Here is a 454,752-nt window from a genome sequence, read left to right on the forward strand (position 1 = left end):
CATTCGTGTCGGCATGTGTAGGATAGGTGGTAGGCTTTGAAGTTCGGGCGCCAGCCTGGATGGAGCCATCCTTGAAATACCACCCTTATCTACATGGATGTCTAACCGCGGTCCGTTATCCGGATCCGGGACAGTGTATGGTGGGTAGTTTGACTGGGGCGGTCGCCTCCTAAAGAGTAACGGAGGCGCGCGATGGTGGGCTCAGAACGGTCGGAAATCGTTCGCTGAGTGCAATGGCATAAGCCTGCCTGACTGCAAGACTGACAAGTCGAGCAGAGACGAAAGTCGGTCATAGTGATCCGGTGGTCCCGCGTGGAAGGGCCATCGCTCAACGGATAAAAGGTACGCCGGGGATAACAGGCTGATGACCCCCAAGAGTCCATATCGACGGGGTTGTTTGGCACCTCGATGTCGACTCATCGCATCCTGGGGCTGGAGCAGGTCCCAAGGGTATGGCTGTTCGCCATTTAAAGCGGTACGTGAGTTGGGTTCAGAACGTCGTGAGACAGTTCGGTCCCTATCTGCCGTGGGTGTAGGAATATTGACAGGATCTGTCCCTAGTACGAGAGGACCGGGATGGACGTATCTCTGGTGGACCTGTTGTGGCGCCAGCCGCATAGCAGGGTAGCTATATACGGAACGGATAACCGCTGAAGGCATCTAAGCGGGAAACCGACCTGGAAACGAGTATTCCCTGAGAGTCGTGGGAGACCACCACGTTGATAGGCCGGGTGTGGAAGTGCGGCAACGCATGGAGCTTACCGGTACTAATAACTCGATAGGCTTGAATCATTCTCATTGCTTATGCTCATCAAGAGCGACAAAATACTGGCCAAAAGGCCAACCAGCTTCTCGATTACATGCGCTTTGCCGACCTGGTGGTCATGGCGGGGCGGCTGCACCCGTTCCCTTTCCGAACACGGCCGTGAAACGCCCCAGCGCCGATGGTACTTCGTCTTAAGACGCGGGAGAGTAGGTCGCTGCCAGGTCTGCAAATCGCATGTAAGCTTCTCGACACAAACCAAAAACAAAAGGCCGCAAACGCGGCCTTTTGGCATGCAAAAAGAACACAAAAGTTGACGCGGGGTGGAGCAGCCCGGTAGCTCGTCAGGCTCATAACCTGAAGGTCGCAGGTTCAAATCCTGCCCCCGCAACCAAATCAACGAACAAACCCCGCTGCACACGCCGCGGGGTTTTTTGCGTTCTAACGCTCCAGAAAACCGACCAGATTCCCAGAAACCGCCCGGCTTCCCAGAAACCCAAAGGCGCGGGCACACCTGACATGCGTTGCCCCGTCGCTCAGAGGCGCTCCCGGGACGCTGAACCGCGCCTGTCCTCACCAAGCCCCGGACCACCCCGGTAAAGACGCTGAAGCGTCGAAACCATCTCCTCGAAACTCTTGTCCAGCTCAACGCAGCTCCGGCGCGTCGGGACAAGATGCGTCGAACGCCCGCTGCGCACTCGCTCCAGAAATCCAGAAGCCTCAAGCTCAAGGATCTTCCGGTGCGTCGTCGAAAGCGGAAGACCCAACGTCATCGAAAGCGAAGATAGATCGTAAAATCGACCCTCAATCTTCCCCGTGATGATCGTACGAACAATCAAAGCATCCAAAGGACCGCCCCACAAACCAGTCTCAATCGCATAAAAACGGTTGAGACATTCGATGATCTGGGCCTGAACGACCTGGCGGATTTCCGTTTCCTGCATGCGCGTTTCCCCCGCCATATCGAACCTTTCCATTCTGGAAACATCCGCCGGCGCTGCCTTTCTCCTGCATGCTAATCCTCTGAGATGACGGATCAAGATATCTGCGCCAGCTAAGTGAAAGCAGGGAGGTTAGCGTTGACCAAACATATACTTATCGTGGGAGGCGGCATCGGTGGCACGATGACGGCCAACAGCATCGTCGCCAAGATGTATCCCGAAATCGCGCGGGGAGAAATCAAGGTCACGCTCCTGTCCGATTCCCCATGGCACTACTACAAGCCAGCCTTCATGTATGTCGCCTTCGACATGTTCTTCGAGGGCGAGTTACGGCGCAAACAGCGCACGCTCCTGCGCCCCGAGATCACGTTCGAGGTGGACAAGGTGGTGCATTTTGACTTTGCGGGCTCCTCCGTGAAGACGCAGAGCGGCAAGACGATTGGCTACGACTACATCGTCGTTTCGACGGGCTGCCTGCCCGCACCCGAGCGCATTCCGGGCCTCAAGGAAGGCGGCGACTATTTCTATCAGTACGGCCCCGCGCGCCAGCTTGCCGAGAAGCTGCGCAATTTCGAGAAGGGGCGCATCTTCATCACCGTCAACTTCCCGAAGACGCCGAATGTGCCGCATCAGTGCGGCATCGCGCCGATGGAAACCACGCTGATGGTGGATGAATATCTGCGCCGCAAGGGCGTGCGCGAGCAGTGCGAAATCGTCTACACCTATCCAACCGTTTCGCAGCTTCTGCGCAACTGCCTGTTCCTGCAGCAGGAGGTGTGTGAGGTGCTGCCACCGGTGTTTGAAGCCAAGGGCATCAAGTATCAGCGCGGCTTCACGCTGGACTCCGTGGACGCGGGCAAGAAGATCGCCCACTCGGAAGAGGGCGGTGAAGAGGCGTTCGATCTTCTCATGTGCACGCCGCCGATCCGCGCGGTCGATGCGGTTCTGGAAAGCGGCATTTCGCAGGCTCCGAACAATGAGGGCTGGCTGCCCACCGACCGCCAGACGCTGCAGCTCGAAGGCCACCCCAACGCCTACATCATGGGTGACACGGTCGATCTGCCGATCTCCAAGGCCGGCGGTTCCTGTCACAACCAGTGCCCGGTGATCGCCAACAACATCGCCGGCGACATCCGGCTTGGCCGCACGGTCGATGCCTATGACGGCAAGGTTCAGGCCGTGGCGCAGATGGGCCTCGAGGCCGGCATGCCGCTCTGGTACGACTATGACGAGGACGTGCATCCCACCCCGCCGACCAAGGTCGGGGGACTGCTCCGCAAGGCCTTCAATCGCGGGATCTACTGGTCCGTCGCGCGCGGCATCATCTGACATCGGCATCCGGAGGAAAACAATGAACGATACAGTCATGGACACGCCGGAAGCCGCTGCCGGAGCACCGAAGGCGCTCGCCGCAATGGATGAAGCCACCGAGCGCGGGCTCGCGGAGCTTCTCGAGAAGCTTGCACCGCTCCTGCAGGGGCGCCGTCTTCACAATCTGGTCGATCTCGCATCGCTTGCATCCGACGGCGTCGACATGTTCGACGACGCGATGGTGCAGAAACTGATGAAGGCCTATGAGGAAAGCGTGGGCGCTGCGTGGAACGTCGGCAATGCCGCGCGCTATGCCGCGACACAGACCGCACAGGCCCAGGTGCCATCCCTTCTCGGCCTGCTGCGCGTGGCCGGCAATGAGGATGTGCGGCGCGGGCTTTATTTTGCGCTGACCTTTCTGTCGGTTCTCGGCCGGCAGATGAAGGATGACGGCGTCGAATGAGCGCCGATGCGGACCTGGCCGCGCTCTATCAGCGCGGCCTGCGGGATCTGGGCGCCGGGGTTCGCAATGACAGGCGGCTTGTCCCGGCGGATGCCTCAATCACCCGGACGAGCCGCACCTGCGGCAGCACGGTAACGCTTGATGTGCAGTGGCGGGGCGATGCGATTGGCGCGCTTGGATGGCGCACGCGCGCCTGCACACTCGGCATGGCGTCTACCGCCATCGTCGTGCGCCATGCCACTGGAGAGACCTGCGCCGGCGTCGGCGAGATTGCCGGTCTGCTGCGCCGCCTTCTGGCGGGAGAAGCGGTCACTTTTCCTGAACCCTGGCGGGATCTCGCCATGTTCGAGGCGGCGCGGGCGTTTCCAAGCCGTTTCGGATCGATCCTGCTGCCGTTCGAGGCAGTCGCCGGCGCATGTGCCGAGCGGGGGCAGCCCGGCACCGCGCTTTGACCCGTTCAGAAGGCACGGGTTTTCCAAAGCCCGTTGTGCGGGCGGGGCCTCGGTCAGGCTGCCGTGCTCTGTGTCGGGTATGACGAATGGATCAGCGTTCTGGCGGCCTGTCCGGCGGCTTCTGCATAGTCTGCGTCGCGGTGCACCAGAAGCGTTGAGAATACGCCGTCGAGCAGAACCACAATCTGGCGGGCGATCGCCGCAGGATTGTCGATCCCGCTTTCGGCGAGTTCGCCTGAAAGCCAGTTCTCGAATTTCTTCTTGTGGCTCGCGCCGATCACCATGGCTGGGTGTCCCGGCAGATTGGCCAGCTCGGCTGCGGTGCGCAGGAAGCCGCAGCCGCGCCATGCGGGATGGCGCGCGGATCGGGCGACGCCCGTGAAGATCGCCTCAACCCGGTCGGCCACATCGCCTTCAGCACTCCTGAACCAGCTTTCGAACAGATCGAGATTTGGCTGGTCGCGGGAACTGAGATACTCGGCGACCAGGTCATCCTTGCTCCTGAAATGATAGTAGAAGGTCTTCTTGGTTACGCCCGCTTCCTCTGCAACGGCATCGACGCTGACGGCGCGAATCCCTTCCCGATAGAACAGCTTGCTTGCTGCATCGACGACCCGTTCGCGGGCTGGTTTGGGCTTCTGCTGTTTCGTGTCCATCGGATGCGCGCAACCATGTATACTAACCAGTGAGTTTCCATGCAGCGTGCCCGGTCCTAGCCTTTCTGTCAATTCAACTGGAGAGGCAGGAAAATGCAGAACACCGTGCTTTGCGAAAGGAAGGGGCGTGTCGCGCTTCTGACGCTGAACCGTCCGTCGAAACTGAACGCTCTGAATTACGCGACCAATGACCGGCTGCTGTCGCTGCTCGATGAGATCGAGGCGGATGAGGCAATCGGCGCGGTGGTGGTGACAGGGGCGGGGGATCGGGCGTTTTCGGCTGGCGGAGACATTCATGAATTCGCCGAGAGCATAAGGCAGGGCGCAGAAGAAGCGGTGCGCGCCTTCTGTCGTCGCGGCCAGCAGATGACGGCGCGCTTCGAGGCGTTTCCCAAGCCGGTGATCGCAGCGGTCAATGGCATCGCCTTCGGAGGCGGCTGCGAGATCACCGAAGCGGTGCATCTGGCGGTTGCCTCCGACCAGGCAATTTTCGCGAAACCGGAGATCAATATCGGCATTCCGCCGACATTTGGCGGCACGCAGCGCCTGCCGCGACTGGCCGGGCGAAAGCGCGCTCTGGAACTGCTCCTGACGGGAGATACGTTCGGGCCGCAGCGCGCCCATGAGCTGGGGCTGGTGAACAGGGTGGTGCCTGCGGAAGATCTGCTTCCTGCGGCGTTTGAGCTGGCGGAGCGCATCCTGCAGCATTCGCCACTGGCGGCCACCCGGATCATCTCGGCCGTGACGCGGGGCATTAACACGACGATTGAAGAGGGGCTTCTGATCGAGCGCGAACAGTTTGCCCGCATGTGCGCGACGGCAGATGTGCATGAAGGGCTCGACGTATGGATCGAACGGCGTACGCCCGTCTATCAGGGAAGGTGAAGCAGATGACGCGTTACACCGGTTTTACCAAGGATATCTGGGAGGCGTTTCGGGCGGATGCACGGCCGGGGCCGGTCCAGATGCTCAATCTCATCAAGCTGCGTGAGCGGGCGGATTATCCGGATGGCCGGGTGGCAAGCGGTCGGGACGCCTATGCGGAATACAGCCGGATCAGCGCGCCCGTTCTGGAACGGCTGGGCGGGCGCATCGTCTGGCGGGGCGGTTTCGAGCTGATGCTGATCGGCCCGCAGGCAGAGGCGTGGGACATCTGCTTCATTGCCGAATATCCATCGGTCGGCGCGTTTGCGCAGATGATGCGCGACCCGGCCTACCATGAAGCGCTGCCGCATCGTCAGGCCGGCGTTACGGACAGTCGGCTTGTCCGCTTCGCCCCGCAGCCCGGCGGTGTGAATTTCGCCGGGGGCTGAAGGCGACCTCCGGTTGCTAGAGCAGTTTGTAGAACTTCTCGAAGGCGAGATAGGTCGACTTCACGTGCTGCCGGGCAAGCCACGGTCAAGGCGCTCTCCTCATCGCTTGCGCGAATGGTGGCCTTGGCGAACCGTTGCGTGTTGCGGCAAGTCAGCTGCGCGTCGGCCGTTCTTTCGCGCAAACGCCTTTCGCGGTTGCGTCGCGGTTCCTTCGCGGATAGGGTCGCCGCCGCATGCGGTTCCGCCTTTCGCGGATGAAAAGGGAACCCGGTGCGGTCTGCCAGACAGACCAATTCCGGGACTGCCCTCGCAACTGTAAGCGGCAAGTTCTTTCCAATGCCACTGGCGAAAGCCGGGAAGGCGGACCGAACGTTCGAGCCGCGAGTCAGGAGACCTGCCTCATGCATAGACCATGAACGCCGGACGAGGTGCGCCGGCAGGAGGCCCAGAATGCATGCAGGCGCTTTGCCGGCAACGAGTCCGTCTATCGGGACGTCACGTCTCCGATCCGTTTCCCGATTTCCTTCGGCGCAGGCCGAATTCATTCGACTGATCCCGGGCAGCGTCACGCCTGACCGCGAGACCCGCCATGCGCGTTGATCTGGCAGGCTTTGCCCGCGAAGGCGCGCTTGGCGACCACCGGGCGCTGATGCGTCTTGTCGAACGGGCGGACGCGCTTGGTTTCGGCGGCATCTGGTTCAATGAGTTTCATTTCGGTCGCGAAACGCTGCCCTATCCGTCCACGCTTCTGCTTGGCGCGGAGGTGCTGGCGCGGACGGAGAGGCTGCGGTTCGGCACGTCGATCCTCGTTTTGCCGCTCTATCATCCGCTGCTGCTTGCCGAGCAGATCGCGCAGCTCGATTTTCAGAGCGGCGGGCGCGTGGATGTGGGGATCGGGCGCGGCACCGAGCCCGGCACATTCACCGCGCTCGAGATTTCGCGCGATGACGCATCAAGGCGGTTTGCCGAAGCGTTGAGGATCATGATCGACGCCTGGACGAAGCCACATTGTTCGGCGGATGGCAGGCCGTGGCGTTTTTCCAACGTCTCCGTCGGGCCGCCGCCGGTGCAAAAGCCTCATCCGCCGATCTATGTCGCCGGCGTCTCGGAAGAGACGGTCGACATCGCCGCCAGAAACGGTTTTCCGCTTCTCCTAAGCCTCGAACCCAATGAAGCACGGCAATTGCCCGTGTTTCATGCAGCACTTGATCGCCATGGCGGGTCGCGCGCGCCGCTCGTTGCCTCATCGCTGTCGCGTTACGTGATGATCGCGCCGACCCGGGCAGAGGCCATGGAGCGGGGCGATGCGCTTCTGGAAAAGCTCAATGCACGGCGCGTAGCACGGGCGCTGGAACGTGGAATGCAGCCGCCTGCGCCGCGTGATCGCGCCGCCATGCTGGCGGATTTCACCATCGCGGGAACGCCCGAGGATTGCCTTGCGCAATTGCGCGCGCTCTCGGCGGAGACCGGCGCGAACAGCATTCGCTGCCTGTTCAGCGCCAACGGCCTGATCGCCAACGATGTGGCGCTGGCCGGCATGGAACTGTTTGCAGCGGAGGTCATGCCAGCGCTCGGCCAGCCAGACCAAACCCCATCCCCAGTTGAAAGCGCCGGCGGCAGGCCGGCCATAGAAGGAGTGAATTGATGTCGCGATTAATCGGTCTGCGCGGGCTTGCGGTCGCAGGTTTCGTTCTGGTGTCTGCGCCCGCCTTTGCCGATGAGGCGGGCTTTCCCTACACGGATGAGAATTGCGGCTACACCACCACCTATGAGGCGCCGCCGGCGCGGGCGGTGACGCTGAGCAACAACGCCACGGAGATGATGCTGGCGCTTGGTCTGGAAGACCGCATGGCCGGCACCTCCTATATGGCGAACCTCAAGATCAGCCCCCAATACGAGGCGGCGTACAACACGGTTCCCGTGCTTTCGCCGCTGGTCGCCACCACCGAACAGCTCATCGAGGCGGAGGCCGATTTCGTTTATGCCGGCTATCCGGACGGGTTCAGCGAAAGCCGCCACACGCGCGATCAGCTTCACGATCTGGGCATGAAAACCCGCCTCAACACCGAGGGCTGCAATCTCGGCAAGTTCGGGTTTGAAGAGCTTTATGCGGAGATCCGCTCCATGTCGGCAATCTTCGGCGTGCGCGAGCGCGGCGAGGCTTTGATCGCCGACATCGAGGAGCGCCTTTCCGAGGTGGAAGCAAAGCTCGATGGCGTTGAGGCCATGCCGGTGTTCATCTTCAATGGCGGCGAATCCGCACCGCGCGCCGTGCTCGGAAACACCATGCTTTCGCATGTGGTTGAGCGGGCCGGCGGGGCGAATATCTTTGGTGATGTGGCAAACCGCTATGGCCAGGTTTCCTGGGAGCAGATCGCCGAACGCGCGCCTGAATACATCGTTGTCTATTATTCGGGCACGGCCGGTGGTCAGGTGGTTGGCGATCCGGCTGGCGAGCTGGGCCAGGCGCGCATCGAGATCCTGAAAGCCAACCCGACGGTGGAGAACGTGCCCGGCATTGCGGGCGAGAAAATCGTCACCATTGATTCCGTCTGGGGACAGCCGGGGCCGAGCTCCATCGATGCGGTGGAAAAGCTCGCACGGGCATTCCATCCCGACCGGATCGAAAAGTAACCGGCTTAGATACGGTTTCTCACGATGCATGCACCGGCCTTCAGAAAGGAAAAGGCGAACAGCCATGAAGCGCTGATCGCCATTCTCCAGTCCGCGCCGCCCGCGCGGGGCGGGGCCGTGCAGCATGGTCTTGAGGGTGGGGCGTCGCGGCGTGGCGTTACCGGCTATGCGCTGGTCATCGTCCTGATGGTTGCGCTGCTTCTCGGCGTCTCTCTTGCCGGGCTGATGCTTGGCTCGGTGCATATCCCTGGCGGCACGGCGCTCGCCATTCTCGCCAATCTCGTGTTCGGCGACGCGTTGGTCGAACCGGACTGGCGTACGGCTTACGAAACCATCGTCGTTCAGACGCGCATGCCGCGCGTCTTCCTTGCGGCTCTTGTCGGGGCGAGCCTTGGCGTGACGGGCATGACGATCCAGTCCATCGTTCGCAACCCACTGGCGGGGCCGGGCATTCTGGGCGTTTCGTCCGGTGCAGCCACCGGTGCTGTGGTGGTGATGCGCTGGGGGCTTCTGGGGTTTGGCGCGTTCACGCTGCATATCTCGGCCTTTCTGGGCGGGCTCGTCACGCTGTTCGTGGTGTTCTGGGTGGCGCGGACCGGCGGCCAGATGACCCCGACACGGCTTGTGCTCGCCGGCGTGGCGATGAGCGCCATTCTGAGCGCGCTGACGAGCCTGATCGTGCTGACATCGCCGGACCCGCAGCTTGCCTCCCGCGTCCTGTTCTGGACGCTGGGCGGTTTCGGTACGGCGCAATGGAAGCTCATTCCCATACCGCTTGCCGCCCTTGCGCTCGGGCTTGGCGTGATGCTGGTGCAGGCGCGCCGGCTGAACCTCCTGATGGCCGGCGACGAAAGCGCGGTGGCGCTCGGCCTCAATGTGCAGCGCTTTCGCCAGAGCATGTTCGTGTTGGCGGCAGCGCTCACCGGCATCACGGTGGCGGTGTCTGGTGTGATCGGCTTTGTCGGGCTCATCATGCCGCACATCGTGCGCTTCCTTGTCGGCGCGGATCATCGCCGGGCATTGCCGGCGGTGGCGCTACTGGGGGCGAGTTTCACCATTGGCGCGGACCTTGTGGCGCGCACGGTCATCGCGCCGCTGGAGCTGCCGGTGGGCATCGTCACCGCGCTGGTGGGCGGGCCGTTCTTCATCTGGCTGCTGCGGCGCGATGCGCGCGCGCTGGGCGGTGCGCGATGAGCATGGAACCGGGAACGCTCGACCTGCGCTCGGTCACGTTTCGCGCGGGCGACCGGGTGCTTGTCGATGATGTGTCGATCAGCGTTCGAAAGGGCGAGATGGTCGCTCTTTTGGGGCCGAACGGCGCCGGAAAATCGAGCCTTCTGCGCACAATCTATCGAATCAACCGGCCGTCGTCCGGCTCGGTTTTCGTCGATGGCGAGGACGCCTGGCGGCAGCCGACCGAGTGGGTGGCGCGCAATGTGGGCGCGGTGTTGCAGGACATGCCGGCGGAATTTCCGCTGACCGTGCGCGACGTGGTGGCCATGGGGCGCTCCGCACACAAGCGGCTTCTGGAAGCAGACACGGCGCATGATCACGCACTGATCGCGGCAGCGCTCGAATTGCTTGGGCTGACGGCGATGCAGGAGCGCGCGTTCCGCACGCTTTCGGGCGGCGAACGGCAGCGTGTGCTCGTCGCGCGGGCGCTGGTGCAGCAGCCACGGCTTCTCGTTCTTGATGAGCCGACGAACCATCTCGACATCCACCATCAGCTCCAGCTCCTGCGTTTCATGCGCGGGCTGGGCACCACGGTGGTTGCCGCGCTGCACGATCTCAATCTGGCGGCCATGTTCTGCGACCGGCTGTGCGTTCTGGATCATGGCAGGCTGGTTGCGGCGGGCACGCCGGACGCGGTGCTCACACCGGCGCTTCTGAAGCGGGTCTACCGGATCGACGCGACGATAGGGCGGCATCCCGAAACGGGCACGGTGTGGGTGATGCCATCCGCCGCGCCGCCCATCGGCGCAAACGGCGTGGATCATAATTAACGCAGCCTTAAGCGGCGTGGCGCTTTATGGGGCAAGCGCAACAGGTTCTGATCCCGGTATGGCGAGCAACCCCGAACTTTCCCGATTGGCAGCCGTGACCTCCCAGGGGTCGCGCGGCAGCGGGCGCGGGTAGGCCATGAGCAGCACATATTCAGGGCCCTACGGGGCGGATGATTACGGTGCAGGCGCGCATCGCGCGGAGGCCAGCCGGAAGAAGCCCTCCTTCATCACGCGCATGGTTGCGACGGGGCAGCCCTCCACGGTCATCGCGGCGGTGCTCCTCACCATTCTGATGATCTCCTTCCGCCCGTTCCAGCCATCCGGGCCGCAGCTGAGCGGCAGCGGCGGCGACATCGTCAATCAGCTTGGCTTTGGCGGGCTGGGTGCGGTGGCGCTGGCTTCGCTGTTGATGCTCGTTGACCGGCGGGTGCTGGTTGCGCTCCTGAGCCCGTGGTGGCTTCTGCTGCTCGGCTTCCTCGCCATTGCCACGCTCAACACGCCGGTACCCACCGACACGATGCGCACCGTGGCGTTCTCCCTCATCGGCATCCTGACCGTGGCGGCCATTCTGACACTGCCGCGCGATGCGGACGCGTTTTCGCGCGTGCTTGTCTTCGCCGGGTTCGTGATCCTCGGGCTTTCCTATTTCGGGGTCGTCGCCCTGCGCGATGTGGCGGTTCACCAGGCCTATGATGTCGAAGCGCAGCATGCGGGCCTGTGGCGTGGCGTCTTCACGCACAAGAACATTGCCGGTCCGGTCATGGCCGGGCTCTCCTTCGCCGGGCTCTATCTGTGGCGGCGCGGCTGGCGCTGGTCTGGCGGGGCGATTGCCGTTCTGGCGATGATCTTCGTCTTCCACACCGGCTCCAAGACCACCACGGCCACGGTGCCGCTGGCCGGCATGCTGGTGGCGCTGCCCGGTCTCTTCGGGCTGCGCTCGCTGGTGCCGGTTCTGGTGATCGCGGCGGTGACAACGCTTGCCGTGGCAACGCTCGGCATTGTCTATATCGGGCCGGTGAAGGACCTTGCGGCAACGCTGGCGCCGGATCTCACCTATACCGGCCGCACGCCGATCTGGGATTATGCCGGAGACATGATCGCGAAGAAGCCATTGTTCGGATACGGGTTCGAGAACTTCTGGCTCACGCAGACCGTGTTTTCCTCCGACCACCCGTTTGACCGTTCGTGGGATATTCGCGGCACGGTTCACGGGCACAATGGCTATGTCGACATGGCGCTCGGCATGGGACTTCTGGCGCTCTGCACCGCCATCATCACCTTTCTCTTCGTGCCGTTGCGCGACTTTGCGCGCACCCCGCCCTACCGCGAGAACATCTTTCTCGCCGATCTCTTCATGATGATCGTGACGTTCAGCCTGTTCAACGCGTTTCTGGAGAGCTTCTTCTTCCGCCGCACAGACCCGGTCTGGATGCTCTTCGTCATGTCCGTTCTAGGCCTGCGTCTCGTGGCGCGGTTCAGGGTGCCGACGCGCATAGAGCGCTGAGTTTTCCTTTCCGGTCAAAAGCTGACGTCCAGCCGACATGTCGGCGGGCTATGAAAGCGTGACGGCAATGGGCGCAGCCCCTGCTGCATAACGGCGCACCGTGTGCGGCAGGCTTGCGTTCGGAACGGCAGAGTTCTACACAAATTTCAGAAATTACTGAAATCAATGTCAGGTGTGTTCATCATGAACCTCCCGCCACTTTTGCAGTCCTTCGTGCTGCACTTTGGAGAAATGGGCAGCCGCTGGGGCATCAACCGCACGGTTGGGCAGATCTATGCGCTGCTCTATGCTTCATCGAAGCCGCTCTGCGCGGATGACATTGTCGACGCGCTTTCCATTTCGCGCTCGAATGTCTCGATGAGCCTGCGCGAGCTTCAGGCTTGGAATCTCGTTCTTCTGAAACATATTCCAGGAGACCGGCGCGATTACTTCACGACGCCGGACGATGTCTGGCAGATTCTGCGCACACTCGCCGAGGAGCGCAAGAAGCGCGAAGTCGACCCCACGCTTTCGGTGCTGCGCGAGCTTCTGATGCAGTCGCCGGGCAGCGAGGAAGAGCGCCATGCACAGGCCAAGCTGGCGGAAATGCAGACGCTGATCGAGCAACTGACGAAATGGTATGACGATGTGAAACATCTCGAGACGGAGCAGCTTGCGACATTGCTGAACCTCGGCTCCAAAGTGACGAAACTGATCGACACCAAGGACCGGATTGTTTCGCTCGGCCGCAAGCGCAAGGGATCGAAGACGTCATGACGAGTGTTGACGCGGCCCTTGAAGAGCGCTCCGCGCCCGCAGCCGGTCGCGCGGTTTCGCGCGCGCATCCGGCAGGACGGCAAGGCGACGCCGCGCAGGCAGAAAAGGGTGTCAGCCGCGCGGCGGTTCTTCTGCAGGTGACGGCTTCTCTCCTGTGGCTCCCGCAGGCGGCGCTTCTGGCGATGGCGGTTGGCGGCATTGCGGCGGGTGAGGGCGCATCGGCGGCATGGCTTCCCGCCCTTGGCATTCTTGTTCTCGGTGTGGTCCGGTCAGTGGCCGATGGCGCTGGCAGTCGTCTCGCCTTCCGGCAGGCGCGCAGCCAGCTGAGCGCATTGCGCGTTCAGGCGGTGGCGGCGCTTTGCGAAACCTCGCCGCTCGATACGACGCGGCCCTCGTCGGGACTGGCCGCCAGCACGCTTGCGGAGCAGGCGGAAGCCATCGTTCCCTATGTGGCGCGTTTTCGCCCGGCGCGTCAGAAGGCGGCAATCGTGCCGCTGGCCATTCTCGCCTGTGTGTTCGTCTACTCCTGGGTGGCCGGGCTGGTGCTTTTGCTCGCCGCGCCGCTTATTCCGATCTTCATGGCGCTGGTCGGTTGGCGCGCCAAGCAGGCGAGCGAGGAACAGCTTGCCGAAATGGGCAGCATGAACGCGTTCCTGATGGACCGGCTGCGCGGCCTGACGACCATTCGCAGTTTCGACGCCGTGGACCGCACCGCCACCCGGTTGCGCGCCAGCGCCGAAGATCTGCGCCGCCGCACCATGGCGGTGCTGCGCATTGCCTTCCTGTCGTCGGCGGTGCTGGAGCTCTTCGCAGCGCTCGGTGTGGCCATGGTCGCCGTCTATGTCGGGTTCCACCTGCTGGGCGAACTGAATTTCGGCGCATGGGGCGGCAAGCTGACCCTGGCCGAGGGGCTCTTCATCCTGCTTCTGGCCCCCTCCTTCTTCGAGCCGCTGCGCGATCTCTCCGCTGTCTGGCATGACCGGGCGTCCGGGCAGGCCGCGTTCGAGGCGCTGGAAAAACTGGCGCAGACGGGCCGGCATCTGGTGGGCGCGTCCGCCACGCCGACATCTTTGCGGGAGGGGCAGTCGGGTGCGCTCTCGCTTTCGGTCGAGGGTCTGCGCTTCAGCCACACGGCCGAAGGCGCGCCGGTCTTCTCCGGTTTCGATCTCGATATCCAGCCCGGCGAACGGGTCGCGCTGATGGCTCCAAGCGGCGAGGGCAAGTCGACGCTCCTCGCCCTTATTGCGGGCCTGATTGCGCCAGATGGCGGCACGATCCGCATCGATGGACGCACACTGGACGATGCCGGTGCGGCAGATCTGCGTAGGGCCATCGCCTGGATTGGGCAGGATCCGCACATTTTCCCCGGCACGATCTCCAGCAATGTCGCGCTGGGCCGCGAAGGCGTGGGACCGACGCAGGTTTCCCATGCGCTTGAGGCGGTCAGCCTGTCGCGGCTTGCCGCTGCGCGCGGTCCGGCCATGATCGGCGAAGGCGGTTTCGGCCTGTCGGGCGGTGAGGCGCTGCGGCTGGCGCTAGCGCGCGCGGCGGCAACGCCGGAAACCGGCCTCGTTCTCGCCGACGAACCAACCGCGCATCTCGACCGGGAAACGGCGCAGGAGATTGCCGAGAGCCTTCTGCGCATCAGCACGGGCAAGACGCTGGTGGTCGCCACGCACGATCCGGTGCTGGCGAGCCGCATGGATCGCGTGATCACGCTGCAGACGCCACAGACTGCCGGAGGCGTGTTATGACCCGCAGCCGCAATCTTCGCGCGGTGGCCGCGCTATTCTGGGCGGGCAACCGCAACAAGCTTCTCTCCGGCGCGCTGCTTTCGCTCGCCACGGTTCTGTGCGGCATCGCGCTTCTCGGCCTGTCGGGCTGGTTCATCGCCGCCACAGCCATTGCCGGGCTTTCCGTGGCGACGGCGCTCGCCTTTGACGTTTTTGCGCCCTCCGCCGGCATTCGCTTTCTCGCACTTGCACGCACCGCATCACGTTATGGCGAGCGGATCGTCACTCATGACGCGACGCTGGAAGTGCTTGCCGAATTGCGCGAGAGACTGTTCCGCGGCTGGGCCGTGGCAGGCGCCGCCCGCGCCATGATGGCGCGTCCCGCGCGTCTTCTTTTCCGGCTGACCATCGATATCGACGCACTGGACTCGCTCTATCTCAGGGTGATGGTGCCGCTGTTTTCCGCCGCCGGCGCTGCGCTTGTCGCGGGGCTTGCGCTCGGCTTCATCGATGTTCGCCTCGGCCTCGGCGTGGCGCTGTTCCTTCTGGCGGTCGGGCTTGGTGTGCCGGCTTTTGCCGCGTGTCACGCGGAACGCCCGGCGCGCCGGCGGGCCCATGCGCTTGAGGTTCTGCGCGCGCGCAGCATTGATCTCGTGCGCGGTCAGGGCGAGCTTGTCATGGCAGGCCGCCTCGACGCCCAGAGCATGTCCATGGCCGAAGCGGATGCACGGCTTGCCGATGCCGACGACGCCATGAACCGCACGGAAACCGGCGTCAGTGTCGCGCTCGGCGTGGCCGGGGCCGTCTTGCTGGCGGCGGTCCTTCTCGTCGTCGCGACGCTGGCCGAGGCCGGACAGATTGGCGCGCCGGTCGCAGCGCTGGCGCTTCTGGTCGCGCTGACGGCAACCGAGCCCTTCACGGCCCTGCGGCGTGGCGCAGTGGAACTTGGCCGAACGCTTATGGCCGTGCGCCGCGTCGGCCCGCGCCTAAACGGCGAAGAAAATGCGCCGGCAAGTAAAACTCCGCAGGAAGCCGGCATCGCCATTCGTCTGGAAGGCTTGACCGCACGCCATCCGGGCGCTGCGGAGGTTGCGCTTGCGGATGTATCGCTGTGCATCGAACGTGGCGAGCGCATCGCGCTGGTGGGTCAGAGCGGGGCGGGCAAGTCCTCCCTTCTTTCGGTGATCGCCGGCGAGCTGGCAGCCGATCAGGGCGATGTGGCCAGCCTGCCGGCCACGCTGTTCACCCAGCGCACGGAACTCTTTCACGACACGCTGCGCAGCAATCTCGCGCTCGCCAATCCGGCTGCGGATGACGACGCCATGCTGGCGGCGCTGGGGGCTGCGGGTCTTTCACGTCACCTCGCGAGCCTGCCTGACGGGCTCGACACGTGGCTTGGTGAAGGCGGCGCGGGTTTCTCTTCCGGTCAGGCGCGCCGGCTTGCCATGGCGCGGCTGGTGCTGCGCGATGCGCCGGTCTGGCTCCTTGATGAGCCGACAGAAGGGCTTGATCGTGAGACAGCAAACGACGTGATCGCGCGGGTTGCCAATTATGCCTCGGGCAAGACCCTGATGGTATCGACGCATATACGGCGCGAAGCAGAAGGGGCGGATCGCATCCTTCACATGAACAATGGCCGGATCGTTGCCGATGTGCGGCGTGGCACGGCCGACTATGAAAGTCTGCTCGACGGTCTGAGACCGGATTGAGCGCTTCCCCCGAAGACCAAAGGAGCCGGAAAGCCGGATGAAACAATGGAACTGAACATCGTTGATCTCTCGCGGTTGCAGTTTGCGATTACCGCGCTCTATCACTTTCTGTTCGTCCCGCTGACGCTTGGGCTGTCGGTGCTGATCGCCATCATGGAGACTGTCTACGTGATGACCGGCCGCACCATCTGGCGGCAGATGACAAAGTTCTGGGGCACGCTTTTCGGCATCAACTTCGTGCTGGGCGTCGCCACCGGTATCGTGATGGAATTCCAGTTCGGCATGAACTGGAGCTATTACAGCCACTATGTGGGCGACATCTTTGGCGCGCCGCTTGCCATTGAGGGCCTGATGGCCTTCTTCCTGGAAGCGACCTTTGTCGGCCTGTTCTTCTTCGGCTGGGACAAGCTTTCAAAGCTCGGGCACCTGGCCGCCACCTGGGCGGTGGCCATCGGCTCAAACTTCTCGGCGCTGTGGATCCTCATCGCCAATGGCTGGATGCAGAACCCGGTCGGCTCTGCCTTCAACCCGCAGACCATGCGCATGGAAGTGACCGATTTCTTTGCCGTGCTCATGAATTCGGTGGCGCAGGCGAAGTTCGTGCATACGGTCTCTGCGGGCTATGTCACGGCTTCCGTTTTCGTGCTCGGCGTTTCCGCCTGGTACCTGCTCAAGGGCCGGCACATGGAGCTGGCCAAGCGTTCGATGACGGTGGCGGCCTCGTTCGGCCTAGCTTCCGCGTTGTCGGTCGTGGTTCTGGGCGATGAGAGCGGCTATCTCGCAACCGAGCACCAGAAGATGAAGCTCGCGGCCATTGAGGCCATGTGGGAGACGGAGCCTGCACCGGCATCCTTCACCGCTTTCGGCTTCCCCGATCAGGAGGCCCGCGAAACGCATTACGCCGTCCACATTCCATGGGTGATGGGCATCATCGCCACGCGCTCGCTTACGACCGAGATCCCCGGTATCGTCGAACTGGTCGGACATGCCGAAGAGCGCATCAGAAAGGGCATCATCGCCTATGACGCACTACAGGACATTCGTGCGGCAGGCAGCACTGCGGCCATTCCCGATGACGCCCGCGAGGCGTTTGAGGAAAATGGCACGAACCTTGGCTATGCGCTGCTCCTGAAGCCCTATGTGGATGATCCGCGCGAGGCCACGGATGCACAGATCGCGCAGGCGGCGAACGACACGGTTCCAAATGTGCCGACGCTGTTCTGGACCTTCCGCATCATGGTCGGGCTCGGTTTCTTCTTCGTGGCATTGCTGGGCGTGTTCTTCTACCTGTCGGCCCGCCACAGGCTGGATCGTTATCCGTTCCTGCTGCGCGTTGCGGTGTTCACGATCCCGATGCCGTGGATTGCCGCCGAATGCGGCTGGATCGTCGCGGAGTTCGGCCGTCAGCCGTGGATCATCGAGGGCATCCTGCCCACCGCCGCCGCCGTGTCGAACCTTGGCGCTTCGACGGTGCTGATGACGATCATCGGCTTCTCGGCAATCTACACCGTGCTCTTCATTGTCGAGATGACGCTCATGCTGCGCGCCATCCGGAAGGGCCCCGAACCCGATGATGAGCCGGAGGCCGCGTTCGGTCCCCGCGCCTTCGTTCCGGCGGAGTAAAGATCATGATCCTTCACACGCTTATCGACTATGAAACCCTGCGCGTGATCTGGTGGCTGCTGCTCGGCGTGCTGCTGATCGGCTTCGCCGTCACTGACGGTTTCGATCTGGGAACGGGGGCGCTTCTGCCCTTCGTCGCCAAGACGGACACGGAGCGCCGTGTTGTCATCAATGCGGTCGGCCCGGTCTGGGAAGGCAACCAAGTCTGGCTGATCCTGGGCGGCGGCGCAATCTTCGCCGCCTGGCCGCCGCTCTATGCGGTGTCCTTCTCGGGCTTCTATCTCGCCATGTTCGCCATCCTGTTCGCGCTCATCCTGCGTCCGGTCGCCTTCAAGTACCGGTCCAAGCGCGAAAACCCGACCTGGCGGGCGACCTGGGACTGGGCGCTGTTCATCGGTGGCTTCGTGCCGTCGCTGATCTTCGGTGTGGCCGTGGGCAATGTCCTGCAGGGCGTGCCGTTCCGGCTCGAAAACGATCTGCGCATTTTCTATGAGGGCACGACGCTCATCGAGCTGCTCAACCCGTTTGCGCTTCTGTGCGGTCTTCTGTCGGTTTCGATGCTGGTCATGCATGGCGCGTCCTGGCTGATGGTCAAGACGTCGGGTCCGATTGCCGAACGCGCCCGCGCCTTCGGCAGCATCGCTGCGGTCGCGACCATCGTTCTGTTCGCGCTCGGCGGGCTGTGGCTGTGGGCCGGCATCGACGGATACCGCATCACCAGCGCCATCGTCACGGACGGTCCGTCCAACCCGCTCGCCAAAACGGTGGAGCAGGCAGGCGGCGCATGGTTTGCCAATTATGCCGCGCATCCATGGATGATGGCCGCGCCGGCGTTTGGCTTCCTCGGCGCAGCGCTCGCCCTGATCCTGTTCCGCGCACGGCGCGAGGTGACGACGCTTCTTTCCAGTGCGCTGTCGGTGCTGGGCATCATCTCCACCGTTGGTGTGTCGATGTTTCCCTTCATCCTGCCGTCCTCCATCGCACCGGGTGCGAGCCTGACGGTGTGGGACGCCTCGTCCAGCCACCTCACCCTGTTCATCATGCTGGTGGTGACGGGCATCTTCGTGCCGCTGATCGTTGCCTATACGAGCTGGGTCTACAAGGTGCTGTGGGGCAAGGTCGACGAAGAGGAAATTCGCGAAGGCAAGGGCCACGCTTACTGAGCGGGCCGCGCGACAAAGACAAGGAGATCAGGACATGTGGTATTTCGCATGGTTGCTCGGACTTCCCCTCGCTGCGGCTTTCGCCGTGCTGAACGCGATGTGGTACGAGCTGATGGACGATGCAGCGAAGAAGAAGGAAGCCGGAGAGTAATCTTCGCGCCCTTTGCATCACGGATGAACATCGAAACGCCGGCCCCGCGCCGGCGTTTTGCTTTTCAGGCTCAGTCCCCGGTGGCGGGTCTTGCCTGGCCTGCGGCAGGCTGCTTCATGATCACCTCGCGGTGCGGATAGGGAATTTCGATGCCGTTTTCCTTCAGCGTGTCCCACAGCGCGAGCAGCACCTTGCCGCGCACATTGGTCAGGCCCTGCTGCGGGTCGCGGATCCAGAACCGCAGAACGAAGTCGAGTGAGGAATCGCCAAAACCGGTGAGCCAGCAGACGGGCCGGCGGTCGGCATCCACGCGCCCCACGCTGATCGCCGCCTCAATGGCAAGTGCGGAGACCTGATGCGGATCGGCTTCGTAGGAAACGCCGAACGGCACGTCGAGGCGCACCATCTCGTCGCTGAACGACCAGTTGATGACCTGCTGCGTGATGAAGTCCTCATTGGGGATCAGATATTCGCGCCCGTCGCGGGTGATGACGGAGACGAAACGCGCCCTCAGTTCGCGGATCCAGCCGAATGTGTCGCCGAGCGTGATCGTGTCGCCCGGCTTGATGGACTTGTCGAGCAGGATGATGATGCCCGAAATGAAGTTGGAAACGACCTTTTGCAGACCGAAGCCGAGGCCCACGCCAATGGCGCCGGAAAACACGGTAAGCGCCGTCAGGTCCACGCCGACGGAGGAAAGGGCGATGCCGCCGGCGGCGATCACCAGCCCGATCTTGACCAGCTTGCCGAGCAGGACGCGGATCGACGGCGTGAGTTCGTCGGAGCGCTGGACGCGCTCATCGAAATAATTGCCAATGACGATGGCGAGCCAGACGGTGGCGGTGAGAAGCACTGCCGCCTTCAATAGCACCAGCGCGCTCAGTCGCGTCTTGCCGAGCGGCAGGGCCAGCGTGTCGAGAAAGGCGGCGGCCTCGTCATTGACGCCGAGAATGACGATGGCCGCGTAGGTCCAGGCGATCCAGCCGATGGTCCGGGCAAGCAGGCGGTTGCGGATGATGCGCGAAACGACCGAGGTGAACAGCCAGGCAAGCGACAGCGACAGCGTCAGCGAGATCAGAACGGTGCGGCTTGGCCAGGTGCTGGCGCGCAGCACGGTAAGCACGATGAAAAGCAGGATGACGAAGAGAATCCAGTCCGTGCGCCGCATCAGCGCGATGATCACGCGCAGAAGCCCCTGATGCCCCTTGATGCGCCGGGCGCGGGCCTCCAGCCGGTTCTCCAGCCCCTGCGAAGCGAGCTTCGCGACAATGAACAGGATCGCAATGATTGCGAGCTGGTAGAAGGTCCAGGGGTTGGCGAGATTGATGAGCTCGGTCCGCACCCAGTTCGCAATCTCGATCAGGATATCCACGAACGCCATGGCCAACCGTAGAGCATTTTTGGCCTGTGCGGAATGCTCGCCTCCGGTGTCGGGCGGATCGGGCGTTCGGCAAAAGAGTGGCTCAACCTTGCTTCACGTTGAAACTTCTTCTCCATCCGGCGAATTGACCGCGTGACGCTGGCGTGGTGAAAGCAGTGCATCATTTCTGACATCGGGAAGAGGAGTGTCTGCCAAATGGAAAATCGCGTTGAGCTTCATGGGTTGAAGGTTGCGGAAGAGCTACGTGATTTCGCCGTAAAAGAGGCACTGCCCGGCACGGGCATCGAGCCCGACAGGTTCTGGAAAGCGCTGGCGGAGATCGTGAACGATCTCGCACCGAAGAACCGCGCGCTGCTGGCCAGGCGCGACGCGCTGCAGGAAAAGATCGACGCCTGGTACAGGGAAAACGGCGCGCCCGCCGATCAGGAAGCCTATCAGGCGTTCCTGCGCGAGATCGGTTATCTGCTGCCGGAAGGCGAGGCCTTCTCGGTCTCGACGGAGAATGTCGATCCGGAAATCGCCACCGTTGCCGGGCCGCAGCTCGTCGTTCCGGTGATGAATGCGCGCTATGCGCTCAACGCGGCCAATGCGCGCTGGGGCTCGCTTTACGATGCGCTTTACGGCACGGACGCCATCTCCGACGATGATGGCGCGGAGAAGGGCAAGGGCTACAATCCGAAGCGCGGCGAAAAGGTCATCGCCTGGGCGCGCGCCTTCCTCGATGGCAGCGCGCCGCTCGACGGTGTTTCCTGGACGGAAATTACCGGGCTTTCGGTTGTCGACGGTCAGCTCGTGGCGAAAACCGCGGGTGGTGAAGCGCGCCTGAAGGACGCCGCGAAGTTCACCGGTTATCGCGGCGAAGCCGATCAGCCGACCGCCGTTCTGCTTGCCACCAATGGCATGCATGCGGAAGTCGTGATCGACCGCACGCACCCGATCGGCAAGACCGATGCGGCGGGCATTGCCGATGTGGTGCTGGAATCGGCGCTGACCACGATCCAGGATTGCGAGGATTCCGTCGCCGCCGTGGACGCGGAAGACAAAATTGTCGTCTACCGCAACTGGCTCGGCCTGATGAAAGGCGACCTCGAAGAACAGGTGACGAAGGGCGACAAGACCTTCACCCGCCGCCTGAACCCCGACCGCGAATACACCGCGCCCGATGGCGGCACGCTCACGCTGCCCGGCCGTTCGCTGATGCTGGTGCGCAATGTCGGTCACCTGATGACCAACCCGGCCATTCTCGACGCCGATGGCAATGAAGTGCCGGAAGGCATCATGGACGCGCTGTTCACCGCAGCCATCGCGCTGCACGATGTCGGCGCAGACGGTCGCCGCATGAACAGCCGCGCGGGCTCCATGTATGTGGTGAAGCCGAAGATGCACGGCCCTGAAGAAGTGGCCTTCGCGGTGGAACTGTTCGGTCGCGTCGAAGCTGCACTCGGCATGGCGCCAAACACCATGAAAATGGGCATCATGGATGAGGAGCGCCGCACCACGATCAATCTGAAGGAGTGCATCCGCGCCGCGCGCGAGCGGGTGGTCTTCATCAACACCGGCTTCCTCGACCGCACCGGCGACGAGATCCACACCTCCATGGAAGCCGGCCCGATGATCCGCAAGGGCGACATGAAGCAGGCGGCCTGGATCGCGGCCTATGAGAACTGGAATGTCGATATCGGTCTGGAATGCGGCCTTTCCGGTCACGCACAGATCGGCAAGGGCATGTGGGCCATGCCGGATCTGATGGCGGAAATGCTGGTGCAGAAGATCGGCCATCCGAAGGCCGGTGCGAACACCGCCTGGGTGCCGTCGCCAACGGCAGCCACGCTCCACGCCACGCATTACCACACGGTTGATGTGCATGCGGTGCAGGCCGAATTGAAGAGCCGCAAGCGCGCAGCGCTTTCCGATATCCTTTCGGTGCCGGTCGCCACGCGGCCCAACTGGACGCCGGAGGAAATCCAGAAGGAACTCGACAACAACGCGCAGGGCATTCTGGGCTATGTGGTGCGCTGGATCGATCAGGGCGTCGGCTGCTCCAAGGTGCCGGACATCAACGATGTGGGCCTGATGGAAGACCGCGCAACGCTGCGTATTTCCGCACAGCACATGGCAAACTGGTTACACCATGGTGTCGCCAGCGAAGCGCAGGTGATGGAAACGATGAAGCGCATGGCGGCTGTCGTTGACCGGCAGAATGAAGGCGATCCGCTCTATCGCCCGATGGCTTCGGATTTCGATGGTTCCATCGCTTTCCAGGCGGCCTGCGACCTTGTGTTCAAGGGACGGGAGCAGCCCAATGGCTACACCGAGCCGGTTCTGCATGCGCGCCGTCTTGAACTCAAGGCGGCGGACAGGGCAAATAGGGCTTCCTGACCCGCTGATGGCGCATCGGATTCGCCGGCGGTTTGAAACGAAAAGGACGCCGGGCTGACGTCTCGATGAACATTCTTGCAATCGACACTGCGGCGGCGCTCTGCGCCGCCTGCGTTTATGACACCGATAAGGACCGCGAACTCGGCCGGCATGTGCTGGATCTGGGCAAAGGACATGCCGAACATGTCATGTCCGTGATCGAGCAGACGCTTGCGAGCGCGGGCCTTGGCTATGACGCGCTTGGGGCGGTGGCCGTTTCGGTCGGGCCGGGCTCGTTCACCGGTGTGCGCGTGGGCGTTTCGGCAGCGCGCGGGCTGGCGCTGGCGCTCAAGGTTCCGGCCATCGGCGTTTCCACGCTGGAGGCGCTTGGAGCCGAGGCGCATGCAGCCATTCCCGGCCGTCCCGTTCTGGTGGCGCTGGGGCAGCGGGTGCAGAATTTGTTTGCCGCCGGTTACGACAGCGAAGGCCGCGCCGTTTTGGCGCCGGAAAGCCTGCCGGTGGAGGCGCTTGCCGAATGGGCGCTGCGCGAGAACGCCGTCGTCTATGGCGCTGCGGCGGCGCTGGTCGCCGAAGCCGCGCCATCCGCACTCGACATTCATTCTGCCGGAGCAACGGCTGACATTGCCACCTTTGCCCGTCTGGCGGCGGCCAAGGGGCCGGGCAGCGAGCCGCCCAGGCCGCTTTACCTGCGCGCGCCGGAAGCGGCTCCCCAGCAGAATTTCGCCCTGCCGCGAAAGGAAGGCTGATGGCGCTCTTTCCAAGACGGCGTGAGTTCGTCGTGCGGCCGCTGGAAGTGGCCGACAGTCTGGTTCTGGCCGACATGCATGCGGAGGGCTACGCCCGCCCGTGGAGCGATGCCGAGTTTGAATCTCTCCTCACGCAGGAGGGCGTGTTTGGCTTTGCGGTCGTGGAAGTGGGGCGCAAGCCCGGGCAGATGGCCGGCTTCGTGCTTGCGCGCCAGGCAGCGGATGAAGGCGAGATCCTCACCATTCTCGTGACGCGCAGTCACAGGCGCCAGGGCCTTGGCCGGCAGCTGATGGATGCGGTTCTGTTCAGGCTGCATGGCGACCGTGTGTCGGCGCTCTTCCTCGAGGTGGACGAAACCAACACGGCGGCAATCGCGCTTTACCGCCGGCTCGGTTTTATGCAGGTGGGCGGTCGACCGGACTATTACCGCGATGCGAGCGGCAACCGCACCAGCGCGCTGGTGATGCGCCGTGATCTTTAAATGGTTTCTGCCAGCGCGGTGTTTCCCCCCGGCGGAGAAATGCTGTAAGCGTCCATCCCTCGCAAGGGGGCCGCACTGGGCCGCAGAGAGGGGCTGATCAAGGGCTGATGTTCAGCACGTTTCGTTTCGTCATCGCGATCCTGGTGATCGCGCTCTACACGCTTCCGCTCATGGTGGTGCAGGAAATCGCGCTGCGCACACCGCTCCTCAGCGACCGCATCGTGCCGCGCCTGTGGCACCGGCTCACTCTGCGCATGCTTGGCGTTCGGGTGCGCATGGAAGGCAGCCCGGCGAAAGACCGGCCGTTGATGATCGTCGCCAACCATGTGTCATGGCTCGACATTCTGGTGCTTGGTTCGCTCGATGGCGTGCACTTCATCGCCAAGTCGGAAATGCGCAAATGGCCAATCCTCGGCACCTTTGCCCGGCAGCAGCGCTCCGTTTTCGTCGAGCGTGAGCGCCGTCGCTCCTCGCCGGAACAGGCGCGCGAGATTGCCGAACGGCTGGCCGATGGCGATCCGATGGTGCTTTTTGCCGAGGGCACGACCGGCGACGGAAACCGCGTCCTTCCCTTCAAGAGCACGCTGTTTGGCGCGGCACAGCTGGCGCTTGCCAGCGACAGGGCCGACAGTGTCACGCTGCAGCCGGTGGCGCTCATCTATGTGCGCAAGGGCGGGCTCCGGCTCGACCGGCGCGAGCGGGCGGCCATTTCGTGGATCGGCGACACCGACCTTCTGCCCAATCTGATCACGCTCTGGCAGTCGCGGCCCATTGATATCGCTGTGCGCTATGGCGATCCGATCCCGTTTCTGGCAAAAGGCGACCGCAAGACCGTCACGCGGGAAGCCGAGGCGCAGGTGCGCGCCATGCTTACGGCAGGCTTACGCGGCACCGAAATTTGACGGATTCATCACATAGCGAAGAATCGTCTGTTTTTTGACACGCAAAAACGTTAGGAAACCGGCATGGAAGAGAATATCGCGCCGGAAAATGGCAGCACCGAAAACACTGGCAACGCATCCGAAATGCGCCCCGCCGACAAGAAGGTTTTCGTAAAAACCTACGGCTGCCAGATGAATGTCTACGATTCGCAGCGCATGTCGGATGCGCTGGCGGCGGATGGCTATGCGCCAACGGACCAGATCGAAGAGGCGGACCTCGTTCTCCTCAACACCTGCCATATCCGCGAAAAAGCGGCGGAAAAGGTGTATTCGGAGCTTGGTCGTCTGCGCGTGCTCAAGGAAGAGCGCAGCCAGGCCGGCCGCGAAACGGTGATCGGCGTTGCCGGTTGCGTTGCGCAGGCCGAGGGGCAGGAAATCCTGCGCCGTGCGCCTGCCGTCGATCTGGTGATCGGGCCGCAGACCTATCATCGCCTGCCCAAGGTGGTGAAGCGCGCGCTCGGCGGCGAGAAGATCGTCGAGACCGAATACGCCATCGAGGACAAGTTCGAGCATCTGCCGCAGCCGCAGAAGCGCGTGGTGCGCAATCGCGGCGTGACGGCGTTTCTGACCGTGCAGGAAGGCTGCGACAAGTTCTGCACCTTCTGCGTCGTGCCCTATACGCGCGGTTCGGAAGTGTCGCGCCCGGTGGCGCAGATCGTTGCCGAGGCGGAGCGCCTTGCCGAGGGCGGCGTGCGCGAAGTCACGCTGCTTGGCCAGAACGTCAACGCCTGGCATGGCGAGGGCGCGGATGGCCGCGAATGGGGGCTCGGCGAGCTTCTGTTCCGGCTGGCGGAAATCCCCGGTCTTGACCGGCTTCGCTACACGACAAGCCATCCGCGCGACATGGATGATGCGCTGATCGCGGCCCATCGCGATCTGCCCAAGCTGATGCCCTATCTGCATTTGCCGGTTCAGTCGGGCTCCGACCGCATCCTCAAGGCCATGAACCGCAAGCACACGGGTGACGATTACCGCCGCCTGATCGACCGCATTCGCGCGGCGCGTCCCGATATCGCCATGTCGGGCGATTTCATCGTCGGCTTCCCCGGCGAGACGGATCAGGATTTCGAGGACACGATGCAGCTCGTGCGCGACGTGACCTATGCGCAGGCCTTTTCGTTCAAATATTCGCCGCGGCCGGGAACGCCGGGTGCGGATCTTGGCGATCAGGTGCCGGAGGCGGTCAAGGACGCGCGGCTTCAGGCGCTTCAGGCGCTGCTCATCGAGCAGCAGCGCGGTTTTGCCAAAAGCCTGATCGGTCGTGAGATGGACGTGCTTCTGGAGAAGCCCGGCCGTCAGCCGGGACAGCGCGTCGGGCGTTCGCCATGGCTCCAGCCTGTGATTGTTGATGAAAAGGCCGGCGAAATCGGCGACATTGTTTCTGTTAGAATCACGGAAGCGGGACCGAACAGCCTGTTTGCCGAACCGGTGTTGTAAAGGAGGGGCGCTTGACCGCCAGCACTGAGTTGAAGAACCAGCCCTCCGGGGCGTCGGACATGGCGCACATCGTGCTGACCTTCGATGACAACAAGCTGGCCAGCGCACTTTACGGGCCTTTCGACGAGAATCTGGCCCAGATCGAGCAGCGGCTTGGCGTCGACATTCGCTCCAAGGGCAATGAGCTCTCGGTGAAGGGAGACAGCGTGGCAACGGCGCAGGCGCGCCGTGCGCTCGACTATCTCTATGATCTTCTCCAGAAGGGCACCGAGCTTGCTCCATCCGACGTGGACGGGGCCGTGCGCCTCGCCATCGCCGCCGATGAGCAGCTGACCCTTCCGACGATGGAGGCAAAGGGAAAGCTCGCCGCGGCGCAGATTTCCACGCGCAAGCGCACCGTGTACGCCCGCTCGGCCAATCAGGACGCCTATATGCGCGCTCTGGAGCGTTCGGAGCTGGTGTTCGGCATCGGGCCGGCCGGCACGGGCAAGACCTTCCTTGCCGTCGCCTATGCCGCCATGCTTCTGGAGCGCGGCGTTGTGGATCGCATCATCCTCTCGCGCCCGGCGGTTGAGGCGGGTGAGCGGCTGGGCTTCCTGCCCGGCGACATGCGCGAGAAGGTCGATCCCTATCTGCGCCCGCTCTATGACGCGCTTTACGACATGATCCCGGCGGAAAAGGTGGAGCGCGCGCTGGCAGCCGACGTGATCGAGATCGCGCCGCTCGCCTTCATGCGCGGCCGCACGCTGGCCAATTCGGTGGTCATCCTCGATGAGGCGCAGAACACCACGCCGATGCAGATGAAAATGTTCCTGACGCGGCTTGGCGAGAATGCGCGCATGATCGTGACCGGCGATCCGAGCCAGATCGACCTGCCGCCCAACACCAAGTCGGGCCTGGTCGAAGCGCTTGAGGTTCTGGGCGACGTGCCCGGCATCGTTACGGTTCGCTTCGGAGAGAAGGATGTGGTGCGCCATCCGCTGGTGGCAGCCATTGTCCGGGCCTACGACAAGAAGACGCGGGACTGATCCGCACAAGCCGATGACTGAAGTTTCCCCTGCCGGTGAGATCCCGGCAATCGACATTGAAATCACCGTTGAAGCCGGTGACTGGGCGCCTGAGGCCGCGCTTCAGGCGCTGGTCGAGCGCGCCATCGGGGCTGCGGCCGCGACAATCGCGCTTCAGCCCGACGAGAGTGGCGCGGTGAGCCTGCTGTTTACGGGCGACGCCGAGATCCGCGTTCTCAATCGCGAATGGCGCGGCAAGGACAAGCCGACCAATGTGCTTTCGTTTCCGGCCCCCGACATGATCAATCCGGGACCGGAACTGCCGCCTCTCGGCGACATCATCATCGCCCATGAAACCGTTGCGCGCGAAGCGGCGGAAGAGGCGAAAACGTTCGATCATCACCTCACCCACCTAATCGTTCACGGTTTTTTGCATATCATGGGATATGATCATGAGACCGATGAAGAGGCGGAAGAGATGGAAGATCTGGAACGCAAAGCGTTGCAGACCCTTGCCATTGATGATCCCTATGCCTAACTGAAGGTCTCAATTGAACAAACGGCCATGACAGAAAACACGATGATCGCAACAGGCGACGCGCCTGGAGGCGAGACGAGATCCCCCGAGGAGGGGGAAGAGGGGTCTAGTAGACCTCCCCCGCGAAGCTCCGGAAGCCGCCTGTCCCTCTGGGAGAGAATGATGGCTGCACTTGGCATTCGAAACGGATCCTCGATCCGCGAAGACCTTGCAGACGCGCTCGACGAGCAGACCCACGGTACTGCTGCCTTCTCGCCCGGCGAACGGGCGATGCTCAAGAACATCCTGAGGCTGCGCGAACTACGCGTCGAGGATGTGATGGTGCCGCGCGCCGATATCGAAGCCATCGAACTCGGCACCACGCTTGGCGAACTGCTCAACGCGTTTGAGAAGTCCGGACATTCCCGCATGCCGGTCTATGGCGAGACGCTGGATGATCCGCGCGGCATGGTGCACATTCGTGATGTGGTCAGCCACATCACCAAGACCGCGCGTGCGAAGAGAAGCCGCAGCCGCAAAACCCCGGAACCGGTGGCTTTTGACCTCGCAAAGGTGGATCTGGATCGCACGATCGGCGATCTCAGCCTTCTGCGCTCGATCCTGTTCGTCCCGCCGTCCATGCTGGCGTCCGACCTGATGGCGCGCATGCAGGCGTCCCGCACGCAGATGGCGCTCGTCATCGATGAGTATGGCGGCACCGACGGTCTCGTATCGCTGGAAGACATTGTCGAAATGGTTGTCGGCGATATCGAGGACGAGCACGATGACGACGCCCCGCTGATCGAGCAGATCGGCGAGGATGCGTTTGTCGTGGACGCCAAGGCGGAGATCGAGGACGTCGCGGAGGTGATCGGCGACGAGTTCCACGCCGAGGAGCACTCCGAGGACGTGGACACGATTGGCGGCGTGATCTTCAATACGCTGGGCCGCGTGCCCGCGCGTGGCGAAGTCGTGCAGGCCATCCCGGGCTTTGAATTCCAGGTGCTCGATGCCGATCCGCGCCGCGTCAAACGTGTCCGTATTGTACACAATCGGGCGGCTGAGCGGCGTCGGCGTGCCACGCGCGCGCCCGAAAACGGGGTGGATCAGGCCTCCTGACCACCGCGTTTACCCCCTGAAACAGGCCCTTATGCACACGAAACAGTTTGCCGAAACGGTTTCAAACCTCGGCAATCTGTAGATACTTCAGCTACGTATGATTCGTGTTGCGCGGGTGGTTTGATGGAAAGCGTCGCCGGACGGCTGATTTTGCTTAGCGGATGGCGGCGCTATTTTGTCGCACTTTTGGCCGGCGGGCTGGCTGCATTTGCGCAGCCGCCGTTTGATTTTTTCGCCGCCTGCTTTGTTTCTTTCCCGATTCTTGTCTGGCTTCTCGATGGCGCGGTTGGCGACGGTCGGGGGCTTCTGGCGCGGCTGCTACCGGCATTCAAAATCGGTTGGTGGTTCGGCTTCGGCTATTTTCTGTTCGGGCTCTGGTGGATCGGCAATGCATTGCTGGTCGAAGCAGAGAACTTTGCCTGGCTCTTGCCGTTTGCTGTCGTCGGACTGCCGGCAGTTCTTGCTGTCTTTTACGGATTGGCTGCAGCGCTTGCGCGATCATTCTGGTCGGACGGAATTTTCAGGCTCGTTGCTCTCGCCTTTGCTTTCGGCGTCATCGAATGGATTAGAAGCGTCGTCCTGACGGGCTTTCCGTGGCATGCAATTGGTTATGCCGCCATGCCGACTTTGCTGACGATGCAATCGGCTAAGCTGGTCGGATTAGCCGGGATGAATTTCCTTTCAGTCCTTGTATTTTCCATGCCTGCATTGCTTGGCACGCGACGTCATCTCTTCGTTGGAATGAGTATTGCGATTGGTCTTGTCGCTATACATTTGGTCTATGGATACATAAGTCTTTCTACTGCCAGTGATGCCGAGAAGACCATCGCCGTTCGCATGGTCCAGCCGTCAATAATGCAGACCGAGAAATGGGACGCCGAGGAGCAGGCGCGCATCTTCGATCTGCTGCTTAGCCTGTCCCGTCAGCCTGCAATCGACGGTGCGCCAAAGCCAAGCGTCATCATCTGGCCCGAGACCGCGGTGCCTTTCCTGTTCACCGATCGCCCCGAAGCGCTGGCGGAACTGGGCGACCTTCTGGACGAGGGGCAGATCCTGATCACGGGGGCGGTGCGCTCGGAGCCGGGCGAAACGCTGGCCGCGACGCGTTACTACAATTCAGTGGTGGCGATCGGGCCGGACGGTTCGATCCTCGATGCGGTCGACAAGGTCCATCTGGTGCCGTTCGGCGAATATGTGCCGCTCGCCAACTTGTTGAATAAGCTTGGAATTGAAGAGCTCGTGCAGTCGGCAGGGCCGTTTACCGCTGGCGGATCCCGGCACGCGATCTCGCTCAATTCGGATGTTAATGCTTTACCTTTTGTTTGCTATGAAATCATTTTTCCGTGGCTTGTCGATGGCGCTGCGGAGAAGGCGGATGTCCTTCTGAACGTCACCAATGATGCATGGTTCGGCGTGTCGCCGGGGCCCTATCAGCACTTCCGCCAGGCACGCCTGCGCGCCATCGAAAACGGCGTTCCCCTGGTGCGTTCAGCCAATTCAGGCATCTCGGCCGTGGTGGATTCAACGGGCCGTATAGTCGATGCATTCGACCTCAATGTTGTCGGTGTTATGGACGTCGCGGTCCCCCTCGATAGAAATAATCAATTTAAATTTTTAAAGCCGGGAACCAACTGGCTGTTTATCGCGTTTGGTTTTGGGTTCGTGCTTTTGATGTCAAGTATTGTTCGACGGCTGAGGGCGAATTGACATCGCCCCTTCAAGCTACGCATAGTGGATAAGCCGACTACATCGCAGTTCGATTTTCGCAGGCTTGGGGCTCTGTGAGTCGGGCTGGTACGTCGGTCAATGGCAACCCCGTGCCGGATGGCGAGGGAAGTGATGAACAAAAACAAGAAAAAACCGAATCCGATCGATATTCATGTTGGTGGTCGGATCAGGCTTCGTAGAAACATGCTTGGTATGAGCCAGGAGAAACTTGGCGAGAGTCTGGGCATAACGTTTCAACAAATTCAGAAATACGAGAAGGGCACAAACCGCGTCGGCGCCAGCCGGCTTCAGGCCATTGCTTCGGTCTTAAGCGCGCCGGTGTCGTTTTTCTTTGAGGGCGCACCGGGCGAAGACACGGAGTCCGCGAAGGGCATGGGCGAGGAGAGCGCCGACTTCGTTGTAGACTTCCTCAACAGCAGCGAAGGCGTTCAGCTGAATCGTGCTTTCGTGAAAATTTCGGACCCCAAGGTCCGCCGGCGGGTCATTGACCTCGTCAAGGTTCTGGCCACCGAAAACCAGGATTGAGCCAGGCTCGATCTCATCCATTCAAACAGTTCGATGGATTGATCACGACCCAGGTGCGGGGAGTGGGCGTATGTCCACTTCCCGTTTTGACTCGTGTGACCGCCGTTTTGCTTGACGTTTGAGGCAGAGCTTGGCTAACAGGGGGCGCCTGTTGCCGGCATATTGACCGGCTTCTTCTCAGAGGGGATACCCGTGGCGCGCAAGAACTATCTCTTTACAAGTGAATCCGTTTCCGAAGGCCATCCGGACAAGGTGTGTGATCGCATCTCGGACGAGATCGTCGATCTGGTCTATCGGGAAGCCAAGAAGTGCGGCATGGATCCGTGGAAGGTCCGTGTTGCGTGCGAAACGCTGGCCACGACCAACCGCGTCGTGATCGCCGGTGAGGTTCGCGTCCCCGAGACGCTGCTCAAGCGGGACAAGCAGACCGGCGAGATCGCCACGGATTCCCAGGGCAATCCGCTGATCAACCCGTCGCGCTTCCGTTCGGCTGCGCGCCGCGCAATCCGCGCCATTGGCTATGAGCAGGACGGTTTTCACTGGAAGACCGCGAAGATCGACGTGCTGCTGCACGGCCAGTCTCCCGACATCGGCCAGGGCGTCGACAATGCCGCCGACCGTCAGGGCGAAGAAGGCGCTGGCGACCAGGGCATCATGTTCGGTTACGCCTGCCGCGAGACGCCGGACCTGATGCCGGCGCCGATCTACTATTCGCACAAGATCCTTCAGCTTCTGGCCGATGCCCGCAAGGCGGGTGAAGGCGATGCCGGCAAGCTTGGCCCGGATGCGAAGGCGCAGGTTACCGTCCGTTACGTGGATGGCATGCCCAAGGAAGTGACGGAAATCGTTCTGTCCACCCAGCATCTCGATCCTTCCTGGAACAGCGCCAAGGTGCGTGAAGTCGTCGAGCCTTACATTCATGAGGCGCTTTCTTCCGGCGGCATCGGAATCGCGGCTGACTGCAACTGGTACATCAACCCGACCGGCAAGTTCGTCATTGGCGGCCCGGACGGCGATGCAGGTCTCACCGGCCGCAAGATCATCGTCGACACCTATGGCGGCGCAGCGCCCCATGGCGGCGGCGCGTTCTCCGGCAAGGACACCACCAAGGTGGACCGTTCCGCAGCTTACGCCGCGCGTTACCTGGCGAAGAATGTCGTTGCGGCCAATCTTGCCGAGCGTTGCACCATCCAGCTTTCCTACGCCATCGGCGTTGCCCAGCCCCTGTCGGTCTATGTGGATCTGCATGGCACAGGCCGCGTCTCCGAGGAGGAGCTGGAAGTGGCAATCCGTGAGGTGATGGATCTGTCGCCGAGCGGCATTCGCCGTCATCTCGACCTGAACCGCCCGATCTACGCCAAGACCGCAGCCTATGGCCATTTCGGTCGCAAGGCAGGGCGTGACGGTTCGTTCTCCTGGGAGCGCACCGATCTGGTGAAGGCTCTCAAGCAGGCAGTCGCAAAAGCCGCTTAAGGCGGCTTTTGCTGGATTTTTCGGAACGACACATGGCTGAAGAACGGCGCACACGATCAACGGAAGCCTTTTTCGGCCGTCGTCACGGAAAGCGGCTGCGTCCCAGGCAGGACGCAGCCCTTGCCGCCCTTCTGGACGGCGCATTGATCGATCTGGGTGAGGCGGCGCCTGCCGATGTGCGGGCGCTGTTTCCCGGTTCGGTCGAAAATGTGCGGCTGGAGATCGGTTTCGGCGGTGGCGAGCACCTGCTCAGCGAGCTGGCGCGCCATCCGCAAAGCGGTTTCATCGGTGTGGAGCCCTTCGTCAACGGCATGGCCAAGCTGGCCTCGGCGGTCGATGAGGCCGGCGGCGTACCGTCCAATCTGCGGATTTACAATGATGACGCGACGGAGCTTCTGGACTGGCTTCCCGAGGCGTCCATAAGCGGGATCGATCTGCTTTATCCCGACCCGTGGCCGAAGAAGAAGCACTGGAAGCGGCGGTTCGTGAACCCGGTCAATCTGGACCGGTTCGCACGCGTGCTGAAACCCGGTGGCCGGTTCCGGTTTGCGTCCGATATCGACACCTATGTCGACTGGACCTTGCTGCACTGCGATGCGCATCCGGCTTTCACCTGGCCGGCGCAGAGTGCGGATGACTGGCGCGAGCCCTATGAAGGCTGGCCGGGAACGCGTTACGAGGCGAAAGCCATCCGTGAGGGCAGAACGCCTGCCTATCTCACTTTTCTCAGGGGCTAGGCTGGGGCCATTCTCAGGCCCGTGAGCATTGTGCCGTCAGGTGGTGTCGCCTGACCGGCAGCAATTCCAGGAAAAGTGGGAACCGGTTTTCCGTCCGGAATTGCGTAAAGACAATGAGTTCGGGCATTCTCGCGTTTCAACGAAAAGCGGAAATGCTCTAGCACAGGGTAACAGGCCTGAACGGCCGCATTCTTAACGGTTGCGCGTGGCGTAAAACTGCTCGGGATCAATGCCGAGACGGCGCAAATCGGCATCCGGTGCGCGACGGCGATTGCGGACTGCGGACGACACGGCGACCGCGCTTTCGATAACGCCGAAAAATTCACCGATTCCAGACACGAAGCTGCGTGCGGACATCTCTCTGCTCCTTCAATTGTGCGATGCAGCATAGTTAGGCCGCAGCCGGAGATTTGGGAACCGACGTTACGGCAGGGCTGCCATGCATTTGTGCGGTGCAACAATTGCGCGCCGGGTTGCCAGCAGCGCGCCGGCAAATGCAGCGCGGGCCTTGAAAAGAAGCAGCGTCTCGGCTATATGAAGTTCAAATTCTTGGTCGATATGACGGAGAGTGGGTCCCGCCGGTCCCGCTCTTTTTTGTTAGATACGACCGTCCGGAGGTTGGATGACGGCAATTTCAGAAGACAGGAACGACGATGATCGGCTGATCCGCGAAAGCGGAATCGAGGCGCGCGTTGCTGCGATCATCATCCCTGTTCTTGGGGCAATCGGCTATCGTCTGGTGCGCGTCCGCATGACCGCGCAGGACGGTGCGACGCTGCAGATCATGGCCGAGCGGCCCGACGGCACGATGACCGTCGAGGATTGCGAGGAAGTCAGCCGGGCGCTTTCGCCCGTGCTTGATGTGGAAGATCCCATCGATACGGCCTATCAGCTTGAGATCTCTTCGCCGGGCATCGACCGCCCGCTGGTGCGCAAGGAAGATTTCGCTGCGGGTGAAGGGCATCTGGTCAAAATCGAAACCTCGATCCTGCTCGACGGGCGCAAGCGCTTCCGCGGCTTCATCGTCGAGAACGACGAGGAAACCGTGACGATCGAGCCGGAAACGGTCGAGGAAGATGGGGACGAGGATGTCCTCTTTGGTATCCCCTTTGAGGCGATTGCCGAGGCACGGCTTGTCCTGACGGACGATCTGGTGCGCGACGCCCTGAAGCAGGAAAAGGAAGAGCGCCGCGAGCGCAAGCGCAATCGCCGCCCTTCCGCATCGGAAAGGGCCGCGCAGCGGTCCGCCAAACAAGACGCAACTGAGCCGGCCGGGGACGAAGAACCCGGAACCCACGCCGAAGGAGAGTGATATGGCAGTCAGTGCGAACAGGCTGGAGCTTCTCCAGATCGCCGACGCGGTGGCCCGCGAGAAGTCCATCGACAAGCAGATCGTCATCGCCGCCATGGCCGATGCCATCCAGAAGGCCGCGCGGTCGCGCTATGGTCAGGAGACCAATATCCGCGCCGACATCAACCCGCAGACGGGTGAGATGAAGCTGCAGCGCCTGATGGAAGTCGTCGAGAATGTCGAAGAGCCGGCACGCGAGATTTCCATGCGCGATGCCCGCACGCGCAATCCGGACGCACAGCCCGGCGATTTCCTCGCCGAGCAGCTTCCGCCCATGGATTTCGGCCGCATCGCCGCACAGTCCGCCAAGCAGGTGATCGTGCAGAAGGTGCGCGAGGCCGAGCGCGACCGTCAGTATGACGAGTACAAGGATCGCATCGGCGAGATCGTCAACGGCACCGTCAAGCGCGTCGAATATGGCAATGTCATCGTCGATCTGGGCCGTGGCGAAGCGATCATCCGTCGCGACGAGCTGATCCCCCGCGAAATCTTCAAATATGGCGACCGCGTCCGCGCCTATGTCTATGACGTGCGGCGCGAGCAGCGCGGCCCGCAGATCTTCCTGTCGCGCACGCATCCGCAGTTCATGGCGAAGCTCTTCACCATGGAAGTGCCGGAAATCTACGACGGCATCATCGAGATCCGTTCGGTGGCCCGCGATCCGGGTTCGCGCGCGAAGATCGCGGTCATCAGCCACGATTCCTCGATCGATCCGGTCGGCGCCTGTGTGGGTATGCGTGGTAGCCGCGTTCAGGCGGTTGTCGGCGAGCTTCAGGGCGAGAAGATCGACATCATTCCGTGGAACGAGAACGCCGCTTCCTTCATCGTCAACGCACTGCAGCCGGCCGAAGTCGCCAAGGTGGTGCTGGATGAGGACGCAGAGCGCATCGAGGTTGTGGTGCCGGACGACCAGCTTTCGCTGGCCATTGGCCGCCGCGGTCAGAACGTGCGCCTGGCGTCGCAGCTCACCGGCTGGGACATCGACATCCTGACCGAGGAAGAAGAGTCGGGCCGCCGCCAGAAGGAATTCACCGAGCGTTCGTCGCTCTTCATGGATGCGCTGAACGTCGACGAGATGGTTGGCCAGGTGCTCGCTTCCGAAGGCTTCAGCAGCGTCGAGGAAGTGGCTTACGTGGACTCCGGCGAGATTGCCTCCATCGATGGCTTCGATGAGGAAACAGCCGAAGAGATCCAGATGCGCGCCCGCGAATATCTCGAGCGCATCGAGGCCGAGTTCGACGCCAAGCGCAAGGAGCTGGGCGTTGAGGACGAGCTGCGGGAGATCCCGGGCATCACCACCGCGATGATGGTTGCCGTCGGCGAAGACGACGTGAAGACCATCGAGGACTTCGCAGGCTACGCCGTCGACGATCTGGTTGGCTGGAAAGAGCGCAAGGACGGCGAGACCAAATTCGAGCCGGGCGTTCTGTCGAAGTTCGACGTTTCGCGCGCCGAGGCCGAGCAGATGGTTGTGGCCGCCCGTCTGAAGATGGGCTGGATTTCCGAGGAAGACCTCGTGACCGAGGCTGAGGAAGAGGCAGAAGCCTCTGCTGAGGTTGAGGCCGAGGCAGTGGAAGGCGCTGAAGAAGCTGCCGTCGAGGGTGCGGAAGCGCCCGAGAAGGCAGAAGGCGCAGAGGCCTGATATGATGGCTGCAGAGCGCGTGACGGTCCCCGTGACACATGCAGCGCGCTCTGCAAACCTGTTTGATCGTGGTCCTGTGGAGCCGCGCTGCGATGCGCGTTAGCAGGATGTTCTGGAGATATCGTGGAAGACATGAACGACCGCAAATGCATTGTCTCGCGCGAGGCGCGACCTGCGGAGGACCTGATCCGGTTCGTCGCGGGCCCGGACGGCATGGTCGTTCCCGATCTGAAGCGCAATCTACCGGGACGTGGGTGCTGGGTCACTGCTGACCGCGCCCATGTCGACAAGGCAGCGGAGAAGAACCTTTTCGCCCGCGCCTTGAAAACTTCGGTCAGGCCGCCAGATAATCTCGGCGCTCTGGTCGATGAATTGCTCTCAAAAGCCGCTCTCGGCTCTCTTGGGCTTGCGCGCAAGGCCGGAGCCGTGGCATTGGGTGCGGCGAAGGTTGAGGCTTCGGTGCGCAGTGGCAAGGCCTATGGCGTGTTGCATGCCCGCGAAGGCTCGCATGACGGGGTTCGCAAGATCACCGCTGCCCGACGCGCGGTGGTTCATATGGGCGGACCAGCGATACCGGCTTACAAACTCTTTTCCGAAGAAGAAATGAGTTTGGCATTGGGAGCCACAAATGTGATACATGCTGCCGTGTTCGGGCGGGACGCGGGCAAGGCGGCGCTGAAACGCGTAAATGCGCTCGGGACTTTTCGAGGCGAAAGCGCGGACAAACCGGCAGCGGTTGCACTGGGCACCGCAGAGGATGTGGAATGACGGATACGAAAACCGGTGACGACAAGACGCTGAGCGTCGAGAAGAAGAAAACACTGACGCTGAAGCGGCCCTCCGTTGAGCAGGGCACCGTGCGCCAGAGCTTCTCGCATGGACGCTCCAAGTCTGTCGTCGTCGAGACGAAGAAGCGAAAGTTCTCGCGGCCTGATGAACGCGGCGAGGCGGCTCCGGCGCCGACACCCGCACCGGCCCCGACTCCGGCGGCGGCAAAGCCGAAGCCGGCTGCGCCCAAGCCTGCGCCGCAGCGCCATCGTGAGCGTCCGCGTCCGCCGCAGGGCGGCAACCGTTCCGGCGTGGTTCTGAACGAACTCTCCAAGGAAGAGCTGGAAGCGCGCCGTCGCGCCCTTCAGGATTCCAAGGTTCGTGAGGCCGAGGAGCGCAAGCGCGCTGCCGAGGACGCCAAGCGCCGGGCAGAAGAAGAAGAGCGCCGTGAGCGCGAGCGGGCAGAATCCGCACGCCGCCAGGCCGAAGAAGAAGAGCGTCTCAAGGCCGAAGCCGAAGCGCGTCGTCGCGCAGAGGAAGAAGCCAGCCGCCGCGCACCGCCGGCTCCCGCCGCAGAGGCGACGCCCGCCCCCGCGCCGAGCGACGATGGCGATGCCCGCTCCAAGAGCAAGGGCACGCCGATCAAGCGCGCCGCGCCCAAGGTTGAGGCTCCGCGCACGCCTGCAAAGCCGCGCACCGACGATCAGCGTCGCCGTGGCAAGCTCACGCTCAATCGCGCGCTTTCCGACGATGGCGAGACGCGCGGACGTTCGCTCTCCTCGATGCGTCGCCGCCAGGAGAAGTTCAAGCGCGCCCAGCATCAGGAGCCGCGTGAGAAGATCGCCCGCGAGGTGGTTGTTCCCGAGACGATCACCATCCAGGAACTCGCCCAGCGTATGGCCGAGCGCGCCGTGGACGTGATCAAGTTCTTCATGAAGCAGGGCCAGATGTTGAAGCCCGGCGACGTGATCGACGCGGACACCGCCGAGCTGGTGGCCGAGGAGTTTGGCCACACCGTGAAGCGCGTTGCCGAGTCCGATGTGGAAGAGGGCCTCTTCAACATTGAGGACAAGACAGAGGACCTGAAGTCGCGTCCGCCGGTCGTGACCATCATGGGCCACGTCGACCACGGCAAGACCTCGCTTCTCGACGCGATCCGCAAGGCGAACGTCGTTTCGGGTGAAGCCGGTGGCATCACCCAGCATATCGGCGCATACCAGGTCGAGCAGGACGGTCAGAAGATCACCTTCATCGATACGCCCGGTCACGCCGCCTTTACCGCGATGCGCGCCCGTGGTGCGGAAGCCACCGACATCGCCATCCTCGTGGTGGCAGCTGACGACAGCGTGATGCCGCAGACCATCGAGTCCATCAATCACGCCAAGGCTGCCGGCGTTCCGATCATTGTTGCCATCAACAAGGTCGACAAGCCGGAAGCAGACCCGAACAAGGTCCGCACCGAGCTGCTGCAGCACGAGGTGTTCGTGGAATCCATGGGTGGTGAAGTCCTCGACGTCGAGGTCTCCGCCGTCAAGGGAACCAACCTCGACAAGCTGCTCGAAGCCGTTCTGCTGCAGTCCGAGGTTCTGGAACTCAAGGCCAACCCGGATCGCTCCGCCGAAGGCGTCGTCATCGAAGCCAAGCTCGACCGCGGTCGTGGCTCGGTCGCCACCGTGCTGGTGCAGGCCGGCACGCTCAAGACCGGTGACATCATTGTTGCCGGCAATGAGTGGGGCCGTGTGCGTGCGCTGATCGACGATCATGGCGACCAGGTGAAGGAAGCTCCGCCCTCCATGCCGGTTGAGGTTCTGGGTCTTCAGGGCCCGCCGCAGGCCGGTGACCGCATTGCGGTTGTCGAGAGCGAAGCCCGCGCCCGCGAGATCTCCGAATACCGCCAGCGTCTGGCGCGCGAGAAGTCCGTTGCCCGCCAGGCGGGTCAGCGCGGTTCGCTCGAGCAGATGATGTCGCAGCTGCAGGACACGGGCCTGAAAGAGTTCCCGCTCATCGTCAAGGGCGACGTGCAGGGCTCCATCGAAGCCATTGCCGGCGCGCTCGACAAGCTGGGCACCGACGAGGTTCGCGCACGCATCGTTCACTCGGGTGCCGGCGCGATCACGGAAAGCGACGTGTCGCTGGCCGAGACCTCGGGCGCCGCGATCATCGGCTTCAACGTTCGCGCCAACAAGCAGGCGCGCGACGCAGCCGAGGATGCAGGCATCGAGATCCGCTACTACAACATCATCTACGACCTCGTGGATGACATCAAAGCGGCCATGTCCGGCCTTCTGTCGCCGGAGCGTCGCGAGACCTTCCTCGGCAACGCCGAGATCCTGGAAACCTTCAACGTCACGAAGGTCGGCAAGGTTGCCGGTTGCCGTGTCACCGAAGGCAAGGTCGAGCGTGGCGCCGGCGTGCGTCTCATCCGCGACAGCGTGGTGATCCACGAAGGCAAGCTGAAGACGCTCAAGCGCTTCAAGGACGAGGTTTCCGAAGTGCCTGCCGGTCAGGAATGCGGCATGGCGTTCGAGAACTACGAAGACATTCGCCCCGGCGATGTCATCGAGGCCTATCGCGTCGAGATGGTCACGCGCTCGCTCTAGGTCGTCGTGCGTCCATCCGGACGCACAAAGGACGACCCGGATTGTTGATGGAGCATCGGAACTGCCGAAAACCGGTTTTCACTTTTCGGTCCGATGCTCTGGTGCGCGTACGTTTGGAACGTGGAAGATGGGGCACTTGATGCCCCATCTCTCATTCCGGCGTCTGACGCTTCCGCTTTCATAATTTGCCGATATCCGCGATGCGGATACAATAGGGCTTTCCCCGCAAGAAGGTGCTCCATGCCGTCTTCCGCTCCCTCACAACGCCAGCTCCGCGTCGGCGAGCAGGTCCGTCACGCAATCTCGCAGGCGCTGCAGCGCGGCGATGTCAGCGACGATGCGCTCGCCAATACGGTGATTTCGGTTTCCGAGGTGCGCATGTCGCCGGACCTCAAGATCGCCACGGCCTATGTTTCGCCGCTGGGCGCTGCCGACAAGGATGTGGTCGTCGCGGCGCTCAACCGCCATGCGCGCTACATTCGCGGCCGTATCACCCCGGCCCTGCGGCAGATGAAATACATGCCGGAGCTGCGGTTCCGGGTGGATGACAGTTTCGAGAATTTCAACAAGATTGATCGCCTTCTGAAGTCGCCGGAAGTGGCCCGCGACCTGGGGGACGACGACGGCAATGAGGATGATCTTTGATGGCGCGACGCGGTAAGCGAAAGGGACGTCGTATCAATGGCTGGCTGATCCTGGACAAGACAGCCAATATGGGGTCCACCAACGCCGTTTCGAAGATCAAGTGGTTGTTCAATGCGGAGAAAGCGGGCCATGCAGGCACGCTCGATCCGCTGGCTTCCGGCATGCTGCCCATCGCGCTTGGCGATGCGACCAAGACCGTTCCCTTCGTCATGGACGGCGCGAAGGTCTATCGCTTCAAGGTTGCCTGGGGCGAGGAGCGCTCCACCGACGATCTTGAGGGTCCGGTCACCCAGACATCCGACGAGCGCCCGACCGAAGAGGCCGTGCGCGCGCTTCTGCCGAATTACACCGGCATCATCATGCAGACGCCGCCTCAGTATTCCGCCGTGAAGATCGGCGGCGAGCGGGCTTATGATCTTGCCCGCGAGGGCGAGACGGTGGAAATCGCCGCGCGCGAAATCGAGATCGGCCGGCTGGACCTGGTTTCGTTCACGCCGGATGAGGCGGTTTTCGAGGTCGAATGCGGCAAGGGCACCTATGTGCGCAGCCTCGCACGCGACATGGGGCGCGATCTGGGTTGCTACGGCCACATCGCCGAACTGCGCCGTACCGAGGTCTATCCGTTCGTGGACGAACAGCTCGTCACGCTGGAAGCCCTTGAGGAAGCGCTGGAAGACTGCGACCGCGAGGCTGGCGACTTTGCAGCGCTCGACGCCTATCTTCTCGACATTGCAACGGCGCTCGAAGGGCTGCCGGAAGTTGCCGTCACCGATGACGCCGCAGCGCGTCTCAGGCTCGGCAATCCGGTGATCGTGCGCGGACGCGATGCGCCGGTGGAAGCGCCCGAAGCCTGGGCAAGCGCCCGCGGACGACTTGTGGCGCTTGGCGCCGTCGAGGCCGGCATGTTCAAGCCGAAGCGCGTTTTCGCCGCCTGAAGCTGTCGGGGCCCGACCACTCCGATCTCAATCCGGCAACAGAACGATTTCTGCAATTCGCCGCGCAACCCTTGGACGTTTCGTGCATTGTGTACACAAACAAGGCTAGGGTCGGGCGAATTGCATGCAGTCAACGGATAGCGCGTCTCGGGGAACACTGTCTGAGCGCATAGGGGCGTTTGTCTCAGGTCCCAAACCAATCAGCTTCTTTCTGTTCCTCCTGATCGCGGTCACCATCATCCCCGCGATCGGGGTTTCGGTCGTTCTGCTTCAACGCAACAATGAAGCACAGCGCGAAGTGGTGACGACACTGGCCGAAGCCATGGCCGGTTCCATCGCCGAGGCGGTGGACCGCGAATTGAGCGGCATGAACACCACGCTGCGCGTCCTCTCCACCACGCCGTCGCTGACCGAGGGCGACATGGAGGATTTCTACTACCGCGCCAAGCTTGCCCTGGCGGGCAGCGGCTCCAACCTGCGCGTGCTGGACGAGAACTTCAAACCGCTGCTCAACACGAATGTGCCGTTTGGCGAGGCTTTGCAGCCCTTTGATGATCCTCTGGTCGCCGAGGCGGCATTGAAGGGCAAGGCCACGGTCACCTCGGGCGTTCTGTTCGGCAAGCTCGCCGGCAAGTGGAGCTTCAAGGTGGTCAAGCCGTTCTTTCCCGATTCCGGACCACCGCGCACGCTCGTGATGACGCGCTATGCGGATACGCTGACGGACGTGCTGTCCCAGCAGATGCTGCGTGGCGGCTGGAACGCCTCGGTGGTGGACAAGAACAACACCGTGGTCGCTTCGTCCTTCATGTCTTCGGAGGTCGGGAAGCCGTTCTTCCTGGATCTGGAGGGCGATGGCATCTACCGCGAGGCGGAGCCAGCGGAGGGCCGGGAGGGCGGCACCTATATCACGATCATCGATGAATCGGGCTTCAGCGGCTGGAAATCCGTGGTCTGGGCTTCCACCACGACGATCGAGGAGCCCATGCGTTATTCGCTGCGCATGCTTCTGGCTGGCGGTCTTCTGGTCATCGCCATCGGCGCATTCGCGGCATGGCTTCTCGGTCGGCAGATCGCCGGGCCGGTGCGCCGGCTTGCACGTGATGCGCGACGGCTGGGGGCGGGCGAACCGGTCCACGCCATCGAATATCCGATTGCCGAGGTCGCAACCGTGTCCTCTGCACTTGCCGAAGCCGCGCTTGACCGAGAGCAGGCGGAAAACGAGATCCGTCTTCTCATGCGCGAGGTGGCGCATCGCTCGAAGAACCAGCTCACCGTGGTTTCGTCCATGGCCAAGCAGACGGCGCGCAGTTCGCGCACCTTCGCCGGTTTCCAGGATGCGTTCCAGAAGCGCCTGTACGGTCTGGCGCGCTCCACCGATCTGCTCATCGCCGGCGGTGCGGCCGGCGTGGAACTCCATGAACTTCTGTCGGTGCAGGTCGATCCGTTCCGCCCCGACAGCCCTGATCGCCTGACGATGAACGGTCCGAAATTCCGTCTCGCAAACCAGCCGGCCCAGACTATTGGTCTTGCCGTGCACGAACTGGCGACCAACGCCGCCAAGTATGGTGCGTTTTCGAACAATGACGGGCGTCTCGACATCACCTGGAAAATCAGGGACGACATGCTGGTCATCAACTGGCGTGAACATGTGGCGCGGGCGCGCCGGCGCACAAACCGTCGCGGTTTCGGCACGGAGATCATCGATCGCATGGTGGGCGGTACGCTGGACGCGGAGATTTCACGTGTCTTCCACCGTGACGGGCTGGAATGCGTGTTCAAGATTCCGGTCGACAGGCTCGAGCCGGATCTCACCAAAGCGGCGCGCGGCGAGGAGCCCCAGGGCTGAGCGGCGGGCTGAGCGGCGGCGCAACGGACAATGTTTGGGCTGGTAATCGCATGCGATTTCGCCTATATGCCAGCCATCATTGCGCCTTGAGTGCGCATTGTTGAATGGCCCCGGCTGGACGACATCCCGGCTGAGGGCGACCCTTTTCCCTAAATTCCAGAAAGGAAGCCGATGTCGATTACTGCAGAGCGCAAACAGGATTTGCTGAAAGAATTTGCCACCGTTCAGGGCGACACGGGTTCTCCGGAAGTCCAGGTCGCTATTCTGACCGAGCGGATCAAGAACCTCACCGAGCACTTCAAGGACCACAAGAAGGACAACCACTCCCGTCGTGGCCTCCTGAAGCTCGTCTCCCAGCGTCGCCGTCTTCTGGACTATCTGAAGAAGAAGGACGAAGGCCGCTACAAGACGCTGATCGAGAAGCTCGGACTGCGGCGCTAAGCTGATTTGGCCGGCGGATACCAAGGGGTGTCCGCCGGTCTCATTTGGGCATGCGAAAGATTTGCATGTCTCACGGCTCCGGCCAGGCATGATTGCGACGGCGGCTTTGCCGCCATCTCATGCCTGCAAGACCGGATAGCCGAGGCCCTAATGGACAGGTCATGGGGCAGGATTGCAGGATGCTTGCGGCGCAAAGCCGGCCAAACCCAAGCCTCCCGTTGTCTTGCCCGTGGCTCGTCCGACAACGAAGCAGAGCCGGAGAGACGCGCAGCCAGGCGTTGGCGCACCCTCCGGCGCAAAAGGACAAGATATGTTCAAGCACCACAAAGTTGAGATCGAATGGGGCGGCCGTCCGCTCATTCTTGAGACCGGCCAGATTGCCCGTCAGGCAGACGGCGCAGTGCTCGCCACCTATGGCGAGACCGTTGTTCTCGCAACCGTCGTTTCCGCGAAAGAGCCGAAGCCGGGCTTCGACTTCTTCCCGCTGACCGTCAACTACCAGGAAAAGACCTTTGCCGCCGGCAAGATCCCGGGTGGCTACTTCAAGCGCGAAGGCCGTCCGAGCGAGAAGGAGACGCTGGTCTCCCGCCTGATCGACCGCCCGATCCGCCCGCTCTTTGTCGATGGCTACAAGAACGACACGCAGGTCATCGCCACCGTGCTGCAGCACGATCTGGAGAATGATCCGGACATCGTCGCCATGGTTGCCGTTTCCGCAGCGCTCACGCTCTCCGGTGTTCCCTTCATGGGCCCGATCGGCGCAGCGCGCGTTGGCTACATCGGTGGTGAGTACGTCCTCAACCCGCATGTCGACGAGATGGAAGAGACCAAGCTCGACCTCGTCGTCGCCGGTACGGGCGATGCCGTTCTGATGGTGGAATCGGAAGCTCAGCAGCTCCCCGAGGACGTCATGCTCGGCGCCGTCATGTTCGGCCACAAGAACTTCCAGCCGGTCATCGACGCGGTCATCAAGCTCGCCGAAGTTGCCGCCAAGGAACCCCGCGACTTCACGCCGCCGGATCTCTCCGAGCTCGAAGGCGAGATGCTCAAGATCGTCGAAAGCGATCTGCGCGAAGCCTACAAGATCACCGACAAGCAGAAGCGCTACGACGCCGTTGACGCCGCCAAGGCGAAGGTGAAAGAGACGCTCCTGCCGGAAGGCGAGGAAGAGACCAAGTGGTCGGCCGAGCAGGTCAACACGGTCTTCAAGAGCCTGCAGGGCAAGATCGTTCGCTGGAACATCCTCGACACCGGCGGCCGCATCGACGGACGCGACCTGAAGACGGTTCGCCCGATCGCAGCCCAGGCAGGTCTTCTGCCGCGCACGCACGGTTCCGCGCTCTTCACCCGTGGTGAGACGCAGGCCCTCGTGGTTGCAACGCTGGGCACCGGCGAAGACGAGCAGTTCATCGACTCGCTCACCGGCACCTACAAGGAGGCTTTCCTCCTGCACTACAACTTCCCGCCCTACTCCGTGGGCGAGACGGGCCGCATGGGTTCGCCCGGCCGTCGTGAGATCGGTCATGGCAAGCTCGCATGGCGCGCCATCCACCCGATGCTGCCGGAAGCGGACCAGTTCCCCTACACGCTGCGCGTCGTTTCCGAGGTCACCGAGTCCAACGGTTCGTCCTCCATGGCAACCGTCTGCGGCACCTCGCTGGCCCTCATGGACGCCGGCGTGCCGCTGGCAAAGCCGGTTGCCGGCATCGCCATGGGCCTGATCAAGGAAGACGAGCGCTTCGCCGTTCTCTCCGACATCCTGGGTGACGAAGATCACCTCGGCGACATGGACTTCAAGGTCGCCGGCACGGATGAGGGCATCACCTCGCTCCAGATGGACATCAAGATCGATGGCATCACCGAGGAGATCATGCAGATCGCCCTCGACCAGGCCAAGGACGGCCGTCTGCACATTCTCGGCGAGATGGCCAAGGCCCTTTCCGAGAGCCGTGGTGAGCTGGGTGAGTTCGCTCCGCGCATCGAGGTCATGCAGATCCCGACCGACAAGATCCGCGACGTGATCGGTTCCGGCGGCAAGGTGATCCGCGAGATCGTCGAGAAGACCGGCGCCAAGATCAACATCGAGGACGACGGCACCGTGAAGATCGCTTCTTCCAACGCCAAGGAAATCGAAGCAGCGAAGAAGTGGATCCACTCCATCACGGCAGAGCCGGAAGTGGGCGAGATCTACGAAGGCACGGTCGTCAAGACCGCCGACTTCGGCGCATTCGTGAACTTCTTCGGTCCGCGCGACGGTCTGGTGCACATCTCGCAGCTCGCGCAGGAGCGCGTTGGCAAGACCACCGACGTCGTCAAGGAAGGCGACAAGGTGTTCGTGAAGCTGATGGGCTTCGATGAGCGCGGCAAGGTTCGCCTCTCCATGAAGGTCGTCGACCAGGAGACGGGCAAGGAAATCGTCCGCGAGAAGAAGAAGGAAGAGGCCGAGGACGCCGAGGGCTGATCCCGCTTCCCTTCTGAACCAACATGCGGGCGCGGCCATTCAGGTCGCGCCCGTTTTCATATCCGGAACCGCATCCATGACCGACACACCGCTTCCCACCCTACTGTTTCCATTCGAGCGCGGGCTGATCGATCCGCCGGGCGAGGGGGAGCGTGTGCTTTTTCTGGGCGCGCCGGGCGGCCTGCTGCTGCCGTCCGACTTCTCGGGAAGTCTCACGGCCATTCAGGGCTATCGGCCCGACTATCTGGCGCTCAGCCAGGCTGGCGTGACCGTGGAGCCGGAGCCGGTGGGCGAGGGCTATGACATGGCGCTTGTCCTGCTTGGCAGGCACCGGCGTGAGAACGAACAGCGCCTTGCCGAGGCTTTGAACCGGACGCGCGCCGGCGCGCTCATCATTGCGGCCTGCGCCAAGAAAGACGGCGGCGGCAGCGTGCGCAAGCGCATGGCGTCGCTGGTGGAGCTTGAGGATCATGCCTCCAAGCATCATGGTGTCGTGTTCTGGCTGCGCCGGCCTGAGCGGCTGGAGCCTGCGCTGATGGCCGAGCTGAGCGCCGGCGACAGCGAGGCGGACGGTTTCACCACCGCAGCCGGCGGCTTTTCCGATGACGGTATCGATCCGGGCTCGGCGCTTCTCGTTGAATGCCTGCCGGACAATCTGTCAGGCGTGATAGCCGATTTCGCGGCTGGCTGGGGCTACCTCTCCGTTGCCGCGGCCGAGCGCGCAACTGAGGTGAAGAGTATCGATCTCTATGAGGCGCATCACGCGTCGCTGGAGGCGGCGCGGCGCAACATGGCCGCAAGGGCGCCGCAGATGCCGGCGCGCTTCTTCTGGCAGGACCTTCTGGGAGAGCCGGTGAACGAGCGCTATGACGTGATCCTGATGAACCCGCCCTTCCATCGCAGCCGGGCTGCTGAGCCCGATATGGGCCATGCGATGATCGCGGCGGCGGCAAAGGCGCTCAAGCCGCGCGGGCGGCTGTTCCTCGTCGCCAACAGGCAGCTTCCCTATGAAGAGAGCCTCCAAAAGCATTTCGCGGCACAGGGTGAGCTGCGCCGCGATACGGTGTTCAAGGTTTTGTGGGCCCGCAAGTAGCGGGCCGATCTGATCCGGTTCAGTCGTCGCCGGTGGCGGCGCTGATCCGCTTCAGCTCTTCCATGGTGGGCATGGAAACGGTGTTGTAGCCGGAATCCACATAGTGGATTTCGCCGGTCACGCCGGACGACAGGTCGGACAGGAGGTAAAGCGCCGATCCGCCGATCTCGTCGATCACCACAGTGCGCCGCAGCGGCGCATTGCGCTGCTGGTAGGAGAACATGTAGCGGGCGTCGGAGATGCCGGCGCCAGCCAGGGTGCGCACCGGGCCTGCCGAGATCGCGTTGACGCGGATGTTGCGCGGGCCGTAGTCGCTCGCCAGATACCGCACGCTTGCCTCAAGACCGGCCTTGGCCACGCCCATCACGTTGTAATTGGGCATGACGCGGGTGGAACCCGCATAGGTCAGCGTCAGCATCTGCCCGCCATTGTCCATCATTTCAGCCGCCTTGCGGGCAACTTCCGTGAAGGAATAGCAGGAGATCACCATGGTGCGCACGAAGTTCTCGCGCGTGGTGTTGGCGTAGAGGCCCTTCAGCTCGTTGCGGTCGGAGAAACCGATCGCGTGAACGATGAAGTCGAGAGAACCCCACTCTTCCTTCAGACCGTCGAAGACGGAATTGATGGAAGCGCTGTCTTCCACGTCGCACGGGAAGAGCAGCTTGGAGTTCACTTTCTCGGCCAGCGGCTTCACACGGCGGCCAAAAGCATCGCCCTGATAGGTGAAGGCAAGCTCCGCGCCCTGTTCGGCAAGCTTCTTGGCAATGCCCCAGGCAATCGAATGGTCGTTGGCGACCCCCATAATGAGGCCGCGCTTACCCTTCATCAAACCGTCCATGGACCTTATCTCAACCTGCGTAGCGCTGGAAAACCAGCGTGGCGTTGGTGCCGCCAAAGCCGAAGGAGTTGGAAAGCACAGTGTCGATCTTGGCGTTGTCGATGCGCTTGCGCACGATCGGCGCGCCCTCGAACTCGGGGTCGAGCTCGGTGATGTGCGCGCTCTCGCCGATGAAGCCTGCCTGCATCATCAGGATCGAGTAGATCGATTCCTGTGCGCCTGCGCCGCCGAGCGAGTGACCGGTCAGCGACTTGGTCGATGCGATGTGCGGGATCTTGTCGCCGAACACCTGGCGGATCGCTTCGATCTCGCGGGAATCGCCCACCGGCGTCGCCGTGCCATGCGTGTTGATGTAATCGACATCGCCGGTCACCGTGGAGAGCGCCTGCTTCATGCAGCGCACCGCGCCTTCACCCGAAGGAGCAACCATGTCGAAACCGTCGGAGGTCGCGCCATAGCCGGTCAGCTCGGCATAGATCTTCGCACCGCGCGCCTTGGCGTGCTCGAGCTCTTCCAGAACCAGAACGCCCGCGCCGCCAGCGATGACGAAGCCGTCACGCGTCGCGTCATACGCACGCGAGGCCGTGGCCGGCGTGTCGTTGTGCTTGGAGGACATGGCGCCCATGGCGTCGAAGAGGTTCGACATGGTCCAGTCGAGATCTTCGTGGCCGCCGGCGAACATGATGTCCTGCTTGCCCCACTGGATCAATTCCGCCGCATTGCCGATGCAGTGTGCGGAGGTCGAGCAGGCCGACGAGATCGAGTAGTTCACGCCGTGGATCTTGAACCAGGTGGCGAGCGTCGCCGACGCCGTCGAAGACATGGCCTTCGGCACGGCGAACGGTCCGATGCGCTTGGGCGAGCCCTTTTCGATGGTCGTCTGCGCGGCTTCAAAGATGGTGCGGGTGGACGGACCGCCCGAACCCATGATGATGCCGGTGCGCTCGTTGGTGATGTCGCCTTCCTCGAGGCCGGAGTCGGCAATCGCCTGCTCCATGGCCACGTGGTTCCATGCGCCGCCCTTCGAGAGGAAGCGCATGGCGCGGCGGTCGACGACCTCAGCCGGATCGAGCGTCGGTGCGCCCCATACCTGGCAACGGAAGCCGTGTTCGGCGAAATCTTCCGAGAACGAAATGCCCGATTTCGCATCGCGCAGCGAGGCGGTTACCTCGTCTGCGTCGTTGCCAATCGAGGATACGATTCCGAGACCGGTGACGACGACACGTCTCATGATGCTCTCCTTGGGCCGAACGTCGGCCGCCAGTCAGTAATTGAAAATCAGGCTTCCTGCTTGGCCAGGCCGACGCGCAGGTCGGTTGCCTTGTAGATCTGTTCGCCATCGGCCTTGAGCCAGCCATCAGCGATGCCGAGCACGAGGCGGCCCTTCATCACCCGCTTGAAGTCGATGCCGTATTCGACCTTCTTCACGTCAGGCGTGACCATGCCCTTGAACTTCACTTCCCCGGTGGAGAGCGCCATGCCCTTGCCGGGTAAGCCAAGCCAGCCGAGGTAGAAGCCGGTCAGCTGCCACATGGCGTCGAGGCCAAGGCAGCCAGGCATCACCGGGTTGCCGATGAAGTGGCAGGGGAAGAACCAGAGGTCCGGCTTGATGTCGAACTCGGCGCGGGCATAGCCCTTTCCGAACTCACCGCCCTCTTCCTGAATGTCGGTGATGCGGTCGAACATCAACATGGGCGGAGCAGGCAACTGGGCGTTGCCGGGTCCAAAAAGTTCACCCCGGCCGCAGGCCAGGAGATCTTCGTAGTCGTAGCTGTTCTTCGTTTGCGCCATCAAAAGCCATCCCGTCCATGGTCCGGTCGTGCCGAAACCTTTCTTGTCATTGTGCGCTCTCCCTATCACAGCTTGTTTCTTGCTGGAAACAGCCGTTGTGGGAATTTGCAAAACCGGCCATGACTGCCCCCGAAAAACTGCCGCTATTGATCGCTTTGAATGGAGCGAATATATGTCGGATGAAGAAAATGCTGCAGCCAGAGCCGGGAAATACAATCCGGGGCTCATGCAACAGGAAAGACGGACGGTTTCATTGTCTATCTCGAATGAAGGACAGAACGTCACGCTGGAAGAGCGTTTGAGGAATGCGGGCCTGCGCCCGACACGCCAGCGCATCGCGCTTGCCGATCTCCTCTTCGCCTCCGGTGACCGCCATGTCTCGGCCGAGGCGCTGCATGAGGAAGCCCAGCATGCCGGCTTCTCCGTTTCGCTTGCCACCGTCTACAACACGCTGCACCAGTTCACCGAGGCGGGCATGCTGCGCATCGTTCAGGTGGAAGGCGCACGCACCTATTTCGACACCAATGTGTCCGATCACCATCACTTCTTCTTCGAGGAAGACGAGACGGTGTTCGACATTCCCTCGCGTGGCGTCGAGGTCCGCAACCTTCCCGAACCGCCGGAAGGTATGGAAATCGCGAATGTCGATATCGTTGTGAGACTGCGCCGCAAGCGCCACTAGAGCAATTCCAGGAAAAGTGGGAACCGGTTTTCCGTCCGGAATTGCGCAAAAACAAAACACTCGAGCGTTTTTGCAATTTCAGGAAAAGTGGGAACGCTCCAGATCCCGTGCATCCAGCCGGATGCGCGAAGGACGCGCCAGCCCCCTGCGTTTACTTTTCAGTCCTATATTCTAAGGCTGCGGCGTTCGCCGTCCGCCATCAATCCTTGATCGTTTCGCCGGGATAGGCGCCCCAGATCTGCGACTGGTTCACCCAGCCCGAATAGCCGGCGAATTCCATTTCGCACCAGTCTCCGTTGCAGAGCTTGATGGAGCCGATCGCGCCGGGCTCGATATGGGCCACGAGGCGCGCGTCTTCCTGCGGGTCGGCGCGCAGTTCGATATCGGCTTCCTTGCCCTTGAACCACGGGGCCGCGATGGCCGTGCGGCGGCCTGAAAGCAGCGCCTGGTTGATCCAGCCTTCTGCGCCATCGGCGTCGCGCACGCGCCGCCAGTTGTCGTATTCCTGGATGATCTCCATCGGCAGACCGGACTTCATGTACATCCAGTTCACCGCGTAGCTCAGCCCAGGGCCGACGCGCATGTTCACGCGGCTCGATTTCAGGCTGACGAAACGGGGCAGGGGCAGCCCGCTCGGGCCGACCTTCTCATTCGGTTCAGTGTTTGCCTGTGCATGTGTCGTCATTGGCGTCGCAACCAGCATGGCGACGGCAAGGGCTGCAAACAGTGAACGGAATGGCGCGTTGGCCGGCATTGCGGAACTCCCGGTAACCTTGTTCTGGCGGAACGAGCGCTTCCACCCTTTTTCTTTGTCTTGGCCGCCACCGCTTGATAGAGAGAAGGCAGCCCGGCTCGGCATTGCAGTGTCGCGTATCTTGGTTAAAGAGGTATCAACAGGGCGTTATTTTGGAGACCATATGACCGTCAGGAAGAAGCCTCTCGTCGTCATCACCCGCAAGCTGCCGGATCAGGTCGAAACGCGCATGCGCGAACTGTTCGACGCGCGCCTCAATCTCGACGACAGGCGGATGACGCAGCCCGAACTGGTGGCTGCGGTCAAGGAAGCCGACGTTCTTGTTCCCACGATCACGGACCGGATCGACGCCGCCCTCATCGCGCAGGCCGGCGACCAGCTCAAGCTGATCGCCAATTTCGGCAATGGCGTCGACAATGTCGATGTGGTGGCCGCCGCCAAGAAGGGCATCACCGTCACCAACACGCCCAATGTTCTCAATGAAGACACGGCCGACATGACCATGGCGCTCATGCTCGCCGTGCCGCGCCGTCTGACCGAGGGCGCAGAGGTTCTGCGCAGCGGCGGAAAATGGGATGGCTGGTCGCCCACATGGATGCTGGGACACCGCATCTGGGGCAAGCGTCTTGGCATTGTCGGCATGGGTCGCGTCGGCACCGCCGTGGCGCGGCGCGCAAAGGCGTTCGGCCTGTCGATCCACTATCACAACCGTCAGCGGGTTTCCCCGGCCATCGAAGACGAGCTGGAAGCAACCTATTGGGACAGCCTCGACCAGATGCTGGCCCGCATGGACATCATCTCCGTCAACTGCCCTTCAACGCCTGCAACCTTCCATCTCCTGTCGGCGCGCCGGCTGGAGCTGATGCAGCCGCGCGCCTATCTGGTGAACACGGCCCGCGGCGATGTGGTGGACGAGGACGCGCTGATCCGCCTGGTCGAAGAGGGCAAGCTGGCAGGCGCAGGGCTCGACGTCTTCGAGCATGAGCCGTCGGTCAATCCCAAGCTTCTCAAGCTCGCGAAGAAGAACAAGATCGTGATTCTGCCGCATATGGGCTCGGCGACCATTGAGGGTCGCATCGACATGGGCGAGAAGGTCATCATCAACATCCGCACCTTCTTCGACGGTCACCGCCCGCCGGACCGGGTTCTGCCGAAAAACGTCTGAGCAGACGACTCATTGCCTTGTGGGCTTGATCACTGCGTGGTGTTCGCCGCGCAGCGATTTCGTTTGCCCAAGGTTTCCTGACCGTCGCGTGGTGCGTGGTTCGACAAGCTCACCATGAGGGACGGGGGTGCCTTGCAGGAAAACTGGTTCGGAGGCTCGGGGAACTCTACCGCTCCTCTATACAGCCCCCGCCCCTCATGGTGAGCTTGTCGAACCACGCAGGGCATCAATGCAGCATTGCGGCGGGTTGCGCGCTCTCAGCCCGCACGCCGCCGGTATTTCACGGTTTCAAAACGGGCTGCCAGCGCATCGTAAAGCAGCAGGCGGCCGATCAGCGGTTCACCCGCTCCGGTGATCAGCTTGATCACCTCCATCGCCTCCAGCGTTCCCATCACGCCGGTCAGCGCGCCGACAATGCCGGCTTCCGCGCAGCTTGGCACCAGTCCCGCCGGCGGCGGCTCGGGAAAGAGATCGCGATAGCCCGGCAGCGGGTTGCCGTCGCCGTCCCGCTCGAAGGGCTTGAGCACGGTCAGCGACCCATCGAAGCGGCCCACCGCCGCCGTCACGAGCGGGCGCTCAACCGCCGCGCATGTGTCGGCCAGAAGGTAGCGCGTGGCGAAATTGTCCGAGCCGTCCACCACGATGTCATAGGCGGCGATGATGCCGGCGGCGTTCTCCGCATCAAGCCGCTTCACATGCGTTTCGACCGTCACATGCGGGTTGATGCGGAGAATGCTTGCCCGGGCGCTCTCCACCTTCTCCATGCCGACACTGCCCGTGTCGTGGATCACCTGACGCTGCAGGTTGGAGAGCGACACCGTGTCGTCGTCGATCACGCCCAGCGTGCCGATGCCGGCAGCCGCCAGATAGCTCAGAACCGGTGCGCCGAGCCCGCCTGCGCCAATCACCAGAACCCGTGCCTTCTTGAGCTTCTGCTGCCCGGCGCCGCCGATCTCCGGCAGAACGATGTGGCGGGCATAGCGCTCCAGCTCGGTGTCGGAAAGGGCGGCGGGGGATGTGGTTGTCTCGGTCATGCGGCGATCTTATCCAGCAGGAGGGAGAGTGTCAGCGTGGTTCGTGGATCGCGCCGGCCGATACGGAGAAAAACTGCGCGCGGCCTTCGATGGCCGAGAACAGGCTTGCCTCCGTGCCGGTCATGAAGGCCTGACAGTTCAGCTCTTCGAGAATCGAGAAGAGCGCTGCCCGCCGGTCCGGATCAAAATGCGCGGAGATCTCGTCCAGCAGAAGGATGGGCGCGCTGCCCGAAAGCTCGCCGGTCAGGCGCGCATGAGCGAGAATCAGCCCCACGAGAAGCGCCTTCTGCTCGCCGGTGGAACAGCGTGCGGCGGGCATGTCCTTGGGCACGTGGCGCACCAGAAGCTCGCTGCGGTGCGGGCCTTCCAGCGTGCGGCCGGCAGCGCGGTCGCGCGGGCGGTGGTCGCGCAGGAGCCGGCGGAACATTTCCTCGACATCCACGGCGGCGTTCTGGCCGATCTCCGCATCGATCGTGCCTTCGAGCGCAATCTCGGCGGTGGGGAAGGGGCCATCGGCGGGCAGGCGCTCATTCATCGTCGCCAGAAGGCGCACCATCTCGGCGCGGGCCGCTGCAATCGCCACGCCGGTTTCGGCCATCTGGGTCTCGATGGCGTCGAACCAGCCGGCATCGCGCGAATCCTCTGACAGAAGGCGATTGCGCGCACGCATCGCCTTCTCATAGTCGAGCGCGCGACGGCCATGGGCCGGGTCGATGGCCAGAACGAGACGGTCGAGAAAGCGGCGGCGGTCGCCGGCAGGCCCGGTGAACAGCGCATCCATGGCCGGCGTCAGCCACAATACGCGCACCCATTCGAGCATGGCGTCGGCGGTGCGCGCCGTTTCGCCATTGATGCGCAGGCGGCGGCCGGTTTCAGCGCCCGGCTGCATTCCGGCGGTGCCGGTGCCGATCTCGCATTCGCCGAAAGGCCCTTCAAGCCTTGCATGGATGGCAAAGCCCGTTTCAGCGCCCACGCGCGCAACATCGTCGAACTTGGCGCGGCGCAGGCCCCGGCCGGGGGAGAGGAAGGAAACGGCTTCGAGCAGGTTCGTCTTGCCGGCGCCGTTCTCGCCGGTCAAAACCACGGCGCCCGGCGCGAGATCCAGCGCCAGGGCGTGATAATTGCGGAAGTCGGTCAGGCTGAGCCTGGTTACGTGAACCTGGGCTACGGGCTGCCTGCCGGATGTCTGCTCGACCAAGGGAGAGCCATCGACGCCTAGACGCGCATCGGCATCAGAACGTAGAGCGTGCTTTCGTCGCCTTCATCCTGCACGAGCGTCGGCGAACCGGCATCGGCCAGGAGGAAGCGTGCATTGCCGCCCGAAAGCTGCGCCGCCACATCCAGAAGATAGCGGGCGTTGAAGCCGATCTCGATGGGGTCGGATGCGTAATCCGCCGCCAGCTCTTCCGTTGCCGAGCCCGAATCCGGGTTGTTGACGGTGAGCGTCACCTGGCCCTCGGCGATGGTCAGCTTCACGGCGCGACCGCGCTCGGAAGAGATGGTCGAAACGCGGTCCACGGCAGAAGCGAAGGTCTGGCGGTCGATCACCAGCTGCTTGTCATTGCCGGTCGGGATCACGCGCTGATAGTCGGGGAAGGTGCCGTCGATCAGCTTCGAAGTCAGGATCACGCTGCCGATTGTGAAGCGGATCTTCGTGTCCGAAAGCTCAACCGTCACGGCCACGTCGGGCGCGTCCACCAGCTTCTGCAGCTCACCCACGGTCTTGCGGGGAATGATGATGCCCGGCATGCCTTCGGAGCCGGCCGGCGCTTCCATCTCGGCGCGCGCAAGTCGGTGTCCGTCGGTTGCCACGGAGCGCAGCTTGAGGCTGCCCTCGGACTCGATCGTGTGCAGGAAGATACCGTTCAGATAATAGCGCGTCTCCTCGGTGGAGATGGCGAACTGCGTCTTCTCGATCAGCGCCTTCAGATCCGCCGAGTCGAGGCGGAAGATGTGCGAGAAATTGCCGGCGGAAAGCTCGGGGAAGTCAGACTGCGGCAGGCACTGGAGGCGGAAGCTGGAACGTCCGGCCATCACCGACATGGCATTGCCGTCTTCGTCCGTCTTCAGCATCACCTCTGCGCCGTCCGGCAGCTTGCGCACGATGTCGTAGAGCAGGTGCGCGGGCACGGTCGTCGCGCCGGCCTGCTCGATTGTCGCGCCCGCAGCCTCGGTCACTTCGAGGTCGAGGTCAGTCGCCTTCAATTGCAGGCTCGCGCCGTCAGCGCTCAGAAGCACGTTGGACAGAATCGGGATGGTGTTGCGGCGCTCCACCACGCGATGAACATGGTTCAGGGACTTCAAAAGGGTGGAGCGTTCCAGAATAACACGCATGACCAATCAATCTCACTTGAATGAAGAATAGCCCGGCAAACATGACGCATGTCCAGGACAGCCGTGAACAGGCTTGATTTGACCCAAAATGACAGGAAATCAACGGGAAACGCAAGCCTGTCATGGGCTCACGCGCTCGTTCGCCGCGCATTCTGGGGAAAAGAAGGCTCCTGGCTGCGGTGCGCCCCCCCTGCCGGGAACAAAAGAGCGCCTTTCCGGCTGGCGGCGGCGCCCCAAAAGGAAAATGCCGGCAGGTTCGAGAACCTGCCGGCCTGTCCGGTTAAGCCTGGTCGCTGATCAGGCGCTTCAGGAGTTCGATCTCCTGTGCAAGCTGCCTGTCGCCATCGGTCAGACCCTCGATCTTGCGCACCGCATGCAGCACCGTCGTGTGGTCACGCCCGCCGAAGCGGCGGCCGATCTCGGGCAGCGAGCGCGGCGTCATGACCTTGGAGAGGTACATGGCCACCTGGCGCGGCTTCACGATGGTCCGCGTGCGGCGGTTGGACAGAAGCTCCGTCTTCGACACGTTGTAGTGCCGTGCGACGATGCGCTGGATGTCCTCGATGCGCACACGCTTGGGCTCGCCCGCACGGCACACATGGCCGAGGATCTCGTCGATCCGGTCAATGGTGATCTGCGGCTCGAAGGAGTGACGGAATAGAAGCTGGTTGAACGCGCCTTCCAGTTCGCGGCCGCTGCCGGTCACGGAACGTGCGACGTGGACCAGGATCTCCTCCGGGATATCCAGCGATGCGTCCTCGGCCTGCGCGCTCTCAAGGCGCTGCTTCAGGATCGAAAGGCGCATGGCGAAATCCGGTGCGCCGATCTCCAGCGAAACGCCGCCATTGAGGCGCGACTTCACGCGCGGCTCAAGCGATTCCAGCTCTGAGGGCGGCCGGTCTGCGGCCACCACCACCTGACGGGCGCTGTCGAGCAGCATGTTCAGGAGATGGCAGAACTCGTTCTGGATCGACTTGCCCTGCAGGAACTGCATGTCATCGATGATGAGAAGATCGATGTCGCGCAGCTGCTCCTTCAGGGTCAGCGCATTGTTGTCGCGGATCGCGGTTGCGAAGCGCCACATGAAGTATTCCGCCGTCAGGTAGACGACACGGGCCTGCGGCTTGCGGCGCAGCGATTCTGCGGCGATTGCCTGCAGCATGTGCGTCTTGCCGAGGCCGACGGATGCGTGAAGAAACAGCGGGTTGAAGCGAACTGCATTGGAATCGGATTCCGCAACAGTGCGCGCCGCCGCGCATGCCACGCGGTTGGATGTGCCCTCGATGAGGGATTCAAACGTGTACCGGCTATCGAGAGGAGACCCCAGAATGTTGGAGCGTCCCTCAAGGTCCGGCATCTGCGCGGGAGCGGACCGTGCGGCAGGGTTCGCCGAAAGCGTTCCCGTGGCCAGTGCGGTCTGCGGCCGGGTCGAAACCTTGCGCGCTGCCGCCGGCTTGCTGTCCTGGGAGGTGCGTACATTGCGCGTTGCCGTGCGTACGACGATCTCCACCTTCAGCGTGTCTGGCGATTCTTTCTTCCAGAGCTCGGTAATGAGGTCCAGATAATGCCCGTTGATCCAAGAGCGCAGGAAGGCGGTCGGCACCGAGATGCGCACGGAGCCCTTGGAGGCTTCCATGAGCTTCATACGACCGAACCAGCTGGAGTAGACCTCACTGCCCAGACGTGCACGGAGCTGCGTTTTCACGCGCTCGAATACTGCGTCGGAAGGTCCTGCCTTGCTGTCGCTGTTGCCCGCTTCTTTGGTCCCAGTGTCCTTCTGAGACATCTGCTCTTGAAAAGAAAATCCCCCCGAAACTTCCCTTTCAGCGCCGCTTTGCATTCCTTGTGTCCCTGTCGCTTTGAGTGGTGTTTTTACGGAAGAGCCCACCTGAGTTAATTGCCCCTGCTCATCCCGTATCTTTTTGATTGGTGTGTTTGTTCCAGTCAGTGTTGCTCGTCTGACTCCTGGCCCCAAACGCTCCTTTTGCTTTCTACAGACGTAAACTGCAGTTCCAATTAATGTGCGCAGCCACCGGATGATAAAATCGCCGGCGGCAGCATAGCCTTGCGCTCGCTTGAGCAAGTGGCGCGGATGCGCCTCGATCGGTCCCCGACAGACAAGCGGGCAGGGCTGTTTCGAGAGCGCACGAAGCCCCTGCGCAGAATCGGGATTCCGCGTTTCAGTAGGTGCCGATTTGGGCTTAAATTCGTTGGGCTCTGTCCGCCCTCTCGATGGCCTGACATTACCGAAATCCTTGTGGAAAGGGCAAGGGCGAGACTGCCGCTTTTTTGTCGAATCTGCTCTTGTTTCCCGCGCTGAAATCGGCATCGCCCAAGGGGTGTGGCGATAAGCTGTTTGGATTCAAGAGCCTTTTTCATTTGCCGCGTGACCGAGTCGGGGCGGAAAAAAATCTCAAAAAATAACTTGACATTTCAGGGTCTCTCCGGCGTCGGGGATGACATGGATAACCTGTGGATAAAGGTTTGTAAAACACTGAAATAAAAGGGGAATATCGAGTGACGATCGTTGGGTGGCGTTCGATATGTGACGGCTTTGCACGATTCCCGGCCGTCTTCCTTCAAGAAAAGAAAAAGGCCGGTCTCAAACGTCGGTGACGTGCTGAGAGCCAACCTTTTGGTGGGCAAAGAAAAACCCGGCGCATGGCCGGGTTTCTCAGGAATATCTAAGCGATATATCAGGCGCTAAGCGATTTCACGCGCGCGGCGAGGCGGGACACTTTCCGCGATGCCGTGTTGCGGTGAAGGACACCCTTGCCTGCAGCGCGCATCAGCTCGGGCTGTGCTGCCTTGAAGGCGGTTTCCGCTGCAGCCTTGTCGCCAGCGGCCAGCGCTTCTTCGACCTTGCGAACGAAGCTGCGCACGCGCGAGCGACGGTTCTTGTTAACCGCAGTACGGCGAGCAATCTTGCGAACCGCCTTCTTGGCCGAAGTCGTGTTGGCCATGTTTCCTCTCTCGTCTCTACAGATTTTGCCGCGAATTCTCTCGCGGACGCAAAACAAAAAGGGCAGCCGCAGGGCCACCACAGTCGTGGCGGCTTATAGTAGAGCTTTCGGGCAACGTCAACGCCTATTGCCCTTCAAACCGCCCCGGACTGCATGTCTGCGGCCAACCGGCCGCCTCAGCTGCGGTTCCGCAGCATTGCCGCGGAACCTGATGGTCGCACTTCTCAGCGATTCTTGAAGTTCGCGGAGCGCTTTTCGGTGAACGCCGACATGCCTTCCTTCTGGTCGTCCAGGGCAAACATGGCGTGGAACACGCGCCGTTCGAACCGCAGGCCTTCGGCAAGCGTCGTCTCATAGGCGCGGTTGACGGCTTCCTTGGTCATCATCACGGCCGGAAGCGAGAAATCAGCGATCTTGTCGGCGGCCTTGAGCGCCTCCTCGATCAACTCGCCCGGCGGAACCACGCGCGACACGAGGCCGGAGCGCTCCGCCTCGGCTGCGTCCATCATGCGGCCGGTCAGGCACATATCCATCGCCTTGGACTTGCCGACAAAGCGGGTGAGGCGCTGAGAGCCGCCCATGCCGGGCATGACGCCGAGCGTGATCTCGGGCTGGCCGAACTTTGCGTTGTCCGCCGCGATGATGAAATCGCACATCATGGCCAGCTCGCAACCGCCGCCGAGCGCATAGCCCGAAACCGCCGCAATGACCGGCTTGCGCACGCGCGTCAGCCCTTCCCAGCCAGCGAAGAGGTCTTCCAGATAGGCGTCGACATAGTTCTTCGAGGCCATTTCCTTGATGTCGGCGCCGGCGGCAAAGGCCTTCTCCGAGCCGGTGAGCACGATGGCGCCAACGCGCGGGTTCTCGTCAAAGGCTTTAGCCGCTGCGACGACTTCCTCGAGCACCTTCGAGTTCAGGGCGTTGAGCGCTTTGGGGCGGTTCAGCGTGATCAATCCCACGCGCTCCCGCGTTTCCACCAGGATCGTTTCATAGGCCATGGTCTGTTTTCCTCTCCGTGTTCGTGAAAAGAGCTAGCGCTGGCAGGACGGGCAGAAGAATGTGGAGCGCCCGGCCTGAACGATCCGCCGGACCGTGCCGCCGCATTCTTCGCGCAGGCAGGGTTGTCCCTCCCGGTCATAGACCTTGAAGGCATGCTGGAAATATCCAAGCGAGCCATCCGCCTTCACATAGTCGCGCAATGATGAGCCGCCGGCTGCTATCGCCTCGGCAATGACCGCGCGAATGGCAGTGGCGAGCCGCTCGCACCGCTCAGACGTTCCGCGCTTCGAAACAATGGACGCGGCTGTGCGCCTTGGCGAGAGCCGGGCGCGCCACAGCGCCTCGCACACATAGATGTTGCCCAGCCCGGCGATGATGCGTTGATCGAGCAGTGCCGCTTTCAGGGACGTTTTCTTTCCGAGCAGGCGTTCCGCCAGTTCCGCACCGTCCAGCGCATTGCCCGTCGGTTCGATGCCAAGCCCGGCCAGAAGCGGGTGACTGTCGAGCCGCCCATCGTCATGCAAGAGCATGAAGCCGAAACGGCGCGGGTCGTTGTAGACGACGCGAATATTGCGCCCGTCGACGCCTTTCAGGTGGAAAACGGCATGATCGTGTTTCTCGGCCTTCGAGCGTTCATGATGAAACTTGCCGGGGGCGGGGTGTTCCTCTTCCTCATCCTGATCGACGCGGAACGAGCCGGACATGCCGAGATGGCAAAGCACCACGTCGGAGGTTTCCAGGTGGATGAGCAGGTACTTTGCGCGGCGGCCAAGAGCGATGATCTCCTGACCGGCGAGACGCTTGTTGAAATCCGGCGGAAACGGAAAACGCAGGTTCGGACGGCGCAGCTCGACGGAATCGATATGCGCCCCCTCCATGACCGGCTGCAGCCCACGGCGGACCGTTTCGACCTCTGGCAATTCAGGCATGTGTGGAATGCTCGCTGAAGAAGTATGGGCTCTGATGCCGGGCACGCGGCTGAGGGAGCGGTATCCTGCAAGCGCCGTAAAGCGTTGAACCGCCCCGCAGGAGGCAGTTCACGCCGGTCGAGCCGGAGCTTTCATGAATGAAAAGGAATGCGCGCGCCATGCCCGGTTCTCATTGCTCCCGTTCACCAAGACATAGAAGGGTGGCAGGGGCTTTGCAATCGGACAGAACATCGCCCTTTGCCGATCATAAACGGGCAGGCACGTATTCAGCAGTCCGAGCAGGGAATGGAGCTGCTCATGCGCGGGCGCAGATAGTAGCGCTCGCTCATCTGCAGATTGTCGAGACCCGCCATCGCGGTGATGCCGAGCGACTTCTGACCATTGCTCGACCAGGTGATGATCGGCTTATAACCAAGCGATGTGGTCGCCCATATATAGAACGCGCCCTTTTTCATGAGTTCCTGGGGGATCGTGGTGTTGCTGCCCTTGGGCAGGCCAGGCCCGGTGGAGCCGTTCTTCAGCTCACGCGACCAGACGACCTTCACCTTCGGTGTATCTTCATCGGTCACCTCGATCGCGGTCAGGGTGATGTTTGGCTCGGAGCGGTTGTAAGGTTTTAGGATCGCGCCGCCGATCTTCATGATCGCATCGGCCTCACTCGGCGTGATCGAAGGCTGCTGGGCTGCCAGATCGCCGATCATGCTGGCGGCGCGGCTTATCTTCTTGTTGGCGTTGATCGCCTGACCGAACTCCAGGGTCAGGAAATACATGGCGAACAGGATCGGCGCGACGATCGCGAATTCGATGGCCGCCACGCCGCGTCTGTCGCGCAGGAAGTCGCGTATTGCAATCATGAGCCCCATCCTGCCGCCGTCCGTCTTCTGGTGGTGTTTCATCTCGGTTTCCCTGCGCCTCTGCCAGAGTTTCGACTGCATCAGAATGGCTCGTTCTGCCAGGTGCTGGTCGAGTAGAGCAGCATCTTCCCGTCCGGCAGCCGCTCGGCCAGAATGTTGGTCACCACGGGCCAGTGGTAGAAGACGCGCAGCATGTTTTTGGACAGTGCCGGCCCCAGATCGACCTCTGTGTTGATCGAGCCGTCAGCATTGAGGGCGAGCGCCGCTTTGGCGGCTTCCTCGAATGTGTCGAACTGGCGAAGATCGACTTCAAGGCCGGGACAGGTGTTCGACATGAGGATGGAGATGCGATCGCAGATCAGCTGGCGGAGCTTGGTCTCGTCGAGCGTTGCACGCTTCTCCTGTCCTGTCCGGAAAAGCCGCGCCACGTCATCAGTTGCGTTGGTCAGCAATTGCTGCGCTGCAAAGGCGATGCTGGATTCCAGGATCACGAAGATCAGAAAGAAGAAGGGTATGCCGAGAAAGGCGAACTCGATGGCCGTCGCGCCTTCGTCGTTCTTGATGAAGCGCCGTAAGACGCGTCGTCCCAGACGCGCTCCGATACCGTTCTGCTTTTTCCGCTCGCCCATTTCCGGCCCCTGAGGTGAAAACCCAACGGGACGAACATTAGCGCGTTCAGGTTGCATTCCGGTTTTGACGACCAGTCGAATTGAAGCGCAAGGTTTCAGGTTTTGTAAACCATGCGCCTGCCGCTTTTCGGAAAGCGGGGAGGTGCTACTGGCTGGAGTTCAGCTCGGCTTCGGAAAGGCGTTCGGCCTCGGTCTTGTAGGCGCTCTCGCAATAGGGCGTGCAGGACAGCGTCTGCACATTGGCGCGGCGATAGATGCGAACCGAATCCACGGTCTGCCGGCTGACCACCACCTGCTCGTCAACGACGGGTTGCCCGTCAATGTCGAGCACGACGAGGTTGGTCACGCCGAAGCCCTTGCCGGTGAGAACGATCGTGGTGGCGTCCTGCACGGCGGCGTCCGCAATTTCCGGGTTGCCGATGACGATCGTGTCGGCAGGCCGGGCCAGCTTCACGATCTTCGCCTGGTTCATTACCACTTCGATGGAGGATGTGTCTGCGAGGGTTGCGGCCGGCATCGCGACCAGTCCCGCAAGCAGTGCGACCGATTTCAAGGCCATTCCGGATTTCGAAAATGCGTGGCGCATCGCCCTGCTCCCCAAGTCAAGCTGAAGAGACCATGAACCATATTGGTGAACCAAGGGTTAAGTGCGCCGCCCCGTGGTTGCAGAACCGGTCGCAGAAGGCCGTCCGGTGCGGGTATATATATAATGTCACAAAACGGCCCAGGGTTGCGTATGTGTGATTATGCAACTGTTAACCATTGAGGGCGCTTTGGGGCGGCAAGGTTTTGGTAAGGCTGTTTCTTAAGCTGGTTGAAAGAGCTCCTTCGTATGTTCTGCACATCCGATCAACACACGAAAAAACGTTGACGGTCTTGCTGAACAAAAACGCGGAAGAGGAGTTTTACAAAATGGCTAATCTGTTTGCACGTTTCCTGAAGGACGAGTCCGGCGCAACCGCAATCGAATACGGTCTGCTTGCCGCTCTGATCGCTGTGGGCATCATCACGGCTGCAGGCGAACTTGGCACGAGCATCTCGGGTATCTTTGGCAAAGTCGGCGGTAAGCTCGACGCTGCGACGGTCAACTAAGCCACGCTTTCGGGGGATAGTCTCCCAAACGAAACCGCCTCTCGCAAGGGAGGCGGTTTTTTTGTTTCCGGAGCCACGCCACAGGGCGCTTTCGCGCATTTCACCAAGTCTTAAGCCCGCTCGCGCAGAATGCTCAAAAATCGGGGCAAGGTCATATGCTTGAAGCGGCAATTTTCGTCATATTTCCATTCTGCATGGTGTTTGCGGCGGTCTCGGACATTCTCTCCATGACCATCGCCAATCGTGTTTCGCTGATCCTTCTGGCGGCCTTTGCCGTCATCGCGCCTTTCACCGGCATGGACTGGTCGCAGATCGGTCTTCACATGGCCGCTGGTGCGCTGGTGCTGAGCGTCACATTCGTTCTGTTCGCGGTTGGCGGCATGGGGGGCGGGGATGCGAAGCTGCTGGCGGCCACCGCCGTATGGTTTGGGCTGAGTGTGGCGCTCGTCCAGTATCTTGTCTTCGCGGCGATCTTCGGCGGCGTCCTGACGCTGGCGCTTGTCTATTTCAGGAATTCCCCCCTGGCCCATTTTGCCGGAGGCAATGCGCTTCTGCAGCATCTGGCCAATGGCAAGGCAGGCATTCCCTATGGCATCGCGCTCGGGATTGCGGGGCTGGTCTCCTATCCGGAAACACCGATCATGCAATGGGCCGTTGCGCGACTGGCAGGCGGTTAGTCCTTCGCCTCACAGCTTTGACGGATCGGCAGATACCCTGGTGTTTCACCGGGGTATTTTTTTGGGGAGCGAAGCGGCATCCGACGACCGGTCAACACTAAATTAATAACGTCTGTAAGCTTCACGTTAACCATAATTTGACGATTGGAAGCCCATTCTCCGCTTCACGCAAGGTAAGTCCGAGCACGAGGGGCGGAAGTCATGAGCAAATCCCGGATCGTCATTTTGGGTGTGGCCGTACTGGCTGCTCTCGGCGCCGGATATGTGGCCAAAAACCTGACTGCGCCGCAACCGCAGCAGCCGGCCGTGCAGGCCAGCGTGCCGGAACCGACGGTCGATCTCGTCGATGTGCTGGTCATCGGCCAGGACGTTCCCATGGGCTCGGAACTGGGCAGCGGGCTGAACTGGCAGGCCTGGCCCAGAGAAAACATCAACGCAAACATGATCGTTCGCGACCAGAGCCCCGAGGCTCTGGAGGAACTGCGCAACTCCATCGCCCGCGTGAACCTCTATACGGGCGAGCCGTTGCGGCGTTCCAAGCTGATCGGCGAGGGCATGAGCTTCATGTCGGCGATTCTGCCATCGGGAAAGCGCGCCGTCGCCACGCAGATCGCAGCCGACACGTCGGCCGGTGGCTTCATTCTGCCCAATGATTTCGTTGACGTCATCATGACCCGAAGGGCCGAGGACAAAGATTCGGCCAATGGCTTCATCACCGAGACCATCCTCAAGAACATCAAGATCCTCGCCATCGACCAGACCATTCAGGAAGATGAGGAAGGCCGCCGCGTGAAGGTCGGTGAGACCGCCACGCTGGAGCTCACGCCGGAGCAGGCCGAAATCATCACCGTGGCGCAGCAGATGGCCGACCGCCTTACGCTTTCGCTGAGGGCAATTACCGACACCGGCGAAGAGGCGGACGCCAGCGGCGCTTACCTCGTGTCCGGTCGGGGCCGTGGCAACAGTGTCCGCCTTATCAAGTCGGGTGAAGTGACCGAAGTGGGGACCCGTAAATGATCAGGCGCGCCAGCAGGGGAACTTCCGTGAAAAATACGGGCGTTAAAAAAACGGGGCGGATTATGGGCACAACATCACGACTGACCGCACGTGTTCTTCTGGGCTGCGCAGCAGCGCTGTCCCTGCAGATCGCCATGCCCGCGAGCGAGGCATATGCGGCGCAGAACACGGTCAAGACGAGGAGCAGCAGCGCCACCCAGCGCATTAAGCTCGGCCTCAACAAGTCGCTGGTGCTGGACCTGCCAAGCGACGCCTATGACATTCTCGTCGCCAATCCGTCCGTTGCAGACGCCGTCACCCGCACCGCGCGCCGGATCTATCTGTTCGGCAAGCAGGTTGGTGAAACGAATATCTTCGTCTTCGGCGCGAATGGCGAGCAGATCGCCAGCCTCGACGTGGCGGTCGAGCGGGACGTTGCGGGCCTGGAAGACTATCTGAAACGCTTCATCCCGAACTCCGACATCGATGTCGAACTCATCAACGACAATGTGGTGCTGACCGGAACAGTCGAGACGCCGCTCGATGCATCGCGCGCAGCTCAGCTTGCGCAGATCTTCGTGAGCGGCGGTGAGGCGACCACGGGTCAGTATTCGCAAAGCGCCGCTGCACCGACCGATGGTGGTGGTGTTGCCATCAACAACCCGGACAAACAGCGCCAGCAGAGCCGCATCGTCAATATGCTGCAGATCATCGGCGAGGACCAGGTCACGCTGAAGGTGACGGTCGCCGAGGTCAGCCGCTCCGTCATGAAGCAGCTCGGCGTGAACATGATCGGCTCCGGCAACGTCGACGGCATCACCTGGGGAGCGATCAGTGACAATTTCGCCGGTCTGGGCAAGTCGCTGTCGCACAGTGGCTTCTCTGTCGGCGGCTCGCTGATTGACGCTTATGTCAACGCGATGGAACAGGCAGGTGTCATGAAGACACTGGCCGAACCGGCGCTGACGGCCGTGTCCGGCGAGAAGGCGACGTTCCGGGTCGGCGGCGAGTTCAATCTCGTCAAGGGTGTGAGTTCCGCAGTTTCAGATGAGAACAAGACAGGCGAGACGACGTATGACATTCAGAAAGTCGAATACGGTATCGGCCTTGAGTTCCTGCCGACGGTTCTCTCTGCCGGCCGGATCAGCCTGAAAATCAGGACACAGGTTTCCGAACCCACCACACAGGGCTCGGTTGCGCTTTCTCAGGGCATCCGGTCGAAGGGAACAAACATCATTTCCATCCGCAAGCGACTGGCCGACACCACTGTCGAGTTACCGTCGGGCGGTTCGATGATGATTGCCGGCCTGGTGCAGGACGATGTGCGTCAAGCATTCACCGGTGTGCCGGGTCTATCGAAGGTGCCGGTGCTTGGCGCACTGTTCCGCAGCCGCGACTTCGTGCGCAACGAGACCGAGCTGGTGATCATCGTCACGCCGTATCTGTCGAAGCCCACGGCGCGCACGGCGCTTGCCAAGCCGGATGACAATTTCACGCCTGCCAGCGATGGCGCGGGCATGTTCCTGGGCCGGGTGAACCGCGTCTACGGAACCATGAAAACCGATCTGCCCAATGGCCGCTACCACGGCGTTGTCGGCTACATCTACAAGTGAGCGGGGAGAAGGTCATGTCGGGGGTGGTCATGATGAAACATGAGACTGGAAATACCGCACGGCTGAAAACGACCGGTGCTGTCCTCCTCATCGGCGCTGCCGCCCTGCTGGCTGGCTGTGCCGCGAAGCGGGACTCGGTGATCGTCGGCTCCATTCCGGATGATTACCGCACAAACCACCCGATTGTGATCTCCGAGAAGGATCAGAAGATCGATTTGCCGGTCGCCGTCTCGGCCAAAAGCATGACGCGTGGCCAGGCCGGCACGCTTGCCGGCTTCATGAGCGGTTACGACCGGCGGTCCGGCGGCACGGTCACGGTGCTGGTTCCGACCGGTTCCGTCAATGAGCGCGGGGCGTCCAACATCGCTTCCCAGATTACGCGGCAGCTGCAGAAGCATGGCGTGCCGCCCGAGAACATTGCGGTCGTTTCCTACCGGGCGCCGTCGGCAGATACTGCGCCGCCGATCCGCGTGTCCTATCCCGCGATCAGAGCATCCACCAACCAGTGTGGCCGGTGGCCAGAAGACATTCTCGACACCACGGATAACAAGCATTACGCGAATTTCGGCTGTTCCTATCAGAACAATCTCGCCGCGCAGGTGGCCAATCCCAACGATTTCCTCGGTCCACGTCAGCAGACGCCGATTGATGCGGAAAACCGGATGGGGGTGATCGACAAGTATCGTGGTTCGGACAGCAATTACGACGCCGGCGCGGTTTCCGAGGATTTCCGCGGCAACCGAGAAGTCCAGTACTAGGCGGGGGCAAGAGGCATAAAATGAGCAATCTGGCCTATGAAACGGATCACGAGGCATACACTGTGGATGCGCCCGATCCCAATTTGCAGTCTCTTCGCCCGATCCCGAGGATCTCGATCCAGGCGTTCTGCGACACCGAGAGCGTGTCCAATCCGATCGAACGGGCCGGTGAGGATCGCCGCATGGCGAAAACGCACCTCAAGGTCCACATGGGGGGCGTTGCCACTGCGGTGGAGTTCTACCAGACGGCGGCAACGCCGAACCTGGTGATCGTGGAATCATCCGCCGAGCCGCGCGAGATGCTCGCCTCGCTGGAGCAGCTTGCCGAAGTCTGCGACCCGAGCACCAAGGTCATCATTGTCGGGCACTACAATGATGTGTGGCTCTATCGTGAGCTGATGCGCGCCGGCATCTCGGAATATGTGGTCGCGCCGATCTCGATGGCCGACATTGTGAGCGTCATCGCCAACATCTTTGTCGATCCGACGGCCGAGCCTCTCGGCCATTCCATTGCGTTTGTGGGAGCCAAGGGCGGCGTCGGCTCGTCCACCATCGCGCACAATGTGGCCTGGGCCATTTCCAACCTGTTCGAGAACGAGGTTGTGGTGGCCGACATGGATCTGCCTTTCGGCACGGCCAACATCAATTTCGATCAGGACCCGCCCCAGGGCATCGCCGAAGCCGTGTTCTCGCCAGAACGGATCGACGAGGTTTATCTCGACCGCCTTCTGTCGCAGTGCGCCGAGCGTCTCTCGCTTCTGGCGGCGCCGTCGACACTCGACCGGGTCTATGATTTCGATCCGGAGGCATTTGCCCAGATCATCGACACCACGCAGCGCACCGCGCCGGTTCTGATCCTGGATGTGCCTCATGTGTGGAATGGCTGGACGAGAACGACACTCGCGCAGGCCGATGAGGTGGTCATCACGGCGACGCCGGATCTGGCCAATCTGCGCAACACGAAAAACCTGATCGACACGCTGAAGCAGTTGCGCCCGAACGACAAGCCGCCGGTGCTGCTGCTCAATCAGGCGGGCATCCCCAAACGTCCGGAAATCTCGCTGGAAGATTTCGCCGAACCGCTCGGCGTGACGCCGGCGGCGACGATCATGTTCGAGCCGCAGCTGTTCGGCAATGCGGCCAATAACGGGCGCATGCTCGGCGAGATGGATGCCAAGAGCCCGATCGTGGAAACGATCAACGAGCTGGCCCATGTGCTGACCGGCCGTCGCGAGGTGAAGCCGCAGAAAAAGAGCGGCCTGTCCAGCATTCTGGAACGGCTGAAACGCAAAAGCTGATACGGATTGGTAGCGTCAGATGTTCGGAAAGAGAGGGGCCGGCGTCCCGCATTCTGCAACGCCGCATATTGAGATCCCGAAACCCGTTTCGGGTAATGCGGCTGTCATGACGCCGGAGCGCCCGGAAGCACCACGGGCCTCCAAACCCGATCTTCCGCCATCCGCCGCCACGGCCAGGCCGCGTCAGGAGCCTGCCCGTGCCGAGAAATCTTCATCGGCAAAGCCAGCCTCGTCGACACGCACGCGCAGCGAAGCCTATTACGACACGAAGAGCCAGGTTTTCTCGGCGCTGATCGAGACCATTGACCTCTCGCAGCTCGCCAATCTCGATCCGGACAGTGCGCGTGAGGAAATCCGCGACATCGTCAACGACATCATCGCGATCAAGAATTTCGCGATGTCGATTTCCGAGCAGGAAGAACTGCTTGAGGATATCTGTAACGATGTACTCGGTTACGGCCCGCTGGAACCGCTTCTCGCCCGCGACGACATCGCCGACATCATGGTGAATGGCGCGGAGAGCGTGTATATCGAAGTGAACGGCAAGGTCGAGCAGACCGGCGTGCGCTTCCGCGACAACCAGCAGCTTCTCAACATCTGTCAGCGCATTGTGAGCCAGGTCGGCCGCCGTGTGGATGAGTCGAGCCCGATCTGTGACGCGCGTCTGCCAGACGGTTCGCGTGTCAACGTCATCGCGCCGCCGCTGGCCATTGATGGCGCATCGCTCACCATCCGCAAGTTCAAGAAGGACAAGCTGACGCTCGATCAGCTGGTCCGTTTCGGCGCGATTTCGCCGGAAGGCGCCGAACTCCTCAAGATCATTGGCCGCGTCCGCTGCAACATCCTGATCTCAGGCGGCACGGGTTCGGGCAAGACGACGCTGCTCAACTGCCTGACGAATTTCATCGACGCCGATGAGCGCATCATCACCTGTGAGGACTCCGCAGAGCTTCAGCTCCAGCAGCCGCATGTGGTCCGGCTTGAAACCCGCCCGCCAAATCTGGAAGGCGAGGGCGAGGTGACGATGCGCGATCTGGTGCGCAACTGTCTGCGCATGCGTCCCGAACGCATCATCGTCGGCGAGGTGCGCGGATCGGAGGTTTTCGACCTTCTGCAGGCCATGAACACCGGTCACGACGGTTCCATGGGAACCATTCACGCCAACAATCCACGCGAGTGTTTGAACCGTATCGAATCCATGGTCGCCATGGGTGGATTCACGCTGCCGCAGCGCACCGTGCGCGAGATCGTCGTCGGTTCGGTGGACGTGATCATTCAGGCGAGCCGCCTGCGCGATGGTTCGCGCCGCATCACGCACATCACCGAGGTCATCGGCATGGAAGGCGATGTGATCATCACGCAGGATCTGATGCTCTACGACATGAAGGGCGAGGACGCGAACGGCAAGATCATCGGCGATCATGTCTCGACCGGCATCGCCCGCCCGCACTTCTGGGATCGCGCCCGCTATTACGGTGAGGAGCAGCGCCTCGCGACGGCGCTGGAGGGCATGGAAAGGAAGACTGGCTGACATGACCGCAGCTTCCGATTTCTCAGGCGACAGGGGGTAGGCGATGTTCGGCCTGGACATAACCATGATCGCCTTCATTCTGCTGGCCGGTTGCAGCGCCGGGGCGGTGGCCTATGCGCTGATGTTCAACAACATCGCCAGCGAAAAGAAGGTCGACCGCCGGCTTGAAACGGTCAAGAAGGCGCAGACCGACCAGTCCGCGATCAAGGCATCGCGGGATCGCGTCGCCGAAGTGGCGAAGCGGCGCAAATCCATTCAGGATTCGCTCAAGGAACTCGACGACCGGCAGAAGAAGCGCGACAGCAAGGTTCGCAAGCCGCCGTTGAAATTGCAGCTGAAACAGGCCGGCATGGAGATCACGCCGGAGCGCTTTCATGTCGTTTCGGGCGTCAGTGGCGTGGTTCTCACGCTCATTGCCTTCATCCTCGGCGTGCCGCTTCTGGTCCTGCCCGGCATACTGATCGTGGGCGTGCTCGGGTTTCCGCGCTGGTTCGTCGCCTTCAAGCGGCGCAGCCGCGTGAAAGCCTTCCTCAACGAGTTCCCGAACGCGCTCGATGTGATCGTGCGTGCGGTCAAATCCGGTCTGCCCATCAATGACGGTATTCGCCTGATCGCCAGTGAATCGCAGGAGCCGGTCCGCACGGAGTTCCGGCGCATCGTTGAGGCCCAGCAGATGGGCATCTCAACGCCGGAAGCCTGCCTGCGGATGGGGGAGACCATGCCCTGCCCTGAAGCGAATTTCTTCGGCATCGTGATCCAGATTCAGGCACAGGCTGGCGGCAATCTTTCCGAAGCGCTGGCCAACCTTTCGCGGGTGTTGCGCAATCGAAAGAAGATGAAAGCAAAGGTGCAGGCGCTTTCCATGGAAGCCAAGGCATCCGCAGTGATCATCGGCGCCCTGCCGTTTGTCGTTGCGTTCCTGGTCTATCTCACAAGCCCGACCTACATCACCCCGCTCTTCACGACGAGCACCGGGCACCTGATCCTCGGCTTCTCGGGGCTCTGGATGACAATCGGCATTATCGTGATGCGGAACATGATCAACTTCGAGGTTTAGGCAATGCCCGCAGACGCCATTGGAAGTATTATCGATCCAAGCTTCCTGATCGCGATACTGGTTGCGGTCGCGGTTTTTGCGACCGTGTTCACCCTTTTGCCTGCCTTTGGCGGGGACCCGCTCAAATCGCGCATGAAGAATGTGGCGCTGGAGCGCGAGGAACTGCGCGCCCGCCAGCGCGCCCGTCTCGCGGCTGAAGCTGACCAGCGCCGCCGGGGCCTGCGCGAAAAGCAGTCCGTCGGCATGCGGGCCATCGTCGACAAGCTCGACCTGCGCCGCGCGCTTGCCGACGAGGCCACCATGGCCAAGCTGCGCACGGCCGGTTTCCGCGGGCAGAACCCGCTGACCAAGTTCCTTTTTTTCCGTCTTACGCTGCCTTTTGCAACGCTGGCGCTGGCGGGGATCTACATTTTCGGCATGGGAGCGCTTCCGGAACAGCCCTTCTTCGTGAAACTGTTCGTCTGCCTCATCGCTGCCTATGCCGGCTTCTATGCGCCTGTGCTCTATGTCAGCAATCTGGCGACCAAGCGCAAACAGTCGATCCAGCTTGCATGGCCCGACGCGCTGGACCTGATGCTGATCTGCGTTGAATCGGGCATGTCCATCGAGGCAGCTTTCCGCAGGGTCTCGGACGAGATCGGCGCGCAGTCGGTCGCACTGGCCGAGGAGCTTGTGCTCACCACTGCCGAACTGTCGTTCCTGCAGGAGCGCCGGCAGGCCTATGAGAATTTGGCCGCGCGCACCGGGCTCGAAACCGTGAAGAGCGTCACACAGGCCCTGATCCAGGCCGAGCGCTATGGTACGCCGGTCAGCCATGCGCTCCGGGTTCTGGCGGACGAAAGCCGCGAAATGCGCATGAACGAGGCGGAGAAGAAAGCGGCCGCGCTGCCGCCGAAGCTCACCGTTCCGATGATCCTCTTCTTCATCCCTGTGCTGTTCGCCGTCATTCTCGGACCGGCAGGCATCCAGATTAAACAGCAGGGGCTGTTCTAGGGCACCTGCCTTCAAAGCGCTCAAAAATAAAGGCCGCATCAAGCGGCCTTTTTTCGTGTGCGGTGCGCGGCTGGGTCAGTTGCGTTTTTTCTTCTTGTCGGAAAGCTGACTCCAGGCATTCTGCTGCGAAAGCATGGCGCGCAGATAGGCCACATTGGCCTCTGCCTGATCGGGCGAAAGCTCGTGCCGGGCAAGCTGCTCGGCCTCGCCGAACCGGCCCTGAAGGCCGACCACCAGCGCCAGATTCTGGCGCACGCGGCTGTCTGCGCCGGGGCTCTGCGCCGCCTGACGCATATAATGCTCGGCGGATTTGAGATTGCCTTCCAAGAGATAGGACATGCCCATATTGGAAAGGATGGACGGCTCATTCGGCTGCAGGTTAAGCGCCCGGGTGTAGAGAGCGCGGGCGGCATCCTTCTGGCCGAGCTGATCGAGGATCGCGCCTTCGGCAGACTGGAGGCGCCAGTCCGGATATTCCGGCGTCTGCGCGCGGCGTACGGCGTCGAGCGCCGGCTGTAATTCGCCGGCGGCAGCCAGCGCCTTGCCATAGGCTGCCAGCACCTGGCGATCCTGCGGATGGTCGATGGCGAGCTTGCGCATCACGGCAAGCGACTGATCGGCGCGGCCGGTCATTTGCAAAACCGATGCGTAGCGCAGGGCGGTCGCTTTGTCCTTGGTGTTCTTGGTGTAGGCGCGGCCCAGCGAGTCTGCGGCGCTGCGCAACTGCGGTTCGGTCATGCTGGCCACATTGGTCGCAGCACCTGGCGTGCTTCGGCTGACAGACCCGGTGGTCATCCGGTCCTTGCTGGCGCAGCCGGCGATCGCCGTTGCCATAACGAGCGCCAGGGCCGTCATGGTTATCCTGTTTGCGGTTGCATTCGTGCGCTGTTCGGTAAACATCTGCGCGCGCCCTCCGATTGGCTTCGGCCGCCCTCCGGCCAACTCTCATCAGAGAGCAATATTCTGTTAACCCTAACGGAGCGTTAAAACGCTTCATGAAACGTAAACGTGGAGACAAGAAATGCCCGTCACGCTCCTGAGTTCGAAAGAGGCTTCATCGCTGCCGGTCTACGCGGTTGAGACGGATGGCCTCGACAGGTCCGGCGCGCCCGAAGCGGCAATCGCCTGGGCCAGATCGAACGGTTTCACGGGCGCTGCGGGCAAGGTTCTGTCGATCCCGGGGGAGAATGGCGCGCTGGCCGGCGCGTTCTTCGGCCTTGGCAAGCTTGACGCCGCAAACCCGCTTGCTGCCGGTGCGCTGGCGCGTCATCTGCCGGAAGGCGACTGGCATTTCGCGGGCAAGCCGGCCGAGCCCGAGCTCGCGGCACTCGGCCTGATGCTCGGCTCCTACACCTTCACGCGCTATGGCAAGAAGCCGCGCAACGCGCTTCGTTTCGCGCTGCCGGAAGGCGTGGACGCCGAGCGCGTCCAGCGTCTTGCCGACGGCAGCTTCCTCGCGCGCGATCTGATCAACACGCCGGCAGGCGACATGGACCCCGACGCGCTGGAAGCGGCAATGCGCACGCTGGCCGACCAGCACGGCGCGGCGATGACCGTTATCGCCGGCGACGACCTCCTCAAGAAAAACCTGCCGATGATCCATGCGGTCGGTCGCGCTGCCGAAGCCGCGCCGCGCCTGCTCGACATGTGCTGGGGGCGGGACGATGCGCCGAAGGTCACGCTGGTTGGCAAGGGCGTGTGCTTCGATACGGGTGGTCTCGACCTCAAGCCCGCCGCCGGCATGCTGCTCATGAAGAAGGACATGGGCGGCGCGGCCAATGTTCTGGGGCTCGCCTCGATGATCATGGCGTCGAGACTCGACATCCGCCTGCGCGTGCTCATCCCGGCGGTGGAAAACGCCGTGGCGGGCAATGCCTTTCGCCCGGGTGATGTGCTGACGAGCCGCAAGAGCCTCACCATCGAGGTCGGCAACACCGATGCCGAGGGCCGGCTGGTGCTGGCCGATGCGCTGACGCTGGCCGATGAGGAAGAGCCGGAACTCCTGATCGACATGGCAACGCTGACGGGCGCCGCGCGTGTGGCGCTCGGGCCGGATGTGCCGCCGTTCTACACCGATGACGAGGCGCTGGCGGATGCGCTGGCCGAAGCCTCCGAAGCGGTGTCTGATCCGCTCTGGCGCATGCCGCTGTGGAAGCCATACATGCCGCGTCTCGATTCCAAAATCGCGGACATGAACAATGTCTCGCTCGACGGTTTCGCGGGCTCGCCCATTGCCGGCCTGTTCCTGGGGCGCTTCGTGGAGAAGGCGAAGAGCTGGGCGCATTTCGACATTTATGGCTGGAACCCGTCCGACAAGCCCTATTCGGCCATCGGCGGCGAGGCGCAGGGCATTCGCGCCATCGAACGCGTTCTGGCGGGTCGTTACGGCAAGTAGATCAGGTTCAGCGGCGCGAGCGCAGGGAGCGCTTGCCTCGGCGCGCCTTTCGCGGCATGAATGAAACGGAACCGAAACGGTTTTGTTTCATCGCGAAAGCGCGCCGGCCCGGTGGCCGGCCCGGAAGCCGTCATGAAGGCAGGTCCTGATATGTCCGTCCAGCTGAGGCCAAGCCAGGCGCTGCGTCTGTGGCAGCAGGTCAGCCTCACCGAGGTGCAGGGCAAGGAGCCTGACCTCACCGAGCGCCAGCTTGCGATCCTGCTGACGATCTATCTGGACCCACCGCCGCACACCGTGCGGGGGCTGGCCGAAAAACTGGATGTCTCGAAACCGGTCATTACCCGCGCCCTCGATACGATGGGCGCACTGAAACTCGTTTCACGCCACCGCGACCCGAGCGACCGCCGCAATGTCCTGATCAAGCGCACCGTCGAAGGCGCGCTTTTCGTGGAGCGGTTCGGCGATGTGATGGTGGCCAAAGCTGCGGAGCTACCCCTATGACGACACTCGACCGCCGCCTTCACGCCCACCGGGCGGACCTTGCCGATGCCCGCCTTGAGGGCACGGTGGAAGCGGAGCGTTTCACCGCCGGCACGCCTGCGCGTGTCAGCGCGCCTGTCATCGACGTGCACAGCGCGCCGCGCGCCGACGCCGGCATCGACACCCAGTTCCTCTACGGAGACACGGTGCGTGTTTTCGAGCAGCGCGAAGGCTGGGCGTGGGTGCAGGCCGACCATGACGGCTATGTGGGTTATGTGGACGCCACGTCGCTTGCCACGGATGTGGCAGCGCCCACGCACCGCGTGACCGCGCAGCGCAGTTTCGTCTATCCCGAGCCGGAACTGAAAAAACCGGCTGTCGCCGCCCATAGCCTTGGCGCGGGAGTGAAAGTTGCCGGGATGGTCGAGAACCGCGGCACGCGCTATGCGGTCCTGTCCACGGGCGGGGCGATGTTCGCGGGCCATCTGCGGGCGATCGACGATCATCAGGATGATTACGTCTCGGTCGCGGAGAGCTTCCTGCACACGCCCTATCTCTGGGGTGGCACGAGCGGCTTCGGCATCGATTGTTCAGGGCTGGTGCAGACATCCATGCGCATGACCGGGCAGACGGTGCTGCGCGATACCGACATGCAGGCCGAGAGCATCGGCGTTCTGATCGAGCCCGGCGAGAATGGCCTTCGGCGCGGCGATCTTGTGTTCTGGAAAGGGCATGTGGCGATCATGCTGGATCACGAGATGATGCTGCACGCCAATGGCAACACCATGACCGTCGCGCGCGAACCGCTGAAAGACGCCATCGAGCGGATCGAGCGGCTGTATGGCCGGCCGACGCATTACCGCCGGCCGGGCGTCTCAGAGGACTAGCAATTCCAGGAAAAGCAGAAGCGCTCCGGCCGGATGACGGCTTCCTTCTCCCCGCGAGCGGGGAGAAGGTCCCGGCAGGGGGGATGAGGGGCTGACGCGGCGCATGAAAATCTCGCCGTATTGTGTGGTTCGCCGAACCTGGCGCTCGCCCCTCATCCTCACCTTCTCCCCGCTTGCGGGGAGAAGGGGGCCTCGAAGTCGGCGCCCGGATTTACGCAAAAGAATGAACTGGCGCGTTTTCGCGATTCAACGAAAAGCGGAAGCGCTTTGGCCGGATGACGGCTTCCTTCTCCCCGCAAGCGGGGAGAAGGTCCCGGCAGGGGGATGAGGGGCTGACACCGCGCATGAAAATCCCGTCATATTGTGTGGTTCGCAGAACCTGGCGCTCGCCCCTCATCCTCACCTTCTCCCCGCTTGCGGGGAGAAGGGGGCCTTGAAGTCGGCATCCGGATTTACGCAAAAGAACGAATTGGCGCGTTTTCGCGCTTCAACGAAACGCAGAAGCGCTCTGGCCGGATGACGGCTTCCGTCTCCCCGCAAGCGGGGAGAAGGTCCCGGCAGGGGGATGAGGGGCTGACACCGCGCACGAAAATCTCGCCATATTGTGTGGTTCGCCGAACCTGGCGCTCGCCCCTCATCCTCACCTTCTCCCCGCTTGCGGGGAGAAGGGGGCTTTGAAGTCGGCACCCGGATTTACGCAAAAGAACGAATTGAAGCGTTTTCGCGATTCACGAAAAGCGGAAGCGCCTCAGTAACCCGCCTTGCGGTCGACGAGGTTTTCAAGCGGCTCGCCGCGTTCGAACGCATTCATCTGACGCAGCATTGGCGGTGCCAGATGGGCCGGGTCGGATGTGGCCGCAGCATGCGGTGTCACAAAGACGCGCGGATGCTCCCAGAGACGGCTTTCGGATGCGAGGGGCTCGCTCTCGAACACGTCGAGGCTTGCTTCCTTCAGCACACCGTCTTCCAGCGCGCGCAGAATGTCGGCTTCACGCTGGAGTTTGCCGCGACCTGCGTTGATAAGGCAGGGGCCGCCGAGCGGCCCATCCTGGCGCAGGCGTGACAGCAGGCCGTAATTCACGATGCCGTCGGTCGCAGGCGTGAGCGGCAGAAGCACGACCAGAATGTCGGTGGCGTTCAGGAAAGGCGTGAGGCCATCCTCGCCGTGATAGGAGGCGATGCCGTCGATCTCCTTGGGCGTGCGGCTCCAGCCATTCACCGAGAAGCCGAGCGCCAGAAGCGCCCCGGCGGCGCGGGCACCGAGCTGGCCCAGCCCCATAATGCCCACCGAAACCTCGTTGGCGGGCGGCTGGCGCGGCTCGTGCCAGACCTTCTTCGTCTGCTGCGTGCGGTAGAGCGCGCCCTGGCGGTGATGATCGAGCACCCGCCAGTTCACATATTCGCACATATACTGGGTGAGGTTTTCCGCCACCACGCGAACGATCGGCACATCCGGCACCTGATCGTCATTGAAAATGTGGTCCACGCCTGCGCCGATGGAGAAGATCACCTTCAGGTTCGGCAGTTTGGCGAGCACGCCGGGCTGCTGTTTCCAGACCACCGCATAGTCGATGGACGGATCCTCCGCGCCGTCGGGTTCGAGAACGACGTCCCGCTCCTGCGAAAGAAGATCGTACCAGCGTTGCGGATTGAAGCCGGTAACAGACAGTAAGACGCGACCGCGCTGCGGTGTGCTCATGGCGTGCCCCTTGGATTTATTCGCTGACCACGCCGCCGGGCGTGGCTTCGATGTTGAACGCGGCTGCGATCAGCGCGCGTGTGTAGTCGGTCTGCGGGGCATCGAAAATCTGCTCCGCCGGACCGGCCTCCACCACCTTGCCGGCGCGCATGACGATCACCTCATTGGCGAGCGCGCGCACCACTTTCAGGTCGTGACTGATAAAGAGATAGGCCAGATTGTGCCGCTTCTGCAAATCGCGCAGGAGATCGACCACCTGCGCCTGAACGCTCATGTCGAGCGCGGAGGTGGGCTCGTCCAGCATCACGAAGCGCGGCTTCAGAACCATGGCGCGGGCGATGGCGATGCGCTGGCGCTGGCCGCCGGAGAATTCATGCGGATAACGGAAGCGGGATTCGGGATCGAGGTCCACTTCCTTCAAGACGTCGACGACCATCGCGTCGCGCTCTTCCGCCGAAAGGCCGGGCTGGTGGATGCGCAGGCCTTCCTGAATGATTTCAGCGACAGACATGCGCGGGCTGAGCGAGCCATACGGGTCCTGGAAAACCACCTGCAGCGCATGCCGGTGCGGGCGCATCTGGCGGAAGCTCAGCCTGTCGATTTCCTGTCCGTCGAAGCGGATTTCGCCCTTCGAGGCGATCATGCGGGCAAGCGCAAGACCGAGCGTCGTCTTGCCGGAACCGGACTCGCCCACCACGCCAAGCGTCTGGCCGGCGCGCACCGTGACGTCGACCCCGTCGACGCCCTTGATGTAATCGACCGTGCGGCGCATGAGCCCCTTTTTCACGGGGAACCAGACCTTGATGTCGTCGCCCTGCATCACCGTTTCCGCATTCGGATCGGCCTTTGGCGGGCGGCCCTTGGGCTCGGCGGCGATGAGATGGCGCGTGTATTCGTGCTGCGGGTTGGTGAAGATCTGCTCCGTCGGCCCGCTTTCCACGATCTTGCCGTCGGTCATCACGCAGACGCGGTCGGCGACCTTTCGCACGATGCCGAGATCATGGGTGATGAACAGCATCGACATGGACTTCTTGCGCCGCAGGTCGGCCAGAAGCTCGAGGATCTGCGCCTGCACCGTCACGTCGAGCGCGGTGGTCGGTTCGTCGGCGATCAGGAGGTCGGGCTCGTTGGCGAGCGCCATGGCGATCATCACGCGCTGGCGCTGGCCTCCGGAGAGCTGATGCGGGAAGGAATCGAGCCGCTTTTCAGGATCGCGGATGCCGACCTGGGTGAGAAGCTCCAGCGTGCGGTCGCGCGCGGCCTTGTCGCCCATGCCGCGATGGAGCTTCAGCGTCTCGCCGATCTGCCGCTCGATCGTGTGCAGCGGGTTGAGCGAGGTCATTGGCTCCTGAAAGATCATGGAGATCTCGTTGCCGCGCACCTTGCGCTGCGTCGCCTCGTCGGCGGCCAGAATGTCGACGCCATTGTAGAAAATCTGGCCGGAAGGGTGGCTGGCAGCCGGGTAGGGCAGAAGCCGCAGCACGGACAGCGCCGAGACCGATTTGCCCGAGCCGGATTCGCCCACCAGGGCGACGGTTTCGCCGCGTCCGATTTCGAACGAGATATGGTCGACGGCCAGCGTCTCCTGCGCACCTTGCGTGAAGGAAACGGAGAGATCGCGGATCGAAAGAAGAGGCTGCTCGCTCATTTGAACGTCTTCCGCGGGTCGAAGGCGTCGCGCACCGCTTCGCCGATGAAGATCAGCAGCGACAGCATGATGGAGAGGCTCAGGAAGCCGGCAATGCCGAGCCACGGGGCGTTCAGATTGCGCTGGCCCTGACGCAGCAGCTCACCCAGCGAGGGGGAGCCCGGCGGCAGACCGAAGCCGAGGAAGTCGAGCGAAGTCAAGGTTGTGATCGAACCGTTCAGGATGAAGGGCAGGAAGGTGAGCGTGGCGACCATGGCGTTCGGCAGAAGATGCCGGAAGATGATCGTGCGGTTGGAAACGCCGAGCGCGCGGGCCGCGCTGACATATTCGAAATTGCGCGCGCGCAGGAACTCGGCGCGCACCACGCCGACGAAGGCCACCCAGGAAAACAGAAGCATGATGCCGAGCAGGATGAAGAATCCCGGCGGCAGCACGGCGGCGATGATCAGGATCAGGTAGAGAACCGGAATGGACGACCAGATCTCGATGAAGCGCTGGAACAGAAGGTCCGTCCAGCCGCCGAAATAACCCTGGATCGCACCGGCGCTGACGCCGATGAGCGCCGAGGCGGCGGTCAGGATGAGACCGAACAGAACCGAGATGCGGAAACCGTAGATCACCCGCGCAAGCACGTCGCGCGCCTGATCGTCGGTGCCGAGCCAGTTCCAGTTTCCGGGTGTGCAGGCGGGGTCATCCACGCCCAGCGGATACCGCTCGCAGCGCACTTCCTTCGTGTACATCCAGGAGGGTTTGGCCGGAGCCGCCTCGGGAATCTCGTTGTTCACCGTGCGATAGGAGTAGCGGATCGGCGGCCAGACCATCCAGCCATTCGCATCGATCTCCTCGGAGATGATCGGATCGCGATAGTCCGTCACGGCGAGGAAACCGCCGAACTTCTCCTCGGGATAATCGACCAGAACCGGGTAGAGCACCTCGCCCTTGTAATAGGCGAGGATCGGCTTGTCGTTGGCGAGAAATTCCGCAAACAGCGACAGCACGAAGAGGATCAGGAAGATCCACAGCGACCAGTAGCCACGCCGGTTGGCGCAGAAATTCTGCCAGCGGCGCTTGTTGATCGGCGAAAGCCATGGCCGCGACTGCGGGCGGCGCGCCGTCGCCACCTCGCTTTGCACCTGCACGTCCGACATCACACATCCCTCCGCTCGAAGTCGATGCGTGGATCGATCAGCGTGTAGGTCACGTCGGAAATCAGGCTGATGAGAAGGCCCATGAGCGAGAAGATGTAGAGGTTGGCGAACACCACGGGGTAATCGCGGTCAATGACCGACCGGAAACCGAGCAGGCCAAGCCCGTCCAGCGAGAAGATGCTCTCGATCAGAAGCGAGCCGGTGAAGAAGGCCGAGATGAAGGCGCCCGGAAAACCGGCGATGATGATCAGCATGGCGTTGCGGAACACATGCCCGTAAAGCACCTGCCGTTCCGAAAGCCCCTTGGAGCGCGCGGTGGTCACGTATTGCTTCCGGATTTCGTCAAGGAACGAGTTCTTGGTCAGAAGCGTCGTCGTGGCGAAGGCAGACAGCACCATGGCCGTGAGCGGCAGGGCAAGGTGCCAGAAATAGTCGAGAATGCGCGCCGGCCAGGAAAGGCTTTCCCAATTGTCGGAGGTCAGGCCGCGCAGCGGGAACCAGTCGAAGAAGGAGCCACCGGCAAACAGCACCATCAGCAGGATGGCGAACAGAAAGCCGGGAATGGCGTAGGCGACAATCACCACGCCGCTGGTCCACACGTCGAAGGGCGAGCCGTCCTTCACCGCCTTGCGGATGCCGAGCGGAATGGAAATGCCGTAGGAGATCAGCGTGATCCAGAGCCCCAGCGAGATGGAGACGGGCATCTTTTCAAGGATAAGGTCGATCACGGAGATGTCGCGGAAATAGCTCTCGCCGAAGTCGAAGCGGGCATAGTTCCAGATCATCAGGCCAAAGCGCTCGAGCGGCGGCTTGTCGAAGCCGAACTGCTTTTCGAGCGAGGCGATGAATTCCGGGTCGAGGCCCTGTGCGCCGCGATATTTCGAGGTCGCGCCGCTGCTTTCGACCGAACTGCCGTCAAAGCCCTGATTGCCGAAATCGCCGCCACCGCCGGAGATGCGCGCATCGGCGCCCCCGGCCTGACCGGTGATCTGCGCGATGACCTGTTCCACCGGGCCGCCGGGCGCGAACTGCACGACAATGAAGGAGATGGCCATGATGCCGAGCAGGGTCGGGATCATCAGCAACAGGCGACGGAGAATATACGCGCCCATCAGTCTGCTGCTTTCTTCGTGTTCAGGAGTGCTGGGAGTTTTGCCACGCCGTCCTTACGCCTTGCCAATCGCTTTCGCCTTTTCTTCATCGAACCACCACAGAGCCTCCGCAGGGAAGAAGTAGTCCGGCTTGTTGTCGCTGTAGCCGAACATGTCCCAGTGGGCCACACGGTGATTCGTCAGGTGCCAATTTGGAATCCAGTCGCGCCGCGCGCGCAAGACCCTGTCCAGCACCTTTAGCGTTACGTTCAGGTCGTCACGGTTCTCGGCCTTGCCGGCGATCTCGATCAGTTCGTCGACCACCGGGTCGGTGATGCCCGCAAAGTTGTAGGAGCCTTCCAGAGCCGCCGTTCGCGAATGGAAAAGCTGTTCCAGCCCTTCCTCGTCGGGGGTGGCGTCCATGCCGATCGCCGCGGAGATCATGTCGAAATCGAAGGCGCTCTGCCGGCTTTGATATTGCGATGCGTCGACAAGCCGCGTCGAAGCGTCAATGCCGATGGCGCGCAGATTCTCGCCGAAGCTCGCATCCTGCCGCAGAAAGATCTCGTCCCGCACCAGATATTCAAGCGTGAGACGGGTGCCTCTTTCGTTGTGGAGAACGCCATCGCGCGGCGTCCAGCCGGCCTCTGTCAAAAGCTGCCGGGCGCGCCGCAGATTGTTGCGGTCGCGGCCCGATCCGTCCGAAACGGGCTGCATCACCGCTTCGCCAAAGGCCGCCTCCGGCGCTTCGCCACGGAAGCGGGCAAGAAGCGCCTCTTCTTCCGGTGAAGGTGCGCCCTCGGCCATGAAGGGCGCTCGCTCGAAGAAGGAATGCGAACGCGTATAGGCGTCGTAGAAGAGGTTGCGGTTGGTCCATTCGAAGTCGAAACACAGGCTGATGGCCTCGCGCACCCGCACATCGCGAAACTGCTCACGCCGCTGGTTCAGCACCAGGCCATAAAGCTGCCCGCGCTTCTCGCCGGGAATCTCCGTCTTCAGAACGCGCCCTTCGCGCATGGCCGGAAAATCATAGCCCGTCGCCCAGATGCGGGAGGTGAATTCCTGTCGCCAGTTGACGTCGCCCTTCTTGAAGGCTTCGAAACCGGCATTGCGGTCGCGATAGAAATCGATGCGGACCGTGTCGAAATGGTTGAAACCCTTGAGCGGCCCCAGATCACGCGCCCAGTAGTCCTCCACCCGCTTGTATTCAACAAAACGCCCGGCGGAGAAATTCCCCACCCTGTAGGGCCCCGAGCCGAGCAGCGGCACGATGCGGGAACTGTCGAAGCCATTCTCCTCGACAAAGGCCTTTGAGAAAATGGGGAAGGTGGCGACGGTCAGGATGTTGCGGCGCGACTGCTGGCCGGAAAACCGCAGGTGCACGCTGTGTGGCCCGTCCGCCCGCGCTTCGGTCAACTCGGCGAGCGGCAGCAGAAGCTGGGGGTGCCCCTTCTCCTTGAGCAGCGTGTAGGTGAACGCGACGTCCTCGGCGGTGATCGGCGAACCGTCATGAAACCGCGCTTCCGGCCGCAGCGCGAAGGTGAAGCCATTCCGGTCTTCGGAAAGCGTCACGCTTTCGGCGAGAAAGCCGTAGATCGCGTCCGGCTCGTCATAGGCGCGCGTCATCAGCGAGGCGAAGCACATCTCCATGCGCGGCGGGGCGTCGCCCGTGCGCACGAAAGCGTTCAGCGTGTTGAAGGTCAAAACGTTCTGATTGTAGTACCAGTAGCCGGGCTGGAAATTGAACGTTCCGCCCTTCGGGGCATCCGGACTGGCGTAGTCGAAATGGCTGAAGCCGGGGGCGTATTTGAGGTCGCCAAAGGCCGACAGGCCATGAAGCGGCTTGCCGGTCTCGACGCTGGCAAATACGTCGTGCGGCAGAAGGGGGGCAGCCACCGCTGCCCCGGCAAGGGCCAGAAAAGTGCGGCGCGATGCGCCGCACTGTCGGGCCGCAGGGCGGCTCAATTCTGGCTCCGATACTTGGCGGCCAGCGCCTCTTCAAGCTTGGGATCGATCCACCAGGATTCCAGATCCACACCGGTATATTCCGGCTGTTTCTCCGGAATGCCGAACTTGTTCCAGTAGGCGATGCGAATATAGGGCGCATGCCACTGCGGCACCCAGTAGTAGTTCCACAGGAGCACGCGGTCGAGCGCGCGGCTGGCCGCAACCAGCTCCTCGCGGTCCTGCGCGTAGATGATTTTCTCGACCAGCGCATCAACGGTCGAATCCTTCACACCCGCCAGATTGCGCGAACCGGGAATGTCGGCGGCCTTGGCGCCCCAGTATTCGCGTTGTTCATTGCCCGGCGAAAGCGAGTTGACGAAAATGCTCGCCACGGCGTCGAAGTCGAAATTGCGGATGCGGTTCACATATTGCGAGGGATCGATGATGCGCAGCGACACGTCGATGCCGATCTTGCGCAACGCGGCCATGTAGGGACCGGTGGTGATCTCGTCGGTGGGGCTGTTGCCGAGGAACTCGATGGTGAACTGCTGGCCGGTGCCATTGTTCGTCATCTTGCCGCCCTTGATGCTCCAGCCAGCCTCGGAGAAGAGTTTGATGGCTTCACGCAGATAGGTGCGCTCGGCCTGCGGATTGTCGTAGACCGGGAGCCTGAATTCCTCGGTGAAGAGTTCTGCCGGCAGCTTGTCCTTGAACTCTTCGAGGATTTCCAGTTCGCGCCCTTCCGGCAGGCCGGTCGCCGCCAGTTCCGAACCTTCGAAATAGCTGTCGGTGCGGGTGTAGCTGTCGAAGAACAGCGTGCGGTTCATGTCTTCGAAGTTGAAGGCGAGCGTCAGCGCCTCGCGAATGCGCCGATCCTGGAATTTCGGACGCCGGGTGTTGAGCACGAAGCCCTGCATCGGTTCCGCACCGCCCGTCGGGAATTCGCGCTTGATGACATCGCCATCCTTGAAGGCCGGGAAATTGTATTCGGTCGCCCACCGCCGGGAGCGGTTTTCTATGCGGATGTCCTGCAGCCCGCCCTTGGTGAAGGCCAGCCAGGCGGCGTTCTCGTCCTGAATATAGGTGTATCGGCGGCGATCCATATTGTAGCGCCCGACATTCACCGGCAGGTCGGCGGCCCAGTAATCTTCCACGCGTTTCCAGACGACTTCCGAGCCCGGTTTGAAGCTCTCGATCTGGTATGGCCCGCTGCCCAGCGGCTTTTCCAGGGTCGGCTGGGTGAAATTGCGCTTCTTGCCGTCGGCGTCCGTGCCTTCCCACCAGTGCTTGGGCAGAACCGGCAGGTCGCCCATGATGTGCGGCAGCTCCTTGTTGCCCTTCTGGTCGAAGCGGAACTCCACCTCGCGCTCGGAAAGGGCCACGGCCTCCACCACGCTGGAGAAATAGCGGGTGTGCTGCGGGCTGTGCTTTTTGAGCATGTTCAGCGTCCAGACCACATCTTCTGCGGTGATCGGCTCGCCGTCATGCCAGCGCGCGCGCGGATCGATGCGGTAGGTTGCGGATGAATTGTCTTCGGGATGCTTGAACGCCTCGGCGATCAGCGGATAGCTGGTGCTCGGCTCGGTCAGCGACTGCTGCATGAGCGTGTCCCAGAGCAGCCCGCCGAAATAGTTCAGTCCGGCAGCCTGCGTGCCGCGCACGATGAACGGGTTGAAACTGTCAAACGTGCCCAGCGCCACGGAATTGAGCGTGCCGCCCTTGGGGGCGTCCGGGTTCACATAGTCGTATCGCTCAAAGTCACCTGTCTGGCCTTCGGGCTCGATCAGGGACGAACTGGTGAGCCATTCGTCTTCGGCGCTTGCGGGTGTGCCGGCGAACAAGAGTGCCACGGCCATGCAGGCCGCCCTTGTTGCTGTTGCACCGATTACCCGCATGGCATTCTCCTCATAATTGTTTTTCGTTCTCAGCCGAAAGGTAGACCATCGCCCGCACATGGCAAGGGCCATGTGGTTTTCCGGAAACTATATGTTCGGACAACAAAAAAGCCGGTCGAAACCGGCTTTTCAAGTTCCACGAAATTAAATTTTCGTTAGTTGGCGGTTGCTTCGCCTTCGGTCTCGTCGGCCGAAGCTTCCTCGCCCGTGGCCGGGTCGTCGCTGACGCCTGCGGGAAGCGAAGCATCTTCGTCTTCCACGGTCAGGTCCGTGCGCTCATCCGGCGAAAGCGGCTCTTCGAAAGAAGCCTCGTCCTCGGGCTCCGGATCGGGCAGGGCAACCGGGGTCGCAGCGTTCTCACGCAGATAGGCGATCAGGTTGGCGCGGTCCTCGATCTTCTTCAGACCGGCGAAAGCCATCGCCGTGCCGGAGACGAAACCCTTCGGGTTGGTCAGGAAGTGGTCGAGATTCTCGTAGGTCCAGGTCACGGTGCCGCCCTGAGAGAATTCTTCCATGGCCGCCGAGTAGCCAAAGCCTTCGTGGCCGGCGATCGGGCGGTCGACGATTTCCCAGAGGTTCGGGCCGACCTTGTTGGCGCCACCGTCATCAACGGTGTGACAGGCCTGGCAGCGCTTGAAGATGTTCTCGCCCTTGGCGACATCGGCAGAGGCGAGCAGCGGCGCGATGGATTCCGGTTCGGCCGGTTCTGCAGGCGCGCCCGATCCGTCGTCCTCAGCAACCTCGATCGCGTAGCCCGGTGTGGCAGGCGGCGGCGAAGCGAAGATCGCATCCGAGAGAAGGCTGACCGAGAAGACCACGAAAACGGCGGCAAGCAGCGCGCCGAGGATTTTGTTGAGTTCGAAAGAGTTCATACGCCCTGAGGCTCCCTATTCCGGACGCTCGCGGCGGCGTGAAGATCCAAACTTCCGCGCCGGTGTCCCCCGCGTTCGACCGATGCCGGTAAAATCGCGCGGAAACTAGGGCTTTTGCTCCGCGCATGCAACACATATAAGGCACTTCCCTGTGAGACTTTTTGCCACTTTATCATTTCAAAAGAGTTCGCGCCCCAATGTCCAGCCTCATCATAATCCCCGCGCGCATGGCGTCTACCCGTCTTCCGGGCAAGCCTCTGGCCGATATTGCGGGGCGTCCGATGATCGTGCACGTGGCCGAACGGGCGCGTGAAAGCGGCATTGGCCGGGTGGCGGTCGCCACCGACACGCAGGAAGTGGCCGATGCGGTGGAGAAGGCCGGTTTCGATGCGGTGATGACCCGTTCCGACCATGAATCCGGCTCTGACCGCATTTTTGAGGCGCTGGGCAAGCTCGATCCGCAGGGCACGTGCGAACGCGTCATCAACCTGCAGGGCGATCTGCCGACCATCGCGCCGGAAGATATCCGCGCTGTTGCCGGTCCGCTGGATGATCCCGGGATCGACATCGCGACGCTTGGCGTCGAGATCACCGATGAGGCGGAAAAGACCAATCCGAATGTTGTGAAGATCGTTGGCGCGCCGCTCCCGGCAGACGCCAGCCGGCTTCGCGCACTCTATTTTACGCGCGCCACCGCGCCATGGGGCGAAGGGCCGCTCTACCATCATGTGGGCATCTATGCGTATCGTCGCGCCGCACTCGAGCGCTTCGTTTCGCTTCCGCCTTCGGTGCTGGAGCGGCGCGAACGCCTTGAGCAGTTGCGCGCACTCGAGGCCGGCATGCGCATCGATGCGCAGATCGTGGCCTCGGTGCCGCTTGGCGTGGACACGCCCGAAGACCTGGAAAAAGCCAGGACCAGACTTTTAGCAGAAACGGACATGTGAAGATGGCAGCCAAGACCAACAAGATCGCCTTCCAGGGCGAACCCGGTGCAAATTCAGACACGGCCTGCCGCAACATGTTTCCGGACATGGAGCCGCTGCCCTGTCCCACATTCGAGGACTGCTTCAACGCGGTCGAAACGGGCGCTGCCGATCTGGCGATGATCCCGATCGAGAACACGATTGCCGGCCGCGTTGCCGATATTCACCACCTCCTGCCGCGCTCCAAGCTGCACATTGTCGGCGAATATTTCCTGCCGATCCATTTTCAGCTCATGGTTCTTCCGGGCGTGAAAACGGAGGAGATCAAGACGGTCTACAGCCACATCCACGCGCTGGGGCAGTGTCGCGAGATAATCCGCAACAAGCGCTGGAAGGGCATGGTTGCCGGCGATACGGCGGGCGCTGCACGCCTTGTGGCCGAGATGGGCGAGCGCTCCAACGCTGCGCTGGCGCCGCTTCTGGCGGCCGATCTCTATGGTCTCGACATCGCCATGGAGAATGTCGAGGACACGGACAACAACGTCACCCGTTTTGTCGTGCTCTCCAAGGAGCAGAAATGGGCCGCGCGTTCCTCGCCTGACCAGACCATGGTCACCACGTTCGTGTTCCGTGTGCGCAACGTGCCGGCAGCGCTCTACAAGGCGATGGGCGGTTTCGCCACCAATGGCGTCAACATGACCAAGCTGGAGAGCTATCAGCTCGGCGGCAAGTTCTTCTCGACGCTGTTCTACGCAGACGTTCAGGGCCATCCGGACGACCGCAATGTGGCGCTGGCGCTGGAAGAGCTTGGCTTCTTCTCACGCGAAGTGCGCATTCTGGGCGTCTATGAAGGGCACCCGTTCCGCGCCATGCAGAGCGAAGACGAGGACTAGCAATTCCAGGAAAAGCGGAAGCGCTCTAGCTCTCCGTCGCGAGCGCCCAGTCGCGGATGAGCGTGTTGGCGATCGCGCCTTTCGGGGGCACACGGTAGCCCCCGGGATGCGCGCCTTCGAGCATCTGGCGCACTTCGGCGCGCGAAAACCAGCGGCATTCCTCCAGCTCGTTCTCGTCCATGGCGATCTCCTCGCTCATGGCTTCGCCGTAGCAGCCGATCATCAGCGAATAGGGAAACGGCCAGGGCTGGCTGGCGTGATAGGCGACCGTGCCGACTTCGATGTTTGATTCCTCGCGTGTTTCGCGGCGCACGGCGGCTTCTATGGTCTCGCCCGGCTCCACGAAGCCGGCAAGGCACGACACGACCCCCGGAGCGAAATGGGGGCTGCGGCCCATGAGGCAGCGCTCGCCGCGGACCGCCAGCATGATCACCACCGGGTCGGTGCGCGGAAAGTGGTCGCGTCCGCAGGCCGGGCAGTGCCGCTTGTAGCCGCCGTCGCGCATTTCGCTCTCGCTGCCGCAGCGCCCGCAAAAACGGTGATTGGCGTGCCACGCCAAAAGCGATGCGCCCTGCGCCATCGCGCCGAGCGCATCGGCGTCCAGCAGTCCCTGCATGTAGATCGAGCGATAGTCGATGGCCTTGAGGTGGCCGGGCAATGTCTCGGGGTCCGCCGTCGCCGGCACGGCCAGAACCGGCACGCTTTCCTGATGCCCCAGAAGCACCGCGCGCTCCAGATCGGGTGCACAGGCCGCCCGATCCGCCGGCGATAGATACGGGTCGAATGCGTCTTCCCCAGCGACCCGCAGGAAAAGCCGTCCCTCGCCAAAAAGCATCACGCGCGCCCGTTCGTCCCTGAGCGCCTTCAGCGCATCATCGTCGGTGCGCGCCTCGGATTGCCGGTCGATGCTGTTTCCGGAAAAGGCGACGCGCTGGCTGGCTTCGTCGCGCCGTTCGTCGAAAAATGGGAAGGTCATGGAAGAGGGAAGTCCGTTTTCAGGAAAAGGTCAGAGTTTGCCGCGAATCGTTTCGGCGAGCTGATGCAGGTCTTCGCGGCGATAGGGCTCACGCACACCATGGCCCCAGATGGGGCCGGGCCAGCCGGGGTCGCCTTCATTGCGGGCAACCACATGGATGTGCAGTTGCCGGACGACATTGCCGAGGGCGGCGGTGTTGATCTTGGTGCAGCCCGTCATGTCCTTGAGCGCCTGGGCGACGAGATTGGTCTCGAAGCTCACCATGGCCTGATCGAGCGGGGTCAGCTCGTGAATCTCTTCCGCGCCGGGGCGCTGCGGAATCAGCATGAGCCAGGGCCAGCGACGGTCGTCGCAAAGGCGCAGCTCGCAAAGGCCGAGCCATGTAACGTGAAGGCTTTCAGCCTCCAGCCGTGGATTGAGCTCGAAACCCTGCTTGGCGTCCGGCAGCATCGCTTTTCCTCATGATGACAATCAAGGCTAGGGTCAGGACCTACTAATATGACCGCAATGGTCGGCCTGATTTGTGCGGATACGCGAAGCAAGGCCGCAGGAAGACTTCACGTCTTTCAAGGACTTGCGACAAAGTAGCCGTGCAAATCAGGCCGATCCGAAGGACGCTCGATAGGCCGGCGATCTGCTGCGTCAAACCCCTTGACCGGGGGAAGACCCCGCTCTGCGGACTTTTCCTGGCATCTCTTGGTCTATCGAACGCCATTGCGGCCATATTAGTAGGTCCTGACCCTAGAGTATTTTGCGGTCGGGCGAAATCACCTCATACCGCATAATTGCGCATATCAGGCAGTTCGCCGTTTCGGTTAACCCGTAGGCCGGCCCGGATGCGGGCGCGGCGGTTGCGGGCAATCGGCCGGTCATCGACAGGAAAGCGAAACTCCTCCCTTGCATTTGGCTTCACAATTTCCGATATGGGGGCCGGGAGGTTGGTGGTGGACGAGCCACTCGCCAACCGGGTCAGGTCCGGAAGGAAGCAGCCCTAACGAGCCAGGCACGGGTCGCCGTGCCAGCCTCCCACCTTCTTCTTGCTTTTCTAAGCCGCATTCACCGGAATCCAGCCTTGCCGTCCAGATTGTCCATTGACGCACAACCTCGTCCAAGGGGACACTGGAAGCGTCAGGGCAAAACACGGAGCGCGACAGGGCAATGACCGACGCCGGCACGAACGCAAGCGACAAGGCCGGCAGCGCCTACAGGGTTCTGGCCCGCAAGTACCGTCCAAGCGATTTCACGGGACTGATCGGCCAGGAGCCGATGGTCCGCACGCTCACCAATGCATTTGGCGCGGGGCGCATCGCGCAGGCGTGGATGCTGACCGGCGTGCGCGGTGTGGGCAAGACCACGACGGCGCGCATTCTGGCGCGTGCGCTCAACTACAAGACAGACACCATCGATGCGCCAACGGTCGATCTGACCGTTGAGGGCGTGCATTGCCGCGCCATTCTCGAAGGCCGCCACGTCGACGTGGTCGAGATGGACGCGGCCTCGCACACCGGCATCGATGATATTCGCGACATCATCGATCAGGTGCGCTACGCGCCGGTCTCCGCGCGCTACAAGGTCTTCATCATCGATGAGGTTCACATGCTCTCCAATCAGGCCTTCAACGGCCTGTTGAAGACGCTTGAGGAGCCGCCGCCGCATGTGAAGTTCATCTTCGCGACGACGGAAATCCGCAAGGTTCCGATCACCATCCTGTCGCGCTGCCAGCGCTTTGATCTGCGCCGCATCGATGCAGCCATGATCAAGGCAGACCTCGCCCGCATCGGCGGGCTGGAGGGCGTGGAGGCGGAAGACGAGGCGCTGGCGATGATCGCGCGCGCGTCCGAAGGCTCGATGCGTGACGCCCAGTCGATCTTCGATCAGGCGATTGCCCATTCCTCCGGCCAGGTCACGGCGGAAACCGTGCGTGACATGCTGGGACTGGCGGATCGCAGCCGCATCATCGGCCTGTTCGAAAACCTGATGAAGGGCGATGTCGCCGCCGCGTTGGCCGAGTTCCGCGCGCAATACGATGTCGGCGCAGACCCGGCGACCGTGCTGAACGATCTCGCCGAATTCAATCATCTGGTCACGCGGCTGCGCTTCGTGCCCGAGGCGGCTGAAGACGCCTCGTTGTCGGAAGACGAGCGCGCCCGCGGCCTCGAATTTTCCAAAACGCTGTCCGTGCGTGTTCTCTCGCGCGCCTGGCAGATGCTGCTCAAGGGCATTCAGGAAGTGCAGTCTTCCGGCCGGCCGGTGGCCGCCGGCGAGATGGTGCTGATCCGCATCGCCCACGCAGCCAATCTGCCGACGCTCGATGAAGCGATGAAGCGGCTCGACGACATGCCTGCCGGCAATGGTCAGGGCCAGCCCTCCGGCCATGGCGCGCCTGCGCCTTCGGGCAATGGTGCTGGTGGGGGCGCTGGTGGGGGCGCTGGCGGCGGCGGCGCAATGGGTTCGGCGGTCGCCGCGCAGCATGTTTCCGTGTCCGGCGGTGGCGGCGGCCAGACCATGCGTCTCGTCCAGTCCGCGCCCGAAAGCGCGCCTGCGCCCATGCAGCAGCAGGCCGTGCATGAAGAGGCCGAGGCGGATGCCGTGCCGCTGCGCTCGCTTGAAGACATTGCAAAGCTGGCCGACGCCAATCGCGACATGGCGTTCAAGGTTCGCTTCAAGAGCTATGTGCGCCTCGTCTCGATCGAGCCCGGCCGGCTTGAGGTCAATCTCGCCGCCGATGCGCCCAAAACGCTGATGGGCGACCTGACCAACCGGCTCAAGGAGTGGACCGGGCGGCGCTGGATCGTCATGCTTTCCAGCGAGGCCGGCGGCCCCACGCTTTCCGAGGTGGAAGAGGGGCGGCGCGAGAGCGCCATGGCCGACGCGAAGGCGGACCCCGCCGTCGCAGCCATTCTGGACAAGTTTCCCGGCTCTAAGATCATCGATATCCGCATCCCCGACGCGACCGACCCGGATGCGATCGACGATGCATCCGGTCCCGTCGAGGCGGTCGATCTGGATGATGATGACGACGACGATTTCTGAATGAATTGGAGACCAAAATGCGCGATCTGATGGGCCTTATGGGCAAGGCCAAGGAGATGCAGGCCAAGTTTCAGGCCATGCAGGAAGAAATGGCCCAGATGGAAGTCCAGGGCCAGGCTGCCGGCGGCTCCGTCACGGTAACGCTTAGCGGCAAGTCCGAGATGAAGGCGCTCAAGATCGACCCGTCGCTCTTCAAGGAAGACGATGTGGAGATCCTCGAGGACCTGATTCTGGCGGCGCACAACGATGCGAAGACCAAGCTCGAAGCCACCATGCAGGAAAAGACCCAGGAAATGACGGCTGGCCTGCCCATTCCTCCGGGCATGAAGCTGCCTTTCTAGGCATCGCCCCGAAAATCGGGATTGATTTTCGGAAAGCACGATGCGTGGATTCAATAGGTTAGAGCGTCCTTTGTGCGTCCGAATGGACGCACGGCGCTCCAGGACAGGAGAACGGGCGTTGATCCGCAATCGGATCAGCCCCTCAATGGTATCCTTGCATGTCAAAATCCATCGCCGGGCCTGAAATCGAGCGTCTTATCCAGCTTCTGGCGCGTGTGCCGGGGCTCGGGCCGCGCTCGGCCCGGCGTGCGGCGCTGCATCTGATCAAGAAAAAGGATCAGCTCTTCGCGCCGCTCACTGCCGCCATGTCGGATGCGCTGGACAAAGTCCGCATCTGCTCCACCTGCGGCAATGTCGATACGCACGATCCCTGCACCATCTGCACCGATCCGCGCCGCGATGGCAGCACCATCATCGTTGTCGAGGATGTGTCGGATCTCTGGGCGCTTGAGCGCGCCGGCGCGATGAGCGCACGCTATCACGTGCTTGGCGGCACGCTGTCGCCGCTCGATGGCGTCGGGCCGGGCGATCTCAATATTGCGGGGCTCGTCAGCCGGGTTTCCGAAGGCGGGGTGTCCGAGCTCATTCTTGCCGTCAATGCGACGGTCGAGGGGCAGACCACCGCCCATTACATCACCGATCAGGTGGCAGGGATGGAAATCAAGGTCACGCGCCTTGCCCACGGCGTGCCGGTGGGTGGCGAACTCGACTATCTCGACGAGGGAACGCTGTCGGCAGCGCTCAAATCGCGCACCAGTTTCTAGGGATGGGACCGAAAAGCGGAAACACTCTGGCTGAATGACGGCTTCCTTCTCCCCGCAAGCGGGGAGAAGGTCCCGGCAGGGGGATGAGGGGCTGACGCCGTGCGTGAAAATCTAGCCGCATTGTGGGTTCGCAGAACTTTGCGCTCGCCCCTCATCCTCACCTTCTCTCTGCGTGCGGGGAGAAGGGGGCCCTCTAAGTCGGCGCCCGGAATTGCACCAGACCAATGAATGAGAGCGTTTTCACGATTCAACGAGAAGTGGACGCGATCTAGCCAGCGCGGCGGTTGTGCCGCTACCATGCTATCAGACGATCAAACGCCCATTGCGGCGACGGGAGAGACGCCTTGATGTTCCAGCGCATGATCCGCCTTCTTGTCATTCTGAGCGTTTTGCTTGCCGCGGGCGCGGCTGCGGCGCAGTCCGTTGAGGCGCAGTTCCGCAACTGGCTCGCCAGCGATCTGTGGCCGGAGGCGCAGCGCCGGGGCATTTCGGCCAACACATTCAACGCCGCCTTCGCGAATGTGTCGCCCAATCTGAAACTGCCGGACCTCGTTTTGCCGGGCGAGAGCAAACCGCGCAGCGACAGGCAGCATCAGGCGGAGTTCCGTGCGCCATCGGCCTATTTCAAGCATATCGGGGGCGTCGTCTCCGGCGGGCGCGCGCGGGCTGGAAAGCTCAATGGCGTGCTGTCGGCCATCGAAAAGCGCTATGGCGTTCCGCGCGGCGTCGTGCTCGCCGTCTGGGGGCGGGAATCCGGCTTTGGCGGGGCAAAAATCCCTTATGACGCATTCGAGGTTCTCGGCACCAAGGCCTTTCTCGCCACCCGCAAGGCGATGTTCCGCGAAGAGGTTCTGGCAGCGCTCGAAATGGTGGAGCGTCGCGGCGTCTCGCCCCGCGCCATGCGCTCATCCTGGGCCGGCGCCATGGGCCAGCCGCAGTTCATGCCCACTTCCTACCTGAAATATGCCGTCGATGGCGATGGCAATGGCAGCGCCGACATCTGGAATTCGCAGGCCGACACGCTTGCCTCCATCGCCAATTACCTGGCGCAGCATGGCTGGGTGCGCGGGCGCGACTGGGGCTTTGAAGTGACTGTTCCGCAGGGCGTTTCCTGCGCGCTCGAGGGCCCGGATCGCGGCAAGAGCATTGCAGACTGGCAGGCGCTCGGCGTTCGCCGGGTTGGCGGCAAGGCGTTTCCCGGGCATGAGCTGCGCGGCAAGGGCTATCTGATGATGCCTGCCGGCCGCTTTGGTCCGGCCTTCATCGTCACGCCCAATTTCTACCGCCTCAAGGACTACAACGAGAGCGACCTCTACGCGCTTTTCGTGGGCCATGCGGGCGACCGCATCATGTATGGCAACAATGAATTCGCCACCTCGTGGGGCCGTGTCGGCGGCTTCAATCGCAGCGATGTGGCGGGCATGCAGCGCGGGCTTGAAAGGCTTGGCTACGATGTCGGCGGGGCCGATGGTCTGGTCGGCTTCAAGACGCGCCGCTCCATCGGCGAGTGGCAGCAGAAAAACGGGGTCTCTCCGACCTGCTTCCCCGAAAGCCAGACCGTGCGCCGCCTGCAATAGCAGTAGAGCCGTCTTCGGCTGCGGGCCGGAAGCATAGCATCTCTCGATACACTGGTGACTTCTTCAAAATCGTCTAATCTGCGCATGGGGATTGCGCCGGGAGCCGGCGTCAATATTTGAAAGAGAGAGGGTCTCGCGGTGTCTGTTGCAAAAATTCTGTCCCGTGTCGGCGCGCTTGCGGGCGCAGCCGTCATTCTGACGAGCTGTACGGTGGTTGTTGAAGAGGGGCCGAACCGTCCGCGTCCACCGCGTCCGGATCGCCCGCAGGTCTGCACGATGGAATTCCAGCCGGTCTGTGCGCGGCGGGGTGATCGTCAGCGCACCTTTGCCAATGCCTGCACGGCGCGCGCCGCCGGCTATCGCATCGTTCGGCCGGGCGAGTGCCGGGCCCAGTCCGACCGGCCCGGGCGTCCGCAGATCTGCACCCGCGAATACCGCCCGGTATGCGCACGCAAGAACGGCCAGCGCCGCACCTTCGGCAATGCCTGCTCGGCACAGGCCGCCGGCTACCGGATCGTTCGTCCCGGCCAGTGCTGATCTGACGGAGCGTTCAGCCGCGCCGCTTTCCCAGAAAGGCTGCCGGCACAGAAATCAGCACAGAAATCAGCACTGAAAAACGCAGGCGCGGGTGAGGCGGGCAGCTTCACCCGCGTTTTCTTTTGTGCGGGCCTTGGCCCGCGCCGGTGCTTCCGGCATTTCCGCTCAGGTTTCATGCGCAAATGGCAGGCTGGCATAACGAAGCATCGCATGACTGGCCTGCCCTGCCTGGGTTAGGCTCCGGACCAACCAAACTGAGATAAGCGGGGGTATTCCACCAATGGCGCTAACCGAAACGGGCAGCATGCATTTCAAAAACTACATTGCCGGCGAATGGATTGACGGCGACAGCCAGGTCGAGAACATCAATCCGTCGGACACGCGCGATGTGGTGGGCCTGGCGGCGCGCTCCGGCGCTGCGGATCTCGACCGCGCCATCGACGCCGCACATGATGCCGCGCCAGGCTGGGGGCGTTCCACGCCGCAGCAGCGCTTCGACATTCTGGATGCTGTCGGCAATGAGATCATCGCCCGCAAGGACGAGCTCGGCCACCTGCTTTCGCGTGAGGAAGGCAAGATCCTGCCGGAAGGCATTGGCGAGGTTGTGCGCGCCGGTCAGGTGTTCAAGTTCTTTGCCGGCGAAGCCCTTCGACTGCCGGGTGAACGCCTCGATTCCATCCGTCCGGGCGTCGAGGTGGACATGCGCCGCGAGCCGATGGGCGTGATCGGTCTCATCACCCCGTGGAACTTCCCCATCGCCATTCCCGCCTGGAAGATCGCGCCCGCGCTTGCCTATGGCAACACGATCGTGCTCAAGCCGGCCGAGCTGGTGCCGGGTTCGGCATGGGCGCTGGCGGAGATCCTGTCCCGCGCCGGTCTGCCGGAAGGCGTGTTCAACATGGTTGCCGGTCGCGGTTCCGAGCTTGGCCCGCGCATGATCGAGAACCCCAAGGTTCGCGCCATCTCCTTCACCGGTTCCGTGCCCACCGGCCGTGGCATCGCCGCTGCCTGCGGACAGCATCTCAAGAAGGTGCAGCTCGAAATGGGCGGCAAGAACCCGCTGGTGGTTCTCGACGATGCCGATCTGGATGTGGCGGTCGCGGCCGCGCTCAATGGCGCATTCTTCTCCACCGGCCAGCGCTGCACCGCTTCCAGCCGTCTTGTCGTGGCCGATGGCATTCACGACCGGTTCGTCTCCGCGCTCACCGACAAGCTCAAGGCGCTTGTGGTTGGTGATGCGCTCGACCCCAGGACCCAGATGGGGCCGGTGGTCGATGAGAAGCAGCTTGAGCAGGATCTCTCCTATGTGGAGATCGCCGGCCAGGAAGGCGGCAGGCTTGCCTTTGGCGGCGAGCGCCTGACGCTCGACAAGCCCGGCTTCTACATGGCGCCGGCGCTCTTCACCGACACCCGCAACGATATGCGCATCAACCGTGAAGAGGTCTTCGGCCCGGTCGCCAGCGTCGTCCGCGTGAAGGATTACGAGGAAGCGCTGCACGTCGCCAATGACACCAGCTTCGGCCTTTCCTCGGGCATCTGCACGACCTCGCTGAAATATGCGAGCGACTTCAAGCAGAAGTCCCAGGCTGGCATGGTCATGGTCAATCTGCCGACCGCCGGCGTCGACTATAATGCGCCGTTCGGCGGCACCAAGGGCTCGAGCTTCGGCTCGCGTGAGCAGGGGCGTTATGCTGTCGAGTTCTACACCACGGTGAAGACCGCCTACACGCAGCCCTGATCGTCAGGACGCTGACAGAATACCGATGTCGCCATCTTTGGTGGCGGCATCCCCGGCGCGGCGTCCGTATCGCTTTTTCGATCATGCTGTCACGTCCCAAAGACACCAAATTCCCGGTGTTTTGGGCGGTGTTTACAATTTTAGGAAAAGTTTACCCTGTTGCCTGAATGTGGCTGAAGCGCCTCATTTCTCGGAACAAATCCACAACTCGGGATTTTATCTCACGAGTGCGATTTGCAACATCGAGCAAGGACAATGACGCAACAGGACAAACGACAGGAGCGCCGGAGCGACGCATATCGCGCTGACACTGCGCGCAGTGTCAGGCAGCGTCTTGGTCAGCCCGAAAACACGCGGTTTCTGAACAAATTGCCGCATTTCTCGCTGGATTCGGAAATTCCGGACGAATTTCAGGATCTTTTGGGAAAGCTGGACGAAGCCGAAAGCCGCGCAGGCTGAACTGCCGACCCGGGCATCGGGACGAAACGTGTAATCCGATTATTCCGATGCGCCATCAATGGCTTGGACCGATTGCAATGCATCCGGGTGGGCGCAGGGCAATCCCATAATCCAAAAAACAAAACAGGGACGGGGCCAAAGCCGCACCGTCCCTGTCTCGTAAATTCACAAAAACCAGGCTTGCCTGGCATCAGCCCTTAGGCTGCGCGGCGCTTCTTCGGCAGAAGGCCTTCGCGCTGAGCCTGCTTGCGGGCCAGCTTGCGAGCGCGGCGGACAGCTTCGGCACGCTGGCGTGCGCGCTTCTCCGACGGCTTTTCATAAGAACGACGGGCTTTCATTTCCCGGAAAACACCCTCGCGCTGGAGCTTTTTCTTGAGCACTTTGAGGGCCTGATCGACATTGTTGTCGCGAACGATAACCTGCAATGGACTTCCTTCTTCAGTTGGCGTTTCAGTGATTGAGCCTGGCCAGGGCGCTCGAAAGCGCGAAGGGCAACTCACGTTCAATCTTATTCCACATCGGTGCGGGAGCCTGGCATCAGCCGGCGCAGAGATGCAAAAGCGCCCGTCAAAGGGGCGACTCAAGATGTGGCGCACCATAACAGAAGTTCTGCCGAATGCACCCCTGAGGTCTTAATATAGGGATAATCCCCTGAAAAGCGAGCCAAAATCCCGCAAAACAGCGCGATAACCGTGATTTGCAGTCCTGATTCCGGGGGGGGTCAGACCGAAACCCGCCGCCATGCATAGGAGCCGGGTGCCGCGGCCGCTTTCGCCGCCGGCTGGTAGTAAAGCGGAATGCCCGCTTCCCGGCCGGACTGGAGCTGCTCCAGCGTGCGCGGATTGGCGATTTCCAGGCTGGAGAAGCCGACCCGAAGCATATGCGCGACCTGATCGATCAACACATCGCCCGTGGCGCGGATCTCACCGCGATAGCCATGGCGTGTGCGCAGGAGTTCGGCCTTGGAATAGCTGCGTCCGTCATTGAAGGCGGGAAAGGCGAGCGCCACCAGCGGCAGACGCGCAAGATGCGGCAGGAGCGCGTCCAGCGCATCGCCTGGCTGAAGCTCCACGCCAATGCGGTCGGCCGCCTTTGTGCGTGTTTCGTCGTCAAGATCGAGAAAGGCTGCAAGTGACAGGATCACATGCGCGCTGTCATCAAGAGCCGAACCGTCTTCGGCCTTCTGCCAGCGGTCGTCCTGAAAGCCGTCTGCGGTCCAGAGGCGAATATCGGTCGTGTTCATGAAAAACTCCTATCCCGATGCCGTCGAAAGCGTGTCTTCGAGGCCGGGCAGATGGATGCCGCATTCGGTCTTGGCCTGAGCGGCCCAGCGGCCCGAACGCGGGTCTTCGCCAGGCTTCACGGGGCTCGTGCAGGGAAAACAGCCGATCGACAGATAGCCGAATGCCACCAGCGGGTTCTGGCGCAGTCCGTGCCGGCGCATGTAGGCGGCCTGGTCTTCGGTCGACCAGCGCGCCAGCGGGTTGACGCGGATGCGCGGACCAACGGCCTCGAACACCGGCATCTCGGCGCGGGTAGAAGCCTGACCGCGCTTGCGGCCGGTGAACCAGGCGCGATAGGGCGCGATGGCGCGGGCCATGGGCTCCACCTTGCGGATCGCGCAGCAGCGGTCGGTGTCACTCTGGTGCAGGATGCCATCGGGGTCGCCAGCGGCAAGAGCATCCTCAAGCGGCCTGATGATCTCGATATTGGTCAGGCCCAGATCGTCCGCGAGCTGATCGCGGTATTCAAGCGTTTCGCCAAAATGCTGGCCGGTGTCGAGGAAGGTGATCGGCAGGCCGGGAGCAGCTTCTGCGATCAGGTGAAGCAGCGCTGCGGAATCGGCACCGAAGGAAGATGTGGCGGCAATGCCGCCCGCATCCGCAAAGAGATCGATTGCCACGGCAATGATCTCCTCGGCGGGCAGGTGTCCGTAACGCAGGTTCAGCGCAGCCGCGAGGTCGCCCGTGTCGCCACTGGCGGCAAAGTCGCGGTCAAGCTGCCTTGGCTTCGTGGCCATAAAGCGCCTCCTTGAACGGCGCCGGTCCGAGCCGGCGATAGGCTTCGAGGAAGGTTTCATCGCGGTTTTCGCGTTTTGCGAGATAGGTGTCGACAATGGTTTCCACCGCGTCGGTGATTTCCTCCGGCGCAAAGCCGCGCCCGATGATCTCGCCGATGGTCGAGCCCTCACGCGCCGAACCGCCAAGCGTCACCTGATAGAGCTCCGTGCCCTTCTTCTCGACGCCCAGAATGCCGATATGGCCGACATGGTGATGGCCGCAGGCATTGATGCAGCCTGAAATCTTGATTTGCAGATCGCCGATCTCGTCCTGCCGGGCCTGCGTGGCGAAACGCTGCGAAATCTCCTGCGCCACCGGAATGGAGCGGGCATTGGCGAGCGCGCAGTAATCGAGGCCGGGGCAGGCGATGATGTCGGTGATGAGACCGGCATTGGAGGTCGCAAGACCGATCTCGACAAGTTTCGCATGAACCGCAGGAAGATCGGCGCGCGCCACATGGGGCAGGATCAGGTTCTGCTCATGGCTCACGCGGATTTCGTCATTGCCGTACCGCTCCGCCAGATCCGCAATGGCGTCCATCTGTGCATCGGTGGCGTCGCCCGGCACCTCGCCAATGCCCTTGAGCGACACGGTCACGGAGGCATAGTCGGGGTTACGGTGTGTGTGCGCATTGCGGCGCAGCCAGTCGGCAAAGCCGGGATCGGTCTTGACTGCACTGCTCACCGCTGCGTCGCCTTCCGGGCGGGGTTTGAGCTTCGGGGGCGCGAAATAGGTCTCGATGGCGCGAATGTCGGCATCGGGGAGCTTCAGCTCGCTTTCCTTCAGCGCGGCGAATTCCTTTTCCACCTGCGCTGTCAGTTCGCCGGTCCCGGTCTCGTGCACCAGAATCTTGATGCGCGCCTTGTACTTGTTGTCGCGGCGTCCGTTCAGATTGTAAACGCGCAGGATCGCCGTCACATAGGAGAGCAGGTCCTGCTCTGGCAGGAAGTCGCGGATCTTCTTGGCGACCATGGGTGTGCGGCCAAGGCCACCGCCGACGAACACGGCAAAGCCCAGCGCGCCTTCCTCATTCTTTTTCAGGTGCAGGCCGATGTCGTGCACCTCGATGGCGGCGCGGTCGCGCTCTGCGCCCGTCACGGCAATCTTGAACTTGCGCGGCAGATAGGAGAACTCCGGATGGAGCGACGACCATTGCCGCAGGATCTCCGCATAGGGGCGCGGGTCCGCCACCTCGTCTGCGGCGGCGCCTGCAAAATGGTCTGCCGTCACATTGCGAATGCAGTTGCCGGAGGTCTGGATGGCGTGCATTTCCACCTCCGCCAGCTCTTCGAGCACACGCGGAATGTCGGTCAGCTTCGGCCAGTGGAACTGCAGGTTCTGGCGCGTGGTGAAATGGCCATAGCCCTTGTCATAGGTGCGCGCGATATGGGCCAGCCTGCGCATCTGGCGCGCGGTCAGCGAGCCATAGGGAATGGCGATGCGCAGCATGTAGGCGTGAAGCTGAAGATAGACGCCGTTCATCAGCCTTAACGGCTTGAACTGGTCTTCCGTCAGCTCGCCGGAAAGGCGGCGCTCCACCTGGTCGCGAAACTCTGCAACGCGGGCCTGCACGAAGGCATGATCGAATTCGTCGTAACGGTACATGGGACGTGGCCTGACGTTAGGCGGCGTGCTGCGCGGCGTTGCGCGCCTGCTTGCCGATCTCGGGGTGAATGGAAGGCCCGCCGGCGCGGATGCGTTCGCGCAGGCGCTTGGGGAGGATGCGGCCTTCGGCGATGTCCACGTCGACCAGTGTGACGTCGATCACGATGTTGGCGGCGAGCGCGGCGCTGCCGGCAGCGGCGATGCGCGCTTCGTCTTCGGCGTCGCGCGCCACATGGGCGGCGTCGATCGTATCGACCCAGCGGTCGCCTGCGCCCAGCCATACGGTTTCGCCATCGGTCAGGCGATTGGCGGCTACTATCTTCATCACGCGCGCTCCAGCTGGTGCTTATAGGTTGCGAGCGCTTCGGAGCGCTCGAAATTTGCGCCGGCCACGGCATCGCCGATCAGCGTCATCACGGGGCCGGTCAGTTCGCTGCGGTCGGCAAGCGAAGGCAAGTCGCTCAGCGTTCCATGCAGCAGGCGTTTGTCGTCGCGGCTGGCGTTCTCGATCACGGCCACGGCGGTGTCCGGCGAGAGGCCGGCCTCGACGAGACGCCCAGCCACATCGGCAGCCACGGAGCGTCCCATATAGACGGCGATGGTCGCACCGGAGACGGCAAGGCTCGCCCAGTCCGGCAGGGTGCGGCCCTTCAGGTCGTGGCCGGTGGTGAACACGATGGAGGAGGCGATGCCGCGAAGCGTCAGCGGCAGCTCGAAATCGGCGGCGGCCGCAAAGGCGGCGGTGACGCCGGGCACGACCTCGTAGGACACGCCTGCTTCACGCAGTGCCGCCATTTCCTCGCCCGCACGACCGAAGATCAGCGGGTCGCCGGACTTCAACCGCACCACGCGCTTGCCCTCGCGGCCAAGCGTCACCAGAAGATCGTTGATCTGTTCCTGGCTCTTGGAGTGGCAGCCCTTGCGCTTGCCGACGGAAATGCGTTCCGCATCGCGGCGGCCCATGGCAACCACGGCCTCGGGCACGAGCGCGTCGTAGACGATGACATCGGCTTCCATGAGCAGGCGCTGGGCGCGCAGCGTCAGCAGATCTTCCGCGCCGGGGCCTGCGCCCACAAGTGCGATGTGGCCGGGTATGTCGCTGCCGGCGGCCAGCAGGCTGGAGGCGCTGCGGCGGGCTGCCGCCGCGTCGCCGCGGGCCATGGCATGCGCCGTGTCGCCGGTAAAGAAGGCTTTCCAGAAGCGGCGGCGGGCAAGCCCGCGCGGCACAAGCCGGTCGACGGCGTCGCGGTATTGCGTGGCGAGATGGGCGAGCGCGCCCAGCGACGGGGAGAGCATCTGATCCACGCGCGCCCGCACCATCTGCGCCAACACGGGGCCGGCTCCCTCTGTGCCGATGGCGACGGCGAGCGGCGCACGGTTCACCAGAGCCGGTGTGTAGAAATCGCAAAGCTCGGGCCGGTCCACCGCATTGGCGGGGATGGAGCGCGCCCGTGCGTCGGCAATGATGGCGCGGTCCTGCGCCTCATCATCGGTGGCGGCGAATACCAGTGCTGCATTGTCGAGATAAGGCGGCGCGTAGGGCGCGCGGATGAGATGCGCTTCGTTGGCCTTCGCCCAGGAAACGAGGGCGTCTTCGGGCGCATCGGCGACAAGCGTGAGTGCTGCGCGCGACTGGCCAAGAAGGCGGGCCTTGGCAAGCGCCTCTTCTCCATTGCCGACGATGACGACGGCGCGGTTCTCCACCCGCATGAACACGGGAAAAGCCGCAAGCTTTTGAGTGTCTGTCGCCATGATCGCGAGCCTTGTTGAAAGATGCCCGGAATAATGGCGGTTTGCATGGGTTCCTGAGAAGAAATACACTCACCGTGGCACAGGGGTGCGACAAGATTGCTTTTCCGCAGCGTCGCTTTTCCGCAGGAAATCCTTCCCCGGCTTCGCTGCGATACCCATATCAGTTTTGTGGGAACGGGAAGCGCCAGCCCGCGTTTCCCGGAGACCGACTTGAGCAATGGAGATCGAAATGGCTGAGTTCCGGCTTGTACACGATACATGGGTTGTGGTCGCTGATGGTGAGAAGGCGCTGTTCCTTCGCAATGAAGGCGACGCCACCTATCCCAACCTTCAGGTCGTGCGTTTGATGCAGGAAGAGAACCCGCCAAGCCGGGAGCAGGGCACCGACAGGCCGGGACGTCTCAATGACGGCAATGGCGGGCACCGCAGCGCCGTGGACGAGACAGACTGGCACCGCATCGAGAAAGAACGCTTTGCCGGCGATGTCGCCGAGCGACTCTACAAGCTTGCGCACAAGGGCAAGTACAGCAAGCTCGTGCTGGTCGCCCCGCCATTGGTGCTGGGCGAGCTGCGCAAGGAAATGCACAAGGAAGTGGAAGACAGGGTGATCGGCGAGATCGCCAAGACGCTGACCAATCACACGGTGAGCGACATCGAGAAAGTGCTGCTTCAATAGCAGCTTGTGCGCCGGACAGGTGTGCACCGTTGCAGCGTTTCGCGGAAACGCTGCAACGTTTGTTACGCTGCACCCTTGCGTGATGTCTTAGACGTGCTGGCCGCCATTGATGTGGATTTCCGAGCCGGACACGTAGGACGACTGATCCGAGCACAGGAAGAAGATCGTGTCGGCGACTTCCGAGGTCTGGCCAAGGCGGCGCAGCGGAATGCCTTCAACAATCTTGTCGGTGCCGGGAGAAAGGATCGAGGTTTCGATCTCGCCCGGCGCAATGGCGTTGACGCGGACGCCATGGGGGCCGAAATCGGCCGCCATTTCGCGGGTCAGCGCCACGAGAGCGGCCTTGGACGTGGCGTAGGCGGTTCCGGCAAAGGGGTGGACGCGGCTGCCGACGATGGACGTGACATTCACGATGGAGCCCTTCGCGTTGCCAAGCTCGCGAAAGAGGCCGCGCGCCAGCATGATTGGCGCGAAGAAATTCACCTGAAACACATCGCGCCACACATGCATGGGCGTGTCGATGGAGTTCATGCGCTTGCCGCCCTCAAGCTTGGGCGAGATGGCCGCATTGTTCACCAGCGCGTCGAGCCGGCCGCCATTGGCCTCCAGACGGTGCCGGATCTCGGCGATCGCGATGCCCACGTCTTCCTGGTCGGAAAGGTCTACCTTGATGTGGTCTTCCGGGCCGGCCGGCCACGGACAGTCATCGGCGAACGCCTGCCGCGAGCAGGTGATGACGCGCCAGCCCTCGCGGGAAAAACGCTTCACCGTCGCGTGGCCAATGCCCCGGCTTGCGCCGGTTAAAACCAGTGTCTTCCGCTCGTCCGCCATGCCCTTCTCCCTGTTCCGTTCCTATGTAGGCGACAGCGCAGGGGAAAGCGATAGGCAAAGCGGATGGCGGCACTCTAATTTCCCAGAATGATATCGAGGATGGAGGTCTGGCTGCGCTGTGGCGCACCGCCGACATCCGCCGGTGGCACGGGGCGGCGCACGGAAGCCGTGTGGTCGGGGTTTCCGCCGCCGGGTGCGGGCACTGGGGCGGGCACTGGGGCGGGCGGTGTAGGCCGGGCCTCAGAGGCCTGCGACGCTTGTGTGTTGGTGCCGCCATTACCGCCAGAGCCAACAGCGGCTTGCGGGACGGGGCGCTCCTGAGGCTGCGCGGCGACGCCGCCGCCGAAGGATGCGCCGGGCGACCAGGAGCCGGGCAGGCGCTTTACGGGGCGGCCCTTTTCGGCCTCTTCCATGAAAGCCTTCCATGCCGGCACTGGCAGGGAGCTGCCCGTCGCCCTGGTGGATTTGGACGTGTCGTTGCCGAACCACACGCCGGTCACCAGATCGGCGGTGTAGCCCACGAACCACGCATCGCGCGACTGCTGCGTGGTGCCGGTCTTGCCAGCGGCGGGGCGACCGATGGCGGCTGCGCGGGCGCTGCCGTTTTCCACCACGCCCTGCATCATCGAATTCATCATGCCGATCACTTCCGCGCTTGCCACGCGCGTCATGCGTGGCCGGTCATGCTGATAGAGCACCTTGCCGGAGGAGGTGGTCACGCGGGTGACGAAATGGACCTCCGGGCGCAGTCCGCCGGTGGCGAAGGGAAGGTAGGCCGCCGTCAATTCCAGCGGCGTGACCTCGGAGGTGCCGAGCGCGATGGAGGCGTTGGCCTTGAGGTCGGATTCGATGCCCATGCGTTGGGCCAGCTCCACCACGGATTTGGGACCGGCTTCCATGGCAAGCTGCGCTGCAACGGAGTTGAGCGAGCGGGCCAGCGCTTCCGACAGGGTGACGGGGCCGTAATACTTGCCCTTGTAGTTTTCCGGCTTCCATTTGCCGATCCTGATCGGCGCGTCATTGCGCACGCTGTCGGGGCGGCGACCCTGTTCCAGCGCGGCCATGTAGACGAAGGGCTTGAAGGCGGAGCCCGGCTGCCGGCGTGCCTCGGAGGCGCGGTCGAACTGGCTGTTGGCGTAGTCGTAGCCGCCCACCATGGCGCGCACTGCGCCCGTGGTGTCGATGGAGACGAGCGCGCCCTGGCTGACCGCCAGCTTGCCGCCCTTCTCGTCGATCAGGCTGCGGATGGTCTTTTCCGCCTGTTTCTGAAGCCGGAAGTCCACCGTCGCCTCGACGATGATGTCGTTTTTCACATCGCCGATGAGGCCGGGGAGTTCTTCCATCACACGGTCGGCGAAATAGTGTTCGGACCCGGTCCAGTAGGCGGCGGCGCGGGTGGCGGGCCGGCTCATGGCGGTGGTCATCTCGCTGTCGCCGATCATGCCCTGGTCGCGCATGGCGGTCAGCACCACCTGCGCGCGGGTTTCGGCGGCCTGCGGATCGCGCGCCGGCGAAAGGCGCGAGGGCGCTTTCAGAAGGCCCGCGAGGAGGGCGGCTTCCGACAGGGTGACGTCGCGCGCGGACTTGTTGAAATAGCGCCGCGAGGCTGCCTCGACGCCATAGGAGCCGGAGCCGAAATAGACCCGGTTCAAATACATTTCGAGGATCTGATCCTTGGAGTGCTTCTGCTCCAGCCATAAGGCGAGCAGCACTTCCTGCACCTTGCGCTCAATGGTGCGGTCGGGCTTCAGGAACAGGTTCTTGGCAAGCTGCTGGGTGAGCGTAGAGCCGCCCTGGGTCAGCCGCCCGGCCAGAAGGTTTTCCGACATGGCGCGCGCAAGGCCGATGGGGTCGACGCCGAAATGCGAATAGAAGCGGCGGTCCTCGATGGCGATCACGGCCTGCGGGATGAAGGGCGACATTTCGTGCAGGCCAACGGCCTCGCCGCCGGTCATGCCGCGATTGGCGATCAGCCCGCCATCGGCGGAGACGATCTTCACATTGGGTGGCCGGTCGGGGATTTCCCAGGTGGTGGCGGAGGGCATCTTCGCGCCGTAATAGGCGGTGATGCCCACGGCGGCGATGCCGCCCCACAGCGCCAGCACGAATGACCAGTAGACGGCGGTGCGCAGGAAGCCGAAGAAACCGCTGCCACCGCTACCACCGGCACCGCTCTTGCGGCGCGGGCCTGCGCGGCGGGCGCTTTTTCCGCCTTTGGTGCTCTTGCCCTTTGCGGGCTTGCGCCGCTGGCGCGAGGGCACGACGCGATCGGCGTCACCGAGCTTGAGATCATCGCCGCCACGGCGCGCGGCGGGCGCGTCGAATGTCGGTTCGATCCTTCGGTTTTTCGTCTTACGCGCCATACAGCCTGTTGCCCCGTGATCCTGTGCCCGCATTGCCAAGTGCGGGCACAGTAAAGGGCAGCGGTTTAAGGCGCAGTTAAGTCAAATTAAACGAAATCGACCGGGTTGCGCTCAGCTGTGGGCAAAAATGTCGGCTTCTTCCCAGCCCATCAGGTCCAGCTTGGCGCGGGTGGGCAGGAAGCGGAAGCAGGCATCGGCCTCGCGTGTGCGCTTCTCGCGCTCCAGACGAACGATCAGTTTTTCGCGCAGCTGGTGCAGGTAGAGCACGTCGGATGCCGCATATTCGAGCTGTTCGGGCGAAAGCGTCTCGGCGGCCCAGTCGGACGATTGCTGCGCCTTGGACAGGCTGACGCCGAGCAGCTCGTTGCACAGATCCTTCAGGCCGTGACGGTCGGTATAGGTGCGGGTGAGGCGCGAGGCGATCTTGGAGCAGAACACCGGCTCCGGCATGACGCCGAAGCTGTGATAGAGCACGGCCAGATCGAAGCGCGCATAGTGGAACAGCTTGGTGATCTTGCGGTTCTTCAGAAGGGCGACGAGGTTCGGCGCTTTTTTCTGCCCGGCATCGATCTGCACCACATCGGCGGTGCCGTCGCCCGGCGAAAGCTGGACGACGCAAAGCCGGTCGCGATGCGGTTTCAGGCCCAGCGTCTCGGTGTCGATGGCCACGGCGTCGACATCGTAATTGCTGAGATCCGGCAGATCGTTCTTGTGAAAGCGGATGGTCATGTCTTCTTCTTCCCGGCTTACTGCTTGCTCAGGGCATCAAGAATGCGGGCCCAGGAGCGCTGGCCGCGGTGGAACGAGTTGAGGTCGTATTTCTCGTTGGGTGAGTGGATGCGGTCATCCTGCAGGCCAAAGCCCACAAGCAGCGTCTCCATGTCGAGCATGCGGCGGAATTCGCCGGCAATCGGAATGGAGCCGCCCATGGCGATGGCCACCGCCGGCTTGGACCACTCGTCGGTCAGCGCGGCCTGCGCCCTGGTGACAAGCGGCATGTCATAGTCGAGCTGGAAGGCCGGCGAGCCGCCATGCGGATGGAACTCCACCCGGCAGTCGTCGGGCAGCCGCTCTTCGACAAAGGCGCGGAAGGCGGCGCGGATCTTTTCAGGATCCTGCTTGTGTACGAGACGGAAGGAAACCTTCGTCGAGGCTTCGGCCGGGATGACCGTCTTGAAGCCTTCGCCGGTGTAGCCGCCGGTGATGCCGTTCACCTCTGCCGTCGGGCGCGCCCAGACCAGCTCCAGCGCGGAACGGTCCTTCTCGCCGAACAGTTTGGAAAGGCCGATGGGGCCGAGGAAATCCTCGGTGGTCTCGCCGAGACCTTCCCAGGTTTTCAGGATCTCTGCCGGCGTTTCTTCCACGCCTTCATAGAAGCCGGGCACGGTGACGCGGCCATTCTCGTCGTGCAGGTCGCCGAGGATGCGCGCCAGAACCGTGATCGGGTTGGCAGCGGCGCCGCCGAAGAAGCCCGAATGCAGATCGCGGTCGGCGGCCTTGATGGTGATCTCCTCACCGACCAGGCCACGCAGGCCAACGCAGACCGCCGGCGTATCGCGGTCCCACATGGCGGTGTCGCAGACCAGCGCAAACTCTGCGGAAAGCTCTTCGCGGTTTGCTTCCAGGAATGGGCGCAGCGACGGGGAACCGGATTCCTCCTCACCCTCGAACAGGATGGTGATTTTGCAGGGCAGCTTGCCGTGAACCGCCTTATAGGCGCGGCAGGCTTCCACGAAGGTCATGAGCTGGCCCTTGTCGTCGGAAGAACCGCGACCGAGGATCGCCTTGCGGCCCGGCTCGATCTCCTTGATCGACGGGGAGAACGGGTCTTCGTCCCACAGCTCCAGCGGATCGACCGGCTGCACATCGTAATGGCCGTAGAACAGCACGTGCGGGCCTTCGCCATCATGATGCGCCACCACCATGGGGTGACCTTCAGTGTCGCGCACGCTGGCGTCGAAACCGATGGAGTTCAGATCGTCCACCAGCCATTCGGCAGCCTTGCGGCAGTCGGCGGTGAAGGCCGGATCGGTCGAGATCGACTTGATCTTCAGAAGGTGGAAAAGCCGCTCCAGACTCTGATCGATGGAACGATCGAGCTGATCGAGAACCGGGGCGAGATCGGACATGGAAAGCTCCTGAAGACTGTACGGAGAAAATATGGAAGCGGCCTAACACATTCCGGCCGCGGAGAGGAAAGGAAAAAGGGCCGCACGGGCGGCCCTTTGGAATGTGTCGCCGGAGCGAAAGCGCTGCCTCAATAGGGGCAGGCGTTGTCGCTCAGGAAGTTGTGCACCACGATCTCGCCGTCGATGATCTTCTGCTTGGCTGCCTCGACGGTGGCCTTCATCTCGTCGGTCACGAGGTCCTTGTTGTTGTCGTCCATGGCGTAGCCGACACCGTCTTCGGCAAGGCCGAGATCCTGAAGGCCGTAGCTGAACTCACCGTTCTTGGCGTCCATGAAGGCATTGTAGACGGCGACGTCCACCTGCTTGACCATGGAGGTGAGAACCTTGCCCGGATGCAGGCCGTTCTGGTTGGAATCGACGCCGATGCCGAGCTTGCCGGCATCCGCCGCAGCCTGGAGAACGCCAACGCCCGTGCCGCCAGCGGCGTGATAGACCACGTCTGCGCCCTGGTCGATCTGCGTGCGGGTGATCTCGCCGCCCTTTGTCGGGTCGTTCCACGCCGACGGCGTGTCGCCGGTGTAATTGCGAATGACCTTGGCGTCTGCGTTGGCTGCCTTGGCGCCGCCCACATAGCCGCACTCGAACTTGCCGATCAGCGGAACCTGCATGCCGCCGACGAAGCCGACCGTGCCGGTTTCGGAAGCGAGTGCTGCCAGCATGCCGACCAGATAGGAGCCTTCCTGCTCCTTGAAGGTCACCGAGCGCACATTGGGCGCGTCCACCGCATCATCGATGATGGTGAAGTCGGTGTCGGGATATTCTGCGGCGACCTTCTTCAGGTAGTCCACCCAGGTGAAGCCGGCCATGACGATCGGGTTGCGGCCGTTCTCGGCGAAGCGGCGCAGGGCCTGCTCGCGCTGGGCGTCGTTGGAGATTTCAAACTCCACATATTCGATGCCGGTTTCTTCCTTGAACCGCTCGGCGCCATTATAGGCTGCCTCGTTGAAGGATTTGTCGAACTTGCCTCCCAGATCGTAGATGAGAGCCGGAGCGATCTCATCCGCAAATGCGCTTGCGGACATCGCGGTTGCGGCCAGAAGGCCGAGGACAATACGCTTCATGTGATCCACACCCTGTCGGTTATCCTGTCTCTTTTGCCTGTGCCGCAGAAGCGGATACCGGAACCAAGGCCCGTTCGCTCCCGCGCCCTTGCGAGCATCCCGTAACCGGCCGTGGACCAGCGGGGACGGCATGAGGAAAGCAAATTACTCTCCTCTTGCCAGCACTCTAGCATGGCTGAATTCAAATTTCACGTGGAATTTTGACCGTTCGGAAAAACGACTTTGGATAGTCTTGCCGGGGTTCAGTGGAGAGCATCGGGCCGAAAAGTGGAATCCGGTTTTCGGACATATCAATAGTTCGGAGCGCGCGTTTTGTGGCCGTACGAAAGCGGGCGATCTGCTGCCTGGCTGTGCGGTCTCTTTCCGCGCGCCTTATGAGAAGGCGTGGCGTTTGCGCCGGTATCCGATGGCGTGAAAGAGAAGCGCGAGCACGGCGAAGACCAGCCAGCCCGGCAGGGTGAGAATGTAGATGATGGCCGGATCCCAGATGACGGGGAAGGTGTAGCGCTGGATCAGCGCCTGGCTGAGATTGAGCGTATCGGGCGAGACCGAATACCAGCTTTCACCCAGCGGGGTGATGATGAGCGCGGAAGCGGCGATGGAGCGTGTGGCGTCGATCACCGCCATCACGACGGCGACGGCCAGGGCAAACAGGGCCAGGATTCGAAAGATCAAGCGAAACATTGCTTCCCCTTGGGTGTGTTCGCGCAGTGCATTTGAAACTACCTGTCGAGACATAGGCTGCGGTGCGCGGGATGGCAATTGCGCTACGGAAAGTTGAGCGTTTGTGAACTCCGGACACAGGAAAATGCGTCAAATTGCAAATCTGTCACAGACTGGTCTTGGCATTCGCGATCAGATCGACTAGATGAGCGTCGCGCAGCTGAAAAATGCAGCGCCGTGGAGAGGTGGCCGAGTGGTTGAAGGCGCACGCCTGGAACGCGTGTATACGGGAAACCGTATCGAGGGTTCGAATCCCTCTCTCTCCGCCATAATCAGCTGATAACTCTTGAATGTCGGTAATGGCTTCCGCCGACCTTGTTGTCGCCCGAAGCTGCCATTCGCTACAGATCCAAGTAGATCTCCCTCAGTCGCAGGTTGCCGCACTGTTCTTTACATACATGTCAATCACCTCCCAGAAGTGGCCGCGAATATGGCCTCTTACAACGTCGAGATGCTGCGCGCGGCTATAGCTTGAGCCCGGTTTGCGATACGGAATGAGCGTTATGTCTTCGTTGTAGATGTTGTTTTCGATCAACCTCTGGGCCTTGCGGAACCGACTGATCAGTTGTTTTGAACTTTGACCTTTGCGGTCCAGAACGCCCTGACGGTTGACCTCACGCAGTGTTCCGCGAGGCGGTTGCGGGGGCTCGCCCTGTGCAAGGAGGCTCAGATTGAGCGCAAAACTCTCATGCCAGGCCACCATATGGGCCAGCATGTCGAGAGCGTTCCAGCGGTGATTGATCATAATGTCGGTGTCGAATTCGGGCACCTGATAGAGCCGGATGAAATTTTCAACCTCCCACCGCTCGGCAGCCAGAAGCTTGTCGATGACTTCCTTGTCGCTCATGGATAGTCTCCAGCTGAAATTTCCCGACTGTCGCATTCGCGGGCAAGACGGGAAAGTCCGCCTTGCTAGACCGGGAAATTCAAGCAGCATTCCCGGCTATCGTTGCGCGGCTTCACTCAACTGCGTGAGGTGTCCGGCGAGATCGGTTGCTTCGCCGCCGGCGTTGATGGTGTCGAAATAGTCGTGCCAGCCCGATTGCGCGATGCCGGATACGAGCGCATCGAGCGCTGCGTCGTCGGGGCAGCGCCAGATCGCAAAGAATGTCTGTGGCGCGGCGTGCAGTTTGGTCTGATCGACCTTGCCGAGCGCAAGAGCCTCCACGCCTAGGGCGGACAGGGCCGGAACGGCCGAGCCGATGCCGGCGAAGAATTCCTGGCGTTCGCTCTCGGAAAGGTCGAGCCAGGCGGGTTTCGGGGTGTAGAGTTCGGCGAGATAGTGCGCCATGGTTCACTTCCGGTTCAACGTTGGAGATCGGGTTTGATAGAGCGAAGGGCGCGCTTGCAGATGCGGGCTGTCGCAGGTGTCGGGCTTTCGGCGGACCACCGGGCGCACAGGGCCTGAACCCAGTCCGGCCGGTCTTTTCCGGCGTCGTTCAGCCAGTTGCCAACCGAGTCCTGCACATAGCCGGAAGGGTCCGCTCGAAGCGGTTCGAGGACCGGAAGCCCAAGCTGTGGCTGTGTCTTCAGCGCGCCGATATGCGTGCACCACACGCCGCGCGGGCGGATAGCCTCCGAGGCAAAGCGCCGGACGCGCTCCGACGGATCTGCGCTCCACGCGGCCAGCATCGCGATGGCGCTTTCGAGTTCGGCGACGAGATGCCGGCGGACGGCCATCCACGACCATTCCCGCACGCCGAAATGCCGGTCGTCGGCATAGGGCCGTATCGCCGCAAGCCTGTCGTGAAGGGGCATTTGGGCCGCGCCGACCATGAAGCAGGCCCAGCCGCGCGCGGTGTCGGAAGGGTGCTGCCCAAGCCGGTCCAATGCGGTGTCGCCAAGGTTCTGCCGGATCAATTGCGCGGCAAGCGCCATGCGTCTTGATATGCCTTGCGCTGCGCTCTGTTTCATTTCGGCCAGCGTGTCTGTGCCGATTTCCGGCAGGACATTGCCCATGAGCACGGCAAAATCGACGGCGAGACACTCGGTGAGCGTCGCGGCTTCAATCTCTCCGGCATTGAGGCGGGCGAGGCGATCCGGGCTTATATCCCTGACGCTGCGCCCTGCGGGCTTTGCTGCGCTCATGCGCGCGCATCCTTTGGCTGGCCCGCCTGTGGTCTGCCGGTTTCCAGATTTTGCCAGATGCGTTGCAGGAGCGTGTTCAGCGTTTTGCGCTCGTCGTCGGCGAAGCCTTCAAACAGCGAAGCGACCCATTCGGTGTGTTCGTTGAACAGGTCACGCGCCGTCTTTTGTCCTGCTTCGGTCAGGCTGACGGCGACCTTCCGCCGGTCATCAAGGCCGCCGCGGCGGGCGATGAAGCCGTCGCGTTCGAGGCCATCGAGAAGTCCGGTGATCGTTGCGCGGGTCACGCCCGCACGTTCCGCCAGCTCATGCGGCGAAAGCCCCTCGGGCTTGTCGTGCAGGAGAAAAAGCAGGACGAACTTGCTTTCGGAAAGCCGGTGCGGCACGAGCCGGGCGGCGCAGTCGCGATCAATCGCGCCAGCCAGTGTCAGCAGCTCGAAACATGCGCGGATGTTGTGCGTGGGGGCGGTGGCGCGGCGCTCGGCTTCGTTCAGCAGCGCCAGGTGTTTCTGTTCAAGCATCTCATTCATATGGTGGCATATAATATGGTGCCTAATTGTAGTCAATAATCTTTGGGCGGTGGCGTTTGCGTGGATTTCGGTTTCATGGTCTTCGGCGGGGCATCCACCAATTCCTGCTCTCTCCATCCGGCCCGCAACCACAGGCTTGTCGTGATCGCCGGGCTCTGTCATTAAGGTTGTGTTTCCGCGCGGTTATCCGGGATGCAGGCCATGGGTTTTCTCAAGACGCTTGAAAAGAGCGCCCGGAATTTTCGGGACGAACGCATCATCAAGCCGCTCATTCGTTCGCGGTATTTTCAGCGGCATCTTTATGAAGAAGCGGGCGCGCTGATCGTCGAGCTCGATGATCACCGATGTGCGGTCAGCATTCAGGACCAGTGTATCGGAAAAGCCATTCGGCAGGAGAAGGGCTGGTTTCGGGAAGAAACCATGGCGGTGTTCGAGGCGGCGGCGCGGCGCGGGATCTTTGTCGATGTCGGTGCGAATATCGGAACCCAGACGATCTATGCGCTCAAGTTCGGCGGCTTCGAACGGGCGATCTGCTTTGAGCCGCACCCGGAACATCTGTGGATCCTCAAGGCCAACATGGCCATCAACGATCTGACCGACCGGGTGACGATCATGGAAGCGGCGGCCGGCAGGGAGCCCGGTGAGGCCCGGCTTTTTCTCAACACGCTCAACACCGGTGCGAGCAGCCTTCTGCACGATGGCGGCAGCGGCGTTGCCGTGGATGTACCTGTCGTGCGCATCGAGGACGTGATGGCCGATCTGGGCGTGTCACCGGATGAGATCGGACTGGTCTGGATGGATGTGGAAGGCTTCGAGGGGGACGCCATCGCCGGCTGGCCCTCCATGGCGGGGCTGCCGTTCTGCGTAGAATATTCGCCGGCTATCCGTCGCCTTTCAAATGACGTTTTTGCGTGCTGGAAGGAGTGGGCCGTCGTTCATAAGGACGGCGTTATTTGGAACTCAATGCCCGAGTTCGATATTTCGAAATTTGATCGGCAAGTGGACTTTCTTTTCAGATAGGAAACGGAAGCCTTGCCTGTTCCGAGGCAAGGTTTTGAACGCTTTCTATTTTGTCGTCGATGAGGGGATGTGCTGCATTGCCAGCGCGCAGGCCCTGCATATTGCGCGCAGCTGGGGCTGCGATGTTCACATCTTTGTCGAAAGGCGTGATCCCGCAGCCGCCGTACGGCAGGTCGAGCATGAAGGGCGCATTCACTATCATTTCGACGCGTTGATGCCCTGTCTTCCGGAAGGGCTGCCGAGCAGCCGCAGCTGGCCGCATATCGTTTATCTCCGGCTGTTTGCTCCGGCGCGCCTGCAGCAATATAGCCGGCTGATCTATCTCGATGCCGATGTCCTGAGCATGAAGCCCGATCACGCGATCTGGGACGTGGCTTTGCCGTCCGGTCTTGCCGCCGTGGAAGATTACGGAACGCTTTTCGAGCTGCCGCCAACGGCCAAAAATCTGTGCCGGGAGGACTGGCTGGAGACACTGGGCATTTCATCCGGTCGTGGCTTCAACTCGGGCGTTCTGGTTATCGACCCGCAGCGCTGGCGGGAGCATGACTTTGCCGGCAGGCTTGTCGAATATTTTGAAAAATACCCGCAGGCCGAGCGTTTCGATCAGGATTTTCTTGCCTGGCTCTTCGATGGCGCATGGACGGAGCTGAGCCCGCGTTTCAATTTTCAGGCGTCGGTGCTCGGTTTCGGCATGTTTGCGGCAATTGATCCGGTGTTCGTGCATTTCTGTCAGTATGAAAAGCCCTGGTTCGACCGCCGGGGCGACGCCGCGACCAATATCGATGAAGCCATCATCGATGTGTACGATGCGCTTCTGGAAGATGCCGGCTGCGACGCCGCAGCGCTGGCGCGCCCGCTCACACTGACGGGGCCGCAGCGCTTCAAATTCTGGTTGCGCAGAAAGATGGCGGCGCACGGTTTTCCCTCACGCAAGGAGCGGCGCGTGGGGCGGGAACGGCAGCGCCGCATCGGTGTGTTCGCCGACTATGTTTCCGCGCGCCTTTCCGAAGGGCGCTTCGCCGACATGACGGCCGAGGCGCTGCCCGATATCCGCGACGAGACCTATTTCGACGGCCGCTTCTTCAGGACGCGCCTCGACAGGGATGCGCTGCTTGCGAAGCAGAGTGCGTCCTGAACGCTCCCTCTCTCCCTAGCCACGCCCCCTGTAGGGCGGGACGCCCTGATCGGGGATCCACACGCCCTTTGGAGGTTCTCCGGTCTGGTAGAACACGTCGATGGGCATGCCGCCGCGCGGATACCAGTAGCCGCCGATGCGCAGCCAGTGGGGTTCCAGAAGGTCGCAGAGGCGGCGGCCGATGGAGACGGTGCAGTCTTCGTGAAACGCGCCGTGATTGCGAAACGCGCCGAGATAAAGCTTTAGCGATTTGCTCTCCACCAGCCAGCCGGCCGGCACATAATCGATCACCAGATGGGCGAAGTCGGGCTGGCCCGTGAGCGGGCAGAGCGAGGTGAATTCCGGCGCGGTGAAGCGCACGGCGTAGCGCACATCCTCCTGCGGGTTGGGCACACGTTCGAGCACGGCTTCTTCGGGGGATGCGGGCAGTTCGGTCTTGTCGCCGAGAAGGGTCAGATTGTCGTAGATGGTCTTGTCGGTCATTGCGGTCGCTTCCTTTCAGACGCCGCGCCGGTTGCCCCAAAGGAGCACGTGAAGCTGCGGCAGGATGTGGGGGGAGAACCAGCGGTCGGCAACGGTGCGGTCCACCAGCCAGCGCATGCGCTCCAGAATGCCGTCCATGTCGATGGCAGCATCCTCGGCCTCGGTCTCTGGCGGCGGCGGGGTGTGGTTGCAGGGCTGGAGGTAGAGGGGCAGGGCGGGGTAGCGGTCCGCCACATGCCGCGCCCAGCGATAATCGGCCTCGTCGAAGATGACGATCTTCATCGCCATGGGCGCATTGCCGGCGGCGGCGATGCAGGCGTCGAAACGCTCCCAGTTCACCGTCTCGCCGGAGGAGGGCGGCTTGGGGCTCAGAACCAGCATGTCGAGCTTTGCGAACCAGTCACGGGCGACGGAGCCCTGCGTTTCGAGCGCGAAGCGATAGCCCTCGGCGCGGCCCGTATCGATCAGCCGTTCGAAGGGCTGGATGGCCGGGTTGCCGCCGGAGAGGTCCCTTATGCGGTCCATTACATCCTTGCTTTGCATCGGCAGCCAGTCATGACGATAGGCGTTGTCGACGGCGTGGAGGCTGTCGCACCAGCGGCAGCGATAGTCGCAGCCGCCAGCGCGCACGAACACGGTCGGCATGCCGATCAGTGCGCCTTCGCCCTGGATCGTGGGGCCGAAAATCTCGGCGATGCGCAGCGTGCTCATGGCCGGTATTCCGCCCAGGTCTTGGGCGTCTCGCTCACGCGCACCGCCGTCACCTCGCTCCAGCGCGTCCGGCACCAGTCGAAAAGCGCCTTGGCCAGAAACTCGGCGGTGACGCCGTCATGGCCGAACACCTCGTTCAGGTGCCGGTGGTCGAGCGTGTCGTCGATATGGTCTTTCAGGGGCTTGAGCTCGCGGTAGTCGCGGACGAAGCCGTGATTGTCGAGCCGCTCGCCGGCCAGTTCCACCACCACGATATAATTGTGCCCGTGCAGCCGCGCGCAAGGGTGGTCGTCGGGCAGGTTCGTCAGGCGGTGCGACGCGGAGAAATGAAACTCCTTGCTGACCCTATACATGGTCTGCCCCCCCAGTGGGCTGTTGTGCGGTGGCCTGTCGTGCGGTGGGCTGTTGTGGGGTGGTCTGCCGGCCGGTGGCGGCAAGCCAGAAGTCCGGATCGTCATAGAGGGTGGGGTCTGGAACGCCGGCCTCGTGGAAGGCCTCGCGCCGCTCCACGCAGGTGCCGCAGCGCCCGCAATGGTTTTCGCCGCCCTTGTAGCAGGACCAGGTTTCGGCAAACGGCGTTTCGACGCGCGCGCCCTCGCGCACAATGTCGCCCTTGGTGCCGTTCACGAAGGGCGTGTAGAGGCTGACCGCGCCCATGCCTTCGAGCGCAGCGTCCTGCATGGCCTGAAACGCATCGATGAAGCCCGGCCGGCAATCGGGATAGATGAAGTGATCGCCGCCATGAACGGCTGCGGCCACGGCATCGGCCCCGCGCGCTGCGGCAATGCCGAAGGCGATGGTGAGCATGATGGCGTTTCGGTTGGGCACCACCGTCACGCGCATGGTCTCCTCGGCGTAGTGACCATCCGGCACGTCGATGGCGTCGGTGAGGGCGGAGCCCGCCAGATGCCGGCCGATGGCGGAGATGTCGAGAAGGTCGTGGGGGACGCCGAGCCGGGCGGCTGCCTTTGCCGCGAAATCCAGCTCCTTGCGATGTCTCTGGCCGTAATCGAAGGAGATCAGGCCAATAAGGTTTTGTTCCCGCGCCACCTTGTGGGCAAGGGAAACGGAATCGAGTCCGCCTGAGCAGACGACGAGCGTTTTCATGATCGGGTTCCTTGTTTTAATGACCGGGTAGGCTGCGACCGGTGCCGGAACTCTCCGGCGGCTGGAGGCGTATCAGACCTTCAGCCCAAAGAAAAGCGGCGATCGGTTTCCCGACCGCCGCCTGGTTTTGCGAGCCTCTATCCGCGCAGCTGCGCGGTGCGCGGCAGGTCGGAGAGGATCTCCGCACCGTCGGCGCGCATGATGACGATCTCTTCCAGTCGCAGGCCGAACTTGCCGGGCAGATAGATGCCGGGCTCGATGGAGAACACCATGCCTTCGTCCAGAATTGTCTCGGAGGTGGCGGTCATGTAGGGCGGCTCGTGAATGTCGATGCCGAGCCCGTGGCCGGTGCGGTGGGGGAAAAAGTCGCCATAACCGGCCTCGGTGATCACGTCGCGCGCGGCCTTGTCGATGGTCTTTGCGGTGACGCCGGGCTTTGCAGCCGCCAGAGCCGCGGCAACTGCCTGCTCGACGATGGCGTAGACCTTCTCAAACTCCGCATCGGGCTTTCCGTAATAGCCGACGCGCGTCATGTCGGAGGGGTAGCCGTCCAGCCGGCCGCCTGTGTCGATGAGAACCGCGTCGCCTTCCTTCAGCTTCGTGTCGCCGGTGTGGTGATGCGGGAATGCGCCATTGCCGGCAAAGCAGACGCTGGTGAACACCGGCACAGCGCCCGCGGCCTTGTAGACGTCGCGGATGGCTGCAGAAATTTCCAGCTCGGTTACGCCGGGTTTCAGCGCATCGAAACCGGCCATGGCCGCCTTGTCGTTGAGCACCGCGCTCGCCTTCAGGCGCTTGTACTCGTCTTCGTCCTTGCGGGCACGCAGATGGCCGACCGTGTCGTCGGTGAAGCGGCGCTTTGCGCCCGGCAGCGCGTCGAGCAGGAGCAGCGCGAAATCGGCGCGCATCGTCTCGTCGATCACCACGCTCGGGGTCTCCGGCAGGTTCGATGCCTTGAGAAGCCCGGCGAGGGCTGCGTCCGGGCCGTCATCGTCGCGCCAGGGGAAGAAGGGCAGGTCGGTCTTCTGGCGCGAGCTGTCGACATTGAGCGCGGGCATCAGGAAGCCGGCATGATCCTTCGAGATCAGAAGCATGACGGGGCGTTCGTCGCCGTGCGGGTCGAGGCCGGCAAGGTAGACCATGTGGCTGGACGGGCCGATGGCCACCAGGTCGGTGCCGGTTTCGCTCATGCGCTGGCGCAGTGCCTCAAGCCGCCGGGCGGAGGTGTTGGACATCAGAAACTCCTGAAAAGAATGGCGCTATGCAAAGGAAAGAGGCCGCCCCGGCTGGCGGGGCGGCCTCGATTGGTGCGGCGTTCGTCAGTCTTTCGTGACGAGCCGGTAGTAGACGAAGTCGGAGGTGGCGCCGTTGACGTAGCCGTTCACCTTCTCGTCCATGGCGACCTGGTAGGCAGCCTGGAACATGATGACGATCGGCGACTTGGCCTGCACTTCCTTCTGCAGCTCGACATACATCTCGTTGCGCTTTTCAGCGTCGGATTCGGCCAGAGCGGCAGCGGTCTTGTCGTTCATCTCCGTCGGCACGGCCCAGGCGTTCCGCCATGTGGTGGTGGCCTGGTAGTTGTCGTCGGAATTGTCGCGGTTATAGGCGAAGGCCTTCGCGTTGGAGTGCGGATCCATGAAGTCCGGGCCCCAGTAGAGCAGCATCGCCTCGTGGCTGCGCTCACGGTATTTGGTGATGACCTGCGAGCCCGTGCCGGGGATGATGTCGAAGTTGATGCCGGCTTCCGCGAAGCTTGCCTGCAACGACTGCGCCATGTCGGTGAACGGCGTCGAGTTGATGACGTCGAGCGTGACCTTGATCGGCGTTTCAATGCCGGCGTCGGCGAGAATCTGCTTCGCCTTTTCCGGATCGTAGGTGTAGGGCGTCTCGTCATAGGAACCGGGGAAGCCCTTTGGCCAGAAGGCCTGGTGGATTTCCATCTGTCCCTTGAGGAAGCTGTCGGCCATGCCCTCATAGTTCACGAGGTAGCGCGCGGCCTCCCAGACGGCTTCCGGCTGCAGCGCTTCGGTCTTCTGGTTGAAGGACACGAAGTGCACGGCGGCCTGCGGGTAGGTCTCGACCTTGATGTTGTCGGCCTTGATGCCGTTGATCTGGTCCGGCGTCAGGTTGCGGGCCATGTCCACGTCGCCCGACTGCAGGAGAAGCTGCTGGGTCGCTGCTTCGGCCACGTGACGGATGATGACGTTCTCGACCTTCGGCGCACCCTTGAAGTAGTCGGCGTTGGCGCCCATGCGCACCAGCTCGCCCGGGCGGTAGGCGGTCAGCTTGAACGGGCCGGAACCGGCGGAGTTCGCGTTGAGCCACTTGTTGCCCATGTCGCCGTTTTCTTCATGCTCCATGACCGTCTTTTCATCGACGACGGAGGCAGGGCGGGCGGCCAGAACGTTGAGCACGAAGGCGGGGGAGAAGTCGCCCTCATATTTCACGACGACCTTGTCGCCATCGGCGGTGACCATCGCGTCGACATTCTCCGGCGTCCAGCCGAGCTGGGTGAGAATGAAGGCCGGGGTCAGGTTCAGCTTGATGACGCGGGCGAACGAGAACGCCACGTCTTCCGCGCGGACCGGATTGCCCGAATGGAAGGTCGCGCCGTCGCGCATGGTGAAGGTGATCGTCTTGGCTTCCGGATCGGCTTCCCACTCGGCTGCGAGGCCGGGAGCGAGCACCGTCGGGTCTTCGGCGTCGTACTGCACGAGACGGTCATAGATGTTGGTGACCAGCTCGCCCGACGAGAACTCGTAGGCCTGCGCCGGATCGATGGCGACGATGTCGTCGATGTTCTGCGCGACGACCAGAACGTTGTCCGGCGTGGCTGCGAGCACATGCTGCGACAGCGGCATGGTGAGAGCGGCGGCAAGGAGCGCCGTTTTGAAGAGCTTCATTGTTTTCTCCTCCTTATGGATCAGGAATTGCTCTTGGTCTTGCTGGTTGACGAACCGGTTCCCGACCGGGAGCCTTTCGGGCTGCCCTTGTCCGGAGAAACCAGTTCAATGCGGTTGGTCGCCTGGCCATTGGCGCCGAACACGGTCAGCGTGCCGGTCCACAACAGGCGTGCGGGACTGTCGGTGCCGTTCTTCCAGGCGTGCGGGGTGTTGCCCCGGTAATGCAGGCTGTCGCCGGCCTTCATCTCCATCTCTTCGCCATCGAGATACTGGGTGATGGAGCCTTCGAGGACGTAGATCATCTCTTCGCCCTCATGGCTCACCGTCTCCGAGGCGTAGCCGGGCGGTACGGTGAGGAGGAAGGAAGAAAGCTGGCTGCCGGGAAACTCGGTCCCGAGCCGCTCATAGACGATGGGCGATCCGGCGATGGAAAACTGCGGGCGGCTTTCGGCCCGCGTCAGGCCGTCTTCGGCGCGGGGCTGGGAGACGAAATAGTCGAGGCCGACGCCAAGCGCGCGGGCAATGCCGGCAAGGGAACCGAGCGTCGGCGTGGCGTTGTCGCGCTCCACCTGGCTCAGATACCCAACGGAAAGACCGGCCGCCTCGCCAAGCTGCTGAAGCGTGAGGCCGAGCTGGCGGCGGCGTGCACGAATAAGCACACCAATCCTGGTGTCGACTTCGGGTGTGGCGCGGACCGTCGGGCTACTCAAAGATTTTTCCCCCACAAAAATTTTTTTGATGTAATCAGATTTTTTTGTATGATCCAAGCACTTTTTTGACTGACTTGGCAGGGCGCGGGACGAGCTTGAGCGCCCCAAAGTTGCATGAAAACAAGATGTTGGCGTCTGGTTTGTCTCACGGCAGGCCTGCCGGCCAGCCAAGGGACAGGAGGCGCGTTTGGGGCGTCCATCAACAAAAACAGCGGCCAGAGAGCAAACAAGCCATGGCATTTGAACCATCCACAGGGGCTGCCAGTGCGCGTTTAAGCATGCTGGCCGGCCGTGCCTGGGAAGGCGTTGCGAGCGTCCTGCGTTTCGCCGTCGTCGTCGCCGGCACTTTTCTCGGCCTTCTGGCCATCACCTTCTTCATCGGTCGTGTCGTGCCGATCGATCCCGTGCTCTCGGTCGTTGGCGACCGGGCGACGCAGGAAGTCTATGAGGCGGCGCGTCAGGCCATGGGGCTCGACCGGCCGCTCATCGTGCAGTTCTTCGCCTATGTGGGCGACGTTCTGACGGGCGATCTCGGCATGTCGATCTCCACCGGGCGTCCGGTGGTCGACGATCTGGCGCGCGTCTTCCCCGCGACGCTGGAAATGGCCACCATCGGCATCATCATCGGCGTCGTACTGGGCGTGCCCATGGGCGTTGTCGCCGCCACGCATCAGGGCAGCTGGATCGACCAGGTGATCCGCGTGCTCGGCCTGCTCGGCTATTCGGTGCCAGCCTTCTGGCTCGGCCTTGTCGGTCTGGCGATATTCTATGCGGGGCTTGGCTGGGTTGCCGGTCCGGGCCGCGTCGATATCTTCTATGACGGCCTGCTCGATCCCGTGACCGGGCTCTATCTGGTCGACAGCGTGATCGCCGGTGAGTGGGATATCTTCTGGAACGCGCTCGACCATCTGATGCTGCCGGCGTCGATCCTCGGCTTCTTCTCGCTGGCCTATATTGCCCGCATGACGCGCTCCTTCATGCTCGACCAGCTCGGGCAGGAATATGTGACGACCGCGCGGGTTAAAGGCGTGTCCGAGCGCCGCGTCATCTGGCGGCATGCGTTCTATCCGATCCGCATCCAGCTCATCACCGTGATCGGCCTGTCCTATGCGGCGCTGCTGGAAGGTTCGGTGATGATCGAGACCGTGTTCTCGTGGCCGGGCATCGGCAACTATCTTACGACCGCGCTTCTGACCGCCGACATGAACGCTGTTCTCGGCGCGACGCTGGTGATTGGCGCCGTCTTCATCATGATCAACAAGATTTCCGATGTGCTTTACCGCATCCTCGACCCGAGGGCACGCCGATGATTGACTGGCTTCTCGACGATTCCCCGACTTCGCGCCTGCAGGCCAATATGGGCCGCGCATGGCGCGTCTGGACCGCACTGTTACGCAATCCGCTCGCCGTTGTCGGCGCGCTGATCGTGCTGGTGCTGGTCGTCATGGCGATCTTCGCCCCGCTGATTGCGCCCTACTCCCCCGTTGGGCAGGATCTCGCAAACCGCCTCATGCCGCCCTCCTCCGAACACTGGATGGGCACGGATGAGCTTGGCCGCGATATCTATTCGCGCGTCGTCTACGGTGCGCGCATCACGCTCTTGATCGTCACCATGGTGGCCGTCATCGCCGCTCCCATCGGCCTCGTGGTCGGTGCGGTGTCCGGCTATTTCGGCGGCTGGGTCGACCGCGTCCTGATGGGCGTGACCGATATCTTCCTGTCGATGCCGAAGCTCATTCTGGCGCTCGCCTTCGTGGCGGCGCTTGGACCGGGCATCGAAAACGCCATCATCGCAATCGCCATCACCGCATGGCCGGTCTATGCGCGCATCGCACGCGCAGAGACGATCACCTTCCGGGATTCGGAATTCATCTCGGCGGTCAGGCTGCAGGGCGCTTCTGCAACGCGGGTCATTCTGCGTCACGTGCTGCCGCTCTGCGCGTCCTCGACCATCGTGCGCGTGACGCTCGACATGGCGGGCATCATCCTCACCGCCGCCGGCCTCGGCTTCCTCGGCCTCGGCGCGCAGCCGCCGCTTCCCGAATGGGGCGCGATGATCTCGCGCGGGCGCAACTTCATCCTCGATCAGTGGTGGGTCGCCACCATGCCGGGCTTTGCGATCATTCTCGTCAGCCTCGGCTTCTGCTTCCTGGGTGACGGTCTGCGTGACGTGCTCGATCCCAAGCAGGGAGAAAAGCAATGAGCGCACCGCTGCTTGAAATCGAAAACCTGACAGTCACCTTCCCGACGTCCAGGGGACCGGTCGACGTGGTGAAGGGCATTTCCTTCTCGCTTGGCCGCGAGCGCCTGGGCATCGTCGGCGAATCCGGTTCCGGCAAGTCGATGACGGGCCGGTCGATCCTGCGGCTCATCCGCAAGCCGGGCCGCGTGACAGCGGACCGGATGACCTTCGACGGCATCGACCTTCTGTCGCAGAGCGAACGGCAGATGCGCGAGCTTCGCGGCGCGCGCATCTCCATGGTGATGCAGGACCCGAAGTTCTCGCTGAACCCGGTGATGACCATCGGCGAGCAGATCGGCGAGGCGCTGCTCACCCACAAGAAGCTGCCGCGCAGCGAGCTGAAGGCGCGGGTGCTTTCCATGCTGGAAGCCGTGCGCATCAACGAGCCGGAGCGGGTGGCGAACCTCTATCCGCACGAGGTTTCGGGCGGCATGGGCCAGCGCGTCATGATCGCCATGATGCTCATCCCGGAGCCCGACCTTCTGATCGCCGACGAGCCGACTTCAGCGCTCGATGTTTCGGTGCAGGCGCAGGTGCTCGACATCATCGACGATCTCGTGACCGGCAAGGGCATGGGGCTGATCCTCATCAGCCACGATCTGAACCTCGTCTCGCGCTATTGCGACCGCATTCTCGTGATGAACAGCGGCGAGATCGTTGAATCGTGCAAGGCCAGCGATCTGCACAAGGCGACGCACCCCTATACGAGGGGGCTTCTTGCGGCCATGCCGCGCATGAACGAGGACCGCGACGAACTGCCGGTTCTCGACCGCAGCACCTGGACCACGGGAGCGGGCACATGAAGAACGCCGCAATTCATCTCGAAAACCTTTCGATCAGCTACGGCAAGACGCCGGTGGTGTTCGATGTCAATTTCTCGGTGTCCGAGGGCGAGAGCTTCGCGCTGGTGGGCGAGTCGGGTTCCGGCAAGTCGACCATCCTGAAGGCGATCAGCGGGCTTGCGCCCGACTGGACCGGCAAGATCTCCGTGCTTGGAAAGCCGCGCGGCCATGCGCCGGACCGCGCGTTCGCAAAAGTCTGCCAGATGGTGTTTCAGGATCCGTACGGATCGCTGCACCCGCGCAAGACGGTGGATGACTGCCTGGCCGAGCCGCTTGCCGTGCACGGCATCGGCGGACGCGACACGCGCGTGAAGGACATGCTCGACGCGGTCGGTCTCGACCAGCGTTTCCGTTTCCGCTTTCCGCACCAGCTTTCGGGTGGCCAGCGGCAGCGCGTGGCGATTGCCCGTGCGCTGATGCTGGAGCCGCGCGTGATGCTGCTCGACGAGCCCACCTCGGCGCTCGACGTGTCGGTGCAGGCGGAAATCCTCAACCTCCTGAAGAAGCTTCGCCGCGAGCAGAGGCTCACCTATCTGATGGTGACCCACAATCTGCCCGTGGTCTCCTTCCTCTGCGACCGGATGGCGGTCATGCGTCACGGCCGTGTTGTCGAGATCGCAGAGGTGGATGCGTTGAAGACGGGTCGGCTTTCCGATCCCTATTCGCGCGAACTCTACGCCGCCAGTGGCGGCACGCTCCAACCCGCATAACAGAGACTGAAAATGACCGACTACACCGGCCCGCTGGCCGAATTCGACCGTGCGCTTTCACTCGCCACGACCCCGGATGCACCCTTCGATGCGCTGCTGGAGCTGACGCGTGCCGTGGTCGGCACGAAGCTGTTCACCTTCATGACGGCAGACATGAAGACCGAAACGGCAAGCCGTTCCTACACTTCGCATCCGGAAGAATATCCGGTGTCCGGCACCAAGCCGATCCATTATGACCGCTGGTTCGAGACGGTGCACAAGAAGCGCGAATGCTTTGTCGCCAACACGCTGGCCGACATCGACACCGTGTTCCCCGACGCCACGCTGATCGGTGAACTCGGCTGCGGTTCGGTCATCAACCTGCCGGTGGTGCTGGGCGATACGCTGGTCGGCACCGTCAACATCCTCGATGTCGAGCATCACTACACGCCCGAGCGCGTGGCGCTTGCAAAGGCCTGGCTCTCGGTGCCGGCAAAGGCTGCGTATCTCGCCAGCCGCCAGTTGCAGGGCTGACACTGTTTCCGCCCTCATGGTCAGTCTGTCGGACCATGAGGGCGGAATTTCTTTACGACACCGTGCGGTGTGAAACGGGCATCAGATCCTGGATCGCCCGGAACCGGTCAAAGTCCTTGCGCTCACTTGCCGACCACGCCGTCTCGGCCATGGCGGAGATGCGCGGATAGACCAGATGTGCGAAGAGGCCGGGCGTCGCCAGGTTCTCCGACCAGAGGCACGTCTGCACACCGGCGAGCTGATCTTTCAGCGCATCCGGCCAGTCGCCGCCCGGCTCATAGTCATAGGCGTCGCGCAGCGTCACGGTTCCGGCCCAGCTTGCGCCGGGCTCCCACCATTCCGTCGAACGGGCAATGTCGAGATAGTAATGCTCGGCAGGGGCCAGCACGACCTGATAGCCCTGTTCGGCCAGAGCGCGGCCGCTCTTCGATTCCTTCCATGCGACAAGCAGCGCGCCGTCCACATCGAGACCGCCGCCAAGCGCGCCCTCTTCCCAGACTGCGATATCGCGACCGCGCTCGCGCAGCATCTCCTGCACGCGTTTCAGGAAATAGGACTGCAGCGAGAAGGTCTCGACCTTGCCGAACAGTTTTTCACCCAGCGCGCGGGCGAGCGGGGATTCCAGCCATGCGCCCTCGGCCACTTCGTCCGCGCCGGCGTGGATGTAGCGTGCCGGGAAGATGTCCACCAGCGTGTCGAACACATCGCCGAGGAAGGTCCAGGTGGCGTCGACCGCGGGGTTGAGCGCGTTGTTCGGGAAGTATTGCACCGAGCGATAGTAGATGCGGTTCTCACCCGGATCGCAGAGCTGGGGCAGCGCGCGCAGCACGCAGTAGCAATGGCCGGGAATGTCGATCTCGGGAATGATCTCGATGCCGAGCCCCGCGCCATGGGCGACCAGCGCGCGCATGTCGTCGCCGGTGTAGAAACCGCCGGAACGCTCTGCCGGCGTGCCCAGAAGCGGCGGCAGGATTTCGTTGCCGCCGCGAAACGCGGTGCGCTCTGTCAGCGCGGGCCAGCCCGGAATTTCAAGACGCCACGCCTCGTCATCGTTCAGGTGGATGTGGAAGTGGTTCAGCTTGTTCCAGGCGAGGCAGTCGAGGAAGTCGTTGAGGTCCTGCATCGGATAGAACTGGCGGGCGACATCGAGATGCGCGCCGCGCCAGCCGAAACGCGGCCTGTCGCTGATCGCGCCGCTGGCCGGCAGGGTGAACTCGTCCGGGCGAAGCCGTGCGCCGCGCAGCATCTGTCCCAGCGTGATGAGGCCGTGGCGGAAGCCGTTTTCATCACCGGCGCTGAGCGCGATGTCTTCCGCGTTGAAAGTGATCGCATAGGCGCCATCGCCCAGATCGGGACCGGCCGTCGTCGTCACCACATGTCCGCCGTCGTGGCCGAACAGCGCCTCCTCACCGGCGAAGAGGCGGCCTGCAAGCGCGCTGACCACCGAGAACGCTTTCTGCGCATCCGGCGTGGCCCCGGCTGCGAGCACGAAGGGTGCAGCCGTGTCACGCCGGCCATCCACCTGAACGTCCAGCGGTGCGGGAATGACGGAGACGGGGGCCGCCCCTTCCGGCAGCGCGGTCGGCTCGAGTTTTTCCCAGTTCGGCTCGCCGGGAACGCCATTCAGCGTCATTGGTTCGACGTCCACGGGGCAGGTGGTTCCGTCTTTCAGAATGAGATGCGCGCTCTTGGGGCCATAGGTGTAGTGGCGCAGCACATGGCTCAGCCGGTCTGCCCGAATGACCCAGCTTTCGCCCGGCGCAAGCACTGCGCCGCTCGGCTGGAGGAACACGTGGTAGTTGGAAAGCTGGTCGGCAAGCGTCGCCCCCTCGATCTCGCAATCGGGATGAATGCGGAAGAGCGAGGTGGTGGCGAGCTGCGCGCCGCTGATGGGCGCGCCTTCGGTCATTTCGAGCTTCAGCTCGATCACGCGGCGCTCTGCGTCCCAATTGGTCAGCAGGCGGCAGGCATGGCTGTTCGGCATCGGTGTTCCTCCCGAAAAAAGAATGCTTGGATTGATGGATTTCAGAGATCGGCGGCGGTGGGCTGGTCCTGCCGCTGTCGGGGTGAGTTGGCGATCCGCAGATGCTCACGCAGGCGCGCGAGATCGGCGGCGAGTTTCTGCGCTTCGGCCTGCCGGTCGGCAGCCTCCGCGCGGGCAAGGGTGAACTCGGCCGAGCGCACCACATCGCGCCAGCGCGGGTTGAGCGGCAGCGTTTCGATCAGCAGATATTTGTCGAGCGTGCGGGTCTGCAGCGATGTCTTGTCGAGGCTGACGCGCCAGATGCCGCTCTCCTCGGCAAATTCGATCCGCTCCTTGCCGGTCACGTCGCGCCACAGGTTGAGGCTGCCCGTCATCACCTGCACGATGAGGGCACGATAGGCTTCATCCGACGCAGGGCCGGGCTCGGCCTGCGCTTCGCCGGCCATTACCGGCAGCGCGCTGTCGATGGCGCCGCGCACCGAAACGAGCAGGTTCTCGGCCTCCAGCGAGGCGTCGCTCAGAACGAGCGCCATGCCCGCGCCCGCTTCGGGCTCCAGCTCGAACGCATTGATGGTGAACTCGCGCCCGCCCAGATGCAGCGTGGCGCTGCTTTCGCCATCCACCCGGCACTGGGTGTCGAGCAGCGCGGCCATGTCCGACGGCAGCAGGAGAGACAGGGGCGTGGCGCGGTCGAGCGGGCGACTGAAGATCGTCTCCGCAGCCCGGTTGGCATAGGTGATGATCGTCTTGTCGTTGACGCAGACAAGACCGGCTTCCAGCGCGTCGAGCAGGCGCGCCATGCGGCGCTGCGACAGGCGCAATGCGTCTTCGACCTGGATGCGGCGATCCACCTCGTCGCGCAGTTCCTGATTTTCCTCCGCACGGCTGCGGGCGCGCGAGGCGTCGATCAGGGTGGAGATGCGCGTCAGAAGCTCATCCTTGACGAAGGGCTTCACCACATAGTCGTTCGCACCCGCCTCGAAGCCGGCGATCATGTCGCGCGTGCGGCTGCGCGCCGTAACCATGATGATGGGCAGGTCGATCAGCGAGAACTGGCGGCGCAGCCTGCGCGCCACTTCGAGGCCCGAGAGATCGTCCATCATCACGTCGAGGATGAGAAGGTCGGGCTTGTGTTCCAGAACGGCCTCGATGCCGTCGCGGCCATTGTCGGCGCAGATGACGCGATAGCCCTGCGGCAGGAGCACGTTGCGCAGCACCTGTAAATTGATCGGCTCGTCATCCACCACAACGATGGTCTGCGCATTGGCGTCGCCGCGCTCGGAGACGGAGGTCTCGAAGGCATCGAGCGCGTTGATGGTCTGGTGCAGGCCGCCGGGATATTTCCCGCGCGCCTGTTCTGCCGCATCGGCGCTGGCGGCGGGAAGCTGCAACACGAAGCGCGAGCCCTTGCCCGGCTCGCTGGTCGCGGTCAGCGTGCCGCCAAGCAGGGCCGCAAGATTGCGCGCGATGGCGAGGCCGAGGCCGGTCCCGCTCTTCTTCTGCGTGACGTCGCCGGATTCGGCCTGTTCAAGCGGCTGGAAGATGCGCTCCAGATTTTCGGGCGAGATGCCGCGTCCGGTGTCTTCCACGGCGACGGAAACCGTCGCGCTGTCGCCTTCACCCTCATGCCATGCGGTGACGTGGATGTGTCCGTCATCGACATATTTGATGGCGTTGCCGATGAGATTGTAGAGGATCTGCTCAAAGCGCACCGGGTCGGCGATCACCGGCGGCGTCACATCGGGAATGTCCACCCTGAGGCTCACCGGCTCGCCGGAAAGCAGCGGCTCGGAGAGAAGCAGAACCTGGCGCACGCTGGTGGCCACATCGACGCCCTGAATGTCGAGCCGCATGCGGCCCTGACGGATGCGGTAGAGGTCGAGCAAATCGTCCACGAGGCGCGACAGGCGGCGCGCCGAGAAGGTGATGAGCTGAAGCTGGTTGCGTTGTGTCGGTGCGATGTCGCCGGCCGCACCCGCAGCCAGTGTTTCGGAGATGCCGATAATGCCGTTGAGCGGTGTTCTCAGCTCATGCGAGGTGTTTGCGAGGAACTGGTCCTTCATGCGGTCGGCCTGTTCCAGCTCCGCATTCTTCTCGCCGATCTCGCGGATATGCACTTCCAGTTCGCGGTTCTTCTGGCTGATGAGTTGAAGCTGATCGCGCAGCGCATCGCGCATGCGGGCGACGGAATGGGAGAGCCTCGCGAATTCCGTCGGCTTGTCGAATTTCGGCAGGCTCATGTCCAGCGCGCCATCGGCCACGGCCTCTGCCGCATCGGTGACGGATTTCAGGGGGCGCGTCTGTGAGCGGGCGAGATAGTAGGACAGAAGCAGGATCAGCGGCAGCGCGAGTGCCGCCAGCGCCAGGATGAGGTTGCGCAGTCTGGTGCTCGCTGCGAAGGCCGATGCGGCGTCTGCATCGACGGCGAAGAGCCAGGTGGCGTCGGGCAGGAGAAGATGCGTCCATGCCGAAAGGACGGGTGCGCCGAGCAGTCCCGTTTCGAGCATCGTCACACCGCTTTTCGCTTCCATCTCCTCCGGCACGCTGGCGCTCACGCCGGTCTTGAGGGCAGGGGCCGAAGAGGCGATGACGGCGCCGCGCGACGAGATGAGGCTGAGCGTGCCGTTGACGCCTTCATGCCCACCCAGAAGGGCGGCAAGCTTGCTGGCGGGCAGGCGCAGAATGGCCGCGCCGCTGGCGCGTTGATAAAGGCTCACGCGAACAGCGAAATAGGCGGCGAATTCGCCGGTGCGCGGATCGCGCGCAAAATCGTAAAACACGATGTGCCGGTCGTCGGGCGCGGAGCGCAGCTCCATCAGCGCGCTGGAAAGCGTTGAATCGCCTTTGGTCAGGAGGCTGCCCAGATAATCGTCCTTGAAAACGGAATAGACGACCCGCCCGCGCGCATTGACGAGATAGACATTGTCGAACTCGGAGCTTTCAACAAAGGTCAGATATTCTTCGTGGAACTGGCTGTGCGCATTGGCGTAGGCGAGGGCTTCGCGCAGGAGCCGGTCATGGCTGGGCGCTTCGGCCCGCGCCGGCTCGTTCGGCCCGACCTCGAACAGGCTGCGCAGCTCCTCCGCCGCCTGCTCCTCATCGGGCGCCATCTGGCTCATGGCGTAGCTGAAACCGTAAAAATCGCCAATCGAGTAGCGCGCTATATTGGTCTGGGCGAGGCTTTCGGCCTGCCGCTTGGCGAAAGACACATATTGTGTCAGTTCACTGGTCTTGGCATCGCGCGCAAAGGCGATCTTCTCGAAGGTTTCGCGTGCAATGTTTGCGTTGACGAGGGAGTAGAAGGCGGCAGCGCTGATCGCCAGCGGCACGATCGATACCGCAAGCAAGACCAATAAGAGCCGCGCCTGGAAACCGGCCGGTAAAATCCTGCGCCAATTCATGTAATCCTCCCGAGACGGCAAAAAGCACGCCTTTCAATGAATACGCTAGCGAAAGCCGAAGGCTCCGCCAAGACCGCGAGCCACGCCCGAAGGCGAATGCAACGAAACTGACGAAATTTACGAAATAGACGGTGGCATTAGATTGGTCCTATCTACCAGAATGACTGGACTGTTCTTGCCGGCGCGTGTCGCGCCAGGGTGGAGCCTTTGGCGGAGCAGTAGAAGAGGGCGGACGGTCCGCCCGGACTCTTGAGGGAGGAAAGCATGAAACATTCGTTGACGGCCGGGCTGGTCCTTGCCGCCGGTATTCTGCAGATGCAAGCGGCCGCGGCTGAATCCGTTCTCACGGCCCTGCCGATCCAGCGCACGGCGTGGATTGAAAACTACAATCCCTTCAACCAGTCCTCGCGACTGCCTTCGGTCAACGACTTCATCTACGAGCCGCTGATCATCTTCAATACCCTGAAAGGCGGTGAGCCGAATTATCGGCTGGCGACGGGTTATGAATTCTCCGAAGATCTTAAGACGCTGACCGTCACCCTGCGGGACGGCGTGACCTGGTCCGATGGCGAGCCCTTCACGGCTGATGACGTGGTGTTCAGCCTCAATCTGGTGAAGGAGAACAAGCCGCTCGACATCTATGGTCATGGCAAGCTCGTCGATACGGTCGAGGCTGTGGACGACAAGACCGTCCGCTTCCAGTTGAGCGATGCCAATTCCGGCGCGATCTACTCCATCGTCCGTCTGGCGATCGTGCCCGAGCATGTCTGGTCAAGCGTCGAAGACCCGGTGACCTTCACCAACCCGAACCCGGTCGGCACCGGCCCGCTGACGGAGATCCGCCGCTTCACGCCGCAGGAATACATCCAGTGCCGCAATGAAAAATACTGGGATGCGGAGACCCTCAAGGTCGACTGCATGCGCTTCCCGCAGATCGCCACAAACGATCAGGCGCTGGCGGCTGCCGCCCGTGGCGAACTGGACTGGATGGGCTCGTTCCTGCCAGACATCGAAAAGACCTTTGTCGGCAAGGATCCCGAGAACCACAAATACTGGTTCCCGGCCGGCTCGCTCGTCATGTTCAACGTGAACATGGAATCCAAGAACGAAGGCAACCGCGAAGCGTTCAGCGACGTGGATTTCCGTCGCGCCGTTTCCATGTCGCTTGACCGTGAAGCCATGGTCGACATTGCCGGCTACGGCTACCCGACCATCAACCAGTATCCGTCCGGTCTCGGTCAGGCCTACCACTCCTGGAACAACCCGGAAGTGGATGCCGAGTATGGCAAGTTCACCCGCTATGATGTCGAGGGCGCCAAGGCGCTTCTGGCCGAGGCGGGCTACAAGGACACCGATGGCGACGGCAATCTGGAAACGCCGAGCGGCAAGAAGATCTCGTTCAACATCATCGTGCCGAATGGCTGGACCGACTGGATCAACACGGTGCAGCTGGCGGTGGAAGGTCTGACGGCGATCGGCATCGAGGCCCAGGTGGCCACGCCCGAGCATGCGGTCTGGTCGGAAAGCCTGATCAACGGCAATTTCGACATGGCCATGAACGCCTACTTCACCGGTGTCACGCCGCATTACCAGTATGATCTGGGCCTGCATTCGCAGAACCAGGGCAAGACCCGCTTCGGCGCGACACGTTACTACAATGAAGAACTCGACGGCCTGCTGGACTCCTTCTTCCAGACCGTTGATGCGGAGAAGCAGCGCGCGATCATGAACGACATCCAGATGGAAGTCGGTCGTGACATGCCGTTCATCGCCGTGTTCAACAACCCGCTCTGGTACCAGTACAACACCAAGCGCTTCACGGGTTTCTTCAGCGCCGAGAATCCTCAGGCCAAGCCCGTCGTTCACGACGAGACGCCGGAGCGTCTCCTCCACCTGCTCTCCCTGCGTCCGGTCGAAGATTGATCCAATCCTCGATCTGACTGCATCCTCCCCCCTTCTCCCCGTTCGCGGGGAGAAGGGTTCCACGGAGGGGAAACCGGGAGCTGACGCGGGGCCTTCGCCCCGCCTTCAGAAAAGACGCCGTGGCCTTCGGGCCGCCTGACGGCGCACAGAGCAGGGGGACACCATGCGCTTCATTCTGCGCCGGCTGGCGTTCTATCTCGTTGCCTTTCTGGTGGCGGCCACATTCAATTTCCTCATACCGCGGCTGATGCCGGGCAATCCGGCAGACGTCATGCTGGCCCAGGCCCAGGGCACCATTCCGCCCGAGGCGCGCGAGGCGCTGATGGAGACATTCGGCTTCATCAACGAACCCCTGTATCTGCAATATCTCAAATATCTGGGCTCGATCTTCACCTGGGATTTCGGCCTTTCCGTCAAATACTACCCGACGCCGGTGTTCGACCTGCTTGCCCGCGCGCTGCCGTGGACACTGTTCCTCACCGGAACGGCGACGCTTCTGGCCTATGCGCTCGGCACGCTGTTCGGCATTCGCGCCGCCTGGCGGCGTGGCAGCGGGTTCGACAGTTTCATGTCCCCGCTGGCGCTGGCGCTGCAATCCATCCCGCCGGTGGTGATCGCGATCACGGCGATGTTCCTCTTCTCCGTCTCGCTCAACTGGCTGCCGGCCGGCTATGCATTCGACCCTTCGCTTGAGCCGTCGCTCAGCGGGCCGTTCCTGTCCTCCGTGTTCTTTCACGCGCTGATGCCGGTCCTGTCGCTCAGCATCGTTCTGGTGGGCGGCTACCTCATCACCATGCGCAACAATATGATCGGCCAGCTCGGCGAGGATTACGTGCATCTGGCGGAGGCGAAGGGGCTTTCGGATGCCCGCGTGCGCTACAATTATGCGGCGCGCAACGCCTTCCTGCCGTCCATCACCGCCTTTGCGATCAGCCTTGGCTCGGTGTTCGGCGGCTCGCTCATCACCGAGGTGGTGTTCAACTATCCGGGGCTCGGAAACCTGCTCTACATGGGGGTGATCGCCCGCGATTTCCCGCTCATTCAGGGCCAGCTTCTCATCATGACGCTCGCCATGCTGAGCGCAAACTTTGCCGTCGACATCGCCTATGTGGCGCTCGACCCGCGCTTGAGGAGGGCGTGATGCTCAATCTCCTGAAGATCTTCGTGCGCAACCGCAAGGCAGCCTTTGGCGTCTTCATCGTCGTGTTCTACGTGGTGGTGGCGCTGGCCGCGCCGCTCATCACCGACCACGATCCCAACAAGCGCGTGAGCCGTCCGCATCAGCCGCCGAGCGCGGAATATGTGATGGGCACCACCCGCATGGGCCGCGATGTCTACACCCAGCTCGTGTGGGGCACGCGCACTTCGCTCATGGTCGGCATTCTGGCCGGGATCATCGTCACGCTGATCGGCACCGTGGTGGGCCTGACCGCCGCCTATTATGGCGGCGCGACGGACGAGACGCTCAATTTCGCAACCAATGTGGTGCTGGTGCTGCCGCAATTGCCGCTGCTTCTGGTGCTGGCGGCGTTTCTCGGGCAAGTGGGACCGCTCTCCATCGCCATCATCATCGGCCTGACATCATGGGCGTGGGGCGCGCGCGTGACACGCGCACAGGCCATGACGCTGAAGAACCGCGAGTTCATTCAGGCTTCGCAGCTGATCGGCGAGCCTGTCTGGCGCATGATCCTGGTGGAAATGCTGCCGAACCTCCTGTCGATCATCGGTTTCAACTTCATCGGCAGCGTGATCTTCACCATCATCACCCAGGCCACGCTGGAGTTCCTCGGGCTCGGCGATCCGCTCTCCGTCTCGTGGGGCACGATGCTCTACAACGCCAAGAACGCCTCGGCGATCACCGTCGGTGCATGGTGGGAGATGGCCGCACCCTGCGTCGCCATCGTCATCATCGGCGTGGGCCTGTCGCTGCTCAATTTCGGCGTTGACGAGATTTCCAATCCAAGGCTGCGCACGCTGGGCGCCATCGGCAAGGCCATGAAGCTGCAGAAGAAGCTCGACCGCGCGCGTCTTGCAGAGAAGGAGGCATGAGCATGGAGACCGCAACGCCGCTTCTCTCGGTTCAGAATCTGTGCGTCGACTACCTGACGCCGAATGGCACGTTCCGCGCCGTGCGCAATGTCTCGCTCGACATCGGGCAGAACGAGATCCTCGGGCTTGCCGGCGAAAGCGGGTGTGGCAAGAGCACCATCGCCTTCTCGATCATGCGGCTCCACCGGCCGCCGGCCTTCATCAGCGATGGCAAGATCCTGTTCGAGGGTGAGGATGTTCTCGCCTTTTCACGCCGCCGGCTCGAGGCGTGGCGGTGGAGCGGGGCGTCCATGGTGTTCCAGAGCGCGATGAACTCGCTCAACCCGGTGCTGACGGTGTTCGAGCAGTTCCGCGACATGCTTGCCCGCCACGAGAAGATGGGGCGCGACGCTGCCCGCGCGAAAGCCGCTGAAATGCTGGCCATGGTCGGCATCCCCGAAGACCGGCTCGACTCGTTCCCGCACCAGCTTTCCGGCGGCATGCGCCAGCGGGTGGTGCTCGCCATGGCGCTGACGCTCAAGCCGCGCCTCGTGGTCATGGATGAGCCCACCACCGCGCTCGATGTGGTGGTGCAGCGCGAGATCCTGCAGGAGATCGTGGCGCTGCGCAAAACGCTCGGCTTCTCGGTACTTTTCATCACGCATGATCTGGCGCTGATGGCGCAGTTCGCCGACCGCATCGCGATCATGCTGGAAGGGCGCATCGTCGAGCAGGGCGAGGCGCGCAGCCTGGTGGCCGATCCGCAGCACGAATATACGCGCAAGCTCTGGGCAGCCATGCCGCGCATTGAGGGAGCAGCCGCATGAACGCCCCGCTTCTGTCGCTTGAAGGCGTGTCCAAGACCTTCCATGTGCGCCCGGTTCTGGGCGCGGTGCGCCGCGTGGATGCGCTGCGCAATGTCACCTTCTCCATCGAACCCGGCAAGGCGCTGGCGCTGGTCGGCGAAAGCGGGTCGGGCAAGAGCACCTGCGGGCGCGCCGTGATCCGCCATTTCGAGCCAAGCGCCGGCACCGTCCGGTTTCGCGGCGAGAACATTTTTGAAAACCGCACCCGCAGCGGCGACCGCGCCTATCTGCGCGCGGTGCAGATGGTGTTTCAGGACCCGTTCTCCTCGCTCAACCCCACCCACACGATCCGTCACCATCTCGAACGCCCGTTGCGGCTGCATGGCGGGACGGCGGATCTCGAAGCGCGGCTTCGCCAGACGCTGGCCGATGTGGAGCTTGATCCCGACACCACGCTTGAGAAGTTCCCGCACCAGCTCTCCGGTGGCCAGCGCCAGCGTGTCAGCTTCGCCCGTGCGCTTGCGGTGGGCGCGGAGCTGATCGTTGCCGACGAGCCCACCTCCATGCTCGATGTGTCGATCCGCAAATCGGTGCTCGACCTGATGCGGCGCTTGAAGGAAGAGCGCAACATTGCCTTCCTCTACATCACGCACGATATCGCGACCGCTCACTACATCGCCGAGGAAACGGCGGTGATGTATGCCGGGCAGGTGATGGAGCGTGGCCCGTCCGATGCGGTTATCCGCAATCCGCGCCATCCCTATTCGCGCCTTCTCATTTCCGCCGTGCCCGATCCGGCGAAGCGTTTCGACGACGCCGATGGCGACGGGCTTGCCTTTACGCGGCAGGCGGAGGCCGTGCGGTCACGTGCGGCGCGTCCCATCTCCGGTTATCGTGAAGTTGCGCCAGACCATTTCGTTGCCTATTCGGATGCAGACCATGACTGATATGCTCGTGCCCCTCTACAAGCTCCCGCCGGCCAAACCCGTGGCCGAGGGCATTGTCATTCGCCGCGCCATCGGGCCGGAAATGCATGTCGTGTGCGATTTCGCCGAGAAGCATTTCAGCCGCAACTGGGCCAGCGAGTGCGCCGTGGCCATGGCGGCGCAGCCCGCCAATGTTCTGGTCGCGGTGGAAGACGGAAAGCTTCTGGGCTTTGCCTGCTACGACGCCACGGCGAAGGGCTTCTTCGGTCCGACCGGCGTTGACGAGGCCGCGCGCGGGCGCGGCGTCGGGGCGGCGCTGCTCATGGCCACGCTCCAGGCTATGCGCGATGCGGGCTATGTCTATGGCGTGATCGGCAGCGCCGGGCCGATCGAATTCTACAAGAGCCAGTGCGGCGCAATCGAGATTCCCGATTCCACCCCCGGCATCTATGGCGACATGCTGCGCTGAGCGGCTGGCGCTGCGGCATGAGGTCGTGGCCGGTCAATCTTGCCGATTTGATTGGTCCTGACCCTATGCCTCGCCCGAAAATGATTTATACGTGGCGCCGAAACGCATCCTTTGAACTGGTGGATGAAAATGTCGAACCGCGTTGCCTGGCACGAACTGTCGAAACTGTCTGCTGAAGAGCGCAAGACGCTCCTCACACGAACGGAAGACGATCTCACCCATTTCCTGGAGAATGTCGCGCCCATCATCGAGGCGGTGCGCAAGGAAGGCGATGTGGCGCTGGCCCGCTTCGCGCGCATGTTCGACAAGGCCCAGGTCGAGCCGGACGCGATCGCTGCGACGGAAGAGGATTTCGACGCTGCGTTCAAGACGCTCGATCCGGAGATGATCGAGACGCTGGAATTCTGCGCCGACAACATTCGCCGTTTCCACGAGGCGCAGCGCCCGCAGGAAATGTGGATGAAGGAAATCCGCCCCGGCGTTCTGGTGGGCGAGCGCGCCACGCCCATTGACAGCGTTGCGCTCTATTCGCCGCGCGGCAAGGGCACCTTCCCCTCCATGACGCTCATGACGGCGATCCCGGCCGTGGTGGCCGGCGTGCCGATGCCCATCGTGCTCACCCCGCCCGGACCGGACGGCAAGGTGGATGCGGCGACGCTGGTTGCCGCGCGCATTGCCGGCGTGAAGCATGTCTACAAGGCCGGTGGCGGTCAGGCGGTTGCTGCTGCCGCATTCGGCACGGACACGGTGCCGCGCTGCGCCAAGTTCGAAGGTCCCGGCAGCCCGTGGATCGCCGCTGCCAAGCGGCTGCTTCAGGGGCAGATCGCCTCGCGGCTTCCCGCCGGCCCGACCGAGAGCATCGTGCTCGCTGATGAGAGCGCCGATCCCGAGATCGCGGCGCTCGACCTGCTGGTCGAGGCCGAACACGGCAGCGACAGCTCCAACTTCTTCGTCACCTGGTCGCGCGAGGTTGCAGAAAAGGTGCGCGATGCGCTGCCGAAATACTGGGCGGAGATGAGCGCCGAGCGCGTGCGCTACTCCTCCGATGTTCTGGGCGGCACAAGCGGTGGCATCGTTCTGGCGGACACGCCGGAAGAGGCGTTCGCCTTCGTCAACGATTACGCGCCGGAGCACCTTCAGATCCTGTCCAAGACGCCGTTCGAATATCTGTCGCACGTGCGCAATGCGTCGGAAATCCTGCTGGGCGAATATGCGGCGGGGTCCATGGCCAATTACGCGATGGGGCCGAACGCCGTTCTGCCGACGTCGGGCATGGCGCGGGCGCATTCGCCGCTCGGCGTGCACGACTTCATGAAGACCTCGTCCATCGGTCACGTGACCGCACAGGGCTATGCGGAGTTTGCGCCTCATACGCTGCGCTTTGCCCGTTATGAGGGCTTCGATGCGCATGGCAACGCCGTTACGCGGCTGCGCAACAACCACGTCGAAAAAGGCGAGTAGGCAAGTGCGGGAAGAATGACGGGCGCGCCGGGGTCCGGTGCGTCCTTCGCTCATCGCGCTTCCTTGCCTCACGGCCAATGGGTGTCCCACATGCTGCCCCTGTCTTCGCTTGGAGAGCGCATAGCGATCCTCGGTCCGTCCAATGCGGGCAAGTCGACGCTGGCCATCGCCCTTTCCGAAAAACTTGGCGTGCCGCCGGTTCATCTCGATCAGCTGCAGCACCTGCCAAACACCGACTGGCAGCCGCGACCGGAGGCCGAGTTCGCGGCGCTGCACGATGCGGCCATTCTTGAAGATGGCTGGGTGATGGAAGGCAATTACTCGCGCCTGATGCCGCAGCGTCTGGCGCGGGCAACCGGCGTCATTCTGGTCACGTCCAGCCCGTGGCTGCGCATTGCGCGCTATTTCAGACGCACGCTCGCCAACCGGTCTGATCGCGCGGGACATCTGGAAGGCGCGCAGGACAGCGTGAAGTGGGCGATGATCCACTGGATCCTCGTGAAGACCCGCAACAGCGACGCCAAATATGCCGAGGTCGTGCGTGGCTCCGGTCTGCCCGCCGTCGAGTGCCACACGGCGGGTGCGCTCAATGCGCTTTACCGGGACTGGGACCTGCCTGCACCGCGATAGGCATGCTTCACGCAGCGAACCGTTTTGCTCCACGCAAAAAGATGACGCCCATCGCCAGATCCACCGCGCTCATGGCGACACCGGCAAATGCGACTTCACCAAGAGACCAGGCGGCTGTCATGAGGCCGAAGAACACGATCTTGCTCACACCAAAGATCACGAGCACCGGTGTGTGAAGCGTCGTCGCGCGGGCCTGCCAAAGGCCGACAAGGGCAAACAGCAGAATGTTCGTCGCGATGAAGCCTGAATACAGGAAGGGCACATCCGTGGGCAGCGCCGCCATGCCGCCGAACTGTGCGGGGAACATGAATGTGGCGAAGCCCATGAGGTTGTAGAAAAACGTGAAGAACAGGGTGTTGCGCAGAAAGCGTTCAGACATTGCGTGGGTCCGGTTCCAGGGCGAAGGATAAGCGCCGGTGAAAGACGCGGGGGCAGGTTTTTTGTCTTTCACCGGCGGCAGGATCAGGAGGCCATCAGGGTGAGAAAGTTGGGCTGGCCGTTCGATGCGGTCAGGCCGCCATCGACCGGCAGAATGACGCCGGTGATGAAGCTTGCCTGATCGCTGGCGAGAAAGGCCACCGCGTTTGCGACCTCGAAGGGCTCGACGATCCGGCCCATGGGGATGCGATCCGCAAAGGCCTCCAGCGCGCCGCGCTTGCCTTTCAGGCCGTTGACCAGGCGTGTGTTCGCCGTAGCAGGGGCCACTGCGTTGACGCGCACGCCTTTCGGCCCGAGTTCCAGCGCCATGCCCTGCGTCATCAGCGTCACGGCACCCTTCGAGGCGTTGTAGCCATACATGCCCCAGTCGGCGCGCATGCCCGAAACGGACGACATGTTGACGATGTTGCCTCCCGACCGGCGCAGGGCGGGAAGGGCTGCAAGAGAGACGTGACGCAGGCCGCTGACATTGATGGCCAGCATGGCTTCGAAATCGTCGTCGCTCAGCGTGTCCACCGTTCCCGGATTGGCCACGCCGGCATTGTTGACGAGAACGTCGATGCGCCCGAAGCGCGTCAGGGTCTCGGAGATCAGGCGTTCTGCTTCCGCCTTCACGGAGATATCCGCAGCGACGGCCATGGCCCGTTCCGGGCCGAGCTTTGCGACCATCTCATCAAGGTTGGACTGTTCGCGACCGTTGACGACGACCGAGAAGCCGTCTTCGGCAAAACGTATCGCGATGGCGCGGCCAAGGCCGGTTCCGCCACCGGTGACGATGGCAACTTTGTTGTCGGACATGATCCTGTCCTTTCAATTGGGGTTGGGGGAAATAGGGGGTTGAGGGTCTGGTCAGGCGGCTTCGATAAGCTTCCTGAGTTCATCTTCATCGCGGCGGGAGAGCGAGGTCGTGTGGATCCTGCCCTTGCCGCGATAGGCGCTCAGACCGTCCATCACCTTGTCGATTGTCACATCGCGGACGAGCATGAACACCATGGCTTCGTCCTTCTCCAGGCTCGCGGCGACATCGCGCATGAAGCGGTCATCGATGCCGATATCCGTGAACTTGCCAGCCAGTGCGCCGGTGCCCGCACCGATCACGAGGCCGGCCAGAGGGGCGAGGAAAAGGAAGCCGATGAGCGTGCCCCACCAGCCGCCGCTCAGGGCGCCGGCCCCGGTCAAGCTGACGGGCTGGTGCAGTTTGGGCTTGCCCTTCTCGTCCTTGGTCACGACGACAATGTCGTCCAGGGCGAGCAGATAATCGGACTGCATGGCAGCCAGATCCGAACGCAGGGCGAAGGCCGTTGCATCATCCTTGAAACTGATCGCGACAAGCTTGGACATCATGATCTCCTTGGTCAGACAATTTCTTCGGCAGCCTCATCGCTGCCCGTGACCTGAAGATCGGTGTTGCCATGCCAGAAAACCAATTATCGGATTTTTGAATAGGCATAAGATATGTTATGCCTCGAACATGTCGATCACGCATCTGAGAAGCTTCGTCGAGGTCTACCGCCAGGGTTCTGTCAGTCGGGCCGCGCATGAGCTTGGGCTCACCCAGCCAGCCGTCACCGGGCATATCGCCAGTCTTGAAGCGCAGCTTGAGCGCAAGCTTTTCACGCGCCACGCCCGTGGCGTGACGCCGACGGTCATTGCCGACGAACTGGCCAGCCGCGTCACCGGCGCCATCGATGTGGCGGAGAATGTTCTGGCGGAGGTGCGGGCGCGCTCCATGCGTGTTTCCGGCACGATCCATCTCTGCGGCCCGTCGGACATTCTGTCCGATCTCATTACCGACCGGATCAAGACCCTGATGCACAGCAATCTGGCGGTGCAGCTTCACCCCGCCGTTGATGACGAGCCACCCCGCATGCTGGTCGAGGGGCGGTCAGACTTCGCCTTTGCGGTCAAGGTGCCGGATGATCCACGGATCGAGGCTGCGCTCTATGGCCGTGAGGAACTGCTGCTGGTGGCTGCGCCTGAGGTCGTGGAGCGGATCGGGCGTGAAACGGCGCTATCGGAAGCGCTGCAGGAGGTTCCGTTCCTCTCCTATGATCTGCAGCGCTATCTGATCCGCATGTGGATCGAGCACAATCAGATGTCCATCGGCAATGCGGAAGAGGCGGTCACGACGCCCGATCTGAGAGCGCTCAGGAACTTCGTGGTCGAAGGATTCGGCTGGAGCGTTCTGCCGCGCTATCTGGTGGCCGCGCATCTGCGCTCCGGTGCGCTGGACGTGATCGCAGGGCCACGCGGCAATCCTGAAATCGCCTATTACCTGCTGTGGCTCAAAAGCGCGATGCGCAATCCCAGAACGGCAAGGGCCAAGGCGCTGCTTTTGCAGCCGCCGGGCGATGGAGAGGCTCTCTAGGCCTTCGCCACGCATGATCCGCAATTGCCGCGGATCTCTATCGTGGTCTTGGCCGGCTTGAAGCGGTGGCTTCTGGCCCAGCCGTCGAGCCGGTCCTTCACAATCTCGTCGGAAAATTCTTCCACCTTGCCGCAGGCCTCGCAGATGGCAAAGGCGATCAGTTCCTTTTCGTGACAGTTCGGGTGCGCACAGGCGACGAAAGCGTTTAGGCTTTCCAGCCGGTGCACAAGGCCCATCTCGGTCAGCTTGTCGAGCGCACGATAGACCTGCAGCGGCGCGCGCAGGCCATCGCCGCGCAGCCGGTCGAGGATCGTGTAGGCGCTGAGAGGAGCCTCTGCGCCGGAGAGCGTTTTCATCACCAGCGCCTGGTTGCGTGTCAGGTCGGCACTCATGGCTTGGTCTCCGTTGCGCGATCATCGGTTTCTGCCCGTGGCGACGGCATGAGACTGACGAGAAACAGCGCCAGCGCAGCCACCACTATGGAAGGTCCGGACGGTGTATCGAATTGCAGCGACGCCGTCAGCCCACCGATGACCGAAAGTGCACCGGCAATGGCGGCCAGAACGGCCATCATCTCCGGCCCGCCGGCAAAGCGGCGGGCGGTGGCGGCGGGAATGATGAGCAGCGCGGTGATGAGCAGAATGCCCACCAGCTTCATGGCGATGGCGATGACCGCCGCCATGAGGAGCATGAAGATCAGGCGCGAGCGCTCGGGTTTCAGCCCCTCGGCCTGCGCGATGTCGGTGTTGACGGTGGCTGCCAGAAGCGGCCGCCAGAGCCAGATCAGCAGCCCGAGAACAACCGCGCCGCCGCCATAGATGACGGCGATGTCGAGTTTCGAGACGGCGAGAATGTCGCCGAACAGAAAGCCCATCAGATCCACGCGCACCCACGTCATGAAGGCCACCATGACGAGGCCGAGCGCCAGTGTCGAGTGCGAGAGAATGCCGAGCAGGGCGTCGGTGGAGAGCGCGCGACGCCGCTCCATGATGATGAGCGCCACCGAGGCGAGCGCGGCCACCAGAAACACGCCGACCATCAGGTTGATTTCCATGACCAGCGACAGTGCGACGCCCAGAAGCGCGGAGTGCGCCATGGTATCGCCGAAATAGGCCATGCGCCGCCACACGACGAAACAGCCAAGCGGGCCGGTTACCAGGGCAAGGCCGACACCGGCCACAAGCGCGCGGGTGAAGAAATCATCGAGCATTGTTTGCTCCCTTCGCCGGCGCGCTGGCGTCGCACGCATGGTCGTGATGGTGGTGACCATCCTCGGGATGGCAGTGCTCGGTGATGGTGCCATCGGCATGGCGCACGCGCCCGTCGGCCAGATGCGTGTGGTCGTGGTGATGGCGGTAGAGCGCCAGCGCTTCCGCCGCACGCGTGCCGAAAAGTTTGCGGTATTCGGGGCTGTCCATGACGCTTTGCGGCGCGCCGCGGCAGCACACATGGCCGTTCAGGCAGATCACCGTATCCGTGTCGGCCATGACGATGTGCAGGTCGTGCGAGATCATCAGGATGCCGCAGCCGGTGCGGTCGCGGATCTCGCGAATGAGTTCGTAAAGCGCGGCCTCGCCGGTAAAGTCGACGCCCTGAACGGGCTCGTCGAGCACCAGCAGGTCCGGCTTGCGCAGCATGGCGCGGGCCAGAAGCGCGCGCTGAAACTCGCCACCGGAAAGGGCGGCCACCTGGCGTCCCGCCAGATGCGCCACGCCCGCTGCCGCGAGCGCTGCCTTGATCTCGGCGCTGCCGGCCGGCGCGGTCAGCGTCATCAGGCGCTCGACGGTCAGCGGCAGCGTCCAGTCGATGGCCACTTTCTGCGGCACATAACCTACCCTGAGACCCGGCGCGCGATGCACATGCCCCTCGTTCGGCTGGATGACGCCGATGGCCGTCTTCGCGGTGGTGCTCTTGCCCGAGCCATTGGGGCCGATCAGCGTGACGATTTCGCCGCGCCGCACCGAAAGGTCGACGCCGCGCACCAGCCAGCGCCCGCTGCGGCTCACGCCGGCATTGTGCATCTCCACCAGCATTTCACCGGCGGTTTCGGGGGAGGGGCTTTGTTTTTTCAGCATGTGATTTTTCCGACTTGTCAGCGGATATGGCACACGTTATAGCGTAACGCAAGGATATGTAATGTCATAACATTCACCGAAGTGGTGAAGGTTGGGCGTGCATGCCATGTCCGTCCGTTCAATGCCTACAGGAGCCTTCCATGAAGTCGTTTCGCCTTTCGCTCGCCGCAGCCGCATCCTCCCTTGCGCTGTTGACGCCGGGCGCGTTGACCGGAGCTTTCGCCGCCGACATGCAGGTCGTCACGTCCATCAAGCCCGTGCACTCTCTCGTGGCCGGGGTGATGGAGGGCGTAGGCGAGCCGGCGCTCATCCTGCAGGGCGCCGGTTCGCCGCATACCTATTCGATGCGCCCGTCGCAGGCGCGCATGCTGGCCAACGCGGATCTGGTGTTCTGGGTCGGGCCGGGCCTTGAAGTCTTCCTTGAAAAGCCGCTGGAAACGCTGGCCGGCGAGGCGACGCAGGTGGCGCTTTCCGACAGCGAGGGCCTGACCCTGCTCGAGATGCGCGAGGGCGGCGCGTTCGAAGCGCACTCGCATGGCGACGATCATGATGACCATGACGACCACGGCCACGAAGCGGAAGAAGACGGCCACGATCACGCCCATGATCATGGTCCCGACGCGCATCTCTGGCTTGACCCGGACAATGCGAAGATCATGGTGAGCGCCATTGCCGAGGCGCTCAGTGCGGCCGATGCGGAGAACGCATCTGCCTATGCGGCCAATGCCGCCGCACTCAACGAGCGCATCGCGGCGCTCCAGACCGAGCTTTCCGCCGAGCTGGAGCCCGTCAAAGACCGTCCCTTCATCGTGTTCCACGATGCCTATCAGTATTTCGAGAAGCAGTTCGGCCTTGCGGCAGCCGGTTCCATCACCGTCAGCCCCGAGATCATTCCCGGTGCGCAGCGTGTCGATGAAATCCGCACCAAGGTGCGTGAGCTTGACGCGGCCTGCGTCTTCGCCGAGCCCCAGTTCGAGCCGCGTCTCGTGGAGGTGGTCACCGAAGGCACTGACGCGAAATCCGGTGTGCTCGATCCGCTGGGCGCCGAGATCGAAGATGGCAAGGATCTCTATTTCGAGCTGATGCGCGGCATGGCGGCCTCGCTGAAGACCTGTCTCACGAAATAGGTTCAGGGGCATGGAGGCGATTGCTTCCAGGCCCGCTCATCCGGCCGGGTTCCGAGCCCATTACCAGCCCGGCCGGATGACGGCCCCGTGCCAAAACCCGTTTCAGTAGCCGCCCGCCTCTGGGGTGGCCATGAGTTTCCAGACTTGCCTGGGCCCGGTTCTCTACCGGGGAGAAAGCCGGCTTTTTCTTGTTCAAAATCAGTAACGTTATAACAAATAGGAGAGAAACGATGCGTCCTTCCATAGTCCTTCTGCGTGCAGGGCTTTTGAGCGCAGGTGCGGCGCTCGCCGCGCTGCATCCGGCCCACGCCGATGAGCACGAGGCCTGGCGGCTGTTCGTCGCCGACCACTCCGCGCCGGAGCTTCGTGTGCTTGATGCGGAAAAGGGCGAGACGATTGAAACCTTCTCGCTCAAGTCTCCTGCGCGCGTCTACGCCACGGAGAGCAATGAGACCGTCTTTGCCGTCCAGCGTGACGCCAACACGGTGACGGCGTTCTCCAGCGGCATTCATTTCGACGACCACGGCGATCATGCCGACATGGAAGTCAGCGCTCCCAAGGCGCTCGACGGTTCCGTCGATGGCGACCGGCCGGTGCATTTCGTCTCCCATTATGGCGAGATCGCCCTGTTCTTCGATGGCGAGGGCGTGGCCCGCGTGGTTTCGGAAAAGCAGGTGCAGGACGGCAAGCCCGAATTCCGCGAGCTGAAGACCTCCGCACCGCACCATGGCGTCGTCATTCCCTATGGCGCGCACGCCATCGCGACCGTTCCCAACAGCAAGGATCCGAGCGAGCTGCCCGAGGGTGTGCAGGTGGTGGACGCCAAGGGAGAAGCCGTGGGGGATGCCGCGGCCTGCCCGGGCCTGCATGGTGAAGCCACCTCCGGCAACATCACGGCCATCGCCTGCGATACGGGCCTGCTCCTGGTTTCGGGAAGCCGCAGTGCCGCGCCCGTGATCCAGCATCTCGCCTACACGAAGTCGCTGCCCGACGATCTGAAGGTCTCAACGCTCGCCGGCGGCAAGGCGCTGCAGTACTTCCTCGGCAATTTCGGCAAGTCGAACCTCGTCCTGATCGACCCGGAAGACGAAGATGCCTTCCGCCTGATCGAACTGCCGGTGCGCGCCGTGCACTTCGTGGTAGACCCGGTGCGTCCGAAGTTCGCCTATGTCTTCACCGAGGATGGCAAGCTGAACCGCATCAATGTGTTTTCGGGCAAGATCGACAAGTCGGTTGAGCTGACGGCAGCCTATTCGATGGATGGCCACTGGTCCGATCCGCGTCCGCGCATCGCCGTCACGGCTGAGGAGATCATGGTCACCGACCCGCTCAAGAGCGTTATCCGTGCGGTCGACGCAGATACCTTCGAGAAGGCGCGCGACATTGCCGTTGAGGGCATGCCCTACAACATTGTGGCCGTCGGTGGTTCGGGCGAACAGCACGAAAACCACTGATCCAGGATCTCATCCAAAAAAAGCCCCGGCATTGCCGGGGCTTTTTGCTTTGGGGCAGGGATGTCTCAAAGCGCGGTCAGTGGGCGCAGTCAGTGCGTGCGCTCAGTGGCGCGAAAGCCAGTCGTCGATCTCGCGCTCGGCCTCTTCCTGCGCTTTGCCGTAGCGCTCCTGCAGCTTGCCGGCGAGCTCCTTGCGGTTGCCGCGCACCACGTCGAGATCGTCATTGGTGAGCTTGCCCCAGTTCTGCTGGACCTTGCCCTTGAACTGTTCCCAATTGCCTTCGATCTGATTCCAATTCATGACTTATCCTTCCGCATCTCTGCGGAGTGCACTCCGGTTTGTCTTCATCGGCCTAGGTGTCTCAACAATGCGCGAGCGGTGATGAAGTTCCCGCCTTTTCATAGCCGCGCCCAAATTGAAGCGCTGTATGACAGGCACTAGATTAAGCGGGAAAGGAAGCGATCATGGAAAGCCAGCCCGCCCCCTTTGTGCCGCCGGCGCCCAGCCCGCGCACCAAGCCGCCCTCCACGCTCGAGATGATGCGGATCGTTTATCGCAATCCGCTCGAACTGTGGGGCGAGCCTTCCTACAACGAACCATGGATCAACATTGAGAACACGATTGGCGGGCCGCTGGTCATCGCCAATGATCCGGGGTTGATCCGGCATGTGCTCGTTGACAATGCGAAAAACTACAAGATGGCGCGGGTGCGCCAGAAGATCCTTCGCCCGATCCTGCGCGACGGTCTTCTGACGGCGGAAGGGGCCGTATGGCGGCGTTCGCGCAAGGCCATGGCCCCGGTCTTCACGCCGCGCCACATTGCCGGTTTCGCAAAGCCGATGCTGGAGCGCAGCCGCGCCTTCGTCGAACGCTATGAAGATGCGGCAGGGCCGGTGGATGTGTCGCGCGACATGACGCTCCTGACCTTCGACATTCTGGCGGAGACGCTTTTCTCCGGCGAAATTGCGGGCGAGCCGGGCAGTTTCGCCGAACAGGTGGATCGCCTGTTTGAAACGATGGGCCGCGTCGATCCGCTGGATCTTCTGGGCGCGCCGGACTGGCTGCCCCGCATCACGCGCCTTCTGGGGCGCAACTCGCTCACCTTCTTCCGCAACATCGTGGCCGAGACCATGACTCTACGGAAAGAGAAGATGGCGCGCGGCAGCGATGTGCCGGAAGACTTCCTCACGCTTCTCCTGCGCGCCGAAGGGCCGGAAGGGCTGACGCGCGAGGAGATCGAGGACAACATCATCACCTTCATCGGCGCCGGTCACGAGACCACGGCGCGGGCGCTGGGCTGGACCATCTACTGTCTCGCCGAAGCCCCCTGGGAGCGCGAGAAGGTGGAAGCCGAGATCGATGCGGTGCTCGCCCGCGAGCCCGATCCGGTCAACTGGCTCGACGCCATGCCGCTGACGCGCGCCGCCTTCGAGGAGGCGTTGCGGCTTTATCCGCCTGCACCTTCGATCAACCGCGAGGCAATCGCGGAGGATCGCTACCAAGACCTGACCATCGTGAAGGGCGCGCAGGTGCTTGTCATGCCATGGACGGTGCATCGCCACCGGACGCTGTGGGACAATCCCGACGCCTTCATCCCGTCGCGCTTCCATCCGGGCAACCGGGAGACGCTCGACCGCTATCAGTATCTGCCCTTCGGCGCGGGGCCGCGCGTGTGCATCGGGGCCACTTTCGCCATGCAGGAGGCCGTCATAGCGCTCGCCATCCTGCTTTCCCGCTTCCGTTTCGACACGCTGCCGGAAACGAAGCCATGGCCGGTTCAGAAACTGACCACCCAGCCACAGGGCGGCCTGCCCATGCGGGTGAGCCGGCGCTGAGGAGGCGCAAGGGGTGAAAACTATCCCCCCTGAAACACATTCTCCACATGCACCGGCCAGCGGCGGGGGAGGATGGCGACGAGGTCGAAGCGGAGCGAAAGGCGGGCGTGGTCGGGCTGGCGGCCAAGCCACAGATCGGCGGCGTGTTCGATGCGGATCTGCGCCTGATAGCCGACCGCGTCCATTGCCTGTTCCAGCGTCGGCCGCGCCTTGACCTCGACAATCGCGACCACATCGCCGCGCCGGGCGATCAGGTCTATCTCGCCGAGTTTCGTGCGGTAGCGCCGGGCCAGAATGCGGTAGCCCTTGAGGCGCAGGGCCATTGCTGCGAACCATTCGCCGCGATGGCCGAGCCTGTAGGCCTTGCGCCGCGCCTCAGCCGGCATCGCTTTCGGCCTTCAGCGCCAGAAGCCTCTGATAAAGTTCGGATTTGCGGCCGCCCGTCATGCGCGCCGCCTCGCCGGCGGCCTTGGAGGCCGACATTTCGGTGGAGAGCGACAGAAGCAGCCGGTCGACATCCTCGGCGCTGACGCTTTCCTCTTCCTGCGGCGGCCCGATGCAGACAACGACCTCGCCCTTGGGTGCGCCGGTTTCGGCATAATGTTCGGCCAGTTCGGCCAGTGTGCCGCGGCGGAACTCTTCAAAAGTCTTGGTGAGTTCCCGCGCGACGCAGGCGGAGCGGTCCGCTCCCAGTGTTGCCGCCATGCTGGCAAGGCTGTCGGCCAGCCGGCGCGGGGATTCGAAGAAGATCAGCGTGGCCGGCGTCTGGCGGAAGGTTTCGAGCCGCGCGCGGCGCTGGCCTTCCTTGACCGGCAGAAAGCCGCCGAAGAGAAAGGCATCCGTTGGCAGGCCGGAGGCTGAAAGCGCCGTCAGCACCGCCGAGGGGCCGGGAATGGGAACGACGCGCAGCCCCTTTTCAACGGCCTGATCGACAAGCCTGTAACCGGGGTCGGAGACAAGCGGCGTGCCGGCGTCGGAGATCAACGCGACGCTCTTGCCATCCTCGATGGCGGCCAGCAGGCGGGGCCCTGCCTCGCGCGCATTGTGCTCGTGATAGGCGGTGAGGCTGTGGCTGATGCCATAGCGCGCCATCAGCACGCGCGAGACGCGGGTGTCTTCGCAGGCAACGATGTCCGCGCCCGCCAGAATGTGGAGCGCGCGCAGCGTGATGTCGCCCAGATTGCCGATGGGCGTCGCCACCAGATAGAGCGCGGGCTCCAGCGGGTCGGCGCCGATACGGGCGTTGCCGACGACGAAACTTTTCTCCACGCGCGGGTTATCCATAGCTCATTGGTCCTTATTCGCTCATCTCTTTGACATGCCGACATGAGGGTTGCAAAGTCGCGCGCTCAATTTGGGACGGATGCGGTAATGAAGTTATGGACAATGCCCGGTCGCAGGGCCGGGTTTCTCACGGGCGCGCTTGCAGCGCTTCTGGCGCTTGGCGGCTGCATGGGCAGCGATGTGCCTTACGGCGTGCCGCAGACGAATGGCCAGAGCGGCTTCAACCAGCCTTTCGCGGACAATGCCCCGCGTCAGCCGGCCACGGGCGAGGTGATCGGCTCGGGCGATACGCGGGTGGCGCTTCTCCTGCCGCTGACGGGTGAGGGCAACGCAAGCCGCATCGCCGCCGAACTCAAGAACGCGGCCCTGCTGGCGATGGACGACAGCGGCATGCAGACGCTGGAACTCGTGGTCAAGGACACGGGCGGCACGACTGAAGGCGCGACCGCCGCCGCCACGCAGGCGCTGACGGAAGGCGCGTCTGCCGTTCTGGGGCCGCTCTTCTCGGCCAATGTTCGCGCTGCAACGCCGGCGTTGCAGGCAACACAGACGCCGATGATCGCATTCTCGTCGGACCGTGCGGCTGCTTCGCCGGGCGTCTACCTCAACTCATTCCTGCCGCAGGGCGTCGTGAACCGCACGCTCACCTATGCCGCCGGTCAGGGCGTGCGTTCCGTTGTGGCGATCCTGCCGGAAGGGGCGGCGGGCGACCTCGCCGAGGCCGAGGCGCGGCGCACCATGCAGCAAACCGGCGGTGAGCTGACGGCGGTGGCGCGCTACGCCTATGACAACATGTCCGTCTATGAAGCCGTGCAGAGCGTGGCTGATGCCGTGCGGGCCGCCGATGCGGTGTTCATTCCCGATGGCGGCAGCAGCCCGGCGACAATCGTCACCACCATGACGGAAACCGGCATCGACGTTTCCAACAAGAAGATCCTCGGAACCGGGCAGTGGACGAGCGCCAACCTCGCCGATCCCGCGCTTCAGGGTGCGTGGTTCGCCGATACGGATCAGGCGCGCGTCAACACCTACAAGCAGCGCTATCAGGCGCGCTTCGGGGCCGAGCCCTCGCTCACATCGGCGCTCGCCTATGACACGGTCGTTCTGGTGGCCAACATTGCAAAGGGCGGCGGCGGCGTTCAGCGCCATGCGCTTGAAACGCCGGTTGGCTTCAATGGCTATACCGGGCTGTTCCGCTTCAATGGCGATGGCACGACCGAGCGCGGCTATGCGGTCTACGAGGTGCGTGAGGGTCGCCCACAGGTCATCGATGCAGCGCCAACCCGGTTCGGCGGGTCTTTCTAGACCGTCCTTTGATGGAGCGTCGGCTCAGTCTGCGGCGGCGAAATGCGCGATCTGGTCGGCATGCGCCTTCGCAAAGGCCGGGCGGGCGGTGGCGCGGGTGACATAGTCGCGGCAGGCCGGATAACCCGCCAGCCCGTCGAAACGGTCGACCAGTCGCAGCACATCGGCCATGGCGATATCTGCGATGGAAAAGCTGTCCGCCAGCCATTCGCGGTCAGCCAGAACGCTCTCCATGTGCTTCAGGCGGGCGTTCAGGAAGTCGTTGAGGGGCTTCCAGCCGGGCGTGTCGCCGGCAAGGCCGTGAAACTGAAAGATCGTCCAGGGCAGGCTTGCCGCCTCGACCGAATTCAGCGCTGCAAACAGCCAGGCGATGGTTTCGCTGCGGCCCTTTTCATCCGTGGGCATGAGGGCATCGCTCTTTTCGCCCAGATGCAGCAGGATCGCGCCGCTTTCGAAGATCGAGGTGTCGCCATCCGTCAGCCACGGCACCTGCCCGAAGGGCTGGTGCGAGAAATGCCCGGGCTGCCGGTCGCTGAACGCCGCGCTTTCCACGCGGTAAGGCAGGCCGGCCTCTTCCAGAGCCCATCTTATCCTTAGGTCGCGCACATAGCCGCGCGGCAGCTCGGGCACCCAGTCGAACGTCGTCAGCGTCAGCTCTGCCATCAATCGTCTCCTCTTCCCAGGCCCCGAGCTATAGCGGGCCACCGGCGAGGCAACAAGGCGAGGCGGCGGCAGGCGCATTCGCTCCTGCCATATGCTGCAATCGGTTTCTGAGACCCGCGAATGCCGGCCTATTCGCGCGCCAGATCGGCCACGACCGCATCCAGCACGATCATGCCCTGCGGGGTGGCGCGCAGGCGGGTGTTGCCGATGGGCTCGACAAGGCCCTCTTCCTGCAATACGGCGATGCGGCTGTTTGAAAGCGCGCGACCGGAAAGCGCCTCGTAGCGCGGCAGGTCGATGCCCTCGACAAGGCGCAGGCCCATCAGCAGGAACTCGTCGGCTTCCTCGTCATGCGTCAGCACCTCGCCGCCGATCACGCCATGGCCCTTGGTCTCCACCCGCTCCAGCCAGGTTTCCGGCATCTTCTCGGTGAAGGTCACATGGCGGCGGCCATTCTCGATGAAACGGCCATGGGCGCCGGGGCCGACGCCGACATATTCGCCATAGCGCCAGTAAACGAGGTTGTGGCGGCTTTCCGCGCCGGGGCGGGCATGGTTGGAAATCTCATAGGCCGGCAGGCCGTGCGCCGCCGTCACCTCCTGCGTGATCTCGTAGAGCCGCGCGGCGTGGTCGCCATCGGGCATGTCGAGCTTGCCGGCGGCATGGAGAAGCTGGAAGCGCGTGCCTTCCTCGATGGTGAGCTGGTAGAGCGACAGGTGGTCGGCGGCATGGCCGATCGCCTGTCTGAGCTCTTCGGCCCAGGCTTCCTCGCTCTGGCCGGGGCGCGCGTAGATCAGGTCGAAGGAAAGGCGCGGGAAGGTCTCGCGGGCAAGGCCGATGGCCTTCAGCGCCTCTTCCACATTGTGCAGGCGGCCGAGAAATTTGAGATCGCGATCGTTGAGCGCCTGCACGCCGAGCGAAACCCGGTTGACGCCGGCAGCGCGGTAGCCGCGAAAACGGTCGGCCTCCACGGAGCTCGGATTGGCCTCCAGCGTCACCTCGATGCCGTCGGGAACATTCCAGTTGGCGGCGACCGCGTCGAGCAGCGCGCCGACCGTGCGCGGCTCCATCAGCGAGGGCGTGCCCCCGCCCAGAAAGATGCTGGTGACGGTGCGCGGCCCAGTGCGGGCGCGCATGGTGGCAAGCTCGCGCTCAAAGGCGGCGGCAAAGCGCTCCTGATCCACCGGCTGGTGGCGCACATGGCTGTTGAAGTCGCAATAGGGGCATTTGGCCGCGCAGAACGGCCAATGCAGATAGATGCCGAAGCCCGGCGTCCTATCGAGCGGGGTGATCACGCGGCGCCCAGCCTTGCCCGGGCGAACTTCTGGAACGCGCGGGCGCGGTGGGAGAGGGCGTGCTCGTCGCCGGGCTTCCAGCCGTGCTTCTCCTCGGCCGTCATCTCGCCGAAGGTGACTTCATAGCCCTCGGGCTGGAACACCGGATCATAGCCGAACCCGTCCGTGCCGCGCGGCGGCCAGACCAGATGGCCTTCGGCTTCACCGCGGAAATATTCGGTCTCGCCATCGGGAAAGCACAGGCAAAGCGTCGCCACGAAGCGGCCGGTGCGCTTTTCCGGCGTGTCCGCGCCAGCTTCGGCAAGCAGTTTCTGCGTCTTCTCCATGGCCATCATGAAGTCGCGGCTGCCGTCATCCTTCGTCGCCCAGTCGGCGGTGTAGACGCCGGGTGCGCCGTCCAGCGCATCCACGCAGAGGCCGGAATCGTCCGACAGCGCCGGCAGGCCGGTGGCCTCGGCGGCGGCAAGCGCCTTGATGCGGGCGTTCTCTTCAAACGTCGTGCCGGTTTCTTCCGGTTCGGGCAGGCCAAGCTCGGCAGCCGAGCGCACCGTGTAGCCGAACGGGGCCAAAAGGTCTGAAAACTCGCGAAGCTTGCCCTTGTTATGGCTGGCGAGCACGAAGGTCTTGTTGTCGATCGGTCTCAAGTCAGTCCCCAGATGCGCGGTTCGGCAAATTCGAGCGAATTGCCGGAAGGATCGCGGAAATAGATCGAGCGACCGCCACCCGGCCATTCGAAATCCGCTTCGATTGCGATGCCGGCCGATTCGAGATGCGCCTTCCAGTGGGCAATCTCTTCGGCAGTTGCGGCAAAACAGAGGTGGCCCTGTCCGCGCGCGCCGTGCGGCGGCTGCGGGTGGTCCGGCGGTTGCCGCCGGGTTGAACAGCAGCAGCACGGTCTGCCCGCAGCGAAAGAACACATGCCTGCCCTCGACCCTTGCAATCCGCTCCAGCCCGAGCGCCTCGCCATAGAAGCGCTCGGCTTCGGCAAGGTCACTTACATAGAGCGCGGCTTCCAGTATGGCCGGGGGTTGCATGGCTCGGTTACGACCCTTTCGGGATCAGAGCATCGGACCGAAAGTGGAAACCGGTTTTCGGTCTATTCCGATGCTCCATCTAAGGTTCAGATCGTCCTTTGTGCGTCCGAATGGGACGCACGGCGATCCAGCTCAGGAGATTGCCATCTTCTGCATGTCCACGAGCTTGGTGATACCCTTGCGGGCAAGTCCCATCAAGGCTGCGAACTCGTCCTCGGAGAAGGGCTCGCCTTCAGCCGTGCCCTGAATCTCCACGATGCCGCCCTTGCCGGTCATCACGAAGTTGGCGTCGGTCTCGGCAGCCGAATCCTCGGGATAGTCGAGGTCGAGAACGGGCGTTCCGTTGTAGATGCCGCAGGAAATGGCGGCCACATGGTCCTTGAGGACCTTGTCGCGGCTGACCATCTGGCGTGCTTCCATCCACGAAAGGCAGTCCGAAAGGGCGATGAAACCGCCGGTGATGGCTGCCGTGCGGGTGCCGCCATCGGCCTGGATCACGTCGCAGTCGACGGTGATCTGCTTTTCGCCAAGCGCCTGCAGGTCGACGACCGAGCGCAGCGAGCGGCCGATCAGGCGCTGGATCTCGAGCGTGCGGCCGCCCTGCTTGCCGGAAGAGGCCTCGCGGCGCATGCGGTCGCCGGTGGAGCGCGGCAGCATGCCGTATTCCGCCGTCACCCAGCCCTGGCCGGAATTGCGGAGCCATGGCGGCACGCGCTCTTCGAGGCTGGCCGTGCACAGCACGTGGGTGTCGCCGAAGCGCACCAGACACGACCCCTCAGCGTGCTTGGAAAAGCCCCGCTCGAAGCTGACGGCACGCATTTCATCGGGTTCGCGTTTGGAAGGGCGCATGGGCGGTTCTCTCCAGTGTCATTTGGTGTTGGCGGCTTGTAGCTTCGCGGGTGCGTCAACGCAAAGGAAATCCGGAAATGACTGGAAATCCAGCTGTGCGCGCACCTTCATGACTGTTGTCATCCATGGGATGCCGCTTATATTCGACATATCAGAGGCCGCGAATGACGAAACCAGTCTTGGACAGAGATTTTCACGAACACGCACTGCAATCGCTGGATTCCCGCTCCCGCGAGATTTTCCGCGTCATCGTCGAATCCTATCTGAGAGACGGCGACCCGCTGGGCTCGCGCAGCCTCTCGCGCATTCTCTCCACGCAGCTTTCGCCGGCCACCATCCGCAATGTGATGAGCGACCTGGAGCATCTGGGCCTCATTTACGCGCCGCATGTTTCTGCCGGCCGCATGCCCACGCAGCAGGGGTTACGCTTCTTCGTCGACGCCTTCATGGAAATCGGCGACCTGTCGGACAATGAGCGCCGCATCATCGAAACGCAGGTCAAGGCGTCGAGCAGCGGTCATTCGCTCGATCACATGCTGACGGAGGCGAGCCAGCTTCTGTCCGGCCTGTCGCGCGGCGCGGGGCTGGTGCTCGCCACCAAGTCGGAGGCAGCGCTCAAGCATATCGAGTTCGTGCAGCTTGAGCCGCGCAAGGGGCTTGCCGTTCTCGTCTCGCAGAATGGCGACGTGGAAAACCGCGTCATTGATCTGCCGGAAGGCGTCACCATCTCGCAATTGCACGAGGCGTCCAACTTCCTCAACGCGCATATTCGTGGCCGCACGCTCGCCGAAACGCGGACCGAGCTGTCGCGCCTGCAGGAAGAAACACGCGCCGCGCTCGACACGCTCTCGCAGGAGCTGGTGGAGCAGGGGCTCGCCGTGTGGGCGGGGACGGAAAGCGGCCAGCCGGCGCGGCTGATCGTGCGTGGCCGGGCAAACCTTCTGGAAAACCTGACGGCGGAGGCCGATCTGGAGCTTCTGCGCCGGCTGTTCGAAGATCTGGAGACCAAGGAAGGTCTCATCCAGCTTCTCGACATGGCCGAGGAAGGGTCGGGCGTGCGCATCTTTATCGGCTCGGAAAACCGGCTCTTCTCGCTTTCCGGCTCGTCGCTTGTGGTTGCGCCCTACCGTGATCAGGAATCGCGCGTGATTGGCGCGCTTGGCGTCATTGGGCCCACGCGGCTCAACTATGCCCGCATCGTGCCGATGGTCGACTATACGGCCCAGATCGTTGGCCGCCTTCTGCGCTAGCAGATTAAGTTACACCGGGAATCCTTGCGCGAATGCGTCAGCCCACCCCTTGATTTTGCCCGCACGAACCTCGATATCGGACGCAATACCCGAACAATTCTAGAACCATAGACGGACTGTCATGACCAATCAGGCTAAGGACAACGAAGCAACCAGACCCGGAACGGCCGAGGAGCAGGACCTGAAGGCGTCCGAAGCGCACGCCGGCGGCGAGGCGGTTTCGGAAGAAGACGTCCTGGTGCGGCTGGCCAGGGAAAACGAGGAGCTGAAGGAACGCGCCCTTCGCCTCGCGGCCGAAATGGAAAACCTGCGCAAGCGCACCGCACGCGACGTCGCCGAAGCGCGCAGCTATTCGATCGCCGGCTTTGCCCGCGACATGCTGACGGTTTCCGACAATCTGCGCCGTGCGCTCGAAGCGGTGCCGGCGGAAGCCCGCGCGGCTGCCGAGAGCGGCCTTTCCTCGCTGATGGAAGGCGTCGAGATGACGGAGCGCTCCATGCTCTCCACGCTGGAGCGCCATGGCGTGAAGCAGCTCGACCCGAAGGGCGAGCGTTTCGACCCGCATTTCCATCAGGCAATGTTCGAGGTGCCGGACCCGACAACTCCTGAAAACACCGTCGTTCAGGTGGTGCAGCAGGGCTTCGTGATCGGCGAGCGCGTTCTGCGCCCGGCCATGGTCGGCGTCGCCAAGGGCGGCCCGAAGGCCGGCGCGGTGCAGAATGGCGAGAATGCTTCGGCAGAACCCGGCCCGCCCAATCCGCAGGCCGAACGCGACGCGTAAAGCGTGATTTGTTCATCGCCGCGGGGCATCGCGCGCCCGCGGCGACAGACCTCTCCTTCACCCCTTTCCGGGCGCAAAAATCGCTTTGTAGCGGCGCTTGCTTCCTATTCATCCGCCCTTCGGCTATCCAGAGTGCCGGGGAGGGCCAGATGGATCCTATTCAGCTTCTTGATTATGCGGGTGTTGCGGTGTTTGCCGCCACAGGCGCGCTTGCGGCCTCACGCAAGGAACTCGACCTTATCGGTTTCATGTTCCTGGCCGGTGTGACGGGCACAGGCGGCGGCACGCTGCGCGATCTCGTTCTGGGCGTTCCGGTCTTCTGGGTCGAAAACCACATCTACATCATCGTCTGCGCCGTCGTGGCGCTGCTCGTCTTCTTTGGCGCGCCGCTGGTGGAATATCGCTATCGGCTGCTTCTGTGGCTCGATGCCGCCGGCCTTGCCGCCTATTCGGTGCTGGGCGCGGCCAAGGGGCTTGAAGCGTCCGGTTCGGCCATCGTGGCGGTGGTGACGGGCATGCTCACCGCAACATTCGGCGGCGTGCTGCGCGATGTGCTGGCGGGCGAACCGTCGGTTCTCATGCGTCCGGAAGTCTATGTCTCTGCCGCACTCGTCGGCGCCAGCGTGTTCACCGTGGCCGATCTGGCAGGTGTGCAGGGCGCTGTGGCGGCCCTGATCGCCGTCACCGCCGCATTTCTCGTGCGCGGCGGCGCCCTCAAATTCGGCTGGACGATCCCGCGCTATCGTTCGCGCCCGGGCCGTCCGCCGGAAGAGCTAGAGTAGTACCCCTAGATCAGGCCAGCCTGTTCGGCCTCGTAGCGCAGGTCTTTCTGCGGGCGCGGGCCATACTGCTGGATGACCAGACCGGCGGCGAATGAGCCCAGCCGGCCGCAATCGGCGAGGCTGCGCCCGTTCGTGTAGCCGTAGAGAAAGCCTGCCGCATAGAGATCGCCTGCGCCGGTGGTGTCCACCAGTTCGTCGATGGCAATGGCGTCGACCGGGATCGTCTCATCCCTGGTGACGATGATCGAGCCCTTCTCGGAGCGGGTCACGATCGCCATGCTTGTGTCTCTGCGGATTTCTTCCAGTGCACTGTCGAAGGACGCGGTCTGGTAAAGCGACAGAAGCTCGTGCTCATTGGCGAAAACGATGTTCACGCGGCCCGAGCGCATCAGTTCCAGAAACTCGTTGCGGTAGCGGTCGACGCAGAACGGGTCGGACAGTGACATGGCGACTTCACGGCCTGCGGCATGGGCCGCGTCGGCGGTCATGCGGATCGCTTCCTTGGCGCGCGGCGGGTCCCACAGATAGCCCTCGAAATAGGTGACCTTGGAACCGCTGGCCTTTTTCTCTTCCACGTCTTCCGGGCCAAGCTCCACGCAGGCGCCCAGATAGGTGTTCATGGAACGCTCGCCATCCGGGGTGACGAAGATCATGGAGCGGGCTGTCGGCGGATGCCCGTCAAGCGGCTTGGTGTCGAAGGCGACGCCCAGCGCGCGAATGTCGTGCGCGAAGATCTTGCCGAGCGCATCGTCGGAGACCTTGCCGAAATAGGCAGCCTTGCCGCCGAAGCCCGCAATGCCGGCCGCCGTGTTGCCAGCGCTGCCGCCGGAAGCCTCGATGGCCTGTCCCATGCGGTCATAGAGCAGGGTGGCGCGGTCGACGTCGATGAGGTTCATCGCGCCGCGGATGATGTTGTTGTCTTCCAGAAACGCTTCGTCGCAACGGGCGATAATGTCGACAATGGCGTTGCCGATGCACAGCACGTCATATTCGCTCAAGTTCAGATCTCCAGATATGCAAGGGAAGCGTTGTTGGCTCAAATCTCCGGGCGGTTTAGCGGTTTGACCGGGATTTGCAAGCCATCGGTGCGAACCGTGCGCCTTGCACCGGCCTTGAGCGCACCCTATCTCGAAGCGGCAGACACACCGTGAAAGGCCCTTTACCCGTATGATCCTTGATGCGGCGCGCGCCGCCATAAGCCGTCTTTTCTCCCGTGAGTTCCGCAGCGTGTTCTTCAAGACGCTCGGTCTGACGCTTCTCGTGCTTGTCGGCGTGTGGCTCGGCACAAAGGAACTGTTCGAGTATTTCGCGCTGCCGTGGTTCGATGCGTTCTTCCCGGATATGCCTTCATGGCTGGGCTGGCTGAGCTTCGTCGCGGGGATTGCGGCGGGGCTTGGACTTGCAGCCGGGCTTGCGCTTCTCATCGCGCCGGTGACCGCCGTGATCGCCGGTCTCTTCCTCGACGATGTGGCCGAGGTGGTGGAGAAGGAAGACTATCCGCAGGACCCGCCCGGCAAGGCGCTGCCGCTTGGCGCGGCCATAGCCACATCCATCAAGTTTTTCGGCGTCGTCATTCTCGGCAACATCATCGCGCTCCTGCTGCTTCTGGTGCCGGGCGTGAACATTCTCGCCTTCTTCCTCGTCAACGGCTATCTGCTGGGGCGTGAATTCTTCGAATTCGCCGCCATGCGCTTCCGCAGCGAGGCGGATGCAAAGGCGCTGCGCCGCCGCCATGCGGGCACCATCTTCCTTGCCGGTCTGGTGATCGCGGGCTTCCTGGCCGTGCCGATCCTCAACCTGCTGACGCCGCTGTTTGCGGCGGCCATGATGGTGCACCTGCACAAGCTGATTTCACAGGAAGACGCGGCCCGTGCGGCGCGCGGGGTGGAGTTGCGCGGCTAGAGCTTCGCAATTCCGGACGGAAAACCGGTTCCCACTTTTCCTGGAATTGCTGAATCAGGCCTGCGGAGCCAGCTCCACCAGCGGGGCGGGGATTTCGTTCGTCTTCTCCGCCGACTTGCAGATATCGGCGATCACGCAGGCCACGCAGTCGGGCTTGCGCGCCTTGCAGACATAGCGCCCGTGCAGGATCAGCCAGTGATGGGCGTGGCGCATGAACTCCGCCGGAATGATCTTCACCAGCGTGTCCTCGATCTGCTCGGGCGTTTTGCCCGGCGCAAGCCCGATCCGGTTGCCGATGCGCAGGATATGCGTGTCGACGGCCATGGTGGGCTGCCCGAACGACATGTTGAGAACCACATTGGCCGTCTTGCGCCCGACGCCCGGCAGGGTGACCAGCGCCTCGCGATTGTCGGGCACCTGTGACCCGTGATCGCGGATCAGCGCCTCGCTCAGCGCGATGACGTTTTTCGCCTTGTTGCGCCACAGGCCGATGGTGCGGATGTATTCGCCCACCTGCTCCTCGCCGAGCGCCAGCATTTTCTCCGGCGTGTCGGCCACCTTGAAGAGATCGCGTGTCGCCTTGTTCACGCCGGCGTCGGTTGCCTGCGCGGAAAGCACCACCGCCACCAGAAGGGTGAAGGCGTTGACATGCTCCAGCTCGCCCTTCGGCTCCGGGCGCTGCACCGAGAAACGGCGGAAGATCTCGTGGATCTCCTCTGGCGTGTAAACGGTCCTGCGGCGGCGGGTGCGGCCTGGTTTGCGGGGTGCTGCAATTTTCTTCTTGGGCTTTTCCATGTGCCTTCTATAATCGGGATCATGGCTGAAACAAACACCGCAGACGCACCTGTTTTTCAGGCGTTGCTCACGCCTTATCGCTCGCTGAGCGGGCGTGGGTTTGCCGTTCTGATGGGCCTTCTCCTGCTTGTGTGGATGACCATCGGCGCAGTCTTCCTGCGGATCGGCGCATGGCCGGTGTTCGGCTTTTTCGGGCTCGACATTCTGGCCATCTATGTGGCGTTTCGGGTGAACTATCGCGCCGCGCGGGTGCGCGAGGAAGTGCGCCTGTCGCGCACCAGCCTCGACATTCGCAAAGTGCCGCCCTCCGGCAAGGCGGAGGAGCATCATTTCAACCCGTTCTGGACGCGGTTCCGCATCGACCGTCACGATGAGATCGGCATCACCGACATGGCGGTGGAAATGCGTGGCGAGCGGGTCGAACTGGGCAGCTTTCTGAACCCCGACGACCGTGAAAGCTTCGCCACCGCATTCGGGCAGGCGCTGGCCACCGCCAAGGGGCGCTGAGCTTTGCAGGAAACGGGTGGTGCGGATGCGCTGAAACCGTCATTGTCGGCTTCGATAGAGATTTGACGAGGCGCGGCGCGACAGCGGCCGGCGCCGGGAATGGACGCCATGAACATGCAGACCGCGCTTTTGCAACGCGATGTGACCCCGGAGGGCACCGATTACGAGATCGTGCGCCGGGTCATCGAAAAGATCAGCCTCGATTATCGCGACCAGCCCTCGCTGGAGGAAATCGCGCAGGAGGTGGGCGACACGCCGACCGGCCTGCAAAAACTCTTCACGCGCTGGGCGGGGCTTTCGCCCAAGGCGTTCCTGCAGGCGGTGACGCTGGATCACGCGCGGCGGCTTCTCGATTCCGGCATGCCGCTGCTTGATGCTGCCCTTGAGCTGGGCATGTCGGGGCCGGGCCGTCTGCACGATCTGTTCGTGACGCATGAGGCGATTTCACCTGGCGAATACAAGGCGCGCGGGGCGGGGCTCACCATGCGCTACGGGTTTCACATTTCGCCCTTCGGTCAGGCCCTGGTCATGGTCACGGAACGCGGCCTTGCGGGCCTTGCCTTTTGCGATGCGGGCGAGGAGCGTGCGGCGTTCGAGGACATGGCCTCGCGCTGGCCCAATGCCGATTATATGGAAGACATGGCCGCCACCGCGCCCTATGCGGCGCGCGTGTTCGAGCCGTCGCGCTGGCGCGCCGACGAGCCGCTGCGCGTGGTGCTGATCGGAACCGATTTTCAGGTGCGGGTCTGGGACGCGCTGCTGAAAATCCCGATGGGTCGCGCCTGCGCCTATTCCGACATTGCCGGCACCATCGGCAAGCCAAGCGCCTCGCGCGCGGTTGGCGCAGCGGTGGGTGCCAACCCGGTTTCCTTCGTGGTGCCGTGTCATCGCGCCGTCGGCAAGTCGGGTGCGCTCACGGGCTATCACTGGGGCCTCACGCGCAAGCGCGCCATCCTTGGCTGGGAAGCGGGGCAGCTCTCGCAGGAAAATCAGCAAGCCTGACCCCGCAAAGACGTCTCTTGAGGGAGCATCGGAACAACCGAAAAAGCGGATTCCACTTTTCGGCCCGATGCTCTACTTTCCGGCGCGAATAAGCGCGGGAGACAGTCTTGATCGTCATTATCGGTTCCATCAACCTCGACCTGATCGCCACGGTGCATCGGCTGCCGAAGCCCGGCGAAACGGTGCCCGGCGACACATTCGTCACTGCGCCGGGCGGCAAGGGCGCGAACCAGGCGCTGGCCGCACGGCGGGCCGGCGCGCGCACCCGCATTGTCGGGGCGGTGGGCAATGATCCGTTCGCCGGCGAGGCGCTGGAGCTTCTGGAGACGGCGGGCGTCGATCTCTCCGCCGTGCACCGGGCCGAAAGCGCCACCGGCACGGCCCATATCCTCGTTGACCGGGAAGGCGAAAACACCATCGCCGTCGTTCCGGGCGCCAATGCCGATGTTCTGCCCGGCCATGTGGCGCAGGCCGCACTGGCCGCCGGTGACCATGTGCTTCTGCAGCTTGAAATCCCGATCGAGACCGTTGCGGCCTCCATCGAGGAAGCGCGCAGGGCCGAGGCCATTTCGGTGCTCAACACCGCGCCCTACCGGCCCGAGGCGGCGTCGCTGCTTGCCGATGCGGATTACGTGGTCGCCAATGAGACCGAGTTCGACCTCTACGCCGATGCGCTGGGGCTTGAAGGCGCAGACCGGCGCGCGCGCATGGAAGCGTTCGTGGCAAAGACCGGCCGCATCGTCATCGTGACGCTGGGCGGTGAAGGCGCGTGGGCTGCAACGCCGGACGGTTTCGTTACCTGCCCGTCGATGAAGATCACGCCGGTCGACACGGTTGGAGCCGGCGACACGTTCTGCGGCTATCTGGCGGCAGGGCTGGCCGAGGGGCTGAAACTGGAAGCCGCATTGCGTCAGGCTGCGGCGGCAGGCGCGCTCGCCTGCCTGAAACCCGGCGCGCAGCCGGCCATTCCGCTGCGCAAGGATGTGGACGCGGCGCTCGCCTGAGCGTTCAGCAGTCAGGTGTTTTCACCTGACTGCAACCCGACCTAAAGCCGCGCAAGCCGCTCCGTCAGGAGCGTGAAGAAGCCGTCATCGTCGATGTCGCGCATCACGAGCGCGTTCTCCGGGCGGTCCGTCACCCGCCACCAGTCGATCACCGTCATGCCCATGGTCAGCTCGGAGCCGGTCTCCACGGTGACATTGCAGCTGCGCCCCGTGAAGAGTTCGGGCTTCAGAAGATAGGCGATGACGCAGGGGTCGTGCAGCGGCCCGCCATCGGTGCCGTATTTTTCTTCATCGAAGCGCTCGAAGAATTCCAGAAGCTCGGCGCATGCCGTGCCGACCTTCGTGTCGAGCGCGCGAATGGCGGCGATTCGGGCGCGCGTGGTCAGCGCCTTGTGGGTCACGTCGAGCGGCATCATCACGACCGGCACGCCCGAGCGCAGCACCACATCGGCCGCATGCGGGTCCACATAGATGTTGAACTCCGCCGTGGGGGTGACATTGCCGCCCTCGAAGAACCCGCCGCCCATCAGCACGATCTCGCGGATGCGCGTGGCGATCCGCGGTTCACGGTTCAGCGCCAGCGCGATGTTGGTGAGGGGGCCGAGCGGGCAGAGCGTGATCTCGCCTTCGCCATGGGCCATCAGCGTGTCGATGATGAAATCGACCGCATGGCCATCCTGAAGCGGCATTTCGGGTTCGGGCAGTTCGGGACCGTCGAGGCCGGTGCGGCCATGCACATGCTCCGCCGTCACCAGATCGCGCACCAGCGGGCGGATCGCGCCGGCGAAAACCTTCGTCCCGGGCTTTCCGGCCAGTTCGCAGATCTTGCGCGCGTTCTTCTCCGTCAGCGCCAGCGGCACATTGCCGGCCACGGCGGTGATGCCCAGCACGTCCAGCTCGGGGCTGGCCAGCGCCAGTAACAGGGCAAGAGCGTCGTCCTGACCGGGATCCGTGTCGATAATAATCTTGCGCGCCGCCGTCATGCAGTTGCTCCAAAATGCTTGAAACGCAGGGTTTGAGCGACCATATCAGTTGCAACGGAGAAAATGCCATTCGGGTTTTCTTCTATCCACGTCGCTCTTTGAGGACTGTAATAAATGACGCGTATGACGCCTTTCTCGAATCCGCTCCTTTTAGGGTTCGACAGCATGGAAAAAACGCTCGAGCGCATTGCGAAATCGGGCGATGGCTACCCGCCCTACAATATCGAGCGCATCCGCGCCGAAGGCGGGCAGGGCGTGAGACTCCGCATAACACTGGCCGTAGCGGGCTTCGGTGCGGATGATCTGGACGTCACAACGGAAGAAAACCAGCTCATCATTCGCGGCCGACAGACCGAAGAAGGCGAGCGTGAGTACCTCCATCGCGGCATTGCCGCGCGCCAGTTTCAGCGCATGTTCGTGCTGGCGGAAGGCATGCGGGTGCTGAACGCCGATCTCAAGAACGGCCTCCTGTCCATAGACCTGGACCGACCCGAGCCGGAACGGCTGGTACAAAAAATAAACATTTCCGTGAAAGACTGACATACTGGTCTTATTCGGGAGGAAACCGGGCGGGCTGACCCGTCCCGGAACCTTGGGCTCTTCAGCGGGTTGGTTTCCATGGGAAACGCCTGCGCTAAGGAGGCTTCTATGACCGAACATGAAAGCAAGATCGCCATTACCCAGCAGCAGCTCGCCCACATCGGCGAGGGTGCAGTGGCCTATATGCGCGAGATGGATGCCGAAGACCTGCAGGGCAAGTTTCCCGGCATGCCTGACCTGAAGCCGGGCACTCGGCTCTGGGCGCTTTTTGGCGCAGACGGTCAGCCCATCTTACTGGCAGACGCCCGCGACACAGCGCTCGCAGGCGCGATGCAGAACGATCTGGAGACCGTCAGTCTCCACTGACCGAACACGTTCTGCGCGGAAACAGGCGCCGCCGCTTCCGCGCAGATGGAAAGCCACTGTCAAAAGTCACTCTTGCATGACGGATTTCGGTGAGAGATTGCCGGTAGCCGTCTCCTTTTCGTCTTGACAGCCGGGCCGATCTTCCAGGGAATGGCGCAGGCACTTACATCGTGATTGCCGTCAAATCTGGAGGAAGGCCATGCCGGCCAGCAGCAGGACGTTTCCGCTTATTGATGTTTGGGGCAAACCGGAAGAAAGAGGCCGCCAGATCGGTTCGGCCTTGAATGAGCGGATCGCCCGTACGCTTTCTATCTACAAAGCCTATTTCGACCGCCCCGAAGGCGAAATCCTCGCGGCCGCCGCGCAGTTTCGCGATGTGATCGCGGCTTTCGATCCGCGCGCCTGCGCCGAGATGGATGGCATCGCCGATGGTGCGGATGTCGATCCTCTCTGGATCGTTGCGCTCAATGCGCGCAGCGAGCTTCTCTCCGCACTCTCAGCGTCGGAATGCACGGTGGTGCAATACACTGGCACCCCTTTTGTGGGGCAGAACTGGGACTGGTCGGAAAAGCTTGAAGAGCTGGTCGTTCTCATTCGCTCGGAAGATGAGCGCGGCAAACGCTTTCTGACGATGACCGAGCCCGGCATGCTGGCCAAGGTCGGCCTCAATGATGCGGGCTTCGGCGTGTGCCTGAACTTCCTGCCGACGCCCAAGCCCACGCGCGGCGTGCCTTCCCACATTCTCCTGCGGTCACTTCTCGACGCCGGCTCCTGGGCCGATGTTGAAGAGACGCTGGAGCGGGCAGGGGTGGGGCGCTCGCTCAATCTTCTGGTCGCCGGCAGGGACGGCCGCGCCATCAATATCGAGTATGAGGGCGACGCGGCGCGGCGCATGGAGCCGGGCGGTACGGCGACCACGCACACCAATCACTACGTCACCTGCAAGGCCCCGGTCGATGCCGAGCTTCTGGAGAATTCCACGGCGCGGCTTGAGCGCATCCGTGCGCTGACGACGCCGGGAACGCCGGCTGATCTCGCCCGGCTGAAAACCGTTCTTTCCGACAATACGCATCCCGAGCACGCGATCCTGGCCCCGTATCGGGACAGTGACGGGTTTCTGGGGCGCAAGGGCACGATCTGCACCATCGCCATGGATCTGGCTGAGCGGCGCATGCACATCCGCCGGGGCAATGATCCGGCGGTTCCCTTCGTCGAAATTGCGGTCACGCAAAAGGAAACGGCCTTCTCGATGTGAGAAGGCCGTTCCGGCATTTTGCCTGTCGCAGACGATCAGGCTTGTCGCAGACGATCAGGCGGCGTTGGAAGCCGGCGTCTGCGCCAGGAAACTGTGAATGGCGGCAGCATCCTTGGTGCCGCGGATCTTGGCGGTGTTCTCGGCATCGCGCAGCACGCGCGCAATGCGCGACAGCGCCTTGAGATGGTCAGCGCCGGCGCCTTCCGGCGCAAGCAGCAGGAAGACCAGATCGACGGGTTGATCGTCGATGGCTTCGAAGTCGACCGGCGTTTCCAGGCGTGCGAACACGCCGGTGATGCGGTCTATGCCGGGCAGCTTGCCGTGCGGAATGGCGACGCCATTGCCCACACCGGTGGAGCCCAGGCGTTCGCGCTGCAGGATCGTGTCAAAGATCTCGCGCTCCGGCAATCCGGTTACCCCAGCCGCCTTTTCGGCAAGAAGCTGCAGAAGCTGCTTCTTCGAATTGGCCTTCATCGCCGGGATCACCGCTTTCTGGTCGATCAGATCGCTCAGATCCATGTCTTATGCATCCTTTGCTTTGTCTGTCCGCCGGCCATGCTCGATGGCCGGCGCTGACGCTGGCACGGAACTTATGCGCTTGCCACTACCGACGGATCGATCCAGCCGATGTTGCCATCGGCGCGTCGGTAGACAATGTTCACTTCGTTACTTCCGGCATTGCGGAACACGAAGACAGGATTGTCCTTGGTGTCGAGTTCGATGACGGCGGTAGCCACAGACATGGTCTGCAGGGCCATCTTCGATTCAGCAACCACGGTCGGCGCGTAGTCTTCCGGGACCTCTTCTTCATCTTCGGCCACCGGGGCCATGACGCGATAGGCAATGTCCATCTGATCGACATGCTGGCCGTTGTTGTGGGACTTAAGCCGGCGCTTGTAGCGGCGAAGACGCTTTTCGATGCGCTCTGCGGCAGCATCAAAAGCGGCTTGCGGCTCCTGCGCCTGACCCGTGCCCTGCAACACCATGCCAGTGTCGAGATGGATCATGCAATCGGCGGCAAAACGAGAACCCGACTTTTCTACCGTAACGCGACCAGCAAACCCACCGTCGAAATATTTGTCGACGGCTTCGCCGATGCGTCCCTCGATACGCGAGCGAAACGCTTCGCCGATGTCCATATGTTTTCCGGAAATACGTAAGCTCATCTGAATACAGACCTTTCCTGATCAGACACCGAACGAATCGAGTTTATACGTGTGGCTTGCATGTACAAGGTGCCGCGGCGGATTGTGATCTCGGTCTGCCGCGTTTCCCTTCTTCGTTTGCTGGCACTACGGACAAAAGTCTAAAAGGCTCTCAGGCCTGTGGTCCATGCGGGCGGGCTTCTAGTGTTTTCCGGCGGTCTTGTCAATTCGACCGGGGTTTCGGGTCAGGAGCCGGCCCCTGCCGCCGCCAGCATCTTCTTCTCGCGCCTGCGTTGTACCGAAGAGGGAATATTGAGCGCTTCCCGGTACTTGGCGACGGTGCGGCGGGCTATGTCGATGCCCTCCGAGCGCAGCATATCCACAAGCGCGTCGTCGGAAAGAACGGCGGCCGGTTTCTCCGCGTCGATCAACGCACGGATGCGGTCGCGCACGGATTCTGACGAGTGTGCATCGCCGCCCGACGCCGAGGCGAGAGCGGAGGTGAAGAAGTAGCGCAGCTCGAATGTGCCGCGCGGGGTCATCATGTATTTGTTGACCGTGACGCGGCTGACGGTGGACTCGTGCATGCCGATGGCTTCGGCCACGGTGCGCAGATTGAGCGGGCGCAGATGGCTCACGCCGTGGACGAGGAAGGCATCCTGCTGGCGCACGATCTCGGACGCCACCTTCAGGATGGTTCTGGCCCGCTGGTCGAGGCTTCGCGCCAGCCAGTTGGCGCTTTGCAGGCATTCGCTCAGGAATTCGCGCTCATTGTCGCGCGCCTGGGGAGAAATCTCGGCATAATAGGGCTCGTTGACGAGAACGCGCGGAAGGGTCTCCGGGTTCAGCTCCACCGCCCAGCTTCCGTCGCTTGCCGTCCGCACCACGATGTCGGGCACGACCGGATCGGCGGTGCCGCCGGAAAACGCCATGCCCGGCTTGGGATCAAGCATGCGGATCTCGGCCAGCATGTCGGCCAGATCCTCGGCATCCACCCCGCAGAGCCGGCCGAGCGTGCGGAAGTCGCGCTTTGCCAGAAGGTCGAGATTGTCGACCATCGCCTTCATGGCCGGGTCGTAGCGGTCCTGCGCAATCAGTTGCAGGGCAAGGCATTCAGCCAGATCGCGCGCGAAAATGCCGGGCGGGTCGAAGGTCTGGCAGGTGGCGAGCACGGCGTCGACCGTTGCGTGATCCGCGCCGATGCGTTCGGCAATCTCCGCCGTTTCGACAGCCAGATAGCCCGCCTCATCGAGGCCATCGGCGAGTTCATGAGCGATGAGCAATTGCGCCGGGTCTGAAAAGGCGAGCGCGATCTGACCGTTCACATGGTCGCGCAGCGTGGTTGCGGCGGCGGTGGTGCTTTCGAGGTCGAAGGCGCTGCCGCCGGAGCCCTGCAGGCCGTTTCCGCCGGCGGATTTCCACTGGGCCGAGAGGTCGGCGCTGATGCGCTCCTGCGTGCCGGGATCGTCGGGGAACAGGTTTTCGAGCGAAGAATCCAGTTTTTCCGAGATGGATTTTGCGGTGTTTTCGCGTGGTTCCTGCTCGTTTTGCCAGGTTTCGGCGCGTTCTTCCGAATTCTCTTCGCCCCGTTCCAGAAGCGGATTGCGCTCGATCTCGGCGTCGAGAAAATGCTCAAGCTCCACATGCGTCATCTGCAGCAGTTTGATGGACTGCAGAAGCTGCGGCGTCATGACCAGCGATTGTGTCTGACGCAGATGGAGTTTTGGCGCGAGCACCATGAAGTTTTGGCCCCTGTTCGGTGCGGCAACAATGCTGCCGCAGAACGGGATTCAATTGGCCCGACTTTTGCTTGTCAAGCCAGAAAGCAGTGAAGCCGCAGCTTAGAGCGTGAAGCCTTCGCCCAGATAGAGGCGACGCACATCGGCATTGCCGACGATCTCGTTGGGGCGGCCGTGGGTCAGAACCTGACCGGCATGGATGATGTAGGCCCGGTCGATCAGGCCCAGCGTTTCACGCACATTGTGGTCGGTGATGAGCACGCCGATGCCGCGCGCCGTCAGGTGACGCACGAGCTGCTGAATATCGGTCACGGCGATGGGATCGATGCCGGCAAAGGGCTCGTCGAGCAGCATGAAGTTCGGTCGGCTGGCAAGCGCGCGCGCAATTTCCAGACGCCGCCGCTCACCGCCCGAGAGGGCGACTGAGGGCGATTTGCGCAGATGGCTGATGTTGAACTCTTCGAGCAGTGCGTCGAGGTTCTTGTCGCGTTCCTTGCGGCTCGGCTCCACCACTTCGAGAATGGCGCGAATGTTCTGCTCGACCGTCAGGCCGCGAAAGATCGAGGCTTCCTGCGGCAGGTAGCCGATGCCAAGCCGGGCGCGGCGATACATGGGCATGCCGGTCACGTCGTGGCCGTCGATGTGGATCGTGCCCTGATCCACCGGCACGAGGCCGGTGACCATGTAGAAACAGGTGGTCTTGCCGGCGCCGTTCGGCCCGAGCAGGCCCACGGCCTCGCCGGCGCGCACGCCGATGGACACGCCGCTGACGACCTGGCGGCCCTTATAGGCCTTGGTGAGGCCGCGCGCGATGAGCGTGCCCTTGTACTCGGGAAGCTTGCCGCTCGCAGGATTCTCTGCCGCGGGCTCCTTGGCGGCCCGCTTCTTACGCAACTTGGAAATCAACGCGGGTTACTGCCTGTTCTGGGAGCCTGGGGTGAGGAGCATCTTCACGCGGCCGCCGGCCTTCGTGTCCTTGCAGCCATCGAGTTCGGCCTGGCCATTCTTCATCTGAACCGTGAGACGGCAGCCGACGATAACGTTCTCGCCTTCGGACAGGACCACTTCCTTGCCCGAGAGAACAAGCACTTCGGTCTTCATGTCGAATGTGGCGCTGTCGCCGGTGGCGACCTGGTTTTCCGACTTCACATAGACGTTCCCGTCCACTTCAAGCCGGTCGATATTGGCGCTGCCGGTTGCGGCCGAACCGCCGTCCTGGAGGTAGTAGACCTTCATGCGTCCGGCCTTGAGCAGGGTCGGACCCTGAACGACGGAGACATTGCCGGAGAATACGGCGACATTGTCTTCTTCGCGAACCTCAAGCCGCTCGCTCTCGATCTGAATGGGTTTGTCGCCGGAAAGCTGCAGCCCGGTCAGGCGGCTTTGCGAATCCTGCGCAAGTGCGGCGGACGAAAGGCCGGCCAAAAGAAGCGCGCCCGTGGCGAGCCCTGAGAAGCTTCTGATGCGCATGATGTTCCTTTCCGTTCCCTCTTGTGCCGCAGCCTCAGTTGCGTGCGTCGGCGGTTTCACGGATCCGTGACGGGTCGATTGTAACGCGAACGCGTTTATCGAATACAAACACCTTGCCGCCTTCCTCCGCAGCGAAGGAATCGGCTGCAATCTTCGTCCCGTCAAGTTCGATTTCAACCGGATTCGAGGAGGAGAGGCTGCTTTTTGCGATGTCGATTTCGGCGGAGTCGAGTTTTGCGACAATGCCCGACGTGGTGCGCAGCGCAATTTCGCTGGTGATGTCGAGGCGGTTGTTGCCGCGGTCATAGACGCCGTCGCTTGCCTGAATGGTGGCGAAATTGTCGCCATCGACCGGCACATGGGCGCGAATGCCTTCCAGCTCAATCACATCCTCGCCGCCAAGCTTCTGGCGGGCGCGTTCGGCGGTCATCTTGTAGGGGCGGTCGTCGCTGGTGAAGCCGTTCAGCTCCGGGCTGGACATGACCAGCGAGCCGCCCTCGATGGAGGCGCTGGCCAGATCGATTGCCCCGCGTGTGCCGGAGAACAGGTAGGAATAGCCAACGAAGACCACCGTGATGGCGATTGCAGCAGCCGGCAGCACGCGCTTCAAAAGGCGCACGCGCCGGGAGTGACGCGAGGCCAGCGCAAAGTCTTCGGCGCCGCGCTCGGTGTTGCGGATCGCGTCGCCGTGACCTCTCCTTGCCGCGCCTGCGGCATTGTCTTTTGGGTTACTCATGTGCTTTGCGCTTTTCCGTGAGCTTGGCGGCCAGTCAACTGGACGCCCGGGTGGACGCCCGGGCATGGCCCTTCCCGGATACAGTCAGCGCCATCCCCCGGAGGGATGCACATCGAGGAATGCACCTCGCGCCTGACGGCGAAACGATGTCGCCGACCCCTTGGTCAGAACTGCGTAGCCGGAAAGCCTCAGATCCTAAACTTGCCCCTTGCTTCCAAATCTCACCCCAATATGGCTATTTTTGGATTAACGACAATGATTTACGTGCAAGTTTCTTCGTGTTTGCAGCTGTTGCGCGAATTCCCGGCGAAATCTTGTACAAGGCGGTGGTTCCGGGGGCGGCTTTGGACTAAAAGGCGCTGGTTTAGGACGAAATCCCGGTGAAGGTGAAAGCGAGGCTGTCATGTCCAATCGTGCGGATGAACTGATCGATCGTCGGCGTCTGCGGCGCAAGCTCACCTTCTGGCGCATTGCCGCCTTCGTGGTGATCGTGCTGGCAATCGGCTTCGCCACGCAGCGCCTGATGAGCGATGCGGCCGGCGTGTCTTCCAGCCACATTGCGCAGGTGAAAATCTCCGGAACGATCTTCGAGGATGACGAACTGCTTGAGCGGCTCGACCGGATTCGCGAGACGCCGGCGGTCAAGGGCGTCATCCTGACCATCGATTCCCCCGGCGGTACGACGGCTGGCGGTGAAGCCATTTTCGAGGAAATCCGCCTTCTGGCCGCAGAAAAGCCCGTTGTCGCACAGGTGGGGACGCTTGCCGCTTCCGCCGGATACATGATCGCCAGCGCCACGGATCACATCGTTGCGCGGCAGTCCTCCATCGTCGGCTCCATCGGCGTCCTGTTCCAGTATCCCGATGTGAGCGGCCTCATGGACAAGATTGGCGTGAAGCTGGAGGAAATCAAATCCTCGCCGCTCAAGGCCGAGCCTTCTCCTTTCAAGCCGACCAGCGAAGAAGCGCGCGCGATGATCCGCTCAATGATCCTCGACAGCTATGACTGGTTCGTCGATCTGGTGGCAGAGCGCCGCCCGCTGACGCGCGACGAGGTGCTCGAGGTTGCTGATGGTTCGGTCTTCACCGGCCGGCAGGGCGTTGAACTCAGGCTGGTCGATGAACTCGGCGGTGAGCGCGAAGCCAAGGCCTGGCTGGTCACACAGGGGCTGGACGAAGATCTGGACGTGGTGGAGTGGAAGAAGCGCGAAACAACGGGGAACCTGTTCCTGCCGGACCTTGCCTCGCGTTTCCTCGGTGTGCCGGAAGGCGGCGCGGACATCCTGCGCGAGCTGGGCGCGGATCGCATCTTCCTTGACGGTCTGCTGTCGGTCTGGCAACCTGAAAACAGAAGGTTGCCTGACTAAAAAAAGCAAACAAAATCACCATTGTGTCGTAAACGACCGGGCGTTAAACAGGCCATTTCAGCGGCGGAAAAGAATCCATGATCAAATCAGAGCTCGTGCAGACGATCGCCAATCGCAACCCGCATCTCTACCTTCGCGACGTCGAGAACATCGTCAACGCGATCTTCGAAGAGATTTCGGACGCGCTCGCAGAAGGCAATCGCGTGGAGTTAAGGGGCTTCGGCGCGTTCTCGGTGAAAAACCGTCCCGCCCGCACGGGCCGCAACCCGCGCACCGGTGAATCCGTTGAGGTGGAGGAGAAGTGGGTTCCCTTCTTCAAGACCGGCAAGGAGCTGCGCGAGCGCCTCAATGAGGACAAGGACAGCTAGTCCTTCCCCAGGACACCTATTCTTCAGGGGGCACTTACTTTTTAGATAGCAGTGGATTGAAATGGCCAACCGCATCATTCTCGTTCTTGTCCTCGTGCCCCTGGCGGTGATCATCATCGCGCTTGCAGTGGCGAACCGCGCGGCAGTGCCTTTCACCATCGACCCGTTCAATCCGGGCAATCCGGCGCTCACCATCGAGTGGCCGCTGTTCGTTTATCTTTTTGCCGCCCTTGGTTTCGGCATGATTGTCGGCAGTCTCGCCACCTGGCTGCGTCAGGGGCGCTACCGGCGCGATGCGCGCGAGCGCAAGAAGGAAGTCGACAAGCTGCGCCAGGCCCCGCCGGCCAGCCCGAACGCACCGCAGATCCCGCAATCCCCCTCCTGACCCTCCAGCCAGAAGGCCCAGCCGATGCTCTCCATTTCCGCCGACCAGGTCGACGCGTGCCTGGACTATGCCGAACTCGTGCAGACATTGGGCGAAGCCTTCAGGAAGGGCGCCGTTCAACCGGTGCGTCATCACCACAATATCGAACGGCCTGAAGGCGCGGACAGCACGCTTCTTCTCATGCCGGCATGGAGCGATTTTTCGCGGCTGGCGGGTGACGATTCCGGTTATATCGGCGTGAAGATCGCGGCAGTCTCGCCGGACAACAACGCCATCGGCAAACCGGCGGTGATGGCGGTCTATCTCTTGATGAACGGCACCACGGGCGAACCGCTGGCGCTGATCGACGGCCAGCGCCTGACGGCATGGCGCACCGCATGCGCCTCCGGTCTCGCCGCCTCTTATCTGGCGCGGAAGGATGCCTCGAAGCTGCTGATCGTCGGAGCGGGCGCGCTTTCGCCCATGCTGGCGCGCACCCATTCGGCGATCCGGCCGATTGACGATATCAGGATCTGGAACCGCTCCAGCGAAAATGCCGAGAAGGTTGCCGAGACGCTGCGCGCTGAGGGCATGAACGCCTCCGTGGCCGGCGATCTCGATGCAGCCATCGGCGAAGCGGACATCGTGTCGTGTGCAACGCTTTCCACCGTGCCGCTGGTCAAGGGCGCGCTTTTGCAGCCCGGCGTTCATGTGGATCTGGTGGGCGCGTTCACGCCGACCATGCGCGAGAGCGACGACGAGGCGATGCGCCGTGCGTCGGTTTTCGTGGACACGCATGCCGGCGCGACCAAGGAGGCCGGCGACGTCGTTCAGGCGATTGCCGCCGGCGCACTTACGGCGGATGACATCAAGGCGGATTTCTTCGAGCTGACACGCGGCGAGAAGCCGGGGCGGACGAGCGACGACGAAATCACGCTGTTCAAATCCGTCGGCGCAGCCATCGAAGATCTGGCCGGCGGTATCGCGATCTACGAAAAGCATCGCTGACGGCTTTGTTGCCTGTCCCGCGCGCCTGTGGCAGAAGCGCGGGCATTATAGCTCATTGGCGGAGACCCGATTGAAGCCTGCGCGCGCCAAGCGCCGGAACGATGACCGGCGCAGCCCAAAAAAACAGACGGCCCCCCGCGAGAAGACGCAGGGCCAGTCCGAACCCAATTCACGCCCCGCGCCGCCGCGCCGTCAGGGCAAGCTTCCTGACGAGCGTTTGCCCGTCATTCTCGAAGTGCTGCCCAATGACGATTATGCGCTTTTGGATTCCGGCGGCGGGCAGAAGCTCGAGCAATACGGTCCTTACCGCATTGTGCGCCCTGAGGGGCAGGCGATCTGGCAGCCCGCACTCGGTCCGGCCGAGTGGCAGAAGGCCGACGCCATCTTCACCGGCGACACGGATGAAGAGGGCATGGGGCGCTGGCGCTTTCCGAAGGAGCCGCTGGGCGAGACCTGGCCCATGCGCCATGACGGGATCGACTATCTGGGCCGTTTCACCTCGTTTCGCCATGTGGGCGTTTTCCCCGAGCAGGCGACCCACTGGTCACACATGGAAACGCTGGTGCGCGAGGCGCGCCGTCCCGTGAAGGTGCTGAACCTGTTCGGCTATACGGGGCTTGCCTCGCTGGTGGCCGCCCGCGCCGGCGCGGAAGTGACCCATGTGGATGCCTCCAAGAAGGCGATTGGCTGGGCACGGGAAAATCAGGAAATGGCCGGGCTCGGCGACAAGCCGATCCGCTGGATCTGCGAAGACGCGGTGAAGTTTGCCGAACGCGAGGCGCGGCGCGGCAACAGCTACGACATCGTGCTGTTCGACCCGCCGGCCTATGGCCGTGGACCGAAGGGCGAGGTGTGGCAGCTGTTCGAGGATCTGCCCTATCTGGCGGATCTCTGCCGCTCGATCCTGACGCCGAAGCCGCTGGCCGTGGTGCTGACGGCCTATTCCATCCGCTCTTCCTTCTTTGCCATTCATGCGCTGATGCGTGACACATTTGCGGGCTATGGCGGTCGGGTGGAATCGGGTGAACTGATCATTCGCGAGCAATCGGCGGGCCGGGCCCTGTCGACCTCGCTGTTTTCGCGCTGGGTGGCGTCATGAGCGGACATGAGAACGAGCGGCGCAGGCCGGGCCAGGTGAAGGAAGTCACCAGCCTGACCAACCCGATCATCAAGGACATTCGCGCGCTGGCGCAGAAGAAGTTTCGCGACCGCGAACACGCCTTCATCGCCGAGGGGCAGAAGCTGGTGATCGACGCGTTCGACGCCGGCTGGACGATCCGCACACTGCTCTACGCCAAGGCGGGGCGCGGCAATGAAGCAGTGGAGCGGCTTGCCGCCCGCACCGTGGCTGCCGGCGGCCTCGTGCTGATCGTCAGCGAGAAGGTGATGTCGGCCGTAACCAAGCGCGACAATCCGCAGATGGTGGTGGGCGTTTTCGAGCAGAAGACGACGCCGCTTGCCAGCGTGAAGCCGGCCGATGGCGAGGTGTGGGTGGCGCTCGACCGGGTGCGTGATCCGGGCAATCTGGGTACGGTTTTGCGGACGGTCGACGCCGTTGGCGCAAAGGGCATCATCCTGGTTGGCGACTGCACCGACCCGTTCTCCTTCGAGACGGTGCGCGCGACCATGGGCTCCATCTTCGCCGTGCCGATCGTGCGCGCGAGCCAGGATGCGTTTCTTGCTTGGCGCAAGGGGTTTGGCGGCCGTGTGGTCGGCACGCATCTGAAGGGCTCGGTCGACTACCGCACCGTCGATTACCGGAAGGGGCCGGTGCTGCTCCTGATGGGCAATGAGCAGCAGGGCCTGCCGGACGTGCTGGCGGAAAGCTGCGACACGCTGGTGCGCATTCCGCAGGCGGGGCGGGCGGATTCGCTCAACCTCGCCGTGGCGACGGGCGTGATGCTCTACGAGATCCGGCGCGATGCGCTGCCGCTTGAGGAAAGGGCGGGCGCATGAGCATGCGCAGCATCGGTTTCTACGGCCTTCTGATTGCTCTGTTTGCGCTTGCCGATCAGGTGGTGAAGGAACTGGTCGAGACGATGATGCCGCTGCATGAGCGGATCGACCTTCTGCCGTTCCTTTCGCTTCTGCATTCGCGCAACACCGGCATCGCCTTCTCCATGTTCTCGGGCATGAGCGGCATCGGGCTCAGCATCGTGATGGCGGGGGTGATCCTGTTCATCGGCTATCTGGCGCTGCGCACCGGCGCTTCGCAGACCTGGGCGCGGCTAGGCTTCGCGCTCATTCTGGGCGGCGCGGTGGGCAATCTCATTGACCGGCTGACCCTCGGCTTCGTCACCGATTACATCTACTTCCACACGCCGGTCTGGTCGTTTGCGATCTTCAATCTGGCGGATGTCTTCATCACCGTGGGAGCGGGGCTTGTGATCCTCGAGGAGTTTCTCGACTGGCGGCGCGGGCGCCCGGGCCGCTCAGGCGGTGAGGCGCGCCCGGATTGACCTTGCGCCCCGCGCGCCGCACTCTCTCTCATCATTGAAGACCGTAACCAGCCGGAGTGAGTGATGACGGAGACGTTCAAAGCGGTTCTGATTTCGCGGGATGAAGACAAGAAGCAATCCGTTGCCTGGACGGAGCTTTCCGAAGACGACCTGATGGAGGGCGACGTTACGATTGCCGTCGAAGCGACCACGGTGAACTACAAGGACGGGCTCGCCATCACCGGCAAGGCCCCTGTGGTGCGCCGCTTTCCGCTTGTTCCCGGCATCGATCTTGCCGGCACGGTCACGACATCGAGCCATCCCGACTGGAAGGAAGGCGACCGCGTCATCCTCAATGGCTGGGGCGTGGGCGAGACGCATTACGGCGCCTATGCCCAGCGCGCCCGGGTCAATGGCGACTGGCTCGTGCCGCTGCCCGACGGCATGAGCGCGAAGGATGCGATGGCGGTGGGCACAGCCGGCTACACGGCCATGCTGTGCGTAATGGCGCTGGAGCGCCACGGCATCACGCCGGAGCGCGGGCCGGTGGTGGTGACGGGCGCTGCCGGCGGTGTCGGCTCTGTCGCCGTGGCGCTGCTTGCCGGACAGGGGCATCACGTGATCGCCTCGACGGGGCGGGCCTCCGAAGCCGATTATCTGAAGGAACTGGGTGCTGCCGAGATCATCGACCGGGAGGAGCTTTCCGGCCCCGCCCGGCCGCTTGGCAAGGAGCGCTGGGCCGGCGGCGTGGACGCCGTGGGCAGCCACACGCTCGCCAATGTGCTGTCGATGACCTCCTATGGCGGGGCGGTGGCGGCCTGCGGGCTGGCGCAGGGCATGGACCTGCCGACAAGCGTTGCGCCGTTCATCCTGCGCGGCGTGTCGCTGCTGGGCATCGATTCCGTGATGGCCCCGAAAGCGCTGCGGCTGGAAGCCTGGCGGCGCATCGCCACCGAACTCGACCATGCGAAACTCAGCTCCATCGCCAGCGTGATCCCATTTGGCGACGTGCTTTCGGCGGCGGAAGACATCATCGAAGGAAGGGTGCGCGGCCGGGTGGTGGTGGAGATGCCGTAACGGCGCGGAACCGTTAAAATGCGAGCGATCCGCCAAAAGCTTCCGTAATTCCCGTCGCGTAAAGTCGCGGCCATGAAAAGGGCGGGGAAGCACATAATCGATCCAAAGCCGGCGAAGAAGCTCGCGACAGAGACGAAGCCACGCAAACGGATCCGCATCAAGCCGCCGGCGCTCGCGCCGGTGTCGCTGACGCTGCCGGTGCAGACGCATTACGGCGAGGTCGCGGTCGGGCTCGCCATCATCTTCATTGCCGGGCTCAGCCATTTGACGGGCGCTTCGCCGCTCATCAGCATGATGCTGGTGATCCTGGGCGGCATAGCGCTGGCGGTGGCCTTCCGCGCCTCGACCATGGACCGCCGGCTTGTCTCGGAACTGGCGGAGAAGGAAGCGGTCAATCGTGGCGAGCTGGAAGATCTGGCGGACCGCATGTGGGAGCTGCGCGAAAGCGAAGAGCGCTTTCACGGGCTTGTCGACGCGCTGGGCGATCTGATCGTGCATCGCGACCGGGGTGGCCGCATCGTCTATGTGAACCGGGTGTTCGCAGACCTGCTGGGCCGCGATCCGTCTTCGCTGATGGGGCACACGCTTAGCCAGCTTGGCATCGATATCGGCCTCGTGCCGGACGCTGCCTTTTCCGATGGCGAATGCCTGAGCTCCACCGATGTGGCGATCCACACGCGCAACGGCATTCGCTGGTATTCGTGGATCGAGCATTCGGTGCGTGACGACAAGGCGGACTCGGTCTCGCACCGCGCCATCGCGCGCGACATCACGGCGCGCAAACGGGCCGAGACGGCGCTGATCAACGCCCGCGAACGGGCCGAGCAGGCGAGCCGCGCGAAATCCAGCTTTCTGGCGACGGTGAGCCACGAGATCCGCACGCCGATGAACGGCATTATGGGCATGGCCACGCTTCTGGCCGACACGGAGCTGACGCCCGAGCAGCGCACCTATGTGGGGGCGGTTTCCACCTCGGCAAGCGCGCTGGTGGCGCTGATCGAGGATCTGCTCGACTATTCCAAGATCGAGGCCGGACGGCTGGAGCTGGAGCCGCGCCGCCTCTCGGTTCATGAGATGGTGGAGAACGTGGTGGAGCTTCTGGCGGCCCGCGCCTTCGCCAAGGATATCGGGCTTGGCTGCTACATCGCGCCCGACCTGCCGAAGACGATCACGGCCGATCCGGGGCGTCTGCGCCAGGTGCTGCTCAACCTGCTCGGCAATGCGGTCAAGTTCACCGATGAGGGCGGCGTGACCGTGGCGGTGACGCGGGCGGAGAAGAACGGCCAGCCGGCGCTGCGCATTGCGGTGGCCGATTCCGGGCCGGGCCTGGAAAAGGACGACATCAACCGCATCTTCAAGGATTTCGAGCAGGTGGATGGCAGCTCGACCCGCCGCCATGGCGGCGCGGGGCTTGGCCTTGCCATCACCAAGCGCATCATCGACGCCATGAACGGCTCCATCACCGTTGCCAGCACGCCGGGCGAGGGCTCGGAGTTCGCCGTGCTCCTGCCGCTTGGCGAGAGCGACGATGAGGGCATGCGCGTGGAGCCCATTCTGGAAGAGGTGAACGCGGTCATCCTCTCGCCCTTCACGCAGGAGGCGGAGACCATCGCCATGACGATCCGCGTCCATGGCGGGCGCGCGGCAATTGCCGCCAGCGCAGAGGATGCGGCGCGGCTGGCCGAAGATGGCGGCGCGCCGTTCAACACGGTTCTGGTGGACGCCTCGCTTGAAAGCGACGATGGCGCGCTGATCACCCGGCTGCATGGGCTTGGCGTGGGCGGCGGGCGCGCGCTCACCCTGATCACGCCCTCGGAGCGCGGGCGTCTGGCGGCTTTCCGCGCCAGTGGCTACGGAGCCTTCCTCGCCCGCCCGGTGCGCTGCAACACGCTGGTGCGCCAGCTTCTGAGCGCGCATGGCGAAATCGCCTGGCCCGTGGCCGATGCGGGCGAAGAGGCCGGCAGCGCGCCCCGCCAGGCGCACCGCAAGAACGGGCTCAACATCCTCGTGGCCGAGGACAACGAGATCAATGCCATGCTGGCGCGCGCCGCTCTCGGCAAGGCCGGCCACCGGGTGCGCATCGTGTCGAACGGGCGCGAGGCGGTGGAAGCGGTGAACGATGAGGCGCATGCGCGCTACGACATCGTTCTGATGGATCTGCACATGCCGGTGATGGACGGGCTGGACGCCATCAATGCGATCCGCCGGCATGAGGAGGAAACGGGCCTCGCGCCGCTGCCGATCCTCGTTCTGACCGCCGACGGGCAGGAAGAAACCCGCCATGGCGTACTGGCGCACGGGGCCAACGGGTTCGTCACCAAGCCGCTGGACCCGGATGAATTGCTCACCGCACTGGATATGCACGCGGTGGTCTGATACCTGCCTCTCGTGAATCACGACCTCGACGCCAGATCGTCGTGTGTTCATGCGGACGCACGAAGGACAATCACAAATAATGATGAAGCATCGGAATGGCCGAAAACCGGATTCCACTTTTCGGTCCGATGCTTTAGTGTCACAGTTCTGTCGCAGCAGAGCAGTATTTCAGCGTCAACGCCACGCGGAGGAGTAAGAGCAATGCAGGGCATCGCGCTGAACCAGACCTCTTTGAATGATCGGGCCGCAGCGTCGCTGCTTGACGGCGCCGACGGTGCACTGCTCGGCCGTATCGGGCCGCTTGAAGTGCGCCTTGCCGGCAGCGAGCAGGAAGTCGCCGCCGCCCAGACCATCCGTTTCCGCGTGTTCTACGAGGAGATGGGCGCGCGCGCGCCGCAGGGCGGCATGGCCGAAGAGCGCGACATGGACGGTTTCGACGCCGTCTGCGACCATCTTCTGGTGCTGGACACCACGCTTCCGGGCGAAGATGTGGACCGGATCGTGGGCACTTACCGGCTATTGACGCCGGAGGGCGCGCGCCGGGCCGGAAAGTTCTATTCCGAAGACGAGTTCGCCATCGAAACGCTGATGGCCCGCCATGATGGCCGCCGCTTTCTGGAGCTTGGCCGCTCCTGTGTGCTGCCGGCCTATCGCACCAAGCGCACCATCGAGCTTCTGTGGCAGGGCATCTGGGCCTATTGCCGCAAGAAGCGCATCGACGTGATGATGGGCTGCGCTTCGTTCCCCGGCGTGGTGCCGGCCGCCCATGCGGAGGCGCTCTCCTTCCTCGGGCATTTCTGCCAGGTGGAGGCCGATTGGCATGTGCGCGCCGTGGCCAGCCGCTATGCGCCGATGGATTTGATGCCGAAGGAAGCCATCCAGATGCGCACCGCACTTGCCGCCATGCCGCCGCTGGTAAAAGGCTATCTGCGCCTCGGCGCGCGCTTCGGCGATGGCTGCGTGATCGACCATGATTTCGGCACCACGGATGTGTTCGTGGTCCTGCCGGTGGAGGCGATCTCGGACCGGTATATCAATTACTACGGGGCCGAAGCGCAGCGTTTTGCTGCTTGAGTTTCGGATTGGCTTTTTGCCGGATAATAATATTTTACGAGCTATTATTCGCACTTTACTTTTGCAAAGGCTGCCTTGCCGAGCGTTGAGGCAGTCTTCGCATTTTGGGTTGCGATTTAAATTATCAAGAAGCACCTTTCGCTAAGGCGCTTGCGATTTTTACTCCCTCACAGCAGTATTGCGATGGGTGACTTAGGGGGAGATTTAATGAATTCGATTCCAGAATATCTCGTAAAAGGCGAGAAGGCGCGATTATTCCCCGTTCTTTCAGATACTTCTAAGGAAGGAAGAACGACTTCAGTTGTGCTGGCATGTTTGGCGCATGTCCAAGAGTTCGGGCGCGCGATGCTCTCCACCGTCGGCCAGCGCGCGGGGTCGCGGGCTCGGGTCATTTGCTACACTGAAGTGTGTTTCAAGAAGGATGAGAAGATCAAAGGCGATAGGCCGGATGGGTTGATCGTTCTCAAAGTAGGGCGTCGTGAATGGAAGGCCCTGGTCGAAGCAAAGGTCGGGAATGCGGAGCTCAACCCAAATCAACTGGAGCGATATCTGGAGTTAGCTCGCACCAATGATGTTGATGCTGTCATCACAATTTCAAATCAATTTACTCCCGCTCCTAACGAGCATCCAGTGCCCGTCTCAAGGCGCGCCGTGTCTAAGGTGGCACTCTATCACTGGTCTTGGATGCACATTCTCACACAGGTTGATCTCTTGCTTCAGAACGACGAGGTCGCAGATGAGGACCAGGAAGGTGTTCTCGTAGAACTGGCTCGTTTTCTAACGCACGATAGCGCTGGTGTGAAAGGCTTCGACAGTATGCCGGCCGCTTGGACTGAATTGGTGCAGTCGGTCGCAAATGGAAGTGCGATTTCACATCGCTCGCCACTTGCCAAAGAGGTCATCGATGCCTGGTATCAAGAAGCGCGAGATCTCTCATTGATACTGTCACGAAAGATCGGGGTTCAAGTCGCTACACGTCTTCCACGTGTCCACCGGAATGATAGCCAAGCGCGGCTTAAATCAGATCTTGAGGAATTGAGTAAGAACAGCGTCATACTCACTTCTTGGGATATAAGAGATGCTGCTGGAGCCTTGGATTTCTGCGTCGACCTGAAAACGAAAACAGTTACAGCTTCAATGAAGGTGCGCGCTCCCGCCGATAAAGTGAAATCTACGGCAAGGTTGAACTGGCTGTTGCGTCAACTGAACAATGAAGCGCCTGAGGACTTATTCGTTCGTCTGCACTGGACCGGTCCGGGGGTTTATACTCAGCACGCTTTAGCAACTCTGCGTGAAAATCCAGATGTAATTTCTCAAGACAGGCCGAATGCTCAATTGCATACTTTGGAAATTTGTCTGGTTCGCAGCCTAGCGGGGCGGTTTGGGCAGAGGAAGAATTTCATAGTCGATATAGAAAAACTGGTTCCTGAGTTTTACGAACGCGCTGGCCAACGCATCAAGGCATGGCAGCCTTCTGCGCCGAGGATAAGAGAGATTTCTACCACGGAAGACGGTATTAGCGCTGAGAGCGAACGGATAGCTGAGGAAGAAGAGGGGGCAGATGCCGGCTGAAGGTCCGGTCTCATCCTAAGTCGTCTTAGGATGAGACGCGGCAGTGCAGTATAGCCTCTTCTTCCTTTTCCCTCAAACCGCCGCGTTATACGCCGCAATCGCCGCCATGTTCACGATGTCCGAATCCTTCGCGTTCAGCGGAACGATCTGCACCGACTTGTTCAGCCCCACCAGAAGCGGGCCGATGACGGTGGAGCCACCCAGTTCCTGAAGCATCTTTGTGGAAATGGAGGCGGAGTGGAAGGCGGGCATGACGAGCACGTTTGCCGGGCCTGACAGGCGGCAGAACGGATATTGCTGCATCAGGCTCGAATTCAGCGCCACGTCTGCGGCCATCTCGCCATCATATTCGAAGTCGACCCGGCGCTTGTCGAGCATCTTCACCGCTTCCTGAACACGGTCGGAACGCTCGCCCGGCGGGTGGCCGAAGGTGGAGTAGGCGAGCATCGCCACGCGCGGCTCATAGCCCATGCGGCGGGCCTGTCCTGCGGCCTCCTCGGCAATGTCGGCCAGCTCTTCGGCATTGGGCATGTCGTGCACCGCCGTGTCGGCCACGAGCACGGTGCGGCCCCGGCACAGCGCCAGCGACACGCCGATGACCCGGTGGCCGGGGCGGGCGTCGATCACGCGGCGAACATCGTCCAGCACGGTCGAATAGTTGCGGGTCACGCCGCTCACCATCGCATCCGCATCGCCCAGCGCCACCATGGTGGCGGCGAAGTGGTTGCGGTCGTTGTTGATCAGGCGCTGCGCATCGCGGAAGAGATAGCCCTTCCGCTGCAGGCGCTCATAGAGATAGTCGGCATAGATGGCGTTGCGGCGCGAAAGCCGCGCATTGATGATCTCGATGCCGGATTTGGAAAGGTCCACGCCCGCGTGCCGCGCGGTCTCGCGGATCTGCTCCTCGCGCCCGACGAGAATGGCGGTGCCGAGCTTCTGGTTCACATAGGACGCGGCGGCGCGCATCACCTGTTCTTCCTCGCCCTCGGCGAAGACCACGCGCTTGGGCTGGCGGCGCACCCGGTCGTAGATGCGCTGCAGGGTGGAGGCGAGCGGATCGCGACGGGCGGAAAGCTCGTTCGTGTATTTCTGCATGTCCAGGATGGGACGGCGGGCAACGCCGGAATCCATCGCGGCCTTTGCCACGGCCACCGGAACGGCGGAGATGAGGCGCGGATCGAACGGCACGGGGATGATGTAGTTGGGGCCGTATTTCGGGCGGTTGCCCTGATAGGCGGCGGCCACGTCGTCCGGCACGTCCTGGCGGGCGAGCTCGGCCAGCGCTTCGGCGGCGGCCACCTTCATCGCGTCGTTGATGGTGGTCGCGCGCACATCGAGCGCGCCACGGAAGATGTAGGGGAAGCCGAGAACGTTGTTCACCTGGTTGGGATAGTCCGAGCGGCCCGTCGCCATGATGGCGTCGGTGCGGATCTCGGCGACTTCCTCCGGCGTGATCTCCGGATCGGGATTGGCCATGGCGAAGATGATCGGGTTCTTGGCCATGGACTGCACCATGGCCGGGGTCAGCGCGCCCTTGGCCGAAAGGCCGAAGAACACATCCGCCCCTTCGAGCGCTTCGGCCAGCGTGCGCTTGTCGGTCTCCACTGCGTGGGCCGACTTCCACTGGTTCATGCCCTGCTCGCGGCCCTTGTAGACGACGCCCTTGGTGTCGCACAGGAAGACGTTTTCAGGTGCGAGGCCAAGCGACTTGGCAAGCTCGATGCAGGCAATGCCGGCAGCGCCGGCGCCATTGCAGACGAGCTTCGTCGTCTTGATGTCGCGGTCGGTGAGGTGCAGCGCGTTGATGAGGCCGGCAACGGCGATGATGGCGGTGCCGTGCTGGTCGTCATGAAAGACGGGAATGTCCATCAGCTCGCGCAGCCGGCTTTCGATGATGAAGCACTCGGGCGCCTTGATGTCTTCCAGATTGATGCCGCCGAAGGAGGGGCCGAGCAGCTTGACGCAGTTCACGAAGGCGTCGGCGTCTTCGGTGTCGACCTCAAGGTCGATGGAATCGACATCGGCGAAGCGCTTGAAGAGCACGGACTTGCCCTCCATCACCGGTTTGGAGGCGAGCGCGCCCAGATTGCCGAGGCCGAGGATCGCCGTGCCGTTGGAAATCACGGCCACCATGTTGCCGCGCGTCGTGTAGTCGAAGGCGCGGCTTGGGTCTTCCGCAATGGCCTGAACGGGCACGGCCACGCCGGGCGAATAAGCCAGCGAAAGGTCGCGCTGGGTCGCCATCGGCTTGGTCGGCGTGATCTCGAGCTTGCCGGGTCTGCCGGTGGAGTGGAAGTCGAGGGCTTCCTGCGGGCTGACGGACGGTCCCTGACGTTCGGGCTTGTTGCTGGCGGGCATGTCGGTGTGTTTCCTCCGGGAGACGGGCTCTGGCATGTGCTTTCTGTGGAGTTTTGCCAGTGACGGGTGCATAAGGCTACACTTTTGCCCAGTAAATGGCCAAGCAGTTTGAAGCTGTTGATTTGAAGCCAGTACAAAGCCAATGCAAAGGCCGGGGAGCCCTTCCTTGAACGACGAAACGCCCATGCGCCAAAAGGCGATGCAGGCCGCTGCCGCCGGGGCCACGCCGATGATGGCCCAGTTCATCGAGATCAAGACGGCGAACCCCGATTCGCTGCTGTTCTATCGCATGGGCGATTTCTACGAGCTGTTCTTCGAGGATGCGGAGATCGCCAGCCGGGCGCTGGGCATCACGCTCACCAAGCGCGGCAAGCATCAGGGCGACGACATTCCCATGTGCGGCGTGCCGGTGCACGCGGCCGACGATTATCTGCAGAAGCTGATCGGGCTTGGCCATCGCGTGGCCGTCTGCGAGCAGATGGAAGATCCCGCCGAGGCCAAGAAGCGCGGCTCCAAATCGGTGGTGAAGCGCGATGTGATCCGGCTGGTCACGCCGGGCACCATCACCGAGGAAAAGCTGCTCGATCCTTCAGAAGCCAACTACCTGATGGCCCTTGGCCGGGTGAAGGGCGGGGATGAGAGCCTGGCGCTGGCCTGGATCGACATTTCCACCGGCGCGTTCCGCGTTGCGCCCACGCGGCCCGACCGGCTTCTGGCCGATGTGCTGCGGATCGACCCGCGCGAGCTGATCGTGCCGGAAGCGCTCTATTACGACCAGTCCTACCGCCCGGTGTTCGACGTGCTGGGGCGGACGGCAAATCCACAGCCGGCAAACATGTTCGATTCCGCATCCGCCGAGATGCGCCTGACGCGCTTTTATGGCGTGGCGACGCTGGAAGGGTTCGGCCGGTTCTCGCGCGCCGAGCTTTCGGCCATTTCGGGCGCGGTCGCCTATGTGGAAAAGACGCAGAAGGCGGAGCGCCCGCCGCTTGGCCGGCCGGAGCGTGACGATGAGGGCGCGAGCCTGTTCATCGACCCGGCCACCCGCGCAAACCTGGAGCTTGGCCGCACGCTTTCGGGCAGCCGCGATGGCAGTCTCGCCAAGGCGATCGACCGCACGGTGACGGGGGCAGGCAGCCGGCTTCTCTATGAGCGGCTGATGTCGCCGCTCACCGACCCGGACGCGATTGGCGGGCGGCTTGATGCGGTGTCCTTCTTCCTGTCCGAGGCAGGGCTGCGCGACGATGCGCGCCGGCTTCTGAAAGGCGTGCCGGACATTGCCCGCGCGCTCTCGCGGCTGGCGCTCAACCGTGGCGGCCCGCGCGACCTTGGCGCGCTTGCCTCCGGCTTTGAGGCGGCGCATGGCGTGGCCGAGCTGCTTCAGGGCAGGGAGGTTCCCGCAGAGATCGCCGGGGCGCTTTCGGGCATTGCCGGCCTGCCGATGGATTTCGCGGCCCATCTCGACAGGGCGCTTTCCGATGAGCTGCCGCTTCTGAAGCGCGACGGCGGGTTCATCCGCGCGGGCTACAATGAAGAACTCGACGAGATGCGCGCGCTGCGCGACCAGTCGCGCCGGGTGATCGCCGAGATGGAGCGGCAGCTTTCGGAGGAAACCGGGGTCAAGTCGCTCAAGATCCGGCACAACAATGTGCTCGGCTACTATATCGAGGTGACGGCCAACAACGCGGCGGCAATGAACGGCACGGACGAGGCCAAGGCGCGCTTCATCCACCGCCAGACCATGGCCAACGCCATGCGGTTCACCACCACCGAGCTCGCCGAGCTGGAAACCCGCATCGCCAATGCCGCCGACCGGGCGCAGCAGATCGAGCTGGCGGCCTTCGAGAAGCTGCTTGGAGAAGCCGTGGCGGCTGCCGACGCCATTCGCGCCGCCGCCGATGCACTGGCGGTGCTCGATGTTTCAGCCGCGCTCGCCACGCTTGCCGAGGCCGAAGATTATTGCCGCCCGCAGGTGGATGACAGTCTCGAATTTCACATCGAGGGCGGACGCCATCCGGTGGTGGAGCAGGCGCTGCGCAGGCAGCTGGCCGAGCCGTTCGTCGCCAATGACTGTGACCTGTCGCCAACGGGTGAGGAGCAGGCCGGCGCGATCTGGCTTCTCACCGGTCCGAACATGGGCGGTAAATCGACCTTCCTGCGCCAGAACGCGCTGATCGCGGTGATGGCGCAGATGGGCTCCTTCGTGCCGGCTGCCGTTGCCCGCATCGGCGTGGTGGACCGGCTGTTCAGCCGTGTCGGCGCATCCGACGACCTGGCGCGCGGCCGCTCGACCTTCATGGTCGAAATGGTGGAGACGGCGGCAATCCTCAATCAGGCGGGCCCGCGCGCGCTGGTGATCCTCGACGAAATCGGCCGGGGAACGGCAACGTTCGACGGTCTGTCCATCGCCTGGGCGGCGGTTGAATATCTGCATGAGCAGAACCGCTGCCGGGCGCTGTTCGCCACCCATTTCCACGAGATGACCGCGCTTTCCGAAAAGCTCGGACGGCTCTCCAATGTCACCATGCGGGTGAAGGAGTTCGAGGGCGACGTGGTGTTCCTGCACGAGGTGGGACGCGGCGCGGCCGACCGTTCCTACGGTGTGCAGGTGGCGCGGCTTGCCGGCCTGCCGCATGCGGTGGTGGAGCGGGCGCGCGAAGTGCTGCAGCAGCTCGAAGAGGGCGAGACCTCGGGCAAGGCATCGAAGCTGATCGACGATCTGCCCCTGTTCTCGGTGGCGGCAAAGCAGGAAGCGAAAGCGTCGAAGACGCCGGATCGCGTTGGCGAGGAACTGCTGGCGATCAATCCCGACGACCTGACCCCGCGCGAGGCGCTGGACGCGCTCTATCGGCTGAAGCAGCTGGCTGCGCAGAAGTAGGTCACGCCGGGGCGGGCGTTCTGGCATGTGGCGTTCTGGCATGGATCCTCGGGTCAAGCCCGAGGATGACGAAGAGACGGGTTTCGGGTTACTGGCAGATGCCATCCGCGCATAGGCGTTAAAAGAAGCTCGTCATCCTCGGGCTCGATCCGAGGATCCATGCCCTGCGCTTCGAAGCGTCAGGACCAGCCCCATCCACGCAAAAGCTCGTTCCACTCCGGGTTGGATTTCTCGATCAACTCAATCTTCCACTGACGAGACCAGCGCTTCAATGACTTCTCACGCTGGATAGCGTCGCGCATATCGAAGTGCTCCTCGTACCAGACAAGCCGGGCCACACCGTATCGACTGGTAAAGCCAGGCATCCGGCCCGTCTTGTGTTCGATGATGCGCCGCCCCAAATCATTGGTGACGCCGATATAGATCGTCCCACGTTTCTGGCTTGCGAGCATGTAGACGTAACCGGTCACGGAAAACCTCTCCGTTTCAACCGGGCAATATCACCTCAGCGGAAGAAGGTCGGCAAGCGCATACACCCCGATCTTTCGCGCAACCGCGTCCCGCTTCCTCCCATCGTCATCCTCGGGCTTGACCCGAGGATCCATGCCTGAGCATCCCAACCCCTCCAGCGCCCCTAAAGCGCGTCGCCCCAGTCGGCTTTGCGGGCGGCCTTGAAGGTGCGGCCTTCGCGGCGGGTGACGAGGCGTTCGTCGAGTGCGCCGTCGCTGGTGCACAGTTTCAGGCGCACCATGCCGCTGGCCGTTTTCGGCGGGGCGAGCACGCGGTCGGGGCAGTCGTCGGGCGCATGGCGCGAAACTGCCAGATAGCTGAACTTCTCGTCTTCCCACGGCACTTCGCCGCCCTTGGCGGTGCGGTGCAGGCGCGAGCGTGCGACGCGGCGTGAGAAATGACACCAGTCGGGCGCTTTCACCGGGCAGGGCGCATGATGCGGGCAGGGGGCCAGAATGTGTCCGCCAAGAGCAGTCAGCCGGTCGCGCGCGGCAAGAATGCGCTGCCAGCCGGCTGGCGTTCCGGGCTCGACGATTACCAGCGTGTCGGCGGTCAGCGCCCAAAGGCGGTCCACCAGAGCATCGCGCGCTGCCGGGGCAAGCTCGTCCAGCACATAGCAGAGCGTCACGAGATCCGCCGGCGCGATGTCCGCAAGCCCGTCTTCCACGCTTGCTGCCTGCCAGTCCGTGTCGATGGAGAGTGCTTCGGCCAGTTTTGCACCGGCGTCACGCATCGCACGGCTGGTTTCGACCAGCGTGGCCGCACCGAGCTCCGGCCATTCGGCGCGGGCCGCCCAGAGCGCGGTTCCGGGACCGGCGCCCACATCGAGCAGGCGCGATGGAGCGAAATCCTCACGCCGCGCGGCCGTTTCCGAAAGGCACTGGCGCACGGCGGCAAAGGTGGCGGGCAGGCGGGTTGCCAGATAGGCCTTGGCGGCGAGCGCATCGCCCACATGCAGGCTGCCATCGCGGGTTTCGGCGCGGTAGCGCTTCGAAAGGCGCTGGGCAGCGCCCTGAATTTCGGAAAGCGACGTGCCTTCCAGAAACGCGTCGACTGCCTGGCGCAGCGGGGCGGGAAGCTCCATTTGAAACCCGTGTCCTTGGTGTGCGAAACCCGTGCGACATAGCGGCAGGGCGTCAGCGCTGCAACCGCATCTTTTGACAGTCGTTTCGCGGCGCGCGAAAACACGCTATACAGCGCCGCCAATCCGGGATGCTCATGGCCAAGGTTCCACTCAAGCTCGATCAGATCGTCGATGGCGCGGCATTGCGCGCCGAACTGGACGGTTTTGCAGAAAACACGGGCGGCTCAGAGCTGCGCTCGAAGGTGATGGCGACGCTGAAGGCGCACATCGCGGCAGGCCGCAAGGCGGCCGAAACCATGCTCATGAACGATGGCGGCGGCACGGCCTGCGCGGCGCGGCTGTCGCATTTGATGGACGTGGTGATCACCGAGCTGCACCACTTCGCCGCCACGCATGTCTATCCCATGCAGAACCCGTCTTCCGCCGAGCGTCTGGCGATTGTCGCCGTTGGCGGCTATGGGCGCGGCACGCTTGCGCCGGGTTCCGACATCGACCTGCTTTTCCTGCTTCCCTACAAGCAGACGCCCTGGGGCGAGCAGATCGTGGAATATGTGCTCTACATGCTGTGGGACATGGGGCTTAAAGTCGGCCACGCCACTCGCAACATCGATGAGTGCATCCGCCAGGCGCGCACCGACATGACGATCCGCACCGCGGTTCTGGAGGCGCGCTTCATCTGTGGCGAAAAACCTCTCTATGAAGAGATGGTCACGCGCTTTGACGAAGAAGTGGTGAAGGACACGGGCGCGGAATACAGCCAGGCCAAGCTCGCCGAGCGCGACCTGCGCCACGCCAAGGCGGGCGAAAGCCGCTATCTGGTCGAGCCGAATGTGAAGGACGGCAAGGGCGGCCTGCGCGATCTGCACACGCTGTTCTGGATCGGCAAATATTTCTACCGCGTGCGCCGCGCGGAGGATCTGGTGGGGCAGGGCGTTTTCACCCGCAAGGAATATCTCCAGTTCCGCAAGGCCGAGGATTTTCTCTGGGCTGTGCGCTGCCACATGCACTTCCTCACCGGCAAGGCGGAGGAGCGGCTGCATTTCGACATTCAGCGCGATATCGCCGAGCGGCTTGGCTATATGAGCCATCCCGGCCTCTCGGATGTCGAGCGCTTCATGAAGCACTACTTCCTGACGGCCAAGGGCGTGGGCGACCTGACGCGCATCTTCTGCGCAGCGCTGGAGGAGGAGCAGGGCAAGCATGTGCCCGGCTTCAACCGCTTCTTCATGAACTTCTCGCGGCGGCGCCGCAAACTCGCCGGCACCAGCGATTTCATCGTCGACAATCACCGCATCAACGTGGCGGATGAAGGCGTTTTCGAGCGCGATCCGGTGAACCTGTTGCGGCTGTTCTGGTTCGCGGACCGGCACGGGCTCGAATATCACCCCGAGGCGCTGAAGCTGCTCACGCGCTCGCTGAAGCTGATCGACCGCAATCTGCGGCGCGACAGGGAAGCCAATCGCCTGTTCATGGACGTGCTGACGTCAGACCGCGATCCCGCGCTCAACATGCGTCGCATGAACGAGGCCGGCGTGCTCGGCAAGCTCATCCCCGATTTCAACAAGATCGTGGCGATGATGCAGTTCAACATGTACCACCACTACACGGTCGATGAACATCTGATCCGCTGCATCGGCGTGCTTTCGGAAATCGAGCATGGCGACGGGGAGAAGCTGCATCCGCTCTCGCACTCGCTGATGCCGTCGCTGAAATCGTGGCGCGAGGTGCTCTACACCACGGTGCTTCTGCACGACATCGCCAAAGGGCGGCCCGAAGACCACGAGATCGCGGGCGCGCGCATCGCCCGCAGGCTGTGCCCGCATATGGGGTTCGATCCCAAGGAAACAGAGATGATCGCCTGGCTGGTGGAACATCATCTCGACATGTCCATGGTCGCCCAGACGCGCGATCTGAACGACCGCAAGACGATCCAGGATTTTGCCGACAAGGTGCAGTCGGTGGAGCGACTGAAACTGCTTCTGGTGCTGACCGTGTGCGATATTCGCGGCGTCGGCCCCGGCGTTTGGAACGGCTGGAAGGGGCAGCTCCTGCGCACGCTCTATTATGAAACCGAAGTGCTTCTGACCGGCGGTTTCTCGGAAGCCTCGCGCGCCACCCGCGCCGAGGAAGCACGCCTGCGGCTTGCTGCGGCGCTCGCCGAAAACGGCTGGCAGGAAAAGGAGATCGAGGACTATCTCGGCCTCCATTACTCGGCCTATCTGCTCGCCGTCGATCTCGAAGACCAGTTGCGCCATGCGGATTTCATCCGCGAAGCGGAGAAGGAAGAGCGTCCGCTTGCCACCATGGTCAAGCCGCACACATTCGAGGCGGTGACCGAGATCACCATCTTTGCGCCCGACCATCCGCGTCTCCTGTCGATCATCGCAGGGGCGTGTTCGGCGGCGGGGGCGAACATTGTCGATGCGCAGATCTTCACCACAACGCATGGCCGCGCGCTGGACACGATCCTGATCAGCCGCGAGTTCGATTTCGATGCGGATGAGCGCCGGCGTGCGGAAAGCGTGCGCAGGCTCATCGAGGATGTCCTGTCCGGCAAGTCCTACCTGCCCGAGGTGATCGAGAAGCGCGCAAAGCCGCGCCGTGGCACAAAGGCTTTCCGGGTTCAGCCACGGGTGGAGATCGGCAACACGCTGTCGAACCGTTTTTCCGTGGTGGAAGTGAAGGGGCTCGACCGGCCGGGCCTGCTTTCGGAACTGACCGAAACGCTTTCCGACCTGTCGCTGGACATTGCCTCGGCGCACATCACCACCTTTGGCGAAAAGGTCATCGACACGTTCTACGTCACCGATCTGACGGGCCAGAAGATCGTCAGCGCCGACCGGCTGGAGGCTATCCGCACGGCTCTTCTCAAGACGCTGGAGAGCAGGGTGGAGCGTCCGGCAAAGGGCAAGTCGCAGGCGGCTGCCGAATGAGCGGGGTGGTGGCGGGGGCTGTCCTGCAGGGCGGTGGCGGGAGCAGCGTTCCGGCATGGATCCTCGGGTCAGGCCCGAGGATGACGAAGGTGGGGCTGTGAGGGCGAGCGCCTGAGGGGCCCGAAAAGGGCCGGGGCTGACGATGGTGGCCCGGGATGACGCGGGAGCTCAGAGGACGATGAAGGTGGTTCGGGGTGAGGAAGAGCGTCTGACCATTGCGAAAAAGGCCGGGCTGATGATGGTGGTCCGGGATGGTGCAGGAGCCCTGAGGATGACGAAGAGGGAGCGAGGATGACGAAAAGGGGTGGTGTTTGCCGGCGTTTGGATGCTGTGCCGCACAGGCCACCCATGACGTTCGTCACCCTCGGGCTTGACCCGAGGGGCCATGCCAGCGCATCTCAGCGTCACCATCGTTCCAATTGCAGCCCCTGTCCGGCCCCCATTTTCAGGTCTTTCCATCCATGAGCCTTATCGGAAAATTCGCCAGCGTTGGCAGCGCCACCATGGCCAGCCGCATTCTCGGCTTTGCGCGCGAGGCGCTGATTGCCGCCGCCATCGGCGTTGGCCCGGTGACGGACGCCTTTTACGCCGCGTTCCGCTTTCCGAACCTGTTCCGGCGGCTCTTTGCCGAGGGCGCGTTCAACACCGCCTTCATCCCGCTTTTCGCCAAGGAGATGGAGGGCGGCGGCGTGGAGGCCGCGCGCCGGTTCGGCGAAGATGTGCTGGCCGTTCTGATGACCGTGCTTCTGGCGCTTTCGGCGGCGGCGATGCTCGCAATGCCGTTTCTGGTCTCCACCATCATCGCACCGGGCTTTGCGGCGTCGCCGGAGAAGTTCGATCTGACGGTGGTCATGACGCGGATCATGTTCCCCTATCTGTTCTGCATGTCGCTGGTGGCCATGTTTTCCGGCATCCTCAATGCGATGCGGCATTATTTTCTGGCCGCGCTGGTGCCGACGCTGCTCAATGTGATCCTGATCGGCGTTCTTCTGGCCGCACTTTTCTGGGAGTTCGATCCGCGTCAGACGGGTGTATGGCTTGCCTGGGGGGTGTTCGCGTCGGGTCTGGCGCAGCTCTTTTTCCTCATTCAAGGCGCGCGGCGGGCAGGCTATTCCATGCGGGTGCGTCGCCCGCGTCTCACGCCGGGCGTCAAGCGCCTGCTGGTGCTGATGGCGCCAGCGCTCCTGACCGGCGGCATCATGCAGATCAATCTTCTGGTCGGGCAGATCATCGCCTCCACACAGGAAAACGCCATCGGCCTTCTGAACTTCGCCGACCGCATCAACCAGCTGCCGCTGGGCGTGATCGGCATTGCGGTGGGCGTGGTGCTTTTGCCAGAACTGTCGCGCGCGCTGAAGGCCGGCGATCAGGCCGACGCACAGCATTTGCAGAACCGGTCGATGGAGTTCGCGCTGGGGCTCACATTGCCGGCCGCCGTCGGGCTGATGGTGATGCCGGCGCCCATCGTCGCTGTTCTTTACGAGCGCGGCCAGTTCACCGCCATCGACACGGCGATGACAGCTGCGGCACTCGCCGCCTTTGCCAGCGGCCTGCCGGCCTATGTGCTGACCAAGGTTTTTCAGCCGGCCTTCTTCGCGCGTGAAGACATGCGCACGCCGATGTGGTTCTCGCTGGTCACGGTCGTGGTCAACATTGCGGCGAGCCTGCTTTTCTTCCCCGTCTATGGCCATGTGGCGATTGCCGGGGCGACGGCGCTTTCGGCATGGGTCAATGTCCTGCTTCTGGCGGCGACGCTCTGGTGGCGGGGCGATTTCCGGCCTTCGCCCGTCACGCTCAGGCGGATCACATTCATGCTGGTTGCAAGCGTGGTGATGGGAGGCGTCGTGTGGGCGCTGCTCGCGGCCCTGCCGCAATTCGTCGGCCACGATCTGCTGATCGTGCGCATTCTCACGGTCGCCGCCATTGTCGGTGTGGCGGTGGTCGCCTATTTCGGCGTCGCCCTTCTCACGGGCGGCATCGACCGGAGTGAGCTTGCCCGCGTTGCGCGCCGCTGGCGCAAAAACGCATAAGACCGCTCATCCCTCTCATTAACGGAATTCGAAGGCGGTGCGTGTAGCATCGCCTTTGCCATTTCGGGGGAGAGGCATGCAGCAACGGCTCTACTATATCGATTTCCTGCGCGTCTCGGCGTTCATGCTGCTGATCGTCTACCATGCGTCGGTGGCGTTCTTTCCGGACATGAAATGGCTGATCGAAGCGCCGGAAGGCAGCGCCGCGCTGTCGCTGATCATGAAGTTCCCGCGCGCCTGGCGGCTGGCGCTCCTGTTCTTCGTGTCGGGCATGGGCACGTGGTTCGTCTATCGCCGCTGCCATGATCTCGGTTTCCTGACGGGCCGGTTCATGCGGCTTTTCCCGCCGCTGATCTTCGCCATGTGCGTCATCATCGTGCCGCAGGTCTGGTATGAGCGCATGTATGAAGATGGCTATCAGGGCTCGTTCCTGACCTTCTGGCTCACGCGCTATTTCACCGAAGGCAAATATCCAGACGGCAATTTCACATGGGCGCATATGTGGTTCGTGGCCTATCTGCTGGCGATGACCTTCGTCTGCTATCCGGTGTTCCGGCTGATCGATCAGCCCTTCATGAAGCCGGTGAATGACTGGTTCCAGCGGGTCGCCGCATCGGGGTGGGTCTATCTGCTTTTCCTTCTGCCGCTCGTGCTCAATCTCGCGCTGTCGCCCATTTTCCCGCGCCAGACCAATGCGCTCTACAATGACGGGGCGTGGTTTGCGGTCTGGGCCAGCTGGTTCGGGCTGGGGTTCCTTTTCGCCCGCTATCATCAGGCGCTGATTGGCAATGTAATCACCCTGCGCTGGCGAAGTGCTGCGCTCGCCACGGCGCTGACTGTGGCGCTCTACCTGTTTTCCTGGACGGGAGAAGGCGGCTTCTTCATCGGTGATTACGAGGCGATGACGCCGCTTTTCAAGACGCTGCTCATGGCGCTCGCATGGACGATGATCCTGGCGCTGTGCGGTTTCTCGGCCAGATATCTCAACGCGCCGAGCGCCGTTGTCGCATGGCTCAACCGCAAGGTCTTCCCGCTCTACATCGTACACCAGACCGTGGTGGTGGCGGCGCTTTACTACGTGCTGCCGCTCGGGCTCGATGTCTGGACCGAATATGCGCTGGTGCTGATCGCGACGTTTGCAGGCTCCTTCCTGTTCGCCATCGCGGCCGAATGGCTGCCCGGCCGCACGGGCCTTCTGGTGGGGCTTGCGCCGCGCGGCAAGACGCTTCCGGCCGGTGGTGCGGAAACGCAATCGGCCCGTGGGGCTTGATTGCCGGTTTCGCGTCGTTCATAAGCCAAGGCGCGCGGTTTTCGCGCTCCAAAAGGCATTCAGGAAAGATCCATGAGCGAATTCAAGGAGCTCGTCTTCTCCGGCGTTCAGCCGACGGGCAATCTTCACCTCGGCAACTATCTGGGCGCGCTGCAGAAGTTTGTGGCGTTGCAGGACAGCCATGAGTGCATCTATTGCGTCGTCGATCTGCACTCGCTGACCGCGAACATGGCGCATGCTGATCTGGCTGACCAGACGCGCTCGATCACCGCCGCCTTCCTGGCGAGCGGCATCGACCCGAAGAAGAACATCGTCTTCAACCAGAGCCAGGTGCTGCAGCACGCCGAACTCGCATGGATCTTCAACTGCGTCGCGCGCATCGGCTGGATGAACCGCATGACGCAGTTCAAGGACAAGGCCGGCAAGGACCGCGAGAACGCCTCGCTTGGTCTGCTCGCCTATCCGAGCCTCATGGCCGCTGACATTCTCGTCTACCGCGCCACCCACGTGCCGGTGGGCGACGACCAGAAGCAGCATCTTGAGCTGACGCGCGACATTGCGCAGAAATTCAACAACGACTTCTCCCAGCGCATTGCCGAGCTTGGCTATGGCGTTGAGATGGAAGTCGGCGAGGAGAAGGTGAACGGCTTTTTCCCGCTCACCGAGCCGCTTATCGAAGGCGCGATCACGCGGGTGATGAGCCTGCGCGACGGTTCCAAGAAGATGTCGAAGTCGGACCCGTCCGACCTGTCGCGCATCAACCTGACCGACGATTCCGACGCCATCGCCAAGAAGATCCGCAAGGCGAAGACGGATCCCGAGGCTCTGCCGTCCGAGGTTGACGGTCTGGCCGATCGTCCCGAGGCGCAAAACCTTGTCGGCATCTATGCCGCGCTGTCCGGCGTCTCGAAGGCCGACGTGCTGTCCGAGTTCGGCGGTCGCCAGTTCTCCGAGTTCAAGCCTGCTCTGGCCGAACTCGCCGTGGACAAACTCGCCCCCATCGCCGGCGAGATGCGCCGCATCCTGGCCGATCCGGCCTATATCGACGGCGTTCTGCGCGAGGGCGCGGGCCGGGCGCGCGAAAAGGCCGAGACGACCATGAAGATGGTGCGTGAAATCATCGGGCTCATCGACGGGTGAGCCCCTTTTACGCATCGTCTTGCCGAAACCCTTTCGCGATGGCAGATTGCGCGGAATGGGGCGGGGCACTCGCCTGCAACACAGGACGTGTGAATGGTCTCTAAGCGACTGATCCGCGAGGCAGGGCACCGCCGCAAGTTCCTTGCCATCATCGATGACACTCCCGAATGCGAACGGGCCGTGGCCTATGCGGCGCGGCGCGCCCAGGCCACCAGCGGCGCGCTCGTCCTTCTCTTCGTGATCGAGCCGGGCGATTTTCAGCACTGGCTCGGCGTCGAGCAGATCATGCGGGAAGAATCGACCGCGACGGCAAACGCCGCGCTCGACACCCACGCCACCAAGGTGCGCGAAACGGTCGGCATCGAGCCGGAACTGGTGGTGCGTGAAGGCGCATCGGCCGACGAGATCCACAAGCTGATCGAAGAGGATCAGGACATTGCGATCCTGGTTCTGGCAGCCGGCAGTTCCAAGGAAGGGCCGGGTCCGCTCGTCTCCTCCATCGCCGGGAAAACGGCCGCGTTCCCGATTCCCGTCACGGTCGTGCCGCAGAATCTGAGCGACGAGGAAATCGAAAGCCTGGCATAGGGGCGGGCGCTTCCCATATGTGCTCCAGAACACCGGGCCGGACATGGATCTGGCTTCGGCTGTTCCGATGCTCCCTCAGCGGTTCGGGTCGTCTTTTCTGCGTCGGCATGGCGCAGGGCGGTCTGGCCACATGCATGCTTGAATGCGGCAGGCTTTCTGCTTATTTTAGAATTATTCCAAGAAACGCCAGATCGGAAAGTTACAATGTTCATTCAGACCGAAGCGACTCCCAATCCCGCGACGCTGAAATTCCTGCCTGGCCGTGTTGTTCTTGAAGAAGGCACCGCCGATTTCCGTCAGGCGGAAACGGCCGCAGAGGCATCGCCTCTGGCAGAGCGCCTCTTTGCCGTGCCCGGCGTGACGGGCGTGTTCTACGGCTACGACTTCATCACGGTCACGAAGGAAGACGGTCCCGACTGGCAGCATCTGAAGCCGGCCATTCTCGGCACGATCATGGAGCATTTCATGTCCGGTCAGCCGGTCATGGCCACGGGCGGTCCGGGCCTGCCTGCCTCCGAGGATGGCGAGTTCTACGACGAGGCCGACGAGGCCATCGTCTCCACCATCAAGGAGCTTCTGGAGACGCGTGTGCGTCCGGCTGTGGCGCAGGATGGCGGCGACATCACCTTCCGCGGTTATGAGAAGGGCACGGTCTTCCTGCACATGAAGGGTGCCTGCGCCGGTTGTCCGTCTTCCACGGCGACGCTGAAACACGGCATCCAGAACCTTCTGCACCACTTCGTGCCGGAAGTCCGGGAGGTCGAACAGGTCGTCTGACCCCTCCTTGGCGCTCTCTTTTTCGCACGATGTTTGGATTCAATAGCGAAAACGCCTTATTCAATGTTCTTGCGCAATTGCGGGCACCGTCTTCGAGGCCCCTTCTCCCGCGTGCGGGGAGAAGGTGAGGATGAGGGGCGAGCGCCAGCTTGCGCGAACCCACAACATGGCGGGATTTTCATACGCGGCGTCAGCCCCTCATCCGGCTGGAGCGCCCTTTGTGCATCCGAAGCGCTAAGGATGGAGAGATACGAAAAAACCGGGCTCTGAGGCCCGGTTTTTTTCAGGGTCGACCAAGGCCGACCCCTGTTGCTGAGACGGTTACTACCGCTTAACGATTACTTTAGCACCAATTTCGGTACGGTTGTAAAGGTCGATGATGTCCTGGTTCATCATTCTGATGCAGCCGGAAGACATTGCCTTGCCGATCGAGCGCCATTCCGGCGTGCCGTGCAGGCGATAACCCGTGTCGCCGCTGCGGTTGAAGAGATAGAGCGCGCGCGCGCCAAGCGGGTTGGACAGGCCGGGCGGCATGCCGCCGCGCCATTTCGCCAGCTCGGGCTGACGGCCGATCATGGCTGCGGGCGGGGTCCAGGTGGGCCATTCGCGCTTCATCGCAACGCGCGCCGTGCCGGACCACTCAAAACCTTCGCGGCCAACGCCGATGCCGTAGCGCATGGCCTTGCCGTTTTCCTGCACCAGATAGAGGTACTTGTCCTTGGTATCGACGATGATCGTGCCGGGCTTTTCCTTCGTCTCGTAGGAGACGATCTGGCGATGATATTTTCGCGGAACCTGGCTGATCGGAATGCGCGGCAGCTGGTAGCCCGCATCCTTCACCGTACCGTAGTCGGAGGTGAACACCTTGAGAGGCCCACCCGTCGTGCACCCGGCAAGAGCGGTTGCAAGTCCCAGTGCCGCAGCCACGACGATTGATTTGAATCTCATATGTTCCCCCGGTCCCCCAATTTGTTAAGTGTGCCTGAATTGCGCCGCACTTTGACCATCATTCTTAAATTCCTGGTTAATGAAATGACAAGATTTGGATGCGTCTTACGTTGCGTAATCCCGTTATTGCCGCGTGATATTGCAAACGCGCAACACAATCCCCAGTTTCAGATGGCGGAATTCAGCAAGCGTGGAAGTTCAGGAGACGTGTCATGAACGTTGGCGAGGCGGCCCGTCGTTCGGGCCTACCGGCAAAGACGATTCGCTATTACGAAGAAATCGGCCTTGTTTCGCCGGCGCGGGCCGGAAACGGTTACCGCGATTACAGCGATGAAGACCTGCACTTCCTGACCTTTCTGAAGCGCGCGCGCGGTCTCGGCTTCGCCATCGAGGAATGCCGCCAGCTGATGACGCTTTACCGCGACAAGCACCGGGCGAGCCACGATGTGCGCGGCATCGCCATTTCGCATGTGGTGGCAATCGACGAGAAAATTGCGGAACTGCAGGCCATGCGCGCCACGCTGAGCAAACTCATCAATGCCTGCCATGGCGACAACCGGCCCGATTGTCCGATCCTGGACGATATTGCCGGGGCGCAGTGACGCTTCAAGCGGCTCACCGTTGATGGCATAATCCTTCCATGCCGATCATTTCACCGATTCCCGTCAACCCGCTGGCCGATGGTCGCCAGTCGGAACGCGCCATGGTCATTCGCCGGGGCGTGCAGCGCCTGCTCATCACCATGGGGGCGGTGGTGCTGCCGGAGCTGACGCTCGCCACCGGCCGGCGCGCCGATCTCGTGGCGCTGACGAAGAAGGGCGACATCTGGATCATCGAGATCAAGTCGTCAGTGGAGGATTTTCGGGTGGACCGGAAATGGCCGGATTATCGCCTGCACTCCGACCGCTTTTTCTTCGCCACCCACCCGGAAGTGCCGGCGGAGATTTTTCCCGAGGAATGCGGTTTCATCCTGTCGGACGGTTATGGCGCGGAGATCCTGCGCGAGCCGGACGAGCACCGCCTTGCCGCCGCCACCCGCAAGGCGATGATGCTGCGCTTTGCGCGGGCGGGGGCGGCGCGTCTCACCGCTGCGGAACTTGCGGGCATCGACGTGCCGCTGGCCGAGGGTGAGACAGGCTGAGGCTTACGGCGTGATCGGCTGACGGCCTGTCGCAAGTGCATGGTCGAGATACTCGACGCGGTCCTGCCCGAAGAAGGCCTCGCCGTTCAGCACAAAGGTGGGCACGCCCACCGCGTCGGCCTCTACGGCGTCCCTGGTGTTCTGCGCGCGGATTTCGGCAATCGCCTCGCTTTGCGCCTTCTCCAGAATGGAGGCTGCGTCGAACTTCTCCAGTTCCAGATATCTGGTCAGCGTGTCCGGGTCGGCAATGTTTTCCTCATTGGCCCACACGGCGGCGAAGACGCGCTCCATATAGCTCAGCGGATCATGGCCCTCTGCCGCTAGTGCTGCGATCACGCGGTCGGAAAGCTCCGGGTCGACGGGCCAGTGTTTGGGCGTCTTGTTGATCGGCAGGCCGCGAAAATCGGCGATGCGCTGGATCTCCACCAGCCGCTGGCGCTGGCGCACCGGGGGGCGCCTGGGCGGGGGAACCGCGCCGGAGATCTCCCAGACACCCATCAGGTTGATCGGCTTCACGCGCACATCCGCGCCATGCTTGGAAAGCACGGTGCGCAGAGCCTGGTGGCCGAGATAGGTGAAGGGCGAAGCGGAAGTGAAGTAATAGTCGACGGTCGCTGTCATCGATGTCTCCGGTGCATGTTGGTGGCCGGAGAGTAGCGATGCGGTCTGGCGACTTAAAGGTGTGAGGACAACACTTTTGCGCGAGCGCGCAGGCCCTGATGCGAGGCGATGAAGGCTTTCTCTTCCGCATTGGGCGCACGCGGCGCGCCATCGTGGCCGAGTGTGCGCATCAATTCGTCGACCGGCACGAAGCGTTTGCCCCGCTTGTCGTAGACCCCGCCCGTGGTCAGCACCATGGCGGCAACGCGCCCGTCATCCAGCACGAAACGATGCTGGCCGATGATCTGCGTGTCTTCCCATGTTTCGATGGTGGAGACGACTTCGAAGCGCTGCCATAAGCGCACCTCGCGCACATAGGCCGTCTGCAGGCCACCGAGCAAGGGAGCCCAGCCGCGCTTGCGGGCTGCGGCGACCAGTCCGCTGCGCAGGAAGATGTCGATCCGCCCCATATCCGCCAGCATCATGTAGCGGGCGTTGTTCAGGTGGATGTTCATGTCGATGTCGGTGGGCAGGCAACGGAAGGAGAGCTTGCTCTCGTCGCCCAGCCGATAGACGCCCCGGCTCTTGCGTGTGGCGGCCACGCGAAGAAGACGCATCCAGACATACATGATTTTCTATCCCGGGGAGGTTGGCGTTGCGGTCGGTGCTCGTCCTAGGGTCAGGACCTATAAATATGGCCGCAATGGCGTTCGATAGACCAAGAGATGCTAGGAAAAGCCCGCAGAGCGGGGTCTTCCCCCGGTCAAGGGGTTTGACGCGGCAGGTCGCCGGTCTATCGAGCGTCCTTTGGATCAGCCTGATTTGCACGGGCTACTTTGTCGCAAACCCTTGAAAGACGTGAAGTCTTCCTGCGGTCTTGCTTCGCGTATCCGCACAAATCAGGCCGACCATTGCGGCCATATTTATAGGTCCTGACCCTAGAGCAATTCCAGGAAAAGTGGGAGCCGATTTTCCGTCCGGAACTGCTAAAAAAATAGAGCGCTTCAGGCGCTTCAGGGAAACCGCGATGTTGGGCGTTGACCTGTTCACCGTCCCGGATGCGGAGCGCGCCCGGGACGGTGGTTTTCATTCTGAACGGTACGCCTCAGGCGGCCTTCTTCTCCGCCGCCTTTTCGGGCGCGAAGCGCTGGTAGAAAGTCTCGCCGCTCTCGGCCATGTCCAGAAGGAGTTTCGGAGCCTTGAACTGCTTGCCGTACTTCTTCTGCAGGCGCTTGGTCATGGCGACGAAGGCTTCTGCTCCCATCCCGTCGATATAGGAGAGGGCGCCGCCCGTGTAGGGCGCGAAGCCGAAGGCGAGAATGGAGCCGACATCCGCCTCGCGCGGATCGACGACAATGCCTTCTTCCATGATCCGGGCCGCTTCCAGCGCAATCGTTGCGAGGAAGCGCTCCTGCAATTCCTCGACGTCGATCTTGTCCGGGTTCTTCTGCGGATAGAGATCCTTCAGGCCGGCCCACAGATGCTTCTTCGCGGGCTTTGCCGGATAGTCATAGAAGCCCTTGCCATTCTTGCGACCAAGGCGCCCATGCTTGTCGACCAGCGTGTCGATCAGCTCCATGTGGCGCGGATCGACGGCCTTGGGGCCGAGATCGCGCACGGTCTGCTTCATGATCTTCTGGGCGAGATCGACAGCCGTCTCATCGGTGAGCGCAAGCGGGCCGACCGGCATGCCGGCCATCTTCGCCGCATTCTCCACCATCGGGGCGGGCACGCCTTCGATGACCATGGAGAAGGCCTCCTGCATGTAGCGCAGGACGCAGCGATTGACGTAGAAGCCGCGCGTGTCGTTCACCACGATCGGCGTCTTCTTGATGGCGCGCACATAGTCCATCGCCATGGCAAGCGCCTTGTCGCCGGTCTTCTTGCCCATGATGATCTCGACCAGCATCATCTTGTCGACGGGCGAGAAGAAGTGGATGCCGATGAAGTTCTTCGGGCGCTTGGAGTTTTTCGCCAGGCCGGAGATCGGAATGGTCGAGGTGTTGGAGGCGAACACGGCCGACGGCTTCAGAACGGCCTCGGCCTTCTCCGTCGCCGTCTTCTTGATCTCCGAATCCTCGAACACGGCCTCGATCACCAGATCGCAGCCTTCAAGCTCCGCATAATCCTCGCTCGGGGTGATGAGCGAGAGGAGCTTTTCCTTGTCCTCGGCGGTGGCGCGGCCGCGCTTGATGCTCTTGTCCATCAGCTCGGCGGAATGCGCCTTGCCCTTTTCGGCGGACGCCGTGTCGCGGTCGATCAGAACAACCGGAATGCCGGCCTTGGCCGTGACGAAGGCGATGCCCGCGCCCATGAAGCCCGCGCCCAGAACGCCGATCTTCTTGAACTTCCTGACGGGCACGTTGTCGGGGCGGCGCGCGCCCTTGTTGAGTTCCTGCAGCGAGACGAAGAGCGAGCGGATCATCATCTTCGCTTCGGTCGTCTGCATGATCTCGGTGAAATAGCGCTGCTCGATGGTCAGCGCCGTCTCGAAGGGCACCAGCATGCCCTCATAGACGCATTTCAGGATCGCGGCTGCTGCCGGGTAGTTGTTGTAGGTCTCGCGGCGCAGGATGGCGATTGCCGGCGGCCAGAGGTTTGCGCCCGCCGCCGAGTAGACGGGGCCGCCGGGCAGTTTGAAGCCCTTCTCGTCCCATGGCTGAACCGGGCTGAGGCCGTCGAGGATCATCTTCTTCGCGGTCTCGACCAGTTTCTTCGGCGCGGCGATCTCGTGGATCAGACCCATGGCCTTCGCCTTCTGTGGCGTCAGCGTCTGGCCGGTGGTCAGCATCTGCAGGGCTTCCTGCGGCTTGGCCAGACGCGGCACGCGCTGGGTGCCGCCCGCGCCGGGGAAAATGCCCACTTTCACTTCCGGAAGCGCCATCTTCACTGCCGGGCTGTCGGCTGCGACGCGGCCATGGCAGGCGAGCGACAGCTCGAACGCACCGCCCATGCAGGTGCCGTTGATGGCCGAGACCCAGGGCTTGCCGGAGGTTTCAAGCTTGCGCCAGAGCCAGCCCATGCGGCCGGCATTGTCGAACAGCAGCTTGACCGCCTTCTTGCGGTCGTTTGCCTTTTCCTTCTCGAACAGGCCGAGCATTTTCTGCAGCATGGTCAGATCCGCGCCGCCGGAGAAGGTCTCCTTGCCGGAGGTGATGACAGCGCCCTTGATCGCATCGCTGCCGGCAACGTGATCGATGATCGCATCCAGCTCGTTCATCACCTCTTCGGTGAAGACGTTCATGGAGCGGTCCGGCATGTCCCAGGTGACGAGCGCGACGCCGTCTGCGTCCACGTCAACGGTAAAGTTCTTGTAGTCGGTCATGGTCTGATCTCTCCCCGACAGCTCAAACGCGTTCGATGATGGTTGCGGTGCCCATGCCCGCGCCGATGCACAGCGTGACAAGCGCCGTGTTCAGGTTGCGGCGCTCCAGCTCGTCGAGAACCGTGCCGAAGATCATCGCGCCGGTTGCGCCGAGCGGGTGGCCCATGGCGATTGCGCCGCCATTCACATTGATCCGGTCGTGGTCGATCTCGAAAGCCTGCATGTAGCGCAGCACCACCGAGGCGAAAGCCTCGTTCAGCTCGAACAGGTCGATGTCCGACAGCTTCATCCGGGCTTTCTTCAGAAGCTTCTCCGTCACGTCGACCGGGCCGGTCAGCATGATCGCTGGCTCGGAGCCGATATTGGTGAAGGCGCGAATTTTTGCGCGCGGCTCCAGCCCCATGGACTTGCCGGCCTTGCGCGAACCGAGCAGCACTGCGGCCGCGCCATCGACGATGCCCGACGAATTGCCGGCGTGGTGGACGTGGTTGATGCTCTCAAGCTCCGGATAACGCTGCACGGCGACGGCGTCGAAACCGCCCATTTCACCCGGCATCACGAAGGAGGGGTTGAGCTGGCCAAGCGCCTGCATGTCGGTGCCGGGGCGCATGTGCTCGTCGTGATCGAGAATGGTCAGGCCGTTCTGGTCTTCCACCGGGATCACGGATTTCTTGAAATAGCCCTTGTCCCAGGAGTGCTTGGCGCGCTTCTGGCTTTCCACCGCATAGGCGTCCACGTCGTCGCGGGAAAAGCCGTATTTCGTGGCGATCAGGTCGGCAGACACGCCCTGCGGCATGAAATAGGAGGGAATGCCGACGGACGGGTCCATGAACCATGCGCCACCGGACATGCCCATGCCGACGCGCGACATGCTTTCCACGCCGCCGGCAATGACGATCTCGTCGGAGCCGCCGGCAATCTTGGCCGCGCCCAGATTGATGGCGTCGAGGCCCGACGCGCAGAAGCGCGAGATCTGGATGCCCGGAGCCGCGTTCGCGTAGCGCGCCTCGAAGGCAGCCGAGCGCGGGATCACGGAACCGGCTTCGCCGACCGGATCGACGCAGCCGAAAATGATGTCGTCCACCTTTGCGGTGTCGAGGCCGTTGCGGTCGCGCACGGCTTCAAGAACTTTCGCGCCAAGGCGCACGGCGGGCACCTCGTGCAGCGAACCGTCCTTCTTGCCGCGTCCGCGCGGCGTGCGCACGGCGTCATATACATAAGCGTCAGCCATATCGGTCTCCCTGCTTTATGGACCCAACGCGGGGTCGTGCAATTGGTTCAAAGAGGGCTGGCAATCGCCAGCCCCGGGATCTGTTCGGCGCTTCAGGTGCGCTGCGGGCCGGCGGGCCGGAGATGGTCAAAGTCGGGCTGCGGGTCTGACACGTCGCGCTTCCTCAGGGACCGGCTTGCACGCTGGCACGTGCAAGCTAGAACGGGTGTGGCCGTTACGCCAGTCAAAACGCCTCTTCTGGAAGCGCCATCATGGTGTCCGCACCGCTCGAAAGGCGCGCCAGATGCGCGGCGGTCTCGGGCATGACGCGCTCCATGAAGTAGCGTCCGGTGGTGATCTTGGCTTCGAGGAAGGCGGCGTCGCCATTTGCCCCGGCGGCAAGCTGCTCCTGCGCCGTCCTGACCATGCGGCCCCACATGTAGCCGAGCGCCACGAGGCCCATCAGGTGCATGTAGTCATGGGAGGCAGCGCCCGCATTGTCGGGCTTCTGAACGGCGTTCTGCATCAGCCAGAGTGATGCGGCCTGCAGATCGTTGAGGCCCTTCTTGAGCGCCTTGGTAAAGGGGGCCATGGTCTCGTCTTCGCGGTGCGCTTCGCAGAAATCGCCCACTTCCTTGAAGAAGGCCTGCACGGCGCGACCGCCATTGGCGGGCAGCTTGCGTCCCACGAGGTCGAGCGCCTGAATGCCGTTCGCGCCCTCATAGATCATGGCGATGCGGGCATCGCGCACGAACTGGCTCATGCCATGCTCTTCGATGTAACCGTGGCCGCCAAACATCTGCTGCGCCATCACCGCATGCTCGAAACCCTTGTCGGTGAGCACGCCTTTCACCACCGGCGTCATCAGCGCCATGTGGTCGGACGCCGTCTCGCGTTCCTTGTCGTCTTCGGAGAGATGGGCGACATCGGATTTCAGCGCGGTCCAGAGGATCAGCGCGCGGCCGGCCTCGTTGAAGGCGCGGATGGTCATCAGGTTGCGGCGCACATCCGGGTGAACGATGATCGGATCGGCCTTCTTCTCCGGTGCTTTCGGTCCGGTCAGCGCGCGGCCCTGCAGGCGCTCGCGGGCATATTCGACCGCGCCCTGATAAGCGGCTTCGCCGATGGCATGGCCTTGCAGGCCGACGCCAAGGCGCGCCTCGTTCATCATCGTGAACATGGCTTTCAGGCCGCCATTCTCCTCACCCAGAAGATAGCCGGTGGCTTCGTCATAATTCATGACGCAGGTGGCGTTGCCGTGGATGCCCATCTTCTCTTCGATTGCCCCGCAGGAAACGGCATTGCCATCGCCCAGCGCGCCTTCGTCATCGACCATCACCTTCGGCACGATGAAGAGCGAGATGCCCTTCACGCCCGCCGGCGCGCCCTCAATGCGTGCAAGCACCAGATGGATGATGTTCTCGGCCATGTCGTGCTCGCCGGCCGAGATGAAGATTTTCTGGCCGGAAATCCGGTAGCTGCCGTCGCCATTCGGCACGGCCTTGGAGTTCAGAAGGCCGAGATCGGTGCCGCAATGGGGCTCCGTCAGGTTCATGGTGCCGGTCCAGGTGCCTTCCACCATTTTCGGCAGCCATTTCTGCTTCTGCTCATCGGTGCCATGCGCGAGGATCGCGGCGATGGCGCCCTGTGTGAGGCCCGGATACATCATCAGCGCCATATTGGCCGAGACGAGGTACTCGCTCACCGCCGTGTGCACCGTGTAGGGCAGGCCCTGACCGCCATATTCCGCCGGCACGGAAAGGCCAAGCCAGCCGCCTTCGCAATATTGACGATAAGCGCCGTCGAAGCCCTTGGGCGTCGTCACCGAACCATCGGCATGACGGGTGCAGCCTTCCATGTCGCCGATGCGGTTGAGCGGCTGTATGACGTTCTCAGCCAGTTTCGCGCCTTCGCTGAGGATCGCCTCGACAATGTCGGGCGAGGCGTCGGCGAAGCCCGGCAGATTGTCGTGATTGCCATAGCCCAGAACATCGTTCAGCACGAACAGCGTGTCGCGCACGGGCGCCTGATAGGTTGGCATGAGAATCCTCCAGCTCTCGTAACAAAGGCGCGAAGAGGCCATTCGCGCAGCGTTACAGTCGCTCTAACAAATTTTGACGTTTGCGTAAACGTCAAAAACGACGCAGCGCACGACAAGACCTCGCGCGGTGCGTGTCCGCGCGGGGTCTGGTGATGAACCGGAAGGAAAGAGGGGTAGCCGGCGGAGGTGGTCAGCCTGCGTCGCGCAGGGGCGATGCGCCGTCCAGGCGCGTCGAGACCTCGCCGATCAGGGTCTTCAGCTCATTGATCGCGTCATCAATGGAAGCGCGCTGCTTTTCAAGCCGCACCATCTGGCGTTCCGACTTCTTCAGAACAAGCTGAAGCTGCTTTACGTTTCCGCCGTCCGGCTCGTGGAGGTCGAGCACTTCCTTGATGTCGTTCAGCGAGAAGCCGATTTTACGGCCGAGCAGGATATGCTGCAGGCGCAGCTTGTCCGTGCGGGAATAAAGGCGGGTTGTGCCGGCGCGCTCCGGCCTCAAAAGGCCCTTGTCTTCATAAAAGCGCAGGGCGCGCAGGGTTACGCCAAACTCCCGCGCCATCTCGCCGATGCGGGTGTATTCTCCGGCGTGTTCCGGGGCATGCTCCGGGGACTGTTCAGGAAAATCATTTCCCTCGGCCGTCTTTTCGACTGCCACTGCAATGTTCGTCATGATCACTGTTCCGTACTGATGTGCGCTCCGGCGGGGGGACCGGGATGGGCATGTCTGACGTTAAGTTTTCGCCAGTGGCAAAATTGTGCCGCCCAGACACGCTCTAAAGGGCGCGCTTATGCGGTGCAGAATGCGGCATTACAAGGGCCGCAGCGCAAAATGTGATCGGCTTGCCAACAATCTTTTTACGGGATTTCTCACCGAAGACTTAACCTTCGGTAAGGATTGTTAACTCCGTGTTTACCACGATCAGTGAAATGTGAACCGTCAGCACACGGTGCTTGTTCGCATTCGCTTCGAGGCCTGCTGCTGACCGTGGGTGTCTTAACAGTGTTTGTTTTCTGCCTTCCGGCATTTCAAGGCTGAAAGTCCCGCGTGGCAAGAAATCTCGACGGCCAACCGGTAAACGGTGGAGAGGCGGGCGTTCCGATGAACAATAAGCGTTCCTATCTGGAAAATATCAATGCCGGTCGCCGGCGGCGACCCGGGACAGATGCGTCGCTTGACGAGATCAGTCGGACGCTGGACCACCTGGAAAACCGCCTTGGAAAAGCGACCGGACGTTTCGACCAGCAGGTGGATGAAAATGACGTCGCCCGGCGAATCCAGGAGCTGTCGGAAACGGTCTCGCATTCCTATGTACGACCGGCTGGCCGCATGCCCGCGCCCCGGCAGGAGCCGGCTTCGCGCGCCTCGCTCGAACACGCGGCGCATGAGCTTGAGCGCTCCCGCCGTCAGGAACGCGAGTTCAATTCGATCGGCAACATTGCCGAAGAGCTCAAGACCCTGCGCAGGGATCTGCGCGACGTGATGCGTTCGGGCATCAGCGACGAGTTCGGCGCGCTGCGCAAGGAGCTGGCAGGCATCATGGCCTCCGTTCCCAACAGCGCGCTCAGCAGCGAACTGGTTGTTGAATTCGAACGCCTGTCCAACGCCATTGCCCATCTCGCCGAGCGCGGTGACGACAGAAACGTCAAGATGCTGCGGCTCGAAATGGAAGAGCTGAAGTCTTCCATTTCCAGTCTCGCGCGTGAAGAAACGCTGCGCGCCGTGGATCAGCGCTGGGATGCTTTCGACGACAGGTGGAGCGCGTTCGAAGACCGCGTTTCCAGCGATCTGAGCCGCAGCGGCCCCGCCATCGACATGCTGCACCAGCGGATCGAGCAGATCGCGCATGCGGTGAACAGCCTGCCGGAATCGCTGTCGCTCCAGTCTCTGGAGGATCGTGTCCGCACGCTCGCAGGCGCGCTGGATCAGCTTGTCGAGCACAAGCAGCAGGATAATCCCGAACTCTATGCCGCCATCGATGAGCGGCTTGACGAGATCAGCCGCGCGATTGCTGCGACCATGCCGAAAACGCAGGCTGCTTCGTTTGATCCGCAGCCCTTCGAGCGCATCGAGGCGCGCATCTCTTCGCTGGCAAATCAGGTGGGCGAGCTTCTGAGCGAGCGCCCGGGTGGCGAGGCTGTCGGGCATCTCAGCGAGCAGATGTATTCGTTGTCGCAGCGCGTGGACGAAATTGCTGCGCGTATCGACATGCCGGAGCAGACGGTTGAGCGGCTGGCCAGCCAGATTGCCGGCATCGCGCACAAGCTGGACAACGCACCGGAGCCGCAGATCCCCGAGCACATGCTGCGCGGTATTGAAGATCGGTTCGCGCATTTGTCGCAGATGATCGAACAGCGCCATGGCGACGCCGCAGAGCAGGGCCGGTCACTGGTTCACGATATCGAGCATCGGCTGCAGGATATTGCCGCCCGCATCGACGAGCGCGGCAGCGAGCCCGTGCGCAACGAGGCCGATCTCATGGCGACCATCGACGCCCGGTTCAACGAACTGGCGGCGCGGCTCGACACGAGCACACGTGAAGCGCCGGGCAATGAGGCTCTGCGCGCCCTTGAGATGCGGCTCGACGACATTTCCGGTCGCCTGCAGACATCTTCGTCGCAGGCTTCGTCCATTGATCCGGAGGTGATCCACAATCTCGAGGCGCAGGTGCGCAGCCTTTCCGAACATTTCTCCCGCCCGACGGCGGACCTGCCGGAGTTCGAGGATCTTGGGCCCCGCCTGGAGAACATCGAACGCTCCATTCAGGAAAACCGCGCTTCGGTGGTCGAAGCCGCACGGCAGGCAGCCGAGCAGGCAATCGGCGCGCTGGGCGACACGCAGAATTTCGACAGCAATTTCGACCGCGAACTGCGCGAAGAACTGAAGGCGCTCGAAGCGCTGACCCGCAAGTCCGACGAGCGCAATACCAAGACGTTCGGCGCGATCCATGACACGCTGCTCAAGATCGTGGACCGGCTTGGCGCTGTCGAAGGAACTGCTGGCGAGGGCGTGGCTGTGCAGGCAGAGCCGGCAAAAATTCCGGTCGCTGCCGCTCCTTCCATCGATCCCGGCAATGACGTGTCTCCGGTTTCTGCACGCGCTGCGGAAGAGGCGATGCCGAAGCGCTCGCCCGCCGAAGCGGCCGCTGCCGCCGCGCGCGCTGCGCTGGACGAGGATGCGCAGGAAACGGAAAAGGCCCCCGGCAAATCATCGCTTCTGGGCGGGCTGACGCGCGCTCTTGGAAGCCGTCGCGACCGTCAGCGCAACGAGCCTCAGCACGAGGTCGAGAGCGAAGCGCCCGCCGAACTGGACGCCAGCCTTGAAGCCATCGATTTGGATGACGACCGCATCAATGAGCCGTTGGAACCGGGTTCCGGCGCGCCGGACCTGAATGCGATCCTGCGTCGTGTTCGTGACGAAAAGAAAGCGACCGTCCGTCCGGAAACGGATGATGCTGCCAAGTCGGATTTCATCGCGGCGGCGCGTCGCGCGGCGCAGGCGGCTGCAGCCGAGGCCGAGATCCTGAAAAAGCGTCAGGGCGATGCGGCGGAAGATACCGGCGGCTTCGGGATCAAACGTTTTCTGAAGCGGAGCAAGAAGCCTCTGGTGGTGATGCTCGGCGCGGGCATCGTCGCGGCGGGCGGCTATCAGGTCGGAAAGACCTATCTTGCGAATTCCACAGCCATTCCGGCGCAGATGACCAATGAGACCACCAGTGCGGAACCCGCGCCGGTGATGGCGCAGGCCGAGCCTGCCCCGGTCGAGCGCAAGGTGCGCGTGCTGGATGAAGAACCGGCCAGGGTTGCTGCTGCCGAAGAGCAGGCAACGGATGGCGTCGTCGATACGCTGGCCTCCATGCCCGAATTGGACGCGCCGCTGGAAGAGCCGGTCAGCAAGTTCGAGGAAACCCTGACGGGCAACGAGACCGTCAGCATTCCGGAAGATGTTGCCCCTGAAGCACCCAAGCCCATTTCGCTGGACACGGTTCCGGTGGATGCCGGTCCGGTGCCGCTTCGCGAGGCCGCAGCCGAGGGCGACCCAAAGGCACTGTTCGAGATCGGCAGCCGTTACGCAGAAGGTCGTGGCACGCAGGCCGATCTGGCGAAGGCCGCCGAATGGTACACCAAGGCAGCCGAAGCAGGGTTTGCGCCGGCTCAGTATCGGCTGGGCGACCTCTACCAGAAGGGCAATGGTGTGGACCGTGACGCCGCCAAGGCGAAGATGTGGTTCCAGCTTGCAGCCCAGCAGGGCAATGCCAGCGCCATGCACAATCTCGGTGTGCTGTTCGCCATGGGTGCGGATGGCCCGGCCGACAACAAATCCGCCGCCCGCTGGTTCATTGAAGCTGCCGAGCATGGCGTGAAGGACAGCCAGTTCAATCTGGGCATCCTTTCGGCCAAGGGCATGGGCATGCAGCAGGACCTGACGGAAGCCTACAAATGGTTCGCCATCGTCGCCCAGGGCGGTGACAGGGATGCAGCCGCCAAGCGCGACGAAATCGCCGCTGCGCTGTCGCCCGAGCAGCTGAAACAGGCAGAAAACAAGACGGCGCTCTGGAAGGTCAAGAAGATCGATCCGGCGGTCAATCTGGTCGATATTCCGGAATCCTGGCGTGAAAGCCGCGAGCTCACGGCGAGCGTCGACATGACCAAGGCGATCACCAACATCCAGCTTATCCTGAACAAGGAAGGCTTTGATGCGGGCACGCCTGACGGCATCATGGGCGCCAAGACAAAGGCCGCGATCACGCAGTTCCAGAAGGCCAATGGCCTGAACCCGACGGGGCAGGTCGATGAGGCGCTGGTGCGTGCCCTTCTGGAGAAGAATGAAGCGGCTGTAAGCGCTCAGTAAGCTGTCGCGGCATCGTTTGCCGGCAGGCTGATGTGTGTCCCGGAAGACGCACGTCATCTTTGTGTGGCAAGCCGTTCAAACTTTTCCGGTTTCTGCCACCTCCCGGTTTGACTTCGCGGGCGGTAGGGCGCAGAACGGAAGCACGCATTAATGCTTCCACACCTCGTCCGGCGCCGCTGCCGGGCAAACAATTATTCGGGTGCCGCGGGTGGGTATTTATCTCCCAATCGCCGAAATGTCCGTCAACGTTTTCGTGCTGCTTGCCATGGGCGGCGCGGTGGGCTTTCTGTCCGGCATGTTCGGGGTTGGCGGCGGGTTTCTGATCACGCCGCTCTTGATCTTCTACAACATCCCTCCTGCGATCGCTGTCGCCACCGGCGCCAATCAGGTGATTGCGTCGTCCTTCTCGGGCGCGCTGGCGCATTTCAAGCGCAAGTCTCTTGATGTCAAACTGGGCACGGTCCTGCTCGCCGGCGGCATTGTCGGCGCGTCCATCGGCGCGTTCGTGTTCGCCTATCTGCGCCGGCTGGGCCAGCTCGATCTCATCGTTTCGCTGCTCTATGTGGTGTTTCTGGGCGTCGTTGGCGGCCTGATGCTGATGGAGAGCGTGCGCGCCATCCGGCGTTCGCGCGGTGGCCAGACAGCCACGCTCAGAAAGCCCGGCCAGCACAACTGGATTCACCGTCTGCCGCTCAAGATGCGTTTTCGCGCGTCGAAGCTGTTTGTCAGCGTCATCCCGGTGGTGGTGCTTGGTGCGTTCATTGGCTTCCTGGCGTCGATCATGGGTGTCGGCGGCGGGTTCATCATGGTGCCGGCGCTGATCTATCTGCTCAAAGTGCCGACCAATGTCGTGATTGGCACATCCCTGTTCCAGATCATCTTCGTGGCGGCCTTCACCACCATCATTCACTCCACGGCGAACCAGAGCGTCGATGTCGTGCTTGCCTTCCTGCTGATGGTCGGCGGCGTGGCCGGTGCACAATATGGCGCGCGGGTGGGGCAGCGTCTGCGCGGCGAGCAGCTGCGTGCGCTTCTGGCGCTTCTGGTTCTGGCGGTGGCGCTGCGTCTTGGCTTCGACCTGTTCGTGCAGCCGGAGAGTGTCTACAGCCTGTCCACGGGAGCGATGTGAGCCATGCGCGCGCGTTTCCTGGCAGCCGCCACCTCGCTTCTTCTGCTCCTGCCGGCCCTGCCGGTGCGGGCGCAGGACGAAATCCCCGAGAACATCCAGATCGGCCTTTCCACCGATCAGGTGTCGATCACGTCCGATTTCAGCGGCGCGGAGCTGACCATTTTCGGCGCGCTCGACAATGCCGACCCGCTGGTGGCGCGGCAGGGGCGCTACGATGTCGTGGTGGTTCTGGAAGGGCCGCCGCGCGCCGTCACGGTGCGCAAGAAGACACGCGTGCTGGGCATGTGGATCAACACGGAATCGGTCATCTTCCGCGATGTGCCGGAATCCTATTCCATGGCGCTCACGCGCGCGCCGCAGGACATCAGCACGCCCGACGGATACAAGAGGCTCGCGCTGGGTGCGGACAATCTGCACTTCCAGCCGCTCAAGGCCGATGGCGATCCGAAAACCATCGAGGAGTTCACCGAGGCGCTGCTTCAGCGCAAGGAAGCGCTCGGGCTCTACTCGACGCAGACTGGCGGCGTGCGCTTCCTCTCGCAAAGCCTGTTCCGCGCGTCCCTCAAGCTGGCCCCCAATGTGGCCGTCGGCACGCACAGGGCGCGCGCCTATCTGTTCCGCAACAGCGTGTTCCTGCGCGAAACATCGGCCCAGCTCACCATTCGCAAAGCGGGTCTTGAGCAGCGGCTTTACGAATTCGCCCATCAGAACAGCCTGATCTACGGCATCGCCGCCGTGCTGATCGCCATCATCACCGGCTGGCTGGGGCGGATCATCTTCCGCAAGGACTGAGCGCGCGCTCTCCGGGCTGTGCTTCAGCGCAGCATGCTGCCTGCAATGGCGTAGATGCCCTGTCGGCCCAGCATGTAGGCGGCCAGCCGCTCACGCGCGAACAGGCCGTCGAAAGGGCGGTCGAGCACGTTCAGCGAACCGGTCAGGCTGCCGAATGCGGGCATAATAAGCCGGCTACCATCTGAGGCGAAGCATGCGCGCCGCACCGAGCGACCGCGGCGCACGATGCGCGCGCCGGGATGCAGATGCCCGGCAATCTCGCCACGGGCACTTCCCTTTGCCGGCTCATGACGGAAGATCAGCCCGTCAATGGCGATCTCCTGCGCGCAGTGGCCGGGAAGGTCCGGCGGCGGGGCAGGGTCGTGGTTGCCGGCGATCCACTGCCAGTCGCGCGCGCCGATGAGTTCGACCAGCCGCGCGCGGAAAGGCCCGGGCATGTGCGCCGCGCCGTGATCGTCGTGAAAACTGTCGCCAAGGCTGATGACAATCTCCGGATCATAGTCGGCTAACGTTGTTGCCAGCCTCTTCAGTGTGGCGGCGGTGTCATAGGGCGGCAGCATGCGCCCGCGCCGGGCGTAGGCCGCGCCCTTCTCAAGATGCAGGTCGGAGACGACCATGAGGCTCATCTCCGGGAAGAACAGCACGCCGCGCCAGTCGCACACGGCCTCGTGTCCGGCGATGCGGACCGTCAGCGCGGTGCTTGTCCCGGTTGCGGGTGCAAGGCTGTTCATGCCTCAAGAGCCTCCTGCATCAATTCCTCGCCGGAAAGCCGTGAGGCTTCGCCGAGCAGCGCCTCATTGGCGTCGCCGGCCACGGCCTCCTTGCCGATCTCGAGCATGATGGGCACGGCCAGCGGTGAAATGCGACTGAGAGATTTATGCACGATTCGACCCCGAATGCGCGACAGCATCTCCCCCAGTCTCCTGACATCAAGCAGGCCCTGCGCGGCGTCTGCCCAGGTGGCCTGCATCAGAATGTGGTCAGGCTCATGAGCCCGCAAAACGTCGTAAATGAGGTCGGCGGAAACGGTCACCTGCCGGCCGGTCTTCTCCTGTCCGGGGTGGCGCTTTTCGACCAGTCCCGAGATCAGCGCGCAATTGCGGAAGGTGCGCTTCAGAAGCCAGCTGTCGGCGATCCATGCTTCCAGATCGTCGCCCAGCATGTCCTCGTCCATGAGCGCGGCGAGGCTCAGCCGTCCGTCCTTCAGCATGGCGGCCATGTCGTTCAGGCCCCACACGGCGATGGCGTAATCATTGGCGACGAAGCCGAGCGGGTGTGCGCCTGCCCGCTCCAGCCGGCGGGTCAGAAGCATGCCAAGCGTCTGGTGCGCGAGCCGCCCCTCGAACGGGTAGAGCACCATGTAGAAGCGCTCGCCGCGCGGAAAGGTCTCCACCAGAAGGTCTTCGCGGCGCGGCAGGATCGACTTGTCGCGCTGGATGGAAAGCCATTCGGCCACCTGTTCGGGCAGCGCCTTCCAGCGCTTCGGGTCGGCCAGCATGGCCCGCACTTCGGACGCCAGATAGGTGGAGAGCGGAAACTTGCCGCCGGCGTAATAGGGCACTTTTGCATCCTCGCCGCCGCCCGCCGAGACGAGGCACTCATTCTCGCGAATGCCTTCGAAGCGCAGCACCCGGCCCGAGAAAAGGAAGGTGTCGCCATGCGTGAGCGTTTCGAGGAAATATTCCTCCACCTTGCCCAGCACCGGTCCGCCGCGCGAGGCGTTGCCCCGGCCGCGCCTGACCATGCGGATGTTGAGCATGGGGGATTCCACGATGGTGCCGACATTAAGCCGGTATTGCTGGGCGATGCGCGGATTGGCGATGCGCCACAGCCCGTCTTTCGTCTTGCGGATGCGGGCGTAGCGCTCATAGGTCTTGAGCGCGTAGCCGCCGGTTGCCACGAAATCCACGATGCGGTCGAAGGTTGCCCGATCAAGCGCGGCATAGGGGGCTGCACTCGCCACTTCGCCATAGAGCACGTCGGCGTCGAAGGGGGCGGCGCAGGCCGAGCCCAGAACGTGCTGCGCCAGCACGTCGAGCGCGCCTTCCACCAGTGGCGGCGTGTCCTGCGCACCCAGATAGTTCGCCTCAAGGGCGGCGCGGCACTCCATCACCTCGAAACGGTTTGCCGGCACGAGAATGGCGCGGCTCGGTTCGTCCATGCGGTGGTTGGAGCGGCCGATGCGCTGGGCCAGCCGGCTCGCCCCCTTTGGCGCGCCCACATGCACGACCAGATCCACGTCGCCCCAGTCGATGCCAAGGTCGAGCGTCGATGTGGCGACGATGGCCCGCAGACTGTTGGTCTCCATCGCCTTTTCCACCTTGCGCCGCTGGGCGACATCAAGCGAGCCGTGGTGCAGAGCAATGGGCAGATTGTCATCGTTGGCGCGCCACAATTCGCGGAACAGAAGCTCCGCCTGACTGCGCGTGTTGACGAAGAGCAGCGTGGTGCGGTGGGCCCTGATCGCCTCATAGACCTTCGGAATGGCGTAGAGCGCGGAGTGCCCGGCCCAGGGCACGCGCTCCTCTGTCTCCAGAATTGTGATGTGCGGCTTTGCGCCACCCGACACGGTCACGATATCGGACAGCGCGCGGGCCGCATCCTGCGGCACGAGCCACCGGCGCAGCTCATCGGGCTCGGCCACCGTCGCGGAAAGACCGATGGTCTGAAGCTCCGGCCGCATCCGGCGCAGTCTCGCCAGCGCCAGCGAAAGCAGATGCCCGCGCTTGGAAATCACCAGCGAGTGCAATTCGTCGAACACCACGAAACGCAAATCCGAGAAGAACCTGTCCGCATCGGGCGAGGCGATCAGAAGGGCGAGCTGTTCGGGCGTGGTGAGCAGAATGTCCGGCGGTGCGTGTTTCTGCCGCTGGCGCTTGTGTGTGGGCGTGTCGCCGGTGCGCGTCTCCATCGTCACCGGCAGCTCCATCTCGGCCACAGGCATGTTCAGATTGCGCTGAATGTCGACGGCGAGCGCCTTGAGCGGCGAGATGTAGAGCGTGTGCACGCCACGCCGCGCTGCGCCGGGTTTGCGCTTCGGCCGCGCCGCGAGATCGGTGAGGGTGGGCAGAAAGCCGGCCAGCGTCTTGCCCGCACCGGTGGGGGCGATCAGCAGTGCGGAGCGACCGGCCTGCGTGCGCGCCAGAAGTTCGAGCTGATGCGCGCGCGGCTGCCACCCGCGCGTGGCGAACCACGCGCTGAAGGGCGCTGGCAGAGACGGGGCGGCAATGCCGTCGATGGGGTGCGTCCGGTGTTCCAAGATGAACTAGAACTAAACCAGAACAGAGAAAGCGCCAAGAGGCGCTTTCAGTATCTACTCACATATCCGAAACGGGAGGCGGAGCCTTACACGGAATCGCTTACCGCGCTCCAGGCGGCGGCGCGGCGCAGAACATCCTGAAACCGCTCGCCCGCTTCTTCCAGCGTGCCGGAATTGTCGATCACGGTCGCGTCTTCGACGGTCAGTTCCTTCGCGTGCGCCCGTTCGAGCCGCGCCAGAACTTCCTCGCGGGTTTCGCGGCCACGGCTCGAAAGCCGCTCGGCCAGCACGTCGCGGGAGGCGGTCACGATCACGGCGACCACATTGCCATAGCGCTCGCGCAGGAGCGGAATGACGGCGCGCGACACGTTGGCCACGGCCACATGCCCGTCGCGCACAATGTCATCCACGCTTGCCGGCAGGCCGTATTTCAGTCCGTTCGCTTCCCAGCTCACGGCGAATGCGCCCTTTGCCTCGGCTTCATCGAAATCGGCGCGTGTCAGGCAGTCATGGGCCTCGCCGGCGCCGTCCATCTCACGGGTGATGACACGGCGCACAAAGGTCACGTCGCTGTCCTGCGGCCCGAGCCGCTGGCGCGCATAGTCCATCACAGAGTCCTTGCCGGCACCCGAAGGACCGGCGACGGCGATGAATACGCCATGGCGGATCGGGACGTCCTGCTCGTCGATGACACGCTCCAGCGTGGCCGATGCCCTCATGCCACCCGCGCCCCCTCGCGCCAGACCGAACGCACGATCGGAACATGCTCGTCCACCCGCACGCGGATGACGTCGCCGCGGCGGCCCTGTTCGAGAATGCCGCGGTCGTCGAGACCCACGGCCTCTGCCGGGTTCTTGGAAACCATGGCAACGGCCTGCGGCAGTGAGATGTGGTCCACGGTCTCGCCCAGCGCGAAAGCGGCCTGAACGAGGCTGAAGGGAATGTAGTCGGAAGACAGGATGTCGAGCGTGTTGCCCTCGGCCAGGCTGCGCGCGGAGACATTGCCGGAGTGCGAGCCGCCGCGCACCACATTGGGCGCGCCCATCAGCACCTGCATGCCGGCGTCGCGCGAGGCGGTTGCCGCTTCCTGTGTGGTCGGGAACTCGGCCACGCGCACGCCCTGCGTCGCTGCCTCGTCCACATGCTCCATCGTGGCGTCGTCATGGCTCGCCAGAATGATGCCCTGCTCGCGGCAGATGTCGGAGATGGCGTTGCGGTGACGGCTGGAATAGGTCTGCGACTGCGCAACGCGCTTTTCGCAAAACTGGCGGAAATCCTCTTCCGTCATGCCCGTCTTGTTCATGTAGTAGACTTTGTAGGTGTCGATGCTCGTGAACTGACGCTGGCCCGGGGAATGGTCCATCAGCGAGGCGAGTTTCACGCGGCTGTCGTTCTTGAAGAGCTCGAACCCTTCCAGGCAATCGGGTGCGGAAACCTCGCAGCGCAGATGCAGGAAGTGATCGGCGCGCAGGCGGCCGGCCTCCACGCTGTTCTCGATGGCGTTGCCCAGTTCGCGCATTTCATCCGCGCCGAGATTGCTGTCCTCGTCGAGGCCGATGCGCAGCGCGTCAAACACGGTGGTGATGCCCGAAGCGGCGATCTGCGCGTCATGCGCCAGCACCGATGCGATGGGGTTCCAGCGCACTTTCGGGCGCGGGGCGTAGTGGCGTTCCAGATGGTCGGTGTGCAGCTCGACAAGGCCCGGCAGCAGGTAGTCGCCTTCCATGTCCTCGCCGATGGATGCAGTGCCGGCGGCAATGTCGACGATGCGCCCGTCGCGGATCACCACGCTGCCTTCGATGACCTCATCGGGCAGCACGATGCGGGCGTTTCTTAAAACCAGTTCTTGCGTCATTATCAGGCGGTCTTTCTTGTCTTGTTCCAGCCGAGCGCGTGGGAGTATCTCACCTGAAAAGGTGCGCCCGGCTCAGGCTCGATGAACAGCGCCAGCGAGCCGATTTCCAATGGTTCCGACAAAAGCGGCCCGAAGAAGGCGTCTATGGCGCGCTCCATGCGGACAGCTTCTGCCTGCGGCACGCGGCCGGTCAGCGTCATGTGGAAGCGGAATGCTTCAAACACGTGGGGGTAGCCCCATTTGTAGAGGTTCTTGAGCTGGCTGGGCGACAGGCCCTCGGGGTTGCGGCGCTCCAGCTCTTCCTGGGTCAGCGGCGCGCGGAAGGGCTCGAACGCCTCCACGATGTTGCCGGCCAGCGCATCCAGCCGTGGGGAGCGGTCCTCGGGCACCAGCGCAAAGAAACCGTCGAGACGACGCACAACCGCACGCGGAATGAGCACGGGCTCCGTGCGCTCGCAGAAGTCCGCCAGCGCGGCGATCAGGCTCTGTTCGCTCTGACCTTCCGCCAGATGGAACGGGGCCTTCAGCGTCGCGTGGAAGCCGTAGCGGCGCGCGGCTGCGGTGTGAAAGGAAATCTCCGCAGCAGAGAAGGGGCCTGCCTCCACGGGCGCGATGGACTGGCCCGTAAAGGCGTCCCGGCCGAGCCAGCGTGCGGCGGCCCGCGTCAGCGGGTCGTCTTTTTCGGGTGTGAAGTAGATTGCGTAGCGCATGAGCATATCCTCGCCGAAAGCGATGCAATAGGCGATTTGTGTGACAGGTTAACGAATCCCTCAAAAGGACCGCGAAGGCTAGCAGCCAATTTCCCCTGCGTCATCCTCTTCACGGCTGCCTGCCGATCAGACGCTGACGCAGAAGGTTGGAGATGTTGTCGAAGACGAATACGACAAGCAGGATCAGGATGACCATGTAGGCCACGTTTTCCCAGTCCTGATTGGTGCGCATCGCTTCCCAGAGCTTGAGGCCGATGCCGCCGGCGCCAACGGCGCCGATGATGGTGGCGGAGCGGGTGTTGGACTCCCAGAAATAGAGCGCCTGGCTCAAAAAGACCGGCAGAACCTGCGGCACCACGCCATAGCGCTGGACCGAGGCGGGAGCCGCGCCGACGGAGCGCACGCCCTCACGCTGCTTGTCGTCGATGTTCTCCAGCGCTTCCGAGTAGAGCTTGCCGAACGTGCCGGTGTCGGTGAAGAAGATCGCCGAGATACCGGCCAGCGGTCCCGGCCCGAAGGCGCGGGTGAAGAACAGCGCCCAGATCAGCATGTCCACCGAGCGCAGGAAGTCGAAGAAGCGCTTGAGCACCTGATTGACGACCCGGTTGGGCATGATGTTGCGGGCTGCGGCAAAGGCCAGCGGGAAGGCCAGCATCGACGCCAGCACCGTGCCGGCGAAGGCCATGACGATGGTCTGCAGCAGCTTCAGCCACACATCGCCATGCTGCCAGTCGGCATTGTTGACGAAATTGTTCCAGGCGAGCGACAGGTTGGAGCGGTCCGCTTCGATGCGGTCGCCGAAGAAGATCGTTCCCAGAACCTCGCCGGCCGACATGTCCCAATAGGGCGAGCGGGTGTCGAAGAAGAAGTTCTCCCAGCCGATGAAACGGCGGCGCACTTTCACTTCGTCATCCTCGATCTCGGCGCGTCCGGCAAATCCGAAGCGTACGATCACCTTCGCGCCCGGCGCGCGCTGGCTTGCCCAGTCGGGCAGCGGTCCGCGTGCATTGACGCTGACGCGCTCCTCGATGTCGAGTTCCAGCGTTTCGCCCCTGTGGGTCACGGTCACGAAGCCCGGCTGAACGCGGATATGCGTGTCGCCGCCGAAGGAGATGTCGGCGCTGACCACGGCTTCCTCGCGCATCGTCGCGGGAGCCTGCGGCGCAGCTTCCGCCTCGGTCGCGGGGCTTTCCGTGGTGGTGGAAGAAGGAGCCATCGCGCCCAGAAAGCCACCGTCTTCCTTTTTGGCCGGTTCGGCGTCGAGCGAGCCGAGGAAACCGGCTCCGCTTGTTGCGCCGCCCGTGGCGTTGCCCGCCGCAGCGCTTGCCGCCACGCGGCGTTCGACCATGGCGGTCTCGGTCGTCAGCCATTCCGGTTTGGGGTCGCTGCCGAGCGGCGAGAAGCGCGGAAAGGAAACATCCAGCGCATCGCCGTCATATTCGATGTCCGGGCGGATTTCATAGGAAACCCAGTCGGCCAGATAGCTGCCCGCAATGTCCCAGTTGCCGTTGGAGATGACCTGCCCGATGGCGAAGAACCACCAGGCGAAGATCATGTAGAGGGCGATGGCGGTGATGATGATCACGCCGCGCAGGCGCTCCATCAGCGGACGGTGAAACACATCCGCGTGGCGCGCGGCGATGGCGTTGGCTTCGATCTCGGTCATGATCAGCCTCCCCGGCCGAATTCGAATGCCTGCTTGCCGACAATGCGGCCGCGCAGCCAGGCCGAAAGCTGGTCGACCGCGACGATGGTGCAGAACAGAAGAAGGATGATGGCGAGCGTCTTGGCTTCATGCGTGCGGCTGATCGAGAGGCGCAGTGCCTCGCCGATGCCGCCGCCGCCGACCGCGCCAATGATGGTGGAGGCGCGCACGTTGATTTCCAGACGCAGCAGCGCGTAGCTCAGAAAGTTTGGCATGACCTGCGGCACGATGGAGAACCAGACGCGCTCCACCCAGTTCGCACCGGCGGCGCGCAGGCCTTCCTCGGCCTTCATGTCGGCGTTCTCGACCACTTCGAAGAACATCTTGCCAAGCGCACCGACCGTGTGGATCGACACCGCGATGATGGCGGGCACGGCCCCGATGGTCAGCACGGCCAGAAAGAAGCCGGCGATCACGATCTCGGGGAAGGCGCGCAGCACTTCCATGAAACGGCGCACGAAGAAGCGCAGCCAGCGCCGCGTCGTCAGGTTCGATGCGGCCAGGAAGCACAGAACGAAGCCAAGGCCGAAGCCGATCAGCGTGGAAACCAGCGCAATGTTGATGGTCTCCAGCATCTTGTAGAAATATTCGGGCAGATAGAGCGTCTCGGTGAGATAGATCCGCCCGTCGGGATAATTGTATTTCAGGCTGCCATCGTCATAGGGCGAGGGCAGGTCGAACAGGGCGCGCCAGACTTCCCAGCCATCGCGCGGCATCATCTGTCCCACGAAGTCGAACAGATAGGGCAGTCGGTCGAAGAACTTGCCGGCGTTCGATTCATTGGCAAACCAGAGCGAACCGCTCATGGCGAGAACCATGAACACGATGCCGCCAATGGTGTAGAGACGACGGCGTCCGGCCAGTTCGCGCCAGTGGCGCTCCACGGCCTGGCCAGCTTCGGAAAGAAGCGGGGAATGGGTCGTTGCTGTCATGTTTGGCACGCCTGTGCGACAACGCCGCCGGCACGGGCCGGCGGCGCGTCAGATTGCGGGAAAGGGATCAGGAACCGATCTTGGCGCGACGGGCGTCGATGATCGGCTCGTAGAATGCCGGCGTCACTTCGGTGTAGCCCTTGTAGTCACCGCCCTGGATGGCTGCGAAGCACTCCGGATCGGCTTCCGGCAATTCCATCATGAAGGTCTTGAACGTGTTCTTCATGTCGGCGTCCATGGAGGTGCGAACCACGATCGGGCCGTTCGGGATCAGTGGCGACTTCCAGAGCTCAACCAGATCGTCCATGTCGAGAATGCCCTTCTCGACCATCTTGTGCAGGTTGCCGGAGGTGTAGCCGTCGGAGAACTCGCCAACGCCCGAAGCCCAGGTCGTGCCGGCGTCGAACGTGCCCTTCACGACTTCAAGAACCAGGTTCTCGTGGCCGCCGCCGAAGCCGGTCTCGCCAAAGAACTCTTCAACCGAAGCGTTGACTGCCTTGGGCAGCGTGACGGCGGGAACGAGGTAGCCGGAGGTGGAGTCCGGATCGGCGAAGCCGAGCTTCTTGCCCTTCATGTCTTCCAGCGTTGCGATGCCGGAATCCTTGCGGGCCACCATGATCGAGTGATAGCCGGTCGAACCGTCGGTCTGCACCGTGGTGAGGATCGGCTCAACGGCCTCCGGATCTTCCAGATAGACCTTTGCATAGCCCGAAGCGCCGAGCTCGGCATAGTCGAGCGTGCCGCCGAGCAGGCCCTGGATCACGCCGTCATAGTCGGCAGCCGGGAACAGGGCGACCTTCTCGACGCCCAGAACCTCGGGGAGCTTGTCGACGATGCAGGAGAAATTGCGCAGGCGGTCGGCTTCGTTTTCGCCGCCGAGAATGCCGATGCGGAACTCTTTCAGATCTTCGGCCTGTGCGCCGCCAACCATGATCGCGGTGAGCGCAACGGCGCCCATAAGAGCTTTCTTGAACATGATGTCTCTCCATTTGGGTGCCGGCCTTGCCGGCGGGGTTTCAAGCAGGTGGAGCCCGTTACGCGGGCGAGACGATCCCGTGGATCAGACGGCGGCGAGCGCCGGTTGAGCCTGACCGGTCGATTTCCTTGCCGGCTGCGGAGCCGGAACATTGATGCTGGTGGAGGTGATGGCTTCGGAAAGTTCCGCGCCTTCCTCGCCGCCATAAATGGTGCGCACCGCTTCGCTGGTCAGCGCCTCGGGCGGGCCGTCGAAAACCACCGCGCCCTTGGCCATGCCGACGATGCGGTTGCAATAGGCGCGCGCCGTGTCGAGCGTGTGCAGGTTGGTGATGACGGTGATGCCTTCGAGGGCGTTGATGTCGGCGAGCGAATCCATCACCACCTTGGCGTTGAGCGGATCGAGCGAAGCGATCGGCTCGTCGGCGAGGATCACCTTCGGCTCCTGCATGAGCGCACGGGCAATCGCCACACGCTGCTGCTGGCCGCCGGAAAGTGTGCCGGCGCGCTGCAGCGCCGTCTGGGCGATGTCGAGGCGCTCAAGCGCTGCAATCGCCTGGATGCGCTCTTCCCGCGTAAACATGTTGAGCAGGTTGAGCACCGTGGAGCGGTGGTTGAGCCTGCCAAGCAGAACATTGGTGAGCACGTCGAGGCGCGGCACCAGGTTGAACTGCTGGAAGATCATCGCGCAGTCGCGCTGCCAGCGACGCAGTTCCGCGCCTTTCAGCGCGGAGACTTCCTTGCCCTGAAAGAAGATCGATCCTTCGGACGGATCGATCAGGCGGTTGATCATGCGCAGAAGCGTCGATTTGCCGGCGCCTGAGCGACCGATGACACCGACCATCTGGCCCTGTTCGATTTTCAGTTCCACGTCGCGCACGGCCGTGTTTGGCCCGAAACGACGGGTGACCTGACGAATTTCAAGCATGTGCTCTTCCCGTTAAGCGCCTTGTTGCGGCTCTTCCGTGGGCTTGTCGCCCTTGTTGGTCATTCGCCTAACGGGTGCGGATGAAACCTGCATGTCGATGAGATGACGGTTTTCTGACAGCACACAGCGGCAATTGAAGCGCCGGAGCCGCCCGGGGGCGATGGCCGCTCATGCGGGCGGCGTGCATCTGGATGCGCGCACGGGCGCTTTGTGATAGAGACACGGCCGCTTCAAAAAGAGATGAGGGAGAATATGGCCCAGAAGAACGAGGGTTCCTGCCAGTGCGGGGCAGTCAAATTTCAGATTTCCGGCCCGTTCGAGAGCTTCTTTCTTTGTCACTGCTCCCGCTGCCGCAAGGATACCGGGTCGGCGCATGCGGCCAATCTTTTCTCCACCGTGGCGAAGATCACCTGGCTGTCAGGAGAAGACCGGATCAAGACTTACCGGGTGCCCGAAAGCCGGCATGAAAAAAGCTTCTGCAGCGAATGCGGCTCGGCAGTTCCAGGCATCCAGATGGATGGCGCACTTCTCGTCGTGCCTGCGGGCAGCCTCGACACACCGGTCGACATTCGCCCGAACGCGCATATCTGTCTTTCCAGCCGCGCCAACTGGGATGACGGTCTGGATGAGGTAACCCGGCTGGAGGGCCTGCCGGGTTAAACGCCTTTGCCATTGCCGGTGCGTTCTGGCCGGCGGCGTGTGAGCGGGGCGTTAGCGCCCCAGCCCCATGCGCCCAAGAAGCCCGTCGCGCATGACGAAATGATGGTAGAGCGCGGCGGCGGTGTGGAATGCCAGAAGCGCGATCAGAAGCCGGCTTCCCAGACCATGCGGCGTGCGCGGCAGATAGGTGGTGAAGTCCGGCAGCGGGGTCGTGGCGCCTGCAAAAAGGGTCGCGCCCGCGCCGGAGAGCGCCAGCATGCCGATGCCGCTGGCTCCCATGCCAAGAATGATCACGTAAAGCAGGCCGTGCACGATATGCGCGGCTCGCGCCTGCCAGCGCGGCGTGCCGGCGGCATCGGCCGGTTTGGCATCGCCCAGCCACCACCAGCCGATCCGCATCAGCGTCAAAAGCACCACGGAGATGCCAAGCGTGGCATGGATGCGCAGAAGCACGAGCCTGTCTGCCGCCTCCATCGCGTCTGCCGCCTGAAAACCGGAGGCCAGAATGCCGACAATGGCCACGGCCGTCGTCCAGTGAATGGCAATCGCAACCGCTCCATAGCGGTCATCAGTGCTTTTCCAGCGCATGGTCCTTCTCCTTGCGGGGATACCGTCGATGCAATATACATAGCATGCAATATAAATGGATAGCAAGCTATATAAATGACTTTCAGGCGTGAACGATCTGCAGGCTATATGACGAACTGGGCGGCGCGGCTTTTCGCGCGCGCCATCGACCGCAATTTGAGGGACATCGGCGTGACCAGCGGCATGCTGCCGGTGTTCTTCGCGCTGGGTGAGGGAGCCTGGCTAACGCAGAAGGCGCTCACGAAAAGCGCCGGCATCGAGCAGCCGACCATGGCGGCAACGCTGTTGCGCATGGAGCGCGATGGTCTGATTGAGAGACGGGCCGACCCGGAAGACCGGCGCAGCCGGCTGATCGGGTTGACCCCGGCTGCAATGGAAAAGGCGGTGCGTGTCAGGCAGGCGGTTGGTGCTGTGAACGGCCTCGCGCTCGAAACCCTCACCGATGCGGAGCGCGCACACTATCTGGCGTTGCTCGAAAAGATCGTCTCGGCGCTGCAGGACAGTCTGAGCGACGAGGGCTGATCTCTCCAAGATCAGGATCAGGATCTGGTCTCAGCGCGGCGTGCAGAGCCGGTCTTTTGCGGCGGCATATTCTGCCGCAAGCCGGTCCACCAGCGCGCCTGCGCCGGTGATCTCGCTCACCGCGCCGACACCCTGTCCGCTGCCCCAGATGTCGCGCCAGGCCTTTGCGTCGGCGCTGGCGAAATTCATCTTCGAGGGGTCGGCTTCCGGCAGGTTGTCGGGATCCATGCCGGCGTTGACGATGGACCCCTTCAGATAGTTGCCGTGCACGCCGGTGAACAGGTTGGAATAAACGATGTCGGCTGCGCGTGAAGAGACGATCATCTCCTTGTAGTCGTCGCTGGCGCGCGCCTCGTGGGTGGCGATGAAGGGCGAGCCGATATAGGCGAGGTCCGCGCCCATGGCCTGAGCGCCCAGAACCGCGCCGCCATTGGCGATGGCGCCCGAGAGAAGCAGCGGCCCGTCAAACCACTGACGGATTTCCTGCACCAGCGCGAAGGGCGAGAGCGTGCCTGCATGGCCGCCGGCCCCGGTTGCAACCGCGATCAGCCCGTCAGCGCCCTTTTCGATGGCCTTGCGCGCATGGCGGTCGTGAATGATGTCGTGCAGCACGATGCCGCCATAGGAGTGGACGGCCTGGTTCACTTCCTCGACCGCGCCCAGCGAGGTGATGACGATTGGCACCTTGTGGTCCACGCAGACCCTCAGGTCATGCTCCAGCCGGTCATTGGACCGGTGAACGATCTGGTTGACCGCGAAGGGGGCGGAGGGACGATCCGGGTTCTGTGCGTCATGCGCAGCCAGTTCTTCGGTGATCTGCGAAAGCCACTCGTCGAGCTGCTCCTTGGGGCGGGCGTTGAGCGCGGGAAACGAGCCCACCACGCCGGCCTTGCACTGCGCCACCACCAGCGGCGGATGCGAGATGATGAACAGAGGCGCGCCGACCACGGGCAAACGCAATTTGTCGAAAACGGCCGGAAGCGCCATTGGCTATCCCCTCAATTGACGTATTCGTAAACGTCAAAACTTCTACAGCATCTCACCCCTTGTTGGGAACCCTTGATCTTGCGGGCTCCCGAAGCGTCCCGGGAACCCTTGTCGCATTTTTTGCGCCGGGCGTCTCCTCACCCGGCCGCAACGCCATTGTGACGGCGTTCGAGAAAGGCCCGCATCGCGGTCAGTCCCGCGTCGATGCCCCGGCGGCCAAAGCCGATGCGGAAGCGTCCGGCCGGCGCATCCATCAGCTCCGAGTGGTAGACCGAGGCGGGCAGAAGCAGCACGCCCTGCTCTTCGACCAGATCGCGGCAGAACGCTTCCACGCCATCGGCCCCCCTGTAACGCGGATAGGCCACGCAGCCGCCATCGGGCCGTGTCCAGTCGAACAGGTCGGCATGGTCGGCGAAGAACGCGTCCACCTTCTCCAGGTTTTCGGCAATCAGCGCGCGGTTTCGCTCAAGAATGCGGTCGCTCACCGAAAGCGCCATCACCGCCAGACGCTCGCTGGGGGCGGAATTGCAGATCGAGAGGTAGTGCTTGTAGCGCTCGAATTTCAGCAGGAGCGCCGTGTCCGGGCTGGCGATCCAGCCAATGCGCAGGCCCGGCAACCCGTAGGCCTTGGACATCACATTGAGCGATATGCCTTTCTCATAGATCTCGGCGGCCTGCGGCAGGCGCTTGCTCTCGTCGCGCTCCAGAAGCCGATAGACCTCGTCGCTGAAAAGATAGAGATCATGCGCGCGGCAGATCTCCACCAGTTCCGCAAAATCGTCCTGCGGCATCAGCGCGCCGGTCGGGTTGTTGGGCAGGTTGACGGAAATGAGCTTTGTGTTGGGGCGGATCGCGGCGCGCACCGCGTCGAGGTCGAGCCGCCAGTTCTCGTCTTCCAGAAGCGGCACGCCGGTAACGGCGCACAGGCCGAGCGGCACGGTCTCGGCCGCCTGATAGTTGGGCACCGAGACGATGGCGTGGTCGTCGGGCGTGAGCATCACCCGCATGGCGGCGTAGATGCCTTCCTCCGCCCCGGCGAAGCAGAGAATGTTGCTGGCGGAAAGTCCGTCATAGGTGGCGGCGATGGCCTCGCGCAGATCAGGCGCGCCCCAGGTTTCCGTGTAGCCGAGCCAGAGACTGTCGAGCTGTTCGCGGGCCGTCGGCCCTGCCATCTGCGTCAGTTCGCCGAGCGTCATGCTCTCCATGTCCGAAGCGGTCATGTGATGCCGGGCATTGAACTCCCAGCGGGAAAAATGAACTTCGAGCGCGAAATCACGCATTCCAGTCTCCTCCGGCCTTGTTTTGAGCGGTTTGTGAACCGTTTTCCGCGCGTCGCGCCGGAACGATGGATTGTTCACACCTTGTTATCACCGTTGATTGCATACTCACCAACGGTTAACCATGGGGCAAAGCAGGCAAAGAGGGCAGCCAGCCTTGGACGCAATAGAAAAAGCCATAAGAAAGGCGTTCGAAAAGGGCGACGCAGACAAGCGGTCCTTTCGTGAGAAGGTCTACCGCTCGGCGTTTGCCGCGCTGGAGCGCACGCTTGAGGCACGCGAGGATCTCTCGGACGAGGCGAGACTCGCCCGGCGTGAGAACCTGAAGGCGACGATCACCGAAATCGAAACGGAATTCGTTCCCGCAGCCGCGCCCCGTCGCCCGGCCGCGCCGGAACCCGAAGCGCCACAGCGGCAGGAGCCGAGGCCCGCGCCGCGTCAGGCGCGTTCGTCCGAGGTGGCACCCCAAGTGGCGCCCCAAGTGGCGCCCGGAGTAACGCCGGAGCCGCGTCGCGCACAAGTGCGGCGCGCCGAAAGCGATTTCACGCCGCAGATCGACCGCGCAGACCGGCCTTCCGCACCCGACCAGCCGTCGGATGCGGAAACCAAGCGCCGCATTCGCGCGGCCCTGCCAAGGCAGCGCCGCCCCTACGCCATGCTGTTTCTCGTGGCGACCCTGGTGGCCTTTGTCGCCATGGGGCTCTGGTGGACGTTTTCCAGTGGCATCCTGATGTCCAGCGCCGAACGCGACACCAGCGTTCCCAATCCGCCGCTGGCGCTTGAGGAAGAAGAGTTCTCGACGGGCAGCGACGAGACCACGGGCTCAGCGGGCGCATCGGGCACGAGCCGCGCTGCGGGCGAGTGGATCACCGTGTTCGATCCGACCGACCCGACGACAGTCGCCGCGTCCAATGGCGGCAATGTGGATGTCATGCGCAATGATGACCGGGTGTTCCTGCGCATCAGCACGGCGGGCAATGCCGGCGTCACCTTCGATGTGGGGCAGGGCATTCTCGAAACGCTGGCAGGCCGCAGCGCGATCTTCAGCATCGAGGCGCGTTCGCAGGATGGCGAGGAAACGCAGCTTTCGCTGTCGTGCAATTTCGGCGCGCTCGGCGGTTGCGGACGCACCCGCTATGTGGTCGGCCCCTCACGGGCGGATTATCTGTTCGAGGTCACGCTGCCGGATGAGCGGCCCAATGGCGGCGGCGCCATCACCATCGTTCCCGATGTGACGGGCGGCGGCAAGGCGCTCGACATCTTCGCGATCCGCGCAGCGGTCGCAACGCAGTGACTGCCCGCTAGTCCGCCAAAAGCGCCATAAGGGTTTCCAGCCGGTCGGCCTCGGCCGCCGGCTTGTCCCAGCGCAGGCGCGAGATGCGCGGAAAGCGCATGGCGACGCCCGATTTGTGGCGCGTCGAGCGGTTCAGCCCTTCAAAGGCGACTTCCAGAACGAGGCCATGGCCGGGCTCCGCGCGCACCGAGCGCACGGGGCCGAAACGCTCCACCGTGTTGTCGCGCACATATTTGTCGATCAGCTTCAGTTCTTCATCGGTAAAGCCGAAATAGGCCTTGCCGACCGGCACCAGTTCGGGTGCGTCGTCCGGGCCTCTCCAGACGCCGAATGTATAGTCCGAATAATAGCTCGACCGTTTTCCGTGGCCGCGCTGGGCGTACATCAGGACCGCATCGACGGTGAACGGATCGCGCTTCCATTTGAACCACGGCCCCTTTGGGCGACCCGGCACATAGGTGGAATCGCGCCGTTTCAGCATCACCCCTTCGATGATGGGATGCGGCGGATTGCGGCGCTTTTCCTCAAGCTCCTCCCAGCCTGAAAAGCCGACCATGGGCGAAAGGTCGAACCGGTGTTCTGAAAGCGCCGGCAGTTCGCTTTGCAGAATGGCGCGCCGCTCGGTAAAGGGCAGGGCGCGCAGATCATCATCGCCGATCTGGAGAAGATCGTAGCAGCGCAGAAAAACGGGGTATTCGGCGAGCATCTTCTTCGAGACCGTCTTGCGGTTCAGGCGCTGTTGCAGATCTGAAAACGTGCCGGTTTTGAGGCCCGGATTTCCGACCAGAAGTTCTCCATCCAGCGTCATTTCGGCATCGAATTCCGCCAAAAGATCGGGAAATGCGCCGGAAATATCGTCGCCCGTGCGCGAATAAAGCCGTTTCACACCGTCTTCGCCCGCCGCCTGTACGCGGATGCCGTCCCACTTCCACTCGGCGGCATAGTCGCCCGGATCGAGTTTTTCGAGATCGCCCTCGCCGACCGGGTGGGCGAGCATGACCGGTCGGAACAGCGCTTTTGCTGCGCTGACCGGCTTCCCGGCCCTGCCTTCCAGCCAGGCGAAAAGCGCTTCATAGGGCGGTTCGAGTCCGTGCCAGAGCTCTTCGATCTCGCCCACATCCCTGTCGCCAAAGGCGGCAAGCGCCTGTTTGGCAAGCCGCGCCGAAACGCCGATCCGCAGGCCCCCGGTCGCCAGCTTGATGAGCGCGAAACGGGCGGAAGGGTCGAGCCGGTCGAGCAGGCCTGCAATGACCGTCGGCGCTTCGGCGCGGCCAAGCTTTGCAAGGGATTCGACGATTTCGGAGAGCGCCGGCGGCGGGATCTCGCTGTCGGGGGAGGCGGGCCAGACCAGCGAAATGGTTTCGGCGAGATCGCCCACATAATCGTAGGAATAGGCGAAAAGCACCTCGTCCATGCGCTCCGAAATCAGGGTGCGCAGCATGGCGGGTTTGACCGCCGGAAAATCGAGGCCGCCCGTGAGTGCGGCCAGCGCGTAGCCCCGGTCGGGATCGGGCACGGTGCGGAAGTAATCCGTCAGAAGCCGCAGCTTGCCATTGCGCGACGGGGTGAGGACGAGACGGTCGAGGAGATCGGCGAAACGCTGCATCACTCGGCCTCGTCTTCATAGCCGACAAGGTTGAGCGGACGCGCGACGATGCCGTTCAGCTCGCACCAGCGCACGATGGCTTCTTCGCGCCCATGGGTCACCCACACTTCGCCCGCCTCCGTTTCGCGGATGGTGGCGGTGAGTTCGTTCCAGTCGGCGTGGTCGGACAGGATCAGCGGAAGCTCGACGCCGCGCTGTCTGGCGCGCTGGCGAATGCGCATCCAGCCGGAAGCGAAGACATTGAGCGGGTCGGCGAAACGGCGCGTCCAGCGCTCGCCGAAAACCGAGGGCGGGGCGACGATGATCTGGCCCGCGCCGCGATCGACAATGCCTTCCTCGTCGGTGGCCGGGGCGAGTTTGCCGAGCTTGATGCCCTGACCCTGATAGTAGTTGCAGAGTTTCGCCAGTGCGCCGTGAATGAGGATCGGCGCATCATGACCGGCGGCGCGCAGGAGGCCGATGACGCGCTGCGCCTTGCCGAGCGAATAGGCGCCGACGATGTGGGCGCGCTCGGGGAACTGGGCAAGCGAGGCGGTCAGCCTGCGGATTTCGTTCAGCGGATCGGGATGGACGAAGACGGGGAGCCCGAAGGTCGCTTCGGTGATGAAGACATCGCAGCGCACCGGCTCGAATGGTGCGCAGGTGGCGTCTGGATGGCGCTTGTAGTCGCCGGAGGCGACGATGCGCAGCCCGTTGGCCTCGACCGCGATCTGCGCCGAGCCGAGCACATGGCCTGCGGGGTGAAACGAGACGGTGACACCATCGATGGAAAGCTTCTCGCCATAGGCAAGGGCCTGCCGGCTTTCGGCAAAATCCGCGCCGTAGCGCAGCTCCATGATGTCGAGTGTCTGCCCTGTCGCCAGCACGTGGCGATGGCCCGCGCGGGCGTGGTCGGCATGGCCATGCGTGATGAGCGCCCGCTCCACCGGGCGAACGGGATCGATGTAGAAATCGCCGGGCGGGCAATAAAGCCCTGCCGGACGCGGGTGGAGCAGATCGTGCGGCTTCATGGAACCACAAGATAGGATTTTTTTCTGATGGTGAAAGATATGCTTGTCAGGAGAGATTTCCGGGAGCATAAACGCCCACCGCCCGCGTGGGTCCTGACCCAGGGCACCCCGGAAAAATTCAAACTGTATGAACCCATTCATCTTCACCTCGGGTAACCTCCTGGCCGATCGCCGGGCGGAGTACGCCGAGATGTTGCTGGAAAACGGGGAGTTTGCGGCCGCTGCCAGCCTGATGGGCGAGGCGCTGGAACTCGCGCCGGACTGGATCGCAGGGCATTATCGACATGGCGAAATGCTGGCCGAGGCCGGCGAGATCGCGGCGGCGGTGGACGCCTGGCGCACGGTGCTGCGGCTTGATCGCGAAGACAGGCTGGGCGCAGCGCTCAAGCTTGAGCTGCATGGCGCGCTGGACGGTCTTGAAGCCGCTCCTTCCGCCTTTGTCGAAACGCTGTTCGATCAATATGCCGAAACCTTCGACGCTTCGCTGGTGGACAAGCTTGGCTACCGCGTGCCGCAATTGCTGGAAGAGGCGCTTCTGCGCCTTGGCCGCGACAGCTTTGCCCATGCGGTCGATCTTGGCTGTGGCACCGGCCTCATGGGCGAGCGTCTGCGATCCCGCGTGAGCTTTCTGGAAGGGCTCGATATCTCCGCCGAGATGCTGAAGCGGGCCGGGGGAAAGCACATATACGACCGTCTGGAGCGGGCCGATCTAGCGGCGCTCTCGACCCTGCCGCGCAGGGCCGACCTGGTGACGGCGGCCGATGTGTTCATGTATCTGGGCGCGCTGGAGCGGCTTTTTGCGACGGCGGGCGCGTCGCTTGCGCCGGGAGCGCTCTTCGTCTTCTCGGTCGAACATCACGCGGGGCCGGAGGCAATGGTGCTGCGCGCCTCGCGCCGTTATGCCCATTCCGAGCCGCATCTGCGTGCAGCGCTGGCGGAAGCGGGGTTCGAGCCGGTCCTTTTGGAGAAGGCGGTGATCCGGATGGATCGCGGTGAGCCCATAGAAGGGCTGATCGTGGTGGCGGAGCGAACCGGGGCGGCGCGCAAGCTGGGCGATGCGGCGCTCGTTCCGGGTACAAAACAGCGGCCAAGAGCGCATTGATCACGGGAGTGGAATGGCCGGGAGCGGGTGCTCGACCGGCCATTCCTAAGCCAGATTACTCGGCTTCGTCGGCAGAGCCGGCGTTCAGCTGGCCGTATTTGGCCTCGCCGATGGTCTCAAGAAGCTCAAGCTGGGTTTCGAGGAAGTCGATATGGCCTTCCTCATCGGCCAGAAGCTCTTCAAACAGTTTCATGGATACGTAGTCGCCGGCGGCGTTACAGTCGTCGCGGGCCTCTTTGTACAGCTTGCGGGCATCGTGCTCGCCAGCCAGATCGGCTTCGAGAACCTCTTTGAGGTTCTGGCCGATGCGCAGCGGTCCAACGACCTGCAGGTTGGGATGACCTTCAAGGAAGATGATGCGCTCGACCAGCTTGTCGGCGTGGTGCATCTCCTCGATGGATTCCTCGCGTTCCTTCTTCGCCAGTTTGGTGAAGCCCCAGTCTTCCAGAAGGCGATAGTGCAGCCAGTACTGGTTGACCGCCCCGAGTTCATGGGTGAGGGCTTCGTTAAGCCGCTCGATAACCTTTTTGTCGCCTTTCATTAAACCTGCTCCCGTAGCGCTCGCGCAGGGCGCGAACCTGGTCAAGATATGTCACGACTTCAGCGCCTTCGCTTTCGGCGTGACGGTGGTGGTATTCTTCCGTTACACGGATGATCGTTTCCACCACATTTGGGAAGCAGCCGCAACAGCGACCTCGTTTGGAAAGCGTGTGATAGACCTTGGCCGGCACGATGAGCTGCCAGGGGTCTTCGTCCAGCATCGAAACGATGGTGTCCTCGACCTCTTTCTGGGTGATCAGGTTGCACTGACAGACGAGCATGGCGACGTCAAACGCTCCGTGGCTTTGCAAGGTCAAGCCCACAGGCAAGGGTTGAACCTTCGTGCCGGAGTGTGTCGGAAAACGCGCCCGTATCAGCGAAAGACTGCCGGCAGGTTTTGCGGCAGGCAGGGCTTGCGGGCGACGACAGACGTCCTGCGATCGAAAGGGTTAAAGGCCCCAACACCATGGACGCATCGCGCAGATGCAGGCGCATAGAACACGCGGACGGGCGTTCCTGTCAATAAAAACATGACAATCATATTCAGGGAAAGCTGCGACCCGTTGGCGCGGCGATGAGAGCATCGGACCGGAAAGCGATAACCGGCTTCCGGTTTCCCCGATGCTCCATCAATAAATCGGATATTCTTTTACGCAGTTCCGGACGGAAAACCGGTTCCCGCTTTTCCTGGAATTGCTTTAGCCGCCGTGCTTTTCCAGGAATTCTTCCGCGTTCAGCGAGCGGAAGTCGTCCAGCGCGGCGCGCAGCCGGTCATGGTCCCAGTCCCACCAGGCAAGCGCCTGATAGCGCTCGGCGGTTTTGCGGTCGAAACGCTCGCGGATCGTGCGTGCGGGAACGCCACCGACAATCGTGTAGGGCGCGACATCCTTCGACACGACCGCGCCTGCGCCGATCACCGCGCCATCGCCGACGGTGACGCCAGGCAGGATCGTGCAGCCATGGCCAAGCCATGTGTCGTGACCGATCCGCACCATGTTCTCCCGCCGCCATTCGAAGAACTGGGCGTCATGCTCGGCATCCGGCCAGTAATCGCCGGAGCGGTAGGTGAAATGGTGCAGGGTCGGCCGCCATGTGGGGTGGTTCGTGGCGTTGATGCGCACGGCGGCGGCGATGTTGGAGAACTTGCCGATCTGCGCGCACCAGACGCTGCAGTCCTGCGTCATGTAGGAGTAGTCGCCGAACGCCGTTTCCTGCACGCGGGAGCGCTCGCCGATTTCGGTGTAGCGGCCGAGCGTGGACTCGACGACCTTTGCGGTGGGGTGAATGGCCGGCTTTTCCGATAGCTGTTTCATGCCGCTTTCCTGCCTGGTGCGAAGTCGGTGACGTCGATGATGCGGTCGGCGACGATCTCGCGCACATCCTGATCGTGGAAGATGCCGAGAAGGGCGATGCCCGCCTTCTTCTTCTCGTCGATCATGGAAACCACGATTTCGCGGTTTGCCTTGTCGAGCGAAGCGGTCGGTTCATCAAGCAGCAGAACGGGGTGGTCGGTGATGAAGCCGCGGGCGATGTTCACGCGCTGCTGCTCGCCGCCGGAGAAGGTGGCGGGCGGCAGATCCCACAGGCGCTCGGGCAGGTTGAGGCGTTCGAGCAGCATCTCGGCCCTGCCGCGGGCGGTTTCCAGAACTTCGCCGCGCGCGATGAGCGGTTCGGCCACAACGTCGCGCGCGGAAACGCGCGGCACGGCGCGCAGGAACTGGCTGACATAGCCAATCGTGTCGCGGCGGATGGCGATGACGGTGCGCGGATCGGCGGTGGCGAGGTTCACCAGATTGCCGTCATGGCTGACGATCACCTGACCGGTGTCGATGGCGTAGCTGCCATAGATCATCTTGAGGATGGAGCTCTTGCCGGCGCCCGAGGGGCCGCCAAGCACGGCGCATTCGCCGGCGGAGAGCGAGAAGGAGACATCGGACACCACGGGCAGGCGGATGCCGCCCTGGAGATGCATGGTGAAGCTCTTGCAGACTTCGGAGACGACGAGGGGCGTTGCCATGATCACACCTGCAGGATGGAGGAAACGAGAAGCTGGGTGTAGGGCGCCTGCGGATCGTCGAGCACCCGGTCGGTGAGGCCGCTTTCGACCACGTGACCGTCCTTCATGACGATCATGCGGTGGGAGAGAAGGCGGGCGACCGCGAGGTCGTGGGTAACGACGATGGCGGACAGGCCAAGTTCGTGAACGAGGCCCCGCAGGAGATCGAGCAGGCGGGCCTGCACCGACACGTCGAGACCGCCGGTCGGCTCATCCATGAAGACGAGGCGCGGGCCGGTGACGAGGTTGCGGGCGATCTGCAGGCGCTGGCGCATGCCGCCGGAAAAGGCGCGCGGCTGGTCGTCGATGCGGTCGCTGGAGATCTCCACGCGGCCGAGCCAGTCGGTGGCGGTGGCGCGGATGTCGCCATAGTGGCGCTGGCCCACGGCCATCAGCCGCTCGCCGACATTCGCGCCGGCGGAAACCGTCATGCGCAGACCGTCGGAGGGGTTCTGGTGCACGAAGCCCCAGTCGGTGCGCTTCAGGAAGCGGCGTTCGGCTTCGCTCATGCGGTAGAGGTCGTGGAAGGCCCCGTCGCGCATGCGGTAGGACACGGTGCCGGAGGTCGGCAGGAGGCGGGTGGAGAGGCAGTTCAGGAGGGTGGTCTTGCCGGAGCCGGACTCGCCCACCACAGCCAGAACCTCGCCCGGCCACAGGTCGAAGGAGATGTCGTTGCAGCCGATACGGTTGCCGTAGAATTTCGAGATGGAGCGAACGCGAAGCAGCGGTTCGTCAGTCATTGGATTTCTCCGCGAATTTTCAAAAGTTTGCGCAGCCCCTCATCCGCCTGCCGACGCCTTCTCCCCGCCGACGGGGAGAAGGAGGAGGACCGCGATCCGGGCGCTGTCATCGATGCGCTGTCGTTTCTCACGTTGCAGCCTCTTCGCCGGACAGATGTCCGCGATGGCCTTCGGCGCGGCGCGCCTCGCAATTGTCGGTGTCGGAGCAGACGAACATGCGCCCGCCGCGATCATCGAGAACCACTTCGTCGAGATAGACATCCGTGCCGCCGCACAGCGCGCAGGGCTCATCGAAGGTCTGCACCTCGAAGGGATGATCCTCGAAGTCGAGGCTTTCGACCCGCGTGTAGGGCGGAACGGCATAGATGCGCTTTTCGCGGCCTGCGCCGAAAAGCTGGAGCGCCTTCGACATGTGCATTTTCGGATTGTCGAATTTCGGCGTCGGCGAGGGGTCCATCACGTAACGCCCCTCGACCTTGACCGGGTAGGCGAAGGTGGTGGCGATGTGGCCGTGCTGGGCGATGTCCTCGTAGAGCTTCACATGCATGAGGCCGTATTCCTCAAGCGCATGCATCTTGCGCGTCTCGGTCTCGCGTGGCTCGAGGAAGCGCAGTGGCTCGGGAATGGGCACCTGATAGACGAGCACCTGACCGGCATTCAGCGGTTCCTCGGGGATGCGGTGGCGCGTCTGGATGATGGTGGCGTCGGCGGTGTGGGTGGTTACCTCCACATTGGCGACCTTCTGGAAGAAGGCGCGGATGGAGACGGCATTGGTGGTGTCATCCGCGCCCTGGTCGATGACCTTGAGCACATCGTCGGTTCCGATCACGGATGCGGTGACCTGCACGCCGCCGGTGCCCCAGCCATAGGGCATTGGCATTTCGCGGCTGGCGAAGGGCACCTGATAGCCGGGAATGGCGATGGCCTTGAGGATCGCGCGGCGGATCATGCGCTTCGTCTGCTCGTCCAGATAGGCGAAATTGTACTGGGCGATGTTGTCGGTGTGGGCGTTCATTCGGCGGCCTCCCGGCGCTCGGTGTCTGCGGCTGCGCCCTCGCGGCGCTCCTCGTATTCGCGGCGCATCTGGCGGACCAGACCGAGCTCGGCCTGGAAGTCGACATAGTGCGGCAGCTTCAGGTGCTCGACGAAGCCGGTCGCCTGCACGTTGTCACAGTGCGAAATGACGAACTCCTCGTCCTGCGCCGGTGCGGTGATGTCTTCATCCAGCTCGTTGGCGCGCAGCGCCCGGTCGCACAGCGACATGGCCATGGCCTTGCGTTCCGACTGGCCGAACACCAGCCCGTAGCCGCGGGTGAACTGCGGCGGCACTTTCTGCGAGCCCTTGAACTGGTTGACCATCTGGCACTCGGTGACGCGGATGCGGCCGAGCGTGAGCGGGAAATCGAGTTCCGGCACGTCGATCTCCACATCCACCTCGCCAATGCGGATCTCGCCGGCGAAGGGGTGGTTGCGGCCATAGCCGCGCTGGGTGGAATAGCCGAGCGCCAGAAGGAACCCCTCGTCGCCACGCGACAGGGCCTGAAGGCGCTGGTCGCGCTCCATGGGAAACTCCGGCGGCTCGCGGGTGATGTCGCCGGGCTCGCGGTCTTCCGGCAGGGAGCCGTCTTCCTCGATCAGGCCTTCATTGGCGAGAATGTCGGACACGCGGGGCATGGCTTCTTCGGCCTCGCTGCGCGCCTCGGGCGCTGCCGGTTCGGCGTCCTCGGCCAGTTCCGGGTCAAGCAGACGGTGCGTGTAGTCGAAGGTGGGGCCGAGAAGCTGCCCGCCGGGCAGATCCTTGTAGGTGGCGGAGACGCGCCGCTCGACCAGCATCGCCGCCGTGTCGACGGGGCGCGTATAGCCGAAGCGCGGCAGGGTGGTGCGGTAGGCGCGCAGAAGGAAGATCGCCTCGATCATGTCGCCGCGCGCCTGCTTGACGGCAAGTGCCGCGAGGCCGGTGTCGTAAAGCGAGCCTTCGGACATGACGCGGTCGACGGCAAGCGAAAGCTGGCTGGCGATCTGTTCGAGCGTGATGGCGGGCAGGTTGCGGTCGCCGCGGCGACGGTCGGCCAGAAGCCGGTGCGCGTTCTGGATGGCGGCTTCGCCGCCCTTGACGGCTACATACATGGCTCAGGCCTCCTGGCTGGTGATGCGGGTGGAGCGGGGCAGGGCCGCAAGGCCCTCACGGCTGACCAGGATCAGGTCGATGCCGCGCGGAAAGCGGGCGTGGTTCTGCGCCCACTGGCGGGTGAAGTGACGCGGCATGGGACGGGGTGCGAGGCGCGCCTCGCTTTCGATGCCGGGGCCGTCGAGAACCAGTTCCTCGCCGCCCGAAAGATCGCTCACCTGAAGAACGAGCGTTGCCGAACGGTCGGGATATTCCTGCGAGCCCTGGGCGAAGTTCTCCAGCCCGATCAGGTGTTCGGGATCGGCCGCCAGGATGAAATGCGCATCGGCCGGCGTGTTGGCGAGCGGCGCGCCGGTGTGGAAGGCGAGCCAGGCGCGCACCGCCTCGTCGCCCGCAAGCGCGGGGTCAAGCCAGATCGGCGTGTCCTGATCGCAAAGCGCCAGCGCGACGGCTGCGGCCTCCGGCGTCAGCGGTGCGGGCGGCTTGGCGAGCGCAATGCCCTTATGGATCGTGCCGGGCTCGGCCATGGCCTGCATGACGGCGCGGAAAATGGTCTGGGCGTCGAAGACCGGGTTCTGGAAACCGCCTTCGATGGCGATGGAATCGAGCGTCATCAGTCCTCTCCGCGAACCATGGTGAAGAAGTCGACCTTGGTGGCCGCCGTTTCGGCGCGACGGGTCGCGTCGGCCTCGATGCGGCGGGCGCGCAGCGGCGCGAGGATCTTCTCCTCGATCCGGGCTTCAAGGTCAGGTTGCTGGCGCAACGCGTCGATGAGGGCGGCAACCCGCACCTTCATTTTCTCGCGGCCAAGCGCATAGGCGTGGCCAACCTCGCCGCCGGGAAGCTTGACGGTGGCGCGCGTGACGGTGGCTTCGCCGAAGTTGAACGGCGCGCCGCCGCCGCCCATGCGGCCGCGAACGGTCACAAGGCCGGTTTCAGGTCCGCGCAGCGTTTCGGCCTCGTCGGGCAGCCCGGCTTCGTTCCAGAGCTGCATGAGATCGGCGCCGCTCGCCATGGCCAGCACCGCCATCGCTTCGCGCCGCCGCTCGGTGACCGCCTGTCTTTCCTGTCGTGAGACCATGATGTCTCCTTCCTCGTTCGCCAATTTGTCTATTGTTCTAGACAACCAAACATATTATGGGTTTTGCCTAACGGGTGTCCATGACGCGTTGATGACAGCGCAGCCGGGGAGAACGGGATTTTGGCGCAGGCGAAGAAAAAGGAAGCGGTGATCGAGCGGCGCAGCGGCGTTGCGCTCTGGCGGCAGATCGCCGACCGCATGCGGCGCGAGATCGGTGAAGGTCTTCTGGGGCAGGGAGGGCGCATGCCACCGGAAGTGGCGCTTGCGGAGCGCTTTGGCGTCAACCGGCACACGGTGCGCACGGCGATTGCGGCGCTTGTGCAGGAAGGCGTTTTACGCGCAGAGCAGGGGCGCGGCACCTTTATCGAGGGACGCAGGCGGCTGGCCTATCCCATCCGCAGCCGTACGCGTTTTTCGGAAGGGCTGGCGGGGCAGTCGCGCGGGCTCGCCGCCGATCTGCTCGATCATGCGGTGGAGCCCGCGAGCCTTGATGTTGCAAAGGCGTTGTGTCTTTCGCCCGGCGCGCCGGTGATCCGGCTGGAGACGCTTTCGCATGCCGATGGACGGCCCGTTTCCCGCGCCCGTGGCTGGTTCGACGCAGAGCGGTTTGCGGGCATGGCGGAAATTTTTTCGCGAACGCGCTCGATCACGGCCTCGTTCCGGGAACTGGGCCTTGCCGATTATCTGCGCCACAGCACCACTGTAACAGCCCGGCACGCAGAAGCGGGCGATCTGAAAGACCTGCAGCTTTCGCCCGGCGCGATCGTTCTGGTGACCATTGCCATCAATGTGGATGCGCAGGGACAGCCCGTGCAGTATTCCGAGACCCGTTTTGCCGCCGACCGTATCGAGTTACACATTCCCGGCGCGGACGAGACCGGCTGAGAGCGCCCATCACCCACAACTCACCGCGAAGTGACCGCAACGCGAGGTGGTTTGCGTTGATTTGATCCGCCCTGACGTGCTCTATCCCAACGGGTTTCAAACAAGGGCAACAAAGGGGTTTCGCTTGCGCGCACTGCTATTCTCGACTGCACTTCTGGCCATTGGCGCGGTTTCAGCCGCCGCCGATACGACGCAGCCCGATCCCTCGAACTGGGATGCGGTTCTGAAGGATGCGCGTGGCGAAACGGTCTATTTCAACGCCTGGGGCGGTTCGCAGAACATCAACGATTACATCGAGTGGGCGGGTGACGCGCTGAAAGAACGCTACGGCGTGACGCTCAGACATGTGAAGCTTGAGGATACCGCAAGCGCGGTCGCCACCGTGGTGGCGGAAAAGGCTGCCGGTCGCGATGCGGGCGGCACGGTCGATCTCATCTGGATCAATGGCGAGAACTTCGCCGCCATGAAGCAGCAGGGGCTGATCCTCTCGCCGGGCTGGGCGGAAAAACTGCCCAACTGGGCCTTTGTGGATGTCGAGAACAAGCCGACCATCCGCACCGACTTCACCGTGCCGGTGGAAGGGCTGGAAAGCCCGTGGGGCATGGCGAAACTCGTCTTCTTCTACGACACCGCGCGCATCCATGTGGAAGACCTGCCGCAGGATGCCGACGGGCTGTTGAAATGGGCGCAGGAAAACCCCGGCCGCTTCTCCTATCCGCAGCCGCCGGATTTCATCGGCTCTTCCTTCCTGAAGCAGGTTCTGGCCGAAACGGTCGAAGACCCGGCAGTGTTGCAAAAACCGGTCGATGAAGATGCGTTCGATCAGGTGGCAAAGCCGCTTTTCGACTATCTCGATGCGCTGAACCCGGCCATGTGGCGCTCCGGCCGTGCCTATCCGCAGAATTACCCGGCGATGAAGCAGCTTCTGGCCGATTCCGAACTCGACATCATCTTCGCCTTCAATCCGGCTGAAGCCTCGAACGCCATTGCCAATGGCGAGCTGCCGGACACGGTGCGTTCCTTCACCTTTCCCGGCGGCACGCTGGCCAACACCCACTTCCTGACCATCCCCTACAATGCTTCGGCGAAGGCGGGGGCGCTGGTGGTTGCCAATTTCCTGATGTCGCCCGAAGCGCAGGCGCGCAAGCAGGATCCAGCCATCTGGGGCGATCCGACGGTGCTCGCGCTCGACAGGCTGGATGTGGATGACCGCGCCCGCTTCGACGCCATCGATCTCGGCGTCGCAACGCTGCGGCCCGACGAACTCGGCCCGGCGCTGGACGAGCCGCATCCGAGCTGGATGGAGCGCATCGAAACCGAGTGGAAACGGCGCTATGGGGTTGGAAATTAGCCAAGGCATGGGACCAGCCTGATGCTGACGCGCCTCGGTCCCTTTCTCGCCATCGGGCTTCTGACCGTTCCGGTCGCGTTCGGGCTGGCCGGCACTTTGTTGCCGGCCTTCGGCTATCTGCCGGCGCTGGGTGGCATGGAGTTCGGGCTTGCGCCCTTCGCCATGCTGTTTTCCGAGCCGGCCATTTTCATGTCGGCGCTGATGAGCCTCTTCAGCGGGCTTGCGACGGCGGCGATCTCGCTTGCGGTGGTGATGCTTTTCACCGCCGCCTGGGGCGGCACGCAGCTCTTTGCACGCATCCAGCATCTGATTTCGCCGCTGCTTTCCGTGCCGCACGCGGCCAGCGCCTTCGCGCTCGCCTTTCTCATTGCGCCGTCGGGCATGATCGCGCGGCTGATCTCACCGGGGTTGACCGGCTGGGAGCGCCCGCCCGACCTCCTGATCGTGCATGATCCGTTCGGCCTGTCGATGATGGCGGGCCTGATCGTGAAGGAAATTCCGTTCCTGCTTCTCGTCACGCTGGCCGCACTGCCGCAGGTGAAGCCGGCGCGCATGCGGGCACTCATTGCATCAATGGGATATGGGCGCATCTCCGGTTTCGTGTTCGGCCTCTGGCCGTCGATCTATCCGCAGATCCGTCTGCCCGTTTTCGCGGTCATCGCCTTTGCCACATCGGTGGTGGATGTGGCCGCCATTCTGGGCCCGACCACGCCCGCGCCGCTGGCGGTTCGGCTGGTCGACTGGATGAACGATCCCGACCTCTCCATGCGCTTTCTGGCGTCGGCGGGGGCGGTGCTTCAACTGGGCGTCACAGCCGCCGCAATCCTGATCTGGATCGGCTTCGAGAAGCTCGGCGCGCGGCTGCGCGACCGGTTTTCCTGCGCCGGGCGGCGCTTTCGGCGCGACAGTGTTCTGCGCTGGGGCGCGCTGGCCGCGATGCTTGTGTCTGCCGGCGCAATCTTTGCCGGGCTTGTGGCGCTCGGCCTGTGGTCGGTGGCGGGCCTGTGGCAATATCCCGACCTGCTGCCGGCGCGCTTCGATCTGCGCAACTGGATGCGGGTTCTGCCCAATCTGGTGGCGCCGCTGGCAACCACGCTGTTCGTGGCGTTCATTTCCACATCCGTTGCGGCGGTGATCGCCATATTGTGTTTCGTGCGGGAGGATGAGATGGGGCGTCCGCCGGGGCGGGGCGCGCTGGCGCTTCTCTATCTGCCGCTTCTGGTGCCGCAGGTGGCGTTCCTGTTCGGGCTCCAGCTTCTCTTCATCCTGACCGGTGTGGAGGCGACGCTGGCGGCGCTCGTCTTCGCGCATCTCGTCTTCGTGTTGCCCTATGCCTGGCTCGCCCTGAAAGATCCCTGGCGGGCCTTTGACCGGCGCTACGACCAGATTGCGGCGGGGCTGGGCAAGGGGCCGGTGCGGCGGTTCTTCCAGATCCGCCTGCCGATGCTGGCGCGGCCGCTTCTTGCCGTTGCGGCCATCGGCTTTTCGGTGTCGGTGGGGCTCTATCTGCCCACGGTTTTGATCGGCGCGGGGCGGCTGACGACCATCACCACGGAGGCGGTGGCGCTCGCCTCGGGTGGCAATCGCCGCGTGATCGGCATCTATGCCTTCATGCAGATGGTGCTGCCGGCCGCCGGCTTTGCCGTTGCCACAATCGTACCGGCGCTGATATTCCGCCGGTATCGCGACATGCATGTTTGAACGGACACGGGATTTGACGGAAGCCGGACTCTTCATCGACCGGGTGACGATTGCGCTTGAAGGGCGCGAGATCGTTTCGCTGACCAGACGGGTTGCGCCCGGCGGGGTGCTGACGGTCATGGGGCCGTCGGGTGCGGGAAAATCCACGCTGCTCGCCTATATTGGCGGGTTTCTCGATCCGGTGTTTTCGGCGCGCGGCAGGGTTTTCGTCGATGGAACCGAGGTAACGGCGCTGAAGCCTGAAGACCGGCATGTGGGCGTGCTTTTTCAGGATCCGCTTCTGTTTCCGCATATGAGTGTGGGCGGCAATCTGATGTTCGCGCTGCCTGAGGCGGTGCGCGGCCGCGCGGCGCGGGCGGAGCGTGTCGCACAGGCGCTTGAGGGCGTGGGCCTTGCGGGGCTTGAGACGCGCGATCCGGCAACGCTGTCGGGCGGGCAGAAGGCGCGGGTGGCGCTGGCGCGTGTGCTGGCCTCTTCGCCGCGCGCCCTGCTTCTGGATGAGCCCTTTTCCAAGCTTGATGCTGAATTGCGTGCACAGACCCGCGAACTGGTCTTCTCCAAGGCGTGCGATAGCGGGCTGCCGGTGCTTCTGGTGACGCATGACGAGGCCGACGCGGAGGCCGCCGGCGGCGACATCGTGCGGATTGGCGCGTGATGGAGAGACTGAAACTCCCCGATCTTCCGGTAACGGAAGTGCTGCCGGCGCTGAGCGCGGCGCTGGAGACGCAGGGCAAGGCGGTGCTGGTCGCACCGCCGGGAGCGGGCAAGACGACGCTTGCGCCGCTCGCACTTCTGGACGCCGAATGGGCGTCGCGCGGGCGCATCGTGCTTCTGGAGCCGCGCCGGCTCGCCGCGCGGGCTGCGGCCCGGCGCATGGCGGCGATCCTTGGCGAGGAGCCGGGCGAGACAGTGGGTTACGCCATGCGCATGGAGCGGAAGGTCTCCGCCAGAACGCGCATTCTCGTGGTGACGGAAGGTGTTCTCGCGCGCATGATCGTCGATGATCCGGAGCTTTCCGGCATCGCGGCGGTGCTGTTTGACGAGTTTCACGAACGCTCGCTTGATGGCGATTTCGCGCTGGCGCTGGCGCTTGATGCGCAGGCCGCATTGCGGCCGGACCTGCGGCTTCTGGTGATGTCGGCCACGCTCGATGGCGCGCGGGTGGCGGCGCTTCTTGGCGATGCGCCGGTGATCGAAAGCGAGGGGCGGAGCTTTCCCGTCGAGCTGCGCCATGCGGAACGGCCCGCCGGCGAGGCCATCGAGGAAACGATGGCGCGGGCGGTGCGCACGGTTCTGGCGGAGGAGGAGGGCAGCGTGCTCGCCTTCCTGCCCGGTCAGCGCGAGATCGAGCGAACGGCGGAGCGTCTTGCCGAACGGCTGCCCGCCGATGTGGACATCACGCCGCTTTATGGCGGTCTCGACGGGCGGGCGCAGGATGCGGCCATCCGCCCGGCGGATGCGGGGCGGCGCAAGGTGGTTCTGGCGACGGCCATTGCGGAAACCTCGGTTACCATTGACGGTGTGCGCGTGGTGATCGACAGCGGCCTGTCGCGGCTGCCGAAATTCGAGCCCTCAACGGGTCTGACGCGGCTTGAAACGGTGCGCGTCTCGCGTGCTTCCGCCGATCAGCGGGCGGGCCGCGCGGGGCGCACCGCGCCGGGCATTGCGCTTCGGCTCTGGCGGGCGGAACAGACGGCGGCGCTGCCCGCCTTCACGCCGCCGGAAATTCTGGAGGCGGATCTGTCGGGCCTGTTGCTCGACTGCGCTGCCTTCGGTGTGAGCGATCCGGCTTCTCTTTCCTTTCTGGACGCGCCGCCGGCTGCGGCGGTTGCCGAGGCGCGCGGCCTCTTGCAGCGGCTTGAGGCGCTGGACGAGGCGGGGCGGCTGACGGCGGCGGGCGAAGCGATGCGCAGGCTCGCCCTGCCGGTGCGCCTGGCGCATATGGTTGCGCGCGCGGCGGAAGATGGACACGCGCTGGCCGCAGCCGAACTCGCCGTTCTCCTGTCGGAGCGCGGGCTGGGTGGCCGGTCTGCCGATCTGGACGACCGGTTGCAGCGCTTCCGCAGGGAGCGGGGTGCGCGGGCGGAGCAGGCGCGCCGACTGGCCGCGCGGCTTGCCAAGGCGGCCGGCGGCGAACGCGCCGGCGATGCGCCGCATGCGGGCGCTCTGCTCATCAACGCCTGGCCCGACCGCGTTGCAAAGGCGCGGGGCGCACATGGGCATTTCGTCATGGCGAATGGTCGTGGCGGCGTGCTTGCCCCGGAGGAGCGGCTTGCCGGCAGCGCCTTTCTGGTCGTCGCCGATCTGCAGGGGCGGGCGCAGAATGCGCGCATCGCCTCGGCAGCGGCGATTGACGAAGAAGAGATCGTGGCGGCACTCGGACATCTGATCGAGGAGGTTACCGAGACACGCTTTGACCGGAGCGCGGGCACGCTCAGGCAACGACGGGTGCGCCGGCTGGGCGCGCTGGTGCTGGCCGAGCAGGTTTTGCCGCCGCCATCGGGCGCTGCCGCCGACCGCGCGGTGATCGACGCCGTTCGGGCAAACGGGCTGTCGCTCCTACCATGGGACAGGGAGGCGAAGGCGCTTCGGGGCAAGCTTGCCTGGCTTCATGCGGCGAAGGGCGATCCATGGCCGGACATGTCCGACGAGGCGCTTCTCGACCGGCTGGATGAGTGGCTTCTGCCCTTTCTCACCGGCGAGGCGTCGCTTTCCAGACTGGCGCCGCACATCCTGCGCGAAGGGCTGACTGCATTGGTGCCGCACGAGTTTCAAAGGCGCATCGGCAGGATGGCGCCCAGCCATTACGACGCGCCTTCGGGCAGCCATGTGCCCATTCGCTACGAGGCGGAGGGGCCGGTTCTGGCGATCCGCGTGCAGGAGCTTTTCGGTCTGACCGAACACCCGACGGTGGCCGATGGCATTCCGCTCAAGCTGGAGCTTCTGTCGCCGGCGCACCGGCCAATCCAGACCACGCGGGATCTGCCGGGCTTCTGGGCCGGATCGTGGGCGGATGTGCGCGCCGACATGCGCGGGCGCTACCCCAAGCATGTCTGGCCGGAAGATCCGGCGAACGCAGCCGCGACACATCGCGCCAAACCGCGCAAAAAATAATTCTTGGAGTGCGGGCGGACTTCCCCCATAACGCCGCCATGCTTGAGGATATCAGGGCACACGATCCGAGCCACGGCCTGCGGCTCAACACGCTCATCAAGCTGCGCTGGCTGGCGATCATCGGTCAGAGCGCGGCGGTGATCGTTGTCGCCTTCGGGCTCGACTTCCCGCTGCCGGTGGGCATGTGCTTTGCGCTGATCGCGGCATCCGCCTGGCTCAACGTGCATCTGGCGCTCAGATATTCAGTGGCGCACCGGCTTGCACCGCTGCCCGCTCTCGGCATTCTTACATTCGATGCGTTTCAGCTTGCGGGCCTGCTCTACATGACGGGCGGTCTCACCAACCCGTTCTCGCTTTTGATGACGGTGCCGGTGGTGATCTCGGCCACATCGCTGCCGTTGCGCTGGACTGCGCTTCTTGGCTTTCTGGTGGTGGCGCTGACAACGGCGCTCGCCGTGTTCCATCGCCCGCTTCCCTGGTTCCCGGGGACGGAGCTGGTGATGCCCCTGATCTACATCATCGGCGTGTGGATCGCCGTGGTGTCGAGCATCGCGTTTACCGGTGTTTATGCCTACCGGGTGGCGAAGGAGGCGCGGCTTCTGGCCAATGCGCTCGCCGCCACCGAACTCGTGCTGCAGCGCGAACAGCATATTTCGGCGCTCGATGGTCTGGCTGCTGCCGCCGCGCATGAACTCGGCACCCCGCTTGCCACCATTGCGCTGGTGGCGCGCGAGATGGAGCGTGCGCTTGGCAATGACGACCGCTTCAGCGAAGATGTGACGCTCCTGCGCACCCAGAGCGAGCGCTGCCGCGAGATCCTGCGCCAGCTCACCAGCCTGTCATCGGAGGGCGAGGCGCATATGGCGCGGCAGCCCTTCACCTCGCTGATCGAGGAAACGGCGGCCCCGCATCGCGATTTCGGCATCGATATCCGTCTGGAGCCCGGCGTGACCGACGGGCCGGAGCCCGTGGGGCGGCGCAATCCGGGCGTGATCTACGGGCTTGGCAATCTGGTCGAGAACGCGGTCGACTTCGCGAAAGAGAGCGTGACGATCCGCTGGCACTGGGATTCCTACAAGGTCGGCCTTCTGGTGATCGATGACGGACACGGCTTCCCGGCTGAAATCCTTGACCGGATCGGCGAACCCTATATGTCCAAGCGCGCGCCGGGCTCCAGCAGCGGCGGCGGGCTCGGGCTTGGTCTGTTCATCGCCAAGACACTGCTCGAGCGCTCGGGCGCACAGATTCGTTTTGGTAACCTCGCTGAAAGCGGAAAAGGCGCTTATGCCGAGGTTATCTGGCCCAGAGCCGTATTTGTTGCTCCGGATAACAATCTGGAAATGGGCGAAAATAGTCCTAAATTGGAAAGCTGACAGATTTAGGCTAGAAAGATTCTAGGAAGAGTAACGTGCTGAACGTGTTGGATATGACAAGCGACACCGTGGAAGACCCGGACGCCGCTCTGGGCGAAGACCGCTCCCTTCTCATCGTTGACGATGACAAACCCTTTCTGACGCGTCTGGCGCGGGCGATGGAAAGCCGTGGTTTCACGGTGGAAACGGCCGAGAGCGTGGAAGAAGCCGTTGCGCGCGCAAGGGCCACGCCGCCGGCTTTCGCCGTGGTCGACATGCGCCTTGCCGATGGCAATGGCCTCGACGTGGTGGCCACCATCCGCGAAAAGCGCAAGGATGCGCGGACGGTCATTCTGACCGGTTATGGCAACATCGCCACGGCCGTGACGGCGGTGAAACTTGGCGCTGTCGATTATCTGGCAAAGCCTGCCGATGCCGACGACATCTACGCCGCCCTGACGCGGCAGTCGGGCGAAAAGGTTGCGCCGCCGGAAAATCCGATGTCCGCCGACCGCGTGCGCTGGGAGCATATCCAGCGGGTTTATGAGATGTGCGACCGCAACGTTTCGGAAACGGCGCGGCGTTTGAACATGCATCGCCGCACACTGCAGCGTATTCTGGCCAAGCGCGCTCCGCGCTGACCGTGACGTGATGCCCCCTGCATGGTGCAGGGAAGCCCGCAATGTCACTTGATAGTAAGTCGGCTTAATTTGCGGGTGTGGCGCGTCTGGCGGCAAGCATGGGTTTGTGGACAAGCCCTGCCGCCGGCGCTAAAAGCAAAAGACAGGTATATTTTCCTGTCTCTTTGATACCGGAAGGATGTGTCGCGTGCTTTCGCACGACAAGGTCTGGGCAGCCATAGACGCGCTGGCGGCGCGTCACTCGCTTTCCGCCTCCGGTCTGGCCCGGAAGGCAGGCCTGGATTCGACTGCCTTCAACAAGTCGAAGCGCCTTTCAGCCGATGGACGCCCGCGCTGGCCGTCAACCGAATCCCTGTCGAAGATCATGCTTGCCACGGGCACGACGCTGTCGGAGTTCTTTGCGCTTCTGCAGCGTGACGCTAGGCCCACCGAACCTTATGGAAATCCACCGTCCAGCGTGCCTCTGATCGGCTTTGCGCAGGCGGGCGCCGGCGGTTTCTTCGACGATGCCGGGTTCCCGCTCGGCGAGGGCTGGGAGCAGGTGGATTTGCCGGGCGCGGCGCGCGAAGGCGCGTATGCGCTTCAGGTGCAGGGTGAATCCATGATGCCGCTCTATCGTGACGGCGACACGCTGATCGTCGATCCCACGGCCCGCTTACGGCGTGGCGATCGTGTGGTGGTCAAGACGGCGGGCGGCGAGGTCATGGCCAAGGTTCTGCTGCGGCAGACCAGCGAGCAGGTCGAACTGCTTTCGCTGAACCCCGAACATCCCAATCGTGTGATCGAGAAAACGCAGATGGAATGGATGGCGCGTATTGTGTGGGCGAGCCAGTAATGAAGAGGGCAGGCGTTCTTTCACTGGCGCTTCTTTCTGGCGCTGCTGCACTTCTGACGCCCGGTTCCGCGCAGGCGCAGGAGCGTCGGCAGCCGCGTGTCATCGCGCCGGAGCTTGTCGCGCCGCCGCCGATCGATTCCACCGGGCTTGAACGGGCGCAGCCCCGGTCACCGCTCAGTGAACTGGCGGGCCCCGCTCCCGAGCCCAAGCCGCAGGACACGCTCTATTATCGGCCTGTCGCCATTGCGGCGGGCATGTTCGAATCCGAAGGGCGCACCATCACGATTGCCGGCATCCGCGTCATCGGCGCGGACCAGTCCTGTGATGCGAGCAGTGGCGGCGCATGGCTTTGCGGCAAGCGGGCGCGGACGGCGTTTCGTTACTGGCTTCGCGGGCGCGCGCTGGAGTGCCATGCGGAAGGCGGGGCGGCGAATGAGGCTGCTTCCGATAATGAGAGCGATGCGCCGATGCGCTGTTCGCTCGCCGGTTACGATGTGGGCAGCTGGCTGGTGGAAAATGGCTGGGCGCTCGCAAGCCCAGATGGCCCTTACGCCGAAGAGGCGAAGGCGGCCCGCAATGCCGGCAAGGGCATATTCAGCGGCGGGCCTTCCGGTTCGTAATCCGAGATATTGAAGGGACTGGCCTCTTCCCGCTCAAGAAGCGCGACTCAGGGAGCGCGAAAAGGCCAGATCCGTTTGTCAGGCCGACAGCTCGTCGTTGAGCGCGGCAGTGATGAGGCCGCGCGTTTCGGCGATGCCGTAAAGCGCTGCGAAGGAACCGAAGCGGGGGCCGCGTTCCTGGCCCAGAAGCACCTGATAGAGCATCTGGAAGAAGGCGACCGAGACACCCGGCCCGCCATTCGGGCTCTTGCGCTTGTGGTCCTGATATCGCTCGATGCCGCGCGCCACATCCAGAATGGCGTTCTGGATGGCTTCGCCATCGGCGTCGGCCGGCAGTGCGCCAAGGGCTTCGTTGATGCCGGCAAGCGCCTCGCGCTCGACCTCGTCGGGCGCGCGGAACGCCTTGGACGGCTTCACGAAATCCTCGAAGTAACGCAGCGCATAGCCGGTGAGACGGTCCAGCTCGGGATGCGTCTGCGGCGTGACGCCGGGCGCATAGCGCGAGATGAAGCCCCACAGAACGTCGGTGTTCTGCGCGTTTGAGGCGCTGACCAGATTGAGCAGCAGCGCAAACGGCACCGGCAGTTCGATTTCCGGCGGTGTGCCGTCATGGATGTGCCAGACCGGGTTGCCCAGACGGTTCTTCCAGTCCTGACGGTCATAGGCCGACAGGAAGGTGTAATACTCGTCCACCGCGCGCGGGATCACGTCGAAATAGAGCTTCTTGGCCGCTTTCGGCTTCTGGAACATGTAAAGCGAGAGGCTCTCGGTCGGGGCATAGGCGAGCCACTCGTCGATGGTCAGGCCATTGCCCTTGGACTTGGAGATCTTCTGGCCGTTCTCGTCCAGGAACAGTTCGTAGTTGAAGCCTTCCGGCGGCTTCTTGCCAAGTGCTGCGCAGATCTGCGCTGCCAGCTTGACGCTGTCGATCAGATCCTTGCCGGACATTTCGTAATCGACGTCCAGCGCGGCCCAGCGCATGGCCCAGTCGGGCTTCCACTGCAGCTTGCAGTGGCCGCCGGTCACGGGCGTCTCAAACAATTCGCCGCTTTCGGGATCGCGCCAGACAATGCTGCCTGCGTCGAGCTTGCGCTCTTCCAGAGCGACCTGCATCACCACGCCCGTCTTCGGGTGGATGGGCAGGAAGGGCGAATAGGTCTGCGCGCGCTCCTCGCGCAGCGATGGCAGCATGATGTCCATCACCGCATCGTAGCGCTCGAGCATGGTGAGCAGCATTTCGTCGAAGCGGCCGGCGGCGTAGTACTCGGTCGAAGAAGCGAACTCGTAGTCGAAGCCGAACCGGTCGAGGAACGCGCGAAGCCGGGCGTTGTTGGCCGCGCCGAAGGATGGGTATTCGTTGGAGAACGGGTCCGGCACCTTTGTCAGCGGCTTGCCCAGATGCGTGCGCAGCATCTCCTTGTTGGGCACATTGTCCGGCACCTTGCGCAGGCCGTCCATGTCATCGGAGAAGCACAGGATCTTGGTCTTGATCCTGTCTTCGGTGAGCACGCGGAAGGCATGGCGCACCATGGAGGTGCGGGCCACTTCGCCGAAAGTGCCGATATGCGGCAGGCCCGAGGGGCCGTAGCCCGTCTCGAAGAGCACGGTTTCGGGGAAGCCGCCTTCGTAGCGTTTGACGATTTTGCGCGCCTCTTCGAAGGGCCACGCCTTGCTGTCGGCTGCGGCCTCAATCACTTCGGGCGTCAATTCAAGCGCGTCCTGGCTTGCCGTCGTCATGTCGCTTTCCAGAATTTCGTTTCGATCAAGGGCCAAGCCTGTAAGGCGGCTCAGCCGGTGCGTCAATCGAAGCGACGATTTTTCATTGCGGCATGACGCCCGGCTACCTACTTTCAGGCTCCCTTATTGTGATAGCGGAGAACAAGATGGCGCAGCCGTCCGCCCACGAAGCCCTGATTTACCTGATGGTCGTCATGTCGGCCGCCGACCGCGACATGACCGATGCGGAACTTGCCATTATCGGCGACACGATCCGCTCCTGGCCGGTTTTTCAGGAGTTCGACGACAACCGGATTATCGAGGTGGCGCGGCAGTGCCAGCAGATCCTTCAGGAAGATGACGGGCTTGAGCGTATTCTGAACGCCGTGCGCGACACCGTGCCTGCCAGGCTGCACGACACCGCCTATGCGCTGGCTGTCGAGGTTGTCGCAGCAGACCGGCATGTGGAACCGGAAGAAAAGCGCCTGCTGCACATCGTGCGCAGCAGGCTGCATCTGGAGCCGCTGGTCGCCGCCGCCATCGAGCGCACGGCGCAGGCGCGCAAGCGGGCGCTCGGCTGACACATATGGCCGTTCAAGCGCATGTGACTGGCGTTTGAACGGCGCTACGGAATAATGGCGGCATGACTTCTTTTCTCTTCTCCGAAGCGGCCATCCGCCTCTTCGCCTTTGTCGGCATCTTTTCGATCATGGCGCTTTACGAGTTGTGGTCGCCGCGGCTCGAGCGACCCGAAATGGTCGGCGCGCTGAAATCGCGCCGATGGTTTGCCAATCTTTCAATGGTGCTGATCTCGTCCGCGATGATGCGGGTGGTGTTTCCCGCCGCCGCCGTGGGGGCCGCCATGTGGGTCGAGGCGGAGGGCTGGGGGCTTTTCCATGCCCTTGGCGTCCATCCGCTTCTTGCCGGCGTCATCTCATTCATCATTCTGGATTTCGCGGTGTGGCTGGAGCATGTGGCGAGCCACAAGATCCCGCTTCTGTGGCGTATCCACCGCATGCACCACGCCGACAATGGCTTCGACGTGACCACGGGGCTGCGCTTCCATCCGCTGGAGATTGTCGTCTCCATGCTCTGGAAAGCGGCGATCGTGGTGCTGCTGGGCGCGCCGGTTCTGGCAGTCCTCCTGTTTGAGATCGTGCTCAACGGCACGGCCATGTTCAACCATTCCAATGTGAAAATCCCGCTCGGGCTCGACCGGATCCTGCGTCTTGTGCTGGTGACGCCGGACATGCACCGCGTGCATCACTCGACCATAAGGCGGGAGACGGATTCCAATTACGGGTTCAATTTTCCGTTCTGGGATCGCCTTTTCGGCACCTATATCGCGCAGCCGAAGCGCGGGCATGACGACATCGAAATCGGCCTGTCGGACTATCGCGGCAGTTTCACGGCGCAGCTCGTGTGGATGCTGGTGCTGCCGTTCCGCAGCCTTCGCCGACGTTAGGTCGCCTAATAGAAGTCGACCGGGAAGTATCGCAGATAGGTGTGGGTGAAGCCGCCGGTCGCATTCATGCTCTGCAATGCGAAGTCGATGGCTTCGACGAGTTGCGGCATGTCCTTCGGAACCGCCACGGCAAGCCCCTGACCGAGATATTCGGGTGCGAAATAGGCGCCTCCGGAAAAGACGCAGCAGTCCTGCGCATCCCTGCTCGCCAGCCAGTAGCCCAGCTTCACCCCGTCGCCGAATATGCCATCGATCCTCCCGGATTTCAGATCTTCGTGGAGCCAGTCGTTTCGCGTGTAGACGACGCTTTGCACCTCCGTGAAAAGGTTGCGCAGTAGCAGTTCGTGGGCGGTTTCATCCATGACGCCGATGCGCTTGCCCTTCAGCGCTTCATGGAGCGGTTCGGCCAGAGGGGCCGAGCGAAGCGTCACAAGCCTTGCCGGAAAACGCAGATAGGGGCGCGAGAAAAGATAGCGCTCGCGGTTCTCCTCGGTGATCGCCAGTCCGGCGATGACGGCTTCGGCACGACTGTTTTCAATCGCCGGACCGATTTCATTCCATGGCAGCGCCTGTATCTGGCATCGTTCCGAGATGCCGAGCACGCCGCATATCTGTCGAACGAGATCGATGTGAACGCCACTGATCCGGTTTTCCTCGTCCAGATAATTGAACGGATAAAAATCGACCGTTGTGAGAAAACGCAGTCTGGAAAGCGATGAAATATCCGGTTTTGACAGCTGCTGCTTTGGATCCGTGAAGGCTGGTGGCGTCGCTTCTTCTGCCGGTGCAGGTATTGATGCAAGCGTCAAAATGATTGCAAGGATTGCCTTGTTGCGGTGCAGCATTTTTCTCATAGAATAGTAGCCGACGAATTATGTTTTGTTGCTTCTACTGATTTTTTTTGTCTATGGAACAATTCCATTGTTATTACCGATAGGCTTTATTGTTTAAGACAAAGGCGAATTGTCCGCATTCTGGGGGTGAGTCGCGAGGAATGTGGGGCAGGGACAGGCATGTATGGGTGATTTCCGGGAAACGCGGGTTTTTGTTGACGCTATCCAGAAGGCGCAGACACCGGCAGCGATTTGCAACGTCCTGATCGCTTTTACGCAGCGTTTCGGGCTGCATACGGTGTGTGCGGGGACGCTGCCGCCCAGAGGAGCCGCACCCGGAGACCAGGTTGGGCACCTCGTTCTGAGCAGCTGGCCCCAGGAATGGATCGACCGATATGTCTCGCGCGGATACATTTTTCATGACCCGATCGTAAAACATGTCCGCGAAAGCGGAAATGCCGTTTTGTGGCGCGATATCCTGAATGATGTCGAGGAAACCCGTCAGACATCGAAAATGATGAGCGAGGCCAAGGGGTTCAAGCTGGTTGACGGCATTGCGATGTCTTTTCCTACCCTCGAAGGCAGCCAGATCATCATGTCTTTCGGAGGGGAAGAGGCCGAGCTTTCCAAGAAGGATCTCGGTGTCGTCTCTTTCGCGGCAACCTGTGCCGTTGCCCATGCGCTCGGATTGCGCGGCGCGGATCGATATGGCGACCTGGACATGCTTGAAAAGGAATGCCTTCAGCTCGCCGCCCGTGGTCGCTCTCATTGTGAAATCTCCGAGCGGTTGTGCATCGATCATGACGAGGTCACGCATCACATCGAGCAGGCCAAGAGAAAGCTTGGTCCCGGTCACACGCTTTATCGCCTTGGGGAAGCGCCGCGCCTGACGCCGAGAGAGAAAGAGTGTCTTGAATGGGCGGCTTTCGGAAAATCCGAATGGGAGGTTTCGCAGATTCTCGGGATCTCCGAGCATACAGCGGAAAAGCATCTCCTGAATGCAAAGACGAAACTGGGCGCTGCCAATCGTGTGCATGCGGTTGCCGAGGCCATTCGCTGTGGCGTCTTCGATTAAGGCGTGTTTTTTATATAATTCTATTTCTGGTTGACGATGATGGGTGATTTATCCAAACTGAAAGGCGGGGAAATCGAATTGATAGATTAATCATTCAATGGTGAGGTGAATGGATCGTTCGATTGTTGGGAGCGTATTCGTATCGTTGCTGTGTTTTAAATTTTGGTCTTTCTGGCCTGGATTTCCTAGAAGACGAAGTTTCACGTTTACCGAGAGCAACGCGTTCACATTGAATTAGGTGGTTGTCATGGACCATCTGATGAATATGTCAAAGACAGGCTGGGCCTCTGGCCGTTCATCTGGTTCAGATCGGTCTGGTGGAACAGGCGAAATGCCTGTTGTGACAACGCCGTCACCAGCATCTGACTGGCTGCCCATTCTCAAAACACTTTCGATCACCGAGGCGGAAGCGCAGCGCATTGAAGCGCGGGCGAACCTTGCCGGCGTTTCGTTTCAAACGGAACTGCTTGCTTCCGGCCTGGTGCCCGAGCAGGCGCTTTTTCGGGCGCTGGCCGACAATCTGGGATTGTCCTTTCTGCGCAACCCCGATGCCGATGCGCTTGTCATGCGTGGGTGGCAGGGGCTGGCGGCTCTGGCGCGTCGCGGTGGCGCGCGGGTCAGCCTTTCTGTTGATGCGCGTGGGCAGTCCATCGTCCTGATCGCACCTGACCAACTCAACATTCCCGCATTGCGTTCTTTTGTGGAGCGGTATCCGCGGGCGTCGAAGCGCATTCGCGTGGTTCAGCCCAGCGCATTGCGGGATGCGATCACCAGGCGCTCGCAGGGCACGCTGATGCGGGTCGCCACGGAGAGGCTATTCACGGAAGCCCCGGAGATGTCGGCACGCATCGTGGTGAATGCCTGGCAGGGGGCGGCACTGGGTGCTGGGGTGGTGTCGCTGCTCTTTGCCGCCGTTTTTGCGCCTTCCGCCACGCTGCTGGTTCTGCATGGCGCGTTTTCGCTGGCGTTCCTTTCCTGCGTGTTGCTTCGGGTGGTTGTCGGTCTTGGCTTGCGACGCTCCCCGGGTCCGCGCTTCAGTACGATCAGGCCAGCAGAAATGCCGGTCTATTCGGTTCTGGTGGCGCTTTACAAGGAAGCCGAGATCGTTCCCGATCTTCTGATGTCGCTTGGCAAGATCGTGTGGCCGCGCGCCAAGCTGGAAATCAAGTTGGTCTGCGAAGCGGATGACCATGAAACGCTTGCAGCGCTTCGCGCGCAGGAGCTGCGTCCCTATATCGAAGTGATTGAAGTGCCTTCGGGCGGGCCGCGCACAAAGCCCAAGGCGCTTTCCTATGCCCTGCCGATGACCTCCGGCGCGTTTGTGGCGCTCTATGATGCTGAAGATCGGCCGCATCCGTTTCAGCTGGTGGAAGCCTGGAATGCTTTCAAGGTCGCTGACCAGAAGCTGGCCTGTGTGCAGGCGCCGCTGACCATATCCAATAGCCGGGAGAGCTGGATTTCTGCGATGTTCGCGCTGGAATATGCGGCGCTGTTTCGGGCGGTTCTGCCATGGCTGGCGCGGCGCGGTCTGATGCTTCCGCTGGGTGGAACTTCCAACCATTTTCGCCGTGCGGCACTGGAAGCGACAGGCGGCTGGGATCCCTACAATGTTACCGAGGACGCCGATCTCGGCGCTCGTCTGAGCCGTTTCGGCTATCGTGCCAGTGTCATCTGGAGCCCGACGCAGGAAGATGCGCCTACGGATGTGCGCACTTGGCTACCGCAGCGCACACGCTGGTTCAAGGGGTGGGCGCAAACATGGCTCGTCCATATGCGTAATCCGCACCTGACAGCAAGGGAGCTTGGGCTGGGTTCGTTCGGGATCATGCAGGTTCTGTTTGCGGGAATGGTTCTTTCGGCGCTGGCCTATGGCTTTTTCTTCCTGACCGCATTCGGCGTCATCGTCTATTTGATGCTGGGCGGGGAGTTTCAGACCTTCCAGCAGTCACTGCTTTACATTGACCTGGTGAACGTGGTTCTCGGGCACGCAGCTTTCCTGCTGCTCGGGTGGCTAACGTTGCAGAAAACCGAGCGCCCCGCTTTCTGGAAGCGGGTCGCATGGACCCCGGCCTATTGGTGTCTGATGTCGGTGGCTGCGTGGCGCTGCATCTGGCAGCTCTACTGGAAGCCCCATCACTGGGAGAAGACGCCGCACAGGCGGCACAGCCGCGGCCCTTTGTCTGCCGCGAAGGTTCAGGAACGGCAGGTGTGATCCGGTGGGCCAGTTCGCGGAAGCCCGGATGTGGCAGTGATTCAGTGGATGGGGTTGGTCGGCAGTGAAAAGCCATGCGTATCGGGCGTTTTCGCCCGACACGACCGTGCTTGAGTGTAACCGAGCGTTAATCCAGGAAGCCGGGGCCTGCGCCGATGATCAGCTGGTCTTCGGGGCCGATGGCGTCGAGATCGCGCCCGTCATAGGCGATGGCGAGCAATATGCGCCGAATGACCGCCAACCGTGCCCGGCGCTTGTCGTTTGCGCGTACCACCGTCCAGGGCGCGTGGGCGCTGTGGGTGCGTTCCAGCATGGTGTCGCGGGCGCGGGAGTACGCGTCCCACTTTTGAATGCCGGCCACGTCCATGGGAGAGAATTTCCAGTATTTGAGCGCGCTGTGACGACGGTCATGAAAGCGCTCAAGCTGTGTTTCCTGGCCGATGTTCAGCCAGAATTTAAAGAAATGGATGCCGTCATTGACGATGGCCCGCTCGAAGTCGGGCGCTTCGTTCAGGAACTGCTCATGCTGCTCGGGCGTGCAGAAGCCCATCACCGGTTCGACGCCGCCGCGATTGTACCAGGAGCGGTCGAAGGTCACCAATTCGCCGCTCGTCGGGAAATGGGTGACGTAACGCTGGAAATACCACTGCCCGCGCTCCGTCTCGGTGGGCTTGGGCAGCGCGACATTGCGGGCATTGCGCGGATTGAGATAGGTGCGAATGCGCGCAATCGTACCGCCCTTGCCGGCAGCGTCTCGCCCTTCGAAGAGCGCCATCACCCGCGCGCCGCTTTTCTGCATCCATGCCTGCAGCTTTACCAGTTCGATCTGCAGCGTTTCGAGCTGCTTTTCGTAGTCGTCACGGTCCATTTTTTCGTCATATGGAAAACCGCCGGCTGTGAGTTCCCGCTCCTTGACCCAGTCAGGAAGGTCCGGTTCGTCAATGTCGAAAGTCCTTTCCTCGCCTGCAATCGTGAGCTTGAAAGGTTTGATTTTTTCGCGGGCAGGGTTTTCCAAAGGCTTGTTCATAAAACCGATCCTGAATCATGAGAGTGTCAATGCTATTTGCAGCTTGATACAAGGTCCAGCGGTGAAGACGGAATGACAATTCTTCTTCATAACAAGAGACCCTGAAGCGGGCGTGCCTGACGATCGCGGGAATGGACTTCGTAATGAGTGCGAATGAGAACAATGGGCAGGAAAATCAGGACGGCGTTGAGCGCGGTCTTGTTGCTCGTATCGGATCGGCCCTGAAAGCCGCTGGCGCCCTTTTTGCGGGCGCACGCAGCAATGGCAAGGCCGAGAAACCGCGCCCGAAGAAGGGCGACATCAATTCATTGCCTGCCGTCTATCTGGCGGCGGCGGTGCTTGACCCGCTGTACATCTTCGACAGCAATGGCGGCATACTCTATGCCAATGAGGCGGCTGATCTTGCGTTCGGCCCTGTGTCGAAGAGCGTGTCGCTGCGCCTGAAATTCCGTGCGCCTGAAATGCATGAGCTGGTCGCCAAGGTGATCTCGGGTGCGGAGGAGTCCGTCGCGATCAATTATGCGGAGCGGGTGCCCGTCGAGCGCGCCTACCGGGTGGTGGCGAGCCGCATTGGCAATGATACTGGCCTTTATGTCCTGCTCTTCAAGGATCAGAGCGAAGCGCGCCGGATCGACCGGATGCGGGCGGACTTCATCGCCAATGCCAGCCATGAGCTGCGCACGCCGCTGGCCTCCGTTGCGGGCTTCATTGAAACGCTGCGCGGCCCGGCCCGCGATGACCCGGCGGCGCGGGAAAAGTTCCTGCAGATCATGCAGAACCAGACGCAGCGCATGGCGCGGCTCATCGATGATCTCCTGTCGCTGTCACGGCTGGAGATGAAGCCCTATCAGAAGCCGAGCACGCAACTCGATGTGGTGGAGCTCGTGAAGGGCGTGATGGAGTCCATGCGTCACATTGCCGGCGAGAATGATGTCGAGTTTGTTTCGGAGCTCGGTGTCAAACCGATGCTGATCGCAGGGCATTCCGATGAGCTTGTTCAGGTTTTCGAGAACCTGATCGAAAACGCCTGCAAATATGGCAGTGACGGTGAGCGTGTTATCGTATCGGCCGAACAGGCAAGCCCGATGGATGAGGTGCGGATCACGGTGCGCGACTTCGGTCCCGGCATTCCCGAAGAGCACATCCCGCGCATCACCGAGCGCTTCTATCGCGTGGATATCGAAACGAGCCGGATCCAGAAGGGGACGGGCCTCGGCCTTTCCATCGTGAAGCACATTCTGACGCGGCACGATGCGCGGCTTTCCGTGAAATCGGCGCCGGGAGAGGGCTCTTCGTTCACCGTTCATTTCCCGCCCGTGCCGCCGGCAGGGTAAGGCAGAACAGTCCGGGCGCAGATTGCGTCACCACTTTCATTTTACCGCCATCACAATAACTTAGTAGGGATGGCAGGCAACGAGGCCGACCGGGCTGAGAAGGCCGGGCTGAGAAGGATTGAAACCATGCAGACACAGCACACGATGCGGTCATTCGACGATGAGTTGAACTATCTGTCGGACCAGATTGCAGCCATGGGTGGCTATGCTGAGCGCATGGTGGCGGAATCCGTCGCTGCGCTCGTGCAGTCGGATGCCGCACTGGGCCGCAAGGTGGTCGAGGATGATCTGTTCCTTGATGAGAAGGAGCGGGAGATCGGTGAACGCGCCGTTATCATCATCGGCAAGCGCCAGCCGGTCGCCGACGATTTGCGCGAGATCGTGGGCGCCATTCGTATTTCATCGGATCTGGAGCGCATCGGCGATCTCGGCAAGAACATCGCAAAGCGCGTTGTTGCGGTGACCGAGGGCAGTCAGCCGATCCGTCTTTTCCGCGGGCTGGAGGCGCTGGCGAGCCTGGCGCTGACCCAGCTCAAGGAAGTGCTCGATGTCTATGCCTCCCGTTCCGTGGAGCGCATCGGTTTCGTGCGCGACCGGGATGAGGAAATCGACGCCATGTACACGTCGCTCTTTCGGGAGCTGCTCACCTACATGATGGAAGACCCGCGCAACATCACGGCCTGCACCCATCTTCTGTTCTGCGCCAAGAACATCGAACGCATCGGCGACCATGCGACCAATATCGCGGAAACGGTGCATCACATCGTGACGGGCCGGCAGTTACCGCTCGAGCGTCCAAAGGAAGATCAGAGCCACCGGGTTGTCGCTGCGCCCGAAAACTAGCCACGAGAGCGGGCAAGCAAGCCGGTAGTCGTTGATTGAGGCGAGGGCGAGGGGCTTCTCGCGCCCTCGGCCCGTGCGGTGCTTCAGATTTCACTCAGGCAAAGAAAAACCCGGCTGCGCATGATGCGAGCCGGGTAGTGCAGAGGAGAAGTCTTTCGCGATCAGCGCGCCCGGCGCCGCTCCGAAGCGGGCTGGTAGGCGATGCGCGAATGGTAGGCGCAGTAGGGGCCGCTCTCGCCGGCTTCGTTGCCGCAGAAGCTGAACTCTTCCGACAGCGGGTCGCCGTTCGGCCATTTGCACGTCGTTTCGGTGAGCTGTACCAGCTCCAGCTTGCGCGAGATCGGCACAACCACGTCCGAAACCGGACGGATATAGGTCTGGGCCACCGGCTCCTGATCGAACTGCGCCTGAAGCGCGGTTGCGCCGATGGACACCGTGGTTGGCCGCGTGGCGCGGGGACGACGCGTGGTGGTCGTCGTCGTGGTCGGCGCTGCGGTGGCTGCCTTCTTCTGGCGCGTGCGCGGGCTCGTTGCGCGACCGCGGCTGGAGAGTTTGAGGCGGTGCACCTTGCCGATCACGGCATTGCGGCTGACGCCGCCAAGCTGGGCTGCGATCTGGCTTGCGCTCAGTCCTTCCGCCCAAAGTTTCTTTAAGGTTTCGACTCTTTCGTCAGTCCAGTTCATCGGGACACGCTCCTGTCCAGCGTGCGGAATCCGAATCCAGTCTCGCTCAGCCAAAGCCGAGGGAGCACCATATAATCATGGTAGAAGTGGTCCGCCGCACAAAATGTAGTCTTTTTGCTTGACCAGAAACTACCTTATCGTCTGACTCCGTGACAAGAGTCCTTACCGTAAGCTGATTCGCTTTTTAGGGTTTTCCCCAATTTGCTGGTTTTCGGTGTCACCTCGCTGTCGTGCCGCGTGCGTTGACACTTATGCGGAAACAACCGATAAATCCCGTAGTGCCGCCCTTGGGGCGGCATTTTGATTTCACCCTTCTGCACGCGCGTCCGCGCGAGGCAGGAACCAATTCTCAGGCTCAGCGGAGACCGTGTGGATGCGTGAATCTGCGCTTTATGGAACTTATGCCCGTCAACCCCTCGCATTCGAGCGCGGCGAGGGCTGCTGGATCGAAACGGCTGATGGCGAGCGTTATCTCGATTTCGCTGCCGGCATTGCCGTCAATTCACTGGGGCATGCGCACCCGCACCTCGTAGAGGCGCTGACGGAACAGGCCGGCAAGCTCTGGCATGTCTCCAATGTCTATGAAATTCCCGGTCAGGCCCGTCTGGGCGAGCGCCTTGCAGAGAGCAGCTTTGCCGAGAAGGTGTTCTTCACCAATTCGGGCGCAGAGGCGCTGGAATGCGCGATCAAGACGGCGCGACGCTATCACCATGTGAACGGCCAGCCCGAGCGTATCCGCATCATCACGTTCGAGGGCGCGTTCCACGGTCGCACGCTCGCTACCATCGCTGCCGGCGGACAGGCGAAGTATCTTGAAGGTTTCGGCCCCAAGGTCGAAGGTTTCGATCAGGTGCCGTTCGGGGACGAGGAAGCGCTCTTAAAGGCGATCGGCCCGGAAACGGCGGCTATCCTTGTGGAGCCGATCCAGGGTGAGGGCGGTGTGCGCCCGGTTCCCAATGCATTCATGCGTCGTCTGCGCGAGCTTTGCGACCGGCACGGTCTGCTGCTCATCCTTGATGAGGTGCAGAGCGGCGTCGGGCGCACGGGCAAGCTGTTTGCCCATGAGTGGGCCGAGATCACGCCGGATCTGATGGCGGTTGCCAAGGGCATTGGCGGCGGTTTCCCGCTCGGCGCATGCCTTGCCACGGCCGAGGCTGCCAAGGGCATGACGCCCGGCACCCATGGCACGACGTTTGGTGGCAATCCGCTCGCCATGGCGGTCGGCAATGCTGTGCTCGATGTGGTGCTGGAGGACGGTTTCCTCGAAAACATCGCCGCGCGCGGCCTCCAGCTCAAGCAGGGGCTTGCCGCCGTTGCCGACGCGTTCCCCGATGTGATCGAGGGTATTCGCGGTGAAGGTCTGATGATCGGCATCAAATGCAAGGTGCAGAACCTGCGCCTTCTGGAAGCCCTGCGCGACCAGAAGATGCTGGTGGTGCCGGCTGGCGACAATGTGCTGCGTCTGTTGCCGCCATTGATCGTGACCGAAGACGAAATTCGCGAGGCGGTGAAGCGCATTCACGATGCCGCTGCCGCGGTGAACGCGACCGAAAAAGCCGATGCTTGATAAAACCAGGGAGACGGGCATGGCCAGCGGTCTTCGCCACTTCATTGATCTTTCGACCGTGGACGCGCAGGACCTGCGTTTCATGCTGGACGATGCGCGTGCGCGCAAGGAGCGCCTGAAAGCCGGCGAGCGCGAGAAGCCGCTCGAGGGCAAGGCGCTTGCCATGATCTTCGACAAGCCGTCGACGCGCACCCGCGTGTCGTTCGATGTCGGCATGCGTCAGCTGGGTGGCGAGACCATCATGCTGACCGGTGCGGAGATGCAGCTTGGCCGCTCGGAAACCATCGCCGACACGGCGAAGGTTCTGTCGCGCTATGTCGATGCGATCATGATCCGCACCACGGCGCATGAGCGCCTGCTGGAACTGGCGGAAAATGCGACGGTCCCGGTTATCAACGCCCTGACCGATGATACGCATCCCTGTCAGATCATGGCCGATATCCTCACCTTCGAGGAGCATCGCGGCCCGGTGAAGGACAAGCTGTTCGCCTGGACCGGCGACGGCAACAATGTTCTGCACTCGCTCATCGAGGCATCGGCGCGCATGGATTTCCGTCTCAACATCGCGGTGCCGAAGGGCAGCGAGCCGGACGCGAAATATGTCGAGTGGGCGCGCGCCAATGGTGGCCGCATCACCTTCACCAAGACCGCAGAAGAAGCGGTGGCGGACGCCGACTGTGTCGTCACGGACACCTGGGTTTCGATGGGCCAGGAGCATCGCGCGCGCGGCGGGAACGTGTTCATGCCCTACCAGGTGAACGAAGCGCTGATGAAACACGCCAGGTCCGACGCGCTGTTCATGCACTGCCTGCCGGCGCATCGCGGCGAAGAAGTGACCGACGAGGTTATTGACGGCCCGCATTCAGTGGTGTTTGACGAGGCTGAAAACCGTCTTCACGCACAGAAAGCAGTCCTTGCATGGTGTTTAACCCGGTGACGAGCGAAGCGAGAAAATTGGGCGAGTTCGGCTTCGCCGGCGACGATCATGTCGTGCCCTTCGATGTGGAGCCTCTGGATGTGCGCGGCCGCGCGGTCCAGCTCGGGCCGATGCTCGACCAGATTCTCGCCCGTCACACCTATCCCGAACCGGTGGCGCGGCTGCTTGCCGAAGTGATCGTGCTCACGGTGCTTCTGGGCAGCTCTCTCAAATTCGAGGGCAAGTTCATCGTGCAGACCCGTTCCGACGGGCCGGTGGACATGCTGGTTGCCGATTTCGCAACGCCGAGCTCGGTGCGCGCCTATGCGCGGTTCGATGAGGACCGTCTGGCGGAAGCCGTGGAAGCGGGCAAGGATTCGCCTGAAGATCTGCTCGGTGCCGGCGTTCTGGCTCTGACGGTGGATCAGGGTTCGGACATGCAGCGCTATCAGGGCATCGTCCAGCTCGACGGCACCAATCTCGAAGACGTGGCGAAGACCTATTTCCGCCAGTCCGAACAGATCCCGACCGAGGTGCGGCTTGGCGTGGCCAAGATGGTTCTGCCGGGCGCCGATGGCGGCCAGGAACACTGGCGCGCGGGTGGCGTTCTCCTGCAGTTCCTGCCGGCTTCGCATGAGCGCATGCGTGGCGCGGATCTGCACGGCGGTGACGGCGACGAGAACCATGACGGCTCGACGCATCCCGAAGACGATGCCTGGCAGGAAGCGCGCATGCTGCTTTCCACGGCCGAGATGACCGAGCTGGTCGATCCCACCGTGGGGTCGGAGCGGCTTCTCTATCGCCTGTTCCACGAGCATGGCGTGCGTGTCTATGAAGGCACGAACGTGCTGGACGACTGCTCCTGCTCGCGCGACAAGATCAAGGCGGTTCTGGACGGTTTTACGCCGGAAGAGCTGGCTGAGAGCACGGATGAAGGCTCCATCCGTGTGACCTGCGAGTTCTGCTCGACGGAATACGTGTTCGACCCCGCCGACTTCAGTTGATCCGGGCGGCCGCGCCCGGCAGGTCGAGCGAAAAGGCCGGGATGTCCACATCGAAGAATGCACCATGCGGACCGCGCATGGTGTAGCGTCCGACCATGATGCCCGAGGGTGCCGTAAGCGGGCACCCGGAGGTGTAGGTGTAGCTGTCGCCGGGTTGCAGCACCGGCTGTTCGCCGACCACGCCCTCGCCACGCACTTCCTGCACCCGTCCCGTTTCATCGGTGATGTGCCAGTAGCGCGAAACCACCTGAACGGTTTCGGGCGAATGGTTGGTGATGGTGATCCGATAGGCCCAGACGAAATGACGGCTTTCCGGGTCCGACTGGGACGACAGATAGCTGGGCTCGGCGCACACTTCGATGGATTGGGTGACGGTTCGATACATTGGGGCAAGCTCTTGCTGGACGCGCCACGCGAGCATCGCGTTGCGCGTCTTCATGAAAGACCGCGACTATAGCAGAAATTACGGCAGAGCTCATGGCGTCTTCGCTCAGGAAGGCCCCGTAATGCTCCCCCATGACGCTCCCCATAACGTTCCCATGACGCCATTGTGAGCGGCATGAGAGCAGGAAAGACGCTAATCATGGGCCGTTCAGCAGGGAAACAGTGGTGAAACATGCTTGACGGTTGGGCGCACCGAAAGATCGATCCCGGATTGTCGGCCATGGCGACGCAGCTCGCGGCGGCGGGAGTGCGCGCGAACGCCATCACTTATGCAGGTCTGGTTCTGGGGCTGGCCGCAGCGGCGGCCATCGCATTCGGTGCGTACTGGGCCGGACTGGCGCTTATTCTCGCCAGCCGTCTGTGCGACGGGCTGGATGGCGCTGTGGCGCGCATCAACGGCAAGACAGATTTCGGCGGCTATCTCGACATTGTGCTCGATTTCGCCTTCTACGGCGCGGTGCCGCTTGGCTTCATGATTGCCGATCCGGAGGCCAACGCCATTGCCGGCGGGGTGCTGCTTCTGGCGTTCTACGTCAACGGGGCGAGCTTTCTCGCCTATGCGGTGATGGCCGAAAAACACCGTCTCAAGAGCAGGGCGCGGGGCGAGAAATCGCTGTTCTTCACCACAGGGCTGGCCGAGGCCAGCGAGACGCTGGCCGTGTTCGTGGCCATGTGCCTTTTCCCGCAATGGTTCGCGATCTTTGCCTACGCCTTTGCTCTCATCACGCTCTACACGACCGTGTCGCGCATCGTGCTGGCGGCAGGCCGGTTCGGCTGAACCGGCCCGGAGCGCGGGGCTGAGGTTTAGACCGCGTCCAGCGCGCGCTCGACATCGGCGATAAGGTCGTCGCCGTCTTCAAGGCCCACCGAAATGCGCAGCGTGCCGTCGCCAATGCCAAGCTCGGCGCGCGCCTCGTCCGACAGGTTCTTGTGGGTCGTCGTGGCGGGATGCGTGATGAGGCTCTTGGCGTCGCCCAGATTGTTGGAAATCTGGAAGATTTTCAGCGCATTCTCAAACGCAAAGGCTTCCTTCTTGCCGCCCTTCAGTTCGACGCAGAGAAGCGTCGAGCCACCCTTCATCTGTTTGGCGATGATGTCGGCCTGCGGGTGGTCCTTGCGGCCGGGATAGATGACGCGCGCGATCTTCGGATGCCCGGCGAGCAGATCCGCGATGCGGCCGGCGCTTTCGGTCTGCTGGCGCACGCGCAGCGGCAGTGTCTCCAGCCCCTTGAGCAGCGTCCATGCGTTGAACGGCGAGAGGCTCGGCCCGGTGTGACGGAAGAAATCCTGCAGGTGCTCGTCCACCCACTCCCGGTCCGAAAGCACGACGCCGCCAAGGCAGCGGCCCTGACCGTCAATATGCTTGGTGGCGGAGTAGACGACCACGTGTGCGCCAAGCTCCAGCGGCTTTTGCAGGAGCGGCGTGGCGAACACGTTGTCGACCACCAGTCGCCCGCCGATTTCGTTGGCAAGTGCGGCGACACCGGCGATGTCGGCCACTTCCAGCGTCGGGTTGGTCGGGCTTTCGAGGAAGAACAGCCTGGTGTTGGGCCGCACGGCGGCTTTCCAGTTCTCAAGCTTTGCGCCATCGATCAGCGTGGTTTCGATGCCGTAGCGCGGCATCAGCGTCTCGACCACCCAGCGACAGGAGCCGAACAGCGCGCGGCCGGCGACCACGTGATCGCCCGCCTTGAGCGAACAGAGAAGGGCGGCGGTGACGGCAGCCATGCCGGATGACATGGCGCGGGCTTCTTCTGCACCCTCCAGCGCACACATGCGGCGCTCGAACATGTCCACGGTGGGGTTTGCATAGCGCGAGTAAACGAAACCGGGCTCTTCGCCCTTGAAACGCGCCTCGGCGGCTTCCGCGCTGTCATAAACGAAGCCCTGAGTCAGATAGAGCGCTTCTGAGGTCTCGCCGAAATGCGAGCGGGTGACCCCGCCATGCACGAGGGTTGTCTGTGGTTTCCAGTTGTCTTCGAAATGATCGGTCATCGCTTCTTTACCCAACAAAAAAACCGGCCGCGAAAAGTCGCATGCCGGTTCGTCCATCGAGCGCGGCCTTTTAGCGACTTCTTTAACGTGGCTGCAAGCCGACCGGCCAAATCACCACGGGATAAAGGTCCATTAGACCCTCAAGCGCCTTGCGTCAACGACGAGCGGCGCTAAACCTCGTTCAATTAAACCCTGTGCAAGGAGAAGGGGCGTTGGCAAAAGCGGGAATTCTGCCGGACAAGGACATCGCGGCACTGTTCGACAACGGGGCGCTGGCCTCGGCCCGCCCACTGGACCCTGACCAGATTCAGCCGGCCAGTCTCGACCTCAGGCTTGGCGCTGTGGCGTATCGCGTGCGCGCCAGCTTCCTGCCCGGTCCCAACCATCGCGTTTCGGAAAAGCTCGACCGGCTCAAGCTGCACGAGATCCAGCTGGGCGAGGGTGCGGTTCTGGAAACCGGCTGTGTTTACATCGTGCCGCTTCTGGAAGGGCTCGATCTGCCGGATGGCATCTCGGCCTCCGCCAATCCGAAAAGCTCGACCGGCCGGCTCGACATCTTCACGCGCGTGATGACCGACAATGGCCAGGAGTTCGACAAGATCCCCGCTGGCTATTCCGGCCCGCTCTACATGGAAGTGAGCCCGCGCACCTTCCCCATCGTCGTGCGCACCGGCTCGCGCCTGTCGCAGATCCGTTTCCGCACCGGCAAGGCGCTGCTCGATGAAAGCGCGCTTTCGGACCTGCATGCGCGTGAAACGCTTGTGGCGGCGGAAGAGCCGAACATCACCAAGGGCGGCATTGCGCTTTCGGTGGATCTGAGTGGCGACGCCAACGGGCTGATCGGCTACCGCGCGAAGCATCACACGGCACTGATCGACGTGGACAAGCGCGACCAGCACGAGGTTGCCGATTTCTGGGAGCCGCTCACCGGCGATGGCGCTGGCGGCCTGATCCTTGATCCGGACGAGTTCTATATTCTTGTGTCGCAGGAGGCGGTGCATGTGCCGCCTTTCCATGCCGCCGAGATGACGCCTTTCGATCCGCTGGTGGGCGAATTCCGCGTGCACTATGCCGGCTTCTTCGATCCCGGTTTCGGCCATTCATCGGCAGGCGGCACTGGCAGCCGCGCGGTTCTGGAAGTGCGCAGCCACGAAGTCCCGTTCATTCTCGAACATGGACAGATCGTCGGCCGGCTTGTCTATGAGCGGATGCTGTCGCGGCCGAGCGCGCTCTATGGCGCGGACCTGAAGTCCAATTATCAGGGCCAGTCGCTCAAGCTCTCCAAGCATTTCCGGATGCGCTGATCGTTCCGATCAGCGCTCCGCCTTCTGCTTTTCGGCATTCATCGCCTGCACCTCTTTGCGCAGGGCGCGGATTTCATCGAGGATGACTTCCTGCTCGGCCTGTAGCGCCGTGCGCTCTGCCGATGCTTCCTCATCATGCTCGGCCTGCATGGCCGAGACGATGATACCGATGAAGAGGTTGAGCACCGTGAAGGTGGTGGAGACGATGAAGGGGATGAAGAACATCCAGGCAAGCGGATAGACTTCCATCACCGGCCGCACGATGCCCATCGACCAGCTTTCCAGCGTCATGATCTGGAACAGCGAATAGGCCGAATGACCGATCGTGCCGAACCAGTCTGGGAAGGATGCGCCGAAAAGCTTCGTCGCCATCACGGCGAACACGTAATAAACGAGGCCCAGAAGCAGCATGATGGAGCCCATGCCGGGCAGCGCCGCGACAAGGCCGCCAACGACCCTGCGCAGCGACGGCACCATGCTGACCAGCCGCAACACACGCAGAATGCGCAGGGCGCGCAGCACCGAGAGGCCGGCCGTTGCCGGCACCAGCGCGATGCCCACGATCAAGAGATCGAAGATGCGCCAGGGATCGCGGAAGAAATTCTTCTGGTAGACCGCGAAGCGCGCCATGAGTTCCAGCACGAAGACGCCGAGGATTGCCCGGTCGATCGTCAGCAGCAGCGGGCCAACGGCGGCCATGGCGCGCTCTGAGGTTTCGAGCCCGAGCGTGACGGCGTTGATGACGATGAGGACGGTGATGACCGCCTCGAAACGGCGGGATTCAATCAGGCTCTTGAGCGCTTGCACGGTGTGGTGATCCGGTTGGTGAATTGCATTATGCGGGGCGGCTGACAGGTGGGGTGGAAATGTGTCTGCGTCAAGCCGTCATAAACGGCTCGTTTTGAAACGAAAAGGGCTGGCTGTTGCGCCCGGTGCGGCTCGACCGTGCGATGAGTGGGGTTAAGCGGGATGGTGCGCCATCTGCGAATTCGCCCCCCATGCAAAAGGGGACGCCCCGCAGGACGTCCCCTCTGTGATCTGCAGGCAGTGGGCAATCAGCCGATGGCCTGGCCATCTTCGCGCCAGACCGCGATGACCGCCGAGCGCGGCTTGCCGTTTCCGTCCGGCCAGTTGCCGCCCGGATGCTGGATGCCGACAAAGGCGACCTTGCCGTCCGGCGACCAGCTGAGGCCGGTCACTTCCGCGCCATTCGGCGCGGTCAGGAAGCGGGCGATCTCGCCGGTTTCGGGATTGCCGACCAGCATCTGGTTGTTGCCCTGGCCAGCGAACTCGCCTTCATTGCTGTCGTCGCCGTCGGTCTGGATCCACAGCATGCCATCGGAGGAGAAGGCCATGCCGTCGGGCGAGTTGAACATGTTGCCTTCGTTGACGTTTTCCGAGCCGGCATAGACGTTGTCGTAGACGGTCGGGTTGCCGGCCATGACGTAGAGATCCCAGGTGAAGCCGTCTGCGCCATGGTCTTCGCCAGCCGGGCGCCAGCGCACGATCTGACCGTAATTGTTTGTCTCACGCGGGTTGGGGCCGCCGACGGGCTGTTCATCACCGCCGGCATTGGCCTTCACGCCACGGTTCTTGTTGTTGGTGAGGGCGCAATACACCTCCACGCGCAGCGGGTTTGCGGCAACCCATTCGGGGCGGTCCATGGTGGTCGCGCCGACCTTGGAGCCAGCCATGCGCGAGAACACCAGAATGTCCGCCAGTTCCATGCCCGTGCTTTCCGGGGTCAGCGGCAGCCACTCGCCGGTCATGTCGTCATTGAACTTTGCGACATAAAGCGTGCCGTTCGACAGCAGGCCGTCGGTCGGCTGGCCTTCGGCCCAGCTCTTGTCGGAGACATATTTGTAGATGAACTCGCCGCGCTCGTCGTCGCCCATATAGACCACGATGCGTCCGTCGGCGGCCTGCACCATCTCGGCGTTCTCGTGCTTGAAGCGGCCGAGCGCCGTATGCTTGACCGGGGTGGAGGACGGGTCTAACGGGTTGATTTCCGTGACCCAGCCATGGCGGTTCGGCTCGTTGGGCTCTTTTGCGAGGTCGAAGCGCTCTTCGAACTTTTCGTAGGCGTAACGGCCTTCGCCGCCGATGCCGTAGCGCTTTTCGCCTTCGGTGGCTTCACGCTCGGCGGTCGTACCGAAATAACCGTTGAAGTTTTCTTCGCAGGTCAGATAGGTGCCCCAGAGCGTCTTGCCGGAGCCGCAATTGTTCATCGTGCCCTTGGGCGAAACGCCTTCAGGATCTGCGTTGGTCTTGACCAGATCGGAGCCGGCGGCGGGGCCGTCCATGGTCATCTGCGTTTCATGGGTGATGCGACGGTTGTAGGGGCTGTCGAGCACGACTTCATAGCCGTCGCCGCTGTCGGCGATCTCGAGCACGGTGACACCCTGCATGTTCTTGAGAAGACGCACTTCATCGGCGTTCTGCGGCATGCCTTCGGAGGCGGCCGGCAGGTTGATCTTCGGATTCACATATTCCGAATTGATCGCAAGGATCGTCTTGTCGCCGTCGACGAAAGTTTCCATGCCGTCGGTGTTCTCACCGAACACCTTGTCGGACATGTCGACGGACACGCCCGTTTCCGGCGAATAGGCGCCCTCGGCTTCCTTGAAAAGTGGGTCGCCCCAGCGCACCAGCGTCTTCCAGGCGTAGCCTTTCGGGACGTGAATGTCGTGGTCGGTGGCGATGCCAATCGGCTCGAACGCGAAGGCCGAGACTTGCGCCTTTGCGGAGGTGGTGGAGGAGAGAACTCCGCTGCCCATCACGGCTGCGGCAGAGCCGAAGGCAAGCACGCCGCCCAGAAAGCCACGGCGCGAAATGGCGCGCTCGACAACCGCATCGAAGCCATTGGCATCGGGGCGGGGATCGCGCATTTCATCGAATTCATCCCAGGAGAGACTGACGATATCCTGCTTTTTCATGACGGCATTCCTCTGGCTTTGTGCTGGACCGAGCCGACCTGTCTCGGCAAATGCCCAGACTCCTAGCGGAGGCGTGCGACGGTGATTTGACAGCCGGTGGAAAGTCGCGGGCCTGAGGGCCTCAACCCCGGCCAGTCGGGCAGGTGACTGGCCGCAGAGATGTTTTTCAGCGCTCCAGACGGTCGATGAACCACTGTGTCAGACGGGTCCAGACTTCGTCTTTCTCTCCGGCATCCTCGCAGCCGTGATCCAGATTGGGATTGTCGTTGACCTCGATGACGTGAATGCCCTCCGGTGTCGCCTTGATGTCGACGCCGTAGAGGCCGCTTCCGATACAGCGGGCGGCGCGCACTGCGGTATCGAGAACGTTAGCCGGCGTTTCGGTCAGTCGGAACGAGCGGAAGCCCCCTTCGTCGGGACGCCCCTGCCGCTCGTGATTGACGATCTGCCAGTGCTTCTTCGCCATGAGATACTGCACGGAGAAGAGGGGCTCGCCATCGAGGACACCGATGCGCCAGTCAAACGCGGTCGGCAGGAATTTCTGCGCGATGAGAAGATCGGAATCTTCCAGCCATTTCATCGCCAGTGTTTTCAATTCGGCCATGTTCGAGGCCTTCTTCACGCCGCGCGAAAACGAGCTGTCCGGCGTTTTGAGCACCAGCGGAAAACCCAGCAGGTCAGCCGCGCGTTCAAGATCGGCGGGGCCGGCAATCATCACGGTCGGCGGAACCGCCACGCGGTGCGTTGCCATCAGCTCGTTCAGGTAGACCTTGTTGGTGCAGCGGATCATCGAGAGAGGATCGTCGATGACCGGCATCCCTTCCTGCTGCGCGCGGCGTGCAAACCGATATGTGTGGTTGGAGATGGACGTTGTCTCGCGGATAAAAAGTGCATCGAAATTTGCCAGCCGCGGCAGATCCTTCCGGGTGATCGGCTCCACCTCCACCCCCATCCGGGCAGCAATGCGCGACCAGTGCTTCAACGAGGCCACGCTCGATGGCGGCAGTTCCTCGCGCGGGTCGATCAGCGTTGCGAAACTGTAGCGTGCCGGAACGCGGGTGCGGCTGTCGCGCCACTGCCGGCTGGTATAGCTGTGCAGGGAGGCGGTGAAGCGTTCTTTCTCCGCCGCGCTCATGCGCGATAGCGGGCGAAAGCCGATGCGCGTGATCGTCGCCCATTCTCCGTTCTTGATGGCGACTTCGAGCGCGGGAGCGCGAAACCAGTCGAACAGGAGTTTTGCAAACCGCTCCCAGCCCCTGTCGGGACCAATGCCAAAGAACACGCTGACGCTTGCAGGGAAGGCGCCGCCTGTCTCCGCCCGGCAGCGATTGAGCGCCTGCTCCAGTTCGGGAAGTGCGTTTTCATAGAGTTTGCGCGCCGACAGGTCGATCATGGTTTCGACCGAGGGAATGACGCGATGGCCGCGAGAGCTCGCCAGAAGCGATGCATAATATCCGCGGCTCTGATAGGCGTAGCTGGACGACAGGTTGATGATTTTCGGCCGCTGGCCCCGAAACAGGGCTGGATGCGCCAGGTAATCGCGATTGGTGATGATCTTGTAGGGGGTGGCGGTCTCGTCGAGGTCGCCTTTCTTGCCTGTCAGGATGACCCAACTCATCTGGGGCCGCTCTCCGTGTTGAAAGCGCGCAACGCCTTTTCGTAGCGAAGCGCGCTCATGCCGTCTTGATAGTAATTCTCGTATCGGCCGAATGGGTGATAGCCGGCGCGCTGATAGAGCCGGATCGCCCCTTCATTGTCTTCCCGCACTTCCAGCCGCACCGCGCGCAGGCCCCTGTCCAGCACCCGGCGTTCGAGTTCCAGAAGCAGAGCCGCCGCCACGCCCCTGCCGCTTTCGGCAGGATCAACCGCGATGGAATAAAGCCGCGCAATGGTGCTGGTGCGCCGGGTCAACGCCAGCGCATAGCCAATGATGCGCCCGTCTTCCTCGGTCGCACAGATGATGGCGCTCTTCGCCTCCATCAGGCGTCTCAAGGAGCGGCGCGACAGCCTGTCGCCGGGGAACGCTGCATTCTCAATCGCAAGCAGCGCTTCGAGGTCGCGTGCATGTGGCGTTCGAATATCAAAAGGCATGCCACCGTCGCCCTGACGCGAAAAATGTGCCTGTGCGGTCAAGACCGTCCGCAGGGTCCGGCAAGGCGTATTTGATGCGAAGACATTCCCCGGAATGGAAATGCAAAGTGAGAACCTCGAAATGACCGCGCTGGCGGCCTGAGCCCGGATCAGTGAACAGGCCGCATCTTATGCCTTCTCACTTCTCCGCGCCATCGTTTCTCATCGATGCGAGACCGATTGTGCGAACCTGGGTGGTGCGGTTGTTGTTGGTCAGGTTGAAAAGCGAGATGCCGCTCCGGCGAGGCGGGGGACGTTGCATCAATGCCTGGGAGTGGCCTCAGCCGAAGCTGCTATTGTACGCCTTCGAGCGCGCCAGCTTGTAAGCCTGGATCACGTTGCCCCACAGCGAGCGTGCAATGTTTCTTCGGCGTTTGGTGGACTTGCGATCCATTTCGAGCAGAGAGCCACCGAGGTTGTGGCTGACCTCTTCCACCAGATTGGGAGAGACTGACCATATGGACAGGCCCAGTTCCCAGGGCCAGGAGAGGTCTTCATCGACGGCACGGAAGAAGCGCTTTCTGGATGAGAGCTTTTGTGCCGCCTTTCGGTCGATCAGATATGCGACGGCTCCAGAGGCTGCGTATTTATATCTGACGATGCCGGTCGAACCGATGGCCCTGCGCTCAAGCACCCGTTTGGGTTTGAAGTCGAAGAACTTCAGGATGTCCCAGTTTTGGGGCTGCGTCAGGCCGTCCTGGATGGCCCTCGAAAACTTCTCCTCATCGATGACACGAAAATCATCTTCGAAGACCAGTGCGTATGCGTGGTCTGAAGACAGGAATTCGCGCCAGATTTTCCGATGGCCACAGTAGACCGCGATTTCACCGTTGGTCAGGCTGCGCTTGCTCAACAGGCGGTTCAGAAACCCATTGTACGCCGAAAGGATTGATGGGTCGTTCTTTTTGAAGCCCTGGATAAAAGATGCGCGTAGCCCCAGTGCAGACAGTTGCTGGATCGCGTGATTGCGGCGCTCACCTCCCTTTTGCTCAATCGTGAGCACGTAAGAAGGGATATTTATCTCGGATAATGCCACGCCGCTGCCCCGAAGAAGACTACTTTTTGAATGCGATCGGTTTTACCGAATTACCCTTCATGTATTGAAGTATTTTTTTTGTCAAATTCAGAAATTGGTAAAATGGCCTCGTTAATTCCCTTTTAAGCTTAGATTTACCCTTGGGCTTTGGGTTTTTTCGAAGCGGGATTCTTTCATCCTCAAGGGTGCTTGCAAGGATTGTTCCAGGATTGTGTCCATTCAGGACGTAGTCTTGAATGCAAATCGCCGGGGAAATCTGGTATATGCGGCGTTCCCGAGAATTCTCAAATAGAAGCACGTCCGACTGGCCAGAGAGTTTTTCAGGAAGGCGGGCCAGCTCCTGGGCGAAATTGCGGGAAATAATGTAGGCACCCGAGCCCAACTGATCCGAATACAGTCGAACGATCCTGCGCCCTTTAAAAACGCTGCCGCTTCTGGTGCTGATGACCCGAGTTCCTACCGTCTCCAGTTTGACCGCATCGAATTCATCAGGAAGCCAGGATGTGTCCTTCAGATATGTGGCTGCGTCATCGGAGAAAAAGAGATCGTCTTCAAAGATGATGCTGGCGCTGTCGGGGCTTGCAGCCGCTCTCCTCCAGCATTCCTTATGGCTCAGCGCCACGCCAATTTCCTGCGGCGTCCAGGGCATTCCATCCGATTTCGGCCCAGATAGGCGATCGATCTCTTCCGCTTTAAGCTTGTTGCCATCGACAGCCTCAACGCGCTCGAAGCCGACGCCCATATCGGAAAGTATGGAAGAAATTCTCTCGAGCCTTTCGGGGGAGCGATCAAGATTAATCACATAAATGGACATTTCTGGTTACCTCGGAAGTGTCGTGATGAGCTTGTCAGAAATTTTCTCAATAAGTCGATTGTCTGGTGAAACCGATTTTTCTTCGTATTGCTTCAGGAAGATAGCGCTCTGTACGCTGTTTCCCGTTCGATTGATACTTTCAAAGTGATCTCTGAGCTTCCACTGTCCGCCGACCAGTGGTTTTCCAATCTGCATCCAGTGGTTCTGATCTGGCGAGGTCGAACACTCTTGAGCCGGGTGGAGTGCCATATCGGCGACCGCAGGGGCGCTCTGTTGGGCGATGTGGGGAATGATGCCCCCGCGATGTTCTTGTGCGGACGATCAATAATTCTCGGCAGCAGAAGGACCGAGTCGCCGACAGCGACATTATCCGAGGGGCCGAGGGGCTGGCGCGTCAGCGGGCCTCTGACTGCTGAGACCTTGAGGTGGTGGTAGCCGGGTTTCACTGTGCCAAATGAGCCGCTTCCCCAAACAAGTGTTCGATGGAAGGGGCTTCGAAGAATTCTTTCTTTTGTGAATTTTACTGCCAGATCCAATATGCTTCCGGTCCTGACCCTAGCCTTCTGCGTCAAGGGGCGCGGGTCCGCGATCCGTGGAGGGGCTGTCACTTTCTTCTCTTGTGTCTGCCGGCCCGGACGTGGGCTTCATGTAACGGCCCGGGCCGGATGGATACCGTGCGGTGCATCCCCGTGCATGAGATGAACCGCATGTATGCATGCATGATGAGTTGGCTTTCACGCTTGCCGATGAGCGCGCGGTGATCGTCGCCAGCGATCAAAAAAGCAAAATTGTGCATCCTCTGGACTCTGAGGTTGCGCCGTATATTGTTTAATTAGCCGTTTATATTAGCGAAACCGTGTTGCGCCTTGGGGGTGGCACCGGTTCAGGCCGGAGGGAGGGGGTTAGATGTCCAGAAACCGCAGCAGTCGCGTGTCCGGTCTGAGGTTTGACAGAGGGCGCAACGCAACGGGGGCATTGCTCCTTTCCGCGCTGTTCCTGATGGGCGGTTCTGCAAACTCGGTCGCTCAGGACATGCCGCCGCCGGCGGTGGTCGTGGAACCCGTTGCATTGGTGGATGTCGGGGAGACCGCTGTCTTCAACGGTCGCCTTGAAGCGGAGAAGCGTGTGGCCATCAGGCCGCGTGTCGCAGGAACCCTGGAGAGCATCGATTTTCAGCCGGGTGATCGGGTGAACAAGGGCGATATCCTTTTCCAGATTGATGATGACCTTTATGCCGCCGCCGTTAAAGAAGCGGAAGGCGCCGTGCGGTCTGCAGAGGCGCTGCAAAAGTCTGCCGAGCTTGAAAGGGAGCGGCAGGCGGAACTGGTCAAGCGGCAGGCCACGTCGCAGGCCATGCTGGACAACGCCATTGCAAATCTCGGCAATGCCGATGGCGCGCTCATTCGCGCGCGTGCGGCTCTGGAGCGGGCGGAGCTCAATCTCTCTTACACCAGTGTGGAAGCGCCTTTTGCGGGGCGTCTTAGCGCTGCGACAGTTGATGAAGGTGCGCTCATCGGTCCTGAGGGCGGCCCCCTTGTCGCGCTCACGCAGCTCGATCCGATCCACGTGATCTTTCCTGTGCCAACTGCGGTCTATCGTGACTATTCCGAGCGCGTTCAGGCAGGGGAGGCCAGCACCAAAGCGTCTGTAAACCTGGTGCTCGCAAACGGGTCGGAGTATTCGCTGCCGGGAGATCTCGACTTCATTGAAAGCACGGTCAGTCCCGGCACGGACTCGATCAATCTCCGCGCGCGCTTCGACAATGCCGATGGCGTTTTGCTGGATCAGGAACTGGTTCGTGTCGTGCTCGCGTCAAGCGAGCCGGAACCCCAGCTCACTGTGGATCAGCGCTCCGTGCTTCACGATCTCAGCGGCACCTATGTGATGGTCGTGAATGGCGAGAATGTCGTCGAGCAGCGCAGGGTCGAGATCGATCGAACCGTTGGCGGGCGTTCCGTTATCAGAACGGGGGTCACCGAGGGTGAGAATGTGATCACGGACGGTCTGAACAAGGTTCGGCCAGGAATTGTGGTGGATGCAGCTTTAGCTTCGGGGAGCTGATCCATGATTGCCAATGTATTCATCTCCCGGCCGCGCCTCGCTGCGGTCATTTCGATCGTTCTTTTCCTGAGCGGTCTGCTCGCTCTGGCGCGCATGCCTGTCGAGCAGTTTCCCGATATCGTTCCGCCGCAGGTTTCCGTGATCGCCAGCTATCCGGGGGCGGGCGCGGAAGTGACCGAGCAAACGGTTGCGCAGATCATCGAGGACAAGGTCACCGGTGTCGACGACATGATCTACATGCAGTCGACGTCTGGCGCAGACGGGACGTACATCCTGTCCGTGAGCTTCGAGGTCGGCACGGATCCGGACATCGCCACCGTCAATGTGCAGAACCGCGTGGCACTGGCCGAGCCGCTTCTGCCGGCGGAAGTCAATCAGATCGGCGTGCGCGTTGCCGCCAAGTCAACGTCCCTGCTGATGGGCATAACGCTTTATGCAAGCGACGATCAGGTCACCGGCGAAACGCTGACCAACTATGCCCGCATCAATCTGATCGATCGTCTGAAGCGCGTTCCGGGCATCGGCGATGCTTCTCTATTCGCGCTTAACCAGTTCTCCATGCGGGTCAATCTCGATGTCGACAGGCTGGCCGCGCTGGGGCTTGTGCCGGCGGATATCATAGCTGCCCTTCGCACCCAGAATGTTCAGGCTGCTGCCGGCAGGGTCGGCGGGCAGCCGATGACGGACGATCCCAGTCTGCAGCTGAATGTCACCACGACCGGCAGATTGAGCGATGCGGAGGAGTTCTCGAGGATCATCATTCGATCCAATCCGGACGGTTCGGTCGTGCGGGTCGGTGATGTCGCCGATGTCCAGCTTGGCGCGCAGAATTCCGATGTTTCGGCCAGCTACAATGGTGTGGCTGCGACGATGATCGGCATTTATCTCGCCCCCGGCGGCAATGCGCTCAACGCCGCAAACAACATCAAGGTGATCCTGGAAGAGGCCGCAGCCGATTTCCCCGATGGCATCAAATACGACATCATTGGCGATAGCTCGGAGTTCGTTCAGGACAGCATCACGGCTGTTGAGCACACGTTGATCGAGGCCTTCATACTCGTCATCATCGTGGTGTTTGTCTTTCTTGGCAGCTTCAGGGCCACCATCATTCCACTGGTGGCGGTTCCCGTCGCTCTTGTCGGCACGTTCTCTGTCATGCTGGCAATGGGTTTCTCCCTGAACACGGTTTCGCTTCTTGCGCTTGTTCTCGCGATTGGCATCGTGGTCGACGACGCCATCGTGGTTGTGGAAGCCGTCGAAGCCAAGATGGAGGAGAACCCGGAAATGTCGCCGGCGGATGCGGCGCGGGCTGCCATGGGGCAGATCACGGGCGCAATCGTCGCGATCACCCTGGTGCTTTTGTCCGTCTTCGTTCCGGTCGCATTCATCCCCGGTATTTCGGGGCAGCTGTTCCAGCAGTTCGCGGTTGCGGTTTCCGTTTCGATGGTGATTTCGGCCGTGAACGCGCTCACGCTGTCTCCCGCGCTGTGCGCCATCATCCTGAAGCCGCATCACGGGCCAAAGCGCGGCGTCATGGGCTGGCTGTCCAGGCAGATCGACACGACCCGGAATGGCTATGCCCGGGTCGCCGGTGCAATCGCCCGGCGCGCGGTTCTGGGGATCGTGCTTCTGGTGGCGGCCGCTCTTTTGACCGGCTACCTGTTCAACAAGACGCCGACCGGCTTCCTTCCTGCCGAGGATCAGGGCTCGTTCCTCGTTGAAACGCGGTTGCAGGAGGCGGCTTCCGTCAATCGCACGGCCGCTGCCCAGCGCCGCGTGGAGGACATGTTGAAGGGCCTGCCGGGTGTCGAGAGCGTAACGAGTGTTGTCGGTTTCTCGATCCTGGATGGCGCGGCCAAATCCAATGCGGCCTTTGCGCTGGTCTCGATGGAGCCTTTCGAGGACAGGACGACGGCAGAAACGACCGTGTTCAGCGCGATCGACGCGGCCAATCTCTATGGGCTTTCCGAACGTGAAGCGCAGGTGCTCGCGTTCAATCTTCCGCCCATCATGGGGCTCGGGTCGGGCTCGGGATTTGAGCTTCAGATCACGGATACGCAGGGGCGCTCGCCCGCTGATCTGGCGGCTGTTGCGCGGGCCGTATCCGTTGCGGCGAACCAGCATCCGGCCCTGTCGCAGGTCTACACGACCTTCTCTGCCGAGAGCCCGCAGCTCTTCCTGGATATCGACAGGGAGCGGGCCTATTCGCTGGGCATCCGCGTGAGCGATGTGTTCGCCGCGCTGCAGGCCACGCTGAGCAGCGCCTATGTGAACGACTTCAATCTGTTTGGCCGCTCCTGGCAGGTGCAGGTCTCCGCCATCGAGGAAAACCGAAACTCGGTCGATGACATTGCGCGTATTCAGGTGCGCTCATCCACGGGCGAGATGGTGCCAATCGGAGCCTTTTCCAAAGTGAGCTATACGGTCGGGCCGCTGGTCCTGAGCCGGTATAACAATCTGCGGGCGGCCAAGATCAGCGGAAACCCCGCACCGGGTTACTCCACTGGTGACGCTCTTGCGGCGATGGAAGAGGTGGCCGCCAGCTCACTGCCCGCCGGTTACGGGTATGAATGGACGGGAACCGCGTTGCAGGAGAAACAGGCATCCGGACAGACGGCTGTCATCCTCGCCATGGCTGTCCTTTTCGCCTACCTGTTCCTGGTCGCGCTTTATGAGAGCTGGACCATTCCGGTGCCTGTTCTGCTGTCCGTCGTGTTTGGCGTGCTTGGCGCGGTAATCTCTCTGCTTCTGGCGGGGCTGCCGTTCAACGTGTATGCGCAGATCGGCTTGATCGTGCTCCTCGCGCTGGCTGCCAAGAACGCCATCCTGATCGTCGAGTTCGCGAAGGATCGCAGGGAGCAGGGTGCAAGCATCCTTGATGCCGCGATTGAAGGGGCGGGCGCGCGGTTCCGTGCGGTGATGATGACGAGTTTCGCCTTCATCGCCGGCCTGATCCCGCTGGTAACGGCAGAAGGGGCTTCCATGCTCAGCCGGCGCGCCGTGGGCACCGGGGTGGCCGGTGGAATGCTTGCGGCGGCAGCCGTTGGCATCTTCGTCATTCCCGCACTCTATGTCGTCTTTCAGACCATTCGCGAGAAGGTCAAGCGGGTTTCGCGTTCAAAGCCTGAGGCGTCCTGACATACGCCTCCGGATTCGAGCAATTCCAGCGACGGCGAAACGCTCCAAGTGCGTGTCCTGTTGAAAGCCTTGTGCCGGTGGAAGCCGGGCCTTTGTTGGCACAGGGCGTTTGAGGCAAATCGCACGGGCACCGGAATCTGGTGCCGCCGGGGCTTCCATTACGCAGGCTTCTGCGGAATGGCTCCGTCCCGCGCGGTCATCCCCTTCAGCTGGCCGAGTGAACCGGAAAAGCTCTCCGTATCGTCAAGCGCTCTGGCCAGAATGATGGCGCCCTGAATGCCGGCGATTATGGAGTTCGCCCTGCGACCTGCCTCCTCTGCATCGAAGCCGACGCCTTCAAGCGCCCTGCGAAGAGCTTCTATCCATCTGGCAAAATAGGTTTTCACCTCGCTTGCAAAACGGTCGCGCGTTTCTTCCAGTGCAAATGCGCCCACCAGGCATATGCGCCGGCCTGAATCGAAATAGTCTTCAACCGCAGCGAACATGCTGGCCAGTGCGATCTCGGGTTCTTTTTCTTCCAGCGGAACGAAGATGTTGTTCTCGAACCAGCCATGAACATCCGCCAGCACCGCCGTTGCCATTTCTTCTTTCCCGCCGGGGAAGAAGTGATAGAGGCTCCCCTTGCCGAGCTTTGTGTGCTCCGTGATGCGGGCAACGCTCGCGCCGTCATATCCGTAGCGCCGAAACACTTCCGCCAGCACCGGAATGACATCGCTCCGCTCCGCCACCAGTCGGGCCATCAGACCTTCTCCATGGGATAGGGCGTGCCGTTCGCCCGGTGGAACAGTGTGGCTGCGCCCACCAGTATGGCGGCCCCGGCAAGGGTCGGCATGAAGAGGAAGTCCCACTCGGGATCGCTGGAAAATACCACCAGCGGGTCTGCGCCCGCCGGCGGATGCGTAACCCGCAATGCGGCCATGACAGCAATTGCAAGCCCCACTGCAATTGCGGCCGCCCACCATTCGTTCGGAAAGGCCATCCTCAGAGCCAGCCCCACCATGGTCGAGAGCAGATGTCCGCCGATAACGTTGATCGGCTGCGACAGCGGGCTCGCCGGCACCGAAAACAGAAGGACACAGCTCGCGCCGAACGGGGCCATGATGAGCGGGGCATTCGCATAGACACTGAGCGCGCCCACCGCGCCAATGGCCAGAAGCCCCCGATCCCGGCCATTATGACGGCCTTGGCGGGTTGAGCGGGTTGATGACGCGTAAAAAATGTAAGCATAGTCACTTCACTGTAATGATAGGTATTGTCTGTACTGTTCAGTACAGAGGGTCGCGTGGTTTGCCAAGGGCCTATGTTGGCAATTTCCTTCATTTGCCCGCGGGCATCGCGCCAGCCCATCTGCGCAAGGTGAGGCTTTGCAGGCACGCTGATGGTCAGTGACTGATCGCGACGCGAATAAGAAGCGCGTTCGTAGACCGTGTCGTTGGTCACAAGGGGCGGGTGCGCCCTGCACTCGATGGCTTTAACAGGGAAGCTTGCTGCAGTTTATTTGGGCGAATGAAGCTATTTATTATAAGTGCTCTTCTTTTTGTTTCCGCTTCTGCGGTGGCGCTATACATTTTGTCGCGCCCCCATGAAATAAGGCATTATACAGAGGCTGAGCTCACAGGGCTGAGTTGCGCAGAAATTTCTGAGAAAAATGAAGAGGTCATATTCGCGTATCATGACGCTTCGATCAGGGAATATAAGAAAGCAGGTTCATTCGAGAATGGAGTTGGTCTTCCAAAGGAAGAGGATTTGCCATTTGTGATTTTGATGAAAAAGGTAATTCGAGATAATGATTTTATAGGATTTGACCTATCGAAGCCATTTTTCCATTCTGTGTCTATTGCGACGCCAAGAGTTCATGCTGAATTCTACGCTGAAATCACGAGTGTTTGTTCGAAAAACAGCTTGCTTGATGCAATGGAAGCAATGGTGCAGGCCGCTAAAAACCTCAATCTGATGCGCAAGCCAGAAAATCCATAGAGGCCCGGTTTTCGCGCCTCCGATCCGGCAATCTGCAAACATCTCGCCTTGGGGCAGGCTCCTATAAAAAGGTCTTTACCCAACCTGGGCAAATGAAGGAGAATATTTGACATGAGCGGAAAGGTGGTCACCTCAGCGGCCGACATCATTTCGGCACCTGGCATGCAGCCTCATCCTGAGGGCGGCCACTATGTGGAAACATTCCGCGATCGGGGAATCAATGGTCGAGCCGCCCAGACCGCGATCTATTATTTGCTGTAAGAGGGCGAGAAATCCCATTGGCATCGCGTCACCGATGCCTCTGAGATCTGGCTCTTTCATGCCGGCGCTCCATTGAGGCTCGGTATTGCGGAGCCGGGGGGAGCCAGCCGTAGAATCTCTGCTCGGTCCCCATATCGCTGCTGGGGAGCGTCCCCAATGCGTGGTGCCGGCCGGATGTTGGCAATCAGCCGTAAGCACGGGTGCATTCACCCTGGTCAGTTGTACGGTCGCTCCCGGGTTCGAGTTCACGTCATTCGAGATGGCCCCGCCTGACTGGTCTCCGCCGAAAGCCCTCTGACATGCTCTGATCGGTTCCGTCCCTGGTGTCGGGTTACGACATGGTGGTGCATGAAAGGCTGTGAAAGCGGTGGGGCGTTGTTTTTCGCTGGTACCCTCGTTTCCCGCATGCCACATTCAGCGAACCGAAATCGTTCGGAACATTTTGGGTGATGCTGGCATTCTTGCGCCAAGCCTGCCTCCTGCTTCTGGCTGTTGTTTGCCTGGAGCTGGGCGCGTATCAGAGTTTGTCGCCGGCAATTGCCTTTGCCGGTGAGCAAAGCATCACGCCTTCAGAGATGCATAGCGGCTCGATTATCCGAGCCACTTTTGCTGAAATTGGATCCCGGTCAGAGCACCGGTACCTTGTTGGAAACAACGGGGGTGGAGCTGATAAGGCTCTCATAGCAAGCTCTCTTGATCTCCGTCACTCGCTCCCCCAGGCGGCACATGCACTCAGTCCATCTGAGCAGCGTCGTGTGCCCGAGATCGCATTCTTTCGTCGGGCAAGGGCTCCACCGTCATTCGCATGAACTGATCCCCCGCTTGTGTGGGGTAATTCACCGGCGCACGGAGGCTTCTGTGTAGCCACTTTGCCAGTCATGCTTGGCTGGGATTTTTTCATGCTCGCTTTCGCGGGCAGGGCTTCTCATGAAACGTGTTATCAATTTTGGGAGTCTGGTTGGCTTCCTTGCCGTCACGACGTTTGTCGTTTTTCATATCCTCGTGGTCGCTATCGCTGCGGTTTGGTCAATTTCGGGTTTGCTTGGGTTCGGTAATGTCGAAGTGATTATTCTCTCAGTTATAATTGGCATTCCAAGTTTGTACGCTGCCTTTAAGGTTACCGTTCTCGCCTTTGCCGCAGAGACCGACCCGGAGAATAACTGACTTCAAATTGCCTCGTGGCCATAGAGCCGTTAAAAAAGATGCGTAGACCCGTTAATAGGACGGGCTCTACGCATTCCCGCCAAGTCACTGGATCATGTTCAATGTTCTCCCTGCGATGTGCATCAATCAGGTTGTCGTCGGGCGAGAGATGATCCGAACCGTTCTCGTCAGCATTCTTCTTTTTATCGGTTACGTGCTTTCACTGGCGCTCATTGCGTATGCTGTGCCACCCCTGACAGGATGGCATCCTCGCGGCGTGAGTTACGGCATCACGATGCAGTATGCCTTCCTGTTCGTCTGCATTCAGGGCGCTCTGACCATTGCATTCCTGAGGCGGCTGACATTGCGCAACGCGCTCAGCCTGACTGCGGTCATCGGCGCAGCCATCGTCTTCTTCATGTTCCCGGGCATGAACCGGGGTGCGTTGCCCTTCCTTGCCATGACGCTGTCAGCCACGGCCCTCTGTGCCCTGTATCTGTTCCGCACCGCCCGAACGGGGCAGGCCAACCGGAGATTCGGCGCTCCATTCCGTGATTAGGCTGCACCCGGCGCATGATCTGCCTCCCAAAGAGGACGTTTTGCGTGCGCCATCGTGATGGTGCGAGGCCGTAGCCTTAAGCCGGTCGGCTGCCAAAAGCTGCCGGACGGTCGTGTCGCCCAGTCAGGCGACTCTTGAACTCATGGGGCAAGATTGGTCGCAGCCAGTGCTATGCCAAAGCCCACCAGCAATATGCCGAATATCCGGTCTATCCAGTGTCGGAGGTTGTAGATGCGCATTTGGAGACGGGGCGCGCCAAGGAACAGGCTGACCACGGCAAACCATGCAACGTGGGCAAGTGAGATATACAGCCCGTAGGCAATCCGTGTCGCCAGCGGCGTATTCACGTGAACGATCTGGATGAACAGGCTGACGATAAAAATCGTTGTCTTCGGGTTCAGCGCGTTGGTCAGGAAGCCGATGCGCAAGGCGCCCAGGTCAGACAGGGCAGGTTCATTCGCTGCGATTGGTGTTTCTGCGTCGCAGCTGCGCAGCATCTTCGCGCCCAGCCAGACCAGATAGGCCGCGCCGGCCAGCTTCAACACGCCAAGTAACGCCGGTGTTTCACGGATCAAAAACCCGATGCCAAGCAGCGTATAGCCGAAATGAACCAGCACGCCCGCGCCAATGCCGATCGCAGTCAAAATGCCCGCACGTCGGGAGAGTGATAGTGAATTGCGGGCAACCATTGCGAAATCCGGCCCCGGACTGATGACGGCGAATGTGGTGATGGTGATGACGGCCAGCCATTCGGTCATAGGCGGATCCTCTCGTTTTTTCCCTGGTTAACGCGAAGGGGATGCCGGCAAAAACGATGACTTCTGACGGAATGTGTGAGAATTAATGACGTATGAGGCAGCACGTCACATCGCTCCCGGCTCTTGCCTGTTTTCGGGTTGCTGCTGAACTTGAGAGTTTCAGCAAAGCAGCGGAACGCTTGAATCTCACGCATGGCGCGGTGAGCCGTGCCGTGCGCCTGCTAGAGGATGATCTGGGGACACAGTTGTTCGAGCGTCGCAATCGGGCGGTTTTCTTGACGGATGCTGGCCGCAGGTTCGCACATGTGGTGGCGCGGGGGCTCGGGCAAATCGAGGAAGAAGCTCTTCGCATCAAGGCTGAACATGTCAGTGCACCCGTCACTGTTTCATGCGAGCCGACATTAATGATGCGCTGGCTTATCCCGCGAATGCCGCAGTTTCATGCGGAGCATCCTGCAGCGGATATTCGCCTGCTGGCCGGCGGCGGGCCTGTATCCCTTGGATCAGGTGTCGACCTCGCCATCCGTCGCAACGATTTCATTTGGCCAAGAACCTACTTTGCGCAGCATCTGTTCGAAGAGCGGATTGGTCCCGTCTGCCGCCCCGACAAGGTTGCAACTTTCTTCGAAAACGATCGGATGAATGCCGCCGCAGTGCTGCTTCATACCCGCACCCGTCGGTCAGCCTGGGAGGTATGGGGCGATATTTCCGGCCAATCCCATGCAGCCAATGCCTCTCGGGAGTTCGAGCACTTCTACTTCAGCTTGCAAGCGGCCGTTGCGGGTCTGGGGGTGGCAATTGGGCCGTGGCATCTTGTTCAGGATGATATCCGCGCCGGATTGCTTGCCAGTCCCCAGGGGTTTCACCCCGATGGCAGCGCCTATTTCCTGCTTTCGCTACATGAGCCGGAGCACGACACAACGGCAGCGATTTTTCGGGAGTGGCTGGTGAAGAAGGTGTTGGACGGGGTTCCCGTCTGACCCGCCTCGCCGAGGCGACGGAAAGCACGCCGGGTTTCTCTGGTCACGCGTGTTGCTGATCCGGTCCCTGCTCGTGGTTCAAGAGAATGGACAAATGTTAATTTGAAACGGGGTTTGGTCCGTGCTGAATGCTGCGCTGCAACATAGGTGCAGGATTTGGAGCTCATGCAGGCATTCAGAGATACAAGTGATGGTTACGGGGTGATCAGCAAGTCATTCCACTGGCTAATGGCGTTCCTTTTCGCCTGGCAGTTTGGTGGTGCGATGCTGCGTCTGGCTGAAACGGAAAACGCTGTTCAGGCATTCATGTGGAGCACGCATCAGCCTGTTGGCTTCACGCTGTGGGGTTTGGCCTTTCTGCGCGCGTGCTGGGGGATCTTCAATTGGCGCAATCGCCCGCACCACACTGGTTCTTCCGTTCAGGTCCGGTTGATCGGCGCGGCGCATATGGTGATGTATCTGCTGATGCTCGTGGTGCCTTCGCTGGCCATACTGAGAGGCATCGGAAGCGGTCGTGGTCTCAGCATCTATGGTATCGATGTTTTGCAACCCACTGGCGTCCAGATAGATTTTCTGGTCACGCCGGCCAACATCCTCCATGGATGGCTTGCATGGCTTCTGCTCGTCCTGATCGCGGGGCATGTGTTTATGGCAATGTATCACCAGCTGGTCCGAAAGGACGGAACGTTGTCAAAGATGGTCTGACAGGAGAGGCTGAAGCATAGACATTGAAAGTGCTAATCGCGACAATGACGGGAAGCCTGCCGATCCGGTGCTCGGCAGGCATCCCGGCTCGGGAAGAGGGCTCCATGAAGCGGTCTTCCCCTGGGCGTCAAATGAAAGGCAGTTTTTGATATGAACGGAAGTGCGGTCACCTCGGCAGCTGACATCATTTCGGCACTCGGCATGCAGCCTCATCCCGAAGGCGGCCACTATGTCGAAACATTCCGTGATCGTGAAATCAATGGCCGGGCCGTGCAGACCGCGATCTATTATCTGCTGCAGCAGGGTGAGAGATCCCATTGGCATCGCGTCACCGATGCATCTGAGATCTGGCTCTTTCATGCCGGCGCTCCGTTGAAGCTCGGTATTGCGGAACCGGGGGAGCCGGCCGTCGAATTTCTGCTCGGTCCCCATATCGCTGCTGGGGAACGTCCCCAATGCGTGGTGCCGGTCGGATGTTGGCAATCGGCCGAGAGCACGGGCGCGTTCACGCTGGTCAGTTGCACGGTCGCTCCCGGGTTCGAGTTCACCTCGTTCGAGATGGCCCCGCCGGACTGGTCTCCGCCAATTACCTGACTGCGATCATCGGCGCAGCCATCGTCTTCTTCATGTTTCCGGGCTTGAACCGAGGCGCGTTGCCCTTCCTTGCCATGACGCTGTCAGCAACGGCGCTCTGCGCCCTGTATCTGTTCCGCAATGCCCGCGTCAGACGACTGCGCTGACGAAGCGCCCAGACCTTGGGACCTCTCCGCCCCAAAACCGGCAACAACCGCATCAACCACTCACAAACCCGCTTGACGTCAGGCAGCGGGGCGCGGATTTATACGCACCCAACGGTTGCCCTCCGTCAGCGTTTAAGCCATTTCGCGTTGGGCGCTCATGTCACCCCGTTGCACGGCCATGGGAAGGTTATCCGCTGGGAGCAGAGAGCCGGTGTCGGATGCGGTGCGGCGGTTTTTCCGGAGAGACGGATCGGCGCGGGGAACGGCGGAAAGCAGGCGCTTGGTGTAGGCGTGCTGCGGGTTTGAAAGCACGTCGTCGGTCAGCCCCGTCTCGACGATCTCGCCGGCTAACATGACAGCAACACGATGGCTCACACGCTCCACCACTGCAATGTCGTGGCTGATGAAGAGAAAGGCGAGGCCGTCGCTTCTCTGCAGGTCGAGCATCAGGTCGGTCACCTGCCGGGCGATGGAGACGTCGAGCGCCGACACGGCCTCGTCGGCGACGATCAGCCTTGGCTTGACCGACAGGGCGCGCGCAATGCACAGGCGCTGGCGCTGGCCGCCGGAAAACTGGTGCGGGAAGCGGTCGACTGCATCGGCTTCCAGCCCGACCCTCTCCACAAGGCTGACAGCCATGTCACGGCAGTCCGATGGCCGAACCATGCCGTGAATGCGGGCCGGCTCGGTGATCAGCTCATGAACCGGAAGGCGCGGGTTGAGGCTGGCATAGGGGTCCTGAAAGACCATCTGGGCATCCCGGCGGGCGGCGCGCAGGCCCTGCCGGTCGAGCTGCATCATGTCATGGCCGGCAATTCTGACTGTCCCCTCAACGGGCTCCACCAGACGCAGGATCGAACGGGCGAGGGTCGACTTGCCACAACCGGATTCGCCCACCAGCCCAAGGGTTTCGCCAGCGCGCAGGGTGAGGGACGCATTGTTGACGGCGGTGAACGCCTTTCCGCTCCGCCCAAGAATGCTGCGTTTGCCGGCAAAGCGGGTGGTGAGGCCGTTCACTTCGAGGATGGTGTTGCGAACGCCCTGAAGCCGGGGCGCGCCAGCGCCGAGCCTCGGGGTGGCTTCCATGAGCTGGCGTGAATAGGCAGCCTGCGGCCGGGCGAACAGGTCTTCGACCCCGGCCTCCTCTTCCTTCACGCCGTGACGCATGACGACGACGCGGTCGGCCACCTCGGCCACCACGCCCATGTCGTGCGTGATGAACAGGACAGCCATGCCGATCTCTTCCTGCAACTGACGGATCAGCGAAAGGATCTCCGCCTGCGTGGTGACATCGAGCGCGGTGGTCGGTTCGTCTGCGATCAGGAGGCGTGGTCGGCAGGCAAGCGCCATGGCGATCATCACGCGCTGGCGCAGGCCGCCGGACAATTCGTGGGGATACTGTTTGAGGCGGCGCGCGGGTTCGGGAATGCGCACTTTGTCGAGCGCTTCGGTGGCTGCCTGAGTGGCCGCCAGGCGCGACATTTTGTTGTGCCGGATAAACACCTCGCAGATCTGCTCACCGATGGTCAGAACCGGATTGAGCGAGGTCATGGGTTCCTGAAAGACCATCGAGACCTGCCGGCCCCGCAGCGCACGCATGGCATTGTCTGAAAGGGCTGCGATGTCTGTGGGCTCGTCGCCCATCAGCCGTATCGCGCCGGAGGTGATGCGCCCGCCCTCCCGTTCGATCAGGCGCATGATGGAAAGGGCGGTCGCCGACTTTCCAGAGCCTGACTCTCCCACCAGGGCAACCGTTTCGCGCGCTGCTATGCTGAAGGAAAGATCCTTCACGGCAGCGTGGTTGCCGAAGGCGACGTGGAGGTTTTCGACCGAGAGGACGGGCGTGCTCATGCCGGCTCTCCGCGCTTGCGTGCGACGACGTCCGGGAGTTCGTGGAACGGCGGCACCGGCGGTGTCCAGCGTGTGGCGGTCGCGGTGAAAGCGTGATCGATGGGGTCCTTGCCCTCCACGCGCCAGCGCACGCTGGTGCCGTCCAGCTCGAGCATTCCCATGGCGCCGGCCGGGTCGCCCTGCGTGGTGAAGCTCTCGGTCAGCGACTGCTGGGTGAGGTGGGTGATGCCGTCAACGCGGGTGATGGTGTTCCAGTGGACATGGCCGGCGACGCAGACAACGGGAACGCGCGCCTGAGCGAGCGCTGCGCGGGCGCGGACCGCCTGCGGGTAGGTGGAGACGCCCGGATTGGACTCGAAATAGTAATTGCCGATCTGCGAATGGCCGGAGACGGGCACATGGCTCAGCACCAGCAGTGGGCGGTCGGCGTTCTGAACGGTGCGCGAGAGCCACAGGATGTCGGGCTCGCCAAGCTGGAAGCCGCTCACATCCGGCCCGCGACGGATGAAGGTGTCGGCGCGCCAGAGGGCGATGCGCCAGTCGCCGATGTCGAGCGTCTGGTGGCCCAGCGCCTGACCGAGAATGTCCTCGTTGTCGGCAACTTCCAGATGGTCGCGGTCATGGTTGCCGTTGATGTGGCAGACCGGGGCTTCGACGGCCTTGAAGGCCTCGGCCACCTCGCGTTCCAGAACGAGGTCCGTGTCGCGGTCCTGATCGGATATGCGGTCGCCCAGATCGATCACGAGATCGGGACGGGCATCATTGGTGAAGCGGGCGAAGTCGTCCATCAGCTCCAGCGCGGTGTCGCCGCGCTTGGTCAGGGACGGCTTGCCGTGGTGAATGTCGGCGACGAGGCAGATACGGGTCGACATGGTTGGTTCCTCGAATTGTGAAGGAGGGCCCGCGCCGGTCTGGCGGCGCGGGCCGGAACGTCAGTTGCTGGCGAAGTCGATCGCGCCGGCGCGGAAGTCGAGCACGTAGGGGATGTTGCCGGGCTGCGGAGCCCAGTTCACGTCCTGACGCATCGCCCAGGATTCGTAGGGGCGGTAGAGCGGCAGCACGGGCGGATTGGCCTTGATACGGTCCATCAGCTCGGCATAGGCCGCCTTGCGCGTTTCCACGTCGTCGGAGAAGCGGAACCGCTCCCAGATCTCCGCATAGTCTTCATCGGTGTTGAAGCGGCCTTCGGATTCGGAAGGCCCATTGGGAGCCCACATGACGCCGAAGGAGCCGAACGGGTCGGAAAAGTACATCGGGTTCGACCAGTTGCGGGCCATCATCTCCGGCGCGTTGCCGGTCCATTTGTCGCCCACCTGCACCTTGCCGTTGATGCCGACTTCGGCCCACATTTCCATGATCGCCTGCGCGGCGAGAAGGCCATTGGTGTAGTAGGTCGGAGCGGTGTCGAAGGTGATCTCGAAGCCGTCATAGCCAGCTTCCTCAAGCAGCGCCTTTGCTTTCTCCGGGTCGTATTCGAAGGTCTTCAGCTCCGGCATGTAGAGCGGGCCGAACTCTTCCATCGTGTGCGAGGAAGGAACGACCGCCTTGCCGAGCCAGAGCGCTTCGTTGAGCATGTCGCGGTCGATGGCGAGGCTCATGGCCTGGCGGATGCGCGGGTCCTCAAGCCTGGGATGATTCATGTTCATGATCATCACGTGGAAGAGGGCGGTCGGCGCGCCGACGGTCTTCAGCGCCGGGTCGCTTTCGATCAGCGCAAGCTGGTCGGGAGCGACATTGGTGATGATGTCAGCTTCGCCGGTCTTGAGCGCGGTCATGCGCGAGGCGGTTTCGGGCATGCGCTTGACGGTGACGCGATCAAGCGGCGCGCTGTCGCCCCAGAAATCGGCGAAACGCTCATAGACCAATTCTTCGCCGGGCGAGAAGGTGGCGATCCTGTAGGGACCGGTGCCGACCGGTTTTAGGGAAAACGCCTCGAAGTCGTCATTCTCGGCAACGGCCGGATCGCCGGTGAGCCCCTTGGTGTAATCCTCGGGAATGATCATGACCTGCTGGAGGTTCAGGAGCGTCTCCCACAGGGGCTCTTCACGCTTGGCGTGGATGCGGATCGTGTGGTCGTCGATCTTCTCGGCTTTCGCGAAATTGCTGAGCCGGTCACGCGAGCGCACCTGATAGGGCGGGAAGGTCGCCTGATACATGCGGTTCAGCGAGAACACGACATCGTCGGCCGTCATGTCTTCGCCATTGTGGAACTTGACGCCTTCGCGCAGCTTAAGCTCCATCACGGTCGGTTCGATCAGTGTCCACTCGGTGGCGAGGGCGGGCTTCCACACGGTCTCACCGTCAACAACGGTCTTGGCGATCAGCGTGTCGAAGGCGTTGTGGTAGAACTGCGAGCCGACATTGGAGTGGTCGCGGCCGGGGTCGAGATAGGGGGCGACATTGGCCGCACCGACGGTGAGTTCGACCGCGAAGGCGGGCGCTGCGAACAGCGCCGCGATGGCGGTGGTTGCGAGAAGTCGTTTCATGTCTGGCTCCAGGATTTGGGTGGCTGGTTGACTGTTCGGGCCTTGCCGGCCTCTTTTCAGGGCGACTAGCGGGCGCGCAGGCGGACATCCGCCCGGTCACGCAGCCAGTCGCCAAGGATTTGCACCGCGAAGGTGACAAGCAGGATCATCAGGGCCGGAACGACGACGATCCACGGAGCGGTCGGCATGTAATCGCGGCCGATGCCGACCATCGCACCGAGCGTGGCGGTTGGCGGCTGAACGCCGAGCCCGAGGAAGGAAAGCGTCGATTCCAGCAGGACGATGTTGGAAAAGGACAGGGTGAACTGCACCACGAGCGGAGAGACCACGTTTGGCAATATGTGCCGGAAGGCGATCCGCGCGTCGGTGGCGCCCGCCGAACGGGCGGCTTCGATGAAGGGCATCTGCGTGAGCTTGCGCACCTCGCCGCGCACAATGCGCGCCGACTGTTCCCAGCCGTGGATGCCGAGCACCAGAACCATGATCTGAAGGCTCGAGCCGAAGATGGACAGAAGCAGAAGGGCGATCAGGGTGAAGGGAATGGCGATCTGCGTGTCCACCAGCCCCATGACGAGATCCTCGAACACACCGCCGATCAGGCCCGCAAGAACACCGAGAACGGCACCGATCACCAGGCCGATGGTCGATCCGAGCAGCGCGAGCGTCAGCGTCAGGCGCAGGCCATAGAGCGAGCGGGAGAGAACGTCGCGGCCGAGCTCGTCCGTGCCGAGCAGGTAGCCGTCCCTGTAGCGCTCGAAGCCGATGGGCGGGCGCAGTCGTGCGATCAGGCTCTGATGCTCAGGCGCAAAGGGCGCGAGCAGGGGGGCCAGAATTGCAGCGGCCACGAGGAGGATGGCCAGAACCATCGCCATGCGCTGGATGGCGTCCGCATCCTGCCAGAGCGCAACGAGACCTTCGAGGCGGTTGCGTGCGGGAGAGGAGGGGGAGGCGGTGATGTCGGCCATCGATCAGGCCTTTCCAAGACGGATGCGCGGGTCGGCATAGGCGTAGGCGATGTCGACGGCGGCATTGATGAAGAGGACGGCGATGGAGACGGCGATGACGCCGAATTGCAGAACCGGGTAGTCGCGCATGATGGCCGAACGGACCAAAAGGTCTCCAATGCCGGGCCAGGCGAAGATCGCTTCAACGACCACGCTGCCAGCAGCGGCGAGCCCGGCGATCTGAAGCCCCACCACCGAGAGGATGGTGATCGAGGCGTTGCGCAGGCCGTGTTTGAAGATGACGTCGGATTCCGAGAGGCCCTTGGCGCGGGCTGTGCGCATGTAATCCTGGCCGAGCACATCAAGCATCGCGTTGCGGGTGAAGCGCGTCAGTCCGGCGATCAGAACGCCCGACATGGTGATGGTCGGCATGATGAAGTGCCAGAAGCTTCCATTGCCCACCACCGGAAGCCAGTTCAGCCAGTAGGCGAACACGAGGATCATGAAGGTGGCGAGCACGAAGTTGGGAACGGCGTAGCCAAGAAAGGCGAGCATCATCACCGCGCTGCCGATCCAGGATTTGCGATAGACCGCACCGAGAATGCCCAGCGGAAGCGCGACGGCCAGTGTGAGCGCGACGCTGCTCAAAAGCAGTTGCAGGGATGGCCAGACGCGTTCGGCGACGATCTCCGCCACCGGCCGCCGCTCCACGAAGGAGAGGCCGAACTGCCCGTCGAAGAAGGAGGTGAGGAAGGCGCGGTACTGCGACCAGACCGGTTGGTCGAGGCCGTAATAGCTGATCAGCAGAGCGCGGTCTTCCTGGGTGATGCCTTCGCCGATGACGAAGTCGATGGGGCTGCCGGACAGGCGTGTGGCGAAGAAAACGAGCGTCACGATGGCGAAGAACGTCACCGCAAGCTTGATGATCGTTCGGGCGAGGTAGGTCAGCATGATGCTCTCCCGTTTTCGGTGGCGGGTTTGCGGATGGACGCGGTTGCCGCAGGCTTTGGTGCGGGCTGCTCTATGCGCAGGAACGCCATCCCGGCGGCCTGTGCCGCCAGACCATCGGTGTCCGGGTTGTCGCCAATGAAGACAGCGTGGCCGGCGTCGACCCCGGCGTCATCCAGAACGATGTCCAGCAGTTCGGCCGAGGGTTTGCCGAGCGAGCGGAAGGCGATGTCCGGGCAGCAGGTCCGCAGCGCTGCCAGAAGCGCGCCGGTTTCCGGCACCGGCTCTCCGTCGGGGCCGGGGTGTGTTCTGTCGAGATTTGTCACATGCAGCGCCGCGCCGGCATCGACCTGCCGGGCAAGCCGGGTCAGGCATCCAAGATCAAACCGCGTCTGGCGCGCCAGAACGGTCACCTGCGGTGCATCCGTATCGAGGGTGAGGCCGAGCGCGACAGCCAGTTCGGCGAGCGGCGCATCGGCATAGACCGCGACCCGTGCGCCGGGGGCGCTGCGGGCGAGCCTGCGCAGGGTCTGTTCGCCGGCGAGAACGATGTGGCGGGCATCAATGTCGAAGCCGAGGCCGGCGAGCCGCTTCGCCAGTGTCTCTGCCGTGTCGGAGGAATTGTTGGAGACGATCCACAGACGGTCGCGATTGCGGCGCACGAACTCCCGTGCGCCTTCATAGACGTGTGCGCCGCTGATCAGGCAGCCGTCGAGATCGCACAGGATGGCTTCGTAGTGGTCGAGCGGCTGCTGCGAAAGGCTGGCCATGGAAGAGACCGGGTGCATGAAACGGCAGTGTCCTTCTGAGCCGGCTTCACGCGGCAGGGCGCGCCGGTGGTGACCGGGGTGGCCCGGGTCCTGACCTTGAGGCTGCCTGGCGATGAAGCTGGTTTGCAGTTCTGTTCTGCCGTCACCCTGCGCGGGCTCTGTGACACTGCTGTAACAAACCGAGGATACTCCTTGGTCCGGGCAAAGAAACTCCTTGGGTGTTGAAACATGCCGATAACGCTCTCGCGCATTCGCGCGATCAACGCCGTGGCGCATGGCGGCTCCTATGCGGCCGCCGGCCGGCAGCTCGGCATCTCGCAGCCGGCCGTCTCGCAGCATGTGCGCGACGTGGAGGCGGAATACGGGGTGCGGCTGTTCCTGCGCCGGAACGGCGTGCTGCATCCGACGCCCGTCTGCGAGCAGTTATGCGACATCGCCGAGCGGATGAGCGAGGAGGAGCGCGAGGCCGAACGCATCCTCACCCGTCATACGACCCTGCTCGATGGTCGCCTTTCCGTGGGGCTGGGAAACTCCATGCCCGGCATGGCCGTCATCGCCCTTTTCCGCAAGCGGCACCCCAGCGTTTCGGTGGCGGTGGAGACGGGATCGTTTGAGAAGATCGTCAAGGCGGTGCTGGCCCGCGAGGTGGATGTGGGCGTGCTGCCGGACGTTCCGGTCGATGGCCGGTTCCGGACCGAACTTCTGGTGCGGCAGGATGTGGTTGCGGTGGTTCATGCCGACAACCCGCTGGCGCGTGTGCGCACCTTCACCTGCGCCGCACTGATGGATGCGCCGTTGATCTTCCGCACGCGCGGGTCTTCCACCCAGCGTGTGGTCGACCGCGCCTTTCGCAACGCCGGTTTCGAACCATCGCCGCTGCTGCTGCTCGACACGCGCGACGCCGCCTATGAGGCGGTGGCCAACGATCTGGGTGTCGGGTTCATGTGGCGGCACGGCACGGGCCGTACGGATGCCGTGCGGCGCATACCCGTGCATGAGATGAGCCGCATGTATGATGAGGTGGCTTTCACGCTCGCCGATGAACGCGCGGTGATCGTCGATGCCTTCATGGCCGCCGTGCGGGCTTTCAGAGAGCAGCCGCAGGCCTGAATTTCCTCATCACGAGGGCGGAGAGCCGCGATAATGGAGACATTCCAGCTTACCCAGTCCTATCAGGAACGGATTGCGGCGCGATTGACCGAGGAAGAAACCCGGCAGCTCAGCACGTTGCTCAGAAAGATGCTGAGCCTGAATGTTTGATTTCGAAATGGGGTGGCGACTTCGCTGACGAAGCGTCAGACCTTGGGACCTGCTCGCCCCAGAAACCGGCAACAACCGCACCAACCACTCCATCTATTCACAGAGCAATCCGGCCAACACGTCGCGTCCGATTTCCTGGCCGTGCTCCAGTGCTCCTGCAACGCCGTTGCGATTTCTGGCCGACCGTGTCTGCTCCAGTTTTGAAATACCGTTCAGGGCCGTGATCTGAATTCGAAAGCCCACAATTCTCGGCATCATGCGGGCAATGTCCGCTTCGGAGATCCTGTCTAGCTGCCACGCGCCGCCTATGCGGTGTTCAGACAGGCGAATTATGTCTTCCATCAAGGCGCGCATATCCGCACACCCGACCGGCTCTACCTCACCGCGCAGATGGACCGCCTGATAAATCCAGGTGGGCACGTCTTCGTCTTCCACATACCAGCTTGGCGACACATATGCAGACGGGCCGTTGAACACCGCCAGGATCGGCCCCGGCTCCATGACGTCCTCGGCCTGCGGATTGATCCGCGCGATATGCCCGATGACGGTGTTGCAGCCGGGGGCATCGCTTTCGAAGAATAGTGGGGTTTGCGTTGCTTCCATTGCGCCGCGTTGGGACGTGATGATCGTCGCGAGTGGATATGTACGCACAAGTTCTCGCGTTTCCGCATCACTGGCCCGATAGAGTGGCGGGACGTAGGGTCGATGGATTTTTTTGGTCATTGCTATTCCTTCCGTGCCGCCGCACCGCGCAGTGCAACGTAATGGCCGGGCGCGGCCTCGGTGAGGTGATAAGGTGTTTCAGTGCCAGCCGCGTCGTAATACGGGAGCTTGTCCATCGCTGCACCGCAAACGCCATCGTCTGATGCCAGCTTTACCCCTTCCTGAATACGTTCCAGTCGTGGCGAAGCAGAAAGCAATTGTCGTGTGTAGGGATGACGTGGGACGTCGAAGAGTGCGCCGGTTTCGGCCTGTTCCATAATACGGCCCTTGTTGAGCACGTACAGGCGCGCGCACAGCTGCTCGACGATATGAAGATCGTGGCTGATAAAAAGGCAGGCGAAGCCGAATTCGCTCTGCAGTTTCTTGAATAGCGCAAGTATCTGCGCCTGGATTGTAACATCGAGCGCCGAGACGGGCTCGTCCGCGATGATCAGTTCAGGTTTGCTGATAAGGGCGCGGGCGATGGCGACACGCTGGCGTTGCCCTCCGGATAAAGCGTGCGGAAAGCGCTGCGCCATCCCACGCGGCAGGCCGACCGCCTCCAGCATTTCATCAGCTCTTGCACGTTTGGCCTCCTCGGACAGGGTTCCGTCCTGCCGCAAGCCCTCGCGCACGATGCGCCCGATCCGCATGCGCGGATTCAACGACGAATAGGGGTCCTGAAACACAAAGCGGATGCGCCGGCGAAGCTGGCGCTCCAAAGCTGGTGGGCAATCGTCCAGATCCTGACCGTCGAACACGATACGGCCTCCGGCCTTGGGAGCAAGCTTCCCGATCGACCGGCCTATGGTGCTCTTTCCGCTACCGCTCTCGCCCACGAGCCCCACAAACTCGCCGGGTTGCACCGTCAGGGATACATCGCGCACCGCATGGGTCGTGGTGTCTCGCAGCAGGCCGAATAAGCGCTTTTCCCTGAACTCCACCCGCAACCCCACGACAGCAAGCAGGGGCGGGCCTCCTTCTCCCTTGACCGGACTTGGCTCTCCAAGTTGCGTGGCGGCAAGAAGATTGCGGGTATAGTGATGCTCGGGGCGTGCAAGCACGGACTGCGTGGTGCCAGCCTCAACGAGGACGCCCTTTTCCATGACCGCGATCCGGGCAGCATATGCTGCAACAACCGCCAGATCGTGCGAGATAAGTATGACCGCAGTGCCATTGGCGCGAGCAACCTCGGCCATGATGTCCAGAACTTCCTTCTGCACGACCGCGTCTAGCGCGGTGGTCGGTTCATCAGCGATCAGCAACGCTGGCTTCAGCATCATTACCGAGGCGATCATGATCCGCTGACGCATTCCGCCGGAGAATTCATGCGGGTAGCGCTTCAGGAGTCCTTCCGGATTTCGCAGTTTCACCTGTCGCAACATTTCCAGCGCGCGCTCCCGGATCTGCGTCTCGGTCAGATCTGTATGTTCCCGCATCGCCTCATACATCTGCTCACCGATCCGCATACTCGGATTGAGTGAGGAGAGGGGTTCCTGAAAAATCAGACCGACCTGCTTGCCGCGTATCAATCGCAGCTCTTCCTGCGATCTTGGAGACGTTACCTCGTGCTTCTGGAACATAATGCGCCCACGCGTCACTGCTCCGCCGCGCGGCAAGAGCCCCATGATCGCCCGTCCAAGCATGCTCTTGCCGCTGCCGCTTTCGCCAACCAGCGCCATGATCTCTCCGGGAGCCAGTCGAAAGCTCACGCCCTTGACCACCGACCGCGTACCAAAAGAAATCTCCAGATCATCGACTGAAAGGACAGGTGTGGGTTCTGTGCTGACTGTCATGTCAGTTGACCTCCTTCGAGGTGGTGGACTTCGGATCCAGCTCGTCGCGCAGGGCGTCGCCGAGGAAATTCACGCCAAGGAGCGCCACCGATATGCAAAGCCCTGGCAATAGCCCCAGCATCGGGTAGCGCATCAGATGGGCCTTTGCTTCCGCGAGAATGTTGCCCCAGCTCGGTTCGGGCGGCGGTACGCCGAGACCGAGGAAGCTCAGGGCGCTTTCCGCCAGAAGCACCCAGCCAAACATCATCGTGGTCAGTACAATGAGTGGAGCAACGCAATTGGGGAGAACATGCACCAGGAGCGTGTAGAAGCGCGAATTTCCCATGGTCGTGGATGCTTCGACGAACTCCGACTGGCTGACGGAGAGTACGGAGCCGCGCACCACGCGGGTAACGGCAGGCAGATAAGCCACGGAAAGCGCCAAGATGACCCCGTATCGGTTCGGCCCGATGATCGCCATCAAACCGAGCGCGATAAGCAATCCCGGAAAGGCCATGAGTGCATCCAGAACGACGATCAATGAACGGTCGAACCAGCCACGAAAGTAACCAGCCGCAGCGCCAAGCAGTGTTCCCAAAACCACCGGGATCAGCAGGGTGGCAAACCCGATTGAAACGGAAACCCATGCGCCACGCATGAGGCGCGACAGGATATCCCGCCCGAACATGTCAGTGCCGAGCGGATGCGAAAGGGAACTCTCCGCAAACCTGTTAAGCAGATCGGACTTGAGAGGATCATGGGGCGTGTAGACACTGCCCAGCAATGCCACACCGAGAACGAGGCTGACGAGAATAATGCCGGCCAGCCCGTTGGCCTTGCCCAAAATACGTTTCGAGAAACTCATGAAAGACGCACCCTTGGGTCGAAGAAGGAATAGGCGATGTCGACAATGAGATTGGTCAGTACATAGACTGCGGCGATGAACAGGAGTGCTCCCTGCAGCACCGGATAGTCCCGCGCATAGATGGAATCGACCAGAAGCTTGCCGAGGCCAGGCAGTGTGAAAACCGTCTCGGTCACTGCCGCGCCTGCCAGCAGTCCCGCAAGCATTACGCCCACCATGGTCAGTGTGGGGGCGAATGCATTCGGAAAGACATGGCGCCACAGGACCTTGCGTTCAGGCAGTCCCTTGGCGCGAGCGTGCGTGATGTAGTCCCGGCCCATGATCTCAAGACTGCCTGCCCGCATCATGCGGGTAAGAACCGCTATCTCGGAAAGGGCCAGCGATGTGACCGGCAGAATGAGATAGACCATGCCCCGGCCCAGATCGTCGCTGATCGAAACGAAACCGACAGTCGGGAGCCAGCCCAGTGTCGCCCCGAACAGGACAAGAAGCATTAGCCCGACCCAGAAGCTCGGCATGGAAAGTTTGAGGATGGTCAGGAAGACGATGGCGTAGTCCGTGCGGCTGTTGTGGCGGTGCGCCGCCAGAAGGCCAGCGGGGATCGACACCAGCAGAGCAGACCCCATGGCCAGAAGAACGACTGTCGCCGTCACTCCGAAGCGCTGCCACAGGAGGCTGCCCACCTCCTGCCCCGTCATGATGGACGTTCCCAGATTGCCAGAGAATACCTCGCGTAGCCAGACGATGAACTGCACGGGTATGGGCTGATCGAGTCCCAACTGCCTGCGCATCTGCAGCAGGGTCGCCTCGTCATCGATATTGCCGCCCAGCATCATCAACGCAGGGTCTCCGGGCAGTGCCCGCACCAGCGCGAAGATGATCACCGCCACGATCACGAAGGTGGGGATGGACATCAGAACGCGCTTGAGCACGAAGATGGGCATGGTCGTCTCCCTGGTCTTCCGTCAGTCTTTCACTCTGAGCATCCAGCCGCGCAGCAGCCCCGCACCCCAGTTCTCGAACCCGTCAATCCTGTTGGACATGCCGGTGAAAAGAGTGCGGTGTCCAAGTCCGATCGCGGGGACTTCTTCAATGAAAGCTTCATGCAGCCAGTCGATATTTGCCTGAAACTCCTCCGGATCACCCGTCCGCAGGGACTCGTTCATCATCGCCACCGCTTCCGGGTTCTTCCATGCCTTGCGGGCAGCATCCCCGGTAAACATTTCGAAACTCAGCCCGGCGTGAAGGCGCGGTGAAAAGGTGAAGCTCTGCATCTGGTAACCGGAGCCGTTGCGATAGGCTTCGAGCTGGCTGCCCCATTCGACCACTTCAAGCTTGGCATTGATGCCCGCATCCATCATCATGGCCTGCGCCATCAAGGCCCGTTCGTAATAAGCGCCGTTGCGGCGAGTTGCGAGGATGGTGATCTCCTCTCCGTTGTAACCGGCCTCTTTCAAGAGCGCCTTGGCCTTCTCCACGTCATAGGTCAGATATCTCGCCTGCACATCGGTGTAGTTGGCCGACATCGGCGGCACCGGTGATGGTGAGGCTTTGCCAAAGCCCTCGGTGATGGCCGCCATGATGCGCTGTGGGTCGATCGCATGCGCCATGGCGCGGCGGATGCGGACATCAGAGAGGACCGGGTCGTCAGAGTTGAGGAGGTAGGTGTCCCACACGGCAGACTCGGCTGCATCCACGCTGAAGTCCGGTTGATCCTTGAGTTCGGCAGCAGTCATGGCGTCGATATCGACCAGATCAAGGTCTCCGGCGACAAGTGCCGTCTTCGATACCGCGCCTTCGCCGACAATCTCCCACCGCAGCACGTCGACCATGGCGTTCTTGCCGCCACCATAGCCATCGGGCTCCCCGTCCCGGCTGGAATAGTCCTCGAAACGTTTCAGCTCGACATAGCGCCCCGGTGCATGGTCTCCCATCATGTAGGGGCCAGTGCCGATTGGCCTGTTCCAGCTACCGTCGTCATTCATCGAATCGGGGTGCAGCACGGCCATCGAACCGCAGTCGAAGCGTGCCATCGTCGCCAGAAAAACCGAATAGGGTTCCGCCAGGGTGATGACGAAGGTGTCTTCGCCCTGTGCCTTGGCGGACGTTACCTTGATATTGTTCTCGCCGTTGAAGAAGTTCTTGCAGTGTGATTCGGAAGCTTCGCCCGCCAGGCGGTTCCAGGACCATTCCACATCACTGGCGGTCATTTCCTCGCCATTGTGAAACTTTACGCCCTTTCTGAGCTTGAACGTATAGGTGCGCCCGTCTTCGGATATCTCGTAGGTCTCTGCCAGCATGGGGATGATGCTGAAATCGTCAGCATAGGTTACGAGCCCTTCGATCATGTGGCCATGCACTTCATCAGTGTTGCCGTCGCGCGTGACGCCCGGATTGGTGCCGCGAATGTCAGCGTTGAGCGATGTCCTCACCATGTTGTCGGCCATGGCCGGCGTGATGCCGCCAAGCCCAACCAGTGTCGCAAGCGCAATCGAACGGAAATTTCCTGTTCTTTGTCTCATCTGCTGTTCCCTCTTGTGTCGATTATGGTTTTCGTTGTCACTGGAGTTGGTAGCGCTCTGTATTGGCGGAAGCGTAGGGCAACTGACGCACCCGCATTTCTCCCGCGCCGGCATCCATAAGGATCATCGCCACGGTGGCGGAGAGATAGGCATTGGTTTCGCCTTCATTTCCCTCCGGCGTGCGAATGATGCCGCGCGGCGAGCCAAAGCGGTCGTCAAGCGCCAGCGCCAGACTGTCGAGGTCATGCCGCTCCCCTTTTCCCTCAATGAGCTGGCGCAGGCGCCGGTCACGAAACAGAGTGTCCGCGCCACGGGAAATGCCCCTGTCGCGCTCTCGGATTCGCGCCTGAGGCGTAACGAAATGATTGGAATGGGTCAGGCACGTTCCCTCGGGCGCCTGCCAGTAGATCTCGTCCGGCGTGGTTTCGAAATTCAGGCAGTCGCCGCTGCGCGCGCAACTGATCGTCATGTTGTTGGAAACGGTTCGTGGCAGGCGGTACAGCTCAGTTAGGGCTTGGGAATAGCCGCCCGCTTCCAGAACGCGTCGCCGGATGACCGAGAGAGGGACCCCGTAAGGCCGGGTTCCATCCTGTGCGCTGACCAGGTTGTTTCCTGTTATGGCCACGCCCTGATCGTTGAAACCGGCGCGCGCGAGGCCGCCTGCTTCAACATATGTGAGGATGTCTGGATGCCGGTCCGAACGGATTCTCAGAACCACTGTGCTGTCGGCGCATTCCGGCAGCCAGTCCCAGTTCTGAACATGCAAAAGGCGACCGCTCTTGGAGAGATCGGGCATCACTACCGCTGCCGTACATCCATCGTCGAGCGAGGCAGTGTCTTTGGGGGCCTGCGCATGGAGATTGATGATTTCGCTCCGGCCGTTGATGACCAGTACTTCCTCCAGTTTCACGCCTGCACCCTCGGCAATGCCGCGCAGTTCTTCGATCGCATCGGGAACACGAACGGCCAGTGCCTCGCACAGACGTGCGGAGTAGCCGAGGACGCTGTCCCAGTCGAGTTCGTGCTGCCGAAACAGATCCTCATAGACGGCCAGCCCGTGGCAGATTTGCGCATCCGCCTGCCGCCCGTAAGAGAGGCCGCGTTCGAAGGCTGGTCCTTCCACCTCGACAAGCTTGGGGGGAGCCATCATCAGCGCGCACCCGGCGCGGACAGCCGCTCCTTCAGCACCTCGGTGAAAAATCGTTGAACATAGGGGAAAACGCCCATCATGTCGTGGGCGACGCCTGGAGCAGTGTCGTGCCAGACCGCCACACCGCGCGCTTGCAGGCTTTCGCGCAGCGCATGCAGGCGATGATTGCGGTTGCGGCCGGCACTATTGGCGCCGGGAATGTATTTGGGTGAATCCTCGGGAAAGGTTATTTCCCATTCCTCGGTATCCAGCGCCCCGACCGACATATGCACCTTGACGTTTTTCAGGGCTGTGAAGTCGATGCCACGTCCGAACACGTCCGCGAAATTGCGAATGCCCGGCCACCAGTCCATTGTTTCATCAAGCAGCGTCACCGACCCGGGGGCGCCGATCGAGACAGCCTTGAGGCGTTCGGGATGCAGATAAAGGAACCGGTGGGTGAAATGCCCGCCGCCCGAAAAACCGAACAGCATGAACTTTTCAAAACGGCGATTGATGAGTTCGCCAGCCTGTTCAACCATCGCCAGCAAGACTTCATCGTACCGGATATCGCCCTCGATCATGTATTTGTAGCCACCGGCTTCCATGTCGCCACGCACGCCAACAGGAAACAGTGGGGCAAGAACCATACAGTTGTTGAACCGGCCAAAGCCGGAAAACGCACCGCGATACAGTGACTGCAGGCGCATCGTCCCATGCACGGAGACCAAAAGGTCGAGTTCCCGCTCCGGTTCGCTCCATGCACTTTCAGGAATGTAGAGCATGAATGAAAAGCGCGGATCGTGTCGGCAGGCGATGATGGTCGTCTCTCCGGTCAAGTACAATGCGCGGGCCCGCTCCTGCGGACTGTCCTGCACCTGTGGCAGCATGTGGAAAGCCTCCTGAACTCATTTGCGGGGACGTTAACGGTGGGATTTTTTGGTGTCAAAATAATTTTATAAATTGGCGCCAATTTTTACGATGATATTGCTTCGCTGATTTTTCACCATTATGTTCGCCGCGAACGAAACGCAGGACCTGCTCATACGATGGCGCGAAAACAGGATCGAAACGGCGAGAAGATGCGGCCTGACGAGATTTCCCAGCGCATTATGGCGGATATAAATTCTGGCGTTCTGCGCAGGGGAGAATGGCTGAAGCAGATTGATCTTGAGCGCCGCTATGACTGCACGCGGATCAAGGTCCGCGACGCGCTGACCTATCTGCAATCAAAGCGGCTGGTGGAGCATATCCCCAATCGCGGTTACAGGGTTCCCGAGCCCGACGCCGTGCGCGAAGGCCAGATTGGCGAGGTGCGCGCGCTGCTTGAGGCGCATGCAGCGGGCGATATCATCAGCCAGGCCACAGATGCCGATATCGCCCGGCTTAGGGAGCTTGCCGAGGCATTTCGAGAGGCCGCATTCAACGGAACCTCATTTGCACAGATCGAGGCCAACTACGCCTTTCACGGTGTCCTCTACGGTTTTTGTCGCAATGAGGTGCTGCGTGAATTGATGCTTGACATGCGTCAGCAGGGCCCTGCCGCCCCGGTGGGGCAATGGCAGACGGTCGCCCAGCTTCAGCGCGCGACGCAGGATCATTTTGACATTGTCGATGCGATCGAGAAGCGCGACCTGGATCTGCTGCGCAGATGCATTTCCGAGCACATCACCGGTTTGGGACGAGAAGAAAAGAAATCCGATGACGCTTGACCCGGTTCTCCGACGCATGCTCGACCGCTCTCAGCCCGTGGGCGGACCTCTTCTTCAGGATATGGCGGTAGACGATGCGCGCTCGGCAATGCGCGCCATGTTCCGCAGCAATGGCTATCCGATTCGCCATGAGGTCGACGTGGTCCATATCCCGGCTTCAGACTGTCGCGGCACCTTCGATATTCACTTTTATCGACCCGACGGGGAAGGCCGGCCGCAACCGGCCATTGTCTACTTTCACGGTGGTGGTTTCGTGCTCGGTGATGCGGAAGCCTATGATGCCCATTCGCGGGCTCTGGCGTACCTCACGCAGGCGGTGGTGATTTTCATCGGTTATCGTCTGGCACCTGAACATCCGTTCCCGGCTGCGGTAGAGGACGCTGCGGATGCGATGGAGTGGCTGGCGGAGCACGCTGAAACCCTGGGTCTCGATCCTGCAAGGTTAGTTTTGATGGGGGAAAGTGCAGGTGGAAATCTGGCGGTGAATGCGGCTCTGCATGCACACCGCACCAATTGCCTTTCCCTTCGCGGTCTCACGCTCATCTATCCAGTCACCGACATGCGGCCCTTCATCGGGGAGGATCCGATTTATCCATCCGTTGCGACTTACGCGAAAGGCATGAATCTGGATACGGATGAGATGCGCTGGTTCTGCGAAACCTATTTGAAGGCGCCTGATGAAGGCGCACTGCCGGAAAACACGCTTTTTTCCCAACCGGATCTGTACCTGCTGCCGCCCACGCGGATTTACAACGCCGAGTGTGACCCCTTGCGCGATATGGGGCTCGCTTTTGCCACGCGCCTCATTGAAGCGGGCGTGGATGCCCAGGCGGAATGCCTGCCGGGTATGTTGCACAGCTTCATGTGTCACGGTGGAATATCTTCTCGGGCTTTGAGGCACTTCTTTTGTATCGTGGAAGATATTTCTGCGTCTCTGGCCTGATCCCGCCACCAGCCCCAAAACCAGCAACAACCGCACCACCCACTCACAAACCCGCTTGACGCCGGGCCGCGGGTCGCGGATTAATGCGCGCTGCGCGGGTATGATGTAATGGTAGCCTGTCAGCTTCCCAACTATCGCCGCGAAATATTATCCCATATTTATCAGTAAGTTATAAATCTCTTCGCGCCTTGGAGTGCGCCTGGAATTCTGGCCTGCAGGGAAGGAAACGGCCCCAGTTTTCCTTTCGACAAAATCCGGAAAAGCTTGTGGTCTCAAGGCGGTCATTGAGCCGGAGTTCTCTACCCGCCGGGCAAGCCTGCCGACAGTAATCGAACCACCTCGGAATCCTGCCAAGCCTTTTCCGTTGTCTGTTGTGATCAATCAGGAGGATGGTCGCCGCAGTCAAAAGGAGTTTGTCAAATGGCAGCGAAGAAGCAGGAAGCAGAGAAGCAGTCGGTTGTTATTAGTGAAGACGATGCGAAGGCCATCGAGCAGGCAATCGCACAGGGGCAGGCGTTGATTGCGCAGGGTAAAACCAAGGTCGATGCGTCGATGGCGATTTATCGCGCTCTGAGCACTCAGCCGCAGGAAACCGTTGTTTCAGCGATGATAGAGGGAGCGGGCCTGACACCCAAGGGCGCATTGACGTATTGGTACAATTGCCGCCGAAAATACGCCAAGGAAGCGAAAGGCTGATCGGCCCAATCGAGGGTAACAGAATGGATTATATAGAAACCCCAAAATATCCCGGCTGTTACCCTTTAAAAATAAATATAATAATAAAAATATAAAATGAGCGAAGCTCCTTCACTGCGTGAAGGGATTCATGATTCAAAAATATTTTATAATAATCGGTCGCTGCGAATTTAATCGCGTAATTTAATTGGTTGGGTTGCCCCTCCGTTGAGCAATCAATTTCATCTTCTCGTAGATCCCGTCATCTATTCGATAGACATAAACGGTTTTCCCATCTGCAGTCGTTTTTCTTGACCGCTGCTTCAAACCAATCTCTTTGAGGAAAAAACCAAGCTGGCTGAATGGCTTCGACCGATAATCGCTGCGCAAATCACGTGCGAAATTGATCCTGTAGCGGTGCTTATTCTCGTCAAGGAACGCGACAAACCCCTCCATGTCGGATGAGGACAGTTCTTTCGTGGTGTCAAATTCCCCCTCTCGGTATAGGCCGACCAATTCCATCACTTCTTTGATCATAAAAATCTGCGGATGGAATGCGTTGTAGGAGTCCAACGAGAGGGTGTTGCCGGATTGCGCATCTGACATTTTCCCGAGTATCGATATCATCTCGTAATCGCTGATCAGTTCAAAGCCATGTACAATCCTTCGGAACCGCCCCTTGTCATCCAGTTTGATCAGCTCATTGGTCAAATCCTCTTTGTAAAAGCGCTCGATTGACGTGCGGGCGAGTGCGGCCGCTTCTGTTTCGGAGAGCTGCCGCCCAGCGCGGTGCCTCGCTTGAACATCCTCAAATTCGTTGTCATCCAAGCGATCCGCCATCATCAGGCGATCCGCATACTCCTGCGCGCTCAATGAGGCGCCATGTTTAAGGAGCTCAGCACCGGCAATAACTATATGGTCGTCGGGTTCGGTCTGTAGAACCGTGAAACCCTGCCGTTCCTTGTAGTCGATGAAATTGTTTCGGAGGTCGTTCATCGACGCGCGGTTCTGCGTCAAAATCGGGGTAACAAGCTGGAGCAACGGATCGCTTTTGGCGAATACCGGCTGCCCATATTGATCCAGTCCGGTCAGCAAGTGCTCCATCAGGTCTGACTGCACAGCATCGTTCATCACAGTATCTGCGCACGTGTCATAGAAATGCCTGCGCCCCGATACGTAAACCTTGATGGCCTTCGGGTGCCTAACTCTGGAAAGCTGCTGGTCGCAGTCGAAATGGCTTGTGATGCCATTTTCAAACAACCCGTAGACGACGTCAAAAATCTGCTCGTTATCTGGAAACGATATGTCGACGCCCGAGCTGATCGAAGGAGAAGCAAAGACGGCATCGTATTTGAGGGATTGTATCGCTGGATCACCGAGGAAGTCCTTGACCTTATCGGTGTTTGTCGTCGCTGACGTGATCAGGATCGATTTCTTCTTTTTGCCGAAACGTTTGGTGATCGAGGCGTGAATTTTGTCGACGGTGGTCTTTGAATTCGACGTGACAAACACCTTGTAGCCAGCATTGACTGAGGACTCGATGTCTCCGGCAATCGCTTTGCTGCTGGGGTACATCTCAATTTTGCGTCCTGCACTTTCATGCTGGTTGATGCACAACTTGATTGGGGTGTCTTTTTTGACCTCGCGCGCCCAAAGCGAGATGTTGTTGAATGAAATCCAGCCCAGATCAGCATCCAGCGCGATCACATGTTTTGCCGAGGCAATCAGCTGCCGTAAGTGAACGAAAATACGTTGCCGTTTGCTCGATATCGTATCCGACAGAAAATGCGCCAGAACCTGCTCTGATTCATCAATCAGCACATAGTCATACTGCTTCAGTCTTTGAACTCGCTGGATGCTATCCAGTGAAATGCCGTAGAATTCCCGACCGTCCGTTCGTGTCTGCGGGTTTTCAATCTCATCAAGGTAACAGTCCAATCCGAGCCGATCACACATTTGTCTGATCAGCGAGCGGCGATGTCCAATCAGCAGTACAGATTTGGCTTTCTTGCTGATGATCTCTTTCAAAAACTCCGTCTTTCCGGTCCCTTTTGGGCTTTTGATAAAGGTGACGCCCGGGTTGGCTGGCGCAACAGAAACATATTGCTGATTGAGGAATTCAATCTCTCCGGGCCGTGTTTCAGGGCGCCAGAAAACCTCATCCAGTTCGTCGGATTTATCAGCGGCGATCTTCTCTGCAGCGTTTTGGGCGGCATCATCAAACGAATAGAAATCGAAGCGATCCGAGTTCGACGGCCAGAAACTCGCTTCACACGCTGAGCAATGGATACCATTGATGCCGCGCTGGCTGACTATCACGAAGGCGCTGGGGTTGGTGTCGTGGTGGAACGGGCAGTAGATCGTTGTGGACCGCGCAAGCTCCTCCAATCTGGCTTCACGATTATCGGCCGTGCGCACTGACTGGTCTGGTGCAACGGACTTCAAGGAGCGCTGGGTTCTCTTCTCCGATGTCTCAGCGCCATGACTCGTCGTCACCGCATTGAAACTCTGGTCGATCAGTTCGTTGACCTGATCTCGGCACAACCCGCCATCAAATACAGTGATGTCGGCTTTGTCATTGCCGAAGAAAATTCGAACCGGATCGGTGGCAGCAGTGTCTCCACCTATTCTGAGCGCAAGGGAGCGTGTGAGCGCGCGAAACGCTTTTGCATCGGTGATCGGTTCTTCCAGTGCGAAAACGATGCGAAACCGATGCACCTCTTCAGTGTGGCTCGCTGTCGTGTAGATCATCGTGGCCGACTGTTCGACGATGTGGATGTTCGCTGCGTCATCAAGGCTGATACCAGCGTCGACATCGACCGAAACGAACCCGCCGCTCTGAAAGTTCGATGTTTTTCGATTTCCAGAAAACTGCGCGCTGTATGCGTAACCACTCAGAATCGCACCGGCCAATTCTTCAATCGTGACCTCTTGCGCCGTCCAACCTTCAGTGAAGGCCATTGTGTCATTGCGGTCGTTCTTGTTGATCAGGCGCTGATTAATTGAAACCGGCAACTTCTTGGTTAGCCAGGACATGCTTCCCCCATCAGTGCTGTACGACCAAAGGCCGCCCAGAGGTTGAAACGATAGCATGCGTTGCCCTGCGCACAATATCTGACGAAGGAGCTCGCGGAGGTTGTTCCATGACCCTGATAAAGCGCCCGAATTCCCGCTTCTGGTATGTGCAGTTCCAGATCGACAACCAGACGTTTGTCCGCTCGACCAAGACAGCCGACCGCAAGGTCGCATCGAAGATCGCCGACAAGATCAGGTCGGATGTTCAGCAGTCGATGCTGCTTGGTCAGACGAAGACAATCACATTCGGCGAAGCAATGCGCCGCTATGTGGATTCAAAGAGCGGGACACCAAGCCATTCCAATCTGTTGTCCATCGAGAAGACCGCTCTGAGGCTGATCAGGGCGGCAACGCCTCTCGAGGCTGTGACCTCTTGTGTCATCGAGCAATATGTCAGCCGCCGCGCCAGCCAAGGCAGAAAGCCGCAAACAATCAAGCACGGGGTCAATTGCATCGTGGCTGCGATCAACAAGGCGCGAAAGGATGGCTATCGCTGCCCACCGATCGATCCGCCGCAGGTCAAGGTTCCAAACAAGCTGGTCCGATATTTGTCAGTCGCCGAGGAAAAGCGATTGCTTGCCGAACTGGACCCGGATGGCCGGCGCAATGGTCTGCCCGATAGCAAGAAGGCGAGGGCGGTGCTTCAGGACAATTACGATCTGGTCGTCATCCTGTTGGATACCGGTGCGCGGTATAGCGAGATCGCAAACATCCGCTGGCAGCAGATCAACCTTTCAGAGCGCTCAATCGACCTGTGGCGTTCCAAGGTTGGCAACCAGAGTGTGCTGTTCATGACGGATCGCGTGGTCGAGATTGTCGAGCGCAGATGGCGTTCGCGAACCGGTGAGTATGTGTTCACCAACAAGGCTGGTGGTCCGCGAGGATATTCGGCGATTGCGATCCGCAAGGCGTTTCGGCGGGCAGGGCTTGCGGATTGTTCGATCCATACGCTTCGCCACACACATGCAACTCGCCTAATCCAGAATGGTCTCAGCGTTTACGAGGTGCGGTCGGTGCTTGGTCATTCCGACATCAAGACAACGCTGCGATATGCTCATTTGGAGCAGGCTGCGGTAACGCAGAAAGCGCGAGACGTGATCAACAGGTTTGTTGCGGCTGGGTGAAATGTGACGGTGTGCTATGTGCCGGTTAGCGTCCCCACTTCCACCGTTGATTATGTATTGCAGAGGGTCGGTCGATTGTTTCGCATACATATTGCGAACCCCACATTGTCCGCGAAGCTACTCTAGGCCGGACTGCAATAAAATCCTCTACGCCAGACCTTTGATTGTACCGATCGTTTGGATTATCCTCGACATGCTATCGTGCTGACTCTCTTTTGTTTAAGTTTCGAAGAGCGCTTCCAAAGTTCAGCTCAACTGGTTAGATTTTGGCATGTCTATGCTGCCCCGACCAACAGCCGAATCGATCCTGGCACAATATGAAAACCTCCTTTTGCATGACGCAAATGAGGCAGAAACGCGTGTTAAGGTGATTACTGACGTCCTCTATCATGTGCTTGGCTGGACCCATTCAGACGTTCACAACGAAGAGCGCGTTTCTGAGGACGGATTAACTACTTGGGCCGACTATACAATCAGAACTGGCATGACTGCCGTCGTTGTCGAAGCAAAACGTGTTGGGGTTACCTTCGCCGAGGTGCCTGATGCCCGCAGGACGCGGCTTCGGGGCAAAATCATGACGGGGGCTACGGGTGAAGCGATCCAACAAGCCCGAGATTACGCACGTAAGCTGAGTTTGCCATTCGCGGTTGTTACCAATGGGAATAGTTGGATTATTTTTCCGGCCAGTCGGGTCGATCAAGTGCGTTTTGCCGATTCGTCTGCGATCATTTTCCCCACGTTGAGATCGGCATTGTATACTGACTTCGCCGAGTTTACCGATCTTCTCTCTCGCGATGCAGTGATTAATGGAAGCCTTGAAAATGAGTTGCTAGGCCGCATTGAGAATCAGATTGAAGATCGAAGACTTAATCGCTTCTTCCCATCCGGGTTCTCTAAAATCACTCGTCATAGCCTCTATCCATTAATCGAGGACGCAATCGTCACTGCATTCACGGAGGACATAGTCAACGCGGACCCGGAACTCTTGGCGAAAATGTATGTTCAAACGCCTGATCGCATGCGCTTCGACAGCCGTGTACGAATCCACATTTCAAAGCGCGAGATTCCTTCCCAAAAGGCTCCTGTTAGAGCCCTCCGTGACAAGGGAGCGCGGCAGGTGACTAGCCGCATCGCGGAAGCTGGGAATCGAGCGCGTCCGATCGCTATGCTTGTTCTCGGTCAGGTTGGTGCAGGTAAGACAACATTCCTCAATTATACCCGCAAAGTCAGTGCCGCGACGGTATTCGAACCACGAAGTGATCGCCCCTATCCCCATTGGTTCCATGTCGACTTCAGGTCGTTCTCTCCTCAGGAGTCCCCACTTGATTTCCTCGTGGCTGCGCTGATTAACGGAATTAATTCGGATCAATTCTTGTCCGATTATGAGCGATGCGTGAAGCATGCGTACAAAGACGAGATTGATGCTCTTTTCCGTGGGCCACTTTTCCTTCTCAGCGATGATGATACAGAGAGAAAGCGCAGGATCAGTCAATTGCTGATGGATGATTTCAGCAAAGGGCTTCCCTATGTCGAAAAGGTGCTGAAGTACGCAGCGAGTGGAGCAGGTGTCTTTCTCGTAGTAGATAACATCGATCAATTCGAAGATTCCAATATCCAGTCAGCAATATTCTCTGATGCAATGGCATTGGCACAGAAAATTGGAGCCAGCCTGATTTCTTCGATGCGGGAAGTGACTTATGTCGAACACAAAAATAGTCCAGTCTTCGATGCTTTTGATTTTGACCCGATAAGCATTGAGCCGCCGCTCGTTGACGCTGTGCTGGCTCGGCGTTTTTTTGTCGCACGCCAGCTGCTAGAGGGCAAATCCGGTGAATTTACAGCAGAGAACGGTGCGGAAGTTAAAGTTGAAAATCTCCCAATTATTATAGAGCTTGTCCAGAGTTCCGTTCTGGGTACGGCCATCGGCAATCTTATTGACGTCTTGGCGACCTCGGACATTCGGCTCGCTTTGCGTATGACCCGAGAGTTTCTACAGTCGGGCTGGACAGCCTCTGGCAAAGCGCTGCGAATATACGAAAGTACCGGAAAATATGTGATGCCGCAGCACGAGGCGCTGCGGGCAATTATGATCGGGACCCAGACGCAATACTATGAAGAGTTCTCTGTCGTTGGGAATCCGTTTGACAGCCGCCTCGCCAAAACCGAGGCGCAAATGCTAAGACTGTACGTGCTCTCGGCAATCGTCAGTATGAGCGGGGATGCCTCATTCCGGCATCTGGAGGGGACTGAGATTCGGAGAATTTTCCGAATACTCGGCTTCGGAGATGATTTGACCGCTCGTGTGCTTGAAGATCTCTGCCGGTTACGGTTTATTCACACAACTTCTCATACGCCACCAACATTTGATTCTAAATTCATAGTCAGTCGGCTCGGCGCATATATAGTGCGTTATTTCTTATCTGACATGATGTTCCTCGAGAACGTTATGATGGATACATTCATTCCAGACGAAAAAACTTGGCATTTGCTCCGCAGTCAGACTGATGCTGTTTATGGTGAGCGCGATGTCGTACGGAGGCTGCACTTAAGGCGTACACGAGTTCAAACGTTTTACGATTATATGACTGCGCTATTTACGCCGCTGCGCGACGACTCCAGTCGTCGTGGTTTTTCCGCGGCTTGGTGCACTCACCCGCTTGAATCCTCTCGCAACCAATTGTTGTCAAACCTGCAGCGAGCAGCAAGAAGTGCTGAACGAAATTACGGACAAAACGGAGCGGGCACTTAAATGCGTTGTTATTCTATATTTTTAGAATTTTTTCAGACGTTTTATTGAGCTGTCTTATTTAATTAGAGCGGTAGATGATTGTGATTTTGTTCCACCTGATGCGCAATCAGCTGCCCGCTGTTTCAGTGCGCGCCGCCTTTGCCACTTCTTATTGAGGTCGCTACTGTAAGATTCCATGCCGAGATAGAGTTGCTGGGTATAATCGGCTAGCTGCCGAAGGTTTTCCATTCTTGCCCTCCCAAGAGAGGCGATTTCGGCCTGCTTGCCTCCCTTAGCCTCCCATTCTGACTTCAGGTCGTGTGCTGCGAATAGTTCGGTACCCGTTAGGATAATGACAGGCGCTCGTGTACGGCGCTGCTGTGTCTGGAATTTTCTCCCCCAGGCGGCAAACTTTTTCAATCGCGCGATTTCCTGGCGTGTGAGCTCGCTCGCTTCTTTCATTGTGGCGAAGACAATGATCGAGGCGGGAAAGCGCTCAGCCAGAGCCTTCATTCTTTCAATGTCCTCTTGCGTGAACGCATCCCGACCAAAACTCTTCACCTCACCAAATACCACTTCGGTAGGGTGGTCGGTGCCGAAGAGTTGCTTGCGCTGATACCAAAGAATGACGTCAGCTTCCGCTTTCTGTTTCGGTCCGAGTTCCAACTCTTGTCCGGCCGACCACGTAATTTGAGCGTGGTCCATTTGTCCGATAACGTCGGCAAAGAAGCGCAACGTCAGCGCTGCTGCGTAACCTCCACGCGCGTAGTCTGGGAGCGCGAATGGGCCAACGAGGCGGTAGGACCAACGAGTATGCTGGCTAGATGTCGGGTCAATGATCGGGAAGGAGAACGATTGTAGGCACAGGCCGCATTGTACCCGATAGCCGAGCTCTTTAAGCGGGTGCCAGCTCCAACTGGAACATTTTTCACATCTGATTTCGAGGCCGAGTTCAACCGCGTTGTGCTGAACTAATGTGTCGAAATTCCTCTGTCGCCAAATATCATCTTTGGTGGCGTTGTGGATACGGTTCTGAAATGCTTTGCAATGTAGGCTCTGCGAGCCTGACTTGCGCGATATTTCATCTAGAAGCTGAACTATCTCCACATGAGCTATACTTCTGACTCCCCAAAAACCGCCGAGTGTTTGGATGATCTGCTGCGTGGCTCGCCCGGCATCAGACTGGGAAGATTTCACGTTTTGCGTCTTTAACCATTCCTGAATAGCAGCTGCACCGTCCGACAATCGCCAGAATTGCGAAACGCCTCGGAACCTTGGGAAGTCGACTAGGCCTTCGGTTGTGGCTAGCAAATCTTCCGCAGCAAAGTTCAAGCGGGTGAAGAGCCCATGCCGATGGTTTGTTGGATAGACCGTAGCAATTTGATCATTAAGTCCCCAATCCCGCAGGTTGACCACGTTTGCCCATCGATGTTCGTTTCCAAATTCCGACGCAAACTCCGGATGCAGCCCTTCAAACCTTAGATCGGGCTTATGGGGATCGATTGACAAATCAAAGGTTTTCCTGTCTGCCGACAGCGTTGGTCGCATTTCGCGCATATAGAAATTTGGTGAGGGCCGCCACAGCTGTGGGTACCAATCCTGGCGGACATTCGCCCCTTCAATCTCGACTCTGAAGTGGTCGCTATATATTTGATCCAGAACATCTGTTGGAATGGAGCGCGCAAACATCACGTGCGGCTGGATCATTACCCCGTGAGGATTGCCAGGAAGGGGCCGATAATTCAGCTCAACAAACTTCTTCGCGAAAGCTGATAGGTCGCCCGCCCACTGCATAGGGATTGGCAGAACATTGCTGCGAATGGCGCGAAGATTCCAGAAGTCAATCAAGTCCTGAGGTTTTGTCGCATCTAGTACAAATAGCGCTGGGTCGCTATGATCGTGATAGTCAATGGTAAGCTTTGTGTGACCCATGCGGAGTGCTGATAGCCTACCCAATCGGAAGAATTCGGCGAGCGCATTACCATCCAATACGCTGGTCTCGGGATCGAAAACGTCGATGAAAGTCTTCTCAAAGTGGGAGAGGTTATCGGATATTGGGAAGTCGCCTGCCAGGCAGGCGCTGAAGGCCTGAAATGGCTTCTCCCGCGTAGCGACGTGTACAATTCCATGCTCATGCCGCCGTGTGAATTGGAACTCTTTGCGATAGAGCTCGCGGTAGAGATCCAGCACACTGAGGCCGTGGCCACGTTGATCGCGATCTCCGTCGCGCGTCAGAACATCATTAAGTTGAAGCACGCGGTCATCTTCAAATCCCAATCCGTCGGCTAGACCCGACGAAGCCTCTACGAGAAAGTCGGGCTCAAAAAAATCTAGATAACCATTGATGACCTGTGTCGCGGTTTCATTCACGGAACCATGCCGATCCCACCACGGGGGTATTCTCTTGATAGACGGGATAATGGGATTGAATTTACCACCCCAGAGACAAGTGTTGACACGAAAAATCTCCAGAAGAGCATCTGCATCTGTAGGCCGAACAAGAAACCCAAACCGTATCGGCCTAAGGCGAACAGTCACGCTCATATGAGACATATGCTTCCTCGCACCTTTGCTGCGCTCCAATCTTTAACATAGATGATTTATGCGTCTCTCCTATTTGGTATGGAAGCATCACATGCTGAACTTCAGCTACCGCGAGGAGCCACCGCTTGCGGCCTAAGCGTCCTGACCGGTTCCGAAGTATGGGCAACGCCAGAAAGCAGCCAATGCACGCCTGCTGTTTGAATCGCTCACACTGGATAAGATCATCTCAATGATGCGACGCCGAAGTGATTTTTCTGAAAGCGGTTCCATTTCTGACCTCTCTGAGCGCTCCCCACAAACTTCGAAGTCCTCCGTGGCCATCGTTATCGAGCTAGCCAATAAGCTTCTGCAGCTTCGGCGCAGGTCTCCGCCCACCGTGGAAACCACGGCGCAGCATCAGGCAATTTGTCAGGTGGTACGGTTTCCGTCTTCAGGCCACTGAATTTCCAGCAATCAGCACGATGATGATGTGTTGGTTTTGACCAACCCAATCAGCTCGCCTTACGCCGACCTGGCCTTAGCGGTTCTGGTCTTGGTGTGCCTGCGGCAGGCTTGGCGAACAGTTGCGATATGTGCACGTCGAGTGCAGCGGCAAGGCGATCCAGTGTTGCAATCGTCGGATTGCGCCGGCCTCTCTCCAGATAGCCGACATACGCGCGCTCGACATTGGCGATCAACGCAAGCTCGTCCTGAGAGATTTTCCTCTCAACACGCAGCCTTCGCAAATTCCAACCAACAAGCTCTTGCACATCCATGGGCGGAAGCAATCACTTGCGCTTGAATAAAACCACGTATTATAGGACCATGAATTAAGCGCAAGCCCCACTACCGCTTTTTCAGGAGAGCCAAATGCAAGAGACGTCTCAAGCAACAACAATCGAATGCCCCTACTGCTCCGAACCGATCAATCCAAAGTCGAAGAAGTGCCGCCATTGTGGTGAAATCCTCGATCCGCAAATGCGTGATCTGGAACTGCTGAAATCGCAACGCAGCAATCCAAATGTGTTCATGAATGCTGGTGGAGCGGCGGCGGCATCTGCATCATCGGCGGCAGCAGGTGAGGGCGCAGGGCTTCGCAGGTTCCCGCATTGGTTTCACATTCTGCTGTCGTTGATCACCAGCGGACTTTGGCTCCCCGGCTACCTGCTGATGTATCTGTTCCGCAACAAGCGGTACTACTACTGACGTCGTTGAGCTGACTGGAGCCGTAGCGGATGCTCTGGCCCATGGTTCAAGAGCACTTATTGAAGACAGGCTCAGATACAGGGCCTGTTCCTGATCTCGTGCGTTTCATTGCAGGTGACTTCACGCCGTCGATCATGGCGATCTGGCAGGGCGATACTGTTGCCGACTATCTATTGGCGTCGTCTGCGCAGCGTCATGTCTGGCATGCGGTGATTGCTGCATTCGATGATCAGTCACCGCCCCATTCTGAATTGCGCTGGTGGCTTTCCAGAACACGGCGAAAACACCTATTGCGCGAGGCATTCGGCAATTGTCCGCCGGGCATGGTGCAGCTGCTATCCAAACTCGGACCGCGCTCGCAATCTCCGGGTTTCTATCGTGCCGCATATCAGGCGATGAACCGGCGGGACAGCCTCAGCCGCGTATTGCAGCATTCAAGCCGGATCGACCCGCGTCTGGTCTTTGAGATCGCCATGCTGCCGACCGATCCGTTCACCGCACGTCTTGCCAGTCACGCGCTTCGAAGCAATGCGCCGCTGTTTCAGGTCGCCGAAATCTGTTGGCTGGGGCGGCGTGTTGCTGCGCTGACAGGCGATCAATCCGTTCTCAATGCGGTCTCTGGTGCCAGCAGTCCTTTTGGTGTCCTTCGCAAGATGATCGCAGCATTGCCGTTCCCCGAGGCTCCATGGCTGGTTGATGGGCTTGTGCCTGTCAAAACCTCAGCCGAGCTCGCACGAGTGGCTCGCGAACTTGAAAACTGCCTGACCGATCACGATCAATTCTATTCCGCATGCCTCGATGTGCAGGCGGGTGTCGCCTTCTATTACCAGGTGCAGCAGCCGGAGCGCCTGTTGCTGAAGTTCACGCGGCTGGGCCGTCTTGGCTGGTTCCTCGATGAATGTCGCGGTCAGGCCAATCGGTATCCATCACCCCAAGAGATTGAGCAAATCATAGAGCGCTTGTCAGCACGCGAAGACGTCTGGTGCGAGCGGCTGAATTATCAAATTGTCTAGGAAGGATGTGCGGTGAATATCTCGGCGTCTGCAAAGCAATCATCAAGGCGTAGGCAATGTCGTGTCGCGATGTCCGCAGTTCAATTCGAGGCATGGCTGAAACATGTCGGCTTCAGCGATCGTCGCGCTGCAACAATTTTGCAGATATCTAGAGCAACCGTCGCGAAATACCGTAGAGAAGGCGCACCGGCGCATATTGGATACGCTTGTACGGCGATAGCGCTGGGGCTTCCGATGTGGGAGTCTTATACAAAATCAGCCGGCGAATGATGGATATGGATTGGGTAAGACGGCAAATATTGGTGCTGCTGCTCGCAACGGTGTTCGTCGGTCCAGTATCTGCCGGCGACCAATTCGACTGGATTCCGCAGCCTTCTGAGCCGGATCAGGAGCGGTTGGAGGTTGATTTGGGGGAGCGTCCGAAGTGCTATCCGACAAGGGGGGTGGGGATTGCCGAGACCGCAGAGGATTACTATGCGTCCTGTCAATCCGAGCCGGTTGGGGAGATGCTTCGGAGAGGTTTGAAGAAAAGCAAAAATCCGTAAAAGTTGTATATGGGTGTGGGGGTAAGAAAAATTAAGGATTCACAATATTCTATATTTATAAAATAAAAAAATTATCAAAATGAGCGTAGCTCCCCTTCACTGTGTGAAGGGATTTTTGTTTCCTTTTTCACAATTTTATCAATCCCTTCAAAAAAAATCACCTAAAAATTTGGCCCAATCGAGGGTAACAGAGTGGATTATATAGAAACCCAAAAATATCCCGGCTGTTACCCTCGATTGGGTGAAATTGGCATTGGGCGTCTTCAAAATATCAATTCAAAACCAAAGCAAGCATGAGCGCAGCTCATCTTCACGCAGTGAAGATTGTCATCGGTTTCTTTGCTTTATGAAGATTCTGATCTCTCCAAGCGGTTTTATCCATACCTGTGTGCAAGACGTGGCTGCGGAGCGTGGGCCGACCGCGCGCTTTGCGCTGTGGGCAGAAGGGATCGCTCTATTGGTGGGGGATCAGAGTGGTCCGCCCACCACGTTCCAGTGTAGTGGGCGGAGGGTTTCAGTGAACCGGCTCGAACTGAAATGGTTTGGCAGGAGTAAAGTCGGCTGAAACCTCGCCTGATTGAAGCTCAACCATGTCCACACCTAAATCTAACTTCCGCACTCCGGCTTCCTGAGAAAAATCCAGATTCTTCAGATCGACCCAGAAGAGGTTCGGAGAAATCGCAGATTCAACGTAAAACAACTTTTCTTTATGATCGGCTACTACCCGCCAGCGAGTTGTAGACAGGTTCGGCGCCTCTGGGGTGGTAATGCCATAAGGGACAGAAGCGTTTCGGATCACACTCATGGCAGCTGCTGCTGCGATACGCGGATCATCCGACTGAATCACCATGTCGATATAGGTATCGGCACGAGCAAAACGATCAGGAGAACGGGTTGAGCCAGGCAGTACCTCGCGTGGATTGACGTCCCGCCAGTAATCGACCACCGCTAACTGCTGATCATATGTGGGATCATTCGTCATGGTGCGGTATTCAGGGCCGTGGTGAATGACCAGTCTACCGTCGAGCCACTCCAGAATAGCACTGTCGCCGTTGGAGTCCGAGAGTGAAAGGTGCACTTTCGCCAAACGTCCGGGCTGATCGGGTACGTCGGCAGTCACCACGTCAAAAGGGTTGTTTTCCATATCAGCTACAGCTTCAGAAACACTGCCGTAGTTGTCTAGGAAATACTGCGCCCAGATCGCCAGCGACATTTGGGGAGTGGTGCCGTCACTTTCAGGATATTCAGACGCCACCAACCAAAGCATATTGGCTACTAAGCCAGCCTCATTCATTCCATCAACTGTGGAGATGTCATAGCCAGAAACAATCATGCTTCCGTATTTTGACGTCCATGTCAGTGAATTCTCGCCCGCTTCACCATTTCGGGACATGCCGCGCGGGAACACCCAAAGATTGGATAGCATCGGCAAACTCCAGTCCATAGAGCGCGCCGTCAAGATGCGTTTCTCGGGGCCATGATAGACCACGCGAGTACAGGCGTCGGCGATTGGTATTGAAGCGGCTGAGAGTGCGACTGCCAAGGTTAGGCTGCGCCAGAGAGAAATACTTTTTTTTAAAATTCTTCCATCCAATTTAGTGCAGTGACCACACCATAAAAATGGTGGTCACCTTCCGAAATAATGTTGATGGTTGAAGGCATGTTGGTCAAGGGCAGGTGATGGAAAAGAATAACAAGCTACTTTGACAAACGATTTGAGCCTCGGATGCGCCAACATGCGCATATCTCGCATCAATTATATGATCTGATAAGAGCGCGTCTCCCTCGGCTGCGTGAAAGGATTCCTAGGCTCCAGACTCGTTGATTAGAGCCAGAAGATCACTGTTGCAGCGAGAGCGATGGCGGAGAGGAGACCATTGGGCACCTGTCATAGCGCGTCGCAACACGCCGCCAGTCTTTGAGACGCCCGAACATGATCTCGATCCGGTTGCGCCGTTTGTAGCGACGTTTGTCGTATTTGCTGGTCTTGTTGCGGGATCTCCGACCCGGAATGCAGGGGGTGATCCCCTTCGCCTGTAACGCGTCACGGTACCAGTCGGCTTCATAGCCACGGTCGGCCAGAAGCCATTTGGCCCTGGGAAGCTCGTCAAGCAAGGCAGCAGCACCAGTGTAATCGCTGACCTGACCGGCCGTTATGAAGAAACTGATCGTGCGACCATTCGCATCCGATACGGCATGAAGCTTGGTGTTCATGCCGCCTTTCGTGCGGCCGATCAGGCGGCCCACGCCCCCTTTTTTACCCGCAGGCTGGAAGCCGTGCGGTGGGCCTTGAGATAGGTCGCATCGATCATGATCGTCTTGTGCTCTGCAGCTTCAGGCACAGCCAGGCCTTCCATCATCTGGATAAAGATGCCCTTGTCGCCCCAGCGTTTCCAACGGTTATAAAGCGTCTTAGCCGGGCCATATTCCTTCGGTGCATCGCACCACCTGAGCCCGTTACGGTTGACGAAGATGATGCCGCTCAGAACGCGGCGATCATCAACGCGCTGGCGACCATGGCTCTTGGGAAAATATGGCTGAAGACGAGCCATTTGCTCGTCCGTCAGCCAAAACAAATTACTCATCAGTCAGGCTCCTATACGCCCGTCTGAATCACAGCCATTTTTTTAAATCAATGGGTCCTGAGCCTAGAGATGAGCTCGAGCTACGCGGTATTTCGATGTCGTTTGAGAGATGTCTGACCAGCTTCATGGGCAAGTCCATTGAAGACGTAATAGCGACGGCTCGGGGGGGGGGCGATTTGCCTTCGAATTGGAAGGCTATCCTGTACGAGCGTGTGTTTGAGCGTTTGGGGCAGGGGGTAGATATCATCCCAGGAATCCCAGAGCTCATTGAGAGGCTGAAAGCAGCAGATGTCCCATTTTGCGTTGTCTCAAACGGCAGCGAGAAGAAGATGAAACTCATGCTGTCTCAACATGGACTTTGGGATGACTTCAAGGATCAATGCTTCTCCGCCCATACGATTGGGATTGCAAAGCCTGATCCTGGCCTCTTAAGACATGCGCTAAACGCTATAAACTGCACAGCGACCCGTTCTGTCCTTATCGAGGATAGTGAGATTGGGATCAAATCGGCAATCAACGCTAATGTGCCCTGTCTGGTCTACGATCCATCGGCCAGAGACGAGCCAGTGGTCGGCGTCTCAAGGTCGAGGTTTTCGTCTATGGAAGAAATCTCTTCTCATTTGTTTTCGTTTATTAACGCCCACTCGCCTCAGTCAGCAGCCCGAACGGCAGACCACAACACGGAACGCCCGCACTCGGCCTTGGATTACCAAACCCGGCTTATTACGCCCGAACCTTAACCACCGCAATCGCCCGACCCACTACGCGAGATGAAAGCTCCGCGCGTCGGACGATTGCTCAACCTGCGCCATCTGGCGCAAACACCAACCGGGCTCCGGTCGCGGCTGGATGAAAGTTCCGTGGCAGGTCAATGTCAGGACACAAGTGGAAGCAACTTCAAAGCAAGGTGGTAATGCAGGCGCAGTTTCGGTTGCAGCGCCTTTTTGCCTGTCAGTTCCGTGACCTGGGAGATACGATAGCGCACCGTGTTATGGTGTAGGTTCAACACCCTTGCAGTCTCCCGGTAGTTGCCATTGGCATCCAGGAAAACCCGAAACGTTTCGATCAGGTCGACACGGTGTTCCTTGTCATGGTCAATGAGTGTTCCAAGCCATTCATGGACGAAACGGTTCACGTCCGGCTGCATGGAACTTTTCGAGAAAAGCCGATAAAATCCGGTGTCATCATAAAGGAAGACTCCGCTGGTCTTGCTCGTGCTTCGGCCGTGTTCGAGCGCTTGCACCGCCTGCTCATAGGCTCGGTAGAAATGTTCCACCGCCGTTACCTGGCTGATGCCTGCCGACCACAGGACGTCATCAGCCCCGATCCCCTTTAGTCCTTTGTCCACCTGCTCCTTGAAAAAGTCGGGCTGGCAAAGCCCTTCATCATCCTCGGGAGCCATCAGCACAACGCGGTTGTTTGCGATCACCGCGGTGATGGTTTCGCCATGTTGGGAGAAATGCACCCTCAAGGCATTTGATAATCCAAGCAGGCGGTCGGCAGTGGCGTCATGAAACGCAACGACAATTCCCACATAGCGTGCATGAAGATGCCTGCCGATCGCACTGTAACGTGCGGTCAGAGCGGCATAAGTCTGCGAACCCAGAGTGCGGTCGATCAATGAAAGAACCAATTCGTTCTGTCGTTCGAAAATCGTGCTCTGATCGGCCCTGATCTGACGGACTTTCAGGGAGATGAGAACCTTTGCATAGCCCAGATGGTCGAGGTCTTCATTGGTCAGTTTGCGGTTCCGTTCTATCACGACGAGCGTCCCGGTCATTCCGTTGGACTGCTCAAAGGATGTGAAGACGATGCTCGTGTTATGCCCGGTTCTGCGGGTAAACGTTTTGTGGGATTGTATGGTTTCGCTTGGCCAGCCCTCTTCCTCCAGAAGAGCCCGTGCATCGGCAATATCCTTGCTCGGCTCGCTGGGAGCATGCAGCACGAGGCCATCCATCGGGCTGGAAACAATCACCGGATTGGCCAGCAGAGCATTGAGGTCATCAAGCAGATCCTGAAGCGTCGAATCGACCAGCGATAGTTTCCCCATTCTTTCGCCGAAGAGTTCAGATTGGGAAACACCACCCGCCTTCGCCTCGAAATAGTTCGACATGATCGGTGTGATGATTTCGACCCATGCCACATCTTCTGGAACGACAATTATGGGAAAGTTGAGGGCGTTGGCACAGTCGATCATCTTTTGCGGCACGCGTTTCATGTAACGGTTGAGTTTCAGGCCGAGACCCGACGCCCCATGCTCAACGAGTTCTTCGACGAAGTGATCGAGACTGTGGCGCAGTTGCAGCAGGGGGTAGGTCGAAGTCAGAGCGAGTTCCTCACCCCGCAGCCAGCGTACGGCGTCCGGTGCATCAAGCACCGTTGCGGTTTTGACGACCCGGTCCACGCCCTCATGTCCGGCGAGGAGAGAGCCCTCCTGCATTGCCAGCAGGGCCAGAACCTTTCCGATTGTCAACACCATGCTCTTGAAACCCCGCCCCATGCGCAACCCGCACGCACAGACAACCTTACAGAATTGTATCCAAAGTACAAAGAAATTTGCCGGCGTTTCATGATGCTGGTCAATAGTTTTCCGGCTTCCGAATCGATACGCTCCCAGTAGGCTTAAGGGGGGAAGCAGTTGAATCCTAACAATCCGGTGGCATCGCCGGCGCGGCTTGATGCGCTTGAATTTCTTCAGCAAGCCGTGCGCTGCAACACCATTTCATCGACCGGCAATGAGATCGTCCTGGCCCGCATGATCAAGGCGCGACTGGATGATCTTGGGATAGACTGCGAGATATTCCAGGAGAATGAGCATCAGGCAAATTTGGTTGCCACGTTGCGGGGCCAAGGGCGGGGGAAACGGCCGGGTCCACGCCTCGTCCTGAGCGGCCATCTCGATACGGTGCCGATCGGTGACGCCGCATGGACGCATGATCCCTTCTCGGCGGCGATTGAAAACGGTTGCATCTTCGGGCGCGGCACTGCCGATATGAAGGGGGGGCTGCTGGCGCTGCTGTTCGCGTTTGAGAAACAGAGAGACCTCGCGCCAGATCTTTGGAAAGGTGAACTGATTTTCGCAGCCACGTTCGGCGAAGAGGTCGGTGCGCTTGGCGCATCGACGATGGTCAGCAGGCAGCAAATCCCCGGATTTGATGCCATGATCGTCGCGGAGCCGACCGACAACCGTCTGGTCATCGCGCACAAGGGGGTGATGTGGCTTCGCGTGACCAGCTTCGGCAGAACCGCACATGGTTCGATGCCCGGCTCTGGTACAAACGCTGTCGACAAGCTCCATCTGTTCTATGAACGCCTCAAGTCCATCGATCTCGGTCCCACGACGACACCGTTGCTATCGGCGCCCACATTTGCGGTCACGACATTCAATGGCGGTGGTGCACCCAACGTCATACCCGACCTCTGTCAAATGACGATCGACATCCGGACGGTGCCCGGGCAGGACCAGCAGGGCGTTCTGACCCAGGTCGAAGCAATCGTCGATGCGCTGGTCAAAGAAGATCCTGAAGCGCGTTTCCAGGTGGAATGCTCACTCAACCTGCCCGGCTTGCTGACGGATGAGGAGGCCCCAATTGTCCGGATCAGCCAACAGGTTCTCGCAAAGATCTCCCCCGGCGCCGAAGTCGTTCGCGGGGCGCAGTACTTCACAGACGCTTCGGCCTTTGGTGCGCATGGCGATGACATCATCATTCTTGGCCCGGGTGCGCCGGAACAGGCCCATCAAACCGATGAGCATCTCGTCGTCGAGGACTTTTTCAACGCGATAGATATCTACGGAGAAATTATCGCGCAGTACTTCAGCCAAAACTAAAAAAGAAAGGGAACCCATGACTTATCTGGCAAAAACGAAAGCAACGCTTGCCGCCGCGTGGCTTGGCGCGGGACTGACGTTCGCTGCAGGCGCCGCGAATGCGGAAACGACCTTGAAGGTTGGCCATGTCTTTGCGGCAGACCACCCCTGGCAGATTGCTCTGGAGGGGCTGTCGAAGGATGTTTCTGAAGCAACCGGCGGAGAGGTTGTTATCCAGGTTTATCCAAGTTCCCAGCTTGGCGGGGACCGTGAGGTGGCCGAGGGTCTGCAGTTGGGAACCGTCGAAATGGGCCTGTTCGGCACCGGCGCTCTTCAGGTTCTGGACAAGCGTCTCATCATCGAGGAACTGCCCTATGCCTGGCCAACCCGCGAGAAAGCCTATGCTGCCGTGGACGGTGAACTTGGCGATGCGCTCGCAGAAATCCTGGCAGCCAAGAACATCAACACGCTGAGCTGGTGGGAAAGCGGCTATCGCCATATCACGAATTCGGCCCGCCCGATTGAAACGCCCGAGGACCTCAAGGGGATCAAGCTGCGTGTGCCTGAGGCCGAGCTGCGTCTCGATACGTTCCGTGAACTCGGTGCTCTTCCCACACCGATGGCATTCTCCGAGGTCTTCACCTCGCTTCAGCAGAAGGTCGTCGACGGACAGGAAAACCCGCTGGCAACGATCTATGCGTCGAAATTCTACGAGGTGCAGGAAAATCTGGCGCTGTCGGGACATATCTGGGGCTCGGCCATTCTCACAATCTCCAGCAAGGCCTGGGAAAAGCTGACGGATGAGCAGAAGACGATCCTGAGCGAGAAGGCCGAAATCTGGAAAGAGAAAGAGCGCGAGATGATCCGCGCGAGCGATGAGGAACTGCTCGCCAAGCTCGAGGCTGAGGGCATGAAAATCACGCGGCCGGATCCGGCGGCATTCCAGGAGATGGTTCAGCCGGTGTGGGACAAGTATGAAGGCGTCTTTGGGGAAGACCTCCTCGCCATCGTGCGCAAATACTCAAACTAGGTGAACGCGTGTGCAGGCCGGTGTCGCGCCGGCCTGCCGCAATTGGGGCTTCCGCGATGACGCAATACCTGCTTTGCGCCAGACAGCTTCTCGTCAAGCTGGTCCAGTGGCTTCTCATGCTGATGCTTCTGACCATGACCTGCGTGATGTTCGCGCAGATCATCTGGCGCTATCTCCTGCAATCGCCACTGGTCTGGTCTGAAGAACTGGCGCTTCTTCTCATGGTCTGGATGACGTTCCTTGGTTCGGCGCTGATGCTCGAGCGCAAGGAACATGTTGCCATCGACCTTCTGGTTGAATGGCTGCCGCCATCGCTCAACCGGCTGATGCAAATCATCGGTGCGTTTGTGGTGCTCACCTTCAATCTGGCGCTGACTTATGGCGCACTTCTCATCGTTGAAACCGCCAGAGAGGCAATCATGCCGGGCCTCAAGATTTCCAGCGCCTGGCAATATATGGGCGTCCTTATCGGCGGCGGACTTCTCGTGCTCGTCTCCATCGAAGCTTTGTTGCAGGCATTGTTCGGCACCGCTGAAACGCAGGAGCATCGTTCATGAGCATCGTTCTTTTCGTTCTGCTTCTGGGGCTGATCATCATCAATGTCCCGATAGCCTTTGCAATCGGCTTTGCCTGCCTGAGCTATCTTCTCGTCAAAGACATCAATCTCGCGCTCGTGGCGCAGCGTTCGGCGACCGGCATCTATTCCTATCCCTTTCTTGCGCTCCCCATGTTCGTGTTTGCCGGCGTGTTGATGGAGCATGGCGGCATCACGCAGCGCATGATGCGGCTCGCCAACGCCGTCATCGGCCATATCTCGGGCGGGCTTGCTGCGGTCACCGTGGCCGGCAGCGCCCTGTTCGGCGCCCTGTCCGGTTCCGCTATCGGCGACACCGCGGCCATCGGCTCCATCATGATCCCGGCCATGAAGGCCAAAAACTATGCAGCGGGTTTCGCGGCAGCCCTTCAGGGTTGCAGTGGCGTGCTTGCTTCGCTCATCCCGCCAAGCCTGACCATGGTCATTCTGGGGGCGACCGGAAACATCTCGATTGCCGGCCTCTTGATTGGCGGTCTGGTGCCTGGGCTCTTGATGGCATTGTCATTGATCATCGTATCCCTGGTGATCAGCCGCAGGCGTGGCTATGGCAAGGGCGAGCGCGCGACATGGCGCGAATTCGTGTCTGCGGTTTCGGATTCGGTGCTTCCGCTTCTGCTGCCGGTCATCATCCTCGGCGGCATACTGGGCGGTATCGTCACCGTCACGGAGGCTGCGGTTCTGGCCGTGGTCTACGCGTTCCTGCTGTCTGCGATCATCTACCGAGAGGTCAAGATATCGGACCTGCCGGCGATCTGCATGCAGGTGATGCGCATCGCGGTGCCGGTGCAGCTCATCGTGGCGATTTCCCATCTGTTTGTGTGGATCGTAGCGACCGAGCAGATCCCCCAGCAGCTCACCGCATTCTTCGCAGCCGTTGCGCCTGATCCGATGACGTTCCTGATCCTGCTCAACTTCCTGCTCCTGCTGCTTGGCACCTTCATGGAGAGCAATGCGCTGATCATCATTTTGATTCCGATCCTGATGCCGGTGGTCAATCAATATGGCATTGACCCGCTGCATTTCGGCGTCATGTTCGTGGTCAATCTGTGCATCGGGGCCAACACACCGCCACTCGGTGTTACGCTGATGACGGGTGCAAAGATCGCCGGAGTGCGGTTTGCCGAAGCATCACGGGCGGTGCTTCCGTTCCTCGCGGCCATGGTCATCGTGCTCATACTGACAATCCTGTTCCCGAAACTGTCGACATTCTTGCCGAGCCTGTTCCTCTAGACGAGGCCCGTGTGAGTCATTCAGGAGTTTGACGTTGGAAAAGACAGCCATCCAGATCAAGGAAAGCGATCACGTGGCAACCGCCACAGTCGAATTGTTGCCCGCAGAGACCGTCATCGTCTCGGGCATCGGAAATGGACGTCCCCTGAGGGTCGAGGAGAAGATCCCGCGCGGGCACAAGATCGCGTTGCGCGACATTGCGGCCCAGGAGGAGATCCACAAATATGGCGAGGTGATCGGGATAGCGACCGAGGCGATCCTGGCGGGCCATTGGGTGCACGTTCACAATTGCCGCGGCGCCAAGGGGCGCCGGTTCGATGAAATCCACGCGCGAAAGCAGGGTGAGTGACATGAAGTTCAAGGGCTATCGCCGCGCCGACGGCTCGATCGGCATACGAAACCACATTCTGGTCATTCCGACGGTCTCTTGCGTCAACCGTGTGGCGCTCGACATCGCTTCGAAGACCGGTGCGGTCACCTTCATGCATCCTTATGGGTGCACCTTCGATGCCGAGGAAAACACCACCACGGAGGACACGTTCATCGGCCATGGCCGCCACCAGAATGTGGGTGCTGTTCTGGTGGTGAGCCTGGGGTGCGAGACAGCGTCTGCCCGGCGCATCGCCGACGCGATTTCAACGACTGGAAAGCCGGTCGAAATGCTTATCGTCCAGAAGGAGGGTGGTGCCCGCTCGACGCGTGATACCGGCATCGGCATCGTTGAGCGCTTGAAGGGGCAGATCGCGGCCGAACCCGATGATGAAGGCGACGTCAGCGAGTTGATCGTCGCGCTGGAATGTGGTTCTTCCGATGCGTTTTCCGGGCTCACTGCCAATCCGGCAGTGGGAGAGGCGGCCGATATCCTCGTCGGAGCCGGCGGAACGGTCGTCTTGTCTGAGATCACAGAGATGGTCGGCGCAGAACGGGTTCTCTGGCGACGCGGGAAAACCGACAAAATCAAGCAGGATCTGATGACCCTGATCAAGGAGTACGAGATCGAGCTGTCCATGACCACGCAGGACGACAGCGGCGTCTTCATCTCGCCCGGCAATATTGAAGGCGGCTTGACGACCATCGAGGAAAAGTCGCTTGGCTGCATCTACAAGGCTGGCACCCAGCCCATTGTTCAGATCGTCAAATATGGCGAGCGGCCGACAGAGAAGGGCGTGGTCATCATGGATACGCCCGGCTTCGACATTGCCTCGGTCACGGGCAAGGTTGCCGGAGGCGCGCATATGGTGCTCTTCACGACCGGCAAGGGAACGCCGACCGGGTCGTGCATTGCGCCTGTGCTCAAGATCAGCTCCAACAACGATACGTTCAAAGCCCTGCGCGAGGACATCGATCTGAGTGCAGGCGATGTCCTTGAGGGAACCAAGTCACTGAAGCAGGTCGGCGAAGAGATCGTCGAACTGGTGATGGACACGGCGAATGGTCAACAGGCCAAGGCAGAGTATTTCAATATTCAGGAATTCGCCATCCCGAATGTCAGCGTGGTGCGCAAGGAAGTTATCCATCAGAAGCTGGCCGAACAGAACGATTTCCGGTTTCAGCAATGATGAAGCTTGCCTACATGTATGCCACGCCAGACGTGGAACCCGCCAGGGTGACCGCGGTTCAGGGCCCGATAGAGGCGGCAATGAAAAGCATTGCCGAAACGGGCTATTCAGGCGTCGAGCTTCTGGTGTGCGACCCGGCGCGGATCGACCGGCGAGCGCTTGCCACCGCCATTCGCGGTCAGGGGCTCGACATGCCGGCGGTCTGCACCGGCGAGGTTTACGGTCAGGACGGGCTTTCCTTCGCTGATCCTGATGCCAGCCGGCGGCAGAAAGCCATTGATCGCATGATGGCGTCGATGGACCTTGCATCCGAATATGGCGCGATGGTCAATGTCGGTCGGTTGCGCGGCCGGTATATCGATGGCGTCGCGCCACAACAGACGCTCGACTGGATCGGCGCGGCAATCACGCAATGTGCCGCCGCGTTTCCCGATGTTCCAATCGTGCTCGAGCCGGTCAACCGCAACTATGCAAATTGCCTGCTCACCACAGGTGAGACCTGCAGCTTCGTGCGAAGTCTTGGCGTCTCAAGCCTGGGCGTGATGCTCGACACCGCGCACATCCTAACCGAGCAGGAAACGGTGGCCGAAGCCATTCGCGCGGCCGGTGATCTCTTCTGGCATTTTCACATCACCGATTCCGACCGCTTGCCGGTCGGCGACGGAAGCTATGGCATCGACGCCGCCATGGGTGCAGTGATCGATTCCGGGTTCGACCGCTATGTGACGGTCGAGACATTCCAGATTCCTGATGCCGGTCACGCAATCGCTGCCAGTTTCGAGGCGATGCGGCCCTATATCCCCACCCGCGTCTGACGCGATTCATACAGAGGTTTCATCATGAAAATCGTTCGTTTTTCCCATCAGGGAATCACATCCTATGGGCTGCTTGAAGGCTCATCCATTGCCGTCCTGTCGGGCTCTCCCTTCGACGGGATCGAGAAAACCGGCACGGTTGTTCCGCTCGACACCGTGCGTGTGCTTGCCCCGGTGGCGCCAAGCAAGCTGGTCTGCGTGGGGCTCAACTATACGCTCCATGCCGAAGAGTCCGGCGTTCCGGTTCCAGAAGAGCCGATGCTCTTCATGTGCGCGCCTTCCGCGATCATCGCCGATGGCGAGGAAATCCAGATCGACAATGCCGATGACCGCATCGATTTCGAGGCCGAGATCGGCATTATCGTTGGCCGCAGGGCCCGCAATGTCGCCGCCAGCGATGCAGGGGATTACATTTTCGGCTACACCTGCGCCAACGATGTCTCGAATCGGGTTTTGCAAAAGAAGGATGGTCAGTTCACCCGCGCCAAATCCTTCGACACCTACAAGCCGGTCGGGCCGGTCATCGAAACCGACCTCGATCCCGACAATGTCGACATCAAGCTTTGGCAGAATGGCGAGTTGCGTCAGTCGTCCAACACGAACGACATGATTTTCCCCATTGCCCGCATTTTCGAATTCGTGTCGGGCATCATGACGCTGGAGCCGGGCGACCTGATCATCACCGGCACACCATCCGGTGTTGGCCCGATGGCGTCTGGTGACGAGATCGTCATCGAGATCGAGAAGATCGGACGTCTGCACAGCCGGGTCGCCTGAACGCCCGCAAATCGCCGTTGAACTAGCAATGCCCCGTGGGACCCACGGGGCATTGCTTTATCCAGATTATCGCAGCAACGCTGTCGGATAGAGCGCCAGTGCCGGAATGTATGTGATCGCAAGCAAGGCAAGGATCAGGGCGATGAGAAACGGTCGGATCGCCCGCATGAACTGAGCGATGCTGGTCCCCGAAATCCCGCAGGTCACATACATCAGAACGCCCAAGGGCGGTGTCAGCTGGCCGATGACCAGATTGATGATCATCACGATCCCGAAGTGAACCGGATCGATGCCCAGCGTTTCGATGAGCGGCAGCAGGATCGGGACGAGGATGATGATGAGTACCAGCGTTTCCATGAATGTGCCGAGCACAAGCAGGATAATGTTGATGAGCAACAGGATCAGCATCGGGCTGTCCGAGAAGCCGGTCAGGAACGAAAGCAGTTGCTGCGGAGCCTGACCGATGGACAGGATCCAGCCGAATGGTGCTGCGGTCGCCGCGATGACGAGGATCGACGACGTATCGCGCGCAGCGCTTGCAAACACGCCCGGTAGCTCGACGACCTTCAAGGTCCTGTAGATAAGAAGGCCGACGAGGAAAGCATAGGCTGCCGCAATGGCCGCAACCTCGGTCGCAGTGAAAATGCCCATGCGAAAGCCGACAATGATGATTACCGGCATCAACAGCGCCCAGGAAGCCTGGAAGAAGGTCTGCCGGAGCGCCCTGGCTGAAAACGCCGCACCGCGCCCGAAACCGCGAAGCCGTGTCATGATCGCCACCGTGACAACCAGCGCGGTGGCGATGACCAGCCCCGGCACGATCCCCGCCACAAACAGATCGCCGATCGAGACATTCGCCTGCCAGCCATAAATGACAAGCAGGATGGATGGCGGGATGATGGGAGCGAGGACGGCGGCGGAGGCCGTCAGTCCGACGCTGAATCCCTTGTCGTAACCGTGCTTGACCATTTGTGGCACGAACACGCGTGTCGTGGCCGCACAATCGGCGAGCGAAGATCCCGAAATGCCGGACATGAAGACGTTTGTCAGCACGTTGACATAAGCCATGCCGCCCCGGATGTGACCGACCAGCGAACCGGTCAGTGCGAAGAGGCGTTCCGATATGCCCGACGCGTTCATCAACGTGCCAGCAAGGATGAACAGGGGGATGGCAAGAAGCGGAAAGGACTGGACGCCGGCGGTCATGCGCTGCACGGCAATGGTCAGCGGTATTCCTTCAAGCCAGATCACGGCAATGGCAGAGGCCGCCAGCGCGTAGGCAGTCGGCACCCCGACCAGAAGAAACAGAAGAAGCAGCAGAAGCAGGGTGGTGATCATGCCGCATCCCCTTCACCTGCCTGAACCTCGATCGTGCTCTTGAGCGCGTCGCGCACACCGCCATCCAGGCAGTTGCGGATCACATGAAGTGTGGCACACATGCTCGTGACGGGAAGAGCAAGCGTGTAGAACCCGTAGGTGACATCCATCATCGGTGTTCGATCGCCCCAGGTCGTCCGCACATATTTGAGGCCGAAATGGATGACCACCAGGAACACGACCAGGCAGATCAAAACGGCCACCACGGACGCCAGTAATTCATAGCGTGGTGGAAGTATGCGCAGCATCATGTCGATGCGGATGTGCTGGTGGGTTGAAAGGGCCGAGCTGGCGCCGATGAACACCATCCAGGTAAACAGCATCGTCAACAGTTCTTCTGTCCAGGTGATCGGGGAACCGAGCACATAGCGGAAGAAGACAGTCGCGGTCAGAATGACGAAAATCGTGGCCAGAAGCAGCCACAGGGCATGGTGCTCGATCTCGCGCACGCGATTGTCGAGCCATAGAATGCATTGTCTCAAACTGGTCTCCCCCCAACAACAGGACAATGAACACCGGACCGCCGATGCGGTCCGGTGCTGATGGCAGACTATTGCCCGCGGGTGGCGGAGATGTTTTCGCGCACCGTCGTGATCCTGTCCGCACCCCAGCGCTCGGCAAGGGCGGCAAAGACAGCTTCAGTCGTGGCTTCGGCGAACGCTTCGCGGTCCGGATCATCAACGATGGTGACGTCAGCCGTCTCTGCGATTTCCTTCAGCATGTTTTCTTCGGCTCGCTGCTGGAGAAGCGTCATTTTGGCAGAAGCTGCGCCAACCTCTTCCAGAATGATCCGCTGATGGCGTGGATCGAGCTTTGCCATAGACTCCTTGTTCATCAGGATCAGATTGTTCTGAAGCATGTGACGCGACATCACGATGTAGCTCTGAACCTCGTAGAATTTCCGGGCGTAGATGGTCGGAATGGGGTTTTCCTGACCGTCGACCGTCCCCTGCTGCAGTGCCGTGTAGACATCGCTGAAGGGAATGGGCGTCGGTGCAGCACCGATCCCTCGGATCATCTCCACCCAGACCGGGGATTCAGGAACCCTGATTTTCAGGCCGGCCATGTCTGCTGGCGCGCGCACCGGCTTTTCCGAGAGCGTGAAATTGCGCCAGCCCCAGTACCAGATCTTGGTGAGCGGAATGATGTTGTGTTTTTCTTCCAGCTCGTCGAAGGCGGGCTGCATGGCAGCCCCGGAAATCACCGCTTCGGCCTCGAGCCAGTTCTGCCAGAGAAACGGCGCACTCGGGATCTCCATCGCCGGCACCAGCGTGCTGGTGGCTGCCATCGAGGCCGCCGTCATGTCCAGAACGCCGTCGCGCAATTGTTGAACCATCTCGGTTTCCTTGCCGAGCTGCTCGCCCGGGAACACCTGAATGGTGACCTCTCCATTCGTCCGCTCGGCGATCCGTGCGACGAATTCATCATAGAGCTTGCTCGAGATTTCGCCTGCAACGTTGGGATGACCGAAGCGCAATACCGTTTCGGCATGAGCCCCTGTCGCCAACAGCATCGCGGCTGCCACGCAAGCTTGTAGTGTACTTTTCCAGATCATCTGCCCCTCCCGATTGTGATGGATGTTTCGATTGGTAAGGCTGGTAGGTTTCCTCCTCACCCATCCAACCACGAATTGACCCTAAGCGAAAACGCCCCTGAATCCATTGACCAGAGTAATGAAACGGAAGTCTGGATTTTTGTACTCGGCATACAAAATCAGATTGATCAGGCCCGGGTCGAAGCGCTGGGATGCGTTAGGTACGGGCGCGCTGGCCCACAATCCCGCTTGACGCCGGGCCGCGGGTCGCGGATTAATGCGCGCTGCGCGGGTATGATGTAATGGTAGCCTGTCAGCTTCCCAAGCTGAACGCGCGGGTTCGATTCCCGCTACCCGCTCCAGTCCGGCTCAGCCGGTATTTCCTTTTTCGCAGCGCGCAAGCTTGCGCCCGCGCCAGCGGGTGCGTATCTCTTTGCGGTCAAGATCAAGGAGCATTCCGGTGTCGGCACTGACCAGATTTCTGGGCGACAGCCCGCTGCGCGTCATCATCAAACTGCTGATCGTGTCGCTCATCGTCGGCTTCGTCATGAGCGCCTTCAACTGGTCGCCGTTCGATATCTTCTATGCGCTGCGCGACACGGTCGTGCATCTGTGGAACATGGGCTTTGATGCGCTCGGCCGCTTTGCAAGCTACATCCTGCTGGGTGCAGCCATCGTCGTGCCGGCGTTCCTGATCCTGCGTCTTCTCAGCTATCGCCGCTAGGCCGGCGGGAATGGACGTTTCCACGCCGACGCGGGCCGCGCGCCCGTTCGAGGTCACCAACCGGCTGGTCCTGTCGATCGCCGTGCCGATGACGCTCGCCTATCTGACCACGCCGCTGCTCGGCATCACCGACACGGCCGTCATCGGGCAATATGGCGACGCCGCCCTTCTGGGCGGGCTGGCGGCGGGCGCCATCGTCTTCGACGTGGTGTTCACCACGTTCAACTTCCTGCGTTCGGGAACCACCGGGCTGGTTGCGCAGGCGTTCGGCCGCGACGATGTGCTGGAAGAGCAGGCGGTGTTGTGGCGCGCTCTGGCGATTGCGCTCGTCTGCGGGCTTCTGGTCGTCGCGCTCGGGCCGCTGGTCAATGCCGCCGGCGTCCGGTTCATGAACCCCGATCCGCGCGTTGCCGAGGCCATGCATGCCTATGTGGCGATCCGCATTCTTGGCGCGCCCCTGTCGCTGATCAACTACGCCATCCTTGGCTATGTGCTGGGGCGCGGGGAAGGGGGGCTCGGCCTTGGCCTTCAGGTGATCCTCAACGGCGCAAACATCGCGTTATCGGTCTTTCTCGGTCTTTCGCTGGGCTGGGGCATCGAGGGCGTGGCCTGGGGCACGGTGGGCGGCGAGGCGCTGGGTGCGCTGGCGGGCTTTGGTCTTCTGGCATGGCGGTTCAGAAACGGCCCGCGCGTTTCATTGGCGCGGGTGTTCGATTTCCCGGAAATCATGCGCATGGTGGCGATGAACCGCGACATCATGATCCGCTCCTTCTCGCTTCTGGCAGCCTTTGCGCTGTTCACGCGGCAGGGCGCACAGTTCGGAACGGTCACGCTGGCGGCCAATGCGGTGCTGATGAATTTCTTCCTGATCGCCGGCTATTTCCTCGATGGCATGGCGACTGCGGCCGAGCAGCTTGCCGGGCGGGCGGTGGGCGCGCGCTATCGGCCGGCGTTCCGGCAGGCCGTGTGGCTCACCATCGTCTGGGGCTTTGGTCTCGCACTGGCGCTGGCCGGTGTTTTCGTGCTGTTCGGCGACGATCTCGTCGCTTTCATTGCGAAAGCCGAGGATGTCCGCGAGATCGCCAGCGCGTTCCTGCCATGGGCGGCGCTGATCGCGGTCTCCGGCGTGCTGGCATTTCAGATGGATGGGGTGTTCATCGGCGCGACCTGGTCGCGCGACATGCGCAACATGATGCTGCTGTCGCTCGCCGTCTATCTCGTCTGCCTGTTCTTTCTGACGCGCGCTTTCGGCAATTACGGCCTCTGGGCGACGCTGCACATCTTCCTGATCGTGCGCGGCATCAGTCTGGCAGCCATCCTGCCAGCGCGCGCACGGCAGACCTTCGGGAGTTAAAGCAGTTTCGGGAAAAGCGGGAACCGGTTTTCCGTCCGGAACTGCGAAAAACAATGCGTCGGGGCGTTCTCGCGGTTCAGCGAAAATGCCGTAGCGTCTTTTGCCGTCAGGTTTGCGGGCGCGCGTCAGTTCAGGGCGCGCGCGGCCCACTCATCCACCCGCGTATCGCGGATCTGGCGCAGCGAGGCGAGGTTCTCGCGCTGGGCGTAGGCGCTCATCTCTTCGAGGATCTTTCCGGGCAGGCAGGTGCCGCCGAAGATCATGCCGCTATACATCTGCACAAGGTCGGCACCGGCGCGGATCTTCTCGAGCGCAGTTTCGGCCGAGTCCACCCCGCCAACGCCGATCAGCGGCATGGCCGGGCCCACCAGCAGGCGCATGCGCGCAAGCACGATGGTCGAACGCTCAAACAGCGGCTGGCCCGAAAGGCCGCCCTTCTCATGCGCAAGCCGGCTGGTTGCGCCGGTTCTGGAAAGCGTGGTGTTGCTGACGATCAGGCCATCAATGCGCTTGTCGAGCACCTCGTCCGCAATGTCGGACATAGCCTCTTCCGTCAGGTCGGGAGCGATCTTGAGGAACAGCGGCACCGGCGAGCGACGGCGCTTGGCAACCTCGTCGCGTGTCGCCAGAACGCGGGCCAGAAGCTCGGAGAGGTTTTCCCGGTCCTGCAGCGCGCGCAGGCCGGCGGTGTTGGGCGAGGAGATGTTGACGGTGAGATAGGAGGCGATGTCGCCAAAGGCGCGCACGCCCGTCTCATAGTCGGCGATGCGGTCTTCGCTGTCCCTGTTGGCGCCGATGTTGACGCCAACGATGCCGCCACGCCCGGCGCGCTCTTTGATGCGCTCGCGCACGGCGACGAGGCCGTCATTGTTGAAACCGAGCCGGTTGATCAGCGCGGCATCCTCTTCAAGCCGGAAGAGGCGGGGCTTCGGATTGCCGGCCTGCGGCTTCGGGGTCACGGTGCCGCATTCGACAAAGCCGAAGCCAAGGCGCAGCAGGCCGTCCGCCGCCTCGGCGTTCTTGTCGAAGCCGGCCGCCATGCCAAGCGGATTGGGAAACACCATGCCGCCGACAATCGTCTTGAGGCGTTTGCTGATCTGCGGAGGACGGGCGAGGGGCATGCCGCTCTTCAGGGCCATGATTGCAAGGTTGTGAGCGCGCTCGGAATCCATCCGGAAGAGGGCCTGGCGCGCAATCTTGTCGAGCAGGGACTTCATTTGGCAAGCTCTGGAAAGACGTGGGCTCCATCCGCGCCAAGCGGCAGCGGGCGAACCCAGGAAACCGCATCAAGCGAAAGCGGAGCATAGAGATGCGGGAAAAGCGCCCCGCCGCGTGACACTTCAAATTTCAGGGCGTCGCCCAGCGCGTCGGCGTCGACGGCAACGAGAAGCAAGTCGTCCTGACCGGCGAAATGTTTGGCCGCCGTTTCCGCAGCCTGCCCGGCGGTCGAGAAGTGAATATACCCATCGGCAAGGTCGACAGGTGCGCCATGAAACACCCCCGCCTCTTCGGCTTCCTGCCAGAGCGTGCGGGGTGCGATTTTATAGATCATGTCAGCCATGCCTGCGGCTATACTTGTAATGCGGGTTCAGCGAAAGGGTCGAAAAGGTGTTTTCGGGGGATTGCGCCCGATCCCATTTATGGCGCATTCCTTGCTCATGATCCCATCACCAATTGCATGAAAGCGGAGCGGACCAATGCGCAAGACCATTGCGGCCACCGGGGCGCTGATCGTCCTGTCCATGACATCGGGCGCCATGGCGCAGGATGCCGAGCGGTTCCGGCTGGAGCGCACGGAAGAAGGCTATGTGCGGATGGACACCCGCACCGGCTCCATGTCGATCTGCCGCGAACGTTCCGGCCAGCTGGTCTGCTCTCCGGCCGCCGACGAGCGCACGGCCTATGAGGAAGACATCACGGCTCTGCAGGACCGGCTCGATGCGCTGGAAGAGCGCCTTGCCGCGCTTGAAAATGCAAATCCGCAGGCCGCTTCCGAATTGCCGTCGGAAGAAGAATTCGAGCAGACGCTCGGGCTCATGGAACGCTTTTTCCGTCGCTTCATGGGCATCGTGAAGGACTTCGAGGAAGAAGAAACCACGACCACGCCGAACACTCCGGCGCCTGATCGCACCTGATCGCATCTGAGCAGGGGCTGCAAACGCTCCTGACCGTTTTTCAGACCGCGGCCGCGCGCATGAGGCGCAGCAGCATCGAGAATATGAAGAAGCCGCAGCCGACCTTGAGGCTCAAGGCGGCGAAACGCAGATAGATGTCCTTCAATATCGAAATGAACACCCTGGCTCCCGACCGCCCCGCCGGTCGGGCGTCGGGGCTGAGATAGAGCCAGGTCTCGGTTTTCCGGGGGTTCTGCCGCGCGGTTGCGTAGGCCTTCAGGATCAGAATTTCCGACATGATCAGGGTCATCAGCGCGCCGGCGCTGAAGGCAACGACCAGATCAAACGAAAAGCTGAGCATCACCAGACCAATGGCGAGCGCACCGAACATGACCGCTCGTCCGATGCAGAATGTCGCTACCCTGTGGATTTTCTCCATGATCAGCCTGCGGGGTTGTCACCCCTTTACCAGTCTGTGGCATAGGTTATGGGCAGACAAGTAAAACTTCTGCGAGTTCCGGCCCCGTGGCGGCAGCCCTTTGCCACCGTCGAGCTTGAAAATGCGGCTATTCCCCGCATAATCGCGGTGGAGGAGCCGTAGCGGAAGAACACGACAATAATGCTGCGGGCGCGGGAGGGATATTTGGTATCTGGCTATAGATTTCTGGTCGCCGACGACCATCCTCTGTTCAGGGGGGCGCTGAAAGGCGCACTTTCTGGATTGGACAGTGCATGCGAGATACTGGAAGCGGGCGATTTCGAGGGGGCGAAGGCGCTTGTCGATGACAGCGTCGATCTGGTCCTTCTCGACCTCACCATGCCGGGCGTAAGTGGTCTTTCCGGGCTGATTGCGCTGCGCGGCATGAACCCGGCCCTGCCCATTGTCGTCGTTTCCGCTCATGACAGCCCCGAGACCATCCGGCGCGCTCTGGAACTTGGCGCATCGGGTTTCATCTCCAAATCCTCTGGCATGGACGAGATCCGCACGGCGGTTCAGGCCGTGCTCAATGGCGATATCTACACGCCGGCGGACATCGATCTGGGTGCCGAGGGCGATCCGGAGGTCGCCGATCTCATCCAGCGCCTCCAGACGCTCACCCCCCAGCAGACGCGGGTTCTGAGCATGCTGGCCGAAGGGCTTCTGAACAAGCAGATCGCCTATGAGCTGAACGTCTCCGAAGCGACGATCAAGGCGCATGTCTCGGCGGTTCTGCAGAAGCTGGATGTCGACAGCCGCACGCAGGCGGTGATCCGCCTTTCGAAGATCGGCGCAGACACGATCGCAACCGAGGACTGAGGCATTGCTGCCTATTCGGCGGCGGCAAGCATCTGACGGCAGCGCGTGAGCAGTGTGCGCAGCGATGCGGGACGTAACGGCTTGCTCAGCACCATGGCGGTCAGCGCTTCGGCCTGCGCGCGCACTTCGTTCGAGCGGTCGGCGGTGATCAGGATCGCCGGTATCGCATCACCATAACGCGCCCGCAGGGCTGCGATCACGTCGAGCCCGACTTCATTGTCCAGATGGTAATCGGCGAGGATGATGTTGGGCTGTGTGTGCGAAAGGTCGGGCAGGGTGGCCGATCCGGTCGCCGTCAGCACGGTGCAGCCCCAGCCCTCAAGAAGCCTGCGCATGCCATCCAGAATGCGCGGGTCATTGTCGATGCACAGAACGCGCAGGCCCTCCAGCATTGCCTGCGGCACGGCAGCCGACGGTTTTGGCCGTTCGGCGGGTTGGGCCGGCGTCGCGCTCACGGGGATGATGACCGAGAAGCGGGTGCCCTGCTGGCTCTCCGAATCCAGCCGGATTTCCAGATTGAGCACGCGCGCGATGCGGTCGACGATGGAGAGGCCAAGTCCCAGCCCCTGCGCCTGCCGCACGCCTTCCTCCAGCCGCGTGAATTCGCGGAACACGGTGTTCAGCTTGTCGGTGGCGATGCCGATGCCCGTGTCGATCACCTGTAGCTCAAGCAGGCTGCCGCGCCGGCGCACCCCCACCAGAACACGGCCGCTCGGCGTGTATTTGATCGCATTGGAAACGAGGTTCTGCACCAGCCGGCGCAGCAGGTTGCGGTCCGTGTTCACCGTCAGTGTTGAGGGCACAATGGTCAGGTCCAGCCCTTTCTCATCGGCCAGCGGCATGAAGTCTGTGCTGATCTGGCGCAGCAGGCCATCCAACTGGAAAACGCTGGGAGCAGGCTTCAGCGCGCCCGTGTCCAGCCGCGAGATGTCCAGCACTGCGCCGAGGATCGCCTCCACGGAATCGAGCGAGGATTCAATGTTGCTGACATATTCCCGCGTCTCGCCGGCCTTTGCGCGCTCCAGAAGCGACGAGCAGTAGAGCCGCGCGGCATTGAGCGGTTGCAGAATGTCGTGGCCGGCGGCGGCCAGAAAGCGCGTCTTTCCGAGATTGGCTTCCTCGGCGATCACCTGCGCCTGCGCCAGCTCTTCATTCAAGCGGATCAGCTCCGCCGTGCGGTCGGCCACCCGCTGCTCCAGTGTTTCGTTCACGCGTTTCAGCGCCACATCGGCTTCCACGCGCGGCGTGATGTCGGTGTAGGTGGCGACGATGCCGCCATCGGGCATCGGGTTGGTGCGCATCTCGATGATGCGGCCGCTCTTGCGCAGGCGGATCTCCCACGGCATGCCGAAATCGGTAAACCGGTTGAGCGTCATCGTGTAGGCGTCGACGGGCAGCTCGCCGCGCACCACCAGCAGATTGACGAACCGGTCGAGCGAAACACCGACCTGACCCATCTCGTCGGGCAGATTGAAGAGCAGGCGGTATTGCCTGTTCCAGCAGATCAGCTGGAAATCCCGGTCGAAAACGGTGACACCTTCCTCCATCTGGTCGAGCGCGGTCTGCAGCAGGTCGCGGTTGTGCTGGAGCGCCATGGAGGCGTCATCAAGCAGCCGCAGGGCGTCACGGGGCGAGCGGTCGTTGCGCTGAAACAGGAGCGACAGGATAAGCCGCGAGGAGGAGGAGCCGACGGCGCTGGCCAGAAGCTGCTCGGAAAAGCGCACGAGCGCGATGCCTGTCTGGTCGTTGCCGTTGAGCCGTACGCCATGGGTCGCCTCGAACGTGGCGAAGGAGCGCTCGGTGCGTTCGGCTCCCAGATAGCGCGAGATCGTGTCCTTGAGATCGTTGACGGTGACCACCGTGCGGAAGCGGCGCAGGGTCGGTATGGGCCCCGTGTCGCGCGGCACGAAGATGGCGGCCTGAATGCGCTCCAGCGGCTGGGCGGCGCGCGAGAGCGAGCCCAGCACGAAGAACAGCGTGTTGACCGCAAGGCTCCACAGGACGCCATGGTTGAGGGGCTCGGCCACGGTGCCGAAAAGCGCCTGCGGCCTCAGCGCCGGCAGGCCGAAGAGCCCGTCGATGATGATGCCGGTGTCCTGCGGTGCGAGCGACGGGAAAAGCAGCGTGTAAGCCCAGATCGTGAAGCCTGCGCCCATGCCCAGCAGCGCTCCGCGCGCATTTGCGCCGCGCCAGATCAGCCCGCCGAAGAAGGCCGGCGCGAACTGCGCGATGGCCGCGAACGAGATCAGGCCAATGGCGGCGAGCCGCGTGTTGTGGGTGGTTTCCCGATAATAGAGAAAGGCCACAAACAGGATGATGAAGATGGCCGCGCGGCGGATGTTCAGGATGATGGTCGACCAGTCATCCTTTTCGCGGTGGTCGGTTCTGAGCAGCCGGCGCAGGAAGAGCGGGATCACCAGATCGTTGGAGATCATGATCGACAGCGCCACACTGGCCACGATGACCATCGCCGTGGCGGCGGAAAGACCGCCGATGAAGGCGATCAGCGCCAGGGCATCGTGCCCGGCAAGAAGCGGCAGCGCCAGTACATAGAGGTCGGAATTCGCCGCATCCCCGACCATCGCCAGCCCCGCAAATGCGATGGGCAGCACGAAGAGATTGATGAGGATGAGATAGAGCGGAAAGAGCCAGCTCGCCGTTTCCAGTTCGGCCGTGCTGCGGTTTTCCACGATGGTCACGTAGAACTGGCGCGGCAGCATGATGATCGCAAATGCGCTCAGCGTGGTCATCACGATCCAGGTGGCGAGCGAGGTCGGATAGGTATAGGCCTCCTGCACCTGGGGCAGGGTGCTTACCGTGCGCGCCAGTTCCACCGGCCCTTCAAAGAAGAAGAATGTGATGGCCACACCGACCGCCAGAAAGGCGGCGAGCTTCACCACCGTCTCCACGGCCACGGCCAGGATCAGCCCTTCCTGATGCTCGGTTGCGTCCGCATGGCGCGTGCCGAACAGAACGGCGAAGATCGCCAGAAGGAAGGTCACGATCAGCGCCATGTCGCCGACGAAGAAGTCCATGGTCGGCGGCGCGCCATCGTAATGCGTTACCATGAGGCTGACGGAATCCGAGATCGCCTTCAACTGCAGGGCGATATAGGGAACCGTGCCGAAGGTGGCGATCAGCGTGGCGACGGAGGCAACGGCAAAGCTCTTGCCGTAGCGGGCTGCCAGAAAGTCGGCGATGGAGGTGATCTTCTCGGACTTCGCCAGCCGGATGATGCGTTTCAGGATCGGGAAGCCGAACAGGAAAACCAGAACCGGACCGATATAGATCGCCAGGAATTCCAGCCCGCGCTCCGACGCAAGGCCAACGGAGCCGAAAAAGGTCCAGGACGTGCAATAGATCGCCAGGCTCAGCGCGTAGATGAAGGGGCGCGAGCCAAGTCCGGCCTTTCGCGAGGCGCGATTGTCGCCGACGCTTGCAATGAAGAAGAGCAGCGTCACATAGGCGACGGCGATGATGGCGATAACCCAGCCCTGCACTTGTGTGCCAACTCCTCCTCTGAAGGCCACCCGGAAGGCAAACACAGCCACGGGGACCTGTCCAATGCTTCTTTCGGCGAATGGTACTGTCTCATAGCCGAAAATGCAGTTTTTGTTGCACTTTTTGCTTGCATCATTGTTATGTAGCCCGAGCTGGCGGCGTTTGAGTCGCCGGGGGTGCAGCTAGATTGGGGAGAGGCCCTTATGATGAAGGAATTTCGGGAATTCATTGCGCGCGGCAATGTGATGGACCTTGCGGTCGGTGTGATCATCGGCGGGGCCTTCGGTCTGATCGTCAGGTCGCTCACCGATGACATCATCATGCCGATTGTTGGCGCAATCTTCGGCGGGTTCGATTTTTCGGATTACTTCGTGCCGCTCTCGTCCGCCGTCACGGCGACGACGCTGGAGGCCGCGCGCGAACAGGGCGCGGTGTTTGCCTATGGCAACTTCCTCACCGTGGTCGTGAACTTCCTGATCCTCGCCTGGATCATTTTCCTCATGGTCAAGGGCGTGAATTCGATGCGCCGCAAGGAAGCTGAAAAGCCGGCCGAGCCTGCCGCGCCGCCTGCCGATGTTCAGCTGCTCACGGAAATCCGTGACCTTCTGTCCAAGCAGAAATAGTCAGCTTCCGCTTTCTTCAAGGGAAGCGGTGGCCATCCACGAAAAACGCCGCCGGAAGCAATTCCGGCGGCGTTTTCATTTTCGGATTTTCGGGCTGGGTCAGCCGCCGGACTTCGGCACCAGAAGCGACACCACGCGGTCGGATTTGGCCTGCTGGGGCTGGTCGGCTTCGTTGAAGGGAATGCCGAGCGCTTCCCAGGTTTCCAGAAGCGCGTCGCGCAGCGTGTCGATCAGCGCATCGTCATGGAACGGCGTCGGCGTGATGCGCAGACGCTCCGTGCCGCGCGGCACGGTCGGATAGTTGATCGGCTGGATGTAGATGCCGTGCTTCTCGAGCAGCCGGTCGGTTGCCTGCTTGCACAGTTCCGGGTCACCCACGAGAAGCGGCACGATGTGCGTCTGCGAGGGCATGACCGGCAGGCCGGCCGCCGAGAGCTTGTCCTTGGTCTGCTGCGCCTGGCGCTGCTGCGCGTCGCGCTCGACCGAAGACGCCTTGAGATGGCGGATCGAGGCGGTGGCCGCTGCGGCGATTGCCGGCGGCAGCGCGGTGGTGAAAATGAAGCCGGAAGCGTAGGAGCGCACGGCGTCGATCACGGCGGTGGAGCCGGTGATGTAGCCGCCGATCACGCCAAAGCCCTTGGCGAGCGTGCCCTCGATGATGTCGATGCGGTGGGCAAGGCCGTCACGCTCGGTGATGCCGCCGCCACGCGCGCCATACATGCCAACGGCGTGAACCTCATCGATATAGGTCATGGCGTTGTACTTGTCGGCCAGATCGGCAATCGCCTCGATCGGCGCAATGTCGCCATCCATGGAGTAGACGGATTCGAACACGATCAGCTTGGCGCGTTCCGGGCTGGCTGCCTTGAGCAGGCTTTCCAGATGCTCGACGTCGTTGTGGCGGAAAATCTTCTTCTCTGCGCCCGAGCGGCGCACGCCCTCGATCATCGAGGCATGGTTTAACTCGTCCGAGAGCACCAGGCAGTTCGGCAGCAGGCGGGCGATGGTGGAGATGGACGCTTCGTTGGAGATGAAGCCGGAGGTGAAGACCAGACCGGCCTGCTTGCCATGCAGATCGGCAAGCTCGGCTTCGAGTTCCACCAGCGGATGGTTGTTGCCGGAGATGTTGCGCGTGCCGCCGGCACCCGCGCCCATGGCGCCGGCTGCGTCCTGCATGGCGGAGATCACGCTCTCATGCTGGCCCATGCCCAGATAGTCGTTCGAGCACCACACGGTGATCTCGCGCGCTTCTTCATCAGAGCGCCAGAGCGCGCGCGGAAACGCGCCGACGATCCGCTCGAGATCGGCGAAAACGCGGTAGCGGCGCTCAGCGTGCAGTTGATCGATCGCTTCGGAGAAAAAACGCTGGTAATTCATTGGACCTTCCTGCTGTGCGGCGCGATCATAGTGTCCGACCTTTCCCGCGTCCATTGTGCGTTGCGGGCAAATTGACACGTTTGCCTGCCGTCGCCTTGCGCTCGATCAAATCGCGGTCGAATGCGCGTGATCTCTCAGGATTTACTGCGCGTTAGCGTGCATTTCAATGCGACAGAGTGGTCTTCGCGCGCCCGGCCGAAGCGGGCGCGCCGCCGGGCGGCGCCATCATGTCGGCAATGGTGGCCAGCGCTGCGATCAACTGGTTGCGTCGTTCCTCATCGAGTGCGGCCAGACGATGCGCGAAGGCGTCTCCCATGGGTTCGGGCGCGCGCCGCACCAGCGCCTCGCCCTCGGGCGTGAGCCGCGTGTGCACCACACGGCGGTCATCGCGCGAGCGATAGCGCTCCACCAGATGGCGGCTTTCCAGATTGTCGAGAATGGTGATGACGGTTGCCGGGCTCAGGTCCACATGGGCTGAAAGCACGGTGGTGGTGACCTCGCCAAGGGCGGCGGTGGCCTTCAGGATCACAAGCTGCGCTGCGGTCAGCCCGATCTGCTTGGCGAGCGCCTTGGATTGCACATCGTTTGCGCGAACGATGCGGCGAATGGATTTTTCGACCGCGCGTAACTCTTCATTGCGGAACCAGTCGGCGGCTTTGTCAGTTGTCTTGTCGGAACTCATGCGGACGCCATTCATTTGACATCTAATAATCATAACTATAACTAAAGTGCGCTCCGAAGCAATGACAAACAAAGGATCAGATCTCTATCCATGTGCGGAATCTGCGGAGAACTGCGGCTCGACGGCCGCCCTGCCTCACCTGTCGCTCTTTCGAAAATGATGGACTGCCTGGCCCCGCGCGGCCCTGATGGCGCGGGCGCGGTCGTGCACGGCAACGCCGCCTTCGGGCATCGCCGGCTGAAGATCATCGACCTGTCGGAAAAGGCGCGCCAGCCGATGGAAGACCCGGAGCTGGGGCTCACCATCGCGTTCAATGGCTGCATCTACAATTATCCGGAGCTGCGCGCCGAGCTGGAGGGCAAGGGCTACCGCTTCTTCTCCACCGGCGACACGGAAGTCATCCTCAAGGCCTGGCATGCCTGGGGCGAGGAATGCGTGAACCGGTTTCACGGCATGTTCGCCTTCGTGCTGCGTGAGCGCGACACGGGCCGCGTCGCCATGGCGCGCGACCGGTTCGGCATCAAGCCGCTTTATCTGGCCGAGACGCCGGGCCGCATCCGCTTCGCGTCCACCCTGCCGGCGCTGCTGGCGGCGGGCGATGTCGACACATCCATCGACCGCCATGCGCTGCACAATTACATGACGTTCCACGCTGTGGTGCCGCCGCCGCGCACCATTCTGAACGGCGTGAAGAAGCTCCCGCCCGCGACGATCCGCGTGATCGAGCCGGATGGCAGCCAGCGCGACCGGGTCTACTGGGACCCGCCGTTTGCGCGCGATCCCGAAACGGCAATGCTGTCACCCGACGAATGGCGCGACCGCACGCTGGAGGCGCTGCGCCTTGCCGTCAAACGCCGCATGGTGGCCGATGTGCCGGTCGGCGTCCTTCTGTCGGGCGGTGTCGATTCCAGCCTGATCGTCGGCCTGCTCGCCGAGGCGGGGCAGAAGGATCTGATGTCCTTCTCCGTCGGCTTTGAAGAGGCCAATGGCGAGAAGGGCGACGAGTTCGTCTATTCCGATCTGATCGCGAAAGAATTCGGCACCGATCATCACAAGATCTTCGTGCCGTCAGCCGATCTGATGGACGCGCTCCCCGGCACGTTCGCCGCCATGTCGGAGCCGATGGTCTCCTACGACAATGTGGGCTTCTACCTTCTCTCCAAGGAGATTTCGAAACACATCAAGGTCGTGCAGTCGGGGCAGGGCGCAGACGAGATTTTCGGCGGTTATCACTGGTATCCGCCGCTGATGAACTCAAACGATGTGGTGGGCGATTATGCGAACGTCTTCTTCGACCGCTCGCACGCGGTTCTGAAAGAGCAGCTTTCGCCCGACTGGATCGCCGATACGGATGCAAGCCGCGATCTGGTCGCAGCCCACCTGACGCGGGCCGGCGCAGACACGCCGGTTGATGCCGCGCTGCGGCTCGATTCCACCGTCATGCTGGTCGATGACCCGGTGAAGCGGGTCGACAACATGACCATGGCCTGGGGGCTGGAGGCGCGCGTGCCGTTCCTCGATCACGAACTGGTCGAACTGGCCGCCCGCATTCCGCCGGAGGAAAAGCTCAAACAGGGCGGCAAGGGCGTCTTGAAGGAAGTTGCCCGGCAGGTGGTCCCGCATGAGGTGATCGACCGCAAGAAGGGTTATTTCCCTGTACCACAGCTCAAATATGTCGATGGTCCCTATCTCGACATGGTGCGCGATGCGCTGTCTTCGCAGCCGGCGCGCGAACGCGGACTGTTTCGACAGGACTATCTGGACAGGCTTTACGCCGCGCCCGCCGACCACATCACGCCGCTGCGCGGGTCGGAACTCTGGCAGGTCGGGCTGCTCGAACTCTGGCTGCAAACCCACGGGGTGTGACCGATGGCCAAGAAAGAGGACGTGGCTTTGCGCGCTTCACGCGGGCGCAGCGACAAGGCGCTCGGCTACCGCCTGAAGCGCCTGCGAAGCGAGACCATGAAGCCGACCCACGCGCCGCCGGATGAAGAAGCCGCGCGGCAGGAAAAGCACGTCTCGCTCGAGCTTGGCTGGGGCAGGCTTCTGTTTGCCCAGACGTTTGAGACCAATGATGAGCTGGCCGCCGCCTTGCGCGACGAAGGCCCCGCCCGCCGCGACATCGCCTTCTACATTCGCGACCCGCATGTGCTCCTGTCCATGGCGCCGCAGGAACTTTTCCTCGATCCCTCGCACACCTATCGGCTTGATCTGGCCACCTATCGCCCGAGCCGGCGGCAGCCGCGCGGCTTCTTCATCCGGCGGCTGACATCCGAGGCGGACGCCAACGCCGTCAACGCGATCTATCAGAGCCGGGGCATGGTCACCGTGCGCCCGGACTTTTTCTGGACCAATCGCGACAGCCGCGCCGTCACCTATTTCGTCGCCGAAGATGACCAGACCGGCGACATTCTGGGCACGGTCACGGGCGTTGATCATCGCCGCGTGTTTCAGGATGCCGAGAACGGAACGTCTCTCTGGTGCCTCGCCGTCGATCCGCAGTGCCGGCATGCCGGGGTTGGCGAGATGCTGGTGCGACGGCTGGCGGAGCATTTCGCCGCGCGCGGGGCAAGCTTCATGGACCTGTCCGTGATGCACGACAACGAACAGGCCATCGCGCTTTACGAGAAGCTCGGCTTTCACCGGGTTCCGGTGTTTGCGGTCAAGCGCAAGAACCCGATCAACGAGAAACTGTTCACCCATCCGCCGGAAGAGTTCGACCGGCTCAACCCCTATGCGCGCCTGATCGTGGATGAGGCGCACCGGCGCGGCGTTGCGGTGGATGTGACCGATGCCGAGGGCGGCTTCTTCCGCCTGTCCTTCGGCGGCCGTTCGATCCAGTGTCGCGAGAGCCTTTCGGAGCTCACATCGGCCGTCGCCATGTCGATCTGCGATGACAAGGCGGTCACGCGCCGCGTGGTGGAGCGTGCAGGGCTGACCGTGCCCGAGCAGATGGAGGCGGGCGATGACGACACGGCGCTCGGCGCCTTCATCGCGAAGCATGGCCGCGTGGTGGTAAAGCCGGCCCGTGGCGAGCAGGGCAAGGGCGTTGCCGTCGGTCTTGAAACGCTGGACGAGGCGAAAAACGCCATCCGCGCCGCCCGCGAGATTTCCGACCGGGTTCTGGTCGAAGCCTGTTTCGAGGGCGAGGATCTGCGTCTGGTCGTCATCGATTATCGCCTGGTTGCCGCCGCCGTACGCCGTGCGCCGCGCGTGGTGGGAGACGGGCAGCGGACCATCGAAGAGCTGATCGAGCATCAGTCGCGCCGCCGGGCGGCCGCCACGGGCGGTGAGAGCCGCATCCCCGTCGATGACGAGACGCGCCGCTGCATTGCCGGTCTTGGCTATGCGCTTTCCAGCATCCTGCCCAAGGGCGAGGAAGTGGAGGTGCGCAAGACGGCCAATCTGCACACGGGCGGTTCCATTCACGATGTGACGGAAAACGTGCATCCGGATCTGGTTGAAGCGGCCTGCGCCGCCGCGCGCGCCATTGACATACCCGTTGTCGGCATCGACCTTATGATCAAGTCGCCCGACCAGCCGGACTATGTCTTCATCGAAGCCAATGAACGGCCGGGGCTGGCGAACCATGAACCGCAACCGACCGCCGAGCGCTTCGTCGACCTGCTCTTCCCGCGCTCCGGTGCAAAATCCGCTGAACGTGCGCTGACGCCCAAAGCCTGATCCGTGGCCGACGGCACAAGCTGAAATGACGAGGCCCGCTGAAATGACGAGAACTGCATGTCGCGACTGAAAATCGACGTTTCCTATCTTGTCGCGCAGCTCAAGGCGCTTCTGTCGATTGACAGTCCGACGGGCTACACCGACACCATTGTCCGCCATGTCACGGCAGAGCTGGAGCGGCTTGGCCTCGAACCGGAGCTGACGCGGCGCGGCGCGATCCGCGCGGTGGTGCGCGGCGGCCGGCGTCAGGGCGCGCGCGCCATCATCACCCATCTCGACACGCTCGGCGCGCAGGTCAAATACATCAAGGACAATGGCCGTTTCGAGATGGTGCCCATCGGTCACTGGTCCGCGCGGTTTGCCGAAGGCGCGCGGGCGACGATCTACACCGAGAAGGGCAGCTATCGCGGCACCATCCTGCCGCTCAAGGCTTCGGGCCACACCTATAATGACGGCGTCGACGAGATGCCCGTCGGCTGGGATTACGTGGAGCTGCGCATCGACGCCATGTGCTGGAGCCGCAGCGACGCGCACAATCTTGGCATCGATGTGGGCGACTTCGTCGCCATCGACCCGCAGCCGGAATTCCTGGAAAACGGCTTCATCGTTTCACGCCATCTGGATGACAAGGCGGGCGTCGCCATCGCCCTTGCCGCGCTGGAATCGCTGCTGCGCCACGAGGTGACGCTGCCGGTCGACACGCACTGGCTCTTCACCATCGCGGAAGAGGTGGGGGTGGGCGCGGCGTCCATCGTCACGCCCGAGATTGCCTCCATGGTCACCATCGACAATGGCACCACCGCGCCGGGGCAGAATTCGGCAGAGTTCGGCGTCACCATCGCCATGGCGGACCAGGCAGGGCCGTTCGACTATCACCTGACGAAGAAGATGGTGGATCTGTGCCGCGAGGAAGACATTCGCTACCAGAAGGATGTCTTCCGTTACTACCGCTCCGATTCCGCATCGGCCATCGAGGCCGGGCACGACGTTCGCACGGCGCTGATCGCCTTCGGTGTGGATGCCTCGCACGGCTATGAGCGCATCCATGTGCATGCGCTGCGCTCGGTGGCCGAGCTGGCCACCGCCTATGTGGCAAGTCCGCTGGCAATCGAGCGCGATGTGGAAGAGGTGTCCGACATCGAGGGCTTCACCGAGCAGCCCACCAATGAAGCCGAGATGGCCCGGCGCGCCAACAACCTGCCGAAGCAGGAGTAGGGCGCACCACCGTGCAGGATGGGGCATTGCATTAAGGCGGTGCGTGGTTAGCCCTATGACAGGCTCAGGGGGTCGCCATGAGAGGAGCAATCCCCTCCTGGCGGAGAACCTTGGCCAAAGGCGTAGTGACGGCTTTGGTAGCCAAAGCCCTCCCTCATGGTGAGCTTGTCGAACCACGCACTACGCCGACCCTCACGGGTTGATGCTCTAACCGGCCATGGCCAGCGTCTTGTGGCGGAAGCGGGCCGTGCGCGGATCGAAGTCGTAAGCGCCTGCATGCCGCTGCGCCTCGCGCGCCAGCCGGTCGACGGTCTCGATGATGAAGTCCGCTTTCTCGTCCGTCATCAGATAGCTCAGATTGAGCCGCACCCAGCCCGGCTTTTCCATCTCCTGCCCGTCGCGAATGCTCTGCAAGAGCGCATTCGAGGTGGGCTCGTCGATCTCCAGAAGCTGGTGCGCATAAGGGCCGGCGCAGGCGCAGCCGCCGCGCACCTGAATGCCGTGCAGATCGCTCAGCATGCGGGTGAAAAGCTGGTGGTGCACCGTGCCGTTCTCCGGGCACAGAATGCGGAAGGAGTAGATCGGCAGACGCCGGGCAGCCGGATTGCCGAGCATCTGCAGGCACGGGTTCTTCGACCACACGGCGATTGCGCGCTGATGCAGCTCTTCATGCCGCCGGTCGATGAAGTCCTGTCCAAGCGCTTCCTTGATGATGAGCACGAGGGCCGCGCGGATGTCGCCCAGAACATCGGGTGTGCCGGCTTCTTCGCGCGCTGAAAGCGAGGTCGAGTATTCGTGGCCCCAGGGCGAGACGAAACTCACCGAGCCGCCGCCGGGCATGGAGGGGCAGGCGGTGCGGGCAATGTCGTTGCGCAGGACCAGAAGACCCGATGCGCCCGGTCCGCCGGGGAATTTGTGGGGCGAAAGCACCACTGCATCCTTGGCGCAGTCCGTGCCGGGCTTCATGTCGATTTCCAGATAGGGCGCACCACCGGCATAGTCCCAGATGGCGAGCGCGCCATGGGCCTTCAAAAGCCGGGTCACCGCGTCCGTGTCGGTGGTGATGCCGGTCACGTTGGAGGCGGCGGAAAACGTGCCGACCTTCAGCGCCGCATCGGCATTTGCCTCAAGAGCCGTGGCAAGCGCGCCCAGGTCCGGGCCGCCGGTCGCGGCTTCGGGAATGGCGATGATCTCCGCGCCGCTTTCACGCCAGGGCAGTATGTTGGAGTGATGCTCGTAAGGCCCGGTGAAAACCACGACGCGCGCCCCTGCGGCCACGGCCTCGGAGATCTGCAAAAGCCGCACCAGCCGGTTGATGCCGGCGGTCGCGCCAGCGCCTGAAAAGACGACGCTGGTCTTGTCGTCGGCGTTGACGATCCGGTGAATTTCCGCGCGCGCCGCCTGACGCAGGCGGGTGCAGAAGGAACCGCAATAGGAGGCTTCCGTATGGCTGTTCGCATAATAGGGAAGCACTTCATTACGGATGAAATCCTCCACCTGCGCCAGCGCCCGGCCTGACGCCACATAGTCGGCATAGACCAGCGTCTTCTTGCCGAAAGGACCGTCGATCACGGCATTCTCGCCGATCAGCCCGTCACGCAGATAGGCGTCGAGGTCTGTGCGCTTGAGGTTGTCGGCAAAGGCTTTGAGAAGGTCACTGGGCATGGCGGCGGTCCGGGAAGTTGATCAATGCGCAAAGATCGCACAATGATGAGCGATCATTCCCACACAAAGTGATGGCAAAACTCTCAAAATTGGGTCATATGATCGAATATGAGTGAGAAAATCGATCAGTTTGATAGAAGAATATTACGCGAGCTGCAGCGTGACGCCGGCCTGTCGCAACGCGACCTGGCGGAGAAGGTCGGGCTGTCGCAGAATGCCTGCTGGCGCCGGCTGAAATCGCTGGAGGAGCGCGGCGTCATTCGCGGGCGCACGCTCAATGTCGACCGCAACAGGCTGGGGCTCGGGCTGGTGGTTTTCGTGATGGTCAAGACGCGCCATCACTCGACAACCTGGCTGCAGACCTTCCGCCAGCACGTGTCCAGCATTCCGGAAGTGGTCGACTTCTTTCGCATTGGCGGCGATTACGATTACATGCTGCGAATCGTGACAACGGACATGCAGAGCTTCGATTCCGTCTACCAGCGCCTGATCCAGAAGGTGGAGCTGGAATCGGTCACCTCCTATTTCGCCATGGAGGCCATCGAGGAACGGCGTCCCCTTCCAATCTGATGTGCCTTTGCCAATCTGATAAACATGAGCCGATGGAAAAACGCACAATCTCCTTCGAGCGCATCGCGCTTTATGCGTTCCTCACATCGCTGACCGCGCTCAGCATCGACGCAGTGCTTCCGGCGCTGCGCCTGATCGAGAGCGATCTGCATGTGGAGCCGCCCCTGTCCACGCAGCACATCGTGTCGCTGTTCATCTTCGGCATGGTGTTTGGCGAACTCGTGATCGGCCCCATTGCCGACGCCATCGGCCGCAAGCGGGCGCTGGTCGGCGGGCTCGCGCTCTACATGGCCGGAACCGTGGTGGCGATGCTCTCCACCTCGGTGGAAATGATCGTGCTCGGCCGCATCCTGCAGGGCATCGGCGTCGCCGGCCCCAAGATCGCGACGCGCGCGCTGGTCCGCGACCAGTTCGAGGGGGAGGCCATGGCGCGGATCATGTCCTTCATGTTCGTGCTGTTCATTCTGGTGCCGATGATCGCGCCCGCCATGGGGCAGGCGGTGCTGGCGTTCGCCGGCTGGCGGGCCATCTTCGCGGTCTATCTGGCGCTCTCGATCCTGCTCTGCATCTGGCTTGTCATGCGCCAGCCCGAGACGCTGGCCCCGCAAAACCGCATCCGCTTTCACCCGGTCACGCTCCTGCAAAACGGTTCGCGCGTTCTGCGCAACCGGCGCGTTTCGCTTCTGATCGTGTCCACGGGCTTCGTGTTCGGCGCGCATCTGCAATATCTGAGCACTGCAGCCGATATCTTCTTCGATGTATACGGGATCGACAGTCTGTTCCCGGCCTATTTTGCAGCCTTCGCCGCCAGCATCGGTCTGGCCTCCATGGTCAACGCACAGGTGGTGCGTCGCTTCGGCATGCAGGCCATGTGCGAATATGCGCTTTGCGGTCTCGTGGCGTTCGGGCTTTGCCTGCTTGGCCTGTCCCTTGTGTGGGAAGGGCAGCCGCCACTGCCCGCCTTCATGGCGCTGGGCTTTGCCATCTTCTTCTGCATCGGATTTCTGTTTGGCAATCTGAATGCCATGGCGATGCAGTCTCTGGGCCAGTTGGCCGGGCTCGGCGCATCGCTGATCGCATCGGGATCGAGCCTTGTGGCGGTGGTCTTCGCCGTGGCCTTCGGCGCGTTCTACAACGAAACGACCATTCCGCTTGCATCAGGCTTTCTCGTCACGGGCATTGTGGGCCTGATGCTGGTCCGGCTCGCCGCGCGGGCGAGCCGGGAACCGGTGATACCGGTCAAGCGCGGGGCCTGATCAGCCGGCTGCCGCGACGACGATGATCTCGACCGTGTATTCGGGCGTTGCCAGTGCGGACTCGCCGCAGGCGCGGGCCGGTGCGTGGCCGGGAGCAACCCATGCGTCCCACACGTCGTTCATCTCGGCAAAGTCGTTCATCGAAGCGAGCCAGATGGTCGCCTGCAGGATGCGCGACTTGTCGGAGCCGTTCTGCTCGAGAAGGGCGTCGATCTTGGCCAGAATGTCCTTGGTCTGCGTGGCGACGCTTGCGCCCGGCGTGCCGACCTGGCCAGCCAGGTAGATGGTGCCGTTGTGAACGACGGCCTGGCTCATGCGGGTGCCGGTGTCGACGCGTTTGATATCGGACATGTTTTTTCCTTTCAGGTCTTGATGAGGCGGTGTGGCGCAAGTGCCTGCACCACGGTTTCAGCGAGGCCGGACTTGCGACCGGCGCACAGGTCGGCTGCGAGCGCGGAAAGGGCAGGCGAGGTCTGTACGCCATAGCCGCCCTGGCCGGCCAGCCAGAAAAAGCCCTCCGCATCCGGCGCGAAGCCGACAGCGGGGGTGCGATCGGGGAAGAAGCTGCGCAGGCCCGCCCAGCTCCGTTCAATGCGTGTCACAGGCACGGTGACGGCCTGTTCAAAACGATGCAGGCCCTCGGCCAGCACCATGTCGTCGGGCCAGGCGTCGAAAGGCTCTGACGGATCTTCGTCAGCCGGCGAAACCATCAGCTTGCCTGCATCGGGCTTGGCGTACCAGCCTTCGCCCGCACAGGCGAAAAGCGGCCAGCGCGTGACGTCGTGCCCCTCGGGTGCGGGCAGGATCACGGCCGAGCGGCGCATCGGCGTCAGGCCGAGCGGCTGCACACCGGCAAGCTTCGCGACCTCGTCAGCCCATGCGCCTGCGGCGTTGACGATGATGGGTGCGGAGAACGAGCCCTGCGGGGTTTCAAGCGTCCACACGCCATCCGCACGCGAAATGGCGGTGACGGGGGCTTTGTTGACGATGCGGCCACCCTGATGGCGCAGCATCTTCGCAAAGCCCTGCAGCAGACGGTCGACATCGATGTCCTGCGCGCCTTCCTCAATCGCCGCCGCCACGATGTTTTCGCGGCGCAGAATGGGCACACGCGCAACCGCAGCGTCCGCGTCGAGCCGCTCCATGCCCGTCGCGCCTTCGAGGATCTTGTCGAGCGCGCCGACATGTTCCTCGGTCGCCACATAAAGCAGGCCGCGCGGGGTGAGCAGGCTTTCGTCAGAAATGCCTTCCGGCTCCTTGAACACCGGTTCGGCAGCCGCATTGAGGGCGCGCAGGGTGTCGTTGCCGTAATTGCGGATGTAGATCGCAGCCGAACGGCCGGTGGCGTGATAACCGATGGCCTCTTCCGTCTCCAGAACGGTCACGCTGGCGTCCGCAGCCATGCGCGCGCCCGCGCCGATGCCTGCAATGCCACCGCCGATGACGATGATGTCGGATGTCTCGCTCATGCTTCCCCTCAAGCTGTTTTGCCGCCGCTCGCGACGTCCGAATGTGCCTGTGCCTCTAGGGCCAGGACCCATCAATATGGCCGCAATGGTCGGCCTGATTTGTGCGGATACGCGAAGCAAGACCGCAGGAAGACTTCACGTCTTTCAAGGTCTTGCGACAAAGTAGCCGTGCAAATCAGGCCGATCCGAAGGACGCTCGATAGACCCGCGAGCTGCTGCGTCAAACCCCTTGACCGGGGGAAGCCCCCGCTCTGCGGGTTTTTCCTAGCATCTCTTGGTCTATCGAACGCCATTGCGGCCATATTGATGGGTCCTGACCCTACGGACACATGATTGCCCCGTGCGTCTGAGGGCGCGGGGAGATTTTGTCAACTCAAACGCTGCCGGTTGGGCGATTTAGCGACGGCACACAGATAACGGGCATGAAGCGAAAGCAATAGGCTCAACGCGGTCGGCGCATTATGGCACTGCGCCGGCGCGGCCCATCTCTCACACAAACCGGGTGGGGAAGAACGCCGTTCCCCCCGTGCTGCGGGGACTGGTCTCGAAGCCGGCTTTGTGTGATCATTTAACGGGGAGAATGGGAGAACCTCAACAAGATGCGTAAAGCACAGGCTTCGCCTGACTGGCGGTGTGCAGGGCGGAGTGCGGGTTAGTGGAAACACCGCAATCGCCTGCCTTACGATCCTATCATTCATGGATCGCCAATGAGACGCTGGAGGACTATTCGCTGCGCTATGCGGCGCGGTCGTTCCGGCGCTGGTCTCCATTCGTCATCGCCAACACCGCGCTCGGCGGCATCTCGTTTCTGGCTCTGGAGGCCATCGGCGGGGCGATCACGCTCAGCTACGGGTTCGCCAATGCGTTTCCCGCCGTTCTGATCACCTGCCTGTTCGTCTTCGTGACGAACCTGCCCATCGCCTATTATTCGAGCCGCTACAACATCGACATGGATCTGCTCACGCGCGGGGCGGGGTTCGGCTATATCGGCTCCACCATCACGTCGCTGATCTATGCGACCTTCACCTTCATCTTTTTCGCGCTCGAAGGCGCGATCATGGCGCAGGCGCTGAAGCTGTTCGCGGATGTGCCGCTGGTGCTGGGCTACATCATCTCATCGCTCGTTATCATCCCGATCACCTTCATGGGCGTGACGATGATCAGCAAGTTGCAGATGGTCACCCAGCCCATCTGGATCGCCATGCTGCTTGCGCCTTTCATCTACATTGCGGTCGGCCATCCCGAAACGCTCGATCAGTGGATGGCGTTTGCCGGCAGCGAAACGCCGGATGGCAGGTTCGATGTGCTCGCCTTCGGTTCGGCCATCGGTGTCCTGTTCGCGCTCTCCATCCAGATCGGCGAGCAGGTGGATTATCTGCGCTTCCTGCCCGACAAGACGCGCGAAAACCGCTGGCGCTGGTGGGCGGCGGTCATCTCCGCCGGTCCCGGCTGGATCGTGGTCGGCGGTTTCAAGATCCTGTGCGGCAGTCTTCTGGCGGTGCTTGCGGTCTCGGCCGGCCTCTCGCCATCGACGGCGCTCGAACCGATCCACATGTATATCAAGGCCTATGAATATGTGAGCGACGACCCGCGCACCGTGCTGGCGCTGGCGGCGATCTTTGTTCTCATTTCGCAGGTCAAGATCAATGTGACGAACGCCTATGCGGGCTCGCTCGCCTGGTCCAATTTCTTCTCGCGCGTCACCCATTATCACCCCGGCCGCGTGGTCTGGCTGATCTTCAACATTCTGATCTCGCTGCTTCTGATGCTGCTCGGCATCTTCCAGACGCTTGAGCTGGTGCTGGCGGTCTATTCGGTCATCGCCGCCGCCTGGATCGGCTCCATCTTCGCCGATCTCGCCATCTTGAAGCCGATGGGCGTCAGCCCGCCCTTCACCGAGTTCAAGCGCGCCTATCTTTACGATTTCAATCCGGTCGGCTGCGGGTCGATGGCGTTTGCCTCGCTGTTCGCGATCATCTGCTTCATGGGCAGTTTCGGTGATCTGGCGGAAGCCTATGCCGCCCCCATCGCCTTCTTCACCGCGCTTTCAAGCGCGGTGCTGATCGGCGTGGCGACACGCGGCCGCTATTATCTCGCCCGCCCGCGCGTGCCGCTTGCCGAGCCGGACAAGCCGGTGGTGCGCTGCGAAATCTGCGAACTGGAATATGAGCGGCCCGACATGGTGCACTGCACTTTCTACCGGCGTCCGATCTGCTCGCTCTGCTGCAGTCTCGATTCCCACTGCCACGATGCCTGCAAGGTTCCCGGCGCAAATCTGGAAGCGCCGCATTATCTGGGCCGCGCCCTGCGCAGCAAGATCGCGCCACGCATGACGCAGCGCCTGCTCAAGGTGAGCGGCGTTCTGTTCTCGCTGGCGGTGATGACGGCTGCCGTCTTTCTGCTGACCTACCGCTTGATCGAGCCGACCGCGCTTCAGCCGCATGTGGAAAGCGGCGCGCTTCTCCTGCGGGTGTTTCTGGCGCTCCTGCCGCTGCTCGCCATCGGCGCGTGGTGGATCGTTCTTTCGCACGAAAGCCGCGAGCTTGCGGAGCGCGATCTGGTGACATCGCTTGAAAAGCTTCGGCAGGCGCAGCAGGAGCTCGCCTCCAATGAGCGTCTGGCGGCAATCGGTCAGATCACCGCCACGGTCAGCCATGAGCTGCGCAATCCGCTGGGCACCATGGTCACCTCTGCCGATATTCTGCGCCGCTCGCTCAAGAACGCGGATGAGCCCGTCACCGGCGAATTGCAGCGCCTGCAACGCAATGCCTGGCGCTGCGTGCGCATCATCGAGGATCTTCTGGATTTCTCGCGCAAGCACGCGCCCGTCATGTCGCCCGTCGCCATCGACCGCTGGGTCAAGCAGCAATTGAGCGAAGAGGATCAGGAGATCGCGCATCTCATCACGCTCAAGCTTGATGCCGGGTGCGACGTGCTTGCCGATGCAGAGCGTCTGCGGCAGGCCTTCTCCAATGTTCTGCAGAATGCGGCGCAGGCCTGCGAGGAACGCGGGAAGCAAAGCGGTCAGATCATCATCTCCACGCAGCGCCTGCGCGACCGCGTCTACCTGTCGGTGTCCGATAATGGCGGCGGCATGTCTCAGGATGTGGCCGAGCGCGTGTTCGAGCCGCTGTTCAGCACCAAGGCGTTTGGCGTCGGGCTCGGCATGCCGCTCGTCAAGCGCATCATGGAGCAGCATGGCGGCGATGTGCTCATCGAAAGCCAGAAGGGTGCCGGCACCACCGTATCGCTCGTTCTGCCCTGTGCGGGAGTGCGCAAGGCATGACTGATCGTGAACTCGACCTCCCCGCAGAAGTCATCGGCGAACATCCGTTGCGTGAAACCACACCGGCGGAAGACCATTGCGTGCTTATCGTCGACGATGACGAGGATTTCGCCGCAAGCCTGTCGGGCCTCCTGAAACTCGAAGGCTACAGGATCGTGGTTGCCCACGATCCGCAGGCAGCACTCGCCTTCCTCGAAGAAGCGCGGATCGCGGTCGCCCTGGTCGATGTGCGGCTCGGCACCGGCAATGGCGTCGATCTGGTGCGCCAGATCCGCCAGCGCGAACCGGACGTGGTGTGCGTGATGGTCACCGCCTACGCTTCCATCGACACTGCCGTCGAGGCGTTGCAGGCCGGCGCCTATGACTATCTCTGCAAGCCGTTTCACAGCGAAGACCTGCTTGCCACGCTCGCCCGCTGCTTCGAGCGCATCCGGCTTCTGGAAGAAAAGCGGCTGGCCGCCGAGCGGCTCGGGCAGAAGCAGCGCATGGAGGCGATGGGCCAGCTCACCAGTGGCATTGCGCATGACTTCAACAACATACTCGCCGTTCTCCTGAGCAATCTGCGCTGGCTGGAGGAGCGGCTGGCCGACCAGCCGGAACTGGCCGAACTGGTCACCGATGCGCTCGAGGCCACCAGGTCGGGTTCCGAACTCACCGACCGCCTGCTGCGCTTTGGCCGCCAGCGCGCGAAAGACATTGCCGTGGTGCAGCTTGGCGAGGCGCTTCCGCCCCTGATGCGGGTTCTGGGGCGCACGCTGGGGGATACGGTGTCCGTTTCGCTCAATGTCGCAGACGGGTTGAACAGCGTGCTCATTCCCGCCGGTCAGCTGGAGCCGAGCCTCGTCAATCTGGCGCTCAATGCGCGCGATGCGATGCCGGGCGGCGGGAGCCTGCATTTCGACGCGTCGAATGTGATCGTTCGCCCGGAGGATGCGCGCGTCGCTTCGGGGCTGTTACCGGGGCGCTATGTGCTCCTGTCGGTGCGCGATACCGGTCATGGCATGCCGGTGGCGGTGCGCCGCCGCGCGCTCCAGCCCATGTTCACCACCAAGCCGCCGGGGCAGGGCAGCGGTCTTGGCCTGTCGATGGTGGATGGCTTCGTGCGGCAGGCCGGTGGCCGTCTCGGCATTCTCAGCACGCCGGGCAAGGGCACCAGCGTCAATCTGTATTTGCCGGCGCATTATTCCTCGGACTGAGGCGCGAACATGTAACCGACACCGCGAATGGTCTTGATAAACTGGGTGTCGCGGGCATTGTCGCGCAGCTTGCGGCGGATCTTGCCGATCATCACGTCGATGCTGCGGTCATAGGGGTTCCAGTTGCGGTTGGCGACGATGTCGAGGATCTGCTCGCGCGAAAGAACACGCCCGCGCCGCTCCACCAGCGCCGCCAGAAGCTGGAATTCCTGGCTCGTCAAACGCACCGATTCTCCCCGGGGTGAGGAAAGCTGATGCCGTGCGGGATCAAGTTGCCAGCCGGCAAAGCACATGATCGGCGAGCGGCTTTTCTCCTGCGGTTCCGGCATGCTGATGCGCTTGGCGAAGCGGCGCATGACGGTGCGGATGCGGGCCAGAAGCTCGCGCGGCTCGAACGGCTTGGTCACGTAATCGTCCGCCCCCAGCTCCAGGCAGACCACCTTGTCGATCGTGTTGTTCTTGCCTGAAAGCATGATCAGCGGCAGGTCGTGCTGGGCGCGCAGGCCACGCGCCAGCGAGACACCGTCTTCGCCGACCGGGAAGGTCAGATCGAGAATGACGAGATCGAAGTCCTCATCCGCCATTGCGCGGCGCATGGAGCGGCCATCCTCGGCGCTGGTCACGGCATAGCCTTCGCTCGTGAGGAAACGCTGAAGAAAGCGCCGAAGACGCTGATCATCATCGACAATTAGAACGCGATGTTTTTCGTCCGTGATCCCCATGGCTCATACGATAGTCGCAAACGGTTGCATCGGTCGAGAAGGGAGTTTGCTCCGGTCTTTTGGAAAATGCGCGTTTTGTATCCGGCCAAAGGTAACCGGGGCGGGCAAGGCGCTGGCGGCTCTGGATGCGCTCACGGCAAATGACTGAAATTCAGAGCTTATTTCAGGCTGTTCAAGCGAAAACGAATTCTCCGGAATGTCCCCGGGCGGTTACAAAAAATTACAAAGCGGGCGTTCTCCAGAGCCAATCGGCTTACAGTCCAGACCTAATCTTCTCCGGCACGGTTTCGTCCGGTCGCATCTTGCGGGCGGGCGCAAAAATGACGGGGGGCTCGACACTGGAACCTCCGACTGGCCGTTCAAGAGGAGGAGACCTATGCCTAAAACAGTGTTTTCAGTCGATCTCAACAAGGCGCCCGAGGATCAAGCGATCAAGACGCACAATCGCTGGCATCCCGATATTCCGATGGTTGAGACCTTCAAGCGCGGTGAGGTGTTCCGCGTCGAGTGCTACGATTGGACCGGTGGTCAGATCGGCAACAATGACAGCGCCAACGACGTGCGCGATGTCGACCTGACCCGCGTTCACTATCTGAGCGGTCCGTTCGGTTTCGAGGGCGCAGAGCCAGGAGATCTGCTGGTCGTCGACATTCTCGATATCGGCGCAATGCCTGAATCCGAATGGGGCTTCAACGGCCTGTTCGCCAAGGAAAATGGCGGCGGCTTCCTGACGGAGCACTATCCGAACGCAACCAAGTCGTGCTGGGATTTCCAGGGCATCTACACGACCTCGCGCCACATTCCGGGCGTGCGCTATCCGGGCATCATTCACCCGGGCCTGATCGGCTGTCTGCCCGATCATGCGCTTCTGGCCGAAGCAAACCGCCGTGAGGAAGAGCTGGTTTCGACCGACCCGAACAGGGTGCCGCCGCTGGCCGCACTGCCTTATTCCGACACGGCGCTCATGGGCCAGATGTCGGGTGATGCAGCACGCAAGGCGGCGGAAGAAGCGTGGCGCACCGTGCCGCCGCGCGAACATGGCGGCAATTGCGACATCAAGAACCTGTCGCGTGGCTCCAAGGTCTATTTCCCTGTCTATGTGAAGGGTGGCGGTCTCTCCATGGGCGACATCCACTTCTCGCAGGGCGATGGCGAAATCACCTTCTGCGGCGCTATCGAAATGGCCGGCTGGATCGACATCAGCGTCGATGTCATCAAGGGCGGCATGGCGAAATACGGTGTCGTCAACCCGATCTTCAAGCCTAGCCCGATTGATCCGCATTTCGACGATTACCTGATCTTCGAGGGCATCTCGGTCGATGAGCACACGGGCGAACAGTATTATCTGGACGCGCATGTGGCCTATCGCCGGGCCTGTCTCAACGCGATCGAGTATCTGAAGAAGTTCGGTTACACGGGCGAGCAGGCCTACAGTATCCTCGGCACAGCGCCGGTGGAGGGCCGAATAGCCGGCATTGTGGACATACCGAATGTGTGCGCCACGCTGGCCATTCCGACAGCGATTTTCGATTTCGACATCAATCCAAATTCGACCGGGCCGACCAAACAGGTCTCCGGCGTGGATGTCGCGCGAACAAGCTGAGTGGCTTGGAGCATCGGGCCGGGAGGCGCAGACCACCTCCCGGTTGTTCCGGTGCTCCGTCGGGCCGTTTTCAAAAGAAACGAGTGGGACAGCCGGGGTGGGACCCGGCTGAACCCGCCTTTCGGGAGGAAGAGCTGCCATGCTGCTCGGGTTTGCCTTGCTTTACGTCGGCGCCGTCCTGTTTCTCAATGGGCTGTGGCTGATGGGAAAGATCGACGACAAGGAAATTGTCGTCATCAATGTGGTGTCCGGCTTCGTCACGCTCTGCGTCGCGCTGGCTTCGGCATTCGGCGCTGCGGCGGATGCCGCGTCGGTCAAGTCTGCGGCGCTGACGCTGCTGTTCACCACCACCTATCTCTGGGTCGCCTACAACCGCGTGGTCGCGGTCGATGGCCGCGGGCTCGGCTGGTTCAGCCTGTTCGTGGCGATCACCGTCGTGCCCATCGCGATTGAAGGACTGGCCGGCGCGCAGACCTTCACCGACACCTGGCTCGGCCTCAACTGGGCCATCTGGGCGGTGCTCTGGTTCATGTATTTCCTGCTGCTTGCCCTCAAGCGTCCGATCCTGCAGGCCACTGCGGTCGTCACGCTCCTCACGGGCATCATCACCGGCTGGCTGCCGGGGTTCCTGCTGCTTCAGGGAATGCTCTGAGCTTTTTCGTGCGGCGGCGTCAGGCCGCCGCACCATGCGAGACAGAATTTTCGGAGACCAACATGCCGCTTTACAATTATGTTTGCGAAGATTGCGGACCTTTCGACGAGTGGACGTCCATGGCTGATGCAGGCAATGCATGCGCCTGCCCGAGTTGCCAGACGCCGAGCAGTCGCGATGTGGCCGCGCCAAGCCTCAGCCTCATGAACGGCACGCTCCGGCGCGCGCTGGCGCGCTCGGAAAAAAGCGGCAGCGAGCCGCGCGTGGTCAAGAAGGAACATCTGGCCGGTTGCGGCTGTTCGCTGTGCAATATCGGCAAGAAGGGCCCGCCTTCTCCGCGCAAGAAATGGATGATCGGCCACTGCTGAGTTCGCGCTCGCGACACAGGCTTTCAGGCCGATTCTGGGTGCTTTTCAGGCAGACGGCGCCCCCGCATTCCGGGGGCGCCGTCTGCCTGTTTCATTTTGAAACGCGATTTGTTGAGAGAGTACGCTTTGTGTTTTCTGAAAATTGGCGTATCTGCTGATCTCAAGGGGCAAGTTATTGATATTTTAGAGTAAATTTATGCTTCATAAGCTTTGGCAACACGCAGTGAAGGTCAGGATTTTGCCCGTGGCCGCTGCACTGTTTCTTTGTGGTCTCCAGCCCCAGTCGCCCGCCCGGGCATCAGGTCTCACCGCGTCGGCAGAACCGGCCGCGACAGTCGAAACCGAAGCCCGACGGCTCATGCAGGACCACGATCTTCCCGGTCTTGCAATCGCGGTCACGGTCGGGGGGGAACATCGCATCTTCAACTACGGCGTCGCTTCGCGTGAAAGCGGTGCGGCGGTGGATGACGACACGCTGTTCGAGATCGGCTCGATCAGCAAGACATTCACCGGTCTGCTTGCGGCCTACGCGCATGTGCAGGGAAAGCTCTCGCTTTTCGACGAGGTCAGTTCGCGCGTTCCGGCGCTTGAGGGCAGCGCTTTCGATGCCGTGCGCATTCTGGAACTGGCGACCCATACGAGCGGGCTCGAACTCTTCCTGCCGCCGGGCGTGGACAGTCAGGACGCGCTTGTCGCCTATTGCAGGGGCTGGGAGCGTCGCTATTCGCCGGGTACGGAGCGCACCTATTCCAATATCGGCATCGCGCTTCTCGGTTCCATCGCGGCCGACGCCCTTCAGCGGGACTATGACGATGCCCTCGCAAATCTGCTCCTGCCGAAGCTGGGGCTCGCAAACACCTATACGCAGGTTCCGCCTCACCGGATCAGGGACTATGCGCAGGGCTATACGACGGAGAACGAACCCGCCCGCCTGTCAGACAATGCGCTGGCCTCTGCACCCTACGGCGTCAAGACAACGGCGACAGATCTCATCCGCTATGTCGAGGCGCATATGCAAAGCGGCGATCTGGAGCCGGATATGCAAAGCGCCATCGGTCAGGCGCTCACCGGCTATTACAAGGCCGACGCCATCACGCAGGATCTGGTCTGGGAGCAATATGCCTATCCGGTCAGCCTGAAGCGTCTGCTCGATGGCAATTCCAGAAGAATGGCGCGCGACGATGTTCCTGCCATGCATCTGAAGCCGCCATTCCCGCCGCGCCGTAAGGTGCTCGTCAACAAGACCGGTTCCACGAGGGGCTTCTCGGCCTATGTGGCGTTCGTGCCGGGGCGCAGGATCGGCGTGGCCATTCTGGCCAACAGGAATGTGTCGGTGCGTGACCGGGTGCGGGCAGGGTATCGCATTCTTGCAGCCCTGAAGCAGGCACAGCCGTGACAGGGCCATTCGCCGGCAGGCGGGAGAGGCCCGCCGGCGAACCATCGGTTTCTTATCGACGCGCCACCAGAGGCACGTAGTTTTCCAGGTCCGGGTTCGGGAAACGCACCGTGTCGCCGGTCTCCGACGACAGGTAGAGCCCCATCAGAATCTCCAGCACGGCAACGCCGTCGGCAAAGGTTTCCAGGGGCTCCTCGCCCTTGCGGAAGCACTCCACCATGTGCCGGTTTTCATCCGTGTAGCCATAGATCCCGGCCTCGTCTTCCAGCACGGGCATCAGGCCCTGTTCGGCATTCTGCTTCTCGACCAGATCCTCGCCTTCCTCGCCCTTCACTTCACGCGACATGAAGATTTTCAGGCCGGTGCCGAGCGAGTTGAACTCCATGGCGTATTCCGGCCCAAGCAGCTCAAGCTGGATGCGCAGACCCGCCCCCACATAGGCCCAGGAGGTTGTCGTCTCGATCATCAGCTCGTTGCCGTCCTCGTCCTCCAGGATCACATTGCCGCGCGCAAAGTCCTCGGAAGGGCGATTGGCGTAATCCACTTCCGGGCCGAAGCGGTTCTTCAGGTCTTCGATATAGCGCGGGCGTGTCCATTTGAGGTTGGCCACGGTGCCGTGCACGGCCTTCAGCTTCAGGGAATCCCGCTTCCTGCCGGGTTCCGTCAGAAGGTGCCGGGCCACTTCAACGCTGTGGCACATCATGTCGAGCAGAACGCCGCCGCCCTGCTTGTCGCCCTGCCAGAACCACGGCTCGTGCGGGCCGGAATGCTCTTCTGCCGCGCGCGCCAGATAGGGGCGTCCGGTGGTGGAGGCGGCGCGCCGCCAGATGATCTCCTTGCCGCGCAGAACCGGCTGGGCGAAGACCTGGTTTTCCAGATAACCGTGGTTCAGCCCGGCGTCTTCCACGAGCCGCAGCATCTCACGCGCATCGGACAGCGTGCGGGCAAGCGGCTTTTCGCAGGCCACCGCAAACACTTTGCTGCGCCCGGAAACGACTTCGTCATGGATGGTGCGCATTGTCTCAAGGCGCGTGTCGTTGGGGGAGAGAATCCAGACCGCGTCCACATCGTCGGCCTGCAGCATGGATGCCAGACTGTCATGGCTCTTGCAGTCGCCCAGCCCCAGTTCCGCCACCAGCTTCACGATGCGTTCGCGGTTCTCCGCCTTGCGGCTGTAGACGCCGGTCACGTCGACATGGCGCACGCCGAGCATGGACCGCAGATGGAATTCGGCAATGAAGCCGGTGCCGACAAGGCCGATGCGCAGGCGTTTTCCGGGCTGTGCGGACATGGTTGTTTCCCCTTTCATTCTGTTTTCGGTGGTGCGGTGGTGCCGCGCACGCGCAGCGTGGCTGGCAGCACCACGGGTTCCCTGGGCACGGCGGCCCCTGAAAGCATTTCGAGCAGCATGCCCATGGCCTGCCGGCCGATGTCGGTGCGCGGCTGGCGCACCGTGGTCAGCGGCGGGTAGAACGCTTCGCTCAGATAGAGATCGTCGAAGCCGACGACGGACACATCGCCGGGCACGTCGCGGCCGATCTCGCGCAGGTGATGAACCGCGCCGAAGGCCATTTCGTCATTGGCCACGAAGATCGCCGTCGGCGGTTCGGCGAGTTCAAACAGCGCCTTGCAGGCCGCAGCCCCGCCATGCAGCAGGTAGTCGCCGCGCTGCTCATAGCCTTCGGCAATCGCAAGGCCGGCATTGCGCATGGCGCGGCGATAGCCCTCCTGTCGGCGAAGGCTCATCACTTCGGGAACCGGCCCGGAAATATGGGCGATGCGCCGGTGGCCAAGTCCGATCAGATGCTCCACCGCCTCGCAGGAGGCGGCCACATTGTCGATCTGCACATGCGGAAAGCCGGACCCTTCAATGGTTTCCAGCGCCACCACGATGGGCGCATTGGGCGGCAGCCTGTTGCGCGCGCCCTCCTGCGCCGGCAGCTTGCCCGTCATCAGGATCATGCCGTCGGCATGACCGTCGCGCAGCATGTCGAAATACTCGATCTCGCGCTCGGGATCGTTCTCGGTATTGCCCATCAGAACAGAGTAGCCGGCGGCGCGGGCCGTGGCCTCCACGCTCTTCAGAATGTCGAGATAGAACGGGTTGCCCACATCGCGCACCACCATCAGTACTGCCATGGAGCGGGCTGTGCGCAGGCTGCGGGCGCTGGCGTTTGGCCGATAGTGCAGGGCGTCCGCTGTTTCGCGCACCCGCGCGCGCGTCTCCTCCGTCACCAGATCGCTGCCGCTCAGCGCGCGCGACACGGTGGCGGACGAAACGCCCAGCGCCTCGGCAATGTCCTTGATCTTGGGCCGACGGTTCATGCGCGCAGCCCCCGACCGCGGCCATAGAACAGCATCAGCACCAGAAGCGTGGCGCCAAACACCATCTGCCGTCCGGATTCATCGATGTTGATCGTGGTCAGGATGCTTTGCAGCACCACCAGCAGAACCGCGCCGGCCATGGTGCCGGTATAGCCGCCCTTGCCGCCGGAAAGCGGGGTTCCGCCAAACACCACGGCAATGATCGATGGCAACATGTATTGCTCCCCTACATTTGCGAAAGAGGAGCCGGAATAACCAAGCAGGCAGAGCCCGGCAATGGCGGCGAACACGCCCGACAGCATGAAGAGAGCGATGCGCGTGCGCCGCACGGGCACACCGGCCATGAAGGCCGCCTGCTCGTTGGAGCCGATGGCGTAGATGCGCTGGCCGAACACGGTGCGGTGCAGGATGAAGGCCATCAGCAGGCCAACCCCGATCCACAGCCAGATGATGCCCGGCAGGCCCAGCAGGAATGGCCTGGTCACGAATTCCGAAAGGGCCGGGGCTGCGCGACCGGAGGGAATGCCCTGCCGGATCACCACCAGAAGCCCCTGAAGCACGCCCAGCATCCCAAGCGTCATCACCAGCGGGGGAATGCGCAGCAGCGTCACGCCGAGCCCGTTGAACAGGCCGAACAGCGCGCCCGTCGCTACGCAGGCGAGAATGGCCAGCGGGATGCCGCCATCCATGCCGTTCATCACATTGCCGGCCACAATGGCCGAAAGCGAAACCACGCCGCCGACGGACAGGTCGATGCCCTCGCGCCCGCCCAGAATGACGAGGTTCTGGCCAGCCGCGACAATGCCCAGCAGCGCTGCCACGATGAGGAGCCGCAGGATCTGCCCGCCGGAGGCGAAGCCCGGCGAAAGCGTGTTGCCGAGAAACAGAAGTGCTGCGATCAGCACCAGTGCGATGGTGAGCGGGTTTTTGGCAATGTCGAGCAGCCGGTTCATGCACGCCCCCTGCGGCTGACGAGAACACCCACCATCAGCGCGGCGAGAATGGCGAGCCCCTGCACCAGGTTCTGCCAGTGCGAGGGGGTGCCCGCGAAGAAGACGAGCGAATTGATGAGCCCGATGATCAGCGCCGCGATGACGGAGCCTGCAACCGTGCCGAACCCGCCGGAAAGCGCGCTGCCGCCCAGCACCACGGCGGCGACGCTGAACAGCGTCATCTTTGCGCCGACCAGCGGGTCGCCGCTTGCCGTGTCACCGGTGATGCAGAAGGCGGCAAGGGCAGCGAACACGCCGCACAGCGCATAGCCGCCAATGCGGATAGCGGTGACGGGAAGCCCGCTCTGGAAGGCCGCCTGCTGCCCGTCGCCCACCGCCAGAAGCTGTGTGGCAAGCCGGGTGCGGGCCAATAGACAAAGCAGGATTGCAAGCGCCACAGCGGCATAGAAGACAAAGGGAATGCCGAAGAAACTGCCGCCATAAGTGCGCCAGAAAACGGTCGGTGCGGGCATGCCGGCCACCGGCAGGATCACCAGCGCCAGCCCGGTGAAGAAGATGCTTGTGGCGAAGGTGGCGACGATGGCCTGCAGGCGCAGCGCCGCGACCACGAAGCCGTTGACGAGGCCGCAGGCCAGTCCGACGAGAACACCCACGCCGAGCGCGGCCAGCACCGAGAGCCCCCCACCGCCCATATGCTGCATCAACACGATGATCGTCACATTGACCAGCGAGGCGATGGCGCCGACCGAAAGGTCGATGTCGGCGGCATAGACCACATAGGTCTGGGCAACCGCCAGAAGCATCAGCGCCATATAGGTGCGCACGAGGCCCGTCAGTGAGCGAAAACTCAAACTGTTGGGCTCGAAGATGCCGTTCAGCACCAGAAGCACCGCGAAAATGAGAAGGGCAGGCAGGAACGGAAAGCGCCTCAAAAGCGTGCCGAAACCGCCGCCATCCTGTTTTGTGAGAGAAGCGTTGGTCGTCATCATGCCGCCTCGTAGGCTGCCTGGTAGAGATTGTAGCGGGTGCGCGCCGCGCCGCTCAGCTCCCGGCTCACCGCGCCGCCGTTGAACACGAGAATGCGGTCGGCATTGTTCAGGAGCTCGGCGTCCTCCGACGAATAGAGCACGATGGCGAGCCCTTCCTCGGCGAGCCTGCGGATCAGCGCGAAAAGGTCTGTCTTGGCCGAAAGATCGATGCCCTTGGTCGGGTCGTCGAGCAGCAGGATGTCGGGTTTGTCGATCAGCCAGCGAGCGATCACGATCTTCTGCTGGTTGCCACCCGACAGCGAGCCGATGGAATGGGAAAGCCCGGCGAATTTCGTGTTCAGCGCCTTGAGCGCCGGCAGCGCCTTTTCAGCGAGCCGCCCCGGGCGCGCCAGCACGAGCCTGTTGCGCAGCGCATGGATGGGCGCGACATTTTCGAGGATCGGACGTCCGGTGATCACCCCGTCGCGGCTCCGGTCGCCGGAAACATAGGCCACGCCCTGGGCGATGGCGCTGCGCGGGCTGTCGGTGCGAAGCCGCTCTCGTGCTATCCGCGCTTCGCCGGCACTGGGCGGCTGCGCGCCGAAAAGCGCCTTCAGGAGAGCGGACTGGCCCTGTCCGTGCAGGCCGCCGAGGCCGAGGATTTCGCCCCGTCTGACCGTAAAGCTCACATCGCGAAAGCCCGCGCCGGTGAGGTTCTCAACCGTCAGCGCCGCATCGGTGGATGCTGCCTGTGCGGGTGGCGCAGCTTGCTCTGGGGCGGCAAGCTCTTCCTGCTCGCCCACCATCATGTGGATCACGGCCTCCGGGGTCGTTTCCGCAATGGCCATCGTGCCGATGGTCTCGCCATCGCGGATCACGGTCACGCGGTCGCCGATGGCAAAAATCTCGTCCATGCGGTGCGAGATGAACACGATGCTGCGGCCGTCATTCCTGAGGCCGCGCAGGATTTCGAAGAAGCGGTCCACCTGCGCGCGGTCGAGGGCAGAGGTGGGTTCGTCGAAGATCAGAACCGGCGCTTCCGTCGCCAGCGCCTTCATGATCTCCACCAATTGCCGCTGGTCGGCGCGCAGATCGCCCACATTCGTGTCGGCCCTGAGTTCCGCACCGGCCACGGCCTCGAACAGCGCGATGTAGCGTTCGGCCTTTTGGCGCAATGCCGCCCGGTCGATGAAGAATCCGCTCTGCTTCGGCAGATCGGGCAGGCAGATGTTTTCGGCCACGCTGCGATGATCGGCGAGGCTCAGTTCCTGATAGAAAATGCCGATGCCCAGCGCCTGCGCCGCACGCGGCCCGCTCACGGTCACCGCGCGCCCGTCGAGCAGCACATCGCCCGCATCCGGGCGCACGCTGCCTGCCACGATCTTGCAAAGCGTGCTCTTGCCGGAGCCATTGGCGCCGATCAGCACATGCACTTCGCCGGTGTCCAGTTCAAGGTCGCCACGGCGTAGCGCCAGCGTGGCGCCGTAAGCCTTGCTTACACCGCTGAGATTCAGTTTGGTCATGTCTACATCAATCGCTGAAAGGTCGGCGTCAGTCCCTCATCCGCCCGCCGCGCCTTCTCCCGTCAACGTCGCGAAGGAGAATGGCCGTGGCGTGGATGTCTCCCTCTCCCCGCATGTGGGGGGAGGGTGAGGGCGAGGGGCCTTTGCCGGCGTCGTCCTATTTGAACAGCGCTTCCGCGTCGTCGATGGAAAGCGAGCTCGTGTAGGAATAGTAGCCCGGCTTTCCGTCAACGGAGGCGGCCACTTCTTCCAGATTGTCCGAACTGATGAACGGGATCGGCAGATAGAGCGCGTTCTCATACTGCCCGGCCTTGGCCGGTTCCTTCAGTTCACGTCCCTGCAGCATCAGCACGGCCACATTGAGCGCGCTTGCCATCACGCCGGGCGGGTTCACCGAAGCGCCTGAGTTCAGCTTGTTCTCGGTCCAGATGTCGATGAAGTCCTTGCGGATTTCGCCGGTTGCGGCGATGTCGCCAGCCTTGTCGGCGTCCATGATGGAGCGCCATGCGCCGGCGGCCATGCCGTCCTGCACCCAAACGCCGTCAATGTCGGGATAGGTCGCGAGCAGGTTCTGCATGGCCTGCTGGCCCTGCGCCTGATCCCAGTTGGCGTTCACTTCATTGACGATCTCGATACCGTCATGCTCGCCGAACACTTCGCGGTAGCCCGCAACGCGCATCTCGTTGGCCGGGTGCCCGGCAACGCCGTTGATGGCGACGACCTTGCCTTCGCCGTTCAGCGTGTCGGCCAGCCATTTGGCGCTTTCCATGGCCCAGCCCTTCTGGTCGATGCCCACGTAAAGGGCGTCGGGCGAAGAGACTTCGGCATCGGTGGCGATTACCAGAATGCCGGCTTCCTTGGCCTGCGCGAACACCGGGTCAAAGGCGGTCGGGCTGTTGGGGTTGATGATGATGGCGTCAACGCCCTGGCTGATGAAGTTGCGCACATGCGCGATCTGGCCGGGCACGTCGACATTGGCGCTCTGGGCGACCACTTCGACATTCACGCCCTTGTCCTTCCAGGCGGCGGCGGCTTCCTCGGCCTCCTCGATCATCTGGGTGCGCCATTCGCTGCCCACCCAGCCGTTCGACAGACCAATCTTGAAGTCCTCGGCCAAAGCCGAAAGCGCAGTGCCCGCAAGGGCAGCGGCGGTCACGGCAGCAATTGCCAGTTTTTTCATGAACTCCTCCCTGGTGAAATGCACCAACGGCACAGGCAGCCAAGGCCTTTTCGCCGATCGTGCGGCACTCCTCCTCCATGACGTGTCCTCCGCGAAAGATGTCTTCCGCCACGTCAATGAAATCGATTGTATGGCAAATGTAATCGATTTCAATATGTAATTTGGGGCGTAATTTTGTACGTAATTTTGTGGATTGCCGCCCTGATGCCTCAAAGAAGCTGCAAGCGCCCGATTTTACTTATGCAATCAGAAGGCGTGGCTGAGAGACGTGCTGGAGAGAAGGCGTGGTTTTTGAGGAAGTGAAATTGTTTCAAAACGACACAATCTGTTCACATGCCTGCGTTGCCCGCATTTCATTCACTCGGCTAACTTCTTAGAAGTGAGTAATGATTCGAGTAACATCGCCGTGCACAATGAACCGTCGCTTGAGGTTGTCCAGCTGGAGCTTCTGCTCGACCTCGCCGACCTGATCGCGCAGGGCTTCGAGGCCGCGCTTCTGTCGGTGCTGGATGATGTGGACGGGCAGATTCTTTTCAACCACAGGCTTGATGGCGATCCGCAGTATCAGCGGGTCGCGGCCGTGATGGTCGGCGCGGACGCCGATGTGGCGCTCGTCTTCCTGGACCGTACAGGAACCACCACGCATGTGGAGGGCGCAGCCGAAAGCGACCGCGCGATTGCGCGTGAGGCCGAGAAGGCGCGCAACCGGGTGCTTGCCGCTCAGGCCTGACGCAGCAATTTTCGCACGGCGATCTAACCGTGGCGCGAGTTCTGGCCGGGTCGGGCGCGCGCCACGCGGGGGAAGCGGACCACATTGTCTGCTTCCGGCTTTGCCGAGAATTCGGCCTTGAGCGCGGCATCGAGCAACAGTCCGATGGCTTCGCGCAACTGGTGCGTCGCCGGATCGGAACCGGTCAGTTCGGCCTGTGCGTTTTCGAGGTGGGCGTGCACGGACGCAAAATCTGTCGGCATGGTGTTCCTTTTTCGGTGCCCCCGGTATGGCAGGACCATGCGCAGAAAATTGTAACCGGCAAACAAACACGATCCATGGCATTTTAACGACCGGCGCTCTCCCGGCGCATTCTCTTTGGAAAACCCGATTTGATCTTGCACGCTGGTTGGGAAGGTCCGACCCTGAGGCTTGCCATTGCTTGTGGGGAGATTGTTTTCTTCTGCCGCGTCAGAGCCGGAATTAAGGAATAATATTCCTGTTTTTCATTGGCTTAAGCGTGTTGTGGTCGGAAGCGTCTTATGCGAATCGTTAAAAGACGAAGGGTCCCGTCAACTTTTATTAGAAGTTTGCCGGTTACCAACGGGATCAGTCACACTGGGGACGTTGAAAGCATATGGACAAGTCGCTCTTGCAACGCAAACCGCGCTGGACATGGCTCATTGCCTTTACGCTGCTTGGCACACTGGCAGCGGTCGGGCTTTCGTTCCTTGTCCACTACCTCCTCTTCTTCGGCGAAGAGATCAATCCCTATCAGCGCGGCCTTGCTGCCGCGCTCATTCTGCCGGTGGTCATCGCCACGCCGCTGCTTCTCTATATCGGGCAGGCAAGCGAGCAGCTGCGCCGCTTCAAGCGGGACCGGAATTTCTCCGCCGCTCATGATCCCTCGACCGAGGTGTTCAACGGCGAGATGTTCACAACGCTGGTGGAGCGCCGCCGCGCCGCGACGGTTTCCGAGGCAGGGCGCACCTTTGGCGCGCTGTTGATCCTCGAAGCCGAGAATGTGCGCGACATCGCCATCGATTACGGTTTCAGCTGGGGTGAGGAGTCGATGCGCCAGATCGCATCGGTGATCCGCGCCAATGTGCGCCGCAGCGATGTGGTCGGTCGTCTGAACGACAGCGAGTTCGGCGTCTTCCTTCCCGGCGCGACGGTTGAACAGGCCCGCGATGTGGGAGAGCGCATTCGCACCGCCATCACCAAATCGCGCTTCCTGGCGGAAGGCGAGCCCGTGGAACTCGGCGTCGATATCGGCGGCGTGATCTTTGAAGACCAGATCGAGTTCCGCGGTCTGATGCGCATCGCGTCGGAGCAGCTCGAAATGGCGCGCCAGAGCGACAGTGACCGGTTCCGCCTCAGCGCGATCAATGCGATGGGAACGCGCGAAAACGGCGAGAGCCACGAATAGAAGCGCTCCGGCCCGCCCGCTATGGGCGCTGGACTCAAAGATTGTTTAGCCTCAGAATGATCGCAAGTGCACCGCCCATGCAGCAGGTTGCATGGGCGGCGCAGCTTTTGCTGACGGCATCGGCGCTTTCCCGTCGGGGGCGCGGCGGTGCTGCAAGGGGCGGCAATGAACCGTATGCGAAGTTTCCTGCTGGTCGCCGTATTCCTGCTTGGCTGCGGGGCCGGCAGCGCGGATGAACCCGGGGCTCGGGTGTTTCAGCCGGCCATGCCTCTCGACAACGCTGCGCAAACCGACATCACCACGCTCTACAATGGCCAGCCCGGCGTTCTGGAACGATATGCCTGGGCGATGTCCGCCAATCGACACATGCTGGTCGGCCGGAATGGCGATGCGATCTATGGCCGTGGCTTCGACGCAGCGTCCGGGGATGGCGGTGTCTGGGCGTTTGTTGGTCCGCAGGATCAGCATGTCATCCGGCTTGCTGACGGGGCGCTTGTGATCGCGCGCGGTGCGCCACTGGCAAACCTCTATGCGGAAGTCGGTTGCAAGGTCGGGGAATGGCCGACGCTGATCTGCGCGGATGGGCGCAAAAGATCCATCTCGGCGCCCAACGCCACCACCATCCGCATAGAAGACGAGACATTTGAACTGGCCGGGCAGGAGGCTGAATGAGCATTTCAGGAATGTACCGCGTTCGTGACAGGACGTGGATGATGTCTGCGCTCTGTCGGCTTCTGCTCTTGCTGGCTTTCATGCTCCCGGTGTTGCCGGGGCTGATTGGTGGCGCAGTCGCCGAAGAGACGGTCACCGTGCGCCAGTTCGATCCGGCAACGGGCCGCTGGGTCCGCCGTGAGCGCACGCTCTCCTTCAAGGCGCCGTGGGGCGACGCCGCCGTCAAGCCGGCGGTCGTGCCTTATTCCGAGAACCTGCCTGCCGGCTCCATTGTGATCGATACGGGCGAGCGCCGCCTCTATCATCTGCGTGGCGACGGCACCGCGGTGCGTTACGGGATCGGCGTCGGACGCGAGGGTTTCGCCTGGCGTGGCCGTGAACGCATCACCAGAAAGGCGAAATGGCCGGACTGGCGTCCACCCGCCGAAATGATCCGTCGTGAAGCAAACCAGGGGCGCATCCTGCCGACCCTCGTGGAAGGTGGTCCGGAAAATCCGTTGGGCGCCCGCGCGCTCTATCTGGGTTCAACCCTGTTTAGAATTCACGGAACGAACCAGCCCTGGACAATCGGGCAGGCCGTCTCGTCCGGCTGCATCCGCATGACCAATGATGATGTTATAACCCTTTATAACAATGTCAAAATTGGCGCTCTCGTGGTCGTGAGATAAAGCAGTAAGGCTGACTGAATTCCTGCATTTCAGGGTTGAAATGCTTAACAGGAAGTGGATTTTGTTGCGCCGGCGCAACACCTCTATTTAAATGAGGCGACTAAACTACTCCAAAATGGGTAGGAGCGCGACTTGGGACATAGCCAGTCGTGAATGGTTGTCCTAGCATAACATCATATTGAGACCCGATGTGGGATCGGGCTTATCCATTTGCTGCGCAGGGAACGTGCAGTCAAAGGGGGGATAATGACGCTTAAGCCACGCATTACGCGCGTTCTGGCAGCCGCTCTTATGAGTGGCGCCGTTGTGTTTTCGACTGCCGCAAACGCCCTTTCCGTAAAGGAAGCGATGGCGGTCGCTCTGGAATCCAATCCCGAGATCGGGCAGGCGATCGAAAATCGCGAAGCCATTGAGTTCGAGTTGCGGCAGGCGCGGGGCCTTTATCTCCCGAGTGTCGATCTTGAAGCGTCGGTCGGCGCGCGTCGCCTCGACAATCCCTCGCGCCGTGGCACCGGCATTGAGGACGATCCGCTCTACCCGGCGGAGATCGGTCTCTCCATCACGCAAAAGCTGTTTGATGGCGGCGGACGCCGCGCCGAGCTTGATCGTCAGGCTGCGCGTGTGGACTCCGCATCCTTCCGCGTGCTCGAGCGTTCGGAAACAATCGCCCTTCAGGTGGTGCGCGAATATCTCGAATATCTGCTTCAGGTCGAGATCGTGAATGAAGCGCGCAAGAATGTGAGCTTCCACCAGTCGATGCTGGGTGATATCGGCTCGCTTATTTCCGGCGGTGCGCTCACCGAGGCTGACCGTCAGCAGGCGCAGGAGCGTTCGCTGTCCGCCAGGGCGCGTCTCAAGGAAGCCGAGGAAGAACTCGAAGCGGCGAAGATCCGTTTCTACAAGCTCGTCGGCAAGCCGCTCAGCAATCCCTCCATGCCGGGTTCCGTGGCATCCGCGCTGCCGGCCTCGCTCGACAAGGCCATCGGCATTGCGCGCGCCAACAACCCGCGCATCAAGGTCGCCAACGCCGATATCGATGCAGCCGATGCGCTGGTCGACGCCGCGCGCTCGAACATGCTGCCCGAGATCAGCGCCGAGGGCCGCGCCCGCGCCGGTTACGACATTGATGGTTCGGACGGCCGCACCAATGATCTGCAGGCGCGCGTCGTCGCCAAGTGGAACCTCTATCGCGGCGGTATCGACGTCGCCAATGAGCAGGAGCAGATCCGCCGCGCAAGCGAGCAGCGTCTGGTCCTTCATCAGGCCTATCGTGAGGTTGAGGAAGCGGTCCGCATTTCCTGGGATCGCCGCCAGCGGCAGATCGATCTGTCGCAGACCCTGCGTCAGCAGGCGCAGACGAATGCCCAACTGGTCAGTTCCTACCGCGAGCAGCTCGTGGTTGGCCAGCGTTCGCTGCTTGATGTTCTCGGCGCACAGAACACGCGCTTCAGCGTGAATGTTCTGTCCAAGACCGCGCAGTATGCGGCGCGCTTTGCCGAGTATCGCATTCTGGCGGCCACCGGCACACTGCTCGACACGATGAACCTCTCCAGTGCGAAGCAGTCGGAGGCCTACGCACGGGCAGAGTTCAACGTGCCTGAAACGGCGCCGACGGAGACGTATAAGAGACTGCCATCGCGACAGACCAACGATCTGCCGCTCGATCTTCTCGCTCCGATTCGGTCTCAATAGCCGGTCGGGGCAGCAGGCAAGGGGGCAAGGTGGAACAACTTCGCAACCCTACAGCCGACACGCCGCTCCTGGCAGACAGTTTCAGGTTTGCCTTTCGGGAGGTCGCGCAGTTTCTCGCGCGCCCGAGTTCTGAAACCGTCCTCTTTTCCGATACGCCCTTCGATGAGAGCAATCCGTCGCTGGAAGATATCGAGCGGCTCGCCGCACGTATCGGTCTGGAAGTGGAGCAGCACAGCCGGCGCGATCTCGCCAGCGGATCCATCGATCTGCCGGTGCTTGTCGTCTATGCGGATGGCACGGCGCAGGCTCTTCTGGAGCCGCTCGATGGAGACCGCCTGCGCACCACGCTTCTGCCCGATCCCATCGCGGAAGAAGGCGTCACACTCAAGAATGTCCTGTCCAGAAAAGTCGGGCTGATCGTCTCCTTCAGCATCATCTATGAGAACAAGTCCGAAAGCGCGGATGCCGGTCTGCCTCAGCAGATGGAAAAGCGCCACTGGCTCACCACCACGCTTGCGCCATTCTGGCGGTCCTATGCGCAGGTGGCGATAGCCGCGCTGTTCGTGAACCTTCTGGCGCTCGCATCGCCGCTCTTCGTCATGAATGTCTACGACCGGGTGTTGCCCAATCAGGCAACCGCCACGCTCTGGGTTCTGGCGCTCGGCGTCGCCGGGGCAATCCTGTTCGACCTGCTTTTGAAAAGCGTTCGCGCAGCCCTCATTGATTACGCCGGACGGAAAGCGGATCTGAAGCTTTCCTATCTGCTTTTCGAAAAAGTGCTGCACGCCACCATGGCGTCGCGTCCCATGTCGACCGGCGAATATGCGAGCCGCGTTACGCAGTATGAATTCGTGCGCGAGTTCTTCACCTCGAACACGATCAGCACGCTGATCGACAGCGTCTTCGTTTTCGTCTTCCTGCTGGTCATCTACAGCGTTGCCGGCTGGCTGGCGCTGATCCCGGCAACCGCCTTCGCGCTCGCGTTGATCATCGGGCTCATTGCGCAGGCGCGCATCGGCCGCCGTGTCGCCGCCGCAAACAATGAGGCATCGCAGCGCCAGTCGCTTCTCGTGGAAACCATTGCGACAATCGAAACGGTCAAGTCGCTGCGCGCCGAGCGCACATTGCTGCGCCGGTGGAGCGAGCTTGCCAAGAATGCCTCGCGCACCTCCGAGGGCATCAAGCAGCTGTCCTCCTGGGCGTCGAACATGACGCAGTTCGTGCAGCAGCTGGTCACCGTGGCGCTTGTCGTTGCGGGCGCCTACGAGTTCTCCGAGGGCAATATCTCGACGGGCGCGATCATCGCGACGGTCATGCTGTCGGGCCGCGCCGTCGCGCCGCTCGGCCAGATCGCCATGACCCTGTCGCGCATGCGCCAGGCGCTTCTGTCGCTGCGCATTCTGAACGCCATCATGGAGCAGCCCGAAGACCGGCCGGAGAGCACGGGCTTCGTGAACCGCGAAATCCGCACCGGCGATGTTGCCTTCCGCAATGTCGGGTTCACCTATCCGGGGGGCGCCAGCCCCGCGCTCAACGATTTCAACCTCGCCATCAAGGGTGGTGAGCGCGTCGGCATCATCGGGCGCATTGGCTCCGGCAAGACCACGGCTGGCCGCCTGCTTGCCGGGCTCTATCCGCCGTCGAGCGGCAATCTGCTCATCGATGGGGTGGATATCCGCCAGTATCACCCGTCCGTGGTGCGCTCCGCCGTCGTCTTCGCGTCGCAGGCCGCAGACCTCTTTTCCGGGTCGGTGAAGGAAAACCTCCTGATGGCCAAGCCCGGCGCGACCGATGACGAGCTGGTCGAAGCCGCAAAGGCTGCCGGTGTCGATGCATTCGTCGCCCGTCATCCCAGGGGCTATGACATGCCGGTGGGCGAGCGCGGCAGTCAGCTTTCGGGCGGTCAGCGACAGGCGGTCGCGATTGCGCGCATTCTCCTGAGCGACCCGAAGATCGTGTTCATGGACGAACCGTCTGGCGCGATGGATCTGGCAAGCGAGCGCGAACTCATCGCGCGGCTCAAATCCGCCTTCCGGGATGATGTGACGCTGGTGATCTCCACGCACCGGCACAGCATGCTTCAACTCGTCGACCGGCTGGTGGTCATCGATCAGGGCCGTGTCATCGCCGACGGACCAAAGGAGAGGGTAATCGCAGAACTGCAAAAGAACGCCGCAGGTGGGCGTTCGGGAAGGGGGCAATAGCTCCAGGCGTTGCCCGCGTGGCGCGCGACCTTACATAAAAAGACGAAAGGCGGATTGAAAATGGACCGTCCACCACTGGCTGCGCGATTGGGGTTAGTCGTTATTGCAGCCCTCTTGATGACATTTGTTGGCTGGGCGTCCATCGCCGAGGTGCAGGAAATTGCGCGCGGCGAAGGCAAGATCATACCGATCTCGAAGACGCAGATCATTCAGTCGAGCGAGGCCGGTGTCGTGCAGGAAATCGCTGTCACGATCGGCCAGACCGTCAGCAAAGGCGACCTTATCCTTCAGCTTGATGATACGGTCACGGCGTCGTCGCTCGGCGAGTCCGCAGCCCGCGCCCGCGCGCTGCGCGCCCAGATCGCCAGACTTGAGCTTGAAGAGAAGGGCGATCTCGAAGCCGAATATATCTGCCCCGAATCGCTGCAGGAGGTTGCACCCGGCATCTGCCAGAACGAAGCGCGCCTGCTGCGCGCCCGCGCCGACAACATCAAGAACAAGCGTTCGGTGCTGATCGAACGGCGCACGCAGCGCATGAATGAGCTCGACGAGGCAAACGCGAACATCTCCCGGCTGGAAGAAAACCTGTCGCTCGCCCAGCGTGAGGCCGATCTTCTGGAGCCCATGGTCAAGCGCAAGCTGGTGGCGCAGACCGAGCTTCTGCGGGTGCAGAAGGAACTATCCGAGACGCGGGGCCAGCTTGAATCCACGCGCGAGTCGGTCGAGCGCATCGAAGCCTCCATCAAGGAGGCCACGCTGCAGATCGAGGAGCTGGCGCTTCAGGTTCAGCAGGAAGCGCTGGTGGAAAAGACACAGGCGCTGGCGGAACTGTCGGTCATTGAAGAGACCATTCGCGGGGCAACCGACCGGGTTGCGCGCACCGATATCCGCTCGCCGGTCGATGGCATCATCAACACGCTCGAGGTGAACACGATCGGGGCCTATGTGGAGCCCGGCACCGTGGTGGCCGGCGTGGTGCCCACATCCGACACGCTGCTCGTGGAAGCGCGGATATCGCCGCGCGATGTCGCCTTCGTGCGGCCGGGTCAGCCTGCGCTGATCAAGGTTTCCGCCTATGATTTTTCCATCTATGGCGGGCTTGAGGGCGAGGTGGAGAACATCTCCGCCGACAGCCTCGTGGATCAGAATACGGGCGAAACCTTCTATCAGGTGCGGGTCAAGACCGATCAGGCCGAGCTGGTTCGGGATGGCAGGAGCCACAAGATCATTCCCGGCATGATCGCGACTGCCGACATCATGACGGGCAAGAAGACGATCCTCGCCTATCTGATGAAGCCGATTAACAAGGCGCGCACCGAAGCGCTGCGCGAGCGGTGACGGCCATGGACAAAGCGGTTGAAACGCACGGTGAAGAAAACTGGGCCTTCCAGCCCCGGTTTCGCGTCCTCAGGGTCGGGGCCGCGCGGCGCGGCATCCGGCTGGAAGAGATATTCTGGTCGTCCCTGCAGGAGATCGCGGATGAGAAGGACTGCAGTGTCGGCGATGTGATCGAGGCCTGCGAGAACCGGCTTGAACAGGGCTCAAACCTCACATCGGCTCTCAGGGTGGAAACCGTCTCCCACCTGCAAGGCGAGCTCGATCTGATGCGGGCCAGAACCGGCAGACAGGCCGTGCGCAACATGGTCATGGCCTGCCCGTCGCCCTGTTTCGCCCTTGCCGGTGACCGGCAGTTGATGGCCCACAATCCGCCTTTCATCGCCTTTGTGCAGTCGCGGCTGTCCAGCCTGCCGTCGGATGCCACGGCGCGGGGTGTGCGCCTGTCGCTCGATATCCAGTTTTCAGAGCTGATCGAGAAGCTGAAGATGAAGGGCAGCGGACCGGCAATGGTGGGCTTTGTGATCGGTGTGGACCGTCAGCTTATCCGCGGTCGTCTCAACGCCATCCTTGCGCCGCTGGCCGGGCTTGACGCGATTGTCGGTTTCATCCTGCCGAACTGACCCTAACCGCCATTCACGCCGGTCACCCGGTTCTGGGGCGCTGCCGCATTGTCGAAGCCTTCTCCCGGAGAAAGATCCGAGGGCAGACCTTCAAGCGTTGCGACCATGGAGCCGTCGCGCTTTCTTCCGTGGATCCAGGAGCGGTCTGCGCTCAGCGAGTAAAGCGGCAGGTAGTCGCCAAAGGCGGTGTCCTTCATCACGCGGTCGTGCAGATTGTCGAGCACATAATGCCCCTGGCTCGTGGAAACCGTGAGAACGGCGTGAAACAGGGATCGCCGCTGGTCCTGAAGCACCACGATCGACATGCTGCCGAGCGGAATGCCCGCAGCGTTGAGCGCCGCCATCTTCAGGATGGCATAGTCCTCGCAATCGCCCTTGCCGCGCTGGAGAATGTCCCGGGGTTTTGCCCAAAGATCCAGCTGGCGATAATTGTTCCGGTCCGAGACATAGGCAATCCTGCGGTTGACCGCCCGGTTGATCTCCGCAAGCTTGCGGGAGAAGGGGCCTGCTTTGACGTCACGCACAAGCTGCGCCAGGTCTTTCGCCCGTGGCGCGCAGTCTCCGGCCTCCGTGCAGGCGGCGAAATCGGCGCGCGCTATGGATGGGTACACGGCTTTCCAGCTGGCGCTGGATGGCAGGGCGCGAAAGGGGATGGCCACGGAGCCGAAAACGCCCGTGGCGGCACTTCCCGCCTGCCTGCGTTCTCCGGCGGGCCTTTTGCCGGCGCCTGCCGCGAAGCGCGCATTTTGGGGAGCGGCGCGCGAAGCCGCCCGTTCCCACTGCATCTTGAGTTCCACAAGCCCTCGGGTCGCCGCCGTCATTGTCGCGGCCGCCGACATGGCGCTCATGCTGGAGATGAAGGAAACCTGCACCGGCGATGGCGCATAAGCCCCCGCCTGCGCTTCATTCTGCATGGCAAGTGAGGCGGATGCCGAGATGGCAAGCGCAAGGCTTGCACCTATGTATAGGCCTCTGGAATTTTTCATTTGATCGTCCCCTGATCTTGCAATGACGATAAGAGGCGCAAATGAAATGCCGATTAAGTTATTTGGATTATTTTATACTTAGATATGTTGTTCAATTTATTTAAAATGGGATTTTGTCTATTTCATCTCTGTTTACCATTCAGGTCTCTGGGCAGAATGGCGGGCGGGAGCAGCCGGCGTAGGCTGTCAAAAAGGGATAATTATAGGCAAATGTATAATTGCTTATATTCAAGCATTAACCAACGGGAAATTTTCGCCCGTTCGGAATATGATGATATATCAATGATGCTCAGTTCATATTGTGCCGACTAAAACGGCGTGTCTGGCTCCCGGGAACATCTGTTTCTGGGGGTTCCCATGGCCAACAATGACCGCACGAATACCACCGACGAGCGCGCAACTGCCGCTGAACAGTCTTCAACCAGCACGCGCCTGAGCCAGGCAGAGCAGAACGCTCTCCAGTTCGCGCAGAACGAGACTGCCGCGGAGCCGACGCCCGTCGACCCGGCGACCGGTCAGCCGGTCGCGGAGCCGACCTCTCAGGCAGCCGTGCCGGATGTGCCGGAAACGATCACACCGGATGCAGACAATGTTGTCCGCCTTCCGCAGGGGGTCTCGATCGACGAGATCAGGCTCGACGGGAACAATCTGGTTCTCGTGCAGCCCGACGGCTCCACCGTCACCATCCTCAACGCCGCTCTCAAGGTGCCCACCTTCCTGATCGGCGATGTGGAAATCCCCGAGCTCGCGCTCGCTGCCGCTCTTCAGGCCAACGGCATCGACGTCGCGGCCGGCCCCGATGGCGCGCTGACCGTGGTGTCCGCCGCGTCCCAGAGCGGCGGCGGCGGCTTCAACACCCCCAATGGCGATATCGGCGATGCCGGCCCCGTGATCGACCTGCTGCCGCCCACTGCATTGCAGTTCGGCACGCTGGAGCGGCGTGAGCTGTTCCCCTCGATCCGTGAAAACGATTTCCCCGAGCTCAGCATTGTGAGCCTGGGAGCGCCGCCCGGACAGGTCAATGAGAGCGCGCTTGCCAGCGGATCCGGCGGCGGCACCACCAGCACGCTGGGCAATGTCTTGGTCGATCCGGGCGATGATGGCCTTGGTTCGCTTGTCGTCACAAATGCGTCCGGCGTCAGCGTCGACGTGACCAATGGCGGCAGCATTCAGGGTGTCTATGGCGAGCTGATCGTCACGCCGAATGGCGATGGCACCTACGGTTTCGAATATGTGCTGACCACCAACACCATCGATCACGATAATGCCGGCCAGACCGGCGCAGACGATGTGGTCACCGACACGTTCGATTTCGTCGTCACCGACGGCAATGGCGATACGGCGTCCGACGAACTGACCGTCACCATCACTGATGACGGGCCGGCGATCGACCTCGCACCTGCGGAAGAAAGCGAAATTGTCCTTGATGAAACGGACAATGATGCCGACGACGGCGATGTGGGCGGTCTTCTGGCCGACGTGACCGTTTCCAGCTCAGCTCTTTTCACAGAAACGGCGACGGCGGGTGCCGATGGCGCGCAGTCCAAGGTCTACTCGCTGGTTCTGAACGCCGGCGCGACCGGCCTGACCGACACGCTCTCGGGCGAAGCGGTGGTTCTGAGCGATGAAGGCGGCGCGATCGTTGGCCGCACGGAAACCGGCGGTGACGAAGTGTTCCGCATCAGTGTGGATGCAAACACGGGCGACATCACCGTTTCCCAGTCGCGTGCGCTGTTCCACGACCAGAACCCCGGTTCCGACGCTGAAGCTCACGACGAAAGCCTGACGCCGGAGGTGATGAACAGCGGTCTCGTTTCGCTGAACGTTGTTCTGACCGATGGCGATGGCGACACCGCCAGCGACACGGCCGAACTCGGCGCGCTGATCAAGTTTGAGGATGATGGTCCTGTTCTTGGCGACGTGACGGCTGTTGCCACCGGCGCCCTGACGCTGGATGAGAGCCCGCTTCCAGGTGCTGGCGATGGCGTTGCAATCCAGACGCTTGCGCTTGCCGGCAACTTCGCCGCGGTGAACTACGGGACGGATGGTGCCGGCACGACCACCTATGGCTTTGCGCTGTCAGGGGCAGGCGTTCCTGTGGCGTCTGGCCTTTATGCGCTGAACAGCGTCGATGGCACGTTCACGCAGGGCACGGAGATCACGCTCAGCCTGAGCGCGGACGGCCAGACGATCACCGGCTCGGCCGATGGCGTGGATTACTTCACGATCGCGGTTGATGACACGGGCACGGTGACGTTCACGCAGCTGAACAACATCTGGCATGGTGACGCCGGCGATGCGGATGACGCCGAGGCGCTGTCGCTTGCAGCGGGCACGCTTGTTCTGCAGCAGACGGTGACGGATCAGGACGGCGACAGCGTGACGGCGGATCTCGATCTGTCGGGTGGCGTGTTCGAGATCGAGGATGACGGACCCACCAACAATACCGACACTGCCTCCGAAACCGTTCATGAGGATGCGCTCAATAATTACGATCCGCTGGCAGTGCTTCCTGGCATTCGGGGCTCCACGGGCAACAATGAAGGTGGCAAGACGACGACAGCGGTGTTCACTTATGCCACAATCGCCTCTCTCGTGAGTTTCGGTTCGGACGGTGCGGGTGCTGTCGTTCTAAACACCGACCCGAGCCTCGAGGGAACGGCCATTGCGGGTGTGACCTCGCAGGGTGATACGCTTGCCTGGCATGTCGATGGCAATGTCATCCAGGGTGTGGCGAGCGACGGTCGGGTGGTGTTCACGATCACCAAGACCGCAGGTACGGGAACGACCGACCCGACAGACGACGAGTTCACCTTCGAACTCCTCGATCAGGTCGATCACATTCCGCTTAATACTCCTTCCGGTGACGAAGACGCATCTGCCGTGATCGATATTTCGAATGCCTTCCGGGCCTTCGATGGTGACGGCGATAGCATTGTGCTTGATGCGGGTCTTTCGGTCGCGGTGGAGAATGATGTTCCGGTCGTTTTCGTCCCCGAGCATGCCTATGTTGCGAATCTGGGTGCCGGACCGGCGACCTTCGATTTGAACTTCGAACAGGCGGTCGGTGCCGACGAGTTCGGCTCGGTGCGATTTATAAACATCACGACGGGGGTGACCCAGCTTCGGGATGCCGGCGGTGAGCTGGTGACCTCAGGCGGTGAGCCAATCACGCTGGTGCTAAATGCCGGAGGAACCGCGCTTACGGGTTATGTGAATTATGGCGAGGTGGGTCAGACACAGGTTCTGACGGTCACCATCAATCCGGATGATACCTATACGGTGGATCTGGACGCTCCGCTTGACGACGGAACGGTGATGGCCACCTTCAATCCGTACACTCAAGGGGATAATCCGGGCAATTATCTCTTCAATGAAGTCAACGATCTCCCGCTTCAAGGGGCGCCCGTACTGCTCGATGTTCTGATCTCCGGAACCAATGGTTCAGGCAATCTGTCGTCGGCAAACGTGTCTCAGAGCGGAACGGGTGTCGGCAGCCAGAGCATCTCGCAGGACGCGACGCTGCGGCTGGACTTTGCCGAGGAGTTTGTGCGTTCCAATATCGGTCCGAACTCGGGTAACTTTACGGTCAGCAACACACAGCTTGTCACCAGCGTTGCGGTCAAGATTACCCAGACGGGCTCGAACGATCCGGCCGTGGCCTACGTGGAAGCGTTGAATACCAATTTTGCGTTCTCCAACAATATCTTCAACTCCAACCAGGCGCCCGATGTTTCCAATTTCCTGAGCGAAAGCAAGGTCGCCATCACTGCTGTGGTGCTGAATGGCGTGGAGTACGACGTCGGCGATTATGCCAATGGCGCTCTCCTCGATGCGACGCATCGCGTCTACTACGTGACCAGCGGTAGTGATGTGGTTGGCGTGTATGTAACGGAACTCAATGTTGGCGACACCGTGGGCGTTGCGACTTCGGACGGGTTCTCGCGGTTTGCGATCACCAATGGTGAAGGCGATTCCATTCCCGGAGGGGGTGGTACGTTCGATGCGAAGGATTACGGCAACTTCGATATCGGCGATGTCAGCTTCCGTACGGACGGTCAGGAAGGTCAGCCCATCGATCTTTCGCTGGATGTTCGGGGAACCGACTATGACGGAGATACCGTCGATTCGACGCTGGATTTCACCGTTGTTCCAAACGATGCACATCACATTGTCGGGACCTCGGTAGATGATATGGGCGCGAACGCCCTGGAAGGAACAACCGGTGACGACCTTCTGGCAGGTCTTGCCGGAAACGACGTACTTTACGGGTTTGGCGGCAACGATCTCCTCATCGGTGGTGAAGGCGCTGACACGCTTTACGGCGGAATTGGCGAGAACACCTACGATCTCACCGATACCGATGGTGCCATAGACACGGTGGTGCTCGATCCTTCCGCGCTCACCGGCATGAACCCGGATGAGATCATCGGCTTCAGCTCCGAGGACGTCGTGGACCTCACCGAGCTGGTTTCGCTCTCGACCGGCGACAATATCGGTGATTTCGTCCGGCTCAACCCCGGCGATGGCAAGGAACTGCAGGTGGATGCGGACGGAACCGCCGGCGGTGATGACTGGGTGACAGTCGCCACCTTCGACGTGCAACCCCCAGCCTCCATCAAGATCCTCTACGAGGATGATAATGGCAGTGACACTTCGGGCACAGTCTGAGTGAAATGACATGACATGCGGCCGCCATTGCGCGGCCGCATGTTTGATAAACCGCTGGGAACCGTGTAATTTCCCGGCCAGGGAACACAACACACCACAGGCGGCAACGCCACGGGGGACTTATGAAGAAGCTTACTTTGGGGCTTGCTGTCGTTGTCGGGACCATTCTGGCCGGCGGGGCACAGTCTGCCGATCTCTCCACCGGCGACTATTGCCCGGTGGCCGGGAATGCCAAACTTCTCACCATCGAAAACAACGCCACCCTCACCAATGAGGTCGTCCGCCTGATGGATGAGGCCGTCGCCGTTGCCGACAGCCCGCAATGGATCAATTCGGGCCGCCCCGCTTTCGTCTGGGCCTCCGAGGCCAAGGTCGCCTGCGGCAAGGCCTATGGCTATCTCCAGTCCGCCTACCGGGATGAGGACTATCTGAACAAGTGCGAGTGTTTCCACTCGCGCATGGTTCGGTACATGTATTGATCTGCCGTAGATCCGGGTGCCTGGTGTCCCGATGAGAGTGTCTTCCGAGCCGTTGCTGCGCCCTGAAGCAATTTCAGGAAAAGTGGAAACCGGTTTTCCGTCCGGAATTGCTCAAAAGCGCTCTGGTGATCGCGCGTTTTTGCTCGCGCGTCTGACGCGGCCTCTTGCGGTCTGCGCCATGCTGGCTCTCGCCGCCTGCCAGTCATCCGGCGTCGAAGACACGCTCAATGTCGAAGACAGCAAGGTTGCATCCTCCGCAGCCGGGCTCGAGACCATCGGCTCCGGGCCCGTGACAATCGGCATGGTCACCGGGCTTGCAGGCGCCGCGCGCGCCTCCGAACGCGATTACCGCGATGGCGCGAAGCTCGCCGCGCAGCAGCTTGGCGGAGATGCGGTCACGCTCGCCATCTACAACGCGCAAGCCAATGCCTCAGGCACGAAAACTGCGGTTGATGCGCTCGTCGAGCGCGGCGCGAAGATCATCATCGGCCCGGCGCAGGCCGGTCTTCTGAACGCCGTTCCATCGGGCGGCAATCCGCCTGTGGTGGCGTTCGTCACCAATGGCGCTCAGCGCAAGAACGGCGTCTTCGCCTTCCTGTCCGACGCGGTCGACAGCAGCATCGAGGCTGCGGCCTACGCCATTGGCGCGGGCCGCAAGAAGATCGTGATCATTCACGCTGCCGATGCAGATCAGGCCAGTCTTGCGCGCCTGCGTTCCGGTATTTCTGCCAAAGGCGGCACGGTCATCGCAGACATTCCGGTCTCGGCCAACTCCACGAGCGAGCTTGCATCCAGAGCCGCGCAGCTTCAGGGGGCGCAGGCCATCGTTCTTGCCCCCGGCCTGCGTTCGCCGGCAGCCACGCTGGCGGGGCTTCGCGCCACCGGCGCATTGCCGGCCAGCGCGCTCATCCTCGCCACGCCCGACTTTCCGCCCGGTCCCGCAGGCGCAGGCGTTCTCATGTGCCGTGTCGATCAGCTGGCCGTCGGCGAAATTACCGAGCGCTTCCGCACCGAATTCGGCAGGGCCATGTCGCGGGATGCGGCCTATGGTTTCGATGCCGCAGCCCTCGCCATCGGCATCGCCCGCGCCAGAGGGGCTGCCGGGCTGACAAGCGGCACGCTCACCTCGCGCTCCGGCTTCCGGGGCGTGCTTGGCTCGTTCCGCTTCTCGTCATCGGGCGCGGTCGAGCGCAACTGCTCCATCTACCGGGTGGAGGGCAATGCCTTCAAAATGCATGATCCTGCGCCCAACGGCTTCTGATCTTGGCCTTTTCTTGCCCTATACCAAAGGGGCCTTGGCATTCGAGTAAAACGCCGCTTAAATGATTTCCGGGAGTGAACTGGAAAATGCATTCGGTCGCGTTGCGCGGCCACAATCGGGCGTGGGAGGCCTCGTTTGGCGAATTGCATTGCTGGCGCGGTTTCAGGGAAGATGGAGGAAAATCTCCCCTCTGGACCTGCCACAAATCAAGATGAGTGGGTGTTTCCCCGTTTCCATGAAGCGGTGAGGGCAGCCGCTATGCGCATGCATGCCGCATCTTTGCTGTGCGCCCGGCACAGCCACAGAAGCGTTCAGCACATTTCATCCGGTTTTCCGGCGTCGTCCCGGCGCTTCATGCCGAAGCAGACCGCCGGACGCGCCAATGGGCCGGACGCGCCAATGGCGCCAATGGATTGTCCTGCCATCTCGTTGATCCATGTGAAGGAGCAGGACGGATCGTAACCTAGGATTCCGGCCCGCAGGCGCGGGCGCGGCCCAAGGCAAGGGAGGAATATATGACCGAAGTCTCGATGACGGTGAACGGCAAGGCGGCGCGCGCCTCTGTGCCGGACAATACGCTTTTGGTGGATTTCCTGCGCGAGCATCTGCGTCTCACGGGCACGCATGTGGGCTGCGACACCAGCCAGTGCGGGGCCTGTGTCGTTCATGTCAACGGGCGCGCGGTGAAGAGCTGCACCACGCTCGCTGCGTCGGCCGAAGGGGCCGAGGTCACCACCATCGAGGGGCTGGCCAATGGCGAGCTTCATCCCATGCAGGCGGCTTTCAAGGAAAATCACGGTCTGCAGTGCGGCTTCTGCACGCCCGGCATGATCATGTCGGCAACCGACATGGTTGCCCGCTATCAGGCCGCCGGCAAGGAGCTGACCGAAGAGGCGATCCGCCACGAGCTGGAAGGCAATATCTGCCGCTGCACCGGCTATCACAACATCGTTCGGGCCATTCAGGATGGCGCGGCGAAGATGGCCGCAGGCTGAGGGAGGATAGACATGACGGAACAAGGCATTGGCGCGCGCGTCCTGCGCAAGGAAGACAAGCGCTTCATCACCGGCAAGGGCCGTTACACCGACGATATCCGCAATGAGCGGCAGGCCTATGCAGCCTTCGTGCGCAGCCCCCACGCCCACGCGAAGGTCACCGGCATCGACAGTGCCGAGGCGGAGAAAATGGACGGCGTGATCGCGGTCCTCAACGGCAAGCAGCTCACCGGTGATGGCATCGGCAATCTCATCTGCGGCTGGGCCGTCAATTCCAAGGATGGCAGCCCCATGAACATGGGCGCATGGTCGGCGCTCGCCACCGACAAGGTGCGCTATGTGGGCGATGCGGTTGTCCTCGTGGTGGCCGAAACGCAGGCGGCGGCCCGCGCGGCGGCGGAAGCGGTGGTCGTTGATTACGAGGAGCTGCCGGCAGTCGTCCACGCGGTCGACGCGCTGAAGGACGGCGCGCCGCAGGTGCATGAGAATGCGCCCGGCAATTTGATCTTCGACTGGGGCATCGGCGAGGAGGCAGCGGTCGACAAGGCGCTTTCGGGCGCAGCCCACGTTACCGAGCTTGAGATCGTCAACAACCGCCTGTCGCCCAATCCGATGGAGCCGCGCTCGGCCATCGCCACCTATGACGAGGCGGAAGACCACTACACGCTTTACACGACCAGCCAGAACCCGCATGTGGCGCGGCTGGTGCTGTCGGCCTTCTATCAGGTCGCGCCGGAGCACAAGCTCCGGGTCATCGCGCCGGATGTGGGCGGCGGCTTCGGCTCCAAGATCTACATCTATCCCGAAGAGATCGCCTGCCTCTGGGCGTCCATGAAGACGAAGCGCTCGGTCAAATGGACATCGAGCCGTTCCGAGGCGTTCCTGACGGATGCGCATGGCCGCGACCATGTCTCCACCGCGCGCATCGGCTTTGACGAGAACAACCGCATTGTCGGCCTCAAGGTCGATACGGTCGCCAATCTCGGCGCTTATATGTCGCTGTTCTCGTCGGCGGTGCCGACCTATCTCTATGCGACGCTGCTTTCGGGCCAGTACGACATCGCCAACATCTACTGCAATGTGCGCACGGTCTACACCAACACCGCGCCGGTGGACGCCTATCGCGGCGCCGGTCGTCCGGAGGCGTGCTTCCTCGTGGAGCGGATCATGGAAACGGCGGCGCGGGAGCTGGGCGTCGATCCGTCAGAGCTGCGGCGCGCCAATTTCATCAAGGCGTTCCCGCACCAGACGCCCGTCATCATGACCTATGATGCGGGCGACTTCGCCGCCAATCTCGATCAGGCGCTGGAGGCCGCGGATTACAAGGGCTTCCCCGCCCGCCGCGAAGAAGCCGCCAAGCGCGGAAAGCTGCGCGGCATCGGCCTCGCCTCCTATATCGAGGCCTGCGGCATTGCCCCTTCGGCAGCCGTCGGCTCGCTGGGCGCGGGCGTCGGCCTTTGGGAAAGTGCGGAAGTGCGGGTCAATCCCGTCGGCACGATCGAGGTTCTCACCGGCAGCCACAGCCACGGGCAGGGACATGAGACCACCTTCGCCCAGGTGGTGGCGGAGCGTTTCGGCCTGCCCATCGAGAATATTCAGATCGTCCATGGCGACACCGACAAGGTGCAGTTCGGCATGGGCACCTATGGCTCGCGGTCCGGCCCGGTCGGCCTCTCGGCCATCGTCAAGGCGCTCGACAAGGTCGAAGCCAAGGTCAAGAAGATCGCCGCCCATGTGCTGGAAGTTTCCGAAGACGATCTGGTCGTTGAGAATGGCGAGGTGAAGGTCGCCGGCACCGACCGCGCCATGGCCTGGCACGAGGTCGGCCTTGCCGCCTACACGGCGCACAATCTGCCCGCCGGCATGGAGCCGGGGCTCAAGGAGGGCGCGTTCTACGATCCGGAAAACTTCACTTTCCCGGCAGGAACCTATGTCTGCGAGGTGGAAGTCGACCCGGAAACCGGCGAGACGAAAATCATCCAGTTCGTCGCCTCCGATGATTTCGGCACCATCATCAACCCGATGATCGTGGAAGGCCAGGTGCATGGCGGCATCGCCCAGGGCGTTGGCCAGGCCATGCTCGAAACCGTGGTCTACGACGATGAAGGCCAGCTCCTTTCGGCCAGCTACATGGACTACACCATGCCGCGCGCCGACAATGTGCCGAGCTTCGTCATCCACCATCATTCCACCAAGAGCCCGTCCAACCCGCTCGGCATGAAGGGCTGCGGCGAGGCCGGGGCCATCGGCACGCCGCCGGCGGTCATCAACGCCATCACCGATGCAATCGGCAACAACGATCTCCAGATGCCGGCCACGCCGCCGCGCGTGTGGGCGGCGTTGCAGGCTGCCTCAACCAAGATCGCTGCAGAATAGGGAGGCCTGCCATGTATGACGTAACCTATCACCGCGCCACCAGTGTCGACGATGCAGCGGAGAAATTCGCCGCAGCCTCCGACGGGCAGCTGCTCGCTGGCGGCCAGACCCTGCTCCCCACCATGAAGCATCGGCTGGCCGCTCCTTCAGACCTGATCGACCTGCGCGGCATTGCCGATCTTGTGGGCGTCAGCGTGTCCGGTCGCAGCGTCACCATCGGCGCGATGACCACGCATGCGGCCGTCGCCGGGAATGCGGAGCTCGCAAAGCTCTGCTCGGCCATCGTCAAGCTCGCCGGCGGCATTGGCGATCCGGCGGTGCGCCATCAGGGCACGATTGGCGGCTCCATCGCCAACAATGATCCTGCGGCGGACTACCCGGCAGGCCTCATGGCGCTTGGCGCGACGATCCACACAAACCGGCGCGAGATCGCTGCGGATGATTTCTTCACCGGGCTGTTCTCCACCGCGCTTGATGAGGGTGAGATCGTCACGGCGGTCAGCTTCGACGCGCCGGAAACCTGCGGCTACGCAAAATTCCCGAACCCGGCCTCGCGCTATGCGATGACGGGCGTCTTCGTCGCGAAAGGCGGCGATGGCGCGGTGCGTGTTGCGGTCACCGGCGCAGGCTCGGATGGCGTCTTCCGCCATGACGGGCTTGAGCAGGCTCTTTCGAAAGACTGGTCTTCTGCCGCCGTGGATGGCGTGTCCGTCTCCGCCGATGGCCTCATGTCCGACATCCATTGCGATGCCGCCTATCGCGCCAATCTCATCAAGGCCATGGCCAAACGCGCGCTCGCCTGACCGGGATCACGAGATGCAAAAAAAGGCCGGGCGTCTCGCGCCCGGCCTTTTTCGTTATAAGTGTTCAGCCGTTATGTGTCTGAGAGCCCGTCTGCCCGGACTGGGATTCCTCTGCAGGTGGCGGCGCGGCTTTGGAAACCTCCCGCGCCACGGTGCGGTCGCGTCCGTCGTTTTTGGCCTCATACAGATAACCATCGGCCCGCTTGAACAGCGTGCCAAGCGTGTCCTGCGGAGCCTTCTCCGCCACGCCGAAGCTTGCGGAAAGGTCGATGCCCTTCTGCGTCAGCGGAAAGTCGTCGGCTGCAAGGTTCCGGCGCAGGCGTTCGGCCATGTCGCGTGCGCTGGCGAGGTCGGTGTTGGGCAGGAGTAACGCAAACTCTTCGCCGCCGATCCGACCCACAATGTCGGTGGACCGCGCCGTCTCCAGAAGCATGGCGCCGAAGACCTTCAGCGCCGCATCACCGGCACTGTGGCCATGGGTGTCGTTCAGGAGCTTGAAGTGGTCGAGATCGCACACGATGAGCGACATGGCTGCTCTGCGCCGCGAATTCACAAGCCTGTTGGCGCGTTCTTCGAAACCCCGGCGGTTCAGAATGCCCGTCAGCCCGTCGCGGTCGCGATCGCGCCGCAGGTCTTCCATCATGTCGGTCAGAATGGTGGCGAGCACGGCCAGCGCCAGCATGGCCCCCAGCACCGAGAGCGAGAGCTGGAGCGTCTGCCAGAACAGCGAGCCATCCGGCGCAATGCCATCATGCGCTATCGCCGGGCCGGTGGTGAAAAGCGTGCGCGGAAAGAAGTGAATGGCGAAGACCAGCAGCACCCAGAAGAGCACCCGGTCCGCAGCACCTGCACCCTTTGTCGGCCGCAGGCGCAGGGCGTTGATGAGCAGAATGGCGCCATATCCGAAATTCTGCACATAGATGCGCATCAGCAGGCTTGGCTCGACATAGGAGAAATACCAGAGCGGCGCCATGATGGCGATCATCAGGGAAATGCCGGCTAACAGACTGAGCCGTTTGCCGGCGCGTTGTAACATGCCGTCGCTCGCCAGCAGCACGGCCAGCGTATAGAAAAAGCCGGAAAACAGCACATTCGGACCAGGCCCCGCCGGCCATTCCAGAAGCTGCAAGGTCATGCCCATGCTCAGGAAGGCGCAGGCGGCTGCAAGAATGGCGGAATTCAGCTGCCGCCGGTCCACGAGCCACACCCAGACGAAGCCGAGGGCGAAAAGGAGCATGATCGCAGGACCGACAAAGCCGGTCATGTTGATCGCAGGGGTGTTCTCCATCATGCTTTCCAGGCGTGTCGCGAAAGGGCTTCGCAGGGGCGAAACGTTCGAAGTCTCCAGAGAACTTCCCTAATGTCACATTCATAACAAAGGCTGAAGGCCTTCTTTTCATACTATCCCACGTTGTTTCCGTGCGCGCGCACCCGTCTGTGCCAATGCTCCGCCGGTGCAGGCCATTGGCCCTTTTCGCGCGGATCGGATAAGTGGCTCTGGATCGCCGTGGTTCATTCGGAGCCGCCGCGATCCAGGCGGTTGATGCAAGTCCGGTTTTTCAGAGCGTGGGGGACGCATGGAAGAGTATTTGATCCTGGCGGTCGCGGCGTTCTTTGCCGGCACGCTCAACACGGTCGCAGGCGGCGGCACGTTTCTCACCTTCCCGGCGCTGGTCTATACGGGTGTGCCCGTCGTTGCGGCAAACGCGACAAGCGCCGTCGCCGTGTTTCCCGGCTATCTGGGCGGAGCGCTGGGCTTCCGTTCGGAGCTCGCGGCTTTCGACCGGTCCAGGCTTCTGCGCATTGCCGGCCTCACGGCCATTGGCGGGCTGATCGGCTCGCTCCTGCTGCTGGTGTCTTCCAACGAAGCGTTCTCGTTGGTGGTGCCTTTCCTGCTGGCAGCCGCCACGCTCATCTTCGCCTTCGGCGCCCGCATTCAAAGCTGGGCGCGCCGCCACGGTTCGGGCGGTGGCGAGGCAGGTGAGGGGCGGATCAGCACCCTCGTCGTCTCCATCTATGGCGGCTATTTCAATGGCGGTCTGGGCATTGTCCTGCTCGCCCTGTTTTCGCTCTGGGGCATGCGTGACCTCAACACGATGAACGGCCTGAAGAACGGTCTGTCCTTCATCCTCTCGGCCATCTCGGTCGCCACCTTCGCGCTTGCCGGCATCGTTGCATGGCCGCAGGCGCTGGTGATGATGGCAGCCGCCACCATTGGCGGCTATGCGGGTGCACCGCTGGCCCGCGCGCTGCCGCCTGCCGTGGTGCGCGCGGTGGTCATTCTGGTCGGAACGGTGATGAGCCTGGTCTTCTTTGTCAGGCTCTTTTGAGCCGACTTATCGCCCCGCCGCTTCCCACACCATGGCCCGCCGCCAGCGCGCCGAAGTAACCCTGCTCGGCCGCCCGGCTATAGCCGCCGCTATGCGAAAACAAAACTCCGACCGGATAGACGCTCACATTGGTTCCTTAAAACGCAAAAGGCCCCGACGGGAACAACAATATTCCCGGCGAGGCCCAGATGCCAAAATCTTATTAGGTCTTAAGCCTATCTCGCGAAACGAAGCTATCAAGGGCGTGTCGAGAGGATTGTCTCTCGCGACGTCAGTTGTGCTGGAAAAGCCCCGATAGATAGGCGGCTATGAGGAAATCTGCGTCCTTCAATGATAATTTATTGACAAAATATCTGGAAATGTTTTCTTTTGATTGGGAGGCCGCTCATAACGCGCGGAAAACATGCGTCTGTCGTCAAACTGGACTAACAGTTGGGGCCAGATGCAGCCGGGTTCAATGAGACATCTCGGCCTACCCTTCAAATGGGAGCACCTATGCCGCAGCTCGGACAGGACACGTTACTGGAAATTCGTTCACTCGCCGTCAAATTCGGCTCGAACCGGGTCGTGGACGATCTGAGCTTCAGGGTCGCGCCGGGGCGCACGCTGGCCATTGTGGGCGAGTCCGGTTCCGGCAAATCGGTCACCTCGCTCTCCATCATGCGGCTGATCGATCACATGAATGGAACCATCGCCAAGGGCGAGATCCTGTTTAATGGCGGTAACGGTCCGGTCGATCTCGCCAAGGCCCCGGTCGAAACCATGCGCAAGGTTCGTGGCAAGGACATCGCCATGATCTTCCAGGAGCCGATGACCTCGCTCAACCCGGTCTTCACCATCGGCGACCAGATCACCGAAGTGCTGATGCTGCATGAAAGCGTTTCCAGAAAAGAGGCGCTGCGTCAGGCCGGCGACCTTCTGGAGATGGTGCGCCTGCCGGATGCCCGCGCGCTGCTGTCGCGCTATCCGCACCAGCTTTCCGGCGGCATGCGCCAGCGCGTCATGATCGCCATGGCGCTTGCCTGCAAGCCAAAACTCCTGATCGCCGACGAGCCCACCACCGCGCTCGACGTAACCATTCAGGCGCAGATCCTCTCCATCATCCGCGACCTGCAGGAAAAGCTCGGCATGGCGGTCATCTTCATCACGCACGACATGGGCGTGGTGGCCGAGGTGGCCGACGAGGTGGTCGTCATGTGGCGCGGCCAGAAGGTCGAGGAAGGCCCGGTCGACCAGATCTTCGCCAATCCGCAGCATGCCTACACGCAGACCCTTCTGTCCGCCGTCCCCACCCTTGGCTCCATGGCCGGCGAGAAATATCCCAAGCGCCTGCCGGTTGCCGTCATGGATGGCGAAACGCCCCGTCTCGTGGGCGAGGAGCATCTTCAGGACACCGCGCGCTACGATCAGTCCCCGATCCTCACGCTGAAGAACCTGGAAACCCGTTTCGATATCAAGAAGGGCTTCTTCGGCGGCGTCACCCATCGCGTTCACGCGGTGGAAAAGGTCAGCCTCGACATCTGGCCGGGCGAGACCCTTTCGCTGGTCGGCGAGTCCGGTTCCGGCAAGTCCACCATCGGCCGCACCATCCAGCAGCTTCAGGAAGCGACAGGCGGCGAGATCTTCTTCGAGGGCAAGGCCATTTCCGCCATGTCGTCGGCCGAGCGTCACAGCCTGCGCCAGAAGGTGCAGTATGTCTTTCAGGACCCGTTCGCCTCGCTTGATCCGCGCCGCACGGTCGGCTTCTCCATCGCAGAGCCCATTGTCACGCATGGCCTGATCGAAGGCGCCGCCGCCCGGCAGAAGCGTGTGGATGAACTGCTTGAGCGCGTCGGCCTCAAGGCCGAGCATGCGCGGCGCTACCCGCATGAATTCTCCGGCGGCCAGCGCCAGCGCATCTGCATCGCCCGCGCGCTTGCCTCGCGGCCCAAGCTCATCATCGCCGACGAGGCGCTGTCGGCGCTCGACGTGTCGGTGCAGGCGCAGATCATCAATCTCTTGATGGAGCTGCAGGCTGACGAGGGCCTGTCCTACCTGTTCATCAGCCACGACATGGCCGTGGTCGAGAAGGTCAGCCACCGCGTCGCCGTGCTCTATCTGGGGCAGATCGTGGAGGCGGGGTCGCGCGAGGCCGTGTTCGAGCGCGCCACGCATCCCTACACGAAGAAACTGCTCTCGGCGGTTCCCATCGCCGACCCGACAAAGCGGCCCGACCGGCCCATGCTCGAAGGCGAAATCCCGAGCCCTGTGCGCAGGGTCGGCGACGAGCCCGAAATTCAGCCTCTGGTGGAGATCGCGCCCGACCATCTGGTCGCGCAGAACGCCGCAGGCTGATTGCTGGAACACAAACGCAGATGAAACGGAGGACTTTGACATGAAACTGGGCAATACACGCGGCGCGTTACTCGCCGCCGTGCTGGCGGCTCTGCCGTTCGGCGTCATGCCGGCGCAGGCCGCAGGCACGCTCACCATCTCTTCCCCGCAGGACCCGGGCAGCTGGGACCCGATCGACACCTTCCTGGTGAACTGGTCGTCCGTCGCCACCAACATCTATGATGGCCTGGTCTATCGCGGTCCCGACACGAAGATCGTCCCCGGCCTCGCCACCGAGTGGGAAGTGCTCGACGAGGGCAAGCGTCTCCGCTTCAAGCTGCGTGAAGGCGTCAAGTTCCACAATGGCGAGGATTTCAACGCCGACGCCGTGAAGTTCACCTTCGACCGCCTGCTCGGCGAAGAAGGCAAGAAGGGCCCGCAGCGTTCCAACTACGCCGTGATCGAGAAGGTCGACGTCATCGACGATTTCACCGTCGATCTGATCCTCACCCAGCCCGATCCGGTGCTGATCACCAAGCTCGCCGGCTATGGCGCGATGATCGTGCCGCCGAAATACGTCACCGAGAACGAAGAAGACTTCGTCAACGCAAATCCCGTTGGCACCGGTCCGTTCAAGATGGCATCCTACGAGCCGAAGGTCGGCGTGAAGCTTGAAGCCTTCGCCGATCACTGGGGCGGCGCACCGAAGCTCGACGCCGTCGAGTACCGCTTCATCTCGGAGCCGGCCACCGCCGTTGCCGAGCTGCAGGCCGGCCGTGTCGACATCGTCATTCCGCCGACCATCCCGATCTCCATGGTTCCCACCATCGAGGCCGACGACAAGCTCGAAATCGTTTCCGTCACCAGCCCGACGGTCTATGCCCTGCGCTTCAACACCGGCAACGGCATCACCGCCGATGAGCGCGTGCGCAAGGCCATGATCATGGCCGTGGATCGCGAGGCCATCATCGACGCCGTTCTCGGCGGTCAGGCCAAGCAGATCGCATCGTTCCAGTCGGAACTGTCCTTCGGTTACGACCCGGAGATGGAGCCGCTGCCGTTCGACCAGGCCAAGGCCAAGGAACTGCTGAAGGAAGCCGGCGTTGCGCCCGGCACGGCTGTTCAGATCGACATTCGCGGCAATGACGCCACCTTCGGTGAAGTCACCCAGGCGGTTGCCAGCTACCTGCAGATGGCCGGCCTCAACGCCACCATCAAGCCGTATGAGACCAACGTTCTGCTCAACGACATCATCCCGCAGGGCAAGACCGGCGAGATGTTCCAGCAGAGCTGGGGCGGCTGGACGCTCGACTACGACAACACCGCTTACCTGATGTACCACACGGGCGAGCGCTGGAACCCGTATGACAGCGACGCGGAGCTGGATGCGCTTCTGGAATCGCAGCGCCCGATGATCGATGTCGATGCGCGTGAGAAGGTGCTGCAGGAAATCGCAGCCTACGCAGCCGACCGCGCTCTCGAAATGCCGCTCTACAACCTCAATGCGCTCTACGGCGTCAACAAGCGGGTGAAGAACTTCATCGCGCCGCCGGACAGCCGCATGCGTCTCAACGAGGTTGAGGTCGAATAGTCCTCCTCAGCATTTTGCGGTCGGGTGCTCTCAGCCGACCGCGCACAAATGCGAAGGTCAAAGGACTGCGACTTGCATGTCGGGGGCGGCCCGTGTCGCCCCCGGCCCCTTGAACATCGCGCACCGCAAAAGGATCACGCGGCGCGCAACGAATTTATCCCGGAGGCTCTGGTGGCCAGTTTTCTTCTCAAACGCATCCTGCAGGCGGTGTTCGTCGTTTTCGTCGTCACCCTCACGGTGTCGTTCGCCATCCGGCTGACCGGCGACCCGGCGCTCATGCTGTCCCAGGGCGCGGGCAGCGTCACGGAAGAGGATCTGGCGAACATCCGCCAGGCGCTCGGCCTCAACGAGCCCTTCATCACCCAGTACTGGGATTTCATCAAAGGGCTGTTCGTTGGCGATTTCGGCCGCAGCTTCCTTGGTGGAACCTCGGTTTCCATGCTCATTTCCAAGGCCCTGCCGGCCACGCTGGCGCTGGCCTTCTCGTCCATGTTCGTGTCCATCGCGATTTCCATTCCGCTTGGCATTCACGCCGCGGTCAACAAGGGCAAGACCGCCGATCAGGTGATCCGCATCCTGTCGCTGGTCGGTCTTTCCTTCCCGAATTTCTGGCTCGCCATCATGCTGGTGCTGGTGTTCTCGGTGATGCTGCAATGGCTGCCGCCTTCGGGCATGGGCGGCTTTGCAAGCTACATCATGCCGGCGGTCACCATGGGCGTCATTCTCACGGCCACCAATGTGCGGCTGGTGCGCACGGCCATGCTTGAGACGCTGCGCTCGCAATACATTCAGGTGGCGCGGGCCAAGGGGCTGAGCGAGACCAAGGTGCTCTACAAGCACGCGCTCAGAAACTGCGCCATTCCGCTCATCACCTATTTCGGCCTCCAGTTCGGCGGCCTTCTGGGCGGCATCGTCGTCATCGAGCGCGTGTTCAACTGGCCGGGCCTCGGCACGCTGGCCTTCGATGCGGTGGCCGGTCGTGACTATCCGGTCCTTCAGGCGGTCATCACCGTTCTGTCGCTGCTCATCATCGGCATCAACCTGCTGGTCGACATCGCCTACGGGCTGGTCGATCCGCGCATCCGCAACCGCTAGGAAAGGACGCAATCATGGCACAGGCTGTTTCGCGTTTGCGTCACTTCAAGAACATCGAGTTCATCCTCGGCATCCTGCTCGCCGGCACGATGACGCTGGCGGTGCTTCTCTCGCCGCTTCTGTTCCCCGATGGTGGCGAGCAGATCAATCTTGCCGCCCGCCTGACCAAACCCTTCACCGACTGGGCGCACATTCTCGGCACTGATCCGCTGGGGCGCGATGTGCTTGCGCGTGTCATCTCCGGCGGCAAGATCTCGCTGCTCGTCGGCTTCACCTCGGTTGCCGGCGCGGTGGTCGTGGGCGTCGTGATGGGCCTGATTTCGGGCTATTATCGCGGCTTCTGGGATGTGCTGGTGATGCGCTTTGCCGATGTGCAGCTCGCACTGCCCTTCATCCTGCTCGCCATCACCTTCATCGCCATTGTGGGCGGCGGCATCACCAACACGATCATCCTGCTCATCGTGTCACAGTGGGTGCAGTATGCGCGCCTTGTGCGCGGCTCCGTCCTGTCGCTCAACGACCGCGAGTTCATCCATGCGGCCAAGGCCATCGGCGTGCCGGATTTCAAGATCCTGTTCCAGCACCTTCTGCCGAACCTGGCCGGCCCGGTCATCGTTCTGATGACGCTCAACGTCGCCACCAACATCCTTCTGGAGAGCTCGCTCACCTTCCTCGGTCTCGGCGTCGATCCGACCATCCCGAGCTGGGGCGGCATGCTGGCCGACGGGCGCACCTATATGCAGAACGCATGGTGGGTCAGCGTCTTCCCGGGACTTGCCATTCTTTTCACCGTGCTCGGCCTGAACCTGCTTGGCGACTGGCTGCGCGATCTCCTCGATCCAACAGGACGGACAGAAACATGACCGCGATCTTCGAAAAGACCTTTGACCGAACGCTCGACCGTCTGGTCGCCGACTATGCCAGTGAGGCATGGCGCGGCGCAGAGCTGGAGGCCTGGCTTTTCGAGGATGAGGCAGCGCGTCGCGCCGCCGGGAAGCGCTTTGCGGCAGCGGGCGTCAACGCACGGCTCTACAGCGCCTACAAGCCGCTGGTTCATTTCTTCACCGAGGAGGCGGAAGCCGGAGCAAGCCGCATCGCCATCACCTACCCGGTGAGCCCGGCTGCGCCCGGGCAGCGTTTCCTTCTGGAGGCCTATCCGCTTGCCGGCATGGTGGGCGCGGCGGAAATCGCCTTCACCCCGGCCGAGGCCGGCGGCGCGCTCGAATACAGCGTCGAGATCACGGCGGCGGATGGCGCTGTCTCGCGCCATGCGGTGTTCGCGCCCAACCGGCTTGCCGAAGATCACATTGGCAAAGAGCTTCTCTCGCCCTGCGGCTGGCTGCGTGTGCGCCATCCCGATGGCCGCAGCGTCGATGAGGCGCTGGAAACCGATTTCGAGCGTCTGTTCCACGAAACGGTTCAGGCCATCGATGCGCATCCCTGGGGTGACAGCGAGCCCTTCTTCGAGGCGCTGCACATTGCCGTGTCCATGCCCGGCGCAGACGCACGCCTCCCGGTTGGCGAGGAAGCGATCAGCCTGCATGAGGCGCTGCACGAGGATTTCTATTTCTCGCTGCTTGAACTCTTCCAGAAGAAGTCCGGCCGTCCGCTCGGTTCGCGCGGGCTTCAGCCCGGTCAGATCATTCCGGTGATCGCGGCAGGCGAGGGGCCGCTCACCGTCCGGGTCGAAACGCGCCCGCTCACCACCGAGCCTGCCGCATGGCCCGCACAGCCGCTGCACGAGGCAACGGGACCGTTTTCGGTCGCCGCCGTCAACGAGACGCTGGAGCGGATCGGTGGCGAGGCGTTTGCGGTCAACTCGCGCGCAGGCCGCGCGGTGGCAGGGCGCTATGTCAGCGGAAGCGATCATCCGATCATGCTGAGCGGCGGGCAGCACCCGAACGAGATTTCCGGCGTCGCCGGCGCACTGCGCGGCGCGACGATGCTCTCAGAGCGCACAGGCGCGCATTTCACCGTCTCGCCGCTGGAGAACCCGGATGGCTATGCGCTGCACTGGCATCTCTGCCAGAGCCAGCCGCATCACATGCATCACGCCGCCCGCTACACCGCGCTGGGCGACGATCTTGAATATCGCGAGGCCGAGCCGCTTTATGAAAAGGGCATCCGGCGTCTGTGCTTCGAGCGCACAAAGGCGGCCCTTCACATCAATCTGCACGGCTATCCCGCCCATGAGTGGACGCGGCCGCTGACCGGCTACATTCCGCGCGGTTTCGAGATGTGGACAGTGCCCAAGGGCTTCTTCCTGATCGTCCGCCACAAGGCGGGCTGGGGAGAGCGCACACGCCGGCTTCTGGAAAAGGTCACGACGGAACTGGCGAAAGTGCCGGGACTGGTCGAATTCAACGCGCGCCAGATCCGGCTTTACGAGATCCATGCGGGCACGCTGCAGTTCGAGGTTCTGAACGGCTTCCCGATCACGATCTCCGAAGACGATCGTCACGAGGCGCCGATGATGCTCATCACGGAATATCCCGACGAGACCATCTATGGCGATGCCTTCCGGCTCGCGCATGAAGCGCAGGCGCAGACGGTTGTCGCCGCCTACGACGCGCTTCAGGAAATCATGATGGAGACGGCGCTGGAGGTCTGAGAAATCAGGCCTTGTCGGCCTGCTTCTGCGCTTCGGCCGCCTGTTCGTGCCAGGCGTAGTCGATGGAGCCTTCCGCTGCCTTGTGGAAGTATTGCGAGCAGACCAGCCAGCCCTTGAGTGGGCGCAAAAGCGCCATGCAGCTCAGGATCGTCAGCGGCACGGTGGTGAAAATATGAACCCAGAGCGGCAGCTCGAACGCCATCTGGAACCAGACGCCGAAGGCAAGGGCCGGAACGGCGGCAATCGTCATCGCGAAGAAGGCCGGGCCGTCCGCCGGGTCGGCGAAGGAAAAGTCGAGACCGCAGACGTCACAGTTTTCAGCGATCTGCAGATAGCCCTTGAAGATATGCCCCTTCTGGCACTGCGGGCAGCGGCCGAGCGCGCCGGTCAGCATGGGATTGTCAGTCGGTGTGTATTCGGCGTTCTTCATCTCGGCCTCCATTGGGGCGCGCAGTGTCGGGCAAAGCAAATCGCTTGACCATGTGACAATTGCGCTTGCGACAATATTGCCTGAAATTCTCCAAAACGGCGATTTTTCAGAAAAATGACGGGCTTTTTCGGGAAAACCAGGCGCTTTTTCCGAAAAAGAAATGCTCCCAAAGCAGTGCCGTAATCGCGCAGTTCTGATCTTGCGAAAACAACCTGCCGCATCGTAGCCTTGCCCATGGAGGCGCGCAGGGCGGATCTTCTTCCGCCTGCCGGTGAGTGGGGCTGACGGCCATGGCGGAGACGTTCGACTACATCGTCGTCGGTGCGGGAACGGCAGGATGCCTGCTGGCCAACCGGCTTTCCGCCGATCCGAATGTCTCCGTTCTGCTTCTCGAAGCGGGCGGGCGGGACAATTACGCCTGGATCCACATTCCGGTCGGCTATCTCTACTGCATCTCCAATCCGCGCACTGACTGGTGTTTTGCGACCGAAAGCGAGCCGGGGCTCGGCGGGCGCTCGCTCGCCTATCCGCGCGGCAAGGTGCTGGGCGGCTGCTCGTCCATCAATGGCATGATCTACATGCGCGGTCAGGCGCGCGACTATGATCGCTGGCGGCAGATGGGCTGCACGGGATGGGCATGGGACGACGTGCTCCCATTCTTCAAGAAGCCCGAGGATTATTACCGGGGCGCCGACGAGATGCATGGCGCGGGCGGCGAATGGCGCGTGGAAGAGGCGCGGGTGCGGTGGGACATTCTCGACGCGTTTCAGGAAGCTGCCGAAGGGCTGGGCATTCCAAGGGTCGAAGACTTCAACCGGGGCGACAATGAGGGGTCGTCCTATTTCCGGGTGAACCAGCGCGGCGGCGTGCGCTGGAATGCGTCGAAAGCTTTTCTGAAACCGGTGCGCCACCGGAAGAATCTGCGCGTGGAAACGGGCGCGCATGTGCGCCGCCTGCTTCTGGAAGCCGGGCGTGTGACGGGCGTTGCCTATGACCAGAACGGCGCGGCGCGCGAGGCCGGATGCCGCCGCGAGACGGTGCTTGCGGCAGGCGCGATAGGCTCACCGCACATTCTGGAACTGTCGGGCATCGGGCGCGGCGATGTGCTTCAGGCGGCAGGCATTCCCGTTGAGTTCGAGCAGAATGGCGTGGGCGAAAATCTTCAGGACCATCTGCAATTGCGCTGCGCTTACAAAGTGTCGGGCATCCGCACGCTGAACGAGCAGGCGAGCAGCCTGACAGGCAAGGCGGCGATTGCGCTGGAATATTTCCTGAAACGTTCGGGGCCGATGTCGATGGCCCCCAGCCAGCTCGGCCTCTTCACTCGTTCGGATGAGGCGCGCGAGACGCCGAACCTGCAATATCACGTGCAGCCGCTCTCGCTCGACAGGTTCGGCGAGCCGGTTCATCCGTTTCCTGCCTTCACGGCGAGCGTGTGCAATCTGAGGCCGGACAGTCGCGGCTCGGTGCATCTGACGTCTGACGATTTCCGCCGGCAGCCGGCAATCCGGCCCAATTACCTCTCGACCGAGAGCGACCGGCAGGTGGCTGCCGATGCGATCCGGCTGACGCGCCGCATCGTCGCGCAGCCGGCCTTGCAGCGATACAGCCCCGAAGAGTTCAAGCCGGGCCCGCAGTACCAGAGCGAAGAAGAACTGGTGGAGGCGGCGGGGCAGGTTGGCTCGACAATCTTCCATCCCGTCGGCACCTGCCGCATGGGCGCGGATGAGGGGGCGGTGGTGGATCCGCGGCTTCGCATGCGCGGGCTTCGGGGGCTGCGCATCGCCGACGCCTCGGTCATGCCGGTGATCACATCGGGCAACACCAATTCACCGACGCTGATGATCGCGGAGAAGGCTGCTGCGATGATCCTTGAGGATGCGCGCTGACGTAAGGTGTTTCAGGCTTTTGCGCCTTGCGATTGCCGCCCTTATAAGGGATTCATGGTGTTGTCCGGTCGCCAGTGTCGGGCAAAGCCTCACGTCTGCGGCTGGCCGGGCCTGTAGCCTGCCAGCGGGACGTGGCAGAACGCGTTTCAACGCTTGACTCAATGAATAGTGATGATTATTGAAAATCATCAGGAATTAGATGATGAAGCCAGTTTCACGCACGCGCACAGATCCTGAAGAGACCCGCTCCCGCATTCTGGAGGTTGCGGAGAACTTCTTTCGCAGCATCGGTTATCAGAAGACCTCGGTCGCTGATATCGCGGCGGAACTGCGCATGAGCCCGGCCAATATCTACCGGTTCTTCCCCTCCAAGGGTGCGATCAATGAGTGCATCTGCGGGCGCATCGTGGAAGAGGTGGCCGATATCGCCTTTACCATCGCGCGGACTGACGCGCCTGCGCCGGAGAAGCTGACAAAGCTGCTGATCGCCATCCATGAGCACAACAAGGCGACCCTGATGAAGGAGCGCCGCACGCATGAGATGGTGGCAGCTGCGATGCATGAGAACTGGGCGATCATCAAGTCGCACATAGAACGCATGACGACCATCATTGAGGGGATCATTCGCGAAGGCGTCGCGGCTGGCGATTTCGACGTGGACGATCCTGCAGAAGCATCGCGCTGTGTCAAAACGGCGTTCATGACGTTTCTGCACCCGCAGATGATCGAACACTGCATCCTGCATGGCGAAGACAGTGAAGAGGGGCTGCGCGAGCAGCTTCGCTTTATTCTGAGAGGGCTGGGCAAGCGAAACTAGGGCGTTACCGGGAAACCGGAAGCCAGAGTCTGTTTCGTGCGCCTAAAGTGTGATGATTATTGAGAATCATCAGTTAACAACGTTTATAAGGTGAGGCTTTCATGCCCCTGGCGACGATGAAACGGACCGTTCTTTTGAGCGCAATGGCGCTGGCGCTTGTCGCCTGCCAGGATGAGGAAGTGGCCGAACGGCCAGACCCGGTGGTGCGCGTGGCGACGGTGCGCCTTGCGCCGCTTGCCGAGACCCGCACCTACACCGGAACCGTGATGCCGCGCACGGAAGTGGCCGAGGCGTTTCGCGTCGGCGGCAAGGTGGCGGCCCGGCTTGTGGATGTGGGCGACCGGGTGAAAGCAGGGCAGACGCTGGCGCAGCTCGACCCGGTGGATCTGAACCTGCAGCTCGAACAGCAGCGCGCCGCGCTGACAGCGGCGCAGGCGAGCCTCACCAAGGCGCAGTCCGATCTGGAGCGCGCCCGCACGCTGTTCAAGCGCGGGCATGTGACCGAGGCCGCGCTCGATGCGCAGTCGCTGGCCGTGGATGAGGCGCGCTCGCGCTTCGATCAGGCCGAACGCGCGGTTGCACTCGCCACCAACCAGATGGGCTATGCGGAACTGACGGCCTCTGCCGATGGCGTGGTGAGCGCCACGGGCGTTGAGGCCGGGCAGGTGGTTTCGCCCGGACAGATGGTGGTGAGCGTTGCAAGGCTCGATCAGAAGGAGGTCGAGGTTTCGATCCCGGAAAGCCGGCTTGCCGATCTGGAAGGCTCCACCGCCGAAGTGACCCTGTGGGCCGGCGACGGGCGCTATGCGGCGACGGTGCGCGAGATCGCGCCGGAGGCCAATGGCACGAGCCGAACCTATCCCGTGCGGTTTTCCGTGCCGGAGGCGGACGAGAATGTCCGGCTTGGCATGACCGCCACCGTTTCACTCACCAAAGGAGATCCGTCACCGGTTGCTCGCATACCGATGACGGCGGTTCTTGACGACGGCCGGGGCCCGGTCGTGTTCGTTGTCGATCCCCCCTCGCACGAACTCCAACGCCGGCCGGTCGTCGTCGAGGCCTACCAGACGGAGAATGCGATCATCGCCGGGGGGCTTGAAGACGGCGACAAGATCGTGACGCTTGGAGTGCAGAAGCTCCGCGACGGGGAGCGTGTCCGGCTCGCCGAAATCCAGTCCGCCAGCGCCGACTGACCGGGGGCTCAGATGCAACGCTTCAACCTTTCGCAGTGGGCCGTCACCCACCAGACGCTCGTATTGTTTCTGATCATCGTCCTGTCGCTTGGCGGGGCCTATTCCTACGCGCGGCTTGGCCGGGCGGAAGACCCGAGCTTCACCATCAAGGTGATGGTTGTGAACGCGGTCTGGCCGGGCGCCACCGCCGAGGAAGTGCAGCGGCAGGTCGCCGATCCCATCGAAAAGACGCTTCAGGAAGTGCCCTATTTCGACAAGGTGCGCACCTATTCCAAGCCCGGCTCCACCTTCATGCAGGTGCAGCTTCAGGACACCACGCCGCCGGGTGAGGTGGAGGAGCTCTGGTATCAGGTGCGCAAGCGGGTGGGCGACATTCGCGCGCAGCTGCCGCAGGGCGTTATCGGGCCGTTCTTCAACGACGAGTTCGGCGATGTGGACAGCGCGCTCTACATGCTGAGCGGCGAAGGCGCGACCATGCGCGACCTGAAGGACGCGGCGGAAGACATCCGCCAGCGGCTTCTGCGTGTTCCCGACGTGGAGAAGGTGCGCTTCTACGGCGCGCAGGATGAGCGCATCTTCGTTGAGTTCTCGCATTCAAAGCTTGCGACGCTGGGCATCGACCCGCAGGTGATCTTCAACTCCATCGCGGCGCAGAACGCGGTGACGCCGGCAGGCGAGATCGAAACGGCCTCTGACCGGGTGTTCCTGCGTGTTGAAGGCGCGCTCAAAGGCGTGGACGCGGTCGCGTCGGTGCCAATTGCGGCGAACGGAACCGTGTTCCGGCTGGGTGACATTGCGGATGTGCGGCGCGGCTATGAAGACCCGCCGGCCTTCCTTGCCCGCCATGACGGGCATCAGGCGCTGGCCATTGGTGTGGTCATGGCCGAGGGCGCGAACATTCTGAAGCTTGGCGAAAACCTCGATGCGGCCATGAGCGAAATCAGGGCCGACATGCCGGTGGGGCTGGAACTGGAGATGATCGCCAACCAGCCCGAAGTGGTGCAGGATTCGGTCGGCGAGTTCATCAAGGTGTTTCTGGAAGCGCTGGCCGTGGTGCTGGCGGTGAGCTTCCTGTCGCTCGGCTGGCGCACGGGCATCGTTGTGGCGCTGGCCGTGCCGCTGGTTCTGGCCATCGTGATGATCGCGCTCGACATGCTGGGCATGAGCCTTGAACGCATCACGCTTGGCGCGCTCATCATCGCGCTTGGCCTGATGGTGGACGATGCGATCATCGCCGTCGAGATGATGGTGGTGAAGATGGAGCAGGGCTATGACCGGCTGAAGGCGGCGACCTTCGCCTGGACGTCGACGGCCTTTCCCATGCTCACCGGAACGCTGGTGACGGCGGCGGGCTTTCTGCCTGTCGGGTTCGCCAAGTCGACGGCGGGCGAATATGCCGGCGGTATCTTCTGGGTGGTGACCATTGCGCTGGTGGCGTCGTGGTTCGTGGCGGTGATCTTCACGCCCTATATCGGCGTCAAGCTGTTGCCGGACTTCCACAAGCATGGTGGTGCGGTGGCCGAGGGCGGGCAGCATCACGACATCTATGACACGCGCCTCTACAATGCTTTGCGCCGGGTGGTGAACTGGTGCGTCTCCTGGCGCTGGGTGGTGATCGCCTCGGTGATCGGCCTGTTTGCGGCTTCCATCTGGACATTCGGTTTCGTGCAGCAGCAGTTCTTCCCGACCTCGCCGCGACCGGAGCTGATGGTGGAAATCCGCCTGCCGGAAGGCGCGCCGATCAAGGCGACGGAGGCTTCCGCCCGCACCATGGAAGCGGTGGTCGCGGCGGATGAGGAGGTTCTGACCTACGCCACCTATGTGGGCGCTGGCGCGCCGCGCTGGTTCCTCGCTTCCAATCCGGAGCTGCCGAAGCCGAATTTCGCAACCATCGAAATGTACACGAAGGACGCGGAAGCCCGCGACCGGGTGAAAGCGCGGTTGCAGGACTACATCGCAGACGGCGGTCTGCCGGAGGCGCGGGTGCGTGTGACCGAACTCGTGTTCGGCCCGCCGGTGGGCTTCCCCGTGCAGTTCCGCGTGGTTGGCCCCGATCCGCTGGAAGTGCGTCGCATCGCTTATGATGTGCGCGATGTGATGGCGCAGAACCCGAATGCGCTCGACCCCAATCTGGACTGGAACGAGCAGGCGAAGTCGATCCGGCTGGAAGTGGATCAGGACCGGGCGCGGGCGCTTGGCCTGACCCCGCAGGACATTGGCCGCACGCTGCAGACACTGCTTTCCGGCTACACGGTGACGGCGGTGCGCGACGGCATCGAGACCGTCAATGTCGTGGCGCGCGCGGTGGAAAGCGAACGGCTCGACGTGGCGCATCTGGGCGATCTGACGATTGCCACGCGCGGCGGCCAGCCGGTGCCGCTCTCGCAGGTGGCGAAGGTGGTCTATGGCCATGAGGAGCCGATCCTGTGGCGGCAGAACCGCGACATGATGATCACCGTGCGGGCCGATGTGCCGGCGGGCGTGCAGGCGCCGGATGTGTCGTCGCAGATCTGGCCGACGCTGCAGCCGCTGATCGAGGATCTGCCGGTCGGCTATCGCATCGAGCTTGGCGGGGCCATCGAGGAAAGCGCCAAGGCGAATGCGGCGCTGTTCGACGTGTTTCCGATCATGTTGCTGGCGATGCTGACGATCCTGATGATCCAGCTGCAGAGCTTCTCGCGCCTTGCACTGGTCTTCGCGACAGCGCCGCTCGGCCTGATCGGGGCGACGCTGGGGCTTTTGATCTTCAACCAGCCCTTTGGCTTCGTGGCACTGCTCGGCCTGATCGCGCTGGCCGGCATGATCATGCGCAACACGGTGATCCTGGTCGACCAGATCGGAGCGGACCTTGAAGCCGGCCATGCGGAATGGGACGCCATTATCGAGGCCACCGTGCGGCGTACGCGGCCCGTGGTTCTGACGGCGGCGGCCGCCATCTTCGCCATGGTGCCGCTCTCGACCAATGTGTTCTGGGGGCCGATGGCCTTCGCCATCATGGGCGGCCTGACGGTGGCGACCGTGCTGACCATTCTGTTCGTGCCGGCGCTCTATGCCGCCTTCTACCGCGTGAAGCGGCCGGAGGCGGGCGCACCTGCAAAAACGGATGCGGCCATGCAGGACAACGAACAGCTCGCGCTGCCACAGGCGGCCGAGTGAGCAGAGGCGGCGGGATTCAATTGCTCGCGTCCCGCCGCTTCTCCTGACCCCTTTTCGGGCGGGGTTCCGCCGCCCGCTTTTCCACAGCTTCATCGACCGATTGCCGATCCTGCTGCGCGCATGGCCTGAAAAGGCTTTGTGCCGCTGGGGCATGTCTGTGCGGGGCAATCTGGAAACGCTCTAAAAGATGAGTGTTGACATCATCTTTTAACGGGAGGTAAGTCGCCCGTATTTCAAGCATTTAATTTTATTGAGAATTCATAATGATTTATAGCTTTTTCGATGCGGTTCCGCGCAGCCCGGCGCGTGCCGGTTTGCGCGGCGCCGTTTCTTCTTCCGGTCGGCTTGCACTGGCTTTTCTGGGCTGTGTCGCCCTGCCGGTGGAGGGCGCGCTGGCACAGGCGGAAAACCAGAAGGTCACGCTTCTTGACACGCTGGTCGTGACGGCGACCGGCTTCGAGCAGAGCGTGGTGGATGCGCCGGCGAGCATAACCGTGGTGCCGCGCGAGGCGCTGGAAAAGGGTGTTTACCGCGACCTGACCGACGCGCTTCGCCATGTGCAGGGCGTGGCGGTGACGGGGTCGCCGGGGCGGGAAGACATTTCCATCCGCGGTCTGCCGGGCGCATACACGCTGATCCTGGTGGATGGAAAGCGGCAGAACACGCGCGAGTCGCGCTCCAATGGCAATTCCGGTTTCGAGCAGAGCTTCCTGCCGCCGGTGTCCGCCATCGAGCGGATCGAGGTGGTGCGTGGCCCGATGTCGGCGCTCTACGGTTCCGATGCGATGGGCGGTGTCATCAATGTCATCACGCGCAAGGTGGCCGATAAATGGACCGGGACGGTCTCGGTCGACGGAACGCTGCAGCAGCATACCGACCATGGCGATGCAGGCAATGCGTCGTTCTACGCCAGCGGGCCGGTGGTGCGCGACATGCTGGGCCTGCAGGTCTGGGGGCGCGGTCTCCTGCGCGGCGAAGACCGGAACAAGGGCGGCTTGCCGGAAAAGAAGGATCTCGATCTCACCGGCCGGCTGACCTTCACCCCGAACGAGGATCATGAGCTGGTTCTGGATGCGGGCAGGACGCGGCTGTTGCGCACGCACACCGAGGACAGAACCAGCACGCGCCGGGACAATTACGACCGGCTGGACCGCAGGCACTGGTCGCTGAGCCATACGGGGCGCTGGGACTGGACGACATCGGAGGTTTCCCTCTCGCAGGAATGGGCCGAGCGCACCCGCTTCATGCGCGATAAGGAGACCGGACAATATGCGGAAGATCCGCGTTCGCCGCTGGTCCGCAACACGGTTTTCGACGTGAAGACGACCACGCCGCTCGATTTTTACGGGGCGCATACGCTGGTGCTGGGCGGGCAGTATCTGGATGCGCTGCTGACCGATCAGAACCCCGGCCGTCGCACGGGGCGCGATGAGAAATTCGGCGTTTCGCAATGGGCGCTGTTTGCCGAGGACGAGTGGTGGATCACGCCGGATTTCGCGCTGACTGGCGGCATCCGCATGGACAATCACGAGATCTATGGCACGCAGTTCAGCCCGCGCGCCTATGCGGTGTGGCATGCGACGCCGCAGCTAACGCTGAAGGGCGGTGTCTCGACGGGGTTCAAGGCTCCGGTCATTCGCGCGATTGCGCCGGGCTACGCCTATGTGACGGGCGGGCGCGGTTGCAGCTATGGACCGGACGGCACCTGTGGCGTGATCATCGGCAATCCGGACCTTGAAGCCGAGAAGAGCACCAGCATCGAGATCGGCGGTCTCTGGGACAGTCTCGGTGGCGTGCGGCTGGGCGCGACCTATTTCCGCAACGACTTCAAGGACAAGATCAGCAATGCGATGATCTACAAGCCAGACGGGTCGCATGCCCGCTGGGACGAGGACCCGAATTACCGCCTCTGGCGCTTCTTCAACATCGACCGGGCCATCACGCAGGGCGTGGAGCTGACGGGCGAATGGGATGTGCGTGACGATCTGATCCTGCGGGGCAGCTACACCTACACGCATTCGAAGCAGAAGACCGGCGATTATGCAGGCTTTCCGCTGATGCGCACGCCGCAGCATATGGCCAGCCTGCGGGCGGACTGGACCACGCCGGTCGAGGGGCTGAGCGCGTGGGGCGAGGTCAGCTATCACGGGTCGGAGGTGAATGCGGGCCTGCGTATCGGCTCCAAAGGCAAGCCGATCCTGTCGAGCGACGGTTCGAAAGTTCTGGCGCGAAAATACGATGCCTACACCACGGTCGATTTCGGAGCGAACTATGCGCTGAACGATAATGTGACCCTGAAGGCGGCGGTTTACAATGTGTTCGACAAGCGCATTGACGTGGGCGACATCAACACGGTTGTCGAAGGACGCCGTGTGTGGGTGGGCATGACCTCCACTTTCTGAGCCTCATGACCTTCTCGCTGACATCCAACGCTCCCGCCATCACCGGTTCGGTGGCGGGAGGGGCAAACCGTCATCTGCGGACATTCAGGGTTCGAATGCCGTCACACGTTCCAGGCGATCTGCGGCTTCTCACGCCATGCGAAGCGGGCCAGATGATCGTCGATCACGTGCTGGGCGCGGGCGAGTTCCTCGTCCGTTTTGGCAGCGCACTCGATCGTCAGCGAGGTTTCGTCGGCTCGCATGAGGCAGTCGCCGAAGGGGAAATCAACCTTGCCCTGCGAGGCGTCGTAATCGACCGAAACCTTGTGCGCGAAATGCTTGCAGAGCTGCTGCAGATATTTCGAGGCATGCTCGGTGGCGATGACGGCTTTGGATTGCAGCATGGGAAATCTCCAGGAAAACGGCGGTTGAAACTGAGTGTTGGAATGTCCGCACAGAAAAGTTGATTGTAGGAATCATATTTGCTAACCGAAATCCAGACAAGGGCGTTGCCGACCGCGCAAAACGGAAACCGGCAGGTGGCGTCCACCCGTCATCCCTGACATTTGGAGCATGTCGATGATCACAAGAACGAACCCCCTGACCGCGCGCTTTCTGGCTTCGGCCATCGCGCTTGCGGCGTTCCTGCCGGGCTATGCCAATGCCGACGAAATCACCGTCAAACATGCGCAGGGCGAAACGGTTCTGCCGGACACGCCCAAGACGGTTCTGACCTTCGATTTCGCCACGCTCGACACGCTCGACACGCTGGGCGTCGACGTGGCCGGCGTGCCCAACGCGCTGCTTCCCGACTATCTGTCCAAATACAAGAGCGACGATTACGCCAAGGTCGGCTCGCTGTTCGAGCCGGACTTCGAGGTGGTGAATGCCGCCAGGCCCGACCTGATCATCGTCGCGGGCCGCTCGGCCAAGCAGTATGAGGCGCTTTCCAAGATTGCGCCGACCATCGACCTGACGGTCGCACAGGATGACTTCCTCAACAGCGCGGAAGACAATGCGCGCAAGCTGGGCGTGATCTTCGACCGTGAAGAGAAGGCCGAGGAACTGATCGAGAAGCTCAACACCTCCGTTGCAGCGCTGCGCGAGACGGCGAAGGATGCCGGCAAAGGCCTGATCATCCTCACCAATGGCGGCAAGGTTTCGGCCTATGGTCCGGGCTCGCGCTTCGGCTGGCTGCATGACGATCTCGGCGTGATCCCTGCTGTCGAGAATGTGCAGGAGGCGACCCATGGCGAGGCGGTTTCGTTCGAATTTCTCCTGAAGACAAATCCGGACTGGCTGTTCGTGGTGGACCGGGATTCGGCCATCGGCAGCGAAGGCCAGTCGGCAAAGCAGACGCTGGACAATGAACTCGTCGCAGCGACCACGGCCGCGAAGGAAGGCAATATCTACTATGCCGATTCCGTGCGCTGGTATCTGGTCGGCGGCGGCATGACTGCCCTCCAGGCAGAAGTCGACGCGCTCTCCAAGGCGCTCACACCAGTCGACTGACAAGGCTATGCAAGCTGCCGCCAGCATGCCCCAACGTATCTACCCCGCCGCCGGCCTCGTTCTGGCGGTGGGCGTGGTGATCGTTCTCGCTGCAATCAGCCTTTTCATCGGCGTGGCCGACATGCCGCTCGGTGATCTTTTGAGCGGTGACGGCAACGCACAGGCCATTCAGCTTCTGCTCGTCAGCCGTATTCCGCGCACCCTGGCGCTGGTGCTTTCGGGCATGGCGATGGGCGTTGCGGCGCTGATCATGCAGATGCTGTTTCGCAACCGTTTCGTTGAACCGACGACGACCGGCACGGTCGAGGCTGCGAGCCTTGGTCTTCTGGCGGTGGCGCTGTTCGCGCCCGGCCTGCCGATGCTTTCCAAGATGGCGGTGGCCTCGGTTTTCGCGCTGACCGCAACCTTCCTGTTCCTGCGGCTTGTGTCGAAGATCCCGGCAAGCTCCAGCCTCGTCGTGCCGCTTCTGGGGCTGATGTTCGGCGGCGTCATCAACGCCATGACCACCTTCGTCGCCTATCGCTATGATCTTCTGCAATCGCTTTCCGCCTGGACGAATGGCGACTTTTCAAGCGTCCTGCGGGGGCGCTACGAACTGTTGTGGATCGCGGGCGGGCTGGCGCTGCTTGCCTATGTGGCGGCGGACCGGTTCACGGTCGCCGGGCTTGGCGAAAGTTTTACGCGCAATCTCGGTCTGAACTACGGGCGCATCCTCGCCTTCGGCCTCGTCATCGTTTCCATGGTTTCGGCGACGGCAGTGGTGACCGCGGGTACGGTGCCGTTTCTGGGGCTGATCGTCGCCAATGTGGTGAGCATGACGGTGGGCGACAATCTGCGCCGTGCGCTGCCCTGGGTGGCGGTGTCGGGCGCGGGCTTCCTGCTTGCCTGCGACATTGTCGGCCGTACGCTGCGGTTTCCCTATGAGATCCCGGTGGGAACGGTGGCGGGTGTGCTCGGTTCGGGCATTTTCCTTTATCTCCTTTTGCGGCGGCGGGCGCGTTTTGGCTAAAAATCCGACATGGCGACGGCCCCGCGTGGCGCTTGTCGTTCTGGCGTTTGGCGCCATTGCGGCGGCACTGGCCTTCATGACCATTGGCGTGAAGGGCAACTGGGATTTCGTGCTGCCGTTTCGCAGCGCCAAGCTGCTCGGCCTCGTGCTGGTGGCCTATGCGGTGGCGACGGCGACGGTGCTGTTTCAGACGGTGACGCAGAACCGCATTCTGACGCCCGCGGTGATGGGCTTCGATTCCCTCTATGTGGCCCTGCAGACGGCGCTGGTGTTCTTTCTGGGCACGCGCGATCTCGCCAGCGTGGACATGCGGCTGCGTTTCGTTCTGGAGACGCTGCTCATGGTGGGCATGTCCATGGCGCTCTTCTACTGGCTGTTTCTCAGCCGCCAGCGCAGCCTGCATCTGGTGGTGCTGGCGGGCGTGGTGTGCGGTGTCTTCTTCCGCAGCCTGGCGCACATGATGCAGCGCATTCTCGACCCCAACGAATTCATCGCGCTTCAGGACATGCTGTTCGCCAGCTTCAACAGCATCGACCAGCAATTGCTGGCGGTGTCGGCGGTGATTGTTCTGGCGACCGCCTTTGTGAGCCGGCGGCTCCTGACGAAGCTCGACGTGCTGGCGCTTGGCCGCGACGTGGCGATCAATCTGGGCATTGATTATCAGCGTGTGGTGCTGCTGCTGTTCGCCATGATCGCGGTTTTGGTTTCGGTCTCGACGGCGCTTGTTGGCCCGATCACCTTCTTCGGTCTGCTGGTCGCCAATCTCGCCTATCAGGCCGTGGGCACGGACCGGCACAAATACACGCTGCCGGCGGCGACGCTGCTTGCCATCATTGCGCTCGTGGGCGGGCAGACCGTGCTGGAGCGCGTGTTCGGTTTCGACACGGCGCTCAGCATCATCATCGAATTCACCGGCGGCATTGCCTTCATGCTGCTGCTTTATCGGAACCTCAGGCGATGATCGACATCCACAATCTCACCAAGACCTATGACGATGCGACGGTGGTTGACGATGTCAGCCTGTCGCTTCCCGAGAGCGGCATCACCGCGATTGTCGGCCCGAACGGGGCGGGCAAGTCGACTCTTCTTTCCATGATTGCGCGCCTGACCGCGCCGACTTCGGGGCGGGTTCTGGTGGATGGTCTGGATGTGCAGGAAACGCCGGGCGCGGTGCTGGCCAAGCGGCTGGCGATCCTGAAGCAGAACAACCAGGTGGGCATGCGCCTGACGGTGAGCGAACTGGTGGCGTTTGGCCGGTTTCCGCATTCGGGCGGGCGGCCGACCGTGGAAGACGAGCGCCATATCGGCGAGGCGATTTCCTATCTGGGGCTCGACGCTCTGCGCGGGCGGTTTCTGGACGAACTTTCTGGCGGTCAGCGCCAGCGCGCCTTCGTGGCAATGGTTCTGGCGCAGGACACCAAATATGTGCTGCTGGACGAGCCGCTCAACAGCCTCGACATGAAACACGCGGCGGCGATGATGAAGCTGTTACGGCGCACGGCGGACGACCTGAAGAAGTCGATTACCGTGGTGATCCACGACATCAACTTCGCCTCGATCTATGCCGATCACGTGGTGGCGATGCGCGACGGACGCGTGGTGCTGCAGGGCGAGGCCGGTGACCTGATGCAGGAAGCGGTGCTTGAGGACATCTATGACACCGTCGTGCAGGTGCGCGAGGTGGAGGGGCATCTTCTGGGGCTGCATTATCTGTAGAGCCCGGCATCTGCAGAGCCTGCGGAGTGGAGAAACCGTTCAATTGCGGAATTTATTCTCAACTAACCGTCAAGGTTTGTGATAAACACTGGTGCAAAACAAACTTGTGAGGGGGCACAAGGCTTTTGGCGCACCAGAGGCAATCAAAACGCGTGGCTCGCGTTTTTTGCGATCAGGCGAGGGTCGCAAAAAGGGCTTTTTTCTTAGCGTTTATAAGTACTTCGCTTTCAGTTTCGGCCGTATCGGCCAATCCGAATTCCATTGATTTTGCGATGCAGTATCTGGCGGACCTGCGTGATTCGCCGGAATGCGCAGTTACGGTGGACGGGGAAGGGCGCTTCGACTTCGGGCCGGAGATAAGCAATCCGTCCATGAGCTGTCCGGATGCTTTCGCCTGGAAGATTTTCACCGAGGCGGTGCGTGGCGAATTCTGGTCGCGCTGGACGACCGATGTGCAGATGTGGCCGACCGCGCCATGGCCGGTGTGCGAGCCCGGCCAGACGGAAAACTGCTGCAGCACGGTCGAAGTTTCCAACAATCCCGATCCCGAACACTGCCCCGTGCGCCCCGACCCGGCGCTGGGCATGCCGGCACACACACCGCATGAGCCGAGCAAGGCGCATCAGGTGTCGATGGAGGATGCGGCCAAGACCGACCGGGATGGTGACGGCAGCATCGACTGGGATGACGTGCCGCCGGAGCTCAAGACCGCAGTGATCGGCGCGGAGCAGGTGGAGCTGGTTTATCACAACCGGCCTATGACCGATTACATCTTCGCAAACGGGCTCTATCACACGGACGGGCTTGGCCGGGTGTTTCAGACACGTGCGGGCGTCATGGAGCACTATGCGCCATACAATGGCGTGGCCGGCACGGGACCGCTCAGCCAGATCGACCTGCCGATCCGCTCGCTCATGCTCAAGGCGAACCTGCTCGATATCCGCAAGGCGAAAGAGCTGGGCATCGATCTTGAAAAGAACGCCGACTACATCACGCTCGATTTGCCGAAGGGCGGCAACACGCCGGAGACCGGCACTTATATCCTTCTGTCGTTTCACATCTCCTCGAAGGATCTGCCCAACTGGTTCTGGACCACGTTCGAGCATGTGGACAATCAGGGCCGCTGCGACTGGATCGGCTGCAATGACAGTTTCGGTTATGTGGCGCGGGTGAGCGAGGGGCCGACCGCGCGGGATGATCTGCCCGAACCGGCAGACAATTACGTGTCGCCGAACCAGCTGGAAATGGCGGACGGCGCCGTGGTCGCATTCGATCTTGCCCGGACCTATGACGCCGACAGCGAGATGCGCGACGGGCTGGCGGCGGTGTTCAGGACGCTGGGCATCGGAACCGGAGCCGCCAATGAGAGCGGCACGCCGAGGCCCGCCGATCCGGCCTGGCGCAACTATCGCCTCAAGGGCAGCCAGACGAATTTCGTGACGCCCACGGGCCGGCCGACGCAGCTCGGCAATTCGGTGACGGAAGCCGGCTTCACCAATTCCAGCTCCTGCATCAGCTGCCATGCGCGCGCATCGGTGACCGAGAAGGGGTTACCGAACTTATCGATCTTCGTGAGCGATCTGAGTGACGCCGGCCTGCCCAAAAGCACCAATGGCGTGCCGGCGCCGAGCTGGTTCACCACCAGCGCCTATTACGGTGTCGGCGACCAGGTTCTGGCGCCGGGACTGGTGGCGGTTCAGACGGATTTCGTCTGGGGATTCCGCAATGCCTGCCCGATCGAGGTGGGCGCACAGGGCCCGCACCGCTGCGCAAAGAAAGACTGAAAGCGGCGCGCGGTCTGCGCGCTGGCGGCAAGAAACATACGAACTGATTGAAGCAAGGCAGGATGTTGCACATGCAGATGAACCGGCGTGCCCTCCTTTTCGGTTCCACGGCTCTGGCGACCGTGGCGGCGCTGGCCGTGTTGCGGCCGGACCATGCGGCAGTGGCCGAGGGCAAGGACGATCCGCGGCTCGTGCCGGCGCGCTCGCCGCTCGGCATGGAAGGCGATCTGAAGAACCCGCGCGAAATCCACTCCGTCGACGGGCGTTTCCAGACGGACCTGACGATGAAGATCACCCGCCACGATCTGCCTTATGCGAGCGCGGAGCTCAGACTTTATGAAGGGGAGATCCCGGGACCGACCTTTCGCGTGTCGCCGGGGGACGAGATGGAGATCGCGCTCCACAACCGGATGCCGCCCAACCGCGACCACGACCCGGTGACCAACACGCCGAACCAGTTCAACTCGACCAATCTGCATTTCCACGGTTTCCATGTGAGCCCCAAGGGCAACAGCGACAACGTCTACCTGCAGATCAATCCGGGCGAGAGCTTCAACTATCTGGTCCAGCTTCCAGAGGATCATCCGGCGGGCAATTACTGGTATCACCCGCACAGGCACGGTTCGGTGGCGGTGCAGGTGGCCTCTGGCTGCGGCGGCATGATGATCGTGCGCGGCACGCTGGATGACGTTCCGGAGGTGGCTGAAGCCATCGAGCGCGTGATGGTGTTCCAGTGCCCGGTGGTGGATCCGACAAGCGGCGAGCTCGACAGCTATGACACGATCTGGAACCTGGATTCGGAACGCTACTGGCTGGTGAATGGCGAATATCAGCCGCGCATCTACATGCGCGAAGGCGAGGTGCAGCACTGGCGCTGGCTGAATGCGGGCGATGAGCAGTTCCTGCCGATGACGCTGGACGGTCTGGACCTGTTCGAGATCGGTTTCGACGGCAACCCTTATGATTTCGCGCGGAAAACCGACCGCATCTTCATCGCGCCGGGCAACAGGTCGAACGTGATGGTGCGGGCACCGAAAGTGGGTGTCTACGAGCTGATCCGCCCTGCCTTCTCGCAGGGCAAGACGGCGCTTCCGGAAGTGCGCATGGCGCAGGTCGTGGTGCTGCCGGCGGATACGGACCGGATCGGGCCGGACGTGAAGATGGGCACGCGCATTCCCGAGGAAGAGCTGCCCGACAACAAGATCCTGACCGACATCACCGATGAGGAAATCTCAAAACGCCAGCAGATCGTGCTCGGCGTGACCGACACGCCCGGCATGTACAAGGACACGGTGTTCACGCTCAACGGAAAGCCGTTCGATCCCTCGCGCGACGACATCGTCGCCAGTCTGGGGACGGCGGAAGAGTGGGAGTTCGTCAACACGACACCGTTCCCGCACCCGATCCATGTGCATGTGAACCCGATGCAGGTGACGCACATCAATGGCGAGGAGCTGGCTTACAAGCACTGGCAGGACACGATTGCCGTGCCGGCTGCGGGGTCGGCCACGGTGCGCATGCGCTTCACCGAGTTCGACGGCCGCTTCGTCATGCACTGCCATATCCTTCCACACGAAGACCTGGGGATGATGCTCAATGTCAATATCAAGGCTTAGCCTCGCAGCACTGCTCCTGATGCCGTTCGCTGCCCAGGCGCAGGACAACGCCGTTCCGAAACAGGCGTCGGGCTGCGTCTCGTGTCATTCGGCGGATGGAAATCCGCTGGTGGAAGGGGTGCCGATCCTTTCGGGCCAGCGGTCCGACTATCTGGAGGCCGCCCTCAAGGCCTATCGCGAGGGCCGTCGCACCGGCGGGCCGGCCGACGTGATGCGCTTCTACACCAAGGAACTGAGCGACGAGGACATCAAGGAGATTTCGGAATGGTTCGCACAAAACTGATCGCGCTGGCCGTTGCCGCGCTTTGCGCAACGCCGACACTTGCCGCTGAAGACCTTCTCTACCTGACGAGCGAGCAGGGCGAGGAGCGCCTGCTCGACGCCGACCTCAACCGCGACTATTTCAGCCTCGCCACCTATGTGGAGAGCGAGCAGATCCTGACCTTCTGCGGGCCGGCGACCGTGGCGGCGGTGGCCAATGCGCTGGGCATTCCGCGGCCTTCGCCCGACCGGCTCTATCCGTGGACGCTGTTCACGCAGGACACGCTGTTCAATGAGGCCAACCAGAAACTGAAACCCTATGCGATGGTGGAGCATGAGGGGCTGACGCTGGCCGAACTCGACACGTTCATCGAGAACACGGGGCTTGCGGCGGAACACCATTTTGCCGACGAGACATCCGTTGATGAACTGCGCACGGCGATCCGGGAAACGCTCGAAGACCGCGATGCGCGCTTCATCGCAAACTATTCGCGCAAGGCGCTGCCCCAGGAAGGCGACGGGCACATTTCGCCCATCGGCGCCTATGACGAGGAGACCGACAGCGTTCTGATCCTCGATGTGGCGAAATACAAATATCCGCCGGTGTGGATCAGCGTCGAGAAGCTGCATGCGGCGATGATGATGGTGGACGAGGGGTCCAACCGCTCGCGCGGTTTCGTCAAGGTGTCGGTCCAGTGACGGGGCCGCGCCTTTCCCGCCGCGCCTTCCTGATCGGAAGCTGCAGCGCCATGGCGCTTACGCCCGTGGCGCCCGTGGCGCAGGCGGCGCGTCTGGGCTCCGCCTATGACGACACGGTCTGGGAGGGGCTGATCTCGGCCATTGCTGGCCCGGTGAAGACGCCGCAGATCCTGCGCGATGCGCTGAAGCGCGATTTCACCAAAACGTTCGGTGTGCCGGCGCGGCAGGATCTGGTGACCCATTTCGGCCGCGCGGGCATCGCCACGGTGCTTGATGCGCAAGAGGGGGACCGGGAAGAGCAGGTGCGCTGGATCGCCGCCTATCTGTTCACAGGCTCGGCCGACCCCGCCGACAAGAATGCGCCGATGATCAATTATCCATACGCGCTGGGATGGAAGTCGCTGAGCTTTGCCAAAGCGCCGGGCCTGTGCTCGGGGCCGGAGTTCGGCTACTGGCTCAATCCGTGGGAGGCAGCATGAGCGACCTGCACGCCGATATCGTGATCGTCGGGTCCGGCATGGCGGGGGCGCATCTTTCGCGCAGCCTCGCCGAAGCGGGCCGCGACGTTCTTGTTCTGGAAGCCGGCGACAGCAAGCCGCGCTCGGAATATCTCGCCGATTTCTACGCCAATCCGGTGAAGGGTCCGCAGGCTCCATATCCAAGTCAGGACTGGGCGCCACACCCGACCGATACGGATTACGACGCGTTTTACGATCAGGCGGGGCCGGTGCGTTTCGTCGGTGCGTATCTGCGCATCTATGGCGGCACGACGTGGCACTGGACGGGCTTTGCCGACCGGTTGCGGCCCAATGATTTCAAGAGCGCCACGCTTTATGGCCGGGGCGCGGACTGGCCGATTACCTATGACGAGCTGATCCCCTATTACGAACAGGCGGAAGCGCGCTGGGGTGTTTCGGGCGACCCGGACTTCACATGGGGCGCGCCGCGCAAGCCGGGCGAAGGCTACACGATGCCGCCCATTCCCGCCTCCTATATGGATTTACAGATCCAGAAGGCGCTGGATCAGATGGGGCTCACCTCCAAGCGCTTCTCGCATGCGCGCAACTCGGTGATCTTCGACAATCGGCCAGCCTGCTGCGGCAACAATACCTGCGTGCCGATCTGCCCCATCGGGGCGAAATACGACGCCTCGTTCGACATGGACAAGGCGGTGGCGGCTGGCGCACGCATCGAACTGCGCGCGCTTGTGACCTTCATTGAAATCGGGGCCGACCAGGAAGTCGTGTCGCTGACGATCCGCCGCCCGGACGGCGCGACGCAGAAGGTGACCGGCAATATCTTCGTTCTGGGCGGGCACGCCATCGAGAACCCGCGCCTCATGCTGAATTCCAAGCAGGAAACTGCGCCTGACGGGGTTGGCAACGCGCACGATCAGGTCGGGCGTTACCTCCTGTCGCAGTACAATATCGACGTGTCCGGCACGGTGACGGATCCGGTCTATCCCTATCGCGGGCCGCAGCAGACCTCCGGCATCATCGAGTATCGCGACGGCGATTTCCGCAAGGAATATGCGGCCTTCGGCACATCGTTCATGAACAATGGCTGGAGCGGCAATTCGGATGCGGAGAAACTGTCGCGCGATCTGATCGGCAATGGCATGCGCGGGGCGGAGCTGGTCAACACGCTCAACGCGCAGATTTCGCGCCATGTGCGGCTCAACTCCTCGGCGGAAACGCTGGGCGTGCCGGAGAACCGCGTTACGCTTTCCGACAAGATGGACACGTCCGGCGTGCCGCGCCCGCGCATCAACTTCACGGTCGATGATTACACGCAGGCTGGCATCACTGTGGCGCGGGAGGTGAACCAGAAGGTGCTCGGCCTGATGGGGGCGAAGGACATCAAGGAAGATACGCCCTATCTCTCCAACGCCATCATCGCCGGCACCACGCGCATGGGAACCGACCCGAAGCGTTCGGTCGTGGGGCCGGATCTGAAGGCGCACCAGCACCCGAACCTCTATATTCTCGGCACCTCGACCCATGTGAGCGCGCCGGTCAACGCGCCGTCGCTGACCATCGCCGCCATGGGCATCCGGCTGGCCGAGCACCTGAACAAGGGCTGAAACCTGCATGAACAAGGCCGCGCTGCCGTTGCTGCTTCTCCTGGTGCTGCTCGGCAACGGGCTGCGTTCGGTGGTCAGCTCCGCCGTGTTCGTCTCGGAAGGGACGTTTGCGAGCTTTCTAAAAATTTCCGTCAACAAGACCTCGGTGATCATCGAGCTGCTTCTGGGCGCGGTGCTTCTGTCGCTTCTGATCACGCCACGGCTGATCCAGCGCTTTCCGGCACGGCCGCTGGCGGCTGCGATGTGTCTCATCGCGGGGGTCTCCAGCCTTGGGCTGGCGGTGCTTTTCTGGGTTGCGCCGCCGGTGGCAACGCGTGAGGCGCTGGTGGTGGTGCTGTTTCCACTGATTGGCTTTTCGCTGGCGGCGCTCGCGCCCATTGCACAAATGATGACCGTGTGGGGCGGCGAGCGGCATTCCAAGCTTTTGACGGGTGTGTGGGCGGTGGCCATGCCGGCGGCGTTTCTGGTCACGCCGCAACTCGTCCGGGTGATTGCGCCGCGCTATGGGCTGGACATCTTCTTTGCCGGCTTCGCCATGGTGCCTTTCCTGCTGATGCTGGGCCTCTGGATGGTGCGCGAACCCGTGAAGGAAACGGCGGGCGACGAAGGGGAAGAGAAGGCCGCCAGCTTCGCGCTTCTTCCGGTTCTTGCCGTGTTGATCACCTTCGAGGCGGTGACAACGCTGGTGTCGCTCTCGGGCATCAGTGCGCCGGAAACGCAGATTGCGGCCGGGTTGTTCGCGGCGAGCCTTGCCTATCTCATCGTGCGGGCGCGCCGGGGAAGGGCTGCGGAACAGGCTCCGCGAGCGCCCGTGGAAGGGGCGACGCTTGGCGTGTTTGCCTTCCTCTTTTTCGTCAATGTGGCGACCACGGGCTTTTACGACACCGCCTATCTGGTGAAGCACATGTGCTCCAACACGCTGATTGCCGACCGGGCAACGATTGGCGCGCTGGCGCAGGTGGTGGCGGCCATGGGAGCGACGGCGATCCTTGCGCGCATGCCGATCCAGCGGGCGCTGATGCTCGCCGGCGCGGTGATCACGGCGGCGGGCCTCGGCTCCTATATGCTTTATTTCGGCTTTCCCTATTACGAGGTCTATCTGGGGTCGAAGGCGCTCACAGGTTTCGGCACGGGGCTGCTGACGACGGCTGCCGTTTTTGCGGTTACCGGCGCGGCAGGCAGGAACGCACATCTGTCGCTCTTCATCGCCTTCGTGATCATCGTGGGAACGGAAGTGGGGCTGGAACTCTTCGAGATCCTGATCCAGGTGATGGAGATGCTGAGCTTTGCGCCTGACGCGGTCTATTCCAGCGTTTTCGTGTTGCAGGCCGTTCTGGTGGTGGTGGCGATGCCGTTCCTTTTTGCGAAAGAGGCATCGCCCGACGCCATTGCGGCGGAAGGTGCGAAAAGCCCGACCGCGCAGCAATGAGCGCGGCGCGGGGACAAGCTACCAGCCGGCGAAGTGCTCCAGAAGCTGCGGGTCCACCCGTCCGGCCTCCACATCGCCCAGCGCCTGATCGAGAATGGCGATGCCGCGCAGGGCTTCTTCCTCGCTCATGGTGAGGGGCGGGGTGAACTCCAGAACATTGGAGTTGATACCCACATAGTAGATGACGAGGCCGAGCTGGAAGGCGCGGTAGACGACAAGCGTGGTCTGCTCGATGGCCGGTGTGCGGGCGTTACGGTCGCTGACCAGCTCGACACCCAGCGCAAGACCGTGGCCGCGCACATTGCCGATAAGTTCGTGCCTTTCCTGAAGATCGCACAGCGCGGTGAGCATCGTGTCGCCCACGCTGGCCGCATTGGCGACGAGGTTTTCACGCTCGATCGTGTCGAGAACGGCGAGGCCCGCAGAGGCGCAGACGGGATTGCCGTGAAGCGTCTGGAAGGAGAAGGCGGAGGCGTGGTTCATGATCGCCTCGGGGCCGACCGCCGCCGATATGGGCAGGCCGCCGCCGAGCCCCTTGCCGAAAACAATGATGTCGGGCTCGATGTCACTGTGCTCGAATGCGTGGAGCCGTCCGGTGCGTCCGAGCCCCACCTTCACCTCATCGCAGACCAGCAGAATGCCATGTTTGCGGCAGAGCGCCTGGATTTCCCGGAAATAGCCGGGCGGGGGCACCAGCATGCCGCCATCGGACTGGATCGGTTCGATGAAGAAGGCCGCCACTTCCTCCGGCGGGACGGTGGTGGCGAAAAGCTCTTCGAGATGCGCAAGCGCCGCGCTGGCGGCAGCCTCGGGGCTGCCGGCGGCGTAGGCATCGGGATAGGGAACGAGGCTCAGGCCCGACGCCTTGTCGATGCCGCCCTGCGCGGGGTGGCCGGAAATGGCCACCGACCCGACCGTGCCGCCATGATAAGCGCCCTTGAAGGACAGGATGCGTTTGCGGCCCGTCGCGGCGACCACAGCGCGGGCGACGGTCTCGTTGGCGTCCGAACCGGAATGGCCGAACCAGACACGGCCAGCGGCGCGCTCCGGCACGATGGAGAGCAGTTTCTCGGCCAGAAGAACGCAGGGCTCGTTGGCGGTGGAAAGGTAGCTCGCGCCCGCCTGATCGGTCAGCGCGCGGTTGACGGCTTCGGCAAGGGCCGGGTGGCCGTGGCCGAGGCTGGCCGCGCCCCACGAAGCGGCGAAATCGAGAAGGTCGCGCCCGTCATCGCCACGCAGGAGACTGCCCTTTCCGCCGGTCACGGCCTGCGGAAAGAAACGCAGATGGGCGAGCGTTGAAACGCTGCGGCTTTCGCGGTCGTACAGTCCGTTCATGCCTGCTTTCCCTGTTGTGTTTCCGTGTGTCGGGTGTTGCCCCCAAAGGCCGTCAGTAGACGGCCTTGTAACGGGCGCAGCGCTCTGCCTGATCGAGATCAGCCGTCTGGTCGATCTCGCCGCGCTTGTGCTTCACATAGGTTTCCACCGCCTCGCTGCCGAGCCACTGCGCGACCAGCTCATTGGCGGAAAGCCGGTCGAGCGCCTCGTCGAGCGACTGCGGCAGGCGCACAAAGCCGCGCTTTGAAAGCGCGTCGGGTGAAAGGAGGGACAGGTCTTCTTCGGTGACCTGCGGGGCGGCGAGGCCTTCCTCGATGCCCTGTGCCCCCGCATGGGCGAGGGCGGCGAGCACCAGATAGGGGGAGGCTGCGGCATCGGCTGCGCGATACTCGAAATTGTACTGTTTTGCGGCGCTGTCGGGGCTGGCGCTTGTGACCGGGCAGATGCGCACGGCGGCCTCGCGGTCGTGATAGCCCAGATTGTTGAAGGCCGCGCTCCAGCGATGCGGGGTGAGGCGCAGATAGGAGATGGCAGAGGGCGCGGTGAGCGCGATGATGCTGTCCATGTATTTCAGAATGCCGGCGATGAAGGAGCCGGTCTTTTCCGACATGCCCCATTGCGCGTCGGGGTCGTAGGTGGCGGGCGCGCCGTTCTCGTCGATGAAGCTCATATGCACATGGACGCCATTGCCGACGCCGGCGGGATCGCAGATCGGAGCGAAGGTGACCGGGTGGCCCATGCGCTCGGCGACGAGGCGGGTGACGGCGCGCACCTTGATGGCCGTGTCGGCGGCGGTGACGCCGAGATCGGGACCGTTGGTGACCTCGAACTGGTCTGCGCCATACTCTTTCAGGAAGGTGTCGGGCTTGACGCCCGCCAGCTCCAGCGCGGCCATGACGGTTTCGCCGAAGGCGCGGTGATTGGCGAAGCTGGCAAGGCCGAAGGCTTCGCCGGGGCCGGGCGGCGTTTCGCGGGTCTGGAATTCATGCTCGAAAGCGGCGATGAGGCGGAGCCCCGAGACATCTTCGAGCCGCTTGAGGGCCTGTTTCAGAATCGAGCGCGTGCAGCAGCTCCACGGCGTGCCTTCAAGGTCAAGAATGTCGCCCAGAACGAAGCGTTCCACCGGGCCACCATCTTCCAGATCAAGCGTCACGGCAGTGTCTGCATCGGGCACGAGGATCAGGTCGCCGAAGGAGCCGAAGGGGCTGTCGGCGATGGCGTCGAAACAGGTGATCTGCACATTGGTGGGCGTCCAGCCGACACCCTGCCGGAAGCGCTTTTCCATTTCCTTCAGGGGGAACGCCTTGCCGCGCGTCACGCCGGAGAAGTCCGAAGTGGCGGCGAACATGAGAGGATTACTGATCATCGTCGCGTGCTCCATGATCGAAGCGGAGCGAGTCCCAGGCTTCGATGCGTTTGCGGGTTTTGTCCCAGTTGGTTTCGGCGATGCGGGTGAGCATGGCCTCCATCAGCACCATTGCGCCGGCGTAGCTGTCCCAGACAGTGCCGCTTTCGATGGGCGTGGCGAAAACTTCGTTGGCGTGGTTGGCGGCGGGCGACATCCACTTGTCGGTGAGGACGACGATCTGGACGCCGCTCTCTTCGCGGGCAAGGCGCGCCAGCTCTGAAAGCTTGCGCTGGTAGCGGCGGAAATCGACCACGAACAGCACGTCTTTCGAGCGCATGCGCAGCAGATATTCCGGCCAGACTTCCGGGTCGGCCGGCAGGTGGAAGACGCCGCTTCTGACCTGGCGGAGATGGCGTGACACATAGAGCGCGATTGCATCGCTGATGCGTCCGCCGATGAGGTAGATGTTGCGCTTTTCATCGCCCAGAAGCGCACAGACGCGCTCGAACTGGGCGCTTGTCGTGGCCGATGCCGAGGCGGAAATGAGATTGACCGCGCGGGCCACGAAATCTTCCAGAAAGTCGCCCTGTATGGCGCGGTCGCCCACATGCAGATCCAGCGGCGAGCGGTTCGACTGCCGGATCTCGTCGATCAGATGACGCTGGAAATCCTGATAGCCGTGAAAGCCCAGTTTCGTGACGAAACGCGAGATGGATGGCGGAGACGTCTTGGTCTTCTTCGCCAGGTCCTGGATCGTGTCGAGGCCCGCATAGGGGTAGTCGAGCAACAGCGCGGTGCACAGCTTCCGTTCGGTCGCCGTGAGCTCGCTCGACAGGTTCTCCAACCGTTGTCTGACTTGCATTGATCTCCTCCAAGGCGAACAGACGATTTTGAAAAACATAAGTCAATATGAAAATTTTTGGTTGACTGTGAAAAAATAATATCAAAGCTAAAGGGCAGGGGAGCAAGAGGGGAGTTCATGTTCACGTCATCGCGCCAGCACTTCATTGCCGCCGCTCTCGCCATCGTTGTTCTGGCGGTGGCGGGCGTTGTGATCGCCGGTCTTTTCGGCGCTGCCGCTGAGCGTGTGCTCACGGTTTTCTTCATCTCGCTCATCGCCGTTACGGGCATTGGCGTCTACAGCGGAAACAGCGGTATCCTGAGTTTCGGCCATTTGGCCTTCATGGGCATCGGCGCTTATGTGTCGGGCCTTTTGACGCTGCCGGCGGGGCTGAAAATGGCGACGCTGCGGGGGTTGCCGGACTGGCTCGCCGCAACCGAACTCTCGCTTGTTCCAGCCATCATCGTCGCCGTTCTGGTAACGGCGATCATCGCGCTTCTGATTGGCATCGCCATCGGCCGGCTGGAAGGCTCGGCGGCGTCCATCGCAACGCTTGGCCTTCTGGTGATCGTGCATGGCGTGATCATCGGCTGGCGCGACGTGACGCGGGGCGCGCAGTCCTTCTTCGGCGTGCCGCGCGACACCACGCTGCTGGTGGCGGCGGTGGCCTGCGTGATCGCGCTGATCGCGGCGCGCTGGTACCGCGACTCCCTGTCTGGTCTGCGCCTGAGAGCCGGCCGCGAGAACGCGATTGCGGCCAAGGCTGTTGGCATCAACGTGCAGCGCGAGCGGCTCATCGCATGGGTTCTGAGCGCTGCAATCATGGCGCTTTCGGGCGCGCTGATCGCCCATTTTCTCGGTGCGTTCAGCCCCAAGAAATTCTACTTCCACGACACGTTCCTGCTTCTGGCGATGCTGATCGTCGGCGGCATGACGACGGTGACCGGTGCGATCTCCGGCACCATTCTGATCACGGTCATCACCGAGATCCTGCGGCGCTTTGAAAGCGGCATGAGCATTGGCGGTTTCGAACTGCCGGCGGTGTTCGGCACGACGCAGATCGGCATCGGCCTGCTCATCCTGTTCGCCATGTTCCGCATGTCGGAAGGGGTGATGGGGCTGAAGGAGTGGGAGGAGCGCGTCTTCCCCTACAAGCCGAAGCGCGGCAGGGCCGAGGCGCTTGCAAAACGCCACAGCGACGACCGGCTGAAAGTCGACCATGTGGCGATGCAGTTCGGTGGTCTGCGCGCGGTCGACGATGTGAGCATTGCCGTCAATCCGGGCGAGATTCTCGGCCTGATCGGGCCGAACGGTTCGGGCAAGACGACGCTCCTGAACATCATCTCCGGCGTGTTGAAACCGACCGAGGGCGATGTCGTTCTGGGTGACCGGTCGATCACCGGCGTGGCCCCGGAAAAGATCGCCGATTACGGCATTGCGCGCACGTTCCAGAACATTCGCCTGTTCCCGACGCTGACCGTTTACCAGAACGTGCTTGCGGCAGCGCTTTCCACCCATGGCGGAAAGAATGCGGAAGAGCGCACGGGCGCGGCACTTGCGCGGCTGGGCATCGATGAGCGCGCCGGCGAGGATGCGGGCACGCTGTCCTATGGCGAGCAGCGCCGGGTGGAGATTGCCCGGGCGCTGGCCTGTGAGCCGACGCTCCTGCTGCTCGATGAACCGGCTGCCGGCATGAACCGCGAGGAGACCGACGATCTGATCGACCGGCTGAAAGTGCTCTCGGCGGATCTGGGGCTCGGCGTGGTGCTGGTGGATCACGACCTCAAGCTGATCAACGAATTGTGCGACCGCATCGTCGTGCTGAACGAAGGCCGGCTCATCGCGGATGGCGCGCCTGCGGAAATCCGCGAAAATCCGGCGGTCATCGAAGCCTATCTGGGGCCGGGCAAGACCGCCTGATCGAAACGAACGAAAAAAGAAAAAAGGGAACTGACATGAACAAGCTGCTCATATCCACGCTTCTCGCCAGCGCCATGGCGCTTCCGGCGGCTGCCGAAACGCTGCGCGTTGGCGTCGCCACGGCGCAGACCGGTGCGCTCGCGCCGTTCGACACGCCGGTGATCGACGGCATTCACATCGCGGTCGACGAGATCAACGCTGCCGGCGGCATCGACGGCAAGATCAAGATCGAGCTTCTGGAAAAGGACGTGCGCTCCGACGCCGCGCAGACCTCCATCGCCACCCAGGAACTGGTGGATGAGGGCGTCTCCGTGATCGTGCTGCCGTGTGACGCCGACCCGTCGCTGGCGGCCATCGGCGTCGTGACCGATGCGCAGATCCCGGCGATCTCCACCTGCGCATCCTCGCCGACGCTGCCGCAGATCGGCGGCGACTACATGTTCGCCAACTTCCCCGGCGACAATGTGCAGGCGACCGTTTCGGCCAAATGGGCCTATGACGAAGGCCACCGCAGCGCCTACATCATCTATTCGCCCGACACGCAGTACACGACCATGCCGCTCTATTTCGCGGAAGTGTTCGAGAAGCTCGGCGGCAAGATGCTGGGCGAGGACACGCACACGATCGGCCAGCAGGATTTTTCGGCGATTGCCACGCGCATTGCGGCGCTCGACCCGCAGCCCGATGTCATCATGACCTCGACCTATGAGCCGGACTTCCCCTCCATGCTGAAGGCGCTGCGCGCAGCCGGCGTGGAAAGCCAGATGATCGGTTCCGACGGCATCGACAGCCCGACCACTTTCTCGCTTGGCGCGGTGGCTGAAGGCCTCGTCTTCACCACGGCTGGTCACCCGACCGAGGGCAGCGAGCTGGAAGCCTTCAACAAGAAGTTCGAAGAGGTGAACGGCGAGGCCCCGCAGACCGTGTTCAACGCGGTTGGCTACGATCTGGTGAAGGTGCTGGAAGCGGCCGTGATCGCGGCAGACGGTTCCACCGATGCGAACACGCTGCGTGACGCCATTGCCAATCTGGAGAACGTGCAGGGCGCGACCAGCACGATCACCTACAAGGGCACCAACGGCATGCCGCTGCGCTCGGTGAGCCTGATCCGCGTCAAGGACGGTGAGCGTGAGCTTATCGGCCAGCCGACGCCGGATGCTTCGCTCATCCCCGAACCCCGCGTTCAGTGAGGTAGGGCTCGTGTCTGCGCTGTTGTCCGTCCAGTCACTCCAAGTGCAATACGGCGCCGTTCAGGCGGTGCGCGGTATCGACCTGGATGTGCATGAAGGTGAAATCATCGCGCTTCTGGGCGCCAATGGCGCGGGCAAGTCCTCCACGCTCAACGCGCTGGTCGGCCTTGCGCCGGCGAGCGGGGGCAAGATTGTCTTTTCGGGGCAGGACGTGACCGGCAGTGCGCCGGAGCGTTTCACCTCGCTGGGCATGACGCTGTCGCCCGAGGGGCGGCGCGTCTTCGGCACGCTGAGCGTGCAGGAGAACCTGCTCATGGGCGCTTATTCGATGCGGGACAAGGCGGCGGTGAAAGCCGCCTGGGAGCGGGTCTTCGATCTGTTCCCGATCCTGCAGGAGCGCCGTGAGCAGTTTGCTGGAACGCTGTCAGGCGGCCAGCAGCAGATGCTGGCCGTTGGCCGCGCGTTGATGAGCAATCCGCGTCTTCTATTGCTTGACGAACCGTCGCTGGGGCTCGCGCCGAAGATTGTCGAGCAGATTTTCGAGTTGATCACCGTTCTGCGCAAGCAGGGCGTGACGCTGATGGTCGTCGAACAGAATGTGTCGATGGCGCTCGAAATCGCGGATCGTGGATACGTGATGGCCAGCGGCCGCATCGCTGCTTCCGGTACCGCTGCGGAACTGCGCGATTCCGAAACGCTGCAAGCTGCCTATCTGGGGGCCGAGTAATGGATCTGTTTCTACAGCAAACCGTCAATGCCTTTGCATTGGGCGGTACCTATGCGCTGCTGGCGCTGGGCCTTGCCATGGTCTTCTCGACCATGGGGCTGATCAACTTCGCCCATGGCGAGCTGATGACCATCGCCGGCTATATTCTGATGGCCTGCGGGCTGGCCGGCGTTCCGTTCGCCTTCTCCATTCTGCTGGCGATTGCGGCGGCGGTGCTGGCCGCCGTGGTGATGGAGCGCATTGCCTTCCGGCCGGTCAGAAACGCCTCCGGCGCGACCATGCTGGTAACCAGTTTCGCGGTCTCGATGATCCTGCAGGTTCTGTTCCAGAACTTCATCTCCGCCCGCTCGCAGGCCGTTCTGGTGCCGGAAATCCTGTCTGAAAGCGTGCGCTTCGGCGGGCTGGTGATCGGCGTCAACAAGATTGCGGCCATCGCCACCACTATCGTCATGCTGATCTTCCTCGACCGTTTCATGAAGCATCACCGCATCGGCATCGCCATGCGGGCGGCAGCCGAGGATTTCTCGGTGGCGCGCCTCATGGGCATCCGCGCCAACACGGTGATTGCCGGCGCGTTCGCGCTGTCGGGCTTCCTGGCCGGCGTTGCCGCCGTGCTGTGGGTGAGCCAGCGCGCTTCGGTCGATCCGCTGATGGGCTTCACGCCCGTTCTCAAGGCCTTCATCGCGGCCATTCTGGGCGGCCTCGGCTCGTTGCGCGGTGCGGTGGCCGGCGGTTTCCTTCTGGGCTTCATCGAGATCTACCTGGCTGCCTACCTGCCTGCCGGCATGCAGGAGTTCCGTGATCCGATCGCCCTTTGCCTGGTCGTTCTCGTGCTGATCTTCCGCCCGAACGGCCTTATCCCCTCGCCAGCCCTCAAGGCGGAGAAAGTATGAGCCTTCACACATCTGTCGGAGAGAGCGGTCGGCTTCTGTCGTCGCTCGACCCGAACCCGGTCACCATTATCAATCAGGAAAGCAGCTTCCCGGTGCTGCTGGTCTGTGAGCATGCGGGCAAGACGGTGCCGGCAGCCCTGAACGGGCTCGGCCTCTCGGACGATGCGCGCGAGGCGCATATCGGCTGGGACATCGGTGCGGCCGCCGTTACGCGGCTGATGGCCGAACAGCTCGGCGCGCCGGCAGTGTTTCAGAGCTACAGCCGGCTGGTGATCGACTGCAACCGCCCGCCGGAAGCGCCCGACGCGATGCCGGAGGTAAGCGATGGCGTGATCGTGCCGGGCAACCGCTCCTTGAGCGATGAGGCGCGCGCCCACCGCACGCGCGAGATTTTCGAGCCGTTCAATGCGGCGGTGACGATGATGCGCGAAGCGCCGCACTGCCGGGCGATCCTGTCGATCCACAGTTTCAACCCGCAGCTTCAGGATGGCGTGCCGCGCCCCTGGGAAATCAGCTTTCTCTATCGCAAGGACGTGCGCACTTCCGAGCGCCTGCGCCAGCTCGTTCTGGAAAACGCGCCGGACATGACGGTGGGCATGAACGAGCCCTACACGATTGACGACGAGTCGGACTGGTTCGTGCCGCGCCATGGCGAGCTGAGCGGTCTGCCGCACAGCCTGATTGAAATTCGCAACGATCTCATCTCAGATGCCGTCGGACAGGCGCAGTGGGCAAAGCTCATGACCGCCGTCGTGCATCGCTTCGTAACGGAGTTACAGGAATGGAACTGACGCGCAACGTTCCCATCGAGCCGGGCCAGGCAGCGATCCTCTATGTGGATGTGCAGAATTTCAGCGCCCACAGGAAAGGGGCGGAATTCGCCGATCTCGACGAGAAGACGTTTGAGGAAAAATACCGCTGGTATTTCGACCGGCTCGACGCAGACGTGATCCCGCGCATGCAGGAGCTGCAGGCGGCCTGCCGCAGCGCCGGCGTGGAGGTGATGTACACCACCATCGAAAGCCTGACGCTGGACGGGCGCGACCGCAGCCTCGACTACAAGATCACCGGCTTCAACGTGGCCAAGGGCTCCTGGGACGGCAAGGTGATCGACCAGATCGCGCCGGGCGAAGACGAGATCGTTTTGCCCAAATCCTCCTCGTCGGTCTTCGTCTCGACCCATATCGACTACATTTTGCGCAATCTTGGCGTGAAGCAGCTCATCATCTGCGGGCTGATCACCGATCAGTGCGTGGAGAGCGCCATTCGCGACGCCTGCGATCTGGGCTATCTGGTGACGCAGGTGACGGATGCCTGCCTGACCTACAGCCAGGAGCGGCACGACAATTCGCTGCGCACCATCAAGGGCTATTGCCGGCAGGTGACGACGGCGGAGCTGATCGCGGAACTGAAGTCGAAAGCTGTGTGACGTTTCGCCCGAGCGGCTTGCGAACGGGGCCGCATCGTGAAACGGATAGCGGCATCGGGCCGGGCAGGCATGGGTGGATGACAGGTCTGCCGCCCGGTCCAGATCGTTCCTGTGCGTCCGGGTGGATGCGGGACGATCCAGAGCTGCGCTTGGGAGATTAGGGCGAATGACTGCAATTCTCGACACGGTTCCGCGCTTTTCCGAGGAAGAGGTGCGCCGGCTTCTGCTGGATGTGTATGGCATTGAAGGCGCGCTTTCGGCGCTGGAAAGCGAGCGGGACCAGAATGTCCGGGTGAAGACGCCGGAAGGCGCGTTCATCTTCAAGATCATCAATGCGGCTGAACCCGCCCTGGAAAGCGATTTCCAGACGGCGCTCCTGCAGCACATGGCCCGGCACGCGCCCGACCTGCCCGTGCCGGCGCTCCTGCCGACCTTGAAAGGCGAGGCGCTTGGCGAGGCGGTTTCCGCCAGTGGCGGAACGCACCGGCTGCGGCTTGTCAGCTGGATCGAGGGCATGCCGCTTGCCGAGGCGCCGCGCAGCGAGGCGGCCATGGAAAGCCTCGGCGAACTGCTTGGCCGTTTCAACAATGCGCTCAACGGTTTCATGCATCCCGGCGCGGTGCGCCCGCTGGACTGGGATCTGCGCCTTGCCGGCAACAGCCGCGCGCGGCTGGACAAGATCCGGGATGCGGATGACCGCGCGCTGGCAGAGCGCTTCATCGACCGTTTCGAAGCCGATGTTCTGCCACGGCTCTCCTGCCTGCGCGGCGGGGTGATCCACAACGACGCCAATGACTGGAATGTGCTGGTCGATCCGGCGGACCACACGAAGATCTGCGGCCTGATCGATTTCGGCGATGCGCTCTACAGCGCGCTGATCTGCGAAGTGGCCATTGCCGGCGCATACGGCGCGCTTGACTGCGACGACCCGCTGGGGGCCATCGGCGCGCTGGCGGCCGGTTTCCATGCGCAGTATCCGCTGCGTGAAGAAGAGGTCGACCTTCTGTTCGATCTTGTCGCCATGCGGCTCGTCACCTCGGTGACGATCTCGGCCAGCCGCCAGTCGGAAGTGGCCGACAATCCCTATCTCGCGGTGAGCGAAAAGCCCGCGTGGGATCTTCTGCGCCGGCTCGGCGCGATGGATCCGCGTTTCGCCACGGCCATTCTGCGCAATGCCTGCGGCTTCGAGGCGAGGCCCGGCGCGCGCGCGGTGAAGGGCTGGCTGGCGGACAACCGCCGCAATTTCGCGCCGGTGCTGGTGCGCGCGGCGGCGAGCTATCCGACCGCCCATGTGCCGCTTGGCGACCAGAGCGACCCAATTGCCATCGCCTCGGCTGAAGAGCGGCCGGACGAGGCGCAGGCGCTCTGGGAAGACGCGGTGGGCGACGCGACGCGCATTCTGGGCATTGGCCCATGGGGCGAGGAGCGCGGCGTCTACACCAGCGAGATTTTCGAATCCCGCCTGATCGCCGGCGAGCGCCGCAGGCGCCATCTGGGGCTCGATCTTTTCCTGCCGGCGGGAGTCGCGCTTTATGCGCCGCTTGCCGGCACGGTGAAGGAAGTGGGCGTGGAGGCCGCGCGGCTTGGCTATGGCGCGGTGATGGTGCTGGAGCATGAGCCGGAAGACGGCCCGGCCTTCCTGTCGCTGTGGGGGCATCTTGCCCATGAGGTTGCGGACCGTCTGAAGGTGGGCGACCGGGTCGAGGCCGGCGCGTTTCTGGCCCATATGGGCGGGCCGAAGGAAAATGGCGGCTGGATGCCCCATCTGCACCTGCAGATTTCCTGCGACACGACGATGAGCGCCGACGACATTCTGGGCGTCGGCGAGACGCGCTATCTGGAAACGTGGGGGGAACTGTTCCCCGACGCCAGCGACTTTGCCGGGCTTGTGGCGGTTGATGCGGGGCGGCTTTCCAAGGCCGAGATCGTGGAGAAGCGCCAGTCGCTGCTCCTGCCGAACCTGTCGATTTCCTATGAGGAGCCGATCAAGTTCGTGAAGGGCGAGGGCGTGTGGCTGATCGATGACCGTGGCCGCGCTTATCTCGATTGTTTCAACAATGTCTGCCATCTGGGCCATTGCCACCCGGCGGTGGTGGAGGCGCTCGCCACACAGGCGGCAACGCTCAACACCAATACGCGCTATCTGCACGACAACATCGTCGCCTATGCGGAGCGGCTGACGGCAACCATGCCGAAGGAGCTGGGCATTGCGGCCTTCGTGAATTCGGGCTCGGAGGCAAACAGTCTGGCGCTGCGCATGATGCGGGCGCATACGGGCCGGGAGAACGCCATCGTTCTCGACTGGTCCTATCACGGCACGACGCAGGAGCTGATCGATCTCAGCCCCTACAAGTTCCGCCGCAAGGGCGGGCATGGCCCCAGGCCGCATGTGCACGTGGCCGACCTGCCGGACGCCTATCGCGCGCCGGCCGACTGGCCGCAGGAAGAGCTGGCGAAGCGCTTTGCCGCCAGCGTGGGCGAGCAGATCGACGCCATGGCGGCCAAGGGCGAGGCTCCGGGCTTCTTCATTGCCGAATCCATCCCGAGCGTTGCCGGGCAGGTGTTCATGCCGGAAGGCTATCTGGACGAGGTGTACCGCATGGTGCGTGCGGCAGGCGGCATCTGCATCGCCGACGAGGTGCAGGTGGGCTTTGGCCGCATCGGCAGCCACTGGTGGGCATTCGAGACGCAGGGCGTGGTGCCGGACATCGCAACGGTGGGCAAGCCCATTGGCAATGGTCACCCCATGGGCGCGCTGGTGGTGCGCCGGGAGATCGCGGAATCCTTCCAGAACGGCATGGAGTATTTCAACACGTTCGGCGGCAACCCGGTTTCCTGCGCGGTGGGGCTTGCGGTGATCGACACGATCGAGCGCGACGGCCTGCGGGAGAATGCAGCGGCAATCGGCGAGTATCTGAAAGCCGGCTTTGCCGAACTCCAGACGCGTTACCCCGTGATCGGCGATGTGCGCGGCATGGGCCTGTTCCTCGGCATCGAGCTGGTGGAAGACCGTGAGAGCAAGGTTCCGGCCACGGCGACGGCGCGCGCCATCTGCAACGAGGCGCGGGCGCGGGGCGTTCTGATGGGCACCGAAGGGCCGCATGACAATGTGCTGAAGATGCGCCCCTCGATGATCTTCTCCAGGGCCAATGCGGACCATCTGCTCGGCGTTCTGGAAGAAAGTTTCGAGGCGGTGGCCAAGATCTGACCGGGTCTGACCGGGCCTGACAGGGCCTGCGAAAAGGCATGGATGCGACGCTGGACCGCGATATGATCAACGGGCCTGCATGTTGACATAAAGATATCTTTATGTGATGCAGGTCCATTGTCGTATCAAGGATGAAAAGCGTCGCACATGCCGTCTATCGATGAACTGTTTGGGCCGGTCGGCGAAAAGCCGGACGGATCGGAAATCTTCGCCGCGCTGAACAAGGCCGCGCGCGAGCGCATTCTCATCCTCGACGGCGCGATGGGCACGCAGATCCAGGGCCTGGGTTTCAACGAGGATCATTTCCGCGGCGACCGCTTCACCGGCTGCGCCTGCCACCAGCAGGGCAACAATGATCTGCTCAACCTGACGCAGCCCAAGGCCATCGAGGAAGAGCACTTCCGCTATGCGATGGCGGGCGCGGACATTCTCGAGACGAACACCTTCTCTTCCACGACCATCGCCCAGGCCGATTACGGCATGGAAGACATGGTCTATGAGCTGAACCGCGACGGTGCGCGGCTTGCCCGCCGCGCGGCGATCCGCGCCGAGCAGAAGGACGGCGTGCGCCGCTTCGTGGCCGGTGCGCTCGGGCCGACCAACCGCACCGCCTCCATCTCGCCGGACGTCAACAATCCCGGCTACCGCGCCGTGACTTTCGACGATCTGCGCGTCGCCTATGGCGAACAGCTGCGCGGGCTGCTCGATGGCGGCACGGACATCGTGCTGATCGAAACCATCTTTGACACGCTGAACGCCAAGGCGGCGATCTTCGCATGCGAGGAAATCTTCGCAGAGCGCGGCGTGCGCTTGCCGGTGATGATCTCCGGCACGATCACCGACCTTTCCGGACGCACGCTTTCCGGCCAGACGCCGACGGCCTTCTGGCATTCGGTGCGGCACGCCAAGCCGCTCACCATCGGTCTGAACTGCGCGCTGGGCGCTGCGGCCATGCGCCCGCATCTGGCGGAGCTTTCGGGCGTGGCCGACACGCTGATCTGCGCCTATCCGAACGCCGGTCTTCCGAACGCCTTCGGCCAGTATGACGAAAGCCCGGAGACCATGGCTGCGCAGGTCGAGGAGTTTGCGCGCGAGGGGCTGATCAACGTGGTCGGCGGCTGCTGCGGTTCGACGCCGGAGCACATTGCCGCGATCCGCGACGCGGTGGCCAAGCACGCGCCGCGCAGCATTCCCGAGCGTGCGCCTCAGATGCGCCTTTCGGGGCTCGAGCCCTTCACGCTGACCGACGACATTCCCTTCGTCAATGTGGGCGAGCGCACCAATGTCACGGGCTCGGCAAAGTTCCGCAAGCTCATCACCGCCGGTGATTACGCGACCGCTCTGGATGTCGCGCGCAACCAGGTAGAAGGCGGCGCGCAGATCATCGACATCAACATGGATGAGGGCCTGATCGACTCCAAAAAGGCGATGATCGAATTCCTCAATCTGGTGGCGGCGGAACCCGATATCGCGCGTGTGCCGGTGATGATCGACTCCTCCAAATGGGAGGTGATCGAAGCGGGCCTCAAATGCGTGCAGGGCAAGGCCGTGGTGAACTCCATCTCGCTCAAGGAAGGCGAGGAGGCGTTCCTGCATCAGGCCAATCTGTGCCGCATGTATGGCGCGGCAATGGTCGTGATGGCCTTTGACGAAACCGGTCAGGCCGACACCGAGGCGCGCAAGGTGGAAATCTGCACCCGCGCCTACAGGCTTCTGACCGAGAAGGCCGGTGTCGCTCCCGAAGACATCATCTTCGATCCGAATGTGTTCGCGATCGCGACCGGTATCGAGGAGCACGACAATTACGGCGTCGACTTCATCGAGGCGACGCGCGAGATCATTCGCACCCTGCCGCATGTCCATATCTCGGGCGGCGTGTCGAACCTTTCCTTCTCGTTCCGCGGCAATGAGCCCGTGCGCGAGGCAATGCACGCGGTGTTCCTCTATCACGCCATTCAGGCGGGCATGGACATGGGCATCGTCAATGCCGGTCAGCTGGCCGTCTATGACGCCATCGATGCCGAGCTGCGCGAGGCCTGCGAAGACGTGGTTCTGAACCGCACGCCGAAGGCCGGCGGCACGGCGACGGAGCGCATGCTGGAGATTGCCGAGCGTTTTCGCGGCACTGGCGGGCGCGAGGCCAAGGAAAAGGACCTTTCCTGGCGTGAGCTGCCGGTCGAGAAGCGGCTGGAGCATGCGCTGGTCAACGGCATAACGGAATATATCGACGCGGACACCGAGGAAGCGCGGCTGAACGCCGAGCGCCCGCTGCACGTGATCGAAGGGCCGCTGATGGCCGGCATGAACGTGGTCGGCGACCTGTTCGGCGCAGGCAAGATGTTCCTGCCGCAGGTGGTGAAATCCGCCCGCGTGATGAAGCAGGCCGTGGCCGTTCTGCTCCCCTATATGGAGGAGGAAAAGAAGGCCAATGGCGGCGGCGAACGCCAGAGCGCCGGCAAGATCCTGATGGCCACGGTGAAGGGCGATGTCCACGACATCGGCAAGAACATCGTCGGCGTGGTTCTCGCCTGCAACAATTACGAGATCATCGATCTCGGCGTGATGGTGCCGGCGGCAAAGATCCTCGAGACCGCGCGCGAAGAGAAGGTCGACATTATCGGGCTTTCCGGCCTGATCACCCCGTCACTTGACGAGATGGTGCATGTGGCAGCCGAAATGGAGCGCGAAGGGTTCGACATCCCGCTTCTGATCGGCGGTGCGACGACCAGCCGTGTTCACACGGCGGTGAAGATCCATCCGAGCTATGATCGCGGGCAGGCGGTTCACGTGAACGATGCGAGCCGTGCGGTGGGCGTGGTCTCGAACCTGCTTTCGCCGGACGCGCGTGGCGGCTATATCGATGGCGTGCGCGAGGAATATCGCAAGGTGACCGAGGCGCATGAGCGCTCCGAGCGCGAGAAGCAGCGTCTGCCGATCGCAAGGGCGCGCGCCAATCCGCACCGGATCGACTGGGCGGACTACACGCCGCCGCAGCCCGCCTTCACCGGCACGAAAGTGTTCGAAAGCTGGGATCTTGAGGAGCTGGCGCGCTACATCGACTGGACGCCGTTCTTCCAGACCTGGGAACTGAAGGGGCGTTACCCCAAAATTCTCGAGGACGAGAAGCAGGGCGAGGCGGCGCGGCAGCTCTTTGCCGATGCGCAGGCCATGCTGAAGAAGATCATCGACGAGAAGTGGTTCGCACCGCGCGCAGTGGTGGGCTTCTGGCCGGCCAATGCGGTTGGCGATGATGTGCGGCTCTTCACGGATGAAACCCGCGAAGAAGAGCTTGAGACCTTCTTCACCCTGCGCCAGCAGCTTACCAAGCGCGGCGGCAAGCCGAATGTCGCGCTGTCGGACTTCGTTGCGCCGGTGGACAGCGGCAAGCCGGACTGGATCGGCGGGTTCGTCGTGACGGCGGGCATCGAGGAAGTGGCGATTGCCGAGCGCTTCGAGCGGGCAAATGACGACTACAACTCGATCCTCGTGAAGGCGCTGGCCGACCGGTTTGCGGAAGCCTTTGCCGAGCGCATGCATGAGAAGGTGCGCAAGGAGTTCTGGGGTTATGCGGGCGATGAAAGCTACACGCCTGAAGAGCTGATTGCCGAGCCGTATCTCGGCATCCGCCCGGCTCCGGGTTACCCGGCGCAACCCGACCACACCGAGAAGGTGACGCTGTTCAGGCTTCTGGATGCGGAGAAGAATTCGGGTGTGCAACTGACCGAAAGCATGGCCATGTGGCCGGGCTCGTCGGTCTCGGGCCTCTACCTGTCGCATCCCGAAAGCTATTATTTCGGCGTTGCCAAGGTCGAGCGCGACCAGGTGGAAGACTATGCCGCGCGCAAGGGCATGGCCGTGGGGGATGTGGAGCGCTGGCTCGGGCCGGTTCTCAACTATCTGCCGGCCTCCTACACGGAAGCCGCCGAATAGGGCCTATTCGCGGACGGGTGCGGCGCAGACGCGCGAGCGGGTGAGAAAGCGTTTTTCGCGCCCGTTATCGAGCGAAAACATGCCGCCGCGCCCCGGCACCACGTCGATGATCAGGTCGGTGTGTTTCCACGCCTCGAACTGCGATGCGCTGATGAACACCGGCGTGTCGCCGATATGGCCCAGAAGCACGTCCTGATCGCCGACGATGAAATCGCCGCGCGGGTAGCACATGGGTGAAGATCCATCGCAGCAGCCGCCCGACTGGTGAAAGAGGACGGGGCCATGATCGGCGATGATCTCGTCCAGAAGCGCACGCGCTTCGGGCGTTGCAGAAACCTTGTCATGTCTGGCTTTGTTGGACATGGGTCTGGCGCTGGTGGACATGGGGAAGCTCCATCGAAGCGGATGCCTTCCCCCGCGAACGGGGAAAGGCCAGTCTGACGCCAGCGAAAGCCGGCTTTCCTTTTCTCAGAAGAAGCCCAGCTTCTTGGGGCTGTAGCTGACCAGCATGTTCTTGGTCTGCTGGTAGTGGTCGAGCATCATCTTGTGCGTTTCACGACCGATGCCGGACTGTTTGTAGCCGCCGAAGGCCGCATGGGCCGGATAGGCGTGGTAGCAATTGGTCCACACGCGGCCCGCCTGAATGCCCCGGCCAAAGCGGTAGAGACGGTTTGCGTCGCGGCTCCAGATGCCCGCGCCCAGGCCGTAGAGCGTGTCATTGGCGATTTCCATGGCCTCGGCATCGTCCTTGAAGGTCGTGACCGAAACGACGGGGCCAAAAATCTCTTCCTGGAAGACGCGCATCTTGTTGTGGCCCTTGAAGACCGTCGGCTTGACGTAGTAGCCGCCGGCCAGATCGCCGGGCAGATGCGCCTGCTCGCCGCCGGTCAGCACTTCCGCGCCTTCCTGCCTGCCGATGTCGATGTAGCTCAGGATCTTCTCAAGCTGCTCGGAGGATGCCTGCGCGCCGATCATGGTGGCCGGGTCGAGCGGGTCGCCCTGCACGATCTGCTCCACGCGCTTCAGGGCGCGCTCCATGAACGCGTCATAGATCTCCTCATGGATGAGGGCGCGGCTCGGGCAGGTGCAGACCTCGCCCTGGTTGAGCGCGAACATGACAAAGCCCTCGATGGCCTTGTCGAAGAAGTCGTCATCCTCGGCGGTGACATCCTTGAAGAAGATGTTGGGCGACTTGCCGCCAAGCTCCAGCGTGACCGGGATCAGGTTCTGGCTGGCATACTGCATGATGAGCCGGCCGGTCGTGGTTTCGCCGGTGAAGGCGATCTTGGCGATGCGGTTGGAGGATGCGAGCGGTTTGCCGGCTTCAAGGCCGAAACCGTTGACGATGTTCAGAACGCCTTCCGGCAGAATGTCGCCGATGAGATCGGCCCACAGCATGATCGAGGCCGGGGTCTGCTCGGCGGGCTTCAGCACCACGCAATTGCCGGCGGCGAGCGCAGGCGCGAGCTTCCAGCAGGCCATGAGAAGCGGGAAGTTCCACGGGATGATCTGGCCGACCACGCCCAGCGGCTCATGGAAATGATAGGCGACCGTATCGTCGTCGATCTGCGAGATGGAGCCTTCCTGGCTGCGAAGGACGCCGGCAAAGTAGCGGAAATGATCGATGGCGAGCGGTACGTCGGCTGCGGTCGTTTCGCGGATCGGCTTGCCATTGTCCCAGGTTTCCGCGCGCGCCAGAAGCTCGAGGTTTTCTTCCATCCGGTCGGCGATGCGGTTGAGCATGAGGGCGCGTTCAGCCGGGCTGGTGCGGCCCCAGGCGTCCTTGGCCTTGTGGGCGGCGTCGAGCGCCAGCTCCACGTCGGCTGCGTCGGAGCGGGCGATTTCGCCCAGCGGCTGGCCGGTGACCGGCGAGGTGTTTTCGAAATAGCGCCCGGATTTCGGCGCGACCCACGCGCCGCCGATGAAATTGTCATAACGCTTTGCGAAGGGCGCTTTCGCGCTGCGTGCGAATTCAACCTTGTTCATGAAATCCTCCCGAATTCAAACCGCGTCATGCGGCATGAAGGGAAGGGTAGGCGCGGGTTTTCCGGTGCGGCAGAGGGGGAAGAGCGGGGGCGTGCGTCACCTGTCTCAGATCTGCGACAGGTGACGCATCAAAACATCCCGGAAGGCGCTAATGGGTGCGGCCGACGCCGAGCCTGGCCATCTTGCGATGCATGGTGGCGCGGGAAATGCCGAGCTGGCGCGCGGCCTCGGAAACATTGCCGCCGGCGCTGACAAGCGCGCGCTGAAGGGCGCTGCGCTCGGCCCCGGCAAGGCCGGGCGACGCGGTCTGCGGGCCGCCCAGCACGTCGCATGCGGGCAGTGGATTGGCAAGCGGGCCAGGCGGGAGGTCGAGAAGCGCGCGGGCCGTGCGTGTTGCGCCGATCACCAGATCGTCGCTGTCGACCGCGATGAGGGCTGACGGGTCCGCCGCCGGCAGGAGCATGATGCGTGCCTGTGGATAGGCGAGGCGAAACGCCTCCGCCTCGATGCGGCGGGCGGCATCGCTGGCCGCGGTGGCGATGAGACTGACAAAGCCGTCGGTCAAATCGGCGCGGCAGGAAGAAACGTCGAGCGCGCCCGCCAGATGGCCCTCATGATCGTAGACCGGCGCGGTGGTGCAGGAGAGAAGCGTGTTGCGGGAGTGGAAGTGCTGGTCGCGGTGGATTGTCAGCGTGCGGCGCTCCACGAGGCAGGTGCCGATGCCATTGGTGCCTTCGCTTTGCTCGCTCCAGACCGTGCCGGTCCACAGCCCCCACTGGCGGAAAGTCTCGTCATCGCCCGGCGTGCCGCGCCGTTCCATCAGAATGCCCTGCCGGTCGGCCAGAACCACACAGCAGCCGGAGCTGCCGACGGCGAGGAAAAGCTGGTCGAGCGGGGTTTGCGCGGAGCGGAGAAGCGGTTCGAGCCGCGCGCGGGCGGCAGCCAGTTCCGCATCGGAAATGCGTTCCGGGTTGCGGCGTTCGGCCGGGTCGAGCCGATGGAGCCGGCAGGAGCGCTGCCACGACGCCACGAGCGCGGACTTGGCCGAGCGGTTGGAATCGACCGCCGCCAGAACCCTGTCCGCATGATACGACAGACTGCGTCCATCCATGGCTTTCCTCCCCATGGTTTGCCTGCCACTGCCAGCCAGCGCCTCCACGCTGTCTTGGCTCCCGGCCTCCCGGGCCGTCTGACAGTGTCTTTCAGTCAGTCTCTTTGCTGGAGCGGATCTGTCAATAGACCATTGGATGAGATGCGGTGCGGGCGATGCTGAATACTCGAACCGCTACTTCCTCTGGCTGACCCGGGCGATGAATAAGTCCAAAAGAAAGATGATGATGACGCAGAGGCCGACAGCTTCCGCAATATGAATTGCAGCCTGCGCATTGGAATAGCGCGGGCAAAAAAACGCGGTGTTCACCACCCAGAAAAATGAAAACAACACACCCCAACAGATCACCGCGATTGCGATGATCTCGATCACTCGTCCCATAGGGCCCCCACCCGAAATTACGTAGCGGCAACCTATTTAGAAATTTTCTTTCGTCAACGGTTTATTCTTAGCCGGCTCGAAATAGTTGCAGAAATGCACCGATTTCGCGCTTCTTGCCGGTCGTGAAGCCTTTAAACGCGACAACTGGTTGCCGTTTAACGGTCTTCCCCGTCCTGCCAGTCTTTTGGCAGGTTGGGCTCCTGGACCAGCGGCGCGAGCAGCACTTTTCCGTAGATGGGCGCATGGCGTTTGCGCTGGTCGGGATCTTCCTTGAAGGAGAGCGCGTATTGCCCGATCTGGTGGAAATAGGTCAGCCGGGCGCGCACAAGGCTCTCCTCCGGCCCGTATCCCATGGCGCGAAAGGCGCGTTGCAGGAGCGTGATGCGCAGGTCGTCCATGCGGGCGACTTCCTGACCGAGCGCTTTCGAGGTGCGCGACCAGTCACGCACGGCGAGATCCAGAAGCGGGCTGAAAGGGTCTTCATCCACCCAGATGTGAACGATCTCCGTGAAGAACTGCAGCCCGTCGACATCGGTGATGTCGCGCTTGGCCTCGAAGGGCGCGCAATTGGCACGACGCCATTCGTTCAAAAGCTCTTCGTGGAGATCCTTGAGGCTGGAAAAGTGGAAATAGAAGCTGCCGCGCGTGACCTTGAAGTGGCGGGCGAGGCGGTCGATCTTGACCTCGGCGATGCCCCGCTTTTCCAGAACCTTGCGCGCCGCCCTGGCCCAGGCTTCACGGGACAGCGTCTGGCGCGATGACGTCTTCTTGTCCTTTGCGGATTTCGATGCCTTCTTCTGCGCCACGGGCTGCCTCCACTTCTGGTGCGCATTCACGCGCTGTTGTTCTGGGAACCTGCTGGTCTCTTTCCTGTCGAACGGCTTTCGCTAACAGAAGTTGCGGGGCCGGTCATCCGTAAACTCTAAAGTGGTCTGCGCACCCCGTTGGGTGCGCAGCGCCATCGTGCATTGCCGCGATTGCGTCAGGGCAGGGCGCTGATGCGCTCCAGCATGAGGTCGAAGAACGGAGCCGGATCGATCCGACGCAGCACATTGACGTTTTTCGGCTTGCCGGTGACGTGCCACCAGTCGACCACCGTCATGCCAATGGTCTCGGACGAGGAGATGTCGACCGTGACATAGCACTCGCGCTGCTCATAGGCCTGCGGAACGAGCAGATAGCCGGTGACGCAGGCATCGTGGATCGGCCGCGCCTTGGTCGGGAATTTATGATCGCCATACTGGCAGAAGAAACCGGCCATGTTGGCGGCCTCGAGTGCGGCGCGGCTGCCGGTGGCGCCCAGCGTTTCGAGCCATTCCGGCGTCATCTGTGCGGTGTAGGTGCAGTCGATGGGGGCCATGGTGACGGGTGCGCCCGAGTGGAACACCTTGTGGGCCGCATGCGGGTCGACGAAGATGTTGAACTCGGCTGCCGGCGTGGCGTTGCCGCCCTCGAAGAAGCCGCCGCCCATCAGCACGACTTCGCGGATGCGGGGGATGATGCGCGGCTCCATGGTCATGGCCATGGCGAGGTTCGTCATCGGCCCGAGCGTGCAGACGGTGATCTCGCCTTCGGGCGCGTCCATGATCGTGCGAACCATCCAGTTGACGGCATGCTCGTCCTGCACGGGCGTCGTCGGCTCGGGGAGTTCGGCGCCGTCCAGCCCGGTTTCGCCGTGGACATATTCCGCCGTCATCAGAGGCTTCACCATCGGTCCGGGGCAGCCTGCGAAGACCGGCACGTCGGGGCGGCCTGCAAGTTCCACAACTTTGAGCGCGTTCTTGGTGGTGAGCGAAAGGGGCACATTGCCGCCAACGGTCGTGATGCCAACCACTTCGAGTTCTTCCGGGGAACCCAGGGCGAACAGGATCGCGAAGGCGTCGTCCTGCCCCGGGTCGGTATCGATGATGATCTTACGTGGCGCCATGTCGGTTCCCATTTCCGTCTGATTCGGCTATTGCCGAGCACAATCCGATATGCATAAATACAGTACTGTATAGTATCTTCAAGCTGGGATGGTGGTCATGTCAACGAGTGAACGCGGCGATTTTTCGGAGATTCCGGTTCTCGACGTCTCGGGTCTTTATGGCGGCGACGAGGACGCCGTGCGCGCAGTCGCGTCGACGCTGCGCGGCTATCTGGAAAACATCGGCTTCCTCTACATCATCGGTCACCAGATCGCGCAGGAGGACATCGAGGCCGTACGCGAGGCGAGCCGGCAGTTCTTCGCTCTGCCCGAAGAAGAAAAGCTGAAACTGCGGATCGACAAGAACTTCCGCGGTTACCTGCCGTTCGCCGGCTCCACCATCGTCACCTCGTCGGTCGCGACCGTGAGCAAGCCGAACCAGAGCGAGTCGCTCTTCTTCATGCATGAGGTCGACGCTGATGATCCGCGCGTGGCTGCGGACAAGCCGCTTCAGGGGCCGAACCAGTGGCCGGACGCCGTGATGCTGCCGGAGTTCCGCGAGACCATCGAGCGCTATGTGGACCAGATGAACACGCTGGCCCGCAAGATGGTTGGCGCGATCTCCATCTCGCTCGGCCTGTCGCCGGACGAGCTGAACAGCCATTTCGACGATCCGACCACCTTCCTGCGCCTTCTGCACTATCCCACGCAGCCGGCGGAAGAGGGGCTGTTCGGCTCCGCACCGCACACCGATTACGGTTTCATCACCCTGCTCGCGCAGGACGATGTCGGCGGTCTCGAGGTCAAGAACAAGGGTGGCGACTGGGTGCCGGCTCCGCCGATCCCGAACTCCTTCGTCATGAATGTGGGCGACATCCTCGCCCGCTGGTCGAACGACGTGTTCGTCTCCACGCCGCACCGGGTGATCAACCGGTCGGGCCGTGAGCGCTACTCGCAGCCCTTCTTCTTCGATCCGTCGATGGAAGCGCAGATCGAGGCGCTGCCGGCCTGCGTGCCCGAGGGCGCTGCACCGAAATACGAGCCGGTGCTCTATGGGGATTACCTGATGGAGCGCATCGACAAGAACTATCATTACCGCAAGAAGAAAGCCGCTGAAGAAGCTGCGGCGAACTGATCTTCGCGCTTGAAACGGCCTTGATCGTCCCGAAGGACGCCAGGGCCGTTTTCAAAGGGATTATGCCTCGGGGGCTGAGGCATATATGGATAAGTCCAGAGGAGAACGGGTATGAACAAACATGTTTCGCAGATGGCGGGCCTCGGCCTTGCCGCACTGATGGGGCTGAGCGCTTCGGCATCGGCTTCCGACATTCCGGTTGCGCCGGAAGTTACGGAAAGCGGCAAGCTGTCGGTCGCCAACACGATCGATTTCGCGCCTTTCGAGTATCTTGATGCAGACGGCAAGCCGACCGGCATCATCATCGAACTGGCCGGCGAAGTCGCCAAGCTGGTGGATGCCGAGCTTGATGTGCAGCGCACCCCGTTCCCCTCGATGATCCCCGGCCTGGCGGCCGGTCGCTTCAAGATCGCCTGGGAAACCTTTTCGGCCAAGCCCGAGCGCCTGGAGCAGGTCGACTTCGTGATGTTCATCAAGGCCGGCATCGCGGCTTCGACATCGCCCGAGAAGAAGGACGACTTCGCCGGCGACATGCCGCTTTGCGGCAAGCGCGTGGGCGTTTCGGCGGGCAGCGGTTCCGACTTCCTGGTCGACAAGCTGAGCGCCGAATGCACCGAGAAGGGCAAGGAAGCGATCGACAAGTCGGTGTTCAACACGTCGACGGACATCATACAGGCCGTGCTCGCCGACCGCATCGACGCCCGCGTTGATGACGCGACCGCATCGAGCTATTTCGAGGTCACGAGCAATGGCAAGCTCATCGTTCTGCCGACGCTTTATGACGTCGCGCCGCTTGGCCTCGCCATTGCGAAGGGCGATCAGGCAACCGCCGACATGATGGTCGCGGCACTCGCCGAACTGTTCGAGAACGGCACCTATCAGTCGATCCTCGACAAGTATGGAATGGGCGCCTACGCGATCAAGGAACCCTATTTCGTCGACACCATGGACGCGCTGCGGGCCGAGTAATCGGCCTGTAGTCCCACTGTAGCGAGTTTGGAGAAACGATGAGCAAGGTTGATACGAGCAAGGCTCGGCCCCAGCCATCCGTGGTGGAGGAGGTCGACCGTCTCGTCGTCGTGCCGCGCCGCAATTACGGCATCTGGATCGGGACGGCGTTCACCCTGGTGCTATCGTACTTCATCCTGCGCGCCTTTGCCGTCAATCCGGCCTTCGGATGGGAGACAGCCGCCGGCTACCTCTTCCATCCGTCGATCATGAGCGGTCTCATGACCACGCTCGTGCTGACGGTCGTCATCATGTTCCTGGCGATCGTCATCGGCACCATCGTCGCGGTGATGCGCGTGTCGCCAAGCCCGGTGCTGCGCAGCTTCGCGGGCGCCTATGTGTGGTTCTTCCGCGGCGTGCCGGCGCTGATCCAGCTGATCTTCTGGTTCAACCTGGCGCTGCTGGTGCGCGAATTCTCGCTGACACTTCCTTTCGTCGGTGAAATCTTCTCGATCCGCACCAATGATTTCATGACGCCTTTCTTCTCCGCCGTTGTGGCGCTCTCGCTTTGCGAGGCGGGCTACATGGCCGAGATCATCCGCGCCGGCATCAAGTCGGTGCCGACCGGCCAGTCGGAAGCGGCAAGCGCACTGGGCATGCCCTATCGCAACATCCTGAAGCGCATCGTGCTGCCGCAGGCCATGCGTTTCGTCGTGCCGCCGACGGGCAATGAGGCAATCAATCTTCTGAAGCTGACCTCGCTGGTGACCTTCATCGCCGTGGACGACCTGTTCTATTCGGCGCAGTCGATCTATGCGCGCACCTTCGAGACCATTCCGCTGCTCATCGTGGTGGCCGTCTGGTATCTTGCCGTGGTCTCGATCATGTCGGTGGGGCAGCATTTCCTGGAGCGCCATTTCGGCCGCAGTGAAACCCGCAGCCAGTCCCTGACCACGCGCCTCCTGCGCAATGCCTTCGGAACCCGCGCAAAGGGAGCGGCGACATGAGCAACACTCCATCTGAAAACCGCGCCCGCTTCGGCGTGCCGGAAGACTCCATGGTGTTCGCGCGCGGCGTGCGCAAATCCTTTGGAACGCTGGACGTTCTGAAGGGCGTGGACATCGACGTTCCGAAGGGCTCGGTCGCCTGCATCATCGGGCCTTCCGGCTCCGGCAAGAGCACGTTCCTGCGCTGCATCAACCATCTGGAAAAGCTGACCGGCGGCATTCTGCTCGTCGACGGCGCATTCGTTGGCTACGATCTGCGCAAGGACAGGCTCTATGAGGTGAAGGACAACGAGCTTTGCCAGCGGCGCGCCGAGATCGGCATGCTGTTTCAGTCGTTCAACCTGTTCTCGCACATGACGGTGATGGAGAACCTGATCGAAGCGCCGGTGCATGTGCGCCGCGTGCCGGTGGAGCAGGCCAAGAGCGAGGCGCTGGAGCTGCTTGCCCGTGTCGGCCTGTCCGAGAAGGTCGACAGCTATCCGCGCGAACTCTCCGGTGGCCAGCAGCAGCGTGTGGCCATTGCCCGCGCCATGGCGATGAAGCCCAAGGTTCTGCTTTTTGACGAACCCACTTCCGCGCTCGATCCCGAGCTTGTGGGCGAGGTTCTGCAGGTCATGCGCGATCTTGCCGAAACCGGCATGACCATGGTGGTGGTGACCCATGAAATCGGCTTTGCCCGCGAGATCGGCGATCAGCTGATCTTCATGGATGGCGGCGTGATCGTCGAAGAGGGCAACCCGCGCGAAATGATTGCCAATCCGCAGTCGCCGCGCACGAAAGAGTTCCTCTCCAAGGTGCTCTGATCCGGTTTGCCGGTAAATTAATTTCCAGCGCTTTCGACCCCGTCTCCCGCTCTGCCGGGAGGCGGGGTCAGCTTTTTGATTTTTCGGGGTTAGAGTGCTCCCCCTTTTCCTGGAATTGCTCCAGTCGCGCCGTTGAGCAGATCTCACGGGCGTCATGCCTCTTCCACAATCAACATGCTTTCCATGGACGCGCGGGATGAATCCGCGCCTGCGGCCTTGACACGGGCGGCGACTGTCTCATTAAATGAAAGCGCTTTCACTTTTGAGGAGAGGGGGGACGTTGAATCAGCTCTGGGTTACGCTTCGGCCGCACCTGCCCTTCATGCTCGACGGGTTTCTGCTCACCGTGTTCGCCTGTACGCTGGCAATCATCGGGGCGGTTCTCATCGGGGCATTGATGGCGTCGCTTCGCACGTCCGGAAACCGGATCGTGCGCGGGGTTGCGTTCGCCTATAGCGACGTGTTCCGCAACACGCCGTTCATCGTTCAGCTTTTTTTCTTCTTCTACGGCCTGCCGGAAATCGGCATCTATATCGGCGCGTTCGAGACCGGGGTGATCGCCCTGTCGATCATCGGTGGCGCGTTTGTTTCCGATGTCATCCGCTCGGGCATTCTGGCGGTGGATCAGGGGGTGATCGAGGCGGCGAAGGTGAGTGGCCTCAGCCGCTGGACCATTTTTACCAAAATCGTTCTACCAATTGCGCTGCGCACCTCCGTGCGCCCGATGGGCTCGGTGCTGATCAACATGGTTCTGACCTCCTCGATCCTGTCGACGATCACGATCAATGAACTGACGGGCACCGCCAAGATCGTGGCTTCGACCACCTTCAAGCCGTTCGAGGTCTATCTCGTGCTGCTCGTTCTCTACGCCTCGCTCACCTATGCGCTGTCGCTTCTGATCAACACGGTTCACAGGCGGCTCAACCGGGCGATGGATACGGGAGGCGCGGCATGAGGTATGCAGACTTCACGCCCTATGATCTGGTGCTGCTTGCGCAGGGGCTGGGCGTCACGGTGGGGCTCTTCACGCTCACCACGCTTGTCGGGCTTCTGATCGCGGCGCTCTTCACCCTGGTCGACTATTACCGCGTGCCGGTGCTGCGGCAGGTGATCGTCACCATCAGCGAAGCGCTCAAGAACTCGCCGGTTCTGGTTCAGCTCTTTCTGGTTTTCTTCGGCCTGCCGGCCTTCTTTCACATCAACATGACGCCATTCGTGGCGGCATCGCTCACCATCAGCCTGAACACGGCGGCGTTCGCATTCGTGATCTTCCGCTCGGGCATCGATGCGGTGGAGGCGGAGCAGGTGGCGGCGGCAAAGGTCTATGGGCATTCGCGCTGGCAGATCCTGCGCTTCGTGCTTCTGCCGCAGGCTGCCGCGTTCTCCATCGGGCCGCTGGTCGGCCTTCTGGTGAACCAGCTTCAGGTCACATCGCTGATCTCGGTCATCGGCGTGTTCGATCTGACCAAGATCGGCAACATTCTCAATCTGCGCACGCTCGAGCCATTCATCGTGTGGACCGTGGTGGGGCTCCTCTACTACGCGCTGGCAAAGCTTCTGGCGAGTATGGGCGCGCGCATTGAAAAGCGGCTGCGCAGGTCGGTCGTCTGGGAAGGAATCTGACATGATTGTCATTGAAGACGTCGAAAAGCGTTTTGGCGAAACGACGGTCCTGAAGCGCATCAACCTGACCATCGAGCCGGGCGAGGTGGTGACCATTCTGGGCTCGAGCGGTTCGGGCAAGTCGACGCTGATCCGCTGCATCAACGGGCTGGAGGCTGTCTCTGGCGGGCGGATCACCGTCGATGGCAATGATGTGTCCACCAAGGCGGGGCTCGCGGCGGCGCGGCGGCGCTCGGCGACGGTGTTCCAGCTGTTCAATCTCTACCCGCACATGACGGCGCTGGAGAACATCACGCTGGCGCCGATCAACGTTTTGAAGAAGCCGCGCGCGGAAGCCGAGGCGCGGGCGCGCGAACTCCTGAAGCTGGTGGGGCTCGCCGAGCTCGCGACGGCCTATCCGCAGCGCCTGTCGGGCGGCCAGCGTCAGCGCGTGGGCATCTGCCGGGCGCTTGCGATGGACCCGCGTTACCTGCTGCTGGACGAGGTGACGAGCGCGCTCGATCCGGAGATGACGGGCGAGGTTCTGGACATTCTGGCCGAGCTTGCGCGCGGCGGCACGACGATGCTGTTCGTGACCCACGAGGTCGAGTTTGCGCGGCGCATCTCCAGCCGCATCGTTTTTCTGGAGCAGGGCGAACTCATCGTCGACATGCCCACCGAACGTTTCTTTGCGGAGGATGGCGGCTTTGCCGTGCCGCGCATCCGCCAGTTCCTGACCAAGATGAAGAAAGACTGACGCGTGATACTTCTTGCCAATTGCGAGGCCGAAGCCGGATTTTCCGAATCCATTGCCGACCTGAAGAACGGGAAATCCGCCGTGGATGCGCTGGTGCGCGGTATCGGCTTCGTGGAGGCCGATCCGAAGGTGCGCAGCGTCGGCTATGGCGGCTGGCCCAACATGCTGGGCGTGATGGAATGCGACGCCGGCGTGATGGACGGGACGACCCGCGCCGTGGGCACGGTGGCCGCCGTTCCGCGCACGCTGCATGTGGCCGCGCTCGCCTGCGAGGTGATGCGCCGGCTGCCCCATGTGATGCTGACCGGAGAGGGCGCGCGCAGGTTTGCTGATGAAATCGGTTTCACGACCGACGACATGCTCTATCCGGACAGCAAGCACGTCTGGTGGGAAAAGCTCGACGGCCTGATGACCGAGGAACAGAAGGGCGCTTTCCCCGACACACCGCTGGCGGGGCTTCTGGGCGCGATCACCGACCCCGAGCGGGTGCGCGACACGACCGTGTTTCTGGGGCAGGACCAGACCGGCGGGATTGCGACCGTCACCTCGACTTCGGGCTGGGCGTGGAAATATCCGGGCCGCGTGGGCGACAGCCCGATCCCCGGCGCAGGCTTTTACGCCGACAGCCGCTATGGCGCGGCGGCGTGCACGCATACCGGCGAGATGACCATGCGTTCGGCGACGGCGCACGCAATCGTACACGGCATGAAATGCGGTCTGTCTCTCGATG

General features: G+C 62.1%; 404 protein-coding genes, 3 tRNA genes, 2 rRNA genes, 1 other RNA gene, 5 pseudogenes and 2 riboswitches (2 of these 417 running past the window's edge). Of the genes and pseudogenes, 239 read left to right on the top strand and 176 right to left on the bottom strand.

The annotated features are described in order from the left end of the window. From DEJ54_RS06165 to DEJ54_RS06175, 3 genes are all read left to right on the top strand, one after another. Positions 1 to 793, top strand: a 23S ribosomal RNA gene (locus DEJ54_RS06165); it begins 2,023 nt to the left of the window's first position. An 81-nt stretch (positions 794 to 874) separates the two neighbouring features. Beyond that, positions 875 to 989: ribosomal RNA gene (rrf, locus tag DEJ54_RS06170) — 5S ribosomal RNA — on the top strand. A gap of 91 nt (positions 990 to 1,080) precedes the next feature. Continuing rightward, positions 1,081 to 1,157, top strand: a tRNA-Met gene (locus tag DEJ54_RS06175). 142 nt (positions 1,158 to 1,299) lie between these two features. On the opposite strand, the gene DEJ54_RS06180 is transcribed toward DEJ54_RS06175, so the two are convergent. Then, a complete protein-coding gene (locus DEJ54_RS06180) occupies positions 1,300 to 1,740 on the bottom strand; it encodes a hypothetical protein (protein WP_204360857.1) in 441 nt (146 codons plus the stop codon). A 102-nt stretch (positions 1,741 to 1,842) separates the two neighbouring features. Between DEJ54_RS06180 and DEJ54_RS06185 the strand changes: the two genes are divergently transcribed. Genes DEJ54_RS06185 through DEJ54_RS06195 form a run of 3 tightly spaced genes read left to right on the top strand, consistent with a single transcriptional unit; the run spans position 1,843 to position 3,930 of the window. Continuing rightward, complete coding sequence (locus tag DEJ54_RS06185; protein ID WP_113153795.1) at positions 1,843 to 3,033, top strand: FAD/NAD(P)-binding oxidoreductase; 1,191 nt, start codon at positions 1,843 to 1,845, stop codon at positions 3,031 to 3,033. Positions 3,034 to 3,055: 22 nt separating this feature from the next. Further along, entirely contained in the window at positions 3,056 to 3,478 is a 423-nt protein-coding gene (locus tag DEJ54_RS06190) for a DUF1641 domain-containing protein (RefSeq protein ID WP_113153796.1), read from the top strand. After that, a complete protein-coding gene (locus DEJ54_RS06195) occupies positions 3,475 to 3,930 on the top strand; it encodes an iron-sulfur cluster assembly scaffold protein (protein WP_113153797.1) in 456 nt (151 codons plus the stop codon). The genes DEJ54_RS06190 and DEJ54_RS06195 overlap by 4 nt, the downstream gene beginning before the upstream one ends. Positions 3,931 to 3,983: 53 nt before the next feature. Here DEJ54_RS06195 and DEJ54_RS06200 read toward each other — a convergent pair whose 3' ends face one another. Beyond that, positions 3,984 to 4,586: a TetR/AcrR family transcriptional regulator gene (locus DEJ54_RS06200; RefSeq protein ID WP_113153798.1), complete on the bottom strand. Its 603-nt coding sequence runs from the start codon at positions 4,584 to 4,586 to the stop codon at positions 3,984 to 3,986. Positions 4,587 to 4,679: 93 nt separating this feature from the next. Between DEJ54_RS06200 and DEJ54_RS06205 the strand changes: the two genes are divergently transcribed. The 13 genes from DEJ54_RS06205 to cydX all read left to right on the top strand — a co-directional run bounded on the left by DEJ54_RS06205 (position 4,680) and on the right by cydX (position 19,175). Then, positions 4,680 to 5,471, top strand: a complete 792-nt coding sequence (locus tag DEJ54_RS06205; protein ID WP_113153799.1) for a crotonase/enoyl-CoA hydratase family protein — start codon at positions 4,680 to 4,682, stop codon at positions 5,469 to 5,471. 5 nt (positions 5,472 to 5,476) lie between these two features. Continuing rightward, a complete protein-coding gene (locus DEJ54_RS06210; protein WP_113153800.1) occupies positions 5,477 to 5,899 on the top strand; it encodes a DUF1330 domain-containing protein in 423 nt (140 codons plus the stop codon). A 219-nt stretch (positions 5,900 to 6,118) separates the two neighbouring features. Then, positions 6,119 to 6,316, top strand: a riboswitch (cobalamin riboswitch). 172 nt (positions 6,317 to 6,488) lie between these two features. After that, complete coding sequence (locus tag DEJ54_RS06215; RefSeq protein ID WP_113153801.1) at positions 6,489 to 7,544, top strand: LLM class flavin-dependent oxidoreductase; 1,056 nt, start codon at positions 6,489 to 6,491, stop codon at positions 7,542 to 7,544. Further along, positions 7,544 to 8,533, top strand: a complete 990-nt coding sequence (locus DEJ54_RS06220) for an ABC transporter substrate-binding protein (protein WP_113153802.1) — start codon at positions 7,544 to 7,546, stop codon at positions 8,531 to 8,533. Before DEJ54_RS06215 ends, DEJ54_RS06220 begins: the two co-directional genes overlap by 1 nt. A gap of 24 nt (positions 8,534 to 8,557) precedes the next feature. Beyond that, positions 8,558 to 9,727 carry an iron ABC transporter permease gene (locus DEJ54_RS06225; protein ID WP_113153803.1) on the top strand — a complete coding sequence of 390 codons (1,170 nt, stop codon included), beginning with the start codon at positions 8,558 to 8,560 and terminating at the stop codon, positions 9,725 to 9,727. Then, positions 9,724 to 10,536 (top strand): ABC transporter ATP-binding protein, encoded by an 813-nt coding sequence (locus DEJ54_RS06230; RefSeq protein WP_204360858.1) that lies wholly within the window; start codon positions 9,724 to 9,726, stop codon positions 10,534 to 10,536. The genes DEJ54_RS06225 and DEJ54_RS06230 overlap by 4 nt, the downstream gene beginning before the upstream one ends. 136 nt (positions 10,537 to 10,672) lie before the next feature. Beyond that, positions 10,673 to 12,040, top strand: coding sequence for an O-antigen ligase (locus DEJ54_RS06235; RefSeq protein ID WP_245447717.1), 1,368 nt, complete (start codon positions 10,673 to 10,675; stop codon positions 12,038 to 12,040). A 183-nt stretch (positions 12,041 to 12,223) separates the two neighbouring features. Then, positions 12,224 to 12,796 carry a GbsR/MarR family transcriptional regulator gene (locus DEJ54_RS06240; RefSeq protein WP_113156119.1) on the top strand — a complete coding sequence of 191 codons (573 nt, stop codon included), beginning with the start codon at positions 12,224 to 12,226 and terminating at the stop codon, positions 12,794 to 12,796. Beyond that, complete coding sequence (gene cydD, locus DEJ54_RS06245) at positions 12,793 to 14,550, top strand: thiol reductant ABC exporter subunit CydD (RefSeq protein ID WP_113153805.1); 1,758 nt, start codon at positions 12,793 to 12,795, stop codon at positions 14,548 to 14,550. The genes DEJ54_RS06240 and cydD overlap by 4 nt, the downstream gene beginning before the upstream one ends. Then, positions 14,547 to 16,238: a thiol reductant ABC exporter subunit CydC gene (gene cydC / locus DEJ54_RS06250; RefSeq protein WP_113153806.1), complete on the top strand. Its 1,692-nt coding sequence runs from the start codon at positions 14,547 to 14,549 to the stop codon at positions 16,236 to 16,238. The genes cydD and cydC overlap by 4 nt, the downstream gene beginning before the upstream one ends. A 45-nt stretch (positions 16,239 to 16,283) precedes the next feature. Next, on the top strand, positions 16,284 to 17,861 hold the full coding sequence (locus DEJ54_RS06255; protein ID WP_113153807.1) for a cytochrome ubiquinol oxidase subunit I: 1,578 nt from the start codon (positions 16,284 to 16,286) through the stop codon (positions 17,859 to 17,861). 5 nt (positions 17,862 to 17,866) lie between these two features. Further along, positions 17,867 to 19,024 carry a cytochrome d ubiquinol oxidase subunit II gene (gene cydB, locus DEJ54_RS06260; protein WP_113153808.1) on the top strand — a complete coding sequence of 386 codons (1,158 nt, stop codon included), beginning with the start codon at positions 17,867 to 17,869 and terminating at the stop codon, positions 19,022 to 19,024. 34 nt (positions 19,025 to 19,058) lie between these two features. Then, positions 19,059 to 19,175 (top strand): cytochrome bd-I oxidase subunit CydX, encoded by a 117-nt coding sequence (cydX, locus tag DEJ54_RS06265; protein ID WP_113153809.1) that lies wholly within the window; start codon positions 19,059 to 19,061, stop codon positions 19,173 to 19,175. Between the two features lie 70 nt (positions 19,176 to 19,245). Here the strand turns inward: cydX and DEJ54_RS06270 are convergent, their stop codons facing one another. Further along, on the bottom strand, positions 19,246 to 20,556 hold the full coding sequence (locus tag DEJ54_RS06270; RefSeq protein ID WP_113153810.1) for a mechanosensitive ion channel family protein: 1,311 nt from the start codon (positions 20,554 to 20,556) through the stop codon (positions 19,246 to 19,248). A 195-nt stretch (positions 20,557 to 20,751) separates the two neighbouring features. Between DEJ54_RS06270 and DEJ54_RS06275 the strand changes: the two genes are divergently transcribed. The 12 genes from DEJ54_RS06275 (at position 20,752) to DEJ54_RS06330 (ending at position 33,647) form a co-directional block, all read left to right on the top strand. Next, positions 20,752 to 22,935 carry a malate synthase G gene (locus DEJ54_RS06275; protein ID WP_113153811.1) on the top strand — a complete coding sequence of 728 codons (2,184 nt, stop codon included), beginning with the start codon at positions 20,752 to 20,754 and terminating at the stop codon, positions 22,933 to 22,935. A 65-nt stretch (positions 22,936 to 23,000) separates the two neighbouring features. Further along, the gene (tsaB, locus tag DEJ54_RS06280) at positions 23,001 to 23,681 is read left to right on the top strand and encodes a tRNA (adenosine(37)-N6)-threonylcarbamoyltransferase complex dimerization subunit type 1 TsaB (protein ID WP_113153812.1); all 681 of its coding nucleotides are present in this window, start codon (positions 23,001 to 23,003) and stop codon (positions 23,679 to 23,681) included. Further along, positions 23,681 to 24,163: a ribosomal protein S18-alanine N-acetyltransferase gene (gene rimI / locus DEJ54_RS06285; RefSeq protein ID WP_113153813.1), complete on the top strand. Its 483-nt coding sequence runs from the start codon at positions 23,681 to 23,683 to the stop codon at positions 24,161 to 24,163. The genes tsaB and rimI overlap by 1 nt, the downstream gene beginning before the upstream one ends. A gap of 107 nt (positions 24,164 to 24,270) precedes the next feature. Continuing rightward, complete coding sequence (locus tag DEJ54_RS06290) at positions 24,271 to 25,065, top strand: 1-acyl-sn-glycerol-3-phosphate acyltransferase (RefSeq protein WP_113153814.1); 795 nt, start codon at positions 24,271 to 24,273, stop codon at positions 25,063 to 25,065. Positions 25,066 to 25,188: 123 nt separating this feature from the next. Continuing rightward, the gene (gene miaB, locus DEJ54_RS06295; protein ID WP_245447796.1) at positions 25,189 to 26,541 is read left to right on the top strand and encodes a tRNA (N6-isopentenyl adenosine(37)-C2)-methylthiotransferase MiaB; all 1,353 of its coding nucleotides are present in this window, start codon (positions 25,189 to 25,191) and stop codon (positions 26,539 to 26,541) included. Between the two features lie 59 nt (positions 26,542 to 26,600). After that, positions 26,601 to 27,569 (top strand): PhoH family protein, encoded by a 969-nt coding sequence (locus DEJ54_RS06300; RefSeq protein ID WP_113153816.1) that lies wholly within the window; start codon positions 26,601 to 26,603, stop codon positions 27,567 to 27,569. 13 nt (positions 27,570 to 27,582) lie between these two features. Continuing rightward, complete coding sequence (gene ybeY / locus DEJ54_RS06305) at positions 27,583 to 28,086, top strand: rRNA maturation RNase YbeY (RefSeq protein WP_113153817.1); 504 nt, start codon at positions 27,583 to 27,585, stop codon at positions 28,084 to 28,086. A 162-nt stretch (positions 28,087 to 28,248) separates the two neighbouring features. Next, positions 28,249 to 29,184, top strand: a complete 936-nt coding sequence (locus tag DEJ54_RS06310) for a hemolysin family protein (protein WP_113156120.1) — start codon at positions 28,249 to 28,251, stop codon at positions 29,182 to 29,184. Between the two features lie 123 nt (positions 29,185 to 29,307). Beyond that, the gene (gene lnt / locus DEJ54_RS06315; RefSeq protein ID WP_113153818.1) at positions 29,308 to 30,891 is read left to right on the top strand and encodes an apolipoprotein N-acyltransferase; all 1,584 of its coding nucleotides are present in this window, start codon (positions 29,308 to 29,310) and stop codon (positions 30,889 to 30,891) included. 132 nt (positions 30,892 to 31,023) lie between these two features. Next, a complete protein-coding gene (locus DEJ54_RS06320; RefSeq protein ID WP_113156121.1) occupies positions 31,024 to 31,437 on the top strand; it encodes a helix-turn-helix domain-containing protein in 414 nt (137 codons plus the stop codon). Between the two features lie 192 nt (positions 31,438 to 31,629). Continuing rightward, positions 31,630 to 32,910 (top strand): methionine adenosyltransferase, encoded by a 1,281-nt coding sequence (gene metK, locus DEJ54_RS06325; RefSeq protein ID WP_113153819.1) that lies wholly within the window; start codon positions 31,630 to 31,632, stop codon positions 32,908 to 32,910. Positions 32,911 to 32,942: 32 nt separating this feature from the next. Beyond that, the gene (locus DEJ54_RS06330) at positions 32,943 to 33,647 is read left to right on the top strand and encodes a tRNA (guanosine(46)-N(7))-methyltransferase TrmB (RefSeq protein ID WP_113156122.1); all 705 of its coding nucleotides are present in this window, start codon (positions 32,943 to 32,945) and stop codon (positions 33,645 to 33,647) included. A gap of 192 nt (positions 33,648 to 33,839) precedes the next feature. Here DEJ54_RS06330 and DEJ54_RS23335 read toward each other — a convergent pair whose 3' ends face one another. Continuing rightward, positions 33,840 to 34,004: a hypothetical protein gene (locus tag DEJ54_RS23335; protein ID WP_204360859.1), complete on the bottom strand. Its 165-nt coding sequence runs from the start codon at positions 34,002 to 34,004 to the stop codon at positions 33,840 to 33,842. Between the two features lie 265 nt (positions 34,005 to 34,269). Here DEJ54_RS23335 and rimP point away from each other — a divergent pair, with 265 nt between their 5' ends. From rimP to DEJ54_RS06380, 10 genes are all read left to right on the top strand, one after another. Beyond that, a complete protein-coding gene (gene rimP, locus DEJ54_RS06335) occupies positions 34,270 to 34,959 on the top strand; it encodes a ribosome maturation factor RimP (RefSeq protein ID WP_113153820.1) in 690 nt (229 codons plus the stop codon). Between the two features lies 1 nt (position 34,960). After that, on the top strand, positions 34,961 to 36,640 hold the full coding sequence (gene nusA, locus DEJ54_RS06340; protein WP_113153821.1) for a transcription termination factor NusA: 1,680 nt from the start codon (positions 34,961 to 34,963) through the stop codon (positions 36,638 to 36,640). Between the two features lie 132 nt (positions 36,641 to 36,772). Beyond that, a complete protein-coding gene (locus DEJ54_RS06345; RefSeq protein ID WP_113153822.1) occupies positions 36,773 to 37,408 on the top strand; it encodes an RNA-binding protein in 636 nt (211 codons plus the stop codon). Next, positions 37,405 to 40,008 carry a translation initiation factor IF-2 gene (infB, locus tag DEJ54_RS06350; RefSeq protein ID WP_113153823.1) on the top strand — a complete coding sequence of 868 codons (2,604 nt, stop codon included), beginning with the start codon at positions 37,405 to 37,407 and terminating at the stop codon, positions 40,006 to 40,008. The genes DEJ54_RS06345 and infB overlap by 4 nt, the downstream gene beginning before the upstream one ends. A 240-nt stretch (positions 40,009 to 40,248) precedes the next feature. Continuing rightward, positions 40,249 to 40,653 (top strand): 30S ribosome-binding factor RbfA, encoded by a 405-nt coding sequence (gene rbfA, locus DEJ54_RS06355; RefSeq protein WP_113153824.1) that lies wholly within the window; start codon positions 40,249 to 40,251, stop codon positions 40,651 to 40,653. Then, complete coding sequence (gene truB / locus DEJ54_RS06360) at positions 40,653 to 41,588, top strand: tRNA pseudouridine(55) synthase TruB (protein WP_113153825.1); 936 nt, start codon at positions 40,653 to 40,655, stop codon at positions 41,586 to 41,588. Before rbfA ends, truB begins: the two co-directional genes overlap by 1 nt. Before the next feature lie 124 nt (positions 41,589 to 41,712). Continuing rightward, positions 41,713 to 43,434, top strand: a complete 1,722-nt coding sequence (locus DEJ54_RS06365; RefSeq protein ID WP_113153826.1) for a sensor histidine kinase — start codon at positions 41,713 to 41,715, stop codon at positions 43,432 to 43,434. A gap of 171 nt (positions 43,435 to 43,605) precedes the next feature. After that, positions 43,606 to 43,875, top strand: coding sequence for a 30S ribosomal protein S15 (rpsO, locus tag DEJ54_RS06370; RefSeq protein ID WP_113153827.1), 270 nt, complete (start codon positions 43,606 to 43,608; stop codon positions 43,873 to 43,875). Positions 43,876 to 44,185: 310 nt separating this feature from the next. After that, positions 44,186 to 46,336: a polyribonucleotide nucleotidyltransferase gene (gene pnp, locus DEJ54_RS06375; RefSeq protein WP_113153828.1), complete on the top strand. Its 2,151-nt coding sequence runs from the start codon at positions 44,186 to 44,188 to the stop codon at positions 46,334 to 46,336. Positions 46,337 to 46,412: 76 nt separating this feature from the next. Continuing rightward, positions 46,413 to 47,429 (top strand): class I SAM-dependent methyltransferase, encoded by a 1,017-nt coding sequence (locus DEJ54_RS06380; protein ID WP_113153829.1) that lies wholly within the window; start codon positions 46,413 to 46,415, stop codon positions 47,427 to 47,429. 19 nt (positions 47,430 to 47,448) lie between these two features. Here DEJ54_RS06380 and fabI read toward each other — a convergent pair whose 3' ends face one another. Genes fabI through fabA form a run of 3 tightly spaced genes read right to left on the bottom strand, consistent with a single transcriptional unit; the run spans position 47,449 to position 50,058 of the window. After that, on the bottom strand, positions 47,449 to 48,267 hold the full coding sequence (gene fabI, locus DEJ54_RS06385) for an enoyl-ACP reductase FabI (RefSeq protein WP_113153830.1): 819 nt from the start codon (positions 48,265 to 48,267) through the stop codon (positions 47,449 to 47,451). Positions 48,268 to 48,277: 10 nt separating this feature from the next. Then, a complete protein-coding gene (gene fabB / locus DEJ54_RS06390; protein WP_113153831.1) occupies positions 48,278 to 49,498 on the bottom strand; it encodes a beta-ketoacyl-ACP synthase I in 1,221 nt (406 codons plus the stop codon). Positions 49,499 to 49,545: 47 nt separating this feature from the next. Next, on the bottom strand, positions 49,546 to 50,058 hold the full coding sequence (gene fabA / locus DEJ54_RS06395; RefSeq protein ID WP_113153832.1) for a 3-hydroxyacyl-[acyl-carrier-protein] dehydratase FabA: 513 nt from the start codon (positions 50,056 to 50,058) through the stop codon (positions 49,546 to 49,548). A gap of 253 nt (positions 50,059 to 50,311) precedes the next feature. On the opposite strand from fabA, the gene irrA reads away from it, so the two are divergent. After that, positions 50,312 to 50,740, top strand: a complete 429-nt coding sequence (irrA, locus tag DEJ54_RS06400; RefSeq protein ID WP_236042250.1) for an iron response transcriptional regulator IrrA — start codon at positions 50,312 to 50,314, stop codon at positions 50,738 to 50,740. 199 nt (positions 50,741 to 50,939) lie between these two features. On the opposite strand, the gene DEJ54_RS06405 is transcribed toward irrA, so the two are convergent. Further along, positions 50,940 to 51,494 (bottom strand): SH3 domain-containing protein, encoded by a 555-nt coding sequence (locus tag DEJ54_RS06405; RefSeq protein ID WP_113153833.1) that lies wholly within the window; start codon positions 51,492 to 51,494, stop codon positions 50,940 to 50,942. Between the two features lie 163 nt (positions 51,495 to 51,657). Here DEJ54_RS06405 and DEJ54_RS06410 point away from each other — a divergent pair, with 163 nt between their 5' ends. Next, positions 51,658 to 52,659, top strand: a complete 1,002-nt coding sequence (locus DEJ54_RS06410; RefSeq protein ID WP_113153834.1) for a D-glycerate dehydrogenase — start codon at positions 51,658 to 51,660, stop codon at positions 52,657 to 52,659. Positions 52,660 to 52,916: 257 nt separating this feature from the next. On the opposite strand, the gene DEJ54_RS06415 is transcribed toward DEJ54_RS06410, so the two are convergent. The 10 genes from DEJ54_RS06415 to DEJ54_RS06460 all read right to left on the bottom strand — a co-directional run bounded on the left by DEJ54_RS06415 (position 52,917) and on the right by DEJ54_RS06460 (position 62,960). Then, complete coding sequence (locus tag DEJ54_RS06415) at positions 52,917 to 53,693, bottom strand: molybdopterin-synthase adenylyltransferase MoeB (protein WP_113153835.1); 777 nt, start codon at positions 53,691 to 53,693, stop codon at positions 52,917 to 52,919. Positions 53,694 to 53,724: 31 nt separating this feature from the next. Continuing rightward, the gene (gene recF, locus DEJ54_RS06420; protein ID WP_113153836.1) at positions 53,725 to 54,891 is read right to left on the bottom strand and encodes a DNA replication/repair protein RecF; all 1,167 of its coding nucleotides are present in this window, start codon (positions 54,889 to 54,891) and stop codon (positions 53,725 to 53,727) included. Between the two features lie 17 nt (positions 54,892 to 54,908). Beyond that, positions 54,909 to 56,027 carry a DNA polymerase III subunit beta gene (gene dnaN, locus DEJ54_RS06425; RefSeq protein WP_113153837.1) on the bottom strand — a complete coding sequence of 373 codons (1,119 nt, stop codon included), beginning with the start codon at positions 56,025 to 56,027 and terminating at the stop codon, positions 54,909 to 54,911. A 280-nt stretch (positions 56,028 to 56,307) separates the two neighbouring features. Next, positions 56,308 to 57,813: a chromosomal replication initiator protein DnaA gene (gene dnaA, locus DEJ54_RS06430; RefSeq protein ID WP_245447719.1), complete on the bottom strand. Its 1,506-nt coding sequence runs from the start codon at positions 57,811 to 57,813 to the stop codon at positions 56,308 to 56,310. A gap of 910 nt (positions 57,814 to 58,723) precedes the next feature. Next, on the bottom strand, positions 58,724 to 58,990 hold the full coding sequence (rpsT, locus tag DEJ54_RS06435) for a 30S ribosomal protein S20 (RefSeq protein WP_113153839.1): 267 nt from the start codon (positions 58,988 to 58,990) through the stop codon (positions 58,724 to 58,726). Positions 58,991 to 59,214: 224 nt separating this feature from the next. Further along, positions 59,215 to 59,988: an enoyl-CoA hydratase gene (locus tag DEJ54_RS06440; RefSeq protein WP_113153840.1), complete on the bottom strand. Its 774-nt coding sequence runs from the start codon at positions 59,986 to 59,988 to the stop codon at positions 59,215 to 59,217. A 33-nt stretch (positions 59,989 to 60,021) separates the two neighbouring features. Continuing rightward, positions 60,022 to 60,918, bottom strand: coding sequence for a bifunctional DNA-formamidopyrimidine glycosylase/DNA-(apurinic or apyrimidinic site) lyase (mutM, locus tag DEJ54_RS06445; RefSeq protein ID WP_113153841.1), 897 nt, complete (start codon positions 60,916 to 60,918; stop codon positions 60,022 to 60,024). A 266-nt stretch (positions 60,919 to 61,184) separates the two neighbouring features. After that, positions 61,185 to 61,814: a TadE/TadG family type IV pilus assembly protein gene (locus tag DEJ54_RS06450; RefSeq protein ID WP_113156124.1), complete on the bottom strand. Its 630-nt coding sequence runs from the start codon at positions 61,812 to 61,814 to the stop codon at positions 61,185 to 61,187. Positions 61,815 to 61,852: 38 nt separating this feature from the next. Continuing rightward, positions 61,853 to 62,401: a TadE/TadG family type IV pilus assembly protein gene (locus tag DEJ54_RS06455; protein WP_113153842.1), complete on the bottom strand. Its 549-nt coding sequence runs from the start codon at positions 62,399 to 62,401 to the stop codon at positions 61,853 to 61,855. Between the two features lie 145 nt (positions 62,402 to 62,546). Next, entirely contained in the window at positions 62,547 to 62,960 is a 414-nt protein-coding gene (locus tag DEJ54_RS06460) for a pilus assembly protein N-terminal domain-containing protein (RefSeq protein ID WP_113156125.1), read from the bottom strand. Between the two features lie 353 nt (positions 62,961 to 63,313). Here DEJ54_RS06460 and DEJ54_RS06465 point away from each other — a divergent pair, with 353 nt between their 5' ends. The 9 genes from DEJ54_RS06465 to DEJ54_RS06505 all read left to right on the top strand — a co-directional run bounded on the left by DEJ54_RS06465 (position 63,314) and on the right by DEJ54_RS06505 (position 72,416). Beyond that, complete coding sequence (locus DEJ54_RS06465) at positions 63,314 to 63,493, top strand: Flp family type IVb pilin (RefSeq protein WP_113156126.1); 180 nt, start codon at positions 63,314 to 63,316, stop codon at positions 63,491 to 63,493. A gap of 155 nt (positions 63,494 to 63,648) precedes the next feature. Beyond that, positions 63,649 to 64,170, top strand: a complete 522-nt coding sequence (locus DEJ54_RS06470; protein ID WP_113153843.1) for a prepilin peptidase — start codon at positions 63,649 to 63,651, stop codon at positions 64,168 to 64,170. A 201-nt stretch (positions 64,171 to 64,371) separates the two neighbouring features. Then, positions 64,372 to 65,187, top strand: coding sequence for a Flp pilus assembly protein CpaB (gene cpaB, locus DEJ54_RS06475; RefSeq protein WP_113153844.1), 816 nt, complete (start codon positions 64,372 to 64,374; stop codon positions 65,185 to 65,187). 62 nt (positions 65,188 to 65,249) lie between these two features. Further along, positions 65,250 to 66,779, top strand: a complete 1,530-nt coding sequence (locus DEJ54_RS06480; protein ID WP_162742224.1) for a type II and III secretion system protein family protein — start codon at positions 65,250 to 65,252, stop codon at positions 66,777 to 66,779. A 14-nt stretch (positions 66,780 to 66,793) separates the two neighbouring features. Beyond that, positions 66,794 to 67,537, top strand: coding sequence for a CpaD family pilus assembly protein (locus DEJ54_RS06485; RefSeq protein ID WP_113153845.1), 744 nt, complete (start codon positions 66,794 to 66,796; stop codon positions 67,535 to 67,537). 20 nt (positions 67,538 to 67,557) lie between these two features. Next, positions 67,558 to 68,835, top strand: coding sequence for a CpaE family protein (locus tag DEJ54_RS06490; protein WP_113153846.1), 1,278 nt, complete (start codon positions 67,558 to 67,560; stop codon positions 68,833 to 68,835). 106 nt (positions 68,836 to 68,941) lie between these two features. Further along, the gene (locus tag DEJ54_RS06495; RefSeq protein ID WP_245447797.1) at positions 68,942 to 70,366 is read left to right on the top strand and encodes a CpaF family protein; all 1,425 of its coding nucleotides are present in this window, start codon (positions 68,942 to 68,944) and stop codon (positions 70,364 to 70,366) included. Positions 70,367 to 70,409: 43 nt separating this feature from the next. Further along, a complete protein-coding gene (locus DEJ54_RS06500; protein ID WP_113153848.1) occupies positions 70,410 to 71,423 on the top strand; it encodes a type II secretion system F family protein in 1,014 nt (337 codons plus the stop codon). A gap of 3 nt (positions 71,424 to 71,426) precedes the next feature. Further along, positions 71,427 to 72,416 carry a type II secretion system F family protein gene (locus tag DEJ54_RS06505; RefSeq protein WP_113153849.1) on the top strand — a complete coding sequence of 330 codons (990 nt, stop codon included), beginning with the start codon at positions 71,427 to 71,429 and terminating at the stop codon, positions 72,414 to 72,416. Between the two features lie 75 nt (positions 72,417 to 72,491). On the opposite strand, the gene DEJ54_RS06510 is transcribed toward DEJ54_RS06505, so the two are convergent. Then, complete coding sequence (locus DEJ54_RS06510; RefSeq protein ID WP_113153850.1) at positions 72,492 to 73,316, bottom strand: tetratricopeptide repeat protein; 825 nt, start codon at positions 73,314 to 73,316, stop codon at positions 72,492 to 72,494. A 121-nt stretch (positions 73,317 to 73,437) separates the two neighbouring features. On the opposite strand from DEJ54_RS06510, the gene DEJ54_RS06515 reads away from it, so the two are divergent. The 3 genes from DEJ54_RS06515 to DEJ54_RS06525 all read left to right on the top strand — a co-directional run bounded on the left by DEJ54_RS06515 (position 73,438) and on the right by DEJ54_RS06525 (position 76,178). After that, positions 73,438 to 74,811, top strand: coding sequence for a M17 family metallopeptidase (locus tag DEJ54_RS06515; protein ID WP_113153851.1), 1,374 nt, complete (start codon positions 73,438 to 73,440; stop codon positions 74,809 to 74,811). 150 nt (positions 74,812 to 74,961) lie between these two features. Beyond that, entirely contained in the window at positions 74,962 to 75,312 is a 351-nt protein-coding gene (locus DEJ54_RS06520; RefSeq protein ID WP_113156128.1) for a MarR family winged helix-turn-helix transcriptional regulator, read from the top strand. Continuing rightward, positions 75,309 to 76,178 (top strand): NlpC/P60 family protein, encoded by an 870-nt coding sequence (locus DEJ54_RS06525; RefSeq protein ID WP_113153852.1) that lies wholly within the window; start codon positions 75,309 to 75,311, stop codon positions 76,176 to 76,178. The genes DEJ54_RS06520 and DEJ54_RS06525 overlap by 4 nt, the downstream gene beginning before the upstream one ends. 748 nt (positions 76,179 to 76,926) lie before the next feature. Here the strand turns inward: DEJ54_RS06525 and DEJ54_RS06530 are convergent. From DEJ54_RS06530 to DEJ54_RS06560, 7 genes are all read right to left on the bottom strand, one after another. Further along, the gene (locus tag DEJ54_RS06530) at positions 76,927 to 77,877 is read right to left on the bottom strand and encodes a glyoxylate/hydroxypyruvate reductase A (protein WP_113153853.1); all 951 of its coding nucleotides are present in this window, start codon (positions 77,875 to 77,877) and stop codon (positions 76,927 to 76,929) included. 16 nt (positions 77,878 to 77,893) lie between these two features. Beyond that, positions 77,894 to 79,525 (bottom strand): ABC transporter ATP-binding protein, encoded by a 1,632-nt coding sequence (locus DEJ54_RS06535; RefSeq protein ID WP_113153854.1) that lies wholly within the window; start codon positions 79,523 to 79,525, stop codon positions 77,894 to 77,896. Then, positions 79,522 to 80,673, bottom strand: coding sequence for an ABC transporter permease (locus DEJ54_RS06540; RefSeq protein ID WP_113153855.1), 1,152 nt, complete (start codon positions 80,671 to 80,673; stop codon positions 79,522 to 79,524). The genes DEJ54_RS06535 and DEJ54_RS06540 overlap by 4 nt, the downstream gene beginning before the upstream one ends. Continuing rightward, the gene (locus tag DEJ54_RS06545; RefSeq protein WP_113153856.1) at positions 80,673 to 81,785 is read right to left on the bottom strand and encodes a microcin C ABC transporter permease YejB; all 1,113 of its coding nucleotides are present in this window, start codon (positions 81,783 to 81,785) and stop codon (positions 80,673 to 80,675) included. Before DEJ54_RS06545 ends, DEJ54_RS06540 begins: the two co-directional genes overlap by 1 nt. 54 nt (positions 81,786 to 81,839) lie before the next feature. Beyond that, positions 81,840 to 83,729, bottom strand: a complete 1,890-nt coding sequence (locus DEJ54_RS06550; protein WP_113153857.1) for an extracellular solute-binding protein — start codon at positions 83,727 to 83,729, stop codon at positions 81,840 to 81,842. Beyond that, positions 83,726 to 85,606 carry an extracellular solute-binding protein gene (locus DEJ54_RS06555; RefSeq protein WP_113156129.1) on the bottom strand — a complete coding sequence of 627 codons (1,881 nt, stop codon included), beginning with the start codon at positions 85,604 to 85,606 and terminating at the stop codon, positions 83,726 to 83,728. Before DEJ54_RS06555 ends, DEJ54_RS06550 begins: the two co-directional genes overlap by 4 nt. 155 nt (positions 85,607 to 85,761) lie before the next feature. Beyond that, positions 85,762 to 86,478 carry a cytochrome c family protein gene (locus DEJ54_RS06560; protein ID WP_113153858.1) on the bottom strand — a complete coding sequence of 239 codons (717 nt, stop codon included), beginning with the start codon at positions 86,476 to 86,478 and terminating at the stop codon, positions 85,762 to 85,764. 197 nt (positions 86,479 to 86,675) lie between these two features. Here DEJ54_RS06560 and DEJ54_RS06565 point away from each other — a divergent pair, with 197 nt between their 5' ends. Continuing rightward, a complete protein-coding gene (locus DEJ54_RS06565; protein ID WP_113153859.1) occupies positions 86,676 to 87,422 on the top strand; it encodes a 3-deoxy-manno-octulosonate cytidylyltransferase in 747 nt (248 codons plus the stop codon). A gap of 2 nt (positions 87,423 to 87,424) precedes the next feature. Next, a complete protein-coding gene (locus tag DEJ54_RS06570) occupies positions 87,425 to 88,294 on the top strand; it encodes a prephenate dehydratase (protein WP_113153860.1) in 870 nt (289 codons plus the stop codon). A 25-nt stretch (positions 88,295 to 88,319) separates the two neighbouring features. On the opposite strand, the gene nudC is transcribed toward DEJ54_RS06570, so the two are convergent. Further along, positions 88,320 to 89,270, bottom strand: coding sequence for an NAD(+) diphosphatase (nudC, locus tag DEJ54_RS06575; RefSeq protein ID WP_113153861.1), 951 nt, complete (start codon positions 89,268 to 89,270; stop codon positions 88,320 to 88,322). Positions 89,271 to 89,300: 30 nt separating this feature from the next. Continuing rightward, positions 89,301 to 89,720: an HIT family protein gene (locus tag DEJ54_RS06580; protein WP_113153862.1), complete on the bottom strand. Its 420-nt coding sequence runs from the start codon at positions 89,718 to 89,720 to the stop codon at positions 89,301 to 89,303. Positions 89,721 to 90,203: 483 nt separating this feature from the next. Between DEJ54_RS06580 and ffs the strand changes: the two genes are divergently transcribed. The 7 genes from ffs to DEJ54_RS06615 all read left to right on the top strand — a co-directional run bounded on the left by ffs (position 90,204) and on the right by DEJ54_RS06615 (position 97,260). Then, an RNA gene (gene ffs / locus DEJ54_RS06585) (signal recognition particle sRNA small type) lies at positions 90,204 to 90,300 on the top strand. Positions 90,301 to 90,428: 128 nt separating this feature from the next. Next, positions 90,429 to 92,303, top strand: a complete 1,875-nt coding sequence (locus DEJ54_RS06590) for a DNA polymerase III subunit gamma/tau (protein WP_113153863.1) — start codon at positions 90,429 to 90,431, stop codon at positions 92,301 to 92,303. 17 nt (positions 92,304 to 92,320) lie between these two features. Next, complete coding sequence (locus DEJ54_RS06595) at positions 92,321 to 92,644, top strand: YbaB/EbfC family nucleoid-associated protein (protein WP_113153864.1); 324 nt, start codon at positions 92,321 to 92,323, stop codon at positions 92,642 to 92,644. A 158-nt stretch (positions 92,645 to 92,802) separates the two neighbouring features. Beyond that, a complete protein-coding gene (gene recR, locus DEJ54_RS06600; protein ID WP_113153865.1) occupies positions 92,803 to 93,408 on the top strand; it encodes a recombination mediator RecR in 606 nt (201 codons plus the stop codon). Positions 93,409 to 93,755: 347 nt separating this feature from the next. Then, positions 93,756 to 94,985: a lytic murein transglycosylase gene (locus DEJ54_RS06605; protein ID WP_113153866.1), complete on the top strand. Its 1,230-nt coding sequence runs from the start codon at positions 93,756 to 93,758 to the stop codon at positions 94,983 to 94,985. Between the two features lie 138 nt (positions 94,986 to 95,123). Beyond that, entirely contained in the window at positions 95,124 to 95,522 is a 399-nt protein-coding gene (locus tag DEJ54_RS06610) for a Kazal-type serine protease inhibitor domain-containing protein (protein WP_113153867.1), read from the top strand. A 280-nt stretch (positions 95,523 to 95,802) separates the two neighbouring features. After that, positions 95,803 to 97,260: an aldehyde dehydrogenase family protein gene (locus DEJ54_RS06615; RefSeq protein WP_204360860.1), complete on the top strand. Its 1,458-nt coding sequence runs from the start codon at positions 95,803 to 95,805 to the stop codon at positions 97,258 to 97,260. Positions 97,261 to 97,916: 656 nt separating this feature from the next. Here the strand turns inward: DEJ54_RS06615 and rpsU are convergent. From rpsU to cysG, 6 genes are all read right to left on the bottom strand, one after another. After that, positions 97,917 to 98,144, bottom strand: a complete 228-nt coding sequence (gene rpsU, locus DEJ54_RS06625; RefSeq protein WP_113153869.1) for a 30S ribosomal protein S21 — start codon at positions 98,142 to 98,144, stop codon at positions 97,917 to 97,919. Positions 98,145 to 98,440: 296 nt separating this feature from the next. Next, positions 98,441 to 98,962, bottom strand: coding sequence for a DUF934 domain-containing protein (locus DEJ54_RS06630; RefSeq protein ID WP_113153870.1), 522 nt, complete (start codon positions 98,960 to 98,962; stop codon positions 98,441 to 98,443). Between the two features lie 9 nt (positions 98,963 to 98,971). Next, a complete protein-coding gene (locus tag DEJ54_RS06635) occupies positions 98,972 to 99,739 on the bottom strand; it encodes a phosphoadenylyl-sulfate reductase (protein ID WP_113153871.1) in 768 nt (255 codons plus the stop codon). After that, positions 99,714 to 101,384, bottom strand: a complete 1,671-nt coding sequence (locus tag DEJ54_RS06640) for a nitrite/sulfite reductase (protein WP_113153872.1) — start codon at positions 101,382 to 101,384, stop codon at positions 99,714 to 99,716. The genes DEJ54_RS06635 and DEJ54_RS06640 overlap by 26 nt, the downstream gene beginning before the upstream one ends. Before the next feature lie 16 nt (positions 101,385 to 101,400). Continuing rightward, positions 101,401 to 101,709, bottom strand: coding sequence for a DUF2849 domain-containing protein (locus tag DEJ54_RS06645; protein ID WP_113153873.1), 309 nt, complete (start codon positions 101,707 to 101,709; stop codon positions 101,401 to 101,403). Next, complete coding sequence (cysG, locus tag DEJ54_RS06650) at positions 101,709 to 103,136, bottom strand: siroheme synthase CysG (RefSeq protein ID WP_113156131.1); 1,428 nt, start codon at positions 103,134 to 103,136, stop codon at positions 101,709 to 101,711. Before cysG ends, DEJ54_RS06645 begins: the two co-directional genes overlap by 1 nt. Positions 103,137 to 103,365: 229 nt before the next feature. Between cysG and DEJ54_RS06655 the strand changes: the two genes are divergently transcribed. Further along, positions 103,366 to 103,812: a host attachment protein gene (locus tag DEJ54_RS06655; RefSeq protein WP_113156132.1), complete on the top strand. Its 447-nt coding sequence runs from the start codon at positions 103,366 to 103,368 to the stop codon at positions 103,810 to 103,812. A gap of 87 nt (positions 103,813 to 103,899) precedes the next feature. On the opposite strand, the gene DEJ54_RS06660 is transcribed toward DEJ54_RS06655, so the two are convergent. The 6 genes from DEJ54_RS06660 to DEJ54_RS06685 all read right to left on the bottom strand — a co-directional run bounded on the left by DEJ54_RS06660 (position 103,900) and on the right by DEJ54_RS06685 (position 110,940). Then, a complete protein-coding gene (locus DEJ54_RS06660) occupies positions 103,900 to 104,643 on the bottom strand; it encodes an SDR family NAD(P)-dependent oxidoreductase (protein ID WP_113153874.1) in 744 nt (247 codons plus the stop codon). 74 nt (positions 104,644 to 104,717) lie between these two features. Continuing rightward, positions 104,718 to 107,006 carry a transglycosylase domain-containing protein gene (locus tag DEJ54_RS06665; RefSeq protein WP_113153875.1) on the bottom strand — a complete coding sequence of 763 codons (2,289 nt, stop codon included), beginning with the start codon at positions 107,004 to 107,006 and terminating at the stop codon, positions 104,718 to 104,720. Positions 107,007 to 107,117: 111 nt separating this feature from the next. Continuing rightward, a complete protein-coding gene (locus DEJ54_RS06670; RefSeq protein WP_113153876.1) occupies positions 107,118 to 107,735 on the bottom strand; it encodes a ribonuclease D in 618 nt (205 codons plus the stop codon). Between the two features lie 17 nt (positions 107,736 to 107,752). Next, positions 107,753 to 109,135 (bottom strand): dipeptidase, encoded by a 1,383-nt coding sequence (locus DEJ54_RS06675; protein WP_113153877.1) that lies wholly within the window; start codon positions 109,133 to 109,135, stop codon positions 107,753 to 107,755. Positions 109,136 to 109,263: 128 nt separating this feature from the next. Further along, positions 109,264 to 110,256, bottom strand: coding sequence for a BMP family protein (locus tag DEJ54_RS06680; protein WP_113153878.1), 993 nt, complete (start codon positions 110,254 to 110,256; stop codon positions 109,264 to 109,266). A 372-nt stretch (positions 110,257 to 110,628) separates the two neighbouring features. Further along, entirely contained in the window at positions 110,629 to 110,940 is a 312-nt protein-coding gene (locus DEJ54_RS06685) for a hypothetical protein (protein WP_113153879.1), read from the bottom strand. Between the two features lie 218 nt (positions 110,941 to 111,158). On the opposite strand from DEJ54_RS06685, the gene DEJ54_RS06690 reads away from it, so the two are divergent. Next, positions 111,159 to 111,248, top strand: a tRNA-Ser gene (locus tag DEJ54_RS06690). A 95-nt stretch (positions 111,249 to 111,343) separates the two neighbouring features. Here the strand turns inward: DEJ54_RS06690 and DEJ54_RS06695 are convergent. The 4 genes from DEJ54_RS06695 to DEJ54_RS06710 form a co-directional block, all read right to left on the bottom strand. After that, positions 111,344 to 111,826 (bottom strand): hypothetical protein, encoded by a 483-nt coding sequence (locus DEJ54_RS06695; protein ID WP_113153880.1) that lies wholly within the window; start codon positions 111,824 to 111,826, stop codon positions 111,344 to 111,346. A 96-nt stretch (positions 111,827 to 111,922) separates the two neighbouring features. Next, entirely contained in the window at positions 111,923 to 112,270 is a 348-nt protein-coding gene (locus DEJ54_RS06700) for a DUF6616 family protein (RefSeq protein ID WP_113153881.1), read from the bottom strand. 14 nt (positions 112,271 to 112,284) lie between these two features. After that, positions 112,285 to 113,067: a DNA alkylation repair protein gene (locus tag DEJ54_RS06705; protein WP_113153882.1), complete on the bottom strand. Its 783-nt coding sequence runs from the start codon at positions 113,065 to 113,067 to the stop codon at positions 112,285 to 112,287. Continuing rightward, on the bottom strand, positions 113,064 to 113,594 hold the full coding sequence (locus DEJ54_RS06710) for a MarR family winged helix-turn-helix transcriptional regulator (RefSeq protein ID WP_113153883.1): 531 nt from the start codon (positions 113,592 to 113,594) through the stop codon (positions 113,064 to 113,066). Before DEJ54_RS06710 ends, DEJ54_RS06705 begins: the two co-directional genes overlap by 4 nt. Before the next feature lie 201 nt (positions 113,595 to 113,795). Between DEJ54_RS06710 and DEJ54_RS06715 the strand changes: the two genes are divergently transcribed. Then, positions 113,796 to 114,614, top strand: coding sequence for an FkbM family methyltransferase (locus DEJ54_RS06715; RefSeq protein ID WP_162742225.1), 819 nt, complete (start codon positions 113,796 to 113,798; stop codon positions 114,612 to 114,614). Between the two features lie 34 nt (positions 114,615 to 114,648). Further along, a complete protein-coding gene (locus tag DEJ54_RS06720; RefSeq protein WP_162742226.1) occupies positions 114,649 to 115,749 on the top strand; it encodes a glycosyltransferase in 1,101 nt (366 codons plus the stop codon). Positions 115,750 to 115,764: 15 nt separating this feature from the next. Here the strand turns inward: DEJ54_RS06720 and queF are convergent, their stop codons facing one another. The 7 genes from queF to DEJ54_RS06755 form a co-directional block, all read right to left on the bottom strand. After that, positions 115,765 to 116,232: a preQ(1) synthase gene (gene queF / locus DEJ54_RS06725; RefSeq protein WP_113153886.1), complete on the bottom strand. Its 468-nt coding sequence runs from the start codon at positions 116,230 to 116,232 to the stop codon at positions 115,765 to 115,767. Positions 116,233 to 116,247: 15 nt separating this feature from the next. Continuing rightward, positions 116,248 to 116,943: a 7-carboxy-7-deazaguanine synthase QueE gene (queE, locus tag DEJ54_RS06730; RefSeq protein WP_204360861.1), complete on the bottom strand. Its 696-nt coding sequence runs from the start codon at positions 116,941 to 116,943 to the stop codon at positions 116,248 to 116,250. After that, complete coding sequence (gene queD / locus DEJ54_RS06735; protein WP_113153887.1) at positions 116,940 to 117,296, bottom strand: 6-carboxytetrahydropterin synthase QueD; 357 nt, start codon at positions 117,294 to 117,296, stop codon at positions 116,940 to 116,942. The genes queE and queD overlap by 4 nt, the downstream gene beginning before the upstream one ends. Continuing rightward, entirely contained in the window at positions 117,289 to 118,050 is a 762-nt protein-coding gene (gene queC / locus DEJ54_RS06740; protein ID WP_245447721.1) for a 7-cyano-7-deazaguanine synthase QueC, read from the bottom strand. Before queC ends, queD begins: the two co-directional genes overlap by 8 nt. A 137-nt stretch (positions 118,051 to 118,187) precedes the next feature. Further along, the gene (locus tag DEJ54_RS06745) at positions 118,188 to 119,285 is read right to left on the bottom strand and encodes a Xaa-Pro peptidase family protein (RefSeq protein ID WP_113153888.1); all 1,098 of its coding nucleotides are present in this window, start codon (positions 119,283 to 119,285) and stop codon (positions 118,188 to 118,190) included. Positions 119,286 to 119,369: 84 nt separating this feature from the next. Next, positions 119,370 to 120,956, bottom strand: a complete 1,587-nt coding sequence (locus DEJ54_RS06750; RefSeq protein ID WP_113153889.1) for an ABC transporter substrate-binding protein — start codon at positions 120,954 to 120,956, stop codon at positions 119,370 to 119,372. Positions 120,957 to 120,976: 20 nt separating this feature from the next. Continuing rightward, positions 120,977 to 121,666 (bottom strand): helix-turn-helix domain-containing protein, encoded by a 690-nt coding sequence (locus tag DEJ54_RS06755; protein WP_113156134.1) that lies wholly within the window; start codon positions 121,664 to 121,666, stop codon positions 120,977 to 120,979. A gap of 278 nt (positions 121,667 to 121,944) precedes the next feature. Between DEJ54_RS06755 and DEJ54_RS06760 the strand changes: the two genes are divergently transcribed. Genes DEJ54_RS06760 through DEJ54_RS06780 form a run of 5 tightly spaced genes read left to right on the top strand, consistent with a single transcriptional unit; the run spans position 121,945 to position 125,973 of the window. Continuing rightward, on the top strand, positions 121,945 to 122,976 hold the full coding sequence (locus tag DEJ54_RS06760; RefSeq protein WP_224873387.1) for an ABC transporter permease: 1,032 nt from the start codon (positions 121,945 to 121,947) through the stop codon (positions 122,974 to 122,976). Further along, the gene (locus DEJ54_RS06765) at positions 122,973 to 123,869 is read left to right on the top strand and encodes an ABC transporter permease (protein ID WP_113153891.1); all 897 of its coding nucleotides are present in this window, start codon (positions 122,973 to 122,975) and stop codon (positions 123,867 to 123,869) included. Before DEJ54_RS06760 ends, DEJ54_RS06765 begins: the two co-directional genes overlap by 4 nt. Further along, positions 123,866 to 124,711 carry an ABC transporter ATP-binding protein gene (locus tag DEJ54_RS06770; RefSeq protein ID WP_113153892.1) on the top strand — a complete coding sequence of 282 codons (846 nt, stop codon included), beginning with the start codon at positions 123,866 to 123,868 and terminating at the stop codon, positions 124,709 to 124,711. Before DEJ54_RS06765 ends, DEJ54_RS06770 begins: the two co-directional genes overlap by 4 nt. Further along, positions 124,708 to 125,460 (top strand): ABC transporter ATP-binding protein, encoded by a 753-nt coding sequence (locus DEJ54_RS06775; protein WP_113153893.1) that lies wholly within the window; start codon positions 124,708 to 124,710, stop codon positions 125,458 to 125,460. Before DEJ54_RS06770 ends, DEJ54_RS06775 begins: the two co-directional genes overlap by 4 nt. Before the next feature lie 12 nt (positions 125,461 to 125,472). Then, positions 125,473 to 125,973, top strand: coding sequence for a GAF domain-containing protein (locus DEJ54_RS06780; protein ID WP_113153894.1), 501 nt, complete (start codon positions 125,473 to 125,475; stop codon positions 125,971 to 125,973). A gap of 52 nt (positions 125,974 to 126,025) precedes the next feature. On the opposite strand, the gene DEJ54_RS06785 is transcribed toward DEJ54_RS06780, so the two are convergent. Continuing rightward, the gene (locus DEJ54_RS06785; protein ID WP_113153895.1) at positions 126,026 to 127,957 is read right to left on the bottom strand and encodes a beta-N-acetylhexosaminidase; all 1,932 of its coding nucleotides are present in this window, start codon (positions 127,955 to 127,957) and stop codon (positions 126,026 to 126,028) included. Between the two features lie 41 nt (positions 127,958 to 127,998). Beyond that, positions 127,999 to 131,358, bottom strand: coding sequence for a hybrid sensor histidine kinase/response regulator (locus DEJ54_RS06790; protein ID WP_113153896.1), 3,360 nt, complete (start codon positions 131,356 to 131,358; stop codon positions 127,999 to 128,001). 264 nt (positions 131,359 to 131,622) lie between these two features. Between DEJ54_RS06790 and DEJ54_RS06795 the strand changes: the two genes are divergently transcribed. The 8 genes from DEJ54_RS06795 to DEJ54_RS06830 all read left to right on the top strand — a co-directional run bounded on the left by DEJ54_RS06795 (position 131,623) and on the right by DEJ54_RS06830 (position 139,601). Beyond that, the gene (locus tag DEJ54_RS06795) at positions 131,623 to 133,281 is read left to right on the top strand and encodes an ABC transporter substrate-binding protein (protein WP_113153897.1); all 1,659 of its coding nucleotides are present in this window, start codon (positions 131,623 to 131,625) and stop codon (positions 133,279 to 133,281) included. Positions 133,282 to 133,444: 163 nt separating this feature from the next. Next, positions 133,445 to 134,422 carry an ABC transporter permease gene (locus DEJ54_RS06800; RefSeq protein ID WP_113153898.1) on the top strand — a complete coding sequence of 326 codons (978 nt, stop codon included), beginning with the start codon at positions 133,445 to 133,447 and terminating at the stop codon, positions 134,420 to 134,422. Then, on the top strand, positions 134,422 to 135,330 hold the full coding sequence (locus tag DEJ54_RS06805) for an ABC transporter permease (RefSeq protein ID WP_113153899.1): 909 nt from the start codon (positions 134,422 to 134,424) through the stop codon (positions 135,328 to 135,330). Before DEJ54_RS06800 ends, DEJ54_RS06805 begins: the two co-directional genes overlap by 1 nt. After that, positions 135,327 to 136,136, top strand: coding sequence for an ABC transporter ATP-binding protein (locus tag DEJ54_RS06810; protein WP_113153900.1), 810 nt, complete (start codon positions 135,327 to 135,329; stop codon positions 136,134 to 136,136). Before DEJ54_RS06805 ends, DEJ54_RS06810 begins: the two co-directional genes overlap by 4 nt. Further along, positions 136,133 to 137,062 (top strand): ABC transporter ATP-binding protein, encoded by a 930-nt coding sequence (locus tag DEJ54_RS06815; RefSeq protein ID WP_113153901.1) that lies wholly within the window; start codon positions 136,133 to 136,135, stop codon positions 137,060 to 137,062. Before DEJ54_RS06810 ends, DEJ54_RS06815 begins: the two co-directional genes overlap by 4 nt. Beyond that, positions 137,055 to 137,510 (top strand): GNAT family N-acetyltransferase, encoded by a 456-nt coding sequence (locus DEJ54_RS06820; protein ID WP_204360862.1) that lies wholly within the window; start codon positions 137,055 to 137,057, stop codon positions 137,508 to 137,510. The genes DEJ54_RS06815 and DEJ54_RS06820 overlap by 8 nt, the downstream gene beginning before the upstream one ends. 129 nt (positions 137,511 to 137,639) lie before the next feature. Next, positions 137,640 to 138,971 (top strand): histidinol dehydrogenase, encoded by a 1,332-nt coding sequence (gene hisD / locus DEJ54_RS06825; protein ID WP_113156135.1) that lies wholly within the window; start codon positions 137,640 to 137,642, stop codon positions 138,969 to 138,971. Between the two features lie 90 nt (positions 138,972 to 139,061). Beyond that, positions 139,062 to 139,601: an AAA family ATPase gene (locus tag DEJ54_RS06830; protein WP_113153903.1), complete on the top strand. Its 540-nt coding sequence runs from the start codon at positions 139,062 to 139,064 to the stop codon at positions 139,599 to 139,601. Between the two features lie 7 nt (positions 139,602 to 139,608). On the opposite strand, the gene DEJ54_RS06835 is transcribed toward DEJ54_RS06830, so the two are convergent. From DEJ54_RS06835 to DEJ54_RS06845, 3 genes are all read right to left on the bottom strand, one after another. Next, entirely contained in the window at positions 139,609 to 139,980 is a 372-nt protein-coding gene (locus tag DEJ54_RS06835) for a hypothetical protein (RefSeq protein ID WP_113153904.1), read from the bottom strand. Positions 139,981 to 140,063: 83 nt separating this feature from the next. Next, positions 140,064 to 140,837: an SDR family NAD(P)-dependent oxidoreductase gene (locus DEJ54_RS06840; protein ID WP_113153905.1), complete on the bottom strand. Its 774-nt coding sequence runs from the start codon at positions 140,835 to 140,837 to the stop codon at positions 140,064 to 140,066. 51 nt (positions 140,838 to 140,888) lie between these two features. Next, positions 140,889 to 141,380, bottom strand: a complete 492-nt coding sequence (locus DEJ54_RS06845) for a DUF1269 domain-containing protein (RefSeq protein WP_113156136.1) — start codon at positions 141,378 to 141,380, stop codon at positions 140,889 to 140,891. Positions 141,381 to 141,510: 130 nt separating this feature from the next. On the opposite strand from DEJ54_RS06845, the gene DEJ54_RS06850 reads away from it, so the two are divergent. Next, positions 141,511 to 142,407: a LysR family transcriptional regulator gene (locus DEJ54_RS06850; RefSeq protein ID WP_113153906.1), complete on the top strand. Its 897-nt coding sequence runs from the start codon at positions 141,511 to 141,513 to the stop codon at positions 142,405 to 142,407. Here the strand turns inward: DEJ54_RS06850 and DEJ54_RS06855 are convergent. Genes DEJ54_RS06855 through DEJ54_RS06865 form a run of 3 tightly spaced genes read right to left on the bottom strand, consistent with a single transcriptional unit; the run spans position 142,404 to position 144,482 of the window. Continuing rightward, positions 142,404 to 142,799, bottom strand: coding sequence for a Fur family transcriptional regulator (locus DEJ54_RS06855; RefSeq protein ID WP_113153907.1), 396 nt, complete (start codon positions 142,797 to 142,799; stop codon positions 142,404 to 142,406). The two genes, DEJ54_RS06850 and DEJ54_RS06855, sit on opposite strands and share 4 nt — an antisense overlap. Beyond that, a complete protein-coding gene (znuB, locus tag DEJ54_RS06860; RefSeq protein ID WP_113153908.1) occupies positions 142,796 to 143,617 on the bottom strand; it encodes a zinc ABC transporter permease subunit ZnuB in 822 nt (273 codons plus the stop codon). The genes DEJ54_RS06855 and znuB overlap by 4 nt, the downstream gene beginning before the upstream one ends. Beyond that, positions 143,607 to 144,482 (bottom strand): metal ABC transporter ATP-binding protein, encoded by an 876-nt coding sequence (locus DEJ54_RS06865; protein ID WP_113153909.1) that lies wholly within the window; start codon positions 144,480 to 144,482, stop codon positions 143,607 to 143,609. Before DEJ54_RS06865 ends, znuB begins: the two co-directional genes overlap by 11 nt. A 140-nt stretch (positions 144,483 to 144,622) precedes the next feature. Here DEJ54_RS06865 and znuA point away from each other — a divergent pair, with 140 nt between their 5' ends. Both znuA and aztD read left to right on the top strand, forming a co-directional pair. Then, positions 144,623 to 145,609 (top strand): zinc ABC transporter substrate-binding protein ZnuA, encoded by a 987-nt coding sequence (gene znuA, locus DEJ54_RS06870; RefSeq protein WP_113153910.1) that lies wholly within the window; start codon positions 144,623 to 144,625, stop codon positions 145,607 to 145,609. Positions 145,610 to 145,839: 230 nt separating this feature from the next. After that, a complete protein-coding gene (gene aztD, locus DEJ54_RS06875; RefSeq protein WP_113153911.1) occupies positions 145,840 to 147,063 on the top strand; it encodes a zinc metallochaperone AztD in 1,224 nt (407 codons plus the stop codon). 102 nt (positions 147,064 to 147,165) lie between these two features. Here aztD and DEJ54_RS06880 read toward each other — a convergent pair whose 3' ends face one another. Next, positions 147,166 to 147,363 (bottom strand): CsbD family protein, encoded by a 198-nt coding sequence (locus DEJ54_RS06880; RefSeq protein WP_007008094.1) that lies wholly within the window; start codon positions 147,361 to 147,363, stop codon positions 147,166 to 147,168. Between the two features lie 164 nt (positions 147,364 to 147,527). Between DEJ54_RS06880 and DEJ54_RS06885 the strand changes: the two genes are divergently transcribed. Then, positions 147,528 to 148,898 carry a cytochrome P450 gene (locus tag DEJ54_RS06885; protein ID WP_113153912.1) on the top strand — a complete coding sequence of 457 codons (1,371 nt, stop codon included), beginning with the start codon at positions 147,528 to 147,530 and terminating at the stop codon, positions 148,896 to 148,898. Between the two features lie 20 nt (positions 148,899 to 148,918). Here the strand turns inward: DEJ54_RS06885 and DEJ54_RS06890 are convergent, their stop codons facing one another. After that, positions 148,919 to 149,284, bottom strand: a complete 366-nt coding sequence (locus DEJ54_RS06890; protein ID WP_113153913.1) for a YraN family protein — start codon at positions 149,282 to 149,284, stop codon at positions 148,919 to 148,921. Next, a complete protein-coding gene (rsmI, locus tag DEJ54_RS06895; RefSeq protein ID WP_113153914.1) occupies positions 149,274 to 150,182 on the bottom strand; it encodes a 16S rRNA (cytidine(1402)-2'-O)-methyltransferase in 909 nt (302 codons plus the stop codon). The genes DEJ54_RS06890 and rsmI overlap by 11 nt, the downstream gene beginning before the upstream one ends. Positions 150,183 to 150,269: 87 nt before the next feature. Between rsmI and DEJ54_RS06900 the strand changes: the two genes are divergently transcribed. Continuing rightward, a complete protein-coding gene (locus DEJ54_RS06900; protein WP_113153915.1) occupies positions 150,270 to 151,487 on the top strand; it encodes a penicillin-binding protein activator in 1,218 nt (405 codons plus the stop codon). A gap of 24 nt (positions 151,488 to 151,511) precedes the next feature. Here DEJ54_RS06900 and DEJ54_RS06905 read toward each other — a convergent pair whose 3' ends face one another. From DEJ54_RS06905 to rph, 5 genes and pseudogenes are all read right to left on the bottom strand, one after another. Further along, positions 151,512 to 152,150: a glutathione S-transferase family protein gene (locus tag DEJ54_RS06905; RefSeq protein ID WP_113153916.1), complete on the bottom strand. Its 639-nt coding sequence runs from the start codon at positions 152,148 to 152,150 to the stop codon at positions 151,512 to 151,514. A 128-nt stretch (positions 152,151 to 152,278) separates the two neighbouring features. After that, the gene (gene hemW / locus DEJ54_RS06910; RefSeq protein WP_113153917.1) at positions 152,279 to 153,445 is read right to left on the bottom strand and encodes a radical SAM family heme chaperone HemW; all 1,167 of its coding nucleotides are present in this window, start codon (positions 153,443 to 153,445) and stop codon (positions 152,279 to 152,281) included. Then, positions 153,442 to 154,089, bottom strand: coding sequence for an RdgB/HAM1 family non-canonical purine NTP pyrophosphatase (rdgB, locus tag DEJ54_RS06915; RefSeq protein WP_113153918.1), 648 nt, complete (start codon positions 154,087 to 154,089; stop codon positions 153,442 to 153,444). Before rdgB ends, hemW begins: the two co-directional genes overlap by 4 nt. Next, a pseudogene (locus DEJ54_RS06920) lies at positions 154,086 to 154,479 on the bottom strand (VOC family protein). The gene rdgB and the pseudogene DEJ54_RS06920 overlap by 4 nt, the downstream one beginning before the upstream one ends. Before the next feature lie 132 nt (positions 154,480 to 154,611). Continuing rightward, a complete protein-coding gene (gene rph / locus DEJ54_RS06925; protein WP_113153919.1) occupies positions 154,612 to 155,328 on the bottom strand; it encodes a ribonuclease PH in 717 nt (238 codons plus the stop codon). Positions 155,329 to 155,492: 164 nt separating this feature from the next. Between rph and hrcA the strand changes: the two genes are divergently transcribed. From hrcA to DEJ54_RS06940, 3 genes are all read left to right on the top strand, one after another. Next, positions 155,493 to 156,578 (top strand): heat-inducible transcriptional repressor HrcA, encoded by a 1,086-nt coding sequence (gene hrcA, locus DEJ54_RS06930; RefSeq protein WP_113153920.1) that lies wholly within the window; start codon positions 155,493 to 155,495, stop codon positions 156,576 to 156,578. Between the two features lie 121 nt (positions 156,579 to 156,699). After that, a complete protein-coding gene (grpE, locus tag DEJ54_RS06935) occupies positions 156,700 to 157,359 on the top strand; it encodes a nucleotide exchange factor GrpE (RefSeq protein ID WP_113153921.1) in 660 nt (219 codons plus the stop codon). Positions 157,360 to 157,508: 149 nt separating this feature from the next. After that, positions 157,509 to 158,141: a trimeric intracellular cation channel family protein gene (locus DEJ54_RS06940; RefSeq protein WP_113153922.1), complete on the top strand. Its 633-nt coding sequence runs from the start codon at positions 157,509 to 157,511 to the stop codon at positions 158,139 to 158,141. Positions 158,142 to 158,146: 5 nt separating this feature from the next. Here the strand turns inward: DEJ54_RS06940 and DEJ54_RS06945 are convergent, their stop codons facing one another. Then, complete coding sequence (locus tag DEJ54_RS06945) at positions 158,147 to 159,139, bottom strand: adenosine kinase (RefSeq protein WP_113153923.1); 993 nt, start codon at positions 159,137 to 159,139, stop codon at positions 158,147 to 158,149. Between the two features lie 169 nt (positions 159,140 to 159,308). Between DEJ54_RS06945 and DEJ54_RS06950 the strand changes: the two genes are divergently transcribed. Next, on the top strand, positions 159,309 to 160,043 hold the full coding sequence (locus DEJ54_RS06950; RefSeq protein ID WP_113153924.1) for a sulfate transporter family protein: 735 nt from the start codon (positions 159,309 to 159,311) through the stop codon (positions 160,041 to 160,043). 54 nt (positions 160,044 to 160,097) lie between these two features. On the opposite strand, the gene nth is transcribed toward DEJ54_RS06950, so the two are convergent. After that, positions 160,098 to 160,838 carry an endonuclease III gene (gene nth, locus DEJ54_RS06955; RefSeq protein WP_113153925.1) on the bottom strand — a complete coding sequence of 247 codons (741 nt, stop codon included), beginning with the start codon at positions 160,836 to 160,838 and terminating at the stop codon, positions 160,098 to 160,100. Positions 160,839 to 160,859: 21 nt separating this feature from the next. Between nth and DEJ54_RS06960 the strand changes: the two genes are divergently transcribed. The 3 genes from DEJ54_RS06960 (at position 160,860) to DEJ54_RS06970 (ending at position 163,351) form a co-directional block, all read left to right on the top strand. Then, positions 160,860 to 161,345, top strand: a complete 486-nt coding sequence (locus tag DEJ54_RS06960) for a DUF2244 domain-containing protein (RefSeq protein ID WP_113153926.1) — start codon at positions 160,860 to 160,862, stop codon at positions 161,343 to 161,345. A 108-nt stretch (positions 161,346 to 161,453) separates the two neighbouring features. Beyond that, the gene (locus DEJ54_RS06965) at positions 161,454 to 162,347 is read left to right on the top strand and encodes a bifunctional helix-turn-helix domain-containing protein/methylated-DNA--[protein]-cysteine S-methyltransferase (protein ID WP_113156137.1); all 894 of its coding nucleotides are present in this window, start codon (positions 161,454 to 161,456) and stop codon (positions 162,345 to 162,347) included. 107 nt (positions 162,348 to 162,454) lie between these two features. Further along, positions 162,455 to 163,351: a ribokinase gene (locus DEJ54_RS06970; RefSeq protein WP_113153927.1), complete on the top strand. Its 897-nt coding sequence runs from the start codon at positions 162,455 to 162,457 to the stop codon at positions 163,349 to 163,351. A gap of 41 nt (positions 163,352 to 163,392) precedes the next feature. Here DEJ54_RS06970 and DEJ54_RS06975 read toward each other — a convergent pair whose 3' ends face one another. Beyond that, the gene (locus DEJ54_RS06975) at positions 163,393 to 164,334 is read right to left on the bottom strand and encodes a nucleoside hydrolase (protein ID WP_113153928.1); all 942 of its coding nucleotides are present in this window, start codon (positions 164,332 to 164,334) and stop codon (positions 163,393 to 163,395) included. Between the two features lie 114 nt (positions 164,335 to 164,448). On the opposite strand from DEJ54_RS06975, the gene DEJ54_RS06980 reads away from it, so the two are divergent. The 3 genes from DEJ54_RS06980 to DEJ54_RS06990 all read left to right on the top strand — a co-directional run bounded on the left by DEJ54_RS06980 (position 164,449) and on the right by DEJ54_RS06990 (position 166,495). Next, positions 164,449 to 164,874, top strand: a complete 426-nt coding sequence (locus tag DEJ54_RS06980; RefSeq protein ID WP_113153929.1) for an Hsp20 family protein — start codon at positions 164,449 to 164,451, stop codon at positions 164,872 to 164,874. 108 nt (positions 164,875 to 164,982) lie between these two features. Further along, the gene (locus tag DEJ54_RS06985) at positions 164,983 to 165,240 is read left to right on the top strand and encodes a DUF1150 family protein (protein ID WP_113153930.1); all 258 of its coding nucleotides are present in this window, start codon (positions 164,983 to 164,985) and stop codon (positions 165,238 to 165,240) included. Positions 165,241 to 165,439: 199 nt separating this feature from the next. Then, entirely contained in the window at positions 165,440 to 166,495 is a 1,056-nt protein-coding gene (locus DEJ54_RS06990) for a C45 family peptidase (protein WP_113153931.1), read from the top strand. 54 nt (positions 166,496 to 166,549) lie between these two features. Here the strand turns inward: DEJ54_RS06990 and ptsN are convergent, their stop codons facing one another. The 6 genes from ptsN to lptC all read right to left on the bottom strand — a co-directional run bounded on the left by ptsN (position 166,550) and on the right by lptC (position 171,585). Further along, a complete protein-coding gene (ptsN, locus tag DEJ54_RS06995; protein WP_113153932.1) occupies positions 166,550 to 167,014 on the bottom strand; it encodes a PTS IIA-like nitrogen regulatory protein PtsN in 465 nt (154 codons plus the stop codon). Between the two features lie 71 nt (positions 167,015 to 167,085). After that, complete coding sequence (hpf, locus tag DEJ54_RS07000; protein WP_113153933.1) at positions 167,086 to 167,661, bottom strand: ribosome hibernation-promoting factor, HPF/YfiA family; 576 nt, start codon at positions 167,659 to 167,661, stop codon at positions 167,086 to 167,088. 224 nt (positions 167,662 to 167,885) lie between these two features. Continuing rightward, complete coding sequence (gene rpoN, locus DEJ54_RS07005) at positions 167,886 to 169,379, bottom strand: RNA polymerase factor sigma-54 (protein WP_113153934.1); 1,494 nt, start codon at positions 169,377 to 169,379, stop codon at positions 167,886 to 167,888. A 102-nt stretch (positions 169,380 to 169,481) separates the two neighbouring features. Further along, positions 169,482 to 170,285, bottom strand: coding sequence for an LPS export ABC transporter ATP-binding protein (lptB, locus tag DEJ54_RS07010; RefSeq protein WP_113153935.1), 804 nt, complete (start codon positions 170,283 to 170,285; stop codon positions 169,482 to 169,484). A gap of 6 nt (positions 170,286 to 170,291) precedes the next feature. After that, entirely contained in the window at positions 170,292 to 170,849 is a 558-nt protein-coding gene (locus DEJ54_RS07015) for an LptA/OstA family protein (RefSeq protein ID WP_113153936.1), read from the bottom strand. A 34-nt stretch (positions 170,850 to 170,883) separates the two neighbouring features. After that, positions 170,884 to 171,585 carry an LPS export ABC transporter periplasmic protein LptC gene (gene lptC, locus DEJ54_RS07020; protein WP_113153937.1) on the bottom strand — a complete coding sequence of 234 codons (702 nt, stop codon included), beginning with the start codon at positions 171,583 to 171,585 and terminating at the stop codon, positions 170,884 to 170,886. A 403-nt stretch (positions 171,586 to 171,988) separates the two neighbouring features. Between lptC and sppA the strand changes: the two genes are divergently transcribed. The 11 genes from sppA (at position 171,989) to DEJ54_RS07075 (ending at position 183,228) form a co-directional block, all read left to right on the top strand. After that, entirely contained in the window at positions 171,989 to 172,951 is a 963-nt protein-coding gene (gene sppA, locus DEJ54_RS07025) for a signal peptide peptidase SppA (protein WP_113153938.1), read from the top strand. Positions 172,952 to 173,028: 77 nt separating this feature from the next. Then, on the top strand, positions 173,029 to 173,319 hold the full coding sequence (locus tag DEJ54_RS07030; RefSeq protein WP_113153939.1) for an integration host factor subunit beta: 291 nt from the start codon (positions 173,029 to 173,031) through the stop codon (positions 173,317 to 173,319). 61 nt (positions 173,320 to 173,380) lie between these two features. After that, complete coding sequence (locus DEJ54_RS07035; RefSeq protein ID WP_113153940.1) at positions 173,381 to 173,704, top strand: LapA family protein; 324 nt, start codon at positions 173,381 to 173,383, stop codon at positions 173,702 to 173,704. 24 nt (positions 173,705 to 173,728) lie between these two features. Then, a complete protein-coding gene (locus DEJ54_RS07040) occupies positions 173,729 to 174,691 on the top strand; it encodes an ornithine cyclodeaminase family protein (RefSeq protein ID WP_113153941.1) in 963 nt (320 codons plus the stop codon). Positions 174,692 to 174,761: 70 nt separating this feature from the next. Further along, positions 174,762 to 175,790 (top strand): class I SAM-dependent rRNA methyltransferase, encoded by a 1,029-nt coding sequence (locus DEJ54_RS07045; protein ID WP_113153942.1) that lies wholly within the window; start codon positions 174,762 to 174,764, stop codon positions 175,788 to 175,790. Then, on the top strand, positions 175,787 to 176,647 hold the full coding sequence (locus tag DEJ54_RS07050) for an RNA methyltransferase (RefSeq protein ID WP_113153943.1): 861 nt from the start codon (positions 175,787 to 175,789) through the stop codon (positions 176,645 to 176,647). The genes DEJ54_RS07045 and DEJ54_RS07050 overlap by 4 nt, the downstream gene beginning before the upstream one ends. Beyond that, positions 176,644 to 177,150, top strand: a complete 507-nt coding sequence (gene lspA, locus DEJ54_RS07055; RefSeq protein WP_113153944.1) for a signal peptidase II — start codon at positions 176,644 to 176,646, stop codon at positions 177,148 to 177,150. Before DEJ54_RS07050 ends, lspA begins: the two co-directional genes overlap by 4 nt. Before the next feature lie 63 nt (positions 177,151 to 177,213). After that, positions 177,214 to 178,206 (top strand): MDR family oxidoreductase, encoded by a 993-nt coding sequence (locus DEJ54_RS07060; protein ID WP_113153945.1) that lies wholly within the window; start codon positions 177,214 to 177,216, stop codon positions 178,204 to 178,206. 72 nt (positions 178,207 to 178,278) lie between these two features. Next, positions 178,279 to 180,582 (top strand): PAS domain-containing hybrid sensor histidine kinase/response regulator, encoded by a 2,304-nt coding sequence (locus DEJ54_RS07065; RefSeq protein ID WP_113153946.1) that lies wholly within the window; start codon positions 178,279 to 178,281, stop codon positions 180,580 to 180,582. 201 nt (positions 180,583 to 180,783) lie between these two features. Then, the gene (locus DEJ54_RS07070; RefSeq protein ID WP_113153947.1) at positions 180,784 to 181,656 is read left to right on the top strand and encodes a GNAT family N-acetyltransferase; all 873 of its coding nucleotides are present in this window, start codon (positions 180,784 to 180,786) and stop codon (positions 181,654 to 181,656) included. Between the two features lie 207 nt (positions 181,657 to 181,863). Continuing rightward, on the top strand, positions 181,864 to 183,228 hold the full coding sequence (locus tag DEJ54_RS07075; protein ID WP_162742227.1) for a hypothetical protein: 1,365 nt from the start codon (positions 181,864 to 181,866) through the stop codon (positions 183,226 to 183,228). A 72-nt stretch (positions 183,229 to 183,300) separates the two neighbouring features. Here the strand turns inward: DEJ54_RS07075 and DEJ54_RS07080 are convergent, their stop codons facing one another. Further along, the gene (locus tag DEJ54_RS07080) at positions 183,301 to 185,586 is read right to left on the bottom strand and encodes an NADP-dependent malic enzyme (protein ID WP_113153949.1); all 2,286 of its coding nucleotides are present in this window, start codon (positions 185,584 to 185,586) and stop codon (positions 183,301 to 183,303) included. A gap of 184 nt (positions 185,587 to 185,770) precedes the next feature. Between DEJ54_RS07080 and mutS the strand changes: the two genes are divergently transcribed. Further along, positions 185,771 to 188,464 carry a DNA mismatch repair protein MutS gene (gene mutS, locus DEJ54_RS07085; RefSeq protein WP_113156138.1) on the top strand — a complete coding sequence of 898 codons (2,694 nt, stop codon included), beginning with the start codon at positions 185,771 to 185,773 and terminating at the stop codon, positions 188,462 to 188,464. Positions 188,465 to 188,643: 179 nt separating this feature from the next. Here mutS and DEJ54_RS07090 read toward each other — a convergent pair whose 3' ends face one another. Both DEJ54_RS07090 and DEJ54_RS07095 read right to left on the bottom strand, forming a co-directional pair. Continuing rightward, entirely contained in the window at positions 188,644 to 188,934 is a 291-nt protein-coding gene (locus DEJ54_RS07090; RefSeq protein ID WP_113153950.1) for a GIY-YIG nuclease family protein, read from the bottom strand. Between the two features lie 164 nt (positions 188,935 to 189,098). Beyond that, on the bottom strand, positions 189,099 to 190,058 hold the full coding sequence (locus DEJ54_RS07095; protein WP_113153951.1) for a small ribosomal subunit Rsm22 family protein: 960 nt from the start codon (positions 190,056 to 190,058) through the stop codon (positions 189,099 to 189,101). A gap of 134 nt (positions 190,059 to 190,192) precedes the next feature. Here DEJ54_RS07095 and DEJ54_RS07100 point away from each other — a divergent pair, with 134 nt between their 5' ends. From DEJ54_RS07100 to DEJ54_RS07125, 6 genes are all read left to right on the top strand, one after another. Next, positions 190,193 to 192,991, top strand: coding sequence for a [protein-PII] uridylyltransferase (locus tag DEJ54_RS07100; RefSeq protein ID WP_113156139.1), 2,799 nt, complete (start codon positions 190,193 to 190,195; stop codon positions 192,989 to 192,991). 461 nt (positions 192,992 to 193,452) lie between these two features. Continuing rightward, on the top strand, positions 193,453 to 195,021 hold the full coding sequence (gene murJ / locus DEJ54_RS07105) for a murein biosynthesis integral membrane protein MurJ (RefSeq protein ID WP_113153952.1): 1,569 nt from the start codon (positions 193,453 to 193,455) through the stop codon (positions 195,019 to 195,021). Between the two features lie 76 nt (positions 195,022 to 195,097). Next, positions 195,098 to 196,291: an acyltransferase family protein gene (locus tag DEJ54_RS07110; protein WP_113153953.1), complete on the top strand. Its 1,194-nt coding sequence runs from the start codon at positions 195,098 to 195,100 to the stop codon at positions 196,289 to 196,291. 72 nt (positions 196,292 to 196,363) lie between these two features. Next, positions 196,364 to 197,431, top strand: coding sequence for a tryptophan--tRNA ligase (gene trpS, locus DEJ54_RS07115; protein ID WP_113153954.1), 1,068 nt, complete (start codon positions 196,364 to 196,366; stop codon positions 197,429 to 197,431). Between the two features lie 93 nt (positions 197,432 to 197,524). Beyond that, a complete protein-coding gene (locus tag DEJ54_RS07120) occupies positions 197,525 to 198,016 on the top strand; it encodes a universal stress protein (protein ID WP_113153955.1) in 492 nt (163 codons plus the stop codon). A 204-nt stretch (positions 198,017 to 198,220) separates the two neighbouring features. Then, on the top strand, positions 198,221 to 198,793 hold the full coding sequence (locus tag DEJ54_RS07125; RefSeq protein ID WP_113153956.1) for a NifU family protein: 573 nt from the start codon (positions 198,221 to 198,223) through the stop codon (positions 198,791 to 198,793). 324 nt (positions 198,794 to 199,117) lie between these two features. On the opposite strand, the gene DEJ54_RS07130 is transcribed toward DEJ54_RS07125, so the two are convergent. Beyond that, a complete protein-coding gene (locus DEJ54_RS07130; protein WP_113153957.1) occupies positions 199,118 to 199,741 on the bottom strand; it encodes a L,D-transpeptidase in 624 nt (207 codons plus the stop codon). Positions 199,742 to 199,953: 212 nt separating this feature from the next. On the opposite strand from DEJ54_RS07130, the gene cueR reads away from it, so the two are divergent. Together cueR and DEJ54_RS07140 are read left to right on the top strand one after the other, a co-directional pair. Next, complete coding sequence (cueR, locus tag DEJ54_RS07135) at positions 199,954 to 200,343, top strand: Cu(I)-responsive transcriptional regulator (RefSeq protein WP_113153958.1); 390 nt, start codon at positions 199,954 to 199,956, stop codon at positions 200,341 to 200,343. 38 nt (positions 200,344 to 200,381) lie between these two features. Further along, a complete protein-coding gene (locus tag DEJ54_RS07140; protein ID WP_113153959.1) occupies positions 200,382 to 200,882 on the top strand; it encodes an MmcB family DNA repair protein in 501 nt (166 codons plus the stop codon). Positions 200,883 to 200,885: 3 nt separating this feature from the next. Here DEJ54_RS07140 and DEJ54_RS07145 read toward each other — a convergent pair whose 3' ends face one another. The 6 genes from DEJ54_RS07145 to DEJ54_RS07170 all read right to left on the bottom strand — a co-directional run bounded on the left by DEJ54_RS07145 (position 200,886) and on the right by DEJ54_RS07170 (position 208,728). Further along, on the bottom strand, positions 200,886 to 201,503 hold the full coding sequence (locus DEJ54_RS07145) for a 2-hydroxychromene-2-carboxylate isomerase (protein ID WP_113153960.1): 618 nt from the start codon (positions 201,501 to 201,503) through the stop codon (positions 200,886 to 200,888). Between the two features lie 53 nt (positions 201,504 to 201,556). Continuing rightward, positions 201,557 to 202,111: a thioesterase family protein gene (locus DEJ54_RS07150; RefSeq protein ID WP_113153961.1), complete on the bottom strand. Its 555-nt coding sequence runs from the start codon at positions 202,109 to 202,111 to the stop codon at positions 201,557 to 201,559. Positions 202,112 to 202,587: 476 nt separating this feature from the next. Then, on the bottom strand, positions 202,588 to 204,807 hold the full coding sequence (locus tag DEJ54_RS07155; RefSeq protein WP_113153962.1) for a 3-hydroxyacyl-CoA dehydrogenase NAD-binding domain-containing protein: 2,220 nt from the start codon (positions 204,805 to 204,807) through the stop codon (positions 202,588 to 202,590). A 22-nt stretch (positions 204,808 to 204,829) separates the two neighbouring features. Continuing rightward, positions 204,830 to 206,038, bottom strand: coding sequence for an acetyl-CoA C-acetyltransferase (locus DEJ54_RS07160; protein WP_113153963.1), 1,209 nt, complete (start codon positions 206,036 to 206,038; stop codon positions 204,830 to 204,832). A gap of 223 nt (positions 206,039 to 206,261) precedes the next feature. Next, positions 206,262 to 208,058 carry an acyl-CoA dehydrogenase C-terminal domain-containing protein gene (locus tag DEJ54_RS07165; RefSeq protein ID WP_113153964.1) on the bottom strand — a complete coding sequence of 599 codons (1,797 nt, stop codon included), beginning with the start codon at positions 208,056 to 208,058 and terminating at the stop codon, positions 206,262 to 206,264. 190 nt (positions 208,059 to 208,248) lie between these two features. Continuing rightward, on the bottom strand, positions 208,249 to 208,728 hold the full coding sequence (locus tag DEJ54_RS07170; protein ID WP_113153965.1) for a MerR family DNA-binding transcriptional regulator: 480 nt from the start codon (positions 208,726 to 208,728) through the stop codon (positions 208,249 to 208,251). Positions 208,729 to 209,157: 429 nt separating this feature from the next. Here DEJ54_RS07170 and DEJ54_RS07175 point away from each other — a divergent pair, with 429 nt between their 5' ends. From DEJ54_RS07175 to DEJ54_RS07185, 3 genes are all read left to right on the top strand, one after another. Next, positions 209,158 to 212,907 (top strand): SEL1-like repeat protein, encoded by a 3,750-nt coding sequence (locus DEJ54_RS07175; RefSeq protein WP_113153966.1) that lies wholly within the window; start codon positions 209,158 to 209,160, stop codon positions 212,905 to 212,907. A gap of 208 nt (positions 212,908 to 213,115) precedes the next feature. Continuing rightward, positions 213,116 to 214,036 carry a sulfite exporter TauE/SafE family protein gene (locus DEJ54_RS07180; protein ID WP_113156140.1) on the top strand — a complete coding sequence of 307 codons (921 nt, stop codon included), beginning with the start codon at positions 213,116 to 213,118 and terminating at the stop codon, positions 214,034 to 214,036. Between the two features lie 3 nt (positions 214,037 to 214,039). Next, complete coding sequence (locus DEJ54_RS07185; protein ID WP_113153967.1) at positions 214,040 to 214,828, top strand: TIGR02186 family protein; 789 nt, start codon at positions 214,040 to 214,042, stop codon at positions 214,826 to 214,828. A gap of 23 nt (positions 214,829 to 214,851) precedes the next feature. On the opposite strand, the gene pdeM is transcribed toward DEJ54_RS07185, so the two are convergent. The 9 genes from pdeM to phnC form a co-directional block, all read right to left on the bottom strand. Then, positions 214,852 to 215,559, bottom strand: a complete 708-nt coding sequence (pdeM, locus tag DEJ54_RS07190) for a ligase-associated DNA damage response endonuclease PdeM (protein WP_113153968.1) — start codon at positions 215,557 to 215,559, stop codon at positions 214,852 to 214,854. Continuing rightward, positions 215,556 to 218,087 carry a ligase-associated DNA damage response DEXH box helicase gene (locus tag DEJ54_RS07195; RefSeq protein ID WP_113153969.1) on the bottom strand — a complete coding sequence of 844 codons (2,532 nt, stop codon included), beginning with the start codon at positions 218,085 to 218,087 and terminating at the stop codon, positions 215,556 to 215,558. Before DEJ54_RS07195 ends, pdeM begins: the two co-directional genes overlap by 4 nt. 86 nt (positions 218,088 to 218,173) lie before the next feature. Next, the gene (phnN, locus tag DEJ54_RS07200; RefSeq protein ID WP_113153970.1) at positions 218,174 to 218,806 is read right to left on the bottom strand and encodes a phosphonate metabolism protein/1,5-bisphosphokinase (PRPP-forming) PhnN; all 633 of its coding nucleotides are present in this window, start codon (positions 218,804 to 218,806) and stop codon (positions 218,174 to 218,176) included. Next, positions 218,803 to 219,942 carry an alpha-D-ribose 1-methylphosphonate 5-triphosphate diphosphatase gene (locus tag DEJ54_RS07205; protein ID WP_113153971.1) on the bottom strand — a complete coding sequence of 380 codons (1,140 nt, stop codon included), beginning with the start codon at positions 219,940 to 219,942 and terminating at the stop codon, positions 218,803 to 218,805. Before DEJ54_RS07205 ends, phnN begins: the two co-directional genes overlap by 4 nt. 2 nt (positions 219,943 to 219,944) lie before the next feature. Next, entirely contained in the window at positions 219,945 to 220,652 is a 708-nt protein-coding gene (locus tag DEJ54_RS07210; RefSeq protein WP_113156141.1) for a DUF1045 domain-containing protein, read from the bottom strand. A 109-nt stretch (positions 220,653 to 220,761) separates the two neighbouring features. Next, positions 220,762 to 222,318 carry a phosphonate ABC transporter, permease protein PhnE gene (phnE, locus tag DEJ54_RS07215; RefSeq protein WP_113153972.1) on the bottom strand — a complete coding sequence of 519 codons (1,557 nt, stop codon included), beginning with the start codon at positions 222,316 to 222,318 and terminating at the stop codon, positions 220,762 to 220,764. A 2-nt stretch (positions 222,319 to 222,320) separates the two neighbouring features. Next, entirely contained in the window at positions 222,321 to 223,289 is a 969-nt protein-coding gene (gene phnE / locus DEJ54_RS07220) for a phosphonate ABC transporter, permease protein PhnE (protein WP_113153973.1), read from the bottom strand. Between the two features lie 67 nt (positions 223,290 to 223,356). Then, entirely contained in the window at positions 223,357 to 224,265 is a 909-nt protein-coding gene (gene phnD / locus DEJ54_RS07225; RefSeq protein ID WP_113153974.1) for a phosphonate ABC transporter substrate-binding protein, read from the bottom strand. A gap of 84 nt (positions 224,266 to 224,349) precedes the next feature. Continuing rightward, entirely contained in the window at positions 224,350 to 225,192 is an 843-nt protein-coding gene (phnC, locus tag DEJ54_RS07230) for a phosphonate ABC transporter ATP-binding protein (protein ID WP_113153975.1), read from the bottom strand. 252 nt (positions 225,193 to 225,444) lie between these two features. Between phnC and DEJ54_RS07235 the strand changes: the two genes are divergently transcribed. Next, complete coding sequence (locus DEJ54_RS07235) at positions 225,445 to 225,852, top strand: GFA family protein (RefSeq protein ID WP_113156142.1); 408 nt, start codon at positions 225,445 to 225,447, stop codon at positions 225,850 to 225,852. A 51-nt stretch (positions 225,853 to 225,903) separates the two neighbouring features. Here DEJ54_RS07235 and DEJ54_RS07240 read toward each other — a convergent pair whose 3' ends face one another. Further along, positions 225,904 to 226,440, bottom strand: a complete 537-nt coding sequence (locus tag DEJ54_RS07240) for a cytochrome b (protein WP_113153976.1) — start codon at positions 226,438 to 226,440, stop codon at positions 225,904 to 225,906. Between the two features lie 108 nt (positions 226,441 to 226,548). Between DEJ54_RS07240 and DEJ54_RS07245 the strand changes: the two genes are divergently transcribed. Then, complete coding sequence (locus DEJ54_RS07245) at positions 226,549 to 226,962, top strand: MarR family winged helix-turn-helix transcriptional regulator (protein ID WP_245447723.1); 414 nt, start codon at positions 226,549 to 226,551, stop codon at positions 226,960 to 226,962. Positions 226,963 to 226,992: 30 nt separating this feature from the next. Here DEJ54_RS07245 and DEJ54_RS07250 read toward each other — a convergent pair whose 3' ends face one another. Both DEJ54_RS07250 and DEJ54_RS07255 read right to left on the bottom strand, forming a co-directional pair. Further along, a complete protein-coding gene (locus DEJ54_RS07250; protein ID WP_113153978.1) occupies positions 226,993 to 227,949 on the bottom strand; it encodes a nitronate monooxygenase family protein in 957 nt (318 codons plus the stop codon). Positions 227,950 to 228,086: 137 nt separating this feature from the next. Continuing rightward, a complete protein-coding gene (locus DEJ54_RS07255; protein WP_113153979.1) occupies positions 228,087 to 229,229 on the bottom strand; it encodes an aminotransferase class I/II-fold pyridoxal phosphate-dependent enzyme in 1,143 nt (380 codons plus the stop codon). Positions 229,230 to 229,383: 154 nt separating this feature from the next. On the opposite strand from DEJ54_RS07255, the gene DEJ54_RS07260 reads away from it, so the two are divergent. Further along, entirely contained in the window at positions 229,384 to 230,520 is a 1,137-nt protein-coding gene (locus DEJ54_RS07260) for a hypothetical protein (protein WP_113153980.1), read from the top strand. Positions 230,521 to 230,527: 7 nt separating this feature from the next. Here the strand turns inward: DEJ54_RS07260 and DEJ54_RS07265 are convergent, their stop codons facing one another. After that, positions 230,528 to 232,126 (bottom strand): cisplatin damage response ATP-dependent DNA ligase, encoded by a 1,599-nt coding sequence (locus DEJ54_RS07265; RefSeq protein WP_113153981.1) that lies wholly within the window; start codon positions 232,124 to 232,126, stop codon positions 230,528 to 230,530. Further along, positions 232,126 to 233,136 carry a ligase-associated DNA damage response exonuclease gene (locus tag DEJ54_RS07270; protein ID WP_113153982.1) on the bottom strand — a complete coding sequence of 337 codons (1,011 nt, stop codon included), beginning with the start codon at positions 233,134 to 233,136 and terminating at the stop codon, positions 232,126 to 232,128. The genes DEJ54_RS07265 and DEJ54_RS07270 overlap by 1 nt, the downstream gene beginning before the upstream one ends. 127 nt (positions 233,137 to 233,263) lie before the next feature. Here DEJ54_RS07270 and DEJ54_RS07275 point away from each other — a divergent pair, with 127 nt between their 5' ends. Further along, entirely contained in the window at positions 233,264 to 234,238 is a 975-nt protein-coding gene (locus DEJ54_RS07275; RefSeq protein ID WP_113153983.1) for a methyltransferase domain-containing protein, read from the top strand. Positions 234,239 to 234,293: 55 nt separating this feature from the next. On the opposite strand, the gene bfr is transcribed toward DEJ54_RS07275, so the two are convergent. The 9 genes from bfr to phnG form a co-directional block, all read right to left on the bottom strand. After that, positions 234,294 to 234,779, bottom strand: a complete 486-nt coding sequence (gene bfr, locus DEJ54_RS07280; protein ID WP_113153984.1) for a bacterioferritin — start codon at positions 234,777 to 234,779, stop codon at positions 234,294 to 234,296. After that, complete coding sequence (locus tag DEJ54_RS07285; protein WP_113153985.1) at positions 234,745 to 235,059, bottom strand: (2Fe-2S)-binding protein; 315 nt, start codon at positions 235,057 to 235,059, stop codon at positions 234,745 to 234,747. Before DEJ54_RS07285 ends, bfr begins: the two co-directional genes overlap by 35 nt. Before the next feature lie 417 nt (positions 235,060 to 235,476). Then, positions 235,477 to 236,091, bottom strand: a complete 615-nt coding sequence (locus tag DEJ54_RS07290; RefSeq protein WP_113153986.1) for a DapH/DapD/GlmU-related protein — start codon at positions 236,089 to 236,091, stop codon at positions 235,477 to 235,479. After that, entirely contained in the window at positions 236,088 to 236,795 is a 708-nt protein-coding gene (phnL, locus tag DEJ54_RS07295; protein ID WP_113153987.1) for a phosphonate C-P lyase system protein PhnL, read from the bottom strand. Before phnL ends, DEJ54_RS07290 begins: the two co-directional genes overlap by 4 nt. A gap of 2 nt (positions 236,796 to 236,797) precedes the next feature. Then, a complete protein-coding gene (gene phnK / locus DEJ54_RS07300; protein WP_113153988.1) occupies positions 236,798 to 237,574 on the bottom strand; it encodes a phosphonate C-P lyase system protein PhnK in 777 nt (258 codons plus the stop codon). A 127-nt stretch (positions 237,575 to 237,701) separates the two neighbouring features. Beyond that, a complete protein-coding gene (locus tag DEJ54_RS07305) occupies positions 237,702 to 238,589 on the bottom strand; it encodes an alpha-D-ribose 1-methylphosphonate 5-phosphate C-P-lyase PhnJ (RefSeq protein WP_113153989.1) in 888 nt (295 codons plus the stop codon). After that, positions 238,586 to 239,701: a carbon-phosphorus lyase complex subunit PhnI gene (locus tag DEJ54_RS07310; RefSeq protein ID WP_113153990.1), complete on the bottom strand. Its 1,116-nt coding sequence runs from the start codon at positions 239,699 to 239,701 to the stop codon at positions 238,586 to 238,588. The genes DEJ54_RS07305 and DEJ54_RS07310 overlap by 4 nt, the downstream gene beginning before the upstream one ends. Before the next feature lie 3 nt (positions 239,702 to 239,704). Further along, the gene (gene phnH, locus DEJ54_RS07315; RefSeq protein WP_113153991.1) at positions 239,705 to 240,316 is read right to left on the bottom strand and encodes a phosphonate C-P lyase system protein PhnH; all 612 of its coding nucleotides are present in this window, start codon (positions 240,314 to 240,316) and stop codon (positions 239,705 to 239,707) included. Further along, complete coding sequence (phnG, locus tag DEJ54_RS07320; RefSeq protein ID WP_113153992.1) at positions 240,316 to 240,783, bottom strand: phosphonate C-P lyase system protein PhnG; 468 nt, start codon at positions 240,781 to 240,783, stop codon at positions 240,316 to 240,318. Before phnG ends, phnH begins: the two co-directional genes overlap by 1 nt. A gap of 120 nt (positions 240,784 to 240,903) precedes the next feature. On the opposite strand from phnG, the gene phnF reads away from it, so the two are divergent. The 9 genes from phnF (at position 240,904) to DEJ54_RS07365 (ending at position 251,282) form a co-directional block, all read left to right on the top strand. Then, complete coding sequence (phnF, locus tag DEJ54_RS07325) at positions 240,904 to 241,668, top strand: phosphonate metabolism transcriptional regulator PhnF (protein ID WP_113153993.1); 765 nt, start codon at positions 240,904 to 240,906, stop codon at positions 241,666 to 241,668. Positions 241,669 to 241,792: 124 nt separating this feature from the next. Then, entirely contained in the window at positions 241,793 to 243,019 is a 1,227-nt protein-coding gene (locus DEJ54_RS07330; RefSeq protein WP_113153994.1) for an ABC transporter substrate-binding protein, read from the top strand. Positions 243,020 to 243,040: 21 nt separating this feature from the next. Beyond that, positions 243,041 to 244,720, top strand: a complete 1,680-nt coding sequence (locus DEJ54_RS07335; protein ID WP_113153995.1) for an ABC transporter permease — start codon at positions 243,041 to 243,043, stop codon at positions 244,718 to 244,720. Further along, positions 244,713 to 245,375, top strand: coding sequence for an ATP-binding cassette domain-containing protein (locus DEJ54_RS07340; RefSeq protein WP_162742228.1), 663 nt, complete (start codon positions 244,713 to 244,715; stop codon positions 245,373 to 245,375). The genes DEJ54_RS07335 and DEJ54_RS07340 overlap by 8 nt, the downstream gene beginning before the upstream one ends. Continuing rightward, on the top strand, positions 245,375 to 247,834 hold the full coding sequence (gene hrpB / locus DEJ54_RS07345) for an ATP-dependent helicase HrpB (RefSeq protein WP_113153997.1): 2,460 nt from the start codon (positions 245,375 to 245,377) through the stop codon (positions 247,832 to 247,834). Before DEJ54_RS07340 ends, hrpB begins: the two co-directional genes overlap by 1 nt. 38 nt (positions 247,835 to 247,872) lie before the next feature. Next, positions 247,873 to 249,207: an ActS/PrrB/RegB family redox-sensitive histidine kinase gene (locus tag DEJ54_RS07350; RefSeq protein ID WP_113153998.1), complete on the top strand. Its 1,335-nt coding sequence runs from the start codon at positions 247,873 to 247,875 to the stop codon at positions 249,205 to 249,207. 53 nt (positions 249,208 to 249,260) lie between these two features. Continuing rightward, entirely contained in the window at positions 249,261 to 249,827 is a 567-nt protein-coding gene (locus DEJ54_RS07355; protein ID WP_113153999.1) for an ActR/PrrA/RegA family redox response regulator transcription factor, read from the top strand. Between the two features lie 187 nt (positions 249,828 to 250,014). After that, positions 250,015 to 250,662, top strand: coding sequence for a helix-turn-helix transcriptional regulator (locus DEJ54_RS07360; RefSeq protein ID WP_113154000.1), 648 nt, complete (start codon positions 250,015 to 250,017; stop codon positions 250,660 to 250,662). Then, positions 250,662 to 251,282, top strand: coding sequence for a thermonuclease family protein (locus tag DEJ54_RS07365; RefSeq protein ID WP_245447725.1), 621 nt, complete (start codon positions 250,662 to 250,664; stop codon positions 251,280 to 251,282). The genes DEJ54_RS07360 and DEJ54_RS07365 overlap by 1 nt, the downstream gene beginning before the upstream one ends. Positions 251,283 to 251,360: 78 nt before the next feature. Here DEJ54_RS07365 and DEJ54_RS07370 read toward each other — a convergent pair whose 3' ends face one another. Further along, a complete protein-coding gene (locus DEJ54_RS07370) occupies positions 251,361 to 253,019 on the bottom strand; it encodes a lysine--tRNA ligase (RefSeq protein ID WP_113156143.1) in 1,659 nt (552 codons plus the stop codon). A gap of 146 nt (positions 253,020 to 253,165) precedes the next feature. On the opposite strand from DEJ54_RS07370, the gene DEJ54_RS07375 reads away from it, so the two are divergent. Both DEJ54_RS07375 and DEJ54_RS07380 read left to right on the top strand, forming a co-directional pair. Next, complete coding sequence (locus DEJ54_RS07375; RefSeq protein WP_113154002.1) at positions 253,166 to 253,579, top strand: tellurite resistance TerB family protein; 414 nt, start codon at positions 253,166 to 253,168, stop codon at positions 253,577 to 253,579. A gap of 62 nt (positions 253,580 to 253,641) precedes the next feature. Continuing rightward, a complete protein-coding gene (locus tag DEJ54_RS07380) occupies positions 253,642 to 254,463 on the top strand; it encodes a sterol desaturase family protein (protein ID WP_113154003.1) in 822 nt (273 codons plus the stop codon). Positions 254,464 to 254,468: 5 nt separating this feature from the next. Here the strand turns inward: DEJ54_RS07380 and DEJ54_RS07385 are convergent, their stop codons facing one another. Continuing rightward, entirely contained in the window at positions 254,469 to 255,317 is an 849-nt protein-coding gene (locus DEJ54_RS07385; protein WP_245447727.1) for a transporter substrate-binding domain-containing protein, read from the bottom strand. Positions 255,318 to 255,480: 163 nt separating this feature from the next. Between DEJ54_RS07385 and DEJ54_RS23690 the strand changes: the two genes are divergently transcribed. Then, positions 255,481 to 256,371, top strand: a complete 891-nt coding sequence (locus tag DEJ54_RS23690; protein ID WP_113154005.1) for an autoinducer binding domain-containing protein — start codon at positions 255,481 to 255,483, stop codon at positions 256,369 to 256,371. Positions 256,372 to 256,702: 331 nt separating this feature from the next. Then, positions 256,703 to 258,583 (top strand): glycosyltransferase, encoded by a 1,881-nt coding sequence (locus tag DEJ54_RS07395; protein ID WP_113154006.1) that lies wholly within the window; start codon positions 256,703 to 256,705, stop codon positions 258,581 to 258,583. Positions 258,584 to 258,710: 127 nt separating this feature from the next. On the opposite strand, the gene ppk2 is transcribed toward DEJ54_RS07395, so the two are convergent. After that, positions 258,711 to 259,610 carry a polyphosphate kinase 2 gene (gene ppk2 / locus DEJ54_RS07400; RefSeq protein WP_113154007.1) on the bottom strand — a complete coding sequence of 300 codons (900 nt, stop codon included), beginning with the start codon at positions 259,608 to 259,610 and terminating at the stop codon, positions 258,711 to 258,713. Between the two features lie 143 nt (positions 259,611 to 259,753). Here ppk2 and DEJ54_RS07405 point away from each other — a divergent pair, with 143 nt between their 5' ends. Continuing rightward, the gene (locus tag DEJ54_RS07405) at positions 259,754 to 260,944 is read left to right on the top strand and encodes an ATP-binding protein (RefSeq protein WP_113156144.1); all 1,191 of its coding nucleotides are present in this window, start codon (positions 259,754 to 259,756) and stop codon (positions 260,942 to 260,944) included. Positions 260,945 to 261,070: 126 nt separating this feature from the next. Beyond that, on the top strand, positions 261,071 to 261,787 hold the full coding sequence (phoU, locus tag DEJ54_RS07410; RefSeq protein ID WP_113156145.1) for a phosphate signaling complex protein PhoU: 717 nt from the start codon (positions 261,071 to 261,073) through the stop codon (positions 261,785 to 261,787). Positions 261,788 to 261,948: 161 nt separating this feature from the next. Here the strand turns inward: phoU and DEJ54_RS07415 are convergent, their stop codons facing one another. Further along, positions 261,949 to 262,470, bottom strand: a complete 522-nt coding sequence (locus tag DEJ54_RS07415) for a GcrA family cell cycle regulator (protein WP_113154008.1) — start codon at positions 262,468 to 262,470, stop codon at positions 261,949 to 261,951. Positions 262,471 to 262,843: 373 nt separating this feature from the next. On the opposite strand from DEJ54_RS07415, the gene DEJ54_RS07420 reads away from it, so the two are divergent. The 3 genes from DEJ54_RS07420 to DEJ54_RS07430 are packed head-to-tail and all read left to right on the top strand — an operon-like array spanning position 262,844 to position 265,957. After that, a complete protein-coding gene (locus DEJ54_RS07420) occupies positions 262,844 to 264,037 on the top strand; it encodes an aspartate aminotransferase family protein (protein WP_113154009.1) in 1,194 nt (397 codons plus the stop codon). 19 nt (positions 264,038 to 264,056) lie between these two features. Then, on the top strand, positions 264,057 to 264,974 hold the full coding sequence (gene argF / locus DEJ54_RS07425) for an ornithine carbamoyltransferase (protein ID WP_113154010.1): 918 nt from the start codon (positions 264,057 to 264,059) through the stop codon (positions 264,972 to 264,974). Then, positions 264,956 to 265,957, top strand: a complete 1,002-nt coding sequence (locus tag DEJ54_RS07430) for an Hsp33 family molecular chaperone (RefSeq protein WP_113156146.1) — start codon at positions 264,956 to 264,958, stop codon at positions 265,955 to 265,957. Before argF ends, DEJ54_RS07430 begins: the two co-directional genes overlap by 19 nt. On the opposite strand, the gene apaG is transcribed toward DEJ54_RS07430, so the two are convergent. Further along, positions 265,950 to 266,342, bottom strand: coding sequence for a Co2+/Mg2+ efflux protein ApaG (apaG, locus tag DEJ54_RS07435; protein ID WP_113154011.1), 393 nt, complete (start codon positions 266,340 to 266,342; stop codon positions 265,950 to 265,952). The two genes, DEJ54_RS07430 and apaG, sit on opposite strands and share 8 nt — an antisense overlap. A gap of 231 nt (positions 266,343 to 266,573) precedes the next feature. On the opposite strand from apaG, the gene DEJ54_RS07440 reads away from it, so the two are divergent. Continuing rightward, the gene (locus DEJ54_RS07440) at positions 266,574 to 267,179 is read left to right on the top strand and encodes a CDP-alcohol phosphatidyltransferase family protein (RefSeq protein WP_113154012.1); all 606 of its coding nucleotides are present in this window, start codon (positions 266,574 to 266,576) and stop codon (positions 267,177 to 267,179) included. 26 nt (positions 267,180 to 267,205) lie between these two features. Here the strand turns inward: DEJ54_RS07440 and DEJ54_RS07445 are convergent, their stop codons facing one another. Continuing rightward, on the bottom strand, positions 267,206 to 268,396 hold the full coding sequence (locus tag DEJ54_RS07445) for an O-succinylhomoserine sulfhydrylase (protein ID WP_113156147.1): 1,191 nt from the start codon (positions 268,394 to 268,396) through the stop codon (positions 267,206 to 267,208). Between the two features lie 50 nt (positions 268,397 to 268,446). Next, positions 268,447 to 268,524, bottom strand: a riboswitch (SAM riboswitch). Positions 268,525 to 268,608: 84 nt separating this feature from the next. Here DEJ54_RS07445 and DEJ54_RS07450 point away from each other — a divergent pair. Further along, positions 268,609 to 269,700: a 2'-deoxycytidine 5'-triphosphate deaminase gene (locus tag DEJ54_RS07450; RefSeq protein ID WP_113154013.1), complete on the top strand. Its 1,092-nt coding sequence runs from the start codon at positions 268,609 to 268,611 to the stop codon at positions 269,698 to 269,700. Positions 269,701 to 269,709: 9 nt separating this feature from the next. Here DEJ54_RS07450 and DEJ54_RS07455 read toward each other — a convergent pair whose 3' ends face one another. The 6 genes from DEJ54_RS07455 to DEJ54_RS07480 all read right to left on the bottom strand — a co-directional run bounded on the left by DEJ54_RS07455 (position 269,710) and on the right by DEJ54_RS07480 (position 276,616). Beyond that, positions 269,710 to 270,507, bottom strand: coding sequence for an ion transporter (locus DEJ54_RS07455; RefSeq protein WP_113154014.1), 798 nt, complete (start codon positions 270,505 to 270,507; stop codon positions 269,710 to 269,712). Between the two features lie 248 nt (positions 270,508 to 270,755). Continuing rightward, entirely contained in the window at positions 270,756 to 272,636 is a 1,881-nt protein-coding gene (locus DEJ54_RS07460; protein WP_113154015.1) for a PhoX family phosphatase, read from the bottom strand. Positions 272,637 to 272,802: 166 nt separating this feature from the next. Beyond that, positions 272,803 to 274,254, bottom strand: a complete 1,452-nt coding sequence (locus tag DEJ54_RS07465) for a RimK family protein (RefSeq protein WP_113154016.1) — start codon at positions 274,252 to 274,254, stop codon at positions 272,803 to 272,805. Continuing rightward, a complete protein-coding gene (locus DEJ54_RS07470; protein WP_113156148.1) occupies positions 274,251 to 274,727 on the bottom strand; it encodes an N-acetyltransferase in 477 nt (158 codons plus the stop codon). Before DEJ54_RS07470 ends, DEJ54_RS07465 begins: the two co-directional genes overlap by 4 nt. 319 nt (positions 274,728 to 275,046) lie before the next feature. Beyond that, the gene (locus DEJ54_RS07475) at positions 275,047 to 275,802 is read right to left on the bottom strand and encodes a glycosyltransferase family 25 protein (RefSeq protein WP_113154017.1); all 756 of its coding nucleotides are present in this window, start codon (positions 275,800 to 275,802) and stop codon (positions 275,047 to 275,049) included. A gap of 19 nt (positions 275,803 to 275,821) precedes the next feature. Next, entirely contained in the window at positions 275,822 to 276,616 is a 795-nt protein-coding gene (locus DEJ54_RS07480; RefSeq protein WP_113154018.1) for a glycosyltransferase family 25 protein, read from the bottom strand. 906 nt (positions 276,617 to 277,522) lie between these two features. On the opposite strand from DEJ54_RS07480, the gene DEJ54_RS07490 reads away from it, so the two are divergent. Next, positions 277,523 to 278,677, top strand: a complete 1,155-nt coding sequence (locus DEJ54_RS07490) for an efflux RND transporter periplasmic adaptor subunit (protein ID WP_113154020.1) — start codon at positions 277,523 to 277,525, stop codon at positions 278,675 to 278,677. A gap of 3 nt (positions 278,678 to 278,680) precedes the next feature. After that, positions 278,681 to 281,815: an efflux RND transporter permease subunit gene (locus DEJ54_RS07495; protein ID WP_113154021.1), complete on the top strand. Its 3,135-nt coding sequence runs from the start codon at positions 278,681 to 278,683 to the stop codon at positions 281,813 to 281,815. A 158-nt stretch (positions 281,816 to 281,973) separates the two neighbouring features. On the opposite strand, the gene DEJ54_RS07500 is transcribed toward DEJ54_RS07495, so the two are convergent. Together DEJ54_RS07500 and DEJ54_RS07505 are read right to left on the bottom strand one after the other, a co-directional pair. Then, positions 281,974 to 282,555 carry a TetR/AcrR family transcriptional regulator gene (locus tag DEJ54_RS07500; RefSeq protein WP_113154022.1) on the bottom strand — a complete coding sequence of 194 codons (582 nt, stop codon included), beginning with the start codon at positions 282,553 to 282,555 and terminating at the stop codon, positions 281,974 to 281,976. Next, positions 282,555 to 282,953: an HPP family protein gene (locus tag DEJ54_RS07505; RefSeq protein WP_245447729.1), complete on the bottom strand. Its 399-nt coding sequence runs from the start codon at positions 282,951 to 282,953 to the stop codon at positions 282,555 to 282,557. Before DEJ54_RS07505 ends, DEJ54_RS07500 begins: the two co-directional genes overlap by 1 nt. 311 nt (positions 282,954 to 283,264) lie before the next feature. Between DEJ54_RS07505 and DEJ54_RS07510 the strand changes: the two genes are divergently transcribed. The 4 genes and pseudogenes from DEJ54_RS07510 (at position 283,265) to DEJ54_RS07525 (ending at position 285,755) form a co-directional block, all read left to right on the top strand. Next, entirely contained in the window at positions 283,265 to 283,792 is a 528-nt protein-coding gene (locus DEJ54_RS07510) for a hypothetical protein (protein ID WP_204360863.1), read from the top strand. A 111-nt stretch (positions 283,793 to 283,903) separates the two neighbouring features. Continuing rightward, positions 283,904 to 284,351: pseudogene (locus DEJ54_RS07515) on the top strand (cupin domain-containing protein). Between the two features lie 629 nt (positions 284,352 to 284,980). Next, positions 284,981 to 285,217 carry a hypothetical protein gene (locus DEJ54_RS07520; RefSeq protein WP_113154024.1) on the top strand — a complete coding sequence of 79 codons (237 nt, stop codon included), beginning with the start codon at positions 284,981 to 284,983 and terminating at the stop codon, positions 285,215 to 285,217. Between the two features lie 94 nt (positions 285,218 to 285,311). After that, the gene (locus tag DEJ54_RS07525; protein ID WP_113154025.1) at positions 285,312 to 285,755 is read left to right on the top strand and encodes a hypothetical protein; all 444 of its coding nucleotides are present in this window, start codon (positions 285,312 to 285,314) and stop codon (positions 285,753 to 285,755) included. 140 nt (positions 285,756 to 285,895) lie between these two features. Here DEJ54_RS07525 and DEJ54_RS07530 read toward each other — a convergent pair whose 3' ends face one another. Further along, positions 285,896 to 286,513, bottom strand: coding sequence for a LysE family transporter (locus DEJ54_RS07530; RefSeq protein WP_113154026.1), 618 nt, complete (start codon positions 286,511 to 286,513; stop codon positions 285,896 to 285,898). 92 nt (positions 286,514 to 286,605) lie between these two features. Between DEJ54_RS07530 and DEJ54_RS07535 the strand changes: the two genes are divergently transcribed. From DEJ54_RS07535 to DEJ54_RS07545, 3 genes are all read left to right on the top strand, one after another. After that, positions 286,606 to 287,493: a LysR family transcriptional regulator gene (locus DEJ54_RS07535; protein WP_113154027.1), complete on the top strand. Its 888-nt coding sequence runs from the start codon at positions 286,606 to 286,608 to the stop codon at positions 287,491 to 287,493. A 165-nt stretch (positions 287,494 to 287,658) separates the two neighbouring features. After that, positions 287,659 to 288,198 carry a cytochrome b gene (locus DEJ54_RS07540; protein WP_162742229.1) on the top strand — a complete coding sequence of 180 codons (540 nt, stop codon included), beginning with the start codon at positions 287,659 to 287,661 and terminating at the stop codon, positions 288,196 to 288,198. Between the two features lie 150 nt (positions 288,199 to 288,348). Continuing rightward, positions 288,349 to 288,792, top strand: a complete 444-nt coding sequence (locus tag DEJ54_RS07545) for a cupin domain-containing protein (RefSeq protein WP_113154029.1) — start codon at positions 288,349 to 288,351, stop codon at positions 288,790 to 288,792. Between the two features lie 278 nt (positions 288,793 to 289,070). Here the strand turns inward: DEJ54_RS07545 and DEJ54_RS07555 are convergent, their stop codons facing one another. The 6 genes from DEJ54_RS07555 to DEJ54_RS07580 all read right to left on the bottom strand — a co-directional run bounded on the left by DEJ54_RS07555 (position 289,071) and on the right by DEJ54_RS07580 (position 295,955). Then, the gene (locus DEJ54_RS07555; RefSeq protein ID WP_113154031.1) at positions 289,071 to 290,789 is read right to left on the bottom strand and encodes an ABC transporter ATP-binding protein; all 1,719 of its coding nucleotides are present in this window, start codon (positions 290,787 to 290,789) and stop codon (positions 289,071 to 289,073) included. Continuing rightward, positions 290,786 to 291,661, bottom strand: a complete 876-nt coding sequence (locus DEJ54_RS07560) for a metallophosphoesterase (protein WP_113154032.1) — start codon at positions 291,659 to 291,661, stop codon at positions 290,786 to 290,788. Before DEJ54_RS07560 ends, DEJ54_RS07555 begins: the two co-directional genes overlap by 4 nt. 60 nt (positions 291,662 to 291,721) lie before the next feature. Next, positions 291,722 to 293,275, bottom strand: a complete 1,554-nt coding sequence (locus DEJ54_RS07565) for an ABC transporter substrate-binding protein (RefSeq protein WP_113154033.1) — start codon at positions 293,273 to 293,275, stop codon at positions 291,722 to 291,724. Between the two features lie 65 nt (positions 293,276 to 293,340). Further along, positions 293,341 to 294,240: an ABC transporter permease gene (locus DEJ54_RS07570; protein WP_113154034.1), complete on the bottom strand. Its 900-nt coding sequence runs from the start codon at positions 294,238 to 294,240 to the stop codon at positions 293,341 to 293,343. A 3-nt stretch (positions 294,241 to 294,243) separates the two neighbouring features. Further along, positions 294,244 to 295,170 (bottom strand): ABC transporter permease, encoded by a 927-nt coding sequence (locus tag DEJ54_RS07575; protein ID WP_113154035.1) that lies wholly within the window; start codon positions 295,168 to 295,170, stop codon positions 294,244 to 294,246. Continuing rightward, the gene (locus DEJ54_RS07580) at positions 295,164 to 295,955 is read right to left on the bottom strand and encodes an HAD-IIA family hydrolase (RefSeq protein WP_113154036.1); all 792 of its coding nucleotides are present in this window, start codon (positions 295,953 to 295,955) and stop codon (positions 295,164 to 295,166) included. The genes DEJ54_RS07575 and DEJ54_RS07580 overlap by 7 nt, the downstream gene beginning before the upstream one ends. Positions 295,956 to 296,165: 210 nt before the next feature. Between DEJ54_RS07580 and DEJ54_RS07585 the strand changes: the two genes are divergently transcribed. After that, on the top strand, positions 296,166 to 297,047 hold the full coding sequence (locus tag DEJ54_RS07585; protein ID WP_113154037.1) for a LysR substrate-binding domain-containing protein: 882 nt from the start codon (positions 296,166 to 296,168) through the stop codon (positions 297,045 to 297,047). A 243-nt stretch (positions 297,048 to 297,290) separates the two neighbouring features. On the opposite strand, the gene DEJ54_RS07590 is transcribed toward DEJ54_RS07585, so the two are convergent. The 7 genes from DEJ54_RS07590 to DEJ54_RS07620 are packed head-to-tail and all read right to left on the bottom strand — an operon-like array spanning position 297,291 to position 305,080. Beyond that, positions 297,291 to 297,920 carry an FMN-binding negative transcriptional regulator gene (locus DEJ54_RS07590; RefSeq protein ID WP_113154038.1) on the bottom strand — a complete coding sequence of 210 codons (630 nt, stop codon included), beginning with the start codon at positions 297,918 to 297,920 and terminating at the stop codon, positions 297,291 to 297,293. A gap of 2 nt (positions 297,921 to 297,922) precedes the next feature. Beyond that, on the bottom strand, positions 297,923 to 299,695 hold the full coding sequence (locus DEJ54_RS07595; protein WP_113154039.1) for an ABC transporter ATP-binding protein: 1,773 nt from the start codon (positions 299,693 to 299,695) through the stop codon (positions 297,923 to 297,925). 1 nt (position 299,696) lies between these two features. Then, entirely contained in the window at positions 299,697 to 300,539 is an 843-nt protein-coding gene (locus DEJ54_RS07600; protein WP_113154040.1) for an ABC transporter permease, read from the bottom strand. Then, entirely contained in the window at positions 300,536 to 301,483 is a 948-nt protein-coding gene (locus DEJ54_RS07605; protein WP_113154041.1) for an ABC transporter permease, read from the bottom strand. Before DEJ54_RS07605 ends, DEJ54_RS07600 begins: the two co-directional genes overlap by 4 nt. Positions 301,484 to 301,504: 21 nt before the next feature. Beyond that, positions 301,505 to 303,061 (bottom strand): ABC transporter substrate-binding protein, encoded by a 1,557-nt coding sequence (locus DEJ54_RS07610; protein ID WP_162742230.1) that lies wholly within the window; start codon positions 303,059 to 303,061, stop codon positions 301,505 to 301,507. 37 nt (positions 303,062 to 303,098) lie between these two features. Beyond that, entirely contained in the window at positions 303,099 to 304,211 is a 1,113-nt protein-coding gene (locus tag DEJ54_RS07615; protein ID WP_113154043.1) for a C45 family peptidase, read from the bottom strand. Continuing rightward, entirely contained in the window at positions 304,211 to 305,080 is an 870-nt protein-coding gene (locus DEJ54_RS07620; RefSeq protein WP_113154044.1) for an alpha/beta hydrolase, read from the bottom strand. Before DEJ54_RS07620 ends, DEJ54_RS07615 begins: the two co-directional genes overlap by 1 nt. Before the next feature lie 159 nt (positions 305,081 to 305,239). Between DEJ54_RS07620 and DEJ54_RS07625 the strand changes: the two genes are divergently transcribed. The 3 genes from DEJ54_RS07625 (at position 305,240) to DEJ54_RS07635 (ending at position 307,541) form a co-directional block, all read left to right on the top strand. Beyond that, positions 305,240 to 305,902: a GntR family transcriptional regulator gene (locus DEJ54_RS07625; protein WP_113154045.1), complete on the top strand. Its 663-nt coding sequence runs from the start codon at positions 305,240 to 305,242 to the stop codon at positions 305,900 to 305,902. Next, positions 305,892 to 306,845, top strand: coding sequence for an alpha/beta hydrolase (locus tag DEJ54_RS07630; RefSeq protein WP_162742231.1), 954 nt, complete (start codon positions 305,892 to 305,894; stop codon positions 306,843 to 306,845). Before DEJ54_RS07625 ends, DEJ54_RS07630 begins: the two co-directional genes overlap by 11 nt. A gap of 420 nt (positions 306,846 to 307,265) precedes the next feature. Then, positions 307,266 to 307,541 carry a hypothetical protein gene (locus DEJ54_RS07635; protein ID WP_113154047.1) on the top strand — a complete coding sequence of 92 codons (276 nt, stop codon included), beginning with the start codon at positions 307,266 to 307,268 and terminating at the stop codon, positions 307,539 to 307,541. Positions 307,542 to 307,724: 183 nt separating this feature from the next. On the opposite strand, the gene DEJ54_RS07640 is transcribed toward DEJ54_RS07635, so the two are convergent. Further along, on the bottom strand, positions 307,725 to 310,556 hold the full coding sequence (locus DEJ54_RS07640) for a plasmid replication protein, CyRepA1 family (protein WP_162742232.1): 2,832 nt from the start codon (positions 310,554 to 310,556) through the stop codon (positions 307,725 to 307,727). Between DEJ54_RS07640 and DEJ54_RS07645 the strand changes: the two genes are divergently transcribed. Next, entirely contained in the window at positions 310,523 to 311,719 is a 1,197-nt protein-coding gene (locus tag DEJ54_RS07645; protein WP_113154049.1) for a site-specific integrase, read from the top strand. The genes DEJ54_RS07640 and DEJ54_RS07645 overlap by 34 nt on opposite strands. A 271-nt stretch (positions 311,720 to 311,990) precedes the next feature. After that, positions 311,991 to 314,468 (top strand): hypothetical protein, encoded by a 2,478-nt coding sequence (locus DEJ54_RS07650; RefSeq protein ID WP_162742233.1) that lies wholly within the window; start codon positions 311,991 to 311,993, stop codon positions 314,466 to 314,468. Between the two features lie 54 nt (positions 314,469 to 314,522). On the opposite strand, the gene DEJ54_RS07655 is transcribed toward DEJ54_RS07650, so the two are convergent. Next, positions 314,523 to 316,817, bottom strand: a complete 2,295-nt coding sequence (locus DEJ54_RS07655; protein ID WP_245447731.1) for a hypothetical protein — start codon at positions 316,815 to 316,817, stop codon at positions 314,523 to 314,525. 665 nt (positions 316,818 to 317,482) lie between these two features. After that, the gene (locus DEJ54_RS07660; RefSeq protein ID WP_113154052.1) at positions 317,483 to 317,746 is read right to left on the bottom strand and encodes a helix-turn-helix domain-containing protein; all 264 of its coding nucleotides are present in this window, start codon (positions 317,744 to 317,746) and stop codon (positions 317,483 to 317,485) included. Between the two features lie 94 nt (positions 317,747 to 317,840). Here DEJ54_RS07660 and DEJ54_RS07665 point away from each other — a divergent pair, with 94 nt between their 5' ends. Then, on the top strand, positions 317,841 to 318,176 hold the full coding sequence (locus DEJ54_RS07665; protein WP_113154053.1) for a hypothetical protein: 336 nt from the start codon (positions 317,841 to 317,843) through the stop codon (positions 318,174 to 318,176). A 41-nt stretch (positions 318,177 to 318,217) separates the two neighbouring features. Continuing rightward, complete coding sequence (locus tag DEJ54_RS07670) at positions 318,218 to 319,189, top strand: hypothetical protein (RefSeq protein ID WP_162742234.1); 972 nt, start codon at positions 318,218 to 318,220, stop codon at positions 319,187 to 319,189. Between the two features lie 1,059 nt (positions 319,190 to 320,248). Here the strand turns inward: DEJ54_RS07670 and DEJ54_RS07680 are convergent. Both DEJ54_RS07680 and DEJ54_RS07685 read right to left on the bottom strand, forming a co-directional pair. Next, a complete protein-coding gene (locus DEJ54_RS07680) occupies positions 320,249 to 321,277 on the bottom strand; it encodes a linear amide C-N hydrolase (RefSeq protein ID WP_371685965.1) in 1,029 nt (342 codons plus the stop codon). Between the two features lie 282 nt (positions 321,278 to 321,559). Further along, a pseudogene (locus DEJ54_RS07685) lies at positions 321,560 to 322,319 on the bottom strand (IS5 family transposase). A 125-nt stretch (positions 322,320 to 322,444) separates the two neighbouring features. Between DEJ54_RS07685 and DEJ54_RS23695 the strand changes: the two are divergent. Together DEJ54_RS23695 and DEJ54_RS07695 are read left to right on the top strand one after the other, a co-directional pair. Next, positions 322,445 to 322,846: pseudogene (locus DEJ54_RS23695) on the top strand (HAD family hydrolase); the annotation flags it as partial. Between the two features lie 129 nt (positions 322,847 to 322,975). Next, positions 322,976 to 323,172: pseudogene (locus tag DEJ54_RS07695) on the top strand (IS3 family transposase); the annotation flags it as partial. A 21-nt stretch (positions 323,173 to 323,193) separates the two neighbouring features. Here the strand turns inward: DEJ54_RS07695 and DEJ54_RS07700 are convergent. Beyond that, a complete protein-coding gene (locus DEJ54_RS07700; RefSeq protein WP_162742235.1) occupies positions 323,194 to 324,798 on the bottom strand; it encodes a PucR family transcriptional regulator in 1,605 nt (534 codons plus the stop codon). A 159-nt stretch (positions 324,799 to 324,957) separates the two neighbouring features. Here DEJ54_RS07700 and DEJ54_RS07705 point away from each other — a divergent pair, with 159 nt between their 5' ends. From DEJ54_RS07705 to DEJ54_RS07740, 8 genes are all read left to right on the top strand, one after another. After that, entirely contained in the window at positions 324,958 to 326,148 is a 1,191-nt protein-coding gene (locus DEJ54_RS07705; RefSeq protein WP_113154057.1) for a M20 family metallopeptidase, read from the top strand. A gap of 16 nt (positions 326,149 to 326,164) precedes the next feature. Then, positions 326,165 to 327,157, top strand: coding sequence for a DctP family TRAP transporter solute-binding subunit (locus DEJ54_RS07710; protein ID WP_113154058.1), 993 nt, complete (start codon positions 326,165 to 326,167; stop codon positions 327,155 to 327,157). 56 nt (positions 327,158 to 327,213) lie between these two features. Then, entirely contained in the window at positions 327,214 to 327,714 is a 501-nt protein-coding gene (locus tag DEJ54_RS07715) for a TRAP transporter small permease (RefSeq protein WP_113154059.1), read from the top strand. After that, positions 327,711 to 328,982 (top strand): TRAP transporter large permease, encoded by a 1,272-nt coding sequence (locus tag DEJ54_RS07720; RefSeq protein ID WP_113154060.1) that lies wholly within the window; start codon positions 327,711 to 327,713, stop codon positions 328,980 to 328,982. Before DEJ54_RS07715 ends, DEJ54_RS07720 begins: the two co-directional genes overlap by 4 nt. Before the next feature lie 34 nt (positions 328,983 to 329,016). After that, positions 329,017 to 329,331, top strand: coding sequence for a UxaA family hydrolase (locus tag DEJ54_RS07725; RefSeq protein WP_162742236.1), 315 nt, complete (start codon positions 329,017 to 329,019; stop codon positions 329,329 to 329,331). Between the two features lies 1 nt (position 329,332). After that, entirely contained in the window at positions 329,333 to 330,541 is a 1,209-nt protein-coding gene (locus DEJ54_RS07730) for a UxaA family hydrolase (RefSeq protein ID WP_245447800.1), read from the top strand. An 80-nt stretch (positions 330,542 to 330,621) separates the two neighbouring features. After that, positions 330,622 to 331,356 (top strand): sugar phosphate isomerase/epimerase, encoded by a 735-nt coding sequence (locus DEJ54_RS07735; RefSeq protein WP_162742238.1) that lies wholly within the window; start codon positions 330,622 to 330,624, stop codon positions 331,354 to 331,356. Between the two features lie 24 nt (positions 331,357 to 331,380). Then, entirely contained in the window at positions 331,381 to 332,133 is a 753-nt protein-coding gene (locus DEJ54_RS07740; RefSeq protein WP_113154063.1) for a fumarylacetoacetate hydrolase family protein, read from the top strand. A 66-nt stretch (positions 332,134 to 332,199) separates the two neighbouring features. Here the strand turns inward: DEJ54_RS07740 and DEJ54_RS07745 are convergent, their stop codons facing one another. From DEJ54_RS07745 to DEJ54_RS07755, 3 genes are all read right to left on the bottom strand, one after another. Further along, on the bottom strand, positions 332,200 to 333,471 hold the full coding sequence (locus DEJ54_RS07745) for a TRAP transporter large permease (RefSeq protein ID WP_113154064.1): 1,272 nt from the start codon (positions 333,469 to 333,471) through the stop codon (positions 332,200 to 332,202). Next, a complete protein-coding gene (locus DEJ54_RS07750) occupies positions 333,468 to 333,992 on the bottom strand; it encodes a TRAP transporter small permease (RefSeq protein WP_113154065.1) in 525 nt (174 codons plus the stop codon). Before DEJ54_RS07750 ends, DEJ54_RS07745 begins: the two co-directional genes overlap by 4 nt. 68 nt (positions 333,993 to 334,060) lie before the next feature. Further along, complete coding sequence (locus tag DEJ54_RS07755; protein ID WP_245447733.1) at positions 334,061 to 335,023, bottom strand: TRAP transporter substrate-binding protein; 963 nt, start codon at positions 335,021 to 335,023, stop codon at positions 334,061 to 334,063. 309 nt (positions 335,024 to 335,332) lie between these two features. On the opposite strand from DEJ54_RS07755, the gene DEJ54_RS07760 reads away from it, so the two are divergent. The 3 genes from DEJ54_RS07760 (at position 335,333) to DEJ54_RS07770 (ending at position 337,122) form a co-directional block, all read left to right on the top strand. Further along, positions 335,333 to 335,406, top strand: a tRNA-Gly gene (locus tag DEJ54_RS07760). Between the two features lie 98 nt (positions 335,407 to 335,504). Then, the gene (locus DEJ54_RS07765) at positions 335,505 to 335,768 is read left to right on the top strand and encodes a DUF6460 domain-containing protein (protein ID WP_113154067.1); all 264 of its coding nucleotides are present in this window, start codon (positions 335,505 to 335,507) and stop codon (positions 335,766 to 335,768) included. A 10-nt stretch (positions 335,769 to 335,778) separates the two neighbouring features. Next, positions 335,779 to 337,122: an MATE family efflux transporter gene (locus tag DEJ54_RS07770; RefSeq protein ID WP_113154068.1), complete on the top strand. Its 1,344-nt coding sequence runs from the start codon at positions 335,779 to 335,781 to the stop codon at positions 337,120 to 337,122. Between the two features lie 125 nt (positions 337,123 to 337,247). Here the strand turns inward: DEJ54_RS07770 and DEJ54_RS07775 are convergent, their stop codons facing one another. After that, positions 337,248 to 338,339 carry a quinone-dependent dihydroorotate dehydrogenase gene (locus tag DEJ54_RS07775; RefSeq protein ID WP_113154069.1) on the bottom strand — a complete coding sequence of 364 codons (1,092 nt, stop codon included), beginning with the start codon at positions 338,337 to 338,339 and terminating at the stop codon, positions 337,248 to 337,250. Then, entirely contained in the window at positions 338,336 to 338,683 is a 348-nt protein-coding gene (locus tag DEJ54_RS07780) for a DUF952 domain-containing protein (RefSeq protein ID WP_113154070.1), read from the bottom strand. The genes DEJ54_RS07775 and DEJ54_RS07780 overlap by 4 nt, the downstream gene beginning before the upstream one ends. A 136-nt stretch (positions 338,684 to 338,819) precedes the next feature. Here DEJ54_RS07780 and DEJ54_RS07785 point away from each other — a divergent pair, with 136 nt between their 5' ends. Continuing rightward, positions 338,820 to 339,257: a hypothetical protein gene (locus tag DEJ54_RS07785; RefSeq protein ID WP_113154071.1), complete on the top strand. Its 438-nt coding sequence runs from the start codon at positions 338,820 to 338,822 to the stop codon at positions 339,255 to 339,257. Between the two features lie 40 nt (positions 339,258 to 339,297). Here DEJ54_RS07785 and DEJ54_RS07790 read toward each other — a convergent pair whose 3' ends face one another. After that, the gene (locus tag DEJ54_RS07790; RefSeq protein WP_245447734.1) at positions 339,298 to 339,627 is read right to left on the bottom strand and encodes a hypothetical protein; all 330 of its coding nucleotides are present in this window, start codon (positions 339,625 to 339,627) and stop codon (positions 339,298 to 339,300) included. 228 nt (positions 339,628 to 339,855) lie between these two features. Here DEJ54_RS07790 and DEJ54_RS07795 point away from each other — a divergent pair, with 228 nt between their 5' ends. After that, the gene (locus DEJ54_RS07795) at positions 339,856 to 340,533 is read left to right on the top strand and encodes a response regulator transcription factor (RefSeq protein ID WP_222473776.1); all 678 of its coding nucleotides are present in this window, start codon (positions 339,856 to 339,858) and stop codon (positions 340,531 to 340,533) included. Positions 340,534 to 340,544: 11 nt separating this feature from the next. Here DEJ54_RS07795 and DEJ54_RS07800 read toward each other — a convergent pair whose 3' ends face one another. Next, positions 340,545 to 344,033 (bottom strand): PAS domain-containing hybrid sensor histidine kinase/response regulator, encoded by a 3,489-nt coding sequence (locus tag DEJ54_RS07800; protein ID WP_113154073.1) that lies wholly within the window; start codon positions 344,031 to 344,033, stop codon positions 340,545 to 340,547. A gap of 204 nt (positions 344,034 to 344,237) precedes the next feature. On the opposite strand from DEJ54_RS07800, the gene mscL reads away from it, so the two are divergent. Beyond that, entirely contained in the window at positions 344,238 to 344,657 is a 420-nt protein-coding gene (gene mscL / locus DEJ54_RS07805) for a large conductance mechanosensitive channel protein MscL (protein WP_113154074.1), read from the top strand. Positions 344,658 to 344,756: 99 nt separating this feature from the next. Here the strand turns inward: mscL and hemA are convergent, their stop codons facing one another. Both hemA and DEJ54_RS07815 read right to left on the bottom strand, forming a co-directional pair. Next, a complete protein-coding gene (hemA, locus tag DEJ54_RS07810; protein WP_113156151.1) occupies positions 344,757 to 346,034 on the bottom strand; it encodes a 5-aminolevulinate synthase in 1,278 nt (425 codons plus the stop codon). Positions 346,035 to 346,197: 163 nt separating this feature from the next. Beyond that, positions 346,198 to 346,716 carry a MarR family winged helix-turn-helix transcriptional regulator gene (locus DEJ54_RS07815; protein WP_113156152.1) on the bottom strand — a complete coding sequence of 173 codons (519 nt, stop codon included), beginning with the start codon at positions 346,714 to 346,716 and terminating at the stop codon, positions 346,198 to 346,200. Positions 346,717 to 346,806: 90 nt separating this feature from the next. Here DEJ54_RS07815 and DEJ54_RS07820 point away from each other — a divergent pair, with 90 nt between their 5' ends. The 3 genes from DEJ54_RS07820 to DEJ54_RS07830 are packed head-to-tail and all read left to right on the top strand — an operon-like array spanning position 346,807 to position 351,615. Then, complete coding sequence (locus tag DEJ54_RS07820) at positions 346,807 to 348,582, top strand: N-acetylglutaminylglutamine amidotransferase (RefSeq protein WP_113154075.1); 1,776 nt, start codon at positions 346,807 to 346,809, stop codon at positions 348,580 to 348,582. A gap of 3 nt (positions 348,583 to 348,585) precedes the next feature. Then, entirely contained in the window at positions 348,586 to 350,400 is a 1,815-nt protein-coding gene (gene ngg, locus DEJ54_RS07825) for an N-acetylglutaminylglutamine synthetase (protein WP_113154076.1), read from the top strand. Positions 350,401 to 350,457: 57 nt separating this feature from the next. Then, positions 350,458 to 351,615 (top strand): osmoprotectant NAGGN system M42 family peptidase, encoded by a 1,158-nt coding sequence (locus tag DEJ54_RS07830; RefSeq protein WP_113154077.1) that lies wholly within the window; start codon positions 350,458 to 350,460, stop codon positions 351,613 to 351,615. Positions 351,616 to 351,822: 207 nt separating this feature from the next. On the opposite strand, the gene DEJ54_RS07835 is transcribed toward DEJ54_RS07830, so the two are convergent. Next, complete coding sequence (locus DEJ54_RS07835) at positions 351,823 to 353,280, bottom strand: aminotransferase class V-fold PLP-dependent enzyme (protein ID WP_113154078.1); 1,458 nt, start codon at positions 353,278 to 353,280, stop codon at positions 351,823 to 351,825. Positions 353,281 to 353,388: 108 nt separating this feature from the next. On the opposite strand from DEJ54_RS07835, the gene DEJ54_RS07840 reads away from it, so the two are divergent. Then, complete coding sequence (locus DEJ54_RS07840; RefSeq protein WP_113154079.1) at positions 353,389 to 353,850, top strand: Lrp/AsnC family transcriptional regulator; 462 nt, start codon at positions 353,389 to 353,391, stop codon at positions 353,848 to 353,850. 32 nt (positions 353,851 to 353,882) lie between these two features. Then, positions 353,883 to 355,106, top strand: coding sequence for a multidrug effflux MFS transporter (locus tag DEJ54_RS07845; RefSeq protein WP_113154080.1), 1,224 nt, complete (start codon positions 353,883 to 353,885; stop codon positions 355,104 to 355,106). Here DEJ54_RS07845 and DEJ54_RS07850 read toward each other — a convergent pair whose 3' ends face one another. Together DEJ54_RS07850 and DEJ54_RS07855 are read right to left on the bottom strand one after the other, a co-directional pair. Then, positions 355,107 to 355,457, bottom strand: coding sequence for a RidA family protein (locus tag DEJ54_RS07850; protein ID WP_113154081.1), 351 nt, complete (start codon positions 355,455 to 355,457; stop codon positions 355,107 to 355,109). An 11-nt stretch (positions 355,458 to 355,468) separates the two neighbouring features. Then, a complete protein-coding gene (locus tag DEJ54_RS07855) occupies positions 355,469 to 356,575 on the bottom strand; it encodes an FAD-binding oxidoreductase (RefSeq protein WP_113154082.1) in 1,107 nt (368 codons plus the stop codon). Positions 356,576 to 357,230: 655 nt separating this feature from the next. Between DEJ54_RS07855 and DEJ54_RS07860 the strand changes: the two genes are divergently transcribed. Then, positions 357,231 to 359,861, top strand: coding sequence for an ATP-binding protein (locus DEJ54_RS07860; RefSeq protein WP_113154083.1), 2,631 nt, complete (start codon positions 357,231 to 357,233; stop codon positions 359,859 to 359,861). Continuing rightward, entirely contained in the window at positions 359,858 to 361,057 is a 1,200-nt protein-coding gene (locus DEJ54_RS07865; RefSeq protein ID WP_113154084.1) for a sensor histidine kinase, read from the top strand. The genes DEJ54_RS07860 and DEJ54_RS07865 overlap by 4 nt, the downstream gene beginning before the upstream one ends. Here DEJ54_RS07865 and DEJ54_RS07870 read toward each other — a convergent pair. Further along, positions 361,042 to 361,779, bottom strand: coding sequence for a response regulator (locus tag DEJ54_RS07870; protein WP_113154085.1), 738 nt, complete (start codon positions 361,777 to 361,779; stop codon positions 361,042 to 361,044). The two genes, DEJ54_RS07865 and DEJ54_RS07870, sit on opposite strands and share 16 nt — an antisense overlap. A 376-nt stretch (positions 361,780 to 362,155) precedes the next feature. Between DEJ54_RS07870 and fmdA the strand changes: the two genes are divergently transcribed. The 4 genes from fmdA to ampC all read left to right on the top strand — a co-directional run bounded on the left by fmdA (position 362,156) and on the right by ampC (position 365,798). Further along, positions 362,156 to 363,382 carry a formamidase gene (gene fmdA, locus DEJ54_RS07875; RefSeq protein ID WP_007007629.1) on the top strand — a complete coding sequence of 409 codons (1,227 nt, stop codon included), beginning with the start codon at positions 362,156 to 362,158 and terminating at the stop codon, positions 363,380 to 363,382. Between the two features lie 139 nt (positions 363,383 to 363,521). Next, the gene (locus DEJ54_RS07880) at positions 363,522 to 364,034 is read left to right on the top strand and encodes an AmiS/UreI family transporter (RefSeq protein ID WP_113154086.1); all 513 of its coding nucleotides are present in this window, start codon (positions 363,522 to 363,524) and stop codon (positions 364,032 to 364,034) included. 62 nt (positions 364,035 to 364,096) lie between these two features. Beyond that, positions 364,097 to 364,402 (top strand): FmdB family zinc ribbon protein, encoded by a 306-nt coding sequence (locus DEJ54_RS07885; RefSeq protein WP_007007627.1) that lies wholly within the window; start codon positions 364,097 to 364,099, stop codon positions 364,400 to 364,402. 196 nt (positions 364,403 to 364,598) lie between these two features. Beyond that, complete coding sequence (gene ampC / locus DEJ54_RS07890; protein WP_113154087.1) at positions 364,599 to 365,798, top strand: class C beta-lactamase; 1,200 nt, start codon at positions 364,599 to 364,601, stop codon at positions 365,796 to 365,798. 52 nt (positions 365,799 to 365,850) lie between these two features. Here ampC and DEJ54_RS07895 read toward each other — a convergent pair whose 3' ends face one another. The 6 genes from DEJ54_RS07895 to DEJ54_RS07920 all read right to left on the bottom strand — a co-directional run bounded on the left by DEJ54_RS07895 (position 365,851) and on the right by DEJ54_RS07920 (position 372,747). Next, entirely contained in the window at positions 365,851 to 367,089 is a 1,239-nt protein-coding gene (locus DEJ54_RS07895; RefSeq protein WP_113154088.1) for a Gfo/Idh/MocA family protein, read from the bottom strand. Between the two features lie 14 nt (positions 367,090 to 367,103). Then, positions 367,104 to 368,123, bottom strand: coding sequence for a LacI family DNA-binding transcriptional regulator (locus DEJ54_RS07900; RefSeq protein ID WP_113154089.1), 1,020 nt, complete (start codon positions 368,121 to 368,123; stop codon positions 367,104 to 367,106). Next, a complete protein-coding gene (locus DEJ54_RS07905; RefSeq protein ID WP_113154090.1) occupies positions 368,120 to 369,076 on the bottom strand; it encodes an ABC transporter permease in 957 nt (318 codons plus the stop codon). The genes DEJ54_RS07900 and DEJ54_RS07905 overlap by 4 nt, the downstream gene beginning before the upstream one ends. Continuing rightward, entirely contained in the window at positions 369,073 to 370,065 is a 993-nt protein-coding gene (locus tag DEJ54_RS07910) for an ABC transporter permease (protein WP_113154091.1), read from the bottom strand. The genes DEJ54_RS07905 and DEJ54_RS07910 overlap by 4 nt, the downstream gene beginning before the upstream one ends. Further along, on the bottom strand, positions 370,062 to 371,567 hold the full coding sequence (locus DEJ54_RS07915) for a sugar ABC transporter ATP-binding protein (RefSeq protein ID WP_113154092.1): 1,506 nt from the start codon (positions 371,565 to 371,567) through the stop codon (positions 370,062 to 370,064). Before DEJ54_RS07915 ends, DEJ54_RS07910 begins: the two co-directional genes overlap by 4 nt. 157 nt (positions 371,568 to 371,724) lie before the next feature. Continuing rightward, the gene (locus DEJ54_RS07920; RefSeq protein WP_113154093.1) at positions 371,725 to 372,747 is read right to left on the bottom strand and encodes an ABC transporter substrate-binding protein; all 1,023 of its coding nucleotides are present in this window, start codon (positions 372,745 to 372,747) and stop codon (positions 371,725 to 371,727) included. Positions 372,748 to 373,153: 406 nt separating this feature from the next. Here DEJ54_RS07920 and DEJ54_RS07925 point away from each other — a divergent pair, with 406 nt between their 5' ends. Then, a complete protein-coding gene (locus DEJ54_RS07925) occupies positions 373,154 to 373,477 on the top strand; it encodes a hypothetical protein (protein ID WP_222473778.1) in 324 nt (107 codons plus the stop codon). 23 nt (positions 373,478 to 373,500) lie between these two features. Here the strand turns inward: DEJ54_RS07925 and DEJ54_RS07930 are convergent, their stop codons facing one another. Beyond that, complete coding sequence (locus DEJ54_RS07930) at positions 373,501 to 373,719, bottom strand: hypothetical protein (RefSeq protein WP_113154094.1); 219 nt, start codon at positions 373,717 to 373,719, stop codon at positions 373,501 to 373,503. A gap of 374 nt (positions 373,720 to 374,093) precedes the next feature. On the opposite strand from DEJ54_RS07930, the gene DEJ54_RS07935 reads away from it, so the two are divergent. The 7 genes from DEJ54_RS07935 to DEJ54_RS07965 all read left to right on the top strand — a co-directional run bounded on the left by DEJ54_RS07935 (position 374,094) and on the right by DEJ54_RS07965 (position 382,079). Further along, complete coding sequence (locus DEJ54_RS07935; protein WP_113154095.1) at positions 374,094 to 374,885, top strand: GGDEF domain-containing protein; 792 nt, start codon at positions 374,094 to 374,096, stop codon at positions 374,883 to 374,885. A gap of 165 nt (positions 374,886 to 375,050) precedes the next feature. Further along, complete coding sequence (locus DEJ54_RS07940; protein ID WP_113154096.1) at positions 375,051 to 375,557, top strand: hypothetical protein; 507 nt, start codon at positions 375,051 to 375,053, stop codon at positions 375,555 to 375,557. Further along, positions 375,554 to 376,225, top strand: a complete 672-nt coding sequence (locus DEJ54_RS23460) for a L,D-transpeptidase (protein WP_245447736.1) — start codon at positions 375,554 to 375,556, stop codon at positions 376,223 to 376,225. Before DEJ54_RS07940 ends, DEJ54_RS23460 begins: the two co-directional genes overlap by 4 nt. A 246-nt stretch (positions 376,226 to 376,471) precedes the next feature. Further along, positions 376,472 to 377,917 (top strand): TolC family outer membrane protein, encoded by a 1,446-nt coding sequence (locus DEJ54_RS07950; protein WP_113154097.1) that lies wholly within the window; start codon positions 376,472 to 376,474, stop codon positions 377,915 to 377,917. 29 nt (positions 377,918 to 377,946) lie between these two features. Beyond that, positions 377,947 to 380,121, top strand: coding sequence for a type I secretion system permease/ATPase (locus tag DEJ54_RS07955; RefSeq protein WP_113154098.1), 2,175 nt, complete (start codon positions 377,947 to 377,949; stop codon positions 380,119 to 380,121). Between the two features lie 60 nt (positions 380,122 to 380,181). After that, the gene (locus DEJ54_RS07960) at positions 380,182 to 381,459 is read left to right on the top strand and encodes an HlyD family type I secretion periplasmic adaptor subunit (RefSeq protein ID WP_113154099.1); all 1,278 of its coding nucleotides are present in this window, start codon (positions 380,182 to 380,184) and stop codon (positions 381,457 to 381,459) included. Between the two features lie 5 nt (positions 381,460 to 381,464). Continuing rightward, a complete protein-coding gene (locus DEJ54_RS07965) occupies positions 381,465 to 382,079 on the top strand; it encodes a ribbon-helix-helix domain-containing protein (RefSeq protein ID WP_113154100.1) in 615 nt (204 codons plus the stop codon). Between the two features lie 2 nt (positions 382,080 to 382,081). On the opposite strand, the gene DEJ54_RS07970 is transcribed toward DEJ54_RS07965, so the two are convergent. Continuing rightward, complete coding sequence (locus tag DEJ54_RS07970; RefSeq protein ID WP_245447738.1) at positions 382,082 to 383,065, bottom strand: transglutaminase-like cysteine peptidase; 984 nt, start codon at positions 383,063 to 383,065, stop codon at positions 382,082 to 382,084. A gap of 357 nt (positions 383,066 to 383,422) precedes the next feature. Here DEJ54_RS07970 and DEJ54_RS07975 point away from each other — a divergent pair, with 357 nt between their 5' ends. The 6 genes from DEJ54_RS07975 to DEJ54_RS08000 all read left to right on the top strand — a co-directional run bounded on the left by DEJ54_RS07975 (position 383,423) and on the right by DEJ54_RS08000 (position 393,650). Continuing rightward, the gene (locus DEJ54_RS07975) at positions 383,423 to 387,736 is read left to right on the top strand and encodes a DUF5801 repeats-in-toxin domain-containing protein (RefSeq protein ID WP_113154101.1); all 4,314 of its coding nucleotides are present in this window, start codon (positions 383,423 to 383,425) and stop codon (positions 387,734 to 387,736) included. 122 nt (positions 387,737 to 387,858) lie between these two features. Continuing rightward, the gene (locus tag DEJ54_RS07980; protein ID WP_113152804.1) at positions 387,859 to 388,215 is read left to right on the top strand and encodes a hypothetical protein; all 357 of its coding nucleotides are present in this window, start codon (positions 387,859 to 387,861) and stop codon (positions 388,213 to 388,215) included. 139 nt (positions 388,216 to 388,354) lie between these two features. Beyond that, positions 388,355 to 389,476 (top strand): ABC transporter substrate-binding protein, encoded by a 1,122-nt coding sequence (locus DEJ54_RS07985; protein WP_245447740.1) that lies wholly within the window; start codon positions 388,355 to 388,357, stop codon positions 389,474 to 389,476. 515 nt (positions 389,477 to 389,991) lie between these two features. Continuing rightward, positions 389,992 to 390,471: a (2Fe-2S)-binding protein gene (locus tag DEJ54_RS07990; protein WP_113154102.1), complete on the top strand. Its 480-nt coding sequence runs from the start codon at positions 389,992 to 389,994 to the stop codon at positions 390,469 to 390,471. A gap of 12 nt (positions 390,472 to 390,483) precedes the next feature. Beyond that, positions 390,484 to 392,847 (top strand): xanthine dehydrogenase family protein molybdopterin-binding subunit, encoded by a 2,364-nt coding sequence (locus DEJ54_RS07995; RefSeq protein ID WP_113154103.1) that lies wholly within the window; start codon positions 390,484 to 390,486, stop codon positions 392,845 to 392,847. Positions 392,848 to 392,858: 11 nt separating this feature from the next. Next, positions 392,859 to 393,650: a xanthine dehydrogenase family protein subunit M gene (locus DEJ54_RS08000; protein WP_113154104.1), complete on the top strand. Its 792-nt coding sequence runs from the start codon at positions 392,859 to 392,861 to the stop codon at positions 393,648 to 393,650. 64 nt (positions 393,651 to 393,714) lie between these two features. On the opposite strand, the gene DEJ54_RS08005 is transcribed toward DEJ54_RS08000, so the two are convergent. Next, positions 393,715 to 394,938 (bottom strand): GGDEF domain-containing protein, encoded by a 1,224-nt coding sequence (locus tag DEJ54_RS08005; protein ID WP_245447743.1) that lies wholly within the window; start codon positions 394,936 to 394,938, stop codon positions 393,715 to 393,717. Between the two features lie 289 nt (positions 394,939 to 395,227). On the opposite strand from DEJ54_RS08005, the gene DEJ54_RS08010 reads away from it, so the two are divergent. The 6 genes from DEJ54_RS08010 (at position 395,228) to DEJ54_RS08035 (ending at position 403,590) form a co-directional block, all read left to right on the top strand. Beyond that, positions 395,228 to 395,980, top strand: coding sequence for a sulfite exporter TauE/SafE family protein (locus DEJ54_RS08010; protein WP_113154105.1), 753 nt, complete (start codon positions 395,228 to 395,230; stop codon positions 395,978 to 395,980). 495 nt (positions 395,981 to 396,475) lie between these two features. After that, entirely contained in the window at positions 396,476 to 398,314 is a 1,839-nt protein-coding gene (locus DEJ54_RS08015) for an ABC transporter ATP-binding protein (protein ID WP_245447744.1), read from the top strand. A 40-nt stretch (positions 398,315 to 398,354) separates the two neighbouring features. Next, on the top strand, positions 398,355 to 399,884 hold the full coding sequence (locus DEJ54_RS08020) for an ABC transporter substrate-binding protein (protein WP_113154107.1): 1,530 nt from the start codon (positions 398,355 to 398,357) through the stop codon (positions 399,882 to 399,884). 171 nt (positions 399,885 to 400,055) lie between these two features. Then, positions 400,056 to 400,979 (top strand): ABC transporter permease, encoded by a 924-nt coding sequence (locus tag DEJ54_RS08025; RefSeq protein WP_113154108.1) that lies wholly within the window; start codon positions 400,056 to 400,058, stop codon positions 400,977 to 400,979. A gap of 14 nt (positions 400,980 to 400,993) precedes the next feature. Beyond that, on the top strand, positions 400,994 to 401,842 hold the full coding sequence (locus DEJ54_RS08030; protein WP_113154109.1) for an ABC transporter permease: 849 nt from the start codon (positions 400,994 to 400,996) through the stop codon (positions 401,840 to 401,842). Continuing rightward, positions 401,839 to 403,590: a peptidase M14 gene (locus tag DEJ54_RS08035; protein WP_113154110.1), complete on the top strand. Its 1,752-nt coding sequence runs from the start codon at positions 401,839 to 401,841 to the stop codon at positions 403,588 to 403,590. Before DEJ54_RS08030 ends, DEJ54_RS08035 begins: the two co-directional genes overlap by 4 nt. Positions 403,591 to 403,594: 4 nt before the next feature. On the opposite strand, the gene DEJ54_RS08040 is transcribed toward DEJ54_RS08035, so the two are convergent. After that, on the bottom strand, positions 403,595 to 404,020 hold the full coding sequence (locus DEJ54_RS08040; protein ID WP_113156158.1) for a DUF983 domain-containing protein: 426 nt from the start codon (positions 404,018 to 404,020) through the stop codon (positions 403,595 to 403,597). A gap of 290 nt (positions 404,021 to 404,310) precedes the next feature. On the opposite strand from DEJ54_RS08040, the gene DEJ54_RS08045 reads away from it, so the two are divergent. The 5 genes from DEJ54_RS08045 (at position 404,311) to DEJ54_RS08065 (ending at position 413,477) form a co-directional block, all read left to right on the top strand. Next, positions 404,311 to 405,909 (top strand): GMC family oxidoreductase, encoded by a 1,599-nt coding sequence (locus DEJ54_RS08045; protein WP_113156159.1) that lies wholly within the window; start codon positions 404,311 to 404,313, stop codon positions 405,907 to 405,909. Between the two features lie 202 nt (positions 405,910 to 406,111). Beyond that, on the top strand, positions 406,112 to 406,726 hold the full coding sequence (locus DEJ54_RS08050) for a TetR family transcriptional regulator (RefSeq protein ID WP_371685966.1): 615 nt from the start codon (positions 406,112 to 406,114) through the stop codon (positions 406,724 to 406,726). Positions 406,727 to 406,827: 101 nt separating this feature from the next. After that, complete coding sequence (locus DEJ54_RS08055) at positions 406,828 to 407,919, top strand: efflux RND transporter periplasmic adaptor subunit (protein ID WP_113154112.1); 1,092 nt, start codon at positions 406,828 to 406,830, stop codon at positions 407,917 to 407,919. Positions 407,920 to 407,931: 12 nt separating this feature from the next. Beyond that, on the top strand, positions 407,932 to 411,075 hold the full coding sequence (locus tag DEJ54_RS08060; RefSeq protein ID WP_224873369.1) for an efflux RND transporter permease subunit: 3,144 nt from the start codon (positions 407,932 to 407,934) through the stop codon (positions 411,073 to 411,075). 263 nt (positions 411,076 to 411,338) lie between these two features. Further along, positions 411,339 to 413,477: a TonB-dependent receptor domain-containing protein gene (locus tag DEJ54_RS08065; protein ID WP_113154113.1), complete on the top strand. Its 2,139-nt coding sequence runs from the start codon at positions 411,339 to 411,341 to the stop codon at positions 413,475 to 413,477. A gap of 101 nt (positions 413,478 to 413,578) precedes the next feature. Here the strand turns inward: DEJ54_RS08065 and DEJ54_RS08070 are convergent, their stop codons facing one another. Beyond that, on the bottom strand, positions 413,579 to 413,860 hold the full coding sequence (locus tag DEJ54_RS08070; protein ID WP_113154114.1) for a DUF2218 domain-containing protein: 282 nt from the start codon (positions 413,858 to 413,860) through the stop codon (positions 413,579 to 413,581). Between the two features lie 175 nt (positions 413,861 to 414,035). On the opposite strand from DEJ54_RS08070, the gene DEJ54_RS08075 reads away from it, so the two are divergent. The 11 genes from DEJ54_RS08075 (at position 414,036) to DEJ54_RS08125 (ending at position 425,565) form a co-directional block, all read left to right on the top strand. Continuing rightward, complete coding sequence (locus DEJ54_RS08075; protein ID WP_113154115.1) at positions 414,036 to 414,968, top strand: siderophore ABC transporter substrate-binding protein; 933 nt, start codon at positions 414,036 to 414,038, stop codon at positions 414,966 to 414,968. Between the two features lie 25 nt (positions 414,969 to 414,993). Continuing rightward, positions 414,994 to 415,977: an ABC transporter permease gene (locus DEJ54_RS08080; RefSeq protein ID WP_245447746.1), complete on the top strand. Its 984-nt coding sequence runs from the start codon at positions 414,994 to 414,996 to the stop codon at positions 415,975 to 415,977. 25 nt (positions 415,978 to 416,002) lie between these two features. Further along, positions 416,003 to 416,938: an iron chelate uptake ABC transporter family permease subunit gene (locus DEJ54_RS08085; protein ID WP_328849940.1), complete on the top strand. Its 936-nt coding sequence runs from the start codon at positions 416,003 to 416,005 to the stop codon at positions 416,936 to 416,938. Further along, positions 416,935 to 417,693, top strand: a complete 759-nt coding sequence (locus DEJ54_RS08090) for an ABC transporter ATP-binding protein (RefSeq protein ID WP_113154118.1) — start codon at positions 416,935 to 416,937, stop codon at positions 417,691 to 417,693. Before DEJ54_RS08085 ends, DEJ54_RS08090 begins: the two co-directional genes overlap by 4 nt. 272 nt (positions 417,694 to 417,965) lie before the next feature. Further along, a complete protein-coding gene (locus DEJ54_RS08095) occupies positions 417,966 to 419,477 on the top strand; it encodes a hypothetical protein (protein WP_113154119.1) in 1,512 nt (503 codons plus the stop codon). Positions 419,478 to 419,548: 71 nt separating this feature from the next. Beyond that, complete coding sequence (locus DEJ54_RS08100) at positions 419,549 to 421,093, top strand: multicopper oxidase family protein (RefSeq protein ID WP_204360864.1); 1,545 nt, start codon at positions 419,549 to 419,551, stop codon at positions 421,091 to 421,093. Next, positions 421,074 to 421,376, top strand: a complete 303-nt coding sequence (locus tag DEJ54_RS08105) for a cytochrome c (RefSeq protein WP_113154120.1) — start codon at positions 421,074 to 421,076, stop codon at positions 421,374 to 421,376. The genes DEJ54_RS08100 and DEJ54_RS08105 overlap by 20 nt, the downstream gene beginning before the upstream one ends. Continuing rightward, positions 421,358 to 422,053: a phytochelatin synthase family protein gene (locus DEJ54_RS08110; RefSeq protein ID WP_113154121.1), complete on the top strand. Its 696-nt coding sequence runs from the start codon at positions 421,358 to 421,360 to the stop codon at positions 422,051 to 422,053. Before DEJ54_RS08105 ends, DEJ54_RS08110 begins: the two co-directional genes overlap by 19 nt. Continuing rightward, positions 422,050 to 422,532 (top strand): hypothetical protein, encoded by a 483-nt coding sequence (locus DEJ54_RS08115; protein ID WP_113154122.1) that lies wholly within the window; start codon positions 422,050 to 422,052, stop codon positions 422,530 to 422,532. Before DEJ54_RS08110 ends, DEJ54_RS08115 begins: the two co-directional genes overlap by 4 nt. Beyond that, the gene (locus DEJ54_RS08120) at positions 422,529 to 424,136 is read left to right on the top strand and encodes a GMC oxidoreductase (RefSeq protein ID WP_113154123.1); all 1,608 of its coding nucleotides are present in this window, start codon (positions 422,529 to 422,531) and stop codon (positions 424,134 to 424,136) included. Before DEJ54_RS08115 ends, DEJ54_RS08120 begins: the two co-directional genes overlap by 4 nt. Positions 424,137 to 424,143: 7 nt before the next feature. After that, positions 424,144 to 425,565, top strand: a complete 1,422-nt coding sequence (locus DEJ54_RS08125) for a hypothetical protein (RefSeq protein ID WP_113154124.1) — start codon at positions 424,144 to 424,146, stop codon at positions 425,563 to 425,565. Between the two features lie 18 nt (positions 425,566 to 425,583). Here the strand turns inward: DEJ54_RS08125 and DEJ54_RS08130 are convergent, their stop codons facing one another. From DEJ54_RS08130 to DEJ54_RS08140, 3 genes are read right to left on the bottom strand one after another with little or no spacing between them, the layout of a single operon-like run. Beyond that, on the bottom strand, positions 425,584 to 426,900 hold the full coding sequence (locus tag DEJ54_RS08130; RefSeq protein WP_113154125.1) for an aspartate aminotransferase family protein: 1,317 nt from the start codon (positions 426,898 to 426,900) through the stop codon (positions 425,584 to 425,586). Between the two features lie 52 nt (positions 426,901 to 426,952). Continuing rightward, positions 426,953 to 428,266 (bottom strand): glutamine synthetase family protein, encoded by a 1,314-nt coding sequence (locus DEJ54_RS08135; RefSeq protein WP_245447748.1) that lies wholly within the window; start codon positions 428,264 to 428,266, stop codon positions 426,953 to 426,955. After that, positions 428,256 to 429,110 (bottom strand): MurR/RpiR family transcriptional regulator, encoded by an 855-nt coding sequence (locus tag DEJ54_RS08140; RefSeq protein WP_113154127.1) that lies wholly within the window; start codon positions 429,108 to 429,110, stop codon positions 428,256 to 428,258. The genes DEJ54_RS08135 and DEJ54_RS08140 overlap by 11 nt, the downstream gene beginning before the upstream one ends. Positions 429,111 to 429,227: 117 nt before the next feature. Between DEJ54_RS08140 and DEJ54_RS08145 the strand changes: the two genes are divergently transcribed. The 8 genes from DEJ54_RS08145 to metH all read left to right on the top strand — a co-directional run bounded on the left by DEJ54_RS08145 (position 429,228) and on the right by metH (position 442,386). Continuing rightward, positions 429,228 to 431,009, top strand: coding sequence for an ATP-binding cassette domain-containing protein (locus DEJ54_RS08145; RefSeq protein ID WP_113154128.1), 1,782 nt, complete (start codon positions 429,228 to 429,230; stop codon positions 431,007 to 431,009). A 35-nt stretch (positions 431,010 to 431,044) separates the two neighbouring features. After that, positions 431,045 to 432,199 (top strand): ABC transporter substrate-binding protein, encoded by a 1,155-nt coding sequence (locus DEJ54_RS08150; RefSeq protein ID WP_113154129.1) that lies wholly within the window; start codon positions 431,045 to 431,047, stop codon positions 432,197 to 432,199. A 19-nt stretch (positions 432,200 to 432,218) separates the two neighbouring features. Continuing rightward, on the top strand, positions 432,219 to 432,926 hold the full coding sequence (locus tag DEJ54_RS08155) for an ABC transporter ATP-binding protein (protein WP_204360890.1): 708 nt from the start codon (positions 432,219 to 432,221) through the stop codon (positions 432,924 to 432,926). Beyond that, positions 432,926 to 433,819 (top strand): branched-chain amino acid ABC transporter permease, encoded by an 894-nt coding sequence (locus DEJ54_RS08160; RefSeq protein ID WP_113154131.1) that lies wholly within the window; start codon positions 432,926 to 432,928, stop codon positions 433,817 to 433,819. Before DEJ54_RS08155 ends, DEJ54_RS08160 begins: the two co-directional genes overlap by 1 nt. Then, positions 433,816 to 434,610, top strand: coding sequence for an N-formylglutamate amidohydrolase (locus DEJ54_RS08165; RefSeq protein WP_113154132.1), 795 nt, complete (start codon positions 433,816 to 433,818; stop codon positions 434,608 to 434,610). The genes DEJ54_RS08160 and DEJ54_RS08165 overlap by 4 nt, the downstream gene beginning before the upstream one ends. Continuing rightward, positions 434,601 to 435,248, top strand: coding sequence for an isochorismatase family cysteine hydrolase (locus DEJ54_RS08170; protein WP_113154133.1), 648 nt, complete (start codon positions 434,601 to 434,603; stop codon positions 435,246 to 435,248). Before DEJ54_RS08165 ends, DEJ54_RS08170 begins: the two co-directional genes overlap by 10 nt. A gap of 166 nt (positions 435,249 to 435,414) precedes the next feature. Beyond that, a complete protein-coding gene (locus DEJ54_RS08175; protein ID WP_113154134.1) occupies positions 435,415 to 438,456 on the top strand; it encodes an aminotransferase class III-fold pyridoxal phosphate-dependent enzyme in 3,042 nt (1,013 codons plus the stop codon). A gap of 147 nt (positions 438,457 to 438,603) precedes the next feature. Beyond that, entirely contained in the window at positions 438,604 to 442,386 is a 3,783-nt protein-coding gene (gene metH / locus DEJ54_RS08180) for a methionine synthase (RefSeq protein ID WP_113154135.1), read from the top strand. Between the two features lie 3 nt (positions 442,387 to 442,389). Here metH and DEJ54_RS08185 read toward each other — a convergent pair whose 3' ends face one another. The 6 genes from DEJ54_RS08185 to DEJ54_RS08210 form a co-directional block, all read right to left on the bottom strand. Then, positions 442,390 to 442,770 carry a DUF779 domain-containing protein gene (locus DEJ54_RS08185; protein ID WP_224873615.1) on the bottom strand — a complete coding sequence of 127 codons (381 nt, stop codon included), beginning with the start codon at positions 442,768 to 442,770 and terminating at the stop codon, positions 442,390 to 442,392. An 84-nt stretch (positions 442,771 to 442,854) separates the two neighbouring features. Then, the gene (gene adh / locus DEJ54_RS08190) at positions 442,855 to 444,372 is read right to left on the bottom strand and encodes an aldehyde dehydrogenase (RefSeq protein ID WP_113154136.1); all 1,518 of its coding nucleotides are present in this window, start codon (positions 444,370 to 444,372) and stop codon (positions 442,855 to 442,857) included. Positions 444,373 to 444,520: 148 nt separating this feature from the next. Beyond that, positions 444,521 to 445,483 carry a GAF domain-containing protein gene (locus tag DEJ54_RS08195; protein WP_113154137.1) on the bottom strand — a complete coding sequence of 321 codons (963 nt, stop codon included), beginning with the start codon at positions 445,481 to 445,483 and terminating at the stop codon, positions 444,521 to 444,523. A gap of 174 nt (positions 445,484 to 445,657) precedes the next feature. Next, positions 445,658 to 445,855, bottom strand: a complete 198-nt coding sequence (locus tag DEJ54_RS08200; RefSeq protein WP_113154138.1) for a hypothetical protein — start codon at positions 445,853 to 445,855, stop codon at positions 445,658 to 445,660. Between the two features lie 164 nt (positions 445,856 to 446,019). Beyond that, positions 446,020 to 446,670 carry a TetR/AcrR family transcriptional regulator gene (locus DEJ54_RS08205; protein WP_113156162.1) on the bottom strand — a complete coding sequence of 217 codons (651 nt, stop codon included), beginning with the start codon at positions 446,668 to 446,670 and terminating at the stop codon, positions 446,020 to 446,022. A gap of 176 nt (positions 446,671 to 446,846) precedes the next feature. Continuing rightward, positions 446,847 to 447,791 (bottom strand): nucleoside hydrolase, encoded by a 945-nt coding sequence (locus DEJ54_RS08210; RefSeq protein ID WP_113156163.1) that lies wholly within the window; start codon positions 447,789 to 447,791, stop codon positions 446,847 to 446,849. 97 nt (positions 447,792 to 447,888) lie between these two features. Between DEJ54_RS08210 and DEJ54_RS08215 the strand changes: the two genes are divergently transcribed. The 8 genes from DEJ54_RS08215 to DEJ54_RS08250 all read left to right on the top strand — a co-directional run. After that, positions 447,889 to 448,905, top strand: a complete 1,017-nt coding sequence (locus DEJ54_RS08215; protein ID WP_113156164.1) for an isopenicillin N synthase family oxygenase — start codon at positions 447,889 to 447,891, stop codon at positions 448,903 to 448,905. A gap of 111 nt (positions 448,906 to 449,016) precedes the next feature. Then, positions 449,017 to 449,874: an ABC transporter substrate-binding protein gene (locus DEJ54_RS08220; protein ID WP_113154139.1), complete on the top strand. Its 858-nt coding sequence runs from the start codon at positions 449,017 to 449,019 to the stop codon at positions 449,872 to 449,874. Positions 449,875 to 449,912: 38 nt separating this feature from the next. Further along, positions 449,913 to 450,860: an amino acid ABC transporter permease gene (locus DEJ54_RS08225; protein ID WP_113154140.1), complete on the top strand. Its 948-nt coding sequence runs from the start codon at positions 449,913 to 449,915 to the stop codon at positions 450,858 to 450,860. Continuing rightward, a complete protein-coding gene (locus tag DEJ54_RS08230) occupies positions 450,857 to 451,663 on the top strand; it encodes an amino acid ABC transporter ATP-binding protein (RefSeq protein ID WP_113154141.1) in 807 nt (268 codons plus the stop codon). Before DEJ54_RS08225 ends, DEJ54_RS08230 begins: the two co-directional genes overlap by 4 nt. Positions 451,664 to 451,943: 280 nt before the next feature. After that, positions 451,944 to 452,618 carry an amino acid ABC transporter permease gene (locus tag DEJ54_RS08235; RefSeq protein ID WP_222473790.1) on the top strand — a complete coding sequence of 225 codons (675 nt, stop codon included), beginning with the start codon at positions 451,944 to 451,946 and terminating at the stop codon, positions 452,616 to 452,618. After that, entirely contained in the window at positions 452,615 to 453,286 is a 672-nt protein-coding gene (locus tag DEJ54_RS08240) for an ABC transporter permease subunit (RefSeq protein WP_113154143.1), read from the top strand. The genes DEJ54_RS08235 and DEJ54_RS08240 overlap by 4 nt, the downstream gene beginning before the upstream one ends. Before the next feature lies 1 nt (position 453,287). Continuing rightward, the gene (locus DEJ54_RS08245) at positions 453,288 to 454,022 is read left to right on the top strand and encodes an amino acid ABC transporter ATP-binding protein (protein ID WP_113154144.1); all 735 of its coding nucleotides are present in this window, start codon (positions 453,288 to 453,290) and stop codon (positions 454,020 to 454,022) included. A 3-nt stretch (positions 454,023 to 454,025) separates the two neighbouring features. Beyond that, positions 454,026 to 454,752: the 5' portion of an isoaspartyl peptidase/L-asparaginase gene (locus DEJ54_RS08250; RefSeq protein ID WP_113154145.1), read on the top strand. Its footprint extends 191 nt past the window's final position; only the first 727 of its 918 coding nucleotides appear in the window; it begins with the start codon at positions 454,026 to 454,028; its stop codon lies off the right edge, out of view.

The organism is Nitratireductor sp. OM-1 (assembly GCF_003296175.1).
GTDB classification, from domain to species: domain Bacteria; phylum Pseudomonadota; class Alphaproteobacteria; order Rhizobiales; family Rhizobiaceae; genus Nitratireductor; species Nitratireductor aquimarinus.

What these genes read in the sequence shown, in the direction of transcription:
- DEJ54_RS06180 (WP_204360857.1), bottom strand. Translation starts at nt 1,740, where the DNA reads ATGGAAAGGTTCGATATGGCGGGGGAAACGCGCATGCAGGAAACGGAA.
- DEJ54_RS06190 (WP_113153796.1), top strand. Translation starts at nt 3,056, where the DNA reads ATGAACGATACAGTCATGGACACGCCGGAAGCCGCTGCCGGAGCACCG.
- DEJ54_RS06195 (WP_113153797.1), top strand. Translation starts at nt 3,475, where the DNA reads ATGAGCGCCGATGCGGACCTGGCCGCGCTCTATCAGCGCGGCCTGCGG.
- DEJ54_RS06200 (WP_113153798.1), bottom strand. Translation starts at nt 4,586, where the DNA reads ATGGACACGAAACAGCAGAAGCCCAAACCAGCCCGCGAACGGGTCGTC.
- DEJ54_RS06205 (WP_113153799.1), top strand. Translation starts at nt 4,680, where the DNA reads ATGCAGAACACCGTGCTTTGCGAAAGGAAGGGGCGTGTCGCGCTTCTG.
- DEJ54_RS06210 (WP_113153800.1), top strand. Translation starts at nt 5,477, where the DNA reads ATGACGCGTTACACCGGTTTTACCAAGGATATCTGGGAGGCGTTTCGG.
- DEJ54_RS06215 (WP_113153801.1), top strand. Translation starts at nt 6,489, where the DNA reads ATGCGCGTTGATCTGGCAGGCTTTGCCCGCGAAGGCGCGCTTGGCGAC.
- DEJ54_RS06220 (WP_113153802.1), top strand. Translation starts at nt 7,544, where the DNA reads ATGTCGCGATTAATCGGTCTGCGCGGGCTTGCGGTCGCAGGTTTCGTT.
- DEJ54_RS06225 (WP_113153803.1), top strand. Translation starts at nt 8,558, where the DNA reads ATGCATGCACCGGCCTTCAGAAAGGAAAAGGCGAACAGCCATGAAGCG.
- DEJ54_RS06230 (WP_204360858.1), top strand. Translation starts at nt 9,724, where the DNA reads ATGAGCATGGAACCGGGAACGCTCGACCTGCGCTCGGTCACGTTTCGC.
- DEJ54_RS06235 (WP_245447717.1), top strand. Translation starts at nt 10,673, where the DNA reads ATGAGCAGCACATATTCAGGGCCCTACGGGGCGGATGATTACGGTGCA.
- DEJ54_RS06240 (WP_113156119.1), top strand. Translation starts at nt 12,224, where the DNA reads ATGAACCTCCCGCCACTTTTGCAGTCCTTCGTGCTGCACTTTGGAGAA.
- cydD (WP_113153805.1), top strand. Translation starts at nt 12,793, where the DNA reads ATGACGAGTGTTGACGCGGCCCTTGAAGAGCGCTCCGCGCCCGCAGCC.
- cydC (WP_113153806.1), top strand. Translation starts at nt 14,547, where the DNA reads ATGACCCGCAGCCGCAATCTTCGCGCGGTGGCCGCGCTATTCTGGGCG.
- DEJ54_RS06255 (WP_113153807.1), top strand. Translation starts at nt 16,284, where the DNA reads ATGGAACTGAACATCGTTGATCTCTCGCGGTTGCAGTTTGCGATTACC.
- cydB (WP_113153808.1), top strand. Translation starts at nt 17,867, where the DNA reads ATGATCCTTCACACGCTTATCGACTATGAAACCCTGCGCGTGATCTGG.
- cydX (WP_113153809.1), top strand. Translation starts at nt 19,059, where the DNA reads ATGTGGTATTTCGCATGGTTGCTCGGACTTCCCCTCGCTGCGGCTTTC.
- DEJ54_RS06270 (WP_113153810.1), bottom strand. Translation starts at nt 20,556, where the DNA reads ATGGCGTTCGTGGATATCCTGATCGAGATTGCGAACTGGGTGCGGACC.
- DEJ54_RS06275 (WP_113153811.1), top strand. Translation starts at nt 20,752, where the DNA reads ATGGAAAATCGCGTTGAGCTTCATGGGTTGAAGGTTGCGGAAGAGCTA.
- tsaB (WP_113153812.1), top strand. Translation starts at nt 23,001, where the DNA reads ATGAACATTCTTGCAATCGACACTGCGGCGGCGCTCTGCGCCGCCTGC.
- rimI (WP_113153813.1), top strand. Translation starts at nt 23,681, where the DNA reads ATGGCGCTCTTTCCAAGACGGCGTGAGTTCGTCGTGCGGCCGCTGGAA.
- DEJ54_RS06290 (WP_113153814.1), top strand. Translation starts at nt 24,271, where the DNA reads ATGTTCAGCACGTTTCGTTTCGTCATCGCGATCCTGGTGATCGCGCTC.
- miaB (WP_245447796.1), top strand. Translation starts at nt 25,189, where the DNA reads ATGCGCCCCGCCGACAAGAAGGTTTTCGTAAAAACCTACGGCTGCCAG.
- DEJ54_RS06300 (WP_113153816.1), top strand. Translation starts at nt 26,601, where the DNA reads ATGGCGCACATCGTGCTGACCTTCGATGACAACAAGCTGGCCAGCGCA.
- ybeY (WP_113153817.1), top strand. Translation starts at nt 27,583, where the DNA reads ATGACTGAAGTTTCCCCTGCCGGTGAGATCCCGGCAATCGACATTGAA.
- DEJ54_RS06310 (WP_113156120.1), top strand. Translation starts at nt 28,249, where the DNA reads ATGGCTGCACTTGGCATTCGAAACGGATCCTCGATCCGCGAAGACCTT.
- lnt (WP_113153818.1), top strand. Translation starts at nt 29,308, where the DNA reads ATGGAAAGCGTCGCCGGACGGCTGATTTTGCTTAGCGGATGGCGGCGC.
- DEJ54_RS06320 (WP_113156121.1), top strand. Translation starts at nt 31,024, where the DNA reads ATGAACAAAAACAAGAAAAAACCGAATCCGATCGATATTCATGTTGGT.
- DEJ54_RS06330 (WP_113156122.1), top strand. Translation starts at nt 32,943, where the DNA reads ATGGCTGAAGAACGGCGCACACGATCAACGGAAGCCTTTTTCGGCCGT.
- DEJ54_RS23335 (WP_204360859.1), bottom strand. Translation starts at nt 34,004, where the DNA reads ATGTCCGCACGCAGCTTCGTGTCTGGAATCGGTGAATTTTTCGGCGTT.
- rimP (WP_113153820.1), top strand. Translation starts at nt 34,270, where the DNA reads ATGACGGCAATTTCAGAAGACAGGAACGACGATGATCGGCTGATCCGC.
- nusA (WP_113153821.1), top strand. Translation starts at nt 34,961, where the DNA reads ATGGCAGTCAGTGCGAACAGGCTGGAGCTTCTCCAGATCGCCGACGCG.
- DEJ54_RS06345 (WP_113153822.1), top strand. Translation starts at nt 36,773, where the DNA reads ATGAACGACCGCAAATGCATTGTCTCGCGCGAGGCGCGACCTGCGGAG.
- infB (WP_113153823.1), top strand. Translation starts at nt 37,405, where the DNA reads ATGACGGATACGAAAACCGGTGACGACAAGACGCTGAGCGTCGAGAAG.
- rbfA (WP_113153824.1), top strand. Translation starts at nt 40,249, where the DNA reads ATGCCGTCTTCCGCTCCCTCACAACGCCAGCTCCGCGTCGGCGAGCAG.
- truB (WP_113153825.1), top strand. Translation starts at nt 40,653, where the DNA reads ATGGCGCGACGCGGTAAGCGAAAGGGACGTCGTATCAATGGCTGGCTG.
- DEJ54_RS06365 (WP_113153826.1), top strand. Translation starts at nt 41,713, where the DNA reads ATGCAGTCAACGGATAGCGCGTCTCGGGGAACACTGTCTGAGCGCATA.
- rpsO (WP_113153827.1), top strand. Translation starts at nt 43,606, where the DNA reads ATGTCGATTACTGCAGAGCGCAAACAGGATTTGCTGAAAGAATTTGCC.
- pnp (WP_113153828.1), top strand. Translation starts at nt 44,186, where the DNA reads ATGTTCAAGCACCACAAAGTTGAGATCGAATGGGGCGGCCGTCCGCTC.
- DEJ54_RS06380 (WP_113153829.1), top strand. Translation starts at nt 46,413, where the DNA reads ATGACCGACACACCGCTTCCCACCCTACTGTTTCCATTCGAGCGCGGG.
- fabI (WP_113153830.1), bottom strand. Translation starts at nt 48,267, where the DNA reads ATGGACGGTTTGATGAAGGGTAAGCGCGGCCTCATTATGGGGGTCGCC.
- fabB (WP_113153831.1), bottom strand. Translation starts at nt 49,498, where the DNA reads ATGAGACGTGTCGTCGTCACCGGTCTCGGAATCGTATCCTCGATTGGC.
- fabA (WP_113153832.1), bottom strand. Translation starts at nt 50,058, where the DNA reads ATGGCGCAAACGAAGAACAGCTACGACTACGAAGATCTCCTGGCCTGC.
- DEJ54_RS06405 (WP_113153833.1), bottom strand. Translation starts at nt 51,494, where the DNA reads ATGCCGGCCAACGCGCCATTCCGTTCACTGTTTGCAGCCCTTGCCGTC.
- DEJ54_RS06410 (WP_113153834.1), top strand. Translation starts at nt 51,658, where the DNA reads ATGACCGTCAGGAAGAAGCCTCTCGTCGTCATCACCCGCAAGCTGCCG.
- DEJ54_RS06415 (WP_113153835.1), bottom strand. Translation starts at nt 53,693, where the DNA reads ATGACCGAGACAACCACATCCCCCGCCGCCCTTTCCGACACCGAGCTG.
- dnaN (WP_113153837.1), bottom strand. Translation starts at nt 56,027, where the DNA reads ATGCGTGTTATTCTGGAACGCTCCACCCTTTTGAAGTCCCTGAACCAT.
- dnaA (WP_245447719.1), bottom strand. Translation starts at nt 57,813, where the DNA reads ATGTCTCAGAAGGACACTGGGACCAAAGAAGCGGGCAACAGCGACAGC.
- rpsT (WP_113153839.1), bottom strand. Translation starts at nt 58,990, where the DNA reads ATGGCCAACACGACTTCGGCCAAGAAGGCGGTTCGCAAGATTGCTCGC.
- DEJ54_RS06440 (WP_113153840.1), bottom strand. Translation starts at nt 59,988, where the DNA reads ATGGCCTATGAAACGATCCTGGTGGAAACGCGGGAGCGCGTGGGATTG.
- mutM (WP_113153841.1), bottom strand. Translation starts at nt 60,918, where the DNA reads ATGCCTGAATTGCCAGAGGTCGAAACGGTCCGCCGTGGGCTGCAGCCG.
- DEJ54_RS06450 (WP_113156124.1), bottom strand. Translation starts at nt 61,814, where the DNA reads ATGAAACACCACCAGAAGACGGACGGCGGCAGGATGGGGCTCATGATT.
- DEJ54_RS06455 (WP_113153842.1), bottom strand. Translation starts at nt 62,401, where the DNA reads ATGGGCGAGCGGAAAAAGCAGAACGGTATCGGAGCGCGTCTGGGACGA.
- DEJ54_RS06460 (WP_113156125.1), bottom strand. Translation starts at nt 62,960, where the DNA reads ATGGCCTTGAAATCGGTCGCACTGCTTGCGGGACTGGTCGCGATGCCG.
- DEJ54_RS06465 (WP_113156126.1), top strand. Translation starts at nt 63,314, where the DNA reads ATGGCTAATCTGTTTGCACGTTTCCTGAAGGACGAGTCCGGCGCAACC.
- DEJ54_RS06470 (WP_113153843.1), top strand. Translation starts at nt 63,649, where the DNA reads ATGCTTGAAGCGGCAATTTTCGTCATATTTCCATTCTGCATGGTGTTT.
- cpaB (WP_113153844.1), top strand. Translation starts at nt 64,372, where the DNA reads ATGAGCAAATCCCGGATCGTCATTTTGGGTGTGGCCGTACTGGCTGCT.
- DEJ54_RS06480 (WP_162742224.1), top strand. Translation starts at nt 65,250, where the DNA reads ATGGGCACAACATCACGACTGACCGCACGTGTTCTTCTGGGCTGCGCA.
- DEJ54_RS06485 (WP_113153845.1), top strand. Translation starts at nt 66,794, where the DNA reads ATGTCGGGGGTGGTCATGATGAAACATGAGACTGGAAATACCGCACGG.
- DEJ54_RS06490 (WP_113153846.1), top strand. Translation starts at nt 67,558, where the DNA reads ATGAGCAATCTGGCCTATGAAACGGATCACGAGGCATACACTGTGGAT.
- DEJ54_RS06495 (WP_245447797.1), top strand. Translation starts at nt 68,942, where the DNA reads ATGACGCCGGAGCGCCCGGAAGCACCACGGGCCTCCAAACCCGATCTT.
- DEJ54_RS06500 (WP_113153848.1), top strand. Translation starts at nt 70,410, where the DNA reads ATGTTCGGCCTGGACATAACCATGATCGCCTTCATTCTGCTGGCCGGT.
- DEJ54_RS06505 (WP_113153849.1), top strand. Translation starts at nt 71,427, where the DNA reads ATGCCCGCAGACGCCATTGGAAGTATTATCGATCCAAGCTTCCTGATC.
- DEJ54_RS06510 (WP_113153850.1), bottom strand. Translation starts at nt 73,316, where the DNA reads ATGTTTACCGAACAGCGCACGAATGCAACCGCAAACAGGATAACCATG.
- DEJ54_RS06515 (WP_113153851.1), top strand. Translation starts at nt 73,438, where the DNA reads ATGCCCGTCACGCTCCTGAGTTCGAAAGAGGCTTCATCGCTGCCGGTC.
- DEJ54_RS06520 (WP_113156128.1), top strand. Translation starts at nt 74,962, where the DNA reads ATGTCCGTCCAGCTGAGGCCAAGCCAGGCGCTGCGTCTGTGGCAGCAG.
- DEJ54_RS06525 (WP_113153852.1), top strand. Translation starts at nt 75,309, where the DNA reads ATGACGACACTCGACCGCCGCCTTCACGCCCACCGGGCGGACCTTGCC.
- DEJ54_RS06530 (WP_113153853.1), bottom strand. Translation starts at nt 77,877, where the DNA reads ATGAGCACACCGCAGCGCGGTCGCGTCTTACTGTCTGTTACCGGCTTC.
- DEJ54_RS06535 (WP_113153854.1), bottom strand. Translation starts at nt 79,525, where the DNA reads ATGAGCGAGCAGCCTCTTCTTTCGATCCGCGATCTCTCCGTTTCCTTC.
- DEJ54_RS06540 (WP_113153855.1), bottom strand. Translation starts at nt 80,673, where the DNA reads ATGTCGGACGTGCAGGTGCAAAGCGAGGTGGCGACGGCGCGCCGCCCG.
- DEJ54_RS06545 (WP_113153856.1), bottom strand. Translation starts at nt 81,785, where the DNA reads ATGGGCGCGTATATTCTCCGTCGCCTGTTGCTGATGATCCCGACCCTG.
- DEJ54_RS06555 (WP_113156129.1), bottom strand. Translation starts at nt 85,606, where the DNA reads ATGCGGGTAATCGGTGCAACAGCAACAAGGGCGGCCTGCATGGCCGTG.
- DEJ54_RS06560 (WP_113153858.1), bottom strand. Translation starts at nt 86,478, where the DNA reads ATGAACTCTTTCGAACTCAACAAAATCCTCGGCGCGCTGCTTGCCGCC.
- DEJ54_RS06565 (WP_113153859.1), top strand. Translation starts at nt 86,676, where the DNA reads ATGTCCAGCCTCATCATAATCCCCGCGCGCATGGCGTCTACCCGTCTT.
- DEJ54_RS06570 (WP_113153860.1), top strand. Translation starts at nt 87,425, where the DNA reads ATGGCAGCCAAGACCAACAAGATCGCCTTCCAGGGCGAACCCGGTGCA.
- nudC (WP_113153861.1), bottom strand. Translation starts at nt 89,270, where the DNA reads ATGACCTTCCCATTTTTCGACGAACGGCGCGACGAAGCCAGCCAGCGC.
- DEJ54_RS06580 (WP_113153862.1), bottom strand. Translation starts at nt 89,720, where the DNA reads ATGCTGCCGGACGCCAAGCAGGGTTTCGAGCTCAATCCACGGCTGGAG.
- DEJ54_RS06590 (WP_113153863.1), top strand. Translation starts at nt 90,429, where the DNA reads ATGACCGACGCCGGCACGAACGCAAGCGACAAGGCCGGCAGCGCCTAC.
- DEJ54_RS06595 (WP_113153864.1), top strand. Translation starts at nt 92,321, where the DNA reads ATGCGCGATCTGATGGGCCTTATGGGCAAGGCCAAGGAGATGCAGGCC.
- recR (WP_113153865.1), top strand. Translation starts at nt 92,803, where the DNA reads ATGTCAAAATCCATCGCCGGGCCTGAAATCGAGCGTCTTATCCAGCTT.
- DEJ54_RS06605 (WP_113153866.1), top strand. Translation starts at nt 93,756, where the DNA reads ATGTTCCAGCGCATGATCCGCCTTCTTGTCATTCTGAGCGTTTTGCTT.
- DEJ54_RS06615 (WP_204360860.1), top strand. Translation starts at nt 95,803, where the DNA reads ATGGCGCTAACCGAAACGGGCAGCATGCATTTCAAAAACTACATTGCC.
- DEJ54_RS06630 (WP_113153870.1), bottom strand. Translation starts at nt 98,962, where the DNA reads ATGAACACGACCGATATTCGCCTCTGGACCGCAGACGGCTTTCAGGAC.
- DEJ54_RS06635 (WP_113153871.1), bottom strand. Translation starts at nt 99,739, where the DNA reads ATGGCCACGAAGCCAAGGCAGCTTGACCGCGACTTTGCCGCCAGTGGC.
- DEJ54_RS06640 (WP_113153872.1), bottom strand. Translation starts at nt 101,384, where the DNA reads ATGTACCGTTACGACGAATTCGATCATGCCTTCGTGCAGGCCCGCGTT.
- DEJ54_RS06645 (WP_113153873.1), bottom strand. Translation starts at nt 101,709, where the DNA reads ATGAAGATAGTAGCCGCCAATCGCCTGACCGATGGCGAAACCGTATGG.
- cysG (WP_113156131.1), bottom strand. Translation starts at nt 103,136, where the DNA reads ATGGCGACAGACACTCAAAAGCTTGCGGCTTTTCCCGTGTTCATGCGG.
- DEJ54_RS06655 (WP_113156132.1), top strand. Translation starts at nt 103,366, where the DNA reads ATGGCTGAGTTCCGGCTTGTACACGATACATGGGTTGTGGTCGCTGAT.
- DEJ54_RS06660 (WP_113153874.1), bottom strand. Translation starts at nt 104,643, where the DNA reads ATGGCGGACGAGCGGAAGACACTGGTTTTAACCGGCGCAAGCCGGGGC.
- DEJ54_RS06665 (WP_113153875.1), bottom strand. Translation starts at nt 107,006, where the DNA reads ATGGCGCGTAAGACGAAAAACCGAAGGATCGAACCGACATTCGACGCG.
- DEJ54_RS06670 (WP_113153876.1), bottom strand. Translation starts at nt 107,735, where the DNA reads ATGACCATCCGCTTTCACAAGAACGATCTGCCGGATCTCAGCAATTAC.
- DEJ54_RS06675 (WP_113153877.1), bottom strand. Translation starts at nt 109,135, where the DNA reads ATGTCCGATCTCGCCCCGGTTCTCGATCAGCTCGATCGTTCCATCGAT.
- DEJ54_RS06680 (WP_113153878.1), bottom strand. Translation starts at nt 110,256, where the DNA reads ATGAAGCGTATTGTCCTCGGCCTTCTGGCCGCAACCGCGATGTCCGCA.
- DEJ54_RS06685 (WP_113153879.1), bottom strand. Translation starts at nt 110,940, where the DNA reads ATGTTTCGCTTGATCTTTCGAATCCTGGCCCTGTTTGCCCTGGCCGTC.
- DEJ54_RS06695 (WP_113153880.1), bottom strand. Translation starts at nt 111,826, where the DNA reads ATGAGCGACAAGGAAGTCATCGACAAGCTTCTGGCTGCCGAGCGGTGG.
- DEJ54_RS06700 (WP_113153881.1), bottom strand. Translation starts at nt 112,270, where the DNA reads ATGGCGCACTATCTCGCCGAACTCTACACCCCGAAACCCGCCTGGCTC.
- DEJ54_RS06705 (WP_113153882.1), bottom strand. Translation starts at nt 113,067, where the DNA reads ATGAGCGCAGCAAAGCCCGCAGGGCGCAGCGTCAGGGATATAAGCCCG.
- DEJ54_RS06710 (WP_113153883.1), bottom strand. Translation starts at nt 113,594, where the DNA reads ATGAATGAGATGCTTGAACAGAAACACCTGGCGCTGCTGAACGAAGCC.
- DEJ54_RS06715 (WP_162742225.1), top strand. Translation starts at nt 113,796, where the DNA reads ATGGGTTTTCTCAAGACGCTTGAAAAGAGCGCCCGGAATTTTCGGGAC.
- queF (WP_113153886.1), bottom strand. Translation starts at nt 116,232, where the DNA reads ATGACCGACAAGACCATCTACGACAATCTGACCCTTCTCGGCGACAAG.
- queE (WP_204360861.1), bottom strand. Translation starts at nt 116,943, where the DNA reads ATGAGCACGCTGCGCATCGCCGAGATTTTCGGCCCCACGATCCAGGGC.
- queD (WP_113153887.1), bottom strand. Translation starts at nt 117,296, where the DNA reads ATGTATAGGGTCAGCAAGGAGTTTCATTTCTCCGCGTCGCACCGCCTG.
- queC (WP_245447721.1), bottom strand. Translation starts at nt 118,050, where the DNA reads ATGAAAACGCTCGTCGTCTGCTCAGGCGGACTCGATTCCGTTTCCCTT.
- DEJ54_RS06745 (WP_113153888.1), bottom strand. Translation starts at nt 119,285, where the DNA reads ATGTCCAACACCTCCGCCCGGCGGCTTGAGGCACTGCGCCAGCGCATG.
- DEJ54_RS06750 (WP_113153889.1), bottom strand. Translation starts at nt 120,956, where the DNA reads ATGAAGCTCTTCAAAACGGCGCTCCTTGCCGCCGCTCTCACCATGCCG.
- DEJ54_RS06760 (WP_224873387.1), top strand. Translation starts at nt 121,945, where the DNA reads ATGCTGGCCGGCCGTGCCTGGGAAGGCGTTGCGAGCGTCCTGCGTTTC.
- DEJ54_RS06765 (WP_113153891.1), top strand. Translation starts at nt 122,973, where the DNA reads ATGATTGACTGGCTTCTCGACGATTCCCCGACTTCGCGCCTGCAGGCC.
- DEJ54_RS06770 (WP_113153892.1), top strand. Translation starts at nt 123,866, where the DNA reads ATGAGCGCACCGCTGCTTGAAATCGAAAACCTGACAGTCACCTTCCCG.
- DEJ54_RS06775 (WP_113153893.1), top strand. Translation starts at nt 124,708, where the DNA reads ATGAAGAACGCCGCAATTCATCTCGAAAACCTTTCGATCAGCTACGGC.
- DEJ54_RS06780 (WP_113153894.1), top strand. Translation starts at nt 125,473, where the DNA reads ATGACCGACTACACCGGCCCGCTGGCCGAATTCGACCGTGCGCTTTCA.
- DEJ54_RS06785 (WP_113153895.1), bottom strand. Translation starts at nt 127,957, where the DNA reads ATGCCGAACAGCCATGCCTGCCGCCTGCTGACCAATTGGGACGCAGAG.
- DEJ54_RS06790 (WP_113153896.1), bottom strand. Translation starts at nt 131,358, where the DNA reads ATGAATTGGCGCAGGATTTTACCGGCCGGTTTCCAGGCGCGGCTCTTA.
- DEJ54_RS06795 (WP_113153897.1), top strand. Translation starts at nt 131,623, where the DNA reads ATGAAACATTCGTTGACGGCCGGGCTGGTCCTTGCCGCCGGTATTCTG.
- DEJ54_RS06800 (WP_113153898.1), top strand. Translation starts at nt 133,445, where the DNA reads ATGCGCTTCATTCTGCGCCGGCTGGCGTTCTATCTCGTTGCCTTTCTG.
- DEJ54_RS06805 (WP_113153899.1), top strand. Translation starts at nt 134,422, where the DNA reads ATGCTCAATCTCCTGAAGATCTTCGTGCGCAACCGCAAGGCAGCCTTT.
- DEJ54_RS06810 (WP_113153900.1), top strand. Translation starts at nt 135,327, where the DNA reads ATGAGCATGGAGACCGCAACGCCGCTTCTCTCGGTTCAGAATCTGTGC.
- DEJ54_RS06815 (WP_113153901.1), top strand. Translation starts at nt 136,133, where the DNA reads ATGAACGCCCCGCTTCTGTCGCTTGAAGGCGTGTCCAAGACCTTCCAT.
- DEJ54_RS06820 (WP_204360862.1), top strand. Translation starts at nt 137,055, where the DNA reads ATGACTGATATGCTCGTGCCCCTCTACAAGCTCCCGCCGGCCAAACCC.
- hisD (WP_113156135.1), top strand. Translation starts at nt 137,640, where the DNA reads ATGTCGAACCGCGTTGCCTGGCACGAACTGTCGAAACTGTCTGCTGAA.
- DEJ54_RS06830 (WP_113153903.1), top strand. Translation starts at nt 139,062, where the DNA reads ATGCTGCCCCTGTCTTCGCTTGGAGAGCGCATAGCGATCCTCGGTCCG.
- DEJ54_RS06835 (WP_113153904.1), bottom strand. Translation starts at nt 139,980, where the DNA reads ATGTCTGAACGCTTTCTGCGCAACACCCTGTTCTTCACGTTTTTCTAC.
- DEJ54_RS06840 (WP_113153905.1), bottom strand. Translation starts at nt 140,837, where the DNA reads ATGTCCGACAACAAAGTTGCCATCGTCACCGGTGGCGGAACCGGCCTT.
- DEJ54_RS06845 (WP_113156136.1), bottom strand. Translation starts at nt 141,380, where the DNA reads ATGTCCAAGCTTGTCGCGATCAGTTTCAAGGATGATGCAACGGCCTTC.
- DEJ54_RS06850 (WP_113153906.1), top strand. Translation starts at nt 141,511, where the DNA reads ATGTCGATCACGCATCTGAGAAGCTTCGTCGAGGTCTACCGCCAGGGT.
- DEJ54_RS06855 (WP_113153907.1), bottom strand. Translation starts at nt 142,799, where the DNA reads ATGAGTGCCGACCTGACACGCAACCAGGCGCTGGTGATGAAAACGCTC.
- znuB (WP_113153908.1), bottom strand. Translation starts at nt 143,617, where the DNA reads ATGCTCGATGATTTCTTCACCCGCGCGCTTGTGGCCGGTGTCGGCCTT.
- DEJ54_RS06865 (WP_113153909.1), bottom strand. Translation starts at nt 144,482, where the DNA reads ATGCTGAAAAAACAAAGCCCCTCCCCCGAAACCGCCGGTGAAATGCTG.
- znuA (WP_113153910.1), top strand. Translation starts at nt 144,623, where the DNA reads ATGAAGTCGTTTCGCCTTTCGCTCGCCGCAGCCGCATCCTCCCTTGCG.
- aztD (WP_113153911.1), top strand. Translation starts at nt 145,840, where the DNA reads ATGCGTCCTTCCATAGTCCTTCTGCGTGCAGGGCTTTTGAGCGCAGGT.
- DEJ54_RS06880 (WP_007008094.1), bottom strand. Translation starts at nt 147,363, where the DNA reads ATGAATTGGAATCAGATCGAAGGCAATTGGGAACAGTTCAAGGGCAAG.
- DEJ54_RS06885 (WP_113153912.1), top strand. Translation starts at nt 147,528, where the DNA reads ATGGAAAGCCAGCCCGCCCCCTTTGTGCCGCCGGCGCCCAGCCCGCGC.
- DEJ54_RS06890 (WP_113153913.1), bottom strand. Translation starts at nt 149,284, where the DNA reads ATGCCGGCTGAGGCGCGGCGCAAGGCCTACAGGCTCGGCCATCGCGGC.
- rsmI (WP_113153914.1), bottom strand. Translation starts at nt 150,182, where the DNA reads ATGGATAACCCGCGCGTGGAGAAAAGTTTCGTCGTCGGCAACGCCCGT.
- DEJ54_RS06900 (WP_113153915.1), top strand. Translation starts at nt 150,270, where the DNA reads ATGAAGTTATGGACAATGCCCGGTCGCAGGGCCGGGTTTCTCACGGGC.
- DEJ54_RS06905 (WP_113153916.1), bottom strand. Translation starts at nt 152,150, where the DNA reads ATGGCAGAGCTGACGCTGACGACGTTCGACTGGGTGCCCGAGCTGCCG.
- rph (WP_113153919.1), bottom strand. Translation starts at nt 155,328, where the DNA reads ATGCGCCCTTCCAAACGCGAACCCGATGAAATGCGTGCCGTCAGCTTC.
- hrcA (WP_113153920.1), top strand. Translation starts at nt 155,493, where the DNA reads ATGACGAAACCAGTCTTGGACAGAGATTTTCACGAACACGCACTGCAA.
- grpE (WP_113153921.1), top strand. Translation starts at nt 156,700, where the DNA reads ATGACCAATCAGGCTAAGGACAACGAAGCAACCAGACCCGGAACGGCC.
- DEJ54_RS06940 (WP_113153922.1), top strand. Translation starts at nt 157,509, where the DNA reads ATGGATCCTATTCAGCTTCTTGATTATGCGGGTGTTGCGGTGTTTGCC.
- DEJ54_RS06950 (WP_113153924.1), top strand. Translation starts at nt 159,309, where the DNA reads ATGATCCTTGATGCGGCGCGCGCCGCCATAAGCCGTCTTTTCTCCCGT.
- nth (WP_113153925.1), bottom strand. Translation starts at nt 160,838, where the DNA reads ATGGAAAAGCCCAAGAAGAAAATTGCAGCACCCCGCAAACCAGGCCGC.
- DEJ54_RS06960 (WP_113153926.1), top strand. Translation starts at nt 160,860, where the DNA reads ATGGCTGAAACAAACACCGCAGACGCACCTGTTTTTCAGGCGTTGCTC.
- DEJ54_RS06965 (WP_113156137.1), top strand. Translation starts at nt 161,454, where the DNA reads ATGAACATGCAGACCGCGCTTTTGCAACGCGATGTGACCCCGGAGGGC.
- DEJ54_RS06975 (WP_113153928.1), bottom strand. Translation starts at nt 164,334, where the DNA reads ATGACGGCGGCGCGCAAGATTATTATCGACACGGATCCCGGTCAGGAC.
- DEJ54_RS06980 (WP_113153929.1), top strand. Translation starts at nt 164,449, where the DNA reads ATGACGCGTATGACGCCTTTCTCGAATCCGCTCCTTTTAGGGTTCGAC.
- DEJ54_RS06985 (WP_113153930.1), top strand. Translation starts at nt 164,983, where the DNA reads ATGACCGAACATGAAAGCAAGATCGCCATTACCCAGCAGCAGCTCGCC.
- DEJ54_RS06990 (WP_113153931.1), top strand. Translation starts at nt 165,440, where the DNA reads ATGCCGGCCAGCAGCAGGACGTTTCCGCTTATTGATGTTTGGGGCAAA.
- ptsN (WP_113153932.1), bottom strand. Translation starts at nt 167,014, where the DNA reads ATGGATCTGAGCGATCTGATCGACCAGAAAGCGGTGATCCCGGCGATG.
- hpf (WP_113153933.1), bottom strand. Translation starts at nt 167,661, where the DNA reads ATGAGCTTACGTATTTCCGGAAAACATATGGACATCGGCGAAGCGTTT.
- rpoN (WP_113153934.1), bottom strand. Translation starts at nt 169,379, where the DNA reads ATGGTGCTCGCGCCAAAACTCCATCTGCGTCAGACACAATCGCTGGTC.
- DEJ54_RS07015 (WP_113153936.1), bottom strand. Translation starts at nt 170,849, where the DNA reads ATGCGCATCAGAAGCTTCTCAGGGCTCGCCACGGGCGCGCTTCTTTTG.
- lptC (WP_113153937.1), bottom strand. Translation starts at nt 171,585, where the DNA reads ATGAGTAACCCAAAAGACAATGCCGCAGGCGCGGCAAGGAGAGGTCAC.
- sppA (WP_113153938.1), top strand. Translation starts at nt 171,989, where the DNA reads ATGTCCAATCGTGCGGATGAACTGATCGATCGTCGGCGTCTGCGGCGC.
- DEJ54_RS07030 (WP_113153939.1), top strand. Translation starts at nt 173,029, where the DNA reads ATGATCAAATCAGAGCTCGTGCAGACGATCGCCAATCGCAACCCGCAT.
- DEJ54_RS07035 (WP_113153940.1), top strand. Translation starts at nt 173,381, where the DNA reads ATGGCCAACCGCATCATTCTCGTTCTTGTCCTCGTGCCCCTGGCGGTG.
- DEJ54_RS07040 (WP_113153941.1), top strand. Translation starts at nt 173,729, where the DNA reads ATGCTCTCCATTTCCGCCGACCAGGTCGACGCGTGCCTGGACTATGCC.
- DEJ54_RS07050 (WP_113153943.1), top strand. Translation starts at nt 175,787, where the DNA reads ATGAGCGGACATGAGAACGAGCGGCGCAGGCCGGGCCAGGTGAAGGAA.
- lspA (WP_113153944.1), top strand. Translation starts at nt 176,644, where the DNA reads ATGAGCATGCGCAGCATCGGTTTCTACGGCCTTCTGATTGCTCTGTTT.
- DEJ54_RS07060 (WP_113153945.1), top strand. Translation starts at nt 177,214, where the DNA reads ATGACGGAGACGTTCAAAGCGGTTCTGATTTCGCGGGATGAAGACAAG.
- DEJ54_RS07065 (WP_113153946.1), top strand. Translation starts at nt 178,279, where the DNA reads ATGAAAAGGGCGGGGAAGCACATAATCGATCCAAAGCCGGCGAAGAAG.
- DEJ54_RS07070 (WP_113153947.1), top strand. Translation starts at nt 180,784, where the DNA reads ATGCAGGGCATCGCGCTGAACCAGACCTCTTTGAATGATCGGGCCGCA.
- DEJ54_RS07075 (WP_162742227.1), top strand. Translation starts at nt 181,864, where the DNA reads ATGAATTCGATTCCAGAATATCTCGTAAAAGGCGAGAAGGCGCGATTA.
- DEJ54_RS07080 (WP_113153949.1), bottom strand. Translation starts at nt 185,586, where the DNA reads ATGCCCGCCAGCAACAAGCCCGAACGTCAGGGACCGTCCGTCAGCCCG.
- mutS (WP_113156138.1), top strand. Translation starts at nt 185,771, where the DNA reads ATGCGCCAAAAGGCGATGCAGGCCGCTGCCGCCGGGGCCACGCCGATG.
- DEJ54_RS07095 (WP_113153951.1), bottom strand. Translation starts at nt 190,058, where the DNA reads ATGGAGCTTCCCGCCCCGCTGCGCCAGGCAGTCGACGCGTTTCTGGAA.
- DEJ54_RS07100 (WP_113156139.1), top strand. Translation starts at nt 190,193, where the DNA reads ATGGCCAAGGTTCCACTCAAGCTCGATCAGATCGTCGATGGCGCGGCA.
- murJ (WP_113153952.1), top strand. Translation starts at nt 193,453, where the DNA reads ATGAGCCTTATCGGAAAATTCGCCAGCGTTGGCAGCGCCACCATGGCC.
- DEJ54_RS07110 (WP_113153953.1), top strand. Translation starts at nt 195,098, where the DNA reads ATGCAGCAACGGCTCTACTATATCGATTTCCTGCGCGTCTCGGCGTTC.
- trpS (WP_113153954.1), top strand. Translation starts at nt 196,364, where the DNA reads ATGAGCGAATTCAAGGAGCTCGTCTTCTCCGGCGTTCAGCCGACGGGC.
- DEJ54_RS07120 (WP_113153955.1), top strand. Translation starts at nt 197,525, where the DNA reads ATGGTCTCTAAGCGACTGATCCGCGAGGCAGGGCACCGCCGCAAGTTC.
- DEJ54_RS07125 (WP_113153956.1), top strand. Translation starts at nt 198,221, where the DNA reads ATGTTCATTCAGACCGAAGCGACTCCCAATCCCGCGACGCTGAAATTC.
- DEJ54_RS07130 (WP_113153957.1), bottom strand. Translation starts at nt 199,741, where the DNA reads ATGAGATTCAAATCAATCGTCGTGGCTGCGGCACTGGGACTTGCAACC.
- cueR (WP_113153958.1), top strand. Translation starts at nt 199,954, where the DNA reads ATGAACGTTGGCGAGGCGGCCCGTCGTTCGGGCCTACCGGCAAAGACG.
- DEJ54_RS07140 (WP_113153959.1), top strand. Translation starts at nt 200,382, where the DNA reads ATGCCGATCATTTCACCGATTCCCGTCAACCCGCTGGCCGATGGTCGC.
- DEJ54_RS07145 (WP_113153960.1), bottom strand. Translation starts at nt 201,503, where the DNA reads ATGACAGCGACCGTCGACTATTACTTCACTTCCGCTTCGCCCTTCACC.
- DEJ54_RS07150 (WP_113153961.1), bottom strand. Translation starts at nt 202,111, where the DNA reads ATGTATGTCTGGATGCGTCTTCTTCGCGTGGCCGCCACACGCAAGAGC.
- DEJ54_RS07155 (WP_113153962.1), bottom strand. Translation starts at nt 204,807, where the DNA reads ATGACCGACTACAAGAACTTTACCGTTGACGTGGACGCAGACGGCGTC.
- DEJ54_RS07160 (WP_113153963.1), bottom strand. Translation starts at nt 206,038, where the DNA reads ATGGCTGACGCTTATGTATATGACGCCGTGCGCACGCCGCGCGGACGC.
- DEJ54_RS07165 (WP_113153964.1), bottom strand. Translation starts at nt 208,058, where the DNA reads ATGCCAACCTATCAGGCGCCCGTGCGCGACACGCTGTTCGTGCTGAAC.
- DEJ54_RS07170 (WP_113153965.1), bottom strand. Translation starts at nt 208,728, where the DNA reads ATGACGAACATTGCAGTGGCAGTCGAAAAGACGGCCGAGGGAAATGAT.
- DEJ54_RS07175 (WP_113153966.1), top strand. Translation starts at nt 209,158, where the DNA reads ATGAACAATAAGCGTTCCTATCTGGAAAATATCAATGCCGGTCGCCGG.
- DEJ54_RS07185 (WP_113153967.1), top strand. Translation starts at nt 214,040, where the DNA reads ATGCGCGCGCGTTTCCTGGCAGCCGCCACCTCGCTTCTTCTGCTCCTG.
- pdeM (WP_113153968.1), bottom strand. Translation starts at nt 215,559, where the DNA reads ATGAACAGCCTTGCACCCGCAACCGGGACAAGCACCGCGCTGACGGTC.
- phnN (WP_113153970.1), bottom strand. Translation starts at nt 218,806, where the DNA reads ATGAGGGCATCGGCCACGCTGGAGCGTGTCATCGACGAGCAGGACGTC.
- DEJ54_RS07205 (WP_113153971.1), bottom strand. Translation starts at nt 219,942, where the DNA reads ATGACGCAAGAACTGGTTTTAAGAAACGCCCGCATCGTGCTGCCCGAT.
- DEJ54_RS07210 (WP_113156141.1), bottom strand. Translation starts at nt 220,652, where the DNA reads ATGCGCTACGCAATCTACTTCACACCCGAAAAAGACGACCCGCTGACG.
- phnE (WP_113153972.1), bottom strand. Translation starts at nt 222,318, where the DNA reads ATGACCGAGATCGAAGCCAACGCCATCGCCGCGCGCCACGCGGATGTG.
- phnE (WP_113153973.1), bottom strand. Translation starts at nt 223,289, where the DNA reads ATGACAGCAACGACCCATTCCCCGCTTCTTTCCGAAGCTGGCCAGGCC.
- phnD (WP_113153974.1), bottom strand. Translation starts at nt 224,265, where the DNA reads ATGTTCAAGAAAGCTCTTATGGGCGCCGTTGCGCTCACCGCGATCATG.
- phnC (WP_113153975.1), bottom strand. Translation starts at nt 225,192, where the DNA reads ATGCTTGAAATTCGTCAGGTCACCCGTCGTTTCGGGCCAAACACGGCC.
- DEJ54_RS07235 (WP_113156142.1), top strand. Translation starts at nt 225,445, where the DNA reads ATGGCCCAGAAGAACGAGGGTTCCTGCCAGTGCGGGGCAGTCAAATTT.
- DEJ54_RS07240 (WP_113153976.1), bottom strand. Translation starts at nt 226,440, where the DNA reads ATGCGCTGGAAAAGCACTGATGACCGCTATGGAGCGGTTGCGATTGCC.
- DEJ54_RS07245 (WP_245447723.1), top strand. Translation starts at nt 226,549, where the DNA reads ATGACGAACTGGGCGGCGCGGCTTTTCGCGCGCGCCATCGACCGCAAT.
- DEJ54_RS07250 (WP_113153978.1), bottom strand. Translation starts at nt 227,949, where the DNA reads ATGGCGCTTCCGGCCGTTTTCGACAAATTGCGTTTGCCCGTGGTCGGC.
- DEJ54_RS07255 (WP_113153979.1), bottom strand. Translation starts at nt 229,229, where the DNA reads ATGCGTGATTTCGCGCTCGAAGTTCATTTTTCCCGCTGGGAGTTCAAT.
- DEJ54_RS07265 (WP_113153981.1), bottom strand. Translation starts at nt 232,126, where the DNA reads ATGCAGCGTTTCGCCGATCTCCTCGACCGTCTCGTCCTCACCCCGTCG.
- DEJ54_RS07270 (WP_113153982.1), bottom strand. Translation starts at nt 233,136, where the DNA reads ATGAAGCCGCACGATCTGCTCCACCCGCGTCCGGCAGGGCTTTATTGC.
- DEJ54_RS07275 (WP_113153983.1), top strand. Translation starts at nt 233,264, where the DNA reads ATGAACCCATTCATCTTCACCTCGGGTAACCTCCTGGCCGATCGCCGG.
- bfr (WP_113153984.1), bottom strand. Translation starts at nt 234,779, where the DNA reads ATGAAAGGCGACAAAAAGGTTATCGAGCGGCTTAACGAAGCCCTCACC.
- DEJ54_RS07285 (WP_113153985.1), bottom strand. Translation starts at nt 235,059, where the DNA reads ATGCTCGTCTGTCAGTGCAACCTGATCACCCAGAAAGAGGTCGAGGAC.
- DEJ54_RS07290 (WP_113153986.1), bottom strand. Translation starts at nt 236,091, where the DNA reads ATGAAACAGCTATCGGAAAAGCCGGCCATTCACCCCACCGCAAAGGTC.
- phnL (WP_113153987.1), bottom strand. Translation starts at nt 236,795, where the DNA reads ATGGCAACGCCCCTCGTCGTCTCCGAAGTCTGCAAGAGCTTCACCATG.
- phnK (WP_113153988.1), bottom strand. Translation starts at nt 237,574, where the DNA reads ATGACTGACGAACCGCTGCTTCGCGTTCGCTCCATCTCGAAATTCTAC.
- DEJ54_RS07305 (WP_113153989.1), bottom strand. Translation starts at nt 238,589, where the DNA reads ATGAACGCCCACACCGACAACATCGCCCAGTACAATTTCGCCTATCTG.
- DEJ54_RS07310 (WP_113153990.1), bottom strand. Translation starts at nt 239,701, where the DNA reads ATGTATGTAGCCGTCAAGGGCGGCGAAGCCGCCATCCAGAACGCGCAC.
- phnH (WP_113153991.1), bottom strand. Translation starts at nt 240,316, where the DNA reads ATGACGCTCGATTCCATCGCCATCGAAGGCGGTTTCCAGAACCCGGTC.
- phnG (WP_113153992.1), bottom strand. Translation starts at nt 240,783, where the DNA reads ATGGTCTCACGACAGGAAAGACAGGCGGTCACCGAGCGGCGGCGCGAA.
- DEJ54_RS07335 (WP_113153995.1), top strand. Translation starts at nt 243,041, where the DNA reads ATGCTGACGCGCCTCGGTCCCTTTCTCGCCATCGGGCTTCTGACCGTT.
- DEJ54_RS07340 (WP_162742228.1), top strand. Translation starts at nt 244,713, where the DNA reads ATGTTTGAACGGACACGGGATTTGACGGAAGCCGGACTCTTCATCGAC.
- hrpB (WP_113153997.1), top strand. Translation starts at nt 245,375, where the DNA reads ATGGAGAGACTGAAACTCCCCGATCTTCCGGTAACGGAAGTGCTGCCG.
- DEJ54_RS07350 (WP_113153998.1), top strand. Translation starts at nt 247,873, where the DNA reads ATGCTTGAGGATATCAGGGCACACGATCCGAGCCACGGCCTGCGGCTC.
- DEJ54_RS07355 (WP_113153999.1), top strand. Translation starts at nt 249,261, where the DNA reads ATGACAAGCGACACCGTGGAAGACCCGGACGCCGCTCTGGGCGAAGAC.
- DEJ54_RS07365 (WP_245447725.1), top strand. Translation starts at nt 250,662, where the DNA reads ATGAAGAGGGCAGGCGTTCTTTCACTGGCGCTTCTTTCTGGCGCTGCT.
- DEJ54_RS07370 (WP_113156143.1), bottom strand. Translation starts at nt 253,019, where the DNA reads ATGACGACGGCAAGCCAGGACGCGCTTGAATTGACGCCCGAAGTGATT.
- DEJ54_RS07375 (WP_113154002.1), top strand. Translation starts at nt 253,166, where the DNA reads ATGGCGCAGCCGTCCGCCCACGAAGCCCTGATTTACCTGATGGTCGTC.
- DEJ54_RS07380 (WP_113154003.1), top strand. Translation starts at nt 253,642, where the DNA reads ATGACTTCTTTTCTCTTCTCCGAAGCGGCCATCCGCCTCTTCGCCTTT.
- DEJ54_RS07385 (WP_245447727.1), bottom strand. Translation starts at nt 255,317, where the DNA reads ATGAGAAAAATGCTGCACCGCAACAAGGCAATCCTTGCAATCATTTTG.
- DEJ54_RS23690 (WP_113154005.1), top strand. Translation starts at nt 255,481, where the DNA reads ATGGGTGATTTCCGGGAAACGCGGGTTTTTGTTGACGCTATCCAGAAG.
- DEJ54_RS07395 (WP_113154006.1), top strand. Translation starts at nt 256,703, where the DNA reads ATGCCTGTTGTGACAACGCCGTCACCAGCATCTGACTGGCTGCCCATT.
- ppk2 (WP_113154007.1), bottom strand. Translation starts at nt 259,610, where the DNA reads ATGAACAAGCCTTTGGAAAACCCTGCCCGCGAAAAAATCAAACCTTTC.
- DEJ54_RS07405 (WP_113156144.1), top strand. Translation starts at nt 259,754, where the DNA reads ATGAGTGCGAATGAGAACAATGGGCAGGAAAATCAGGACGGCGTTGAG.
- phoU (WP_113156145.1), top strand. Translation starts at nt 261,071, where the DNA reads ATGCAGACACAGCACACGATGCGGTCATTCGACGATGAGTTGAACTAT.
- DEJ54_RS07415 (WP_113154008.1), bottom strand. Translation starts at nt 262,470, where the DNA reads ATGAACTGGACTGACGAAAGAGTCGAAACCTTAAAGAAACTTTGGGCG.
- DEJ54_RS07420 (WP_113154009.1), top strand. Translation starts at nt 262,844, where the DNA reads ATGCGTGAATCTGCGCTTTATGGAACTTATGCCCGTCAACCCCTCGCA.
- argF (WP_113154010.1), top strand. Translation starts at nt 264,057, where the DNA reads ATGGCCAGCGGTCTTCGCCACTTCATTGATCTTTCGACCGTGGACGCG.
- DEJ54_RS07430 (WP_113156146.1), top strand. Translation starts at nt 264,956, where the DNA reads ATGGTGTTTAACCCGGTGACGAGCGAAGCGAGAAAATTGGGCGAGTTC.
- apaG (WP_113154011.1), bottom strand. Translation starts at nt 266,342, where the DNA reads ATGTATCGAACCGTCACCCAATCCATCGAAGTGTGCGCCGAGCCCAGC.
- DEJ54_RS07440 (WP_113154012.1), top strand. Translation starts at nt 266,574, where the DNA reads ATGCTTGACGGTTGGGCGCACCGAAAGATCGATCCCGGATTGTCGGCC.
- DEJ54_RS07445 (WP_113156147.1), bottom strand. Translation starts at nt 268,396, where the DNA reads ATGACCGATCATTTCGAAGACAACTGGAAACCACAGACAACCCTCGTG.
- DEJ54_RS07460 (WP_113154015.1), bottom strand. Translation starts at nt 272,636, where the DNA reads ATGAAAAAGCAGGATATCGTCAGTCTCTCCTGGGATGAATTCGATGAA.
- DEJ54_RS07465 (WP_113154016.1), bottom strand. Translation starts at nt 274,254, where the DNA reads ATGAGTTGGGTCATCCTGACAGGCAAGAAAGGCGACCTCGACGAGACC.
- DEJ54_RS07470 (WP_113156148.1), bottom strand. Translation starts at nt 274,727, where the DNA reads ATGCCTTTTGATATTCGAACGCCACATGCACGCGACCTCGAAGCGCTG.
- DEJ54_RS07480 (WP_113154018.1), bottom strand. Translation starts at nt 276,616, where the DNA reads ATGTCCATTTATGTGATTAATCTTGATCGCTCCCCCGAAAGGCTCGAG.
- DEJ54_RS07490 (WP_113154020.1), top strand. Translation starts at nt 277,523, where the DNA reads ATGTCCAGAAACCGCAGCAGTCGCGTGTCCGGTCTGAGGTTTGACAGA.
- DEJ54_RS07495 (WP_113154021.1), top strand. Translation starts at nt 278,681, where the DNA reads ATGATTGCCAATGTATTCATCTCCCGGCCGCGCCTCGCTGCGGTCATT.
- DEJ54_RS07500 (WP_113154022.1), bottom strand. Translation starts at nt 282,555, where the DNA reads ATGGCCCGACTGGTGGCGGAGCGGAGCGATGTCATTCCGGTGCTGGCG.
- DEJ54_RS07520 (WP_113154024.1), top strand. Translation starts at nt 284,981, where the DNA reads ATGAAACGTGTTATCAATTTTGGGAGTCTGGTTGGCTTCCTTGCCGTC.
- DEJ54_RS07525 (WP_113154025.1), top strand. Translation starts at nt 285,312, where the DNA reads ATGTTCAATGTTCTCCCTGCGATGTGCATCAATCAGGTTGTCGTCGGG.
- DEJ54_RS07530 (WP_113154026.1), bottom strand. Translation starts at nt 286,513, where the DNA reads ATGACCGAATGGCTGGCCGTCATCACCATCACCACATTCGCCGTCATC.
- DEJ54_RS07535 (WP_113154027.1), top strand. Translation starts at nt 286,606, where the DNA reads ATGAGGCAGCACGTCACATCGCTCCCGGCTCTTGCCTGTTTTCGGGTT.
- DEJ54_RS07540 (WP_162742229.1), top strand. Translation starts at nt 287,659, where the DNA reads ATGCAGGCATTCAGAGATACAAGTGATGGTTACGGGGTGATCAGCAAG.
- DEJ54_RS07545 (WP_113154029.1), top strand. Translation starts at nt 288,349, where the DNA reads ATGAACGGAAGTGCGGTCACCTCGGCAGCTGACATCATTTCGGCACTC.
- DEJ54_RS07555 (WP_113154031.1), bottom strand. Translation starts at nt 290,789, where the DNA reads ATGAGCACGCCCGTCCTCTCGGTCGAAAACCTCCACGTCGCCTTCGGC.
- DEJ54_RS07560 (WP_113154032.1), bottom strand. Translation starts at nt 291,661, where the DNA reads ATGTCGACCCGTATCTGCCTCGTCGCCGACATTCACCACGGCAAGCCG.
- DEJ54_RS07565 (WP_113154033.1), bottom strand. Translation starts at nt 293,275, where the DNA reads ATGAAACGACTTCTCGCAACCACCGCCATCGCGGCGCTGTTCGCAGCG.
- DEJ54_RS07570 (WP_113154034.1), bottom strand. Translation starts at nt 294,240, where the DNA reads ATGGCCGACATCACCGCCTCCCCCTCCTCTCCCGCACGCAACCGCCTC.
- DEJ54_RS07575 (WP_113154035.1), bottom strand. Translation starts at nt 295,170, where the DNA reads ATGCTGACCTACCTCGCCCGAACGATCATCAAGCTTGCGGTGACGTTC.
- DEJ54_RS07580 (WP_113154036.1), bottom strand. Translation starts at nt 295,955, where the DNA reads ATGCACCCGGTCTCTTCCATGGCCAGCCTTTCGCAGCAGCCGCTCGAC.
- DEJ54_RS07585 (WP_113154037.1), top strand. Translation starts at nt 296,166, where the DNA reads ATGCCGATAACGCTCTCGCGCATTCGCGCGATCAACGCCGTGGCGCAT.
- DEJ54_RS07590 (WP_113154038.1), bottom strand. Translation starts at nt 297,920, where the DNA reads ATGACCAAAAAAATCCATCGACCCTACGTCCCGCCACTCTATCGGGCC.
- DEJ54_RS07595 (WP_113154039.1), bottom strand. Translation starts at nt 299,695, where the DNA reads ATGACAGTCAGCACAGAACCCACACCTGTCCTTTCAGTCGATGATCTG.
- DEJ54_RS07600 (WP_113154040.1), bottom strand. Translation starts at nt 300,539, where the DNA reads ATGAGTTTCTCGAAACGTATTTTGGGCAAGGCCAACGGGCTGGCCGGC.
- DEJ54_RS07605 (WP_113154041.1), bottom strand. Translation starts at nt 301,483, where the DNA reads ATGCCCATCTTCGTGCTCAAGCGCGTTCTGATGTCCATCCCCACCTTC.
- DEJ54_RS07610 (WP_162742230.1), bottom strand. Translation starts at nt 303,061, where the DNA reads ATGAGACAAAGAACAGGAAATTTCCGTTCGATTGCGCTTGCGACACTG.
- DEJ54_RS07615 (WP_113154043.1), bottom strand. Translation starts at nt 304,211, where the DNA reads ATGATGGCTCCCCCCAAGCTTGTCGAGGTGGAAGGACCAGCCTTCGAA.
- DEJ54_RS07620 (WP_113154044.1), bottom strand. Translation starts at nt 305,080, where the DNA reads ATGCTGCCACAGGTGCAGGACAGTCCGCAGGAGCGGGCCCGCGCATTG.
- DEJ54_RS07625 (WP_113154045.1), top strand. Translation starts at nt 305,240, where the DNA reads ATGGCGCGAAAACAGGATCGAAACGGCGAGAAGATGCGGCCTGACGAG.
- DEJ54_RS07630 (WP_162742231.1), top strand. Translation starts at nt 305,892, where the DNA reads ATGACGCTTGACCCGGTTCTCCGACGCATGCTCGACCGCTCTCAGCCC.
- DEJ54_RS07635 (WP_113154047.1), top strand. Translation starts at nt 307,266, where the DNA reads ATGGCAGCGAAGAAGCAGGAAGCAGAGAAGCAGTCGGTTGTTATTAGT.
- DEJ54_RS07640 (WP_162742232.1), bottom strand. Translation starts at nt 310,556, where the DNA reads ATGTCCTGGCTAACCAAGAAGTTGCCGGTTTCAATTAATCAGCGCCTG.
- DEJ54_RS07650 (WP_162742233.1), top strand. Translation starts at nt 311,991, where the DNA reads ATGTCTATGCTGCCCCGACCAACAGCCGAATCGATCCTGGCACAATAT.
- DEJ54_RS07660 (WP_113154052.1), bottom strand. Translation starts at nt 317,746, where the DNA reads ATGGATGTGCAAGAGCTTGTTGGTTGGAATTTGCGAAGGCTGCGTGTT.
- DEJ54_RS07665 (WP_113154053.1), top strand. Translation starts at nt 317,841, where the DNA reads ATGCAAGAGACGTCTCAAGCAACAACAATCGAATGCCCCTACTGCTCC.
- DEJ54_RS07670 (WP_162742234.1), top strand. Translation starts at nt 318,218, where the DNA reads ATGGTTCAAGAGCACTTATTGAAGACAGGCTCAGATACAGGGCCTGTT.
- DEJ54_RS07700 (WP_162742235.1), bottom strand. Translation starts at nt 324,798, where the DNA reads ATGGTGTTGACAATCGGAAAGGTTCTGGCCCTGCTGGCAATGCAGGAG.
- DEJ54_RS07710 (WP_113154058.1), top strand. Translation starts at nt 326,165, where the DNA reads ATGACTTATCTGGCAAAAACGAAAGCAACGCTTGCCGCCGCGTGGCTT.
- DEJ54_RS07715 (WP_113154059.1), top strand. Translation starts at nt 327,214, where the DNA reads ATGACGCAATACCTGCTTTGCGCCAGACAGCTTCTCGTCAAGCTGGTC.
- DEJ54_RS07720 (WP_113154060.1), top strand. Translation starts at nt 327,711, where the DNA reads ATGAGCATCGTTCTTTTCGTTCTGCTTCTGGGGCTGATCATCATCAAT.
- DEJ54_RS07730 (WP_245447800.1), top strand. Translation starts at nt 329,333, where the DNA reads ATGAAGTTCAAGGGCTATCGCCGCGCCGACGGCTCGATCGGCATACGA.
- DEJ54_RS07735 (WP_162742238.1), top strand. Translation starts at nt 330,622, where the DNA reads ATGAAAAGCATTGCCGAAACGGGCTATTCAGGCGTCGAGCTTCTGGTG.
- DEJ54_RS07740 (WP_113154063.1), top strand. Translation starts at nt 331,381, where the DNA reads ATGAAAATCGTTCGTTTTTCCCATCAGGGAATCACATCCTATGGGCTG.
- DEJ54_RS07745 (WP_113154064.1), bottom strand. Translation starts at nt 333,471, where the DNA reads ATGATCACCACCCTGCTTCTGCTGCTTCTTCTGTTTCTTCTGGTCGGG.
- DEJ54_RS07755 (WP_245447733.1), bottom strand. Translation starts at nt 335,023, where the DNA reads ATGCTGTTGGCGACAGGGGCTCATGCCGAAACGGTATTGCGCTTCGGT.
- DEJ54_RS07770 (WP_113154068.1), top strand. Translation starts at nt 335,779, where the DNA reads ATGGACGTTTCCACGCCGACGCGGGCCGCGCGCCCGTTCGAGGTCACC.
- DEJ54_RS07775 (WP_113154069.1), bottom strand. Translation starts at nt 338,339, where the DNA reads ATGAAGTCCCTGCTCGACAAGATTGCGCGCCAGGCCCTCTTCCGGATG.
- DEJ54_RS07780 (WP_113154070.1), bottom strand. Translation starts at nt 338,683, where the DNA reads ATGGCTGACATGATCTATAAAATCGCACCCCGCACGCTCTGGCAGGAA.
- DEJ54_RS07785 (WP_113154071.1), top strand. Translation starts at nt 338,820, where the DNA reads ATGCGCAAGACCATTGCGGCCACCGGGGCGCTGATCGTCCTGTCCATG.
- DEJ54_RS07790 (WP_245447734.1), bottom strand. Translation starts at nt 339,627, where the DNA reads ATGTTCGGTGCGCTCGCCATTGGTCTGGTGATGCTCAGCTTTTCGTTT.
- DEJ54_RS07795 (WP_222473776.1), top strand. Translation starts at nt 339,856, where the DNA reads ATGCTGCGGGCGCGGGAGGGATATTTGGTATCTGGCTATAGATTTCTG.
- mscL (WP_113154074.1), top strand. Translation starts at nt 344,238, where the DNA reads ATGATGAAGGAATTTCGGGAATTCATTGCGCGCGGCAATGTGATGGAC.
- hemA (WP_113156151.1), bottom strand. Translation starts at nt 346,034, where the DNA reads ATGAATTACCAGCGTTTTTTCTCCGAAGCGATCGATCAACTGCACGCT.
- DEJ54_RS07815 (WP_113156152.1), bottom strand. Translation starts at nt 346,716, where the DNA reads ATGAGTTCCGACAAGACAACTGACAAAGCCGCCGACTGGTTCCGCAAT.
- DEJ54_RS07820 (WP_113154075.1), top strand. Translation starts at nt 346,807, where the DNA reads ATGTGCGGAATCTGCGGAGAACTGCGGCTCGACGGCCGCCCTGCCTCA.
- ngg (WP_113154076.1), top strand. Translation starts at nt 348,586, where the DNA reads ATGGCCAAGAAAGAGGACGTGGCTTTGCGCGCTTCACGCGGGCGCAGC.
- DEJ54_RS07830 (WP_113154077.1), top strand. Translation starts at nt 350,458, where the DNA reads ATGTCGCGACTGAAAATCGACGTTTCCTATCTTGTCGCGCAGCTCAAG.
- DEJ54_RS07835 (WP_113154078.1), bottom strand. Translation starts at nt 353,280, where the DNA reads ATGCCCAGTGACCTTCTCAAAGCCTTTGCCGACAACCTCAAGCGCACA.
- DEJ54_RS07840 (WP_113154079.1), top strand. Translation starts at nt 353,389, where the DNA reads ATGAGTGAGAAAATCGATCAGTTTGATAGAAGAATATTACGCGAGCTG.
- DEJ54_RS07845 (WP_113154080.1), top strand. Translation starts at nt 353,883, where the DNA reads ATGGAAAAACGCACAATCTCCTTCGAGCGCATCGCGCTTTATGCGTTC.
- DEJ54_RS07850 (WP_113154081.1), bottom strand. Translation starts at nt 355,457, where the DNA reads ATGTCCGATATCAAACGCGTCGACACCGGCACCCGCATGAGCCAGGCC.
- DEJ54_RS07855 (WP_113154082.1), bottom strand. Translation starts at nt 356,575, where the DNA reads ATGAGCGAGACATCCGACATCATCGTCATCGGCGGTGGCATTGCAGGC.
- DEJ54_RS07865 (WP_113154084.1), top strand. Translation starts at nt 359,858, where the DNA reads ATGACTGATCGTGAACTCGACCTCCCCGCAGAAGTCATCGGCGAACAT.
- DEJ54_RS07870 (WP_113154085.1), bottom strand. Translation starts at nt 361,779, where the DNA reads ATGGGGATCACGGACGAAAAACATCGCGTTCTAATTGTCGATGATGAT.
- fmdA (WP_007007629.1), top strand. Translation starts at nt 362,156, where the DNA reads ATGCCTAAAACAGTGTTTTCAGTCGATCTCAACAAGGCGCCCGAGGAT.
- DEJ54_RS07880 (WP_113154086.1), top strand. Translation starts at nt 363,522, where the DNA reads ATGCTGCTCGGGTTTGCCTTGCTTTACGTCGGCGCCGTCCTGTTTCTC.
- DEJ54_RS07885 (WP_007007627.1), top strand. Translation starts at nt 364,097, where the DNA reads ATGCCGCTTTACAATTATGTTTGCGAAGATTGCGGACCTTTCGACGAG.
- ampC (WP_113154087.1), top strand. Translation starts at nt 364,599, where the DNA reads ATGCTTCATAAGCTTTGGCAACACGCAGTGAAGGTCAGGATTTTGCCC.
- DEJ54_RS07895 (WP_113154088.1), bottom strand. Translation starts at nt 367,089, where the DNA reads ATGTCCGCACAGCCCGGAAAACGCCTGCGCATCGGCCTTGTCGGCACC.
- DEJ54_RS07900 (WP_113154089.1), bottom strand. Translation starts at nt 368,123, where the DNA reads ATGAACCGTCGGCCCAAGATCAAGGACATTGCCGAGGCGCTGGGCGTT.
- DEJ54_RS07905 (WP_113154090.1), bottom strand. Translation starts at nt 369,076, where the DNA reads ATGAACCGGCTGCTCGACATTGCCAAAAACCCGCTCACCATCGCACTG.
- DEJ54_RS07910 (WP_113154091.1), bottom strand. Translation starts at nt 370,065, where the DNA reads ATGATGACGACCAACGCTTCTCTCACAAAACAGGATGGCGGCGGTTTC.
- DEJ54_RS07915 (WP_113154092.1), bottom strand. Translation starts at nt 371,567, where the DNA reads ATGACCAAACTGAATCTCAGCGGTGTAAGCAAGGCTTACGGCGCCACG.
- DEJ54_RS07920 (WP_113154093.1), bottom strand. Translation starts at nt 372,747, where the DNA reads ATGAAAAAACTGGCAATTGCTGCCGTGACCGCCGCTGCCCTTGCGGGC.
- DEJ54_RS07930 (WP_113154094.1), bottom strand. Translation starts at nt 373,719, where the DNA reads ATGCCGACAGATTTTGCGTCCGTGCACGCCCACCTCGAAAACGCACAG.
- DEJ54_RS07935 (WP_113154095.1), top strand. Translation starts at nt 374,094, where the DNA reads ATGGACAAGTCGCTCTTGCAACGCAAACCGCGCTGGACATGGCTCATT.
- DEJ54_RS07940 (WP_113154096.1), top strand. Translation starts at nt 375,051, where the DNA reads ATGAACCGTATGCGAAGTTTCCTGCTGGTCGCCGTATTCCTGCTTGGC.
- DEJ54_RS23460 (WP_245447736.1), top strand. Translation starts at nt 375,554, where the DNA reads ATGAGCATTTCAGGAATGTACCGCGTTCGTGACAGGACGTGGATGATG.
- DEJ54_RS07950 (WP_113154097.1), top strand. Translation starts at nt 376,472, where the DNA reads ATGACGCTTAAGCCACGCATTACGCGCGTTCTGGCAGCCGCTCTTATG.
- DEJ54_RS07960 (WP_113154099.1), top strand. Translation starts at nt 380,182, where the DNA reads ATGGACCGTCCACCACTGGCTGCGCGATTGGGGTTAGTCGTTATTGCA.
- DEJ54_RS07965 (WP_113154100.1), top strand. Translation starts at nt 381,465, where the DNA reads ATGGACAAAGCGGTTGAAACGCACGGTGAAGAAAACTGGGCCTTCCAG.
- DEJ54_RS07970 (WP_245447738.1), bottom strand. Translation starts at nt 383,065, where the DNA reads ATGAAAAATTCCAGAGGCCTATACATAGGTGCAAGCCTTGCGCTTGCC.
- DEJ54_RS07975 (WP_113154101.1), top strand. Translation starts at nt 383,423, where the DNA reads ATGGCCAACAATGACCGCACGAATACCACCGACGAGCGCGCAACTGCC.
- DEJ54_RS07980 (WP_113152804.1), top strand. Translation starts at nt 387,859, where the DNA reads ATGAAGAAGCTTACTTTGGGGCTTGCTGTCGTTGTCGGGACCATTCTG.
- DEJ54_RS07990 (WP_113154102.1), top strand. Translation starts at nt 389,992, where the DNA reads ATGACCGAAGTCTCGATGACGGTGAACGGCAAGGCGGCGCGCGCCTCT.
- DEJ54_RS07995 (WP_113154103.1), top strand. Translation starts at nt 390,484, where the DNA reads ATGACGGAACAAGGCATTGGCGCGCGCGTCCTGCGCAAGGAAGACAAG.
- DEJ54_RS08000 (WP_113154104.1), top strand. Translation starts at nt 392,859, where the DNA reads ATGTATGACGTAACCTATCACCGCGCCACCAGTGTCGACGATGCAGCG.
- DEJ54_RS08005 (WP_245447743.1), bottom strand. Translation starts at nt 394,938, where the DNA reads ATGGAGAACACCCCTGCGATCAACATGACCGGCTTTGTCGGTCCTGCG.
- DEJ54_RS08010 (WP_113154105.1), top strand. Translation starts at nt 395,228, where the DNA reads ATGGAAGAGTATTTGATCCTGGCGGTCGCGGCGTTCTTTGCCGGCACG.
- DEJ54_RS08015 (WP_245447744.1), top strand. Translation starts at nt 396,476, where the DNA reads ATGCCGCAGCTCGGACAGGACACGTTACTGGAAATTCGTTCACTCGCC.
- DEJ54_RS08020 (WP_113154107.1), top strand. Translation starts at nt 398,355, where the DNA reads ATGAAACTGGGCAATACACGCGGCGCGTTACTCGCCGCCGTGCTGGCG.
- DEJ54_RS08030 (WP_113154109.1), top strand. Translation starts at nt 400,994, where the DNA reads ATGGCACAGGCTGTTTCGCGTTTGCGTCACTTCAAGAACATCGAGTTC.
- DEJ54_RS08035 (WP_113154110.1), top strand. Translation starts at nt 401,839, where the DNA reads ATGACCGCGATCTTCGAAAAGACCTTTGACCGAACGCTCGACCGTCTG.
- DEJ54_RS08040 (WP_113156158.1), bottom strand. Translation starts at nt 404,020, where the DNA reads ATGAAGAACGCCGAATACACACCGACTGACAATCCCATGCTGACCGGC.
- DEJ54_RS08045 (WP_113156159.1), top strand. Translation starts at nt 404,311, where the DNA reads ATGGCGGAGACGTTCGACTACATCGTCGTCGGTGCGGGAACGGCAGGA.
- DEJ54_RS08050 (WP_371685966.1), top strand. Translation starts at nt 406,112, where the DNA reads ATGAAGCCAGTTTCACGCACGCGCACAGATCCTGAAGAGACCCGCTCC.
- DEJ54_RS08055 (WP_113154112.1), top strand. Translation starts at nt 406,828, where the DNA reads ATGCCCCTGGCGACGATGAAACGGACCGTTCTTTTGAGCGCAATGGCG.
- DEJ54_RS08060 (WP_224873369.1), top strand. Translation starts at nt 407,932, where the DNA reads ATGCAACGCTTCAACCTTTCGCAGTGGGCCGTCACCCACCAGACGCTC.
- DEJ54_RS08065 (WP_113154113.1), top strand. Translation starts at nt 411,339, where the DNA reads ATGATTTATAGCTTTTTCGATGCGGTTCCGCGCAGCCCGGCGCGTGCC.
- DEJ54_RS08070 (WP_113154114.1), bottom strand. Translation starts at nt 413,860, where the DNA reads ATGCTGCAATCCAAAGCCGTCATCGCCACCGAGCATGCCTCGAAATAT.
- DEJ54_RS08075 (WP_113154115.1), top strand. Translation starts at nt 414,036, where the DNA reads ATGATCACAAGAACGAACCCCCTGACCGCGCGCTTTCTGGCTTCGGCC.
- DEJ54_RS08080 (WP_245447746.1), top strand. Translation starts at nt 414,994, where the DNA reads ATGCCCCAACGTATCTACCCCGCCGCCGGCCTCGTTCTGGCGGTGGGC.
- DEJ54_RS08090 (WP_113154118.1), top strand. Translation starts at nt 416,935, where the DNA reads ATGATCGACATCCACAATCTCACCAAGACCTATGACGATGCGACGGTG.
- DEJ54_RS08095 (WP_113154119.1), top strand. Translation starts at nt 417,966, where the DNA reads ATGCAGTATCTGGCGGACCTGCGTGATTCGCCGGAATGCGCAGTTACG.
- DEJ54_RS08100 (WP_204360864.1), top strand. Translation starts at nt 419,549, where the DNA reads ATGCAGATGAACCGGCGTGCCCTCCTTTTCGGTTCCACGGCTCTGGCG.
- DEJ54_RS08105 (WP_113154120.1), top strand. Translation starts at nt 421,074, where the DNA reads ATGTCAATATCAAGGCTTAGCCTCGCAGCACTGCTCCTGATGCCGTTC.
- DEJ54_RS08110 (WP_113154121.1), top strand. Translation starts at nt 421,358, where the DNA reads ATGGTTCGCACAAAACTGATCGCGCTGGCCGTTGCCGCGCTTTGCGCA.
- DEJ54_RS08120 (WP_113154123.1), top strand. Translation starts at nt 422,529, where the DNA reads ATGAGCGACCTGCACGCCGATATCGTGATCGTCGGGTCCGGCATGGCG.
- DEJ54_RS08125 (WP_113154124.1), top strand. Translation starts at nt 424,144, where the DNA reads ATGAACAAGGCCGCGCTGCCGTTGCTGCTTCTCCTGGTGCTGCTCGGC.
- DEJ54_RS08130 (WP_113154125.1), bottom strand. Translation starts at nt 426,900, where the DNA reads ATGAACGGACTGTACGACCGCGAAAGCCGCAGCGTTTCAACGCTCGCC.
- DEJ54_RS08135 (WP_245447748.1), bottom strand. Translation starts at nt 428,266, where the DNA reads ATGATCAGTAATCCTCTCATGTTCGCCGCCACTTCGGACTTCTCCGGC.
- DEJ54_RS08140 (WP_113154127.1), bottom strand. Translation starts at nt 429,110, where the DNA reads ATGCAAGTCAGACAACGGTTGGAGAACCTGTCGAGCGAGCTCACGGCG.
- DEJ54_RS08145 (WP_113154128.1), top strand. Translation starts at nt 429,228, where the DNA reads ATGTTCACGTCATCGCGCCAGCACTTCATTGCCGCCGCTCTCGCCATC.
- DEJ54_RS08150 (WP_113154129.1), top strand. Translation starts at nt 431,045, where the DNA reads ATGAACAAGCTGCTCATATCCACGCTTCTCGCCAGCGCCATGGCGCTT.
- DEJ54_RS08160 (WP_113154131.1), top strand. Translation starts at nt 432,926, where the DNA reads ATGGATCTGTTTCTACAGCAAACCGTCAATGCCTTTGCATTGGGCGGT.
- DEJ54_RS08165 (WP_113154132.1), top strand. Translation starts at nt 433,816, where the DNA reads ATGAGCCTTCACACATCTGTCGGAGAGAGCGGTCGGCTTCTGTCGTCG.
- DEJ54_RS08170 (WP_113154133.1), top strand. Translation starts at nt 434,601, where the DNA reads ATGGAACTGACGCGCAACGTTCCCATCGAGCCGGGCCAGGCAGCGATC.
- DEJ54_RS08175 (WP_113154134.1), top strand. Translation starts at nt 435,415, where the DNA reads ATGACTGCAATTCTCGACACGGTTCCGCGCTTTTCCGAGGAAGAGGTG.
- metH (WP_113154135.1), top strand. Translation starts at nt 438,604, where the DNA reads ATGCCGTCTATCGATGAACTGTTTGGGCCGGTCGGCGAAAAGCCGGAC.
- DEJ54_RS08185 (WP_224873615.1), bottom strand. Translation starts at nt 442,770, where the DNA reads ATGTCCACCAGCGCCAGACCCATGTCCAACAAAGCCAGACATGACAAG.
- adh (WP_113154136.1), bottom strand. Translation starts at nt 444,372, where the DNA reads ATGAACAAGGTTGAATTCGCACGCAGCGCGAAAGCGCCCTTCGCAAAG.
- DEJ54_RS08195 (WP_113154137.1), bottom strand. Translation starts at nt 445,483, where the DNA reads ATGGATGGACGCAGTCTGTCGTATCATGCGGACAGGGTTCTGGCGGCG.
- DEJ54_RS08210 (WP_113156163.1), bottom strand. Translation starts at nt 447,791, where the DNA reads ATGGCGCCACGTAAGATCATCATCGATACCGACCCGGGGCAGGACGAC.
- DEJ54_RS08215 (WP_113156164.1), top strand. Translation starts at nt 447,889, where the DNA reads ATGTCAACGAGTGAACGCGGCGATTTTTCGGAGATTCCGGTTCTCGAC.
- DEJ54_RS08220 (WP_113154139.1), top strand. Translation starts at nt 449,017, where the DNA reads ATGAACAAACATGTTTCGCAGATGGCGGGCCTCGGCCTTGCCGCACTG.
- DEJ54_RS08225 (WP_113154140.1), top strand. Translation starts at nt 449,913, where the DNA reads ATGAGCAAGGTTGATACGAGCAAGGCTCGGCCCCAGCCATCCGTGGTG.
- DEJ54_RS08230 (WP_113154141.1), top strand. Translation starts at nt 450,857, where the DNA reads ATGAGCAACACTCCATCTGAAAACCGCGCCCGCTTCGGCGTGCCGGAA.
- DEJ54_RS08240 (WP_113154143.1), top strand. Translation starts at nt 452,615, where the DNA reads ATGAGGTATGCAGACTTCACGCCCTATGATCTGGTGCTGCTTGCGCAG.
- DEJ54_RS08245 (WP_113154144.1), top strand. Translation starts at nt 453,288, where the DNA reads ATGATTGTCATTGAAGACGTCGAAAAGCGTTTTGGCGAAACGACGGTC.